Genomic DNA, 408281 nt, shown 5'->3' on the forward strand with positions numbered 1-408281 from the left:
GCGATCGGATTAGGCATCAAGGCCGCCCATGCCGGCCACCGGGTGTTATTTGCTACTGCCGTGGATTGGGTGGCCCGGCTGCAAACGGCCCACCAACAGGGCCGACTCGCCCTGGAACTCGTCAAGCTCCGCCGTTACGGCCTCATCGTCGTCGACGAGGTCGGCTACATTCCGTTCGAACAAGACGCCGCCAACTTGTTTTTTCAACTCGTCTCCAGTCGTTACGAACACGCATCGCTGATCTTGACCAGCAATCTCGCGTTCGCGCGCTGGGGTGACGTATTCGGAGACCAAATCGTGGCCGCAGCCATGATCGACCGCATCGTCCACCACGCCGACGTCCTTACCTTGAAAGGCGCCAGTTATCGACTCCGGAACACCGGAATCGAATCCCTGCCTTCAGTCCGAGCCCAGAACGCGGCACAATAATAAGACAACAGTGGCCTAGTTTTACACCGTCGTATTTGGCCTACTTCTTCACCGTCGCTGACAGCCGTGACTCATCTCGATGGGCTCGTCTATGCTCGCTCGCTCTTCGATAGCTCAATGCGGTATCGCGCGGCCGTTATTCACGGGGTTGCGACCGCCCTTCCGGACGCCGAGAAAGAAGCCGCACTCGTGATGCTGGCTGAACACCTGATGCCTGGTCGGGCAGGGGAAGTACGGCCAATTCTTCAGCGTGAGCTGGCCGCAACGATGGTCCTTCGGGTGCCGCTCACGACGGCAAGCGTGAAAGACAACAGTTCGTCATTAATTGAGGAGCCAGGAGATGGAGAGGATCGCTCTGTGTGGGCTGGCCTACTCCCTCTACGCATCGTGGCAGGGGAACCAGAACCCTCCGCTGAAACGGCAAATGCCCCAGTCGATTACTCTGTCCTCGCCACTCGCAACCACCTCAACCAACTCTAAAACCCACGATGGTTCGCCACCGTTCAACGGGAAAGTACCCACAACGAAGAGCGATCCAACATTCACGGTGACTCCGAGGGCATCCAAGAGTGACACGAACCGAGCCGGATGCGAATGCCACTGCGGGCGCCAGCACAGGCCCGTAAGCCGAACCCCCACCGGGACGATCTGACGTGAAACCGAACGCGAACGTCACCTCGGCCCAAAGCCGTTCCCATCTGACACTCCGCGCCCATGTGGTCACTTAGTTTTCGAGAGGCAGGACGATACCGCCCACGGTGTACTTTTCAAAGAGCGTCGACAAGCGATGCCGACTGTCGCGGTTCACCGTCCGGTGAACGTCCCGCTTAATGCCGAGGGCGGCGCTGGTTTGGTCGGGTGTCATCAGGGGTGCCGCCGGTATCGAACAGCTTCGAAGCAAACACCTCCTCCGCGTAACCGCGCCGGGAGCGGACGAGCGCCCCAGCACGTCCGCTGCCGGGCGGTCTTTCGGCCCGGCTGAAATCCGAACGCGAGGCCTACCGGAGGGAACTGACCCAGCTCCAACTCGCGCTGGTCAAGGCGCAGGGTGCGAACTTAGAGCTCAGACGGCGCCTCGCCGGCCACGAGGATTAGGGCTAGAGATATGAGGAGCGGCCCGGCAAGCGGCCGCATTCGGCGGAGTGGAACTAACCACCCGGCCCGGTCGGATCGATCGGCGCACCGTCGCCACCCTCAGGTAGGTCTCCGCGCTCCACCGGTTCGCCCGGAGTCTTGGGAACGTCGGAGAAGAGCAGTTCGAGTTCCGCATCCGATGGCACGTGCACCTTCTTCGCGGCTGTCAGAAGATCCGCTGGCGACGCGTCGTTCATTCCGGATACCCAGATCAGCGCACCGTCTCGCACCGCGACGTACTCGTGGATGCCTCCAGCCGACCGATGCCAGACGCCATCCTCATTGGCACACGTCACCGCTCCGCCGGGCGCATCCCAAAGGGGTGTCGCAGCACACGACGCTTCCGTGAGTTCCCCGGAATCGCTTTTGATGGTCAGCATCGCACCCGTGCTGCTGTTGAACCAGGTAGCCGACATCCCGTCTGCAGCACCCGGCCCGACCGACTGCGGTGCGAGATCGTAGCCGTCCACCTCAGTCGTGTACACGAGTTCAGGAGCGATACCAACAGCTCTCGCGAGCTCCGCGATCGAATCCAGGCTCGCCGCATCCGCGCCCGTCATCGATGCGCATCCAGTAAGAGATACGCAGACGGACGCCATAGATGCAGCCACGGCTAATGTCCACGCCCTAGGAAAGCGACCAGATCGACGCAAGAGCACCCCCTCCTTCGGTCACGGCTGTGCTTGGCGACTCTGCCAATCGCCAACTCGTACAGTGTGAGTCTACGGTCCGGCCTACCCGGCCGGGGCATGCGCCGACGACGCGCAACAGAAGAGCGCGCACAGGGGGGATACGGGGAGTCTGCACGCCCCATCACGAACCTCTTACGGGACGGGTCATGCAGTTCCAGGGACAGATGTCGCCTGCCGACCGGATGTGATGGCCGTTAAATCGGGCATGCTCACGCCGTGGTGGCGCCGAGCGCAGATTTCAATCGAAGGCGTTGTATGGGTTCGGGTCTTGCTGGGCGTTTCAAACCGAGGGCCGGCGCTTCGAGATGATGCCAGGAGAGAGTCGCGACCGCCAGAGTGAAGACGATCGTCAATGCCACCGAGAACGTGACCGGAAGATCTGGATTCACTTGGATGACCAGCTGCTGGATTGGATATCCCCACAAGTAGACGCCGTAGGACAAGTCGACGCCAGAGCTCGATTCTCGAGAGCGCAGTGCAATGGCAAGGACGGTCGCGGGTACGACAAGCCACGCAGCGGTCGTTGCGACCGGTGCGTTGAATTCGCCGAGCAGAACCCACCCGATGGCGAGGCCCACGATGAGCACGGTCGGGAAATGCAGACGATCCATGCGGAGGTGGCAGGCGAGGGCGCCGATCGCGAAGTAGGAGCACACCGCTCCGGCCGGACGCAGCGATTCCAGTGAGCTTCCAGCGGGTTGCAGCGCGAGAGCGATGGCTACCGAGCCGAGGATGAGGGTTCCGATCCAGGCGAATCTCCGCAGAGCGATGCCGAGAAGCGCCGTCGCGAGGTAGCAGCAGGCTTCGATGCCCAGCGTCCACAGGGACCCGTTCACGGCCGGCGAGACGTGGGAGTCGAAGACACCGGGGAGTTCGTACTTGGGGACGAGGAGCACACCGGAGAGGTAGAGCCAGGTCTGCGAGGTACTCAGGTACTCGCGCAGGGTGAGGTCGGTTGCGAGCGGCCCGATGACGACGACTGTGAGGAGCACGACCGCCGCGAGGGCGGGCAGGATGCGTAATGCTCGATTGCGCACGAAGGACGGAAGGTTGGGCCAGCGGTTCCAACTCGACGTGATCAGGTACCCGCTGATCGTGAAAAAGATATACAGCCCGAGGGTGTGGAGAGGGATCCCGCCCACGCGTGGTGCCGGCGTTATACCGTTGAGGACGTACCCGTGCCCGACGACCACGGCAACAGCCGCGAGAAGTCTTAGCTGCCGCATGAGGCGAGCCAGTTGTTCACTGTGGTGCGCGCTTCTGTGATGTTGTGGACGCCGATGAGGTCTTGCACCTCGGCGGGCGTATAGGCGATGGCGGTGAGACGCAGCTCAACGGAGTGCTCCATGCGCGGGAGCGCGGCTTCCGGTTCCGCACCCAGGAGGAGGGCGATGGCGTATTGCACACCCTGCTCGCGCCCAAACGCGGGGCCGTCAACGGCACCTGGCACTACGCAGCTTTCAGAGGTGTACACCGCTTGTCCATAGCTGGCGAGGATCGCAGCGTCCGAGCCCCCTAAACGCATGGAGACCGCATTGATCGGGGACCCATGTTCCTGCCCATCGCTCAGGCCGCCGACATACGGGGTGACGGCCGCTCGCATTGGGAGGCCGGCAGCGACTCCACGGTGAAACGCCTCGGTCACGACGGGACGGATTGCAGGTCCGAACTCTGCATCTTGCTCAGGCCAGAGACATACTTGCGGGGATGTGCCCTCGCATTGCAATTCGGTGAGGTCCCGTGCGACCTGACTGGCTTGACCCAGCGCAGGAACGGACGGTGCGAACGCCACGAGTATCGCCACGATTGTCACTGCCACGCCAGCGAACGACACCGACCTTCGCGCGCCGGGGCGTACGGCGACCAGCAGCAGGGTGATTGCGGCGAGTGCTGCGCCACTGGCGATGGCAATGAGCTGAGCCTGCGGATGCGGGACGACATCGACCCAGAGGCAGCACTGGGTCAGGCCGGCGCCGGTCACATTGCGCCACGCCAGCACAACACCATCGAGAGGCGCCGGGTACCACGCGTAAAGCAGCCCGCCCGCGACAGGAACCGCCACCACCGGGGGCAACACGGCACCGAGAGCGAAACCTACGGCCACCGCACCAAGTGCAAGACCGGCAAACGACAACGGAACGATCAGTGCGCTCGGCGATCCCGTCGCGGGGAGGCCAGAAACGAGAAGGCTTACAAGAACAACCACCAGGTAACCGAGCAGCAGACTGGCCAGCACCGGCGTCATTGCCCATGCCGCCCTTGCTACGCGCCTCCGCGGCCCAACGCCTGAGGCGGCTCGCCGGCCGTGCTGGTGCCCTGTCATGGCGGCGATCGCCGCCGCCAGCGGGAGGGCAAACGGTGCCGACGATCCCCCCGCCGTCAGGACCGCAGGCCAATAGCGCTCCACCAAGAACGCGTTTGGCCCCTGCCATGATGCCCACAGCATCACGATCAGCAGGACCAGGCCACCCCAGAAACTGGGCGACGTTCGAGCTCGCAGCCAGAGACCCCGGCTAGCGAGATGAAAATCCTCCAGCAGATCCCCGTGCCGTCGCTGGCGCACCTCGACGAGCGTGTCAACGACTTCAGTTCCGTACTGCTCCCGCCACCACTGGGGGAAAAGCCGGATCGCCAACCGGGTCGTCGGGGCGAGTGGCTCCACCGTCACGGGGTAACTCATGCCCAGGCTCCGCCACCCCAGCCGAAGGCGAAACCAGGGCGGTGCCGGAGGCGGACAGTCGCCCGAGCAGCAAGCTGCTCCATCCGAGCGATCTCCTGAGTGAGGGTCGCAGCGCCGTCATCGGTCAGTTCGTAATATCGACGTAGCCGGCCATCGATGACTTCCTCCCCCGCAGGGGCGATAAGACCCTCCTTCCGCAATCGATCCAGTGCCGTGTACAAAGTAGCGACACGCAGGGTCACTCGACCGTCCGACAACGTCTCCGCCTCAGCGATCAGGCCGTAACCATGTTTCCGGCCCTCCGCTAGAGCCGCAAGGATCAGAAATGTGGGCTCATGAAGGGCGGCGGAAGACATGACATCAACATACATCAGTGACCGATACATATCAATGTGCGAGCGTTCATGCGTTGATCTTCACGACACCGCTCACAAGATCGTCGCTAACCAGCAGCAGGTGCGGAGGCACTACAAGGCGACCCTCGGCTCGCTTTTCGTAAGGGGAACCTCGTAAGGGATGACCCGGCAGGTACGTGCCGCTAAAGGTGGACGGCGGTTTAGCGAGCCCGATGGATTCGCTTGCACGGTCAGCCGTCGAATACCTCGCCGCTGGCAAAGGCCGCTCCGTCAGGCATCAGGTCAATCAGGGCTGGTGGGCAGTCGTCAACCGTGATTCGACCCACAGAAGGCGCTGCTTCCGCGGAGAAAGCGGCTTCCATCCGGTAACAGGTGAAAACCTGGCTTGGGCCTTTGTATTCCTGGCCTTGATCGGTCGGAACATCGGGTCGAGGGCCGGAGGCGATGAACACCGAAAGTGCGGCCGTGGAATCTGTCGAGGAGGTGTCGTAAAGGACCACGCCACCCTCCCGCAGGTCAAGGTCGGCTGCGGAGGCAACCGAACCGCTCCACACTTCACCTTGGAGTGAGTCAAGGTAGGCGCCCGGTTCGTTTACCCACGGTTGGTACAGGCTTCGATTCAACGGATCCTCGAAAGCCGCAATCTGCCGCCATAGCGTGCCATCGATCTCACTGTTATTGCCGTGGTACTCGGTGGCACAACCGGTGAGCGAGAGGGCAATACCGGCGAACATAACGGGAACACCCCACGTGTGCCTTCGCGTCAGAATCACTCCGCTAGTTTCTCATGAGCGCTCAGGCGCCTTTCGCTCTCGCCTTGATTGCATGAATAACGTCGGTCTTGGCATCGGCGTAATCGTTCATGTCATCCCACCGTTTGCTCAGCAGTGCCCTTTTGGTGCTCTCGTGTGAGGAGCGGTCATCCATTTTGGAACGCAGCAATCAACAACGCTCGTTCCGTTCCCGCAAGCCGGACCCCTACCGGGGCAAGTTGGCGCGTCGCCGGCGGAGTCGTCAATCATGGTACTCGTGTGTCACAAGGGAACCCTCTGCGGGACTGCGTGCTCAAGCGTTTGGTCGACCGTTTCAAGGCTTTGCGGAAGGAAGGGCCAAGGTGACCTTTGCCCTGCAGACGCCAGCCTCCGGCGTGCTAATTTCACGCATACTTCAGATTTGCTTCTGATTCGACTGCGGCCGGAGATTACCGACCCCCGGGCTCTTCGGGCTCATCGAGATTGCCCGGTGCGTTTGCCTGACCGCTTTTCCGGGGCTGTAGGTCACGCGTTCTTCGACTCTGCTTGCCGGGCCCAGTCAATGATTCAGATTGAGGAGCATTGGAGGACACCGCCGAGACGGGCCAATTGCTTCGAGAGTCACACCCAAGACGCCAGGACCACTGCCATCCTGACCAGCCAGCACCACACTCAAAGACCGCCTCGGTGGGCCCGTTCGATGTTCCGGGTCGGTCGAAGACGGTGTCCCGCGCAGCGCCCTGGCAGCCGCATCGTCGACACCACTCATCGGAATCGACCACCCGGCACTCGATCACCGCCCTACCCGGTTTCACTCGTTGTCCCACGGCTTCCAAACCGAGGGCGTCGAGGCGGGAGAACAGAGTCAGATCAGGGGCGTCGAAGGTAACGTGAGACACCTCGAGGTCTTCCGGTTGGGGAGCGTAAGAACTCCCATCATGGAAGGCCTCGACACCTACCGGCGACCAGCCCCACCGGCCCCGCTACACCCTCATCTGCGAAGAGCCTTGTCAACCGACGACGCCGAGCACATCGCGCAGCTCGAACGTCAGGTCCGCGAGTTGTGGCGGGCGAACGCGATCGTGCGCAACGCATCGGTGGCGGGCAGCCTGTCTGCGGCACTGCCGTCGCAGTATCGACGCGGTGGGAAGGCTTGCAGGTAGTTGCTGACTCCTTGGAGTGTGAGACATATGCTGCTTATCTGCGGTCCTTTCATCGTCACCGCGTGCAGCGCCCAGCCCGACGGCAGCGAACGCCGCCGCCGTCAATGCGCCGAGGGTGGTCGCCGCTGAGCTGGCCGGATCGTTACAGATATGCCCCGGCCGAAATCGTTGGGATAGTGCACGTTCCGCCCCACCACAGGGTAATGCCCCCAGACATACTTGCGGACTGGTACTGGCCCACGTTGTAGCGACCAACGAACCTGTTGCCGCTGTCGTAATAAGCGCTATTCATCCAAGCAGAGTCGTTCCAGCCAACCCCGCCCGAGGTGCCAACTGCCAAGTTTCTGTAGATGACGTTTCCGTTCGTTGAGTTGAATCCGTATGAGACGTTCATATTTCTGCGGACCCCCCGGTTATACACGTAAATCCAACTGGAACCACAGTTGTAAGTCTGAACGATCTGCGTAGTCACGTCACCGGGCTTGGGGCAGTAGCCGTGCGCCTGCGCGTATCTGGCAACCGCACCCCTGAACTTGTCACAGTCGAGGGTGGCGCCCGCAACGACAGCACCATCCGGATTGGAACCGGCTTCTGCTGGGAGTGTGGGCGCAGCGTCTGACATCGACGAGGCGCTTTGGGGAGCTGGGTCTGCAGCGACGGCAGCGTGGCCAGTTCCCAGCAAACCCATCGTCGCTAGTAAGCCAATGGACACTGCTGCGATCCATCGATGGCGAAGAAACGGCCTATTCCGAGTCACATCAACGTCCTCAAGCCGGATCTCGACGACCGGCTTCAGACCGCTTGTCGGCTCCTTCGACCATGATGTCCCGCCGGTCAACCTCGCGCAATACCCGAGTTCGGCTCGACCCGTCGAGTTTTGGAGCCTGGTGCGTTACCACGCGTACGTCGCGCCGGCACAACCGACGGCTTCGGGCGTAACATCGCACCATGGTCATAAGGCAGGTTGCGTTCGTCAACGGTCGAGCTCTGGCTTCCGCCCTCTGGGTTATGTCCGCATTGGGTCACAAGACGAGTTCTCTTGGAACGCTGCAACTGGCTCCGCACCAGCCGATCAGAAGCGCGTCCGACAGGGCTTTGTTGGAGGCGTGTTCCTGGGCTGCCGAGTACGGCATGGCGTTTCCAGGAGATGTTGAACGCATTCGCGCAACGGCTCCCGGTGTCGCAGAGCGACACTTCTTGGCTGAGGTACTTGCACAGCTCGAGCCACGTCTCGACGGTTGGTTGAAGGAAGTTTGGCCGGAAAATGTAGCGGTCGAACCTGCCGCGAACGAGCATCTGCATTGGATGCTTCGACACGGAGTTCGCGGCCGCGCCTCCTCCGAAACATACCTTATTCTGCCGACGGTTGAACCCATCGGCCGTAGAGTCGAGGACTCCGCCTGGGTGGTCTCGCGGTCACTACTGAATGATCGAGACGCGTTCCGCCGCTGGTTGAGAGGTCGCGCGAAGTTGCCGATTGCGTCCTTAGACACTTTATTCGTCGACGCCGGTGCGTAAGTAAACAGCTGACTGGCGAACGGAAGACAGCATTACGGGCTCATCGCATTCGAGAGTCGTCGCCGAAGGGGCCCTGCGGTCGCGGTGTGCTCATGAATGCTGCCTCCGTTCGGCGGTGATCGGTTAGAACCGGAGGTCCGGGCCGGTCCGGCTGAACCGTCTCGTGGGACAGTACGCGAACGTGCGGTCGCCGGAGAAGCCAACCGTGGAGTCCAACAGGTCCGTCACATCTTGCGCGTCGATGACCAGACTCGAGATGCCCTCTTGGATCAGAAGATGGCATCCCGCGCTTGCCGCGCTCGTTACCGGGCCGGAAACGGCGCCGACGGGCCGGCCCAGAGCGATGCCCGGCTTCGACGACGACGGTTGCGCCGAACCGCGCGACCAGTGTTCCGGTGACGATGTCGCCGGGCTCGGAGAGTGCCGCGAGCGTCATCCTCGCGTCGCGCTCGTCGTCCATGGTCTCGGTCATGGCAGTGCCTCCTCGATCTGAATACGAGGTACACCCAGGGGCCCGAGCGTCGGCGCATTCGTCTTCCCCATGGTGGTTCCCACTACGGACAAACCTCGCACCAGTTCCGTGGGAACAGCGTTGCGTTCCGCTGCGTCCGGCGTATTCTCGAACGCGTTACCGAGGAGGACGACCTGGCCGAGATCTTCAACCTCGCCCAGTGGGCTCCGAAGAAAAGTTAGGTCATACAAAACCCAGCCGCCAAAACCAGAGTTGACCAGCACTTCTGGAACTCTGACCGAGGCTAGCTGGGCGAATTCAAGTGGTCGACGCAACACTGGCCTGTTCGGTCAATAATAAATGCTCTGCCCACACCTCGGTGGGGGTTTTCCAGCCTAGGATTTTGCGCGGTCGGTCGTTGAGTGTCACAGCAACGGCGTCGAGTTCGTCAGCATCCCATCGTGCAAGGTTGGTGCCTTTGGGAAAGTACTGGCGCAGTAGTCCGTTTGTGTTTTCGTTCAAGGGTCGTTGCCACGGGCTGTGGGCGTCGGCGAAGTAGACGGCAATCCCGGTCGCCTGCGTCAATTCCACGTGTTGGGACAGTTCCTTGCCTCGATCCCAGGTCAATGATTTGCGCATCGCCGCCGGTAGAGCACCCATCGTGATCACAAGAGCCTTCCTCGTGGCCTCTGCCCCATGTCCAGCCAACGCTGGACCATTCTTGACCCGCGGTTGCACTCCGTAGCCTTCTAGCGGCGGTAGGTGGATGAGCAGTGTGATTTTGGTCGTGCGTTCCACGAGGGTGCCGATCGCCGACCCGTCCGTTCCGATAATGAGGTCACCCTCCCAATGGCCGGGGACCTCTCGTGCAGCGACCTCCTCCGGTCGTTTGTCGATCATCACGTCGGCGGTGACGTGGCCGCCCGGCCGGTGCCGCGCGCGGGAGCGTGGGACTCGCAACGACCGCCCTGTTCGCAGATTGGTGACGAGTTCGCGGGTGAGTGCGCCCCGGGATTGGACATACAGCGCCTGGTAGATCGCCTCGTGGGAGATCCGCATCGACAGATCGTGGGGATAGTCGATGCGGAGGCGACCAGCGATCTGTTCCGGACTCCACACCGTCGCCCAGCGTCGGTCCTGACGGTGGGGCTTGTTGCGCCCCTTCCACACCTGTGTCACCGGTCCGGAGATGGACTCACCGTTGGCGTCTTTGACTGCTCCTGAGAGACGGTCCTGGACGTAATCGCGCAGCAGGTCATTGGCCAGAAGCTTCACCGTCTTCGGGCATTGTGCCACAAGGTCCGACTTCCACTGCGCAACAGACGCCCGATACTCCAACTTTCCCCCGCGGGTGGCAGCGTTGCGGCGCAACTCGCGCGAGATTGTCGATGGAGCCCTGCCCATCGCCCGGGCAATACCACGCACGTTCGTGCCCTGAACTCGCAACAACGCGATTTCCTCACGCTCAGCAAACGAGAGATAGCGACCAATCAGTGGGGCGAGCGTCAAGGGAGACATACCACCACGATGTCGGAACCACCGGGCACCGACTGCCTGCGACACGCCAACAACCGTTGCCGCATTCTCGCTCGAGAGCCCGCGCGCGACCTCGACCCAGAATGCTCGCTCGATTTCCCGTCGATGCGACGGCGCACCCGGCGACTTCATCGGGAACCTACCCGTCAAATCCTTCATCCAACCTGCGGGACGCCCCATCGGATACCTCCATAATTGAGGTGTTGCTTCGACCAGTTGAATTCGCCCTAGGAAACTCCCGCTACTTCTGCGAGAGAGCCGGCATGATCCATCAAGGCAGTATGTGCCACGCCCGTCGAGTGTCGAGCCGGGCAGTCGGGAAGAGGGCGACACCTATTATTCCGAGGATCGCGTCGAACGTGATTTCCCAGTCCCATACGCTCGCCCGAGGGTGCCCCAGAAGGAGTTCGTGCTCGCTCGGGACCCGGCGAGGGGTGGGACTGACATGCACGCCGGACGAGGTGAAACGTGCTGCCTTGGACCAACGGCTCAGCCCACGGCGGTGTGGCGTCGGAATCTGACGGCGCCGAAGATTGCCCACACTATGCCCGCGCTGAACGTCATACCGCCCAAAGTCAGGAGCGCCTTCTCGGCGGCGAACAATTGGCTCAGCCGGAGATAGAGGTCGTTGTCGATGCTGCCGATGAGTGAGTCGACTTGTGAGTAGCGAATGAAGTATGAAAAGAGAGCGGTGAAAACGAACCCGACGCCAAGTAGGACGAGTGCGCCCCCGACCGCAAAGACCCGACCTGCCGAAGAGTTCTTCATTCCCTGACCGTCCCGGTGAGCGCGGCCGCACTGACATGAGCGAGGGTCGGGGTGCTTGTCTGCTCCATGGCGCCGAGGTTAGCAAGAGGTTGTCGATTCGGCCGGGGCGTCGTCCCTGGCACAAGAACGTGTCGCGGGAGACATGACCGCGCCCGAAAGCGCCGGCATGACTCTCAGAATGCCCGCCTGAATACCTGACGCTGCGCGGTGGGTACGCATAATCGAGAACCATGCGCTCGGGGTACCACAGAATCACTCACGATGGCAGCCGTGCCCGTAAGCCGGACGGCCCACGGGCATTCCCCTGGAAGCTGGCGGTTCCGACCGGGCGAAATCGCGACGGTGCCCGTTTGACTGTCCCGACATTAAGCCCGATGACCGGGCGTCATACGCACGAGGTCGAGGACGGCATATCTCCACCGGCGCAGGCGGGAGCCCTATGCGTGCCCTGGTCGCCATGGAGGCCTCGGCGAACTCACGCGTGCGGGTGCCGTGCTTGAGCACGCGCTCGTCGGAGCAGGGGCGCGAGACCGAGCCCGAAGAGTCATCCAAAGTCCATGATTCTCAGATGTTCGAGGCCAGCCCAAGTGAATCGAAATGGATCGAGCACCATCGCAACGGCCGACGGTAGCAATCAACCGCCGCGGAATAATCGTTGGATAAACGTTGAGTGCATCAAGTCCTGGCGCTTCCGCGGGAATTAAAGTCCTGATCAAATCAATTTAAGAGCGCAGAAATGGGACTTGAACCCGAAACCTACCGCCTACAATCGCTCCCCCGCGGACCTAAGTACCGCGGAATTCCGGGCGTCGAAGGTCGCGTTTCCAGGAGATTTGCGCAATAAACGGTTAATAAACGGATAGTGCGTCAAGTCTTTCCCTTTCGGTACAGACAAGAAGCCCTGATCAGATCAAATTTACAGTAGGGCGGCCGGGACTTGAACCCGGGACCGACGGATTGCGCCGAGGCCTTTGGAGACGAGCCTAGGTGCGAATTCAAACCTCGGCTGATCTCGACTTATCTCGGTCTGATCAGGAGCTTCTTGCGTGAGATGTCGTCTTCATTCTCTCAACATCTCGGCGCATCTCGGTGGGTCTCGGAGCAATAAACGGTGAATAAACATTTGCGCGTCAAGTCTCTGGCTTCCGCCGAAACCTGAGGGGCTAGCGAAACCTAAGGAGCTAGCTGGGTACGTGGACTCGACCTAAGAGCAAATGACAGTCGTCTCGGCGGTAGCGCAAACCTGCAACAGGGGCAGAATCCCGCCGATTTCCGCGGTTGTCATGCGGATCAGTGTAAGCGCCGATACTGAGGTGTACGGCCTAATACTGGTCACATTGCGGGTTTTTGGCGAGTTAATGGTCAGAGTCGATCTGCCGCGGGTGCCGACCTCCCGGCAGTAGGCACGTTTCCTCAATCGACGACGACTCTCGACTAGCTAGGGTCGCCGCGCCTCAATTCGATTCGCCCCGTCTCGCAAGCATCGCGCCAGCGCTGAAACCTGGTGACGGTCAGGCCAACAGTGCGTTCGAACCATTTAGTGATCTTGCAATGTATTGCACGCGCCGCGTATCACCGTCGGCCTGACGAGCGACGATCAGCGTCTGGGAGTGGAGGCCCCTTCGAAAGCAGTGATGTCGAACTCATCGTCGCCCCCTTCAATTGCCCAAGAGACACCACAGCACATCGCCCCTCACCGTCAACGGCCTTCCGGTGCCCCCTCTTCCCTGTCGCACCGTCCGTTGATAGGGTCACTATACGAACACTTGTCCGTTGTGCGAACTTTAGGAAAATTATGGTTTCAAAAATTGTAGACAGCATCGACGAAGCTGTTGCAGACATTCCTAGCGGCGCCACTGTCATGATTGGCGGCTTTGGCCGGGCCGGCCAGCCCGTCGAACTCATTGACGGCCTCATCCGCCATGGGGCTCGCGATCTCACCATCGTCAACAACAACGCCGGCAACGGCGAGGTTGGGTTGGCACTTCTAATCAAGGGCGGGTACGTGCGCAAAATGATCTGTTCCTTCCCCCGCCAAGTTGACTCGCACATCTTTGACGAGGCCTACCGGGCCGGCAAGATCGAATTGGAGCTGGTGCCGCAAGGCAACCTCGCAGAGCGCATTCGCGCCGCCGGCGCGGGCATAGGCGGATTTTTCACGCCTACCGGCTACGGCACCCTGCTAGCGGAAGGCAAAGAGAGCCGCATCATCGACGACCGGGGCTATGTATTCGAATCACCTCTGCATGCGGAATTCGCCTTGATCAAGGCCTACAAGGCCGACCGCTGGGGCAACCTCGTCTACCGCAAGACAGCCCGCAACTTTGGTCCGATTATGGCAACTGCTGCTGTGACGACGATTGCGCAGGTCGGCCAGATTGTTCCGCTCGGCACCCTCGACGCGGAGCACGTCGTCACACCGGGAATCTTTGTCAACAGGGTCGTTCAGACACCGAACGAGGCCAACGCATGACCACCGGAAGCCGAGAGAGCACACCGGCAACGAGCGCACCACTGACGCGGACCGACATGGCCCAACGAGTCGCCGCCGATATCCCCGCCGGCGCGTACGTCAACCTCGGAATCGGCTTGCCGACCAGCATCGCCAACTTTCTGACACTTGACCAAGAGGTGATCCTTCATACCGAAAATGGCATGCTTGGCATGGGGCCAGAAGCCCACGGGGCTGAAATTGATCTCGACCTGATGAACGCGGGCAAAATCTCGGTGACCGAGCTCGCCGGTGCCAGCTACTTCCATCACTCGGATTCCTTCGGAATGATGCGCGGCGGGCATCTCGACATCGCTGTGCTCGGAGCCTTTCAAGTCTCTGTGAACGGTGACCTCGCCAACTGGCACACGGGCGTACCCGGCTCCATTCCCGCGGTCGGGGGCGCTATGGACCTCGCGGTCGGCGCCAAGAAGATCTTCGTCATGATGGAACTCACGACGAAGTCGGGCCAGTCCAAGCTCGTTGAATCGCTCAGCTACCCGGTCACGGGTCTTCGCTGCGTCACGCGGATCTACACCGAGGTCGCTACTTTCGACCTTGTCCCCGACACCGGCATTTCAGTGACAAAACTCTTCGGTAGCGCCACCGTGGCATCCCTACGCGAACTCACGGCGCTCCCGATCATCGACGCCACCCATCAGACCTCGCGCCAAACCCCCACCGAAGGATAATCATGGTCCACGACAGCTTTATCTACGACTACGTTCGTACCCCCTTCGGCCGCTACGGCAAGTCACTTGCCGACACCCGACCGGACGATCTAGCCGCCTTGGTCCTCGGCGAACTCGCCCGCCGCAACCCGCAGCTCTCCCTGCAGGTGATCGACGATGTAATAATGGGCGCAACCAATGGCGCCGGCGAAGACAATCGCAACGTGGCACGAATGGGGTCCCTGCTTGCCGGTTTCCCGACATCCATCCCCGGCACCACAGTCAACCGTCTGTGCGGTTCAGGCATGGAAGCCACAATCCAGGCCAGTCGAGCCATCGAATCCGGCGACGCGCGCGTACTGTTCAGTGGCGGAGTCGAGTCGATGTCACGCGCTCCCTGGGTGATGCAGAAGCCACGGAACGGCTTCCCCGCTGCCGACGCAACCTTGCATTCGACTACCATCGGCTGGAGAATGACCAACCCCGCCATGGACCCCCATTGGACGATCCCCCTCGGCGAAACTGCGGAAATTTTGGCCGATCGCTATGGAATCAGCCGCGACGAGCAGGACAAATTCGCCGTGCGCAGCCACCAACGGGCCGCCGCCGCCTGGGCCGACGGTACCTTCATTAAACAGATCGTGATGGTTCCTGGCACGGACCTCAGTGTCGATGAAGGCATCCGACCGAACACCACACTCGACACCCTGCGCGGGCTGAAGCCAGCCTTCCGAATTGATGGGTCTGTGACCGCGGGTAATTCCAGCCCCCTCACCGACGGTGCTGCCGCTCTGCTCATCGCAGGGGAGGATGCTGGCCTGGGCGACCCGATCGCTCGCATCGTCTCCCGTGGAGTCGCCGCCAATGATCCCGATATCTTCGGTATCGCCCCGGTCGAGGCCGCGAACAAGGCCCTCGCGCGGGCCGGATTCACATGGGCCGACGTGGACTTTGTTGAATTGAACGAGGCCTTCGCCGCCCAAGCACTCTCCTGCACGCGTCTCTGGGACGGTCTCGACCCTGACAAATTGAATGTCGACGGCGGCGCGATCGCCATAGGCCACCCCCTCGGAGCATCCGGCGCCCGCGTCATTGGCCAACTCGCCCGTAAACTCGAGGCAAACGGCGGTGGAATCGGTGTCGCCGCTATTTGCATCGGCGTCGGCCAGGGCTTGGCGGTCGTACTCGAACGCTAGGCTACTGAAAATGAACCAGACGCCCACCCCCGACACCAGCCCTGACTTCGTTCAGTCGCTGGCGAGGGGACTCGCGGTTATCGCTGCCTTCTCTGCCGAACGACCGCGGATGACGCTTACCGAAGTTGCCGCCGTCACCGACCTGACCCGGGCGACGGCGCGACGTTTCCTAGTTACCTTGGAGCACCTCGGCTACGTCCGATCCGACACCAGGCAATTCTCCCTCACACCGCGGGTACTCGAACTGGGCTACAGCTACCTGTCGGCCCTGCGTTTGCCCGACGTGATCGCCCCGCGTTTGCAGGAGTTGAGTGCCCAGCTACACGAGTCGGCCTCTGCGGCTGTTCTCGACGGCGGCGACATCACGTATATTGCGAGGTCCGCCGGCCGCAAGATCATGCAGGTGCAGATTACCGTTGGCACCCGCTTCCCCGCGTACGCCACGGCAATGGGACGCGTCCTCCTTGCCGCTCTGCCCCGTACGGACGCCGCCAGCCTAATTGAGGCGAGCTCGCCGCGCGCACTGACACCCCACACCAAAACCTCCCTAACCGACCTGCAGGCATGTTTGCACGAGGTGCGCCATGCGGGATACTCGTTGGTCGACGAGGAACACGAGCTCGGCCTTCGTTCACTCGCGATGCCGATCCACGATTCTCGCGGCAATGTCCTTGCGGCAATCAATGTGTCGACGGTTGCGAGGGCCCCAATCGCAGACACGCTGGTTGCACTGCTCCCCGGTCTGAGGGCAACGGCACTACTTGTCAACGCTGACCTCGCGGCGACGGGGACCTCGCTTGTCTGACCGTATTACAGACCCGTGCGCTAATATAGAAAAGTGTCCGGCGCTTCGCCACGATGCAACTCGTCAACATTGAAGGTCACAATATGCCTGGCCCCCGGATCATTGCACAGCGCGCCGCCCCCCTCCGCCAGCAAGTAGTCGAAATCCTGCGTCAAGACATCCTCGACAACATCATGCATCCCGGCGATCGCCTCCTCGAAAGCACACTGTGCGATCGCTACGGAGTCTCCCGCACTGTCATCCGGGAGGCCTTGAGGCAGCTTGAATCCGAAAGCCTCATCACGATGCTGCCGAATCGCGGACCGATTGTGACGATTCTCTCAGCTCGGGACATCGAATCTCTCTATGAGGTGCGCGCCAGTCTCGAGGGATTGGCTGGGGCACTCTTCGCCCGCAATGCTGGTGCCGAACAAGTAGGGCAACTCATCAAGCATCTTGCGCTCATGGAGACGACCTATCTGGCCGGCGACCTGCGCACGCGGGGCGAATCGAAGGACGAGTTCTATCGAATCCTGCTCAGTGGTGGGGGGAATGAAGTGCTCTCCGCATCCTTGATGGGCATCCATACTCGTATCGGCATCTTTCGGCACTACGCGTTTCTGGACAGCGAGCGAGTTAAGGTCTCGATGAAAGAACTGCGCGGAATCGTTCAGTCCGCCGCCGTGGACCGGGATCCGGCCGGTGCCCGCCAACTTTGCGAGGAACACATCCGTTTAGCGGGCGCACTCGCCGTGCTCGAATACCAGGCGCGGGTGGACCCCACGACGGAAACGGCGCTCCTCTCATAAACGGAAGGGTGTCTTGGGCGCAGGCCGCCTTGTGTCTGGTACGCCTGCGAAGTGGGTTTTGAGTCTCATGAGGGCTTCGTCACGCCATCGAACGCGACTCTCCCACTGGTCCAGCGGCAGTATCGAGCGGCGCTGTTCCGTGACAGCCTGAATTAAGTCAGGCGTCCACGGATCGGCCTGGCCCCGCGACGAGCCCATGCGTTCATAAGCCGGGCCCATCTTCGCTGCATGCGATTCGATTCCGCCCCGGGTGTTGAGGTCCACCGTTTCAAACGGACCGATCACGCTCCATCGGCGGCCGAGGCCGCTGCGCATGACCTCGTCAATGTCCTCGACCGAGGCCACGCCGTCCCGAACGAGGCAATAGGCCTCGCGGAGCACGGCGCCCTGCAACCGATTGAACAGAAAACCCTCAACCTCTTTCCGCACAAGAACAGGCCTAAGCCCGGCAGCACGATAGATCTCCGTCGCTCGCTCGACGGTCTCCCTGGCAGTGTAATCAGATGGAACCAGCTCGATGACCGGGATCAGATATGGCGGATTTCCCGGATGGGCGATGAGCACTCGGTCCCGCGCGGGCGTAGCCGAGGCGAATTCGCTGGAGACGATCGCCGAGCTCGAGCTCGCCAGCACGGCGTCCGTCTCGCTGTATGCCCCGAGCTGTTGGAAAACTACGCGCTTGATATCGAGGCGCTCCGGTACACATTCCTGAACGAGTTCCGCCCCACGCAGCGCATCGAACAGAATCTCGTGAAAACTCACCCGCTGCGAAATGTCATCGACCGGCTCAGAGAGCAGCCCGTGTTCATTGAGTAGGGCCAGACGGTCACTAAGGTCATCACGAGCGCGGTCAAACGACTCAGGAAGCCCGTCCCAGACCCGAACGGAAAAGCCGGCCGACGCGAACAACACGGCGAAAGCCACACCGATCGAGCCGGCCCCGGCGATGGCGACTGTCCGACTCATCGCGCTAGATCCTCCACCAAGAACGGTCGTCGGCGTAGCCGCGCTCGAGGATCGCGACGATGTCTTCCTTCGTCAGCGGGCGCGGATTATTAGCCGTCAAACGCGATGCCAGCAGAGCCTGGTCTGCGACAAATTCGAAGTCTTCCGGCTTCAGGCCGAGTTCCCTGAGGTTTAGCGGCACACCGAGCGCGGCAAGAATCTGTTCCACTCGCACGATCGCCGCCTGAGCCTGTTCAAGTTCCGTCTGAGAATCTGTCGCCACACCAAGGATGCGCCCAATTTCCGCGAATTCAGCCTGTCTCACCGGCAAGTTATACCGCATCAGGTAAGGAAGAAGGGCGCCGACGCCGAATCCGTGCGGCGTGTGGGTCAGATTTCCGATCGGAGACTGAATGGCGTGGATGCCCGCGGTGCCGGCCGTATTCAGCGCCATCCCGCCACAGAACGCCGCCAGCATTGTGTCGGATCGGGCCTGAAGGTCGCTGGGATCCGCCACGATGCGTTCAAGTGAGGTCGCGAGAAGGGCGAGCCCGTGGCGGCAGTAGATATCGGTCAGTACGTTCTTGCCCACATATAGGTGAGCCGCGAGTTCTTCCGCGGACGGATTCTTGGACCGGTCGGTGAACGTCTCAATCAGGTGTGAAAGAGCGTCCGCGCCCGTTGCCGCGGTGAGGCCGGGAGGGCAGGAGAGGGTGAGCTCCGGGTCGACAACCGCCGCGACCGGCTCGAGATAGGCGCTGGCCACCCCGATCTTCATACCCTTGTCGGCGTCAAAGACGACGGCAATGCACGAGACCTCGGCGCCCGTACCCCCGGTAGTCGGCACGGTGACGACGGGCAGGCCGGGTCCCTCGACGAGGTTCTCCCCGTAATAGTCCCGCACATCGCCGCCGCGGGACAGAAGTAGGCCTGCCACCTTGGCCATATCAAGACAGCTACCGCCGCCGAGCCCTACGATGACCTCAATCCCGGCAGAGGCGAACTGCTCCTGAAGGTCGAGCACGTTGCTGCGCGGCAGGTCCGGTTCCACACTAGAAAAAACGTGGACGGTCAGCGCTCGAGATTCCAGCGATTGTACGACTTCTCGAAACTCTGCCGTCGTCGCCATTCGCTCGTCCGTGCAGATCAGCACCGACGTACCCAGAGGCTCGACTATAAAGGGAATCTGCCGGCGCTGACCGGGGCCGAAAAACACCGAGCGAGGTTGGCGAAGCAGGCCGAGGCCGAGCTGGTTGTCAATGCTTGAAACAGTCATTAGAGGAGTCCTGCCTTCTCGTCGATGGTGAGCGCAACGTACTTACGCTCCATAAATTCGTAGATTCCGTCGTGTCCGCCTTCACGGCCCAGTCCGGAGGCCTTGATTCCCCCGAACGGTGCCGCGGGGTCAGCCATAATGCCCCGGTTTACCCCGACCATTCCGAAGTCGAGGCGTTCAGCGATGGTGACCGCCCGTGAAAGATCACTCGTGAATAGGTAGGCTGCCAGTCCGTAGTGGGTGTCGTTGGCGAAGGCCAAGGCCTCGGGCACGGAATCGACCGTGTACAGGACCGCCACCGGCGCGAACAGCTCCTCGTTGCAGAACGCGTGCCTGCGCGTGGTGAAGGCCAGAACAGTCGGTTCGAAGAAGAAGCCGGCACCCTCGATCGCGCTTCCACCTGTGAGCACAGTCGCTCCGATTTCCTGAAAGGACTTCACGAGGCCGACGACGCGGTCCAGCTGACGTTGGGAGATGACCGGGCCAACCTCGACCTTCGAGTCGAAGCCATCGCCGACCGTGAGATCGCGGGTTCGTGCGACGAACTTGCTGGTGAACTCGTCTGCAATTGAACTGTGAAGGATGATGCGATTCGCGGCAACACATGCCTGACCGGCATTCCGGAATTTGCAAATAATGGCCTGATCGACCGCCAGATCGACGTCAGCATCATCAAGAACAATAAATGGTCCGTCGCCCCCCAGCTCCATCGACGAGTTGATGACGTGCTCTGAGGCCTGCGTGAGCAGGGTCGAGCCGACACCGGTCGATCCCGTGAAGCTCACCTTGCGGAGCCGGGAGTCTGCCATGACCGCACTCGAAATCTTGGCCGAGGAGCTGGTGTGGATAAGGTTCACGACACCGGCCGGGAACCCGGCATCGTGCAGAGTCTGCACGAACAATGCCGCCGTCAGAGGCGTTTCGCGAGCGGACTTCATAATGACGGTACAGCCCGCTGCCAAGGCGGCTCCAGCTTTGCGAGCCGACATTAGCAGGGGAAAATTCCACGGGGTTACCAAGAGGCTGGGCCCAACGGGCTGATGGGTCTCGATGATCCGGTAGCCTCCGGGCGACCCCTCCTGATAGGTGCCGTGTAGGTGGGCGACCTGCTCCGCGTACCAGAGAAAGAATCCGGCAGAGAGAGCGAACTCGCCCTGTGCTTCTGCCCGCGGCTTTCCACTTTCCAAGACCATCACGTCGGCAAAAGCATCGGCACGCTCAACCAGCAGCGCGTGGGCCCGATGAAAAAGGTCGGCCCGGCGGCGGGGCGCCCATAAGCGCCATCCGCTAGAGGCGGCGACTGCCGCGTCCAGCGCAGCCAATGCGTGCTCAGCGGTTCCATCGGCCATTTCGGCAATAACAGTTGCGTCGGCAGGGTTCGTGACAGTGAAACTCGAGTCGGTCACTCGCCAGTCTCCATCAATGAACAGGCCGGTGGGAACGAGGTGGCCCCGAAGGTTCACCCGCGTCTCGGTGTCAACTTGCAGGGTCATGTTCCGGTTCTCCTTTGATCCGTAGGCGCCCGATTGGTCGTTCGGAAAGTGCGTTTCTGCAGACTGCTAGCGCTAATAGGGTATTCTCGTAATACGGTACTACAGATGGCAATGCTTCTTTCGTGTCTGCGTGGGTTTCTATGCTCACCCGACCTCCCGCTAGTAGCATGGGGTTCGTCTGATTGCCTGTCGGCTTGTCCTGTCGACTGACCGTCCCAGGCATCCCCATTGGAGTGGAATCGTGACATCGAACTTTGACGCGAACTTGACCCAGGCAATCAAGGAAGATTTCCTCGGTTCGACGGTTCCTCAGGAAATCCGGAACATCGGTCTGGTCGAGTCTTGGCAACGTTCCCAAGCGGCGCTCGGCGCCCCGGGCAATGTGGGACCGGTGCCGCACGTTCCGGAGGCACTCCTGGACGAGCACCTCCTTGCCATGCTCGGGGCGCCCATGAACAGGTTTGCTGAAGACCTGGAGGGAACCGGCCTGGCACTTCTTCTGGCCGACTCCCGCGGCCAGATTCTGCAGCGTTGGTCCGAGGATCGGAAGTCTCGTTCGCACCTTGATCGGGTCGGCACGGTTCGTGGTGCGGTCCTTGCCGAGAACGTAGTCGGTACGAATGGAGTGGGGACCGTCGTCGCGACTGGGGCGAGTGTTCAGATCCGTGGTACCGAGCATTTCGCGGACATATACCAGGACGCGGTGTGCACCGGAGCTCCCGTTCTGCACCCAATCACGCGCAAGTTGCTGGCGGTAATCACTCTGTCCTGTGACATGACACCTCGCAGTGACCTGCTCAAACCGCTGGTGAAATCTCTGACTGCGCAACTGGAACAGCACCTCATGTCGGTTGAGCAACCGGGAGCCAGGGAGATGTTCAGCGTCTTCTTGGATCTTTCCCGAAAACAAAACTCCCCGGTCGTGGCTTTCGGGCCTCAGGGAGCCCTTATTCAAAGCTCGACGGCCCACCAGCTGAATGCTCATGATATGAACCTGATTCGCTCGCTGGGCCAAGAAGACCGTCCCAGCGGGCGATACCTCGTCGAACTGTCTTCGGGACCCACCCATCTCGACCTCACAATGGTTGGGAAGGGAAATAACGTCGTTGTCGTCGGCGCGCGGGTTTCACCTAAAACTCCCCAAACCCCCAGCCGCCCCACAACTCCGGCACCGCGAATGGCCGGGCGTTCGCCAGAATGGTTGGCTGTTGTCAACCACATTGACAAGCTCCGGTCACTCAAGACTCCGGTGATTCTCGTCGGTGAAACGGGGGTGGGGAAGACATCACTGGCCCTCGGAATCCCGTATAAATCAGGGACTGTGCCGAGCTCGATAACGCTCATTGATGCAGCCGAACGCCACATTGTGGGAACACGCCAGTGGCTGGGGCGTGTGATTGAGGCGACACAAGGGCGAACCGAAATCGTCATTCGCGGTATTGAGACCCTTGACAAACCTGCACTCGATGGACTGCGGTCACTCCTCGACACCCGACAACCTGCGGCGCCGCTCCTTCTGACCTTGACCGCTGACTCCCCCACAGATGCCGAGCAGTTCGAGCGACGATTCGACGTGAAGAGCGTTTGGATTCCCCCGCTACGAGACCGAACTGATGACCTTCCTGGGCTCTGGCGCACGTTGGCGGATGCGGTAGCTCCCAGCGCTAGATTGGAGCTCACGGACAGGACTAAGGAGTTGCTGCGCGCATATTCGTGGCCCGGCAACGTAAAAGAGCTGCGGCAACTTATCGTCGGGCTGGCGGCCCTAGGGAAGTCGGGCGCTATCCAGCCCACTGACCTTCCCATTCCGATGCAGAGCGCTAAGACGCTGACCCTCATCGAGCGCATGGAGCTCGAGGCCATTCGGAAGGCCCTCCAACAGGCATCCGGTAACCGGGTGAAAGCAGCGGACATCTTGGGAATTTCCCGCGCCACGGTGTATCGAAAGATGAAGGCATACCGACTCGGCACAGAGTAGAGGGTCCAAGACACGGTCATCATCTTGTGGAACCTGCCGGTTCGACTTCGGCCGAAGCCGAGGTTCGGGGTCTGGGCGACCGGGCAGCGCGCGACGCTCTCGCTCGGGCCAGAGCCGGCACGAGTTCGCGCAGGAGTACAACCGATAGAAGCACGCCGGCCTGAGCCACGAGCTGAAGTGGTTCAGGCCAACCGAGGGCACGCAAGAGTTGGCCCAACTGCGTGAGGAACAGAGCCGCAATTCCAGTCGAGATAAGGGCGGCACGTCCGCCGGTCAGGGCTGTGCCCCCGAGGACGACAGCGGTCACCGTGGGCAACAGGTAGCTCTCCCCGAAAAAGAGCGGCGGCGTCGACACATATCCGGTGTACAGGACTGCCGCGATTCCGTAGGCGACGCCCGCGAAGGCGTACGCGAGCATCTGGTAGCTTCCCACCCGGATGCCGACCGCAGCTGCAGCCCTCTCACTCACTCCCACTGCGGTGAGGCGTCGGCCGATGGTGGACCGCTGGGTGATGAATCCGGCGAGTGCAACAACGATGATCGCGACCAGTAAGGCATTGGGCACTCCGGCGAATTTGTCGCTAGCGAAATCAGCCAGCAGGGCCGGAGCACCAGCGGGAGTGCCGTTCGACAGCCCGAAGACGGTTCCTAGGAGCACCGCGTTCATGCCCAGCGTCACAACCAAGGGCATGACGCCGAAGCGGGTCACCAAGATGCCATTTACCAGCCCCACCGCACCAGGCAGAACGATTGCGGCGATGATGGCCGCCCATGCGGGCCAGCCGTAATTCTGGGGGAGGCTCGAGACGAGGACTGCGCCGAAGGCCATCATGCCCGGAACGGACAGGTCCAGACCTCGTTGCTGGATGACCAGAGTCTGGCCGACGGCCGCGATCCCCAGAACTGCGGCGAAGGGTAGCATTCCAACTACCGGAGCCGCGTCGAGGCTGCCTGGAGCCACAATAGGGCTGAGCAGGAACAGGGCGATCGTCGCTATCCAGATGGCACCAGAACCGCCAGAGAGCAGTCGCTTCCACCGGACGTCCATTCTCATGTCGACCGGGCTTGTCATGAGGTCTTCCTTACTCGGCGAAGTTGTGCGTACAAAACGGCCGCTCCGACAGTGATCAGTCCGGGCAGCCAATAACCCCAGGCTCCGGAGAGACCGAGGAAGGCAGGGACGCCGAGGATCTGGGCAACCAAAATCCCGGAGGCGACGATTCCGATGAAAGATCCCCTCCCACCGAAAATGCTCGCGCCCGCCAGGACAATCACGGTGATCGAAGACAGCGTGAACGGCAGGCTGGGTCGACCGTCCCCGATACCAATCTGCGCCATCAGGAGGACAGCCGTCGGCATCACCAAGAACGAGGTGAAGAGGTAAGAGAGCAGCTGAACCCGGCGTGCATTGATGCCCAGGCGCTCTGCAGCGTCCTGACGTGAGCCGACCGCACGAAGTTCCACGCCCCAGCGACTGCGACGGAGAGCCCATTCGAGAAGTAAGGCAACGGCAACGGCAACGATCGTGACGACGGGCACGAAGCCGACGCGCGCGAACACCAGGTCGGTGACGTCGGTCGTGATAATTCCGCCCGGCGTCGTCCTCAACATGAGGAATGCCCCTTGCAGCCCAAGGGCGATGGCCAGCGTCACGACGACGGGGCTCAGGTTGAACCGCGTCACGAGGAACCCGTTGATGAAGCCAACGGCGAGTGCCGCCGCGATCATCAGGCCAAGTCCCACGAAGATATTTCCTCCATCGATGACGAAAAAGGATGCGAGTACAACGAGGAAGCCCATCAGCGGACCGACTGAGAGGTCAAAGCCAGATCCCAGGACGACAATCTGTTGGGCTGCACCGATGAGGATCAGGGGGGCGGCCAAGAACAACAGATTGTTGAGGCTGAAGGCCGAGAAGTAGGCGCCGTTGCTGCTCCCAACGATCAGGGCCAGAAGCAGAATCACCACCCCCAATACTGCAGCCGGGGAGTGGTCACCGCGCAACCAACTGCGGAACCGCCCTGAGCGTGATGCTGACGCCTCTGCCCGCTGCCTCATGGTCGTCGAGGTCAGAGCGGCTCGGGCAATTTCGGTCTCGGTGACCTTGTCGCCCGCGAGTTCGGCGATGAGTTTTCCTCGGGACATGATGAAGACCCGGTCGCACAGCCCTTCCAGCTCGACTCCGTCCGAGGAGAGGATGACGACGGCGGCACCGTTGTCGGCGGCGTCCCGAAGAATGCGGTAAATATCCACTCTCGCACCGGCGTCAACGCCCTGGGTGGGCTCCTCAGCCAGCAGGACCGTCGGTTCTGCGAGCAGGGACCGGGCCAGCACAGCCTTCTGCTGGTTTCCACCGGATAGGGAAGCGATCGCGGTGCGCGAGGACGGAGTCTTAATCGACAGGTTCTTGATCTGCTCGTGAGCGACTTGCGCGATGCGCTTCTCGCTGATGATGCCGGCCCTGGAGACCGAGCCCAACGTCTTCATGACGATGTTCTCGCCGACGGTGAGGGGCATGAAAACGCCCTCTCCGTGCCGGTCGGACGGCACGTAGACGATTCCCGCACGCGCCGCTGCGGCATTGCTTCCTAGGCGGACGGACCTGTCAGTGACGAGTAATTCTCCGCTGGCCGGCTCGATGCCGGCGAGAGCACGGATAAGTTCTGCCTGTCCATTGCCCTGTACGCCGGCGAGACCCACGATTTCCCCGGCTTTGACGGCGAAGGAGATGTCGTGGAAGTGATTTCCCCGCAGTCCCTCCACCTTAAGCCGGTCTTCGGTTCGGATCGCTCCTGACTTCGCCCCCTTTGGGGGGAATACAGTTTCAAGAGCCCGCCCTATGACCAATTCGATGATCTGTTGTTCGTCGACGTCCGTAGCGTGGAAGGTTCCCCGCACTTGTCCATCACGTAAAACCGTGATGCGGTCCGAGATCTCCTTGACCTCTGGAATACGGTGCGAAATGTAGACGACAGCAGCCGAACCGGCAACCACCTCACGCACTCGGCGGAACAATCGCTGCACCTCGTCGCTGCTGAGATGCTCGGTGGGTTCATCGAGGATGAGCACCTGGGGCTTGAGGGCCAGAGCCTTCGCGATTTCGACGATGAATCGCTGCTCGACGGATAGGTCCTCTACCCGGGAACGGGCGTCGATCCCCATCTGCCAGGGGTCTAGGTGCGCCTGCGCCCAGGCAGGGGCGCGCTTGAAACTACCGGCGAGTGCGTAGCCCACGCCGATTGCCATGTTCTCGGCAACCGTTAGGTGAGGAAGCAGCGCCGGGTCCTGCCGCACGATGCCAAGTCCAAGCTTGCGTGCTTCGTCTGGGGAGGCGCTGGTCAAAACTTGTCCGACGATCTCCACGCTTCCAGCGTTGGGTTCCATGGCTCCCGATGCGACCGCCATCAGCGTGGACTTGCCGGCGCCGTTCTCGCCGACAAGGGCGTGTACTTCTCCGGCGACGACCTCCAGATCCACGTTGGTCAAGGCTCGGACGCCGGTGAAGGTCTTGACGATCCCGCTGAGCTTGAGGACGACGGTGCCGGCTTTCACCACCTTCTCCGGGGAGAGCGACAGCAACTGCGTGGGGGGACGTTCTTCGATAGTCATTTGTCAGTCCGTCCTACTGAGCGAGGTATCCACCGTCGATGATGAGTTCTGATCCGGTCATGAATCGGGACTCGTCACTAGCGAGGAAGAGGGCACCGTAAGCAATCTCTTCGGGCAGGCCGGCACGTCCCATGGGGGTGTGGCCGATAACGAACTCGTTGACGTCATCCGCCTGAGCGTCCGTCAACGGTGTCGCGATGAATCCGGGATGTAGTGAATTCACGCGAATTCCGTGCGTCGCGTGGGTAATGGCCGCGTTCTTCGACATCGTTCGAACAGCGCCCTTGGTGGCGTGGTACGCGTGAGCCCCAGCCACGGCGGCATTCCCCCAGATCGACGAGACATTGATGATTGAACCGGCGCGCTGTTGCACCATGTGCGGAATTACCTCACGCATGCCGAGCCAAACCCCGGTTTGGTTGACGGCAATGACGCGTTCCCACGCGGCCATCGTCAGCTCGAGGAGCGGCTCGTACGCGATAATCCCAGCATTGTTCACGAGTACGTCGACCCGACCGTGCCGTGCCACGACATCAGAGACAAGTTCGCCCCATCCCCGTTCGTCAGCGACATCCTGCTGAACGAACTCGACCCCGGACGGGAAGTCTGAATGCTCGGATTGGCTGGTGGCGATGACGGTTGCGCCCTCGCTCAGGAAGAGATCGGCCGTAGCGCGGCCGATACCGCGCCCGGCACCCGTCACAATGGCGACTTTGCCCTGTAAACGATTCATGACTGTCTCCGTTCAGAAATTTTCGACGAGAGAACTGGTTCGGCGTCGAAGTAGATGGGTGGATCACGTCCGGTGCCAAAGGAACATTGTTCCTCCGGCACCGACGGACTTAATTCTTGCTACTTGAAGAGGTCGGTCAGATCCTGAACCGACAGGCCCGACGAGATGATGGCGTCATTCGGGAGGTCCTCTTCACAAACGGGCATCATGTCAGGGTTAGTGGAGTCCTCAATAATGCCCAGGTTGTAGGTCGACGGCTCGGTGTTCTCGACTCCGTTGAATGCGGCGAGTCCTTTATGCAGGGCCGGGACAGCTACCCAGTTGCGAGACGATTCCGTAGCGATCTGAAACGTAGGCTGGGTGTCTTTGTACTTGTAATACAGGCAGGCGAAAGAGTTGGAGTCGTTGGCGGACCACGGTGGCACCGGCTGGTTTGCGTCGACGAACGCTTCGACGCCACCTACGGAACCTCCACCGTAATCAGCGACGATTCCGTCGATCTGACCGAACTTGGTGATCAAGCCCGCAAAGACCTGTTTCGTCTTGCCTGGCTCCCAGCCAGTGTCCACTGGTACATCACCCATTTCTTTGTTTAGCAAGATGATGCCAGGGTTTTCAGCGACGGCCTTCTTTACCCCCTCATACACGGCGGCGGAGTAGGGATTACCCGCCTGTCCACCTGACATGACGAGGTTGCCCTTGCCACCCATCTGAGCGATCGTCCAGTCGGCCAGGCCCTTGCCGTAGGTTAGGACGTCTTCGGAGACACAGTCGACATAGTCTGTCCCTGGCTCGCCCCCGGGGCACGCAATGATCGGCACGAACTTCACGCCGGCCTGTGTGGCCTTCCGAATGGTGGGCAGGAGAGCTTCCCCGCCATCGGTGAAGGAGACGATCACGTTTACCCCCTGTGCAACGAGGGCGTTGATATCAGAGATGGCTTTCTGCGTGTCAGCTTGGGCATCCGTGTAGATGACGTCAGTGATATTGGAGCATTTCGCGGCCTCGGCCTCGAAGATGGCTCGGGTGATCTTGCGCCACGAGTTGCCGCCGAAGCCGTCGGCATAGGCAACCTTGATGGGTTCAGTTCCGCAGAATTCCGAAATGTCCAGAATCTGGTCTTGCGTGCCGGCGAGGCCGATCTCCTGATCCACAACGGCGCTGTCAATGGACCCAGCTGCAGGGGAGCCCGTCGAACAGCCGGTGAGAACCAGTACGCTCGCTGCAACAAGTGCGGCGAGCGAGAGCGTGGTCTTTGCGAACATGGCAACTCTTTCTCTTGGTATTAGGAATTCGAGAGTGCACACCGAAAGTCTGTGACTGTCGCTCTCGGTAGGAGCCTGGGGCTAACCCGGACCCGCGAATTCGCATCCGAAGGCCAGGCATCTTCATTGACCAAAAATCGTCGTCTCTGACGAAAGTTGAGCCGTAGGTCCCGAAGGGACGAAGATATCCCACAGTATTGCTTTTCCGGGGTGTTGGTGCCCAGGTTTCCCCGGGTGATTCTCATGTTCACATTCATTTCCGACAGTTCTTGGGTCAGCTTGAAATCACGGTGCGTCAAATTGAGACGACACTGTTCCGGGTCAAAATCACGAGGCAGTCTGAGGTCGTTGGGAATGCATTTCCCGGCCTGATGCCTCTGCGCAATGCTGCAACGAGGCCCCGCACAATGAGGAGTCCCATATGCCGCCAGTGAAGCCGACCGATCTGCTCGGCACGATCTACGCTCAGTGGATCGAAGAAATTTCGAAGTACCCCGACATGTCCGTGGGATTGCTGCGCATCATTTTCGATGACTGGCAACGCGCAACAGCGGAGCCAGCGGAGGTGACTTACACGCATACATCGCTAGGCGGCGTTCCGGGAATCCTCGTCTCGCCGGTGGGAAGCGATCCCCGGCAGATGCAGATCGTGATGCATGGGGGCGGATTCGCTCTTGGGTCATCCGCCAGTCATCGCAAACTTGCCGGTCACATCGCCAAGGCCTGCGGCACGATGTCATTCGTGGCTGATTTCCGACTTGCCCCGAAGCACAAGTATCCAACGCAAATCGAGGACGGGCTCAGCATCTATCGTGCGCTGCTAGAGGATGGCTACCTTCCGGATGACATCACCCTGGTCGGCGATAGCGCCGGGGGCAACCTCGCCATCAGTATGACCCTTCGGGCCAGGGACCTAGGGCTCCCTCTCCCGCATCAGGTCTTGACCATGTCTCCCTGGCTCGACATGGAAAATAGTGGCACCACTCTTGTCACCAATAACGACACCGATTTCCTGATCGCGCCGGAGGGCCTGCAGGCGAACATCGATCGCTACATCGACGGTGCCGCCGATCCCACAGATCCGGGCGTCAACCCGTTATATGCGAATTTCTCGGGCTTCCCCCGCCTGTACATATGCACCGGCGACATCGAGTCCCTCTTCGATGACAGCGCGCGTTTGCACGAGCTCGCTCTCGGCGCGGGCGTCGATGTGACGTTCTCGGTCGGAGAGGGCATGCAGCACGTCTATCCATTCCTCGCCGGCCGTCACCCGCGCGCCGATGAGGAAATCGCCAGGATGGCCACCTGGTATTTGGCCGGCCGGCTCTCTCTCTGACCCTCCACCTTCGCGTCCGACGTCGCGAGGCGCGGACAAACGCGACCTCATGAAAGGAAATATCATGTCAATTTCAGATACAGGCACTTGCGGTTCCAACGCTGGAACCGATTACGACAGCATTGTCGTCGGGGCTGGTTTCTCCGGTCTTGCCATCCTGCACCACCTCCGCGAAATCGGTCAGCGCGTGCTCGTCGTCGACGCAGCCTCCGAGGTCGGCGGCACTTGGTGGGAAAACAACTATCCGGGAGTACGAACTGACAGCGAGTTCAGCTATTACTCGTTCTCGTTCTCAAAAGAGGTACGCGAAGAATGGAATTGGACAGAACGCTATCCTTCGGGCAAGGAAGTTCTCGCCTACCTACAATTCGTCGCCGACCGGCTGAATCTCCGCAGGGACATTCAGTTCAACTCCCGCGTGGAATCAGCCATCTACGACGAAGTCGGCAACTTCTGGACTGTCAACTTTGCGGACGGCCACTATCAGACCGCGAAATACTTGGTCTCGGGCATGGGCGTATTATCCCAAGCCATCTGGCCCAACATTCCGGGTCGAGAGGCGTTCACGGGCCAGCTGTACCATGCCTCGAGCTGGCCCCGTGGCGGCATTGACCTTGCGGGCAAGCGGGTCGGAATCATCGGCCTCGGAGCATCGGGGATTCAGATCGTGCCGACTATTGCGCCATTGGCCGAAGAGCTCGTTGTCTTTCAGCGCACACCGAACTTCATTGTTGAAACGAACAATGAAACGGTCGATGCTGAGTGGATGCAATTCGTCAAGGACAACTATGACGCCATCTACGCGAAGGCCGCGAACCACCCGTTCGGAGTGGCAATGGAGAAGGCTGAGAAGAGCGCCCTCGAGGTGACCCCAGAAGAACGCGAACGAATATTCCAGAGCAAGTGGAACGAGGGCGGATTCCACTTCGCCAACGAATGTTTCAACGACCTCGCGACGAACCACGAATCGAGCGAACTCGCGGCCGAGTTCATCCGATCGAAGATTCGCGAAATCGTGAAGGACCCAGCAACCGCTGAATTGCTCTCCCCCAAGGGTTACTCCTTCAATGGCAAACGAGTGCCCACTGGCCATGGATACTACGCCGCCTACAATCGCGCAAACGTCGCCCTGATTGACACGGCTTCCACCCCCATAACGACCTTCACGGAGAAGGGGCTCAGGGTTGGCAACACCGAATACGAACTTGACGTGATCATCTGCGCGACGGGCTTCGATGCGATGACCGGAACCCTGACCAATATCGACATCGTTGGGCGGGACGGCCTAATCCTGCGAGACAAGTGGAAGAACGGCCTTCGCAGTAACCTCGGAATCTCCGTCAATGGCTTCCCAAATTTTCTTATGTCGCTCGGGCCGCAGACGCCGTACTCCAACCTCCCGGTTCCGATTCAGCTCGGTGCCCAGTGGATGGCACGAGCTATCTCCTTCGCGGAGGAGCACGGCATCGAACGGCTGGAAGCCACCCTCGAATCCGAACAGTGGTGGGCCGACGAAGTCGACCGAGCCGGCAAGGCAACGGTCATGTACTCCGAGGGTCGCAAAGCCAAGGCCTGGTTCCTCGGCGACAATGTTGCCGGCAAAACGGAAGAGTTCATGGTCTACATGGGAGGTGGGCAGGTGTACCAGCAATTCTGCCGAGATGCCGCGGCGAACGGCTATCAAGCGTTCTTCGCTACCGAACCAGTCGCTGTCTCACTCACCCAATAGGATTCCCGCTCGTGTCGTGGTCCGACCGGTGATGGCCAGACCACGATACGAATACATCTACCCTTCTCAGCGAACAGAAGTAATTGGAAGGAGCAATCATGAACAGACTCATGAACAAAACAGCTGTCATCACCGGCGCCGCATCCGGCATGGGGCGCGCGACCGCTGAACTTTTCGCACGAGAAGGCGCGACAGTTGTTGTGACCGACCTCAATGAAGAACTCGGTAGTGACGTAGTAGCGGCAATCACAAGTAAGGGTGGCCAAGCGCGATTCTGGCAACTCAACGTTGCTCGCGAAGACGATGTTGCCCGGGTCTACCAAGAGGTCGGGGCCGAATTCGGCACCATTGACATTCTGATCAACTGCGCCGGGATCATCGGCGTAGATAAGCCCACGCACGAACTCTCTGAAGCCGAGTGGGACTCCCTGTTCGCTGTGGACGTCAAAGGCGTATTCTTCTCCACCAAACACGCCGTTCCCTACATGATTCGCCAAAACGCTGGCTCTATCGTCAACTTTTCTTCCATTTACGGCCTGACTGGAAATGAAGAATTTACGGCCTATCACGTGGCCAAGGGCGCCGTGACGATGCAGACCAAACAGGATGCGGCCGTTTACGGCAAATACAACATCCGCGTGAACTCTGTGCACCCCAGCACAGTGCTCACCCCCTTGGTGGAAGGCATAGCGAACGCGTTCCCCGGTGGCATCGTTCAATATGAAAAGGTCAACACCGCCAATCAATCGATTCGGCGTTTAGGCGTGCCATTAGACGTTGCATACGCGGTGCTTTATCTCGCGTCCGATGAATCCGCTTGGGTGACCGGCGTCAACCTGCCCATCGACGGAGGATTCATGGCACGGTAACGTCACCCGCTAGCTGCGTTGGGTTGGCGTGTGTTAGAACCATGAGCTTCAGTTGCTCACGGCCCCCATACATGGGAAGGTGCCGCTCTCACCGCGGTGCAACATAGCACCAGCCCCATTTCTTCACGGTCCTACTGTTGTCGTGGCCCTTTCCCCACTCTCGTACGTGCGGCGACGAAGCCGCTACCTACCGAAGCGCCCTGGGCAAATTCGATCGTCGCCGGCATTTCGACGCGCCTGGGAGGACGTCACAAGATGCAGCCGCGCGATCCGGGCGGCGTTCCCAACATCCGCGATCGACAGACTGCCGGTGGGCACACGTTGACCAACCTCCTGTATGGCGAGCCGGACTACCAGTGACTCAACTACCTCACGCGGCTTCCCTCGACGTACCCTCGTCTGGTTCTCCATCTTCGCGTCCACACCAAACCGCGCGCTATTTCGATGAACCTGCGCCACGATGGTTTTCACGAGGCGATCAAACTGCCGCTGGCGCTCATTGCGCCGTACCTCGGCCTTCGTACTTCGCACGGCCGCGGCGACGTCGCGGCCGGTCAGCAGGTCGACCCGACGCATCCCCTCTGCGACGATCTCGACGGCTCGGGCGTAGATGATAAACTCGGTCAGCACCGGCGGGAGCCCCATGCGTACCCTGGTCTCCACGTAGGCCTCGGCGAACTCGTGCATGCGAGCACCGTTCTTGAGCATGTGATCGGTCAGCGATTCGGCGAACACAGTGAATTGCCGCACGTGCTCGGGCCGCGATGGGTCATTGAAATAGGCGTCGGCTTTGCGAGCGTTCGCGCGTCGCTCTGCCGCGGTCGCCGCGTGCAGGAGCTTCGGCGGGAGGCCGGCCCGACTGAGGCTGCGCTTGAGGCGTCGTGCAGTAGCATTGGCCCCCAGCTCGGACTGGTAGATCTCCGGATCGCTGCGCCGGTTGCGCTGCAACTTGGCACGTGTTCTTTGTTGCGCTCGGCCCACTGCCGAGTGATCTGCTTCGTGCGGTCGGGGTCCGCGTCCCGTATGACGGCGGCCCGAGCGTTCACCTCATCGCGGAGGGTCTCGTAATAACGGTTGTAGTACTCGCGGACTTTCTCGCAATTTTCCGCCACCCACCGCCGCTGACAATCACGCCTCCGATCGAGGTGTTCTTCTCGCCAGCGTTTCGCACGCTCCTTTCCCCGGGCACGCACCTTGGCTTCGCGGTGCCGGCGGGCCGTGGCTCGACGCATCGAGTCGCGGTAGAGCTGCCGGGCTCGGTCAAGGTGTTCCGCTCGCCAGAGTCGATTTAGCTCGCGGATCCGGTCGCGGTTCGCCGCCACATACTGGCGCCGCTTCTCGGCCTCCAGGTCAGAGGGCAGACGTACCGGCGCTTTGTTCTCATCGGACAGGGCGTTCATGATCGCTGTTACGCAGCCGGCGGCGGTGCGATCTCGATGATCAGCGCGAGCAGTTGAGAGCGATGGGCCGTCGGATTCGTGATCACGCGCCCGACCGCCACGCGTAGCCGTTCGGCGTCCTCGCCCGGAATCGCGGAAATAGGCTACAGGCAGTGCGCAATGTCATTCTGAAAGCTGAAGCCAGCATCTTCGACGGCGATCTCCGGATAGTGAAAAAGCGCGGCCAACGCGGTGCGACTGAGCAGATCATCGAACTTCTCCTGCGGGATCGTCATAGCGAAGCCTCCTCTGAGCGGACGGGTGTGAGCCAATCATGTCGCTAACAGGAGGTACACCGGCCGTGACTGGCCAGAATATTAGCTGCGCCTCGACACGAGCATTGGCTCGCCCACGCGCTTTACCCCGACGTTTTCGGAAAGCAACAGGTGCGTCGTGCGACGGCGCGCGCCGGCTTCACTAACTCGCACTACAACCACGCGAATCAGACTCATGGGCCCGACAACGAGAAACTTGAGCGCATTCCAAACAAACAGCAGCACGAGCACATAGAGCCAACCAGAGCCACCGGCTTCGACCAACCATGCGCAGTACGCCGCAGCGAACCCGTATGGGACTGCGAGAAGGATTGCGGGCATGCCCCACTTGAGACCGCGCCGAGTGTTGATGGCGTCGATCACGACGTTGGACGGCATGAACCGGCGCACGAAATAGTAACTGCGGGCCGTGGCGGCCAGGATGAATTCGAACATGGCGCAGCCTTCCAGATGTTGTCATCGCAGCAAGCGATGGCGCGCAATATCGGTTACCTGAGAAAAAAATTTAGATCCGGATGCGTGCGGGCGAAAGTATCGAGCGCACCATTTCAACACGGATGCTTGCCCGCGCTCCGTTCCTATACGGGGTCGCGCTCTCCCGCCCCCCGACAAAGGATTGCCGCCGCCGAGCGCTCCGAACCCACCGTGTGGAGAATTGCCGCGTCAGCTCTATAGCGTTAGTCGTTCTGGGGCGTCTATTTGGGCCGTGGGTCGACGTCGGGATACTGGATAGACCGGGGCTCAAGACCGAGGGTCCGGGTATGCTCCGCAATCTCCGAAAGCGATGCAACCCATACCCCGGAAGTACCCACTACCTCGGCCATGAGTTCGCCGAGTTGACGCGCCCGGCCCGGGCGACCCGACAGGAACGGGTGATTTGTCAGCACCCAGCATCCGCCGACCGCCACCAGCCCTTCAAACTCGGCAGTCCACAGTTCTCGCGCTTTTGCTGGTGTTTCGATGAGCCCGGTGCCGGTGATGTCTGGCAGGTAGCAGTACTGTTCCCAATCGTCGAGGGCCCACTGAATGGGGATCTCGACGATGGATTCCGCGGAACCGGGTGTAACGCTCAGTTCGTATGGAACGTCGGCGTCCATGAGGCTCGAGTCGTAGAGGAATCCGCGCTGTGCGAGGAGCGCTGGAGTCTGCCAGGACAGGTCCCACATCGGGGCACGGTATCCCTGGGGGCGCACTCCAGCGACCTCTTGCAACGCTTCAAGTCCATGATCTAGGGCCGCCACCTGTCGATCGATGCTCAGCGCGGTCGGCTGTTCGTGCAAATACCCGTGGTGGGCAACTTCGTGACCGGCCGCGACGATGTCCCGCACTGTCTGCGGATACCGGTGCGCGGTGTAGCCGGGAACGAAAAATGTCGATCGAATCTGATGGTGGTTGAGCAGGTCTAGGAGGCGAGGGACGCCGACGAGCGGCCCGTACGCCTGATGGCTCATCACGCTCATCCGGGCTGCGTTCTCCGGAGCGTTCCACAACACCGCCGACTCCGCGTCGACGTCAAAAGTAAATGCAGCCGCGGATGTAAACCCCCTCGGCCACTCGATGCCGCCTGCGGCGGTCATCGTGTGGACTGAGCTGCCATGATGCTCACCAGTTCATAGGCGACGTTCGCGGCGGCGACCGCCGTGATGCCCGCGTGGTCGTACGCAGGGCTAACCTCAACAATATCGGCGGAGACGATGCGAGTCTCGCGCAGTCCGCGGAGAACCTCGAGCAACTCGCGGCTCGTCATCCCTCCCGCCTCAGGAGTGCCGGTCGCGGGGGCGAACCCGGGGTCGAGCACATCGATGTCGATTGAGACGTAGAGCGGGGCGTCGCCGATCCGATCGAGGATGCGTTCGAGAATGCCGTCGGTTCCAATCCTGTCGAAATCACGGCAGTGCACGATGGTGAAGCCGAGCTTCTCATCGTCAACGAGGTCTTTCGGGTCGTACAGCGATCCACGGATGCCGACGTGTGCAGATCGATCCTTCCGTAGCAGTCCCTCCTCGGAGGCACGACGAAACGGCGTCCCGTGCGTGTAAGGCGCGTTGAAGTAGGTGTCCCAGGTGTCTAAATGCGCATCAAAATGAACGAGCGCGACGGGTCCGTGCTGGGCGTGAACGGCGCGAAGTGCGGGGAGCGCGAGCGTGTGGTCGCCGCCTAGGGTGACGACAGGCCGTCCGTCCGTCATCAGGTTAGCGAGTCCCGCCTGTATCTCCTCGAGCGCAACGGGAATGTCAAACGGATTGCAGGCGATGTCGCCCGCGTCAACGACTTGTGTGAGCTCGAACGGGAGTACGTCGAGGGCAGGGTTGTACGGGCGAAGAAGCCTCGACGCCTCACGTATGGCTGTTGGGCCGAAACGGGCACCGGGCCGAAAGGTCACTCCGGAGTCGAACGGAACACCCACCACCGCAACATCCCAGTCCGCAACATCCTCACGACGAGGCAACCGGGCGAATGTGGTCAGCCCGGCATATCGGGGTGAGGCCTGTCCATCCACCTGGCCGACGGGAGCGGCACGCATAACGGGTTCACGGCTATTCATGACTTCCTTCATTTCTGCGCGCTCATGCGCGCCCGCGGGTCGAACCGCCATTGATTTGGACAACTTGGCCGACCATGGCCGAGATCCGGAAATCGCATAGCAGCGCGACGGCCGCGGCGATTTCGTCGACTCGGCCGATGCGGCCGAGTGGGATGCTCTTGCTATAGACGGCGTGCATCTGCTCTAGCGAGATGCCTTCAGCCTGCGCGTCGACGGCGAGTTGCGGAGTGTCGGTGACTCCCGGGGCTATCGCATTTACGATGATCCGTTCTGGCGCCAGTTCGCGGCCAAGGGTCTTCACCAGCGCGATGGCCCCGGCCTTCGATGCCGAGTATGCGCTCGCTTCTGGCCACCCGGTCACGCCCCATTCGCTCGATACGACCACGATCCGGCCCTCACCTTTGCTGCGCATCCCCGGCAGGACTGCCTGGATGAGGTGAAGGGTGCCACCGAGGTTGGTGTCAACGATCTTCCACCAATCCCCCAAGTCGGCCTCGAGGAATGGGGCCATCGTCATGTAGGCGTGGTTCGCCACGAGGATATCGACAGGCCCAGCCGCGTCGCTGGCTCGGCGCACGACGTCCGCAATTTCATCGGGATCGGAAGCATCTCCCGGTACCGCGATCCCACCGATCTCTGCTGCGAGCGCGGACAGCGCTTCGGACGGCTCGCGATCGTTGATGGCAACGAAAGCGCCTTCGCTGGCGAGGCGTCGCGCGTGGGCGGAGCCCATGCCCTGAGCCGCTCCGGTAATAAGGGCGACCCTGCCGGTGAGCTTCAACTCCGTCATCAGATTACTGCTCCCGAGTTCGGATTGAGTGTCTCCCCGACACAGAAGGTTCCGGCATCAATAAGGAAGGCAACGCAGAGGGCGACCTCCGCCGGGCTCGCGAGCCGCCCAATCGGCAGCGTCCTCAAATAGAGGGGGTCACGCCACGGCGAGTCCACTGGGAGCAGCGGTGTGTCGGTCGGGCCGGGGGCGACGGCGTTAACGCGCACACCCATCGGTGCCATTTCCACGGCGAGGCTGCGCATGAGTCCGAGAAGCGCGCCCTTCGCTGCCGCGTAGTGTGCGTCGCCCGATCCCCCGCCGCCGACCGCCAGCTCGCTGCCGATGGCAACGATCGAACCATTGCCGGCCGCGAGCATTTGAGGTAACACAGACTTCGAGAGGTGAAGGAATCCGCCTAGGTGCACTGCTAGCATCCGCTGCCATTGGGCAACCGTGATGTCTGAAATGTAGGCCATCTCGTAGTGGCCAGCAGCGGATACCGCGGCTGAGACCACGCCAAGCTCGGCTTCGATCGAGCGGATGGCGACTCCCACCCGCTCGAGATCGGTCATGTCCACCTCAATCGAGAGCGAGCAATCGGGAGACGCATTCAGGTCTAGGCCGGCCACCAACCAGCCTCGCATCATGAGTTCGGTCGCCACCGCCGCGCCGATGCCACTGCTGGAGCCCGTCACCACTGCAACACGAGCGGCGTTCGTCATCGACGCCTTACCTCTGGCACAGGCGACTCGTCGAGCATTCGGTACTCGACCCCGACGACGTTGGGAATGGCGCCGCGCACAGACCGATACACGGCGGCGCCGACAACACCTATCACCGCAGTGCCGATGATGATCGACCAGTCGAGATATACCTGCTCGTACACGGCGCGTGGCCAGGCAATATTGATGAACTGCAAAGTGGCCCAGATGAGCGCGACGACCGCAACGGGAAGTGTCGCCCGTCCGATGCTGAACACGCCGGGCTTCCATTGATTTCGGGCCAGCACGACGACGAAGCCGATGAGCGGGAACAGGAAGGACAAGTAGAAACCGCCGGCGGTGAAATTGACCATGAGCGTGTAAATGTCCGTAGCGACGTTGCTCAACAGGAATAGCACGGTTCCAATGATCGTCGTGATGAGCAGTGCCCCGACGGGCTGACGCTGCGTGCGGCTTAGTCGAGTCAGTACCTTCGCGGCCGGAAGCGCGCCGTCCCTGGCGGCCGCCCAGATCAGTCTTGAAGCAGACGTCTGAAGTGCGAGGAAGCTCGCGAGGAAGCCGATGACGAAGAGGATTTCTAGAGGGACGGCGATGCCCTCGCCGAGTTGTGTAGTCAGCGTCTCGTAGACGGGGTCGCCGACTTCCCCGCTTGCGACGGCGTCGAGGTCGGGAATAGCGAGAATGATCGACAAACTCGTGAACATCACGATGACGGCGATGAACGAGATCGAGAAGAGAATGGCCTTCGGCAGGTTGGTGCGCGGCTCCTTCACCTCCTCAGCGATTGATCCGGCACTCTCGAAGCCGACGAAGGAGAACCCGATGAAGGCGAGAGCGACGAGGAAAGGACCACTGATAGCGAGATAGTCGACCTCGGTTCCGGTACCTGCTCTGCCCTCGAAAAGCACGCTAAAGTCGTTGACTCGATGGAAGATGATCAACCACAGTCCGAGTCCGACTGAGCCGATTACCTCGGCGACGATGCTCGCGATCATGAAAACCTTCAGCACGGTGTGCCCCGCGAGATTGACGGCAGTTCCAAGCAACAAAATCACGAATGCAATCCATGCCCGGTCGGTGCCAGACGGTTCCTCGATCCCAGCGATGTTTGCGATGAATCCGGCGGCGCCGAGCGCCACAGTCGCCATAGCAATTACGAGGGTCCAGATATAGGCCCACCCCGCGAACCAGCCGAAAGCGGGTCCAAGCAAACGTGAGGACCACTGATAGATGGAACCTTCGAGTGGCCAGCGCGAAACAAGCATGGCGAAGACCAGCGCCACGAGCATCTGGCCCGCAAAGACAATCAGGAAGCCCCACCAAAACGAAGGGCCTGCGGTCGTAAGTGCGAGCCCGAAGATGCCGTACAGGGCGACAATCGGGGATATGAACGCGAACGCGAATGCGAATGAGGAGAGAAACTTGAAGTCGCGCCTGAGCACGTGACCTTCCTCGGCGACGGGCTGATCAGCGAGACGACTCATGGGGCCTCCTTTGGCTAGGCGCAATTATTCGCTGGCGCGTCCAACGCTGTCAACCCGCACCGCCACCCGTTGTAGAAAACACCTTTAGGACGTTGACGCGATGTAGTAACCTACAACAATTCTCCGCAATTAGACGCGAGAAACGGTCAGGTTCGCTTAGCAAAGGTGAGGTACTCCATTCCCAACCCCTCAGCCCTGGGCTTGCGGCTTGGCCGTCTCGTTGCGGAGCAGACACTGAGCATGCGCGTCATCGTTGGAACGCCCGCCGACCTCGAGCGGCCAGTGTCCTGGGCTCATTCGACGGAAATGGTTGATCCGCGGCCACACCTCAGGGACGACGAACTCGTATGCACGGTCGGCGGCTCGCTCGTGGATGCGCAGAGCTGCTCGCGGTTCGTCGAAGCCGTGCGCGCATCCGGATCAGCTGGAATTTGTCTAGGACTCGGCGAGGTCCACACTCAAGCGCCACCCGCACTGATTCGTGCCTGCAGGCGGATGTCAGTCGCTCTCGTCGAAATGTCACACGGGGTGCCGTTCCTTGCGGTGAACGATGTGATTGTCGACGCTAGGTTGCGCGCCCAGACGAGTCATAGCATCCGCGACGGTGCCCTCATGACGCGCCTGCTTGAAAGTCTCCGTTCCGGCGATACGATCAGTGGGATGCTCGACACCGTAGCGGAAGTGCTTGGAGGGTCTTTTATTTATCAGGCGCCGGGAGAATCTGTCGATACAACCAGGTCGCGCGATCCCGGCGAGTTGGTCGGTGAGCCGATTGAGGTGCATCTTGGCGAAGATGAATGGCTGCGCTGGTACCATCCTGAGACTCCGTCTGACCAGGAAATACTGGCGCAGATCGGGCGGGTCATGCAAATAGCTCGGCGCGAACGCGAGGTCCGACAGGGCGAGCAACGCCATCGTGTGGGCCAGCTGTTCAGCCTGATCGGCGACGGCCTCGCACATCACGCCGCACTCGTTCCCGAAATTGAGCGGGCGGGTCTCGCCGGATCACGGCTGACCGTGTCCGCGTGGCCGGCATCAACCGCGCGACCAATTGCCGCATATCTTCACAAGGCGCTCATCGCCGACACCGCCGAGGTGGTCTTTGTCCTGACCTCTAACGCGGAAGTTGTCCACACCACGGCCCGAGAGCTCAGCCTCGTGTGCGGTTACAGCAGTCCTGTCGCGGTTCCGGAGATCGCTCAGGGCATTGCCGAGGCACGCGCGACTCTCCTTCTCGCGCGAAAGAGGGGGTCGGTGGCCGGTCCCGAAAGCCTCACAAGCCTGGGGGCTCTGCTCGAACAGCAGCCCCGCGCACGTTTGCTCCCTTTCGTAGACCAACTCATTCGGCCCCTAGTTTCGCCGGAAGTACGCGGCGGATCAGACCTCCTTGTGACCTTACGAACATTTTTAAATTACGGGGGCTCGCTCCAAACGACCGCCAATGTTGAATTCCTGCACGTCAACACGGTTCGCCACCGCCTCGGCCGGGTGTCACAGATAGTCGGCCGGAACCCACTCGACCCCTCGGATCGCGTGGACTTTAGCATCGCGATCTGGGCCTACGACAAGTCGTCGGGTCGCTGACGGTCCCTTAGGCGGTTGTGCAAGTCACCTGAAGAACGGCAACGCGAGCACCTAGCGGTCCAGGACTTTGCCGACGATCGCCAGCCCGCGACGCAAGTCGACCTCGGCGATGATGAGCAGAGGAACGATATCCATGCGATTGAAATGCACGAAGGCCGGCGACTGCCCGCTTACTAGGCACAGGGAGCGAAGACACGCATTATCGGGGACGTGATGAGGACTTCGTGCAGTTCGTCGCTGACGATGTTGCGCGGCGGCGTGAGGCTGAGACCGTATTCTCTGCTCGCGCGGAATTTGTCTGATCGCAGGGCTCAGTGCCTGGGGCGGCGGTCAGTAACGGGTTCAAAAATCCCAAGTCAGTGTCAGCGACGGTTGAAATGTAGTCCAGAATCGACGTGCCTTACTGCGACCATCGTCGATGGCCGATGCGTAGGGCAACGGTCGGGCACTTTTCTTAACGCGCCGACATATGAGATGTTGTCAGCAGCCCCTGATTCGAACCGATCACTCGCGAACCTCGGTGCGGATTGCGCCTATCCGAATCCTTTCGCGATAGAGAAGCTGGCAGGAAAATCAGGATCGATTCACCGTGACAGTTCGGCATAAAGTATCCGCGATGATGGTCTTGTGAACATCGGCGGAGAGACAGCCTTCAAATACGTGATGATCCCGGATTCCGCGGACGTCCGATTGTTCGCGGAACTGTTGAGCTATGGCACCGATCTCAGCGAAGCTCGTTATGCTCTCGACCTGGCGAGCGACGGCATCGAGGATTCCCCGCTTCGGGATGCGGCGGTGTACCTTGTCGGCTTCGCGGCTCTCGCTTACTGCCGCACTTTCTTCACTTCGAACGTGCGGAAGTCTACAACCGACCACATATCGATTCCCGTCGAGCTTGAGGACCTACATCGGTTGATTGGTGCCTTCAGGAACACCACAATTGCGCATTCCCAGTCCGAGCTCGCGACGACCTTCCCAATTGGAGTCCTTGACGCCGGCACCCTACGGGTCAGATGTGACAGCAGCGACCTCGTGTCAGACGCTCCCGCCACCATTGCTGAGCCGCTTCCGCACCTTTCAGTGCTGGGTCCCTGGCCTCGAACCAAGAACAAATGATAGGCGTCGAGGTGGTCGTGCGCACCTGCATATGGGGCAGACTTCCGCGGAATTCCGCGGTTCTCATGGGGTTTATTTTACTCGCTGTACGGCGAGATACGGCCTGAATCTGGTCAGATTTTGGGGTTTATGGTGCGTTTGTGGTCATGGCAACTGCCACTCAGATTCGAGCGGACACAGTGAGTCACCCTGCAACCATCTACAGCCCGCGATGCGCGCTCGTTGAACAAAGCCGAAGCCCCGTGGACCAGAACTCCAGAACTCCTTCTCCTCTCACCTGTCGTCAACCTTAATCGGCGTCATAGGAGCACACGGGGTGTGAAGACTCAAGGACCCGACCTAAACACATTCGGGCTAATCGGCGCTCTAGCCCGGCAGTAGAGGGTCCGGAAGCGGACACCTTATTCGGAGTCATGTCACACTCTAAATCGCCGTCTTCCCAGATACATGATTCAGAATGTCCTGGAGAATTTTCTTGGCCTCGTCCCGGATATCCGACCGGACGTGAATATCGTCAACATCCAACATGCCTACGACCTCCAGCCTTGCCCCTGCCGCACTCTTGAACCGGATGTCCGGCGCCGGAATTTGGCGCACCAATACCTTCGGACCCATGGATTCGAGCTTCGAAACTGCCGCCAGCGTACTGGGCTGCCTATCGTCATCGAGAATGGCGCCAATCTTCGTAAACCCCAGTTCTACGAACAGCCCAGCGAGCGTCGGAACGTTGCCCACACCTCCAGAGCCCCACCCGTAGATGTTATCCGTGGGCGGTAGACCAAGATCTTGGAGGACGCGTGGGAGATATACGACATCATCTTGCCCCTCGGTAAGTATGATGCCGTCTTCCAGGAAAAACGCCTCCCGTGCTACCGCTCCTACTGTGTGTGGATTTCTGGGATTCTGCGAATCGGTGAGCCCTGCAACTTTTCGAAGTGTCTCGTCGGATGCCTGCGCAATCTCAGAAACCCCATTGTGCTTGTACACCCTGGCGACTGTAGCGCCGTTGGCAACGTCTGCCCAGTCGACAAGCAGCGGCGAATGGGTTGCGACCACGATTTGCCGATCAGCAGCGTACCTCGACAGGACTCTCCCCAATCGACGCACTAATTGAGGGTGCAAGGACAGCTCTGGTTCATCGATAGCGATAAGCGAACCGGGCTTAGAATCGTAGAGCGCATCAACGATGAACAGCAGACTTACGAGCCCGTCACCAAGGCCTTCGCTTGTGTGCCAAGCTCCGTCAGACTCGATCAGCTTCAGGAACTGTTGGCCAGTGGCTATCTCGTCAATAGTCCATATCAGGGGCGCACCCATGATTTCTTCGAGGAGAACATCAAAAGATTTTCGCGCGCTCGCATCTCGATCGACCGTGCGGAGTCTTCCCACAAATTGTTCTCGTAGCTGGGTGCGAGAATATTCCTGATCAAGGAGACCCCAATTTCGGTCGGCTATTCCAGAATTTCCAAAATATGGACTGAACTGGCGTCGCGAAGGGGTGACCTGAATATCGAATTGATCGTGTTTCAAGTCCGAGGGCAGCCAGGTTATTGTGGCTTGGCTACTACCTGGTCGGGTGGTCTCGACCCGGAGCTTTCGGTCATCACTGCGTGTGAGCTGCACGGTCACAGCATCGGCCACGTGGTGGCGGCGAGGCTGCGGAAAACTGAGGTCTCGCTGAAAGCGCGCTCGAGCAATTATTTGAAGAGCCTCAAGGAATGACGATTTCCCGCTGTTGTTAGCGCCGACAAGTACGGTGAGTCCAGAGCCATGGGACCCCTTCGGTTGCGCAAGTCGCAATTGTCGAGCCTCAGCGAACCCTCGGTAGCCAGCGACTGAAAGCTCGGTGAAAAAATTACCTTGAGGATTCATTGCCTTTTTCGAATCATCGACATCGCCGTTTTCTACCATCGCCGTATCGACCAAAAACTTGATCGCCTCGTCTCCCTGGAGAACTGGCCCCAGCTCGAACGGGCCGGCACCGATATAGCTCAACTCGAGTCCAGTAGCCGAGACCTGCACCCCTCCTGACGCAGCGATCCAAGTTATAAACACAGCCGCCTGTGTCGCTGAGTTCAAAGCGATAGCGTAGTCGCCAACGACCGAAGTGCGATCGACTCTATCGCTTTTGAAAATCGTGGCCCGGACGGTACGTTCCATACTTTCGAGGTCCAGCCCATCTCCTAGAACAGCTTTTCCATTTTCAATCTCGCCGTAATGAATGCGGACGTCTTTCACTAAACCGCCCCGGTGGACAAAAGTCACTTCCACGGAATCTGCATTTATGTGCGCGACTGTCGAGAAAGCAACGATGTCGTCCAAGTCCTGCACGTCGACTGCCATACCGACAGAATGGCATATTAGGCGCGCCCCCGGAAAAGGACGCGCACGCAAGCGACCGGAGCGCGTATTCCACTCTCTTATGAAGGGCGACTCGAGCATGAGGAAGCGACTGACGCATCGTCAGGATGCGTCCGGTAGTGCAGGGCATCTAGTTCGTGCCCGGCACTTTCCCGCGCACACGTTCGTGCTCGAGCACAGTGAACCGTTGCTGTTTGACTCGCAAGCGTGCATTCATGCATAAAGACATTTCTAGCCAAACCAAGGCCTAGAGCCCGGATGCGACAAATAGCACAGTGAACCGTTCTGGCTTTCTTGCCGTCTCAATTTTTTTGGAAGCAGACGACAACGCCCAAATCACCTATCCGAAAGACCTAGGTAGATCCGATCGTCTACCCGCGACTTTGCCTTGTGGGTGGAAGCTGCAATGTAAAGCTTCGCGATGCGGGCAGCATGCCGAGCGTCGTCGGCCGTGAGCCTGTCAGTGGGCACACGCTGGAGGACGTTCCGCAAGGCGATCTCCACCATCAGCGACTCGATGGGCACACGCGCCAATCCGCGGTTCACCCTCAATCTATTCTCAAATTCCGAGTCGAAGTAATACCGCTCTCGATTGCGGCCCACATCGTTCACAATCATCTTCACGAGATCCTTCAACTGCTGCCGTTGTTCCTCACGCCCGACCGCGGCTTTCGTGCTCCGAACGGCAGCGGCGACGTCGCGGCTGGTCAGCAGGTCGACCCGTCGCATCTGCTCTGTGACTATCTCTACAGCACGGACGTAGACGATGTTCTCCACTGGTACTGGAGGGAGTCCCATACGTGCCCTGGTCTCCACGTAGGCCTCGGCGAACTCGCGCATGCACGCGCCATTTTTGAGCATGTGCTCGGTCAGCGATTCGGCGAACACCGTGAACTGCCGCAGATGCTCGGGCCGCGATGGGTCGTGGAAATACGCGTCTGCCTCGTGCTCGTTGGCCCGGCGCTCAGCCGCAGTCGCAACGTGAAGACGCTTCGGCGGTAGCCCGGCCCGACTCAGGCTGCGCATGAGCCGTCTCGCCGCAGCGTTGGCCTCCAGCTCGGACTGGTAGATCTCCGGATCACTGCGCCGGTTGCGCTGCGGCTCAGCCCGACGCTCCTTGTTGCGCTCGGCCCACTGCCTGGTGATCTGCTTCGTACGCTGCGGGTCCGCATCCCGCCTGGCCGCAGCCCGGGCATTCACCTCGTCACGATGGGCCTCGTAATAACGGTTGTAGTACTCGCGCACCTTCTCGCGGTTCTCCGCCACCCACCGCTGCTGATACTCACGCCGGCGCTCCGGATGCTCCACCCGCCACCGCTTCGCCCGCTCCCTCCCCCGCGCCCGCACCTCCGCCTCACGATGCCGGCGAGCCGCAGCCCGACGCATCGAATCCCGATTCAACTCTCGAGCCCGGTCGAGATGTTCCGACCGCCAGAGCCGATTCATCTCACGGATCCGGTCACGGTTCGCCGCCACATACTGACGCCGTTTCTCCGCTGCGTCATCACCAAACGGATGCTCCGCCAGCGCCTTCCGCGCCGCGGCGGCTTCTGCAGATGGGTCGTCCATGATCGCCGCTACTCGGCCGGCGGTGGGGCAAGCTCGATGACCAGGGCAAGCAGTTCCGAGCGATGCGCCGTCGGATTCGTGATCACACGCCCGACCGCGACGCGGAGCCGCTCGGCGTCCTCGTCTGCGATCCCGGCGACGGGTTCCAGGCAATACGCGATGTCGTTCTGCAGGTTACGGCCATCGTCGTCGACGGCGACCTCCGGATAGTAGAACAGCGCAGCCAGCGCGGTGCGGCTGAGCAGGTCATCGAACTGCTCCTGCGAGATCGTCATTGTGAAACCTCCTGTGCGCGGTGGTGTATGAGCCAATCATGCCGCTATCAGGAGGTGCGCCGGCTGTGACGTGGCGTCAGCCGTGTCTCGACACGAGCACTGGCTCGTCGAAGCGCTCAACGCCGTCAGCGTAGCAGCGCCCGCGTCATGGGACGGCGAGCCACGGCTTCACGAACGCGGACCGCGATCAACTTCAGCACGCTGATCGGCCCGATCAAAGCAAACTTGAGCGTGTTCCAAAGAAACAGCAACACGAGCAGGTTCAACCAGCCCCCACCGGCTTCGATCTGGGCTCGGCAATAGACAGCAGCGATCGCATATGGAACAACGAGCAGCATCGCCGGCACACCCCACTTCAGCCCGCGCCGCGAATTGATGGCGTCAATCACAACGGTGGTCGGCATGAAACGGTGCAAGAAGAAGTAGCTGCGGGCTGTGGCGGTCAGGATGAGTTCGATCATGGTGCGGTCTTTCAGATGTTCGGCAACAAGAACCTGAAGGGACTGAACGTCATGCCATCGCAACGAGCGACGGCGCGTTATAGAGGTTGCCTACGAACACTGTAGAGCTGAAGGCTCGACAAGGGAAGGCCCCAAAGCCTCGGCCCACAGCACCGACACGCATCAGCCGTGATCCGGGCCCCGTTACGGCCCCGGGCGTTCTGCTCCGCCGCAATCGTCTATTGCCGCCAGCCCGCAGATGCCAAAGCTGAATTTGCCTACCGTCTCGTGCCCCACCGGGCCTGGGGGCAGTGCGTGCAACACCGGGCTGGTCTCGGCTGCGCACCCGCATTCTGGACGCCAAGGCCGACGGGCGTTCTTCCTCGGGCGTTCGCTCGGTCGCGGACGGCGCTAAGGGTTCAGACGTGCCTGATAGGCGCATCGAAGCCTTCGATGCGCCAAAAGGTTTAGTTCGCGGCAGCAAACGGATCTGCGATGCCCACGTAGCGGGTTTCCAGGTATTCTTCAATGCCCTCGAAACCGCCTTCCCTGCCCAGCCCCGACTGCTTGACTCCACCGAACGGTGCGGCCGGATTCGACACGATGCCCGTATTCACACCGAGCATGCCGACCTCCAGCTCTTCCGACAATCGCAGGGCACGGTTGAGATCAAGAGTGAAGACGTATCCGACCAGACCGAACTCGGTGTCGTTGGCCAACGCAATCGCCTCCGATTCGGTCCTGAAGGTGATGATCGGCGCGACGGGACCGAAGACCTCTTCGCGCATGATGCGGGCGGACGCGGGGACATCCGTCAGCACGGTCGCCTCGTAGAAATACCCGGGGCCGTCGATGTAAGCACCACCCAGCGCGAGAGTCGCACCCTCGCTTTGGGCGTCGGTCACGAGCTCGTGCACCTTGGCCCTAGTTGCCTCATCGACGAGGGGGCCCAGCAGCGTGGTGGGCTCTGTGCCACGGCCCACGGTGTGCGCGCGCATCCGCTCCACCAAGCGCTGGGTGAACTCCCCCGCGATCGATTCGTGCACCAGCAGGCGGTTCGCCGCGGTACACGCCTCACCGCCATTGCGCAGTTTCGCGACCATGGCACCGTCGACGGCGGCGTCGAGGTCGGCGTCCTCAAAGACGATGAGCGGAGCGTTGCCGCCCAGCTCCATGGAGACCCGAAGAACTTGGTCAGCCGCGCTTTTCAAGAGATTCACACCCACCGGGGTCGAACCGGTGAACGACAACTTGCGCAGTCGCGGGTCGGTGATCAGCGGCCCAGTCACCTCACCGGCGCTCGTGGTCTGCACGACGTTGAGCACTCCGGCCGGTTGCCCACACTCCTGCAGTACCTGGGCGAAGAGCAGCGCGCTGAGCGGTGTCAGGGCCGCAGGTTTCAGCACCATCGTGCAACCAGCAGCAATTGCCGGGGCGATCTTGCGCGTGGCCATGGCCAGGGGAAAATTCCACGGTGTAATGAACAGGCACGGCCCGACGGCACGCCTCGTGACCATCAGGCGGCTTCGACCGTCGGGTGCGACCGCGAACCGGCCCGAAATGCGGGCGGTCTCCTCCGAGAACCAGCGCAGAAATTCGGCGCCGTAGGTCACCTCGCCGCGGGCCTCGGCGAGCGGCTTGCCCATTTCTAGCGTCATCAGCAGGGCAAAGTCGTCGGCCCGCGCGGTTACCGCTTCGAATGCAGCCCGCAAGATCTCAGCGCGCACACGCGGCGCAGTCTTCGCCCACCCCTTCTGGGCAGCGGATGCCGCCTCCAGCGCCGCGAGGCCGTCTTGCGGCGTCGCATCCGCTACCTGAACCAACACGTCACCGGTCGAGGGGTCGCAAACGTCGAAGGTTCCTCCATCGCTTGCAGCTCGCCACTCACCCCCGATGAACAGACCGGTAGGCAGGCTCGTGAGGAGCGCCAGTTCGTCGGCCCGTGTGACAGCGGCGCGCTGCCCGGCTTTGGCGGTCGCGGGTGTGGCCAGTGAGCCGAGAGTTGGTCGAATCATGCGTCACAGTAACGACCATGCTGCATCGACGAATTTCACTGCCTCAACTGTCGCCCACGCTAAGTTTGCTTCCATGCAGGATATGAAATTGGAAATAGACGATGGCGTTGAGTATTTCGATAGCACCCTGGATGTCGCGCTGGTGGAGCTTCGCCGCCTCAGAGACATACAGATCGCGATTTCTACGAGCATGTATTCACGTGCAAGTATTTTGGTGAGCGCTTCGGCGATCGCCGCAACATTTACTGCCGCCGCATCGTCCGATCTCTGGCTCCTGCTCCCCTCCGCCTGCTTTATTTTCGCTGCGCTGGCCGGTGTACGCGTAATTTTTCCAGCAATGGGATTGAGTATTGACGCGTCAAAAATTATGGAAGTAGCGCGCGGACTCTCGGCCATACAACTGAAGTACGAGTTTGCCACTGGCCTCGTTGAGGAGTATTTCCATCAAGACCGTATACTGCGAATTCAGTCCACCTGGTCGCGTTGCGGTCTCATTGGCTTCATCGCCGGCACAATAGCAGCGGCAGCGATCGCCTTTATGGCAATAATTTAGGAATAGGTAGCAAGCAAAGTGGCAGACAATGAGAATATTGAAGTCGTAAAGTACCGTCCTTTGGTTTCGGCAAATTCCAGGCATCCGTTGCTTTCCGGGTCAGTGATGCATTCTTCCCGTCCATACGACCAAGCGCCACGAAAGCCACGAACTCCTCGGGCAGTTGGTGTCGCGCCCTCCCCCAAAGCGCTTCGCCAGAGAGTAGATCGGCGCGTCGAGAAGTTTTACGCCGCTGGCATGTCACGCTCGGAAATCGGGATTGCTCTCAAAGCCACTGACAGAGTGATCGTAATTGATGGTTACTCGATCGATGATGATTGGCGGTACATTTGGCGTCGGCTGCTCTCAATCGTTAAGTATCAAGATGAGTTTGACGAGATCGAAGACGAGTTAATGAGGCCACGAAGCTACTAGAGGTCTACGGTGACGCTTTGGACACGGTCCTTTGAAACTGTCGTCTCTTGTCTTGGAGCTTCCAACTAGATGCCGCGAATCGCTCCATCCTTACCGTAACGCCCGGAATAGCCGTTCTCACGTCAGCACGGCGTCAGGACGCAGAACGGATTACCCTCGGGATCAGTGAGCACCACCCGAGGCACGTCGCTCGGGCCGATGTCAGCATCCATCGCACCCAGGGTTCGCGGCCGAGCGACTTCAGCCGCCTGGTCGTCGCGAAAGTACGGTCGCAGGTCGAGGTGGACGCGGGTCCACACGGTGATATCGGGCACACGCACGAACTCCAGACTCGGAACGCTCCCCGCAGCCGAGCATAGCCGCGCCAAGTCGTCGGTCACCTCGTGTACGATCCAGTCCATCGCCGCGTTCCAGAACGGAGTCATCGCCCGCGGATCCGCACAACTGACATCCATCGCGGCGATCGGTCCGGTGTCCGCGTAGATCTCCTTTGGCTCGAGCAGGCAGAAGACGTTGCCCTCTGGGTCGGCCAGAACCGTCCGCGGCACGCAGATGGCCGCCGGGTCCGGCAGGACCAAGCCAGGGGGTTTAACGTTGGTCACGCCGGGACCCGCGCTGGAGCCATCCCAGTCGAGCGCGTCCGCCCCAGAACTGGCCGAGCGCCGAGTCATCTCGAGTCTTGAAATTCACCTGAATCAGTCGAAGCACCATGGGGATCAAGCCAATGCGCGGGAAGCGCACGGGACCAGATGGGGCTAACCGTCGCATCCCTCGTGGATACGACGGGCGCGTGGAGTCCGATCGCAATGCGCTCGTTTGCGCATCACGTGGAAGGGTGTCCGACCGGGCATGTGCTGCGCACCTCTCAGCTAGAGCGGATCACGACGGTCTGCCCAAATCACAGGAGGCAAAGTCCCATGGCACTTCACACCCAGCAATCTCTGTCCGGCTTCATCGCATCAGAGCCGCAACAAACGGTAACCGAGAATGGCGACACCCGCTTCTATGTGCGCGTCGGCCAGCCGCACTTCCGTCACGAATACAGCGGCAGCTTCACCACACTCGAGCCAACCTTCCACGACCTCGTCGCCTACCGCGCCACAGCCGAACGAGCTCTTACCCGCTTCGCCAAGGGAGATAGCTTCGTCGCCGAGGGGTATGTGCGCATTTTCCACTTCGAACGCGACGGCGAAGCAATCCAACGCGAAGAGTTCGTCGCCAAGAAGATCGGCCATGATCTCGCGCGCACTAACTATCAAGTCACTAGAACCAATCGCTCGGCTCCGGGCAGCGAACAGGACGCTGCGGAAACGCAGACGGCAATCGTCAGCGAGACGGAAGCTGCTCACGCCAGCTCGGGGTGGTGAATCAGCGATGTCAGAGTCACTCGTCGAGTGGGCATCCGGTGAACACGACGACGCGTTCGGAGCAAGCTCGTTGGACGATCTCGACGGGCCGCTCACTGCGGAGCAGCCACATCCGATCAACTGGAACCTCCTCAGCGCCGACGACGCCGAGGCCGAATGGATCGAACTCAACCGCTGGGTGAACTGGCTGCGACGCACCTACGGATTGCCAGCATCCGTCGTACCGCCGTTCTGGCATCGGCACCCCGAACTCGTCTGGGAACTCTCCGCGCTGCACCTGCACTGGCTCGGCGCCTACGACCCCGACCAGCACGGCTCCGCCCCGCTCGGCTGGCATCGCGATTTTGCGGATGCGCGCCAGCGGCTTCGTGACTGGGTCGCGATCTCGGGGACGCGGCTGGAGCGCGACCGGCCTACGCGCCAGACTTCATGGCCAGGCGAACTGCCCGCCCTAGCCATCGACGACGTTGTCATTGGCGATCGCGATGAGGACTTCGTGCAGTTCGTCGTCGACGATGTCGTGCGTCGCCGCGAAACGGAGGCATCGTTCTACTCTCGCGCTGAATCTAGTTGATATCGCCAAGCCTTGGCTCTTGCGAAGGGCGCAAAAGGACCTGCTTCGCTGGCGCAGTTGCCGCACCTGAGTGCGACCGTTCAAAGGGCGGGGCAAACGAGACACCCTCGGGGCTCGCGACCCGCAGAACCCAGTATCCGCGCGGACGTGCCCGCTCAGCGTCCGGCTAACGGGCACTCGTGAAGATCTCCGGCGACTCGATCCACGCAGGACACGTTTGACCGCTGTCCCTGCCCGTTGGTGTATCGCGTGTAGCTTCCGGACATGATGGGTGGGAGCGGAGCGCCAACCGGGGAAAGTCGCCTGCCCTCGTGGGCACTGGAAACGATCGGTGCCCAGGTGGCGGTAGTCGCCGGGCTCGTGGCTGCGGTGTCCGTGACGCGCGCCTTTGAGATGAAGCGCGGGCCGGGAGCATCCGAAGTGCTGGTTCTTGTCATCGTCATTCTGACGTCGCCACTGTCAACTGCTTACTCTGTCTTCGGTTCAATGGGTTCTTCGCAAGGGTCGGGCCAAGGAGGATTTGCAGTTGCGGTGCTGGCCGTGAGCGCGGCACTGAATTACCTGGGGTTCTTCCTCGTGGCTGTGATCAATGCTGCTGCCGTCTTCAGATTGATAGTCCTGGGAAATCGTCGCCGGCGGGCGGCAGCTCAGTCCGATTCCTGACCTTGAACCGCCCCGCTAGGGCCCGTTGACCCAAGGCGCAGCAGTGGTCGGGCGAGGACAAGACCGCAAATTAGGCCAGCGAGGGCAACTGGGAATGCCACCAGAGCGCTGAGGTGCGGGAGCAAAGAACTTCCGAAAAATAGGGTGAGGCCGCCGACGAGGATTGCCGGGGTTGCAACGAGGGCGCATGCCCAGATCGGGGTATGCATCAGTCGAGCCCAGACCGCAGCCAGGAAGAGGGCGACCGAACCAAGAAAGATGAGAATCTTCCCAACACGATCGCGTTCAAGAGCCTCCCCGGTCGGCTCGAACAAGAATGTTTTGTCGAGACCCGTGCCGAACAAGAGAAGTCCGACGACAATGAGTGCGGACCATGCAACCAGGGCGGTAACCCAGAGTGAAAGACGTACCCACCTGACTGTCATAGCTCCACTTATCTTGGTAGTCGTCAGGTGCGGAACCTGAATTGCGCTTCATGAATGCTGCCGTCGTCGAGTTTCAGGTGGAATGTTCGGCAGGTTCCCGCCCAATCGGACGCCGTTTTCCACACATAGCTGTAGGTGTCCGTAACTTGATCGTATGACAGGCTGCTGGCCCCGGCAGTAGTAGTAGTGTTTCGACTTCATCAACGTTCGCGCCGGTCGTGCAGTCAACCCGAACCGACGTTGGGGAGCCCGCCGAGACAATTCCGAGGCCGAAGTTGCCGCCGAGGCGGAACTTCATCGGTACGGCATGACCCGCTTTCATGGCGTTGACGACAGGGGCTGCGTCAACGGGTGCCAGAAAGCCCTCGAACTTGTACTGCGGGATGTCGACGATGTGGTCTGCCGACGTAAATGCCTCGCCGCCCTGATCGTCGCGGATTGCCAAGGTCGTCAGGTATGTGCCAGCGGTCGTGTATGTGTGGCTTACCCGACTGCCGGTAGCGGTGCTGCCATCTCCGAATTCCCAGAGGTATTCGACCACGGTCCCGTCGGCGTCAGCGCTCGCGCCGCCATCGACCGTGATGGTCCGCCCGACGGTGGCCAAAGACATCTGCGCTTTCGGATCCTGGTTAGGGGTGGGAGCCTGCCAGATGTCTAGGCTGATCTGTTCTCCTTGGGCGGCTACCTGTGCACCGTAGAGGCTTGCCGTCCACTCGCCCGCCTCAGCAGCAGCGATGTGGTAACTCTCGAACGTTGGCCCAACCTCAGCTCCACGTCCGAAGCGCTCGTACTGCGGGTGATCGTGCGCCCTGATGGTGAAGTTTTAGCCGGCTCGGCATCCCCTTCACCCTTTGGGTAGCCTGAGTCCATGTGGGACACCATGAACGCCAGCCGCGAGAAGGTCGCGGAGCTGCACGAGGCGTACCTGCGGAGTTTGGGGCCGGCGCAGGCCCGGTTCCGCGTGCGCCTGAGCGAACCTCACGATCCGCGGCTTGACGACAGCATTGAAAGCCTGGACGCAGTCAACGCATGGTTCCTGACCCGCATACTCGAACCAAGAGAGGCGGAGACGGCGGACGTGCCGCCCTGGTGGAACCCCTCAAGCCCCACAGCCGAGAGTGGTATCCCGGGGAGCGGCCCGTTCACCTCGACGCAGCTCGCTCTTATCGACGAGATGCAGGCGTACGTCGCAGAAGCGATGACGAACGCCCGTCCCGATGCGAAGTGGGTGATCTACACAGGCCACAAACTCGATTTCAGGAACGGCCAGACGATGCTGCAGATAGGGAAAGGGATGCCGTTCGCCGTGCAAGGCATTTTGTATGGCGAAGCCTTGCGCGCTTTCCTCTATCGACGCGAGGTCCCAGTCAAGCAACTCTCCGAACTCGTCCGGACGGCTTTGGCTGGCTGAGGAACTCAGCTGCCCGAGCTTAAGAGAGAGAGCAGCGGTTGCGCTAAGAAACCGCGACGGCTCCGGCATGCCTCCGATTCTCGAGCTCCAACGCCCCTGATGAAGGCCGGGTTGGCCCTACCAAGATCCCTCAGGAATTTGTGCCCGCTCAGGGTTCCTCATGGCGGGCGCGCGTCCACGGAGCAGTTTTGAGCAGCCGGATGACGCGAGGGCGGTCGTCAGTTCGCCACTCATCACTGGAACGCTCGTAGGTGCTTTCCAGATTGTCTCTTTCTGACCGGCCGATCGTCCTCGCGACTACTCATCGTCAAGTAGTCGCCGCACTTCGGGAGAGAAAAGCAAAATATAGGGGCTACTCTTCAAGATCTCGATCGATGCGCTTATCCCGATTCGTTCCAGAAGTTCACAATATTCATGCCAAGGGAGCCGCTCTCCAGCGTCCTCTACGATTCCTTCATCGGGCAGCAAGGCCATCGAGACGTGGTACTGCAGCTCGGATTCCACCAACTGCCCATGACTGCCCTCAGGGCGGTAGCATATTCCAAACCCGCGATCACGCCGAAAGGCAACTTGCGAGGAATCGTCAAGGCACGCAAATTCTTGAAGCGAAAAAGAGAGCGAGCCCTCAGACGTTTGGTCTAATGAGCACGAAACGCCCAAGCCAATTACGTGCATCCCAGTCCATCCCCATCCCTGTTTGTCCAAGCCTAACTATTCGAACCAAGTCAGTCCAAGGGCCCCGCTCCCAATGCTGCTGCTTCGGAATCTAGAACTTCATCAGGTATTCGAATCGCAAGGACGACTGCGACGTGCACTGTTGTGATCTGCTCCTTTGAAGCGCGATAACGCCGTCCCGTACAAGGTTCCCCTTACGAATCCACGAACAAAGCGTAGGAAAGAAGGAACTGCAATAGAGTTCGCTGTGAATTGCAGCGGCAAATGGTGGCCTTTTGCAGCGATAGCGCGCAGCATCGTGAGTCTCGACAATTTCCTGCGGGCACACCGTGAGAAAGTGTTGGCTGGTTGCAGGCACGGCCGTGCGCGATCGATGTTTACCGCAGAACCGGCAGCTGAGAGCTGGGCGTGTCGCCGGACGTGAAGTTTATCGTGATGACCGTCGGCAGATTCTCAGTTGATGGCACGTCGAACTCGAACGTCGTGGGGGCCAAATCGTCTGTGCACGGGCCTTCCGTATCGACCGAGAATCCGAACGTCATCGTCGCCAGATCTGCTGAGTCCGCGTGCGGCGGACAACTCGAGCTGCCGGACAGGACAATCGCCAGCCGCCCGTCGACGACTGTTGCGTAGCCCGCAAAAGGGTCGACCAGACCGCTCGGCAGAGGTGTCGGCGCGCCAGGATATGCGGTTGTTGCAGCGCCTGCCGGAGTTATTGTCGACGGCTCAGTCGTGCATCCACACATGCCGACTGCTACGGCAATCGCGATCGCGACCAGCGCCGGTCGATTCGGACTCATGGTCACATTTTATGGGCGAAGACTAGCCCCACACGGAGACGGTAGGCGATCGTTACGGGGGCTCGACCGCGCTTCGAGTTTTGCGAGTTCGCGCTCCAAGCATGTCTCCTGGCTCACTCCCGGCTCGCCCCGCAGATGGTTCGGCATACGGCCATTGCATTCGAACCAATTTACAGGTGTCGCGCGGCGCAATCATGGAGTTATGACGCGCACGGGCGCCGCGTTAATCATGGCCACCCGAGGGCAGAACAGCGCACCCGGCTCAGAGGGGCAGGGATCCGTAGCTGTTGTTGTAGATCTTGCCGTTCTTCGGGTGCGTGAACTTCAGCCCTGCCCACGTGTCGTCAATGCGCAGGCATGTGCTCTCGACGAGGCCGTGACTGTATCCGATCTCAATGACCTTCGGCAGACTGAGACCTGAGCCCAGCTTCCGCGCCTTCGGCCAGGAGAGCCACAACATGCCCGACGGCTTCAGATGGAGCTTCAGTGTTGGAAAGATGTCGTGCATCTCGGATTGAGTCACGCTGAAGAAATGGATGTAGTCGAAGTCACCCTCGAGATCCTCACTGACCTCCAACTCCGGAAGCCCGATGGCCTTCAGGGTCGACGCAGGGGCGTTCACGAAGTGGGCCAGCGCGCCCTCCTTGATTCCCATCTTCTCAGCGACAGACCGAGACATGACAGCTTCGCTCATTTCCCGGAAACCTTCTTGAGCACCTCGAGATAGTGCGGGTTACACATAATCCCCAGGATATTGCCGAAAGGATCGACGACGGATGCCGTCACAAATCCTTCACTGCGGTCAGTCGGCGGCTGGTATTCGGTCGCCCCCATCGACAGCAGCTTCTCGAATGACCCCGGCAGGTCGTCCACGTGCCATTGAATGATCTCCCCGGCCGGCCCGTCTGGCACTGGCGGCGCGTACGACGCGTCAATGATTCCAAGCTCGTTCTGATAGTCGCCAACCCTAAACTCCACATAGCCCGGCATCTGAAAGTACGCGTCGATACCCAGCAGCTCGCTGTACCACTTGCGTGCCGCCTCCAGATCGGCGGCGAAATAGCTGACTGTAGCGAAGCCTCGCAACATGTGATTTTCCTTCCGATTCACGTGATGCCAGTCTCCACCAGTAAAGTGCTCACCTTCTGACTACTTTGTTTGCGACAATTGATTCATGCGCGCAGATCGCCTCGTCGCCACACTCCTGCTGATGCAGGCGCGGGGACGCGTGACAGCGAAGGAAGTAGCTGCTGAGTTTGAGACATCCGTCGCTACGGCAAGGCGTGATCTCGAAGCGCTGTCAGCTGCGGGAATTCCCGTGTACCCACAGGTCGGCCGCGGCGGTGGGTGGCAACTACTCGGCGGTGCTCGCACCGACCTGAGCGGGCTCACATCGGCTGAGGCGCGTGCGCTTTTCCTCCTGGTCGGGCCAGCCGCGTCCGTAGTCCCAGAGGCCAAGTCGGCGCTCCGCAAGCTTGTACACGCCCTTCCCGACAGCTTTAGAACGGATGCCAAAGCGGCGGCAGAGGCCGTCGTGCTTGACCCGGCGCGGTGGGACCGGCCCCACCGCGCACAGCCACCACTCGTGACCAAACTCCAGGCCGCTGTCATACAGCGCCGGAAGGTACGCCTGAGCTACCGGGGTTGGGACCGCGACCCGGTCGAAAGACTCTGCGACCCGTGGGGCCTGGTCGAGAAGAACGAGGTGTGGTACCTACTCGGCGGCGTGGATGGCGCCCCGCGAACATTTCGCATCGAGCGGATCATCTGGGCAGTTGTCACAGAAGATCCCGCCGACCGCCCGGACGACTTCGACCTCGCAGAGGCATGGGATACCGTCGTACGCGACGTGAACCAGCAGCGCGAGAGCGCATCCACGATCGTGGTCACAAATACCGCGATATTGCCCTTCCTGCGTGAACAGTTCGGCGAGCTGGCAGTGGAGGACACCACGATCGACGACCATCGAGCCAGGGTCCGAATCAGTGCGCCGGCCGAAATCATGCTCGCACGTGGCCTCGCTGGATGGGGTGAATACATTGACGTTCTCGAGCCGGCATCCGTGCGCTCGGAACTCATGCGCCTCGGCGCCGCGCTCGTGGAGCGCAATGGGCCGTAGGCCCGGGACCCGCACTCACAATGCCCATTGAGCGTTCGTCATACGGAGTGAGGTTCTTGCGAAATCGCGCGGCCGAGCCGGCGATGTGACGCAATTACTGGAGGGACAATTTCCTCGTGGACAAAGAATGCCGAAGTCCCACGCGCACGGCTGGCCATTCAATAGCAGTAATCGAGAACACGACAGTGTCGCGGAGAGCACCGTCCGGTCCAACCGAGTGGCTGCGCAGTACTCCATCTTCCTTGGCGCCTAAAGCGGCTATTGCCTTTCGTGATTGGCGGTTGTGCCAGTGAGTGCGAAACTCTACGGCAATGCACTCCAAATCGTCGAAGGCGTAAGTCAGTTGGAGAAGCTTGGCCTCTCGGTTCGCACCCGTACCTTGAGCGCTTCCGGCCAGCCAAGTAGAGCCGATTTCCAATCGTGGGGCATCGGCGCTCGGATTCATAAAGGTCGTCATGCCAACGATTCGCCCCGTTGACGCAAGCCGAGTGGCCCAAGGGAGCATCTTTCCCCGCTCGTGCAGGCTGAGTCGGCGTTCAACCTCCGCAGCCATCGCCTCCGGGCGCGGTATGGATGTGTACCACGTACGCCAGAGTTCGCCCTCGTTCGCAGCTTCACACAGCTCGGCTAGGTGATCGAATGAAAGTGGCTCAAGAGTGACGAGCAGTCCTGAGAGCGTGGGCGATTCCAAGAGATCCATGGTCCGACACTATGGCACCGGGAAAACCTATTGCGTTCCGGTTGGCGTGCGCATCAATACTGAACCCGCAGAGGGTTCCCGCTGTGGGAATTGAGGTTCGTCGGTGGCTGGAGCGAGGTATGCACGTTAGTACGAACATTTGTGCAGACGAATTCGAAAAATGACACCGATCAGTCTGCATGACTGTGCCTAAATTAAACGCCCCTGTGCTGCAATCTCTATAGCATGAGCACTGCGTATCAGCGAACCACCTACGACACCAACGAAGTCAACAGCTACTACTAAGGATGAGGACATGAAGTGCATATATCGTTACTCCGCGACGGCGATGGTAGCTGCTGTTGTGGCGCTCGTCGCTGCCGGATGTTCTGCTTCGGCATCCAGTGAAATCGTTGCAGACTATCCAAGCTATGCAACATCGGAACAATTGGCTGAGGCGTCGTCTCTCATCGCGACGGTAACCGTAGGCGAATCACGGCAAGATATTCTCTACCCCTCAAAGGATCAAGGAGATGATCCACAAACGAACCCGGAGCTTGGGGCGGAAATGCCGGGAAACGACACGGGAGAGGCCCGTGTGCCCATCATTGTCTGGTCGGCCACCATTGACAGTGTCTACTACGGCGAGGCGACTTCTGGCGCCACAATAGAGATTAAGAAAGTCGGAGGCGAACTAGATGGCCAACCCGTCATCGAGCGAGATGGAGTTCCCTTGGTCCAAGGACAAAAATACCTGTTGTTCCTCGAGACCTATCCGGACGCTGCCGCATCGATTGTCGCTGGAACTCAAGGCCAATACCTTCTCCACTCCGATGGCTCGCTAACAGCAGCAGACCCAGACAACGATATTTCGCTCACACTTGATGAGCTTAATAAAGCGCTCAAACTGTAGATCGGCGCAGCATAAATGTCGGACAAATCCGCCTGAGCTTGTTATTTAACCTGTTGTGAATTCGTGGCGGGTGAGGGGTAACGCGTCAACGTCAGCGTTGGTGTATTTCATGCCGATGGGATTTGAGCTGCTGCGGAGATTCAGGAGAACGGCAGCTCAGTGCGCACCACCGACAGCGCGACTCTGCCCGCTCAAGTCCTGAATGATTCGCAGTGTTTATGGCACCACATTTTCATCAGCCCGGAGACTGCCACATTGATCGGTCTGAGCCCTCGTGGGCGACCATCCTCACCACGACTATCGGTTTTCCACTGGTGTTGGCTGCCACCGCAGCGCTCATCCCGATGAACACTGCGGAATGACTTCCGCCCCGGTCAATTTCCAATATCCCACCAGCAGGTGGTCCGCACGTCGAGGCCGGAAATTCATTTCTCGCCACGCGCATTGAATCTCAGGAATGTCCGGGTAGAGGTTCCCTTCTGAAACTCCTACAGCGGTGGCGCCAACTGCTGCATCACCTCCGCGGGCTCCGACTTCACCGTGCGGTCAGGCTCCGCGTAGTGCGCCTTCGTCGTCGAAGTTGACGTGTGCCCGAGCATGTCGGCCGCAGCCTGCATACCGAGCTCGTTGGCGAGCAGAGTCGCTCCGGTACGGCGGAACGAGTGCGGAGTGATATCCATGCCCTCGAGCCCCGCATTCCGCAGTATCCCCCTGAACGTGCGCCGAACGTTGTACGGCGTGAGCGGACTGCCCACCCGGGAGTAAAACAGCAGATGCTCCGCATCCTCCGGGTCGAGCAGCGCCAAGCGCTGGCGAATCACGTCGGCCGCGAACGGCGGAATGCCAATCACCCGGTTCGACTCATGGGTCTTGGGGTGCTCCTGACGGTGAACACCGGCTTTGTTGTGCACGACGAGGGTGCCGCTGATGTTCACTCGTGGCGGGTTGGCATTCAGGTCGATGTCGCACTGCCGGAGCGCCAGCACTTCGCCAATGCGCGTCGCCGTGCCGAGCATCACCTCGATGATGTCTCGCACCTGGCCGTCTGACTGCGGCCCCATCCTGCCCGCTTCAGTGCGCCACTCTCGGGCGGCGAGCCGGATGGCTGCGATCTGATCGCTCGTGAGCGCCTTAGGCGTGTGCGGGGGCCTCTTCATGCGCGACGTCTCCTTCATAGGATTTCGCGGAATGATCTCCCGCCGCGTTGCGAACGCCAGGATCATGCCGAGAATTGTTCGAGAGTGCTTCGCTCGCGTAAACGACTGCGCGCGCTGCTGCCTGAGGAAGAGCTCGATGCGACCGACGGTCACCTCGCGAATCGTAAAGTTCTCGAAGTAGGGCAAGACCAGCACGCGCACCTGGCGCTGGTACGTATCTTTCGTTCCTTGAGCGCGGTCGACATCGAGCATCACATCCTCCAGCCATGCCTCCGCGAGCAGCAGAAACGGTGAGCTCGCGGTGAGCGAGTCGCCACTGCCGCCGGCTCGCAGGCGGGCCGCTAGTTCTGCCTTGAGCGATGCCTGCGCCGCGTTGCGACTCGGGCCGGTCGCCGTCACCCTCCGCGTTTGACCATCCCAGTCGCGGAAGCGAGTAATCGCGCGGAAGATCCCCGGACCGACCTGTTGCGTAGTGATGGCACCGAACGTGCTGACTGGCAGTCGGGGTCGCCCGGCCATCAGCGTTTGGCCTCGTGGTCGATGACCGGAGTCTCTGGCTCGTGGAGCCCGTCGAGCCATCGCACCACGTCGGAAACGCGGAAGCGGATCTCCCGCCCCACTCGAATGCCCGAGGGACCACGTCCGTCTGTACGCAGGTCGTAGATCGCCTGCGTCTGCACGCCGAGGTACTCGGCGAGCTCGCTTGTCGTTAAAACCGGCTCGAGGCCGAGCCCGAAGTGTTGTTCGCTATCCATAACCCGTAGGTAATCGAGGTCACTCCAGACAACTCGAAATGGGTCGTGCACCTTCTCTACGAAGACCCGGAGCAGGCGGAAATTTTTGAATAAAAGACCAATAAACGGATAGTGCATCAAGTCTTGCCCTTTCGGTACAGACAAGAAACCCTGATCAGATCAAATTTATAGTAGGGCGGCCGGGACTTGAACCCGGGACCGACGGATTATGAGTCCGCTGCTCTAACCAGCTGAGCTACCGCCCCAGAGGGCTCGACCGAACGGTCGAACCCACAGATATGTGATTACGCCGGCGTCTGCGTCGAGGCGCCGTTGGTGACCAGATCGCTCACCGGCTCCCCACGATACAGGCATTCGAACGTGTTCAGAGTGCGTTTGATGTCGTGCGCGGCGATGAGCTTGAGCGACTCCCGCTTGAGCGCCTCCAGCTGTTCCGGTGGGGCTGTGAGCACAGCGGTCAGTTTGTGCGCCAGGTCTTGCGCGTCACTCGGCTTGAACAGGTAGCCGTTCGCCTGGTCGTGCACGAGGTGCGGCAGCGCCATGGCGTCGGCCGCCACGATGGGCAGTCCCGAGGCCATGGCTTCCATTGTGGCAATGCTCTGCAACTCGGCAATCGATGGCATAGCGAACAACGTAGCGCGTGAATAGGCCGCGCGCAGCTCGTTATCCGTCACATAACCGGTGAAGGTGACGCGTGAGCGGATGCCGAGGGTGTCGGCCAGGTGCTCGAGGTTGCGTTTCTGGTCGCCGCCGCCCACGATCTCGACCTGCACGTCGAGGTTAGGCGACAGCAGTGCCGTCGCCTGCAGCAGCACGTCGATCTGCTTTTCACCGGTGACTCGACCGACAAATAAAATACGGTTCTCGGTGCGCGGCTCAAAGTTCGGTGCGTAGTTGTCGGCGTCGATGCCACAGGAGATGGCGTGCACCCCGGTGAGACCGGTGTACTTTTCCAGAAACTGGGCGGCGCGCCGGGTCGGGGTAGTGACGGCGGCGGCGCGGCCGAAGGTGCGCCGGGCGGCCCGCCAGGCGGCCTTAATCACCCGATCTTGAAAACCGACCGGTACGAGGGAGAACTTCACCATGTTCTCTGGCATGAAGTGATTCGTGCCGACCAGACGGATGTCTCGTTTGGCCGCCTCGATGGACACGCCACGCCCGACGTTGATGTGAGACTGAAAATGCACGACGTCGGGGTGGAAAGAGTCGAGAATGCGCCGACTTTCACCGCGAATCAGCCACGGTAGGGCGAAACGGAGCCAGTCGTGTGGATACCAGCGCCAGCTGTGCAGGCGGTGCACCACCATAGGCTGGCCCTCGTGCATCTCGGTCCAGCTGCCGTGCTTTCGCGAAGCGGCCGGCGCCATGATCTGAACCTCGTGGCCACGGGCCGCCAGGCCGGCGGCAAGCCGCTCCGCAAATCGAGCAGCGCCGTTCACATCGGGAGCAAACGTGTCAGCGGCGATGAGCACGCGAATGCGCGGCTTCCCGGTCGGCGCACTCGCAGCGCTCTCGGGCGCGTCGCCCGGGGTCGGGCTGCTCAGCAAGTCGGTCGAATCTGACAAGTGGAGTGGTCCCTACGTTGTTGAGCCGGGGATCATCGTCCGGCAGGAAATCTCGAGTGCGGTTGGCGAAACTGACGCTACGCACTCGAACACTATTCTAAACCGTGCCTTCCCGGCGATGTCCCGCACCGTAGTGCCCCAAAATTCTTCGCCGGTCAGCGATCGAGTTGTGGGTGGTAGCGGGCCAAGAGGAAAACGCCCCAGATAGCTATCGCCCCGGCGACGACGAACGCGACCGCTGCTGCCGGTGGTGCCTGGCTGGCTTCGCCAAGTACGACGATTCCGATTCCAACCGCGACGAGCGGGTCGACGACGGTTAGCCCCGCAATGACGAGATCGGGTGGCCCCGACGCATAGGCGTTCTGCACGAAATACGCCCCCAACGCGGCCGCGAGCAAGAGCCCGAGCACGCAGGTCAGGGTCAGCCACTCGAAGTTGCCGTTCTGGGTGCGATTGATGACGACCTTGGCGAGGGTCGCCACGAACCCGTAGAGCACTCCGGCACCGAGAATATAGAAGATTGCCTGCGACCGGCGCCGCAGAAACCCGAAGGCGAGCGCGAACCCCAGGAGCACGACCGCGAGAACGATAAGGATCGTGACCAGATTCTGGTCGGTGACCGGCTTGTCCACTGCGGTGAACGCGGCCACGGTCACGAAGAGTCCGACTCCGCCCACGCACATCGAGATGGCGATGATGCTGGCCCGGTTGAGTTTGACCCTGCTGACGCGGGCGTTCAGTACCGCGGTGATTACGAGAGCAACCGCTCCGAGGGGCTGTACGACAATGATGGGAGCGAACGCGAGGCTCGTGAGTTGGAACACGATTGCGAGACCGAGCATGAGCGACCCGAATACCCAACTCGGCCTCGCGAGCAACAAGGTGAGCTGGCGCACGTTGAGCCCAGCGGTGACCTCTTCGGTGCGCGCCTCGACCTTAGACACGCCACGGTGCTGAAATTGGGCGCCGAGGGAGAGGAAGACGGCACCGACCAGGGCCAGCGGAATTCCGATGGCCTGCCGTGGATCAATGGCGATTTCTGTCGCCAGATCGGTTAGGTCAGAGGTCACTCCACGACCCTATCGACAAGCTTGCCGATATTCTGGAGAAATGGCCGTACGCGCGATAGTTATTTCAGGTGACCCCGCTCTCCACTCCCCCGCCGCTCCCGTCGTCGATTTCGACGACGATTTGCGCGAGTTGGTGCGAGACATGTTCGAGACGATGGATGCTGCACCGGGGGTCGGCCTCGCCGCCACGCAGGTGGGTGTAGGACTGCGCATCTTCACCTACAGCTACCAGGACGATGACGACGTGTCCTGGCGCGGTGTCGCGATCAACCCGGAGCTGTGGATCACGCCGGTGTCCGCCGAGCCCGTCGACGACGAAGATGTCGACGAAGACGAAGGGTGCCTGTCCTTTCCTGGCGAGCGTTTTCCCCTGAAACGAGCCAATTCGGCCATTCTGCGGGCCGTCGACGCCGAGCAGCATCCGTTTGAGATTCGAGCGGACGGCTGGCTCGCCCGCATCTTCCAACACGAGTACGACCACCTCGACGGTACGCTGTACGTCGATCGCCTCGAGCATGTCTACGCGAAGATGGCCGCCAAGGTCGAGCGCAAGAAGAGTTGGGGCGTGCCCGGCCTGAGCTGGACGCCGGGGATCGACAACCTCGAGGGCTAACGTCCGTCAGGTCAGGGCGCGCAGGCCGGCGGCGACGAGCGCCGCAACGATTACGACGACGATGAACGGCGTCTTGATCGCGAAGAGGCCGGCCGCCACGATGACGGCCGGAAGACGGGCGTCCAGAGCCAGCGACTGCCCGCTGCCGAGCGTCTGCACGGCGATCAGCGCCGCCAGCAAGGCCACGGTCAGCAGGTCGGCGATTCGCGACGGCGTTGGCTTCGCCAGCAGGGCCGGCGGCACGACGTAGCCGGCTAGTTTGAGTGCGAGCACGACAATCGACGCCGCAATGATGATCTGCCAGAGCGTCACGGGCGCAGGCCTTTTCGAGCGGATGCCGCGCGCGGCAGTACTGGCCCGCCCAGCCAGTTGAACAGGCCCACCACCACGGCTACAAGAGCCGCGACCAGCACGGGCAGCCCCGGCATGAGCACCGGGGTGAGCGTTGCGGCGACGACCGCGGCGGCGACGGCCACGGCGATCGCCTGCATCCGCTTGAGGCGAGGCCAGAGCAGGCCGACGAAGGCCGCTGCGGCAGCGGCGTCGAGCCCGTAGGCCCGGGTGTCGCCGAGGGCGTCGCCGATGAGCGCACCAAGCAGGGTGGTCGCGTTCCAGCCGATGAAGACGGCCAGGCCGGTGACCCAGAAGCCGACGCGGCGGCTGCGCGGTGTCGGCTGGGCGAGGGCGACGGCGGTGGATTCGTCGATGGTGATCCACCCCGCGGCGAGTCGTCTCCAAAGCCCGCTGCCGACGATCGATGCGGTGCGCATGCCGTAGATGCCGTTCCGCACCCCGAGCAGGGCCGCGCTTGCGATGGCCGCCGGACCAGCTGCGACACCGCCGGCAGCGAGCACGCCGATGAGGGCGAATTGGGAACCGCCGGAGAACATGACGATGCTGATGAAGCTGGTCTGCCAGATGTCCAGTCCGGCCGCGACCGACAGCGCGCCGAAGGACACCCCGTAGGCGGCGGTCGCGAGGCCTACGGCCAGACCCTCACGGACGGCCAGCCGCTGCTGTCGTGTCTCGTCTACGAAATGGGCAGCGGGCACGGTGAGGGGTGCCGGGGTCACCGGGACAGGTCGACGCCGTGCACGCCGTTGTGAAAGCGCAGCGACGGGAAGACGGCCGAGACCGAGAAGCCCAGCCCGGGAACCGTTCCAGCGTTGAACACGCCGCCGAACAACTGGGCCCGCTCGCGCATCTGTGTGATGCCTGGGCCGGCGATACTCTCACTGAGGGCCTTGAGGTCGTCCTCGATCGTGTACGGGGTGCGGGCGACCTGTTCGCCGGTATCCTTGCCATCGCGACGCGCGGCGGCACGAATGCCATCATCGTCGACGAGCAACTGCAGGCCGTCCCGAGTCCAGGTGAACGACACCCGCGCTTCGGTTCCGACGCCGCCGTGCTTGAGCGCGTTCGAGAGGGCGCTCTGCAGGATGCGGAAGATGGCGAGCTCGGCACCCGCTTTGAGCGCGAAACGTTCCCCGGACTCAATGAAGCTCACCACGAGGCCGGCATCGCGCATGACGCGGAACAGGTCGCGGGTCGACTGCGGACCGGGCTGCAGCGCCCCGACGGTTTCACCCTCGCGCACGATGGTGAGCACGCGGCGCATGTCGGCGAGGGCCACCCGGCCGTCGTCGACGAGGGCGGTGGCGGCGCGCACCGCCGTGGAGGGGTCGCTCTCAGCGGTGTAGCGGGCGCCCTCAGCCCGGGTGATGAGGCGGGTGATGGTGAGCACGGCGCCGTCCTGCAGTTCACGGATGATGGCCAGCCGGCCCTGCTGCTCAGCGAGGGAGAGTTCCAGTTCGATGCGCACACGTTCGGCGGCACTCCGGTCGAAGACAACCCGACGTGAACGCAGCAGTGAGATGGTCCACAGTACGAGGAGCACCCCGGAGAATACGCCGAGTGCCGGTACCAGGAGTTGCGAGAAATCCACGCTGTCCGCCGTCTCTTGTGCCGAAGCCATACAAATTGGGAAGGAACTTTTCGGCCGGAACAGAACATACCGACAAAAAAGGCCACCCGGGGTGGAGCCCTGAGTGGCCTTTCGCTCCCCGACTTGGACTCGAACCAAGAACCTGCGCATTAACAGTGCGCTGCTCTGCCAATTGAGCTATCGAGGAATGCTTGAACAGCGTTGTTACTTTACCAAGGTTTCTCCCAGTGCCAAAACCACGTCGAGCTTCGACGGGCTTCAACTGCTCGATATGACCGGCTGAAATCACGTGCAGGCCCCGACAACAGGGCCAGGGGCAACAAATAAGCGGTCTCGTGTGCCAAAAGCCGGTCGGGCGTGTCGGCCCGGCCGCGACCGATCGCCCTTACCACGGCGCAGGATCGGGCGCGCCCCATCTAACTGCCAGGAACGGCATCCTCTTGATCGCCTTGATCGGAACCGTCGACGCTGGGCGCGATCTCGATGACGCTGGGGTCGGCGGCGGGCTGCAGGGCAGCGGCGAGACCGCGCACGTAGGGGTGCCAGGGGTCTCGAAACACGTCGTCGATGGTGCCGAGGCCGACGAGCACACCCTGGTGCATGACGCCGATGCGGTCGGCGACCCGCTGCAGCACCGCCAGGTCATGGCTGATCACGAGTGCCGAAAACGACCGTTCGCGCTGCAACTCGCGGATCAGGTCGATGACGGCGTCACGCACCAGCGTGTCGACACCCGCTGTGGGCTCGTCAGCGATCAGCAGGGCCGGACCGAACACGAGCGCCCGGGCCAGTGCCACACGCTGCCGTTGGCCGCTGGAAAGCTCGTAGGGGTATTGGTCGAGAACGGCCAGCGGTAGGCGTACCGCGTCGATCATGGTGGCCACCCGGACGCCGAGTGCGCGACGGTTGTAGCGCCGATCCCGTTCGAGCACCGGCTCGGCCACAATCTCGGCCACCGTCATGGTCGACGGGAGGGTGTCTGAGGCGTCCTGGGCCAACAGCCCGACGCCGAAGGTGAGCCGGCTCAGCCTGCGCTTGCTGATGCGGCGCAGGCCGAACCCGAGCACGGTCGCCTCTCCCCCAGTGATCTGCGGGCGGATGCCGGTAGCGTCGCGGGCGTTGGCGTCGCCGGAGAGCACCCGGGCCAGAGTGCTCTTGCCGGAGCCGCTCTCACCGAGCAGCCCCACCACCTCACCCGGCGCGATGCGCAAGGTGAACCCGTGCACAGCGACAAAGGCCGGGCTCGCCCCGTGCGGCGGGTACTCGATGGTCAGATCGCTCGTGGTGATCGGGGGAACGGATGCCGCGCCATGCCTCATAGGGCTATCCTGCCGCACGCAGAAGGCGCAGTTCATCCCTCCGCAGAGCCTGTGCCGCCGGATCAGGAACAGGCAGCGAGGCGAGCAGACGCTGGGTGTAGGCATCCTTCGGCGCGCCGAGCACCTCGGCACCGGTGCCTTCTTCAACCAACTTTCCCCTGTACAGCACCGCAATGCGGTCGGCGAGGATGTCGACGACGGCGAGGTCGTGGCTGATGAACAGCGCCGCGAACCCGAACTCTTTCTGCAGCTCGGCGAAGAGTTCGAGAACCTTGGCCTGCACCGACACGTCGAGCGCGCTGGTCGGTTCGTCCGCGATGAGCAGGCTTGGCTCCAGCGCTAGAGCACGGGCCAGGCTGGCCCGCTGACGCTGGCCACCACTGAGCTCGTGCGGGTAACGATCGCCGTACGCGCGGGGCAGCTGTACCGCCTCGAGCAGTTCGTTGACCCGTTTGCGGGCTGCGCCGGCGTTGGCCGCGCGACCGTGTACGATCAGCGGTTCGGCGACGCACTCCGCGATTGTGAGCAGGGGGTTGAAGCTCGACGCCGGGTCTTGAAAGACGAAGCCGATGTCGCTGCGCACCTTCTTAAAAGCGCGTTCCTTGAATCCGTGCATCTCGTGGCCGAGAACGGTGAGGGACCCACCGGTCACCCGGGTCAGGCCGGCAATGGCGCGACCGATCGTGGTTTTGCCCGATCCGCTCTCACCGACCAGGCCGAGCACCTCGCCGGGACGGATGTTGAAGCTCACTCCGTCAACGGCGGTGAAACCGGGTTTACCGAGCCGACCCGGGTACTGGATTTTCAGGTTGTCGGCGACCACGACCGGGGCCCGATCAGCCCAATCGGGCTCCCGGGCGGCCAGCCGATCGGTTGCTCGTGTCGTGCCGTGGCCAACGCGAGGGACCGAGCCGAGCAGTCGTTTGGTGTATTCGTGCCGCGGGTTCGAGAACAACTCCTGGGCGGGGGCCTCTTCGACAATCTTGCCCTCGTACATGACGACCACGCGGTCGGCGAGGTCAGCAACCACGCCCATATTGTGGGTGATCAGCACAATCGCAGTGCCGAACTCGTCGCGGCAACGCCGCAGCAGGTCGAGGATCTCGGCCTGCACCGTCACGTCGAGGGCGGTGGTCGGTTCATCGGCTACGATCAGCCCGGGGTCGAGCACGAGGGCCATGGCGATGACCACGCGCTGCTTCTGACCGCCGGAGAACTGGTGTGGGTAGTAGTCGACGCGGCTTTCAGGGTCGGGAATACCAACCCGGCCGAGAATCTCAATCGCCTTGGTGCGTGCTTCTTTGCGGCTGAACTCACCGTGGGCGCGAATGCCCTCCGCGATCTGCCAGCCGACGGTGTACACCGGATTCAGTGCTGTTGACGGCTCCTGGAACACCATGGAGACATCCGTTCCTCGCAGCTGGCGCAGCTTCTGCTTGCTGACGGCGAGAACGTCATTCGAGTTGGAGCCGTCCTTGCTGCTCAGAATGACGGCGCCATGGGCAGTCGCAGTCTCAGGGAGCAGGCCGAGGATGGTCTTAGCTGTGACGGTCTTGCCACTGCCGCTCTCCCCCACGATGGCGAGAACCTCACCGGGGGCAACGTGCAGCGTGACCCCGTCGACGGCCTTGACCGCGCCGCCATCGGTGGCAAAGGTCACGTTGAGATTGTCGATGCGTACGACGTCAGGCAGGGAACTCATTATTTGGCCTCGAATGGGTCGTCGTTCGGGTGTTGGTCGGAAGCCGGCGAGCTGGCCTCAAGCCCGTCGATACCGCCAGGTCCGGCGTTCAGGGTTCCGCCGGGGACGACGCTGGTGCCGGCGACGCCGGCGGTTGTCTTGCCTGGAGCACGCCGACTGCGCAGTCGCGGGTCGGCGAGGTCATTGAGGCTCTCACCCACGAGAGTGATGCCGAGAACAATAAGCACGATGGCAAGCCCCGGGAACAGACTCGTCCACCAGATACCGCTGGTGACGTCCGAAAGCGATTTGTTCAGGTCGTAGCCCCACTCGGCGGCCGAGGACGGCTCGATGCCAAAGCCGATGAAGCCCAGGCCCGCGAGTGTCAACAGCGCCTCGGAAGCGTTCAACGTGAAGATAAGGGGCAGGGTTCGGGTGGCGTTGCGCAAAACGTGGCGGAACATGATGCGTCCGTTGCTTGCACCGAGCACCCGGGCCGACTCAACGTAGGCCTCGGCCTTGATGCGCACGGTTTCGGCGCGAATCACTCGAAAGTATTGCGGAATGAAGACAACCGTGATCGAGATCGCGGCTGCGAATATTCCGCCCCACAGATCCGATCGCCCGCCAGAGATGACGATGCCCATGACGATCGCCAGCAGCAACGCCGGAAAGGCGTAGACGGCGTCGCAGATGACGACGAGTACGCGGTCGAGCCATCCACCGAAGTAACCCGAGACGAGGCCGAGGGCTACGCCGGCGAAGATCGAGAGCACGATGGCGATGACCATAACGGTGATCGCGGTCTGCGAGCCCCAGATGACGCGAGAGAGCACGTCGTAGCCGCCGACGGTGGTGCCAAGCAGATGTTCTCCGCCAGGTGCCCGCTGGGCACCAAAGGGGCCACTGTCATCGCGCAGCTGGCTGTAGCCGTACGGCGCGAGCAGTGGTGCGAAGATTGCGGTCAGGATGAAGACGCCGGTGATGACGAGGCCGACCACGAGCATGCCGCGTTGCAAGCCGACGCTCTGGCGGAGCTGGTGCACGACGGGCAGTCGCGTCCACAAAGGAGCCTTGGGTGCGGGGGCAGTTTCAATGAGCATTGTCATGATCAGTACCTCACTCGCGGGTCGATGAGTGCGGCAATGATGTCCACGATGAAGTTGGAGAGCGCAACGATGACTGCGAGAAGGGCAACGATGCCCTGCACCGCCACGAAGTCGCGGGCCTTGATGAATTCGATGAGGATAAAGCCCAGGCCTTTCCACTCGAAGGTGGTTTCTGTGAGTACGGCACCACCGAGTAGGAGGGCGATCTGCAGGCCGATGACGGTAATGATGGGAATGAGGGCAGGTCGGTAGGCGTGCTTGCTCACCAGACGGAGTTCATTTACACCGCGCGAGCGAGCGGCATCCACATAGTCGGTCCCCAGCGTGCCGATGACGTTGGTGCGCACGAGCCGCAGGAACACTCCGGCCGTCAGCAAGCCCAGGGCCAGCGCGGGGAGCACAGCATGGGCCAGAACATCCACGAAGATGGCTGGATTACCGGTCTGCAGGGCATCGATCGTGTAGATGCCCGTCTTATTGGGCAGAAATCCCATCTCCAATTCCGAGCCGGTCGTTGCCCGCCCTGCGACGGGCAGCACCTTGAGCCAAACGGCGAAGACCAGCTTGAGCAGGAGTCCTGCGAAGAAGACCGGTGTGGCGTAGCAGAGGATGGCGAACACGCGCAGGAAGGCATCCGGTGCCTTGTCGCGCCAGTAGGCCGCGACCATTCCAAGCGGGATGCCGACGATGAGTGCCACCAGGAGAGCATAAAAGACCAGTTCCGCGGTGGCCGACCCGTAGGTGAGGAGGATCTCCGAGACTGGCCGGTTGGTGCTGATGGTGGTGCCGAAATTGCCGGTGAAGATTTGGCCGAGGTACTCGAAATATTGCACCAGGATAGGGCGGTCGTAGCCCGCTTCGTGGATGCGCTCGGCGAGCTGCTCAGGCGCAAGACGGCCACCAAGAGCGGCCGTGATCGGGTCGCCCGTCGCGCGCATGAGCCAGAACACCATTGTGACCAGGATGAATATCGTGGGGATGATGAGAAGAAACCGAATCAGCAGATACCGACCGATTCCGCCCCCCTGGCTGGTTTTCTTCTTCGAAGCACGTCCGCCGGTCGGAGCGGATGGCTTCAGGGCCACAGTGGACATAACTACCTCACGATTGCAAAAGAATCGGGGGCATCCAGCGAATTCGCGCTGAACACCCCCGGTGATCTGACTAGAAAATTCCAGTCGACGTGCCGATTATCCCTTGGAGAGAGCTCCGTAGCGGAATTTGAATGAATCGTCGAGTGTGTCCTTGGTGCCAGTGATATCAGTACCGGTCACCGCGACCTGCGAGCCCTGCAGCAGGGGAAGGGTCGACAGCTGGGCCGCGACCTTGTCTTGGATCTCACCGATGAGTGCGGTGCGCTCTGCCGGGTCGACCGTGACGGCCTGCTTCAAGATCAAGTCGTTGACTTCCTGGTCGCTGTAGTGGTTCTTGATGAAGTTCTTGGTCAGGAAGAAGGGGGTCAGGTAGTTGTCGGCATCGGTATAGTCCGGGAACCAGCCGAGCTGGTACGCGGGATAGACATCCGAGGTGCGGTCCTTGACGTACTGCACGTATTCGGTCGACTGCAGGGAGACATTGAACAGGCCGGACGAATCAAGCTGGTCCTTGATCAGTGCGTACTCGTCACTCGATCCTGGCCCGTAGTGGTCGGTGTTGTACTGCAGACTGAAATCAACCGGAAGGCTGACCCCGGCCGCCTCAAGCGTGGCCTTGGCCTTGTCAAGGTCGGGCGCACCCGATCCGTCGCCATAAAGCCCCTTGAGTGACTCGTTGGCACCGGTCAAACCGTTGGGGACGTAGGAATACAACGGAGTGTAAGTGCCCTTGTAGACCTGGTCGGCGATCTCGTCGCGATCGACGATATCTGCCACTGCCTGGCGCACGGCCAGCGCCTTGACCGGATCGGCGTCGGGGGTCGTTGCTCCGTAAGGCTGCGTGTTGAAGTTGAAGGTGATGTAGCGGATCTCGCCACCGGGGCCGTCTAGGACGGACACGTTGTCGTTGCCGCGCAGATCGTCGATGTCGGTCGCAGACAGGCTGCGAAGAGCAACGTCCACGCTGCCCTCCTGCACCTCGAGCTTGAGATTGGAGGAGTCCGTGAAGTACTTCACGTTGACACCGTCGTTCTTCGCCGGGCCCCACAGCCCCTGGTAGCCTTCGAACTTCTTGTACGAAATGATGTTGTTGAAGTCGTAGCTGGCGATCTCATACTGTCCGGCAAAAGCCTTGGCAGCAACAATGTCGTCGTCGGCAGTCAATGCCGTGGCCGAGAACGACTCTTCGTCGACGATCGGCCCGGCCGGGCTCGACAGGATTTGAGGGAAGATTTGATCGTTCGCGGCCTTGAGAGTGAAGACGACCGTGGTGTCGTCCACGGCCTCGGTGCTCTCGAGGTTGTAGAGAAGCGACGACGGGCCGTTATCGGCAGCGATAGCCAGCTGGCGATCGAAGCTGAATTTCACGTCCGAGGAGGTGAGCGCGTTGCCGTTTGCCCAGGTCAGGTCCGGCTTGAGGGTGACGGTGTACTCCGTCGGCGACGTGAACTCTGCCTTGGTGGCGATATCGGGCTCGACATCGGAACTCCCATACGGCGTGTTCATCAGGAAAGGGAACACCTGCAGCTGAACATTGAACGAGCCGGCGTCATACGAACCAGCAGGGTCGAGGGTGGTGACTTTGTCGGTCGTGCCGAGGATGATGGTTCCCCCGGTGTTCGTGGTGGTGGAACCGCCCGCGGAGCAGCCGGCCAGAACGAGCGCTGCAGCGGCAAGTCCGGCTGTGGCAGCGAGAGCGCGCTTGCCGTTGGTGAATGCGGATGTCATATCCGTCGTCCTCTTCCTGTCGAAGTCTCATGAGCGGGAGCACCCCAAACGGGCACGGCCGATCAGTGCTGTTAGCCAAGAGTTAGCACAGAATTTGCAGATAGCCACGATCAACCGCAGCTTCTTTACATATCTGCAACAATCCCGGGCTCATGTGTTGCAGTTTGGGGTTATCCGCTCGAATGTTGGTGCCGCAGGCATAGAGGACTGTGGCCGGGTTATTCGTCGCGGAGGGCGCGCCGCTCGGCCTCGACCCGCACGAGTTCGCGCTGGAGGGTGCGGTACATTTCGGTGTCGGTGGCATCCGCTCGCTGCAGCCGGCCGAGCAACTCGGCCTTGAGTCGCAGCAAATCTTTGTCGATCAGAACGATTGTGATGTCGCGCACGTAGCGGGCGACGTCTTTCTCGGTGCGCTCGGGAAGGTTAGCCATGGCGAGTTCCTGCACGAGGTTCTTGAAGGTATCCGGTACCTCGGAGATCACCCGATCGAGCCAGTCGGGCGCTTCGAAGTGCGCGAGGCTCGTGGCGATGGCGTCGCGCACGACCGCGAGCGAGGAGTTCGCGAAGGATGTGTGCACCGCGCTGTCGAGGATGTCCCGGCCGATCAGGGTGGGCCGTTGCAGCATTGCCATGAGGCCGTCGCGTTCGAGCCGGGTGAGCGGGTCACTCGGCAGTTCCACGAGGGAGAACGGGCGCTCGGGCAACACTTCGATCGCGCCGGCGTGCCGCGGTGCGTTCGGTCCGCCGCTCGCCGATGCCCGCGCGCCGGACTGTGCGTTGGTGACGGCCTTGGCTACGTCACCCATGTCGACGCCGAGCATGCGGGCCAGCTCGCGCGTGTAGCCGGGCCGCAGCACGGGGTCACGAATCTCGCCGACGACGGGGGCGGCGGCACGCAGAGCCGCGGTACGGCCCTCAACGGTGTCGAGGTTGTACTGGGAGAGAATCTGCCGAATCATGAACTCGAACATGGGTTTCTTCGAGTCGACCAGCCGACGTACGGCGTCATCGCCGCGTTGCAGGCGCAGATCGCAGGGGTCGAGTCCTTCCGGTCCGACCGCCACATACGTCTGGGCGGAGAACCGCTGCTCTTCGCTGAAGGCACGCATGGCGGCTTTCTGCCCGGCGGCATCCGGGTCGAAGGTGAACACAACTTCACCGACGCCCGAGTCGTCGCCGAGCACCCGTCGCAGCACCTTGATGTGGTCGACGCCGAAAGAGGTGCCACAGGTGGCGACGGCAGTGGTGATGCCGGCCAGGTGGCAGGCCATCACGTCGGTGTAGCCCTCGACCACGACGACCTGGTGGCTGCGGGAGATGTCGCGTTTGGCGAGATCTAACCCGTAGAGCACCTGGGCTTTGTGGTACACCGGAGACTCCGGGGTGTTGAGGTACTTGGGTCCTTTATCGTCGTCTAGCAGCTTGCGCGCGCCGAACCCGATGGTCTGGCCGGTGATGTCGCGAATCGGCCAGACCAGGCGGCCGCGGAACCGGTCGTAGATTCCCCGGTCGCCGCTGGAGACCAGGCCGGAGAGGGTGAGCTCCTCGGTCGTGAATCCGTGGCCGCGCAGGTGGTTGGTGAGTTCGTCCCAACTCTTCGGCGCGAAGCCGACCCCGAACCGGGTTGCGGCGTTGGCGTCGAAGCCGCGCTGGCCGAGGAAAGCCCGGCCGACGTCGGCGCCGGCGCTGCCGAGCTGTTCGATGAAGAAGTCAGAGGCTGCCTGGTTGGCGGCGAGCAGACGGGCGCGGTTGCCGTGGTCGGGGGCTGCGCCGGAGCCGTCCTCGTAGTGCAGGTCGAGGCCAACCCGGCCGGCGAGGCGTTCGACGGCTTCGCTGAAGCTGACATGGTCCATCTTCTGCAGAAAGGAGTAGACATCGCCGCTCTCGCCGCAGCCGAAGCAGTGGTAGAAACCCACTTGCGGGCGCACGTGAAAGCTGGGGGTGCGCTCGTCGTGAAAGGGGCAGAGGCCCTTCATCGATCCGACACCAGCGGACTTCAGGGTGACATAGTCACCGATGATGTCGGCGATGTTGGTGCGAGCCTTGACCTCTTCGATGTCACTTTGTCGAATCAGTCCAGCCATGTACAAACTCTATCTGCTCGATCTGACCGGCTTGGTTCCGCAGGCGGGCGGTGGCACTGGGATATCAGCTCCCCGCTCAGACGTTGGGGGCTTTCGGGACCACCGCGAAGGGCGTACGGCGGCGCCGGAAGCCCCCAAAACTCACAAGCCCGAGGACTCCCTACCCCCGCCGCTGCTGCCGGGACCGGCACCGGAATTATGAAGTGCTGTGAGATTCTAGCCCTGGACGAGGCGCTCGTACCACGCCAGGGCGGACTGGTCGGTGAGGCTCGCAACCTGGTCGACGATGACGCGCTTGCGGGCTGCATCATCTGCGGCGGCTTGCCAGTCCTCACGAAAACCGGGGTCGAGGTGTTCGTCGCCGGACTGGTGCAGGGTGTCGGCGAGAAGGGTGAGTACTTGGCGCTGCTGCACATAGATGGGCTTGCGAGTGTTGCGGGTCATGACGAAGGCGGCGACGATCCCCTTGAGAACCGATATTTCGGCCTGGATCTCGCGCGGCACGATCACTTTGGCTCCGAAGCGCAGCATGTTCGCGTCGGGGTGCGCCTCCTTGGTGGCGTGCACCGCGGAACCGCTGAACCGGCCGATCAGCTGGCTGGTGAGATTCTTGAGGTGACCCTGGTCGCGGCGGCCGGCGGTCCAGGAATCCATCCAGACATCAAGGGAATCGAGGCGGTTGAAAGCGGTCGTTAGGTCGTCGGCGCTGGTCGCGTCGCCGATCCATTCCGACATAGTGGCGAGAAGTTCGTCGTGGTTGGTGCGGCTGCTCAGGGCCGCCACGTCAACGTAACCGTTGACGATAGCGTCTTCGAAGTCGTGCACGCTGTAGGCGATGTCATCGGAGAGGTCCATCACCTGGGCTTCAATGCAGAGCTGGCGGTCGGGCGCACCCTCGCGCAGCCACTCGAACGCGGCGATGTCGTCCTGGTAAAAGCCGAACTTGGCCCGCCCACTCGGGTCGAAGACCGAGGAACCTTCGGGCCAGGGGTACTTGCAGCTGGCGTCGAGGCTCGCCCGGGTGAGGTTGAGGCCGTAACTGTGGCCATCAGGTCCGAACACCTTCGGCTCCAAACGGGTGAGCAGGCGCAGGGTCTGAGCGTTGCCCTCGAAACCGCCGATGTCTGCGGACCACAAACTGAGCGCTTTCTCACCGTTGTGGCCGAACGGCGGATGCCCGATGTCGTGCGCGAGGCAGGCGGTATCGACGATGTCGGGGTCGACGTTGAGGCGCGAGGCGATCTCCCGCCCGACCTGGGCGACCTCGAGCGAGTGGGTCAGCCGGTTGCGGGCGAAGTCGAGCCCGGCCGTGGGGCTGAGCACCTGCGTCTTCGCCGCGAGGCGACGCAGGGCGCTCGAGTGCAGCAGCCGCGCCCGGTCGCGGGCGAAGTCGCTGCGGCGCGAGTAGTGCTCTTCGGGAAGCCAGCGGGCCTCGTCGGTCTCGCTGTATCCGGTTTTGTTAGCCACCGCTGGTGTCCCCTTCGCCCTCGGTCAGATTCAGTCTTTGTGCGCCGACGAGGTCCTGCGACTCGAGCCAGTGCTCAGGCAGCGACGGCTTCTTCGGAGTTCCGGCGCGACCGCGAGGCCCCTCGACGTCGGCGCCCGGGTAGGGCAGCGAGGCGTCGAGGGTGGCGAGCAGGTCGTCGAGCTGACCGAGGTTTTGTACCATCGCGAGGCTCGCACGCAGATCGCCGCCCACCGGGTAGCCCTTGAAATACCAGGCAACATGCTTGCGGATGTCGCGGCAAGCGCGGTCCTCGCTGTCGAAGAATTCGGTGAGCAATTCAGCGTGGCGGCGAAAAGCGTTGATGACCTGTCCCAAGCCCGGCTCGGCCTTGATTTTCTCGCCGCGGAACGCTGCAGTGAGATCGCCGAACAGCCACGGACGGCCCAGGCATCCGCGTCCGACAACGACGCCGTCGCATCCCGTCTCACGAACCATCCGTAGGGCGTCATCGGCTGACCAGATATCGCCGTTGCCGAGCACCGGTACGTCGTTGATGGCGTTCTTGAGCTTTTCGATAGCGGACCAGTCGGCATGGCCGGAGTAGAACTCGGCGGCCGTGCGACCGTGCAATGCAATTGATGCGACGCCAGCTCCCGCGGCCGCTTTGCCAGCTTCGATATAGGTGAGGTGGTCGGCGTCGATTCCCTTGCGCATTTTCACGGTCAGGGGGATCTGGCCGGCCGCGGTGACGGCCGCTTCGACGATCTGACGAAACAGGCCGATCTTCCAGGGCAGAGCCGCTCCCCCGCCCTTGCGGGTGACCTTGGGAACCGGGCAGCCGAAGTTGAGGTCGATATGATCGGCGCGGTCCTCGGCGACGAGCATGGTCACGGCCTCGGAGACCGTTTTTGGGTCGACACCGTAGAGCTGGATGGAACGGGTTGTTTCGCTCTCGTGGTGCGTGATCAGCCGCATCGTCTCGGTATTGCGTTCCACGAGCGCGCGTGAGGTGATCATTTCGCTCACGAATAGTCCGGCGCCATATTCGCGGCAGAGCCGACGGAAGGCCGTGTTCGTGATGCCGGCCATCGGCGCGAGAACCACCGGCACTTCGAGCGTGAGCGGGCCGATCGTCAGCGGTTTGATCAACGCCAACGGGTCGACGGTGGGGATGCGTGAAGTCATGTTGCGTCAATTCTCCCAGAAAGCGAAGGATCCGCTAATCCACCAAGGCGCGACCGCGGACGGCACACAAAAGCGCAGCTGCCAGCCGTTTGAGGCCGAACGACAGCTGCGCTTTCGAGAATGCAGGGTGGAATCAGCTGCAGCAGCCGCCGCCGCAGCAGGAACCGGCGGCCTCGTCGGTCGCAGCGGGTGCGCCGAGGAGTTCAATGGTGGGACGGCCGGCAGCGTCGGTGAAGACGGGAGGGGTGGTGATTGTGTCGCTCATGGGTGTTCTCCTGATCATTAGGGTGAAGCGGATGCCGCCGACTAGGTACGCGTCAAGGCTACGCGAGTCCGCTGGGTGACGCTGTTACGCGGACGCCGCAGTGGACGTGCGGTCGGTGCGGGCCTGGCTGAGAGCCTGGGCGAACGCCGTCGGATCCTGCGCGCCGGAGACGCCATAGCGGCCGTCGATCACGAAGAAGGGAACCCCCTGGATGCCGTACGCGCCGGCCTGCGCCACGTCGGCCTTGACCGCGGCAAGGTGCTCGTGGGCGGTGAGTGACCGCACCACGTCGGCCCGGTCGAGTCCGATTTCGGCGGCGAGGTCGGCAAGGTCTTCGATGCGTCCGACGTGACGCCCGTCGATGAAGTATGCCTTGAGCAGGCGTTCCATCATGTCGAGCTGGCGCCCGTGAGCCTTGGCGTAGTGCAGCAGTTCGTGCGAGATGACCGTGTTGGTCTGGTGCACCGAGTCGTAGTCGTAGTCGAGCCCGACACTCGCGGCGATAGCGGTAACGTTATCAAGCATCTTCTGCACCTGGTCGACGGGCATGCCCTTGCGCTCGCTCAGGTAGTCGACGGCGTTGCCGACGTAGTCGACCGGGGTGTCGGGCGAGAGCTCGAAGCTGTGATACTCGACCTCGACGGTGCCGTCGAACAGGTCAACGCCGGCCTCGAACTTGCGTTTGCCGATGTAGCACCAGGGGCACTGCACGTCGGACCAGATGTCGACCTTGATCGGGTCGGCGCTGGTTAGAGTGCTCGTCGTGGACGCTGCCGTTGCGGTTGTACTTGTGTCAGTCACTCTGGACCCAACGGGCCCCAGCGCCGGTGTATTCCCCGGGCGGAATATTGGCAGACGGCGTTCAGGTGGGCGTGTCGACCGCGCCGCCGTAGCGCCGGTTGCGGGCGGCGTACATTTCGACCGCGTGCCAGAGGTCGACCCGGGTGAAGTCCGGCCAGAGGGTGTCGAGAAAGACCATCTCGGCATAGGCGCTCTGCCAGAGCAGAAAGTTGCTCGTGCGCTGCTCCCCCGAGCTGCGCACGAACAGGTCGACGTCGGGCAGTTCGGGCACATATAGCTGCCGGGCGATGGCCTTCTCGGTGATACCCGATGGCTTCAGCCTGCCAGCGGCGACGTCCTCGGCCAGCGCGCGCACGGCATCCGCTATTTCGGTGCGACCGCCGTAGTTCACGCACATGGTGAGGGTGAGCACGTCGTTGTCGGCGGTGAGTTTTTCAGCGAACTGCAGTTCGTTGATAACGGATGCCCACAGCTTCGGCTTGCGCCCAGCCCACTTGACCCGCACGCCCCACTCGTTGAGCTGATCGCGGCGGCGATGCAGAACATCGCGATTGAAGCCCATGAGAAAACGCACCTCATCGGGGGAACGCTTCCAATTCTCAGTGGAGAAGGCGTAGACACTGAGGTGCTTGATACCGATCTGGATGGCTCCGGCGACGACGTCGAGCAGGGCGGCTTCACCGGCCTTGTGCCCCTCGACGCGGGTAAGGCCCCGCCCGTTGGCCCAGCGACCGTTGCCGTCCATGACGACGGCGACATGCTCCGGCACGGCTTTCCGGGGCAGCTCGGGCGGGTACAGGCCGGTCCAGTCCAGGGGTTTGAACGGAACGGCGTCTTTGTGGGTGAACCCCTTGTGGCCGAACAGGGTGGCCATCATCGGGCGACGTATTCCAGCGAACGAAGCCCGCGGCCCAGGTGCCACTGGGTATACGCGGCGACGACGCCGGCGGCCTGGCTCTGCGTGCGTTCCGGGCTCGCGCTCGCATGCTCCCAATCTCCGGTGAGCAGGGCGCTCAGCAGAACGATAGTCGCCGCGTCGAGCCGCGGGGAACCGGGTGGGGCGCAGGCATCGCAGACGATACCGCCGAGCTGCACGACCATCGCGCTGTGCTGTCCACCTGCGCTGAGCTCGCCGAGCGCACCGCAGCGGGCACAGTCCTGAAAGCTCGGCGCCCAGCCGGCCATCGACACGGCGCGCAGCAGATAGGAGTTGAGGGTGAGGTGGGAGCCGTGTTCCTGGCGGGACAGCGATCGAAGCGCGCCGACCAGCAGCAGGTATTGCTGCAGCGACCCTTCCGATTCGGTAAGTTTGTCGGCGGTTTCCACCATGACGCTCGCTGCGGTGTAGCTGCCATAGTCGGCGGTGATCAGGGCACCGTAGGAACCGAGCGACTCGGCCTGCGTGATGATATCGAGGCTGCGACCCTCGTAGAGCTGCACGTCGGCGACCATGAACGGCTCGAGCCGGGCTCCGAATTTGGAGCCGGTACGGCGCACGCCCTTGGCGACGGCGCGCACTTTGCCGTGCGCTCGGGTGAGCATGGTGACGATGCGGTCGGCTTCACCCAGCTTGTGGGTGCGCAGCACGACGGCTTCATCTCGGTAGACAGGCACACGCAATTATCCCACTCTGCCGCGCAGACCACCGTCACGGCGCGAGTACCAGCGAAACGGGTGCATTCAGAACGCTAAAATTTTGTCAGTAGTCACGACTGGCACTGGTGTTTCGGACCGGACGGGGGGAGACTTAGGTGCACGTAATCCCCGTGGTATGGAGGTTTTTCATGAAACCAACCCAGGGCAGTCTGCCCGATATTATGCCCGTGCTGTCGCGGGGCAAACACCGCACTCCCAAGAGTGGTGGCTGCTTTATGGAATTCGCCTCCTACCTGGCTGGCGAGTCCTGGAGTGACCACCCCGCTTGCACCCATCCGGTGCTCGCGTCGCTGGCACGCATGGTCAACGACTGCAGTTCCGATGACGCCCGGTCGCGGCTCGCGCTGCTGATTCCGTCGGTGATCGGCCTGACCGGTTCCGACAAGCGCACCGAGCTGGTGGTCGCTCTTCGTGCCGGATGCGAAGCGCTTCCGGTGGCGAGCCTGGAACGCCAGCGCGCTCTCGCCGTGGGCGTTCTGACCTGCGAGCGGAACGCATCCGTTCTTGATCCAGCCCTGGCCGAGCGGGTGCGGCCGCTCATTCGGGCCGCCCTCGATCAAGCGCCCGATGCCGAACGTTGGGCCCGCGATTTTATGGGCAGCGTACGTTCCTGGTCGCACACCAAGTTCACGCCGCGCACCGCCGACACGATCATTCGCGTCGGTGTGCAAGGCATCGGCGAAGCCTGCATCGCCGATCCCGACGCCCGGCTGTACACCCTGCTCGAGCGCGCGATCGACGACTGCCGCTCGCTACTGGGTGTGAAAACGACCGATCGAACGGTTCACCTGCCCGCGCTGGCCTGGTCCGGCTCGCCAACAAACCCCTGACCGCACCCGGATGGTGCAACGAAAGCCCAGCCCCGCACCGACGGGTCTGGGCTTTCGTGTGTTGCGGTTGCTTGTGACGTGCGTGAGCAAATGTGGGCGGCGTTAGACAGCCGCCAGCTCAAGGTCGCCGACCTCGGCGCGGATGCCCCGGTTGACGGCAGAAACCACCGACTTGAGCGACGCGGTGGAGATGTCCGCGTCGATGCCGACGCCCCAATAGCGTTTGCCGTTCACGTCGAGTTCAACATACGCGGCCGCCTGCGCGTCGCCGCCGGCGGAGAGCGCGTGCTCTACGTAGTCGTACAGGGTGATGGCAATGCCGCGTTCGGCCATCACGCCGAGGAACGCGTTGATCGGGCCGTTGCCCGACCCGATAGCCTGCGCCACGGTGTCGCCGTCACGCAGTTCGACGGCGAGCTCGACAGTGCCGGAGAGGTCACTCGACGTGCGAGTGGAGTGAAGTTCGAACCGCCCCCACTTGGCGCCCGGATTCTTGATCGTGGCGGGCAGGTACTCGTCGTTGAAGATGTCCCAGATCTGATCGCTCGTGACCTCGCCGCCCTCGGCGTCGGTCTTGGCCTGTACGACGCCGGAGAACTCGATCTGCAGCTTGCGCGGCAGGTCGAGCGCATGGTCGGTCTTCAGCAGGTAAGCGACGCCGCCCTTGCCGGACTGCGAGTTGACCCGGATCACGGCCTCGTAGCTGCGGCCGAGGTCCTTGGGGTCGACCGGTAGGTAGGGAACGGCCCAGACGAGCTCGTTGACGGTACAGCCTTGCTTGGCCGCGTCGGCATCCATTGCTTCGAAGCCCTTTTTGATGGCATCTTGGTGCGATCCGCTGAACGCGGTGAAGACCAGGTCGCCGGCCCACGGGTTGCGTTCGGGTACGGGCAGCTGGTTGCAGTATTCGGCGGTGCGCTTGATCTCATCGATGTTGCTGAAGTCGATCTGCGGGTCGATGCCCTGCGTGAACAAATTCACGCCGAGGGCGACAAGGTCGACATTGCCGGTGCGCTCGCCGTTGCCGAACAGGCAGCCTTCGATACGGTCGGCGCCGGCCAGGTAGCCCAGTTCGGCGGCGGCGATGGCGGTTCCGCGGTCGTTGTGCGGGTGCAACGAGATGAGGATGTTCTCGCGCTGGGTCAGGTGACGGCTCATCCACTCAATGGAGTCGGCATACACATTCGGGGTGGCCATCTCGACGGTGGCCGGCAGGTTGACGATGACCTTACGCTCCGACGTCGGCGCCAGAATCTCGACGACCTGATTGGTGATGTCCACGGCGAAGTCAAGCTCCGTGCCGGTAAAGCTCTCCGGGGAGTACTCGTAGTAGATGGTGGTGCCGGGAATGGTCGCTTCCATCTGCTTGCACAGGCGAGCCCCGAACAGTGCCAGGTCGACGATACCCTGCTTCTCTTCGCGAAAAACGACCTCACGCTGCAGGATGCTCGTGGAATTGTAGAAATGCACGATGGCCTGTTTTGCCCCGGTGATGGATTCGTACGTGCGCTTGATCAAGTGCTCGCGGGCCTGGGTGAGCACCTGGATGGTTACGTCGTCGGGAATGGCGCCCTCGTCGATGAGGCTGCGTACGAAGTCGAAGTCGGTCTGGCTCGCCGAGGGAAAGCCCACCTCGATCTCCTTGTAGCCCATGCGCACGAGCAGATCGAACATGATGCGCTTGCGCTCGGGGCTCATCGGGTCGATGAGGGACTGGTTGCCGTCACGCAGGTCGACCGCGCACCAGCGCGGGGCGACCGTGATGTGCTTGCTCGGCCAGGTACGGTCGGGCAGTTCGACGACGAACTGCTCATGGTACGGGCGGTAACGGTGGATCGGCAGGGTGGATGCGGTCTGGTTATTCTTCATGGTCCTGTTTCCTCATGGGTGCCGTACAGCCAACGACAAACGCCGCGACGAGGTAGGCCTTTAGATTAGGACTCGTCGCGGCAGCTAAGGAGGAGCACACCGTTCAACACATTTTCAGGCTAGCACCGTTTGGCACCTCTACTACCACCGGATGTCGCCGCGTATCTGCCAGCGGATGTCACTGGCCGTGTCCGCGCAGCAAGGTCACGACGTCGCGCACCGAGAGGCTTGGCAGGTATGCCCGAGCCAGCGCAAGTCCGATCTCCGGAAGCGCGACCGGGTCGGGGAAGGCCATGAAGACCGGCGCAAACTCGGGCTGGAATTTGCGTTTGAACACCAGCAACGACCGAAATCCATAGACCGGTTCGAGGCTACGGCCGAGATAGTCAAGCAGGCGGTCTGCAACTCCACCCTGCCGTAACCCGGCGGACTGGGCGAGCGGCGCGATGGACAAGCTGAGAAACTCAATCTGAGCACTCTCCTGCATCAGTTCAGCCGTTTGCGCGATCAGAAACTCCATTACACCGTTGATGCTGTCTGGGCGACGCCGCATGAAGTCCAGGGTCCAACCGACTATCGCACCGTCCCGGTAAGTGGGCAACCAGCTGGTCACGGCCTGCACGCGGTCTGCGCTGTCAACGGCGAGCATGAGGCGCACGGCGGGATCTCGCAGTTCGTCGAGGCCGCCGAGGGTGAACCCCAGTTCGGGGAGTTCCTTCTCTTGGACCCACTGCTCCGAGATCTCCGCGATTTGGGTCGTCGCAGCCAGCGACAACGCCCGGTAGCTGGTCCAGAGCGCGCGCACACCGGCGCGGTCGGCACGATTGATCGATGAGCGAATGTCCTGCCACTTCTTTCCAGTGGTACTCCAGCTGCTTGGGCGCAGGAGCGTTTCCTCCCCCACCTGCATGGTGTGCCACCCCATCGTGTCGAATACAAGGTTCCAGCGCTCGTGCAGGCCATAGAACACCGCCACCCAGCCGCGGTCATCGCACATACAAGCGAAAGAGGTGACGGCGTCGGACGCCTCTGAGGACGGTCCGACCGGTTCCGACGTGGTGATGGCGATGCCGTTCACGACGCGGTAGGCGATCGCGGTGCGTCCGCTCGCTGTGAACCATAGGGAGTTTCCGGTCCAGGTGGTCATGAACCCGAGCGATCCGCCGCCGTGGGCGGATAGAAGGGTACGCAGTCGCCCCGGTGCATCCGCGGTCGGGTCGACGGACGCGCTCCGCAGGCAGACGATAGTTCCGACGAAGACGACGATCCAGAACGCAGCGCCGACACCGTGGTAGAGGGCCGTGGCGAGGGGATCGATCGGAAGAAAAGACACCCGCTCCAGGCGCAGGAAGCCGACAGGGATGAACCGTTCAGGGACATCCACCAGCAGGTCGAGCAGGCCGACCGCGGGCCGAAAATGGTCGCGGAGCAGCCAGCCGACACCAATATAGAACGTGATGAGAGCGGCCAAGCTCCCGACGGTAACCAGCAAAAACCGCCGCCGCTGGCCGGTTCGGGAGGCGACCGGAAAGCGGCGCAGGTTACCGAAGATGACGAGAGCCACAACGAGTGGGACAAGCACGGAAACCACGAGAATGAGCGTGACCTCCCAGTACCGGCCGGATTGCCACTGCCAAACATAGGGCTGCCCGGAGATGGGCAATAATCCGTAGTACCAAGCGGCAAGGAGGGCCAGCCCGGTATTGATGGTAATGGCTAGCCACGCGGCAAACCGCCGCCCGCGGGCCAGTCCGAACGCGGCAACGATAAGGGTTAGAAGCGGCAGCAGGCTGACCAGCACGGGTCCGGCTCCGCCGATGCGTTCAAGGCTGAGCTCTTGCACGCATTGACGGGTGACGTCACCGAGCAGGCACCGGTCGACGAACTCCCCCGCCGTCGGTCTGTCCTGGGTGAGCAGCAGGCCGAGCGGTGCGAGCAGACCGAACCGGGCTCCGGAGTAGATGGTGATGGCCGGGCCGACCGCGACCATGCCCACGATGGCGGCCAACAGCGTACGGGTCTCGTGGTCGGAACTGCGCCGCCACGACGTCACACGTCGTGGCGGGCGAAACAGCCAGCCCGTACCGAGCCCGATCGCCACGGCCAGCAGCCGGTAAAGGTCAGAGGGCTGCCCGGAATAGAGAACGAGCACGAGCACCGTCGACAACCCGAGCACGCGGATGCGCCGACGCCAGAGCGGCCCCGCGAAGTAACTCGCCGCCATAGCGCTGCCAAAGATGGGGGTGAAAGGGTCAATCGCCCATAGTTCGCTCACACCGCGGGACCACATCTCCCCGCCCGCCACACCGAGATACTGCACACCGAGGCCGATTGTCGCACCAAGAATCGATGTCGACAGAAAGGCAATCACGGTGCGGCGGGTGCCCATCATCCGTTCGGTGAACCCCAATATGATTATTGCGCCGGCCAACACCAGTACCAGTTCGGCGCCGTTGTCAACAAAAAATACCGAGGTCAACGGCGACCACCAGTGACCGCCTTCGATGACCGACTCGTAGCCGGTACCGAAGAGTAAACGGATGTCTCGCGCCGGTCCCGAGACCACCCCGCTGACCAGCGCGACGACGAGCAGGACCAGGGCGTAGGCGACCGCGAACGGCCGCCGAGCGGTCAACCGATGCAGCGCACCCAGCGTCGAGCGACGTCGCAACGCGAGTGGATGATGGTCGGCGCTGCGTTGTTTCGACCTGTCGCGGATGATCCGCTCGGCCGTCATCGTGTTTTTGCCACAACGCAAGGCGCGAGCAGGGCCGTGCGGGCGGCGATGACGGGCAAGGCGGTGGTCCAGGCGAAGTCGACGGTGTGCCAGTCGTGCGCTGTGCCGGGTGATTCGAACAGACGGGTGTCGACGCCGGCGCGCTCGGCAGCAGTCGCAAGCGCGCGTACCCCCGGCAGAAAGCGCAGGTCGCCGTCGCCGACGACGAAGATCGCGCTGAGAGTGTCGTATGGTGCGTGCGCGGCGAGGATGGCGGTCGGTGCCGCCGCCGCGTATGCGGCGGTGCTGCCGCCGAATCCGGCTGCCACCGTATGCGCCTCGCTTCCATTGCTGGGAACGAGCTCCCCGGAGATGTCCAGAATCGTACCGTACAGCTGCGGATTCGCCGCCCCGAGCTGAATCGAACAGGTACCGCCCTGGGAGAAACCAGCGATGGTCCATCCCGTCGGCTGTGCAGTGACATGCAGGTGCCCGCGAATCCATGCCGGAACATCGATGGTGAGATAGCTGGCAACCTTGCCTAGCGCAGAGTCCACACACATGGGGTTGTTTCCGGGAGCACCGAGCTGGTCGGGAACGACCACAATCGGGGCCAGGCCAGAGTGCGCCTGGGCATACTGATCGAGAATGTCGCCTAGTTTTCCGGCCGTGAACACGTCGCTCGGGCTGCCGGGCTGGCCCGAGAGCATCTCGATTACCGGGAGCGCGGGCGGGTTCATCCTCGTTGCGGCGGGCGGCAGGTATACGAGGGCGGAGCGAGCGGCAAATCCCGAAACCGTCGCCGGTATCTCGACGGCACTGACAACGCCACTACGGTTCGAGTCTCCGTTCGCGTGCGCGGCGCTCCGAGCGATCAAGAGCGCCTGGTCGAGCGACGGGTAGTTCGTCAGTCCGAAAGCCACGCGCAGTGTCGGGAACTGGCCGATATCAGCGTTGATCCCGGCAGCGGCGCTGAGCAGGCACAGCGGCAAGGCACAGATCGCAACGACGCGCCGCCACCGAACCTGGCCACGCAGGTTCAGCAGGATAATTGCGATACTGGCGCACAGAGCTACCGTCCAGAGCCGAGTGCCGGTCGATAGCGACACGTTCCACGGATCCCAAACGTCGCTAACGAACCACGCCAGCACCCAACCGCTCGCTGCACCGACCACGGCCCCGATCAGGGTGACGACGGCGCGACGCACGCCAGTCGGGCCGAGAAGCACAAGCAGCAGCGCGAAACCGGTACCGCCGTAGAGCGCCGCTAGGACCGGGGCGTCGGTGAGGACGACATCGAGTGGGCTAATGACAATGGGGCTGACGTCGAGCAACAGCGAGTTCATCCGAGGCCTCCGACACCACTGTGCGCCTCGCGGCCGTTATCCCGGCCGCAACCCGGGTAAGTCACTGCTCAATCGCAGCCTACTGACAGGCGGTGAACGGACGCCCAGCAGCGGCAAACACCACTGGATCCACACCGGCCCCGGGCTAGAAACCGAGGCGGCCGAGCTGCTTCGGATCGCGCTGCCACTCCTTGGCGATCTTGACCCGCAGCGACAGGAAAACGCGCTTACCGACGAGCGGTTCGATCTGCTTGCGGGCGCGGGTACCGACATCCTTGAGCCGGCTGCCCGACTTGCCGATGATTATGCCCTTCTGGCTGTCCCGCTCCACGAACAGGTTGGCGTAGATCTCGACCAGTTCCTGGTCGTCACGCTCGATGATGTCGTCGATGGTCACGGCGATGGAGTGCGGAAGCTCGTCGGTGACCCCCTCGAGGGCGGCCTCCCGGATGAACTCCGAAATGCGCGATTCAAGCGTCTCGTCGGTGACCGCGTCGGCCGGATAGAGCGGTGCGTCCGCGTAGGGCAGCAGGCGCAGCAGTTCGGTAGCGAGGGTATCCAACTGGATGCGGCTGGTCGAGGAGATCGGCACGATCGCCTCCCAATCTCGCAACTCGGAAACGGCCAAAAGCTGGTTGGCGACGTTGGTTTTGGAGGACGCATCGATCTTGGTGACGATGGCGACCTTTTTGGCGCGCGGGAAGGCATCCAACTGTTCGTTGATGAATTTGTCTCCGGGGCCGATCGGCTCGTTGGCCGGGATGCACAGGCCGATCACGTCGACGCCGGCCAGGGTTGCGGTGACGAGGCTGTTGAGGCGCTCCCCGAGCAGGGTCCGCGGGCGGTGGATGCCGGGGGTGTCGACCAGGATGAGCTGGCCGTTCTTCTGGTGAACGATGCCGCGAATGGCGCGGCGGGTGGTTTGCGGTTTCGACGAGGTGATCGCAACCTTCTCGCCCACCAGTGCGTTCGTCAGGGTGGACTTGCCCACGTTGGGGCGTCCCACGAACGAGACGAATCCCGCTCGGTACCCGCTTGGGTGGGGCTCGGTTACTCCGGTCATGACCGTTCTCCTTCATCATCTGACACTGTTCTTGGGGTGCTCGTCGGCACCGTGAGGAATGCGGTCTGCGCATCGATCAAAGCCGCATCGCGTTCCACCAACACGGTGCTGATGCGCTTTCGGCGGCCCTCGGTGCGTTCGGCGGTGAGGTTCAAGCCGCTCACCGAGGCGACCGACCCGGCAACGGGCAATCGACCGAGGGCCTTGGCCAGCAGGCCGCCCACCGAATCGACATCGTCGTCGTCGAGTTCGAGGTCGAACAACTCCCCCAGTTCATCGACGGGCAGGCGGGCGCTCACCCGAAATTGCCCGTCGCCGAGGTCTTCGAACTCGACCACGTCGCGGTCGTATTCATCGGAGATATCGCCGACGAGTTCCTCCATCAGGTCTTCTAGGGTTACCAGTCCGGCGATTCCGCCGTACTCGTCGACGACCATGGCCAGGTGATTGGATTCGAGCTGCATCTGCCGCAGCATCTCGTCGGCCTTCTTCGACTCGGGCACGAAGACGGCCGGCCTGGCCAGATCGGCCACGGTGATCTGGAGGGAGTTGATCGGTCGCTCGAATACCAGCCGGGCCACATCCCGCAGGTACAGGATGCCGGCGACGTCGTCGACTTCGCCGCCCCGCACGGGCAGACGGGAGGTCCCGCTGCTCAGGAACAGGCCCATGGCCGCATCGATGCTCGCATCGGCGCCGATGGTGATCATGTCGGTGCGCGGAATCATCACCTCGCGCACAACCGTGTCGCTGAATTCAAAGATGGAGTGGATGAGCTCGCGGTCGTCTTCTTCGATCACGTCGAGTTCGGTGGCCTCGTCGACCATGCTGAGCAGCTGGTCTTCGGAGGTGAAGGTGGCTAGTTTGGTGCGGCCGGGAGTGACCCGGTTGCCGAGGGCGACGAGCGCGTTGGCTATCGGTCCGAGCAGTACGCGGGCGATGTGCACGAACAGGGCGGTCGCGGTCAGCAGACCGACCGGGTGGGCGCGGCCGACGCTGCGCGGGCTCGCGCCGACCAGCACGAACGAGACCGAGGTCATGATGAGCGCTGACAGCAGCAGTGCCAACCAGAGGGCATCGATCGTCGTCGCAAAGACGAGAGTCACCAGCACGGCCGCGGTCGTCTCAGCGGTGATGCGGATGAAGTTGATGGCGTTGAGGTGCGCACCGGCATCGTCGGCGATCGCCTGGAGCGACCGTTTGGCGCGATGATGCGCCACCAGGCTGGCGATATCGGCACGGGATTGTCCGGTGATCGCCGCGTCGACGGCGGCCATCAGACCCGCAAAAACGACCAGGACGACGGCCGAATAAATGAACCACACGATGTGCATCAGTGGCGTTGTCGTTCCTGTACGGCGAAGCCGATGAGAATGTCACGCTGAATACCGAACATCTCCTTCTCTTCCGCCGGTTCGGCGTGGTCGAAGCCCAGCAGGTGCAGCACACCGTGGGTGGTGAGCAGCAGCAGCTCGTCGAGGGTGCTGTGGCCAGCCGTCTCGGCCTGTTCTTTGGCGACCTGCGGGCAGAGCACGATATCGCCGAGCAGTCCCGGCGGGGTCTCCTGCTCCTCGGTTCCCGGGCGCAGTTCGTCCATCGGAAAACTCAGAACGTCGGTGGGGCCGGGTTCGTCCATCCACTGCACGTGCAGCTGCTCCATGGCACCCTCATCGACGAGCACGATGGCGAGCTCGGCGTCGGCGTGAACGTGCATGGTGTCGAGCGCGAATGCAGCGAGACGCAAAATGGCGGCTTCATCGACCGGCATGGTCGACTCGTTGTTGATCTCGATGCTCAAGTGGAACTCCGTTTCGGGTTGCGGCCGGACGCAGGAGTGCGCTGCGCGCCGCGGGTGGCGAATTCTCGGGCTTCGGCGCTCTCCTGTCGGAGGGCCTGCTTCTGCGCGTCGTACTCGGTGTACGCATCGACGATGCGGCCCACGAGCGAGTGCCGCACCACGTCGGCACTGCTCAAGTAGGCGAAGTGGATGTCGTCGATCCCGTCGAGCACGCGGGTGACCAGTTTGAGTCCGCTCGTGCCCGCCGGCAAGTCGATCTGGGTGACGTCACCGGTGATGACCATCTTCGAGCCGAAGCCCAAGCGGGTCAAGAACATCTTCATCTGTTCCGGCGTGGTGTTCTGAGCTTCGTCGAGTACGACGAAGCTTGCGTTGAGTGTGCGCCCGCGCATGTAGGCGAGCGGCGCCACCTCGATCGTGCCGGCGGCGAGCAGCTTGGGAATCAGTTCGGGGTCGAGCATTTCGCCAAGCGCGTCGTAGAGCGGCCGCAGGTACGGATCGATCTTGTCGGTGAGGGTGCCGGGCAGAAAGCCCAGCCGTTCGCCGGCCTCGACGGCCGGCCGGGTCAGGATGATGCGCTCGACCTCTTTGTTCTGCAGGGCGCGCACCGCCTTCGCCATGGCGAGGTAGGTTTTTCCGGTGCCGGCCGGTCCGATGCCGAACACGATGGTGTTGTCGTCGATGGCGTCGACGTAGTCTTTCTGCCCGATCGACTTGGCGCGGATGCTCTTGTTTCGGGCCGTCAGGATGGGTCCGCCGAGCTGGGCGGAGGGGCTCACGGAACTGTCGGCGGCGAGCATCCGTGCGGACGTGGCGACCTCGGTCTCGCCGAGGTCGTGACCGGTGCGCAGGGCGAGTTGCAGTTCGTCGATCAGGCGGCACACGGCAGCGACGTCGTCGGCGCTGCCACCGAGGGTGACGTCGTTGCCGCGCACGTGCACGTCGACCTTCGGGTAGGCGGCCTCGATGGTGCTCAGGTAGCGGTCTTCGGGACCGAGCAGGCGCACCATGGCGACACCGTCGACGGTGAAGCGTAATTCTGCGTTATCGGGATCAGAGTGCGCCAAGCGAGTCCTCCCCCAGCGAGTCGGTCGGTGTTGAGCTGCCCAAGACGTGCGCGTGCACGTGGAACACGGTTTGGCCGGCGGCGACCCCGGTGTTGAAGACCAGGCGGAACTGCCCGTTGGTGCGTTCGGCGGCGATCCGCTCGGCCACGGCGACGAGTTCGGCCAGCAGGGTCGGGTTGCCGGCGGCGAGTTCGACGACGTTCTGGTACTGCGGGTCTTTGGTGGTGACGACGACGTGCACCGGGGCTTTCGGCGCGACGTCGAGGAACGCGATGATGTGTTCGGTCTCGGCCACGATCGTCGCCGGAATCTCACGCGCGACAATGCGGCTAAAAATGGACGGCTGGGCGCCAGAAGAAGACATGCCTCTATCTTAAGCGGCGCTGCCAGCGGCCCGCACTACCAACGTCAGGCGCCGCCAGCGGCCCGCACACCCGCCGGCACGCGCTACCAACGGCCGAGCGTCGCATTGAGAATCGCGAGCGCGGCGGGACCGGCCGTCGAGGTGCGCAGCACGGTGTCGCCGAGGCGCACCTGGGTGGCCCCGGCCTGCTCGAGCAGCAGCAGTTCGGCCGGGGAGATTCCGCCCTCCGGACCGACGACGAGCAAGATATCGCGGTCGTCGGTGGGCGCGGCCACCTCGGTGAGGCGACCGGTCGCGGTCGGATCGAGCAGCAGCATCCGTGTGCTGGCGGCGAGCACGGCGAGCTGTTTGGTGCTGGCCAGCGGGGCGACGCCCGGCAGCCAAGCCCGGATTGACTGTTTGCTGGCCTCGCGCACGATGCTGCTCCAGCGTTCGTGGCCCTTGGCGATCTTCGGGCCCTCCCACTTGGTGATGGAGCGGGCAGCCGACCACGGAATGACGCCGTCGACACCGAGTTCTGTGGCGGCTTGAATGGCAAGTTCGTCACGGTCGCCCTTGGCCAGGGCCTGCACCAAGCAGATGCGCGGCGTCGCCGCCGGCGTCTCGTTCGCGTCGTCGACGCGCAGGGTCAGCCGCGCGGCCTCCGCCGTCAGAACCGTTCCGTCGAGTAGCAGCCCGGCCCCGTTTCCGAGGCGCAGGTTGTCCCCGGGGTGAACCCGGCTGACCGTGACCGCGTGCCGCGCCTCGGCGCCGTCGACGGTCACGATCTGCCCCGGGCGGCTGTCGACTGCCCGGAGCGTCTCCTGCAGGTAGAAATGCGCCATTTTAGCCGAGGAAACGGTCGCGCAGCTTCGCGAACAGGCCCTGCTGGTACTGGCTCAGGCTGGGCGCCGGCGCCGCGTACCGGGCGGCGAACTGCTCGATCAGGTCGCGTTCCTTGTGGTCGAGCTTGGTCGGCGTGAGCACGTGGATGCCGACCTTGAGGTCGCCGCGGCCGCTGCCCCGCAGCTTGGTGATGCCGCGGTCCTTGATCGTGAGCACCTCTGAGCTCTGCGAACCCGGGCGAATCTCCACCTCGATGTCACCATCGAGCGCCTTGACGGTGACGGTCGTGCCGAGAATCGCGCTCGTCATGGGCACGTCAAGCGAACACATGAGGTCGTCGCCGTCCCGGCTGAACACGTCGTGGTGGCGCACCTTCATCTCGAGGTACAGGTCCCCGTTGGGGCCGCCGGCCGGGCCTGCTTCGCCGCTGCCGGGCATCTGCAGGCGCAAGCCGGTGTCGACGCCGGCCGGAATGTCGACCGGGACGGTGCGGCGGGCGCGAACACGGCCTTGGCCGGAGCAGGTCATGCACGGCGTGGCGATGATGGTGCCGTACCCGCGGCAGGAACCACACGGACTCGACGTCATCACATTGCCGAGCAGGGAGCGCACGGCGCGCTGGATGCTGCCGGTGCCGTGGCAAATGTCGCAGGTGATCGGTGACGTGCCAGGGGCGCAACAGGAGCCCTGGCAGGTGGCACAGACGATCGCGGTGTCGACTTCGAGGTCGCGGTGCGTGCCGAAAATGACCTCGTCGAGATCAAGTTCGACGCGAATAAGGGCATCCTGGCCGCGTTCGCGGCGGGATCGAGGACCGCGGCTGCTTCCGCCGCCGCCGCCGAAGAAGGTTTCGAAGATGTCACCGAAATTGCCAAAGTTCTGACCGTCGAATCCGCCGTTCTGGCCGCCCTGGTCATATTTTTGACGCTGTTTTGCGTCGCTCAGCACGTCATAGGCGTGTGTGATGCTCTTGAAACGTTCCGAAGCTTCGGCGCCGGGGTTCACGTCGGGGTGCAGTTCGCGGGCGAGGCGGCGGTAGGCCTTCTTAATTTGGTCGGTGGTCGCGTCGCGGTCGACGCCAAGCGCTTCGTAGTGGTCAGCCAAAGGTGGCTCTCCTTGATGATGGTGTTCGAATTGGGTCGGTGCCGCAGCGCGGCTATGAAAAATCTAGGTCTCGCCGAGCAGGCGGGAGAGGTAGCGGGCGACAGCGCGCACCGCTGCCATGTTGTTGGAGTAGTCCATGCGGGTGGGCCCGAGCACGCCGAGACGGGCGAGGTTGCCGTTCGCGGTATAGCCGCTCGTGAGCACACTTGCTTCGGGCAGGCCGAAGGCCGCGTTCTCACGGCCGATGCTTACCGAAACGCCGTGCTGGTCCGTCTCCATCTCGCCGAAAAGGCGCAACAGCACCACCTGCTCTTCGATCGCTTCGAGCACCGGATAGATGCTGCCGGAGAAGTCCTCCTCGGTGCGCACCAGGTTTGCCGCCCCGGCCATGACCAGTTTGTCCTGGCGGTTCGCGCCGACCTGGTCGGCGAGGGTGCTTGTGATCAGGTCGACGATCGGTTGCAGCGCGGGCGATCCCGGCCAGATACTCGCGTTGAGGGCCAGACTCGCTTCGGCCATGCCGAGGCCGACAACCGCGACGTTCAGGCGCGCACGCACCTCGCCAAGCGTCTGCTCGTCGAGCGCGCGCGGCAGATCGATCACCCGCTGCTCCACCCCACCGGAATCGGTGATCAACACCGACAGGATGCGGGTCTCGGTCAGCGGGACGAACTCGATGTGGCGCACCTTGGCGCGCGACAGAGACGGGTACTGCACGAGTGCGACTTGGTGGGTGAGCTGTGAGAGCAGGCGCACACTGCGCACGAGTACCTCATCGAGGTCGCCGGAATGGCCGAGGAAGGTTTCGATCGCCTGGCGCTGGGCCGGAGTGAGCGGGCGCAGATCGGCGAGGTGATCGACGAAGACGCGGTAGCCCTTGTCGGTCGGAATGCGTCCGGAGGAGGTGTGCGGCGCCGCGATGAGTTCTTCTTCTTCGAGCAGGGCCATATCGTTGCGAATGGTCGCAGCCGAGACACCGAACGAGTGCCGGTCGACGATGGATTTGGAGCCGACGGGTTCACGGGAAGCAACATAGTCCTGCACGATGACGCGCAGAACATCGAGGCCGCGGTCCGAAACCATCGCGCCCGCCTTCCTGATTCTCGGGGTACTGCTTCACTCGAGCGGATGTGCACCCCCCGCGCACGCCGGTGGGCACGCTAGACGGCTGGTTTGCAGCCACGTCATTGGCACTCGCATCCGCTGACTGCCAATCCTATCCCGGCCCACCGGGTTTCCACTGAGTTCGGTCATTGCCAGTATCCCGAAGCGAGCGTTTAATTAGCGCTACACGCTCCCACCGCTTTGAGCGAAAGGCACGATCATGAGCGATCCACAGGCACAACCGCCCGGCGATTCCAACTACCGTGAACCGAATTTCGGCCAACCGGGGTATGGCCAACAGCCCGCCGGTGGCCCGAACACCACCCCCGTCGTTGCGGCTCCCCTCTCTGAGGCTGACGATCGCCAGTGGGCTTCGCTGGCTCACCTGGGCGGCATCCTAAGTTTTCTGCCGTCCCTGATCATCTGGCTGGTCTTCAAGGATCGCGGTCGATTCACCAACACGGAGGCGAAGGAGGCGCTGAACTTTCAGATCACTCTGCTGATCGGTTACGTAGCGATCAATATGATCTCTTTCATTCTCGCGATCGTCACCTTCGGAATCGGCGGGCTGTTCATCGGTCTGGCCTGGGTGCTCTGGTTGGCCGGGGTGGTCTTTTCGATTATGGGCTTTCTGAAGGCGAAGGATGGCCAGAACTATCGGTATCCGTTCGCCTTGCGACTACTTCAATAGGCCTGATCAGGTAGCTCCTGGCGCTCGTTGCCGCAACGGGGCGATTAGTCTGGAGGTCATTGGCACCGCCGTGCCAGTGACCGGCCGCAGAGCAGGAGGCCCCATGTCTGAGCAGAACCCGTACCAGTCGACCCCCGCATCCCCGATGAGCCCCTCCGACGAGAAGTTGTGGGCGACGCTGATCCACGTCGGCGGCATCGTCTTCAGCTTCCTGCCGGCGCTGATCGGCTACCTCGCCCTGCGGGATCGCGGACCGTTCATTCGCGCGCACACCGCGACCGCGCTGAACTTTCAAATCTCGTATTTCATCTACGCGGCCGTGCTGGTTCCGATCACCATCGTCACGCTCGGCATCGGCGGCATCCTGTACGCACCGCTCGCCATCGTCGCCCTCGTATTCATGATTCTGGCCGCGCTTGCTGCCAACCGCGGTGAGGGCTACAGCTACCCCCTCACGATCAAGTTCGTCAGCTGAGGCCGCCACCAGCCAAGGCTCGACTCCTTAGTCGCTCAGGCGTCGGACCACGGCGTCGGCCAGAAGCCGTCCGCGCAGGGTCAGTTCGATCGATCCGGCTAGGGCGGCTTTGGCGTTGATGAGCTCGTCGGCGATGAGCCCGGCGACTTCTCGGCGACCCGCCGCCGACAGCGATGCGACTGCAATGCCGGTGCGGATGCGGCTCTGCAGCAGGATGCGTTCCAGTTCCCGAGTCGACGCGTCGAGCGTTTCGCGACCGGCGGCCGGGGAGAGGCCGGCCAGTATCCGCTCGGCGTAGGCGGCCGGATGCTTGACGTTCCACCAGCGCACGCCGCCGACGTGGCTGTGCGCGCCGGGACCGACGCCCCACCAGTCCTGGCCGGTCCAGTAGGCGAGGTTGTGCCGGGAGCGGTGCACGTTGCTCATGGCCCAGTTGCTGACCTCGTACCAGTCGTAGCCAGCGGCGGCGAGCAGTTCGTCGGCCAGCTCGTAGAAGTCGGCCTGCTGGTCGTCGTCGGTCGGGGCGATCTCGCCGCGGCGAATCTGCCGGGAGAGCTTGGTGCCGTCCTCGACGATGAGCGAGTAGGCGCTCAGATGGTCGGGGTGCAGGCGGAGAGCTTGCTCGAGGCTCGTGCGCCAATCGGCGAGCGACTCCCCCGGCGTGCCGTAGATGAGGTCGAGGCTCACGTCGAGGCCGGCGGCGCGAGCCCACTCCACCACGAGCGGCACCCGCTCGGGGTCGTGGGTGCGTTCGAGGGTCGCGAGCACGTGCGGCACGGCGGACTGCATGCCGAACGACACCCGGGTGAAGCCGGCGTCGGCTAGGGCGCCGAGGTAGGCGGCGTCGACGGAGTCGGGATTCGCCTCGGTGGTCACCTCGGCGCCGTCTTTCAGGCCCCACTGCTCGCGCACGGCGGCGAGCATGCGGGTCAGGTCGGTCACCGGAAGCAGGGTCGGCGTGCCTCCACCGAAGAACACCGTGGCGGCTTCACGTGCCGGCACTCCCGATGCAGTGAGGATGCGTCCGGCGGCTTCGACCTCAAGCACGGCCTGGCTGGCGTAGTCGCTCTGCTTGACGCCGCGCAGTTCGGTGGCGGTGTAGGTGTTGAAGTCGCAGTAGCCGCAGCGCACCCGGCAGAACGGCACGTGCAGGTAGACGCCGAAAGCGCGGCTGGCGGCGTCGACGGCCGCCGAAGTGGGAAGGAGACCGTCGTCGGGTGCGGGGTCACCGACGGGGTGGGGTCCGGCCATGGGGTGGTACTCCAGTACTTTGAAGAGTTGCGATTACTTGATGGCGCCGTTATGTAACAGCGCCGGCGGGGTGCAGGGCCCGCAGGTACAGCCTGGTAAATTTGGCCTGCTGAAAGCGCAGCACCGGCCAGGCCAGGCGGTAGTACCAGGTGCTGGCCCGCGAGAACGATCGGATGGTCAGCCAGACCGAGTCGTCCTCCCTGTGTTCGACGATGAAGGATTCCTCGCCGCTTTCCGGGTGCCCGGCCATGGTGCCGTAGGCGAAACCGATGCGGGCGGCCTCATCGATCACGTAGACGACACGCACCGGCGCGGTCACGTGGAACAACCAGACCTTCATTTTCAGGGTCGCCGTCATGCCGTTCGCGATGTATGGGGTGCCATCGTCGGCGAAGGTCGCTTCGTTGACCGGATGCTGCTGGCTGGCCGCCGGGGTGCCGTCGGGTTGGAAGGTCACCGGGGTGTACTGTACGCCGGTGCCGTTTTCGAGGTCGGTCACCGCCATGCCGCTACCGCGCTGGATTCCCCAGGTCATCAGCAGCTTGGTGGCCGCTTCGAAGCGTTCCTGGGAGCTGCCGAGCTTGACGCTCTGCTCCATCGGGCGGTACCCCTTTGGCGGGTAGCTCATCAGGTCGGGCGCGAGCGTGCCGCCGATGGCAGCATAGCTGACGGCGGCGTCGGTGAAGGTGGCCCTGCGCATCCGCTTTACTTCTTGTCTTTCGTCTCGATGTCCCCCGATAGCGCGGCGATGAAAGCCTCCTGGGGAACTTCGACCCGTCCGACCATCTTCATGCGCTTCTTGCCCTCTTTCTGCTTCTCGAGCAGCTTGCGTTTACGCGAGATATCACCGCCGTAGCATTTTGCGAGCACGTCTTTACGCATCGCCGAGATGCTCTCGCGGGCGATGATGTGGGCGCCGATCGCGGCCTGGATGGGCACCTCAAACTGCTGGCGCGGAATCAGTTTGCGCAGGCGCCCGGTCATCAGCGCGCCGTAGGCGTAGGCCTTGTCGCGGTGCACGATGGCACTGAACGCGTCGACCTGCTCGCCCTGCAGCAGAATATCGACCTTGACCAGGTCGGCTTCCTGCTCGCCGGAGGGCTCGTAATCGAGCGAGGCGTAGCCGGCGGTGCGGCCCTTGAGCATGTCGAAGAAGTCGAACACGATCTCACCGAGCGGCATCGAGTATCGAATCTCGACCCGGTCTTCGCCGAGGTATTCCATGCCGAGCAGGGTGCCGCGGCGGCCCTGGCAGAGTTCCATGATGACGCCGACGTAGTCTTTGGGCGCGAGGATGGCCGCCTTGACCATGGGTTCGAGCACCTTGGCGATCTTGCCGGTGGGGTATTCGCTCGGGTTGGTGACCGTGATGGTGCGCTTGTCGTCGGTGGTGACTTCGTAGGGCACGCTCGGCGCGGTCGTGATCAGGTCGATGTTGAATTCACGCTCGAGGCGTTCGGTGATGATCTCGAGGTGCAGCAGGCCGAGAAAGCCGCAGCGAAAACCAAAACCGAGAGCGACGGATGTCTCCGGCTCGTACCCGAGACTCGCGTCGGAGAGTTTCAGCTTGTCGAGGGCCTCACGGAGCGCCGGGTAGTCGCTGCCGTCGATCGGGTACAGCCCGGAGAACACCATCGGCTGCGGTTCGTCATAGCCGGGCAACGCCTCGGTCGCCGGGCGCACCGCGGTCGTGATGGTGTCGCCGACCTTGGACTGGCGCACGTCCTTCACACCGGTGATCAGGTAGCCGACCTCGCCGACCTTCAAGCCCTTGCTCTCCACCGGTTCCGGCGAGATAACGCCGATCTCGAGGATCTCGTGGGTCGCTCTGGTCGACATCATCTGGATTTTTTCGTGGGCCTTGAGGTGGCCGTCGATCATGCGCACGTAGGTGACGACGCCGCGGTAGCTGTCGTAAACCGAGTCGAAGATCATGGCGCGCGCGGCGGCATCCGGGTTGCCTTTCGGCGCCGGAATCATGGTCGTGGCGAGGTCGAGCAGTTCCTCGACACCGGCGCCGGTCTTGCCTGAGACGCGCAGCACGTCTTCGGGGCGTCCACCGATGAGGCTCGCGAGTTCGCGGGCATACTTTTCGGGGTCGGCGGCCGGCAGGTCGATCTTATTGAGCACCGGAATGATCGTGAGGTCGTTCTCAAGGGCGAGGTAGAGATTGGCGAGGGTCTGGGCTTCGATGCCCTGGGCCGCGTCAACGAGCAGGATGGCGCCCTCGCAGGCGGCGAGGCTGCGGGAGACCTCGTAGGTGAAGTCGACGTGCCCGGGAGTATCGATCATGTTCAACGCGTAGGTGACGCCGTCCAGCTCCCACGGCATGCGCACGGCCTGGCTCTTGATGGTGATTCCACGTTCTCGCTCGATATCCATGCGGTCCAGATACTGGGCCCGCATGGAACGCTCGTCGACGACGCCGGTGATCTGCAGCATCCGGTCGGCGAGGGTCGACTTGCCATGGTCGATGTGGGCGATGATGCAGAAGTTGCGGATGAACTCGGGGGCCGTGGCGGCCGGTTCCAGCGCGTGAAGGGCTCTCGGTGACATAGTTCCACTATTCTTCCATGCTCAGTGCGGGTTGATGGTCTCGCGGTTCGACCCCGGTCGATGGTCAGCCCGTTCCGAACGTAGCTGGCTAGGCTCGCGGGCATGGAGACTCCCGAGGCACGTGTGCCCGTTCTGCTCGTGCACGGCATTCGGGCGTCGGCCACGATGTGGCGACATCAGGAGCGGACGTTGCGCGCCGCCGGGTACCCAGTGCTCGCGATCGATCTGCCAGGCCACGGCAAGCGGATGGGCGAGCCGTTCACGGTGCCGGCCGCCCTCGCCGCCATCGACGACGGGGTGGCGGACCTCGGCGGCCGGGTGCTGCTCGTTGGCCTCTCACTCGGCGGCTATTACGCCGTCGCCTACGCCGCCGAGCATCCCGGTCGGGTGGCCGGGCTGGTCGCCGCCGGTTGTAGCGCCGTACCCCAGGGCGTGCTGCTCGAGGGATATCGCTTGCTGGCCCGGGCAATTCACCGACTGCCCGATCGAGGCTTGTGGTTGCATGAGAACATGGCGCGTCTCCTGTTGCCCGCGGCCGGAGCCCGCGATGTGCTCGCGGGCGGCGCCGCGCTCGACGTGATGGATTCCGGGCTGCAGGCGACTTCGACGCTGACGCCCCTGACCAGCATCGCCGCCTATCCAGGCCCGGTCTGGCTCGTCAACGGTGCGCTCGACCATTTTCGCCTGAACGAACGGCGCTTTCTGGCCGCGTGCCGCAACGGCCAGGTCGTCGTGGTGCCCCGGGCAACGCACCTATCAAGCCTGGCCCGACCCGAGCGTTTCACGGCGATCCTGCTCGACGTGGCCGACCGGGTGTCGCACGCCGGGTGAGGTCGCGGCATCCGCGTGGACACGCCCGATTTGCGCCCCAATGCACCCGATTTGGCTGGCGAATGAGCTCGGCGGAGTCCGGAAGCGGCGTGGCCGCGGGCATCCACTCACGGGGCGGTGCCGGTTTTGGGGTGGAGCGAATTGCTGGTAGCGTTAGTGGTTGGCTTGCGTGTTGGGGCCCACCCCGCACGATTTTCGCCGCAGAAGCGCCCTCTACCCGCTGAGCGGCTGTCCGTACTAGAACCTAACGAAAGCGTAAAAAACGTGGCAAATATCAAGTCGCAGATCAAGCGAATTGGCACCAACAAGAAGGCCCAGGAGCGCAACAAGGCCGTCAAGAGCGAGTTCAAGTCCGCGATCCGCGCGACTCGTACCGCAATTGCCGCTGGCGACAAGGATAAGGCCGTCGTCGGTCTCGCCTTTGCTTCCAAGAAGCTCGACAAGGCCGTCAGCAAGGGTGTCATCCACCAGAACCAGGCTGCGAACAAGAAGTCGGCCATCGCGAAGGCCGTTTCCGCCCTCGTCTGATCCGTACTGGCTCTACCCGTGCACTGAGTGACCGTTTCGTTTCGTGAAAGCGGATGCTGCACCTCAGGCACAAAAAAACCCCCGCCTGTCCGGCGGGGGTTTTCTGGTTCCTGCCCTGCGGCGGCAGAGAAGTTGGCGGGGAGGGTGGCGGGGTCGGGCACCCCACTAGACTGACGCGGTGAAGAGCACCCCGCCGGTTAGTTCTGTTCCCGACACCACCGCCCCGAATGGCCGCGTGCACGCCCGTTTTCTCGCCGCGGTGCTCAGCGCTGGGGCACTTGCCGTCGCTGGGTGGCTTGCACTCAACGCGAGCGACGGAGTGTCGGTCACTCCGCAAGACCAACGACTGGTGGGGCTGGTCGCGCTCGGGCTGTTTTTCATTGGAATTACGTTCTACCTCGCGGCGTCGGCGGCAACGGGACCCCGCGGCCCCGAAAACTACCGCTCCGCCCATCCCGGTGCCGGCCGTTCCGAGGGCGACCGGTCTGCACGCGTGATCCGCCGCATCCGTTCGCTGTCGGCTCTCGGGGCAGTGTGCGCGATCGCTGCCCTGCTCGCCGTCGCCGCGCTCGGGGCTCTGCGCATTCTGGTTCCGCCGGCAGAACGGGCGGTATCGGTGCAATTCTCCGAGATCACCGGCCGGGTGCAGCTCGAATTCTGCCCGAGCCTGCCGTCATCGTTCGACGCTCAGGTCAAGCCGGCCGACCTGGCCGGTTCGTCGACCCTGCTGCCGGTGTGGGTGGCAAGCCGGGACTGCGGCAACCCGAGCTTTCAGAATGGAGTGTGGCTCTACCTGAACCGTTCCACCATCACGGTCGCGGACGCCGGCGATCGCTGACGCACCGGCAACGGGGCTACTGCTCGCCCCGCCGGGCGATGACGCCGATCAGTCGTTCGAGCGCGAAGACCGGGTCGCGGCCGGCACCCTTCACGGCGGCATCCGTTTCGGCGAGCACGACGATGCAGCGGGCAAGGCCCGCGTCGCTCCAGCCACGCAAGTCTTTCTGGGCACGTTCCACCTGCCACGGCGCCAGCCCGAACTGGGCGCCGAGCTGCGCGGAACCGCCGCGGGCACCGAACACCTTAGCCATGGTGCGAATCTTCATTGCGAACGCCGCGACGATCGGTACCGGGTCGGCCCCTGAGGTGAGGGCGTGTCGCAGGGTGATGAGCGCCTCGCCGTTGCGGCCGGCGATGGCCCAGTCGGCGACCTTGAACGCGTTGGTTTCCACCCGGCCGCCGTAGTAGCGGTCGACGGTGGTCTCGGTGACCTCGCTCGTCGCATCCGCGATGAGCTGCTGGCAGGCCGCAGAGAGTTCGGCCAGGTCGTCGGAGAACGCAGCGACAAGCTGGCGCAGGGCGCTGACTGTGACCCGTTTGCCGGCCGCCTTGAACTCGTTCGACGCGAATTCGTACTTCTCGGTGTCTTTCTTGAGTTCGAAGCAGACGATTTCGATGGCGCCGCCGAGACCACTCCGGATCGTGTCGAGCAACTTCTTGCCGCGCACTCCCCCACCATGCCGCAGCACGACGTAGGTGTCGTCGGCCGGGTTCTCGAGGTAGTCCAGCGCCTCCGCCAGAAAGGTATCGCTGCATTTCTCGACGTTGGTGACCCGAATCAGGCGCGGCTCACCGAACAGCGACGGGCTCGCGAGGGTGAGCAGCTCGCCGGGGGCATAGCTATCCGCCTGCACGTCGCTGATCTCAAGGCTCGGGTCTTCGAGTTTGAGAAAGTCCCGCAGCTGACGGATGGCCCGTTCGGCAAGGAACGTTTCGGTTCCCGAGACGAGCACGATCGGCGCCGGGCGCACCTGATGCCAGCCGAGCTGCGGAATGACGGTGCCCCTGGCCGTTCGGGCGGGTACAGCCTTACCGGCCCGGGAACCGGTGGTGGCGGGACGTGCGAACAAAGCGCTCTCCTCGGTTTTAGTGCGGGGGGTCAATCTAGCCTATCCCGCACGACCGACGCTCCCGTCGGCATCCGGTGCCACCGTCTACGGCGGAGTCGGCGGAGTCGGCGGTTGAGTCGGCGGTTGAGTCGGCTGCGGGGGCGGGCCGCGTTCGGCGACCTTCTCGGTCCACAGCACGAGCGTGCCATCGGCCCCGGGCGCGACGACGGCCAGTCCCTCCCGGTCGGTGCGCACCGCCAGCGTGCCCACCGCTACGAGAGTATGAAGCAGCTTTTCGGTGGGATGCCCGTAGGTGTTCGCGGCGCCGGCCGAAATGAGCCCGACCCGCGCCCGCAGCTCTGCGTAGAGTTCCGGGCTCTGGTCGGCCGAGCCGTGGTGGGCGACTTTCACGACGTCGACGCGGCCCGGCGGCGATGACCGCAGCAGGGCAGATTGCGATTCCTCACCGAGATCGCCGAGAAAGATCGAACGGATGCCTCGCCCGTCGAACAGGATGGTGATGCTTCCCGGGTTGCCCACCTGCATCGTCGTTGCACCGCGAACGGGCCAGAGAATGTTCCAGCGTAGGCGGCCGAGCGTGCCGACATCACCGCTCGAGGCCTGGCGCACCGTGGCTCCGCCGGCCAGGAGGCGTTCGTGGAGGCGTTCGTCCTGGGCATTCTCTGGCGCCCCGACCAGCGCCGTGTCGACCTTGCCGAGGACGGCATCGACCCCGCCGATGTGGTCGAGGTCGTAGTGGGTGAGCACGAGCAGGTCGATGTGGGAGATGCCGAGGGTGGCGAGGCAGGCGGCGAGCAGTTGTGGGTCTGGACCCACGTCGACGAGAGCGTACTGGTCGCCGTCGCGCACGACGACGGCATCACCCTGCCCGATGTCACACGCTGCGATCTGCCAATCGGGTGGAAACGAGACGACCCGACCGATTCCGGTGCCGATGAGCGCGCCGGCGTAACCACCCAGACCGACCAGCAGCACGGCGAGTACCGCGGCGGGCCATCGGGCCGGCCGTGCTGCCGGACCGCGCAGCACGACGACCAGCGTGAGCAGGGTGACGAGCGAGAGCAGCAGCATTCCCGGCGCACCACCCGGCCAGGGCAATCGGGTACCGGGCAGCTGCGACACCCCGTGGGCGACGGCGGCGATCCAGGCGGAGGGCAGCCAGGCCAGAGCTAGCAGACCCGCCGCCACGCCCGGGAGCAGCGGCAGCGCCAGGCAGGCGAACAGCCCGACCACCGTCGCAATCGGGGCCGCAGGCCCGGCCAGGATGTTGGCCGGCACCCCATACAGCGGCAGGCTCGGGCTTAGGAGGATCAGTACCGGCTGGCAGGCCAGCTGCGCGGCCAGCGGGATGGCGATGATGGCGGCGAGTGCCATCGGCATCCACTGGGCGAGCACGCGGGCGAGCGGACCGGCGAGCACAAGGAGCCCGGCCGTTGCGAGGACCGACAGGGCAAAGCCATAGTTGCGGGCCAGCCAGGGATCAATCACCAGCAAGCCGATCACGACGAAGAGCAAGGTGGGCACTCCACGACCGGGGCGGCCGGCGCCGATCGACACCAGGGTGAGGGTGGCCATGACCGCCGAGCGCAGCACGCTCGGTTCCGGCGTCACCAGAAGGGTGAAGCCGAGCAGCGCCAGGATCGACAGCCCGATGCGCCAGGAGCGCCGCAGCCGGAGATAGCCACCGAGCAGCATGATCGACGCGATCACGATGGCGCAGTTGGCTCCGGACACCGCGGTCAGGTGACTGAGAGAGCTAGTTTTCATGGCGGCATCGAGGGCGGGGCTCACCGCGCTCGTGTCGCCGATGGCCAGGCCGGGCAGCAGGTCTCCCCCGTCACCGACGAGATCGGTTGCGGCTGTCTTGAATCGCGCCCGCAGTTCGTTCGCCCACTGCAGCCACCACGGGGGCGGAGCCACACTGTGAGCGGTGTCGGTGGCGAAGAGCAGCGCGACCGCCGCATCACCCGGTGCGGTCAGGCGCATGGTGCCGCGCATCTGAATACTCGATCCGATCTCGGGTTCGCTGCCGCCCGTCGCCGCTTCGGCGAACACGACGACCGTGCTCGCGACGGGTGCCGTCTCACCGCGGCTGTCAAGCTGGGTTAGGGTAGCCCGATAGCGCACGCGTCCCGAGGTGCCGCTGCCGATGAATGCCTTCGCGGCGACCGGAACCGTCCACACGGTAACGGTGGCTGTAATCGTTGCGTGCGACCCGGCGGCGGCCCTCACCTCGGCCGGCAAGCGTACCGGAGTCCAGACAGCGACGGCGGTGGCAGCGAGTGCCGCGCCAGCACAGCAGAGCACGAGGCTGCCGCCCAGGGCCGGCCAGAAACCGAGAACGTTGACCAAACCCCGTGCGGAACCAAGCGACGTGCTCCGCATCGTGCCCCGAGCTGCGGGACTCTCTCGCGCGCCGCGCCACGACATCCGACTCACAACGAGCACGACGATGCACCCGCCGGCCAGCAGCCAGAGCGTCACGGCAACGACCCCGGCGCTCGTGGGCGCTGCGATCAGCAGGCCGGCCGTCAGCCACACGGCCAGTGCGGGAAGCGCCAGCCGCAGGTCGAGGCTCATACCGTGATGAGGTCTTTGAGCGCCTCGAAGGTCTTGTCTCCGATCCCCGTGACGTCCTGCAACCCGTCGACGCTGGCAAACCGGCCGTTCGTCGTGCGGAAGTCGATGATGCGCTGCGCCATCGTCGGGCCGACGCGGGGCAGGGAGTCAAGATCAGCCACGGTAGCCGTGTTCAGATTCACCTTAGCGGTCGGGGCATTCGCTCCCCCGGGGTCGGCGGCCGCTGGGGGTTCTGGCGGCACCTCGCCGAAGCGGGGAACATAGAACTGTTCACCGTCAAGGAGAATTCGCGCCAGGTTCACGCCGGCGGGATCGGCCTCCGCGGCTAAACCGCCGGCGGCGGCAATCGCATCCATGACCCGGGCACCGTCACGCAGCTCGAACAGGCCCGGCCGCTCGACGGCCCCGAGAACGTGCACGAAGATGATGACAGCAACGCCACCCGGCGCTGCGCTCGCGTCAACCGACTCGAAGGTCGAGCTGTCCGAGGGGATCGACACCGATCCGGATCCGATCGTGCGCTGCCCCGCCTGCTGACCGATGGCCGATACGATGACGGCCACGACGAGGGCGAGCAGCAGCAACACGACGGCCGCACCGACGCCGATCCGCAGCCGGGGGCGACCCCGGGCAGCGGGAGCGAGGCGCTCCACATCGAGGGGGTAACGTTCGGGCTGCATGCTCGCAGGCTAGGCCGCGCGGGGCCTCCGCTGGCCCGCATGCCATTTATCAGTGCACAGCCCGGATGATCGCAGCCCTGTGGAGGAGGTCCCGGCCCATCACGAAGATCGACCGGGACCGCTTACGCGGGGAGCGTCAGGCGCGTGTGACGAACGAAACGAGCTTGGGAACCCGCACGATCACCTTGATGATCTCGCGATCACCGATCGAACGGATGACCGCAGCCGCGTCCCGCGCCAATTTCTCAAGTTCTTCGGCTGAGATCTTCGGCGAGACCTCGAGTAGGGTGCGCATTTTGCCGTCGACCTGCACGACCGCGGTGACCGATTCCTGCACGAGCAGGGTCTGCTCGGCCTTGCGCCACGGCACGAGGGCGATGCACGGCTCGTAGCCGAGGTGCTCCCACATGTCCTCAGCGGCGTAGGGTGCAAACAGGTTCAGTGCCATGGCGGTGGCTTCTGCGGCTTCGCGCACGGCGGCATCCGCTGGGCCGGCACCGGTGTCGATGACCTTACGGGTGGCGTTGACCAGTTCCATCAGACGTGCAACGACGACGTTGAATTTGAAGGACTCGACCAGGCCGGGAGCATCCGCGAGGAACCGGTGCGTGACGCGGCGCAGGGCGACGTCTCCGGTCTTCCACTCCACGTCGGGAGCACTCGTGACGTCGCGGGCGACACGCCAGGCCCGGGCCAAGAACTTGGCCGAGCCGACCGGGGAGACGTCTGCCCAGTCGATATCATCTTCCGGCGGGCCGGCGAAGGCCATGGTGAGGCGCACGGCGTCGACACCGTGGGTTTCGATCTCCTCGGTGAAGTAGATCAGGTTGCCCTTGCTCTTGCTCATCTTGGCACCGTCGAGAATCACCATTCCCTGGTTCAGTAGGGCGGTGAAGGGCTCCGTGAAGCTCACATAGCCCTCGTCGAACAGGAACTTCGTGATGAAGCGCGCGTAGAGCAGGTGCAAAATCGCGTGCTCGACGCCGCCGACGTACTGGTCGACGGGCGCCCATTTCTCGGCTTCCTTTGGATCGAAGGCCTGGGTGTCATCTTTCGGGTTTAAGAACCGCAGAAAATACCAGGAGCTGTCGACGAAGGTGTCCAGGGTGTCGGCGTCGCGCCGGGCCGGTGTGCCGTCGATCGGGTTGGGTACGTTGACCCAGTCCGTTGCTCCGCCGAGCGGGGAGGTTCCCCGGGGCTTCAGGTCGAGGCCTTCTGCGGGCGGAAGCAGCACCGGCAGCTGGTCTTCCGGCACCGGTATCTCGGCCCCATCGGCGCCGTGGATGATCGGGATCGGAGCACCCCAGTAGCGCTGGCGGGAAACGAGCCAGTCGCGCAGCCGATAATTCTTTGCGGCGCGGCCGAGCCCGTCGGCGGCGAGCTGCTCAATGATGCGTTTGATGGCGGTGATCTTGCTCAGGCCGTTGAACGGCCCGGAGTTGATCAGGCGGCCTTCGCCCGCCAGTGCGATACCGGTGGTCAGCGGGTCGAGTTCTGGTAGCTCTTCGGTGCCGTCAAGCATGCCCGGCGTGATCACCGGGATCATGCCGGTGGCCGGGGAGTTGGTGTCGACGACGACCCGCACGGGCAGGTCGAAGGCGCGGGCGAAGTCGAGGTCGCGCTGGTCGTGGGCCGGCACGGCCATGATCGCGCCGGTGCCATAGTCTGCGAGCACATAGTCGGCCGCCCAGATGGGCAGGCGTTCGCCATTGACCGGGTTGATGGCGTAGCGACCGAGGAACACGCCGGTCTTGGGCCGATCTGTGGACTGACGCTCGATCTCGGTGCTGCGCTGTACCTGCACCAGGTACTCCTGGAAAGCTTCCTGCTCCACGGGCGTGGACTCGGCGGCGAGATCGGCGGCGAGATCGGAGTCTGGCGCAACAACCATGAAGGTGGCGCCGAACAGGGTGTCTGGCCGGGTGGTGAACACGGTGACACGTTCGGTTCGACCCTCGACCTGGAAGTCGACATCCGCTCCGATGGAGCGTCCGATCCAGTTGCGCTGCATGTTGAGCACCTTGGCCGGCCAGGTGCCCTCGAGCTGGTTGAGGTCGTCGAGCAGGCGGTCGGCGTAGTCGGTGATCTTGAAGTACCACTGGGTGAGCTTCTTCTTCACGACGACGGCACCGCTGCGGTCGCTCGTGCCGTCGGCCAGGACCTGCTCGTTGGCGAGCACCGTCTGGTCGATCGGGTCCCAGTTGACCCAGCTGTCCTTGCGGTAAGCAAGGCCCTTCTTGTGGAGCTGTAGGAACAGCCACTGGGTCCACTTGTAATATTCGGGGTCGCTCGTGTGCAGCTCGCGATCCCAGTCGAAGCTGGTCGCGTAGAGCTTCATGCTCTTTTTCTGCTGCGCGATGTTGTCGTAGGTCCACCCGCGCGGGTCGATGCCCCGCTTGATGGCGGCGTTCTCGGCGGGCAGGCCGAAGGAGTCCCAGCCGATCGGGTGCAGCACGTTGAATCCCTGGTGTCGCCAGTAGCGTGCCACGACGTCGCCGAGCGCATACACCTCGGCGTGACCCATGTGCAGGTCGCCAGAGGGGTAGGGGAACATGTCGAGTACGTACTTTCGCGGTCGGGTATCACCCTCGGCGCTGGTCTTGAACGGAGCGAGTTCGTCCCAGATGGGTTGCCACTTCGCCTGGATCGCCGCGAAGTCGTATATTTCTTCGTCGCTCTCATCGCGCGCGTCAATTCGTACGCGTTCGTGCTCGTGTGCCACGTGACTCTCATTCATTGCAGGGATTGTTCAGCGCGCGCTGCGAAGCATGCGCTCGGGCGCACGCGTGACAAAGCGCACGTGCGTGTTTCCTAGATTACTAGGGCGCGGCGACACCGAGGGCCGCCAGCAGTGCGGCCGCCTTGATTCGGGTCTCCTCGATCTCGTCGGCGGCGTCGGAGAGGGCGGTGATGCCGCCTCCGGTGCCGATGCTAGCGCCGGTGGAATCGAGCACGATACTGCGGATGACGATGGCCAGGTCAGCGACGCCGCCGTGCCCGATGTAGCCGAACGCACCGGAGTAGATGCCCCGCGGTCCCCGCTCGAGTGCGTCGAGAATGGTCATCGCGCTCTGCTTCGGAGCGCCCGTCATGGAGCCGGCCGGAAAGCACGCCTCGATGGCGTCGATCACGGTAACGCCCGGCGACAGGTGCGCCTCGATGGTACTGACCAGCTGGTGCACGTGGGGGTAGCTCTCCACAGCGAGCAGCGCCCGGACCTCGACCGTGCCGAGCTTGGCGATGCGTCCAAGGTCGTTGCGCATGAGATCGACGATCATGAGGTTTTCGGCGCGTTCCTTGTCGCTGTTGGCGAGTTCTAGTTTGAGCCGGTCGTCTTCGCCGGGTTCGTTCGATCGGGCGCGGGTGCCCTTGATCGGCTTGGTACGGATGCGCCGGTCGCGGTTCACGTGCAGAAACTGCTCGGGGCTCGCGCTGAGCAGCGCCACATCATCGAATCGCAGGAGACCGCCGTGGTGGCTCGGGCTGCCGGCCCGCAGTACGCCGTAGGTGTCGACTGGATGCCACCGCCCCGCCACGGAAATCTCATTGGTCAGGCACAACTGGTAGGCGTCGCCGTTACGGATGGCGGCCAGGCAGGTCTCGATGTGGGCGGCATAGTCGGCGGGGTGGTGACGCCAGAGCGGGGCTGCGGATGCCCGCGCCGGGGCCGCTTGCGCCGGCTCACGTGAGTTCGGGGTCGCCCCGAGGGCAGCGACCATCTGGTTGAACCAGTCGGCTACGGCCGCGCACGGTTCGGTTGCGCTCGTGCGGGCCACCAGCGTCACGGTGCGGTCGCCGTGGTCGAACCGGATCATGCGGTCGATCTCAAGCAGGGCGGCGTCGGGGTAGCGCGACTCGTGCACCGGGGTGCCGACGGTTTGCGCTCCGAGTTCGTAGCCGAGCCAGCCAACCCAGCCGAGGTCGAAGCCGCCGTGGGGCGACGGGTTCTCGTCACCATCAGCGTGCACGGCCAGATCGCGACGCAGGAATTCGAAGACCGTCTCCCGCGTGATCTCGGGCGGCGCCGCATCCGTTGTGTGGGCGCTTTTGCTGGTGACCGTGCCCTCCGTCACCGACGCCGTAACGATTCGAGAGGTGGGCGAGGCCGCACCGAGGTAGCTGACGCCGGTGTGTGCGTCCGGGCCGGCATCGAGCCAGAACGCATACCGATCCGTGCTGTAGAGCGCCGCGAACACGGCCGCGGGGTCCCACCAGCCGGCCAGGAGCTTGCTCTGCACGGTTCCGGTCACCAGCACAGCCTAGCTTTTCGCCGCGAGCATGCGGGGGCGCCCGGCGGGCGTCACCTTGTTGAATCGCGCGCAGCACGTAGGCTGGGAGAAATGAATGACATCCTCACCTGGATCCTTGACACCGTCGCCGGTGTCGACCCGGTCATCAGAACGCTTCTGGCATTTCTGGGCATGCTGCTGGAGACCTCGGTGCTGGTGGGTTTGATCGTCCCCGGCGACACCATCATCATCGTGGCCAGCACGGCGGTAGCCGGCCCGGTCGAGTTCATCACCCTCGTTCTGGCCGTGATTGTGGGCGCCCTGGCCGGGGAGAGCATCGGTTTCGCCCTCGGGCACCACTTCGGCCCGTTCATTCGGAGCAGCCGACTCGGCCGACGTATCGGAGAACGCAACTGGATTCGCGCCGAGAACTATCTTGACCGGCGCGGCGGTGTCGCCGTCTTGATCTCTCGATTTTTGCCAGTCTTGCACTCGCTTATTCCGGTGACCGTCGGGGCGAGTCGCATGCGATACCGCACCTTTATGGCCTGGACCATTCCTGCCTGCATCATCTGGTCACTCGCTTATGTCAGCGTCGGTTCGGCGGTGGCCGGCGGCTATCGCGAACTTAGTGGGCGCCTGCATTTTGCCGGTTATCTCTTCGTCGGCGCGATCGCCCTGTTCGTGCTCACGGTGTTTTTGATCAAGAAGTGGTTGCATCGCCGCGAACTGCGCCACATGGACTGATCCACTAGAAACGGGCGGGCAGCGTCACCCGGGCCGTTACGAGCTCATCGGGCACAGGAGTATGCGAGATGAGCAGCACCGCGCGGTGGGCGTCGGCCGCCGCAGTCAAGATGTCGCGCACGAGGGCATCCGCTCCGACGCTGTCGACGTTGGCGGTGGGCTCGTCGACGATGAGCACCGGAAAGTCGGCCAGCAGGGCCCGTGCCAACGCAATGCGCTGGGCCTGACCGCCGGAGACGAGCGCACCGCGCTCGCCGACGCGGGCATCGAGACCGCCGCGCTGGGCGGTCCAGTCGGCCAGGCCGACGCGGGCCAGCACGGCGTCGAGTTCCGCATCAGTGGCCGTATCGCGAGCAAACAGCAAATTCTGGCGGATGCTGTCATCAAACAACCACGGGCGCTGCTCGCACAGTCCGACCACCCGCCGCACCTCGGTCTGGGCGAGCAGACGCGCCTCGACCCCGTTGAGCCGATACGAGCCCGTGTAATCGAGAAAGCGCACGAGGCTGTGCGCGAGCGTGGTTTTGCCGGCGCCGCTCGGCCCGGCGAGATGCACGCGGTCCCCCGGCGCCAGGCGCAGGGTCACGCCGGACACCCCGGGTTCGGCCTGGCCGGGCCAACGGGCGCCGAGATCGGTCAGTTCGAGCACGACTGACGGTGGCGCTGCGGCCCGATCGGTGGCAGAGAGCGACTGCGGCTTCACGACGTCGATGGGAATCTCAACGGGCGCCGTCGCCGGAACGACGTCGGCGACACGCCGAGCTCCCACCCGCACCTGCCGCCAGGCAGAAGCGGCGAGGGGAATCATGCCGAATACCTCGAACACGGCCAGGGGCACAAGCACTGCGACGACCAGGGTCGGACCGAGCAGCACCGGGCTAAGCACTCCGCCGCCGCTTATGAGCTCGGGGATACCGAAGTAGAGCGCGCCGAGCGTCGCCGCGCCGGCGAACAGGGACATGATGGCGGACTGCACGCCAACCCCAACCGACCGACGCAGGCTGGCTTGACGCAGAAGCGCATCGGTACGCGCGAGCTGAACCAGACGCGGGCTGAGGGCATCGAAGGCGGTGAGCGCATCCAGATTTTCGACGATTTCGAGCACCTCGTCGGCGAGGGCGCCGCGCAGCGGTGCGAGCTCCCGGTCGGCTCGGGCTGCCAGGCTGCCGGAGAGAATGGTTCCGAGCACTCCGGCCAGCAGCAGGCAGACGAGCAGGGTGAGTCCGGCGGCCGGCACCACCAGCCAGATACCGATCACACTGAGCAGGGCGGTGACGCCAGCCACCAGGAGCGGTTGCACGACACGCAACGGCAGGTCCTGTAGGTCATCGACATCACGCACGAGGCGGGTGAGCAGGTCACCGCGCCCGGTGGTAGCCAGCCCCGCCGGGGCCACCGGGACGATGCGACGGAAGATTCCCAAGCGCAGCTCGGCGAGCTGCCGGAATGCCGCATCGTGGCTGGCTAACCGTTCGAGATAGCGACACACGGAGCGCCCGATGGCGAATGCGCGCACGCCGACGACGGCCAGGCCCAAGTACGCCAGAGATGGCATTTCCGCCGCCCGGGTGATCAGCCAGGCCGAGCAGGCCAGCAACGCCACCGCCATGACGGAGCTCCCGATGCCGGCCAGCAGGCCGGGAACAAACCATCGTGGGCGCGGCTGGGCGAGACGCAGCACGTCTCGGGCAGCCCTGTCGAGAGTGACGTCAGACATGGGTGAGCTCCAGCAGTTCAATCACGTGGTCCGCGGCGGCCACGACGGCTGGTCGGTGACTGACGACGATCACGACGCGTCCCTGGTCGGCGAGCCGGCGCAGCCCGGCGAGGAGTCGCGCTTCGGCTTCGACGTCGAGCGCTGAGCTCGGTTCGTCCAGAATCACCACCGGGCAGTCGGTCACAAGCGCCCGGTAGATGGCCCGCGCTGCGGTAACGCGTTGCGCCTGACCACCCGAGAGTCCGTCGCCATTCACTCCGAGAACAGTGGCGGGTGACACGTCGGCCGCGCCCGCCCAATCGAGCGACTGCGTGATCACACGCGGGTCAGCGGCTGCCGCCCCGAGCGCCACATTCTCGGCTACCGTTCCGCGAAACAGGCCGGGGCGCTGGCCGGCCCAGGCCAACCACGGCCGAGTCGCCCCGCTGACCACGGCCACGCCGCCGAGCGTGACCTCACCGGACATCGGCACGAAGCCGAGCAGGGCGGCTACCAGGGTCGATTTGCCCACCCCGCTCACTCCGCGCAGCACGCTGAGCTTACCGAAAGCGAAGTGCGCGTGCAGCTGGTCGATTACCACCGTATCCCCGCGCCGAACGGTGACGCCAGCCAGAAGCAGTCCCCCCGTGCCGGAGCCGAGCTGATCGGCGGGCGCGGCCGTAGCATCCGCCTTCGGAACGGTCGGCGCCGTATCGTTCAGCACCATATCGTCGTCGAGAATCGTGAATAGTTCTTCGGCGGCGGCCAGGCCGTCGGCCGCGGAATGAAATTGGGCGCCAACCTGGCGTACGGGCAAGAAAGCCTCCGGCGCGAGCAACAGCACGAACAGGCCGACACCCAGCAATAACGAGCCGTCGATGAGGCGCAGGCCGATCGACACGGCGATGATCGCTACCGAGAGGCTCGCGGCGAGCTCGAGTACGAAGCCGCTCAGGAAGGAGACCCGGAGCACCTTCATGGTGCGGGCGCGATATTGCTCGGTGATGGAGCGGAGCAGCACGAATTGGCGCCGTTCCCGCCCATAGATCTTTAGAGTGCCAAGGCCCCCGACCACGTCGAGAAATGAGGTGGAGAGTCGTTGCAGCGCCTGCCATTGCTCCTGTTGCACCGTTTGAGTGGCGCGGCCGATCAGAATCATGAATATGGGAATGAGCGGAATCACGATGATGACCGTGAGGCCACTGGCCAGGTCCTGCCAGAGCATGACGGTGATCAGGATCGGTGTTGCGATCATGGTCAGCAGCAACTGCGGCAGGTACCGGGCGAAGTAGTTGTCCAGCGCGTCGAGACCGGTCGTCGCGACAGTCGACAGGCGAGCACTTTGCCGGGAAGCGACCCAGTCGGGGCCCCGCGCGGCAAGTGTGGCCATCACGCGAGCCCGCAACTGGCTCTTGACCAAAGCGGCACCGCGGTTGGCCGACACCTCGAGCAGCCAGATGAGCACCGACCGCAGGACGATCGCTCCGGCGAGGGCGGCCAGGGTTGGCACGATCTCACTCAGGCGCTCCCCTGCCACCGCGAGGGTAATCGCCCGGGTCAGCAACCACGCGAACGCGATGACGACGACGGTTTGCGCGAACCCGAGCAGCGCGCCGATGAGAAGAAACCGACGCGCGGCTGACGCGTAATGAAGAAGGCGACGATCCAGAGGGCGCACTGGCTCAGTCTCCCACAGCAGTAGTGAACGGCATGCTAGTGAACGGCGACCTCGATGTGGGCCCGGCCGATGCGCTTGCGGAACACCCAGTAGGTCCAGCCCTGGTAGAGCAGAATGACGGGCATTCCGATCAGCGCCGTCCAGCTCATCACACCGAGTGTGTACGCCGACGAGGCGGCGTTGGCGACTGTCAGGCTGTTCGCAGGATCATTGCTGGCCGGCATGACGTCGGGAAACAGCGACGCGAACAGGGTCAGCACTGTCAGACCGATCGTGCCGGCCATCAGGCCAAACGCGAGCCGTTCAGCGCCGCGCAGGTTCGCCAGGAAGGACGCGATCAGCGCCGCAGCGGCCAGGGCGGCAAAAATCGCGGATGCCACAGTGCCGTACGCGAACGTGGTCCACACTAGGAAGGTGGCCGCGACCACGATCGTCACGATTCCGGCTCTGGCGGCGAGCTTGCTCGCGCGGACTCGGATGTCCCCCTCTGTCTTGAGCGAGACGAACACCGCTCCGTGCACGAAGAACAGCAGCAGCGTGGTGACGCCGCCGAGTAAGGCATACGGGTTGAGCAGGTCGAAGAACGAGCCGATGTAGTCGTGGTTGGCGTTGAGCGGCACACCGCGCACGATGTTGGCGAAGGCCACACCCCAGAGCAGCGCAGGAACGGCCGAACCGACGATGATCATGCCGTCGAACCATTTCTTCCACTCCGATTCGGGGCGTTGGTGCCGGTATTCGAACGACACCCCCCGCACGATCAGTGCCACCAGAATGAGTACCAGCGCCAGGTAGAACCCGCTGAACATTGTTGCGTACCACTCGGGGAACGCCGCGAACAGGGACGCCCCCGCCACAATTACCCAGGTTTCGTTGAGGTCCCAGACCGGACCGATGGTGTTGATGAGAACGCGGCGATCGGTGTCGTCCTTACCGAGGAATGGGAGGGACATGCCGACCCCGAAGTCGAAACCGTCGAGGACGAAGTATCCGATGAACATGAAAGCGATGATCCAGAACCAAAGAATTGTGAGATCCATCTCGTATGCCTGTGAACCCGTCCTAGTAGATCGTGACCGTGTGCTGGACTTCGCCGGATTCGGCGGATTCGACCCCCGAGACCGGAGCCTCGTCCGGGCCCTTTTGAACGGCCCGGAGGATGAGTTTGAATTCGACCACCGCGAGAATGCCATAGAGCACGGTGAAAATGATGAGTGAGATCAGAATCTCCACGCCGGTCACGCCGGGCGAGACGCCGTCTTCGGTGCGCAGCAGTCCAAATACGAGCCAGGGCTGACGGCCCATTTCGGTGAAGACCCAGCCGACGGTCATGGCGAGGAACGACATCGGGAAGCTCCAGATGGCGACCTTCCACATCCAGGGGCGGGTCGTCGTGGCGCCCGTGCGGGTGAAGAACAGGCCGGCGACGGCAACGAGTATGTGGGCCAGTCCGAGCCCGATCATCCACCGAAATGCCCAGTAGGTGATCCAGATGGTGGGCGTGTAGTCGCCGGGGCCGTAGACGTCGACGTACTGCGCCTGCAGGTTGTTGATGCCCTGGACGGTGCCGTCGAAGGTGTGGGTGGAGAGGAAGGACAGCAAATACGGTACGCGCACGGAGAAGAGCTCGTGCACACCATCGGGCGTGCCCAGCGTGAAGATCGAGAACGAAGCGTTCGCCCCTGTCGCGGTGTGGTACAGAGCTTCGGCGGCAGCCATTTTCATCGGCTGCACCTCGCCCATGATGAGGCTGAGCTGATCGCCCGCCAGGGTCGTGGCAAGGCCGGCGATGACCATCATCCAGAGTCCGAACTTCAGCGCGGGACGCATGGTTTCGTAATGTTGGTTGCGGGCCAAGTGCCAGGCAGCGACCGAGATGATCAAGCCGGCAGAGACCATGAAACACGCGAAGATGGTGTGCGGGAACGCGGCGAGGGCGATGGGATTGGTCAAGAGATCGCCGATGCTCGTCAGCTCTGCCCGGCCTTTTTCGGCGTTGATGGTGTACCCAACGGGGTTCTGCATGAAGGCGTTGGCCGCGAGAATGAAGTATGCGCTGGCGACGCTGCCGAGGGTGATCAACCAGATGGTGGCAAGGTGTATCTTTTTCGGGAGCTTGTCCCATCCAAAAATCCATAGCCCGATGAACGTTGCCTCCAGGAAGAACGCGACGATACCCTCGAAAGCCAAGGGGGCGCCGAAAACGTCACCGACGAACCGCGAGTAATCCGACCAGTTCATGCCGAATTGAAATTCCTGCACGATGCCGGTCACGACACCCATGGCGAAGTTGATTAGGAAGATCTTGCCGAAGAAGTGCGTGAGCTGTAGGTATTTTGCCTTGTCCGTGCGCACCCAGGCCGTCTGGAAGATCGCGACCGTGAGGGCCATACCGATCGTGAGTGGCACGAAAATAAAGTGATAGACGGTCGTGAGACCGAACTGCCACCGGGACAGTAGTAAAGGATCCAACCAATCGTTCATCTGTCCTCCAGCATTGAAACCATCACGCATGCTTTCTACGATGTGTAGAACGTTACCGTTCTACGCTGTGTAGAACTTGGGTATTCTACGACTCGTAGAAATCACAGTTTGGCCGCGTAGTATGGTGTGCATGGCAAATTTGGGCGTGCTCGAGAGGCTGATGATGGATGTCCTGTGGGACTCCCCGGCACCACTGACCGCGAACGAACTGAAAGATCTCCTAGTGAGTCCCGACGTGTCGGCCAGCCGCGCGAAGCCGCTGGCGACGACCACCATTTTGACGGTGTTGTCTCGGCTCGAAGCAAAGGGCTTCGTGACCCGCGACCGCGATGTGCGTCCGCACGCCTACACCGCGGTCATGTCCCGCGCCGCCCACACCGCCGGCCTTATGCATGAAGTTCTCGGGCAAGTACCCGACCGCCAGGCCACTCTGGTGCGCTTCATCGGCGGCGTCACCCCCCAGGAGGCGGACACCCTGCGGCAGCTGCTTGGCGTGGCGCCTGCTGACAATGAATAAAGCCGGCCAGAGCTAGTCAGCGATCCTGTGATCATTGCCGCCGCTTTGCTCGGCGTCATCGCCGTGCTGCTGGCTTGGCCGGTACCCCTGGCGCTGGCGCGCGCAGACTGGCCAGCACGCTCCCCCGGCGTGGCTCTGGTGCTCTGGCAGGCCATCGCGCTGTCGGGCGGCCTGTCGATGATCGGCTCACTACTGCTCTACGGCCTCGTCCCCTTTGGAAGCGCTCTCGGCGAGAGCGTCGTGGCGCTCGGCGGTGATGTGCAAGCCGGTTCCCTTCCCGCGGGCACGAGCGTCGCCCACGTGCTCGCTCTCGGGGCCGCCATTCTGCTCGGTACGCACCTGCTGTTGAACCTGCTCGCGACCTTCGTGCGGGCCGAGCGCCAGCGGCGCCACCACCATTCCCTCATCGCCCTACTCAGCGATCCGCTGCACGGCCGGCCGGGCATGCGCGTCATCGACCATCCGGCGCCGGTCGCCTATTGCCTGCCCGGGGCCGGGCATTCGGCGACCGTGCTCTCCAAGGGGCTGCTGCGACTGCTCGACGCCGACCAGGTTCGTGCGGTGATCGCCCACGAACAAGCCCACCTCGTGCAGCAGCACCACCTGGTGTTGCTCGCGTTCAAGAGCTGGCACAGCGCGCTGCCGTGGTTCCCCATCGCCAATCGCGCCGAGAACGCAGTCGCCCTGCTGGTGGAGATGCTCGCCGACGATCACGCCCGCCGCGTCGTCGACGATTACACCCTGGCCCGCGCGATCGCCCTCGTGGGCTTCGCACTCGCCGGTTTCGCCGCGCCCACCAACAGTGAAGCGGATGCGACGGCTCGCGCCGCCGCATCCGCTTCATTCCTGGAACAGGGCCTCGCTGCAGCGCCCGAGCATCCGGCGCACCAGGTAATGCCGCGAGTGGCGCGGCTGGTGAATCCGGCCGTGCCACTTGGTCACGCCGCCACGGTCGGAGCACTCACCGTGGCGGCGGTACTCCTGACCGGGCCGGCACTCATTCTGTTCGCTGCCTGAGGCAGCGTCTCGCTACAGAAAGCCGTTGGCGGTAAGCCACTCGGTGGCGAGCTTTTCCGGCGACGGCTTGGCGTCTGAGTTGCTTTGCTCGTTGAGGTCGAGCACACCGTCAGTCGTTAGTTTGGCCGACACCGGGTTGAGCAGTGCTGCGAGCTTGTCAGAAGAGAAGTCCGAGTTCAGCAGGGGGACGACGTTCTGTGCCGCGATGAGGTTTTCCGGGTCTTCGAGGATGACGAGGTTGTTCTGCTTGATCGAGGGCGTGGTCGTGTAGATGTCAGCAACCTGGATGGCGCCGCTCAGCAGATCGCTGAGCGTTCCCGGTCCGCCGAAATCGTCGATCGCTTTAAAGGTGTACCCGGTCACGCCGTATACAGACTCGAGGCCGCTCTCACCGTAGGGACGAATCTGGAACTCGGTGTTGGCCCCAAGGGTGATCGTTGAAGCGATCGGAGCCAGATCGGCGATGGTCACAAGGTTGTTCGCGGCGGCAAATTCGGGAGTCACGACGAGGGAGTCGGCATTTTCAGCCGGTGCGGCGTCGAGCACCGTAAGACCTTCCGGTTCAAGCGCTGTCGGCAGGGCTTCCTTAATTTCTTCCGACGTGGATGCGGTGGCGGACGAGTCTAGGAACTGGAGGAGGTTGCCGGAATACTCCGGGATCATATCAATGGAACCGTCCTGCAGTCCGGGGATGAACGCCTCTCGCGAACCGATTCCCGGGTTGTAGTCGACCGTGTAACCGTTGGCTGCGAGAACCTGGCCGTAGATCTGCGCGAGAATTTCACTCTCGGCAAACCCCTGCGATCCAATGGTGATGCTCGTGGTGTCGGCGGGCGCACCGGAATCGGCGCCCAGCGGATCCCCCGAGCTGCAACCGACGAGGGCCGCAGCGACGGACGTTGCGAGGGCAGCGCCCAGAATCAGGCGACCACGACGGGGGGTGGATGTTCGGTGCTGTGTGAGCATGAGACATATCCTTAAGGGTTGGATGGTGCTGATGACACGCGCCCGTGCAGTCGGGGTGTGGGCGCGTCGGATTTATCGGTGGAACGCGCCAGTCCGCGGGCCACCCCGTGCGGAACGACGAGTCGCCCGGTCAGAGCGAGGATCGCATCGACACAGAGCGCCAGGGCGATGACGAGTATCGCACCGGCCAGGGCGAGCTTGTAGTCACGCAGGGCAAGCCCCTCGATCAAGAAACGGCCAAGCCCGGTCAGCCCCACATAGCCGGCGATCGTGGCGGTGGCGATCACCTGGAGGGTCGCCGAACGGATGCCGCCGAAGATGAGCGGCATCGCGAGGGGAATCTCCACCTTGAGAAGAATCTGCCACTCCGTCATGCCGATTGCCCGGGCCGCATCGATGGTCTGGCGATTCACGGCTTCGAGTCCGGAATAGGCGCCGGCCAGCAGCGGCGGGACGGCGAGGATGACCAGCACGATGATGAGCGGCCCGACGCCGAGGCCCGTGTACAGGATGATCAGAAAGATCAGCCCGAGGGTCGGCAGCGCGCGGGCTGCACTGCTGACGGCGACGACCGCGTTCCGCCCGCGGCCGGTGTGACCGACCAGGAGTCCGAGCGGAAGGCCGATGACGAGGGCTATGGCCATGCTCAGGCCGGTGTAGGCGAGGTGGTCGACGAGGCGCGACAGGATGCTGTTCGTGCCGGTGAGGTTGGCCGGATCAAACAGAAAGTTGAGGGCGTCGAGAAAGAGGTTCATGCGGTCACCTCGGCGGCGATCGCGGTGACCGCTCGACGGCGGGGCGCCCGGCGCGTCCACGGCATCAACAGACGGCCGAGCAGCACGAGGACGGTGTCGAAGACCACGGCGACCAGCACGGTGAAGCCGATTCCGATCACGATCTCCTCGGGAAAGTCACGCTGGTAGCCGTTGACGAACAGGTAGCCCAGACTCTGCACGCCGATCAGCGATCCCACGCTGAGCAGGCTGACCGTACTCACCGAGACGACGCGGAGACTCGCCAACAGAACGGGGCCGGCGAGCGGGAACTCGACGGTCCAAAATCGCGACACCGCTGAGAACCCAACGGCGGTGGACGAGGAGATGACGTCCCTGGACACCGAGGCGAATGCATCCGCTGCCCCGCGCACCATCACGGCGACCGCGTAGATGCAGAGCGCCACGACCACGTTGGCCTCGTCGAGGATGCGGGTGCCGAGAATGGCCGGAAGCATGACGAACAGAGCCAGCGACGGAATGGTGAAGAGCACTCCGCCCAGGGTCAGCAGCACGGTGCGCGCCGCCGTGTACCGGTTGGCGAGCCAGCCGAACGGGATACAGACGATGAAACCGACCACGATCGGGATGATACTCAGACGAACGTGATCAGCCGTCAGCCCGAGTACCAGATCGAGGTTGTCCCACAGCCAGACCATCAGGCATCGCCCGCCTGGTCTGTCTTGTTCGATACGCTGCGCGCCCGAGAATTCGTGGTCCCGCCGACACCGGCGCCGGGCAGGACACCCCCGGGGGCGTCGATCACACCGGCGACATAGCCGGCGCCGTCTACGAGCACTACATCGTCACCGCTGCGGGCGATGGTCGAGTCCACGGCCAGGCGTCGCTTTCCGCGGTCCGCTCCGATGAAGGTGGCGACAAAGTCGCTTGCCGGATTGGCCAGAATCTCCTTCGGGGTTCCCACCTGGGCGATCTGCGCGCCCTTCTCCAGGATCACGACCTGGTCCCCGAGCAGGAATGCTTCGTCGATATCGTGGGTCACGAACACGACCGTCTTGTCCAGGTCGCGTTGCAGGCGCAACAGTTCCTGCTGAAGATCGTCGCGCACAATCGGGTCGACGGCGCCGAACGGTTCATCCATGAGCAGGATGTTCGGGTTCACGGCGAGGCCGCGGGCTACGCCCACGCGCTGCTGCTGCCCTCCGGACAACTGGCTGGGATACCGGTGGGCGAGTGCACGATCGAGCCCGACGGTGTCGAGCAATTCGAGTGCCTGCGCATGGGCATCCGCCTTATTGACGCCCTTGAGCAACGGCACGGTCGCTACGTTGTCGATGACGCGACGGTGCGGCAGAAGTCCGGAATTCTGCATGACGTAGCCGATACTGCGTCGCAGGGCAACGGCCGAGCCACTGGCGATATCGATTCCGTCGATCTCGATCGAACCGCTCGAAGGATCGATCATGCGGTTGATCATGCGCAGCAGCGTGGTTTTGCCACAGCCCGACGAGCCGACGAAGACGGTGGTCTTGCGGGACGGCAGCACGAGGCTGAAGTCGTCGACGGCCAGGGTGCCGTCGGGGAACTGTTTGGTCACCGAGTGGAATTCAATCATCCTGGCGGCTCGCTCCTCGCATCGGGTCAACACAAACCAGATGCTAACCCAATCACTTTTCGCGGCGACAGGCAAAACGGATTACGCAGAATTATTTATCCAGCAGCGAACAGACCGGCCTACCGACAAGAAAAGCCGGGCACCCCGAGGAGCGCCCGGCTGCCAGCGACGGTCAGGACGCGGTGGTGAGAAGGTTGGTCGCTTGCGGGCTGTAGAAACCATCGAGGTAATTGCGCAGCACGAGGCGACATTCGGCGATGAAGCGCTCGTCACCGACCGGGTCGGTGTGGAAGGCACGAGCGAGCAGCGCGTCGGCCATCTCCACAGCAACCTCGAGACGGAAGATCAGGTCGTCGCCGGCCGGCAGGTCGAACTCATTCACGAGCACATCGGCGAGGCGGCGGGCGAAGAAGTCGGCGTCGGCCACGGCATCGGCGGCGGGTGCGCCATCGCGGTCGTCGAAGTTCACGATGCGAAAGCCGGGCTCGGAACGGTACAGGCTGACAAAGGCGGTCACGACGCAGTCCACCGCGTCCCACCAGGAGGCGAGGGTGCTGGCGCTGAGTTCATCGACGACGCGCTGCCGAAAGCGCACCACGGCGCGCTCGTGCAGGGCGTGCAGCACGGCCACCCGGTCGGGGTAGTAACGGTACACCGTGCCGATGGAAGCACCGGCACGTTCCGCGATCATCGCGGTCGTGATGCGGTCGAAACCTACCTCGTCCACGACGGCGGCGGCCGCATCGAGCAAACCGGACAGACGTGCAGCGCTGCGCTGCTGAATCGGCTCGGTGCGCACCTGCTGCAGCGCTGCACCGGTCTGTTCACCCAATAGGCCACCAAGCGACATTAATCCCCCTTGAAGATAAATCACCATCCTACGGGGTAAAACCCTAATCCCACATTACTGATCGGGGGATGCACAGCAAACATGGCAGAATGAAGGCGTGCCAGAGTTTCCAGACGCCACGCCGCGTGCGCCCAGTCCCGAGCGGATCATGCACCGTGCGGCCCGGATCGAAGACTGGTTGCACGACCGCCGTGAGCATTCCGCCCGACGCCGCGGCTATCAGCCGACCGTCATTCCCTATACCGGTTACGGCTCGACCGCCTGGGTGCGCATCCTGTGCCGGGTACTGCTGGCCAAGCCGGACAGACCCTCGAAACGCCAGAAGCGGCCCCGAGCGGATGGCCGTGACGCCGGCATTCGAGGCTGGCGCAGCTTCACGAGCGTTCCCGTCAACGACGTCACGGTCACGATTGAAATCGACGGCCAGATGCACCGCGTGCAGGCGGATCGTGGCGGGGTCGTCGACACCGTGGTCCCCGTGTCGCTGCCCGCCGGCTGGCACGTTGCCCGGGTGCACACCGAATTCTCGGCTGTGGCCGAAGCGCCACTCTTCATCGTGGCACCCACGATCGGATTCGGTATCGTCTCCGACGTCGACGACACCGTCATGGTCACCACGCTTCCCCGTCCGCTGCTCGCCGCCTGGAACACCTTCGTGCTCGACGAGCATGCCAGGGTGCCGACGCCCGGCATGGCCGTGTTCCTGGAACGACTGGCGTCGTTCACGCCCGGAGCCCCGGTGATCTACCTCTCCACCGGCGCCTGGAACGTGGCCCCCACCCTGTCCCGTTTTCTCTCCCGCAACCTCTATCCGGCCGGCGCGCTGCTGCTGACGGACTGGGGGCCCACCCACGACCGCTGGTTCCGCAGCGGGAGTGCGCACAAACGGGACAACCTGCGGCGACTCGCCGAGCAGTTCCCGCACATGCGTTGGATTCTGATCGGCGACGACGGTCAGCACGACGAGGCCATCTACAGCGACTTCCAGCGGGACTATCCGGGCAGCGTCGCGGCCGTGGCCATCCGTCAGCTGTCACCGAGCGAAGCGGTGCTCGCCGGTGGGCGCTCCCGCGACGCCGTGCTCATCGAGGGCGGTCCGGAGGCCCCGTGGGTTTATGGACCCGACGGATCGAGCCTCGCGAACCAACTCGCCGAACACGGTCTGCTCTAACCTCACTCGCGGGCTGCGCCAGAAGGGTCAGCCCGCCGTGCTCTGCTCCATGCTCATGCGGCGCAGCACCAGGTTCTCGACCACCTGGGCCAGGCCGTAGAGCGCGAGGGAGACGATGGTGATCACCACGACGGATGCCCACACCTCGGAATTCTGCACCTTGGCGACGGCAGCGACGATCGAGTTGCCAAGTCCCCGGCCGGTCGTGAGCCATTCCGCTAGCAGCGCGCCGGTAATGGCCCCAGGCACCGAGATCTTCACCGCGGCGAAGAAGGACGGCAGCGAACTCGGCAGCGCAACCTTGCGCAGGGTCGTGAAGGCATTGCCGCCATACACGGTGATCACGTCGCTGATCTGCGGTGAGGTCGAACGGAGCCCGAACGCGATGTTCACGAGCGCCGGAAACAGCACGACGATGGCCCCCATCACCACTGCGGTCGTGAGACCACGCCCGGTGATGAGGCTGATGATCGGCACGAGGGCCACGAGCGGAACCGACCGCAGCAGCAGGGCGATGGGCATGAGGGCATGCTCGATGCCCCGCGACAGCGTGAAGAGCACTGCGAGCAGCAGAGCACAGGTGAGACCGGCCACGAACCCGAGAAAGGCATCGCCGAGGGTCACCGCGAGGTTGTCGAGGATGAGGGCTCGATTGTCGGCGGCATCGGGTACGACCATCAGCCAGGCCCAGACGTCGAGGGGCCCCTTGGCCAGGAACGGCGAGATGTCCAGCAGCAGGAGCAGTCCCTGCCAGGCGACCAGAACCAGGACCAGCGTGATGAGCCCGGTCAGCACGCCGCGCGCGACCGTAGTGACCGCTACCCGTGCAAAACTCATCGGCTGCTACGTCCTGTTGTCCACGGCGTCGCAAAGCGCAGGATGACGGCGAAAATGGCGTAGCCGAGGCCCGCGGTGACCCCGGCCACGAGCGCGAGGCTCCAGACCCGGTCGACGTTCGCGGTCGATCCGGCCACGAGCATGGCGATACCCAGCCCCCGGCTGACCCCGCCGAGATACTCCCCCAGAATGGCTCCGATGAAGGCGGCCGGCGCTGCGACCTGCAGCGCGGTGAGCACACTGGGCAGCCCGGCGATCAGGCGCACCTTGCGCAGTTGGGTGAATCTGCTGCCGCCGTAAACGGTGATGAGGTCGAGGCTCGCGGCATCCGCTGCCTTGAGGCCAACGAGCGACCCGATGACCGTGGTGAAGAACACCGACATGGCGGCCAGGAACACGGCCGTTCCGGCCGGGTCGCCCGCGCTTGGCGCACCGATCACGATGTACGCGATCGGGCCGATGGCCACAATCGGAATGCAATAGGTGATCACGGCGACCTGCATCGCGATCTTCTCGATGCGCGGCAGCACCAGCACGAGCGCCGCGAGGGTTAGGGCGAGCCCGTTGCCCCAGGCGAAGCCGATGAGCGCTTCGAGAACGGTGACGCTGACGTGAGGCAGGTAGAAGGCCGGCCCGTCGCTGACGAGCTGCACGAGCACGTCGAGCGGGGTCGGTACCGCGCCGCCGGGCATTGAGCCGACCTCGGCGAACACGGTGACGGCTCCGATCCACCACAGGGCGATGACGATCGCGGCACCGATCAGGCCGGTCGCCCAGGCGGGCAGGACGCGCAGCGAGCTGCGGATCACCGGTCGTCGCCCGTTACTGCCGCATCGCTGAACAGCAGGTCGGAGGCGCGGTCGTGCAGGGCGTGGAACTCGGGCGAGCGCATCATCTCGGGCAGTCGGGGCCTGGGGAGGTCGACGTCGATGACCTCCTTGACCCGACCAGGGCGGGCGCTCATGACCGCGACGTGGTCGGAGAGGAAGATGGCCTCGGCGATGCCGTGGGTGACCATGAGCGTCGTGGCGGGCTTCTGCGTCCAGATGCGCAGCAGCTCCAGGTTGAGCCGCTGCCTGGTCATATCGTCGAGGGCCCCGAAGGGTTCGTCGAGCAGCAGCACCGAGGGCTTGAGCACGAGCGACCTTGCGATCGACACCCGCTGCTTCATGCCGCCGGAGAGCTGCGTCGGCTTGGCTTTCTCGAAACCCTGCAGGCCGACGAGGGCGATCAGTTCGTCGATGTAGGCGTCGTCGACTGGAAGGCGCGCGACCTCGAACGGCAGGCGAATGTTCGAACGCACGCTGCGCCACGGCAGCAGGGCGGAATCCTGGAAGGCAATGCCGAGCTGGTGCCCCAGTCGCAGTTGCTGCGGGCTCTTGCCGTCGACCCGGGTGGTGCCGCTCGTGGGCTGTTCCAGTCCGGCGAGGATGCGTAAGATGGTGGATTTTCCGCAACCGGACGGCCCAAGCAGCGAGAGAAAGCTGCCCTTGTGGGTGTGCAGGTTGGCGTTGTCGAGGGCGACGACTTCGTTGCGCCCGACGGCGAAAACCTTGTGCAACTCTGAGATGTGCAGGCCGGTGCCGGCAGCGTCGCCACGGCCCGCCGGGATCGTCACCGAGTAGCGACCTCCGGCATTTGTACTACTCACGTGGTTCGCTCCTTGGCACTGGCAAAGCTGGGTGATTCTTGGGGTCAGGTATCTACTTTACGTTCCGGATGGGCATCCGCTTTCTCGTTCGGACGGATGCCCAATACTGACGGCTGCCGCTACTTGCTGTAGGCGAGCAGGTCGGGGTTTTCGGCGTAGACCTCGTCGAGCAACGTCATGTCAAACAGCTCGCTCGCGGTGATCGAGAGGCCGGTCGCCGCGAGGGTGTCGATGCTCTGCTGTTGCAACTCGTCGCTGATCGAGAACAAGCCGTTGGCGAGGGTGTCGGCGCTCACGACGAGGTCGACGGACTGAATTTCGGCCTGCCGGGTCTCCTTCTCGATCGTCAGGTCGAAGGTCGGCCCGTAGGTGTCGAGGGTGAGTTTCGCGGCGGCCTTCGGGTCGTTGATCGCGTCGGTCCAGCCGCGAATCTCGGCCACGAGCAGAGCCTTGAGCTTCTCCCGGTCGTTCTTGATCGCGTCGTCGGTGACCGTGAGCGTCTCCGCCACGAAGGGGAGGCCGAAGTCGGCCAGCGGCAGGTTCACCGGGTCGAGTCCGAGCAGTTCGGCGTCGATGGATTCATTGGTGAGGTAGGAGAACCAGCCGTCGACCTCGCCGTTGAACAGCGGGGTCGGGTCGTACTGCACCGGAAGAGTGGTCAGCGAGTCTTCGTCGATGTCGTTGATCTCGAGGAAGGCCTCCCAGAGGCTCAGGTTGCTGGCCTGGACGCCGATGGTCTTTCCCTTCAGGTCGTCAAGGCTCGCGATGTTGCCCTTGTCGGCCAGCGAAAGAATGGTGAACGGGTTCTTCTGGTAGGTGGCGCCGATGATCTTCAGCGGTGCACCCTCGTTGGCGATGATGGTGCCGGTCGAGATCGCGTTGCCGATACCCATGTCGACGTTGCCCGAGATGACGGCCGCTTCGATCGAAGCCGGCCCCTCGATCATGTCGACGGAGTCGAAGCCCGCCTCGGTGAAGTATCCGTTCTCATCGGCGAGGTACTCCCCCATGAATTCTGCGTTCTTGATCCAGCTGAACTGAATACTCGCGTCCCCGAAGGATGCCGCACCGCTGTCGGCCCCGGCCACTTCCGCGTCGCCGCCCGCACACGCTGCCAGGGAGAGCGTCAGGACGGCAGCGACCGCTACGCCGCGCACCACCCGGGTTGCCGATCGACGAGTGAACAAGCCTCTGGATGGTGTCATTGCGGGATTCCTCTCGAGGGTGCAAGGGCGCTGTAGGGATACAGCTGCTGTGGTTGCTGAAACACTGGTTCTCGGGTGCTGTCGAAGCGCACGAAGAACCCAAGGTGGAAGTGTATGCGTGTCATGTATCGGTCCCAGTTCGACTTTGTTTCGAACGGATGACGACAAAGGGAGGATATCCTCCGCTAGAACGGCTCGATGCCCGGTCGGCCTGAACCTGTGGTTACGGGCCGGAAGGCGCCAGGATACGGTCGAGTCCGCGGTTGATCTGCCGGGCCCACAGGGGACCGCGGTAGAGGAACGCCGTATACCCCTGCACGAGGGTGGCGCCGGCGGCGAGGCGTTCAGCCACCTGGGCGGCCGTGTCCACCCCGCCGACCGAGATGACGCAGAATTCGGGCGGCACGACGGCACGAATCTGCTGCAGGATGGCGAGCGACCGGGCGTGCAGCGGGGCGCCGGACAGCCCGCCTGCTCCGGCAGCGGCGACGGTGGCGGCATCCGTTTTGAGACCGGTGCGGGAGATCGTCGTATTGGTGGCGATGATGCCGTCCAGGCCGAGTTCGACGGCGAGGGCAGCGATGCGTGCGACTTCGGCGTCCTCGAGGTCGGGGGCGATTTTCACGAGCAGCGGGGTGGTGCCGGCGGCTCGTTTGACCGCCGTCAGCAGCGGAGCCAACTGGTCCAGCTCCTGCAGTCCGCGCAGGCCCGGCGTGTTGGGCGAACTCACGTTGACCACGAGATAGTCGGCGACGGCGGCGAGGGTTTGAGCGCTCCGCAGGTAATCGGCCGTGGCGTCCTCGACGGCGGTGACGCGACTCTTGCCGATGTTGATGCCGAGCACCGGGCGGCCACGGACGGCACGCACCCGGGTGAGCCGCACAACGGCCGCGGCGGCGCCGTGGTTGTTGAAGCCCATGCGATTGATGATCGCGCCATCGGCCACGAGCCGGAACAGGCGAGGTTTCGGGTTGCCTGGCTGGGCGAGCGCGGTGAGTGTGCCCACCTCGATGTGGCCGAAGCCGAGCTGGCCAAGCCCAAGCACGGCCTCACCGTCTTTGTCGAAGCCGGCCGCGACGCCGAACGGCGACGTGAAGTGCAGGCCGAGCGTTCTCACGCTCAGATCGGTGCGGGGGCGGGTGAACCGGTGCACGAGGCGCCCGATCCCGAGGTTCGGCAGCAACCGGATAACGGTGAAGGCCAGGTGGTGGGCGCGCTCGGGATCCATCCGGGTGAGCACGAGCTTGAAGAACAGCGGATACATCGTGCCCTAAGGTTTGTTGGAGGTGGGTGCGGTGTCGACCGGAGCGGCATCCGCCGCCGTGTGGGTCTGCGAACGTATCGTGTGCTCGGTGCGCAGCTGGGTGATGGCGCTCTCGAAGTCGTCGAGCGAGTCAAAACCCTGGTAGACGCTCGCGAAGCGCAGGTAGGCGACCTCGTCGAGGTCACGCAGCGGCGGCAGAATCGCCAGACCGATATCGTTGGCGTCAACCTGCGAGGCACCGGTCTGGCGGATGGTCTCCTCGACCTTCTGGGCCAGCATGGCGAGGTCGGAGTCCGTCACTGGCCGCCCCTGGCAGGCCTTACGCACGCCGGAGACGATCTTCTCCCGACTGAACGGTTCGACAACGCCGCTGCGCTTGATGATGTTGAGGCTCGCAGTCTCGCTGGTGCTGAAGCGGCGGCCGCACTCCGGGCACTGCCGACGGCGTCGGATCGACAGTCCGTCGTCGCTCGTGCGCGAGTCGACGACTCGGGAATCGGGGTGGCGACAGAACGGGCAAAACATGGTGCTGCCAGCCTAGCGGTCCACAAACCAGAGTTATTCGCGCAAGCCGGTGAATGCTTGCTTCGGGTGGGCCGAAGCGCCATCACCCGCTCTCGTGCCCGGGGGCTTATTGGAACCGGGCGGTGACCGCGTCGCCGTGCGCCGGCAGGGCCTCCGCGTTGGAGAGCGCCGCGATGTGCTCGGCGACCGCTTCAAGCGCCTGGCGGCTGTACCGCACGATTTGCTGGGGACGCAGGAACGTGTAGGCGCCGAGGCCCGACGAGAATCGGGCCTGGCCTCCGGTCGGCAGCACGTGGTTAGAGCCGGCGACGTAGTCGCCGAGGCTCACCGGCGAGTATGGGCCGAGAAAGATCGCGCCGGCGTTCTCGATGGTGGCGAGCACCGCATCGGGATCGCTGGTCTGAATCTCGAGGTGCTCCGGTCCGAACGCATTGCTGAAGGCGGCGGCGACCTTCAGGTCGTCGACGAGCACGATCGCCGACTGGCGGCCGCCCAGCGCCGCGGTCACCCGTTCGCTGTGAAAAGTCGATGCCGCCAGCACACTCAGGCGCGCCGCGACGGCGTCGGCGAGGTCGGGCGAATCGGTCACGAGCACGGCCGCGGCCAGTTCGTCGTGCTCCGCCTGGCTGACCAGGTCGGCAGCGATGAGCAGCGGGTCGGCGGCGGCATCCGCTATCACGAGGATATCGGTGGGGCCGGCCTCGGAGTCGATGCCGGCCTGCCCACGAATGAGGCGTTTGGCAGCGGCGACGTAGACGTTGCCGGGTCCGGTGACGATCTGCACCGGCTCGAGACCGATACCGGCGACCCCGTAGGCGAGGGCGCCGATCGCGCCGGCGCCGCCCATGGCGTAGATCTCATCGACGCCGAGCAGCCCGGCGACAGCGAGGATGGTCGGGTGTACACGGCCGTCGAAGTGGCTCTGAGGTGGCGAAGCCAGAGCGATCGACTGCACGCCGGAGACCTGGGCGGGTACGACGTTCATCACGACGCTCGAAGGGTAGACGGCCTTACCGCCGGGAACGTAGAGGCCGACCCGGTTCACCGGCTGCCAGCGCTGCGTGACCGTGGCCCCGGCCTCGATCGTGGTCGTCAGGTGCGGGGGCACCTGCGCGGCGCTGGCCAGGCGCACCCGCCGGATGGTCTCGGTGATGGCCGTACGCACGGCCGGGTCGAGCCCGGCAATCGCGTCGGCAATGTGGCTGGCGGGAACGCGCACCTGGCCCGGGCGCACCCGGTCGAGGCGTTCGGCCTGATCGAGCAGGGCCGCCTCGCCGCGCTCGCGCACGTCGGCGATGAGCTCGGCCGCGATGTCGGCGGCGACGGCGACGCTCGTGAGGGCGCGCGGTACGGAAGCCAGGAGTGCGGCCGGTGTCGGCTCGCTCCCGCGAAGGTCAATAGTCTGAATCATCGTGACTCAGCCTATCCGTGAACCCGGCGTAACCATCAGCGCACGGGAATAGGCTGGCACTGAAACAGATTGTTGGATGAGAATGCAAAGCAACGTTGAACCCTGTGTAACTACTGTGCCCGCGATCACGCTGGCCGCAGCCCCGCCACTCGCCGCTGACCCCAATGCCCCCGACGACCTCGCCGCGTTCAAGCACGCGTTCCGCCGTCACGCCGCCGGGGTCGCCGCGATAACGACCTTGGCCCCCGACGGCAGCCCGGTCGGCTTCACTGCGACGTCCCTCGCGTCGCTCTCCGCGGTTCCGCCGCTCGCCACGTTCAACATGGCCCGATCGGCGAGCTCCTGGGCGTCGATCGCCGCCGCCGACCGCGTGGTTATCCACATGCTCGGCGCACACAACCGAGGCGTCGCCGAGAAACTCGCCGGGCCGCACACCGAACGCTTCGTCGGTGAGCACTGGCAGCCCGGCCCCTACGGACTTCCGGTGCTAGAGGGCGTGACCAGCTGGATGATCGGCCGCATCGTCGAACGGGTGTCGGTGCACAATAATGCCGTCGTCGTCGTGCAGATCGAGGGTGGTGGCATGGGCCCTGACGATGAGGCCCTGCTCTACCATGAGCGCACCTACCGAGTACCGGGCGCCGCCGTCTAGACCGACGCTTTCGGGCTGGCAGCTTTCCAGGTCATAGAACGTCTCGGCAACCTGCGCGCCCAGCCACTCGGCGCGAACCATACCCCGGGTAACAGAGGACCAATCGAGCAAGGCTGCAACGAACGGGCGATCAATCCCTGTCCTTCGGCGCCGGGTTCGAGACAGCAACCAACTTTGCAGATGCCCTAGCCGCGTCGAAGGTGACAAACATGACCCCCGCCGACCCGCGCCTCGTTGTCCCACATTCCGCAGATTCGGGCACCGGCGGAGCGGCATGCCCAGCAACGAGGTTGATCATCGCTTTCCTGAAAAGCGAACTGTTCGTAATGTGGTCCCATGACGACCCTGAGCGATGCCATTGTGACCTTCGACGAAGTCGAGCTCTGCGTCGAGATGTACGGAGAGCAACGTGACCCTCCCGTGCTTCTGATCGCCGGGATGTCAGCCTCCATGCTGTGGTGGCCGGCCGAGGTCTGCGAGGCGATCGCATCCTCTGGGTTCTTCGTGATCCGTTACGACCAGCGGGACACCGGCCGGTCGACGAGTTTTCCACGCGGGCGCCCCGGCTACTCCACCCACGATTGGCGGCCGATGCCTTGCGTATCTGCGACTCGCTCGGTCTACGTTCCACGCACGTGATCGGCCACTCCCTGGGATCAGGGATCGCCACTATTCTGGCCATCGACCACCCCGACCGGTTGCGCTCTCTGACATTGATGGGGGCAACCACCGGGGCGCCAGACCTTCCTTCCGGAACCGGTACCTTTCCCGTTCTCCCTGATGATCTCGAATCGAGAGTGGCCGCTATTGATTACCTCCTCGAGGACACTCGCGCCTGCGATGGCCTATCACCCCGATTCGACGAGGATCGAATCCGCCAGTTCATCATTAGCGACGTAGATCGAGCCGACGATATCGCCGCCACAATCTCCAATCCCCCTGCCATGGAGTTCACACACCCCAGACACGGCGACCTCGGTACCGTGTCGGTCCCGTCCCTCGTCATGCACGGCGAAATGGACTCAATTTTTCCGGTGGCTCACGGCGAGGCCGTCGCACGTTTGATACCCGATGCCGCATTCGTGATGCTTCCCGGCGCCGGGCACACGTTACTCACCGCCGATCAGAAAGATTTTACCAACCCCCTCATCCGCCACCTCCGGGCGGCCGAGCTTCGCTGATAGGGGCGGTCTGGATTGCGAGTACTGCAACTGATCACGTCATGGCTAGGGGTTAGGCTCTCAGCTTCGTAGCGGCCGCCCTGCGGCGGCGGCGTTCTGTCTCGACGACGGCAGCCTCGGCCGGGGTTGGCGCGGTCCCGCCGAGATGCGCGGGCTGCCACCAGTGGCCGGCGCCCGACACCGGGTACTCTGCCTGCACCGCGTCGACGAGCTGCTGCAGGGTGTCGTGGAGCCGCAGCGTCGTTGCCGCGACGTCGCGGTCTGCCGGGGCGGTGGCATCCGCTGAAAAAGGCTGACCAAAGCGGATGCTCACCGGCACGCCGAACCGCTCCCGCAGCTTTGACCGGTGGTTCTTGGTCATGAGACGGTGCCCGCCCCACACGGCGACCGGGATGATCGGCACGTTCGCGGCCTGCGCCATGCGCACCGCACCGGTCTTGAGTTCGCGTACGGTGAACGAGGCATTGACGCCGCCTTCGGGGAACACGCCGAGCAGTTCACCAATGCGCAGAGCCGCCACGGCCTCGGCGTAGGCCTCCCCGCCGCTCTCCATATCGACCGAAATGTGTTTCATTCCGCGCAGCAGCGTGCCCAGTAGCGGCTGGTCGAAGGCACCCTTCTTGGCCATGAAGCGGATGCGCCGGCGGTTGTGCAGCCAGGTGACCCACTCGACCAGGGCGAAGTCTAGGTAGCCGAAGTGGGTGATGGCAAGCACAGCGCCGCCGGTGGCCGGCAGCTGCGGGAGCCCGGTGGTGGTCTGGCGCACCCGGAGCAGTCCGAACAGGGTGCGCCCGGCGCCGATAGCGGTCGAGTAGATCGGCTCACGCTTGTGCATGGTTCCAGCCTAGGCGGGCATCCTGTCAGTGCACTGCGGTCCGTGCAGACGAGTTCAGGTGAGGCAGCTGGGGCCGAGAATGCTTTTGAGCTCGCCGAACAGGTCGGCGCTCACCTTCACCCGGTGCGGCAGCTCGAACACCCGCGCCACATCACCCTTGACCAGTTTGAGTCGTACCTCGGCATCGCCGGCATGGCGCTTGAGGATCTCGCCGAGCGCACTCACCGTGTCGGTGGTCGCGCGGGCCTCCCCCACCGTGATCGAGACCGTGCTCTGGTCTGAACCCTGGCCGAGTTCCGGCTGGAACACGCTGAACGCGTGCAGGTTCATTCCGTCGTCGCGCAGGCTGACCCGACCGCGCACGACCACGACCGAGTCGCTGATCAGTTCGGGCGCGAACTCGAGGTAGGCCTTGCCCATGAACATCGCGGTGATCTCACCGCCGAAGTCCTCGACCTGGATCATGCCGTACTGGTTGCCCGATTTCTTGGCGATGCGGTGCTGCACGCTCGTGATCAGGCCGGCCACGGTCACCGTGTCGCCGTCTTCGGTCGACTCGGACGCGATCAGGTCAGCGATCGTGGTGCTGGCGTGCTTGGCAAGCGGTATTTCCAGCCCGGCGAGCGGATGGTCGGACACGTACAGTCCGAGCATGTCGCGTTCGTAGGCGAGCTTCTCCTTCTTGCTCCATTCGGGCCGGTCTGGCACCTGCTCGGTGTCCTGCGGTTCGTCGAACAGGCTGTCGAAGTCGAACCCGACATTGCCGTTGCTCTCCTCCCGCTTGATCTTGACGGCCGATTCGACCGCCGATTCATGAATCTCGACCATGCCGCGCCGGGTCGCGCCGAGCGAGTCGAACGCCCCGGCCTTGACGAGCGATTCGATCGTGCGCTTGTTGGCGACTTGCAGCGGCACCTTGCGGAGAAAATCGTGGAATGACTCGAATCGTCCCTTCTCCTCACGCGCGCCGCGAATGGCTTCGACCACGTTGAAACCGACGTTGCGCACAGCGCCCAGACCAAAGCGGATGTCGGTGCCCACCGCGGCGAAGAACCCGATCGACTCGTTAACGTCGGGCGCCAGCACCTGGATGCCCATGCGGCGGCACTCGTTGAGGTAGAGCGCAAGTTTGTCCCGGGAGTCCCCGACGCTCGTGAGCAGGGCCGCCATGTATTCGGCCGGGTAGACGGCCTTGAGATAAGCGGTCCAGTAGGAGAGCACGCCGTAGGCGGCCGAGTGCGCCTTGTTGAAGGCGTAGTCGGAGAACGGCAGCAGGATGTTCCAGACCGTGGTGACAGCGTCCATGGAGTAGCCGCGGTCCTGCATGCCCTTCGAGAAGCCCTCGAACTGCTTGTCCAGCTCGGACTTCTTCTTCTTACCCATGGCGCGGCGCAGCAGGTCAGCTTCACCGAGCGTGAAGCCGGCGAGTACCTGCGCGATCGACATGACCTGCTCCTGGTACACGATCAGGCCGTAGGTGGTGCCGATGACGTCCCTGAGGGGCTCTTCGAGCTCCTTGTGGATGGGCATGATCTCCTGCACACCGGTCTTGCGCAGCGCGTAGTTAGTGTGCGAGTTGGCACCCATGGGCCCCGGACGGTATAGGGCGATGACGGCGGAGATGTCTTCGAAGTTGTCGGGCTTCATCAGCCGAAGTAGGGCGCGCATCGGCCCGCCGTCGAGCTGGAACACGCCGAGAGTGTCGCCGCGGGCGAGCAGTTCGTAGGCGGCGGGGTCTTCGAGCCCGAGGTCTTCGAGCACGGGCCGGTGACCGCGATTGACGGCTATGTTATCGAGGGTGTCGTCGATGATGGTGAGGTTGCGCAGCCCCAGGAAGTCCATCTTGATCAGTCCGAGGGCTTCGGAAGCCGGGTAATCAAATTGCGTTACGACCTGACCATCCGCTTCACGCTTCATGATCGGAATGATGTCGATCAGGGGGTCGCTCGACATGATCACGCCGGCGGCGTGCACGCCCCACTGACGTTTCAGGTTTTCGAGGCCGAGGGCGGTGTCGAAGACGGTGCGGGCTTCGGGGTCGCTCTCGATGACAGCGCGAAAATCGGCTGCCTCGCGGTAACGCGGGTGGTCCTTGTCGAACATGCCGGTGAGCGGCACGTCCTTGCCCATGATGGCCGGCGGCATGGCCTTGGTGAGTTTGTCACCCATGCCGAACGGAAAGCCGAGCACGCGGGAGGCGTCTTTCAGGGCCTGCTTGGCTTTGATCGTGCCGTAGGTGACGATCTGGGCGACGCGTTCCTCACCGTACTTCTCGGTGACGTACTTAATGACCTCGCCGCGGCGACGCTCGTCGAAGTCGACGTCGAAGTCGGGCATGGAGACGCGGTCGGGGTTTAGGAATCGTTCGAAGATGAGCCCGTGCACGAGCGGGTCGAGGTCGGTGATGCCCATCGCGTAGGCGACCATCGAGCCGGCGCCCGAGCCGCGGCCGGGGCCGACGCGGATGCCCTGCTGCTTAGACCACATGATGAAGTCGGCGACGACGAGAAAGTAGCCGGGAAACCCCATCTGCACGATGATCCCGATTTCGTAGTCGGCACGCTTGCGCACGTCGTCGGGGATGCCCTTCGGGTAGCGTTTGGCCAGCCCGATCTCGTTCTCCTTGATGAACCAGCTCTCCTCGTTCTCGCCCTCCGGGCAGGGAAAGCGGGGCATGTAGTTGGCTTTGGTATTGAATTCCACCTCGCAGCGCTCGGCGATGAGCAGCGTATTGTCGCAGGATTCGGGGTGGTCGCGAAACAAGTGCCGCATCTGAGCGGCAGTCTTGAGGTAGAACTCGTTGGAGTCGAACTTGAACCGGTTCGGGTCATCGAGGGTCGACGCCGACTGCACGCACAGCAGGGCGGCGTGGGCGGTGGCGTCGTGCGCGTGGGTGTAGTGCAGGTCGTTGCTGGCCAGCAGCGGCAGGTCGAGTTCCTTGGCGAGCTTGAGCAGGTCGGTCATGGTGCGGCGTTCGATGTCGATGCCGTGGTCCATGATCTCGCAGAAGAAGTTCTCCTTACCGAAGATGTCCTGAAAATCACCGGCGGCTTTCTTCGCCTCCGCGTACTGACCGAGGCGCAGGCGGGTCTGCACTTCGCCACCGACGCAGCCGGTCGTTCCGATCAGGCCCTTCGAGTACTGGCTGAGCAGTTCGCGGTCCATGCGCGGTTTGAAGTAGTAGCCCTCGAGGCTCGCCTTCGAAGAGAGCCGGAACAGGTTGTGCATGCCCGCGGTGTTCTCGGAGAGCAGCGTCATGTGGGTGTACGAGCCGGCTCCACCGACGTCGTCACGGTTCTGCCCGCTCGTACCCCAGCGCACCCGGGTCTTGTCGCGGCGATCGGTGCCGGGGGTGATGTACGCCTCCGTGCCGATGATGGGTTTGATGCCGGCGTCGGTTGCGCTCTTCCAGAAGTCGAAGGCACCGAACACGTTGCCGTGGTCGGTGATCGCAACCGCCGGCATCCCCTGCTCGACCGCAGCTTTGATCAAGGGTTTCACCCGTGCCGCACCGTCCAGCATGGAATATTCGCTGTGCACGTGCAGGTGCACGAACGAATCGGTGGCGGTGACCGGGTTACTCACAATGACTCCGACGATTTGATGGAACGGTTAGGGACGAGCCACGGGTCAGTCTCCGCGCAGCACTGCCAGAGCGTGGTTGAGGTCGGCCGGGTAGTCGGCGTTGTAGGTGACCCATGCGTGGGTGTCCGGGTGGGTGAAGGCCAGCTGCTTCGCGTGCAGCCATTGGCGTTTCAGTCCGAGCCGGGCTGTGATCGACGGATCGGCGCCGTACATGGCGTCGCCGACACACGGATGCCGCTGCGCGGTCATGTGCACCCGGATCTGGTGGGTTCGCCCGGTCTCCAGGTGCACCTCGAGCAGCGAGGCGGAGGGGAAGGCTTCAAGGGTCTCGTAGTGGGTGATCGAATGCTTGCCGTCGGCCATGACCGCGAATTTCCAGTCCGACCGCGGATGGCGGCCGATCGGTGCGTCGATGGTTCCGGTGAGCGGGTCAGGGTGCCCCTGCACGACGGCGTGGTAGATCTTCTCCACCTCCCGGTCGTGGAACGCCTTCTTGAGCGCGACATAGGCCGTTTCCGACTTGGCTACGACCATAAGGCCGCTTGTTCCCACATCGAGGCGGTGCACGATGCCGGCACGTTCGGCAGCGCCCGAGGTGGCGATGCGGTAGCCGGCGGCCGCGAGGGCGCCGGGAACGGTCGGTCCGGTCCAGCCGACGCTCGGGTGGGCGGCGACGCCAGCGGGCTTGTTGATGACGACGATGCTCTCGTCGTCGTGCACGACGGTGAGGTCGGGTACGGCGATGGGGATGATGCGCACCGGCTGTTTGGGTTGCCAGGTCACTTCGATCCAGCTGCCGGCCCGCAACCGGTCGGACTTGCCGACAACGGTGCCGTCGAGCACGACGCCGCCGGCCTCGGAGACTTCGGCGGCGAAGCTGCGGGAGAAGCCGAACAGCTTGGCCAGTCCGGCATCGACGCGCACGCCCTCCAGGCCGTCCGGGAGCGGAAGCGATCTCCGTTCCGGTGGCGTGCTCAGATCGAGCGAACCGGTCACGGCCGGGCCTCGGCCCCGGGGGCCGGTCGGTCGCGGGTCAGGGGGTCGCGGGTCTTGGTATCGGGGCTCACAGCATCCGTTTGATGAAGGGGAATTTCGAGTGGCACGGCAGTTTCGACAAGCACAGCAGTTTCGATAGGCACTGCAGTTTCGACAAGCACAGCAGTTTCGATAGGCACTGCAGTTTCGACAAGCACAGCAGTTTCGATTGGCATTGCAGTTTCGATAGGCACTGCAGTTTCGTCAGGCACTGCGGCGGTCTTGTTGACAGCCACGACCTTGTTTCCATCGAGGCCGATGCCGCGGATGGTCAGGATCATGAAGATGGCCATGCTTGTGACGATGGCCATATCGGCGACATTGTAGATTGCCGGCAACAGCCAGGGGGTCGAGATGAAGTCGACCACGTGCCCCACGCCGAAGCCGGGTTCACGCAGCAATCGGTCGGTCAGATTACCGAGCACACCGCCGAGGAGCAGTCCGAAGACGAAACCCCAGGCCAGTGAGCGGATGCGGCGGGCGAACCAAAAGATGAACACCACGACGGCGGCGGCGATGATCGAGAAGATCCAGGTGGAGCCGCTCGCTAGGGAGAACGCCGCGCCCGGGTTCCGAACGAAATGCAGTTGCAGCAGGTCGTTCAGAACCCGAATCACGGAACCCTCGGTCATCGAAGCGACAACGAGGTACTTGCTGTATTGATCGAGCGCGTAAATGCCCAGCGCGACGAGGGCTAGAACGATAAGCGCTCGCCAACGCTTCTTCGTTCGTGCCCTAGGCTCCAAAGCCCTGGAAGCTGGGCTTCGGCGCGTTGGCGTCAGCCGGGGAGCCGACCGAGCTCGCGTCGAGGTCGTGCAGCTGACCCTCGATGTAGCTCTTGAGCTTCAATCGGTATTCGCGCTCGAATGTACGCAACTCGTCGATCTTGCCTTCGAGGGTGAAACGCTCTTGGTCGAGCTTCTGCAGCTGGATACGCTGCTGGGTCTCGGCTTCAGCGATGACGCGAGCCGCAGTGGCGTGCCCTTCCGCGATCAGGGTGTCGCGCTTGTCGGCGCCTTCCTTGACGTGCTCTTCGTGCAGGCGGCGAGCCAGCTGCAGCAGGTTGGTCGTACCGGCCGTCTCGTCGATCGGTGTGGCGGCGACAGCTGCGATCGTAGCGGCGACGACGGGTTCGACGACGACCGGCTCGGACGAAATGGCGACGGCCGGCTCGGACTCGGCGGCGGGGGCAGGAGCGCCGCCGACCTGGCCGCGCAGTTCTTCGTTCTCCTTGGTCAGGCGACGCAGTTCGACGACGACCTCGTCGAGAAAGTCATCGACCTCGTCCTGGTCGTATCCCTCACGGAACTTGGTCGACTGGAACCTTTTGTTGACTACATCTTCCGGAGTTAGCGCCATGGCTTTCCACCCTCAAAACTTGAATTTATTGTGAACATTTGACTGACTTGAGCCGATGAGTGACTCAGGTACTGGATTGACTACGGGCTGCCGACGAGCGAGTACAGCTCGAGACGGGCCATCCGACAAGGATACATGCCCCGGTTGGACGATTACAGTAAGCCCGACAAGGACATACCTACGATGCAGCAAAGCATCGTCAGCGTGAAGCCGAAATCCAAAGCGATGGGCCCGATGCGAAGCGGCGGGACCAGGCGGCGGAAGAAACGTACCGGCGGATCGGTCAGTGTATAGACCAGTTCAACACCAACGAGCAGGACGCCCTGAGGACGCCATGCCCGGTTGACTCCGCGCACGAGATCGATGATGAATCGACCCCACAGCACGAGGAAATACATGAAGAACAGGAAATAGAGAAGATTCCCCAGGATCGGTATACCAGTCACACCTAAGTCTAGCCTTGCGCGAAGAAGGAGCTGTCCTCAGCGCCCTCTTCGGTGGTGCTGTCGCCGGAGACGACGACGTGGGATGGTGAGAGCAGGAAGACCTTGGCGGTGACGCGCTCGATCTTGCCGTACAGGCCCTGTGACAGGCCGCTCGCGAAGTCGATGAGGCGGCGAGCATCCCCGTCGCTCATCTGCGACAGGTTGATGATGACCGGGATTCCTTCGCGGAAGGATTCGGCGATGACCTGGGCGTCCTTGTAGGCGCGCGGGTGAACCGTGAGGATTTCATTCATTTCAGACGCAGCCACATCCTGGGGGGTCGAAGTCTTTCGCAGCGGGGTCACCGGCGCTCGCCCAACATGGTTCTGGGCCGCGTTGGAGTGGGCGACACTGTCGTGTCCGCGTGTCGGAACGGCACTGACATGGGTGGTGGAGCCGTGGGTGGCAGCACCGTTGGTATTGGAAGCACCGTTGTTGGAAGCACCGGCCGGGGCCTGGTACTCCAGCTCTTCGTCTGCCAGACCCAGATAGACCATGGTTTTCTTGAGCGGGTTGGACATGTCGACCTCCGTGTTGGTTTGCTATTTCGAGATTAACCGAGCACCGGGCGATTGCCGGTGATTGCGGTGCCAATTCTTAGGTGTGTCGCCCCTTCGAGCACGGCCGCCGCATAGTCCTGGCTCATGCCCATGGACAGTGCGATGGCGGCCGGGGCCTGCGTACGAATCTGCTCGCTGAGTTCGCGCACCCGTGCGAAGGCCCGGCGCGGTTCCTCCGCGAGCGGGGCCACGGCCATGAGGCCGAGCAGACGCAGCCCGGGAGCAGCCAGAACGGTGTCGACGAGCGCCGGCAGGTTCAGCGGATCCACACCGCCGCGCGCCGCGTCATCGGTGAGATTCACCTGGATGAAGCAGTCACGGATCGATTCAGCCGAGCCCAGCGCGGTCACAAGTGACTCACGATCAACCGAGTGGATGACATCGGCGTATGCCCGCACCTGGCGTGCCTTCTTGCCCTGCACCTGCCCGACGAAGTGCCAGACGAGGTCGAGATCACCGAGCAGCGCCGCCTTGGACTGCGCCTCCTGGTGCCGGTTCTCCCCCATGTTGCGCTCGCCGAGCGCGTACAACTCTTCGATCAGAGCCACGGGATGAAATTTGGTGACCACGATCGTGGTGATGCCGGCCGGATCACGATCGGCCAAACGTGCGGCGTCGATGATGCCGGCGCGCACGCCGTGCAGCCGGGCGGCGAGGTCATCGGGAACCATGCCGGACGGTTCTGCGTCGGGAGATACCATTCTCATGCTGCTCTGTTCGTTGCGTGCGGAGAAATTGCGACATCCCGAGGCCGTACGACTGGCGTCGGCCCCGGGACAAGTGGATCGCTTTTATTTCAGGAAGTCGGGGATGTCCAGGTCGTCGGCTTCTTCTTCAAACGCCGGGTCGGCCACGGTCACGCCGTTGGCCGAGTCGGAGCCGCCCCAGACGGAGGCCGCGAGCTCGCCATCGCTGTAGCTGCCCGAGTCGGTCGCCGCGGCTCCGGCGGCGTTGCCCGCGGATGCCCCCGCTCCGGCCGTAACCGTGCCGGCTCCAGCCGCGATGCCCGCGGCGACGAGGTCGGCGCGCCGCACTTCCACCGCTTTGGCGCCGGGCTCGCCGCCGTCGAAGCCGGCCGCGATGACGGTAACCCGCACCTCGTCACCGAGGGTGTCGTCGATGACGGCACCGAAGATGATGTTGGCTTCGGGGTGCACGGCTTCCTGCACGAGGCGCGCCGCATCATTGATCTCGAAGATACCGAGGTTGGACCCGCCCTGGATCGACAGGAGCACGCCGTGGGCGCCGTCGATCGAGGCTTCCAGCAGCGGCGAGGCCACGGCTAGTTCGGCTGCCTTGATTGCGCGGTCGGCACCGCGAGCGGAGCCGATGCCCATGAGCGCCGAGCCGGCACCCTGCATGACCGACTTGACGTCGGCGAAGTCGAGGTTGATCAGGCCGGGGGTGGTGATCAGATCGGTGATGCCCTGCACACCGGCGAGGAGCACCTGGTCGGCGGTCGCGAAAGCTTCAAGCATGCTGATACCGCGGTCGCTGATTTCCAGCAGGCGGTCGTTCGGCACGACGATGAGCGTGTCGACCTCGTTCTTGAGCGAGGCCACACCGGTCTCGGCCTGGGCCTGGCGACGCTTGCCCTCGAAGCCGAACGGCTTGGTGACGACACCGATGGTCAGGGCGCCGATCGACTTGGCGATGCGGGCGACGACGGGAGCGCCACCGGTCCCGGTACCGCCACCCTCGCCGGCGGTGACGAAGACCATGTCGGCCCCGGCGAGGGCTTCTTCGATCTCTTCGGCGTGGTCCTCGGCGGCTCGGCGACCCACCTCGGGGTCAGCGCCCGCACCAAGACCGCGCGTGAGGTCGCGACCGACGTCGAGTTTGACGTCGGCATCGCTCATGAGCAGGGCCTGGGCATCCGTATTGATGGCGATGAACTCGACACCGCGGAGGCCCAGTTCGATCATGCGGTTGACGGCATTGACGCCGCCACCGCCGATACCGACAACCTTGATGACGGCTAGATAATTTTGATTGTTTGACACGTCCGGCCTCCGGGTGGAACCCTAAACCTCTAGTCGAAGTTTAAAGTTATGCTGAGTATGCAATTCCTGATTACGAAAGTAGGCGGGCACGCCGCCTCGTTGGGGAGGTGCGCCCGCGTGTCGTGAAGAACTCGCCGAATCCAGTGCAAACAAGGTGCGACCTAACGCAACACGGCGCTGTCGGGCGAGGAGACGTCGTACTCGTTGACGGTGCCGGCCGGGTGCCCCACGAGCAGTGCGGCGAGCACTACGGCCTTGTACTCGGATTTCTCCGGGCTTCCCCAGACCACTCGTTCACCGCCGAGCAGGCTCAGGGTGACGTCGTCGGTGGTGACCGCGGTCACGGTATCCAATTGGCTGCGGATGGTCTCTGGCAGCACGGCGAGCACCGCGGCGGCGGCTTTGAACCCGGCACTGTCGATGCCATCCGGGGCGTCGATAAGCGGGTAGCCCGCGGTGCGTTCCGGCGTCGTTTCGATGACAACGCCGGCGGCATCGACCAGGTCGAAGCCGGTCGGTCCGGCGAGCACACCCACCGGCACCCGCTCGACGATGCGCACCACGAGCGTTCCGGGCGGGCGACTCTCGGTGACATAGCTCTGAATGAGAGTAAACTCCGACAGTTCACCCTTCACCACGTCGGAATCGATGAGCGGCAGCGGTGTTCCGAGCTGGCCGGTGAGGGCCGCCGAGACATCCGTCGCGGGTATACGGCTGGTACCGACGACCTCGATCGTGCGCAGGGCCATCAGGGGTGAGTAGGCCGCGCCGATAATGAGGCCGAAGGCAAAAACGATAGAGCCCAGACCGACGATCCACGCGGTGCGCCTGCGCCGGGCACGCCCGGTGAACCGCCGCACCTCGGCCCGTTCGAAGCGTTTACGGGCGCGCTGGGCCGCTCGCAGTACCGACCGGGCCGCGCGTGCTCCCGCCGTGCCACCGGAGCGCTCCGAGGTCGGTTCCGGCTCCGCGGCCGGCGCAACGGCCGGTCGCACGATCGGTGCGGGAACCACAGTGAACGGCGAAGCGGATACGTCTCCCCCGGTCAACACGATCGGTTCCGTCGTCGTGTCCGAAGAATCGAAGGCTTTCGGCGTGCGTGCGCGGTCGGGCGTACCGCCGCGGGCGCCCTTCGGCTTCGCCGGTGCAGGAGTGTTCGGCGGCCGAACCGACGCTGCGGCGGCGGAATCGGCGCGTGCTCCGGACAGGGGCTTGGTGCGAGGCACTTTCGTCGCCGGTTTCGGGGCCGGATTCGGCGCGCGGGCCGGCTCGGGTATTGGCCGCGCGGGGCGGTTGAAGCCGGCCGGCCGCCTCACCACCGCCTCATCCGCGTACTTTTTCGAGCGAGACGAGCAGCTGAGGCACGATGCGATCCACGTCACCGCAGCCGAGGGTCACGACGAAGTCCCCAGCGCGGGCGATGCTGGCCAGGTAGTCGGCGGCATCCTGCCAGTCGGGCACGTAGGCGACGTGGGACGGGTCGCGGAACCGCTCCGACACGAGTGCGCCGGTCACGCCGGGCTCAGGATCTTCACGGGCGCCGTAGACGCCGAGCACGATGGTCTGGTCGGCAAAGGCCTCGAGGGTCTCCGCGAATTCCTGCGCGAACAGGCGGGTACGGCTGTACAGGTGCGGCTGGTGCACGGCGATGATGCGGCCCTCACCCACGACGGTGCGGGCCGCAGCCAGCGCGGCGGCGACCTCGGTCGGGTGGTGGGCATAGTCGTCGTAGACGCTGACGCCCTTGACCGTGCCGTGCAGTTCGAACCGACGCTGGGTGCCACCGAAACCGGCGATGGCGTCAAGGCTGGCCGCGGGGTCGAAGCCGAGGCCGACCAACACGGCGAAGGCGCCGGCCGCGTTGATGGCGTTGTGCTTGCCGGGGATGCGCAGGGTGGCGCTGTAATCCTGGCCCTGCCAGGCGACGCTGAAGCTCACCGGGCCGGTCGTGGTGATGGAGTGCACGCGCGCGGTGGAATCGGGGTGCTCGCCGAACGTGATCACGCGGGCGGAGGCATCCGCTGCCGCGATCGTTGCGGTGACCCGCACCGCGCCGACGTCGTCGGAGGAGATGACGACGAGTTCGCTCGCGTTGCGGCTGAATTCGACGAAGGCTGCCTCGAAGGCTTCGAGCGAGCCGTAGTGGTCGAGGTGGTCGGGATCGACGTTCGTGACCAGCGCAACCGCCGTGTGGTACAGCAGAAAGGAGCCGTCGGATTCGTCGGCTTCGACCACGAACAGGTCGTCGGCGCCGCTCGCGGAGCTGACCCCGAGCGATTCGATCACACCGCCGTTGACGAAGCTCGGGTCCTGGCCGAGGCCGAGCAGCCCGGTCACGATCATTCCGGTCGAGGTGGTCTTGCCGTGCGCGCCGGCCACCGCAACGAGGCGCTGGGCGCGAATGAGCCAGGCCAGGGCTTGCGCGCGGTGCAACACCGGCAGGCCGCGTTCATTCGCGAGCACGTACTCGGGGTTGTCCTGCCAGAGCGCCCCGGTGACGACGAGCGTGTCGGCGGCGCCGACGTTGGCCGCGTCGTGCCCGATGAACACGGTCGCGCCGAGTTCGCGCAGCGCAGTGACATTGGGTGATTCTTTCACGTCGGAGCCGGTGACCGTGTAGCCGCGGTTCAAGAAAAGGCGAGCGATGCCGCTCATGCCGGATCCGCCGATGCCCACGAAGTGCACACTTCCGAGCTGGTCGGGAATGGTCAGGGTGAGGTCTGGTTTGATCACGGGAGTGCGCTCTTCTCGGTTGTAGCTGATGGATGTGCAGCTAATACATGTGCAGCTGGTGAAACAGTTCGTGCGGGCACTACGTTACGCGTGCGACCTGCGGATCACGACGCAAGAGCGCCGTGGATGAGGTCGAGCATGCGGGCCGTCCCGTCGCGTGCGCCAACGGATGCCGCCCCCCGCTTCAGCGCCGCCAGCCGCGCCCGGTCACCCAACAGGGCCACCAGCTCGCCCTGCACCCAGGCGGGCACGAAGTCCTTGTCGTCGATCAGCACGCCCCCTCCGGCCACCAGTACCGGTGTGGCGTTGAAGCGTTGCTCACCGTTACCGACCGGGTATGGCACGTACACGGCGGGAATGCCGAGCGCGCACAGTTCGCTCACCGTCGCAGCTCCCGCCCGGGTGACGGCGAAATCAGCCGCGGCAAGGGCGAGGTCCATCCGGTCGCAGTAGGAGAGCAGGTGGTAGTGGGGCAGGCCGGAGTCGACGACCTCGGCCTTGAGGCCGGTGATGTGCAGCACCTGCCAGCCTGCGGCGACGATGGCGGGAGCGGACTCGACCATGGTGGCGTTCAACCGACGCGCACCGAGCGACCCGCCGGTGACGAGCAGCACGGGCCGGTCGGGGGCGAGCGCGAAGAAGGCGAGGGCTGCGGGCCTGGTCGCCGAACAATCGAGTTCTTCGATTTCAGGCCGGAGCGGCATTCCGACGACGCGGGCATGCCGAATGGGCGTGCCGGCGAAGGCGACACCGACGTGCCGGGTCAGGCGGGCGCCGAGTTTGTTGGCCAGTCCCGGCTTGGCGTTGGCCTCGTGGATGACGATCGGTACCGCGGCCCGCCGGGCCGCGAGGTAGGCCGGCGTCGACACGTAACCGCCAAAGCCGACGACCACGTCGACGCGGCGCGTGCGGATCACCTCCGTGACCGCACTCACCGCCGCAGTAAAACGCGGCAGAAAGCGCAGGGCCGCCCGGTTCGGTCGGCGCGGAAACGGAACCCGGGGAACGACGATGAGCTCGTAGCCGCGGGCCGGGACCAGGCGCGCCTCGAGACCCTCGGCGGTGCCGAGAACCAGCACCGTGGCATCCGTTTCGGTGGCGCGAATGCGGTCGGCGACGGCGAGCAGGGGGTTGACGTGGCCGGCGGTTCCGCCGCCCGCCAGCAGGTACGTTGTCATGACCGGTCAGCCTCAACACGATCGGTGTCGCGAAAATCGTTCTGGTGGAAATCGCTCTGCGGTTCGCTCGAGCGGTCGCCGCGCGCGAAAGAGAGCACGATGCCGATCGCGACGAGGGTGGTGAGCAGGGCGGTACCACCGGCCGAGATGAGCGGCAACGGTACCCCCAGCACCGGGAACACCCCGAGCACGACGCCGATGTTGACCAAGGCCTGCCCGATGATCCAGACCATGACGGCGGCCGTCGAGACCTTCGCCTGCACGGTCGTGGCCGTTCGCATGATGCGCAGGAAGGCGAAGGCCAGCAGGATGAACATGCCGAGCACGACGACGCAGCCGATCAGGCCGAGCTCTTCACCGATAATGGCGAAAATGTAGTCGTTGTCGGCGGCCGGCAGCCAGGACCACTTGGCCTTGGAATTGCCGAGGCCCACACCTAACACGCCGCCATTGGCCAGCGCCCAGGTACCGTGCAGCGGTTGCCAGCAGCTCGCGGAGATCTCGCCGCTGAGTTCGGTGCAACCCTCGTTGAGAAAGCTCATGATGCGGGTCAGCCGGTTGGGGCTCACGATGGCCAGCAGCACCGCGCCACCCACACCGACCATCAGCGGCACCGCGAGCAGGCGCAGTTTGACTCCGGCGAAGAACAGTGCGCCGAACAGGATGCTGGCCATGATCATGGCGGTTCCGAGGTCACCGCCGATCATGACGAGCAGTACGGCGCCGCCGCCGACGCCGAAAACGGGAATGAACACGTGCTTCCAGTCGTCGAGCTTGTGCTGTTTCTGCGAAAGGATCATGCCGAGCCAGATGATGAGGGCCACCTTGATGCCCTCGGACGGTTGAAACTGGATACCGCCGATGTTCAGCCAGTTGGTGTTACCACCGGTGCCACGGCCGAGCCCGGTACCCACGACGAGAAACTGCAGAAAACAGGTGATCAGCAGTGACGGCCAGGCCACCCGCCGCCAGAATGCGAGCGGCAGCCGGCTCACCACGAGCATCAGCGGAATGCCGATCAGCGCGAACATACCCTGGCGCAGCAGACCGCCGAAGAAGCCCATATCGGCCAGGAACGAGTCGACCGACGACGACGACAGCACCATGACCAGGCCGAAAATGACCAAAAACAGGGTCGTGCCGAGCAGCAGAAAGTAATTGCCGCCCTCAGCCTTGAACACCCGACCGAGGTTGATTCGAACGGATGGCCCGCCCGGTGTTTCCGCTGCCGGCGCCTCCGGTATCCGCGTCGGGCGCCCGGCTTGGCGCGCGCCGGGCGTCTGGTGGGCACTGGGCGTCTGGTGGGCACTGGGCGTCTGGCGAGGCGTCTGGTGGGCACTGGGCGTCTGGTGGGCGCTGGGCGTCTGGTGGGCACTGGGCGTCTGGTGGGCACTGGTGCGGGGCTCGCTCGTGCTGCGCGGGGTCTGCGTGGCCGGCCGGGTGCGGGAAGCGGGGTTTCGCGGAACCTGTACCATCCGCGTCACCTGCCTAGAAGGTCGTGTACTGCCTGATTGAAGAGCCGGCCGCGTTCGGCGTAGCTCTCGAACTGGTCCATGGATGCCGCGGCCGGTGCGAGCAGTACCGTGTCGCCGGCCCGAGCGAGTTCGGCGGCGAGCCGCACCGCCCGAGTCATCACCTGTCCAGTGCCATTGGCTCCAGTGTCGTCCGGGTCGATCTCGAACACGGTCAGGTCGGGGGCGTGTCGCGCGAATGCCTCGCGTAATGCCAGGCGATCGACGCCGATAATGATCGCCCCGCGCAGGCGACCGACGTGCTTGTGCACGAGCTGGTCGATATCGACCCCCTTGAGCAGCCCGCCAACCAGCCAGACCACCGACTCGTACGCGGCCAGGGAGGCGTCGGCGGCGTGCGGGTTGGTGGCCTTGGAATCGTCGACCCATTCCACGCCGTCGCCGATGGCCACGGTCTCGATGCGGTGCGCGTCAAGGTGGAAGGTTTCGAGCGCCGTGTGGATGGTGGCCGGCAGGGCGCCGTACGACCGGGCGAGGGCGCTCGCGGCGAGCACGTCCATGATCACGTGCGGGGCGCCGAGGCCGGCCGCGACGAGGTGCGGCACGGTGGTGAGTTCGAGGGCGCGTTCGAACCGGTCCTCAAGAAAGGCCCGGTCGCAGACGATGCCGTCGACGATGCCCAGTTCGCTCGGTCCGGGAACGCCGAGGCCGACACCGATCGCGCGGGCGCCTTCCTGCACGTCGGCCTCCTGCACCATCGCGAGCGTCGCGGCATCCGCTGTGTTGTAGACGCAGGCGACCGCGGTGTTCAGGTACACCTTCGCCTTGGCGGCGCGATAGGCGGCGGCCGACCCGTGCCAATCCAGATGATCGTCGGCGATGTTGAGGCACAGACTCGCCCAGGGCCGAAGGGCGCCGGGGCCGCTCTGCGGCAGGTGGTGCAGCTGGTAGCTCGAGAGTTCGACGACGAGTACGTCCCAGCCGGCGGGATCGCGGATGGCGTCGAGCACCGGCACTCCGATGTTGCCACAGGGGGCGACGCGGCTGCCGTGGGCGGCAAGCATGGTTGCGGTGAGCTGCACGGTGGTGGTCTTACCGTTCGTGCCGGTTACGAGCATCCACTCGGCGGGCACGCCGACCTTGTCCCGCAGCCGCCAGGCCAGTTCAATGTCACCCCAGACGGGCACGTCGTGATCGCTCGCCCACATGAGCAGCGGGTGGTCGGGGTGGAAGCCGGGCGAGACGATGATCAATTCCGGATGCTGCGCCGCCAGCTCCAGAGGCACTTCGCGCAGGTCAGCCTGCACGAACGGCACTCCGAGCACCGTGAGCAGGTCGAATCGTTCGTCGGCGCCGGGTGACGCCAGCACAAGCACGTCGGCGCCGAGTTCGGCGAGCGTGTCGGCGGCGGCGAAACCGGTCACGCCGAGGCCGAGCACGGCAACGCGCAGGCTCTTCCAGTCGGCGTGCCAGCTGGTGAGATGATTTAGGCGGTCGTTCGTGCCATCGTCAAAGCGCACTAGCGTGACAGCCATTCAAGATAGAACGAGCCGACGCCCGCCGCGACAAGTAGGCCGCCGATGATCCAGAACCGCACGACGACGGTGACTTCGGCCCAGCCCTTGAGCTCGAAATGATGGTGGATCGGACTCATCAGGAAGATGCGTTTACCGTGGGTGATTTTGAAGTAGGCGCGCTGCACGATCACCGATCCGGCTTCCATCACGAACAGGCCGCCGATGAGCACGAGGAGCAGTTCGGTGCGGCTGAGGATGGCGAGGGCGGCCAGCGCGCCGCCGAGGGCGAGGGAGCCGGTGTCGCCGAGGAAGATCTTCGCCGGCGAGGTGTTCCACCAGAGAAACCCGATCAGGCCGCCGACGATGGTCGCCGCGACGATGGCGAGGTCGAAGGAGTCGGGGCCGAGGTAGCACTTGTACTGGTCGGCGGCATCCGCTCCCCCGAAGCAGCTTTGGTTGGATTGCCAGAAGCCGATCACGACGAAGGATCCGATCGCGAAAATGGATGCCCCGGTGGCGAGGCCGTCGAGCCCGTCGGCGACGTTGACGCCGTTCGAGGTTGCAGCGACGATCAGGCAGATCCAGAGCAGGAACACGGCGATGCCGATGACGGTGCCGAGTTTCATGAAGTCGAGCGGTAGATCCCGAATGAACGACACGCTGGTCGAGGCGGGAGTCTGACCGTTGCGGTCGACGAATTGCAGCGACATGATGCCGAAGGCGCCGGCGACGATGACCTGCCCGAGCACCTTGGACCAGCCGCCGAGGCCGAGGCTGCGCTGGTTGCGGGTCTTGAGAAAGTCGTCGAGAAAACCGACGAGCCCGAGGCCGACCATCATGAACAAGACGAGCAGGGGCGACGGCGTGAACGGTCGTTGTTCGATCAGCATGGCGGTGAAATAGCTGATCAGCACGCCCAGAATGATGATGATGCCGCCCATGGTGGCGGTGCCGCGCTTGGCATGGTGACTTTTGGGGCCGTCGTCGCGAATGAACTGGCCCCAGCCGAACTTCTTGAACAATCGAATGAACAGCGGCGTCAGGAACAGGGTGAACGCGAGGGAGAACGCGCCGGACAGCAGGAGGACTCTCACGAGAACAAGTCTCCCAGTCGATCGCCGAGGAATCGTAGACCCGCGGAGTTGGATGATTTCACCAGTACCGTGTCCCCCGGATTCACGCTGCTGCGAAGCAGTTCGAAGGCTTCGTCCGGCGTGTCCACATAGGCCGATTCACCGTCCCACGATCCCTCGTTGATGGTGCTGATGTGCATGCGGCGGGCCGCCTTGCCCACCACGATTATCTGGGAGATGTTCAGGCGCACGGCGAGCAGGCCGATGCGATCGTGCTCCTCACCGGCCAGTTCACCGAGTTCGGCCATCTCGCCGAGCACCGCGATGGTACGCCGCCCGGGAGTGCCGATCTGGGCGAGGGTCTTGAGCGCGGCGCTCATCGAGTCGGGGCTCGCGTTGTAGGCGTCATTGATAACGGTGACATCGTCCTTGCCGCCGAGCACTTCCATGCGCCAGCGTTCGGCCCGCGTGGTCGCTTCGAGCGCGGCGACGATGTCGTCGATGGCCACTCCGAGCACCTCGGCGGCGGAGGCCGCGGCGAGGGCGTTCATGACGTGGTGCTCACCGAGCACCGGGAATACGACCGTAGCGCTCTGCCCGCTCGCGAGGTGCAGGGTGAAGGTCGTTCCCGTGCGGCCGGAGAGCACGGCGCTCGCCCGCACGTCGACCTGGCCATATTCTCCGAATCGCACGACACGGGCCGGAGTGAGCGCGGCCATCTGAGCGACGCGCGGGTCGTCTGCGTTGAGCACCGCGACATCCGTTTCGAGCAGGTCGGTGACCATCTCGGATTTGGCCCGCACGGTGGCGTCGAGGTCGCCGAACTCGCCGGCGTGGGCGAGGCCGATGGTGAGCACGATGCCGACGTCGGGGCGGGCGAGGCGCACGAGGTGCGCGATGGCGCCCTCGCTGCTGGCCCCCATCTCGATCACAAGGAACCGGGTATCGACGGTCACCTCGAGCATCGTCATCGGCGCGCCGACCTGGTTGTTGAAGGAGCCGCGCGGGGCGACGGTGGGTCCGACGCGTTCGAGCATGCTGCGCAGCAGGTTCTTGGTGGTTGTCTTGCCGTTGGACCCGGTGACGCCCACAATTCTGAGCCCGCCGGCGGCGCGCACCCGGGCTACGACGGCCCCGGCCAGGTCTCCGAGCGCTGCGACGGCGTCGGCTACGACGATCTGAGTGACCGGCAGGTCGAGGAGCCGTTCCACGATGAGCAGGGTTGCACCACGTTCGGCGGCGAGGGGCGCGAACAGGTGCCCGTCGGTCACCGCTCCGGGCTTGGCGACGAAAATGGAGCCGGGTTCGATCAGCCGGGAGTCGGTCTGGACCGAACCCTCGACGACGTCGGTGATCGTAGCGCCGACCCCGAGGTGGAGCGCACCGTCGACGGCCTGGCTCACGTCGGCCAGGGAGAGGGCGATCATTTAGAGCCACCCCGCGTCGCGCAGCGCCTGGCGGGAGTCATCCCGGGCCGAGTACGGAAATTTCACGCCTTGTACCTCGTGGTAATCCTCGTGCCCTGGGCCGGCGTACAGAATGGTGTCTCCTTCGTGTGCGAGTGACAACGCCGTGCGGAATGCCGCGGGCGGGTTCGCCACCTCGTAGAACTCGCCGTTTGGCACGGCGTCGCGCGCTGCCTTCAGCAGTACCGCGCGAATGCTCGGGGCATCTTCGAATCGTGGGTGAAAGTCCGTCACAACTACGATATCGCTGCCCTGGGCGGCGATCCTGCCCATATCGGCACGTTTCGTGGTGTCGCGGTCGCCGTCGGCGCCGAACAGCATGATCAGTTTGCCGGGCGTGAATTTTCGCAGGGCCGCGAGCGTATTGAGGAAAGCGTCGGGGCTGTGACCGTAGTCGATGTACACGAGCGGGCCTCGGTCGCCGGAGATGCGTTCGGCGCGCCCGGGAATGAAGGCGACGATGCCACCGTCGCGGCCGAGCGTGTGCGCGATCGCGTCGAGGTCGAATCCGCTCTCGACCAGCATAACGATGGCCAGGGCCGCGTTGGCAGCCATGTACCAGCCGAGCAGCGGCACCCGGGTGTGCAGGCGGCGGCCGTCGGGGCCGTCCAGCACGAATTCGGTGTGGCTGGCAGATTCCCCGACCACGGTCATGCGCCAGTCGGCGTCGACGTCAGCTTGGTTGGTGATGGTCGTCACCGGGATGCGACATTCGTCGGCGAGCCGGCGACCCCACTCGGTGTCGACGGTGACGACGCCGCGGTGCGACCGGTCGGGCTGGAACAGCTCGAGCTTCGCTTGGAAATAGTCGTCCATCGCCGCGTAGTCGTCGAGGTGATCGTGGCTGAGGTTGGTGAACGCGGCAACGTCGAAGACAAGCCCGTCGACCCGGTATCGGCTGAGGGCCTGCGCTGACACCTCGATGCCAACGGCGCGCACCTCCGCCTCGTTCATGCGGGCCAGCAGGGCATGCAGTTCACTGGCTTCCGGAGTTGTGAGCGCACTCGTGACAGCGAGGTCGCCGATGCGGCGTTCGGCGGTGGAGGTCAGCCCGGACACGACGCCGAGCTGGTTCAGGATGCCGAAGAGCAGGTAGACAACGCTGGTCTTGCCGTTCGTGCCGGTGACGGCGAACAGGGTCGCCGGGTTGTCCGCGGTGCGGTAGATCCAGGCGGCGACGGCGCCAAGCGCCGCGCGGGCATCCGGTGTCACGAGCACCGGCAGACCGCTGGCTGCGGCGAGCAGCACTCCGGCCTCGTCGGTCAGGATGGCCACGGCACCGGCTTCGGCGGCCGCTGCGGCGAAAGTGGCGCCGTGCAGGTGCTGGCCGGGAACGCCGACATAGAGGTCACCCGGTTGCACCGTGCGCGAGCTCAGGCTCACTCCGGTGACTTCGAGACCGTCGATGTCTCCACGTAGATCCAGATCAAATTCGGCAACCAATCCCGACAACGACCGCGGAACGGGGTGCTCGGGACGGAGAGCCGTTGGCGCCAATTCAGACACGCAGGGCTCGCTTTCTTACCAAGTGGAGGGAAGGTCAGGCGCAGTCGCGCCGGAGGGAACCGCCCGGTACTTTTTCAACACCTGGCTCATGATCTCCTGGAAGACCGGAGCCGGTGCGGCAGACGTATTTAGTTTAACAGGGTCGGCGATGCTGACGGAGACGACATACTGCGCATCGTCGGCCGGGGCGAAGCCCGACACCGAGACCAGATACCCGTCAGAGTATCCGCCGTTGCCGTCGGGCATCTGAGCGGTGCCCGTCTTGGCCGCGACACGGTAGCCCGGGATGTTCCACTTGCTCGATACCCAGCTTTTCTGGTAGACCATCTCGAGCACGTCGCTCGTGTCCTTCGCCGCGCTTTCCGACAGCACCCTACTGCCGGTCGCATCGGGCACGTTGGTCAGGGTGCCGTCGGCCTGGCGGCAGCCTTCCACCAGCTGCACCGGCATGCGCACGCCGTCGTTCGCGATGGTCTGGTAGATGCTCGAAACCTGCAGTGCGGTCGTGGTCAGGCCTTGCCCGAACATGGTCGCATAGCTGGTCTGGTTGTCCCACTCGTCGGCGGGGTGCAGGATTCCGCCGTCTTCGCGCGGGAACCCGGTTTCGGTGGCTGTGCCCACGCCAAACGCCTTCATATAGCCATAGCGCTGCTGATCGGTGAGCATCTCCCCGAACTTGGACATGCCGGTGTTGCTGGAGTCGATCAGCACACCGGTCATGGTCATGTTCTGGTCGGGATGCGAGTGACTGTCATTGATGTTGGCGCCGTTAGACGGCAGGTAGCGGTACGGCGCGACGACACCACTGTCGAGCGTGGCGACGCCGGCATCGAGAACGGATGCCGCGGTGAGCGCTTTGAACGTCGATCCCGGTTCGAAGGATTCAGTGAAGGCACGGGAGCCGCGATCTTCCGGGTTCTTTGTTCCGCCGACGTTGTTCGGGTCGACCGAGGGATAGTCGGCGACGGCGAGGAGCTTGCCAGTCTTGGCATCCTGCACGACCGCCGTCGCCCACGCGGCCCCGGTCTCCTGCGCCCGCGCTGCGAGGGTCTGCTGCACGAACCAGTTGAGATCGGAGTCGATGGTGGTGACAACGTCGCCGCCATCGACGGCCTCGGTGCTCGTGACGCTGCTGCCGGGGATGCGCACGCCGTCGGCACCCTTTTCGTAGGTTTCCGATCCGTTGGTCGATGCCAGGCAGGCGTCCTCTCCGGATTCCAGGCCGGCCTGAGGCACCCCTTCCCCCGACAGGTAGCCGAGCATGTTGCCGGCGACGGCCCCGTTCGGGTACACCCGGCTCGGGCTGTTTTCCGAGTAGGTCCAGGGAATCTGCAGGTCTTGTACGGCGCGCAGCACGTCGACGTCGACTTTCTGGGCGATGTACGCGAAGTTGGCCTTGCTGTTGGCTTCGAGGGCGTTCGAGATGGTCAGCAGGATGGCGTCGCCGGTCTGGCCCGTCGCCGCGCCGATTTCGGCGGCAGCCTCAGCCACCGAGATTTCGACCTTTTTACCGTCGACGGTGCGTTTGAAGGGCGTCGCGTTCACCGGGGACATGGTGATGTTGTAGCGCATGACCGTTCCGGCCAGCACGACGCCGTTGGTGTCGACGATCTCACCCCGTGAGCCGTAGACGACCTGGCCGACCGAGCGGTTTCCCACGGAGTCGGCGGTGAGCGAATCGGCTTGCACCACCTGGATATCGACGAGCCGCACCAGGAACAGACCGATCACGGCGAACAGCATGGCGACGGTAAAAAACGTGCGTCGACGGTTGGAGGGGGAATTGGTCGGGTTGGGTCGGACTCCAGCTTTTCGGGCACTGTTGTTGCGCACTCTCATCTGCCCATCATGGTCGACTCGACGAAACTATCGGGTAGTGGGCGCAGCGAGTCCCGCAGGAACCACCGGAGCGCTTGTGATCGTCACGGCACCGCTCGGCGCCACCACGTCGTCCGGAAGCTGCGACAACAGTGTGCTGCCGGTCAGCAGGGCGTTGGGGACGAGGCTGGCCGCTCCGGCCTGCGAACCCGACGCCGAGGCCGGAGCGCCCAGAACAGCGCCGTCGGACAAGCGCAGGTAAACGGGGTTGGAATTGCTGACCATGCCGAGCCCCTCGGCATTGGCAGCGAGGCTTTGCGGGGAGGACACCCGCACGAGGTCTTCACTCACGCTGGCGGCCGTGCGGCCGAGCTCAGCCCGGCTCGACTGCAGGCTCGAGATTTCATAGGCACCCTGGGAAATGCCGACGCTCAGCAGCAGCTGGGCGACGATGATGGCGGCCATGCCGGCCACCGCGGTGAGAGCGTAGAAGATGCGTGGGCGGCCTCGGCGGCTCGGGGCCGGCGCGACCAGGCGAAACCCGTGACGATCGGGTGCCGGGGTTTCAAACGGTTCGCGGCCGATCGACCCCTGCCCAATGGATACCGACACGCGTGCCAGGTTGTCGCTCATTCGGCGGCCCTTCTCAGTCGTTCAGCGGCGCGCAGCCGAACCGGCGTTGCGCGGGGGTTGAGTGCCTTTTCGTCGTCGGAGGCCAGTTCTGCACCGCGCACCAACAGGGTGAACAGCGGCTTGTGTTCGGGCAGTTCCACCGGGAGTCCGGCGGGAGCGGTGGAACCGGACGCCGCGGCGAGGGCACGCTTGACGATGCGGTCTTCCAATGACTGGTAGGCCATGACGACGATGCGACCGCCGACAGCCACCCGGTCGAGCGCGGTGGGAATGGCGCGTTCGAGCACCGCCAGTTCCTGGTTGACCTCGATGCGCAGCGCCTGGAACACCCGCTTGGCCGGGTGACCGAGGCGCTGGATGGCGACCGGGGTGGCCTTGGTGATCACGTCGACGAGCTGTGCTGACCGCACGAAGGGAGTCGTCTCCCGAGCTTCGACGATGGCTTTGGCGTAGCGGGCGGAGAGTTTCTCCTCGCCGTAGTCCTGAAAGATGCGCTTGAGGTCGCGCTCGCTGTAATCGGCGAGGATACTCTCGGCGGTCAGGCCCGCAGTGCCGTCCATGCGCATATCGAGCGGGGCATCCTTGGAGTAGGAGAAGCCGCGTTCGACGCGGTCGATCTGCAACGAGGAGACACCGAGGTCGAACAAAACGCCGGCGACCTCGGTGATGCCGAGGCCGTCGAGGGCCGTTCCGATGCCGTCGTAGACGGTGTGCACGAGATGCACCCGGTCACCGAAGCCTTTGAGGCGGTCCTCGGCAATGGCGAGGGCTTCGGTGTCGCGGTCGAGGCCCACGAGAACGAGATCGGGGAAACGCGACAGTATGGCTTCGGCGTGCCCGCCCATGCCGAGTGTCGCGTCGACGAGCACGGCGCCGGGCCGTTCGAGCGCGGGTGCGAGCAGTTCGACGCAGCGTTCGAGCAGTACCGGGGTGTGGATTTCGTTGCTGACCATAGTGCCGGGCGAGTCCGTGAGGCCTGATTCCCCTCCATTCCGTCCTGGCACCGGGGAAGTGTGTCAGGGCAAAAACGGCTGGGAGTCAGGCACCAGGGGCTAGAAGAGTCCCGGAATCACCTCCTCCGTCGTGTTGGCGTACGAGGTTTCCTGCTCGGCGAGGTAAGTGGCCCACGCCTCGCTGTCCCAAATCTCGACTCGGCTGCCAGCACCGATGACGGTCAGTTCCCGGTCGAGCCCCGCATAACTGCGCAGGTTGCCGGGGATGGTGACACGGTTTTGTTTGTCCGGCGTTTCGGAACTGGCGCCAGACAGGAACACCCGGAGGTAGTCGCGAGCTTGCTTGCTCGTGACGGGCGCCTGGCGGATCTTGTCGTGCAGTGTTTCGAATTCGCGGGTGCTGAATACGTAAATGCAGTGTTCCTGCCCCCGCGTCATCACCACGCCGGTGGAGAGTTCGTCCCGAAACTTCGCGGGAAGAATGATGCGACCCTTTTCGTCGAGCCGGGGGGCGTAGGTGCCAAGGAACACGCGTCACCCCTTTCTTCCGGCCAGATTCAGGTGTTGCTCCACTTTACTCCACCTTCAACCACTAATCTAAGTTTTAGCGGCTAATTCATCAATTAGTCGTCATAACAGCCCGAAATCAATACGGATTACCAGTGGAGGAAAAGAGAGCTATTTCGCAAGAATGGATACCTTTGACCCCGTTCTGGGCATAAAAAAAGGGCCGATCGGATGATCGGCCCCTGTGGGACTACCGCAATGCTGCAATTCACTGCTGCGCGGGCGTACGTGTTGAGTTATGGGCGCCCAGTGGACGAATCGGGCTCGTTTTCGTTCGAGCTACTGGCCGTCCTGCCGGCGGTCCCAGCGGTCGTTGAGACGGTCCATGAAGCCTTGGTCGGACTTGGCCTGGGCTGGACGGCGACCGGGAGACGACGGACCGGGAACGGAACGAATACCCTTGCCGGGCGTCACGGCGATGAGCACTCCGCCGAACATGACGATGAAGCCGAGGATTCCGAGCCACAGCTGAGCGATGGCGACTCCCGCAATGAGGGCGACAATGCCAGCGACGGCGAGCAATACGCCGACCGCGATGGAACGGTAGTTTGGGCGAAGCCTTGACGCCCCGACGCTGGCGACAAAGTCGGCATCGTTGTGATAGAGACTGCGCTCCATCTCTTCAAGGAGTCGCTGCTCCTGTTCCGAAAGCGGCATCTCATTCCCTCCAGTTACGGGATCGAGCGGGTGGGCTGAAAAATTCAAACCGGGCGAGTTCGAACCATTTAGATCTAACGAGCTAATTCTAACCCCGCCGCGATGGCTAGGCTATACGAGTGCCTCAAAGCAAACGCCTGGTCGAGCTGGTTCAATCTCGCATTGACGAATACCTCTTGTCCCGCGAACCAATTGTGACCCTGATCAGCTCGGATTTGACGCCTCTGATCGACTACTCACGGCAGTTTCTCAGCGGTGGAAAACGCTTTCGGGCACAGTTTTGTTATTGGGGTGCGCTGAGCGTTCTATCGCCGGATTCCGGCCCGGAATCTGGCCCTCCGGAAGCGCCCGAACCGGTGATAGCGCCGCCCGGCGAGGGTGCAGCATCCGCTGCCGTGGCACCAACACCGGTCGGGTTGGCGGCGATTGTTTCGGCGGCTGGTGCGCTGGAAATTTTTCATGCGGCCGCGCTCGTGCACGACGACATCATAGACAATTCAGACACCCGGCGCGGTACGTCCAGCGCGCACAAACTGTTCGAAAGTTTGCACCAACGTGAGGGCTGGGCTGGTGATCCCGTCTCGTTCGGTCGGGCGTCCGCGATTCTGCTCGGCGACCTGCTACTCGGCTGGAGCGACGAGCTGCTCGATGAGGGACTCTATGAGATTCCCGATAGAGCCGCGGCCCGGCGGGCCCGGCTCGAATTCAACCACATGCGCACCGAGGTCACGGCCGGTCAGTACCTCGATATTTTGGAGGAGCGCGCCTGGCTGGCCCAGCCGGAAGCTGAACTGCTCGATCGGGCCCTGCGGGTGATCGTCTTCAAGTCGGCCAAATACAGCGTTCAGGCCCCGCTCGTGATCGGGGCAGCGCTGGCCGGCGCCTCGACCGCCCAGTTGGGCTCGCTGCGTGCATTCGGTCTGCCGCTCGGTATGGCGTTCCAGCTGCGCGACGACCTGCTCGGGGTGTTCGGTGACGCCGCCGTCACCGGCAAACCGAGCGGTGACGATTTGACCGAGGGTAAACGCACGGTGTTGATCGCGTTGGCGCGGGAACGCCTGAACCAAACCGACCGAGCATCGCTCGATGCCCAGCTCGGTGACCCCACGCTCGATGCCGGGCAGATTCATGCCATGCAGCAGCTCATCAGCGCCAGCGGTGCCGTCGAGCGGGTGGAGGCGCTCATCGAATCGCAGGTGGCCGTGGCGCTGGCAGCGCTGCAGACCGCTCCGATTGGCGTCGCAGCCCGGCAGAAGCTGCTGGACCTGACCGATAGGGCGACGCGCCGGGCGTTCTAACGGGTACTTGCTCTTGGGCGCCAGTACCGGTTGGGCCTCGACGTATCAGGCGAGGGCTTGGGCGACCCGACGAACTTCGGCCTTGCGTCCGGAGCGGAGAGCCTCGATCGGGGCAACACCAAGGCTGTCGTCGACCTCGAGCAGCCAGGTCATGGCCTGCATGTCGGTGAAGCCGTCGTCGGCCAGCACGAACAGGGTGCCGCGGAGTTCGGGCACCGGAGCTCCGTCACGCAGAAACAGAGATGGAACCGATACGATGTTGTCTCGCCGGATGGCCAGCAGGTACTTGTCGTCGATCAGGTGCCGCACGCGGCTCTGGCTCAGTCCGAGCAGGTTAACAAGGGCAGGGATAGTCAGCCACTCGGGCTCTGAAGACACGTCGCTCACCCGTTCAGCTTCCCATGATTTGGGGCCGCGGCAAAACCTCTGGCCGCTTTTTGTCTTGATCAGTGCCAATTCGCACTGCTCGTTCAATTGACTCCCTTTCATAATTGTGAAAACCTCGCAGTGGGGATTGCTGCACGTGACCCGATGCTGTACGAAATAGACGTATCGATCGGCCGTGTGCGCGTAATGAACGGAGCACCATGTCGACCAAGAACAAGATGAAAACGATGGATGCGCCAGGTGCCGCCGCCGGACGCAATGCGACCGCTGCTGGCGCGGCCGCTCTTTCTGGTGCTCGTGCTGATGTTGGCGCTGCTGCTGCTGCTGCGAAACCGCGGGCGAAGAAGCCTAGCAACCTGCGTTCGCGACCGGCATTGCTGACCGTGCCCATCGTGCTGGTGGGCACCCTCGCGATCAGCCTCAATTTGGCGGCGCCCGCGCAGGCCCATGCTTTGGCGAAGAAACCACTCAAATCGAAGCTCGCCGAAACTGCTCCAGTTCTGTCGACGGTCGCGATCACCGCCGTGCAGGTTGCACCGGCCCAGTACGCGGTCGTGGACGGCGACACCGTGAGCGGCATCGCCGCGCGGTTTGGCCTGTCGACGGCGGCCGTGCTGGCGCTGAACGGTCTCGATTCACGGGCCCTGATCTTTGCGGGCCAGGTTTTAACCCTGACCCAGGCGCCGCCGGCCACTGCCGCGGCAGTGCCGGCGGCATCCGCTTCGACGAACTACGTCGTACAAAGCGGGGACACCATCAGCGGTATCGCGGCCGCCAATGGGCTGAAGACCGCCGATGTTCTCGGCGCCAACGGATTGAGCGGGAGCAGCGTTATCTTCCCCGGCCAGGTTGTTCTTCTCACCGCGACGACCGCAATGGAGTCGGCCGCGTATGTCACGCCGGTGGCCGCGGTGCCCGCAGCGACGAGCCACACGATCGCGTACGGTGAGACCATCACCGCGGTGGCCAACGCGGCCGGGGTGAGCGTGCAGTCCGTGCTCGACGCCAATGGCCTCGGATGGTCGAGCATCATCTACCCCGGACAGGTTCTGACCCTGCCGGTCACTGCGCCACCGACATCCGTTTCGGCAGCTGCCGCCCCGATCACGGTGGCCACGGCCGGTATCGTCACCCCGATGTCAGCAGAAATGCGCCTGAACGCCCAGACGATCGTGACGGTCGGGCGTGGCGCCGGCGTGGGCGATGCCGGTCTCGTCGTGGCGCTGGCCGCAGCAGCCCAGGAATCGGGGCTGCGCAACGTCGACTATGGCGACCGGGATTCCCTCGGTCTGTTCCAGCAGCGCCCGGGCGCGGGCTGGGGCACCCCGGAGCAGGTCATGGACCCGGTGCGGGCCAGCCTCGCTTTCTTCGGCGGCACGAGCAATCCGAACCCAGACGTGACCCGCGGCCTGCTCGACATTGCCGGCTGGGAGTCTATGACGGTAACTCAGGCGGCGCAGGCCGTGCAGATTTCGGCCTACCCCGACTACTACGCCAAGTGGGAAACGTCGGCGCGCGCATGGCTCAGCCAAATCGGCTAGCTGGCCACGAGCCTGACCCCCGGCCGGGACGGTTTTCGCGCGCCGCGCGCCGGAGCCGCCACCGAATTCCGTAGAATCAAGAAGTGAGCGTTCCCTCGACCGACCCGATGATCGGCCGTCTAATCGACGGCCGGTATCAAGTGCGATCCCGCATCGCGCGCGGTGGTATGGCCACGGTCTACCTCGCCACCGATCTGCGGCTCGAACGCCGGGTCGCGATCAAGATCATGCATGGCCACCTCGCCGATGACAGCGCGTTCAAGATCCGCTTCATCCAGGAGGCTCGATCGGCTGCACGGCTCGCTCACCCCAACGTTGTGAACGTGTTCGACCAGGGCCAGGACGCCGACATGGCCTACCTCGTCATGGAATACTTGCCAGGCATCACGCTGCGCGACCTGCTCAAGGACTACGGCCGACTCACCCCCGAACAGACGCTCGACATACTCGAAGCCATACTCAGCGGGCTCGCCGCCGCCCACAAGGCCGGCATCGTGCACCGCGATGTCAAGCCCGAGAACGTGCTGCTCGCCGACGACGGCCGCATCAAGATCAGCGACTTCGGCCTGGCCCGCGCGGTCAACAACAACACGGCGACCGGCCAGGCCCTGCTCGGCACCATCGCGTACCTCTCCCCCGAGCTCGTGACCCGCGGCATCGCGGATGCGCGCAGCGACATCTATGCGCTCGGCATCATGACCTTCGAAATGCTCACGGGCGAGCAGCCCTACGTGGGCGAGGCTCCGATGCAGATCGCCTACCAGCACGCCAACGACACCGTGCCGATGCCGAGCACCAAGGTCGCCTCCATTCCCCGCGAATTCGACGAACTCGTGCTCTGGGCCACCGCCCGCGACCCCGAAGACCGTCCCCGGGACGCCCGGGTCATGCTCGACCAGCTGCACGACGTCAGCGCGCTCGTGCGCAGCGGCACCCAAGAGCTCGCGCTGCAGTCCACCATGGTGCTGCCCGCGAGCCTGCGCACCGGCGTCAACGCCGGAGCGGATGCCGAAACACAGGTTCTCGGCGCCAAGCTCGCGCCCTCCAAACCTCCCGCCGCGACCCTGCTGGGCATCCACCCGCTTGGTACCGGCCCGGTCGGCCCACCCAACAGTGGTGACCTCCTGAGTGAGAAGGCCGACAAACGCAAGCGCCGCGGCTTCTGGCTCTTCGCCCTGGTCATTCTCATTGCGGCGGCCCTCGGCGGTACCGGTTGGTATTTCGGTTCCGGCCCAGGGTCTGACGTGTCCGTGCCCGACTTCGCCTCGGCCTCCCCCGAGACCGCATCATCCCAGCTGACCGAGCTGGGTCTGATCCCCGAGCTGGGCGGTGCCTTCAGCGCCACGATCGCCGAGGGACTCGTCATCGGCACCGATCCGGATGCCGGCAGCCGCGTATCGCAGGACAGCACGGTCACGATCATCGTCTCCCAGGGCCTGCAGCCCATCACGCTGCCTGCCCTGGCTGGTTTGCCGCAGGAGACGGCATCCGCTGCCATCACCGATCTGAATGCGGTGGTCGGCAGTATTGACCCGACCTTCAACGGCAACGTACCCGCGGGCTCGGTCGTGTCGGCCAGCAAGCAGTCCGACGGTGCCGACGTCTCGGCCGGCGGCGAATATTTCGAAGGCCTGACCGTGAATCTCGTAGTGTCGCTCGGCTCCATCCCGAACGTCGACGGCAAGACGGTGGCCGCGGCCACAGACATTCTGGTCGGCAAGAACCTGCTCGTGGTCTCGGGCGAGCAGACCTACAGCGACACGGTCGACGAGGGCGACGTCATCACCGCGCAGGTGCCAGAGGGCACCATTCGCGAGGGGGCCACCGTCACCTTGGTCATCTCACGCGGCCCCGAGCCCGTCATCGTGCCCAATGTCGTCGGCATGTCCTGGAGCGACGGCAAAGACGCCCTGACCGCGCTCGGCTTCAAACTTACCTACAACCCGGGCGCGGATGCACCGCTCTACTCGTCGCTTATCCAAGTAGCGTCGACGGATCCGGCGGCTGGCACGTCATTGCCCAAGGGCAGCACGATATCGCTCAAGCCGACTAATCCGTTCGGTTAGTCAGCCCCTACGTTCGGTCTTCCTTTAGACGATGACCTGAGGGCGTCGCAGGGACTCGGAGCGCAGGCGCGGAACTCGCAGACCCATGGCAGGAACATTGCTGCGGTGCGAAAGCAACTGAGTTTGCTCCGACGCGGCCCGCCCCGGGACCGCTCGGCGCGGCAGCAACGAATCGAGCGCATCCGCTTTGTTCCGGGCCCACCTGACGACAGTGGGCCCGGGCCCCGTGCAGAGAGACGCTAGCGGGCGGCGAGCTCCTCTGCCACCAGGAAAGCGAGTTCGAGTGACTGCATGTGGTTCAGGCGCGGGTCGCAGAGCGACTCGTAACGGGTCGCCAGGGCAGCCTCGTCGATGTGCTCCGAACCACCGAGGCATTCGGTGACGTCGTCGCCGGTGAGCTCGACGTGGATTCCACCCGGATGCGTTCCCACGGCGCGATGCGCCTCGAAGAAGCCCTTGACCTCGTCGACGACGTCGTCGAACCGGCGCGTCTTGTAGCCGGTCGGTGTGGTGACGCCGTTGCCGTGCATCGGGTCGGTGACCCAGAGCGGCGTCGCTTCACTGGCCTTGATGGCCTCGAGCAGCGGCGGTAGGGCGTCGCGCACCTTGCCGGCCCCCATGCGGGTGATGAAGGTCAGGCGGCCCGGTTCGCGGTTCGGGTCGAGCTTGTCGACGAGACGCAGCATGTCGTCGGCCGAGGTGGTCGGCCCGAGCTTGACGCCGATCGGGTTGCGCACCCGTGACAGGAAGTCCACGTGGGCACCGTCGAGGTCGCGGGTGCGTTCGCCGATCCAGATGAAGTGTGCCGAGGTGTTGTACGGCGTTCCGGTGCGTGAATCGATGCGGGTCATCGGGCGCTCGTAGTCCATCAGCAGCCCCTCATGGCTGGTGTAGAACTCGGTGCGGCGCATGGCCTCGAAGTCGGCGCCGCAAGCGATCATGAACTTGATCGCCCGGTCGATCTCCTTGGCCACCTTCTCGTACTGCTGGTTCGCCGGGTTGGCGGCGAAGCCCTGGTTCCAGCTGTGCACCTGGCGCAGGTCGGCGAAGCCACCCTGCGTGAAGGCACGAATCAGATTGAGGGTCGAAGCAGACGTGTGGTAAGCCTTGACCAGCCGGTCGGGGTCCGCCGCGCGTGACTCGGCGGTGAATGGGTAGCCGTTGACGATGTCACCGCGGTAAGCGGGCAGGGTGATGTCGCCGCGGGTCTCGAAGTCGCTCGAGCGGGGCTTGGCGAACTGGCCGGCCATCCGCCCCATTTTGATCACGGGCATCGACGCACCGTAGGTGAGCACGACGGCCATCTGCAGCACGGTTTTCACGCGGTTGCGGATCTGATCGGCCGTTGCACCGCTGAAGGTCTCCGCGCAGTCGCCGCCCTGCAGCAGAAAACCAGCTCCGCCAGCGGCCTGGGCGAGCCGGTCGCGCAGAATGTCGACCTCACCGGCGAAGACCAGCGGCGGCTGGGTCGCCAGTTCAGCGGATGCCGCGGCCACCTTCGCCGCGTCGGGCCAGGTGGGCTGCTGCTTGATCGCAAGGGTGCGCCAGTGGTCCAGGCCCGTGATGACAGAGGCTTCTGCGGCAACGATGGGCTCGGTGGGGTCTACCACGGGATGATTCCTGTTTTCTCTGCTGGACCGTAGAACTCGTAACGGCCTGAAATGGATGAGGTGCGCCGCGCTGAACGCGCAGACAGCACTTCTTTCAGCCTAGCGCGAAAGGCTGGCCCGCTTCTCTTTCACGGACGAGGCGTAGACGTCGACGTATTCCTGCGTGCTCAGCCGCTGCAGCTCATACATGAGCTCGTCGGTGACGCTGCGCAGCACGAACCGGTCACCTTCCATTCCCTCGAACCGGGTGAAGTCGAGCGGTTTGCCGATGACAATGCCGATGCGCCGCACCTGCGGAATCCTGGTGCCGGTCGGCATGGCCTTCTCGGTATCGATCATGGCCACAGGAATGACCGTCACGCCCGATTCCAACACCATGCGCGCTACTCCGGTGCGACCGCGATACAGACGGGCGTCCGGGCTGCGGGTGCCCTCGGGGTAGATACCGAGAATGCGACCCTCACCGAGCACCCGCAGGCCGGTGTTGAGGGAATCCTCCGAGGCCTTACCGCCCGACCGGTCGATGGGCAGCTGCCCGGCGGCGGTGAGGAATTGTCGCGTCGCCCACCCTTTCAAGCCCTTTCCGGTGAAATAGTCACTCTTAGCCAGAAAGGCCACCCGGCGCGGCACGACCAGCGGCAGAAAGACCGAATCGATGAACGACAGGTGGTTGCTGGCCAGAATGACCGGGCCCGTCTTGGGAATATTCTCCAGGCCGATGATCCACGGTCGAAACAGCGAGAGCAACAGCGGGCCGATGACGATGTTCTTCATGATCCAATAGAACATTCGCACTCCTTTATCCGACTACGAAAGCTTAGTCCGCCCGTCCCATTCCACCGGATGCCGCGCACGGCATCCGCTCAGCGCACCGCGTGCAGCCGGGCCAGGTCGGCTGCGCCCACGACCCCGGCATCATTGACGAACTGGGCGATCGCGAACTCCGCTTCCGGATGGTAGCCTCGCGCCGGCAGGTATTCGAGATAAGCCGCCCGAATCGGTTCGAGCAACAGGTCGCCCGCCGCGGCCACGCCCCCGCCGAACACGAACACCTGAGGGTCGAGCACCGCACCGAGGCTCGCGCAGGCCTGCCCGAGGGCACCGCCCAGCTGGCGCAGTGCAGCGCGGGCGCCGCCATCCCCGTCCTCGATCAGCCGTCCCACGTCTTTGCCGGTGAGCTTGCCGCGCCGCGCGCGGACGCCGGCCAGCCCGAGTCCGATGCCGCCGGCGTCCGCGAACTCGTTGGCGATGCGCAACAGCGCCCTACCGGATCCGTACTGCTCCAGGCATCCGTGAGCGCCGCAGCCGCACGGCAGCCCGTCGGGCACCACGCGCAGGTGGCCCAACTCGGCTCCGGCGCCGAAGCCGCCGCGAAACAGTGCGTTGTTGGTCACGATCGCCCCGCCGACACCGGTGCCGATGGTGAGGGTGACCATATCGGTGTACGCCCGCCCGGCGCCATACCGAAATTCTGCCCAGCCGGCAGCATTCGCGTCGTTTTCGATGATGATAGGCAGGTCGATCCGGGCCTCGAGCTTGTCCCGGAATGGCTCATTTCGCCAGCTGATGTTCGGGGCGTAGTACACCGTCGACTGTGCGGAATCGATAAAGCCGGCAGCGGCGACCCCCGCCGCCACGACGTCTTCCCCCTCGCCCAGGCTGAGAATCATGGCCACGACGGTGTCTTCGATCTCGCGCGGGTTACCCGGGGTAGTCGGCTGCCGATCAGAGCGGATGATGGTGCCCGCCTCATCGACGAGCGCTCCGGCAATCTTGGTGCCCCCGATATCGATACCTATGGCGTGCACAAGGGCACCTTTCGTTCGGGGCAATCGAATAGTGGGCTGAGAGGACCGGCCGGCAGTGCCTGACACCATCTAGAGTGTAGTAAACCAGTTAGCCGCTGCATGAAACACCCGCTCACTGCACAAATTTCGTTGCAGGGGCAGTTGATTGTTCAGCCGGTATCAAAGGAGTTGCCGTGAAACAGTTTGATATGCCCGCCGTCGTTCCCGCCGATCCTGGCGCCAACATCACCGACTTGCTCATGGATCGCCTTGCCGCGACTCCGGATCTTATCCTGTTTTCGCTGCCGCGCGGCGGCCAGTGGCTTCCCGTCACCACACGCGAGTTCCACGCTCAGGTCGTAGCGCTGGCCAAGGGCCTCGTTGCCGCTGGCATCGAACCCGGCGACAAAATCGGACTCATCTGCAAGACCCGCTACGAGTGGACCCTGATCGACTTCGCCGTCTGGTTCGCCGGAGCCGTTCTGGTGCCCGTCTACGAGACGAGCTCGCCGAGCCAGGTGCAGTGGAACCTCGGCGACTCCGGCGCCCTGGCAGTCATCGTCGAAACCGCCGACCACTTCGCCCGGTTCGACGAGGTCCACCCGGAGCTGGCCTCCATTGGTTCGGTGTGGCAGATCGATCTCGGTGACCTCGACAAGCTCGTCGCCGGGGGGGCCAACGTCACCGACGCCGAGATCGAACGCCGCCGCAACCTCGCCGTCGGTGACGACATGGCCACCCTCATCTACACCTCCGGGTCGACCGGCAAGCCCAAGGGCTGCGTGCTCACCCACGCGAACTTCCTTGAAACGAGCCGCAACGCCGCCGTTGCGCTCCGGGAAGTGCTGGTTCACCCCGAGGGCGCCTCAACCCTGCTGTTCATCACGACCGCCCACGTCTTTGCACGTTTCATCTCGGTGTTGTGCGTGCACGCCGGCGTGCGCGTGGGGCACCAGGCCGACACCAAAACCCTTCTCGCGGCACTGGGCAGCTTTCAACCGACCTTTCTGCTCGCGGTACCTCGTGTGTTCGAAAAGGTCTACAACTCGGCCCAGCAGAAGGCCGTCGCCGGCGGCAAGGGCAAAATCTTCGATGCGGCCGCCCACGTGGCAGTCGAGCACTCCAAGCTGGTGCAGGACGGAACGTCAATTCCGCTCGGTATGAAGATCAAGTTCGCGCTGTTCGACAAGCTCGTCTACAGCAAACTGCGGGCCGCCATGGGCGGCAAGGTAGTCTGGGCGGTCTCCGGTTCGGCGCCGCTCGGCGCCCACCTCGGTCACTTCTTCAAGAGCCTCGGCATCGTCATTCTCGAGGGCTACGGCCTGACCGAGACGACCGCCCCGGCCACAGTGGGGCTCGCCACCCGGGCCAAGATCGGCACCGTCGGCCCGCCATTGCCGGGCGTCTCGGTGCGCGTGATGGATGACGGAGAGATCGAGGTCCAGGGCGTCAACGTCTTCAAGGAATACTGGAAGAACCCGGTGGCCACCGCCGAGACCTTCAACGAGGGCTGGTTGAAGACCGGCGATATCGGCGATTTCGACGCCGACGGTTTTCTCACCATCACCGGGCGCAAGAAGGAGATCATCGTGACGGCCGGCGGCAAGAATGTGGCTCCGGCCGCGCTTGAAGACCCCATCCGCGCCAATCTGCTGATCGGCCAGGTCGTCGTCGTGGGCGACCAGAAGCCCTTCATCGGCGCACTCATCACCCTCGACCCCGACATGCTGCCGGTCTGGCTGAACAACCACCAGGAGGATGCCGGCATGACGCTCGCGCAGGCATCCGTCAATAAGTCTGTGCTCGCGGAAATTCAGCGCGCGGTCGATCACGCCAACGAGGGTGTGTCCCGGGCGGAGTCGATTCGCAAGTTCTCGCTGCTGGCGGTTGAATTCACCGAGGACAGCGGGCACCTGACGCCGAAGATGAGCATCAAACGCAATATCATTCTGCGGGACTTCGCCGGTGAGATCGACGCGATGTATTCGAACGCGCCGGCTACCGAGGGGATTTCACTGCGCGAGTAGTTTGGCGGAGGGGCTCCGACTCCGACTCCGACTTGCACTATACGGTGGGTTCGGCCCGAGCAAAGCATTTTGCCCGTGCCCTCATGCTTGAGGCTTCGCCCGCACCACAGGCCCTAGAAGCTCAGGGATTCAGGCCGGGGGGTGAAGGATGGCCGGATGGGGGCTAGAACCAGGTGGACTCACGGATCTCTTTCATCGCGGCCCGCCGGTTTTCTTTATCCAGGCGGTCGATGTAGAGAAAGCCGTCGAGGTGATCGGTTTCGTGTTGCAGGGCCTGGGCCATGATGCCGGTGCCGGAGAGTTCGATGGGATTGTTGTCGAGGTCGATGCCGGTGACGCGGGCGAACGGATAGCGTTCGGTGGGGTACCAGAGGCCAGGAACGGAAAGGCAGCCCTCGTCGACGAGGGCAGGCTCGCCGGACAGTTCGACGACAATGGGATTGAGAATGTAGCCGACGACGCCCTCGACGTTGTAGCTGAAGGCCCGCAGGTTGACGCCGATCTGCGAGGCGGCGACGCCGGCCCGACCGGGCAGACGCACGCTGTCGACGAGGTCCTGCACGAGGCCGCGCACCCGGTCGTCAATTCCGATGATGGGGTCGGAGGCGGTCTTGAGCACCGGATCTCCGAAGAGACGGATCTGGCGTTCGGGCACGGGGAGACTCCTCGGTATGGCGGGTGGTGAGCGACGAGCGAGCAGGCGGCCGGCTAAAGGTTGCGGTCGGCGGGGAGGCCCTCGACGACGAGCTCGGCGAGCGTGCGTGCAGCCAGCCGAGTGATCGGCTTGAGGTCTTTGTACGACACGACGCTGCCGGCGGCGAGCTGCGGGTCGTAGGGAATGCGCACGATTTCGCGCACCCGTGAACGAAAGTGCGACTCGATTTCTTCGAGCCGAACCAGGTTGGTCCCCTGGGTGGCGGTGTTGAGCGCGACGATGGCATTGCGCACGAGGTCTCCGTAGCCGTTCGCTTCGAGCCAGGTCAGGGTCTCGGAGGCGAGGCGGGCCTCGTCCACACTGCCGCCCGAGACAATCACGATGGAGTCGGCGCGCTGTAGGGTGGCCCGCATGACCGAGTGCACGATGCCGGTGCCGCAGTCGGTGAGGGCGATCGAGTAGTACCGAGCCGCGAGGTCGGCGACGACGTTGTAGTCGTTTTCGTCGAACGCTTCGGAGAGCAATGGGTCAGTGTCGGAAGCGAGGATGTCGAGTCGGGTCTCATCGCGGGAGACGAGCGAGGAGAAATCAGTGAAGTTGCCGATCGAGGCGGCTTTCGAGACGACGTCGCGCACGGTCGAACGGGTTTGCTTGCTGACCCGCTCGGAGAGGGTGCCGCGGTCGGGGTTGGCGTCGATGGCGATGATGCGGTCGTCGCGGGCATCGGCCAGGGCCATGCCGAGCAACGTCGTGACGGTGGTCTTACCGACGCCGCCCTTGCGGGTGAGGATCGGCACGAACCGGGTGCCGCCCTCAAACTGGCGGCGGATGCGCTCGTCCATCTGCTTGTACGCCTGCACCTTGGCGGAGTCGCCCAGGTTGACCAGGTGCAGGGTGACCGTGTAAACGAATTCGGGCCAGGCTCCCTGCGGCGCCTTACGGGTCTTGCGGTTGACCGCGAGCAGGCGGTCCGACGTCAGCATGGACGCCGACTCGGGGGCGGCGGTGCTCTCAGAGTGGGTGCGGTCGCGCCGAACCGCGGCATCCGTTCGGGAGAGCGATTCAATAGCCGAACTGGCACCGGCTGCGCGGGCCGGCGGCGGCGTGCTGATCTCTACGGTGTGGGTGGCCGGGGTCGACACGACCCGGGCGGTGGAGGTGACGCTGGCGGCACCGATACCGGCAGCACCGATACCGACGGCACCGATACCGGCAGCACCGATACCGGCGGCACTGATGCCCGCGTTACCGATGCCCGCGTTACCGATGCCCGCGGCGGCGCGACCGGGCGCCGCCACCGAACGTCGGGGGCCGGCCGGCATCTCGATCGGCACGCTCAGGCTCTCGGGCAGCGAGGCAGCGAGGTTGTCGATGGTGTGCGGCGGTAATTCGCTGTGGTAACTGTCACTGGGGTAATTGTCACCGTGTAAGTCGGCAGTGTCGCGCTCGTCGCGGGCACGTTTGGCGGCCGACACCGGTCGCGCGGGCGCACTCTGGTCGTCAGTACGTTTGTCTGGCACGGTACATCCTCAACTGGTCGATTACGGCACTAATCCTAGCGCGGACGCACCACCACGAGCAGATCGCCCGCATCGACCTGCTGGGTGAGCGGGATGGCGACGCGTTCGATGACGCCGGCGATCGGTGAGGTGATGGCGGCTTCCATTTTCATGGCTTCGATCGAGGCGACGCTTTGGCCCGCTTCGACCTGGGCGCCTTCTTCAACCTGCAGGGTGACCACGCCGGAGAAGGGGGCGGCGATCTGGCCGGGCTGATTCGCATCCGCTTTCTCAGCGATTTTGGACTGCACGGTGATGCTGGTATCGCGCACGAATACCGGGCGCAGCTGGCCGTTGAGGATGGTCATGACGGTGCGCATGCCCTTGTCGTCGGCTTCGCCGATGGCTTCGAGGCCCACGTAGAGCCGCACGCCCTTGGCAATTTCGACGGCGTGTTCCTGGCCCTGCTGCAGGCCGTAGAGGTAGTCGACCGTGTCGATGACGGAAAGATCGCCGTAGGTGTCCTTGACCTGTTCGAACTGGCGGGTCGGCGCGGGAAACAGCAGCTGGTTGAGCATCGCGCGACGCTCGATGCTGCCGGCATCAAGCGCGGCGCGCTCCCCCGCGGTGATCTCGGTCACGCCGACGCGCACGCTGCGTCCGGCAAGCACCTTGGTGCGGAACGGTTCGGGCCAGCCGCCGGGCAGGTCGCCGAGCTCGCCGGCCATGAACCCGATGACGGAGTCGGGCACGTCGTAGTTGCCGGGGTTCGCCTCGAAATCGGCCGGGTCGGCTTTCACCGCGGCGAGGTAGAGGGCGAGGTCGCCGACGACCTTCGACGACGGGGTCACCTTGGGGACCCGGCCGAGGATGGTGTTCGCGGCGGTGTACATGTCTTCGATCAGTTCGAAGTGGTCGGCCAGGCCGAGGGCGACGGCCTGGGTGCGCAGGTTGGACAGCTGCCCGCCCGGGATCTCGTGTGAATACACCCGGCCGGTTGGCGCGGACAGGCCCGATTCGAACGGGCTGTACAGGGTGCGCACGGCCTCCCAGTACGGTTCGAGGTCGGTTGTCGCCCTGAGCGAAATACCGGTGTCGCGTTCGGTGTGGGCGAGGGCGGCTACGAGAGAGGATGCTGACGGCTGGCTGGTCGTGCCGGCCATCGGAGCGGATGCCACGTCGACGGCGTCGGCGCCGGCGCGCGCCGCGGCGAGCAGCGTGGCGAGCTGGCCTCCCGGGGTGTCATGGGTGTGCACGTGCACGGGCAGATCGAATCGTTCCCGGAACGCGGCCACGAGCTTTTCGGCGGCGCTCGGCCGGAGCAGCCCGGCCATGTCCTTGATGCCGATGACGTGCGCGCCGCTTTCGACGATCTGGTCGGCCAGGCGCAGGTAGTAGTCGAGGGTGTAGAGGTTTTCGGCCGGGTCGAGTAGGTCGCCGGTGTAGCAGACGGCGACCTCGGCCAGCGCGGTGCCGGTGTTCAATACCGCGTCGATCGCCGGGCGCATCTGCGACACGTCGTTGAGGGCGTCGAAGATGCGAAAGATGTCCACGCCGGTATCGGTCGCCTCACGCACGAACGCATCGGTCACCTCGGTCGGATACGGGGTGTAGCCAACGGTGTTTCGACCGCGCAGCAGCATCTGCAGGTTGATGTTCGGTAGGGCCTCGCGCAGCGCTGCGAGGCGCTCCCACGGGTCTTCGCCGAGAAACCGCAGCGCGACGTCGTAGGTGGCGCCGCCCCAGGCCTCGACCGAGAGCAACTGCGGCGTCAGGCGGGCCACGTAGGGTGCGACGGCGACGAGGTCCTTGGTGCGCACGCGCGTCGCCAGCAGCGACTGGTGGGCATCCCTGAAGGTCGTGTCCGTGACGGCCAGGGCGGTTTGGGCGCGCAGGTCGGCGGCGAACCGGGTCGGGCCGAGCAGCTGCAGCCTCTGTCGCGAGCCATCCGGCGCCGGCTGGGTCAGGTCGAGCTGGGGCAGCTTGTCCCGCGGGTGCACCGTGGTCGGCGGCACCCCGTTGGGCTGGTTCACGGTAACTTCAGCGAGCCAGTTGAGAATCTTCGTGCCGCGATCCTTGGACTCCCGGCCGCGCAGCAGCTCGGGGCGCTCATCGATGAAGGAGGTGCTCAGGTCGCCGGCAGCGAAGTCGGGGTCGTCGAGCACCGCCTGCAGGAAGGAGATATTGGTCGATACACCGCGAATGCGGAACTCCGCCAGCGCCCGCTTGGACCGCACGACGGCGGCCGCATAGTCACGGCCGCGGCAAGTGAGCTTGGCGAGCATCGAGTCGAAGTGCGGGCTGATCTGCGCGCCCGTGTTCACAGTGCCACCATCCAAACGGATGCCCGCCCCGCCCGGCGAACGATACGTGGTGATCTTGCCGGTGTCGGGCCGGAACCCGGCCGCGGGGTCCTCGGTCGTGATGCGGCACTGCAGGGCCGCACCGCGCAGACGGATCTCGCCCTGGGTCAGGCCGATCTGCTCGAGGGTCTCCCCCGCTGCGATGCGGATCTGCGCCTGCACCAGGTCGACATCCGTGACCTCCTCGGTGACGGTGTGCTCCACCTGGATGCGCGGGTTCATCTCGATGAACACGGGCTGCCCAGCGCGTTCGCCGACGGTGTCGAGTAGAAACTCGACCGTACCGGCGTTGACATAGCCGATGGACCGGGCAAACTTGATGGCGTCGGCGTAGAGCTGCACCCGAATCTCATCGCTGAGGTTTGGTGCCGGGGCGATCTCGATGACCTTCTGGTGGCGACGCTGCACCGAGCAGTCGCGCTCGAACAGGTGCACGGTCTCGCCGGAGGCATCCGCCAGGATCTGCACCTCGATGTGCCGGGGACGCAGCACGGCCGCTTCGAGGAACATCGTCGGGTCGCCGAAGGCGCTGTTGGCCTCGCGCATGGCTTCTTCGAGCGCGCCGCGCAGCTCGCTCTTCTTCGCAACGCGCCGCATTCCGCGCCCGCCGCCGCCAGCGACGGCCTTGGCGAAGATGGGAAAGCCGATCTCGTCGGCCTGGCTGATCAGCAGGTCCACATCGGTCGACGGTTGCGTCGACTTGAGAACCGGAACCCCGGCCGCGATGGCATGTTCCTTCGCGGTGACCTTATTGCCGGCCATTTCGAGCACATCGGCGCCCGGGCCGATGAAAGTGATGCCGGCTGCCGCGGCCGCATCGGCGAGCTCCGGGTTCTCCGACAGAAAACCGTACCCGGGATAGATGGCATCGGCGCCGCACTCCTTCGCGACGCGGATGATCTCACTCACATCCAGATAGGCGCGAACCGGATGCCCCACCTCACCAATCTGGTACGCCTCATCCGCTTTCAACCGGTGCAAAGAGTTGCGATCCTCGAACGGGAACACCGCCACAGTCTTCGCTCCGAGCTCGTAAGCCGCGCGCATGGCACGGATCGCAATCTCTCCACGGTTGGCAACGAGGATTTTCTCAAACATGCAGGCCTTTCGAGGGCGTACCGAGCGCACAGCTAACGGTTAGGTTCTCTAACACTAGTGAAGGTAACGTTGCTACTCATGCACGTACTCAGCGTAAGTTCCCTTAAGGGCGGCGTCGGCAAGACCACGGTGACCCTTGGTCTGGCTTCTGCTGCCTTCGCCCGTGGCGTGCGAACACTCGTCGTGGATCTCGATCCGCAGTCCGATGTGTCAACCGGCATGGATATCCAGGTAGCCGGCCACCTCAACGTCGCCGATGTTCTCGGTTCGCCTAAGGAAAAAACCGTTCGTGCGGCTATCGCCCCGAGCGGGTGGACCCGCAACCGTCCCGGCACGATCGACGTGATGATCGGCAGCCCCTCCGCGATCAATTTCGACGGACCGCACCCGAGCATCCGCGACATTTGGAAACTCGAAGAAGCACTCTCGACGATCGAGAAGGATTACGAGCTCGTGCTGATCGACTGCGCACCCTCACTCAACGCCCTCACGCGCACCGCGTGGGCCGCGAGCGACCGGGTCGCGGTCGTCACCGAGCCCGGCCTGTTCTCGGTCGCTGCTGCCGATCGTGCGCTGCGCGCGATCGAAGAAATCCGCCGTGGGCTGAGCCCGCGCCTGCAGCCGCTCGGCATCATCGTGAACCGCGCCCGTACGGCATCTCTCGAGCACCAGTTTCGCATCAAGGAACTGCGTGACATGTTCGGGCCGCTCGTGCTCAGTCCCCAGTTGCCGGAGCGTACGTCGCTGCAGCAGGCGCAGGGCGCCGCGAAGCCGCTGCACATCTGGCCGGGTGACAGTGCCCTCGAAATGGCGGGCTACTTCGACCAGTTGCTCGACCGGGTACTGCGTACAGCGCGCATCGGTGAGTACGCCGAGGCGCCCGCGGTCTAAGAGTTCTATCTTCGGCTTCGGCGGAGTTCGGTACTAGCCTTTCAAGAGGTCGCTGAAACGAGCCTTGGCCTCGATGAATCTGCGGGGTATTCCGCGGGCAATGCGGGGCCGTCATCTGCTCCTCGACTCGAACACCGCCGGTACTCCGGTGGAATCCGAAAAAAGCGTTCGGATTCCGCCTTCAAAACGGCGAAACTCGCACCCCGCGCACAACCGGCCTGCGCATCGACTTCTGGATGGGCACGTCATCTACGCGGCTGGCGTCCCGGCCACGTCACGACGGCTGCTTCGCGGCGTGACCACGTTCTTCAACTAGCGGCGCACGCTATCGACGTGACCACACCAGCCTGCGGGGCTAGGAGATTTTGCGGGTAGTGCGACGGGCGGCTAGTTCGTCGGTCGGATCGACGGGCTGCATGTCGAGTTCGACCAGGCTGGTCTCGACCTCGCGGAGCACCTTGCCCACGGCAATGCCGAAGACGCCCTGGCCGCGGCTGACCAGGTCGATGACCTCGTCGTTGGAGGTGCACAGGTAGACACTCGCGCCGTCGCTCATGAGCGTGGTCTGGGCGAGGTCGCTGATGCCCGATTCACGCAGCTGATTGACGGCGGTGCGAATCTGCTGCAGGGAAATGCCGGTGTCGAGCAGGCGCTTGACGAGCTTGAGTACAAGAATGTCGCGAAAGCCGTAGAGGCGCTGGGAGCCGGAACCGGCCGCTCCTCGCACTGTGGGTTCGACCAGGCCGGTACGGGCCCAGTAGTCCAGCTGGCGGTAGCTGATGCCGGCGGCACGGGCAGCGACAGCACCGCGGTAACCGGAGTTCTCGTCAAGCTCGGGCATGCCATCGGTGAACAGCAGTCCCAACGAGTAACGCGAAGCGTCAGCATCAGGCTTGAGCTCACTCATAGGGGTTGCCTCTCGGGGGTCACGTCGTGCGGCGACTGAGGGCTGAATTGAAGCGAGTCTCGGTCACTGTGGTGCGGAATCGAACTGGTGCGGTGGTGTTGGTACTGTCGTGCGCTGGGTCTGGTTCTAAAAACGTCCTACTGTGACTAGTCTCTCAACGGTACCGAGGTGCGGGGCTTGAAGGCCTGACATTCGCTTGACCGATTTGGCGTGTCGGTCGAGCGCGGGCCGACGTGCAAATCAGCAACAGGGTCACAGGACGCCGGTGTCGTTTTGCGCCTGAGTCAGTCTACGACCTACTTGGTCAGTCGGCCCAGTGCAGAGCGAATCAGGCTGCCGCGAATAACCTCGAGCTGCCCGGCGATCTCAACGGCCATTTCGGCCGCCTTGGCGCGGCTGGAGGCGTCTTTGCGGCGCGCGAGCGGCACGAGGGCACTTTCGATGAGGCCGAGTTCGCGTTCGGCGGCCCCGCGAAACCCACGGAGGTGGCGCGGCTCGATTCCGCTGCGTTGCAGCTCCACGAGGGCACGCAACACGTGCAGTACGCCGTCACCGTAGTGCTCGGCGGGCAGGATGATCGACGCGGACACGGCGTCGTGCAGCAGGGTCGCGGACGCGCCGGCCTCGCGCAGGAGTTCGTCGCGGGTGAGACGGCGCACGGTACCGAGCATCGACGGCCCCGGGGCCGTTCCGCCCGGCAGTACCGGCGACAGGCCGGCGTCGAGGTCGTCCAGATACGAGCGGATAACTTTCAACGGCAGGTAGTGATCGCGCTGCATCGACAGAATGAGTCGCAGACGGTCGACGTCGCTGCTGCAGAACTTGCGATAGCCGGAGTCCGTGCGGGCCGGGGACACAAGCCCCTGCTCCTCGAGAAAACGCAGCTTGGAGGGGGTCAGATCGGTGAATTCAGGGGTGAGTCGTGCCAGAACCTGGCCGATGCTAAGCAGCGGCGCTGATCCCGGGGCTTGCGCTTTCGCCGCCGACACAGACACGGACCGAGCCTGGGCGGAATTTGCCGCCACTACTCGATCGCCGCGCGGGCGAGGTCGAGGCGCGAGGCGTAGAAGGTCAGGCGGAACTTTCCGACCTGCACCTCGGCACCATCGGTCAGCGCGGCTGTTTCGATACGCTCGCCATTGAAGTAGGTGCCGTTGAGCGAGCCGAGGTCCTTCACCGTGAACGCCGTGCCGTTGCGCAGGAACTCGGCGTGACGACGCGACACGGTGACGTCGTCGAGAAAGATGTCGGCGTCGGGGTGGCGGCCGACACTCGTGAAATCGGCGTCGAGCAGAAACCGCGCCCCGGCATTGGGGCCGCGGCGAACGACCATGAGGGCCGACCCGGAGGGCAGAGCCACGATGGACTCCTGTTCTTCTGCCGTGACGTTGGAGTCGATGGAGGCGATCTGGGCCGCGAACTCCTGGCTCAAGGTCATCGTCGTATCGGTGCTGAGCATGTCATGCACAGTCGTCGACTCGCCGAGCGTTCCGCTGTCGGAGGATGCGGGGGTGGACTGCGCCTTGCTGGGCATTGCTTCGCCTGTCGTCGGGTTCTTGGGCTGATCTGCGGGCACGGGCTCGTTCTGTTCCTCGGAATTATGCTTTCCGGATAGATCGACCATCACGCACCTCCTATTTTTCCAGCGTATCGGAAGATACACCCTCAAAGACCCGCGGCAGTCGAATCACGCGCATCGTTTCGATGGCATAAATGATGCCGGCCCACCAGTACACGAAAGCACCCCACAGCGCGAACGCCCACCCCACCGGCTGCGACCACCATTCCAGCTGCGGGAAGGCCTGCCCGAGCATGATCATCGGCAGGGCATAGAACAGGCAGAACGTTGCCACCTTGCCGAGTTGATGCACCGGCAGCGGGCCGAAACCAAAATTCGCCAGGATGATTCCGAGGACCAGCAGGAAGACGTCCCGTCCCACCACCACCAGCACGATCCACCACGGTACAAGGTCACGCCAGGCGAGCCCGATCAGCGCGACGAAGATATACAGACGGTCCGCGGCTGGATCCAGGAGCTGGCCGAGCCGGGTGATCTGGTTCCAGCGGCGGGCGAGAAAACCGTCGAGCCAGTCTGTGAAGCTGGAAATGCTGAGCACGACGAGGGCCCAGGCATCAGCTCCCTGAGCGAGGAGGACGAGGAAAACCGGTACCAGCAGGAGGCGCAGAAAGCTGAGCATGTTGGGCAGGGTCAGCACCCGATCGCTGACCACCCCGTTCGTTGCCGCTGTCACGGTGCTGAGTCTATCGAGAGGGGACCCGATCAGCCGAGCCGCCCGCGCAGGGCCGGCCAGCTCGATGCGAAACCGGGGTGGAGCGCGAGTGCGGTCACGGCATCGGCCGACACCCAGCGCAGGGCGATGCTTTCCTGGTCGCTAATGACGGGTTCGAACTCCTCCATCGCTTCCACGACGACGGTGGTGTACGACCAGAATCCCAGGTCGAAAAGGGACGTGAATTTGAGCTGCACCAGGTGAGCGGGTACGCCGGCTTCTTCCCGGGCTTCGCGCAGTGCGGCCTCGATCGCGGTTTCGTTTTCGTGGCGGGCCCCACCGGGCAGGCCCCACGTGTCACCGAAATGACTCCAGACAGCGCGGTGCTGCAGCAACACCCCCAGGCGCCGGTGGTGCACGAGCAGTCCGGCCGCGCCGAACCTGCCCCAGTACCGGCGGCCGTCAGGAGCGTGTACCCACGCGTCTCCGCTATCCCGGGATAGTCCGGGTTGCGGCACAGCGGACCCACGTGCGTCGGCCCGGTCAGCGCCCGAACTCTCTGTCATGCTCTAAGCATGCCCTTCACGGGCATGAAAACGAACTTATCCGCCTAGATCGACATGATTGCGTGCACCGAAGCGCTGCCGAGACGCTCACGACCGTGCAGGTCAGTGAGTTCGAGCACGACTCCGACGCCGGTGAGGCTGTAGCCGGCCCGTTCGATCAGGCGGGTCGTGGCCGCGATGGTGCCACCGGTGGCGAGTACATCGTCGAGAATAAGCACGCGGGTGCCCGCCGGAAGCTGGCCGACTTCGAGTTCGAGCCGGGCCGAACCGTACTCGAGGTCGTATTCTTCGGTCAGCACGGTGCCGGGCAGTTTGCCACCCTTGCGCACGGCGAGGACGGCCGCGTTCGCGGCGTACCCGACGGCCGCGGCCAGCAGAAAGCCGCGGGCTTCAATGCCGGCTACGGCGTCGAACTGCCCGCGGTGCTGGTCGGCGAGGTCGTTGATAATCGCACGAAAGGCTGCGGCATCGGCGAAGACCGGATTGAGATCCCGGAACAGGATGCCCGGCTGGGGAAAATCGGGGTATGAGGCCAGGAGGGCCTCGACGTGGGAGACGGCCGGGGCCGGTGAAGTGGACGGCTGCGAAGTGGGAGGGATAAAAGAATGAGTCACTGATACATCTTAATCAGCACCGCTGTTCAGCCGGCACCGCTGTTCAGCCGGCACCGCTGTTCAGCTGCCCTCGTTACGGCGCCGACTACTCTGAGGTTCCGTGTCCGGGCGTGGCATGATCGCGATCGCGCTCATCGCGTCGAGAAAATGCACGACAGCCACCTGCTGGTCAGCGGTGAGCTTGAGGGCGACCTGCATCAACTGGTCATGTGTGCCCGACAGCGCCTGGCGCATTTCGTCGTGCGACGACCGGGTAGCGAACAGGCGTTGCGATCGACCGTCGTTCGGATTCACCTCACGGCGAATATGACCGGAGGCCGAGAGCCTCGACAAGAGCTTGGCCGTGGCTGCGGACGAGATGTTCAGGAATTCACTGAGGTCTTTCGGGCTGGCTGTACGGTGCTGGCGTTCGCAGGCGATGAGGTGACGAATGGCCATAAGGTCCGTTTCGTTGATGCGCATCTCGGCCTGGGCACGCTGACGCATGGCCGCGTCGGCCACTCGGAAGCGGCGCACGGCCCGCAGAACGTCCATGGCCGAAGAAACGCCCACTTTCCTGGGGTCGTACCAGTACGTCCCCTGCGCTGGGGGGTTACGCTCATCGTGGGACATAAGCCCATGCTAACGTGGACAGTTGCTAACCTGGCTAGCTATTCGCGAACGATCAGGTAGAACCGAGAAGGGGAGCACCCGTGCAGACCGCCAACGCCCTTGAAGAACAGGTAATCCTTCTTGATGAAGAGGGACGTCACATCGGCACCGCACCGAAGTACAGCATGCACGGATCAGACACCGCGCTGCACCTCGCGTTTTCCTGCTACGTCTTCAATTCGCTCGGCGAAGTGCTCGTCACCCGGCGGGCGCTGACCAAGAAGACCTGGCCGGGGGTGTGGACGAACTCGTTCTGTGGGCATCCGCTGCCCGCTGAACCGCTCACGCAGGCCGTCGACCGCCGAGCCCGCCACGAACTCGGGCTGCACATCGATGCGATCGACCTGGCGCTCCCACTGTTTCGCTACCGCGCAACGGACAGCAGCGGCATCGTCGAGAACGAGATCTGCCCGGTATTCCAGGCCAGCACCGAACAGGAGCCGGTACTGAACCCCGACGAAGTAGTGGAATATGCCTGGACCCGACCGACAGACCTCTATCGTGCGGTCACGGACGCCCCGTGGGCGTTCAGCCCGTGGATGACCCTGCAGGTGCAGCAGCTGGACAGTTTTCGTGCTTGACACGGCTCCGGCCGGCGTGGAGACCGAGCTGACCCAGTTTTTTGCTGCGGCACGCCTGCGGGCAAGTGATTACGGCGAACATTACGTGGCCCTGTGGGATTCGTTGGAGCAGGCCAGCCGCGGCGGCAAGCGGGTGCGTCCGGCCCTGGTGCTGGCGGCTTACGCCGGTTTCGGCGGCCGCGACCAGGCACTCGTGGCACCGGTCGCCGTGAGCTTTGAGCTGCTGCACACGGCGTTTCTGATTCACGACGACGTCATCGACCGGGACCTGGCCCGGCGGGGCGTGGCGAACATCGCCGGCCAATTCAACGACCGCGCCCTGGCACACGGCGCCGCCGCCGATCAGGCAGGGGTCTGGGCGGCTGCCGCGGCCATTCTCGCTGGCGACCTCGCGCTCAGTGAAGCGCACCGTGCTCTGGCCAAACTTCCCGTGGATGTTCGCACCCGGTTGCGCCTGCTCGACCTGCTCGATCGGGCTGTCTTCGTCTCGGCGGCCGGAGAGCTGGCCGACGTCACGAACAGCTCGGCGCGGCATCCGCTCACCATGGCCGAGGTCATCACCACCCTCGAGAACAAAACCGCCGTGTACTCGTTCGAAGCGCCGCTGCAGGCCGGGGCGGTGCTCGCCGGGGCGACGGCCGAGGCGATCCGCCTGCTGGGCCGGTACGGACGCCTCGTCGGCGTGGCTTTTCAACTCACCGACGATCTGCTCGGAGTGTTCGGCGACCCGTTGAAGACTGGAAAGAGTGTCACGGCCGACCTGCGTGAGGGCAAGCAGACCGCCCTGATCGCGCACGCCGGCGGCACCGAGAGCTGGTCGCTGATCGCGCCGTACCTCGGCAAGATCGATTTGAGCGATGAGGAGGCCGAACGGGCCAGGGAGCACCTGCGGGCCTGCGGCGCGAAGGCCGCGGCTGAAGGGCTCGCCTACGACCATTCTCGGTGGGCGATCGAAGCACTCGAGCCGGCCCTCATTCCCGCTGATCTGCGGGCGAGCCTGACCGAACTGGCCAACGCCGCCGTGAACCGGTCCCGCTAGTGGCACCGCTGCGAACATCGCCACAAACGGGCGACACCCACACCAATCTGGACAAGTATGCGAGAACCGCACTGGCCAGTTCGACGACGGTCATCGGCCACTATTCCACCTCGTTCGGGCTCGCCGCCCGGCTGCTCGATGCACGGGTGCGCACTCCGGTGCGCACAATCTATGCCCTCGTGCGCATCGCAGACGAAATCGTCGACGGAGCCGCCACCGAGGCCGGCGTCGGGATCGAGGAACAGCGCCAGCTGCTCGACGACCTCGAACTCGAGACCGAGCGAGCGATCGTGCGCGGCTACAGCACCAATCTCGTCGTGCACGCCTTCGCTGTGACGGCACGACAGTCCGGCATCGACTCCCGCCTGATCGCCCCCTTCTTCGCGTCGATGCGACGAGACCTCGACCCGGCACCGTTTACCGCTGCGGGCGTCGCCGAGTACATATACGGCTCAGCCGAGGTAATCGGGCTCATGTGCCTGCGCTGTTTCGTGCAGCTCTCACCGCGCAGCGCCGGCGAACTCGTCGTGCTCGAAGATGGTGCCCGCCACTTGGGCGCCGCGTTTCAGAAGATCAACTTTCTGCGGGATCTGTCCTGCGACCGCGAAGTCCTCGGCCGCAACTACTTTCCGGGGATCGACCCACTGAACCTCACCGACGACCAGAAAGACCTGATCCTGGACGATATCGACGCCGACCTGGCCATTGCCAGTGCGGTGCTGCCGCTGCTGCCACCGGGCTGCCGCCGCGCCGTCGCCGCCGCGCAGGGCCTGTTCACCCGGCTGTCCCACCGGCTGCGGTCGACCCCGGCCGACGGTTTACTGCGCGCCCGGATTCGGGTGCCGGATGGAGAAAAACTGATGATTGCCCTGAAGTCCACCCTCGGCCGCGGTGCGTGGAAGCGATGACCCGCACCATCGTGATCGGCGGTGGCATCGCCGGCCTGGCCAGCGCAGCCCTGCTTGCCAGGGAAGGCCACGACGTGACCCTGCTGGAAGCCCGCGCGGAACTCGGCGGGCGGGCCGGCCTCTGGGACACCGACGGTTTTCGCTTCGACACCGGGCCATCCTGGTACCTCATGCCGGAGGTGTTCGAACACTTCTACCGCCTGTTCGGAACCACTGCGGCCGAGCAGCTCGACCTCGTAAGGCTGGATCCCGGCTACCGCGTGCACTTCGAGAGTGACCCGACACCGGTTGATATCCTCGCCGACCGGGCCGCCAACATCCGCTTGTTTGAAAAATTGCAACCGGGGGCCGGGGCGGCGTTGGACCGCTACCTTGATTCGGCGATCGAGACCTATGACCTGGCGGTGAAACGGTTTCTGTACTCCAGCTATGAGTCGTTTCGGCCGTTCCTGGTGCCCGACGTTCTGCGGCGGCTGGGGCGGCTGGCCCGCCTGCTGCTGCAACCGTTGAACAAATTCGTGGCCGGCTATGTGAGCGACCCGCGGCTGCGGCAGATTCTCGGCTATCCGGCCGTTTTTCTGGGGTCGGCGCCGAACCTGACACCGTCGATGTACCACCTCATGAGTTACCTCGACCTCGCCGACGGGGTGCTGTACCCGCAGGGCGGTTTCGGAACACTCATTGAGAGCATCGCTGCGATCGCCCGCGTCGAGGGTGTGCGGATCGTGACCGACGCGAGGGTCACCGCGATTCGGGTCACCGACGACCGAATGATCGCCGGAGTGAGCTACGTCGATGAGGCAGGCCAGACCGTGCGTCTGGACGCCGACAAAGTAGTGTCGGCCGCGGACCTGCACCACACCGAAACCGAGCTGGTCCCCGCCGACCTGCAGACCTATCCCCAGCGCTGGTGGGATAAGCGTGTGTCAGGGCCCGGGGCCGTACTCGTCATGCTCGGCATCACGGGGGAACTCCCCCAGCTGCAGCACCATTCCCTGTTCTTCACCACGGACTGGGGCAAGAATTTCGGACAAATTTTCGGCAAGCGTCCCTCGGTTCCGTCGCCGGCCTCGCTCTACGTCTGCATGCCGAGCGCGACGGACACGTCGGTGGCACCGGCCGGTCACAGTAACCTCTTTATGCTGGTGCCGGTTCCGCCGGACGTGGACCTCGGACACGGCGGTATCAACGGTGCCGGTTCCACGACGATCGAGCTGATCGCGGATGCGGCGATCGAGCAGGTTTCGCGCTGGGCCGGAATCGGCGATCTGGCCGATCGCGTCGTGGTGCGGCGCACCGTCGGCCCGGCCGACTTCGCCGAGGACCTCAACTCCTGGAAGGGCGGCGCCCTCGGCCCTGCACACACCCTGCGGCAAAGCGCGTTCCTGCGCGGCTCCAACGTGTCGAAGAAGATCTCGGGCCTGTACTACGCCGGCGGCACGACCATCCCCGGTATCGGACTGCCGATGTGCTTGATCAGCGCAGAAATTCTGCTCAAGCGGATGCGCCACGACACCACGACCGGACCGCTCGCCGAACCGCTTCCGGCCCGGCCGGTGCCCCCCGTCACAGAGCCGTCGGAGTCTGCGCGCCAGCAGTCGTGAGCGTTCTGTACCTGCTGACCCTGCTCGTCTCACTCGCCGGGATGATCGTGCTGGACTGGCGCTTTCGCCTGTTCTTCTGGCGCTCCCCCGGGCGGGCGAGTCTCGTGCTCGGCCTGGGGGTGCTGTTCTTTCTCGCGTGGGACCTGCTGGGCATCGGTCTGGGCATCTTCTACCGGGGCGAGACCGTACTCATGACGGGCCTGCAACTGGCGCCGGAACTGCCGGTCGAAGAATTCTTCTTTCTCTCCTTTCTCGGCTACCTCACCATGAACCTCGTGCAGGGTGCCCGACTCGTGCTCGAGCAGCGGGCCGTGCAATGACCTACCTGGTGCTCAATGGTGTCTTCCTCGCAGTCGCCGTGCTGGTGGCCGGCGTGGCCGTGGCTTGCCGGTTAGTGTCGGGGCGTTTCGTGGCGTCCGTGGCCGTTGCTTTGACGCTGACTCTGCTGCTCACGGCCGTATTCGATAACCTGATGATCGGGGCCGGACTGTTCAGCTATGACCCGGACCATATTTCGGGCCTGTTCATCGGTCTCGCCCCGATCGAAGATTTTGCCTACCCGCTGGCCGCAGCGCTCCTACTCCCGGCATTGTGGGTGCTGGCAGGCAGCAGCAAGTTAGGACATACGGATGACTGAGCCGCTCGGCACCCTGTCGTGGAAGACCCGGCAGGTCGTGCTGTCGTCGCGACCGCTCAGCTGGATCAACACCGCATTTCCCTTCGCCGCGACATACCTGGTGACGACCGGGCGCATCGACGCGCTGCTGGTCCTGGGTACGCTGTTTTTCCTGATTCCGTACAACCTGCTCATGTACGGCATCAACGATGTCTACGACTACGAGTCCGATTTGCGTAATCCTCGTAAGGGCGGTGCTGAGGGGGCGCTGCTGCACCCAGCGCTGCACCGGACCGTGATTGCCGCGGGGGTTCTGAGCGTGGGGATTGTGGGCGGGTCGATGGTCGTGCTGGCGGGAGCGGGGCATCCGCTGTCGTGGGTGGTACTCGCCGTGAGCATGTTCGCCGTCGTGGCCTACTCGGTGCGCGGACTGCGGTTCAAGGAACGCCCCGTTTTGGACTCGATCACCTCGAGCACCCACTTTGTCAGCCCCGCCGTTTACGGGCTCGTGGTGGCCGGAGCCACGATCGACTTCGCGCTGCTGGCACTGCTCGCGGCGTTCGGTCTGTGGGGCATGGCCAGCCATGCCTTCGGCGCGGTGCAGGACGTCGAACCGGACCGCCAGGCCGGGATCGCGTCGATCGCGACGGCGCTCGGTGCCGGGCCGACCGTGCGACTCTCGATCACCTTCTGGGCCGTCGCTGGAGTGCTCATGCTCGCGACGCCGTGGCCCGGGCCGCTCGCCGCGGTGCTGGCCGTTCCCTACATCCTTGCGGCGCTGCCGTTCCGGTCGATCAGCGACGAGCAGTCGGCGACGGCCAACCGAGGCTGGAAACGTTTTCTCTGGCTCAATTTCATCACCGGTTCCCTCGTGACCCTGTTGCTGATCTACTGGGTGCGGCACAGCGCCGGAGAATTCTGATTCGAGCCCAGTCGAGTTCGGCCGTTAGAGTGAACAGATGGAGCTCACGTCTGCCCGCGTCGACAGTTGGAGCTGGGGCGTGCGCCTGTTCAAGACGCGTTCCATGGCCACGACGGCCTGCCGCGCCGGGCATGTGCGGGTGAACGGTGACAAAGCCAAAGCCGCGCAGGCCCTGCACATCGGCGATGAGGTGCGGGTGCGCTCGGACGGCTTCGACCGGGTGCTAGTCGTGTCGCGCCTCGTGGTCAAACGGGTCGGCGCCGCCGTAGCAGCCGAGTGCTACGTCGACAACACTCCCCCGCCGCCGCCGCGCGAAGAGGTGGCGCTAGTGCCCATGCGGGACCGCGGTGCCGGGCGGCCGACGAAGCGCGAGCGTCGGGAGATCGACGAGCTGCGCGGGCACGTCAACGAGTGACGGATGCGACGCCAGCGCTGGGTGCCGGTGCCGGACGCGGCTCGAACGGGCTAAGCCGGTGTGGGCGGCCGCGGCAGCGCCGGCTTGGCGCCTGGCTCGGCTGATTCCGGCGCGGGTGCGTACGTCTGCGGTGGTATCTGCGGCTGAGACTGGCGGGACTGCGCTGACTGCAACGCCGCCAGAACGCTGAGCGACCGCCTGATGCGGTCTTCGGCCTCGGTGTCGATCTGGCTCGCCGCAAGGTTCGCCTCGCTAACGGCGCGAACGACCTCATCCCGTTGGATTTTGACTCCCCGCGGTGCATCGATTCCGATGCGCACACTGTCGCCGCGGGCATCGAGCACGGTGATGACGATATCGTCACCGATGAGGATCTTTTCCCCCGGTTTGCGTGTCAGAACGAGCATCGTTACAGCTTACCGTTCGCCGTCGTCGGGCCGAGAATGCGGTGGCGCCGCGCGACGGCCGGTCGGCGCGGCGGCCACCCGCCCGTCCATCCATTCCACCGGCAGTCCGAGGTCGTCGACCGTGGCGGGTGAGGTCGTGAACTGGCGACCGAGCGCGGCGACCGCGTGCACCTGGACGACGGTGACGACCAGGTTGACCCAACGTATGGTGTCCTCAGTTTTTCGACTAGCGTCAACCACCACCCAGACCTGATCGGCACCGATCGCGGCGAGTGTGGCCGCGCGCGCAATCACATCCGTGGACGGTTCGATACCGTAGGCGATGAACGTGCTGTGCCCAATCTCCACTCCAAGGGCCCTGGCCAGCACAGCGCCGCGGCGATCGTCGACGCGCTCGATCTGGTCGTTGGCCACGGCGCCAGAAATGCGCAGCTCTCCCGCACCGGCCACCCGCAACATAAGGCGAGCAACGGTGATCGGGTCTTGTTCGAGCCCGACGATCAAAACCAGGTCTCCGGGCCGGGTGAGCGGGGCCGGAACGGGTGGGCGGGCCAGCTTCGGCGCCGCGGCCATGATCGGTGCCCGGGTCACCGCCTGGATCGGGGCTTCAACCATGGCCGGAGCCGATGCAACGAGTAGATCGGGCCCGACCTGCTGCACGACACTACGACCGGTCGCGAAGGTGAGTTCGTCCATAAGCTTCGCGAACCCGTCCGAGGCCGTCGACAACCGTGGCGAGGACTGCGTCGGGTACAGCTGGGATTCGGCCTCGTCGGCATCGTCGAGCAGGGCCGCAATACCGAGCCGGGCCGAAATATCAAGGCCGGCGTGCGCCGACCGCTTGCGCTGTGCCGGTTCTAAGACCTCGACCGTGATTTCGTAGTGCTGACGCGCGAAGAATCCACGGATGCCGCCGACGGTCACCCGCTCGGCGGCGATGATGGTGGCATTGGCCCCGTGCTCGGCTAGGACGCGTTCCTGCAGTTCCCGCAGTGTCGCACCCTCAAGCAGAAATCGTTTCGGCTCCACGGACCACACCCACTGTCTCAATGGTCACATTCGCCGACGTTACTTCCTGGTATGACAATACCGGCAGGCCGCCGGTCTGCGTGGAGATCAGGCGACGGATGGCGGGGCGAAGCGCCGGAGCACAGACCAGCACCGCGGTCTGTCCGCTGGCTTCGACCCTGGCAACGGACGTACGCACGGAGTTGAGCACGGCTTCGATGCGGGCCGGGTCCATCAAGATCTGGGTGCCCTGATCTGACGGGCGCAAACCTTCGAGCATGGACTGCTCGAGGGTAGGTTCAATCATGATCACCCGCAGCACAGTGCCTTCGAGATACTGCGCGGTCAGAGCCGGGCCGAGGGCCTGACGGGCGGCTTCAACGAGCCCTTCCGGGTCATTGGAAGCCTTGGCCCGCAGGGATAGCGCCTCGTAGATGCGCGGCAGGTCGTTGATGGGAATCTGCTCGATTAGCAGCCCTTGCAGCACGCGCTGCACCTCGGCGAGCGAGAGTAGGCCGGGAATCAGATCGTCGACGGCCGAAGGATTGACCTGTTTGACTCCATCGGTGAGCACCCGCACGTCTTCCCGGGTGAGAAGGCGCGCCGCGTTCGTGGTGATGATCGACGAGAGGTGGGTGACCACGACCGAGACCCGGTCGATGACCGTGGCACCGGTCATCTCTGCGCTGTGCCGCATTTCGCTCGGTACCCATTTTCCAGCCAGACCGAACACCGGCTCGATGGTGACCTGCCCGGGAAGGGTTTCGAGGGCGTCACCGAGCGCGAGCACCTTGCCGGCTGGTGCTAACCCGCGCCCGTATTCAACACCGGCGATGCGAATGACGTAGGTCGACGACGGTAAATCGACGCTGTCCCTGGTGCGCACCGGCGGCACCACCACGCCCAGGTCCATGGCAATTTTGCGACGGAGGCCCCGAACCCGGGCCAGCAGGTCGTCCGACGCGCCGGAGACCAGGTCGACCAGGTCGGGCGAGAGCATGATCTCGAGCGCGTGCACGCGCATCTGCTCGATCAGGTCTTCGGTCGTGTCGGTTTTGGGAGCGCTCTTCTCTGAGGCTGTGGTGGCCTCGATGCTGGCCAGTTTGGTGTCCTCCCCGGCTTTGATGCGTTGAGCGATCAGCATGAGCGCCATCCCCACCATGAGGAACGGCAGCACCGGCATGCCAGGAATGAGCGCCATCAGAATGGCCGCCGCGCCGGCAATGGTCAGGGCGTTACGCGACTGGGTGAGCTGAGCGGATGCCGTCGACCCGATGTCGGTCTCCGCATTCGAGCGGGTCACGATCATGCCGGTGGACACGGCCATGAGCAGGGCCGGGATCTGGGTGACGAGGCCGTCTCCGATGGTCAGCAGGGCGTAGGTGTTGACCGCCTCGCCAATCTCCATGCCGCGCTGCAGCATGCCGATGGCAATGCCGCCGATGAGGTTGATAACGATGATGACGAGCCCGGCGATAGCATCACCCTTAACGAACTTGGAGGCGCCATCCATGGCACCGTAGAAGTCCGCTTCGGCGGACACTTCGGCACGACGATCCTTGGCCTCGGCATCGGTGATCAGGCCGGCGTTGAGGTCGGCGTCGATGGCCATCTGCTTGCCGGGCATGGCGTCGAGGGTGAACCGTGCACCGACCTCGGCCACTCGCTCGGCGCCCTTGGTGACCACGACGAATTGGATCACCACGAGGATGAGAAAAATGACCGCGCCGATAATGATCGAGCCGCCGACGGCGACGTGCCCGAAGGCTTCAATCACCTGCCCAGCGTAACCATCGCCAAGAACGAGACGAGTGGATGCCACGTTGAGGCCAAGACGAAACAGGGTCGCGACCAGCAGCAACGAGGGAAAAACCGAGAAGTCGAGCGGCTTCTTCACGAACATCGTCGTGAGCAGGGTGACCAGTCCGAGCATGATGTTCAGGATGATCAGGACATCGAGCAGGCCAGCCGGGATCGGCACGACCAACAGCAGGATGATGCCGACCACGCCGACCGGAACGGCGAGCTTGATGAGATTACGATTCACGAACGGCCTCCGGCAGTTCTCGGTACTGATGGGGATGATGGTGGGGCGGCGAGGGCGCTCATGGTGTGGGTTCCCCCCGTACTCCCCCGCTTCTGCAGGGCCATGACGAAAGCGAGCACCCGGGCGACCGCGTTGTACAGTTCGGTCGGAATCTCGTCGCCGATCTCGCATGCCGCATGCAGGGCCCGCGCGAGCGGCACGTCCTGCACGATCGGAACCTGATCGGTCTCGGCCTGCACGCGAATGCGGGCGGCGATATGGCCGACCCCCTTGGCGACCACGCGCGGAGCCGACTTGCCCGGTTCGTACTTGAGCGCCACGGCCACGTGCGTCGGGTTGACCAGTACGACGTTGGCGTCGGCGACCGAGGCGATCATGCGATTGCGGCTCATCATCAGCTGGCGGGACCGACGCTGCGATTTGATCAGCGGGTCGCCCTCTGATGCTTTGTTCTCGTCCTTGACCTCTTTCTTCGTCATCATCGTCTTCTTGCGATTGCGTTTCATGATGACGTAGATGTCGGCCACGGCGAGCACGAGGCCGGCCGCTACGGCCGCCTGCAGCAGGGCGGCCGTTCCGCCGGCGGCGGCGCTGAGCAGCTCCGACACCGGTAGTCCCCCGGCGGTCAGCAGCACCGGCATCAGGCCCTGGACCACCCAGTACAGCACCACACCCACAGCCGCGGTCTTGGCGAGCACCTTCACGCCCTCCCAGAGCGCCTGCGTGCCGAACACACGTTTCATGCCCGTGACGAGATTGAACTGCTCGTACTTGCCGGTGAACTTCTTAAAGTGGATGCCGCCCTGCACGGCTGCTCCGCCCAGCACGACGATGAGCACCACGACAAAGAACGGGGTCAGAATATCGGCCAGTGAGGCCAGGCCCCTCCCGAGCGCTTCAACGGCGACGCTCGGATCCGGATTGCTGGCGAGCGTGCCGATGCGGTACATCTGGTCGGTTCCCGCCGCGCCGCCCGCCGCGATGGTAGCCGGCAGCATGAGGCCGGCGACACCCACGCCGAGCCACGCCGTGACATCCTGTGATTTTGACAGCTCACCCTTTTCGCGCACCCGCTTCATGCGTTTCTGGGTGGCTGGTTCGGTCTTCTCGCCGGAGTCGGTTTCGGACACCTACCTCACCGCCATGAGGGCGTCGAGGGCCTGCCCGGTGAGAGACGACACGATGCGCGGCAGGGCCACGAAGACCGTCGCTGCGAGGCTCAACGTGATGAGGATCTTGAGCGGAAAGCCGAGGGCGAACGCGTTGAGGGCGGGCGCGACCCGTGTGAGCAGGCCGAGGCCGGCATCCGCTAGAAAGAGCACCACGAGCAGGGGGCCGGCGATCTGCACGGCGGCGAGGAACATCTGGGTGGTGGCGGCGATCATGGCCTGCGCTGGCGCGGCCAGGTCCAGGCCCGAGCCGAGTGGAATGGCGGAGTAGCTGCGAAACAGGCCGCCGAGCACCAGCTGGTAGGCGCCGGAGGCGAACATCAACGCGAGCGCGGTCATGTGAAACAGGCGGGTGAACTGTGCGCCGTTGATCATGGACTGCGGGTCGAAGCCCTGCGCCATCTGGAACCCGCTGAACATGTCGATGAGACCACCGGCCGACTGCACGGCGGCGAAGACCAGAAAAACCAAGAAGCCCAGGGTGGCACCGACCAGAATTTCCAGAATCAGGGCGCCGACGAAACCGGCGGTGTCCTGTGAGACGTAGTCGGCGGTGACCCGCGGCGAGACGGCCAGGGCCAGCCCGATGGCCAGCATCGCTTTGATCCGTGCGGGGAATGCGCGATAGGAAAATGGCGGCGCGATGACCAGAAAAGCGACCATGCGCACACCGGCGAGCATGACCGCTTCGATCCAGGCGAAATTGAGGTTGAACTCCACGTCAGCCTCCGCCGAGCAGCGCGGGGATCTTCTCGAACATCTGGTTGGTGAAGGCGATCGATTCGGCGATCATCCAGTGGCCGCAGATGAGCAGGGCTAGGGCAACGGCGATCGCTTTGGGCACGAACGACAGGGTGACTTCCTGGATCTGGGTGATCGACTGCATCAGCGAGATGGCGAAACCGACCACGAGGGCGGTGATGAGTACCGGGGCCGAGAGTTTGGCGGCGAGGATCAGCGCCTGCAGGCCGATGTCGAGCACCGCATTCGTGTTCATGTGGCCATCTGATAACTGCCGATGAGACTCGTGATGATGAGTCCCCAGCCGTCGACGAGCACGAACAACAGAATCTTGAAGGGCAGCGAGATCATGACGGGCGGCAGCATCATCATGCCCATCGACATGAGCGCCGCGGAGACGACGATGTCGATGACCAAGAACGGAATGAAGATGACGAATCCGATGATGAAGGCGGCGCGCAGTTCAGAGATCATGAAAGCCGGGATGAGGGTGAGCAGGGTGACATCGTCGGGGTTGTCGGGGTTGGGCTGGTCGGCGGCCCTGGTCATCAGTGCCAGGTCTTCGCCACGCGTGTTGGCGAGCATGAATTGCCGCAACGGCTCCGAACCCAGGTTGAGCGCGTCGGTGAAGTTGAGGGAACCGTCGAGGTAGGGCTGCAGGGCCACGGTGTTGATGTCGGTCAGCACCGGCGCCATGATGAACAGCGACAGGAACAGGGCGAGGCCGGCAAGTACCTGGTTCGGCGGGATCGAGGGCAGGGCGAGGGCGTTGCGGGTCATGGCGAGCACCACGAAGATCTTGGTGAAGCTCGTCATCATGAGCAGCAGCGCCGGTGCGACCGACAGCAGGGTGATGCCCAGCAGGGTGACGATCGCTGACGACGGCGCTCCGTCCGGGCCGTTGATGTCGACGCTGAGGCCGCCGCCGCCGGTGTCGGTCGGGTCGGTCGGGTCGGTCGGGTCGGTCGGCGCGGTCGGGTCGACCGGCATAGCGTGGCCGGCCGTCGCGCCCAGCCAGAGCAGCGCGGCAGTGATCAGCACGGCGAGGACGACCAGCACGCCGGTGCGGGCCAAGAAGGCCGTGGACACCGTGCGGTGTGGTGCGGTAATCACCGTCCCTGCCGAAGCAGAGCGGCCGTCTGACGCCACGTCGACGGTGACAGAATCGACCCGGCCAGTGCAGCGGACGCGACGGACGCGGTGACGGGAGCGGCGTCATCCGCTGTGGCGGCGGCCAGCGAACGGGCGAATGCCGTCGCCGGAGCGGATTGCGGCGCGCCCAGCATCGAAATGGCCTCGTCGAGGGTCGATGACGGGGTCGCGAGGGATTTCTCGTGCAGCACGGTGACGGCCTGTTCGGTCACGCCGAGTACGAGGCGCGTTCCCTCCACCTCGACGACGACAACGGATGCCTTCTGCCCGATGGGCTGACGGCCCACGACGGTCACCGGGTTGGTCGCCCCCTTCGCGAGTGCGCCGCGCGACAGGCGGCGCTGCAGGTACCAGAGCAGTGCGAGAACCACGCCCAGGGACAGGACGACGCGCACCGCGACAATCAGGGTCTCCACTTAAGACAAGCCATCCGCGACATCGAGTATCTGGGTGATGCGCACGGCGTAGTCCTGGTCGACGACAACGATTTCCCCGTGGGCGATGAGCCGTCCGTTGAGAAGGATATCGGCCGGTGCTCCGGCCGAGCGATCCAGCTCGATGACGGCCCCCGGTTTGAGCGACAGAACGTCGCGAACGGACATGCGGGTGCGCCCGATCTCGACCGTCAGCGACATTTCGACGTTGCTGATGCGGCCGAGGTTGCCCAGGACTGTGCGGTCCGGGGCGGCGACGGGCCCGCGGACGACACCGTTTTGGCGCACGCGAATGGCAAACCAGCCGGTCACGACCCCGCCGGCGCTCAGCTCGAACACCTGGGTGTCTTCGGCGGCGAACAGGGCCGACGCGTCTTCAACCCGTGAGTCGCCGAGAACGCCGATTCCGAGCACACCAGAGGCGCTTTCCAGGGCGGGTCGCAGAACGTCCTGGCTTGAGACAAGCTGGGAGTTCGCCCCGGCTGCGGCGTCGAGTGAGGCTGAGTCGCTGAGCACGACGGCCAGATCAGCGGAGGTCGTACCCACAAACGAGGCCACCACGGCAAAACCAAGGCGCGCGGTCAGCTCTGCGCCGCCCGCGTGCGGCAGAGCTTGCAGCGGCACCGTCGTCGGCAACACGCGAATGAGTGCATTGACAGCGAGTTCTGGAAGTGATCGGGTAGAAATCATTGAGTTGTCTCCTCGGTATCAATGACGATGCAGGCCAGCCGGGAACCGTTCGCACCGACGGCCGCGCGGGCCAGCATCTGGCCGTCTACGGCCAGATTGAGCGGACGATGCTGGGGATGCGGAACGTGCAGAACATCGCCGACGGCCAGCGACAGGATGCGACTGGGCAGCACGTGGGCCGTCTCGAGCCGGAGCGACACATCGACCGGCACCGCTGCGATTTGGGCTTGCAGAAATTGGGTGGCGTTGGACGACGTGCTCGTCGGGTTCGCTTCGCCGAGCTGCGGCATCAGGGCAGCGGCGGGAATGGCCACGGTCGCCGTCGCGGTGATCTTCTCCACCCGCATGGCGAAGGTTGCGACCACCATCAAGTCGCCGGTGGCGGCGGCCTGCGCGAACTGCGAGTTGTACTGAATCGCTTCGACGCCCATTTCGTTCACGATCAGCGGGCCGAAGGAGTAGCGCAGATCCTCGAGACTTTCTGCCATGAGTTTACGGATCAGGGCCAGTTCGATCTGAGTGAAATTGCGCTCCGCGTTCACCGGCACGCTGCTGTTGCCGCCGAGCATGTGGTTCACCCAGGTGAGGGCCGACGTGGTCGGAAACTGGATGACCGCGCGGGCTTCGAGGCCGCCGACCGTGCACAGCACCATGGCGGTCTTGGGCGGCAGGGAACCCGCATATTCGTCGTAGGTGGCCATGAGAACCTGCTCGCAGGTCACCGTGCAGAGTACGCGCACGCGTGCGGTCAGCTGGGTGCCCCACTGACGAGCAAAGGTTTCAAAGGCCAGTTCGAGAACGCGGGAGTGCTCCCTGGCAAGGGTGGTGGGACGTCGAAAGTCGTACAGCTCAACGCTCTTCGCCACTTTTGCGGGCGCACCGCTGCCGACCTGATCGTGAACTGTCACGTTGGCACTATCGACCGGGTCAGCCGCAATGTAAGCAGCCTCGGGTAGCGGATGCGGCGCGCGGCCGGCCGTCAGTTCTCGGCGACCATGCCGGGGATGAGGGCGCGCACGCTGTCCGGCTGGTTCGACAGCAGCACGATGTCAACTCGGCGATTCTGCGCCATATCGGCGGGACTGGAACCGGTGTTCACCGGCTGGGCAGAACCGAACGCGACGGCGGAGATCAGCCCCCCGCCGACGCCACCCTGCTCGACGAGACGACGCAACACCTTTGTGGCTCGGCTCGCCGACAATTCCCAGTCGGTGGCGAAGGCCTGGGACTGGCCGTGCTTGTCGGCGTGCCCTTCGACTGAAATCTTCTGCCCCGTCACCACGAAGGCCGGAGCTGCGGCATCGAGCACCGCGGCCGCGGCCGCGGTGAGTTCAGCGCTGTCGGGTGCGAAGAACGTCTCGCTCCCGACCAACCCCAGAGTCAGCCCGCGGTCGGTGATCTGGAATTCCACCAGGTCGGCCACTCCGGCCGCGGCCAGGCTTCCGGTGATAGCCGCTTCGAGCGCGTCCAGCTTTGCGACCTCCTGTTGGGCGGCCTCGGCGTTTGCCGTCGCCTCGGCCGTCGCGTCGGCCGGATCGATGGCGTCGGCCGAATGGGTCACCTCGGTCGGTGACTCTCCTTCATTGTCGACGAGGTCAGCCGGAACGACGACGCCCTCGGCGGTATCGACCTTGCCCGCATCCACCGCCCCAAAGCCGGTGGCGAGCGAGTTGGCCAGTTGTTCGTACTTATCCTGATCGACCGTCGACATGGCGAAGAGCACGATGAACATGCACATCAGCACGGTGACCATGTCCATGTAGGACGCCATCCACCGTTCGTCTGGGTGAACGTCCTCCTCCTCAGTTATTTCGCGGCGCTTGGCGCGCGTAGTCATGCGGCTTCGGGAAGGTCTTTGTTCCTGCCCTTTCCTTTACTCTTTGTCTTTGTCTGTGCGGAACCGACGGCATCCGTTGTGCCGTCTTTGGCCTTGGCACCGGTTTTCGGCAACAGTTCGGCGGAAACCATGGCACGCAGGCGCTCTCCAAGTAGCCGAGGCTGGCTGCCGGCCTGCACGGCCAGGGCACCCTCCATGACGAGGGTCATGCGGTCGACGTCGAGGTCGGCCAGACGGCGCAGGCGTGAGCCGAGCGGCAGCCAGATGAAGTTGGCCGAGAGCAGTCCCCAGAGGGTGGCTACGAAGGCGGCCGCGATCATTGGTCCCAGGGTCGCGGGAGTGTCCAGGTTCTCGAGAACGTGGGTCAATGACACGACCGTGCCGATGATGCCGACCGTCGGTGCGTACCCGCCGAGTCCGGTGAAGAATTTGGCGGCATTTCGATTCGACCGAGCTCTGGTCGCGATCTCGTCCTCGAGGAGCATCCTCAGTTCATCCCCGTCGGTGCCGTCTGCGATGTTTTGCAGGGCGCCGCGCAGGAACGGGTCGGTCACCTTCTCGGACTCCTGGTCGAGTGCGAGAAGTCCGGCGCTGCGGGCCGTTTCGGCGAGGCCGACAACCTGGTCGATGACGGACTGCGGCGGCGTGGTCTTGCCGAGGAACGCTCCGGGTAGCGCTTTGAAAGCGGACGTGAAGTCCTTGATCGTGCCGCCCGCGAGGCCGACCGCGATGGTCGCGCCGAAGACCAGGATCATGGGTGCCGGCAGCAGGATTGACATGACGGAGGAATGCTCGAGGGTGATCATGGCCAGGAGCGCGCCGAAGGCGAGTACCAGGCCGATCAGAGTTGCGGGGTCCACTACAGCTTCCTGGGGCCTCGCGGCAGTTCGCCGGCGCTCGGGTCGTACGCGAGCGCGATCACGTGCGCACGGTAGCTCGCGATCTTCTCGATCACTTCCTCCATGGATTCCGTGACGATGAAGTTGGCGCCGTCGACCATGACCAGGGTGGTGTCGGGGTTCGCGTGGATGCGTTCGATCAGGTCAGGATTGATCGCAAAGTGGCTGTCATTCAGCCGCGTTAGTACGATCATGTGCTCATCCCTGGTTGTGACACCGCAGACGGGATGTCATTCGCTACTGTCGGCCGCTTGAACGCTTGGGTAAGGCATCCGCTCACTAGACAATTTCGTCGGGTGAAAGGAAGATCTAACCCACCAAAACTGTCTACTGAACGCGCCGGGGCGCGCCGAGCCACCCGCGACGGCGTAGGTTGCGCGCGATTCGCGCTACGAGTGCTGCCTCGTGGCGCAGATCCTCAGCGTTGACCCGGGTTACGTGAAGCCCCTCCGATTCCATATCGGCCGTGCGCGTGAGATCCCGGCGCCACTGCCGTTGGTCGGTGCGATGGTGGTCGCCCTCGTACTCGAGCAGCTCGCCGTGGTCCTTAAAGTACAGGTCTCCGCGGCCTAATAACCGACCGGAGGCCGCGAAAATGTTCTCATTCACGAGTGGCTTTGGCAGGCCGTTCGTCACCACGATGACTCGAAGTTCGGATTCCGGCGAGGATTCAGCCCGGTTGCTCAGCAGCGAGAAGGCCCGACGGAGGAGTGGCTTTTCGCGACGGTGGGTGTCGATAGTTTGACTGATTTCATTGAGAGAAACCAGCGGCGACTGCCAGTGGATCAGGTAGTCGCCGACCGCTACAAGCTGCCTGAGGGTGAGGCTCCCTGCGAGATCACACCACGTGCGTGCCGGGCTCGTGACGCTGAGTCCGAACAAATCGAACAGATCGGCGTCGTCGACAACCATCGAGTGCCCGATGACGCCGTTCATTCGCAGCTCACGACCGGGCAAGGGGGCTCCGACGTGCAGCGTATTCGCGACGGCAAAGTGCGGAGGCAGCGGAGCGCCGAACAACAGTGCCGCCGTGTGGTGGCTGAAAAACGCGCCCGCCGGCATCCGTGTTGCGAGGGCCGTGCAGCGGTCCACCGTACTCAATAAAGCGGATGTCGGCGCGCGCACACCCCAGAATGGCCGGGCGAGATCGCCGGCCCTCATGCGACCGGGAGACAATCCGTGCGCCGTGCCCTGTGCCACGGTAAATGGCCCGCTCAGCAGGTGCGGTGGGAGATTCTTCCGTGCGGTCATGCTCTGAGGATGACGCATGCGGCGCATCTTGGGAAAGTTATGCACAGCCCGAGGCTCAGTAGACAAGATTGTGGGGTCCGGCCGCCCCAGGACCCCACGAACGCGTCTACCAAGCGTGATTAGCGCTTGAGGTTGGTCAGCTCCTGCAGCACCTCGTCGGAAGTGGTGATGATGCGGGCGTTCGCCTGGAAGCCACGCTGGGCGACGATGAGGTTCGTGAACTCCTGCGACAGGTCTACGTTCGACATTTCGAGCGCACCGCTCGTGAGCGAGCCGAGGCCGGCCGAGCCGGGGGTGCCAAGCTCGGCGCCGCCCGAGTTGAAGGTAGCTCGGTAGGCGGAGGAACCGGCCTTCTCGAGCCCGCCGGGGTTCACGAAGGTGGCGAGGGCGATGCGGCCGATGGCCATCTGCTGGCCGTTGCTAAACAGGCCGACGAGGGTGCCGTCGGCACCGAGCGTGTAGCTGTTGAGCGTGCCGGCCTCGTTGCCGTTGTCGGTGGCTCCGGCAACGGTGGTCAGGCCCGAGAAGCCCTTGAGGGCGTCGAGGTTCATGACGATGCCGTCGACGATCAGTGCGCCGGAAGCATTGAAGTTACCCGTCGTGCCATCAGCGGTGAGCTGCACGGGTGCTGGCGACGTGACCCCTGATTTGGGCGTTTGGCCCACGGTCCAGCCGTCTACGGCCGGTGCGCCCGTGCGGGTGAAGGTCAGTGACACCGTTCGGGAATTGCCGAGGTCGTCGTAGACATCGACGGTGCGCACGAGGGATTCGTCGAGCGCAGTCTCCGAAGGCAGGTTGCCGGTGAAGGTCGCGCCGGTAGATTTCGACGCTGGCACGATGGCGCCGACGGGCCTGGTGATGTTACCGACCGCGCCGCCGGCGTTGACGACGCCGTTGTTCGCGCCCCAGCCCTGCACGATCGCGCCGTCGGGCGAGACGAGACGGCCGACCGAGTCGAAGTCAAACGACCCGGCGCGGGTGTATAGGGTCTCACCGCTGAGGGATGTCACGAAGAAACCATCGCCGGAGATCATAAGGTCGGTGGTCTTGCCCGTGGACTGCGCTGAGCCCTGGGCGAAATTCGTGGAGATTCCGGCGACCTGCACGCCGAGGCCCACCTGGGCCGGGTTCGTACCACCGGTGGTGGCCGTGGCGCCGCCAGCGGCCTGGGTGAGCTGTGACAGTGTGTCCTGGAACTGGGCGGCGGACGCCTTGAACGCGGTCGTGTTGACGTTGGCGATGTTGTTGCCGGTGACGTCGAGCATGGTCTGGTGTGACCGAAGGCCGGAGATGCCGGAGTAGAGAGAACGAAGCATGAGGTGCTGCCTTTCGAGAATGAAATATGCGATGAAATGAGTGGGGTGGCGGGGCCATTACCGCGGATCAGGCCGCGGTGGTTGCCTCCGTGGCGTCAGCCGTATCTTCGGCGCCTTCAGCGCTCGTCACGCCGGAGATGACGTCGAGGGCGACCGGCTCCCCATTGACGGTGACCAGGGGAACCGCGTTGGCAAACGAGACCGACGTGGCCAGCCCGGTGATCAGGTCACCGTCGGCGTTGGTATAGGTGACGGTCTCCCCCACCAGCGCGGCCGCGGAGGTGCGCATCTGCAGGGAGAAGCCCTCCTCGCTCGCCGTGGCCATTTCGGTGAGTTTTTCCATCATGGCGAGTTGAGTGGTCTGGGCGATCATCTCGTTGGTGTCCATCGGGGAGCTGGGATCCTGATTCTGCAGCTGGGTCACCAACAGCGACATGAACACCTCCGAGTCCATGGACTGGTTGGGGGTGCGCGTCGTCGTCGTAGACGAGTACATTCCAGTGGGAGCAGCGGCAGCGGCCGCCAGGGCGTCGATTGTCACGGATATTCTCCTTATGCCAGTACGTCGATAGTGTGGATAGACCCGAATCGGGGTGGTCGGTTCTCCGGCGGAGTATCCGGTGTTCGACCGTCGGGACTGCGGCCGTTGGGACTGCGGCCGTCGGGACTGCGCCGGTCACCGTCGGAGCGCGGCTGGCGGGTGGCACTGGGATCGCCGGCCTGGCTCTCGGGAGACAGATCGAGCTGGGAGTTCAGCCCCGAACCGGCCAGGTCGCGACGGAGGTCGGGCAAGATCACGCGCAGGGCTTCGCGTGCCAGGTCGGTGGCGGCGAACAGCTCCACGCGAATTCCCTCCCCCGTCACGTGCGCGCGCACAGTGACCGGCCCCAGGTTGTCGGGCGTCAGGCTGATGGTCAGCACATGCTCGCCCGGCCCCGCGCTAGTGAGCGAGAACAGCGGCTTCATGATCTGCGCGGCGAGCGGCACGGCGACGGCGGGTGGGGGTGCGGCGACCGAGGTGGCCGTGGCCGTCGCCGATGTGGCGGGCACAGCGGTTGGTAGAGCGGATGCCGGGGGCGCGACCGGTGCGACGGCTTCGGTCGCGCTGTTGGTCGCGGTGCTGGCAATGGCGCTAGTGCGCCCGGCAAGCCGCACCGAGTCGGGCAGATCGGAACCTGCCGCCCCTCCGACAGCCGGGGTGATGCTCTGGACAGCAACGTGTGCGGCACCGCCACTTGCCCAGGTAGCTTCCAAGAGCGGCGCGTTCGCGGCTGGCGGTGTCGCTGCTCCGCCGGTTGCGAACGGGGTCTGGGCGGGCAGCGCCGCGACATCCGCTTCGGTGGGTGTTGGCAGTGCAGCAGCGGCTGTGCCGGTGTCGGCGGGGTGGCCCGGTCCCGACATACCTCGGCCCGCAGCGGCACGGGCCGCTGCGGTGACGGCGAGGGCCACGGCGGTCAGGGCTGCGGTACCCGCGGCGTCGACAATGGCCGCAGCCGAAGCGGGAGTGGCGGTGACGGGCGCCGGGAGAGCGCCCCCGGCCGTGGAGTAAGCCGGCGCAGCTAGACCAGGCAAACCAACCACAGCGGTCAGAGCCACGGTCTGATCGAGTGTCGCGGCGGGCCAAAAAACGTCGGATTCGGCAATGGCAGGCTCGGTGACGTCAGGCACGGCGGCGTCAGGCACGGCCTCACCGCCGATGCCAGCCGCGACAGATGCGCGGGCTGCCTGCGCCGCAGCAGCACCGGCGGTGCTGGCCCAAGTCACGGCTGACGGGAGCGCCGACGGAAGCGCCGACGGACGCGCGGACTCCACTGCCGGGGTATCGGCCGTAGCCGCCGAATCGGCCGACTCGGTCGCGGAATGACGTGAGCGCTCGGTTTTCTGTTCTCTCGTCGAGGCGGAAGACCCAGCGCGATCGGCGACGCTGTCCTGCATGATCGACGCGAATGCGTCGGCGCCCGCCGAGTACCTCTCGCGCGGCATCGATGATGCTGCGGGGGCGGCGGCCAGCCGAAATTGGCCGAGGGCGAGAGTCATAGTGAGCTTCCCGGGGCTGTTGGGTTCTGCTGGGCGAAGGCGGCGAAGGCGACGCTGAGCATGTCGGTGGAGCCGGTGCCGGTTGCCGCGGTGGGAGTGGGGATGATGCGGCGGATGGTGGTGATGTCGGCATCCGTCATATAGGCCTCCCGCAGGCAGACGGTGCGGCCCGGGTAGGGAGCGTGGATGACCTTGTTGTCGCCGGCATAGATGAGAATGTGGTCGCCGCCGCCCGTGACGATCAGGTCGCCGGGCTGGGCTTCAGCGAGCGACGCCACCTCGGTTCCCATCTTCATCTGGCCCGAAACCAGGCGCGGCAGTTCTATTCCGATATCGGCATACACGGTCTGCACGAGTCCGGAGCAGTCCATTCCGCTCGAGTCTTCGCCACCGAAGACGTAGGGCACACCGAGGTATTTCTCCGCGGATGCCACGACTTCAGCGCCGGTCGTGCCGTTCGCCGAACCGGTCGCGCTGGTCGCGCTCGTGCCGAGAGCGGCCGCGAGGGTCGCTGCGAAATTATCAGCCGAAGCGGATGCCGCGGCGGCGGTCGCCGCCGTCGTCGTGACACGTTCGGTCGACATGCTGGAGAGTTGCTGCAGCGTCGCCTGGATCTGGCTGATGCGCCCCATGGCCGCGATCATTGTCATGGTGTCTCCTTGTCATCGTTCGTGACGGACTCGGTCGCGGCCAAATCGGGCGTGGCCGTGCGGCTGCGGCGCCAGCGTGCTCCGGCGATTTCGTCGAGCACGGTCTGCTCCGCGTGCAGATCGGCGGCCAGCACGGCGGCGGCATGCCGCTCATGCAGCTTCGCGAGCGCGACCGACTCGGCGCGCGCGGAGTTGAACACCGATTCTGCCGAGTCGAGGCTTTCCTCGTGGTTGCGTCCGACGGCGTCGAGTTCGGCGAGCATGCTCCGGGACGACGATCGCGCGGCGGCCATGGCGTTGATTGCGGCGATGGTCTGCGGGCTACTGCCGAGGGCTCCGAGAGCGGAACGGGCGCGGCCTCGACGCGCCTCGCTCGCGGCCACTCGGGCATTCGCCTCGGCGAGGTCGAGGGCGGCCTGGTCCTTCTGCAGCCGGCGCAGTCGGAGCAGTCCGGCGAGGGGAAACAGGCGGCTCATGCGACAGCCCCGAACGCGCGGGTCAGCTGGCCGAGCTGCGCCCAGGCCTGATCGGTCGGAGTCTGGTCGTCCATCCGCTGCTGCAGAAACGCCTTGATCGCGACATCGTTCTCGACTGCGGCGTCGACGAGCGGGTTGGCGCCGGCCCGGTAGGCGCCGACGTCGAGCAGGTCCTGCGCGCCCTGACGTGCCGCCATGACCCGGCGCAGGGTCGTCGCAAACGCGTTCCGCTCGGGGCTGTTTACCCGGGAGGCGACACGAGAGATAGAAGCGAGCACGTCGACGGAAGGAAAATGGCCGGTAATCGCAAGCTTGCGATCCAGCACGACGTGACCGTCGAGAATGGATCGGGCCGCATCGGCGATGGGCTCATTGTGGTCGTCACCGTCGACGAGTACCGTGTAAATTCCGGTGATCGAGCCGGTTTCACCGGTTCCGGCGCGTTCGAGCAGCCGGGCAAGCACCGAGAATGTCGACGGCGGGTAGCCGCGGGTGGCCGGCGGCTCACCGACCGACAGACCGATTTCACGCTGGGCCATGGCCACCCGGGTGAGGGAATCCATCATGAGCATCACGTCGGCGCCCTGGTCGCGAAACGATTCTGCAATGCGGGTGGCGGTGAACGCGGCGCGCAGACGCATCATCGCCGGTTCGTCCGACGTGGAGACCACGACGATGGAGCGGGCGAGGCCTTCCGGGCCGAGGTCGTCTTCGAGAAACTCACGAACTTCACGCCCGCGTTCGCCGACCAGCGCGATCACCGACACCCGCGCATCCGTTCCGCGGGCGATCATCGACAGCAACGATGACTTTCCGACTCCGGAACCGGCGAAAAGACCCAGGCGTTGCCCGCGACCAACCGTGGTGAGGGTGTCGAGAACCCGCACGCCGAGGTGCAGCGGGGTCGTGATGCGCGCCCGGTGCATGGCCGACGGGCTGTCGTGTTCGAGCGAGACGAAACCGTCGGAGAGGAGCGGTCCCTTGCCGTCGATCGGGCGGCCGAGGCCGTCGAGTACTCGGCCGAACAACCCGCGACCGGTGGGGACGAGCAGCGGCGAGCCGGCGGACCGCACCCGGGCGCCAGCCTGCAACCCGGTGATGCGGCCCAGGGGCATGCACCGAATGCCGCTCTGGGTCGTGGCGACGACTTCGGCATCGATGCCGGCGTGGCCAGGCCGGGCGCCGAGGGTGACGATGTCACCGATCGCCGAGCGCAGGCCACGCACCTCGACACCGAGACCGACGATGGACGACACGATACCGACCCGCTCCGGACGTCCGGCTTCGATCGCCTGCACGAGTTGCGCGGCCCGCGGACGCCAGGCGGTGATCATGCCGTCGCCTCGACGAGTGCGGCCCTGGCCCGATCAAAGGCCGTGCCGATGCGGGCGTCGAGAAACCCGTCGCTGAACTCGGTGATCGCATCCCCGCGCTTGAGCCGGGAATCAGCAACGAACGTGATGTTCTCCAGTGCCCGCGTCTGCGCTCCGAGCACGACGAGATCCTCCGGGTGCATGCGAATGGTGTGCACCTCGCTGCGATCGAGCTGGTCAGGCTGAAGCATGGCCCGTTCGAGTGCGCGACGCGCCGACGGTTCCGTGTGGCTGAGCTCAGCGCCCAGGATAGCCTCGGCCAGCTCGAGGGACATGTTCACGAGCGTGCTCTCCGCATGCTGGATGAGCGGAATGCTGCGTTCGTCGAGGGCGCGGGCGGCTGCGCCGAGCAGCCTCACCGCATGGTCGACCTGCGCGTCGCCGGAGCGTTCATTTTCGGCGTGTTCGGCGTTGATCTCGTCGGCGCGACGCGCAACATCTGCTGCGGCCAGGCGCAGCCCCTCGGTGTAACCGGCAGCGTGCCCCTCGGCCCGCGATTGCTCGGCGGCGCGGTCCTGCTCCTCGTCGCGCAGGCGTGGAAAGGCCATGCGGCCAAACCCGGTGTCAGTTGACATACTCGTCCTCGGCGCCGCGCTGCACGGTGATGCTGCCCTGTGCTTCCATGTCGCGAATGGCACGCACGATTTCAGCGCGGGCGTCTTCGACCTGGCGCATGCGCACCGGTCCCAGACTCTTGGTCTCGTCGTCGAGAACGTCACGGTTGCGCTCGGAGAGATTGGCCCGAATGACCTCGGCTACGGCGTCGGAGGTGCCCTTCATGGCCATGGCCAGAATGTTGGTGTCGATGCCGCGCAGCACCTGCTGCACGTCGCGGCTCTCCAGCTTGACGATGTCGACGAAGGTCAGCATGCGGGAGCGAATCTCCTCGGCCAGGATCGGATCGCGTTCTTCGAGCCCCTCCAGCAGGGCGCGCTCGGTGGCGGCATCCGCTCGGTTGATGATGTCGACGAGCGGCTGTACCCCCCCGATCACCTCGATGCTCTCACGGGAGACGATCTTTCCGGTGCGCAGCTTGAGGGTGTCGGTCACGACGCGAATGGCTTCGGGCGTGGCGCTCGACATGGTGGCGATGCACTGGGCAACGTCCGTGCGCAGGCCAGGCTCCATGCCGGCCAGAACAGCGGATGCCTGGTCGCGCCGCAGGTGCGCGAGAACCAGCGCAATGGTCTGGGGCATTTCACCGTCGAGCAGGTTGAGCACGTCGCCCGGCTCCGAGGGGTCGAGAAACTCAAACGCTTTGCCGGCCATGCTGGTGGCGACGCGGTTCATCACCCCCGCAGCACGCTCGGCGCCAAACGAGGCTTCGAGCAGGCCGACGGCGAATTCGTGCCCGCCGCGGGACAGCCGGCGACCCTTCTGGGTGATCTCGTGAAACTCGTTGAGCGTGGCCTCGGCAACGGTCGGGTCCACATTACGCAACTGCACGATTTCAGCGGCAATGACTTCAGCCTCGACGTCGCTGAACTGCTTCATGACCTCGGTTGCCCGCTGTCGATCCATGTTCATGAGCACGACGGCCACCTTTTGGGTGCCGGTTAGCGTTGTCCCGGGCTCGTTCACACGCGTTGCCGATCGTCCATGAAGCCGCGCAAAAATTCTGCAGTACTGCGCGGGTCGGACTTGGCCAGGGAATCGATCTCCGCACGACGCAGGTCGGTGTCGGTCGGCACGAAGGCGATGGTCGGAATGATCCGGGTCGGGGTGTCATTCAGGTTGTCTAGAAACAGCGATGCAGCCGACGGTGTCACGGCGAGCGGAACGTTGGGCGCGCCGAGCGCGTTCTGCATCTCGGTGAGATCGCCGATCTCCACCGATTCCCGGCTCTGGCGACGTGACCGGCGGGCGTACAGAATCAGGCTGATGACGAGCGTGATGACGATGCCGGCGGTGATCACCGACACTCGCAGAATCTCGGCGAACTGCTCGGCGGCGGCGGCATCCGCTGCGGCCGTGAGTGCTGCGGCTGCGGCGGCGGCACCGGTGGTGTCGAAGGCCATGACCTCGACGGTGACCGCATCACCGCGGATGGCGTCGATACCGGCGGCCGAGGTTACGAGTGAGGTGATGTCGGCCACGTTGAGGGTGGCGGCGGCATCGGAATCGACGGCCACTGAAACGGTCTGGCGGGTGATCGCTCCCGCCGGGATGGTGCGGCTCTCGGTGACCTTATTGACGGCGTTGTTGCGGGTGGTGGATTCGCTCGAGAACGTGCCATCGGTGGCGCCGTCGGCAACGGCGGCCGTGTCGGAGCCGAGCACGCCGGCGGCGCTGCCACCCGTTCCCGAGTAGGTCTCGGTGTCGACGGATTCGTTGAGGGCCAGCGCATCGGTCGGCGAGGTGAACGATTCCTCGACGCGTTCGGCCGACTCGTAGCTCATGTCGGCGGCGACAACGACGGTGGCGTTACCGGCGCCGACGACCTTGTCGAGCATGGCTTGCACGGCGGTGCGCACGCGGGTCTCATAGTCGGAGGCCTGCTGGTCGGCTCCTCCGGTGGCACCAACGCCGACAGCGGAGAGCACTGCGCCGGTTGAGTCGACGACCGCGACGTCGGCCGCGGTCATGCCGTCGATCGAGGCGCTGGTTAGGTGCACAATCGCCTGCACCTGGTCGTTGGAGAGCGTGACGCCGTTCTGGGTCTCCACGAAAACGGATGCCGTCGGGTCGTTCTGCTCCGACACGAAGACGCTCTCTTTGGGAATGGCGAGCTGCACCGAGGCCATCTTCACGCCATCGAGGGCACCGATGGTCTTGGCGAGTTCCCCCTCCAGTGCACGCTTGTAGGTGACCGACTGCTGAAACTCGCTCGAGGTGACGCCCATGGTGTCGAGCAGGGAGTATCCCCCAGTGCTCGAGGTGGGCAGGCCGGTCGACGCGGCCTTGATGCGTTCATCGTAGACGTTGGCCTCGGGCACCAGAATGGTCGCACCGCCGTCGGCGAGTTCGTATTTGACGCCGTCGGTGCGCAGCTGCTCGACGATGCTATTGGCGTCTTCACCGCTGAGGCCGGAGAACAGGGGGGTGTAAGAGGGCTTGGTGACCCACATGCTGAGCGCGGCGATGCCGAGCACGAGCACGGCGACGCCGATGATGGCGACCGTGCGCTGGGCAATGGTGAACTCGCGTATCGCGTTTCCGAAGCGTTTGAAGACGCTGGTGACCTGCCGGGGCATCAGGCTTGCATCCTCATGATCTCGTTGAAGGCGTCGACGCCCTTGTTCCGTACGGCGGCGACGAGTTCCATGGTCACCTGCGCGCGGGTGGCGGCGATGGTGGCGGTGTGAATGTCATTGAGGTCGCCGGTGACGGCCTGGATGGCGAGGGAGTTGGAGGTGCCCTGTAGCTGCTGCAGGTTGTCGACCGCGCCCGAAAGGGCGGTGCCGAAGCCGGAGCCGTCGGTGCGCTGCGTGGCAGTCGTGGCCGAGCTGCCCATGACACCCGAGAGGGCGGTGGTTGCGTTGATAGCGCTGAGTGGCATCAGCCACGTCCGATCTGCAGTGCTGCTTCATAGGCGGTCTTGGCTCGGTCGACGACGGCCGCGTTGGCCTGGTAGCCCCGCTGGGCCATGATGAGGTGGCCCATCTGCTCGGCCATGTCGATATCGGGGTAACGCACGTAGCCATCAGCATCGGCGAGCGGATGCTCCGGCTCGTACACGAGGGTTCCCTCGGCGCCACCGAATGCCGCGGTGGCACTGGCGCCGACGTTGCCGGCACCTTCCTGCGCGAGAATATACCGCTCCTGGAAGGCGACATCCGTCGTGGCTGTCACGGTGTTGGCGTTGGCGAGGTTGTCGGCGATGGCGTCGAGCCACTTGCGGTGCAGGGTCATTCCGCTGCCGGCGATGCCGATGGCATCAACCATCAGGCGGTCTTCATCGCGGCGCGAATGGACGAGACCGGGCCCTCGACGGCCTTGGCGGCGAACTGGTAGCGCAGCAGGGCGTCGATGTTGGCGAGGGTCTCGGAGTCGAGGTTCACGTTGTTGCCGTTGAGCAGCGTCGGATCGGGCGAACGCTCGGTCGTGGCGAAAGATACACCCGAGCCGTCAGCCACCGATTTGGCCAGGGCTTTCTCGAACGAGACGACCTTGGCGTGGTAATCGGGGGTGTTGATGTTGGCGATGTTGTTCGCGATGGTGCGCTGGCGCAGCGCAAGGCCATCCAGCGCACTCGAGAGGGCCAGGGAGGTCACGGAGTCCAGCATGATTACCCGTTTCGTCGACAAAGACAAGACGGCCGATCCGTGGCCCGGTGGTGAGCAATCCGTGCTCAGTCCTTGCTATCGGCCACCCCGACAGATGCGTTAGGTGTTCGCAAGAACATTCCCACGATTTGTTGCGCTACGGCGTGTCGCCGCTGTTCTACTACCCTCAGACGGGAGTCAACCGTTCACATCCAAATAAACGGATGCCCGCGCGTCGCGCTCCGGAGGCACGGACCGCACCGCCGTCAGGTGCTTGAGGGTGAGGCTGCGGGCCTGTTCCAGCTCGCCGATGAACTTGCGCTGATTGGTGAGCAAATCCTGGGCCCGATCGGCGAACTCGGTCGGCAGGAGCCCAAGCGCACTGGGCGGTATCCAGGCGATCAGGGGCTCGCTGGCTCCCCCAACGACTGCCGGGCCCATTGACCGGGCAGCGGTGTCCAGCGACAGTTCGAGCGCATTGAGCGCACCCGCCCACCCGGCGCGGGTACCGGCATCCGTTGTGGCGCTATTAGCCAATGCCGAGCTCACCACTCAGGCGTGCGGCCGGGGCCGGTGCGGCCGGCAGCAGCTCGGCGGCTTCGTGCCAGGTGAGGCGCAGCGGTTCGAGCAGCGAGATGCACTCGTGGGTGCGGGCCGGGTCGCGGTGGGTGTTGGCGCTGACCATGGCGGTCGAGACGTAGGTATAGAGCGAGAAGAGCCCCTCGCCGCCGTCCCAGGCGTCGACGTTGAGCGAGGTGCTCAGCTCCGACACGATGGCCTGGGCATGAATAAGGTTGTCCGATGCCATCTGCCAGTCCTGGCGCTGCTGGGCCGCTTCGGCGCGGTTCAGGTCGAGCAGCAGGCGGTCGTAGAGCATGGTGAGCAGGCGAACCGGGGTGGCCGAGAGAACCGCGTCGCGGTTGTAGCGCGAACGCTGGGCGTTGGTTCCCATTGTCATAGTCATCATTTTCCGTTCGCGCTGTTGAGGCCATCGACCTGGGCGGTGAGCCAGGCCGACTGGGCGTTCATGTTGCTGAGCTGAACCTCGAGTGAGGCGTAAGTGCGTTCCAGGGTGGCCCGGCGCGAGGTGAGGCGCAGGTCCCAGTTGTCGATCTGGGTGCCGAGGCTTTTGACGAGACTTTCCTGGCCGGTGACCTTGCCGGTGATCATTCCGTCGTATTTGTCGGAGGCGCTTGTAGCCGCGGCGGCGACCCGCGACGAGATCTCGCTCAGTACCGACTTCACGAACTCGGGGTCGTCCTTCATCGCGGCGGCGAACTTGTTGGCGTCGAATTCCAGGGTGCCGGTCTTGGTGATGCTGATGCCGATCTCACTCGGCGAACGGCCGCCGACCGGGTAAGACGCAGCGCTCAGGATGAGCTGCTTCACGTCGCGCACGGTGCTGTCGCCGCTGAACACGCCGGCCGAAACAATGGCTTTACCGCTCGCGTCGGTGCTGTTGACCACCGCAGATTTCGTACTGATGAGCGCGAAGACACCGTTGAGCGACTCGACGAGACCCTTGGCAATGGCACTGACCGCCGCGTCGTCGCGGCTGACGCTGATCGTGACCGGGTCGGTCGACACGCCAGACACCGTGACGGCGACGCCGGGCAGCAGGTCGGCAAAGGTATTGGTCGAGGAGGTGATCGCCTGCTCGGCGGCGGTTCCTTTCCACAGGGTGACCGAGGCGTCCTGCGCGGTGCGGATGACGGCGGCACCGGGCGCTGTGAGCAGGTTGTTGGTGTCCGCGACCGTGTCTTCGGTTCCGGAGTGCAGGGCGAAGGCACCCGCGGCTCCCGTCGTGGTGGCGACCAGCTGCAGGCGGTATTGGGTTTCTCCGTTTGCGGTACCGGAGGCAATTTTGGTGGCGGTGATGCCGGCATCCGCTGCATTGAGGGCAATGACCATGTGGTCGAGGGAGGTGCTCGATGCGGTGATGCGGGTCTTCATACCGCTGTTTGAGACGAGGATGAACTCGGTGTCGGGGGCCACTGTCATGGCCGCGGTGACGCCGGACTGCGCCTGGGCGAGCTTATCCACGACGATGTCGAGGGCGCCGGTCGTGGCTGTGCTGCCGGCCGAGACGGTGACGCTCGCGGCGCTGCTCTTGGCGGCGTACAAGTTGAGGGAGTCGGCGGTGACGCTCCTGTTGGCGAGCGTGGCGAGGGAGGCAACGGAGCTGTTTAGGCCCTGCAGCGCAGCGACCAGGGTGTTCGAGGTGGTGACCTTGGCCTTGAGCAGGTTCTGCGGCCCGGCTTCGAGGGTCATCAGCGAATTGATGAGCGAGGTGGTGTCCAGGCCGCTGATCAGGCCATCGACTGCCATCGACATGGGGTGCCTCTCCGGCCATCGGGTCAGGCGAGCGGATGCGCGCGCTGCGGTGAAAAAGCCCCTGGCGGCAGCCGAGGCACGACGAGTAGTTCGCGTCTCGGCTACCGCCAGGCCCAGATCAGGTTCGATCTGGTCGTGCGGTGGTGCTGATGTTGATCCTGCTGGTGTTACTGGAGCAGCTGCAGCACGCCAGAGTTGCTCTGGTTGGCCTGCGCGAGCATGGCTGTACCAGCCTGCGACAGGATGTTCGCCCGGGTGTACTTGACCATCTCTTCGGCCATGTCGGTGTCGCGAATACGCGATCCGGCAGCGGTGAGGTTTTCCTTGGATACGGCCAGGTTCTTGATGACGCTCTCGAAGCGGTTCTGCGAGGCACCGAGTTGGGCGCGCGCCGTTGAAATCAGGTCAATTTTCGAGGAGATGGTGGTGATTGCCGCTGCTGCTCCCTCTGCGGTGCCGAAATTCAGTGCGGTTGAACCCGGGACCGCACCGCCTCCAGTTATGCCAGCGCCCGGAGCAGTGGCGAACCCGACTGCACCACCGGTTGTCGACCGCACCTCCAGCTTGCCTGAAACGATGGTGGCTTGCAGGTTGTTGGCGAACTGCGCGTTGGCGTTCAATGCGGCCGCTACCTGATCTGCAGACGAATAAGCTCCAGCCGCTGCGAGAGTGGCCGTGACCGTTGTAACTGTGTTGTCCGCGTTCGTGACCGAGAAGGCCTGTGTTCCGCCAACGGTACCTGGCGCGACGGTGAACGATGCACCAGCGGGCGAGGTGGTCAGGGCTGTCGCAATGCTTGCGACGTTCGCCAAGTTGACGCCGATCTGATCGGCACTGTTGGCACCGATTTGAAAGCTCATCGAACCGCCCTTGAGCAGATCCGTTCCGTTGAAGTTCGTGCTCGCGCCGATTCGAGTGAGCTCGGCGGTGAGCGCAGTGGCTTCCGTGGTGATCGCCGCACGCGACTGAGTGTTGTTCGAGCCGTTACCAGCTTGAACGGCGAGGTCGCGCATGCGCTGAAGAAGCGAGGTTACCTCATTGAGCGAACCTTCAGCAGTCTGGATGACACTGACGGCGTCCTGTGCGTTGCGGGCGGCAACCGTGAGGCCACCAACCTGCGACTTCAAGCCCTCCGAGATTGCGAGGCCGGCCGCGTCATCCGCTGCTCGGTTGATGCGAAGACCGCTAGAGAGCTTCTCCAGCGACTTCGACAGGTCGTTCTGCGTTGTTGCCAGGTTGCGGTACGCGTTGTTCGCCGCAATGTTGGTGTTTACCTGCATGCCCATGATGAATCCTCCGTGATTGGGTCAAAGTACGCCGGCCCATCCATGGGCCAGCACCATGAGCTATCGACCAATTGCGATAGCGGGTTAGAAATCTGGGTGAGCTGATTTCGTGAATTCAACGAATCGCGCCGATTTCGCGAGGTACCGCAAACGTAAAAAGACCGTTGCAGAATTCAGCCACTTCCGTTTGAACGGCAGGGCGAGCAATTCTGCAACGGTCAGCATGGGCGGCGCGACGCTGGCGACATCCGCTGCCGGTCAAGCGCAGCAGCTGCTACCTACAAAACGTATTCGTGTTACGCGGCGGGGCGCAGCAGCTGCAGAACGTCGGAGTTCGACTGGTTGGCCTGGGCGGAGACAGCGGTGACCGGCTGGGTGAGAATGCTCACGCGGGTGAGGTCCACCATCTGCTCGGCCATGGCGCTGTTGGTGAGGCGGGAGGCTGCCGCCAGGGTGTTCTCGGCCGAGACCGCACGGGTCTTGCCCTCGAAGTTGACGCTGTCTGCGGTGACGGCCGGCTCGGTGACGGCCGGCTCGGTGTTGGCCGGCTCGGTGGAGGCGAGCCCGCTCGAGATGGCGACCGTCGGCTGCGCGAGGCGCGTCTGCGAGGCGGCGAGCTTGCGGTACGCGTCTGAGGCCGAGGTGTTGTTGTTGACCTGCATGTCCATGATGATTTCTTCCGTGAGGTGTTGTGAAGCCGGCCCATCCATGGGCCAGCGGGGAGGATACGTAAAGTCAGGATGCGGCGCGATCTGCGGTGTCAAGCTGCAGATGATCGGCGGCACGAGTCATTCCCACCGTGGCGAGCTCGGCGAGGCGAGCGAGATAAGCGTTGCGGCGAGCCGGAGCGATGCGGGACTCCGGCTGGTAGGCAGGCACGGTCTCGATTTCGTCGGCGTAGTGCGTGCTGAGCCCGTCACGCAGCAGCCGAATCGCTTCGGCACGCATTTGGGAGACGGCGGAGTGCGTGGTGCCGAGTTCGGCCGCGATGTCCTTGACCGGGCGGTCGTCGAAGTAGATCTGCTCGACGATGACCCGCATCTTTTCGGGCAGGGCCGCAATGGCCGCCCGCAGGTAGACCAGGCGTTCGGTGGAGAGCAGCGACTCTTCCGGCATGGCGGTGTCGGCCACGAGAAACTCCGCGGTCGTGTCGTCGAGGGCCGAGAGGGTGCGGGCCGCGTCGGCCAGGCCGGCCGCAGCCGTCTCGCGGTCGACGCCCAGTGCGTCGGCGATTTCGTTCACGTTTGGGGTGCGGCCGAGAGCAGCCGAAAGCGTCTCCTGCACGGCCAGAGTTTCTTTGATGCGGCGGCGAGCTGATCGCGTGGCCCAGTCGCTCGAGCGCATCTCGTCGGCGAATGCGCCAATGATGCGGCGGCGGGCGAAGGCCCCGAAGGGAACCCCGAGAGCCGGGTTGAAGGTATCCGCTGAGGTGATGAGAGCGACTGCGCCGGCCGATGCCAGGTCGTCGCGAGAGAGGTGGCGGGCCTTGGCCCAGACCTCCGAAACGAGGTAACCGACGAGGGGCAGATTCTCGACTACGAGGGCATTGCGTTCCGTGCGATTCACGTGCAGCCCCCGTGCCTTCCATGCCAATGTTTTGATGTGCACGGAGGGGCGTCCGCGCCTCCCGCGAGAGGCCCCGATGCCTGCAAGGTCAAAGCTACCCCCAAAAGGAGGTAAATGGGTAGTGCTACACAGCCCATTTGGTACATTGTTATGTCCATTGTTTAGCGGACACACTTGAGCGATTTTGCAAGAAATCGGTTTATCTTGCCTAACCGTGGTTATTTCGTGGCCGATAGTGCCAACAAACGATCCAGAGCGCGCGCACCCGTGTGAGCCTGCGAGTGAGTGAAAACTGGCTGGAGGAGTCATGGGCGCCAACGAACTATCCGCGCTGCTCTGGCGCGAACGGGAGCTTCTCGAGTTGCTCGTCTTCAAACTTGAAGAGGAACAGCTTTTGCTGCAGGGCGGTAAAGCCCGCTGGCTGCAACACGCCACGCGCGAGGTGGAACAGGTACTCAACCTCGTGCGTGAAGCTGGACTGGGACGTTCCGTCGAGGTCGCCGCACTCGCCACCCAGTGGGGAACAGCCGAAGACGCAACACTGCGTGAACTCGCCACGCATGCCCCCTCCGGGCCGTGGGGCGAGATCTTCGCCGCACACCTCAAAGCCATGGGCGATCTCACCACCCAGATCAAAGAATTGCGCGACACCAACGAACGCTTCATTCGCGCCGCAGCCCGCTCCACCCAGGAGACGATGGCCACGGTCAGCGCCAATCCCAAGACCTATGATGCCAGCGGCACCACCGGTGAACCGGTGACCGCCGCCCGCATTTTCGACCGCAACCTCTGACTTTGAACGCCCAACGACTAGAACGGAGAACACGGTGAGCACATTTGGTGGCTTGAACACCGCGTACACCGGCCTCGTTGCCGCGCGCCAGGGCCTCGACGTGGTCGGTCAGAACATTGCCAACGCCAACACGGATGGCTACACCCGGCAGCGCATATCCACCTCCGCCCTCGGCGCTACGGCCCCCACCGGCATTTTCACGCAGGGCGCCCGGGTGGGTGAGGGCGTTGCCATGGACGGCATCATTCGCCTCGCCAGCGCCCAACTGGATGCCCGCGTGCGCGCCACCGCAGCCACCGCCGGTTACACCGCGGTGCGCGCCAATGCGCTCGCCTCGGTCGAGGATTCACTCAATGAACCCGGCGAAGACGGCATCTCGGCCACGCTTGATGAATTTTGGGCGGGCTGGCAGACGCTTTCCAATGGCACCGACACCGCGGCGCCCGCAGCGCTGCTGCTCGGCACGGCCGGCGAACTGGTAACCCAGATCTCCGAGGGCTATCAGGCCGTATCCGACGAATGGTCCACGGTGCGCAGCGACCTGAACAATATGATCTCCGAGCTCAACGGGGCTGCCGCGCAGGTTGCCGCGCTCAACGTGCAGATTCGCCAGACCCTCGCAACCGGCGGCACGGCCAACGAACTACTCGACCAGCGCAATACCCTGACGACGACGATCGCCGCGCTCTCCGGCGCGACCGTCACGGAACAGGCCGACGGAACGGTGAACGTGCTGGTGGGCGGCAACGCGCTCGTCGCGGGCGGCGTGGCTCACCAGATTAAGGTCGATACCAACGCTCCCCGAGTGTTGCAAGACGGCGGCGACGTGAGCCTGATGTGGGCCGACAACGCCGACACCGCAGTGACGATGGACCGGGGCGAGATGGCCGGCGCGCTGTCGCTGCTCGGCGCGACCAATGTCGCTGGTACTGGTGGCGCGTTGGCCGAGGCTGCCGAGTCCTACAACGCCTTCGCCACGGATCTGACCGACAAGGTCAACGCCATTTACAAGACCGGCTTCACGCAAGCGGATGCGACCGGCCAAGCCTTCTTTTTCCGAACGGATGGCGCACCCGCCGCGCAGGGTCTCAGTATCGTGCCCACAGCATCCGCTGATATGGCCGTTCGCGCATCGGTTGATTCTGGCGCCTACGACGGCACGATAGCGGATGCCATCGCCCAGCTCGGCGCCGGATTCGCACTCGACGGCAGCGCAGCAATCATCTCGCCGAGCACCACTTGGTCGGACTTCGTCACGAAGACCGGCGTGCTCACGCAGACCGAACTGCACTCGGCGGCGCTGGCCAGCTCGACGGCGTCGGGCGCTGCCAACCAGCAGCTCGCCAACTCGTCCGTCGACCTTGACGAGGAGAACGTGAACCTGCTGATGTTCCAGCACGCCTACCAGGGCGCGGCCCGAATGATGACGGCCGTCGACGAGATGCTCGACACCCTGATCAACCGCACCGGATTGGTCGGGAGGTAACCCATGGTCGAGAGGGTGACCACCCAGACGCAGATGCGCGCCGCCCAGCGCAACCTGCAAGAGAACATGACGCACCTTGCACGGTTGCAGGAACAGGCGAGCACGCTCAAATCAATCAACCGTTCCTCCGACGACCCCACCGCTGCGGCCGCGGCTATGGCCGTGCGCGCCGAGATGCGTGCGGTCGACCAGTACAGTGCCAATGCCGACAACGGCAACGACTGGCTCACCACGATCGAATCGTCGCTCAGTTCGGTGTCAGACATCATGAACCGCGTGCGTGACCTCACCGTGCAGGGCGCGAACTCCGGTTCGCTCTCGGCTACGGCCAAGGAAGCCATCGCGATCGAGGTCGAGGGTCTCAAGACCGACCTGCTGTCGCAGGCCAACACGAAGTTTCTGGGGCGCAGCGTCTTTGCCGGTAACTCCGACGACGCCACAGCGTTCACGGCTGTGACCGAGAACGGCTTGGCGACCTATCCGTACACCGGCGACACGACGGGTGCGGGCAGCGTCGAGCGTCGCATCAGCGCCACCAGCACCGTGCGGGTCGACGCCGACGGCGGCACCATCTTCGGCACCGCGAACACGTCGGTGTTCACGCTGCTCGACAATATCGTCGACGACCTGCGCTCAACCGACACGTCGGTCAACGTGCGTGCCCGCCTCAGAGGTCTCGACGAACGGATGGCCATCATGACCGGTCAGCACAGCGAAATCGGCGCCCGCCAGGTGCAGATGGAACGCGCCCAGTCGACCCTGCTCGAAAAGACCGGCACACTGGATGCCCAACGGTCCGGCATCGAAGACGCCGACCTCGGCCAGGTCATCATCGATTTGAAACTGCAGGAAGTGACCTATCAGGCCGCCCTCGCCGTTACCGCCCGTGTGCTTCAACCAACCTTGATGGACTTTCTCTCATGAGCACAACCCTCAGCAGCCCCACCCTCAGCTTCGTCTCTCCCCCGCCCGGGCTGGCGCCGCTCACCGACTTCGTGCTCAACGAGATCGAGGGGGCTGCCGGGCTGTACTCCCTGCAGGCATCCGCCCAGCCGGCCACACGCTTGTTCGTGCTCGATGCGGCGATCTTTCTGCCGAACTACACCCCGGCGATCTCGAACGAACAGTCGATCGCGCTAGCGCTGACGACGCCCGACGATGCCCTCGTGCTCGTGGTCGTTAACCCCGGCGAGAGCACCACGACGGTGAACCTGATGGCGCCCATCGTGGTGAACGCCCGCACCGGCGCCTGCGCCCAGCTCATTCTGGACGACCAGGACTGGCCGCTGCACGCCGAGCTCGGCACGGGCGAAAACTGAAGCTCAGCCTTCGGAGCTATGCGCGAGCGGTATTTCACCGCGCGCTGGAGCCGCGCGCTGGAGCCGCGCGCTGCGCGGAAGGCGGAACATGCGCACTAGCGCAGGTCCCGCGCAGCAGGCTAGTGCGACTCCGCCTCGATCACGGCGGCCTCGAAGGCCACCCAGGGCAGCATGGCGCACTTGACCCTGGCGGGGTAGCGCGAGACTCCCCCGAAGGCGGCCGCGTCACCGAGAATTTCTTCGTCGGGCTCGATCTTGCCGCGCGAGCGCAGCATCTCGCGAAAATTGTCGAGCAGTGCACGGGCTTCGGTCGTGCTGAGGCCGCGCAGGGTGTCGGTGAGAATCGAAGCGGATGCCTGCGAGATGGAACAGCCATCGCCGGTCCAAACCAGCTCGGTCACGGCGGCATCGATGTCGCCGCCGAGCGTCACGCGCAGGGTGACCTCGTCGCCGCAGGTCGTGTTGATCTGATGCGATTCGGCCACGCGCAGGCCACGCGCGCTACCGAGCGCGACAGCATCAGCCAGCGGTGTGAGTTGGATCGCCCCATGCCGGGCCTTGGAGTGCTCGAGGATGATGGTCTGGTAGAGCTGCTGTAGGTCGCTCATCGCGAGACTCCGAAGAACGGCGCGACCTCGGCGAGGGTGGCCAGGAACAGGTCGACCTCGTCGGTCGTGTTGTAGAGGTAGGTGCTCGCCCGAGTGGACGCGGTTACGCCCAGCCGACGATGCAGCGGCTGGGCGCAGTGGTGGCCGACCCGCACCGCGATACCGGCGTCGTCGAGAAACTGGCCGACGTCGTGCGCGTGCACACCGACAACATCGACGGCTGCGAGCCCGAGGCGTTCGACGCCGAGACCCGGACCGAGCAGGCGCACACCTGGGATCTCGGCGAGCCCGGCGACGAGGCGCTGGCCGAGCTGGGCCTCCCAGGCGGCGACCCGATCCATGCCGGTCTCGCGCAGGTACTCCACGGCCGCGGCCAGCGCGATCGCCTGCGAGATGCGCTGGGTGCCGGCCTCGAACCGCTGCGGCGGGGCCAGAAACTCGGCAGTAGTCATGTCAACGGTCGTGATCATCGATCCGCCGGTCTGGAACGGCGGCATGCCGGCGAGCAGTTCGGCCTTGCCGTAGAGCGCGCCGATGCCGGTCGGGCCGAGCATTTTGTGGCCGGAGAAGACGGCAAAGTCCACGTCGAGCGTTTTCAGATCGACCGGCAGGTGCGGCACGGTCTGGCAGGCGTCGAGCACCACGAGGGCCCCGTACTTGCGGGCGAGGGCAACGAGTTCGGCGACGGGGTTCAGGGTTCCGGTGACGTTCGAGCCGTGCGTGAAGGCGAGCAGTCTCGTGTGGGGGCCGACGACATCCGCTGCGGAAAGCAGGTCGAGGGTGCCGTCATCGAAAACGGGAATGAAGCGCAGCGTGGCACCGGTGCGCAGCGCGAGCTGCTGCCAGGGAATGAGGTTGGCGTGATGTTCCATCTCGGTGACCACGATCTCGTCGCCGGCGCCCAGGCCGAACCGGCGCGCGGCCGGGCCGCCGAGGCCGAGCGAGGCGTTGGAGAAGCTGTAGGCCAAGAGGTTGATGGCCTCGGTGGCGTTGGAGGTCCAGACGATCTCATCGGTCTGGGCGCCGACGAACGCGGCGACCGTCTCGCGGGCGGCCTCGAACGCCTCGGTCGCCTCGACGGCGAGGGTGTGGGCGCCGCGGTGCACGGCGGCGTTTCGCTGCTCGTAGTACTCCTGCTCGGCTTCCATGACGCTGATCGGGTTCTGCGAGGTCGCTCCCGAGTCGAGATAGGTCAAAGGATGCCCGTTCACCGTTTGGTGCAGCACCGGAAAGTCGTTGCGGATGCGCTCTACGTCGACATTGGTCAGCGGTGCCAGCTCAGGGTGCTGCGCACCGCGTGCCGGGGACAGTGCGGACGATGGTGCTCGAGACGTCATACTCCAAGGATATTCCCTCGCCCCCAGCTCGGGCGCCGCGCGGCCGAGTATGACGCGGCGATTATTAGATCGCGGTGGAAAACCCGGCGGGAGCGTGTGAGTCTTAAGGGGTGACCAAGACTGCCGAACGCACCGAGCTCCGCGAGGAGGTGTCACTCGACCGGCCGTGGGTGACCCTGGTCTGGGACGACCCGGTCAACCTCATGTCCTACGTCGCCTACGTATTTCGCAGGTACTTCGACGTCACACCGAAGCAGGCCGAACGTCTCATGCTGCAGGTGCACAACAACGGGCGGGCCATCGTGGCGACCGGTAATCGCGAGTCGATGGAACGCCACGTCGAAGCCATGCACGGCTATGGCCTCTGGGCGACGCTCGCGAAGGCTGAGGAATGAGCAGCCCGCGGCGGTTTACCCCGCAGAACGACGGCGACCTACTCGCCCAATTCGAACCGATCGAGGTCGACCTGCTGCGTCTTGCCACCACCCAGCTTCTCGAGATGCTCGACTCTGGCACGGCCGACCCCCAACTCGCCGCGAGCGACGGTATTTTCGGACGCCTGCTGCCCGATGCCTACCGCGATGACGACGAAGCGGCGGCCGAGTTTCGACGCTTCACCGCCACCGGCCTGCTCGAACGCAAGGCGCAGAACGCCCAGACTGTGCTGGGCTCGCTCGATGTGAGCGCCATCGAAGCGGATGCCGCCACGCCCGACACCGCAGATCGCCAGCCGGTCACGATCAGCCTCAACCCCGACGCCGTTCAGGCTTGGCTGCGCAGCCTCACCGACCTGCGGCTGACTCTCGCCGACCGGCTGCAGATCTCCCCCGATGGTGTGGTGCACATGAACGGCGACGACATGCCGTTTCTGCGCGATCTCTACGAATGGCTCGGCATGCTTCAAGAGGAACTCGTCTACACGATCGACATCTGACCGCCGAGCGTGCCTGGGCGATCGACGGGCTCGGCCAGCAGGGCTCGTGCAGCGATTCCAATCACAGCACTGTAGGTGGGGTAGGCGAATCGCACGTTTGCCAGCGTGGCCACGTCGATTCCGGCTGCCATCGCCGTCGTGACGGACTGAATGACCTCCACGGCGTTTTCGCCGACCGCATGGGCCCCGAGAATCAGCTCACGCCGGCGATCGGCGATGAGCTTGAGGAATCCCCGTTGCCGATCGTCGATCACCGCCCGATCCAGCAACGAATAGGGCACCACCGTTACGACGCACAACTCGTCGCGACGTTGGGCGTCACTCTCGGTCAGGCCGACGCCTGCGTAGTCCGGATCGGTGAACCCACCCGCTGGAAGCAAGTGGTGCGGGATTCGTTGGTTGGCATTCAACACGGCATTCTCGGCTGCTGCTTCGCCTTCGAATTGTGCGGCCTGCACAAGCATGTCTTGGCCATTGGCGTCGCCGACAGCGAAAATGTGCGGCACCGAACTTCGAAAATACGCATCGACGGGAATGGACGAACGGCTCGTGACCACACCGGCATTTTCCAGTCCCAGGTCACCGATATCCGCGGGCCAGCCGGTTGCCATGATCACAGCATCGAAGCTGCCTGATATATCCTGCCCGTTCTCCCGCCAGGTCAGCATGATCGAGCCGTCGGAGGCGCGCAGGAGCCCGTCAATACCGTCAATGCCAAGTCGGAGCACAACGCCTTGTTCAACGAAGGCATCGGCGACCGCGTGCGAAATGGACTCATCGGATGTGGTGAGCACGCGGTCGGCCACATCGAGCAAGGTCACGGTGGAGCCGAAGGAGCGAAATATGGTAACCAATTGGGCACCGGTGTTTCCCCCGCCGATCACGGCCAGACGAACGGGAACGCTCGGAAGGTCAAGCACGTGCTCGGGCACCGTCGCGAGTTCAGCTCCCGGCACCGGCAGACGGCGGGAATGACCGCCCACGCACACGAGCACGGCATCGGCCGTCACCCTGCGCCCGGACTCCATTCTGAGCGTGGAGGCATCCAGAAAGCGGGCCCGCCCCTCAAGAATCAGTTCCACCCCGGCATCGGCGAAGCGCGTAGCCTCACTCTTGATCGAGCGAACCCGGTCAACGGTCTGCCGGACGCGCGCAACGGTGGTGGGCCAGTCGAGGGGGCGCTCAGATACGGAAATGCCATACGCAGCGGCGGTTCGGATCTCTCGCATGAGCCGTGCCGTCTTGGCCAGCACCCGGGTGGGCACGCATCCGGTGTTCACGCACGTGCCACCGAGACGATCAGATTCGCAGACGGCCACGGATGCGCCCAGTTCCGCTGCGCGCAGGGCTGCGGCGGTTCCAGCCGGGCCGGCACCGATCACCACCACGTCGAAGTGCTCGGGAACGATCCCGGTTGAGTCGAAGTCCTGCTGTTCGGACGGCATTGTGTGGTCGAAACTTGGGGCAGCGGTCATTTCGGTCTCCCACCGTCGTAATCGACCAAATAGTGGCAGCGTCGGCTGGGAATCAACCTGCGCCCGAATGGCTGGGCATCCCTGTTTGGGGAGGTACACACTCCTCTGCCAATTCACGGCTGCCGGAGGTAGTGTGGTCGCGACTGGGCGGGGCATTTGCTACCGCGTCTGGTTCGCCCTCGGGCCTTCAAACCGTGTGCCAACGCCGCTCGCACGGATGCGCCACTGCATTTCGAGGTGGCTCCACGGCATCCGATGGAGAGAACAATGGATCTCAGCACCCTGACCCACGTCATCGCGGCTCGACAGCGCAGCGACCTCGACGCCCTGGGGCCGACGGTCGTGCCGCTGGCTGGCGGCTCCGAGCTGTTCGCCGACCCGCGCACCCACCTCGAGGCACTCGTCGATTTGCAGACCTTCGGGTGGCCAGCGCTGACGATCACCGACGAGGGCCTCGAGATTGCAGCGACCTGCACCCTCGCCGAGCTCTCCCGGCTGCCGATGCAGCCGGGGTGGGTGGCTCATCCGCTGTTCTATCAGTGCTGCACGGCCCTGTTCGGCTCGTTCAAGGTCTGGAATGTGGCGACGGTTGGCGGCAACCTGGCCACCTCGCTTCCTGCCGGGCCAATGATCACCCTCGCGGTCGCGCTCGACGCCGAGCTGCTGGTCTGGCGCGGCAGCGGCAGCGGCAGCGACGAGATCGTGCCGGCCCGCGAGTTCGTGACCGGCAATATGACCAACGTGCTCGCGCCGGGTGACGTGCTGCGCTCCATTCATGTGCCGCTGGCCTCGCTGCAGGCGCAGACCGCATACCGCAAGATTGCGCTGTCGCCGCTTGGGCGCTCGGGGGCGGTGCTCGCCGGGCGGGTGGGCGGCGCTGCTCCCGGCGGCGATGACGGCGCCTTCGTGCTCACGGTCACTGCGGCGACGCTGCGCCCGGTACAGCTGCGCTACCCGGCGCTGCCGAGCATCGAGGTTCTGGCCTGCGACATCGCCGCGATCGACTGCTGGTTCACGGATGCCCATGGCGCCGCCGACTGGCGGCGCGCCATGGGGCTGCTGCTGGGAGAAGAGATTCGCGCTGAACTCGCCAGCGCGGCGACCAACGCGGGAGGCCGCTCATGACGCTGGAACTGGCCGCCATGGTCGCCACCGTCACGTTCGAGGTCAACGGCACCCCGGTTGAAGCAACCCCGACACCCGGCCAATGCCTGCGCACCCTGTTGCGCGAGCACGAACACTTCGACGTGAAAATGGGTTGCGACACCGGCGACTGCGGCGCCTGCACGGTGCAGGTGGACGGCACACCCGTGCACTCCTGCATCTACCCCGCGTTCCGGGCTGACGGCAAGCAGGTCACGACAGCGGCCGGTCTCGGCCAGCCCGGCGACCTCGCCCCGGTGCAGCAACGTTTCGTCGACGCAGCCGGCTTCCAATGCGGCTTCTGCACGCCCGGCATGGTCGTCACCGCCGCCGCGATCGAAGCGGATACCGCCGCCCACCTCGACGAATTGCCCCGCCTCCTGAAGGGCAACCTGTGCCGCTGCACCGGCTACCGCTCGATCAACGATGCGATTGCCGGCCAGCGCACCCCGCCGGAAGGCTCCTGCCACGTGGCGCCGGGGCGCGAACACGCCGAAGCCTCGACTCTCGGACCGGTGCGCGCGACCGGCCGAACCGGCCGGGTCGCCGGCCCGGTCGGCACCTCCCCCGGAGCGATCGCCGGGGAACGCGTGGTCAGCGGGCTCGAGCCGTACACCCTCGACGTGGCCGTTCCCGGGCTGCTCCACCTCGCCGTGCTGGGCAGTCCGCACGCGCACGCGCGCATCCGCTCTCTCGATGCGGCGCGGGCGGCCGCGCTGCCGGGCGTGCACCGCGTACTGACCCTCGACGACTCCCCTACCACCCTGTACTCGACGGCGCGGCACGAAAGCCGGTTCGACGACCCCGACGACACCCTCGTCTTCGACCAGACCCTGCGCTTTCGGGGCCAGCGTGTCGCGGCGGTCGTTGCCGACTCCGTGGCGATCGCCGAGGCCGCCTGCCGGCTTATCGAGGTCGAGTACGACCTGCTCTCCGCCGTGTTCGACCCGCGGCTGGCCCTCGAACCCGGCGCCCCGCTCGTGCACGGTGACAAGGACCCGGTGGTCTCACGCGTCGCCGACCCCGGGCACAACCTCGTCGCCGAGCTGCACGGCGAATACGGCTCCGTCGAGGCCGGTCTCGCGCGAGCTTCGACCGTTGTCTCCGGCAGCTGGCAGACCCAGCGCATCGCCCATACCCACCTCGAAACCCACGCCACAATCGGCTGGCTCGACGGCGACCGACTGGTGCTGCGCACGAGCTCGCAGGTTCCCTTTCTGGTGCAGACGGAGATCTGCCGCCTGTTCGACCTCGATCCGGCCGGGGTACGCGTGTTCACCGCCCGGGTCGGCGGCGGCTTCGGCGGCAAACAGGAACTGCTGACCGAAGACCTCGTCACCCTCGCCGTGCTCGAAACCGGGCGCCCGGTGCAATACGAATTCACCCGCACCGACGAGTTCACCATCGCCCCGGTGCGGCACCCGATGACGATCGACGTCACCCTCGGCGCCACGGCCGACGGCCGACTCACCGCTCTGAAACTCGGCGTCCTCGCCGACACCGGTGCCTACGGAAACCACGCCCCCGGCGTGCTATTCCATGGCACGAGCGAATCCGTCGCGCTCTACAACGTGCCCAACAAGAGAGTGGATGCCCAGAACGTCTACACGAACAACCCCCCGTCGGGCGCCTTCCGCGGCTACGGCCTCGGCCAGATCATCTTCGCGATCGAGTGCGCCCTCGACGAACTGGCCCGCGACCTCCAGATGGACCCCTTCGAACTCCGTCGGCTCAACTCGGTGCAACCCGGTGACCCGCTCGTCGTCACCCACGAAGAAGGCCCCGACCTCGTCTTCGGCAGCTACGGCCTCGATCAGTGCCTCGACCTCGCCGAAGCGGCCCTGAAGCGCGGCAATCGGGCCGTCATTCCTTCCGGGCCCGAGTGGAGGGTCGGCACCGGCATGGCGTCGTCGATGATCGCGACCACGCCGCCGCGGGGCCACCGCTCGCAGGCGTCCATTCAGTTGACGGCCGGCGGCCGCTACCTTGTGCGCGTGGGCACGACCGAGTTCGGCAACGGTACAACGACCGTGCACGCGCAGATCGCTGCGACGGCCCTGCACACCACCTTGGACCGCATCGACCTGGCGCACTCCGATACGGATGCCGCCGGCTACGACTCCGGCGCGTTTGGTTCGGCCGGGGTCGTCGTGGCCGGTAAGGCCGTGCTCGCCGCGGCGACCGCTCTGGGCGAGTCGCTCGTCGAGGCCGCCGCGTCGTGTACTGGGGGCGACAGGACCTGGCAGCTCGAGCGCGACGGCCTGCGCGCCGCTGCCGCGACCGTCTCCCTCGTCGAACTCGCGGACTGGGCCACGGCCAACGGCGTCGACCTCACCGCCGTGCGCCGTGAAGACGGAATGCGGCGCTCCCTCGCCTTCAACGTGCATGCGTTCCGGGTGGCCGTGAACACCGACACCGGCGAGGTGCGCATTCTGCAGTCGATTCAGGCTGCGGATGCCGGCTTCGTCATGAACCCGGAGCAGTGCCGCGGGCAGATCGAGGGCGGGGTCGCGCAGGCGCTCGGCACCGCCCTGTTCGAGGAGGTCGTGCTCGACGGCGCGGGGGCCGTGTCCACTCGGGTACTACGCAACTATCACGTGCCCCAGCTCGTGGATCTGCCGGTCACCGAGGTCTACTTCGCGCAGAGTCACGACGTGCTCGGGCCGTACGGTGCCAAGTCAATGAGCGAATCCACCTACAACCCGGTCGCGCCGGCGCTGGCCAATGCAGTGCGCGACGCGATCGGCATCCGTCCCACCGAGTTGCCCATGTCGCGGGACCGCATCTGGCGCCTGCTGCACGGCTGAGCAGACGCCAAGCATCGGTCGACATCGTTTCTCTGGCGGTCACGATCGGCTCGACCAACGGAAACAGCATGCGGAGAGCGCCCCCAAACAGTAGAAATTGCCCGCCGTACTACGCGAAAGAGGATATTCTACGTAGATATGTACGAATCATCGGGTCCCGCGGTCTTTCGCGGTTATATTTTTCATATAGCTGACGCTCCCACGGTTGCCGAGGCCCACGAACACCTCGTCTCGGTGCCCGACGGCGCCCTCGTGACCGGTGTTGACGGCACTATCGCGTGGGTCGGCCCGTTCGCCAATCTGCCGGCTGCCTTCGCCGCCTTGCCGGTGACCCGCACCGGGTTCATCATTCCCGGGTTCGTCGATACCCACATCCATTTTCCGCAGACCTACACAACAGCTGCCTATGGCGGTGGCCAACTACTCGAGTGGCTTGACGAGTGCGTATTTCCCGCCGAGTCGCGGCTGGAGGACCCGGGATTCGCTCGCCAGGTGGCGCGCGATTTCACGCGGCGGCGGGCATCCGTCGGCACGACGAGCGCCCTCGTATTCGGATCGGCGTTTGCGCTCGCGCAGGACGCCCTGTTCGAAGAAACCCAGGCGGCCGGCCTGCGGCTGGTGAGCGGGCGCGGTATCCAGACCGTCGGCACCGACTCCGCCCGCGCCCTGATCACGAGCGAGCAGGCTGCGATCGAGCTTACGGCGGCCGAGATCGACCGCTGGCACGCCGTCGACACCGGCACGGCCCAGACCGCGCTGCTGCAGGTCGCGATCGTGCCGCGATTCAGCCTCTCGGTGACGCCGACGACCCTCGCCGGGCTCGGCGAACTCTACGAATCGGTGCGCGGCCGCGGCGTGTACTTTCATAGCCACCTCAACGAGAACGACCGGCCGGGCACGGGCGAGATCGCAGCGGTGCGGTCGGTGTACGGCACCGAGAAATACCTCGATACCTACGACGGATGCTTCCTGCCGGGCTCGGCCCGCGGTGGCTCCAGCCTGCTCGGGCCCCGCAGCATCCTCGCCCATGCCGTGCATTGCCAGGACAGCGAGCTGGCCCGCCTCGCCGACACCGGAACGTCGATCGCCCACTGCCCCACCTCGCAGGCTTTCCTCGGCTCCGGCACCATGCCGTGGCGCCGCACGACCGCGTTCGGCGTGAACGTCGCGATCGGAACGGATGTCGGCGGCGGCGACGAATGGCTCGTCGCTCGGGTGCTCAACGACTGCTACAAGGCGCACCTGTCGGAGCCCGGCGACGCCGGCGTGGCCCTCGACCCGGCCGCGCTGCTGTTCACCGGAACGCTCGCCGGGGCGCGGGCCCTCGATATGGAGGCGCGGTTCGGCAACTTCGACCTCGGCAAGGACGCGGACTTTCTGCTCATCGATCCCGACCGCTGGGAGCCGCTCGCCCTCATACTGGAGAACGCGGTGCGCGCTGACGACGCTGGCCTGGCCGCCGAACAAACCCTGTTCGCGTTGCTGCTCGCCCTACGCGAGCCCGCCATCACCGGCGTGTACGTGCGCGGCCACCGCGTGCGCGTGAACTAAGCGCCGCCCGGTTTCGCATCCGCTCGCCTCGGCGTAGGGGGGCGCCGGCCGCGAGCGGGTTGATCAGGCTCATCGCCGTGGCATAGCTGTCGGGAGCGCTCGCACTGTCGATCGGGCATTCCAGCCAGACCGCTGCGCCGTCGGCGTACCGCCGGGCCGAGGAGTCGGAGATCAGCACGAGCGGGATCCCCGCCGCTGGATCGCCGCGACCAGCTGCCCGAACCCCGCCGATCGACGGCGAAAACCGAACAGAACGGCCGCGTCGTGCGGGCCGAGTCCGGCCACATCCTCGCCGATCGCCTGCCCGGGCAGTGGCGCGAGCCGCACGCTCTGAAAGGTCTGCGCGAGCTGCTGGCGCAGGTGCATCGAACTCGGAATCGATCTCATCGGCGCAGTCCTGATCGGCAAGGTAGAGCACGGCGGCCTCGAACCTACCCGGGCATTTCGTTCAGCTGAGTCGCCATCGCCGTTGCCGCATCCACGAGCGCGAGATCGCTGAATCGGGGCCCGACCAGGCACAACCCGAGCGGGGCTCCGTGCACGTCGAGCAGCGGAGCCGACAGAGCCGGATAGCCGCCGATCGCCGCGAGGCAGGTCAACGCGAGGGTCGCGCTGCGGGTGCGATCGAGGGCCGCCGCTTCGCTGTCGAGCCGGGGCGCCGTTGAAGCGGTGCTCGGCAGCAGCAGCACTCGCTCGTCCAGAATCTGATCCAGCCGCTCACGCGCGACGCCGAGCACGCCCCGCGCCGCCCGCTCGGCGCTGCCGGTCACCCGTGACGCCCAGGAGAAGCGAGCCGCCACATCGGCCGCGAGCACGCCGGGATGCGCGCGTACCCACGAGCCGTGCACCTGCCAGGCCTCGGCCGCCTGCACGGTGCGGAAGGCCTGGAACAGTGCGGCAAGATCGCCGACGTCGACAAAGTCGACCGGGGTGATGCTGCCGGTTCCCTCGAGCCAGTCGACGGCGTCGACGAAGGCTTCCTGTACCTCGTCGTCGAGCCCGACCACAACGGATGCCCCCACCGCGTATCGTGCCGGCGCACCCCGCTGCAGCTCCGGCTGCACCGAGGCAACGACGGCGGCGCGCAGCACGCCGGGGGTGCGCGTGATCCAGCCCACCGCGTCGAACCGCGGCGCGAGCGGCAGCAGCCCGCTGCGATTGACGGCATCCTGGGTGCTACGAAGCCCCCACAAGCCCTGGTACGACGCCGGCACCCGAATCGATCCTGCGGTGTCGGTGCCGAGTCCGATGTCGGCCTGGCCCAGCGCGACGGCGGTGGCCGGACCGCTCGACGACCCGCCGGGCACGGCGTTCGGAACGCGCGGGTTCGGCGGGGTGCCGTAGTGCACATTCGCGCCCGTGATGCCGTACGCGAACTCGTCGGTCTGCGCGATACCGCGCGCGGTCGCGCCAGCCCCCAGAAGTGCGCGCAGCGCCGGGGCGCTCTCGGTCGCGGCGGCCTGCTCGTGCAGGTATTCGGGAATGCCGGCGCCGACGGCGAACCCGGCCACGTCATAGAGATCTTTGACGGCAACGGTACGCCCGGAGAGCGGTCCGATACTCTCGCTGCCGACAAGCGGATTGCCGAGAACCCGCCAGATGCTGGTGTCAAAGGCCGGAACCGCCGCCGGATGAAGCAGATCAGCCACGATAGTCCGCCGTTCGAATGCGAGTGTGCACCCCGGTGACCCGGTCGACCACCTGGGAGATCGTGAAATCGGTAGCGGCGCTCAGGTACGCGTAGGCGAGCACCGTCATCTTGAGCAGGTCGCAAGACCGGGCGCCACGCGCACGAATCGGGCCGGTCACGATGTGCGGCCCGTCGCTGCCCGGGTCGCGACCGAAATCAGACGCAGCAAGGTCGATCGCGTCGTCGAGCACGAACTCCCGTGGCACGCCGTGGCGGCTGAAGAAGGCGGCCGGGTCTCGGCCCTGGTCCGCCAGCACACCCTCGTCGTTGATCGTATCGATCATGACATCGTCGCCCGAATCGACGGTGAGCACGCCAACGTCGCGCGCGCAGGGCAGCCGGCCCCAGAGCACGGTGGCACGCGTCGCTGGCAGGTAATGGATGCTGCCGGCCCCGTCCGAAGACAACTCCGGCACCTGCGTGAGCGGCTGCAAAATCTGAGGGAACATGGTGCTTTCTGAGCCGGGACTGCTGGGAGCTGGTGGGTCGGCAAACACAAATACTTCCTGCCGCATCTGCGAGCGTATAGCTCGTGTGGCGTAGAACTGTTAGCCCACCCCCGTGCTAGGGGGCCCCGACCGACGCACGGACGGCCCGAAAACCCTACGATGGCAGGCATGCAGATGCTGCCGTCCAGTCGCGTAGCCGGGCTCGTGCTCGCCGCCGGGGCCGGCTCTCGCTATGGCATGCCCAAGGCGCTCGTGCACGACGACGCCGGGCGTTCCTGGCTGCAGCACACCGTCGACGTACTGGCCGCGGCCGGATGCTCCCCCGTGATCGTCGCGCTCGGCGCCCGCGGGGCCGAGGCGGCGGCGCTGCTCGAACCCGGTGAGGACGACCCGACCAGAGCGCCGGCCCAGGACGCAAACCGGCCACGGGCATCCGTTCTGATCCTGCAGGTCACCGACTGGGCCGAGGGACTCTCCGCTTCCCTGCGAGCCGGTCTGCGCTGCGCCCTCGACCAGCCCGGTCTCGCTGCCGTCGCGGTCGTTCCCGTGGACGTGCCCGATCTGAACGCGGCAACCGTGGCCCGCCTGATTGGAACCAACGCCTCGACGAATGCGCCGGGTGCGGCGAATGGGGCAGGTGCGGCAGGTGCGGCAGGTGCGGCAGGTTTGCCGGTCACCGTGTTGGCCGGTACCCTGCGTCAGGCCCGGTTCGCCGGCCAGCCGGGGCATCCCGTCGTGATCGGGCGGGCGCATTGGGTGCCCCTCCTCGATACCCTCGCCGGGGACACCGGCGCCCGTCCATATCTGCGCGCGCACCCGGTCGAGCAGATCGAGTGCGGAGACCTCGGCACCGGTGCCGACGTCGACCGGCCGAACTGACCGATTCCGCTCAACCGGCGCAACCGGCGCAACAAGATCGTTTTCACCGTACTAAAGCCCCAATCTCGACCGGATACCAGAAGTCTTGCGATCACGGCCGCTTGCGACTTTCTGAGTCAGCAGACTGGTAGCGGGCGAGAAACGGTGCCGCGCCTCGCCTCGGCACGCCCGGCTGCGCCCCGCCCCGCCGTGCTGTACCTCTTCGCGTCGTGCTGTGGCCCGCCCCGACCCGCCGTACTTCGTGACGCCCTGCCCCGCCCCGCCCCCGCCCCCGCCGTGCTTAGCGACGCCCCGCGACGCCCCGTTGGACTGTACCTCGTCACGCCCGCCGCACCATGATGGGCCGTGCCGTGTATTGCGCACAGCGCAGGGACGAGCAGCCACGGGCAGTGCTGGGCTTGAGTACCGGTAGACGTCGAGGGGGCGACCTCGACGCGGGTCGTCCCCGTCTCGTTAGTCGAGCCCGTCGACGCCGTGCTGGGCTTGTCGAAGCAGACCGCCATTTCGTGAGCCGCCGCTTTCTACTTTGCCGGCCACGCGCGGGGTGACGGCTGGCGGTCCAAGCGGGGCCGGCTGCAGAAGCGGGTTCTTGCTGGGCAAGTCGATCAGTGCTCGCGTCGGGTCGATCTCGATCGGGGTTTGTAGGCAGTACAGGCCGCCTCGGAGGAAGATTTTCCAGTGTCGGTTGTGAAGCAGCAGGCGGTGCGGGGTGCGACCTGATACAGGTACTAACCCCGAGCCGGCACCCGGGCGAGCGCCGCGTAGGCACGCTGCGCGCCGGATTGCCGGGTCAGTGACAGCGCGAGGGCATCGAGGCGGGCGCGCGGGTCGCCCGTGAGACGCAGCATCCGCTCGCAGGCTGTGCGCAGGTCGGTGACGGTGGCGGTGTTGGGCGGCAGCGAGGTGCCGAAGCCCGCCGCCTCGAGGGCGGCCGCGCCGGCGAACTGGTCGGTTGAGAACGGCAGCACGACCAGCGCAACTCCGGCCCTCATCGCCTCGGTCACTGAGTTGTTGCCGCCGTGGGTGACGGCGAGGGCGGCTGCCTGCAGTAGGCGTACCTGCGGCAGGAAAGCGCGTACCAGCCAGGCGGCGGGCATGGCCCCCAGCTCGGTGGGGTCGGTCGCCCCGACCGCGATGGCGACCCGCACCGGAAGGCCCTCGAGGGCGGCGATGACGCGCGCGAGCACGTCTCCGCGCACCGAGAGAAAACTTCCGAAACTGACGTAGACCACGGGCAGCGAATTGGCCGCCAGCCAGGCCTCAACCTGGGGGTCGACGGCCTCGGAGCGCACGGCCGACCCGAGAAACACATGGGGTGGCAAAGAACCGGTGCGTGCCGGCGGATGCAATTCGGCCGGATAGTTGAGCAGCAGCACGTCGCCGACCTCCTGGAAGGCGTCGACGCTCAGCCGCGCTTCCGGATCGAGCTCGATCAGGGCCTCGTTCCACTGGGCCGTGAACGTGTCGCGCACGGCCTCGCACTGCAGTTCCAGCAGGGCCAGCTCCGCGGCGGCGGGCGAGAACACGGCGGGCCAGGCCGGCGGATAGCCGTAGACCTCCGCGCCCACGGGCAGTGCCGACGGATGCCCCAGCACGACGTCCGCGTGCGCAACACCGGCGCTGAGCAACCCCAGCCGGGCGCTGAAAGCGAGATGGTCGACGATCACCTGGTCCGGCTGCACCCGGGCGACGATGCTCTGCACCTCGCGGGCTATCTCGACGGGGTTGTAGAGCAGGTCGCTGCTGCGCGCCTCGGCCTGAAAGCGCAGGGTGTCGACCATGCCACGGCGGGTCGCCTCGAAAAAGCCGCGCAGGGCGTCGTCTTCGCCGACGGGCTGCGCTTCGACCCGAATCGTGCCGGGGTTGGAGCCGCGACCCAATTGCAGGTTCTCCCGTTCGAAGCCGAACGCGGTCACGATGTCGGCCGTGGCTGGTCCGCTGGCGACCACGACGCGTTCGCCGGCCTGCGCCCAGGCGGTGCCGAGCGTGGCGAGTGGGTACAGGTGTGAGGCGTAGTCCGGGCTGATGATCAGCAGGGTCACGAAACGCTCAGCTCCCACACGGCCGGCTCGAAGGCCACGGCGACGTCGCGGTAGACGCCGGCGAGGGTGGTCGCCATCGCCTCGATCGTGAAGTTGTCCACGACCATGGTGCGGGCCCGAGCCGCGCTGGCACCGCCGTGAACGCCGCACGCCGCGGTGAGCGCGTCGGTGACGGCGCGGGCCAAGGCTGCGCCGTCACCGGTGTTGACAAGAAAACCGGTCACACCGTGCTCGACGTACGTGGCCGGTCCGCCGCCGTCGGGTGCAACCACCATGAGCCCGGTCGCCATCGCCTCGAGCAAGGCGATGCCGAACTCCTCCTTCATGCTCGCGCAGACATACACACCGAATGGTGCTGCGAGGCCGGGCCGACCGTATCGGACCGCGGCGAGCCAGCGGGTGACGGTGTCGTTGGCGCGGTGTCCGGCCAGCAGCAGACCCAGGGCCGCCGCCTCGCCGAGGTCTCCGCTCGCCAACGACCGGGCAATGTGCGCCAGTTCCTTGCCCTCATCAGACGACGGATGCTCCAGGTCGCCCCCCACGATCAGCAGATTGCAGCGCGCCTGTAATTTTGGATCGGTGTTCCAGGTCTCGACCAGTGCGGCCATGCCCTTGACCCGGTGCAGGCGACCGACGCTGATCAGCAGGGGCAGGCCGCGCCGCTCGGGCGGAAGGGTGCCGAGCAGGGCGTCGAGCTGTTCGAAGGCTACGGCGGCTGGTTCAGCTGCGGCCCGGGCGTGGGCGTCACGGGAGACCAGCAGGCTACCGCCGGTCAGGCCAAGCGATCCGAGGGCATCCGTTCGGGAACGGTCGATCACCGAGAGGTCGATGCCTTCCGGAATGACGGAGTGCCGTTCGGGGTGCGCGTTGATGTCGATGCCGGTCAGCCGCTCGATGTCCTGTTGCAGGTGCGGGCGCGGAAACAGAACGGTGTGCGCGGCATCCGCGGCGAGCCGTTGCACGAGGCGGGCGCGAAACCAAAAGTGTTCGACCGCATCGACCGTGCCGAAGTTGGCTCGGGTGAGGGCGCCGCTCGATTCGAGCGAGTCGATCACGCCGTGCGGGTCGGGTGCCACGGTGAACACCACCGGAATGTCGAGGTCACGGGCAACGGTCGCCGCTGCGAGGCTGCCGACGTCGGCCATGCGCAGGTGAATCGCGTCGACCACGCCGGCCGAGCGCAAAATGCGGCGGATGCCACGTTGCGCTGCGACGCGCCTGGGCCAGGCGTCGGTCGAGGGCACCGGGCCGCCGACGAAGGGCACGGCTGCGAACGAGTGCCTGGGCAGGGTCGATCCGACGTCGGCGATGGCGTTGAGCGCGTCGTCGTGGGTGCCACGTGAGATGGTGATGACCCGGTCGACCCCGCCGGCAGCACGGACTCCACTCGTGCCGGCTGAACGTGTGCCGGCTGCGCTCGTACCGGCTACCAGGGCGTCGCCGAGGCGCACAAGTAGGGTGGCGATGCCGCCATTGTCTCCGGCGCCCACCTGAGACAGCTCACCGTCGATATCGGCGTGCAAGAACAGCTGGGCGATCGTGGTGCCGCGGTTCCACGGCGCGCGCGGGACGTCCGTCGCCGTGAGGTCGAACAGCGCCAGTCGCGCGACTGCGGCGAGCTCACCGGTTTCGCAAGCGGATGCCGCAGCATCCGCTTGCGAGAGCGCGCTGAGCAGCGAGATGACGGCCGGGCTCGGGGCTCGGTCGCCCAGGGCTGCGATCGCGGCAACGCGGGCGTGCAGATTCTCGGAGCTGTCGGTGGCGACGCGACGCAGCAGGCGTTCGGGAACGCGACCGGGAACGAGGCCGATGGTCTCGACCAGGCGGGCGCGGGCGAAAGTTTCGCTGACTCCCAACAGGGCGCCCTCCAGAAACAGGCCAACCTGGTCGGCGGCCGAGGAACCCCACTGCTCCAGGGTGCGCTGGGCGAGCATACCCGTGAAACCGCCCTTCCGCACGAGCGTGACGAGGCCCGCGATGGCGTCATAGCGCGGCAGGCGGGTGCCGAGGGCCCAGGCCGCGTGCTCGCGCAGAAACGCCGAGTCGTGGTGCAACAGGGCAACGAGAACCTCGTCGGCGGAATCGTCGAACACCTGGGCTAGAGCGTGTACCGCCGCGATGGCGGTGAGTTGGTCGTTCGGGTCGATGGCCGCCTGGGCCAGCATTCGCACGGCCCGAACTCCACCATCACGAGCGGCGGCGACGGTGAGGTCATCGGCGCGTCGGATACCGTCAAGAATAGTGGCGGCAGCACGCTGCTCGTCCAGGGCGGTGTGGGTGGCCACGTGCGTCTCCTCCCCGCGAAAAATTCCGCGGATCGATCGCGGCGATTCGGGCCCGCCGCGAGTGAACAGGGGTTGATTTCGGCTTGTAGCCGCTGGGAACAAAATCTAAAAATCCGAGAGTGATGAGCCCGAATTCAATTTAGCTAACTGAGTTAGCTATGTTCCCAATCGTCATCATTGCATGAATGTCGAAACTTAAGCTGAGAGAAACCGTCGCCACGCTGGAAAGACAAATAGAGTCACGCACCAATAATCGGTGCGTGACTCTATCAATTACGTTGAGGATTCCGGCTCAGCCGAACAGAGCCGTCACCCTGGTGAGCGTTTGAAATATGCCGAAGGCGAGCGGGATTCCTACCAGCGCCCACGCGACGACGAGTTTCGCTTTCTTCATGATCGATCCTTTCCGGCGGTTGCACCAACGAGAGGCTTGACGGTTTCATGAAAGTCCGTGTGCACCGGTCGTACGAACAGGTTTGCGATGAAGCCGACCACGAGCAATCCGACCATGGTGAGCAGTGCTGGCTGATAGGCAGCGGCATTCAGCTCCCCCGGTGCGCCCTGGGCGTCCAGGAACGAGTTGACAATGAGCGGTCCCGCGATACCGGCGGCCGACCAGGCGGTCAGCAGCCGACCGTGGATGGCACCCACTTGAAAGGTTCCGAACAGATCACGCAAATAGGCCGGAATGGTGGCGAAACCGCCGCCATAGAACGAGATGATGATGAAGGCCAACACCACGTAGAGGGCGGTCGTACTCGGGCCGAAGAGCGCCAACAAGAGGTACAGCACCGTGCCGACTCCGAGGTAAACCATGTAGATGTTCTTGCGGCCGGTCTTGTCCGAGGTGGCCGACCAGACGAAGCGTCCTCCCATATTGGCGAGCGACAGAAGGCCGACGAAGCCGCCAGCGACGGCTGCCGAGACCAACGAGTTACCGTCGTTCTGCCGAAAGAAGTCCTGGATCATCGGAGCGGCCTGCTCGAGAATGCCGATTCCGGCGGTGACGTTGCAGAACAACACGACCCAAAGCAGCCAGAACTGACGCGTTCGAATGGAGTTTTTGGCTGAGACGTGGTTGCTGGTGACGAGGGCTTTGGCACGCACCTTCGACGGATCGAATCCGGTCGGTAGCCAATCGGCGGCCGGAACCTTGATCGTGAAGGCACCGAACATCATGTAGGCACAGTAGATCACCGCGAGGGTGACAAACAGCTTGCCCACCGCGTCGCCGCTGGCTACCCAGTTCGCTGCCCCGGAATTCGGGTCATAGAAGCTGAGCAGCATGGTCGATACCGGGCTGGCGATGAGCGCGCCGCCACCGAAGCCCATGATCGCCATGCCGGTTGCCAGGCCGGGGCGGTCTGGGAACCATTTGATGAGCGTGGAGACCGGCGAGATGTAGCCGATACCCAACCCGATACCACCGATGAGCCCGTATCCGACGTAGACCAGCCACAGCTGGTTGGTGAATATCCCGAGGGAACCGATGAGGAATCCGCCCGACCAGAACAGGGCTGCGACGAACATGGCCTTGCGCGGCCCGTTGGTGTCGACCCAGGTACCCATGACGGCCGCGGAGAGGCCGAGCATCACGATGGCGATCGAGAAAATCACCCCGATCTGCACCAGGCTGGCGTCGAAGTGCGCCACGAGCGCAGTTTTGTAGACGCTCGTGGCGTACGCCTGGCCGATGCAGAGGTGCACGGCGAGGGCGGCCGGCGGAATGAGCCAGCGGTTGAATCCGGGTGGGGCGATGGTGCGGTCTCGATCGAGCCAGCTCATTGAGTTATCCTTGCTGCCGGGGAGGCGAATAGCGACGTTGCTGTGCGTGTCAGCGTGTTCGCGGTGACCATGAAAGTAATGGTCGACCGGGAACTCTGAAACTCTGCGAAGTACAGACTATATGAACGGTTCGAAGGATTTCTCTCTCGGATTCACCACCCATTTCGCGGTTCGGGGAAATTTCCCCTCGTCGGCAAGGCAGGATAGATCTATGACACGCTCAGCTCCGATCGAAGACATCAACGAAGATAACCTCGTTGTCACCAAGCCCAAAACCCATGCGGCGGGCGTCGAAGCCGTCGTTGTAGCGCTCGATCGGGGCATCGCCCAGGCCGGTATCGCGCGCACCGCCCGGTCACTGCTTCGCCTGAACCAGCGCGACGGCACCGACTGCCCCGGATGCGCGTGGCCGGAGTCCCAGGGACACCGCAAGACCGCGGAGTTCTGCGAGAACGGCGCGAAGGCTGTCGCGGAGGAGAGCACGCTGCGCACGGTGACGCCGGAGTTCTGGGCCAAGCATTCTATCGCGGAGCTCGCCACCAAGACCGAGTACTGGCTCGGCAATCAGGGTCGGATCGCGCACCCCGTCGTGATTCGCCCGGGCGACACGCACTACTCGCAGATCTCCTGGGATGACGCCTTCGAGCTCATCGGCGAGCAGATTCGCGCCACCGTGCCCGACCGCACCGTCTTCTACACCTCCGGCCGCACCGCTAACGAGTCGGCGTTCATGTACCAGCTGTTCGCCAGGTCGATCGGCACCAACAACCTGCCAGACTGTTCCAATATGTGCCACGAGTCCTCGGGCTCGGCGCTGAACCCCACGATCGGCATCGGCAAGGGTACGGTCTCGCTCGAGGATATCCACCAGGCCGAGCTCATCCTGGTGGTCGGCCAGAACCCGGGTACCAACCATCCGCGCATGCTGTCGGCCCTGGCCCAGTGCAAGGACAACGGCGGCAAGATCGTGGCCGTCAACCCCCTGCCCGAGGCTGGGCTGTTCAACTTCATGGATCCGCAGACTCCCAAGGGCGTCGTGGGCAAGGGCACCAACCTGGCCGATGAATTTTTGCAGATCAAGGTCGGCGGTGACCTGGCCCTGTTCCAGGCGCTCGGGCACCTGCTGCTCGAACACGAGGCGCTCGTGCCCGGGTCGGTCGTCGACCAGGAGTTCGTGGCCGCGAACACCGACGGAATCGAGGCCTATCGCGCGGCCCGCTCGGTCATCGACTGGGCGGAGACGAAGAAGGCCACGGGGCTGGACCGCGCCGCGATCGAGACCGTGGCGCAACTGCTCGTGGCGAGCAAGGCCACCATCATCTGCTGGGCGCTTGGTCTGACCCAGCAGCCACACTCGGTGAACACCCTCAAGGAGATCATCAACCTGCTGCTACTGCAGGGCAACTTCGGCAAGCCCGGCGCCGGCGCGTGCCCGGTACGCGGCCACTCCAACGTGCAAGGCGACCGCACCATGGGGGTGTGGGAGAAGCCGAAGGAGGCCATGCTCGCCGCTCTCGACGCCGAATTCGGTATCGTGTCTCCGCGGGAACACGGACTCGACTCCGTCGACACGGTGGATGCCTTCGTGCATGACCGCGTGGACGTTTTCGTCTCGATGGGCGGCAACTTTGCCCTCGCCTGTTCCGACACCGACATGCTCGAGAAGGCCATGCAGCGTGTCGGCCTCACAGTGCACGTCTCCACCAAGCCCAACCGGTCGCACGTGATGCACGGCAGGATCTCGCTCATTCTGCCGACGCTCGGCCGCACGGATACCGATGACAAGCATCCGTCTGGCCGTCAGGTGCTGTCGGTGGAGGACTCCATGTCGGTCGTGCGCACAACCCAGGGTCGCCTGGACCCGGTGTCGGAGCACCTGCTCGCCGAACCGGTGATCATCGCCCGCATGGCCCACGCCACACTCGGCGACGACCACCCGGTCGACTGGAAGGCGATGGCCGAAGACTACGACGTCGTTCGCGACCACATCTCCCGCGTCGTACCCGGCTTCGATGACTTCAACGCCCGCCTCAAGACGAAGAACGGATTCGTGCTGCCCAACCCGCCGCGCGACACCCGCAGCTTCGCCACCGACATCGGACTGGCCCGGTTCACGGTGAGCCCGATCGAGTACCTGACGGCACCCGAGGGCCACCTGATTCTGCAGACCATCCGCAGCCACGATCAGTACAACACCACGTTTTACGGGCTCGACGACCGCTACCGCGGCATCAAGAACGCCCGCCGTGTCATCCTCATCCACGAAGACGATGTCACAGAGCTGGGCTTCGCCGACCGCGATATGGTCGACGTGATCAGCACGTTCCGAGGCGTAGAGCGTCGCGCCGACACGTTCCGCCTCGTGGTGTACCCCACGCCAAAGGGATGCGCGGCTGCGTACTTTCCCGAGGCGAACGCGCTCATGCACCGCGAGCTCGTGGCCCGCGAATCCAACACCCCCGGCTACAAGGCCATGACGGTGCGCTTCGTGCCGGCCGGTACCGCCGCCTAGTTTGAGCTAGGCGGCGTGAACGCTACGCTGTGCGTCGACGATGCGGTCGCCGCCGGCGTAGATGACCATGGAGTTGCCGCGGAGAAAGCCGACCAGGGTCATGCCGACCTCGACGGCGAACTCCGCGGCCAGTGACGACGGTGCCGATACAGCGGCGAGTACCGGGATGCCCGCCATCAGGGCCTTCTGGGTAAGTTCAAAACTCGCCCTGCTCGACACCATGAGCACGGTGCCGGTCAGCGGTAGCCTGTTCTCTTTGACCGCCCACCCGATGACCTTGTCTACGGCATTGTGCCGGCCGACATCTTCGCGCAGAACGAGGAGTTCGCCGGTGGCAGCATCGAAGAGTCCGGCCGCGTGAATGCCACCGGTCTTCTCGAACACGTTCTGCCCCGCTCGCAGTTTTTCGGGAAAAGTTGTGAGCGATTCGGCAGTTACTCGCACCGGGTCATCCGCTATTTTGAAGGTTGATTTGGTGCGCACCGCATCGATGCTCTCTTTGCCGCAGAGACCACAGGAACTGTTGGTCAGCAGCGAGCGTTCCAGACTCGGTGCGGGCGGCGTGACACCGGCGCCGAGCGTGACGTCGAGCACGTTGAAGGTGTTGACGCCGTCTGCAGTCGCGCCGGCGCAGTAGCGGGCGGAGTTGAAATCGTCGCCGCGGGTAATGACACCTTCAGAGACCAGAAAACCGGCCGCGAGGTCGATGTCATTGCCCGGGGTGCGCATTGTGACGGCCAGGCGGCGGCCGTTTACTCGAATTTCCAACGGTTCCTCGACGGCGAGCAGATCTTCGCTGGCCAATGGTCGTTCGCCGACGGTAAGCCGGGTGATTTTGCGTCGCGCGGTGATTCTATTCATAACCAAAGTCTGCCACGGGTCGGCATTCGCCGGGGGTGGGTATGTAAAACCGGTAGATTTCGCAACACGCCGGGTCACATTCGCCACAGCTCGGCGTGTCGTTTTCGGCGTAACGTACCCGACCACGTTCATCAGCCGCCGATGTAGGACATTTCGATCTTCTTGGCACCGGAGGCCCTCAGCTCGCTGGTCTTGGCGCTGCGCAGCTGCGAATACCGGTCGGTGCGCTCGCGCCAGAGGTGCGCCATGACCGTGGAAAGCTCAGCGTCGGAGCAGCCGCCGCGCATGAGCGCCCGCAGGTCGTGGCCCTCGGTCGCGAACAGGCAGGTGAACAGCTTGCCGTCGGTCGACACCCGGGCACGGGAACAGGACTGGCAGAACGACTGCGTCACACTCGAAATAACGCCGATCTCGCCGCCGCCGTCCTGGTAGCGCCAGCGGCGCGAGGTCTCGCCGTTGTAGTTCGGGGCGATCTCTTCGAGCGGCAGCTCAGCGTGAATGCGGTCGATGACGTCTTTCGACGTCACGACCGCGCCCATCTCCCAGCCGTTGCTCGTGCCGACGTCCATGAATTCGATGAAACGCAGAATGTACGGGGTGTCCTTGAAGTGGCGCGCCATGGCCAGAATGTCCTGATCGTTTTTACCGCGCTGCACGACCATGTTGACCTTGATCGGGCCGAGTCCGACGGCTTCGGCCACGTCGATGCCGTGCAGCACCTTGGCAACCGGAAACTTGACGTCGTTCATGGTGCGAAACGTGGTGTCGTCGAGCGAGTCGAGCGACACAGTGACCCGCTTCAGGCCGGCATCCTTGAGTGCCTGCGCTTTCACGGCCAGCGCCGACCCGTTTGTGGTGAGTGCGATGTCGATCTCACGCCCGTCGGGAGTGCGCAGCTCGGCCAGCAGGGCGATGAGGTCTTCGATGCCCTTACGCAGCAGCGGTTCGCCGCCGGTCAGCCGAATCTTCTCGACGCCGTGCGCGACGGCGATGCGCGCAAGCCGAGTGAGTTCCTCGAAGCTGAGTAGTTCGTCGTGTTCCATGAACGCGAAGTCCCGGCCGAAGATCTCCTTCGGCATGCAGTACACGCAGCGAAAGTTGCAGCGGTCGGTAACGCTCAGGCGCAGGTCGTGCAGCGGCCGATTCAACCGGTCGGTCACTAACCCGGTCGGCGGTTCGAGGTTCAACGGAATGTCCGCGCGCTCTCGATAAAAGCGCGGCACTGGTTCTGCAAGGTCGATGCCGGTCATGTTTCCAGCCTAAACCTCGCGCCCCGAACGAGCGTGCCAGAACATCGGTTCTAAGCGGATGTTGATACAGGAATGACCCGGCCGGGAGAATTCCCGGGCGGGCCATCCGCTTGCGTGCCGCTAGGCAGTGCCGCTAACCCTTGACGTATCCGTTGGGGTTCAACACGTACTTCGTGGCTGCACCGGCGTCGAATTCGGCGTAGCCGCGCGGGGCGTCTTCCAGGCTGATTGCCTGGGCGTTGACGGCCTTTGCGATCTGTACCTTGTCGTGCAAAATAGCCATCATCAGCTGGCGGTTGTACTTCATCACCGGGCACTGGCCGGTCGTGAAGGACAGCGACTTGGCCCAGCCGAGGCCCAGCCGAATCGACAGCGAACCGACCTGCGCGGCCTTTTCCTTTGCACCCGGATCACCCGTGACGTAGAGACCCGGGATACCGAGGGCACCACCGGCCGCGGTGATCGTCATGAGCGAGTTGAGCACGGTAGCCGGGGCCTCGTGGTCGGCGTCCTTGCCGTGACCGCGCGCTTCAAACCCGACGGCGTCCACTCCGGCGTCGACCTCGGGCACGCCGAGGATCTGCTCAATCTGCTCCCCCGGCTCTCCCTTGGTGAGGTCGATGGTCTCGCAGCCGAAACTGCGGGCCTGGGCCAGACGCTCCGGGTTCAAGTCGCCGACAATGACAACGGCCGCACCGAGCAGCTGCGCCGAGACGGCGGCCGCGAGGCCGACCGGGCCGGCTCCGGCCACGTACACGGTCGTTCCGACGCCGGCACCGGCCGTGTAGGCCCCGTGGAATCCGGTCGGGAAGATGTCGGACAGCATGGTGAGGTCCATGATCTTCTCGAGGGCCTGGTCCCGATCGGGAAACTTCAACAGGTTCCAGTCGGCGTAGGGAACGAGAACGTACTCGGCCTGGCCTCCCACCCAGCCGCCCATGTCGACGTACCCATAGGCGCTGCCCGGACGGTCCGGGTTGACGTTGAGGCAGATGCCGGTCTTGCGTTCCTTACAGTTGCGACAGCGGCCACAGCTGATGTTGAACGGCACCGACACGATGTCGCCGACCTTGATGAATTCGACATCGGGGCCCGCTTCGACCACTTCGCCGGTGATTTCGTGACCCAGCACCAGGTTGCTCGGTGCGGTCGTGCGGCCACGAACCATGTGCTGGTCGGAACCGCAGATGTTGGTGGTCACGGTCTTGAGAATGACGCCGTGCGGCACCTTGCGGCCGACGTTGGCCGGGTTGACGCCCGGTCCGTCTTTGAGTTCGAACGTGGGGTAGTCGATGTCGATGACCTCGACGACTCCAGCGCTCTTGTAGGCAACTGCTCTGTTCCCCGTCATGAATTACCTTTCTCGTTTTCTTCGCGGAGTAAGCCAAACGACCTTCTCCACACTGGGTGAGCGCTGCGATTCTGCTTGCAGCCCCTTTACTTCATCACGAATCTCAGAAATTACAATCAGTCAACTCCCAGTTCGAGGCCCCGGTTCTGGCCTAAGGATCGACCAGAGCGAGGAGCGACTCAGGGCTTCCAGACCTGCACAACGGATGGCCGTGGTCCGGCCCACGCGCCCGCCGGCGCGGCCGCACCCAGCGCAACATAGTCCGGGAATCGGCTGGACTGGGCCGCCCAGCTTCCGTTCTCCCCCGGGTGCTGCACGGCAACATAGACCATCGACTGCTCCGAACGGATGACCGGCCCGCACGTCTCGGCCTGGCGCGGCACCGAGAGAAACTGCTGCACCCGCCCGCGCTCGGGGCCGGTGAGCGGAACCTTGAACAGGCCGTCGCAGAAGCCGATCGTGCTCGGTGCGCCATCGGTGGAGATCCACAGGTTGCCCTCGGTGTCGAATGCCACGTTGTCGGGGCACGAGATGGGTGACACTTTCTCGCTCGGAAAACCGGCGAAGTAGGTGCTCATGTTCGTCTTCGGGTCGCCGCAAACGAGCAGCAGGTTCCAGTCGAAGGTCACCGAGGTAGCATCCGATCCGGTTTCGGTGATCTCCACAATGTGGCCGTCGCGGTTCATCGCCCGCGGATTGGGCTCGGTGGCGCCCTCCTTGCCGGGCAGGCCGCGATCGGTGTTGTTGGTGCAGGCGACATAGATCTTGCCGGTCACCGGGCTCGGCTCGACGTCTTCACAGCGGTCCATTTTGGTGGCGCCGACGGCATCCGCTACCAGGCGGGTGTTCACGAGGGCGTCATCGGTGCTGAAGCCGGGCACCTGGCAGACGCCGTCGATGACGAGCGCCACCCACTGGCCGGTGCCGTCGAACTGGCCGTCGGCGGGAAGCTGGCCGGTGCCGGTGATCTCGGCGGCCGGGGAGTTGCCGGCGAAGCGTGCCACGTACAGGGAGCCCCGGGTGAGTAGGGCCTTGTTGTGGGTACGCGCCTTCGGGTTCTTCTTCTGATCGAAGCGGTCGTAGGAGACGAACTTGTAGAGGTAGTCGAAGCGTTCGTCGTCGCCCATATAGGCGGCGACATGGCCGGTCTTGCCGACGATCACGTTGGCGCCCTCGTGCTTGAACCGGCCGAGCGCCGTGTGCTTGACCGGGGGCTCGTTCGGTGCCTCCGGGTCGATCTCCACGATCCAGCCGAACCGGTTGGGCTCGTTCTCGTTTCCGGCGATGGTGGCGTCGAAGCGGTCGTCGACCTGCTCCCAAAGCCGACCGGTGGGGCGGTTGGCGAGGCCGTAGCGGGCATCCGCTGTGCTGGTACCCGTCGTGCGGAAGTAACCGTTGAAGTTCTCCTCGCCGGAGAGCACCGTGCCCCAGGGCGTGGTGCCGCCCGCGCAGTTGCCGAGGGTTCCGAGCACGGTGCGGCCGGTGGGGTCGGCCTTCGTCTTCAGCAGGTCACTGCCGGCAGCCGGACCGGTGACGGTGAACGGGGTGCTCGCGGTGATGCGCCGGTTGAGGCGGTCGCCCACGCGGTAGGTCCACGGTTGGCCGGCGCGCTTGCGTTCGAGGGCGACCACGGACATACCGTGGGCCATCATCGCCACGCGACGCTGCTCATCCGCTTCGGCCGGTGTCGTGGCCGGTGCGAACATGATGTTCTCGTTGGTGTACTCGTGGTTGGTGACGAGGATTCCGGAGCGCCCCTTGCGCCCCGGACCCTCGAGGATGTCGAGGTAGTCGTTGTTGTAGCCGAACTGGAGCGCCTGCGACGCGGCCGTCTGGTGCGCCGGGTCGAACCGATCGGTGGCGGCGAACAGCGGATCCCCCCAGCGGATGATGGGGTTCCAGGAGTACCCGGTGGGCACGACGAAGGAGTCGACGGCGGCTGGAACGGGCGCGATCGGGGTGAAGGCGAGCCCGCGGCCGGCCGGACCGCCGGGTGCGGCCAGCGAGGGAGCGGTCTGGCCAGACCCCAGCACGATCGCTGCGGCGCCGACGCCCACGCCGACGAGCAGGGAACGGCGGCTCAGGGCCGCGCCGACTATGTCGCGAAAATAGTCGTTCGCGCTCTCGTTGGGCACCGGGTGGAAGCAGGCATCCGCACACTTGAGGTGGCAGGTGACCGCGCTGCGCTTGCCGAGGGTGTGCCCCTCCATGGGAAGCAGCGGCAGCAACGGTCGGCCCTGCGCGGTGGATTCACGGTGCAGCATGGAGCGCTCCTCGGGTCGATGTACGTCGTCGATATTAGCCCCGAACTGGGGGTGGAACTACTCTCTCGCCGTCACCTCTCCAGCGTGAAACCGACAGGTGTCCCGGCGGTGAACCGCAGATGAACGCTTGGTGCGCGAGTTTTACCGGAACGTACGGGAGTGAACGAAGAGGGCGACGGCATGCGCGGTGGTCTCGCGCACGCGTTCGGTGGCGTGAGCCCGCAGGTCGTCGAGGGTCGCCGGTCCGCCGGCGATAGAGAAGGCGGCAGTGACACCGGATGCCGCGGTGTCGGCCGGCGACAACGCCACCCGGCCGGCGATGACGACGACCGGGCATCCTGCCGGGGCGAGACGTGCCACGGCCACGGCCACCTTGCCGCCGAGGGACTGGGAGTCGAAGCTGCCTTCGCCGGTGAGGACGAGGTCGGCGGAGGCCATTGTGCGGGCCAGGCCCATGGCATCCGCTACCAGGGTGCTGCCGGAGACCAGCTTGGCCTGAAGCAGCGGAACGAGGGTGGCCGGCATGCCGCCGGCCGCTCCAGCCCCTGGCCGGTCGGTCATGTCCTCGCCCGTTTCACCCTGCACGATGGCGGCGAGGTGGGCGAGACCAGCGTCGAGCTCGGCGACATCGTGGCGCTGCGCGCCCTTCTGCGGGCCGAATACGGCGGCCGCGCCGGCAGGGCCGCAGAGCGGATTGTTCACGTCCACCGCGATTCGCCAGCGCACCGCGCGGGCGTGCGGGTGCAGTCCGGCCAGGTCGATCGACGCGATCCGGGCCAGGCCCCCACCGCCAGGCGCCACGGGCGCCCCGGCTGCGTCGAGAAAACGCACGCCGAGGCCGGCGAGCAGGCCGGTTCCGCCATCAGTGCTGGCGGAACCTCCGACGCAGAGCAGAATCTCGTCGACCCGCTGGCCGAGCAGTTGGCGGGCGAGCAGGCCGACCCCGAAGGTGTCGGCGCGCTGGGGCTGGGGCGGGGCATCCGCTATCAGGGACAGGCCGTTGGACTCGGCCGCTTCGATGAGCCCGGTGCGCCCGTCGGCGGAGGTGGCGTAGCGAGCTTGTCGGCTGCGACCGAGCGCGTCGACGGTGAGCATGGTGCTGGGCTCGACACCCCAGACGGCCGCGATGGCGTCAAGAGTTCCCTCGCCGCCGTCGGCCATCGGGCAGAGCGTGAGGCGAAGGTCGGGCCGGCCGAGCGCGAGTCCGGCGTCGCGGGCCCCGTCGGCCATGGCGGCGGCGGCATCGGCCGCACTGAGGCTGCCTTTGAACGAATCCGGCGCGATGACGATGGAGAGCGGCTTCACTGCCGAATGATCGTGCATTGGTTCAGGCTAGCCCCGGCTACGACCACGACACGAACGGATGCCCCCAGTTCCCCTCCTCGGGCAATCGCCCGTGGCGCATGTCGGTGGCGTGACATACACTTTTATCTAGAAGACATATTCGATAAAGCTTGGTTTCGATGAGTGTTTGTTCGAACTTATCTCGAGAGTTTTTTAACCATTGCTCATCAGCTTTTTATCTATTTCCACTCGCCACGAGCCTAAGGAGCCCGCCTTGCCCCACATTATTGATGCTCAGGTTGACGTCGAGCTCTCCGCCGACGGTGACCCGCGCGCGTTCATCTGGAATCGGTTTGAACACACCGTCATCGGGCAGCCGCAGGCCGTGTTCAAACGCACCCGGTGGTGGGAGAACGAAGGAATCCCCACCCGCATCGACACCGAACTGTGGCGGCTCGACGCGAGTCGTGGCGGTGAAGAACAGCACCGCTACGACCTGCGCCGCGGCATGGACGGGTCCTGGGTGTTGGCGCTGGACTGGGGATGAACAGCGCACTGGGCACGAGTTTTGCGCACCTGCACGTCGCGAGCGCCTACTCGACCCACTATGGAGTGACACTACCCGAAGCGCTGGCCGAGCAGGCGGCCGCGCAAGGCGCGAATTTTCTTGCCGTGACCGACCGTGACGGACTCTACGGCGCCGTCAAGCACGTGCGGGCCTGCGTGGCCGCGGGCATCCGCCCCGGGCTCGGCGCCGAACTTTGCGTGCACGACGAGGAGTATCGCCCACTCGGCCGGGTGGTCGTGCTCGCCCACGGCCAGACCGAGGGTCGCGGCTACGCCGCACTCTGCCGTGCGGTCAGTGCCGCCCACGCCGGCGGTACTGATCGGCGCGGTACCGGCCAGCGCGGTACCGGCCAGCACGGTACCGGCCAGCACGGCACCGGCCAACGCTCGGCGCTCACGCCCGCAAGCACCGGCCCGAGCATTTCGCGCGCCCAACTGGCCGACCTGGCTGGCCTCGCCTCGCTTACCGTGCTGCTCGGCCCCGACTCCGACGTGGGTCTCGCGATCGCGAGACGCGACAATACGGATGCCGCGGCGCGGCTCGCCCACTGGCAGCGTGCCCTGCCCGCCCAGGCCGTCGTGCTCGAGATCGTCTGTCACCTCGCCGAGAGCGGCACCGTCGGCAGCGTGACCCCGGCCACGCGCATGCTCGCCCTCGCCGAGAAATCCGGGCTGCCCGCAGTGTTCAGCAATGCCGTGCGGTACGGCACCCCCGACGAAGCGGTCACCGCCGACCTCGCCGACGCCGCGCGCTTTCTGCTGCCGCTCGCCGAGCTCGAAACCCCGCAGACCAACGGCCAGGCCTGGCTCAAACCGGCCGGGGCGATGCGCCAGGTGGCCCGCATGATCGTCGACGCCGGCCTGCACGATGACGGGGCACTCGAACGACTGCTGCGTGATACCGAGCAGCTCGCCGACCGCTGTAGCCTCGACCCGGTGAGCGACATCGGCCTCGGCCGGCCACGCATGCCGGAGGCACGCGTGATCGGTGTCACCGGCGATCCGGTCACCGAACTCTGGCGGCGCGCCCGAAGCGGCATCGCCGATCTGTACTCCGCGAGCGGCTCGCGCGCGGTCGAAGCCGCCCATGCCCAGCTCGCCCACGAGATGAAGACGGTCGAACACCTCGGCTTTGCCAGCTACTTTCTCACCGTGTCGCGGGTGGCCGACATCATTCGCGGTATGGGCATCCGTATTCAGGCCCGCGGTTCGGGGGTCGGCTCGGTGCTCAACTACGCGCTGCGCACGTCTTCGGTTGAACCCATCGCGAACGGGCTGCTTTGGGAGCGTTTTCTCTCGCCCCAACGCCAGACGCTGCCCGACATCGACATCGACGTGGAGTCGGCCAGGCGGCACGACATCTACCGCGAGGTCTTTCGTGCCTTCGGCAGCGACCGGGTTTCGCTCATGTCGATGACCAACGCCTACCGGGGCCGCGGGGCCGTGCGCGACGCCGGCCTCGCCCTCGGCCTGCCCGACGCCCAGATCAACGTGATCGCCAAGCAGATGTGGCGGTTCAACGCCCGCGACTTTCGTCGCGCCCTCGAGGAGAAGCCCGAGCTCGGAGCCCTCGCCGCCGAGGTGCGCGAGTCGCAGCAGCTCGACCTGCTGGTCGACCTCACCGCGCGGCTCGACCGGCTCCCCCGGCACATCTCGGTGCATCCCTGCGGCGTGATCCTCTCCGACGCGAGCCTGCTCGACCGCACCCCGGTGCAGGCGAGCGGCATGGGCCTGCCTATGTCGCAGTACGACAAACACGACATGGACCCGATGGGGCTCATCAAACTCGATATTCTCGGCGTGCGCATGCAGTCGGCGATGGCGCACGCCGTCGAAGAGCACCACCGGCTCACCGGCGAGAGCATCGACCTCGACCGGGTGCCGCTCGACGATGCGAAAACTTTCGAGCTCATTCGCTCCACCCGCACCCTCGGCATCTTTCAGATCGAGTCCCCCGGCCAGATGGAGCTCGTCGGCAAGCTGCAGCCCGAGGTGTTCAACGACCTCACGGTGGAGATCTCGCTGTTCCGCCCCGGACCGATGAAGAACAATATGCCGCTCAAGTACCTGCAGGCCAGGCACGGCGAGGTCTCCCCCGACTACATCCACCCCCGGTTCGAGCCGATCCTGCGCGAGACCAACGGCGTCGTCATCTTTCACGAACAGGTCATGCGGCTGTTCGACGAACTCACCGGCTGCGGCCTCGGAAAAGCTGATGTCTTTCGCCGCCACCTGGGTAAGCCAGAACAACTCCCGCAGATTGAGGAGTACCTGCGTGAGAAAGCCCTCGCTCGCGGCTTCAGCGTGAAGGTCATCGACCAGATCTGGACGGTACTGGCCGGGTTCGGCAGCTTCGGCTTCGCCAAGGCGCACGGCGCCGCGTTCGCCCTGCCCACCTACCAGTCGGCCTGGCTGAAAACCCACCATCCGGCAGCGTTCCTGGCCGGGCTGCTCACCCACGACCCGGGCATGTGGCCGAAAGACCTCATCGTCGCCGAAGCCCGGGTGCTCGGGGTGCCGGTGCTCCCCCTCGACGTACAGTCGAGCGCGCTGGACTACCGGGTGGAGGATCTCGCCGACGGGAGCCAGGGCATCCGCTTGGCACTGCCGGAACTGGTCGGCAGCACGGAGGCGGAGCGGGCGCGTATCGCCCGGCACCAGCCGTTCAGTTCGCTGCAGGACTTTCGTGACCGGGTGAACCCCCGGCGACGCACCTTCGAGGCGCTCGCCCGGGTGGGCGCCCTCGACACGTTCATCGGCTACGACCGGGCACGGCGGCACGAACTGCTCGCGCACATTCAGTCGCTGCGCGGCACTGCCGTGGTAATTCGTGCCGACCAGCTCGCGTTCGAGGTAGAGCTGCCGGTGCCGCGGTACTCGGGTGACCGCGCCGGCGCCATCACGTCGCTCGAACTGCGCGGCCGCACCCAGACCGATCTGGAGCTGCTCGACCTGAACCTGGCCGTTTCGACCCACCAGATGACGCGCTTTCACGCCCTGTTCAAAGAGCTCGGAGTGACCCCGGCGAGCGAGCTCGGCAATCTGCCCGGCGGCACCGAGGTACTGCTCGCCGGGGTTCGGCGAGCCACGAACACGCCACCGATGCGTGGTGGCCGCCGTGTGGTGTTCATCAGCCTCGACGACGGCACCGGCCCGGTCTCCAACGTCGTGTTTTTTCACGACGCGCAGGAACGGGTGGGCGGGCAGGTGTTCCAGACCAATTACATGCTCGTGCGCGGTCGCACCCGGCGTTCCGGCGCTCGCGGTGTTTCAGTGACCGGGGAGAATCTCTGGAACCTGTTCGATGTGGCCCGCCAGGTGAAGGAGCGGCATGCCGTTGAACGTGCCGCCGCGCAGGAAGCGGCCAGCGCGGCGGCCTACGCGGCTGAACTAGCCGCGCATCCGTCTGCGCAGTTGTCATCATCGGGTGCCAGTGGCACGCTGCACCAGCTCAATGCGGCGCAGAGCGCCTGAGACAGCTACCGGCCCGTGCTGTTGGCCCGCTGTTGTTGGCCCGCTGTTGGCCGGCTGTTGGCCCGCTGTTGGCCCGACGCTATTGGCCCGGCGGGGCAGGAACCGCGTCGGGCGGGGTAGGCGCGGCCGGCGGGGCAGGAACCGCGTCGGGCGGGGCAGGCGCGGCTGGTGGAGCTGGCGGGGCCACAACCACGGGCGGCGGAATGTACTTGGGGGCTAGTTCCTCGAAGGCGTCACCACCGTACTTGGCGTTGACGACCGACATCACGACCGGCCACATGCGGTGCCGGGCCGTCGCGATCTGGTCCCGCCCAAAGAACTGACGCCGCTGGCTGAGGGTGCCGGTCAGGCTCACCACGGCAACCACCGTGGCCACCTTCGTGCTCGCGCCGCTCATCCAGGTGTCTTTGGCGCCATCCGTCGTTCCTGTCTTGCCGATCATCGGGACCGACGGTCTCGTGTTCGCGTTCGATTGCTGTCCAGTACCCCCGGTCATGACCCGCCGCATGGCGTAGGCCATGCCCGCGGCAACGGTGGAATCGACCGACTGCGAGCAGACCGACGGTGGCACCGGAATCTCGACACCGCCCGGGCCGACGATGCGGTCGATTGCAATCGGCGAACAGGTCACCCCCTTGTTGGCGATGCCCGCAAACGCCACCGCCATGGTGAGCGGTGCGATCTCATTGGTGCCGATAACGGATGCCGCGGACTGCGAGAGCGGGTTGCCGTCGGCCCGGTGCACCCCGAATGCCTCAGCCGTCTTGCGAATGCCGCACAGGTCGAGCCGCTTGGCCATTCCGATGAAGCCGGTATTGATCGAGCCGACCGTGGCCTGCAGCGCACTGTAATTGGCGCCGGATTCGTTTGCATCGTTGCGCGGGTCAAAGCCCTCCTTGTTGTAGTTCTGGGGCCCGAGGCAGCTGTCCTGAAAGATGCCCCAGTTCGCTTTGCGCCTCGAGTCGACCCGCTCGTTGAGGGAATGGCCCTCCTTGAGCCACTCGGCCAGGGTGAAGACCTTATAGGTCGACCCGGGTTGAAACCCGCTCGACCCGCCCTCGGCGTAGTCGGTGGCGTAATTGATGCCGGTGTAGTTGGCTCCGGTCGCCTGCACGGCCGGATCCTGGCTGTAGTCCTTGTTCTGGGTCATGGCGAGCACCCGGCCGGTGCCGACCTGCACGCTCGTGATGACCGCGCCCACGTCACCGCCGGCGTAGACCTTGGGAACCTGCTGGTTCATGGTCGTCACGGCCGCGTTCTGCACGTCGAGGTCGAGAGTCGTGTACACGTCGTAGCCGCCACGCCGAAAGTTGAGCATGCGGGTGGCGGCATCTGCTCCGAACGTGGGATCGGTCTGCAGAATCTTGGTCACGTAATCGCAGAAGAACGCGTTGGCCACCGCCGTCTGGCAGCCCGTGCTCGGCTCGGTGATGACGGGTTCGACCGGAGCCACGACCGCGGCGTCGTAGTCGGCCTGGGTGATCTTCTGGTATCGCAGCATCTCGCGCAGAATGTAGTCGCGGCGCTGCCTGTTGGCGGCGTAGCCGTTGGCGGCCCCGTTGGTCTCGCTCGCGGGCTTGTCGAGCTGAAACTTGACCGGGTTGTTCACGATCGCAACGAGACTCGCGGCCTGGGTCAGGGTCACATTGGCGGCCGTGGTGTTGAAATAGTAGTTGGCGGCGGCCTCGATGCCGTAGACCGTGCCGCCGAAGCCGGTGATATTGAAGTACTGCTGCAGGATGTCGTGCTTGCTGTACTTCTTCTCGACCCCGATGGCCAGCCGCATTTCTCTGAGTTTGCGGTCGGGTGTGGTCTTGGTCGCCGTTGTGTAGCAGGCATCATGCGCACGTTCATCGGTGAGCAGCTCGCATTTTTGCACGAGCACGTTCTTCACGTATTGCTGCGTGATGGAAGATCCGCCCTGGGTGTCGCCCCCGGCTACCGTCGTGGCCGTGGCCCGCAGAGTACCCTGCAGATCAACCCCGCCATGCGCGTAGAACCGGGGGTCTTCTCCCGACACCGCGGCATCCTTCGCGAACTGGCTGATCGCGTCCCAGCCGACCTCGATGCGGTTTTGATCGTAGAACGAGGCGAGAAGTTCGACGGTTCCGTCGCTGCGGGTGGCGAAGATGTCGCTTTTCTGGGAGAGCGGCTCGATGTTCACGTAGCCCGGCAGGTTCTCGAACACCGAGATGGTGTTGGTGGCCGCGAGCCCCGATAGAGCTACGACCGGGGTCACCGACACGGTCACCAGCACGCCGGCCGCTACGCTCATCGCGACGAAACCGAGGAGCCCGCCGACAGCTCCGTGAAATGTCCGACGCCATGACCGGGCCGCGCCGGTTGGAACCTCGGTCACCTGCACCATGTTTACCCCCAGCTAAGTCCATCCGGTGCGAGAGCCCACGCCTGCACATCGCTCCGCGATTAAATGTCATGTTAGTCAGATGCGGGCGCTCATGGGTCGGCCGAGCGATCTAAGAATGTATCGGCTTGATACCGGTTCCCCAGCAGTATCCGGTGAAGGTGCTGGAGGTGGTGAATGCGAACGTTCGGCATTGAAGAGGGATTCATCTTCCTCAAGCCGGCGACACTGCAGCCGGCGAAGGTCGCCGACTAGGTGCATGCCGCGCTTCGCGGCCGCTCCCCGGTATCGCGGTTCGTCAGCCACGAGTTTCTAGCGTCGCAGATCGAGCGGTCCACGCCGGTCTTTAATCGTTCCGTGCCAGACCGGCACATTGATTGACATGGTGCAGCGACACCCGCAGTTCGTGCCGAGCATCGCCGCGCCCGCAGCGGCTTGCGCGGGGTGCTCCGCCGCGACCTTTGTGCGAGTCACCGACCTGCAGAATTTTCCTCGACCAAAACCAGCCACGTCTGCACCGCGAACGGCAGCTACTTCGTGGTGCACACGGTCGATTACCACGCCGACAACAGCTTCAGCGATCAGGGCTGACGCCCGGTCGAAGGCGTTGTCACCGTGTTGTCGGCCCCGTCCACGGTCGTCGCTGCGCGAGAATCGACGGTGCTCGTGGCCGAAGGCTGCAACGTCAACCCCCGCGGCTGCGGTTGCTGTCGCCGCCGATGAAGCAACCGAAGACGTTGCTGACGGTGTTGCCGATTAAGATGCCGAAGGAGTGGAGGAGCGCGTGGCTTCTGACCGCGCCGCAGAAACCGATGTCGGCGTCGAGGCCGCAGCGGCGGGCGAAGCGGGTACGCCGGCCTGCGCGGGCGCGGCGTTCCGCAGCGCGGCTCCCGCCGTGCCGCCAAGCAGCCCGCCCAGCAGGTCCTTGATGCCGATTCCCATAGTGGAGCCGAGCACGGCGTCGACCTCGCTGAAACCCGACGCGACGTTCTTGGAGAGTTGGCTTGCGCCATCCGTTGAAATGACGGTGAGGTGGTCGATGTTACCCATGGGAGCCGCGAGCTCGTGCGCGATCTGCGGCAGCATCTCGACCAGGCGCAGCTGAATGAGTGCTTCGGATTGCTGGGCGACGGCCTCGGCTGACAGACGCGTGGCCGTGGCCTCGGCGGTACCGCGGGCGAGGATGGCGTCGGCGTCGGCCTGGCCCTCGGCGCGGGTGGCCTCGGCGTTGGCAACACGACTGTCGCGATCGGCAGTGGCCTTGGCAACGGATGCCTCGGCGGCGGCGATCGCGGTCACCCGGATGCGATAGGCGTCGGCGTCGGCAATGGCGTTGACCTCGGATTCGAGCTCGGCCTTGCGCAGGCTGGCTCGGCGCTGGGCCGTGAGTTCCTGCTCCTGCACGATGGCCTGCTGCGCCTTCGCCTCGGCGAGGGGCTTCGACGCGGCGGCCTCGGCGGAGGCTTTGTCGGTGTCGAGCTGCAGCGCAGCCTTACGCAGGGCGAGCGTGTTCTGCGCTTCGGCGATGGCCTGTTCGGCGGTGATCAGGGCTTCCTGCGACTCGCGGTTCGCGACGTGCTCGGCCACCTCGGCCTGGCGACGAACCTTGGCCTGCTCGGCACGACCGATGTCGCGGATGTAGTCGTTCTCGTCGGTGATGCCCTTAATCTCGAACGAGTCGACGTCGAGGCCCTGGTTGGCGAGCGACTCGCGGGCAGTGGCGAGCACCGAGCTGCCGAGCTCGTCACGCTTCTGGATGACGGTCATGACGTCGGTCGCGCCGATGGAGGAACGCAGCGAACCGCTCAGCACCTCCTGGGCGAACCCGTCGATGTTCTTGTCCTGCCCGAGGAACCGCTGGGCGGCGGCGCGAATCGACTGCGGGGAGTCCCCAACCTTGACGATGGCCACGGCGTCGACGGAAAGCGTGATGCCATTGCGGTCCTGCGCGACGGCCGTGATCTCGATCGCCCGGCTGCGCAGGCTGATCTTGAACGCCTTCTGGAAGAACGGAGTGATGAACACGCCCTGCCCGTGCACGACGCGCTGGCCGGACTCTTCGAGGGTGGCACCGTCGACGATGGTTTTGCGGCTTTTCTTGCCGGTGATGATGAGGGCCTCGTCGGGCCCGGCGTTCTTATAGATGGTCTTGGCGTAAATCAGGCCGATGAGCAGAACGACAATGATCGTGAAAATGATCCCGGGGATCGGGCTGAACAGAAGATCGAGCATGGGGTCCTTCCGAGGCGCACGGGCGCGTACATCGTTTCCGCGATTCGGTCGCCTGACCGCGGCGCGGAGCTGTGCCTCCAGTCTCGCAGTCCACGACGCAGGATGCTAAAGATGTCGACAATCAGAGCGTAGGGTCGTGACTGTCGTTCGCCCCAGATCGGCCGGTTCGCGCCCGGTGGCCACAACCCCGCGCACCGGCGCAGCCCCCGCGGAGCTTGACGAGCTACCCGTCAATGAAGTCGGCGGCCGCGCGCAGGAATGCGGCGCTCGCGAGAGCGCGAGCGGCGGCATCCGCTTCACGAGAACCAGCACCACCGCCGCTCCCATGGCTGCCCGGGGCCAGCGGGCCGACACCACCCGCCGCACCAGATTGACCGCCACCGGCCGCCGCCGCATCGAGCAGGGCCGTGATCGCATCGGGAATGGCTCCTGCCGCAGCAGAGACCGCCCCCAGCGCATTCTCAGCCGGCGTACCACCCTCGGCACCACCAGCACCAGCACCAGCCAGCGGCGCCAGGAAGATGCGCGACTTCGCCGCCCGCGGACCGTTGAAGGCCGGGTTCTGCCGCGGCTGGCTCGAGAACACTTCTCGTACCCTGGCCAGGAATTCACCGTTGGTCAGCCGGTTCGCGCTGGGCACCACGAGCGGGCTTGCCGCCACGGTGAAGTCGCCATGCCCGCCCGTCTCGTAGGCGACCTCGGTGGGCTTGCACGCGCTGAACAGCACTTCCCGCGCCAGTGCCCGCTTGCCTGCCCGGGCGGGCGTGCCGCGTTTGACCCGATAATTTCTGCTCGTGGCCTCGTCGGGAATGATGAATCGCGCCCGACGACCATGGGGAGCGGATGCCGCACTAAGTTCGGCAACCTCGGCCGGCTGCAGCTGCAACCGGCGTTGGCCATCGCCGGAGTGGCAGGAATCGAAGAAAGCCGTGAGGCTGACACCATCGGGCAGCTGATCGAAGATCTCACCCAGGTCGTCGTCGATGATCAAGTTACCCTCGCGAAAGTCGATCGGGCAGAGCGCTTCGTCGTACTTCTTCTCCGCGTTGCCGGCCTCGGCTTCGTCGCCGTCGAGGTCGTCGACGTAGGTGCCATGGCCGGCGTACTGAAAGGCCAGCACATCGCCGGCGACGCTGCTCGCGACCAGGTCGAGCAGCCCGAGCAGAATGTTCTGCCGGGTCGCCTCCGCGTCGAGCAGGGTGCGCACCGCGAACCCTGCGGCGGCGAACTGTGCGGCCCAAGCCTCGGCATCCGCTACGCAGCCGTAAAGAGCATCGCCGCCGGGGTAGGCATTGATACCCACACAGAGTGCGTGGTGGGTGCCGGCTTGCCGGGGTGCTGAAGGCCCGGGAGCCGGCCACATTTCGTCGCTGAGGTCGCGGGTGACCGGGAACGATCGGATGCGCGAGCTACCGGTGACCCGGCGCGCGACGCTGTCCATCGTGGGAATGTCGCCGTCGAAACCGCCATGACTGGTCGACGTGCTGCGATTCGTCAACGGGCCCGTTGTCGTTTTCGACCAGACGATGTCAGCGGCCCCGCCGTTGCCGGGTGACCCGCTTGCGCCGGACAGGCCGAACAGCCGGGCGAGCACCGGGTCGGCGCGCAGGCACTCCTCCAGGCCGAGAATGGGCGAGAACTCCTCGGGCTCGAGCGAGGCCCGTACGAGGTAGAGCAGGGATTTTCCGTAGGCGCCGAGGCAGGTATCGTCGCGTTCGAGCTTTTCGGTCATGGTGAACAGGGCGAGCGATTGCACCCCGTCGCCGATTAGGGGCACGATCTGCTGCTCGAAGACGTCGGTGCGCACGGCGGGCGCGAGCAGGCTGAGCGTCTCTACGGCCGGCAACCCCGCCTTCAACGCAACAGGAATGAAGAAGGAGTGGAAGATCGACCCGGCGCTGTGCCCGACCGCGTGCACGCTGATCGTGCCGCCGTGCGCCGTGCAGTACGCGCCGAGCGCCTCGGCCACGTAGCGGGCGCCGCCGTCGCCGGCCGATGCCGCCTCGGCCGAACGCTTCATCTGGCCCCAGATGTCCTGGCCTTGACCGAATCGAGCGGCCAGTTCGAGCACCCGGTCTTTCGCTTCGTCGAGCCAGCCTCGGCGGCCCTGTGCCCAGTCGCCGACCGCGCTCGTGATGGCCCCGGCGAGACTGGTCTCCCACACGAAGTGAATCGGGTACACGCCGTTGGACTTCCACCAGTCCACCTGGACCTGGGCGATGCGCAGCCCGGATTGCTCGTCGACGAGCCCGCCGTGGGCGTAGAAGACCACTGGAACAACACCCCCATGCTCGGCTACGAAGGCGGGAAGGTGTGTAGCGAAAATGGCGTCGACATCCTTTTTCGACGTCGCGAACGCCCCGGACGACGAGAATTTGCCGCCGCTGAGGTTGATCACGTACGGCCGCAGCTTGTCGAGCTCACTCTTCGGTAGTGGCGGCTGCCGTCTCGTAGCCACCGGGTGAGCGGGGCCGGTCGACTGGGCGGGGCTCGATTCGGACATGGCACCGTTCCTTTCATGGTCCAACACGTGCGCCGCCGCAAAGATCGGCCCTGCGATTATGGCGCTCAAGCGTTACTGCGGCGTTACTGCACGCGTACTGCACCTCGTCGCCTTGACAGACCCGGTCTTCGGTTACATAGTGCAGGCACAACGGATGCTGCGGGGGCCACCATGACCACTAGTACCGACCCCGGATCGGGCAATCCGGGACATAGCGGCCTGCAGGTCAGCCTGACCGTGCTGGCCGAGGGGCCATTCACCCGCGGCCCCGACGGACCACTCACGACGACCCTGCGGGTTCCGGTCGAGCGGATCGGTCCTGGGCCGCGCAGTGCCCGGTTCGACGTGATCGTGCGGCGCCCCGGTGAGAAACCGTTCAGTCTCGAACTCGGCTCCCCCACCCCACCCTGGATGGTCGTCGATGAAAGACCCCCCGACGGTCTCACCGCCCTGCTGCAGGACAGTCGGTTTCTGGCGCAGCAGGTGTACGCGGTGGCGGCATCCACTCTGGCTCTGTTCGAATCGACGCTGGGGCGTCGCATGGGCTGGGTCGGCGGCGGCCGGCTCACCATCAGCGCCTACGACCGGGTCTCCTATCGGGAGTCTGGCTACTATCGTGACGATGGCCTGATTCGCTTCGGGCACAAACGCGACGGCCGCACCGAGAAAGCGGTGCCGCTCGCCCTGTTTCGGGATCTCGTGGCGCACGAGGTCACGCACGCGATCGTCGATGGCTACCGCCCAAAGTGGGCCGATTCCCATGCAGAAGTCGACCAGCTCGCCTTGCACGAGGCCATCGCCGACCTCGTGGCGCTGCTCTCGGTGTTTTCCACGCAGACCCTGGTCGAACAGCTGCTGACCCAGAACGGCGGTGACCGCCTCGACCTCGACACCCTCGACGAGAACCTGCTGCGCAGCGACCTATTCCGCCTCGGTGACGGCCTGTTCACCCGCGGCTCGGCCCGGCCGTCCCTGGCCGATGACCTGGCCCCGAACTGGCGCACGCTGAGCGACCCGCACCGGCGCGGCGGGGCGATCGTGCAAGTGCTGCTGCGCGTGGTGGCTCGGCTGTGGCGGAAGCGTCTCGATCTGCCCGGCGGCCGCTCGAGCCTGTACCAGGTGGCGCGTGCCGGGGCATCCGTTGGCCGCCAGGTCTTGAGCATGCTTATTCGCAGCCTCGGCTACATGCCGCCGGTCGATGTGACCTGGGAAGACCTTCTGCGCGGCATTCTCGCCGCCGACCGGGCAGTCGTGCCCGACGATGACCTCGATTACCGCGGCGTCGTCGTGGCGGCCTTCGCCGAGGCCGGAATCGTGCTGCCCACACCCACCGATCTCTACGGCGTGTCTACCTTCACCAGCCTGCGGTATCCGGTGCGACTCGCCGCCCTGAGCTCCGATCCGGAGGAGATCGTACGGTTCATTTGGGAGAACCCGATCTTGCTCGCTGCCGCGAAAATCGACCCGACGCGGCCGATCGCGGTCGAACGGGTGCGCCCGACCCTTCGGGTCGGCCCCGACGGATTCGTTGTCTCCGAAATCGGGGCCACGTTCACGCAGGAGTTTCGCCTGAGCACCGCCGAAGCCCGCCGCTTCGGGCTCACCACCCGGGCTCCCGTGTTCATTCGCGGCGGCGGGCAGCTGCGCTTCGACGAGGGTGGGCGGCTCAGCTTCGCCGCGCTCAAACCGATTCTCGACCCGGAACGGCAGCAGGCCAAGCTCGCCATCCAGCAGGCCACTCCTTCAGCGGATGCTGCCCCGCCGACCAACCCGCCAGCCCGTCCGCCCGGCACTTTGCCCGTAACCCCGGCGACCACCCCATCGGCGACCCCGTCGGCCGCTCCGTCGGCGACCCCGTCGGCGACCCCGTCGGCCGATCCGTCGGCCACTCCGTCGGCCACTCCGTCGGCCACTGTGCCGGTCGTGCCCACGCTACCCGGCGCGACCCGGAGGATCGCCGCCCCGCCCCCCGAGGTGCCCGCGCATCAGCGGCCGACGTTTCATCCCTGACAGCTTCATCCCTGACAGCTTCATCCCTGACGGCTTCATCCCTGACGCTAGAACGCGGTACCCCACGCGGTCGATTTTCCCGGAGCGGATGCCTCCAGTTGCGCCCGCTGGGCGAACTTGCGCGCGCGCAGCTTCGCGTTGACCTGCTTGATGACCTCGCCGCGGGTCGAAGCTGACCCGGACCCCAGCGCATCGAGCAGATAATACGTGAACGCCCCGTTATAGCGGCCGTCGAAGTTCGCGTCGGCGGCCGTCTGGTCGGCCCGGCAGGCGGCGAACAGCACCGGTTTCGCCGCGGCCCTCGATGAGCGCACCAGATCGCGCAGTGTGCGGGTATCGGCGCCCTCGGCCTCGGCACCGTTCCGGCCGAGCGGCGTCGGCGGCGGAACGAACCGGGGGCGTCGGTCGTCGACGGTGGGCACCAGATCCATGGCGCGCAGCCCGCTGCCGCTGTGGCAGGTGTCGAGAATCACGTCGAGCAGCACTCCCTTTGGAAGCCGGGTGAACAAATCGTGCAGCTCGTCGTCGAGGATGAGAGAGCCGGCGTCCCAGGCGGGACCGATCTGCCGCAGGTCGTAGGTAGCGAAGGCTTCGTCGACCTGGTCGGCCTCGTCGCCGCTCGTGTCGGGCATCTGGGTGCCATGGCTCGACATGGTGAACACGATGTGGTCGAGGTGCTCCCCCGGCGTATTCGCCCGGTCGAGCGCCTCGGTCATCGCCCCGAGGACGGCATCTTTCGTCGCGGCCTGGTCGGTCAGTACGGTGATACTTGAGTCGGCGAAGCCGAAAGCCATTCCGAGCAGGGCGCTGACGTCAGCGGCATCGTTCACGCAGCCGTTCAACCAGCTGGCCATCGGCATGTTCTCGAACCGGTTGATGCCCACACAGAGTGCGAATTGACTCATGGCCGTCCAATCTCGAGAGCACGTGCCCACTGAGGCTAGCGCTGGCAGCGTTACCGGCGGGTTATTGGAACGGCGGAGTCTGGGGCGGCAGAGCTACGGCCGCGGAGCGACGCGAGCCACGCGAGCCACGCGAGCGGCGCTGTCACGCTCACCGGTGCATCCATTTTGCGGTAGCGGCATTGACAACCATGCCGGGACTGGCCATTCTGGGCGATAGCGGCACCCGTCTATCGTTGCTGTGTTCTCTTTTCGCGGATCGAGCACTCATGGGATTTTCGGCGACACCGGGCTGGGATCTTCGCGTGCTGGGCTTTTGGCAGCTGCGCTACGACGGCGTACCGGTTGAGGTCGGCGCCCGCCAGCAGCGGTTGCTCGCAGCCCTCGCAGTACTGCACACCCAGCCCCGGCACGTGCTCGCCGCCATCCTCTGGCCCGACAGCCCCGAGCGCCAGTCGGCGGGCAACCTGCGCGCGAGCGTCTTTCGGATCTCGCATGAGCTGCCGCGTTTGCTCAGCGCGACCGACCCGTTACAGCTCGACTGCGCAGTGCGGGTCGATCTGCACGAGGTACGAGAACTCATCACCGAGATCACCCTGGCCGGCGCACGCTCCGTGCCGCCGGAATCCATCGATTTGCTGCAGGATGCGAATTTGTTGCCGGGTTGGTACGAGGAGTGGGTGCTCGACCAGCAGAATCATCTGCTCAATCAGCGCGTGGACGCTTTGCAGGGCTTGGCCCGCTCATTCTTGATTTCCAAAAGTTTCAGCCGTGCCCTCGGTGCGGCACGGGCGGCGACGGTCGTGGACCCCCTGCGCGAAAGTGCCCAGCACCTGCTCGTGCGGTGCCACCTCGCCGAAGACAACTATGCATCAGCGGTGCAGGTGTACCGCAGTTTTCGCGCCCACCTGGGCCGCGAACTCGGCGTCGAGCCGTCGACCCACTTCGCTGAACTGCTCGGGTTGGATTCCGCGCTCGGCGAACCCCACCAGCTGGTGCGGGCGATGAAGATGGGTTGACTGCACGTTCACACAGGAAGTTCTCACCCGGGCCCACCATATGATCGATTGGTGACTGAAACAGCCCTCCCTCGCCCCTTCCGCCCCCAGTCCCGCTGGGTGCGGAGCGTCGGCCTGATGATTTTCTTCAGCCGCTGGTTGCAGGCCCCCCTCTACATCGGCCTCATCATCGCGCAGATCATCTACGTGATCGTGTTCATGGTCGAACTCATCAACCTGGGCGGCGACGTCTGGACTTCGCTGACGGTGCCCGGCGATGACGGCGGCATTCACGTTGAAGAAGCCGCGATCATGCTCTCGGTGCTCGGGCTGATCGACGTCGTGATGATTGCGAACCTGCTAATCATGGTCATCATCGGCGGCTATGAGACGTTCGTGTCGCGCATCCGCTTGGAAGGTCACCCCGACCAGCCGGAATGGCTCAGCCACGTCAACGCGAACGTGCTCAAGGTCAAGCTCGCCATGGCCATCGTGGGGATCTCGTCGATCCACCTGCTCAAGACCTTCATCGAGGTCGGCGATTTGGCAGCGCGCGGCACCCCGGTCAGCTCGGACCCGACCGAAACCATCACCGGCAACGTCTACACCTGGGACGGCGTGCTCTGGCAGGTCATCATCCACATGGTGTTCATTCTCTCGGCGATCGCGCTGGCCTGGATCGACCGCATGTCACAGTCGGCTCACGCGGCCCAGTCGCCCATATCATCACCGGCGTCGTCGCCGTCATTCGCGCCGAGCGTCCCCCCGGAGTCGGTGGCCGCACTCGCTGCCGCACCCGCGCGCCGCGAACTCGAAGGCCACGCCGCGCCAGCCTCCACCGGAATTGCCCTGCACCTGACCCAGCTCGGTCAGCTGCGCGATGCCGGCGTGGTGACGGATGCCGAATTCCTCGCCAAGAAGACGGAGCTGCTCGCCCGTTACTAGCGCTGACTAGAACGTCGTGAGGCCTCGAGTACGAAACTGCTCGCGCACCCGATCGAGTAGTGCGGGGTGGGGCGGTTGCACCCCGTTCAGCGGATATGGGATGTTGAGGCGGTTCCAGTTGTCCTCGCCCATCTGGTGGAACGACAGCACCTCGACCCGCGAGACATTGAGCCATCGAGATGTCCCTGTACCTGCTCGTGGTGATATTCGGACCGGCCCAGCAGTGCCGCGACCATCATGTCAGACACTCGTGTGGAAGGTGCGGCTGATCACGTCGAGCTGCTGCTCCCGGGTGAGCCGCACAAAGTTCACGGCGTAGCACGACACCCGGATGATCAGCTACGGGCAGTTCTCCGGGTGTTCAGTGGCGTCTTAGAGCGTCTCGCGGTTGAGCACGTTGATGTTGAGGTGGGACCCGCGCGCGAGCGTGGAAGCGTCGATCAGTCCGACCAGGTTGGTGACCTGCGCGGCCGGAGTGTGGCCGAGGCCGGCCAGCACGACCGTGTTGGTCAGCGAGATGCCGTCTTGCGCTTCAAAGTGGGGCAGGTTGGCCACGCTCAGTGCCAACGCGAGCATACCGTGCGTGTCGCGGCCATTCATCGGGTTGGCTCCCGGGGCGAAGGGCGCACCGGCCCGGCAACCGTCGGGGATGCCGCTAGCGCTTCAGTCCCGAAAACTGGTCGTCGCGCCACTCACCGGGCAGGCGGATGCCGGCCGCCGCCGCGTCGTCTTCGCGCTCGCGCAGCTCGACCCGACGGATCTTGCCCGAGATGGTCTTGGGCAGGTCGAAGAACTCCACCCGCCGCACCCGCATGTAGGCGGGCAGCCCGGTGCGGGCGTGCCGCAGCACGGCCTCGGCGGTTTCGGCGTTCGGCTCCCAGCCCGGGGCGAGGTGGATGTAGGCCTTGGGAATGTTCAGCCGGGTCAGGTCCGGTGCAGGAACGACGGCGGCTTCGGCGACCGCGGGGTGTTCGAGCAGCACGCTCTCCACCTCGAACGGTGACACCTTGTAGTCGCTCGACTTGAACACGTCGTCGGTGCGGCCGATGAAGGTGAGGTAACCGTCGGCATCCACCGTGGCGACATCGCCCGTGTGGAAGAAACCGCCACGAATGGCATGCGCGGTGAGGTCGGGTTCGCCATGGTACCCGCTCATGAGGTTGACCGGGCTCTGCGACAGGTCGAGGCAGATCTCGCCCTCGTCGGCGGGCAGCTCGGTGACCGGGTCGAGCAGTTTGATCGAGACGCCGGGCAGTGGCAGGCCCATCGAGCCGGCTTTCAGCACGGATCCGGGCCCGTTTCCGACGATCGCGGTGGTTTCGGTCTGGCCGAATCCGTCGCGGATGGTCAGTTTCCAGCCGTTGTCGATCTGCCGGATAACCTCGGGGTTGAGGGGTTCTCCGGCGGAGAGCAACTCGCGCAGGCTCGCGGGGCGAGCACCGACATCCGCTTGGATGAGCATGCGCCAGACGGTGGGCGGCGCGCAGAACGTGCTGACCTCGGCGCGGTGCAGCTGCGCGATGAGGGCGTTCGGATCGAACTTGGAATAGTTGTAAACGAAGACGGTGGCCTCGGCGATCCACGGCGCGAAGAAGCAGCTCCACGCGTGTTTGCCCCAGCCGGGTGAGCTGATGGCGAGGTGCACGTCGCCGGGGCGCAGGCCCAGCCAGTACATGGTCGACAGGTGGCCGACCGGGTAAGAGGTCTGCGAGTGCAGCACCATCTTTGGCTTGCTCGTCGTGCCGGAGGTGAAGTAGATCAGAGACGGGTCAGCAGAGGCGACGACCGTCGTGATCGGCTCCGGGCTGACGGCGTAGGCATCGGCGAAGTCAGCCCACCCGGGGCGGGGCTCGCCGACGCCGATGCGGGTGTAGTCGCCGGGAACGTCGTCGAATTTGGCCGCGTCGGCCGAGTTGGCGATCACGTGCTTGACATCACCGCGACGCACTCGGTCGGTCAGGTCGTGCGCGGCGAGCACGGCGCTCGTGGGCATGATGACGGCGCCGACCTTCATGATGGCGAGCATCGCCTCCCAGATTTCCCGTTGGTTGCCGAGCATGAGCATGACGTGGTCGCCACGCCCGACTCCCTGGTGGCTGAGCCAGGTGGCGACCCGGTCGGACCGGTGGGCCATCTCGTCGAACGTGAACTTCTGCTCGCTGCCGTCTTCTTCGACGATCCACAGGGCGATTCTGTTGTTGCCGCGGGCGAGCACGTCGAACCAGTCGGTGGCCCAGTTGAAGTGCTCCCCAACGTCGGGCCAGCGAAACTCCTGTGCGGCGCGGGCGTGATCGTCGCGCAGAGCCAGCAGCTGGTCGCGTGCAGCGAGGTAATTGAGCGTGCTGGTGTTGGTGGTGTTCGTGCTCACCTGGTGAGTCATACGCCGCTGTCTCCTCGAACGAGTCGCCAGGTCCAAAACGGCGACAATTTATTCTGACAGGGCTCGAGGTCAACCGGAACCGGTGGCACGTTCTATCGTTGACGGGTGACCTACTCGATTCGTTCCGTCCTACCCGCCGATCTGCCGCGCCTGCTCGCGCTCAACAATGCCGCGGTTCCCGCGGTCAACGAGTTGGATGCTTCGGCGCTGGCCGCGCTCGTCGAACACAGCCACCTCGCGATTACAGTGGTGCACGACGACGCGACCGATATCGCGCTGGGCTTCGCCGTTCTGTTCGTCGTCGGGGCCGATTACGAGAGCGAGAACTACCTCTGGTTCTCTGCCCGGTCCAACGATTTTCTCTACGTCGACCGCATCGTCGTGGCCGACGGGTATCGCAGGCAGGGCCTCGGCCCGGTGCTCTACGACGCCATCTTCGGTGCGGCCCGCCGCGAGCTCCTCACCGAAGTGCTCTGCGAGGTCAACCTGGAGCCGCCGAATCCTGGGTCGCTCGCCTTTCACGACCGGCTCGGGTTCACTGAGGTCGGCCAGCTGTCGACCAAGGGCGACACCGTCGTGGTGAGCCTGCTCGCGGCATCCGTTTAGCGTGTCGTGGGTGCGTCCGTCGGAACGGGGACAGACGAACTGCTCTGCACACACAGATGGCCGAGAACTTCAAGGGGGGTGCGGTCATCGACGGTTCACCCTATGGTCATGCTGACGTGAGTTATCGCTTACGCAGAATCAATCCAAGGGACCCCCCTCGATGCGAATTACCTGCCCGTTCTGCAAGTCACGAGCCGACCTGAAACCGAACCCCGCGCAGACCCTGCGCATCACTCTCCCCCTCTACGTTCTCAAGTGCACCGGTTGTGAGCGCACCAGCATCCGCGTCGAACCCGTGCGGCTGCCCCTGGTCGTTCGCCAGACGCTCGCGACGGCCTGAGCACTCTGCCTCGGCCTGCGAGACCCGGTCGCGACTAGCGACATCCGCTTCGTGATTGGTGGGCCACCCGGTCTGGCCACGCGAGTCGAGCGGCGTACTCGGCGGCATGCTCTGGTGGCCGCGAACCACCCAACGGGTGGGTGCCCGCCTCGGCGGAACCCGCGAAGCCTGGTGCTATTCGTCGAATCGGGCGTAGGTGAGGGTCTCGCCGCGGGCACCGCCCATCCAGACGTCCTGGCAAGCGGCCTTCATTTCGGCCAGCCCTTCGATGATGGTCGCGAACACATTGCCGGGAACCCATCCGCTGTCACCGTTGATCAGCAGGTTGTTGCGGTCATAGAACACGGCGAGGTCGACGATCGTGCGCAGTTCCTTGGGCCCACCATTGGCCTCATAGCCGTGCGACGGGGTCTGCAGGTCATTGGCCGAAAAGGTGAAGTAGCAGACGTCGCCGGGAATTGGGGTGATCGTCGTGTTCTCAGCGCCGGGTTCGGCGGGAGCGAAAGCCGGCACGAGGTTGTAGATCTCATTGCGGGCATACTTGCCATGAAAGACCTGGCCGCTCAAGGGGAGGGCATCCCAGACGGCGTTGCTTGTGCGGGGCGCGTCAACGTCGAGCAGGACGGCCTTGCAGCTGACGCCGCGCTGCTCCAGGGTGATAGTGATATAGCGAGCCATGGTGGGTCCTTGTCTGGTTGGGGTTCAGCGGATCGTTGGTGTCAGGTGGGACTCGACGCGGTGCCCGGTCGGCCACTGCGTGGCTTGCTCGTAGGCCGCGGCGACCCGGAGGATGCGTGCATCCGCGTGGCGCGGGCCGACGATCTGCAGCCCTACCGGCAGATTCTCGTTCGTCACGCCGCACGGCACGGTGATCGCGGGCTGCTGGGTGAGGTTGAATGGGTAGGAATACGGGGTCCACGAAGTCCAGTCCGGCGATGCCGACCCGGCTGGAACGTCCACGCCGGCCTCGAACGCGGTGATCGGCAGCGTCGGCGTGAGTAGCACGTCGTATTGTTCGTGCAGCACGCCCATGTCGTGGCCGAGTTTCATGCGCACGGCGGTGGCGTCGAGAAAGTCGCTTGCCGAAAAATTGGCGTGACGTTCAAGCGCGGCGCGCAGGCCGGGGTCGATCTTCGAGGCGGCGGCCGGGCCGAACGGCTCGAGCACCTTGGCCGCGCCGGCAAACCAGAGCACGTGGTAGGCCCAGGCCGGGTCGCTCCAGCCGAGGTCGACTTCGGTGACCTCGGCGCCAAGATTCTGCAGCACGCTGACGGCGGTGCGCACGGCGGCCTCAACCTCCGGATCGTTCGTGCCATAGCCGAGGTCGGAGCTGAAGGCGATGCGCAGGCCCTGCACGCCGTCATGCAGCCCGGTACGGAATGAGGTGGTCGGCGGCGCGGCTGACGACCAGTCGCGCGGGTCGGGGGCGGCGAGCACGTCGAGCATGAGGGCGACATCCGCGACCGAACGGGCGAGCGGTCCGGCGTGTGCAAGGGTCCCGAACGGGCTGGCCGGATAGAGCGGAATCACCCCGTAGGTGGGTTTGAGGCCGACCACGCCGGTGAAGCTGGCCGGAATACGTACCGAGCCGCCGCCATCCGTTCCCACCGACCAGGCACCCATGCCAGCGGACACCGCGGCCGCACTGCCGCCGCTCGACCCGCCGGACGTTTTCTCGTGGTTCCACGGGTTGCGGGTCACGCCGGTGAGCGGACCGTGGGTGACACCCTTCCAACCGAATTCGGGACTCGTCACCTTGCCGAGCAGCACTGCACCGTTCTCGCGCAGCCGGGCCACCGCGGGGGCGTCTTCGGTCCAGTCGTTGCTTTGCGGCGTGATCAGTTGTGAGCCACGCCGGGTGGGCCAGCCGCGAGCGAGCATGAGGTCTTTGATCGAAGTCGGTACGCCGTCGGCGAGACCCAGCGGCGTGCCGGCCTGCCAGCGCGCTGCGGATGCACGCGCGCCGTTCAGCGCGGATTCCGCGTCGACGAGACACCAGGCATTAATCGCTTCGTCGTCGCTCTCGATCGCGTCGAGCGCGGCCTGCGTGACCTCCACCGGTGATATCTGGCCGGCGCGGTAGGCGGCCACCAACTCGGTGGCCGTGGCCCATCTGAGTGAATCCATGAGTGGCTGCTCCTTCGCACGGAATCGGGCCGGTCTTTCCGTGACAATGGCCAGCCCGCAAGATTGTCGACAATCATGAAGCTATCATAAAATAATGCCACTCTTGTAGTATTGTCTACATTCTATCAATAATTTCACGAACGTGTGACTTGCAGGGAGATCCAGATGAGCGTCACCGTCGGCATGCTTTACCCCGGCTTCGGAGCCGAAGACGACTACCCCTTTTTAGAAGATGCACTCGGCGGATATGCCCGAGTTCCGCTCGTGCACACCTCGGTCGGTGTCGACGCCCATGAGGTCGAGGCACTGCTCGATCTAGGTAAGAGCGAACGCTTGCTCGAGGGGGCTGCCGCGCTCAAAGCATCCGTTCCCGACGCGGTCATGTGGGCCTGCACCTCTGGCAGCTTTGTGTTCGGCTGGGAGGGTGCGCACCAGCAGGTTGCCGAGATCGAGGCTGCTCTCGGGGTGCCCGTGTCGTCGACCTCGCTCGCCTTCGTCGAGGCCGTGCGCGCCCTACGGTTCACAACCGTCGCCGTCGCCGCGACCTACCCGTATGACGTCGCGCAGCACTTCGCCCAGCTGCTCGGCACGGCCGGCATCGAGGTGCTCGAACTAGTCAGCCACGACATCAAGACGGCCGCCCTCGCCGGCGAGCTCGACCACGACGGCGTGCTCGCTCTGGCCCGCAGCAACGACAGCCCCGCCGCGCAGGCCATCCTCATTCCCGACACCGCACTACACTCGGCGCGCTGGATAAACGAACTCGAAGCGGCGCTCGGCAAGCCCGTGCTCACCGCCAACCAGGTCACGGTGTGGCAGGGCTTGCGGCTGGCCGGCGAGATTCACTCCACCGACCGGCTCGGCACCCTGTTTCGTGACGCGGCGGTTCTCCCCCAGTAGCGGATCCCACCACACCGCTCGATGATTTGTGAACTAGGGGCTCCGGGCAATCAGGCCGGCCACGATGAGGAGGGCTAGGAGTGCGATCAAGATGGCCGCCGCCCCGAGCAGCTAAACGCGGCGCCGTTTGCCCTTCGGTGATCGGCGCACCGCGAGCCCGCCGGCACAGAGGACACCGGCAGCGACTGGCGCGTCTCGATCCCCGAGATAGTTGTGTTCAGTACGCTCTTGCATTTGCGCGTGAGTGGGAACCTCGAGGCTAAGCCGGAACTTCACGGCGATTCCCCGATCTCTTGAGAGTGCAAGCTGTGGCTGTTGAACCGACTACGCGTCCGTGACACGTGATCGATCCTTTCTGGTGCCGCGCGAAATGCAGGATGCGCTATCGGAGAAGATAGCTGGCGTGTTGTCCCTATCGATGTCTTGCGCACACCTGACCTCATTCAGCGAGCGAATCCTACGCGAGCAGGTGCTGTCCGGGTCCGACGGCCGCCAAGCCCAGGGCCTTGAGCGCGGCCCAGACGGTGACCTGGTTCGCCGAGATGATCGGTTTGCCGAGCTCCAGTTCGAGCGGCGCGAGAATGTCGTAGGTCGGCAGGTTGGTGCAGCTCACGAAGATGGCCTCTGCCTCGGGCACATCGGCATTGCGGATGAGCTCGATCGTGGTGGCATACGGCACCTGCCATATATTCTCGCCGAGGCCGAGCGAGGATTGCGCGACGACCGAGCGGCCACTTTCGGCGAGAAAGTCACCAAGCAGCGCGGCGAGGTCGGCGACGTATGGTGTGACGACGACGAGTCGTTGCACGCCGAGGTAGTCGAGGGCGTCGACGAGCGCGCCAGAGGTCGTGATTCCGCGGGGTGCTCCCCCGCGTTCCATCGCGGCTGAGATGCGATTGGAGCCGGTGACGCCATTCACGAAGCTGCCCGAGGTGCAGGCGTAGGCCATGACCTCTGGGCTGACGCCGCTCAGGTTGCGGGCCGCGGCCAGAATGTCGGCCGTTTCGCTCACCTCGAGGGCGAGCTCGACGCTGACCGGCTCATCGACGAACACTGTGCGGGTGAAGAATAAGGAGACCTCCGGCGGCATCCACCGCCAGAGTTCGCGGTCGAGGGCCATGTCGAACGGGCAGATAACCCCGATCCCGCGCTGGCGCAGCGGCCCCTCGGTTGGCGGACGGTAGATCTGCCTGGCGGCAGCAGCAGCGTCTGGCATCAGTGCTTGAGCACGGCCTGCAGAAAGGCGCGGGTACGCTCCTCCTGCGGGTTCTTGAAGATCTGTTCCGGCGGACCGCTCTCGACGGCGGAGCCGTGGTCGAACATGACCACCCGGTCGCTGATCTCCTCGGCGAAGCGCATCTCGTGAGTGACCATGAGCATGGTCATGTCGGTGCTGTTGGCGAGGTTGCGAATGACGTTGAGCACCTCGCCGATCAGTTCCGGGTCGAGGGCCGAGGTCGGTTCGTCGAACAAGAGCACCTTGGGTCGCATGGCCAGGGCGCGTGCAATCGCCACCCGCTGCTGCTGGCCACCGCTCAGCTGCGGCGGGGTGTGGTTCATGTGCGTGCCGAGTCCCACCAGCTGCAGCAGTTCGGCGGCCCGGTCACGCGCTTCGGCCTTGTTCATGCCGAGCACGTGCACCGGAGCTTCGATGATGTTCTCCAGGGCGGTCATGTGCGGAAACAGGTTGAACCCCTGAAAGACCATGCCGATCTTGCGGCGGGTGGCGCGCATGACCTTGCTCTCGCGAATCTTGTCGCCGAGCTTTACATCCCAGAGCACATCCCCGTCAACGTTGACCTGCCCCTCGGTGGGCGACTCGAGCGTCATGAGGATGCGCAAAATGGTGGTCTTACCCGACCCCGACGGACCGATGATCGACACCTTCTCCCCAGGGTTCACGTTGAAGTTGAGTGCCTTGAGCACCTGGTTGTCACCCCAGTTCTTGCTCACGTTGTCGAACGCCACGATGGGGCCGCCGGCCACGATCGGTGCCGAACCGGTGGGCATGCCCGTGATGCGGTCGGTGCGCGGGCCGCCGGAAAGGACAGTTTCCGCAAGGCCGATATCTGAAAGGGCCGGGTCATTGTTTGGGTGCATAGCGTCGCTCCAATTTGTTGACGAGCCGTGAGGCCGGGTAGCTGACCAGAAAGAACAGGGCGCCGGCCATGGTGAGCGGCTCGAGGTAGCGGTAGGTCGAGGTGCCGATCGACTGCGCCGTCGCCATGAGTTCGACCACGGTGATGGCCGAGAGCACGGCGGAGTCCTTGAACATTTGAATGAGGTAGTTGCCGAGCATGGGAATGACGGTGCGCACGGCCTGCGGCAGGATAATCCGAAACCAGACGCGGGTCGCGGGCAGGCTCAGGGCGGTCGCAGCCTCCCATTGGCCGTTCGGCACGCCCTGGATTCCGCTGCGGTAGACCTCGGCCATATAAGCGCTGTAGTTGATGCCGATGATGACGACACCGGTCGTGAACGCGTTGAAGCTGATGCCGTAGATCGGCAGCACGAAGAAGGCGACGTAGGCCTGGATCAGCAGCGGCGTACCCCGAATAAAGATGACAATGAAGGACACCGCCGGCGAGACGACCGGAATTTGCAGGCGACGGATGACCGCGGCCACCAGCCCCAGCACGGCAGCGATAAGCGTGCCGAGCAGGGTGAGTTGAATGGTGACCCAGAGTCCCTTGAGCAGCATCGGGATGATGGAGATCGCAAAGGCGTTGTCCCAGATCACAGCGCACCTGCCTTGTCTTTAAGTGACTCCTGGCGCAGCACCTTGCGCTGCACCGCGAGGGCGCGGCGGTCGAGGGCGTACCGCTTCTCCAACCACTGGGTGAGCATGGCCAACAGCACCGAGAGCAGAAAGTACATCACGAGGATGGTCAGAAACACCGCGGCGGTCTCACCGGTGCTGCTGCGAATCATCTGGGCTCGAAAGGTGAGGTCGGTGACGGTGACGAGCGACACCAGCGAGGTGTTCTTGAGCAGGTCAACCATCACGTTGCCGAACGGCGGCAGCATGGCTGGAATCGACTGCGGGATCAGGATGCGGCGCAGCCGCAGCGCGGGTGACATGCCGAGGGCGATGCCAGCTTCGTTCTGGCCCTTGGCGCGGGAGCTGATCGCCCCGCGCACCACCTCAGCGGCGTAGGCACCCTCATTGAGGCCGAGCGCGAGCACCGCAGCGGTGAGCGGATGCAGCTGAATTCCGAAGAAAGGCAGGGCGTAGAAGAACCAGAACATCTGAACGATCAGCGAGGTGCCGCGAAAAATTTCAACGAACACCCCTGCCGGCCAGCGGATGATCCAGTACCGTGACAACCGGGCCAGGCCCATGCTGAAGGCGACAATCAAACACAGGGCACCGCTGAGAACGGCAACCAAAATCGTCGTCATCAGTCCCTGCCACAACAGTGGCGCGTACTCGATAATGGCGGACATCACTCATCCCAATTCAACGAGGCCCGATACGAGTGGGCCGATACGTATAGTCCGAAACGCGCGGCCGCCGCGGGCACCAGACCCGCGGCGACAAAAGCGGTCAGCCCTCGGTCTTGCAGAGTTCGTCGGCGGTGACGCCCTCCACGGCCGCGGCGTCGAAGCCCCAGGTATCCAGGATTTCCTTGAACTCTGGAGTCTTCTTGAAGGCCGCAAGTTCGGTGTTGTACGCCTTATGGAAGGCGGTGTCTGTGGTGCGGAAAGCCGCGCCGGAACCGGTGCGGGGGGCGTCCGGAACCTGCTCGGTCGTCTCGAAGCTCTTGTCGGTCTCGGCGAGGGCACGCAGTGACAGTGTCGGCAGAAAGAAGGCGTCGGCACGGTCGGCGGCGAGGGCTTCGATGCCGCTGCGGCCGTCGTTGACCTTGACCTGCTGGGCGGCAGGCACCTTGGCAGTGTTGAGGATGCCCTCTTCGAAGCCGCCTGGCAGCACGGCGATGCGGAGGCTGCTGTCGGCGAGCACATCGGCGACGGCGAGGATGTTCTTGGGGTTGCCTATCGGCACGCCAAACGACTCCGTCGAGACGATGACCGGTTCGGAGTAGAGCACTTCGGCGCAGCGGGACTGCTTCATGAACAGGCCGGCCGCGACGGCATCCCAACGGTTGGCCTGCAGGCCGGGGATCATGGATTCATAGGGGGTGATGATGCCCTGCACGTCGTCGATGCCGAGGCGCTTGCAGACGGCTTTGAGTACGTCGGGCTCACAGCCGGTGACGGTTCCGTCGCTGTTCACCTGCGTGTAGGGCGGCTCGTTGGCGATGCCGACGCGCAGGTAGCCCTGCTTCTTGGCCAGGGCGAGCAGGTCGCTGCCTCCGTCGACGGCCTCGCCGGCGGGGGTGACCGTGGCGCAGCCAGTGGCGACGACCGCGAAGACTGCGCCCAGCGCGGCAACGCCGGCGCCCTGCAGAACATTACGCCGAGAGATGTTGGCAATCATGATTACTCCGTTCGTGGTCACCCTGGCCCGAGGCCCAGCCTGTTCGGGCGCTGCTCGCTACGGAGGGGTGAATGAGTTCTGCGTGTATGACGAAGTTACGCAATCCGAACGATGATTGTCAACAATCTTATTGTAAAGCTCTCTTTTTATTTGGATCGCGCTGGTCGCGATCAGTGCGTTCGCGCCACGTACCCCAGATCCTTGTCAACGACATTGACCAGGTCCTCCCCGGCCAACCAGCGCCACACATTGCCGATGAATTGCTCGGCTAATCCATCGCGCCAGCCCACCACGTCGCCCGACATATGGGCCGACACGGTGACGCCCGGGGCATCCCAGAGCGGGTTCGCCGCCGGCAGCGGCTCCTCGACGAAGACGTCGAGCGAAGCCGCCGCGATCGAGCCGCTCTGCAGCGCCTGCAGCAGAGCCCCCTCGTCGATGAGCGGCCCTCGGCCGACGCTGATCAAATGAGCGGATGCCTTCATCGCGTCGAACACACCCACATCGATCATCCCGCGCGTCTCGGTCGTCAGGGGTGCGACCACGACGACATTGTCAGCCCAGCCCACCTCGTCGGCGAGTGCGGCTGACGATACGATGGTGCCGAAATCCGGGTCGCCGCTGCTGGCACGCCGCCCGGCGCCACGCACCTCGAGGCCGACGGCACGCAAGAGCCGCGCAATTTGGCGGCCGATGCCGCCGGTTCCGATGACAAGGGCCGTACTACCGGCGGTGCGCCGGGTCTCCCGGTGCGTCCACTCATGGGCCCGCTGCAGGGCACGGTTCTCATGCAGCCCCTTGTCGTGCGCCAGGATGTTCGCGAGCACGAATTCGGCGATCGGGCCATCGAAGAAGCCGTGGGCATTGGTGAGCACGACGTCGGAGTCGCGGAACTCATCGAACAGCACGGCGTCAACGCCCGCGGCGGCGACGTGCACCCACTTCAGGGCGCGGGCCCTCGGCCAGGCGTCCCGCAGTGCGGTGGAGAAGAAGTCCCAGAGCAACAGGATTTCAGCGGTCTCGATCGCCTCGGGCAACCCGGCGGCATCGGTCCACCGCACGTCGGCCACGACCTCGATCTCGTCCATCCCGGCGGGGCGCTCGGCATTGATGGATTCGCAGAGCACCACGATGCGCGGGCGGTGGCTGATTGAAGATGTCATGTGCATTCTGCCAGCACAGTGCAGAAACAGATGATTGTCAACAATGCCTCGGGCGGTCTGCCTGGCGAAGCCGTCAATATCCGTTCTTTCTGGACCGATTAACGGCTGTCCCGGCCGGACCTGGTCTGGCCGGAACAGCCATTCTTTCTGAAAGGATTGTTGACAATCCGGGTATCCGCTCGCATGATGGACACATGACGACTCTCAGCCCCTGCCTCAAGCAAGCCACACCCGTCGTAGTCGACCACGCGATCGGTTCCTATATCTTCGGGACCGACGGCGAGAAGTACCTCGACTTCACGAGCGGCATCGGCGTCACGAGCACCGGTCACTGCCACCCGCGTGTCGTCGCCGCCGCCCGCGAGCAGGCCGGCAAGATCATTCACGCGCAGTTCACCACGGTGATGCACACTCCCTTGCTCGACCTCACCGACAAGCTCGGCGAGGTCCTGCCGCAGGGAATGGACAGCGTCTTTTACCTCAACTCAGGGTCCGAAGCGGTCGAGGCCGCCATTCGCCAAGCCCGCATGGCTACCGGCCGCCCCAACATCATCGCCTTCCACGGCGGCTTCCACGGCCGCACCGTGGCCGCCGCGAGCCTCACCACGGCTGGCACCAAGTTTCGCTCCGGCTTCTCGCCGATCATGGGCGGCGTGCACATCTCCCCGTTCCCCTACGCGTTTCGCTACGGCTGGGACGAAGAGACCGCGGTCACATTCGCGCTCAAGGAGCTCGACTACCTGCTCAGCACTATTTCGAGCCCGGCCGACACTGCCGGGTTCATCATCGAACCGGCCCTCGGCGACGGCGGCTATCTGCCTACCCCTTCGGCCTTCCTCGAAGGATTGCGCGAGCGCGCCACCCACCACGGCATCATCTTAATTCTTGACGAGGTGCAGGCTGGCGTCGGCCGGACCGGTAAGTTCTGGGGCCATCAGTACTCCACCATCACCCCCGATATCCTCATCACGGCTAAGGGCCTTGCCAGTGGCTTTCCGCTCTCGGCCATCGCCGCACCGCTGGGGCTGATGGAGAAGGCCTGGGCCGGTTCGCAGGGCGGCACCTACGGTGGCAACGCCGTGTCCTGCGCCGCCGCCGTGGCCACCCTCGACGTCGTGCGCGAAGAGAACCTCGTGGAGAACGCCCGGGTACGCGGCCTGCAACTGCAGGCCGGCCTAAAGCGCCTCGCCGCGACCCGCCCAATGATCGGCGATGTGCGCGGCCTCGGCCTCATGCAGGGGGTCGAGTTCGTCGACGCCGACGGCGACCCCAACCCCGAAGCCGCCGCCGCCGTGCAGCAGGCCGCCATCGCGCAGAATTTGTTGCTGCTCACCTGCGGCACGCGCGGCAACGTCGTGCGCGTCATCCCGGCACTGATCGTGAGCGACCAGGAGATCGAGCAGGGCCTGAGTGCGTTTGAGGCCGCCCTAAATGCCTCCGGCGCCGTGCCGTTGCTCGACGCCGCTGCCCTCACTGGCGCCACAGTCTGATCCGGCCGCACAACCCGACCCGATAGCCTCGCCAAATGCCCTCGACCCCACTCACTCTGGCCTCCGATCGATTCCACCCCCTGCGCGCGGGCGGAATCGAGGTAGACACGGCCCCGCGCCGCCTCAGTGAATACAGCTATGACGCGAGCAACTATCGGGTGTCACCGGTCGCGGTGGTCTTTCCGCGCAGCGTCGACGAGGTCGTCGCGGTCGCCCGGTTCGCGAGCGCGGAGCACATTCCGCTGGTCAGCCGTGGCGGCGGCACCTCGATGGCCGGCAATGCCGTCGGTGCGGGCATCGTGCTCGACTTCTCCCGCTACCTGCACGCCATTCACTCCATCGACCTGACCGCGCAGACCGCCGTTGTCGACTCCGGCGTCATCCTCTCCACCCTGCAACGCGAGGTCGCCGCCGTATCGGGCGGCACGCTCACCTTCGCCCCCGACCCGTCCAGCCGCACCCGCGCCACGATCGGCGGCGCCATAGGCAATGATGCCTGCGGCAACCACTCGGTGCGACACGGGCGTACCTCCGACCACGTGCTTGCGCTCGACCTCGTGACCGCGGCCGGCATCCGGTTGACGGCGACCCGCACCGCCCTCACGGCGACCGATGAAACGGATGCCGCAGCCCGAGCGCTTGCCGCGACCCTCACCGCCGGGCTGCGGCAGCTCGCCGCCGACCACCTCGGGGAGTTTCGACTCGAACTCGGCCGGATCGCCCGGCAGGTGTCGGGCTACCACCTCTCACATTTGCTGCCGGAACACGGTTTCGACGTGGCCCGCGCGCTGGTCGGCAGTGAGGGCACCTGCGCCATTGTCGTCGCCGCGACCGTGCAACTCGTGCCCCAGCCGCAGGCGGCCCTGCTGCTCAGCCTCGGCTACGACGACGTCGTCGATGCCGCCCGCGACGTGCCCACTATTCTCGAGTTCTCCCCTGCCGCTATCGAGGGCATCGACGAAGCGATCGTGCAGACCATGCAGGCGCGCCGCGGCGCCGATTCGGTGCAGGGCCTGCCCGCCGGCAAGGCCTGGCTCTACGTCGACATCGACGGCGACGACCCTGTCGCTGTCGCCGCCCAGGGCGAGAAGCTGCTTGCTCGCCTGCGGGAGAACGGCCGCCTGCTGGCCGGCCGCGCGGTACCCGACCTCGCCGAACGCGCTTCGCTCTGGCGGGTGCGCGAAGACGGTGCCGGGCTCTCGGCCCGGCTGGCCAGCGGCGGGGAATCCTGGCCCGGCTGGGAAGACTCCGCCGTCGCCCCCAAAAAGCTGGCCGACTACCTCGAAGACTTTCGACGCTTGATGGCCCAGTTCGACCTGACCGGCGTCATCTATGGACATTTCGGTGCCGGCTGCATGCACGTGCGCCTCACCTTCGACCTGCGGAGCGCGTCCGGCCGCCAGATCATGGACGACTTCACCCGTGCGGCCGCCGAACTTGTGGTGCGACACGGCGGCTCGATCTCCGGCGAACACGGCGACGGGCGTTCGCGCTCCGCCATGCTGCCCATCATGTATTCCCCCGCCATGATGGCCGCCTTTGCCCGGTTCAAAGCCCTCTGGGACCCGCAGCAGCTGCTCAACCCGGGCTCGATCGTCGATCCTGAACCGACTCTCGCCCACCTAACTCTCGCCGAAACACCGAACCGCGTGTGGCGCACGAGTTTCGACCTCACCCCGGTCGGCCAGCACGGAAGCAATTCCGGCCTCGACTCGTTCAGCCACGCAGTGCAGGGCTGCGTGGGCATCGGCCGCTGCCGCAGTGACGTCGGTGGGGTCATGTGCCCGAGCTACCGGGCTACCGGCGACGAGAAGGATTCCACCCGCGGCCGCGCCCGGGTGCTGCAGGACATGATCCGCGGCGCACGCACGGTCAAGGAGGGGTGGCGCTCCGAGGAGGTGCGCGAGGCCCTCGACCTGTGCCTGTCCTGCAAGGCCTGTTCGAGTGACTGCCCGGCCGGCGTCGACATGGCCACCTACAAGTCGGAGTTCTTCGACAACTACTACGAGGGTCGGCTGCGGCCTATTTCGCACTACTCCCTCGGCTGGCTGCCGCGCTGGCTGAAACTGACCGGGCTGATGGCACCGCTGGTGAACCTCGTACTCGGTAGCACGCTCGGCACCCTCATCGCCCGGCTGGGCGGCGTGACGACGCAGCGGCGCCTGCCGCACTTCCACGCGGCATCCGCTTGGAAGAAGATGCTCCCGCCAACAACGTCAACGGCCCCGGCCGACGTAGTGCTCTTCATTGACACCTTCACCCGCGGGTTTCGCCCCGATGTGGCCGGCTCGGCGCAGCGAGTGCTGCAATCTGCCGGCAAGACCGTGGAGTGCTCGGCCGAGGTCTGCTGCGGCCTCACCTGGATCTCCACCGGGCAGCTTTCCACCGCGCGCCGCCTGCTCAGAAACGCCGCCCAGGTGCTCGACGACGGCACCGACCGGCTGATCGTCGTGCTCGAACCAAGCTGCGCGGCCGCCCTACGCAAGGACCTGCCCGAGCTCGTGCCGACCGACGCCGCCCGCCGTGTGTCGCAGCGCATCCGCAGTTTCGCCGGAGCCGTGACCGAGTTGGCCGCCGACGGTTGGCGACCAGACTGGGCAGGCGGCCAGGCGCCGGCCAGCGTAACCGTGCAGGCACACTGCCACGAATACTCGGTTTTCGGCGCCAACGCCCAAAAGGCTGCTCTCACCGCCGTCGGCGTGGGCGAGGTGCGCGAGGCGACCGGATGCTGCGGCGTGGCCGGCAATTTCGGCTTCGAGCAGGCACATTTCGACCTGAGCATGATCGTCGCCGAGCAGGCCCTGGCGCCCGCCCTGCGCGCACTGCCACCACAGCAGGCCGTGCTGACCGACGGGTTCAGCTGCCACATGCAGGTGCAGCAGCTCGACCCGGCTCGGCAGACCCACCACCTCGCTCAACTTTTGGACCCCACACGCTTACCGAAGGACACGAAATGACTTCCACCGCCACACTCCCGGTCGCCCTCGACGCGGCCACCATCATCGCCACGATTAACACTGGGCTGTTCATCGACGGCGCCTGGACCCCGGCACTCTCTGGCACCACCTTTGCGGTCGAGAACCCGGCCACCGGCACGGTGCTCGCCCAGGTCGCCGACGGCGGACCGGCCGATGCCGAACTCGCGATCCAAGCCGCCAACCGGGCCCAGAAGGCGTGGGGCAAGACCTCACCGCGCTCACGCAGCGAGATTCTGCGCCGCGCCTACGATCTGTTGATGAGCCGGCAGGAGGAACTCGCCCTCGTCATTACCTCCGAAATGGGCAAACCGCTCGCCGATGCCCGGGGCGAGGTGGCCTACGCGGCCGAATTCTTTCGCTGGTACTCCGAAGAGGCCGTGCGCGTCGGCGGCGACCACACCATCACCGGCGATGGCAAGCACCGCATCCTGGTCACCCGCGAACCGGTCGGGCCCTGCGTGCTGGTCACGCCGTGGAACTTTCCGCTCGCGATGGGCACTCGCAAAATCGGCCCGGCCATCGCGGCTGGCTGCACGATCGTATTCAAGCCGGCCGAGCTGACCCCGCTCACCTCCCTCGCGCTCGTTGACATTCTGGTCGAGGCCGGCCTGCCCAAAGGCGTGCTCAATGTCGTCACCACCTCGAAGGCCGGCAGCGTGGTCGAACCGTGGATGGACAGCGGCATCGCCCGCAAGGTGAGCTTCACCGGCTCGACCGCGGTCGGCAAGCTGCTGCTCGCCCAGGCCAGCCGCAACGTCATGCGCTCCTCCATGGAACTCGGCGGCAACGCGCCGTTCATCGTCTGCGCCGATGCCGACCTCGACCGCGCAGTCGACGGGGCCATGGTCGCGAAGATGCGCAACATGGGCGAGGCCTGCACGGCCGCGAACCGCATGTTCGTGCATCGCTCGGTCGCAACCGAATTCGCCGCGAAGCTCGCCCAGCGAATGAGTGAGCTCAGCGTCGGCGACGGCGCCGAGGACGGCGTGAACGTGGGCCCGCTGATCTCGGAGAAGGCCCTGCTGAAGGTGCAGGCGCTCGTCGACGACGCGGTCGCGCGCGGAGCATCCGTTGTGGTCGGCGGTGCGCGCACCGACGGCGCCGGCTACTTCTACCAGCCCACCGTGCTCGGCAACGTCAGCCCGGATTCCGAGCTCATGCACACCGAGATCTTCGGCCCGGTCGCCCCGGTGGTGCCCTTCGACACCGAAGATGAAGCCATCGCCCTGGCCAACAACACCCCGTGGGGCCTGGTCGGCTACCTCTACACCCAGGACATCGACCGGGCCTTCCGCCTCGGCGAAGACCTCGAAGTAGGCATGCTCGGGCTCAACACCGGCATGGTCTCCAACCCCTTCGCCCCGTTCGGCGGAGTCAAGCAGTCCGGCCTGGGCCGCGAGGGCGGCAAGCTCGGCATCGACGAGTACCTCGAGTACAAGTACCTCGCGATTCCGCGCTGACCGCGCGCCGGGCTCTTGTTCCCGGCGCACCATACCTGTAGATTGTAAACAATAGGCACGACCGACTCAAGGGGTTCCGGTGCTCTTCACCAGCAGCGAGTTTGCCGAACGACTGGCCAATGTGCGTCGCCGCATGGAGGCCCAAGGGCTGTCCGCGCTGCTGGTGACCGACCCGGCCAACCTCAACTACCTCACTGGGTACAACGCCTGGTCGTTCTACACCCCGCAAGTTCTGTTCGTGCCGCTCGCCGGCGACATGCTGTTCTTCTTACGCGCGATGGATGCCCAGGGCGCCTTTCGCACGGCCTGGCTGCCACCCGAGAACATAATCGGCTACCCGGAAAGCTTCGTGCATCGCCCGCACCTGCACCCCTTCGACTGGGTCGGCGAGGCGCTGCGCGAGCGCGACCTCGTGGAACCGAATCGGGTCGGCCTTGAGATGGACTCCCAGTTCTTCTCCCCCAAGGCCTACCGCGCCCTGCAAACCGGCCTGCCCGAGTGGGACTTCGTCGACGCCGTCGAGCTCGTCAACTGGGTGCGAGTGATCAAAACGGATGCCGAGATCGCCAAGATGCGCCAGGCCGCGTTGGTCTGCGAGTTGGCTATGACGACCGCCGTCGAACACGTCCGGGTCGGCGTACGCCAGTGCGACGCCGCGGCGGCCATCTCCCAGGCGCAGATCGCAGGAACCCCCGAGGTCGGCGGCGACTACACCGCGATCGTGCCGATGCTGCCCACCGGCGAAGAAGCCGACACCCCGCACCTCACCTGGAACGACCAGCCGTTCGAAGCCGGCCAGGCCGTCATCGTCGAGCTGGCCGGGGCCCACCACCGCTACCACGTACCGATGGCCCGCACGATCGTGCTCGGGCAACCGAGCGACCAGCTCGCCCGGCTCGCCGACGCGATCAACGACGGCCTCAGCTCGGTGCTGGACCTGGTGCGCCCCGGGGTCGGCACCCGCGACCTCGCCGAAGCCTGGAACATGACGCTCGCCCGGTACGGACTCGAAAAACCCTCCCGGATCGGCTACTCCATCGGACTCGCCTACCCGCCGGACTGGGGCGAACGTACCGTGAGTCTGCGCGGCGAAGACGACACCGTACTGCAAGAGAACATGACCTTTCACCTGATCGGCGGCATGTGGATGGAGAACTTCGGGTGTGAACTCTCCGAATCCATTCGGGTCACCGCGACCGGCGTCGAAACCTTCACGAACTTTCCGCGGCGCCTGCTCACCCCCAATTCTTAATCCTATCCACGGCCCCGGCCACCCGAACACCGACGCACGATGAACTGTGATATCCGATGAAAACGTCCACAATGCCCCTCGCCCGCCGTGCCGAAAACCTGATCGGGTCGGTGATCGATTCCAGCACCTCCCTGCTCGCCGCCCAGGAACACGACATCGTGCGCTTCGCCATGGGCTCCCCCGCCGCCGACGCCGTTCCCCTCGACGCGTTCCGTGAGATCGCCGCAAGCCGCTTCGATCACAGCTCGTTCACCTACGGCGCGACCGAGGGCGAGCCCGGCCTTCTGACCAGTCTCGTCGACTACCTGTCGACCACGCCCGACCCGACGAGCGCCGAGCGCATCACCATCACCACCGGCGGCATGCAGGGGCTTGACCTCGCCTGCAAGATCTTCGTCGACCCGGGCGACCTCGTGATCGTCGAGTCCCCCACCTATACCAACGGCTCGGCGACCGCCCTGAGCTACGGCGCCGAGCTGCTCGAAGCGCCCATAGACGAGAACGGCCTGATCGTCGAGGCCCTGCCCGACCTGGTCGCCCGCGCCGGCCGCCCCCCCAAGGCGATCTACGTCATCCCCAACTTTCAGAATCCCTCCGGCACCACCCTCTCGCTGGCCCGCCGCGCACTCCTGATCAAGCTCGCCCACCAGTGGAACGCCGTCATCATCGACGACGACCCCTACGGCCTGCTGCGCTTTGCCGGCACCGACATTCCCAACTTTCAGGCGCTCAGCCCGAACGACCCGCTTCTATTCTCGGTGCGCACCTTCTCCAAGGTCCTCGCGCCGGGACTGCGGGTCGGTTGGGTCGACACCGACCCCGCCGTGCGCCAGCTGGTCATCAACGCCAAACAGACCATGGACACCTGCACCAACATTCCCGGCCAGCACATTCTCACCGAGTTCATTCGTCGCGGCAGCCTAAACTCCCACCTCGACTTTCTGCGCCTCGAATACCGCGCCCGCAAGGAAGCGATGCAGGCCAGCCTCCATCGCCACCTCGGCGACCGCGTCACCATGACCAACCCGGAGGGTGGCTTCTTTCTCTGGCTCACCCTGCAGGGAGCGGATGCCGCCACCTCCACCCAGGCGCTGTTCGAAACGGCCCTCGCCGAGGGCGTCGCATTCATTCCAGGGCCAGCGCTCTCGCCGAGCGGTCGTTTCGATGACGCCCTGCGTCTCTGCTTCGCGTCGACCACACCGGAACGTACGGAAGAAGGCGTGATTCGCCTCACCCGCGCTCTCGACCGTGCCCGCGCGCCACACTAGAACGACCCGACCCGACCCGAAGGCACGCTGATGACCAGAACCGCCACGGACGCCGTGCTCACCGAGAGCGAGACACGCGTGCTCGCTCTCCTCAGCGAGAAGAGAATCGTCGCGCTCGCCTCCGCGCTCATCGCGGCAGCCGGCGAGAACCCGGGCGGCACCGAAGACGCGACGGTCGCGGTGCTACGCGCGGCCTGCGACGCGCACGGAATAGTGACAGCCGAAACAGAGGTCGCCCCGGGGCGTCCGAACCTGGTCGCGACCCTAGCCGGGGGCGCCGCGCCCGGCCTGATGTTCCTCGGGCATTCGGACGTGGTTCCGGCTGGCGAGGGCTGGAGCTGGGACCCGTTCACGCCGTTCCGCACCGGTGACCGCCTGTTTGGTCGCGGATCCTCCGATATGAAGGGCGGGCTCGCGGCCATCGTGCTGGCCCTTGCCGCGATCAAGGAAGCCGATGTGACCCTCGCCGGGCCGGCCACCCTGTTCTGCACCGTCGATGAGGAAGACCTGGGCCTGGGCATCCGCGCTCTCACCGCCGCCGCAACGGCCGCCGCCGGTATCGGCAGCTTCACCGCGTGCGTGGTCGCCGAACCGACCGGCCTGCAGACGGTGATCGGCTGCCGCGGCGACGCCTATATCGAACTGACCGTGCAGGGAAAATCAGCGCACTCCGGGCGGCCCTCCGACGGGCGCAACGCCATCAGCGCCGCGTCGAAGATCATCGCCCTCATTCTGGCCGACCACGCTCGGCTCCAGGCCAGCCAGGATGACCTGCTCGGCGCCGGCAGCTGGAACGTGGGCCGCATCGAGGGCGGCGACGGCACCTCCATGGTCGCCGCCGACTGCCGGGTCTGGATCGACCGGCGCCTCATGCCGGGCGAGAACCCGCACGAGATCGTGGCCGCCCTCGCCGCGCAGGTCACGGCGGCCGGGATCGACGGCGGCGGTATCACCGTCACTTTCGAGGTGACGATGGAGATGCCGGGCTTTCGCACGAGTGCTCTCGACCCGGTCGTCGCCCAGGCCGTTGCCGCCACGGCGCAGGCTGGTGGTGGCGAGAGCACGATCGGCGGCTGGAGCGCCGCCTGCGACGGCGGCTTCATCGATCGTGAGTTCGGCGTTTCGACGATCGTGTTCGGGCCAGGCGACCTCAACCGCCAAGCCCACCAGATCGACGAGTCGGTGAGCGTGACCGAACTGCTCGTGGCCGCCCGCGTCTACGCCCTGCTCTGCCTGCGCCTGGTCGGCGAGGTCATCGTCTAAGCGGTCTCAGCAGCCGTTGCGGCCCTGCCAGGGTCAGCGAGATTCTGAGGCTCTAAACGACCTAAACGGATGCCGGTGCGCTGGTCAGTCGCGCCAACGCGTCGTCCTCGTGGTCGCTGAGCCGGCTCTCGGCGAGCGGCCCGTCGCCATTGAAGACTGCCTCGGCGATGCCGCGATGCTCTGCGATCCAGTCTGCGGTGACCCGGTAGGAGTCCTGCAGCACGGTCAGGCACATACGGGTCTCGGTCATGAGCGTGCTGTGGATGCGCGCGAGGCTGCGACTGCCGCTCAGCGCAACCAGGTGTTCATGAAAGGCCATGTCGGCGTCGCTCATCGCGGCACGGTTGCCCGTGGCGGCCGCATCATCCATCTCGTTCACCTTAGCCAGCAGCTCGGTGCCGGCCGCACCGTGGTCGGCACGCACGAGGAGTTTACAGGCGGCCGACTCGATGGCGGTGCGCAGCACGTACATGTCGCGAATTTCGTCATCCGTCATTTCGATCACGAAAAGTCCACGATTCCGGATGCTCACCAGGAGGCCTTCCTGGGTTAGCCGTTGCATGGCCTCACGCAGCGGGCCCCGGCTGACGCCGAGTTCGCGGGCGAGTTCGGCCTCGCCGAGTTGCGACCCCGGGACCACCTCGCCGTGGGCGATCGCGTACCGCAATTTACGGGCGATGATCGACGGAGTGGATTCCTGAACAACGGGTTCCAATGAATATCGCTGGGGCATACCCTTCACAGTTCTTTCTCGAGTACAGATCGGATGAGTTTAAGCGGTGCATGAACAGTGCGGCCCAGATCAACCAGTCTGTCAATTGTTTACAATTCTAACTCAGGTCTAAAGGAAAATCGTCTGATTCTGTGATTCCAATTGGGGAGTGGTGGCGGGCGGGCTGCCGTGAGTGGTCGATGGTTGCGACAGTGCTCCCCCGAATTCGCACGGCGCGCAATGCGGGTGAGGAGGCTACGCTGGCGGCATGATCGATGGAGACCGCGCCCAGAATGCCGACCAGCCCGCTGATCCGAACCGCCCAGCTTCCGACCGAAGCTTGAATCCCGACCTCGCCCCTAGGCATCGGGGCACCCCGCTCCCCAGCTACGTCAACGCCTGGGTCGCGACCCAGCGCTGGTTCGGCAGCAAGGGGAACGTTCCCGCGCTGCGCAGCATCGGGTATTTCGTCCTCGACTGCGCCCAGCCGGGAGTCACCATCCGTGTGGATTTCGTGCTCGACACGGCGAGCCTCCATCTCACGCTGTACCAGTTGCCGACCACCGAACGCACCGAGGAATTGCCTGGCGCCGAAAACGCCCTGATCACCGTGCGTCACCCCGGGTCGGTCCAAGCGCGCTACATCTACGACGCAGCCTACGATCCCGCCTTCGCTGCCGCGTTGCTCGCGTTCATGGAACGGCAGGGCGTGTCCGCATCGACCAGGCCGTCGGTGACCGACCGCTCGGTCGCGAGCGCGCGCGGCGAGGACCTGCGACCGCGCTCCACTGACCCGTCCTCCGGTTCGACCGTGACGACGGAGATGTTGGTCGCATCGACTCGCGTCCTCAGCGGTGAGCAATCCAATACCTCGATCATCGTGGAACGTACCGATGCCACCGGCAACCCAACGACGCCGATCATCTGTAAGATTTTTCGCATCATCCATGCCGGTGAGAATCCGGATGTGGCGGTGCAGGCCGCGCTCGCCAGTGCCGGATCACGTCGGATCCCCCTGCCGTTCGGCGCTGTCCTCGGCCAGTGGGACGACCCAGCCGAACCCGGCAGCCGTGCCGTCGGCCATCTCGCTTTCGCCCAGGAGTTCTTGCCCGACGCCCCGGATGCCTGGCGGACCGCTTTGGTCGCTGCGGCATCCGGGAGCGACTTCACCGGCCCGGCCTTTCGGCTGGGGCAGGCCACGGCTGATGTGCACCACGACCTCGCCCGCACCCTGCCAACTCTCGACGCGACCCCCGCGGTCATCGCTGAGGAAATGGCGAAGATGCGCCTGCGCGGCGGTCAGGCCCTGAGTGAAGTTCACGCCTTGGCACGGCATCGCGACGCGATCGAGGCGGTTTTTTCCCGCGCGGAGACCGCGGTCTGGCCGAGGCTTCAGCGTATCCATGGCGATTTTCACCTCGGCCAGGTTCTCGATGTGCAGGGCCGCGGCTGGGTGCTTCTCGACTTCGAGGGGGAACCGCTGCGCACCCTGCGCGAGCGCACCCACCCCGATATTCCGTTACGCGATGTCGCCGGTATGCTGCGGTCCTTCTCCTACGTGGCTGGGGCGATGACGGTGACGGATGCATCAAGACCGGGCGCTTCAGCCCCTGTTACGTCAGCCCAGACCCTGCCCGCTGTTCTCGAGTGGGCTGCGGCCTGCCGGGGCGCCTTCCTCAGCGGCTACGCGGAACGTTCCGGCATCAAACTCGCCGAGCAGAGTGCACTGCTCGATGCGTTCGAACTCGACAAGGCTCTCTACGAAGCGGTCTACGAGATACGCAACCGCCCGACCTGGCTGCCGATCCCCCTCGCCGCGGTCGAACGACTGGTTGGCTGAGCCAGACCTGGGTTGACCTGAACTGAACCGGGCCGGGCTGACCGAACCGGCAACGAGTAACGCTCCGATAACGCCCGGCGGCGTAGCGTCACCGCCAGCGGGCGCAGTTCCAATCCCTCAGCACCCATTCCGGCCCGGCGAGTGGAAAAAAAGTACATAAGGAGCAGTTCCATGGCAGAAAACAATTCGGACTCTGGCGGGGACCAGAAGTTCACCAGCGAGGGTGAATTTCAGGCGGGCGAGTCGGCCTCTGGCATAATCTCCGGCGTCACCTTCGGGCCGACGGAAGTGGTCTATTACAAGGTCAATAATCTGGCTGTCTTCGAGGGTGACATCGTGCTGGGCACTGTCGCCGAGATGGAGCAGACCAAAGATGCGTTGGATCAAGACGACGCCCGAGCGCGGGGCGTCATCATCACCGGCGCTCGCTTTCGCTGGCCCAATGCCCAGGTTCCATTTCGAATCAACGCCGCCCTGCCGAACCAACAGCGCGTGCAGGATGCGATCACTCACTGGGAGGCGCGCACGCCCATCCGCTTCACCGAACGCACGGCCGCCAATGCATCGCAGTTTCCCAATTTCATCGAGTTCAATGATGCGGGCGGATGCTGGTCGATGCTGGGGATGCAGGGGAACGGCAAGCAGACCATCAGTCTGGGTACCGGCTGCAGCACCGGCAACGCCATCCATGAGATCGGCCATGCGGTGGGCCTCTGGCACGAACAAAGCCGCGAAGACCGCAATACCTTCGTGACCATCAACGTGGCCAATATCGAACCCGGCATGGAGAGCCAGTTCGACCAGCACATCGTCGACGGCGATGATGTCGGTGGCTACGACTACGGCTCGATCATGCACTATCCACGCACCGCGTTTTCCAAGAACGGGCAGGAAACGATCACTCCGGTGCAGGCTGGCGCCCAGATCGGCCAGCGCACCGCCCTGTCGGCCGGTGACATCGCCGCGGTCAACTTCATGTACCCGCAGACGGCCCGCAAAAGTTCGAGCCCGGTCGTATCGTGGGGCCCGAACCGCCTCGACGCTTTTGTTCTCGGATCCAACCGCGCGGTGTTCCACAAGTGGTTCAGCGGAGCCTGGGGTCCGTCGCTCACCGGGTACGAGAACATGGGCGGCATCGCCGAGAGTACGCCGCAGGCCGTGGCGTGGGGCCCGAACCGGCTCGACCTGTTCGTCACCGGAACCGACAGCGCGCTCTACCACAAGTGGTGGAACGGCAGCGCCTGGGGGCCGTCGGTGACCGGCTACGAGTACTTGGGCGGTGTCATTCTCGGTGACCCGCGCTTGGTGACGTGGGGCCCGAACCGCCTCGACGTCTTCGTCGTCGGCAGTGACCACGGGCTCTATCACAAGTGGTTCAACGGCACGTGGGGCCCCTCAGTCACCGGCTACGAGAACATGGGGGGCATCGTCGTCGGCCAGCCCGAAGTCGTCTCCTGGGGTGCGAACCGGCTCGACGTCTTCGTGATCGGCACCGACCGGGCGCTCTATCACAAGTGGTGGAACGGTTCAGCCTGGGGCCCGTCCCACACCGGTTACGAACGGCTCGGCGGGGTCTGCACCTCGTCGCCTCACGTGGTCTCCTGGGGGCCGAACCGGCTCGATGTCTTCGTCACGGGCACGGATGGCGCGCTGTACCACAAGTGGTGGAACGGCTCGGCCTGGGGCCCGTCGGTGAACGATTTCGAACGGCTCGGCGGTATCGTCGTTGGCGAACCGGAGGCCGTGTCGTGGGGGCCGAACCGGCTCGACCTGTTTGTGATCGGCACCGACAGTGCGCTGTACCACAAGTGGTTTGACGGCAACGCCTGGGGTCCGTCGGTTCTCGGTTACGAGAACATGGGCGGCATCGTGACCTCGCAGCCGCGCGTGGTCTCGTGGTCGTCGGGCCGGCTCGATGTGTTCCTGACGGGTACCAACAGTGCGCTGTTCCACAAGTGGTTCAACGGGGCAGCGTGGGGTCCGTCGCTCACCAGCTACGAGAGCCTCGGCGGCGTGATCACCTCGTTTGATGAGGCGGAGGTGCGTGCCGGTTCAGACGCGCTGAACCGGGATACGGACTGACACCGCACCTAGCAAACCCGGGTCCGGCAGCACCGGGTGCGACTGAGTAGAGACGAAGTCCCCCTTGGTGATGTCGGGCCGCCCGGTCGGGTCGAGCACACTTGTGGCCCGGGAAAGCTCCCGGGCCTCGGGGTGCGCCCCCAGCTCGCGCGAATCGGGCTCGTGGCGCACTTTCTCGACATTGGGGTCACCCACGCTTAGGCCCGGTCGCACGTGCACGCGCACGTTCAAGCGACGCGGCGCGGCGAGCATTCCGGTCGGCACCGCCACCTCGAAGGGCACACCGTTGTCGGGCTGCCCACCCCGCAATGAAGCGACGCGTGCAGACGCGGGAATCTCGAAACAGGACGTGCCGACGATGGCGCTCGGGGCATCCGCTTTCGACACGTCTTCGACCAACACTGTGACCGTGAACGAAGCCTGCGGCCGCTGGTCGGGCGCGAAGTCGATGACGCCGCGCACGGTAGCGGTCTCGCCCTGGGCCCTGGTCCCTTCGATCATGCCGCTCAGGATACCCCCGCCGCGGCGCTCCGCCCTGACCTCAACGGCGGCACCGCGACGAGCAGTGCGGGCACCGCCTGGATACCTCCACCGACAGTTACCCCGAGTGGGGTACCGACCGGCGCCTGGTACTGCTGGACTCGGCATTTGCCGGGTCGGCTGCACCCGCGGGTCGAGGTGCAGCACCTCATCCGGCTGCCGCGCACCGGTGCCGTGCTCTTCCTGGTGCGCAGCTAACTCGTCTCGCTCACCGAAATTGCGACTATTCCCGCCTGGCAGCAACAATTGGGCCAGGTATTAGCCGACCTTCCGGCAGACATGGCCGAGTACAAGGGCATCGATCGATACCGGGGCGCGGCATCGTCGTCTCCCCTCACGCGGGCTGCTGCAATGCAGCAACGTGCTGATTCAGCTCGCGCGTTTTCTGCACATCAATGTGAGCACGTACCTGCTCGCGCAGCGACACCACTGAAGCGCACGGCTGACCCGACCAGAATCGTTCAGGAGCGCGGGTCGCCGGCGGTCAGGCCGACGAACATGGAGTCGTGCAGCACCGACACGTGCTGCTTGATAACAGCCACGGCCGCCACCGGGTCGTGCTCGCGCAGGGTCGCCACCAGGCGGGCATGCTCACGGTTGACGCCGTGCAGGTAGTCCACCGGGTAGGGCAGAAAATACCGATACAGCGCGTGCAGTGCGGCCGCATACTGCGGTAACGCCCAGTCCAGTCCGCTCGATGCGGCCACATTGAGGTGAAATTGCGCATCGGCCGCATGGTAGTCACTCCACCCCCGCGCGGCCGCCGCCTGGGCCACGCACGCGTCGAGCCGGTCGAGCTGCACGGCCGTGATGTTCAACGCCGCATGATGTACGAGCGCGCATTCGAGCAGCACCCGCTCATCGATGAGCCGGTGCACGGTTGCGGCATCGGCCAGATAGGCGGTGATCGACGCGACCGAAGCGGATGCCCCCGGCTCGGCCACAAAGGTTCCCCCGTTTCGTCCGCGCTTGCGGAACAGCACACCCTCATCGGCGAGGCCCTTCAGCGCCCGGCGAGCCGTGATCTCGCTGACCCCGAGAGCGGCGGCCACATCATGATCGGACGGCAGCTGCTCCCCCACGACCATAAGCCCGAGTTCGATGGCGAGGGCGATGCGGGCGCGCACGGTGTCCGTGGCACTCAGCCGGGTAATACCCGACACCGCAGGGTTGGCGAGGGCGGTCACCGCTTCCCTGATGTCCCTTGCATCAACCATCACGCGCCTACAGTAGCTGCCCGGCCCGCAATACAGCCACGGACTGGACGAAAGCGTTCATTATGATCTAATTTATGTGTTGCAGACACGGTTGTCCAGATCGAAGGAGTCACCATGCCACGCTCAGTGCGCATTATTGCCGTCCAGGCAGCGCCACACGCCCTCGGAGCTCCGCTGGCCGATTTCGCCGCCGAGGTACACGCCGTAGTCAGAGCCGACCCGAACACACAGTTCGTGGTGTTTCCCGAGCTGCACCTCTTCGGCAGTGAAACCGAACCACCCCTGAGTCTGGAAGAGCGGAATGACCGGCTGCGGGCATCCGCCGTGCCGCTGGATGGTGAGCTGGTCACGGGACTCGGGGCGATCGCCCGCGCGGCGGGCGTCTGGTTGCTGCCGGGAAGCATCTGCGAGCGCGGACCCGACGGCAAGCTCTTCAATACTGCCGTGGTGTTCTCCCCGACGGGCGAGCTCGTGGCGAGCTATCGCAAGATTTTCCCCTGGCGACCCTTCGAGCCCTACGAACCCGGCGATCGTTTCGTTGTGTTCGACGCCCCGGGCATCGGCCGGTTCGGGTTGTCGATCTGCTACGACGCCTGGTTTCCCGAGGTGACGCGGCACCTCGCCTGGATGGGCGCCGAAGTCGTGCTCAACATCGTCAAGACCACGACCCCGGACCGCGCCCAGGAAGTCGTGCTCGCCCAGGCCAATTCCATCGTCAATCAGACCTTCACCGTGAGCGTGAACTGCGCCGGACCGCTCGGCGAGGGCCGCAGCCTCATCGTCGACCCGGAAGGGGCCATCTTGGCTGAATCCGCCGGCGCCGCCGCGGTTGCGCTCGCCTACACTCTCGATCTCGACCAGGTCATTCGGGTGCGCGAGCTGGGCACGGCCGGAACCAATCGCATGTGGGAGCAGTTTCTGCCGACCGACGCCGCCCTCGACCTGCCGCTCTACGCCGGACGCATCGATCCACATCGCTGGACTCCTCAACCCGCCCCCACTCTCGCTACTTCCCTGGAAACGGATTCCTGACATGACCGGCACCCCCGCCCTCGCGCGCACCCTCGGCCTGCGCTCCCTCGTTTTATTCGGCCTGGCCTACATGACGCCACTGATCGTGCTCGGAATCTTCGGCGTCGTCGCCGAAACGACCGGGGGTGCGAGCGGCTCGGCTTACCTCGTCGCTCTCGTGGCGATGCTGTTCACCGCATCCAGCTACGGTCGAATGGCGGCCGCCTACCCGGTGGCCGGCTCCGCTTACACGTATGTGCGACGCACCGTCGACTCGAAGGTGGGTTTTCTGGTCGGCTGGGCGGTGCTTCTCGACTACCTCTTTCTGCCCATGGTGATCTGGCTCATCGGTGCCGCCTACCTCGAAGCCCAATTTCCCGGAGTACCGGCCTGGGTCTGGATCATCGGCTTCGTCGTAATCACGACCCTGCTTAATATTCTCGGCATCAAGGTGGCCGACAAAGCCAATTTTCTGCTCATGGCCTTTCAGGTGCTCGTCATCGGTGCTTTCGTGGCGCTGTCGATAGCTTCGATCGTCGCCAGCCAGGGCGCCGGCGGTCTGATCGACGCGTCGCCGTTCGCGAACCCCACCTCCACCTTCGCAGGCATCACCGCCGGTGCGGCGATCGCCGCCTACTCCTTCCTCGGTTTTGACGCCGTCACGACCTTCACCGAGGAGACCATCAACCCGCGCAAGACCGTGCCGCGGGCCATCCTGCTGGTCGCGATCATCGGCGGCGCCATCTTCGTGCTGGTTTCCTACACGACCCAGCTGGTGCGCCCGGGCGGAGTCTTCACCGACTCGTCCTCGGCCGCGTTCGACATCGCCATGCAAATCGGCGGCAACGTGTTCGGCGCGCTTTTCCTAGCCGGCCTCGTCATAGCTCAATTCGCCTCCGGCCTCGCCGCCCAGGCCGCAGCTTCACGCCTGCTGTTCGCCATGGGCCGCGACGGCGTGCTGCCGCGCCGCGTCTTCGGCGCGGTCAGCAAGCGTTTTCGCTCGCCGGTATTTAACCTCGTCCTCATCGGCGTGGTCGGTTTCATTGCGATCTTCCTCGACGTCGCCACGTCGACCTCATTCATCAACTTCGGCGCCTTCGTGGCGTTCACGATGGTCAATGTGGCCGTTATCTTCTACTTCGTGCGCCAACGCCGCGAGGGCAACCATCTCAATCCCGTGTTCTATTTCGTCGCTCCACTGATCGGCGGCTTGATCACGCTCTATCTGCTCACCCGCCTCGATGCGAACGCCATCGTGCTCGGCCTGACCTGGCTCGCGGTCGGCGTCATCATACTCGGCGCACTCACGCGCGGCTTTCGCCGGAATCCTCCCGGAATGGACTACGTCGAAGTGGATGACGCTGCTCTCGTCAACGAGACCCGCTGACAGCGTTCAGGCTGACGAGTCAGGCGTGATCGGCACGCGGGAAGCAGGGTGAGCGTGAGAGTCAGCCTGCTCTCCGGTCCCGCCGGTCTGGTGCTCGCCGAGCTCGGCCTGGTGCCAGTTTTGGTCACCGTCGACAACGAGCCAGATCTGGTACATCAGGCGCGCCAGCGCAACGCGGCCCTCGATCACCGGTGCCACACGGTTCAGTCGCGCGCGTAGTGAATGCTCGCGCCACGCACCCACGGGACGCAACACTGTCGATTTCAATGCGCGGCTCGGCAGGACCGCCATCGATCAACAAGGGCCGGTCTCGAAATCGCGACGTCCAGTGCGAATGCATCTTCGCACAGAAGGCTCGATACATCTGAGAATCCCTCGACTTGAGCGGTTGAGTTTGGTACACTTGTACTATGAGCCAAAGCGGCGACACCCCCCATCAGCAGGGCGTTGCCGATCATCTTTCAGACGTGCTGCCCGTGAGCGAAACCGCGTATTGGTCGTTCTCGGACGAGGACCGTGCGTTGGTGGATGCGTTCCTGCTGCAGTGCTGGTCCGACTGGCAGGCAGACGACGCCGCCGCCGCGAAAGCCGCCGCGGACTCCGTCGCGGAGTTCGCGAGCGTCCCGCAGTTCGTTGACGGTCCGACGATCCCGGCGGGCCTCGACCTGACCGAGGTGTTCGCGGCGGTGCCGCCCGAGCACCTGTTCGATGAGGACCTCTGCGAGGAATTCCTCTACGCCGAGTACATCGCTCGCGGACTCCACGCTGACCGGTCCGATGCTGATTCGTCCGACGCTGACCCGTCCGACGCTGCTACCGCTGATTTGGCCAGCGCTAGCCTGGCGCACGGCAGCCCGGCGCGCGGCGATCCGCCCGCGCTGGACCCACTCGCTGGCCTGAGTCCGTTTCAACGGCGGCAGGCGCAGTTCGTTGACCGCGTTCTCTACTTCGAGAAGGTCATCGCCTGGGCCCAGGCGAGCAAGGCCGAGGTCCTCACCGAGGCATGGGACTACACCACCAACACCGCCGAAACCGGTCGGCCCCTGGCCGGGCCACAACATGAACACGACTGGGACGCCACCTTCGCCGCCCAGCAAGGGCTGGTGGCGGAGATGGCGTGCGCGCTGCGCATCCCGGCCGGCACCGCCTCGGGCCTCCTCCACGAGAGCCGGGTGCTGGTCGAGTCACGACCCCAGACCCTTGAGTCGCTCCGTTCCGGGGAGATCTCCCTGCGGCATGCACGGCGGGTACTCGACCAGCTCGACTCTGTGCCGCAGCCCGCGCGGGCCGAGCTGGAGGCGGTGTTGCTGCCGCACGCCAAACGGCTCACTCCGGCCCAGTTCGACGGCAAGGCCCGCAAACTGCGTGAACGCTTCCACCCCGACAGCATCACCGTGCGTCGCGCGAAATGCCTGGCCGACCGCCGGGTCACGCTCTACCCCGACAAGGACGGCATGTCCACGCTCTGGCTGCGCGCCGCGAGCGACGACCTCCAGGGCATCTACACCCGCGTTACCGACGCCGCCCTCAGCCTGCAAGGCCCCGACGAACCCCGCACCCTCAGCCAACTCCGCGCCGACGTCACCACCGATCTCCTCGCCCAAGGCGTCACCAACAGCGGCCTCGGGGCCGGCCCCGGTGCTTATTTCACGGCTGCCGCCAACGTCAACGTGACCGTTCCGGTACTCACTCTCATGGGAAAGAGCGAGGAACCCGGCGAACTCGAAGGCTACGGACCCATCGACCCCGAGACCGCCCGCCGCCTCGCCGGCACCGCGACAAGTTTCCTGCGCATCCTCACCCACCCTCACACCGGCATCGTCCTGGGCGTCAGCAGCACCCCCTTCCGGGTGCCGGCCGCGCTGAAAAAATACCTGCGCCTACGTGATGGAACCTGCCGCTTCCCCGGCTGCAACCGCTCCGCCGGCCACAGCGACCTCGACCACACCCGCGACAAACAATTCGGCGGGCCCACCACCGCCAACAACCTTCACTTCCTCTGCCCGGTCCACCACAACCTCAAGCACTACAGCGCCTGGACCGTCATCGCCGACCCCGATGGCACCCTCAACTGGACCAGTCCCGCCGGCAAACACTACGCCACCGACCCCGCCACCCGCATCAGCCCACGACCACCACAAATCAGCCCACCAGCTGAGCCACCACCCTCAGCCGAACCACCGCCACCCCTGAACGACCCCTGGACCTCCGACTGGAACACCACCGACCGCCACCCCCACCCGTTCTAGCGCAACGAAGTCATACTTCGGTGCGAGAAATCTTGAGTGGAGAGTAAAGCATCCGCTTTGCCGGTCGTCCGTCGCATATCGGCCATCGGAGCAGCCGGCCTGAGTGTGCTGATCGTTCTGGCTGTGCTGATCGTTCTGGCGGTGCTGCTGACGACGATTGTGCTCGTGATCCAAGGTGTCCTCGTGGCACGGGGTTGAGAAGTTGGCAGCGCATGAACACGGGCGTACCTCCCCGCACTTGCCACCCGACGGGCTGGACAGGTCAGGAGGCCGTTCGCGACTGCTTCGTCTTGGGTTTGGTTCGGTCACGGTTGGCCTCAACGCTGCGTCGCAGGGCTTCCATGAGGTCGAGCACCTCGCCGCCCTCACCCTCCTCCGCCGCCTCGCCGAACGTCGCCTCGGTCGACACGGCAGCGCCGCTTTTCAGCTTGGCTTCGATGAGGGCGCGCAGTTCGTCTTGATAATCGTCGTTGAAGGCATCCGGTGCGAAATCGGCCGCGAACGACTCGACCAACGCCGCGGACATGTCTAGTTCTTTGGCGCTGATGTTCACCCGCTCGTCGAGGGAAGCGAATTTGGCCTCGCGCACCTCGTCGTCCCAGAGCAGGGACTGCAGCATGAGCACGTCTCCGTGCACACGCAGCGCGCCAAGCCGGGTCTTCTGCCGCAGCGCGAAGTGCACGATCGCGGTGCGATCGGTGGCTTCGAGGGTGCGCCGCAGCAACACGTAGGCCTTGGTAGATTTACCGTCGGGTTCAAGAAAGTAACTCTTGTCGAGCATGATCGGATCGATCTGGTCGCTGGGCACGAACTCGACCACATCGATCTCCTTGCTGTGCTCGGCCGGCAGCGCGGCGAAGTCGTCCGCGGTGAGCACAACGGTCTGCTCGCCGTCTTCGAAGGCCTTGTCGATGTGGTCGTAGGGAACGACCTTGGCACAGATTTCACAACGACGTTGATAGCGGATGCGGCCCCCATCGACATCGTGCACCTGGTGCAGTGCGACGTCATGGTCTTCGGTGGCGCTGTACACCTTGACGGGAACATTGACGAGTCCGAAGGTGATCGCACCGGTCCAGATGCTTCTCATACGATCAGTACACACCCGAATGAGACATTTTTCGCCTAGTAGACCCATGGTTTTTGCGGCACAGTTGTCGCATGAACGCCAGCAGCCAGGTCGTCTCCATCGAAGGACACCGCATCACGCTCACCCACCTCGACAAGGTGCTGTACCCGGAGACCGGCACCACCAAGGCCGATGTGCTGGCCTACTACGCGGCAATCGCCGAGGTACTGATTCCACACGCAATGAACCGCCCCGCCACCCGCAAACGATGGGTGCACGGCATCGGTACGAAAGAGAACCCCGGGCCGATGTTTTTTCAGAAAAATCTCGAACCGTCGACGCCGAGCTGGGTCAAGCGGCACGAGATCGCACACAAGGACCACGTGAACACCTATCCGATGGTGAACGACCTCGCCACCCTCACTTGGCTCGGGCAGATGAGCGCCCTCGAAATCCATGTGCCGCAGTGGCAGTTCGGCCGCACCGGCACCCCGCGCAATCCCGATCGGCTGGTGCTCGACCTCGACCCGGGTGAGGGCGTGGGATTGCTCGAGTGCGCCGAGGTGGCGCGGCTGGCCCGGTTGATTCTGCAGGACATGAGGCTGCAACCGATGCCGGTGACCAGCGGGAGCAGAGGCATCCACTTGTATGCTGCCCTCGACCTGTCCTATACCTCCGATCAGGTGTCGGCCGTGGCGCACGAACTGGCGCGGGCGCTCGAAACCGACCACCGCGACCTCGTGGTGAGCGACATGAAGAAGAGCGTGCGTCCCGGCAAGGTGTTCGTCGACTGGAGCCAGAACAACGCCGCAAAGACCACGATCGCGCCGTATTCCCTACGCGGGCGCAGCCATCCGATGGTCGCGACCCCCCGCACCTGGAAGGAGCTGGCGTCGGCCGACCTTGAGCAACTCGACTACAAGCAGGTGCTCGCCCGCCTGAAGCGGCGGGAGGATCCGCTCGCGCTGCTCACAGCGGATTCATTCGAGCACGCTGGGCGCGACGCGGGCGTGGCGAACGGAAGCTCAGCCCCGGCGCTCGTCTCGCCGGATCGGCTGACGGTGTACCGCAGCAAACGGGACGCCAACAAGACGCCCGAGCCGGTGCTGGCCGCGACGGCCACGGCATCCGCTGGTATGTCGTTCGTCATTCAGGAGCATCACGCCCGCGGCCTGCACTGGGATTTCCGGCTCGAACACGACGGGGTGCTCGTGTCGTGGGCGCTGCCCCGCGGCGTGCCCGTCACGCCCGCGCAGAACCGACTCGCGGTGCACGTGGAGGATCATCCCCTCGAGTACGGCAGTTTCGAGGGAAATATTCCAGTCGGAGAATATGGCGCGGGAGACGTGTCCATCTGGGACCGCGGGGTGTACGAACTCGAAAAGTGGCGTGACGACGAGGTGATCGTGACCCTGCACGGTGAAGCAGACGCCGGGCTCGGCGGCACCGCCCGGTTCGCCCTGATTCGCACGAGCGACAGCCACAGCCACAGCAGCACGGCCGCGAACAATTGGCTGATTCACCGCATGAAGCCCGGCGGCGGGGCATCCGGTGGCTCACGCACGAATGCCCGCCCCTCCAGCGGCCCCGCAGCCAGGATCGCGCCTCCACCATCGAAGAACGCGTACTCCCCCATGCTCGCCGCGGCCGGCTCCGAAGCCGATCTCGGAGCCGATGAGTGGGCGTTCGAAATGAAATGGGACGGCATGCGCGCGCTCGCTTACCTCTCGCTGTCCGAGCAGAGCGTTCGCCTGGTCACCCGCAACGGGCACGACGTGACTGCGTCCTACCCCGACCTCGTGGCCGACCTGCTCTCCGCACTGGCACCGGGAACAGGGCCACCAGAAACGGAAGGCGTGGCACTGGACGTCACAGTGCTCGAAGGCGCCGTGCCGGACGGCGCAGTGCTCGAAGGCGCAGTGCTGGACGGCGCAGTGCTCGAAGGCGCCGTGCTGGACGGCGCAGTGCTCGAAGGCGCCGTGCTGGACGGCGCAGTGCTGGACGGCGAGATCGTGGCCGTCGACAAACGCGGTCGCCCCGACTTCGGCCTGCTGCAGACGCGGATGAATTTGACCGAGGCCCGTTCGCGCGTCTCGGCTGCCAGGAAGGCTCCGGTGCAGTTCATGCTCTTCGACGTGCTCGAACTGAACGGCCGCCCACTTACCAGTTTCACCTACAACGCCCGCCGCGATTGCCTGGAGGCCGCGGTGACCGCTACGGGCTCCACCCAGGTACCGCCACGTTTTCACGGCGACTTCAACGAGGCTTTCCAGACCAGCCGCCAGCTTGGACTGGAAGGTGTCATGGCCAAACGGCAGAATGGCCGCTACACGGTCGGTCGCCGTTCCAGGGACTGGATGAAGATCAAGCATTTTCGCACCCAGGAAGTCGTGGTGGGCGGCTGGCGACCAGGCCACGGCAACCGGTCCGGCGCAATCGGGTCGCTGCTGCTCGGTGTTCCAACCGAAGGGGGCTTGCGCTACGTCGGCCGGGTCGGCACCGGGTTCGGGGAACGCGACCTGGCCGACATCCGCTCACGGCTTACCCGGCTCGTGCGCAAGACCACTCCGTTCAGCGACATCCCGTCAACAGATGCTCACGGCGCGGTCTGGACGCGCCCCACCCTCGTCGCCGAGGTCGAGTTCGCCGAGTGGACCGCGACCGGTCGGCTGCGCCAGCCGTCCTGGCGGGGCTGGCGGCCCGATAAAGCACCGGGCGATATATCCTCCGAATGACGCGAGCACGACCTACCATTGCTCCATGTCGAGTGATCGGCATCCGAAGGCCTCAGCGACACCACTTGCGAAACGCATCAATCGCAGATGCGCGATATCCGGTCTGGAACGGTGTCGCGCACCCGCTACCGAAAATTTTGTCGTCGACCTGCTGCAGGCGGAACGGTCGACGACCCTGACGCTGATCATGATCGGTCTGGCCACCCACCGATTGAGCTGATGCTGTTCGGCGCCGACCACTGCCCTCGCCTCACCTTCGATCTCGCTCGTCGTGCTCGAAGGGATGATCGCCTGGGATACCCGTCATGCGTCCCGCGGATTACAACCGGGCGCGGCGGGCGCGAACGAAGCAGTACAGGCCGTAAGCGATCAGGCCGATGCCGATCAGGATCAGGGCGATGGTTCCGAACGGCAGGGCGGCGAGCGCCTTGAGCGCCCCGTCAAGCCCGGTGGATTTGCTGGCATCGTTGGTGAGCGCGGCGACACCGACGAGGACCCCGACCACGGCGAGCGCGATGCCCTTGGCCACGTAACCGACGACACCGAGGGCGATGACCGTGCGTCCAGCCGATCCGCTCGGCACGGCGAGGTCTGACCGGAACTTCTGAGCTGCCCCCTTGTAGATGAAGTAGGCGGCGATACCGAGCACGGCCACACCACCCAGAAACAGCACGATGACGCCGCCGGGCGAAGACAGCAGCGACGAACTGGCGTTCTGGGTGCTGTCGGCCGAACTGGACGAACCGCCCCGAGCGAAGATCAATGCCGTGGCGCCGATAGCGAAGTAGACGATGGCTTTAGCAATGTTGGCCAGACGACGCGACCATTTGCGCTCGGGCTCGCCCTGGATCACGAATGCGGAGACGAGCAGCCACAGTCCCAGTGCGAACATGCCGACCACGACGATCCAGAGTAGAAACACCCCGCCTGGGCTCGAGCCCAGCTGGGCGAGCGCTCCGCTCTGATCGGCAGAGCCGCTGCTCGCACCGATCGCCACGGCGATCGCGATCGACCCGATGAGGATGTGCAGCAGCCCGTTGACGGCGAACCCTAATCGTGCCAGCCGTTGCAGTGCCGAACTGTTGCTCGCGTTGCGAGCAATGTGTGTCGCCGATGCCTTCATCACGGGCTCAGCATAGGTGCACACACCGTCGCGCGCAGAAACTTTTCGCAGACGGTGTACCGACAAGTCACCGGGTGACGTCGTCTCAAAATGCTGCCTCACCGGAATCGGAGGCAGCCGCGGACTCGGGAGCAGCGCCGGCGATGTTGACCATCCAATTCGTGCCGAATTTGTCGACCAGCATGCCGAAGCTGTCGCCCCAGGGCGCTTTGTTAAGCGGCATCGTGACGGCGCCGCCCGCGACCAGCTTGTCCCAGTAGCCGGTCAGTTCGGCCTCATCCTCACCGCTGAGGGAGACTGTGACGCTGCTGCTCGTAGGGAGTTCCATGCTGTTGGGCGTGTCGGAAGCCATCAGCGAGAATCCGCTCGCTGTCGTCAGCTCCGAGTGCATGATCTTGTTCTGCTCGGCCGGATCTTCGCTTGCCTGGTACTCACCGAACGTGCTGCGGGTGACCTCGCCACCAAAGACGCTCTGGTAAAAGTCCATTGCTTCGCGGGCGGTGTCGCGAAAGCCGAGGTACGGGTTGAGACGACTGCTCATGATTGGTTCTCCGTCTTGTTGGTCGGGGATGCTCCTGTGATTATTACCCGGACCAGTCGTCAGCACGTGTCGCTGGCACCATATGCAGCCGGCGGGACACGGGGCTGCGGGTACAGTGTGGGCATGAAGCTGATTGCCATCGACCCACCCACCCGCAGCTTTTCGCGCTGGCTGACCGACGAAGAAATCGGTCGGGTGATCGGCCATAAACGCGGCTGGCGGCAGGCGCCAGACGGCAGCGTGCTGGCTGGCAAGATTCGCAAGACCCGCATCAGCGCTTCTCTCGAGCAACTCGGTGCCGCCGCCGTCGCACGCGGCTGGGCCAGCCGGCCGCGCGTCGAGCCGAGCGACAGCAGCGGCCCGACGCACATGATGTGGGGCATCATCGATGCCCGCACCGATGCCGAGCTCACGGCCGAACTGGGCAGCGAGCTGGGTGGCGAGGCTTAGGTCTACCGTGCCGGTTCGGTGCAAGTCGCGTAGCGTGGACGCATGAGCCTCCAACCCAGTTACATCAAGCCCGGCCTGGACTTCAACCGCGACACCAACTACATCGAGGACCGCATCACCCGGGATGGCCGCGATGGCTGGCCCGTGGAACCGGGCCGCTACCGGCTGGTCGCCGCCCGCGCCTGCCCGTGGGCGAACCGCACCACGATCGTGCGTCGTCTTCTGGGCCTAGAGGGTGCCATCTCGCTCGGCCTGCCCGGCCCAACCCACGACAAGAACAGCTGGACTTTCGACCTGGACCGGGACGGGCTCGACCCGGTGCTCGGCATCGAACGCCTGCAGCAGGCCTTCTTCGCCCGTTTTCCCGACTATCCGCGCGGCATCACCGTGCCGGCGATCGTCGATGTGCCGACCGGCAAGGTCGTCACCAACAATTACCCGCAGATCACCCTGGATTTCTCGACCGAGTGGACGGCGCACCACCGAGCCGGCGCCCCCGACCTCTATCCCGAAGGCCTGCGCGCCGAGATCGACGAGGTGGCGAACCTGATCTTCCACGACGTGAACAACGGCGTCTACAAGTGCGGCTTCGCCGGCAGCCAAAAATCCTACGAGCGGGCCTACGACGCCCTGTTCGCCCGGCTGGACTGGCTCGAAGAGCGTCTGGCCGGGCAGCGATATCTCGTGGGCGACACGATCACCGAGGCAGACATCCGCTTGTTCACCACCCTCGCCCGCTTTGACGCGGTCTATCACGGGCATTTCAAGTGCAATCGAAACAAGCTCAGCGAGATGCCGGTGCTGTGGGCTTACGCCCGCGACCTGTTCCAGACGCCTGGTTTCGGTGACACGATCGATTTCGACCAGATCAAGAAGCATTACTACGTGACCCATGTGGACATCAATCCCAGTGGCATCGTGCCGAAGGGACCTGATACTGCCGCCTGGCTGGCACCGCACTCTCGCGCCGAGCTCGGCGGCCGCCCGTTCGGTACCGGTACTCCACCCGACGCGCCACTGCCCGCCGAGCGGATCGTGAACTAGTCGCTTCGGGCTACTCGACCTTACGAGCGCGGCTCGGCTGTACCCGCGGCGGCTCCCCCGGCATCTTGGGAAAGTCCGGCGGAAACGGTAGCTCGCCGAGGCCGTCGGCCAGATCGCGTTCCCACCACGAATAGAGAGTGTCGATCGAGCCGGGCTGGTCGTGCATGGCGGCCCACGGGTCGCCCTGCTCCCGCAGACGGGTCGGCACGGTGAGAATCGTGAACGCATGCGGGTCGGCCTGGGCGAGGTCGCTCCATTCCAACGGGCACGACACCGGCGCGTTCGCCAACGGCCGTGGGCTGTAGGCGCCGGCCATGGTGCGGTCACGGTTGGCTTGGTTGTAGTCGATGAAGATGCGCGCGCCGCGCTCTTCCTTCCACCAATTTGAGGTCACCTGGGCGGGCATCCGTCGTTCCAGCTCGCGCGCCGCGGCAATGACCGCGTGCCGCACGTCGAGAAATTCGCGGGTCGGCTTGATCGGTGCGAACACGTGCAGGCCACGATTTCCCGATGTCTTCACAAACGCGGTCAACCCGGCCTCGGCCAGCAGGCTCTTCAGTTCGAAGGCGACGGGAATGGTGTCGGCGAAGTCCGTGCCCGGCTGCGGATCGAGATCGATGCGCAGTTCGTCGGGGTTATCCGAGAGTTCGGCCCTGGACGGCCACGGGTGGAACACGATCGTGTTCATCTGCACGGCCCACACCGCGGCGGCCGGTTCATCGATCACGAGCTGCGGATGCGTGCGCCCACTCGGGTAGACCACGGGAACGGCCCGTATATAGTCGGGCGCGCCCTTTGGCGGGTTCTTCGAGAAGAACTGCTCACCGTCGATGCCGTTGCTGAAGCGTTGCAGCGACAGTGGACGGTCACCGTTGGCCCGCACGAACGCCTCGCCCACCTCCATGAGGAAGTGGGCGAGGTCGAGTTTGGTGATTCCGGGATCGGGCCAGAGCACCCGGCTCGGGCTAGACAGGCGCACATCGCGCGGGCCATGCGGGCCAGCAACCGTCAGAACCACCGCATCAGAGATCATGCGCACACTGTAGCCAATTTTTTCAGCGCCAGCCCTTAGCCGTCGCTGACCGGAGGCTAAGGGATGTAGTTGAACTCTTCGGGGTTCGGGCCCGTGCGCTCGTCGCGGTTCAGGGCAGTGATCGCCGCAATATCCGCTTCGGTGAGAACGAAGTCGAAGAGGGCGAAGTTTTCGTCGACTCGGCTGCGGGTAACCGACTTCGGGAAGACGATGTCACCCCGCTGCACGTGCCAGCGCAGAGTGACCTGAGCGGCGGTCTTACCGACGCGGCCGGCGATTGCCAGGATCACCGGGTCGGAAAGAACTGCTCCCTGCGCGAGCGGCGACCAGGCCTCGGTTGCAATGCCGTGCGCGGAATTGAACGCACGCAACGAATCTTGCGTGAGGTACGGATGGACCTCGATCTGGTTGACGGCCGGCACGGTGTCGGTCTCGTCGAACAAACGCTGCAGGTGCTCTCGCTGAAAGTTGCTCACGCCAATGGTGCGAACGCGGCCGGATCGCTGCATTTCTTCCATGGCCTTCCACGTCTCGACGAAGTCTCCAACAGCCGGGAGCGGCCAGTGGATAAGGAACAGGTCGAGGTAATCGAAGCCGAGGGCGTCCAGGGTGCGGTCGAAAGCGTCAAGAGCGTCGGCACGGTCATGGAACCCGTTGTTGAGCTTGCTCGTGACGTAAATCTCAGACCGGTCCAACGCAGACTCTGCGATAGCTTCGCCGACCTCTTTCTCGTTACCGTACATCTCTGCCGTGTCAATGTGCCGATAGCCGGCTTCAAGAGCGGCGAGGGTCGCCGCCTTCGTCGTCTCCGGGGTGACCTGGTAGGTTCCGAAACCGAGCTGCGGAATAGTCGTACCGTTGTTGAGAGTGATGGCGGGAACTGCAGTCATTGGTATATCTCCTGGTTAGAAATGTGCGTGTGACTATATGTGAATAGATTCAGCTTTACACTGACCGTCCTTCGAATGTTTCCGGCCCGCAGTGGAGGCTGGTCGGGGAGGTCGGGGCTGTCATGGTCAACCTGCCTTACTCCTTACTCCTTACTGCGTGCACGTGGAGAAGAAACCACTCACCCCAGAAAGATATTCCGTGTGAACAATGACCGCGTTACGCTCTCGCCCCGCACACATCGGTGACGCTGCAGCGAGCGATGCTGTCCATACGGTAAGAATGAAGCGATTCGTCACCGGTCTCATCTACCGCCTCAGACCTCGCGCGCCCGCTTCAGTTAGGTTAGCCCGGCATGTACGAGGGTGCTAGGCGCGCATACCCAAAACGAATGCCCCAGTCGTGAGCGAAGCGTGATGACCTCGGCGCACGCATGACGCGTCCTCGCAGGTTGCCAACCTAGCATCGGGTCATGAATGAGCGATTGCAACGCGACCCCATCCGCCCCGGCCAGGAATCCGTCTGGGACTATCCGCGCCCGCCCCGCGTCGAACATACCGGGGAACACATAACAATCGAACTCGACGGCGTGACCATCGCCGACACGAAAGATGTCGTGCGAGTGCTCGAGACCAGCCACCCACCGGTGTACTACCTGCCGCGGAGCTCCTTCACGCCAGGGGTGCTTCAACCAGCTGCGGGCCACAGTTACTGCGAATACAAGGGCGCTGCCGGATACCTCTCGGTCGGCTCCCGCGCCCGGTCCGCCTGGTTCTATCCCACACCGACTTCGGGTTACGAATCGTTAGCCGACCGCGTCGCTGTCTATCCGGGGGCGATGGACCGGTGCACGGTCGATGGTGAAACGGTGCGCGCACAAGACGGCGACTTTTACGGCGGCTGGATAACCGCGAACATCGTCGGGCCGTTCAAGGGTGCGCCGGGCACCATGGGCTGGTAGCCCCCGGTTCGACCCAATCTCCTTGCACGGAAATTCCAAGCTTGGGGTAGCCTCGGACCAGCCAAGCATCCGACGTACTCGAAACTGAAGGAGTTGCTGTGACCCACAACGCCGAAGACGAAGAAATTCTCAAGCAGTGGATCCGCCGCCTCAGCCAAGCACTGCAGATCGTGGACCTCGAGGTAGACAACGACCTCATTCTCACCGTCGCCGGTGAAGCCGCTCACGCGGTGAGTCCGACGGCCGCCCCGATCACGACGTTCATGGTCGGCTATGCCGCCGGTCTCGCCGCAACCAACTCGGAGGTAACCTCACGCACGGCCGTTGCGCGGGCTGCGGATGTGGTCATCGCCGTCTGCCAGAAGCCCGAGAATGAACACCCCGACACAACCGGCTGGGTGAACACCGCGCAGTAACGTAAAGATTCAAGCAGCACGCTCCAATCGAATGATGACAGCCTTCGACACCGGTGTGTTGCTGCCGTCGGCGACACTATCGAGCGGCACGAGCACGTTCGCCTCTGGATAGTAGGCGGCGGCGCAACCGCGTGGTGTCGGATACGCAACCAGACGATAGCCGCGCAACACCCGGTCGACGTTGTCGCTGAACTCGCTGTGCACGTCGACCAGGTCGCCATCGGAGAAACCGAGGGTGATCAGATCCTTCTTGTTGATGAAGACCACATGGCGACCCTTCTTAATACCGCGATAGCGGTCATCGAGGCCGTAGATGGTGGTGTTGAACTGGTCGTGACTGCGCAGCGTCTGCAGCACCAGACGCCCCTGCGGTACTTCAAGATACTCAAGGGTGTTCGTGGTCAGCATGGCCTTGCCGATCGGGGTGTTGAAGGTGCGCGAGTCCCGCGGGCCGTTCGGCAACATGAATCCGCCCTCCTGCCGGATGCGTTGGTTATAGTTTTCAAACCCCTCAACCACGTGGGCGACGTGGTCACGGATACGGTCGTAGTCGGCCTCGAATCCGGCCCAGTCGACCGCGACCGAGTCGGCGAGCACGGCGCTGGCCAGTCGCGAAATAATCGCGACCTCCGAGAGCAGGTTCGGTGCGACCGGTTTGAGCTTTCCCCACGACGGGTGCACCGCGCAGACCGTGTCCTCCACGGAAACAAACTGCACCCCACCGGCCTGCTCGTCGATTTCGGTGCGCCCCAGGGTCGGTAGTATCAGAGCCTCCTCGCCGGTCACGGCATGCGATCGGTTCAATTTGGTAGAGATTTGCACGCTCATTTCGGTGCGTTGCATGGCGGCTTCGGCAACGCCGGTGTCGGACATGGCAGAGACGAAGTTGCCACCAAGCCCCATCCACACCTTCAACCTTCCGTCGCGCATCGCACGCACTCCGTCGACGGCATCAACGCCGTGCTCGCGTGGCGGGTCGAAACCGAATTCGGCTTGCAAAGCGTCGAGAAAAGCCGGCGGCATCTGCTCCCAGATGCCCATGGTGCGGTCACCCTGCACGTTGCTGTGGCCGCGAATCGGTGAGGCACCGGCACCGGGCTTGCCGATGTTGCCGCGCAGCAGCAGCAGGTTGATGATTTCCTTGACGATCTCGATGCCTTTTTTTTGTTGCGTCACTCCCATCGCCCAGGTAACGATCACCCGATCAGCGCCCAGGTAGCGTTGCGCCAATTCGTCGATTTGTGCCGCGCGCAAGCCGGTCGCGGCCAACACCATCCGCTCGTCAAGTTGGGACAGATGCTGGCGCAACTCGGTCAGCCCGTGGCAGTGTTCGTCAAGAAAAGCTTGATCGAGGACGGTTCCCGGGGCAGCGGCCTCGGCGTCGAGCACTCGCTTCGAGACAGCCTGCAGCAACGCCATGTCGCCGCCGAGGCGAATTTGCAGAAACTGGTCTGCCATGTCGGTGCCATGGCCAATCACTCCGCGCGCCCGTTGCGGGTTCTTGTAGCGGCGCAGGCCGGCCTCGGGCAGGGGGTTGATCGCGACGATCTGGGCGCCAGCATCTTTGGCTTCTTCGAGCGCGGTGAGCATGCGCGGATGATTGGTACCGGGGTTTTGGCCGATGATGATGATCAGGTCGGATTTCGCAAAGTCGTCGTAGCTGACCGTGCTCTTGCCAATGCCGACGGTCAAGCCCATGGCCCAACCGGTGGATTCATGGCACATATTGGAGCAGTCCGGCAGGTTGTTGGTGCCGTAAGCGCGCGCGAACAGCTGGTAGGCGAATGCGGCCTCGTTGGAGGCGCGGCCACTCGTGTAGAAGGCGGCCTGGTCGGGCGAGTCAAGACCTTTGAGCTTGGCGGCGATCACCCGAATGGCCTCGGGCCAGCTGACCGGGCCGTAGTGGTCGCTGCCGGCCGGCTTGTAGACGGGTTCGACCAGCCGCCCCTGCATGCCGAGCCAGTATTCGCTCTTCTCTCGCAGGTCTGTCAGGGAATGTTCGGCCCAGAAGTTGGTCGGGATGGTGATCGGGGTGGCCTCCCAGGTAACCGCCTTGGCACCGTTCTCGCAGAATTCGAAGGTCTTGCGTTGGCCCGGGTCGGGCCAGGCACAGCTCATGCAGTCGAAACCGTCTTTCTGGTTCATCGCCAATAGGGCGCGCATTCCCCGCAGGGCACCCATCTGGGTGATCGCCGGTTGCAAAGAGTGGAGCACTCCTGGTACGCCGGCGGCCCAGGCTTTGGAGTGCGTGACCTCAATGTCGTCATCGGTGACGTCGTTGATCGGGGGTTCACTGCTCATGCTGCACCGCTCTCCTGGGGTTCCTGCACGCGACTGGTCGGCCACGCACTCGTCGCTGGCACGATACACCGACGCGGGCAGGAGCATCCGTTGGTACCGTAAAAGTTTTTATACCCCTATGGGTATAGTGTGGAGTTACTTCCCCAACGAAAGGCACCCACCATGTGCAGAGCTGTCACCTGCAAGACCTGTCAGAAGACCACCTGGGCCGGGTGCGGCCAGCACGTCGACCAGGTCATGAAGGGCGTGCCGCGAAACCAGCGCTGCGAGGGCCACGTGAAAGAGAAATCCACCGGCGGCTTCTTCGCCCGCCTGCTCAGCCGATAGCCGCAGGCCAGCTTCTGGAAGGTGAGATCCGTCGGGCGGCAGCACCAGAAAGATCGCGCAGGCCAAGGGGCACGGTCGACCTAGAGCGAGCCAGACGCGTGGACGTGCTAATTCATTCCCGCGCGATGTTGCCCACCAATTCAGGCGCTACGGGCCGGTTGCTGATGACCGGCAATTACACTCGATGAAATGACTCCCCCCCAACCCGCAGAGGCGGCCGCACACTCAGGTCGTTCGCTGCCGCGACTACTAGGCCAGCTGGCCCTCGGGGCTTTTCTTTTGCTGGCGGGAATCAGCCATCTCACGTTCAATCGGGAGGCATTTCAGGCGCAGGTTCCAGCCTGGGTTCCACTGAACACGGACCTGGTTGTCATGCTCTCCGGAATCGCCGAGATCACCCTCGGGATCGCACTGCTCGCACTGCACCGCTGGCGGGTTCAGATCGGCTGGCTTGTTGCCGCATTCTTCGTCGCGATCTTTCCTGGCAACATCTCGCAATTCGCCACGGCGACCGACTCGTTTGGGCTGAACTCGGATCTGTCGCGAGGCATCCGCCTCGCCTTTCAGCCCCTGCTCGTGCTCTGGGCGCTGTGGGCCACCGGTGCCTGGCGTACCTGGCGCAAGAGCCGACACCGTGAATAGGGTGCGAGCCTAGGGCACAGTAGTAATCGGGCGTGAGCGCAACCACATGCCCGACGAGGGATGAAACGGCAGCAGAAAATGCAGGAGGAGTCCGGACAGCGCCGTAACGGTCACCGCTCCGATGGCACCGAAATTCATGAACTGCGCCTCGACGTTGACCCCGGCCAGCGTCGTCACGGTCCAGCCGAGCGCCCACAGCGTGGCCATGCCAAGGGCCCACAGCCAGCGTCGCCGTGTGCGCGGCGGTAACCCCACGGCCTGCGCCGCGCCGAGTACGATCCCGGTGATCGCTCCCATTAGAGCCAACTCCGGCAGCGTCGTGCGATAGTTGACCACCGTCGAGCCCAGGAATAGCCCCAAACCCAGGCCAATCCCGGTCAGCGGAATCCAGTTCAACGGATTGAGACGACGCCGGCTGACCAGCACCTGACCGACGCCGATGACGACCCCACAGACCGCGCCACCGATAAGGGCCGAGACGGGGTTACTGACGCGCCCACCGACCGCCGTACCGGCGAGACCCGCAATTGGGAACGCGAGAAATCCGACCAGCCAGAGCAGCCAGGTAGACAGAAAAGTGGGGTTGCGAAAGCTGGGATTGCGATGGAGTCGCCGCATTCTGGTCAAGATTCTGCTCCAGTCCTCGGTGCTGGTCGGTGAGTGCGGTCCAAGTCAGTCAGAAGAACTTTGGACCGACCTGCAGACATGCTACGCCCAAGCCCTTGCGGCCGACACCGTGCGGGGACACCCGCACGGTGTCGCACCCTGTCGGCGAATGCCGGTTCAGCAACGGCACGTGCGCTACCGCACGCAGCACTGCCCCGGGTTACCCGGCCGGCGCTTAGGCCACAACCGTCTCCGGCGACAGCAGCGGCGTGATGTAGGAGTAGCCGGTGGCGGTGTTCTTGGTGATCGACAGCACGAGCTGCATCGATGGTTCGAGGGCGGTGACCTTATCGAGCGGCGCACCCACAATGAGCTGAAAGCCAAGGCCCTTCCACGCAGCGACGGCGCGACCAGCGAACTCCGCGTCGGATTTCACGAAACCTTCGTCGAGGAACACCGGGGCGAAACGGGGCCGGGTGCGGCTCTCGTCGCCAAGCTGAAAACGCAGGGCAGCGCCGACGACGAAGGCCACGAGCTCCTGCGACTCGCCACCGCTCTTACCTCCAAGCGACGAGTAGGTGCTGCGTGCGACGCCCTCCGGCGTGACGCGTATGGCGGTGATCTCCACGTGCGCTCGCACGTCGAGCAGCAGGTCGCGCTGCGAGTCGTTGGAGTTGTTGGAGTTGTTGGAACCGTTGGAGTTGTTGGAACCGTTGGAGTTGTTGGAACCGTTAAACTTGTCCGGCCGGCGGATCAGGCTCATGAACCGTTGCAGGCGGGTGAAACGGTCTTCGGTTTCGTCGTCGGTGAGCTGCTCGGTCGACCCCGACGAGAGCGATTTAAGCTCCTTGCGAAACGCTGTCGTGTCGTCACGGTGCAGTCGGCGCAGGGAGATCTGCAGGCGGTCGCGGGTCGCGCCGAAGGGCAGGATCGCGAGAATCTCATTGATCGGCCGTAGTCGATCCTCGATCTCTTCGATCGCCGTGTTAAACGCGCCGGTGAGCGGAACGAGGTCCTGCCCGCTCCACGCCGACAGCCGGCGCTTCCATTCCTGGCGCCGCTCGGACAGGCCGAGGGTGCGGATGGCGTCGAGAATGTCGGTGTAGCTCGTCACCGACTCGAGCGCCACACCGATATTGGGGTCGGGCCAGCGGCCCTGGTAGCTCTCGAAGATACCGATCATGGTCGCGCGATCGCGGGCGGCGAGGCCCCGATCCTGCGCCGACTGGGCAATGAGCCGCTCCCGCAATCGTTTCAGGCCACCGGCAAAGCCAGCGAGATCGTTCTGATCGGTGACCAAGGCGAACTGCGCACTCAGGTGTGCGGCATGCTCGGCTGACAGGGTCAGGGCCTCACTCCGTGCGATCTGGTCGAGTCGATCGTTCACCGTGTCCTGGGCGTCGACGATGCTGCCCTGTTCCTCATTGAGTGCTGCCCCGGTCTGGTCGGTAACGTGCTTCACTTTCTGCGCCGCGTCGAGTTCGAGGGTGAGCCTGGCCTCTTCATCACTCAGGCCTCGCAGAATATCGCTGCCGGCCAGCATCCGCTCTTGTTCGGTTTTTTTGCCCTGAATGCGCGTCGCGGTCGCGTCGACGTCGATGGCCGCCCAGGTGGTATCGAGAATGTGCTGGTGAGCGCCCTGCTGGGCGCGCAGTTGGGCGAGTTGCTCTGCAACAGAGAATGCCCGCCCAGCGACAGCGTCAGCCGCCAGCCCCTGCACGGCCAGCTCCGCCGCTATGTCATCGAGCCGGGCCCGACTGGAGAACCCGATGATCGATTTCTGGCCCAGGTTCACGCCGTGGGCTCCGCGGGAACCGTTGCGGGTCTGGCCGCCCGGGGTCACCCGTGCGGCTGTGCGTCCCGATTCGGACGGCCCCCCCAGCTCGGACGGGCTGGCCACACACAACGCGTCCAGGTTCGATGACCTGAGGCGTGCCTGCACCCAGCCACTGAACGGTGATTTCTTAACGTCGAGCTTGCCCGACACGTAGCGGGAGTCACCGGCGAGATCCTGGTGCGGCTGCAGCGCCACACCCTCGAAGTGGATGCGCAGCGGCAGCTGCAGCGGATCGATCGCCGCGCTCAGGTGCGCGAGCCGGGTCTCGTCGACGAGCAGAACCTTAACGACCGACGCGAGCGTCACCTCGGCGGCCTGCCGCCACTGTTCTTCACCGGCAGCGAGGTCGATGAGTTCGGCCACGAACGGCAATTCCTCCACCGGAATGCCCGCGGCCTCGGCAATCAGCAGCCGAGCCTTGTGCAGGGCCTGCGGCACCAGACTCTCACGCCCGGTCAGGAACGCGCGTTCCTGCTTGAGCGAGCGGATGCCTTCCTCCACCGGGTATACCTCGCGCTGCAGTGCCGAGCGGGTCGTCTCCAGAGCGGTCTCCGCGGCGGCGAACCCGGCGGCAAACAGGTCGGCACCCTGCTGGGCGACCGCAAACGCGGCGGCCGAGTCGATCGGCGTGGCCAGAGAGCGCACCCGGTCGTCGAAACCGGCGCGCTCACGAGCCACGTTGTCGTGCTGGTCGCCGAGTTGCACGAGTTCGGTCTGCAGCCGTTCGAGCACGTCCCCGCCGTTGTCGCGCTGCTGTTGTTGCAACTGCACGACCCGGGTCTTTAGCGCGGTTTCCCCGTCGCGGGCCTGCGCCTGCGCGGTCTGGTTGACTCGACGTGCGGCCCGGTTGGTGTCGGCGGCGTTCTCGAGCAGGGTCTGTTCGGTGAGCAGCTGCCAGAGTACGAACGGGGTGTCCCCTGTCCGGTGCACCCCGAAGGTGTCGACCAGGTCAGCCGTGGCGGTCGCGGCCATGTAGGACTTGTGCAGTTCAGGCAGGCGTTCAAGCACCTGGGCCTTCTGCGCCTCGGTGACCATGGCGCCGTAGGAGCGTTCTAGGTCTTCGAAGTGGTCGACCGCCTTGTCAGCGGCGGCAAAGGTCGCGGGCTCTTCAAGCACCATCGACTTGTATAGTCCGTCGACCGTTTTCACCTGTTGGCCAGCCTGGATGCGAGCGAGCAGGCGCAGGGCCTTGCCGCCCTCACCGTTGGCGCCGATGCCGAGGCGGGTGTACAGCGTTTGGGAGAACGCCGCGTAAGTGTCGAACACCTCGAGGCCCTCGAAACGGGCCTTGAGGGCACGCTTGTCGAACCGATTCTCGGCAAGCGAGGCGAGGTCGCGCAGGTCAAGGCTCCCGTCTGTCGTGGCCATTTTCATCGTGACATCGGCGAATTTGTGGGCGCCACGCGGCACGAAATAGGCCCGCAGCACGGTGAACCGTCGCTGGTTGTCGTCGATGAAGGTCATGGCGATACCGCCCCAGGTGGCTGCGTTTGCGCCGCGCAGCACCTGGTCGGTCAGCTCGTCGGTGCCGGCTTCCCGGTTGGCGTCGGTCTTGCCGCGCAGGTAGGTCATCAGGTTGCGCTGGTCGACGCTTCGCGCACGACCGGAGCCGGCATCGTTGGAAGCGCCGTTGAACGGGGTGTCGGAGGGCATCATGAGGGCGAGATAGGCGTCGAGCAAGCTGCTCTTGCCGGTACCCGACGCGCCGGAGACGAGCGTGGCCTGCCGCGCGAAGTCCATCTCGTGGTGGCCGTGGAAGCCGCCCCAGTTGACCAGCTGCATCGATTCAGCTCGCCACTGGGTGGTGCCCTCGGTGGCGCCGTCGATGTAGAAAAGCGGGGAATCGTTCATTCGAGGGGCTCCAAAAGCGGTTCGTTGTTTTCGTCGCGCAGCCAGTCGAGCAGTTCGCCGAGGCGCTCTACCGACAGGAGCACTTCGATCACGGCCGAAATGCGAAACCGGTCTGGGTCGCTGGTTTTCAGCAACACCCGTGCCTTGGCGAGGCTGTCAACCGCGGCCGACGCCTTACGGGCGTCGCCGGAGAGGTCGGTGGCGTGCTCCGGACGAAAGTGGCCGACGTTCTCGACCAGGTTGTCGCGGTCGACGAGCACGATCTCCTGGCCATTGGCCCGCTCGCTGCGAAAGCGTTGACGCAGCAGTACGAGCAGAACGGTCTCTTCGCGCGTGTAGGCGATGTCGTGCAGAAGGGTGGGAAACCGCTCGCCGCCCTCGGCGAAAGCCTGCCGTTTGAACGCGACCTCGTGGTGCAGGTCGACGTGCAGGTCAAGGAAGACGTCGTTGAGGCGCGACTTGAGCAGGCTCTGCGACTTCAGCAGGGTCTGCCATTCTGCGGGCTGCAGGGCTGCCGAGATGTATCGGTGCTTCAGCAGCAGCACGAGGGTGCGGCGCTGCTCAACGCTCAGCCCGCCCTCGTCGCCCTCGAACAGCGAGAGGCTCGCCGGGGCGCTGTCGATACCGAAATCATCGGTCATGTCATCGGTCATGCTGGGAACCCAAATTCTGGGCGGCCAGGGCCGCCGTGTCATCGTCGGTCAGTGTGCGGCGCGGCACGTCGAAGAACCGCACCGAGCCATCCGGTCGCACCGTTTCGAAGCTTTCCAAGCCGACCACGCCGGTCGGCGTCGACAGTTGGGCAGCCAGCTGCAGCAGTCCGAGAATCTCGACCGGTCGGCGCAGGCTCGCGTCGAACCCATTGAACGCGCTGCCAACGGATGCCGCCGGACCCGCCGTGGGATTCGCGCCGGATCCCGCGCCGGATCCCACGCTGAAGGCCGCGACGAGGGCGTTGCGCAACTCGTCCAGCAGCGGCCCACCCTGCCGGCGCAGGTCGCTGAGGCTCGGCGCTGCGGGTGCCGCGTCGGAGACATCGGCCAGCGCCGGCGGCCCCCGGTGGGCCACCGGATCGTAGAAACGCTCGCGCAAATGCTCGACCTCGAGGGTGCCGGGCATGAGCTCGGCGGTGACCGTGGAGCGGGGCCCGGCGGTCTGCATCCAAGTGGCGAGTTCACGGTTGATGTCGCGCAGTATCCGCTCCAGCTCACGGTCTTTCACGACGTCGTGGTTGACGATGTGCTCGCGCAGGGTGGTCGTGAGCCCCTTGCGCTGGGTGAGCACATTTTCGATGCCCGTGCGCAGCAGGGTCACCGTGCTCATGAAGCTGCGACGTTCGTTCAGGCTCAGTTCGAGGGCGAACGGATGCAACAGGATCGTCTCAAGATCGGCCTTGAGCCCCTGCATGAGTTCGTCGTTGCGCAGCAGGATGAACGCGCCCTCGAAGGCGCGACCCTCAGCGGTCGACGACATGAGGGTATCCGTTTTGGCGAGGTAGTCGTCGAGGACCTCGCTGATCGGGCGTTCCTCCCCCCGAAAATCGTTCACGATCTGCCGGTGCATGGCCGCGACCGACTCTTCGACCCGTTTGAAATCGCTCGGCAACTGCTGGATCAGGTCGATGAGGTTGGCGTAGCCCTCGTGCATCTGGTCATTCGAGGCGGCTGCAATGTCGCCTCCGCCGGCGAGCCGGTCGCGTTCGCTGGTCAGTTCTTCGATCTGCTGTTCGAGGCGGCGCAGGCGGTCTTCACGGTCGGGATTGGCCTCGGTGGCCCGGTGGCGCACGGTGTCGACGATCGTCGCGAGCCGGGATTCGCTGATCAGCGCCCTCGTGCCGGCCAGACCGTCGACGAGCAACAGGGCTTCGAGCGCGTGGCTCGTAAGCGAGTAGTGCTCTACCCGTGCTTCACCGTCGGCGTCACCGCCGCCACGGATCTCCCGGTAGAGCCACAGGTCGTTCATCCACTGCACGCAGAGGGCACGACCGGTTTTCTCGGGGGCGTCGATGCCGGTGCTGCGGAGGTCGGCGAGGTAGGCATCCACTTGAGTGTGCAGCAGCTCGCAGGAAACGCTGCGGCGCTCACGGCTGAACGAGGTCTTGAACACCGCGAGCACGAACGGCGCCCATTTGCGGTCGAGCAGGCGCAGGGTGGGTTTGTCGAAAGCTTCGCGTACGCGCGCCAATTCGCCGGCAATGTCACTCAATAGCTGGTTCCTCTCCAGCTCCCCACTTTAACCGATCGGCTGGCTCGCGCCTGACCCTGGGACCCTAACCGAGCAGGCGTGGTCGCTTCCAGTCGGCGCCGTGTACGTGCTGGTCGAGAAAGGCGAACACTGTCTCGTACCAGACCACGGCGTGCTGCGGCTTGAGCACCCAGTGGTTCTCGTCGGGAAAGAACAGGAACTTGTGCTGGGTGCTGCCGTCGGCATTTGCGTGGTGTTCGGCGAGCTCCGACCAGAGCCGCAGGCTTTCGCCGATCGGCACCCGGTAGTCGTGGTCACCGTGGATGACGAGCATCGGCGTGACGATGTCGCGCACGGACAGGTGCGGCGAATTGTCGATCAGGCCCTGCCTGGAGAAGATGCTCTGCCAGTACTGCGAGTCGTCGGTGGTTCCGTTGAACTGGTCGAGCGACCACAGGCTCGCGTGGCTGACGATGGCACGGAACCGGTCGGTGTGCCCCGCAACCCAGTTGGCCATGTAGCCACCGAACGATCCGCCCATCGCCGCGGTGTGGGTCTCGTCGATCTCCGGCAGTGCTTTGGCGGCATCAACGATCGCGAGCAGGTCGGTGTAGGGCTTGGCTCCCCAGGAATTCCAGCCACGTGCGATGAATTCCAGGCCATACCCAGTCGAGAGCGCCGGGTCGGGCAGCAGCACCGCGTAGCCGCGGGCCACGGCCAACAGCGGGTTCCACCGCCAGCTCCAGGAATTCCAGCTGTTCAGCGGACCGCCATGGATCCACAGCAACAGCGGGGCCGGATGCTGCGCCGACACTCCCGCAGGCAGCAGCAGCCAGGCGCGCACCCGCGCACCGTCCTCGGCTCGGGTCTCTACCTCGGTGATCGTGCCGGGCACGTCAGGCAGGGCCGCCGGTGTGGCGAGCATCGTGACGGCGCCGGAACGGCCGATGCGAACCGGATGGGCCGGTGCGATCCAGGAGGAGCGCAACGCCGCAAGGTCGCCGGTCGCTGCGTCGACGCAGATGTTGGTGTAGCTGAAGTCGTCGGTCGTGAGCTGTTCGGGGGGCCCGCCGTCGAGCGGCACGCGAAAAATCGGTCCGCGGCCGTCATGGTCGGCGGTGACGATGAGCGCGGTCGTAGTGCCGTCTCGTGGCGCGTCGAAAGTCAGGCTGGTCGGCCAGCGGTCCCACACGGCGGCGAGGCGACGGGGGTTGCCGCCGTCGAGGTCGGCGACCCAGATCTCCTGGTCGGCCGGCCCATCCGGTGTGCTGACGGCGGATCGCACGAAGGCGATCTGTCGACCATCGAGGCTCACCGCCGGGGATTCGAAATCGACTTTCACTTCGTCGAACAGGGTGGTCTGCGTGCCGGTGGCGACGTCGATCGACACCAGGACGTAACGGCCGGAACGTTGCTCGGCCACCCGTGCGGCCACGATGAGCGTGCCTCCGTCGGGGGTCAGGGCCTGGCCGGCTGTGTCCATGGTGCGGGCGGGGATGGGCGTGAGGTCTCGAGGACGGGGGAGGTCGGCGGGGTAGGGAGCGGGGGCACCCGCATCGCTGGTGCTGTCACTGTCACTGTCACTGTCACTGTCACTGTCACTGTCGGGGCTGTCGGGGCTGTCGGGGCTGTCGGGGCTGTCGGGGCTGTCGGGGCTGACGGGGCTGACGGGGCGTGCGATCGTGTCGTGCAGGTCGGCAAGGTCGAGCGCGAGCAGATGCGGCTGTGCCGGGCCGAGGTCGTGGTCCCAGAATCGCACCGGGTAGCTCTCGTGCAGAATGGCCGCGACCTTCTTCTCGGTGCGTTTCTTGCGGGCGAGGCTTTCCGCTTCGAGGCCGACGGGGCTGGGCAGCAGGTCGGCGGCGATCACGAGGGAGTTGGCTCCGGTGGCCACGGCGGCGATACTCGTCACTCCCCCGGCCAGGCGGGTGATCAACCGGGCCTCGCCACCGCCGGCGGGCAGCAGCCAGAGCTGGGTGGCCTCACCGTCTTTCCCAGCACCTTTCTCAGCACCCTCCTCAGCAGCTGTATCGGGCCGGCCGGAGACGAACAGCACGTCGCCCGCGGCGGTGAAGGCCGCCCCGGATTCGCCCGCGGCCGACCGGGTCAGGCGGGTCGGAACGCCGGTACCGTCGGCCGGCACCGACCAGAGCGCCCGTTCATAGCTCGTGCAATCACGGGTGAGGGTGGCCACGGTGAGCACAACCCGGCTCCCGTCGGGTGAGAGCGCGAGGCCTTCCACTCTGGGCAGCGCGATGTAATCGTTCAGGCTGGAAAAGGGCGTGGAGTGAGACTTCGCTGTCATGGTTCCACGCTAGCGGCCGCCCGCGGCCAATTCAGGAGATTCGGCCGGTGCGCAACCGAGGGCCACACTGGTCCGTGGTCCGGAAACGCCGCAATGGAGGCTTTTCCTGATTACGCCACGCCCCCCCGGACGAAACTGCGGACATCTGACCTGAGTCGGGTCAAATCCGGGGTGTTCCGACCGATTTTGGCCGACTCTCCGCATTTCTGCTCGCTCCCGAAGAGTCAGGCGGCTGCATCCCCGAGAGGCGCGTCGCCCACCAAATACAGCCTCTGCGTGGCCCGGGTCATCGCGACGTACAGCGCTCCGGCACCACGCTCGGAGGCCGCGAGGATGGCCGTCGGGTCGACGACGATGACCGCGTCGAACTCGAGCCCCTTGGCGTCCTGCGGAGTGAGCAGAGCTATCTCCCGGCTCAGGCCAAAGGCACCGACGCCGAGTAGGTCGCCGAATTCGGTCCGGAGCACGGTTTCGAGGTCGTCCAGGCCGGCATCGACGACGATCACGGCGAGGGTACCGCCAGCCTTGAGCGCGCGGTCGCGGCGCACCGCCGCTGCGGCATCCGCTACCGTTTCGACCGGCCATTCGCTCGACCGCACCGTGCGCGAGGGAGTGATCGCCAAGCGGTGCGAGATCGCCACCGTCTCGGCCGCGATGGCGATCTGGCTGGGCGTGCGGTAGTTCACGGTTAGCTCTTCGAGTCGCCAGCGGTCGGCTTCGGGCGAGCCCTCGAGCACCGGCTGCAACGCCTCTTTCCAGCTGGCGGATGCCGCGGCGCTCGCTGCCTGCGCAATGTCACCGACGATCGTGAACGAGCGACGCGGGCCGCGCCGCAGTACGAGCCGCCACTGCATCGGGGAGAGTTCCTGCGCTTCATCGATGACGACGTGACCGTAGGTCCAACTGCGATCCCGCGCGGCACGCTCGGACGTGGTGGCTCGATCATCGAGTTCGGCAGCACGAGCGGCAAGATCTTTCGCGTTGACCAGACCCTTCACCCGCATGTTCTCGATCGCCGTCTCGGCGTTCTCCACATCACGCTTGCGCTGTTCCTTGAGCGCGCGCTTCCTGGCCTGGTCGACCGCGTTGTACTCCCCGAGCAGCTCGGCCGCCTCATCGAGCAGGGGAATGTCCGCGATCGTGAACTCGGCGTCGCGCGCACGGGCCAACAGCTTGCGCTGGGCGAACCGCCAACGCGGGGTCAGTTCGGCCAGCCACTCCGGCCGCGCGTACAGATCTTGCAGCAGTTTCTGAGGGGTCAGCGGCAGCCAGGCGGTGTTCAGCGCGACCCGCACATCGTCGGCCAGGCGCAGGTCCTCGCGCAGCATCGGAAGGTCGGTGTCGTCCATCGACCGGCCCTGCTTCTGCAACTGCTCGAGCCACACCCGGGAGAGCGCGTTGATGGCGGCCTTCACGAACGTGACCCTGGCCTCATTGTGGGTTTTACCGGTGCCGCGGGCGCGCGCGATCGCGTGCGCCACGAGTTCGGGCTGCAAAACGATGCGGTCACCGTTGACGACGAGCACCTGCCCGGCGGCAGGGGTGCGCTGCCGGGAATGCACGGCCCGGGCCATGAGGTCGGCCATGAAGGCTTGCCCCTTGAGGGCCGCGACGGCGGGGGCATCCTCCCTGGTCGCCTCGACACCAGGAAACAGCTGCCCGACGGAGGCGAGCACGACGCCGGTCTCGCCGAGGGAGGGCAGCACTGCCTCGATGTACTGCAGAAACGAGCGCGATGGGCCGATGATGAGCACACCGCTGTCGCGCAGACGATCCCGGTGAGTGTAGAGCAGGTAGGCGGCGCGGTGCAGCGCCACGGCGGTCTTTCCGGTGCCGGGGCCGCCCTGCACGACGAGAATGCCGGACAGATCAGAGCGGATGATGCGGTCCTGTTCCGCCTGGATGGTCGAGACGATGTCGGACATGTGCCCGGTTCGCTGCGCCGTGAGCGCCGCGAGCAGCGCGCCTTCACCCTGGTGCGTGGTGGCCGAAGGGTCGGAGAGCAGGGTGGCGTCGAGGATCTCATCCTCGATACGGATGATGCTGCGCCCCTTGGACAGCAGGTGGCGGCGGGCCCGCGCGCCGAGCGGCGTGGCTGCGGTGGCCTGGTAGAAGGCGCTCGCCTGCGGCACCCGCCAATCCAGCAATAGGGGTTTGTGGTCGGTGTCACGCAGTCCGACCCGGCCGATGTAGCGGTAGACGGAGTCGCCCGAGTCGTCCGGCATGGTTTCGAGCCGGCCGAAGGCCAGCCGGTCGTCGACCTCCCGCAACTGCACGATGCGGTCCTCGTAGAGGCGCGCGAAAGTGTCGCGTTCACTGCGGGACTGGTGGTTGCCGCCGACGTCGAGGCGGCGCACCGCTGTGAGCTGACCTTCCGCTTCCCGGGCCAGCGCGTCCAGCCGCGCGTACAGCGCCCGGACATAGTTCTGTTCCCGAACAAGCTCCTGGTCGATCACGAACACCCCTTAGACGAAGCCCTTAGTTTAGTCGCGGTCAGTCTGGGCCATGCTGTGCGTTCACGCGTCGGATTTAGCTGCCCGCGAACGGTGACGGGCTCATACCTGCGCGGCGGGGCATCCGCTCATGTGTCGAATGTTTACGTGCCTGTTCGCTTATTCCCGGCGGCGGGAACAAGCTGTGTTCATGTCAGTCATCAAGGTCGCACCGCTGGAGCGTATCCGGCGCGAGCGCAGCAGCATCAAGTGGACTCGGTTTCCCGCCGACGTACTTCCCTTGTTCGTTGCCGAGATGGACTACCCCCTCGCTCCCGCCATCGTCGCCACCCTGGTCGAGCGGGTGCAGGCCTCCGACACCGGATACCTCGACGGTCCCGGGCCGCTCGCTCCGGCCTTCGCCGCGTTCGCCCTGAATCGCTGGGGCTGGACCGTCGACCCGAGCCACGTGCACCTCGCGACCGACGTGAGCGTCGGCATCGTCGAGGCGCTCCGACTGGCCGTGCCGGCCGGCGGCCGGGTCGCGATCACCCCGCCGGTCTACCCGCCGTTCTACGAACTCGTCGAAGAGGCCCTCGCGAACGTCGTCGAGACCCCCCTGATCGAGCACGGTGACACCTGGCTGTTTGACTTCGCGGCGCTAGAGCGCAGTTTCGCCGCCGGTATCGATGCCTTTCTCCTGTGCAACCCGCACAACCCGCACGGCATCGTCTGGGCCAGAGCCACACTCGAAGAACTCGCCCGGCTCGCGGCTCAGTATGACGTCTTCGTGATCTCCGACGAGATCCACGGCCCGCTCACCTACCCCGGCGCCACCTTCACTCCGTTTGCCCCGCTTGCCGCGGCCGTCGGCGTGCGCGCGGTGACCGTGACGTCGGCGAGCAAGGGCTGGAACGTCGCCGGGCTCAAGTGCGCCATAGTCGTCGCTGCCGATGACGCCACGAATGAATTGCTCAACACGCTGCCCGAGGAAGTAGCCTGTCGCACCAGTATTCTCGGCCTGCACGCCAACATCGCCGCATTCTCCTGTATCGACTGGCTCGACAACGCCATCGATCAAATTGTCGCCAACGATTCTTTACTTGATGAACTCCTTCGCGAACACCTGCCCGCCGTGATCTATCACCGGCCGCGCGCCAGCTATCTTGCCTGGCTGGATCTTCGCCAGATCGGGCTCGGGGACAACCCGTACCAGCGAATTCTCGATGATGCCCGCGTCGCCCTCAACAGCGGTGAGTCTTTCGGGCTCGGCGGCCAAGGCTTTGCCCGCCTCAACCTGGCCTGCTCGCCCGACACGCTGCGCGAGGCCGTCGCCCGCATCGCGGCGCTCGTCGCGCGGGCCGCCGACGGCACACCGACGGCCGCCTGATGACCACGCGCACACAAACGAATGTCCCGCTCCAGTCCCAGAGCTACTCGAAGCCCGACACAACAGGAAGTTCCATGGCCACGCCAGCACCAGCACCCGCTACTCTCCTGAACTCTGACGCCACCGAGGTCGTGACGCCGATCACCGACTGGGACGGCTTCAGCTTCGACACCCGCCAGGTGCACGTGGGCGAATACGCCGACGAGAACCGCGGAGCGCGCATTCCGCCGCTCACCCTCAGCGCCGGCTACGTCTTCGACTCGTTCGATGACGGGGCCGCCCGCTTCAACGGCGGGTCACGTGAACCCATCTACTCCCGGCAGGGCAACCCCACCAACGCGGTCGCCGAGCAGCGGCTGGCGTCACTGGAGGGTGGCACCGCCTGTGTCGCCGTGTCGAGCGGGCAGGCCGCGATCAGCGCCGCTCTGTTCGCCCTGGCCGAGTCAGGCGAGCACATCGTCTCGACCGCAAGCATCTACGGCGGCACCCGCATTCTGCTCGGCCGCAGCTTTCGCCGCATGGGCATCGAGGTCGACTACGTCTGGGATACCGACTCCGATGCCGCCTGGGACGCGGTGATCCGACCCGAAACCAAGGCGATCTTCACCGAGACCATTCCCAACCCGCGCAACGACGTCGTCGACATTGCGCGCATCGCCGCCGTCGCCCGCCGCCACGGAATTCCGCTCGTCGTCGACAACACCATCGCCACGCCGTACCTGATTCGCCCGTTCGAACACGGCGCCGACATCGTCGTGCACTCCACCACCAAGTTTCTCAGCGGCCACGGCGCCGGGGTGTCGGGCGCTGTCGTCGACGGTGGCACCTTCGACTGGGCGGCAAGCTCTCGCCGCTACCCGCTGCTGACCGACTCGCTGCGTGCCGGCCTGCCCTCGCTGCTCGAGCGGTTCGGCCCGGCCGCCTACGCCCAATACGTGCGCGAGGCCGTCGTCAACGACGTGGGCCCCTCGCTCTCACCGTTCAACGGATTTCTGTTGCACCAGGGCATCGAAACCCTGTCGCTGCGCATGGAACGCCACGTCGACAACTCCATCGCGATCGCGCACTGGCTCGAAGAACAGCCCGAGGTCGCGATCGTCGACTACGCCGGCCTGCCGAGCAGCCCGCTGCACGAGATCGCGCAGAAGTACTACCAGGGCCGCACCGGATCGGTGTTCGCCGTCACCGTCAAGGGCGGCACCGAGGGTGCCCGCGCCTTCACCAACGGCCTGCGCGTGTTCAGCCGCATGACCGGAATCGGCGACACCCGCTCGATGGTGCTGCATCCGCTCACCACCACCCACGCGTCGTTTGCCCCCGACCTCAACGCACGCCTCGGCATCACCGCCGGAATGCTGCGCCTGTCGATCGGCATCGAAGCGCTTGACGACCTCCTGCTCGACCTCCGCGGGGGGCTCGACCGAGTCGCCGGCATCCTCTAAACGCAAGGTACTCTGAATTCATGAACCTCACCGCGCCAATTTTCACCGCGCCCACTTTCTCCCGCACCTCGGCAGCACGCACCACGGCAGCACGCACCACGGCAGCACGCACCCCGGCAGCACGCACCTCGGCCATATTGGGCGCGTTCGTGCTGCTCGCCGCGCTGAGCGGATGCGCCGCCACCGATTCCGGAACCGGCTCGCCGGCATCCGCTGCCGCCACCGCCACGGCTGAAGCGGATGCTGCGGCCGTCGACTGCGCCGGCGTCAACGTCGTCGTCGACTTCGGTACGCTCGGCGCCGACCCGGTCACCGAGTGCGTCGATGCGACCGAGGCGATTGCCGCGAGCGAGACCCTTGCGTCTACCGGCGTCACAACCGAGGGAAGCGTGGAATACGGCGACCAGATCGTCTGCCGCGTCAACGACCGCCCGGCCGCCGACGAAACCGTCGTGGTCGAGGGCCAGGAATCGTTCACCGAAACCTGCGCGTCAATGCCGCCGGCGTACGCTTACTGGGCCCTCTGGGTGAAGGCGTCCCCCGACGCCAACTGGGACTACGCCCAGGAAGGCCTCGGCACCCTCGAGGTCGAACCCGGCCAGTCAGTGGGCCTCGTCTACACGACCGGCACCGAAACACCCACGCCCGGCAGCTAAGTGTTTCGCCTGCGCCTGGCCCCGCTGCGCGCGGCAGTCGTGCTCGCAGTCAGCTTCGTGCTGCTGCGGGTCGTCTACCGCGTGGTGTTCGGCGGCGCCGGAGCAGGCCTGGGGCCGGTACTTTTGGATCTTCCAAAGCTGCGACTCGACGGACCGTTCAGCCACATCACTCTCCTGGGCCCGGTCACCTTGGCCGGGCTCGGCAACGCGGCGCAAAGCGCCCTGCCGGTCGCCGCCGTCATCGTCTTCTTTGGCCTGCTCAACGCTGTCATCAACGTGCAGGCCCTGTTCGCACGCGGTGCCGGTCGCGGGCCGCTGCGCGCCATCTCCCGTTCGCTCGTGATCGCCTGGGCGACCTTTCCGGCACTCCTGGAATCCGTGCGCCGCGTGCGGGTCGCCCGCTCCCTGCGCGGAGAACGTTCGATCGCGTCGCTGCTCGTGCCCATCTTCGAGCAGACGATCGAGCGCGCGCTCGCGCTGGCCGCGTCGATGGAAACTCGCGGATTCGCGGCCACCCGCGTCGTGACCGGCGTGTGCGAGGCACCGGTGGTGCTCCGGAATGCCGGTTTGAAATTTGGTGCTGCGCCCGACAAGACGGGCTGGCACCTCGACGGGCTCAACGTCACCCTCAAGCCAGCCACCCTCACCGTGATCGTCGGCGCGACCGGGTCGGGCAAAACCAGCCTGCTCCACAGCATGAGCGGCCTGTTCCAGCACTTCTACGACGGCACCCAGCAGGGACACATCGACGTTGCCGGCGCCGACCGGGCCTGCACTCCCCCGCGCGACACCGCCGGATTCGTCGGGCTCGTCGCGCAGAACGTGCGCCTCGGCTTCGCGGCCGAAACGGTGCACGACGAGATCGGCTTCGCCCTGGCCGTGCGCAATGTCGCCGCGCCGATCGTGCACGCCCGAGTTCTTGAGGTGGCCGCCCGGCTGAAAATCGAGCACCTGGTCGACCGTCCGATCGAGCAGCTCTCGGCCGGTGAAGCCAGCCTCGTTGCGATCGCCGCCGCCCTCGTGAACCATCCCATTCTGTTGCTCGTCGACGAGCCGCTTGCCGACCTCGATACGGCCGCCCGCGACCGGGTCTGCACCGTGCTCGGCCAGCTCGCCCACGAGGCCGGCGTCTGCGTCGTCATCGCCGAACACAACACGCGTGAGTTCGCCACGATAGCGGATGCCTGGCTGCAGATTCGAGGCAGCCGCCTGCACCAGTTCTCCGCCGAATTCAGCACGACGATGACACCGGGCAGTGACGCAGACTCGTGGGGTACCACACTGCCATCATCCGGGAGCGGTCCGGGCATCGCAGCGGCGGCGCAGGGCGCTACGCGGGATATCGGCGCTGTGCCTGCGGTTGCGCTCGCGAGCATCCGTCGACTGAGTGTTCGGCACAAAACCAATCTGGTCGTCAACGACGTGTCCTTCGAAGTTCAGGCGGGCGAGCTCGTAGCCCTGCGCGGTAGCAACGGTGCCGGCAAGTCCAGCCTGCTGCGGGCGATCGCGCTGCCGACCGCTGCCGACACCGTCATCGTCGGTGGGCACGATGCTCGATCCCTCAAGCGGCGTACGCGCCGGCACGCCGTGGCGCTCGTGCCCGAGAACTTCGACGACCTGCTGTTTGCGATCACCGTGGCCGAGGAATGTCGCCGCGCTGATCGAACGCTGCGCGAACCGAATTTTAGGCACGCTTCCCCCGCCGCTACCGACACCGACACCGAACGCAACACCGCAGCCCTTTTTGCTCATTTGCTCGGCTTCAATGCCCCAGCGGATGCCGCGCGCCTGTTGCAGCGCCACCCGCGCGACCTCTCCGCCGGCGAACGGCTCTGCCTCGTTATGGCCATTCAGCTCGCCGCCCGGCCTGCCCTGCTCCTCGTCGACGAACCCACCCGCGGCCTCGACCAGGTTGCGCGCGCGCTCGTGAGTGCGGCGCTGCTTACGGCCGCCGGTGCGGCCTCAGCGGTCATCTTCGCCACCCACGACGACGACTTCGCGCAGGACCTGGCCACGCGCACCCTGCGCATGCAGGCCGGGCGGCTCGCCGCCCCGATCGAGGTGCGCTCATGACCGACGAATCAACCACGGCCCGCGAGAATGCAACCGCCGCCGGCGACGTCGACGTCGACGTCGACGTCGCCGTCGCCGTCGTCTTTGGTACGTTCGCCGATGAAGCTCCAGGTGCCCAGAGCACCCCCGACGCAGTGTTCACACTCAGCGACCGCCCCCGAGACCGCGCGGATCAGGCGCGGCCGCGCCGCAGCATCCGCTGGACGGAGTGGATTCTCGGTGCCGGCAGCCTGCTGGCCGTCGCCGCGTTCGCCTGGCCGTTCTTCGTCGGGGCCGTGCCGGCAGACGCGCAGGTCGCGGTTCCGATCGTGGCGTTCGCTCTCATCCCGGCGCTCATCGTGGCCCTCGCGCTCATCCTCGACCGCGAGATGTACACGGCGAAAACCGTCGCGCTGCTCGGCGTGCTCTCGGCCGTCGGTGCCGCAGTGCGCATCGCCGGCGCCGGCGCCGGCGGAGTCGAGGCGGTGTTCGTGCTGCTCATCCTAGCCGGACGCGTCTACGGCGCGCGCTTTGGTTTTTTGCTCGGCCTGCTCACCATCTCGGTGTCGTCGATGCTCTGGGGCGGCTTTGGCCCGTGGACCCCGTTCCAGATGTTCGCCTGCGGCTGGGTCGGCGCCGGTGCCGGGCTGCTCCCCCGCTGGCAGAACGCCGCGCAGCGAAATTCTTCCGGCCAGCGGCTGCGCGCCAACCTCGAAATCGCCCTGCTCGCCGCCTACGGCGTGGTCGCGTCCTACCTGTTCGGTCTAATTATGAACCTCTGGTTCTGGCCTTTCGCGGTGGGCAGCGGCACGGGCATCTCCTACGAAGCCACCGCCGACCCCGGCACGAACCTCGCCTCGTTCGCGCTCTACTCACTCTTCACGTCGACCCTCACCTGGGATACGGTACGAGCCATCACGACCGTGGTCGGTATCGTCTTGGTCGGCCCGGCCGTGCTCGCGGCTCTGCGGCGAACGAAAATTTCTCCCCGCAGTTGACCGGGCGGCCGCTGTCTTGTACGTGCAACCCCCTACGGGACGCCGAGTCTCAGGCATGCCGTCCTAGGCGTAACAGTCGATGCCTACCAGGCCCAGTCCTTCGGGCGGGCTATCGAATCCGAACTCGAATGACGAAGTCTCAAAAGAAGCCGTTCCGCGCGGAGTCGTACCCTATTCATTTGTACAAGCTGCTATCGGTTGGCCGAGTTGCCGCGTCAATCACCGGTCCGGAAGGGTCACTGCGGTGTACCTCAGGCAGGCTGCTGCCCTCGAGCTGACGATTTCGATAGAATGCGAACAGGCTGGTGTCGCTGGGGGGCACCAGTGTGTGGGCTCTTCCGACCCCGGCGGCGAGCGTAGTTGCAGTGTTTCCGGAGGTTAGGACTAAGACTTGTTGTACTCGCTCGTAGCCACCGATTCGGCGCCGCTTCATACGTTTGGTTGATCGTGATGATCGGTTGTCTCATCGCATTCCTCGTGCTCGTTGTGTCAGCCTTCATCGCGCTGAACGTGATGGGGTACGCGCCTCCAGGCGTGATGCTCGGGCTCATTGGCGGAGGGCTTCTCGCTCTGATAACGATCGGTCCTCTCGCTTTCGTCCTAAGACCGGTCCAAGAGCGCTGCACGATTCGCAGTACGGATCCGGTTTTCGCATTTCGTTGACCGGAACCACTCTCCGGGACGGCCATCCCGCTCACGTAGCCGCGTGCAACATTAGCGTTTGAGGACGATGCTTGATCGGCGTGGATGCGGTGGCAAGGAGCGGCCGCGTTCAGGCCGTGGTTACACAAGGTGCAGATTTCGGTTGACGACGAGGAATAGCTCGGGGTCTCACTAAACGTTTCAGGCCGAGGGCCGGGGCTTCGAGATGATGCCAGGAGAGAGTCGCGACCGCCAGGGTGAAAAGGATCGTCAGTGCCACCGAGTACACGACCGGAAGATCTGGATTCACTTGGAGAACAAGCTGCTGGATTGGATATCCCCACAAGTAGACGCCATAGGACAAATCAACCCCGGAGCGGGTGTTCTTGGAGCGCAGTGCAATGGTAAGGACGGCCGCGGGCACGACCGCCCAGGCGCAAATCGTTGCTATCGGTGCGATGAATTCGCCGAGCAGAAGCCACCCGACGACGAGGCACGCCATGAGCAAGGCCGGGAAATGCCGACGATCCACGCGGAGGTGGCAAGCGAGGGCGCCAAGCGCGAAGTAGGAGCACACCAGCAGTACACCGGACAGATAGAGCCACGTTTGCGGGGTGTTTAGGTATTCGCTGAGGGTGAGCTCGGTAGCGAGCGGTCCAATGACGACCACGGTGAGGAGCACCACTGCCGCGAGGGCGGGCAGGATGCGTAAAGCGCGATTGCGCACGAAGGAGGGGAGGTTGGGCCAGCGGTTCCAACTCGACGTGATGAGGTAGCCGCTGATCGTGAAAAAGACATACAGCCCGAGGGTGTGGAGCGGTATTCCGCCCACGCGTGGTGCCGGTGTTTCTCCGTTGAGGACGTACCCGTGCCCGACGACCACGGCAACAGCCGCGAGAAGTCTTAGCTGCCGCATGAGGCGAGCCAGTCGTTCACTGTGGTGCGCGCTTCTGCGATGTTGTGGACGCCGATGAGGTCGCGGACCTCGGCGGGCGTATAGGCGATTGAGGTGAGACGCTCCTCCACGGAGTGCTCCATGTGTGGAAGTGCAGCGGCCGGTTCCGCACCCAGGAGCAGGGCTATGGCGTACTGCACGCCCACCTCCCGCCCAGACACGGGGCCGTCAACGGAATCGGGCACTGCGCAGCTCTCGGAGGCATAGACCGCTTGGCCATAGCTGGCGAGGATCGCCGCATCCGAGTCCCCTAAACGTATGGAAACCTTGTTGATCGGGGACCCGTGCTCCTGCCCGTCGCTCAGGCCGCCGACATAGGGGGTGACTGCAGCTCGCATCGGGAGACCGGCAGCGACTCCACGTTGGAACGCCTGGGTCACCACGGGACGGATCGCTGTTATGAACTCTGCTTCCTGCTCGGGCCAGAGGCACACTTGCGGGGATGTGCCCTGGCACTGCAATTCGGTGAGGTCTCGTCCGATCTGACTGGCTTGACCGAGCGCAGGGACAGACGGCGCAACGGCCACGAGTATCGCCACAATCGACAATGCCACGCCCACGAACGACACCGATCTCAGCATGCCGGGACGTACGGCGACGAGCAGCAGGGTGATTACGGCGAGCGCCGCGCCACTGGCAATGGCGATGAGCTGAGCCTGCGGATGCGGGACGACATCGACCCAGAGGCAGCACTGCGTCAGGCCGGCGCCGGTCACATTGCGCCACGCGAGCACAGCACCATCGAAGGGCATCGAATACCACGCGCAGAGCAGCGCACCCGCGACAGGAACAGCCACCACGGGGGGCAACACAGTGCCAAGGGCGAAACCTATGGCCACCGCTCCGAGTGCAAGACCGGCAAACGATAGCGGAACGATAAGCGCGCTCGGCGATCCCGTCGCGGGGAGGCCAGAAACGAGAAGGCTCAGAAGAACAACCACCAGGTAACCGAGCAGCAGACTGGCCAGCACCGGCGCCATCGACCATGCAGCCCTGGCTACGCGCTTCCGCGACCCATCACTTGAAGCGGCTCTCCGGCCGTGCCGGTGGCCTTGCACGGCGGCGATCACCGCAGCCAGCGGGAGGGCCAACGGCGCCGCCGATCCGCCCGCCGTTAGTAGCGCTGGCCAGTAGCGCTGCACCAAGAACGGATTGGGCACCTGCCCCGACGCCCACAGCATCACGATCAGCAGGAACATCCCACCCCAAAAAGCCGGCGACGTTCGTGCTCGCAACCAGATGCCACGGCTGGCGAGATGAAAATCCTCCATTAGATCCCCGTGCCGCCGCTGGCGCAGCTCGACGAGCGTGTCAATGACCTCAGCTCCGTACTGCTCCCGCCACCACTCGGGAAAAAGTCGAATCGCCAATCGGGTCGTTGGCCCGAGTGACTCCACCGACGCCAGGGAGCTCATGCCCAGGCTCCGCTACTCCAGCCGAAGGCGAAGCCGGGGCGGTGCGCAAGGCGGACGGTCGCCCGCGCTGCAAGCTGCTCCATGCGAGCGATCTCCTGAGCGAGGGTCGCAGCGCCGTTATCTGTCAGTTCGTAATATCGACGAAGTCGACCATCAATGATTTCCTCCCCCGCGGGAGAGATGAGTCCTTCCTTCCGCAGCCGATCCAATGCTGTGTACAGCGTCGCCACGCGAAGAGTTACTCGACCGTCCGAGAGCGTCTCAGCTTCAGCGATGAGGCCGTAACCATGTTTCCGTCCCTCGGCCAAGGCCGCAAGGATCAAAAAGGTTGGCTCATGCAGGGCGCTGGAAGACATGGCACCAACATACATCACTCATTGATACATATCGACGCTTGAGCGTTCAGTGTTGACTTTCGTGGCAGCTCACCTGACAGTCGCTAGCCAGCACCAGATGCAGATGTACTGTGCTTCGAACTTAGGCTCGACCTCCGCAAGGGGAACCCTCTACGGGTCAGCTCTCTACGGGTCAGCCCTCTACGGGGCGGTGGACGTGGAACAGGGGCGCTAAGCCGCGCTTGCCCACCCGCTCGAAAGTCGATCGCGGTGCGCACTGTTGCCTTCACGCGATCGATCAATCTTGGTAGCGACGTTGTGCGGCAGGCTGCTCATCGCATGGTTTTGTTTCAGGCCGTTTCGACGGCTCTGTGCACTTCTGCGCGGGCTACTTGGTCGCGGGGAATCGTTCTTACGAGAGCCAGAACTTGGGGCGACGCCGCCCCTAAACCGGCGGTCCAGTCTTGTTTGCCGGATCGGTCCGTGTTGTTCGCCGAACTCGCCCTGTTCGGGATCGGGTCGGGCGAGTTATGGTCGGTGACATGAGCGTCCCTACCGCTGCGAAGCGACGTGTTCTGGTGCTGGTGGTCGACAACGTGAATCTGCTTGACCTTGCCGGTCCTGTCCAGTCTTTGATGCTGCGAACTTTTTGGGTGCACAGTACGAAATCGAATATGCGGGCGAGAGGGGCACTGTCTGGTCCGCGCAGAATTTGCAGCTCAAAGATGATCGGACGGCCGCGCGCCGTCGGCCAGAGAGTTGAGTCCGTGACCTGCACGTGCACGTGAGGTTGCGTGCTATTACCCGAATTCCCGCACGAACCAATGGTCTCGCCCACCTCGACTACCGATCCCACTGCGACGTTCACCGTTCCACTCCGCAGATGGGCCATGAGTACGAAGGGCCCGGAAGAAGCCATCGCGATAACCACATGATTGCCGGCGATCGCGCCGACGCCCTTCCGAACACGGCAAGCTTGAGAAAGCGCGTAAGGAATTAGCGCCAATTGTGAGCGGCGGGCCTCGTGATCAAGCTCACCGTCGATCGCGGCAACCACCGTGCCCGATGCCGGCGCGAGGATTGGTGCACCGAATCCGATAAAGACCTCAGGGGACTCTGTTGCCAGCACCGAGCGCCAGCCGCGCTTTCCCGAATGACCGCGTTCGTTGACAGCGACGAAGTCGATCGCGAATGTCGTGCCGAAAAGATGAGTGCCATGGCTAGGAACGCGGTTCGCCGGGCTGTTCCCCGCGACCCACCGGCCCCGGAACGGTAACCGGAGCACAACTGGAGAAGTTTCCAACATCCCAGCATCTCCTCCGGCCGCGCAAATGGTGTCGCCCATACAAGCGACAGGCTCAGTGTAACGAGAAGCACAAGTCTTGCCCGTGAGCCGGACGTCCACCCAATCAAGGCGGCACCGTGCAAGAATGCCCTTGCCTTCAAGCGATCTAGGGCACCAGCCGCCGCGCCGTTCAACTCGCCGCCGTTCACCTAAACCGAGAAGTACTTCGCCTCCGGGTGGTGGAAGACGAACGCGTCGGTTGACTGCTCGGGGTGCAGCTGCAGTTCCTCCGACAAGACCACGCCCATCCGCTCGGGTCTCAGCAGCTCGACCACCTTGCGGCGGTCCTCCATCTCGGGGCAGGCCGGGTAGCCGAGCGAGAACCGGGCACCGCGATACTCCAGCTTGAACATTCCCGCAATGTCGCGCGGGTCTTCGCCACCCACGCCAAATTCCGAGCGGATACGGGAGTGCCAGTACTCGGCGAGCGCCTCGGTCAACTGCATGGTGAGTCCGTTGAGTTCCATGTAGTCGCGGTACTGGTTCGCGGCGAACATTTTGGCCGTGACCTCGTCGACGTGGGCGCCGGCGGTGACCAGCTGGAGGGCGACGACATCCGTTTGTCCAGACTGGCGCCCGCGCACGAAGTCCGCCAGGCACAGATGTTTGTCGCGGCGCTGCCGGGGAAAGTTGAAGCGCAGGCGGTCGGTGCCGAGTTGGCCGCCGGAACCGCCATCCGGCGCGAGCAGGCCGGCCTGACCGAGGCGCCCGGTGGGGTCGTCACCGTGGTGCAGCACGATCATGTCGTCGCCCTCGGCGACGACGGGAAAATAGCCGTAGGCAACCGAGGCGTCGAGCATACCCTCGCCCAGGATACGGTCTAGCCAGTAGCGCAAGCGCGGCCGTCCGACGGTGTCGACCAGTTCCTGGTAGCTGGCGCCGTCTTCGGCGCGGCTGGGCTTGAGCCCCCACTGCCCCATGAAGGTGGCGCGTTCGTCGAGGAAGGCCGAGAAGTCGGCGAGGGCCACACCCTTGACGATGCGGGTGCCCCAGAACGGCGGCACCGGGATGGGGTTCTCGCTCGCGACCTCGGAGCGCACCGGCATCTCCTCGGGCTCGGTGAGGGTTAGCAGGGTCTTTTTGTGAATGCGCTTCTTGAGCGCCGGCAGACCCACCGAAAGAGGATCGGCGCCGCGGGCGATGGCCACGAGCGGTTCCATCAGGGCGAGTCCCTCGAAGGCGTCACGGGCGTACCGCACCTGCCCGGCGAAGACGCTGTCGAGGTCGTCCTCGACGTACGAGCGGGTGAGGGCGGCCCCGCCGAGCAGAACGGGCCATCTACCGGCGAGTCCGCGCGACTCGAGTTCGAGCAGGTTTTCTTTCATGACCACGGTCGATTTCACGAGCAGCCCGCTCATGCCGATGACGTCGGCGTCGTTCTCTTCGGCGACGCGGATAAACTCAGCGATCGGCTGTTTAATGCCGATGTTGATCACGTCATAGCCGTTGTTGGTGAGGATGATGTCGACGAGGTTTTTGCCGATGTCGTGCACGTCGCCGCGCACGGTGCCGAGCACGATCGTGCCCTTGCCTGCCGCTTCGGATTTCTCCATGTGCGGCTCCAGCAACGCGACGGCGGCTTTCATGACCTCGGCGGACTGCAGCACGAACGGCAGTTGCATTTCACCGCTGCCGAAGCGGGCGCCGACGACCTGCATGCCCACAAGCAGGTGCACGTTGACGATGTCGAGAGCGCTCAAGCCCCCAGCCCGGGCAAGGTCGAGGTCGGCTTCGAGGCCCTTGGCTTCTCCGTCGATGATGCGACGTTCCAGCCGTTCGCCTACCGGCAGCGCCGCGAGTTCGGCGGCGCGTTCGTCTTTCAGTGCGGCGGAGTCGACGCCGGCGAACAGGTCGAGCAGAGCAACGAGCGGGTCGTAGGTGAGGGTTCCCTCGGCGTCATACTCGCGGCGGTCCCAGACCAGGTCCAGGGCCACCTTGCGGCGGTCGTCGGGTACCGAGGCGAGCGGCACGATCTTGGCGGAGTTGACGATGGCGGAGTCGAGGCCAGCTTCGGTGGCCTCATGCAGAAAGACCGAGTTCAGCACCGAGCGGGCGGCGGGGTTGAGCCCGAACGACACGTTCGACACGCCGAGCGTGGTGTGAATACCCGGGTACTTCGCCTTGATCTGCCGAATCGCCTCGATGGTTTCGATGCCGTCGCGGCGGGTTTCTTCCTGGCCGGTCGCGATAGGAAAGGTCAGGGCGTCGACGATGATGTCCTCGACCCGCATACCCCACACGTTCACGAGGGTATCGACTAGGCGGGTGGCGATGCGCACCTTATGCTCGGCGGTGCGCGCCTGGCCCTCTTCGTCGATGGTGAGGGCGATGACGGCGGCGCCGTGCTCCTTCACGAGCGGCATGATTCGGCCGAACCGCGACGTGGGGCCTTCGCCGTCTTCGAAGTTGACCGAGTTCACGACCGGCCGGCCACCGATGAGTTCCATGCCGGCCTGCAGTACGGCCGGTTCGGTGGAGTCAACGACGAGAGGCAGCGTCGAGGCGCTCGCGAGGCGGGAGACGACCTGTTTCATGTCGGCGACGCCGTCACGGCCCACGTAGTCGATGCAGACGTCGAGCAGGTGGGCGCCGTCGCGCACCTGGCTCCGGGCGATGTCGACGCAGTCGTCCCAGTTCTCGGCGAGCATGGCATCGCGAAATGCGCGCGAGCCGTTGGCGTTGGTGCGCTCCCCGATGGCGAGAAAGGCGCTGTCCTGGTCGAAACTGACGTGCTGGTACAGGCTCGCGACGCCGGGATCCGCTTCGAGCGTGCGCGGTTTCACGGTGACCCCGCGCAAGCGTTCGACCACCGCGGTCATGTGTGCGGGAGTCGTGCCGCAGCATCCGCCCACGAGCCCCAGCCCGAACTCCTTCACGAACTGCTCATGCGCCGTCGCCAGCTGGTCGGGGGTGAGGGGGTAGCTCGCGCCGGTCTTCGTCAGCTGCGGTAGGCCGGCGTTGGGCATACAGATCACGGGCACGCGCGAAAACTTGGAGAGGTGGCGCAGGTGCTCGCTCATCTCGGTCGGTCCGGTGGCACAGTTCAGGCCGATCGCGTCGATGCCGAGCGGCTCGAGCGCGGTGAGGGCGGCGCCGATCTCACTGCCCATCAGCATTGTTCCGGTGGTCTCCACAGTCACCTCGACGAAAATCGGCAAGCGGATGCCGGTTTCGGTAATGGCCTGCTTGCATCCGTTCACCGCGCTCTTGGTCTGCAGCAGGTCCTGCGAGGTCTCGATGAGGAAGGCGTCGGCGCCGCCGCGGATGAGGCCGAGCGCCTGCTCAGCGAAGGTGGACTTGAGGTTGGCATAGGTGGTGTGGCCCAAGCTCGGCAGCTTTGTGCCTGGACCCATCGACCCGAGCACCCAGCGCACGCGGCCGTCTTTCGCTTGGAAGCTCTCGGCACTGGTGCGGGCGATCTCGGCGCCGAGCCGGGCGAGCTCTTCGATGCGGTCTTCGATGCCGTAATCGGAGAGGTTGGACCAGTTCGCGCCGAAGGTGTTGGTCTCGATGGCGTCGATGCCGGTCTCGAGGTAGACGTTGTGGATGGCTGCGATGATGTCGGGGCGGCTCACATTGAGGATCTCGTTGCAGCCCTCGAGCTGCTGGTAGTCCTCGAGCGTGGGATTGTGCTCTTGCAGCATGGTGCCCATCGCGCCGTCGGCGATGACGACGGAGTTGGTGACGGCATCCAGCAGCGCCTGGGATCGAGCCGGGCGAGCCGCATCGACAGTTGTTTCGGCGGCAGTCCTTGGCACAGTGCTCATTAGCCCAGCTTAACAGCGGGTCCGAACGGTTGGCCGCGCCGAAGTAACGTTTCTTAGCCTGAGCGGATGCGCGCGGCTGGCCGCTGAGAGTGCGCCCGACACTCGGCAGCCCATTGCGGGCGCCGAGTGTCGGGCAAGCCGCGTGGCACGCGGCGACGCCTTCGGAGAGTGACGAAAGATCCCGTGCTAGGCACAGAGATCAGAGCCCCGCATTTTTCGCCACTCACGAGCGTCGCCACAACCGCTTTCCCCCGGAAGCCACGTTAGACACGTTCAGCGTAGCCCATTGGATGACCGGTGCAACAACCGCCGTGGTCGCTCCCGGCGGAAGGACTGGGGGTGCTCGCCTACCTGGGGTGCTCGCCTACGCCGTCATCAGCCTCACCAGCGCCGCGCTCGCCGTTGTCTACCCTGACTTCTTGCTGGTTGGCTGGGCGCACCGCCTACACCCTGACACTGCTCTTTTTCCCGATCAACCGCGTTCTCGGCCTCGGGCTCCCAGCAGCCGTCGACGGCATGGCCGCCGCCAGAAAAAACTACCGCGACCGCGTGCTGCTTTGCAAGATCACACCGCTGCAACTGCTTACGGCACGTCGAAATTCGGGACAGCCTGCTTCTGCTCGAGGACACGGCCGCCCCGGAGGCCGACGCGCCCGTCTGAGCCGTGATCACCGGGCGGCGATGGAATCGCCCCTGTCAGTGCCCGGTTCCACCGGCGATCGTGTACGACCACAGTTCGCTGTTCACTCCGACGGGGCGCGCGGCCGGTTCGCCCTCCTTGGGCGCCTCGCTGCGGTGGCCGTGAGCGAAGGACGGGGAGCTGAGCCAGGCCTGGAACGATTCCTCATCGGCCCAGCGAGTCACGACGAGCCAGGTCAGGCGGTCATCGGTCGGTTTGAGCAGCTCGAAGCCTTCGAAACCGGGGCGGTCGTCGACGGCACCGGCACGGGCAGCGAAGCGCTGGGCGAGTTCGTCGCCGCCATCGCTCGGCACGGTGATGGCATTGATCTTGATGATGGTCATGGGACTGCTTTCTGTTTGAACGCGCGTGGGTAGTTCTTCCATGCTGCCACCCTCCGCTGCCAGGCCGCGCCGGGGACCCATTGCGGCCAGACAAAGCCGGTGCGGTCGGCGCATCCCTCTTCCCCGCCACACCGCGTTCCCTATGCTGGACCTGCGCGACATTTTTCCTGATCCGTCAGGGCTTGCAGGAATGCCGACGTGATCAAGCGCTCGTAACCGATTTTGCCCCGTGACCTCAACCTGTTTGGAGCTGTTGTGCCTATCACCGCTTTTCTCGATATTTATGTAAAGCCCGAGTCCCTCGCCGAGGCTCCCGCGGTGTTACACGACACTCTCCTTGCTACCCGCGCCTTCGACGGATGCCTCGGTGTCGATGTGCTCGTCGACACCGAGGACTCCACGCACTTTGTTCTCGTGGAAAAATGGGTCTCGCTGGAGCACGACACCGCGTATCGCACCTATCGTGCGGGACCGGGTAAATCGTCTTTGGGAACGATACTCTCCGGCGCGCCCGTGCTCACCAAGTTCGAGATCGCCACGGACATCTGACGCAACTGCCGGGGCTGAAACTCGAAACCCTCAACGCTGCGGCCGTCGGCGCACGCGTCTTCTATTGGCCAGTCGCGTTGCCTATGCTGGAGGTAAATGAGACTTCTCCTGATTCGCCATGGCCAGACTCCCGGCAATGTTCTCGGTCGGCTCGACACCGAGCATCCCGGACCGGGTTTGACCAATCTTGGCCTGAGGCAGGCCGCCGCAATTCCTGATGCCCTGCGCTCCGACCCGATCGACGCCATTTTCGTGTCGACGCTGCTGCGCACCCGGCTGACGGCGCATCCACTCGCCGCCCACCGCGGCCTCGAGCTTCAGGTTGCGACCGGGTTGCACGAGATCGAAGCCGGGGCGCTCGAGGGGCTGCGCGATCGGGTATCCGTTCGCACCTATTTGGAGACAGCGGTGGCGTGGGGCTCCGGCGACCTCGACAAGCGTATGCCGGGCGCTCACGACGGTCACCACTTCTTCCGTCGATTCGATGCCGACATCGCTGTTGCGGCGGACGGTTCCGACGTGGCCGCGGTGTTCAGTCACGGCGCGGCCATTCGGGTGTGGACCGCGGCCCGCGCTCAGAACGTGCCGGCGACCTTCGCGGGCGAGAACGAACTCGACAACACCGGTGTGGTCGAGCTGACCGGCTCACCCGAGGAGGGCTGGACGCTGCTGTCGTGGGCCGGCCTGCCGGTGGGCGGCATGGCCCTCGCTGATCGCAGCGCTGCTGATCCGTTGGGCGAGCCGATCCCCGAGGCCGGAGGCACGACATCCGCTCGCTGACCCGTGAGTTTCGTACGTCGACCCGTGAGTTTCGATTCGATTTAAACGACTCAACGGTGTGAGACTCACGTCGCGGCTAGGTTGGGGCCTGAAGCTCACGGCTCGGCGACTACCCCTATGGCAGGTCGAAACCGCCGTAGATGAATGCGAGCGTTTTCGATAAAACTAGCTTGGATTAGCGCGAGTCGCGCGGGGCCGCACGAGTGCATGGCTGTCGCGCAACAGCTGTTCGACGAGCTCAGCGGGTACGTTGCCGTTGAGCACGATCGTGATCCAGTGCTTCTTGTTCAGGTGATAGCCCGGCGTAATCCAGACGGAAAATTCTTCGCGGAGGGCACGACCTTCTTCGGGATCACACTTGAGCGACACCGTGAGCGGCTCGCTGGCCAGGGCCGCGAGGGCGAAGATCTTGCCGTTGCCGCTGGTCTTGAACACGCTCGTCTCCTCGCCGAACGGAAACGTTTCCACCGCCTGGGGCAGGCTCAGGAAGAGGTCGACGAGCGCGTCCGGGGTCATGCTGCCAACCTAGTGGCCCTGAGCTAGGCAGCGACGAGACTCATGACATCGGCGGTCAGTTCGACCGACCGCAGGCGACCGTCGATGAACGGTGACTGGTGGGCCAGGATGAGTTCGTCAGCCCCGGTTCCCTCGACAAAATCCTCGAGGTAGGCACGCACGTCGTCGGCCGTGCCGACCGCGGAATACCGCATCATATTGGCGATATTGCGACCCTCCGGCGTGGTCAGGAAGACGTCGATCTGGTCGTCGCTGTACTCCGGGGTCGCCGGCCCGCGGGAGAGCATGCCGCGCACCCGGGTGCGGCGGGTCGTCTCAAACTGGTGCATGGCATCCGCTTTGTCGTCGGCCGCGATCACGTTCGCCGCAACGATGAGGTGCGGCGCTGCGAGCTGCTCCGACGGCGCGAAGTCGCGGCGGTAGAGCGCGATGGCGTCGTGCAGTGCGTCGGGCGCGAAGTGGGAGGCGAAGGCGTAGGGCAGGCCCAGCGCGGCGGCGAGCCCGGCACCGAACAACGACGACCCCAGGATATACAGCGGCACATTGGTGCCGGCGCCGGGTACGGCCTGCACGCCCGGCACGACGGACTGACCGCGCAGGTAGGCCTGCAATTCCATGACGTCCTGGGGAAACTGGTCGGACGCGCGCGGGTCGCGGCGCATCGCCCGGGCGGTGTTCTGGTCGCTGCCGGGCGCCCGGCCGAGGCCCAGGTCGATGCGGTCGGGGTAGAGCTCGGCGAGGGTGCCAAACTGCTCGGCGATCACGAGCGGGGAGTGGTTGGGCAGCATGACGCCGCCGGATCCGAGCCGGATCGTGCTGGTCTGCCCGGCGACATGGCCGATCAGAATGCTGGTCGCCGACGATCCGATGGTCGGCATGTTGTGGTGCTCGGCGTACCAGACGCGCTCGTACCCGTGTTTTTCGGCCGCCTGCGCGAGTGCGACGCTCGCCGCGAAGCTCTCCCGAACGGTCTGCCCGGGGGCAATCGGAGCGAGGTCAAGAATGGAGAGCGGAATAGTCATACTGGTGGCAACACCGCCGCGCACAAATCGTTACCCGGCTCCCGAAAGGTGCCCGCAATCGCTGGGTCTGGTCAATCGCGCGGCGTCACTCGCCCGCAGCAAGCCGGCCGATACCGGGCACGAATCGCCCGACCCGCGCACCGTAGCTGCGGTAATCGGGGTGCTCGGCTAAGAGCATCCGCTCTTCCCACCGGGTCTTCATCGAGAGCAGCCCGACTAGCGCGACCCAGGCCACCACGTGCCAAGCGGATGCCCCCACCAGCACGAGCGCGACACCGCCGGTCATGAGTCCCGCATAGATCGGGCTGCGCATGAGCCCGTATACCCCCGTAGTGACCAGCTGGGCCTTCTCGCGTGGAATCGGACTCGCTGTCAACGCCGACCCCAGTTTGATGACGCCGAGAACCACGAGCACGGCGCCGACCAAACCCAACGAAATCGCTGCCACGATCACTCCGACGTTTGTGAACCAGAGTGTGCCGTGCGGTATGAAGGCCAGGGCTGCCAGCAGAAGAAATTGCCCGGTCACCAGGCTGAGTGCGAGTGCACGTTTCATGGCTTGAGGGTACGCCCGGGTGGGACTCGCACCCATGCAGGTCAACGACGGATCTTCACCGCGTAACGAAATGAAACATTTTCGCTTTTGGGCAGACAAACCACACGACGACAACTTACCCTCGTACGAACAGACCAGCTCCGCCGAGGCCGCCGGAGAGTGACATCGGGCTTCGATTCCGATCGCGTGCCGACTTATCGTGCGCGATCAATTCGAGGCACGCGCCTGCTGCGGCAGGTGCATTCGCCCGGCACCTCAGACGAGATGCCCCGCTGAAGTGGAGCCACTATGACCGACGACGAACTCCTTCTTGAAATCGACTACACCGGCTACGACAGCTCCTGCCGCGACCCGCACATCACACCGGCCGAGGACCTTGTCGAGTGCCGACGCCTGCGCGGCCACGGTGACGAACCACACGGCACCCGGGCCGGCATGCGCGCCATCCGCTGGCAGGCCGGCGCCGCTCCCCTCGCCGCGTAGATACCCGACTGCCGGCTCCACTTCGACCGCACCCGAACCTGGCGCCCCGCCAGCTAAAATCGCGCCGTCACCACCGCCGAAAAGCCCAATTGGGATAAGTAGGGACCCCCGGGAGACACCTAGATGTTTGAACGGGGAGCGGATGATTCACTGACTCCGCGAGCCCTCGCCCCCATGTCCTACCAGCCTCTCACCGACGACGAGGTCTTCGGCCTCTACCGAGCGGTCACGGCCGAGTCGACGATTCTGCTCGTCGTCTACGACAATCCGGGCACCACCCATGTCACGTTCAGTGACGAGTTGCACGGCCGCATTGCCGTGCTGCCGAACATCGGCTCGATCAAGATTCCGGGTGTACCTGCCGCTGCTGCGCCGGCAAGAATCGCCGCCCTCCGCCCGTGATTCCCGCGCGCGTCACGGTCGGCGTCGGCCTCGATTCTGCGGCCCGCAGCGAACTCGAGCCGACCCTGCGCCGGCTGGGCCTGGGCGGCTGATTCCGGTCAGCTGAGTCCGGGCGTCACGGTTGCAGCCACCATGCTGATCCGGTCGAGACTCAGGGAACAGCTTCATCCAGGCCGGTTGTCGTCGCTCGGTCCTCGGTCCTCGGTCGGCTGCCACGTTGCGCGGGTATCCTCAATGGGTGTACCCAACTGACCAGACCCGGGTGCTCGGGATGACCGAGTGGCGGGGCCTCGAGCAAGCCCACGAAGAACGCGCCGACGCGTTTACCCGTGGCCGCCGCGAGCGCGCGGCAACCGGCAAGACGCATCCGGTCGACGATTTTCTGTTCACCTACTACCCGTTCCGTCCCGGCTTGTTGCGCCGCTGGCATCCCGGAGCGGGCGTGCTGCTGCAGGGCGCCGCCGCCGAGCCTCGCGCGAACTGGAAGTGGTACCGTCGCGAAGGTAGCGACAGCCAAGTGGATGCCGCCGCCTTCTCCGAGAAGAACGAGCGCGTCATCCGCTTCATCGGTTCACTGCTCAGTGCGACTCGGCAACGCCCCGCCCATTTCGGCTGTTTCGGACTGCACGAGTGGGCCATGGTTTACCGCCAGGGTGAACACCGGCATGTTGCGCCGCTGCGCCTCGGCCAGGGCGACACCGACGCCGTCGTCGACGGCAACCGCGTGGCCTGCAGCCACTTCGACGCGTTCCGATTTTTCACTCCCGCAGCGATCCCCTTGAACCAGCTCTCGCCCTCTCGGGAGAACCAGCCGGTTCTGGAGCAGCCCGGCTGCCTGCACGCCGGAATGGACATTTACAAATGGGTGATCAAGCTCGGCCCACTCGTTCCCGGCGAGGTGTTGCTCGACTCCTTCGAACTCGCGCGCGACATTCGCCAGCTCGACATGGAGGCCTCGCCCTACGACCTCGCCGATTGGGGCTATGCGCCGGTCGCGGTTGAGACTGCCGCCGGTAAGGCGGAGTATGTGCGTCGCCAGCGCGGTTTCACCGAGCGCAGCAACGCGTTGCGTGAGCGTGTCGTCAGCCTACTCGCCGGCCCCTCGATTGAGATCGAGCGCGATTTGCCAGATTGTTCTCAGGTTTCACCGCGGTGACGAGCGGATGCCGCTCGTAGCGGCGATCCGCGCCCGTGGCGTCGACCGAGTTGCTCGTTCAGAACGATCAACGACACCCATTTGGGGCACAGTAACCAAACCGGTTGGGCCGGGGCTCCGGACCATCTGTGCGGCCCGAGAAATGATCGGGCCGGAACAGAACAACGAATAGGAGCTCTCATGAACACGATCACGAAGCACACGAACGTTCGCAAGATCACCGCGCTGGGAATCACCGGCGCCGCAGCATCGGCTCTCATCATCGGCGGTTTCGTCGCCCCAGCCCAGGCCCTGGACGGCGACAGCACCAGCACCAGCACCAGCACCAGCACCAGCACCGACAGCTCGTCCGAGCAGAATCGCCTGGACATCATCGGCGACCTGTTCAACTTCTCGGGCAACGACTCGACCGGCAACGGCGTGCTCGGCAACGACACCTCGCTCGGCGGAGTCGGCAACGGCGGCCTCGTGAACGGCGGAGTGGTAGATGGCCCGCTCGTGAACGATTCCCTCAACAGCGACATCGGTGATGTCGCCTCCGGCAACGAGGTCGGCAACGACGCGTCCGTCGCCAACGGCAACGACGTGGTCGCTCCGATCGACGCTCCCGTCACCGCTCCGGTTGACGCCGGCAACGGCACCGATGTCGACTCCGACGTCGGCAGTGTCGACGTCGAAGACATCGACGGCTCGGTCGACGCGATCGTCAACGACGTTCTCGGCGAAGTCGGTCTCGGCCTCGGCCGCTAACCAGATTGTGTTAACGAGGGCGTTTCCCCCGCGGGTGACGCCCTCGTTGTGCGTCAGGCGCGCGGGTACGACTCGATGACCTCCCGCATACGCGGCAGACCGAACTGGTCGGCGATGGCCACGCCACTGTGCGTGCCGAGGCTTGGGTCAGCATCCGCTTCGAGCAGCAACCGCAGAATGACCTCGTTGTTTCGAAAAATCGCGCAGGAGATGGCGGTCTGGCCCATCGCATTAATAGCGGATGCGTCCGCCCCGCGTCGAAGCAGCTCCGCGACGGTCTCGGCGTGCTGCTGGTAGGCAGCGACGATCAGCAGTGTGTCTCCGCGCGGGTTGACGACGTCGAGGCCGACTCCGGCATCGATCATTTCGCCCAGCGGGCCGGTCAGGCCGTCGCGGGCGAGGTCGAAGATGCCCTCGATGACCTCGGGACTGAGCCCGGATGTGTTCTCGTTCACTGATTGCTCCCGCTCGATAAACCGTGGGACCAGCTTAACCGGCGCGGGCCCGCAAGCGTCTGATGACACGATTCGGCGACCAACACCGACCGCGTTGACGACGCTTGCGGGTCGGTGCCACACTCAGAGCATGAAACCTCGACCGTTCCTATTCGCGGCGTTGGTCGCGACCGGTCTGCTCGCCCTCACCGCGTGCGCGGGCGACGCGGTTCCCGGCGCAGACGTGCCGAGGATGCTGCCGCCGTACGTCGCATTTCCGCAGCCGTTGCTGTCGGGCGACGAACTGGTCGGCCAGGGCACGGTCCTGCAGCAGGGCGACGCCGAGCCACAACTCTGCCTGGGCCCCATTATGGAGTCCTACCCACCGCAGTGCAGCGGCCCGACGATTCTCGGCTGGGACTGGTCGCAGGCACAGTATTCCGAAACCGCGGGCGCGGTGACGTGGGGCCCCTACGCGGTGTTCGGCACCTGGGATGACACCGCCTTCACCCAGACCCAGCCGCCAATTCCGCTGTCCCTGTATTCGCCGATCGGCTCTCCCGATCCGCGCCAGGACCCGGCAAACGCGGGAGCGAGCGACGACGCCACTCTGCAGGCCATTCAGGACGGACTCAACCAGCCGCAGGTGCTGACCTCGATGCCGATGAACGGCTACCTGTGGGTGTCCGTGCTCTACGACGATGGCACCATCCAGAAATTCGTCGACGAGCAGTACGGCCAGGACGTCGTCATCGTGCAGTCAGCTCTGGTTACGGCGAGCTGACCGCCGCCGCAAGCACGGCCACCGCCGTGACGTCGGTCACGAGGGACGGCGGTGGTGAGTGAATCGGGCGAACCGGCGGGCAGCATCCGTGGTGCAATAGGGAGATGTTGCATCGAAACGCCCCCGAACACCGTTTTGTTCCGTCCCTCGATGGCGTGCAACTGGCCACCTATGAGCTTGGTGACCCGGAGCATCCGACCGTGTTCGTGGTACACGGCTTCGCCTCGAGTGCGATCGCCAACTGGCACGCGACCGGGTGGACTCGCGACCTGACCCGCGCCGGCTTTCACGTGATCGGCATCGACCAGCGCGGCCACGGAGCGAGCGACAAACCGCACTCGACCGATGCCTACTCGATGGAGTTGCTCGTCGGCGACGTCGAGGCGGTACTCGACGCCTACCTGCTCACCGAGGTGCGCTACGTCGGTTATTCCCTCGGCGCACGGGTGGGCTGGCAGGCCGCCCGTGAGCTGGGCGGCCGCATCACGCAAGCCGTGCTCGGCGGCATCCCCGACGGCGATCCGCTCAAGCGTTTTCAGATAGCGGATGCCCGCGCCCACCTCGAACACGGCACCGAACTCACCGATCACCTCACGGGCACTTATCTCACGATGGCGAAGGCTCTGCCGGGCAACGATCTGGCGGCCCTCGTCGCCTTGGTCGAAGGCATGCGCGGCGGCCCGCAGCCCGTCGCCGCAAACGCGCCCAGTCAGCCGCTGCTGTTTGCCACCGGCAGCGAGGACAGCATTCTCGCTGCCTCCCGGGCCCTGGCCGCGGCCACGCCGAACGGTGCCTTCTTCGAGATTCCCGGCCGCAACCACTTCAATGCGCCGCCGTCGCGGCCGTTCCGCGAGGCGGCGATCGACTTCCTCCAGCACTGATGCTCAGCCGAGCGAGACGGTTCTTTCGTCATCTATGAGATCAGTCTTGCAGAGCTGCCCGTGCTTCACGGGGGCGAAGCGACAGACTAAACCCGGGGAGTGACCGCCGTCGACCGTTTCCCGTCCGGTCCGATACCGACCCTATTGGCCGCCGCCACATCAAAGGTGTACGCGGTGCCGTTTCTCAGCCCGGTCACGACCGCCGATTGTGCCCGCCCGACCACGAGTTTCGTGGTCACGAGTTTTCCGTCCGCGTAGGCTCGCACCCGATAGCCGAGTATTGCCGCACCGCCGTTGGATGGCGCCGTCCAGCGCACCGTAGCGGATGCCTTTCCCGCTATGGGCGTTCTAATCGTCGGTGCCCCCGGGACAGTCCGAACGGGGATGTGCACGGCGACGTAGTCGGCGTCTTCCACGCCGCCGAAGAGGAGGCCAGTCATCATGGTCATTGTGATCAATGGTGCTGCCCCTGGCTGCACGAATTCTGATGTCGATGAGGAACCGTCGCGAACGGTGACCGCGATTTTACTCCCGTCAGCAGACACCACAGAGGGCAGCGGAAGGTTGTCCAGTGAGTCCTCGTTGAGGTCGGATCCGAGAGTGACCTGCCGTGACACGAACGGTGCAGTGGTGCCCGTCCAGAATCCCCGGGGGCCCGCCACTCTGACCAGGTCGCCGCTTCGCACCGTCAAAGTGGACGTTACCCAATGCTGCTTGATGGAATACACCGTATCAACATCTCCTCGAGCGAGGCTGAGGGCCGGGGTACGCTCGCCGGTACTCGTACCACGCTCCAGAATCAGGTTGGCCTCCAGGCTGTCCCCGGAGGGAAAGCCCACCTGCGGCGGTTGCGCTGATGCTCCGGTCCCCGAAAACGTCACCCCGTAGTAACCGGCGGCATGAATTGGACCACTGTCGTCCGACGGACCGATCAAGGGCCGATGATCTGGCGTCACGGCGAAGAACCCGGCCGGCAAGGGGATCGTGACGCTGCGTTTCTGAGCGTCGAGCGATGCGGTGCCACCCACGGTGAAGTTTTCTCCATACAAGCTAAAGCGCACGGTGTTGACATTCAGTGCGGCGACGTCGGCCGGCAAGATAAAACGGATGCTTGTGCTCGATGTGGGCAGGCTCATGCGGTGATCGAGAAAACCGGCGTCGTTGTTGATGAACACCGAGTGTGAGTAGGGTGCCGGCAGCGTCACTGAATGAGTCACCGTCCCGATCGCCGTGGCACTGGCACTGGCACTGGCACTGGCACTGGCTCCGACTGTGGCAAGGCCCAGCACCGTTGCCAGCGCGGCAGCCAGAACTGCACGCCAGCGGATTGATGCTTTCTGGTTCTGACGAGAACTTTGCGCGAACATTGGCGGTGCCTTTCACCCAGCAATGAGCCCCCTCCGAGCGACGCTGCCCGGAACTCAACGAATATAGCGCGATCACGCCACCAAAAGGGGTGTTCAACTCCACCTGTGCCGGCGCTACCTGCATGCGCGCCGTTGAGCGGATGCCGCGGCCGCGGGCATCCGCTTTGCCACGCGCCGGACGAGCCTTTACACGGGGAGCGGCGGCGTCGACTACCGTTGTAGTATGACCGCACCAGACACCACTGCGCAGAACGAGGCAGACGCTGCCACTGCAACCAAGACCTTTGCCGATCTCGGGCTCAACGACGCCATGCTCAAGGCGCTCAAAGCCGTCGGCTACGAAACCCCCTCGGCCATTCAGGCCGCCACCATTCCCCCGCTGCTGGAGGGTCGCGACGTTGTCGGACTCGCCCAGACCGGCACCGGTAAGACGGCCGCGTTCGCGCTGCCGATTCTGAACCGGCTCGACCTGTCGCAGAAGAACCCGCAAGCCCTCGTGCTCGCGCCCACGCGTGAGCTCGCACTGCAGGTGTGTGAGGCATTCGAGAAGTACGCCGCCCATATGCGCGGCGTGCACGTGCTGCCGGTCTACGGCGGACAGGGCTACGGTCAGCAGCTGTCTGCCTTGCGTCGTGGGGTGCACATCGTTGTCGGTACTCCGGGCCGCATTATGGACCACCTCGCCAAGGGCACCCTCGACCTCTCGGAGCTGAAGTTCCTCGTACTCGATGAGGCCGATGAGATGCTGAACATGGGCTTCGTGGAGGACATCGAGACGATTCTCGCGGACACCCCCGACGACAAGCAGGTTGCGCTGTTCTCGGCTACGATGCCGGCGCAGATTCGCCGCATCTCCAAGAAGTACCTGCACGATCCCGAAGAAATCACGGTCAAGAGCAAGACCACGACCAGCGCGAACACCACCCAGCGCTACCTGATGGTGTCGTACCCGCAAAAGCTTGATGCGCTCACCCGAATTCTCGAGGTCGAGAACTTCGAGGGCATGATCATCTTCGCCCGTACCAAGAACGAAACCGAGTTGCTGGCCGAGAAGCTGCGTGCGCGCGGCTACTCCGCCATGGCGATCAACGGTGACGTGCAGCAGGTGCAGCGCGAACGTACGATCAACCAGCTCAAGAGCGGCAAGCTCGACATTCTCGTCGCAACGGATGTCGCCGCTCGCGGCCTCGACGTGGAACGCATCAGCCACGTCGTCAACTACGACATTCCGATCGACACCGAGTCCTACGTGCACCGCATCGGCCGCACCGGCCGCGCCGGTCGCTCGGGCGCAGCGATCAGCTTCGTCACACCGCGCGAGCGTCGCCTGCTCTCTGCGATCGAGAAGGCGACCCGCCAGCCGCTGACCCAGATGCAGCTGCCGAGCGTGGAGGACGTCAACGTGACGCGCTTGACGCGTTTCGACGACGCCATCACGTCGGCACTCGACGAGACGGACCGCATCAGCAAGTTCCGCGACATCATCGCGCACTACGTGTCCCACCACGATGTGCCCGAGGTCGACGTGGCCGCTGCCCTCGCGGTGGTGTCCCAAGGCGAGACTCCCCTTCTGCTCTCGGCCGAGGACGTTCGGGCGCAGCAGCGCGTCGAACGCGACGAGCGGGTCGAACGCTCGGAGCAGCGCGGCGATCGCCCGGACCGCGGCGGCCGTTCAGATCGGCCCGATCGCTTCGGCCGCGACGACCGGGGCGGCCGCGACGACCGGGGCAGCTACGCTCCGCGCGAAGACCGTGCGGTACGCAGCGAACGCCCGGTGCGTTCCAGCGGCAAGCCGATGGCGCAGTACCGCATCGAGGTCGGCAAGCGGCACAAGGTGGAACCGCGCCAGATTGTTGGCGCCCTCGCCAACGAGGGCGGGCTGAGCCGCGACGACTTCGGGCACATCAAGATTCTGCCCGAGTTCTCGCTGGTCGAGTTGCCCGCTGACCTGTCGGGCGATGTGTTCTCCAAGCTGGAAAACACCCGCATCAGCGGCAAGCTCATCGAGCTGCGCGCCGATAAGGGCGGCGCGTCCCGTTCCGCCGATCAGGGTGATCGCCCGCCGCGCGCTCCGCGCCGCGAGTACTAAAGTCTGAGCTCAGGAGCCCCCTCACCGTTCGCGGTCAGGGGGCTTTTGCACGTTTTGACGACCGTCCCCGGGGCTAGTCCAGAAAATACGTGCCAGGGGGATCCTCGGCGAGCATGACCACGCGGAACTCCGTCGCCACCCGGCAGGCCAAGGCCCACACCGGCGTGATTTCCTGATTTGGCCACCGCGGGTCAGCCTACTGAGACGTCGATGAGCACCTTACCCGTGACGCCGCTCTCGACGAGGGCGTGGGCATCCGCTGTGTGGGCAAGGTCGAAGCGATGCAATTGCAACCCGGCCTCGACCCCAATGGAGAGCGCACCGTCCATCAATGCTTCGTTGATGCTGGCAGCGGCCTGCTGCACGACCTCGAGGCCGACCGTGTACAGCAACACGAACTGGTATCGCACGTTCAGGCTGAAGTGCTTGCGCACATCGAGGGTTATCTGGTCGCCTCCGTTGTTGGCATAGACCGCGATCGATCCGCGGTTGCGAATGACCTCGAGGTCGAGTGCGGAGTTTTGGGCGGGGGCCACCTCGACGATGAGGTCGACGCCATCGGGCGCAATGCTTCGAATTTCGGTTGCCACGTCGGAGTCGGTGTAAATGACCACGTGGTGTGCCCCGGCAGCCGTCGCGAGGGCGGCTTTGGCTGACCCACTCACGGTCGTGATCACGGTCGCGCCCGCCCAGCGAGCGAGTTGGATAGTGGCGTGGCCGACAGCGCCGGCACCTCCCGCGACGAGCACGATCTTGCCGTCGAGCGCCCCCGGATGCAGCCGCCGGGGTCCGTCCTCAGCCACTGTGAGGGCCCGGTAGGCGGTGATGGCTGGCACGCCGAGGCTGGCTCCCTGCTCGAAACTGGCCGGTGACGGCAAGAGAAAGACGCGTTCCGCCGGGAGCACCGCGAATTCCTGGGCTGTTCCGCTGTTTGCCCGCTGGTAGGCGGCGAGGGCGAGCCAGACGCGGTCGCCGACGGACACGTTCGAGACACCGGCTCCGACCGCATCGACGAACCCGGAGCCGTCCTGATTGGGAACCACGTCGGCGAACGCGAGCGCTTCCCCCGGGGCCGACCCGCGCCGCGATTTCCAGTCGGTGGGGTTCACCCCGCTCACCACTATGCGCACGCGCACCTCGCCGGCACCGGGATCGATCACCGGCCGCTCGACAAGGTGGAGCACGGACGGGTCACCGGTTTCGCTATACACAATGGTCTTCATGTGGAACCCAACGCTCGAGGCGCCGGAATGTTTCCTTAGTGAGCGGTTCGCTCAACAGTGGCCCCCGGATTGGCGCGAATGGTGGTCATGGTCTCGCTGAATGCCCGATCGATATCGATGTCGAGCTTGCCGCGGGTTGCGCGGCGGGGTACTGCTCTGCGGTAGCAGCAGGAACATGCGGCACGTGAGCGGCGGACCGCCGACGGGTAAGCGTGAGAGTTTCAGGCCTCGACGTCGACCCACTCGTGGCCGATCGGTTCGAGCTCAGCGCCTCCGGCCGTCACTCCCGCCACAACGGCGGCGAGCCGACCGGCGTCCTCATCGGCCAGTCGCAGCACGGCATCGCGTCCGTAATCCGTGCCGAGCACGAGTACGCCCCGCTGGCGCAGCTCGGCCTCGATGCGGCCGGCATCCGCATGGGACAGGGCGAGCGTGAAGAGTTCGCGGCGTTCGCGCCCCACGACCAGCCCGCGAAACTGCGCTGCGTCGATCGTGGTCAGCACGGCATCAGAGTAGGCACGCACGAGGCCGCCGGCGCCGAGAAGGGTACCCCCGAAGTAGCGCGTGACAACGGCCACACAGTCGACGAAGCCGCGCCCGGCCAGTGCCTCGAGCATGGGCCGGCCCGCCGTTCCCGACGGCTCACCGTCGTCATTCGAGCGTCGTACCTGATCGGGGGCGCCGCTCGGACCGAGCACGAACGCCGAGCAGTGGTGGCGCGCCTTCCAGTGCTCCGTGCGGGCTGCGTCGACGGCAGCGTGCGCGGCATCCTCTGTTTGGATTCGCACCAGGCGGCAAAGGAACCGGGACCGTTTGACCTCGATCTCGGTGTCAACGCGGGTGCCAACGCCGCCGCGCAGGGTGAGATCCAACATGAATCAAGTCTCCCGCATCGACCGGTAGCTGAGTCGCGAGTCCAGCACACAGCGCCACCTCGTAGCGTTCGGCGGCTGATTTCTCAGTGAGCGGATGCCGCGGCCGTCGTCTCCCCCGAGGCGCTCGCAGCGGCATCGTGCTGAAGCGACTCGTCCGGTAACAGTGACTCAGCCGCCAGTTCCACGCGCTCCTCTCGCACGGCCGCAATGCCACCAAGAATAAGCAGGCCACCGAGCAGCTGCACCGGGGTGAGTTGTTCCCCGAGCAGCAACCAGGCGAACAGCGACGCGAAGATCACCTCGAGCAGGCCGACGAACGACGCCAGCCTCGACCCGAGCCGTCCGGCGGCGGTGATGCCGGCCGCGTAGGCGACCGCCGTACTGATGACGGCGAGCACGAGCAGCGGCACCCACCAGGGCACCACCGACTCAAGCAGTGACAGGTCGGTGAAAGAAGCCGTGAACGGCAGCACACCGAGAACACCGAGAACACCGAGCACCGCGCCGCCGACCAGCAGTCCAAACGCGGCCAGCGCGATCGGCGGCAGCCCGTCGGCCGGGCGCGCGGCGACGACGAAGAACACCGCACACGCGATCGCGGCTCCGAACGCGAACAACACTCCCACCGGATCGACGGCCCGAATCGCGCCGGGTCCGATCACGAGCACCAACCCGGCCACGGCGAGGGCCGAGCCGAGAAGAACCGTGCGCCGCGGCATCCGTTTCGTCGAGACCCATACAAAACCGACCAGGATCAGCGGGGCGAGAAATTCAATCAGCAGTGCGGTGGAGACCGGAATGGTCTGCAGGGCAGCGAAATAGGCGAGCTGGGTGGCGGCCACACCCACGATCCCCATGCCGAGCACCCGCCAGCGTCCCAGCCATAGCGCCGCCCAGCGCCCACGCAGCGAGTAGAGCGCGAGGGGTAGCAACACGACCCCCGCGGTGAGGGCGCGGGCGGTGACGGCCGCGGTCGGCGACCAGCCGGCCTCCAGCATCGGCTTGACCAGTGCGCCGGACGTACCGAAGGAGAGAGCGGCGACGGCAGCGATGATCAGGCCGCCGGGTAGTGAAGACAGCTTCATGGAAAATCCTTCGATCGAGCCCGTCATGGTCTAAAGTTGCCGATGCCACTGACAGTACGACCGAACCGAAAAGGAGTCAACTTGCATTTTGCCCCTGACACCGAAGATGCGCTCGAATTCGTGGTCCTGCTCGGCGACACCGATCCAGGGGCTTCCCGCAGCGGCCGCGACGAACTCGAAACACTCGCCGACCTCGCCACGCTACTCGCCCCGATTGCGTTCACCGGCCGCATCGACGGGGACGCCGCCGAATTGGCCGACGTTCGGCAGACCCGTGCTCTGCTGCGCCGGGTATGGACCCTCAAACGCGACGACGCCGTGCTCGAAGTCAATCGCATGCTCCGCGAGGCGAAGGCACTCCCCCAGCTCGCGCGGCACGACGTGTTGGACTGGCACCTGCACGCGACCGTGCCCGAGGCGCCGCTCGGCGAGCGGATGCGGGTCGAGGCGGCCCTGGCACTGATCGACGTGATTCGCAGCGACGAAATGGGTCGCCTGCGCATCTGCGAAGCGGATGCCTGCACCGGCCTGCTGCTCGACCTCTCCCGCAATGGGTCCAAGCGGTTCTGCAGCGTGCGCTGCGGCAACCGCATGAACATGATCGCCTTCCGCGAGCGGCGGGCTACGGCATCTCCGCCTGGACGCGAATGACGACGTTGCCGATCTTCTGGCCGGCTGCCACGTACTCGTGGGCCTCGCGAATCTGCTCGAGCGAATAGGCTCGGTCGATCACCGGTCGAAACTCCCCCGATTCGACCAGACCCTTCAGAAACAGCACGTCTTCCCGGGTGTCTTTGGGAATGGGAAACAACACCCGCTTCCGGCGCACCAGGGGCGTGGTCAGTGCAAGAACCGGGTTCTGGCAGAAGGCCCCGAATTCAGAAGACACATAGATTCCCCTGGGCTCGAGCAGGCGACGACAGCGCCCGAAACTGCTCTTGCCAACCGCATCGAGCACCACGTCGAACTCGTCATCGAGCGCCGTGAAGTCCTCGCGGGTATAGTCGACAACCCGCTCGGCGCCGAGGGATTCAACCAGAGTCAGGTGCGCGGTGGCGCAGACCGCGGTGACGCGGGCGCCCAGGTGCACGAGCAACTGCACGGCAGCTGAGCCGATTCCCCCGGTTCCGCCATTGACCAGCACGTTCTGCCCGGCCGTGATCTTGGCCGCGCGAATCATGTTGAGCGCATAGTGGGCGCCCTCGACGATCGGTGCGGCTTCGTCGTACGACAATCCCGCCGGAATCTCGGCGACGAGGCCGGTTTCAGCGATGGCCAGGTAGTCGGCGTGTCCGCCGAATTTTACGGCGTCATAGCCGAACACCCTCTGGCCGACCGTGAACGACCGCACGCCGGAACCGACCGCCGCGACTTCGCCGGCGAACTCGCAGCCGAGAATCGTCGCACGCGGCGCTCGCAGCCCACTGAACAACCGCACCAGGCGAGGCTTGCCGCTCAGAAACCCACAGTCCGTGCGGTTCACCGTGCTGGCAAAGACGCGCACGAGCAATTCGCCGGCCCGGGGCGTCGGAGGCGACGCATCCTCGACGTGCACGAAGCTCGGTGGTCCGTAGCGGCGGTACACGGCAGCTCTCATGCGGCACAGCGTACCCTTCCTGCCACGCACACCAGTGAACCGTACGACAAGCGGATGCCCAGGGAGGGACTATCAGTGCCCCCGCCAGTTCTGACAATGTCAGCCCCTTAGCGTAGCGTTGAAGCAGCGGATGTCACCGTCGACACGTGCCACGGCACGGGGTTCCCCCGCATTCCATCACCCGAACTGGAAGAGTTTCTTATGACGACCACCGTTCCCGCCCTCGCCGCCCCCGCGGCCGGCCAGCCTCTCGTACGCACCACGATCGAGGTACGCACTCCCGGCGCCCACGACGTGGCCATCGACATCAAGTTTTCTGGCATCTGCCACTCCGACATTCACCAAGCCCGCGACGAGTGGGGCGTGGGACTGTTCCCGATGGTTCCCGGCCACGAGATCGCCGGCATCGTTTCAGCCGTCGGCAGCGACGTCACCCGCTACAGCGTGGGCGACCGCGTCGGCGTCGGCTGCTTCGTGGACTCCTGCCGGGAGTGCGCCAATTGCCTCGCCGGCGAAGAGCAGTACTGCCTTAAGGGCGAGGTCGGCACCTACAACGACCGCTACTACGACGGCACGGCAACCAACGGCGGTTACAGCACCGCCGTCGTCGTCGACGAGAACTACGTACTCGGCATTCCCGAGGGCATCGAGCTCTCCGAGGCTGCTCCCCTGCTCTGCGCCGGCATCACCCTCTACTCGCCGCTCAAGAACTGGGAGGCCGGCCCCGGCAAGAAGGTCGCCATCCTCGGCATGGGCGGCCTCGGGCACATGGGCGTGAAGATCGCCCACGCGCTCGGCGCCGAGGTCACCGTACTCAGCCAGACGCTGAGCAAGCAGGAAGACGGCCTGCGTTTCGGTGCAGACCACTACTACGCCACGAGCGACCCGACCACGTTCACCGAGCTGGAGAACCACTTCGACCTCATCGTGAACACCGTGGCCGCGAACCTCGATATGGATCGGTACCTGCAGCTGCTTGCACTGGACGGCACGCTCGTGCACGTTGGTATTCCCACGGAACCCGACAGCGTGAAGATGGTCTGGCTCGCCTCGCAGCGTCGCTCCATCGCGGGCTCGAAGATCGGCGGCATCCGCCAGACCCAAGAGATGCTCGACTTCTGTGCCGCCCACGGGATCGGCGCCGACATCGAGGTCATCACGGTTGATCAGGTGAACGAGGCATACGAGCGGGTCATCCGCAGCGACGTGCGCTACCGTTTCGTTATCGACGTTGCCTCGTTCGCCAACGAGACCCGCCTCAACGCGTAAGCGCTCCGATCCGCACGGCAGACGCCTCACGGATCGATAAAGCCCCCGGCACGAACCGCCCCGGGCCGCAGAATTTAAGGCGGCCCGGGGCATCCGTCATTAAAGGAGTCCCATGAAGTACGTGAAGTTCGGCAGCACAGGCCTGGATGTCTCCCCGGTCGCCTTGGGGTGCATGAGTTATGGCGAGCCGGAACGCGGCAACCACGCCTGGACGCTGACCGAGGAAACTAGCCGACCGTTCATCCGTCAGGCAGTTGAGGCCGGCATCAACTTCTTTGACACCGCGAACGGGTACTCGGCCGGGTCGAGCGAAGAAATCCTCGGGCGCGCACTCAAGGAGTACGCCAACCGGGACGAGATCGTCGTAGCGACCAAGGTGTACGCGCCCGTCGGCGACGGCCCCAACCAACGCGGCCTGTCACGCAAAGCGGTGCTGCAGGAAATCGATAACAGCCTGCGCCGGCTCGACCTGGACTACGTTGACCTGTACATCGTTCACCGCTTCGACCCCTTCACCCCCCTCGAGGAGACGCTCGAAGCCCTGCACGACGTGGTGCGCTCGGGTAAGGCACGCTACCTGGGGGCCTCGTCGATGTTCGCCTGGCAATTCGCGAAGGCGCTGCGCCTGCAGCAGGTGAATGGCTGGACCCCGTTCGCGTCGATGCAGAGCCAGTACAACCTGATCAACCGAGAAGAGGAGCGGGAGATGTTCCCCCTCGCAGTGGATGCCGGTATCGGCCTCACCCCGTGGAGCCCGCTTGCGCGTGGAAAGCTCACTCGGGACTGGGACGAAACGACGGCCCGCACCGAGACGGATCTGTTCGGCCAGACCCTCTACGCGCAGGCGGAGGAGGGCGATCGTGCTGTTGCATCGGTCGTCGCCGACATCGCCGCCGAGCGCGGCGTGCCGCGAGCGCAGGTCGCTCTGGCCTGGGTGTCGGGCAACCCCGCTGTGACAGCGCCGATTGTGGGCGCCACCAAGCAGCAGCACCTCGACGATGCCATCGCCTCGCTCGACCTCGAGCTCAGCGCCTCAGAGCGCGCCCGACTGGAGACACCGTACCTGCCACGTCTGCCCGAAGGGTTTTGACGCTTCAGCGAACGGACTTGAACGCGGCGTCATCCGTCTGGTCTGTGCGCCGGGAGGCCAGAATGCGCAGGGTCAGTTCCGCCCCGCGGCGAGCAGGCTGACGATCTGCCCCCACCCCCTCACCCGCACCCACGCCCACGCCCACGCCCACGCGCATTTTGATGGACGCGCTACCGCCACGCTTCGGTCACGCGAGGGCCTCCTATACGCTTCAGCTCCTACTCGACCGGTGTTCCCCACCGTACGCCGGGCAGCATCAGCGCCGGTCGGCGCCAGCCCGCGGGCTAGGACCAGATTCTGGCGGCGCGGGCCGAGTAGTCGTGCCGAGCATCAAGAGCCTGATCCATCGTCACGGCCACGAAGCGGGTCTTCGTGCCCGGAGAACAGCGCGCCACCAGGTCCATATCCGCGGAGATGACCGTCGCGACCATGGCATATCCTCCGCCGGAGACGGCGTCACGGTGCAGAATGATGGGCTGGGTGCCGCCGGGAATCTGAATAGAGCCGACGGCGTACCCGGCGTCGACAATATTCGAGGGATCCTGACCGGCGCCGAATGGTTGCTCGCGGTCTTTCCATCCCACTCCGGGCCCGCTGTAACGCAGTCCCATCCGGTCGGCGACGGGAGTGAGGACCCATTCGCTCGTGAGCAGGCTCTCCAGACCTTCAGCGGAGAGGTGATGGTCATACAAGCCCAGCATGACCCGAACGTTCACGTCCCTGGAAAAGACCGGACGGTCAACGACGTCAATGGACTGCAGTGCGGGCAAGCCGTTGTCGATCGCGGCACCGACGGGAACCAGGTCACCCGCGGCCAGTGCACGCCCCTCGACTCCGCCGATTGCTCCGATGGGATAGGTCGAACGAGAACCGAGCACCTCGGGCACATCGATTCCGCCGTGCACGGCGATGAAATACTTTGTGCCGCCCTTGATCACACCGAACTTCAGTTCATCTCCCGCCACGAGCGTGATCCGTTCGTATTCGGCACGGATCTCGCCGTTGACGAAGACGTCAACGGGCGCCCCGGTCACCGCGATGACGGCATCGGCCCGGGTCACGAGCTTGGGACCGATGTAGGTGCACTCGAGCACGGCCTCAGCGGCGGTGTTTCCCACGAGACGGTTGGCCAGCGTTGCCGAATATTGGTCCATCGAGCCACCCTGCGGGATCCCAAAGCGGTAGTAGCCGATTCGTCCCTGATCTTGAACGGTAGTGGAGAGTCCCGCTTCAAGAATGTCAAATGCCATTGAGTGCCTCCAGGAGTGACAACGTGTAACCGTCGGGATCGGCCAAAGCCGTTTGCAGGTGGAAATCGATCGGCGTCTGGCGGTAGCGGAACGTTCCTGCTTCGACCTCCGCACGGATTCTTCGGTATTCCGCCTCGTCGACGGGCTTGAATTTCACGATGTCCCCTGGTTTGAAGAAGATCATGAAGTCCGCGAAGTCTTCCAGCGCCTGCGACGGATCAAAAATGGGCGCGGCCGCGATTCCGAACATCTGATAGCCGCCGGCACCCCGCACAGAATATACGCAGCTGAAGCAGCCGCCATAGCCGACAGTTAGCGCGGGAGTGTCCGTACGAGGGCTCAGATATTTCGGAACTTCAAGCTGTTTCTCGCGTTCCACCAATTGAAAGAGGAACGGCAGGCCAGCAACAAAGCCCACCATCGACACCAGCCAGGGCGACTCGTGATGCCGTTTGATGAATTCTTCGGCGTCGGCCAGGCCGTTGACTTCGGCAGCAAAGTCAAGGTCGTTGCCCTCGGGCCGCTGGTGATATCCCTCCCGAAATCGAGCTCCGGTTTCGTTTGTGTACGGGTCGTTATACCAGACCGGAATTTCGATGATGCGTGTTTCGAGTACCTTGTTGGTCGATGCCCGCACCTCGTCCTCGAGCACGTGCACCACCTGCTCGAGCTCTTGCCAGGGCAGAATGTCTGGGTCGAAGCGCACCAGTAACGACGCATTGGCCGGGCAGATGTCGACGATACCCGCGAGATCGCGCGCCTCCAGGGCGTTCGCGATGCTGTTCGAGATGAAGTTGGCTTCCAGGGACATGCCCTCGGCGATTTCAACGAAGAGAAACTCATCGCCCCCCCAGGTATATCGGGCTGTGGTCTGCTGCGTCATCCTGCATCTCCCATTGAGTCCAGAAACGATTCGATGTACTTCGTGTGGTGATTGACGTGGGCGAAGTCGGGCAGGGCGACGAGAGAACTGAGCAGACCAATCGTCGATTTGACTCCGTCGATTCGAGCTTCCTCCAAGGCGCGCGCCGCCCGGGCGATGGCCAGTTCCCGCGTGGGGGCCCACACGATGATCTTGCCCAGCAGCGAGTCGTAGAACGGTGCTACCGTCTTGCCGGCAATGAAGCCGAAATCCGAGCGCACGCCGGCTCCCCCGGGAAGGTTCATCGTCTTGATCGTGCCTGGGCTCGGCATGAAGTTGTTGTCGGGATCTTCCGCGTTGATGCGAAATTCCAAGGCATGCCCGTAAAAGCTAACGTCCTCCTGGGTGATCGAGAGCTTCTCGCCCGCAGCAATCCGCAGTTGTTCACGAACCAGGTCCATGCCCGTGATGGCCTCAGTAATGGTGTGTTCAACCTGGATTCGGGTGTTCATCTCAATGAATGCAACTTCGTGACTGATCGGGTCGTAAAGAAACTCAACGGTGCCCACTCCGACATAGTTCGCCTTGCGCGCAAGCTCCACGGAGGAATCGCGCATCCGCTCGCGAACGTCATCGGGCAGCCCGGGAGCCGGAGCTTCCTCGAGAATCTTTTGTTGCCGGCGTTGCATCGAGCAGTCGCGATCGCCGAGGTGAAGGTAGGTCGAACCATCGCCGAGGATCTGCACCTCGACGTGGCGCGCCCGGGTCACGAACTTCTCGAAGTACACGTCCGACGAGTGGAAGGCAGCGAGGGCCTCGGCCTGCGCGATGTCAACGGTGCCGCGCAACTGCGCCGGGTCTTCCACCAAACGGATTCCTCGCCCCCCGCCTCCCGCAGATGCCTTGACGACGAGCGGGAATCCGATCTTGGCAGCGATGGCATCGATGTCGTCGCCGGCCTGCAGCGCGGTTTCGGTACCGGGCAGGGTCGGCACACCGGCGTCGATCGCGGCTCGGCGCGCTCTCGACTTGTCGCCCATGAGTTCGATCGATTCTGGAGAGGGACCAACCCACGTCAACCCGGCGGCAATCACCTTGCGCGCGAACTCGGCGTTCTCCGAAAGAAATCCGTAGCCAGGGTGCACGGCATCCGCTCCGCTGTCGAGCGCGGCTCTCAGCACAGCAGCATGATTGAGATAGCTCAGTCCCGCCGGAGCAGGACCGACGATGATGACCTCATCAGCAAGGTCGGCAGCGTAGGACGTCTTGTCCGCTTCGCTGACGACAGCGACGGTCACGATGCCCATTTCTCGGGCGGTGCGAATGATTCGAACGGCGATTTCGCCGCGATTGGCTATGAGGAGTTTGTGCATTGAGTCTTCCAGTGAGTCGAGTGAAACGTTGGAAAGGCATGGCGGGCGCCCAGGGGACACCTCGAATCAATCAGGACGTGATGGCGATCACATCGCCGGGGTTGACGATTCCAAAGTCGTCGATTTCAAACTTCTCGAGGACGCCGTCGAATTCGGCGCGAACCTCGCTGAACTGCTTCATGATTTCGACGAGGCCGATCGTCTGCCCGGCCGAGATCGTTTCGCCTTCATTCACGTACGGCTCTTTGCCCGGGCCGGGTTTGCGATAGAAGATGCCGGGAAGGGGAGAGATGATCTGGTGGCTCATGCGTTCACTTTCATCGGACTGGTCAGCGTGAATCCACGCCATCGGGTGAGTGTTGTACGGCGTCGCGAACTACCGGCCAAGGGCTTGGCGGACGGCTCGGGCGACGGCCGGAGAATTCGGTGCGTCGGAGTGCACGCAGATGGTCGCGAAGGGAATGCCGAGAACGGTGTCGTCGGTGGCGAGAACCTTGCCGTCCTGCAGTACGCGGCGTACGCGAGCTGCGGCCTTCTCGGGGTCCGTGTCTTCCGGGCGCCGCAGAATGATGAGACCGCCCTGGGCGTTGTAGTTGAGATCTACGTACAGCTCGCCGACGAATTCCACGCCGTTGCGTTCGGCCACCGTTTGGTGGGCGCTTCCGGCGAGGCCGAAAATGGGCACGCCGTACGACTTGGCAACGTTGACCGCGCCCTGCATGAGTGCCTCGTCGCGCGCGAGCATCCCGAAGAGTGAGCCGTGCGGTTTGATGTGGTTCAGCGGCAGGTCGTACTTATTCAGGAACCCGACCAGCGCGCCCACCTGATAGCGAATGATGGACTCCGTCTCGGAGGGAGTGAGTTTCATCTCGCGACGCCCAAAGCCAACCAGGTCAGGCAATCCCGGGTGAGCTCCGACCCGCACTCCGTGCTCCCTGGCGAGCGCGACGGTGGTGTCCATCGCATCGGGGTCCCCAGAATGAAAGCCGCAGGCAACGTTGGCGACGTCGATCAGCGACATCAGAGCCTCGTCGTTGCCGAAGCTGTGTATGCCGAGGGACTCGCCCAGGTCGGAATTTATTGTGATGTTCGAGTTTCTATTCCCATCGTCCATGCCTCTACGCTACGGTGCCATCGGGCATGGGCCCAGTGGGCAAATGCACTAACCTTGCAACGATATTTGTGCAACTCACCCGAAAAGACAGGATTCGCATGCGAGTAGTCGATCTACTCTTGGAACGTTCGTTGCAGCTCTTGCTACAGACACCGTCATCCGAGACGCGGCTGGCGACCGAACTCAGCGGATGCGCCCCCACGGAGCTGATGGATCCGACCCCATTTCTGGATCCCGCTGCACTCCTGTTGACGAGTGGCATTGGAATGAATTTCTCCGACGAACGCACCTGGGATGCTTTCGTGGAACGCCTGGTCGACGTTCCTGTTTCAGCGATCGTCTTTGCGACGGGTATGGCTCACCACGTACTCCCGCCCGGCCTCATTGCCGCGTGCACACGGCGCGACGTCCCCCTGCTGGAGGTGCCGGCGGCTGTTCCACCGCTGCAGGTGGATCGTTTTATCGAAAGTGTCATGCAAGCCGAGCGACTCGCTGTCGTCAATCGTGGCTGGTCCCTCGCCGACGAGTGCGCTCGCCTGGCAAATCAGGATGCAGAGATCGTCACCCTGCTGGCCACCGTCTACAACGTCGTTCAGTCGCCACTCGCGGTTTACGACGCCTACGGCACGGTCATCGCGCAGTATCCCGCCCTGGCCACGTGGACCTCAGGAATCAGGACGAAACCGCAAGCCGGCGTGTTGAGCATTCCCCTGCCGATGGGGCTCAATAACCCGTGTCGCCTCGCCATCAGGGATAGGGACAGCGACAACCCCCTCGCCTCACTGCTCGGCCCGGTCGCCTCGATCATCGCGCTGCAATTGAACCGCTCGGTCAGTGTTGATGCCAGCTGGCAGCAGGAGATCAAGAGCTTTGTCCTGGCCTGCGAGTCGTGGGAAGAGGCGACACATCTTGATGTACGTCGTGCATTTCAGGACATCGGGCTGGATCCGCGGGTAGCGGCATCCGTTCTGGTTGCCGATATGAGTGGGGAATTCGCGTCGACGTCGTGGCAGCTGCGGGTGGCGCTCCACGAGAAGTTTCATACCGTTCGGGTGACCGAATTCGCCGATCGTCTCGTGGCGTTCACGCAGAATTCGCGCGAAGATTTCGACGCCGTGGCCGAGCGCCTCCTGCAGATCCACGATCGGCAACCCCTCGTGCTGACGACCGCGACGCTGAGCCTGTTCGAGCTCCGCTTGTCCGTGGTGCACTCCCTGCAACTGGTCCAGCGCATCGACCGCCCCCAGCTCGCTCCCGCGCTGGGCCTCAGCGCGGTGGTCAGCGCGACCGCCGGACGCGGAGCGAAAGAAGCGGCTCGGAAGTTGTTGGCGCCGCTTCGGGAACATGATTCGAAACGCGATGGCCCGCTGCTGCAGACACTACGCACGTATCTCGACAACGACGCGCAGCCGTCGAAGACCTGCAGCGCCCTGTTCATCCACCGGAACTCGCTCAACTATCGGCTGCGCAAAATTGAGACACTACTGCGGCTCAACCTCAATTCGGTCGAGGGCCAGGCCACCTGTCTGTTCGCCCTGCGACTGGTCGATGTCGCAGACCAATAGGCCGACGCAGAACGGCGTGGCAACGCCCTGAAGCATCCATACGCGGGGTCAGCACCGGTCGAATTGGTGCCGTGCTCGTCGGCCTCAGGCGGCCGTGGCCACGAGGGCGGCAGCTGGGGGACAAACTGCGCAAATGCAGGGAGTCGCTGCGCGCGCCGGTCAGCAGCACCGCCATCATCGCCAATCTCTTCTTAGCGTTCCAGGACGAGGTGTTGGTCTTGCACGACCAGATTGAATACCAGACCGAGTGGGTGGGTTGTCAGGCAAGTCTTTCAACCTCAACGAATTCGATGGTGCGTGACCCACGATTCTCGACGGTGTGTTCGGCACCGGATGGCCGTGTGTAGCTCTGACCGTTACGAATTTTCGCGACGACCTCTGAGCCGTCGGCGTTGATCACGTGCATGGTTTCAGTGACGAGGGGCACGACCGCATATTCAAATTCATGAACGTGCATGGGAATGGCATCTCCGGGTGCAATCGTCCACTTCGTGACGCGAAAAATTCCATTGTCGATTTGCGTCTCACCGGTGGCCATGAGTTTCCCTTGCTCGGATAGCGGACAGTGAAATGATCCTACTCAGGGCAAGATCGGAGCGAAGCGTTCTACGCGGCGGGAGCGGTGGCATCCGCTCATACGGTGTTGGTATCGGCGCGGTCCTTCTGGCGGCGGCTCGCCAGCAGAAACGGCACACCGATGAGTTCGACGACGGCCCCGATAACAAGCGAGAAGCCGTAGCCCTGCAGGTCGGCTGCACGGCCGAGGGCTGGCTGGATGAAGACCCCACCGAGGCTGCCGAACAGCGAGTCGAACGACAGCACGGTCGCGCGCTGCTTCGACGGGATCATGTCATTGAGGTACGCCTGCCGCACTGGGCCGGCGACGGCGAAGACGAAACCCCAGACCACGAGCAGAATGACGGCGAGCCAGAACAGGCTGTTCAGGCCGAGCGCCACGAGCGTGCCGACGCTGATCAGGCCTGCGACGAGTATCATGCCCGTGCGCTTGGCGAACAGAGAGCGGATGCGCGGCGCCAGCAGCCCGCCGCCGACCTGCGCCACGGACAGCACGGCCGCAGCCAGTCCGGCGACGGAGTACGCCGTCGGGTCGCCGTAGAGTTGCAAGAGATAGGGCTGTAGCGCATAGAAGGCGTAGATACCGACTCCGCCGGCGAACGGTGCCGAGAAGATGACGTACCGCACCGAGCGCCTTTTGAGACCGTGCTCGACCGATTGCGTGAGCACGTTGCGGGTCGCTTTAAGCGGGCCAATGGAGCGATCGGGGGTGAAGCCGAGATCTTTCATGACGATGTAAGCGAAGACGAACAGCACCACGAGCACTCCCGCGCGCACCAGGAACGGCACGCCGAGGTTCGTGACCTGGGCGATCACCCCGCCCAGCACGGAGCCGGTGAACATGGCGATTCCGGTCACCACCAGGCCCCGGCCAAACACCGCCTCGAGGCTGCCGGTGTAACCGGTATGGGCCAGGGCGTCGACCAGCCAGGCCTCCACCGCGCCGGAGAAGAAGGTGAAACCGAGGCCGAGCAGCACGGACACGAGCGCCCACCAGACGAACGGGGCGTGCCAAAGCCACAGCATCCAGTACAGGCCGGTCGTGATCGACAGTGTGATCGTGCCGAGCAGATACGACGCCTTGCGGCCGACCGTGTCAGCGACCACCCCGGTGGGAATCTCGAAGATCACCATGCCCACCGTGAAGAACGCGTTGGCGGCGAAGGCTTCGAAGTTCGACAGCCCCGCGTCGAGCAGAAACAACGTGTTGATGCCCCAGATGAACGAGGCCGCGAGAGTATTGCCGAGCATCAGGGTGAGGTAGACGCGCTGCACCCGTCGTGCCGCCGGGTTCACGACCCGCTCCGCAGGCTCAATGTTTTCACAGAGTGATCATCGACCCTCTCCAAGCGAATGGCTACCGCTGGCGCCCGGCTCAGTTCAGGGGCCAGGTCACCACGGTGGCACCGGCATCGCGCAGGGCCGAGGCGAACGCCAAATGCACGAGGCGACCACCGATACTTTCGCCGCCGAATTCGAGATCAGGAGCCGCGCATCCGTTCTCAATGACCATCGCGCTGCGACCGGTGTCGAGCACGGCTCGCACCGTCGCGTCCACGCACATGCTCGTCATCATGCCGACCACGACAAGATCGTCGATGTCGTTCTCGTCGAGAACGGCCTGCAGCTTTGTACCCAGGTAGGAGTTCGGCCGGGTTTTTGTGATGACTATCTCGGTCGCGAGAGGTGATACCAGCGAGTGGATGTCGGCGCCCGGCGTACCCGAGACCAGAAACCCATCAACGGAGGGTTCCGCCAGGTGCTGCACGTGGCCCACCCAGTCGCCCCGGTCGCGAGCATCGGCGAGCACCGCTTGGGCCACCAACGCCGCTGCCTCTGCTCCGACCAGCGGGTAGGCGCCGCCGGCGAAATAATCCTGCTGAATATCGATGAGAAGTACCCCACGAGCCATCTCGCAACCTCCGCTGCTCCGTGCGCCTCCGGCTGGTGACGACTGTTCACAGTCTGGCCTAGTTGAGTAGCCCGCCGGTCCCTATGATGAGGATATGTCGACGCGGGTTCTGGCTACGAAACTCTTCGTTCCGGCGCGTCGACCGCAAGCCGTTGCCCGGGCACGCCTGATTGAACGGCTCCGGGAGGGCCGGAGAGCCGGCCACAGACTCTCCCTCACCTCGGCCCCCGCCGGTTTCGGCAAGACCACGCTCCTGAGCGAATGGATCGCCGCGGAACAACGCGATGATCCCGCGAGCCGCGTGGCCTGGCTCTCGCTCGACGCCGGCGACAGCGACCCCGGCCGCTTTCTGACCTATCTGGCCGCCGTCTCGCTGCGGGAACGCTCCGACGCGACCGAGTTCATCGAGGCGTTCACCGGCAGCCACCGTTTCGTGCTCGATTATCTGGTCGAGGAGGTCTTGAAGGGGCTGCCCGCACCGGTGCGTGACTTTCTGCTGGAGACCGCCATCCTCGACCGACTCAGCGGACCGCTGTGCGAGGCCGTCACGGGTCAACCCGCCGGGGGCGCGATGCTCGAATCCCTGGAGCGAGCCAACCTCTTCGTCCTGCCCTTGGATGACCACCGCCAGTGGTACCGCTAGCACCACCTCTTTGCCGACATGCTCCGCGCCCGGTTCGCCGACGAGGCGGGCACCCGCCTGCTCGAGCTGCACCGACGCGCCAGCGATTGGTTCGAGCGCAATGATTTGCCCGAGGATGCGGTGCGGCACGCGCTGGCTGCGAAGGACTTCGATCGGGCGGCCGGTCTGATCGAACGGGCCGTGCCCGACGTGCGCCAGCGTCGACACGATGCCACCATGCTCGACTGGTTGCGCCAGCTGCCATCCGACATCATCGCGGAACGGCCCGTGCTGAGCATCTACCTGGCCTGGTCGATGCTCCTATCCGGTGACCTGGATGCCGTCGAGCTGCGACTGCAAGACGCCGAGCGGGCGCTGCGGGTGGCGACGGATGCTCACGGCGGGGCTTGCGCATCCGCTGTAGAGAACGAAGAATCTCGGCTACTGCCGGTCATGATCGAGGTGTACCGGGCCGCGCGCTTTCAAGCGCTCGGCGATGTGGCCGCCACCGTGGCCCGACCCTTGCGCTCTACTCGGGAGTGCACGATCCGAACTTTGTCGTCGGTGCCGGTCCCGACGCCCCCGTCGTCATCGGCACCATTTTGGAGATCATCGTGGCCCTTGCCGGCATCGGCACCGCTATCGTGCTCCATCCGGTGGTTCGCCGGCAGAACGAAACCGTCGCCCTCGGCTTCGTCGGTGCCCGGGTGCTGGAGGCCAGCGCCATCTTCGCTGGCGTCGTCAGCCTGCTGTCGGTGGTGCGCCTGCGGCAGGCCGGTGCCGGCACCGATGCGCTCGTCACCGCCCAGGCGCTGGTCGCCCAGTACGACGGGTTCTTCCTCGGCCAGGGCCTGCTGCCGGTCGCCAACGCCCTGCTGCTCGGCTCCCTGTTGTACCGCTCGCGCCTCGTACCGCGCATCCTTCCCGTACTCGGCTTCATCGGAGCGCCACTGCTGCTCTCGGCGCTCATCGGCACGATGTTCGGCATCAACGATTCGCAGACGGCCTGGTCCGGCCTCACCGTCATTCCGATCGCCCTGTGGGAGTTCTCCCTGGGCATCTACCTGGTCGTCAAGGGCTTCAAGCCTTCACCGATCACGGCCGGCCTGACCGCGGCGGGTCAGGGCACCGCGGCCCGATAAGCACGGCGACCCAACGGTTGACCCCGACGGCCGGGCCTACATCGGGCCCGGCCGCTAATCACGCGCCGGAGCCAGCAGCCGTCAAGCGTCAGAATCCACTCCGGGGTTCCACTCCTAGAGCACGCGCGTGCAATGGAACGTGAGCCACTGCGCCGGGTCGCCGGCCGACCGCCGGCAGAGTAGCTGACGCTGCAACAGGTTGCACCTCGAATCCCTCGGTGTTCACGCGGGCCCGGGTGGCCTCCCACACCTCGGGTGAAGCGCCGACGAGGTCGCGCTCGACCCGCCAGCGCAGGGCGGGGTCGAAGTCGAGCATCCACTCGACAAGTTTCGGGTCGCTCGCCATCTGCAGCAGGTTACCCGTCATCGACGCCTTGCAAATCCTGCACGGTCATATATGATTCAGAAAATGATAATAGAACATACTGTTCTAATATCGAACAGCCACAGCGCAAGAGACCACACAGAGAAGTGAGGAAGCCGTGCAGTTTCACCACCACGGATACGTGTCCACCGATCCCCGCCAACAGGATGCAGCCGGGGTCGGCATCGATCGCCCCGAGGAACTGCCCGACGACGTCGACGTTCTCATCGTGGGAACGGGTCCGGCCGGCATGATCACCGCCGCCCAGCTCTCCCAGTTTCCGAACATCACGACTCGCATCGTGGAACGGCGCGGCGAGCGCCTCGCGATCGGGCAGGCCGACGGCATCCAGGCCCGCAGCGTCGAGACCTTTCAGGCCTTCGGCTTCGCCGAGCGCATCATCGCCGAGGCGTACCGCATCACCGAAATGGCGTTCTGGAAGCCCGACCCCACCAACCCGGCCAACATCATCCGCACAGCTCGCGCCATCGACGACCCCACCGGAATCAGCGAATTCCCGCACCTCATCGTCAACCAGGCCCGGGTGCTGGACTATTTCGCCGAGGTGATGGAAAATTCGCCCACCCGAATGACGCCGGATTTCGGCTTCGAGTTCGTCAGCCTCACGAACACCAACGAAGGCGACTATCCCGTCACCGTGACGCTCCGGCACACCACCGGAGTCGATCAGGGCCAGGAACGCTTCGTGCACGCCAAATATGTGGTCGGCGCCGACGGTGCCCGCAGCGGAGTGCGCGATTCCATCGGCTGCACGCTCGCCGGCGACGCGGCCTTCCACGCCTGGGGCGTCATGGACGTGCTCGCCGTCACCGACTTTCCCGACATTCGCACCAAGTGCGCTATCCAGTCCGGAACCGGCGGGAGCATCCTGCACATTCCGCGCGAAGGCGGCTACCTGTTTCGCATGTACGTCGACCTCGGCGAAGTGGCCGCCGATGACAACGGCGAGGTGCGCAAGACGTCGATCGACGAGATCATCGTCAAGGCGAACGAGATTCTGCACCCCTACACACTCGATGTGAAGAACGTGGCCTGGCACAGCGTGTACGAGGTCGCCCACCGGCTCACCGACCGGTTCGACGACGTGCTCCCCGCGGAAATCGGCATCCGCTCGCCCCGGGTCTTCATCATGGGTGACGCCTGCCATACCCACAGCGCCAAGGCCGGCCAGGGCATGAACGTCTCGATGCAGGACGGCTTCAACCTGGGCTGGAAGCTCGGCTACGTGCTCGACGGTCGCAGCCCGGAGGCGCTCCTCAGCACATACTCCGCCGAGCGTCAGATCATCGCCAAGAACCTGATCGATTTCGACAAAGAGTGGTCTTCACTCATGGCGGCAAAGCCGGAAGACCTCAAGGTTCCACTCGAGGACTTCTACACCCAGACGGCGGAGTTCCCCTCCGGCTTCATGACGCAGTACCCGCCGTCGATGTTGATCGGCGAGGCCACCCACCAGGCGCTCGCCACCGGATTCCCCATCGGCAAGCGCTTCAAGTCCACCCCGGTCGTGCGCGTCGCCGACGCCAACCCGGTGCAGCTGGGTCACCACCACCGCGCCGACGGCCGCTGGCGCGTCTACGCGTTCGCCGACACCGACAACTACGCCGTCGACGATTGGGCCGAGTGGATGCGCACCGCTGGTGACTCGCCGCTGCTCGCCCATACCCCGGCCGGCAGTGACGTCGACAGCGTCTTCGACGTCAAGGTGATCTACCAGCAGCCGCACACGGAGGTCGATCTGGGCCGGGTTGACAGGGCGTTCCTTCCGACCACCGGCCCGTTCGGCTTGATCGACTACGAGAAGGTATACGCCGCCGATCCCGAACACGACGTCTTCGAGCAGCGCAGGATCAGCCGTGATGGCGCCGTGATCGTCGTGCGGCCCGACCAGTACGTTGCACACGTGCTGCCCCTGACCGCCACCGCCGACCTCGCCGCGTACTTTCGGCAGATGCTGCTCGTTCGGTCGTCTCTGGCCGTCCGCTAGTCGGCCGCCGGACGCTGCCGGTTGCGTTTCTTGGCCGAGCGCTGCTGCTTGACGGCGAGGTGTCGCCGGGCCGAGCCCCTGGTGGGTTTGGTCGGGCGGCGCGCGGCCGATTCCGCAGCCAGGCCCGCGACCACCAGGTCGGCGAGTTTGCGCAGGGCAATCTCACGATTGCGCAGCTGGGAGCGCTGCTCGCTCGCGGCGATGGTGACCACCCCGGCGACGAGGCGGTGCCCGAGGCGGGTGAGCAGCAGCATCCGCTCGTCGTCGGAGAGCACCAGTGAGTCGGCGACGTTCCAGAATAATTCGACGCGGCTGTCGGAGGTGTTAACGTGCTGGCCGCCGGGCCCCGACGATCGCGAGAACCGCCAGCCGAGTTCGCGGCCTGGAATGGTGAGCGCCGGTGACACCTCGAGATCCATGCCTCCAGCGTGGCACAGTATCTACGTTTGTCGCAGTGACCGCGCTAGAACAGCGGCCACGGCACCGCGGGCATGTCGCCGCTCGGTGCCGGGAATCGTGCTGCGGAGCGCAATCGGTCGCAGCGCTCGGCAAGGGCGTCAACTTCCCCCGCGCTGAGCAGCCCGGCGAGAGTATCGCCGAGCGCACCGTTCAACTCGGCGATTACGCGGTCGACGCCGTCGAGCTCGTCGGTGGTGAGCGCGTCGCCGAGCCACCCCCACAGCACGGTGCGCAGCTTATGATCGGTGTGAAAGGTGAGCCCGTGGTCGACGCCGTGCCGGTGCCCGTCGGGCATCGGCAGAATATGGTCGCCCTTGCGATCGGCGTTGTTCACGACGATGTCGAACACGGCCATCCGCCGCAGCGGGGCCGTGTCTTCATGGATGAGGGTGACCATCCGTTCGTTCTCGTCCCGCCCGTCGAAAACGTGGCGCCACCCGGTGTCGGGCACGGCCTCGGCGGCGACGATATCGACGGCGGTCTGAGCCGGGTCGGCGTCCTGCCAGAGCTGCACCATTCCCTCGCCCATCGGGCCGTCGCGCAGCCAGGTGCGCGGCACCACATTCCAGCCGAAAACCTGCGAGACCAGGTACGCGGCCACCTCGCGATTGGCCAGACCGGCAAAATCCCAGAGCGGATGCTCCCCTGCGACCGGCTTGTAAACGACCGCCACCCCGTCGATACTGGCGAGAAAAGTCGCGTTCGACGCCGTGTCGATACGGCCGGTGAGGTGCAGCTCGCCGTGCAGCAGGTCGGGGGTGGGCATCAGATGTCGGGAAGGGTGCAGGTGTGTCCGTCGGCGTCCACGGGGTAGCCGCACAGGGGGCACATCGGCCGCCCGGCTCCCACGACTTCCCGGGTGCGCTTCGCGAAGGCGCGGGCGGTGCCGACGGGTATGCGCACCAGCAGCATTTCCGCTATTTCCACCAGATCGGGCGAGTCCTGGTCGTCCTCATCGTCGCCGTCCTCGCCATCGCCATCGCCATCGCCATCGCCATCGATCAGCGGGTAGGCCTCGATAACGACCTGCACGGTCGACGGATCCCAACCGAGGCTCATGGCACCGGTGCGAAATTCTTCCGCAACGGGCTGCTCCAGTGGGTCGTTATCGACGAGTTCGACGGGTGTCGTGGTGGGGATGCTGAAGGGGTTGCCCTCGAACGTGATCAGCTGGTCGAGAATCTCGTCGATCTTCTCGGCGAGCAGCGCCGATTGCTGTTTCTCCAGCGCGATGCTCACGATCCGGGCGCCGGCGCGCACCTGCAGGTAGAACGTGCGCGCTCCGGGGAGGCCGACGGTGCCGACGACGACCCGATCGGGCCAGTCGAATTCATGAACGATTGTGGGCATACAAATACTCTAGGCGCGTCAGGTGGGCGGAGCCTGCGGCCCGGCCCCGCCACCCACCGGCGCGTCGGCCGGGTGGATGCTGGTGCCTAGCCAAGACAGGTCGCCCGCATCGGTGTTCGTGGCGTGAACGCTCGGCCGGCCGGCGCCGTACCGCACGATCGACACCGACGCCGGCCCCACAGTGATGCGCTGGAACAGGTCGAGGTGCATGCCAAGCGCGTCGGCCAGAATGGACTTGATGATGTCGCCGTGACTCACCGCCACCCAGACGGCGCCGGGCCCGTGCTCTGCTTCGAAGGCAGCGTCGTGGCGTCGAATGGCGGCCACTGACCGCGCCTGCATGGCGGCCATCGATTCGCCGCCCGGAAAGACCACGGCTGACGGCTGGGTCTGCACGACGGACCAGAGCTTCTCGGCGGAGAGATCGCTCAGGGTGCGGCCCTGCCACTGGCCGTAGTCACACTCGGTGAGTTCCTCGTCGAGAGGCGTGACCGGTGCGCCGGCCTGGCGGTCGATAATCAGCTGCGCTGTTTGCCGGCAGCGCTCCAGCGGGCTCGATACCACTCCCACCAGCGGCACGGAAGCGAGCCGCTCGCCCGTGAGCGCCGCCTGTTCACGCCCCGTCTGGTCAAGACTGACGCCGACGGTTCGTCCGGCCAGCACTCCAGTAGCGTTTGCGGTGGTGCGGCCGTGCCGCACGAGAATAACTGTGGCCATGTGCCCAGCCTAGACATCCGCTCGATGGGCCTCTCACCGCTCACGGGCAGATGCGGTCGGTCAGCTACAGGTTCGCGGCGGGTTCGTTGTGAATCGAGTCGCGCACGCCAGCCTTTGACTGCTGGGGCCGGCTATCACCCGCAGAGCATTGTGCCGTGGAATACCCGAGTTGCCCTCTCCCCGCCACTCGGCGCAAAATGGAGGTACCGGATCGCTACTGAGTCTTCCGCCTGCGGCTGAGGAGCTCACCATGACCGAACCGAACGACGCACGCGTCGGCCTGTACATCGACTTCGACAACATCGTCATCTCGCGCTACCAGCAGTTGCACGGGCGCAATGCCTTTCAGCGCGACGGCATTCGCGATTTCAATAAGAAGAGTCCGGAAGCAGACCCGGAGATCGCTGCACGGCTCGCCTCGGCCACGGTTGACTTCAACGCCATCATCGACTTCGCCGCCTCATTCGGCACTTTGGTCGTCAATCGTGCCTACGCCGACTGGTCGGTGCCGGTCAATGCGAGTTACCAGCGCCAACTCATGTCCCGAGCGGTGGATCTGACCCAGCTGTTCACCACCACCACCCGCGGAACCAAGAATGGTGCCGATATCCGTTTGGCGGTCGACGTGGTCGAAGACCTCTTCCGGCTGCCCGACCTGACCCACGTGATCATTATCGCCGGCGATTCGGACTACATCGCCCTCGCCCAGAAGTCGAAACGTCTGGGCCGCTTCGTTGTAGGAATCGGCGTCGCGGGCTCGACGAGCACCTCGCTCGCGGCCGCGTGCGACGAGTTCGAGGACTACGACTCGCTGCCCGGAATCGGCTCTGCCAGCCCGTCCGCTACAGAGTCGCCGCGCGAGAGCCGGAAGACCGCCGAACCGGCTCCCACCAAGGTCGACGCTGTTGCCAGTCCGGCCCGCAGGCTCACCACGATCCCCATGTTCTCGCACACCGAAGACGCGCAATACGACGAACCAGAGCCCGGCGACGACATCGACCCGCAGATACTCGCCACCGATCTGCTGGTGCGCGCCCTGCAGATCGGTCACGCCAAGGGCGATTCCGACGAGTGGCTCAACACCGGCACGATCAAGAACCAGATGCGCCGCATGGACCCGTCGTTCAACGAAAAGCCACTCGGCTTTCGTTCCTTCACCGACTTCCTCTCCTCGCGCAGCGACCAGGCGGAGCTGAAGGAAGACGGCCCGCACCGTCTCATCCGGCTGCGTCCAAAGGCTGAACTCAAGCGCTGAGTCGGCGGCGAACTGCCCAGATGCGCCTGTTTAAAAGTCAGTTGATTGACTCCGCTCCAGCTCGGCGCCGGAACAGCTGTTTCATCCCGGCTGCCACGAGCATCGCGATCCCCGCAGCAATCCTCGACGCGGCGACGATCGTTTCCGTGAACGGCGTCGTGTCGTGCGACTGGTAGCCCACTAGCGCCGGCGCGATCTGAAAGGTGGTCAAGAAATAGCCGGGCAGGGTCAGGCCGAGCAGTAGCAGGCACGCAGCGGATGCCGCCCACGAGTCCCGCAGCCACCGCGCCGCCAAGGCGATCAGGCCGACGAACCCGACCAGGGTCAACGACAGTTGCACCGGTGAGAATTGCAGGGGTGACGGAGCACCGATCAGCCCGGAAATGACGGCATGCACGCCGATGAGGCCGAACGAGTCGGCGGTGGCGACAGTGGCGACGGTAAGCATGCGTTCGACGCGACCATTGTGAGCCGCATGTCCCATGGCCAGGATCCCCAGTGTCAGGAGCAGCATCCCCTCCCGCCGAAGAACTGCGCCGTCGTTCCGAGGTTCTTCCACGGGCTGGCGGGGTGGGAGTAGTCGAAGCGATTGTCTTCGATCGAAATGTCCGTGCGCGTCCAGGAGTCGCTCAAGACAACCCACCGCTCCAGCGAGGCAACGAGCTGAATCGCGGCTGAGCCGAGAAGGAGGCCGGCCGCAGCGAGTGACCAGCCGGCCGATGTGTGGCGGGCGAGAACGATCGGCGTGGAGAAACCGGTGCGGGCGATGGCTGCCATGCGCCCACAGTAGCAACGGCGTGCGAGCTGGCTGGCTGGCTGGCTGGCTGGCTGGCTGGCTGGCTGGCTGGCTGGCTGGCTGGCGAACAGTAGATGCGTTACACCGACAGACGTACGTCGTCTCCGACCGACACTGTGCCCGGGCTGACCACCTCGGCGTAGACGCCGAACATGATGTCGTTCGATCGCAGTCGGTAGCCGGCGAGGGTTTTCAGGAGGCTTGTTCCGCGAGCACCGGTATCGGGGTCGACGTCGATGACGGCACACCGCGGAATGCCGTCATTCACGAGAAGGCGGGCTCCACCAAGCTCTAGTTCACGGCCGACCCAGGAGTCTTCGACGTGCGCGTCGGCGTCACCGGTGTCGATCGTGAAGGTGGCGCGGAATCGGCGAGTATCGACCGCCATGCCCGATTCTCGAGCCAGCCGGGCCAGTGAACTCGTCGTGCTGATCGCGACCGAATCACCGTAGACCACCGCTCCCGCGACCGCGCTTCGGGTGAGAACGACGTTGCGCCCCAACAACCGGGAGAACTGCTGAGCCCAGGGCCCGTCGACCACCTGCATAGACGTGGTCCGACCCCAATAGTCGAGTTCGAGAACTTCACCGGTCACGGTGGGCTTCTCGGCGATCCGGCGGCCGTCGATCTTCATTGAGAGCACCCCCCCAGCCCAGTTGGCCTCACACGAAACGAGCAGCGGATACTCGACCGTCTTCAAAACCGTGCCCGTGTGCCGGTCGACGATGGCGAAGTCACGATCGCCAACGGGGCCGTCGGCCGCGAGCAGAAGGTTTTCTCGAGGCTGGTGGCGGCCGCCTTTGAGTAGTGACACACCGATATCTCGAATTCGCATGATGCTGTTCACACTAGCGAGCGCGTCTGCCCGACGCTCCCCCGGCATCCGCTTAGGTCATCACGGATTGTCCTGCGCCGTTGTGTTCTTGCAGCTGGTCATAAGGCGGTAAGCTCTTACAGTTGTCTTCCGCAGGTTTTGATCGTCGAAATCGCGTTGCGGAAGTGACGGGCTGTGGCGCAGCTTGGTAGCGCACTTGACTGGGGGTCAAGGGGTCGCAGGTTCAAATCCTGTCAGCCCGACCAAAAGTCCCGGAAACTCAAGGGTTTCCGGGACTTTTTAGGTTAAAGATTTGATTAAGCCATCACTACCCCATCACTTTCAGCGTTCCAGAGCCGGTTATTCGGCCTTATCGTTCGAGTCGCCGACGTCGGTTTCGGTACCTCCCGATCGTCCGGGATCATCGTGCACACCTTCTGGGCATGAGTACCCACGACGACAAGCTAACCTCCCCTCCCACCGACGACTGGGGGCTCGAACCCCTGATGGACGTTGCCGAGCTGGCCGCCTACCTCGGCATCCCCATCTCCACCGTCTACGACTGGCGGGTGCACGGAAAAGGCCCCACGGCCTACCGGTTCGGAAAACACCTGAAGTTCGCAATCTCCGACGTAGGAGCCTGGATCGCCCAGCAGCGCGAGTCCTCCTCCAGCGAGCCCAGGCGCACCGATCGGCGGTGAGCTGAAATGGCGCGACAACGGTTGACCATCGGCACCTTCGGCGACATCACCACCCGCCAGACACCGACCGGCCGGTACGAGGCGCGAACCCGCTACCGGGACTGGGACGGCCACGCCCGCCTAGTGCAAGCCACCGGCGCCACGGCCAGCGCCGCCGAGCGGGCACTGAAGGCCAAGCTCGCCGACCGGGACCTGTTCCACCCCGCCGACAAGGCGCTCACGCCCAACAGCCTGTTCAAAGACCTGGTGACGTACTGGCTGGAAGACATCGACCTCGAGGATCGGATCTCCCGGACCACCCGCAACCTGTACGAGCGCAACATGCGCACCCTGGTCTCACCCGAGCTTCGACAACCTCGCGCTGCGGGAGATCGGCGTGGCCCGATGCGACAAATTCATCAAACAACTCGCGAAGCTCTCTTACAGCCGAGCCAAACAGGCGCGGGTCGTGCTGCGGCTGGCCTTGGAACTGGCGGTGCGGCACGAGGTACTCCCCCGCAACCCAATGGACCACGTCTCCCGCCTCCACCGCGAGCCGCACGTGCCAACTGCCCTCACCGCCCCAGAGGTGAACGTCATCCGCGCGGCAATCGCGCAATGGGAGAGCGCCGCCAACCACATCTCTGGCCCCAAACCCGATGGCCAGCTCGGCGCGATCATCGAGGTGATGCTCGGCACCTCGGCCCGGATCGGTGAGCTTCTCGCCATCCGACGCCGGGACATTGACATCACCAGTGCCGTGCCCTCCATTCGCCTGGCCGGAACCATCATCAGTCGCAACGGCGAACTGACCTTCCGGCAAGACCATCCCAAAACCGCAAAGTCCACGCGTGTTGTGGCACTGCCCACATTCACCGCCGACGCCGTGCGCCGGCGGCTCGCCAAATTCGGGAGAAGTTCTTATGCGGGGGTGATGGCGGCTGACAGCGACGACTCAGACGTGCGACGCGGTGAACGTAACTCGTCGAGACAACGTGATTCAACAACTCATCGCTGAGCTGAGGCAGGTCCACCCCGGATATTGTTCGCCCTTCTTACGGCGACCGCACGCGATGCGGCCGTCCGGGGTCGCAGTGTGCTCGGTCCGGTACGACAACACCGTAAGGGTATCGGTGGTCAGGAACACAAACTCGGCGAAAGGTAGCGAAATCGACGACTCGGGCTTGTGCTCAAAATCCGCGACTCCAGTGACCGCCCCGACTCCAATCTGAATTGCCACGCCTCTTGCAGATCGAGGGCCCGGCTGTTTCGTCGGTGACGAAACGGTGCCGCCTGGCGCTCCTCCTGAGTATGAGCGACCTGCAGAAATTCACCAGCCGACGGTTAACCTCGACCCAGTGCGTCCGGTGTGGCGCGGCGCTGCCGCCGGCCGCGAGCACCGGACGACCGCGCGTCTTTTGTGGACCCGGCTGCCGCAAAGCTGCGTACGACGACAGACGGGCTCGTAAACGCGAGGCATTTCACGTGCGAATTGTTGACCGTACTGTCGTGAAGACGGTTGAGATGATTCGGACCATCGATGAAGGGCACGACATCACCGAGTGCGTCCGACAGGTTTGCGGATCACCCCGGGCGGTTGCGAATGTCCTCGTCGCTCTGAATGGGTTGATCCGTTCGGACACACTGCTGTTGGACAACAAATGGGCTCCCGCACTGCGTTTGATCGTCGACTTGAACCGCACCGTTCAGAATGCTGCTGAGCACGCAAGCCGGCCGCGCCGTTGACGCTGAGATCGTCGCGGTACCGGAGCACGGAAAGGATGAAACTCAGGCTTGCGACATCTTGCTAGATTCCGTCTAGAGAAAGCAGGCAGGGGTGTGTTGCCGGATAGCGTCGCATTTATTTCGCGGTTCGCGGGCTTGTCCATCTGTTGAGGTGCGCACGCGCAAGCACTTCCATGGCTACGGTTGTAACGAGCACAGTGATTGAGAGCGCGTGATGACGTACAGCGTAATTCGAGTTCGCGCGACGCCTAGTGCCTCGCGCTCAGGGCACATGGGTGGCGTGCTCGTGGTTGCTGGTATCGCGGTGGCCGCGTGGATCTCTTTCGGCCGCCACCTCTTCGGGATCGGTGGCGACCTCACCATCATCTACGCGGCGACGCTGGGTGTGATTTTTGCCGCCTTGCTGGTGATCACGGGGCTCGCGGTACGACGCACGGCACGTCGAGGGTTCGAAACTCGCGCGATAACATACGTGTTTTTCTTTGCATCAGGCGTTATCGGACTCTTGTTGGGACTCACGCTTCCAGATTTAACACCTCGCGGTTTGCAGACAATCATCAGCGGACCCACACAGCCTGCGTTGGATATCGCTATTGGTATCGCGAACCCCCTGGGCGTTATCGGAATCGCGACCGCGATCATTGCGCTCGTGCTTTCGATTCGCGATTCGCGCGGGCGAATCACGCTTGTTGAGTCTTGGGGCGACGAGGATGACGGTGCCCTTGTCGACCCCGCGTAGCGGCAATTCGTTGCATCGACGCCGCTCCCGAAAGACCCACGTGCAGCGCGTCAGGCCGGAAACACCGTCTAAGAGACAGCCCCCACCTAGGCTGAGCAGTATGACGGTCGAACAGGTTGAGCAAGGGCCTCGCCAAGTCGCGCGCACTGTTGAGGTGCCGGCTTCGGCCGAAGACGTCTTCGCGTTGGTGGCTGATCCGCACCGTCACGGTGAACTGGACGGCTCGGGCACCGTCGGCGGTACGGTGTCGGGGCCGCGGCGGCTCACCCAGGGCGCAAAATTCTCGGTAGCGATGAAGCAGTTCGGCGTCCCGTATCGCATCACCAGCACGGTGACGCGCATCGAAGACGGTCGGCTTGTAGAGTGGCGTCACCCCGCGGGACACCGGTGGCGCTGGGAACTCACGCCGCTCACGCTCACGTCTACGCGCGTTACTGAGACGTTTGACTACAGCACCGTCCCAGCCGTTCAGGGAAAGGTCTACGAGCTGCTCGGCTTTCCTCACAAGAACGCCGCTGGCATCGAAGCCACCCTTCGCCAACTCAGGTCGCGCTCCCCTCGCGCTTGACGTGAGGCCACCGGGCCGGAGTCGGTTACGCGGCCGTGATTACCAGCACCACCGACTCGTCGGTCGTCCGGCTCAGGCGCCGGACCGCATGGTGCCGAAGTGCTCAGTGACTAGATCCCGCTTAGCGCATCCGCATCCGCATCCGCATCCGCATCCGCATCCGCATCCGCATCCGCATCCGCCGCAACATTCTTCTGCACGGCGAACTGGGTCCGGTGCAATTCCTCGTATCGTCCACCTACAGCCAACAGTTCCCCGTGCGTACCGCGCTCCACGATCGAGCCGTCCTCAACCACGAGGATCAGATCCGCGCTGCGGATGGTGGAGAGGCGGTGTGCGATAACCATCGCCGTCCGTCCCTCGAGCGCCTCGCTGAGCGCCGCCTGCACGGCGGCCTCAGACGTCGAGTCCAGCGCCGCCGTCGCCTCGTCGAGGATGACGACGCGCGGCTGGGCGAGCAGGAGCCTCGCGATGGTCATCCGCTGGCGCTCACCCCCGGACAATCGGTAGCCACGTTCGCCCACCATGGTGTCCAGCTGGTCGGGCAGGGACCGGATGAGCGGCTCGAGCCGCGCACGGCGGACGGCGTCCCACACCTCATCGTCGGACGCTTCCGGCCTCGCGAGGCGCAGATTGGAGAGGATGGTCTCGTGGAACAGGTGGCCGTCTTGGGTCACCATGCCCAGGGTGTGGCGCATGGAGGCGAAAGTGACATCGCGGACATCCGCCCCCGCGAGGCGCACGGCGCCGCTGTCGACGTCGTACAGGCGCGAGAGGAGCTGCGCAATCGTGGATTTGCCGGCACCGGACGAACCAACGAGGGCAACGGTCTGACCCGGCTCGATCCTGAAGGATACGCCGTGCAGCACCTCCTCGCCGCCGCGGGTGTCCAATGTGGAAACCTCCTCGAGAGACGCGAGGGACACCTTGTCCGCGGACGGGTAGGCGAAGCGCACGTTGTCGAACTCCACGGACACCGGGCCTTCGGGCACGGCGACGGCGTCGGGCTTCTCCTTGATGAGCGGGTCAAGGTCGAGCACCTCGAAGACGCGCTCGAAGCTGACCACCGCGCTCATGATCTCCACCCGTGCGTTTGCGAGGCCGGTGAGCGGCGCGTAGAGGCGGGTGAGGAGGAGCGCCAGGGTGACCACGTCTCCGGTGTTCAGCTGGCCGGCTAGTGCGAGGAAGCCGCCGAGCCCGTACACGAGCGCGAGGGCGAGAGCGGAAACGAGCATCAGTGCGGTGTAGAAGACGAACTGCAGCATCGCGGTGCGCACCCCGATATCGCGGACACGGGCAGCGCGGACGCGGAACTCCTCGGCCTCCTCGTCGGGCCGGCCGAACAGCTTGACGAGGGTGGCGCCGGGCGCTGAGAAGCGCTCAGTCATCTGCGTGCTCATGGCGGAATTGTGATCGGCGGCCTCGCGGCGGAGCGCGGCGAGGCGGCTCCCCATGCGGCGGGCGGGTACCAGGAAGATGGGGAGCATGATCACGGCGAGAACGGTCACGAGCCAAGACGTGCTGAGCATGACGACCAGGGTGAGGATCAGCGCCACGACGTTCGTGACCACACCGGACAGCGTACCGCTGAAGGCCTGCTGAGCGCCGATCACATCGTTGTTGAGGCGGCTCACGAGGGCGCCCGTTCGTGTGCGGGTGAAGAACGCGATCGGCATCTTCTGCACGTGGTTGAAGACGGCGGTGCGGAGGTCGAGGATCACGCCTTCACCGATCCGCGCCGAGTACCAGCGCGTCACGAGTGACACAGCGGCGTCGGCCACGGCCACGAGCGCGATGATGACGGCGAGCCACACAATCGTGGTGACCGCGCCTTGGGCGACGATGACGTCGACCACCTGGCCGGCGAGTACCGGCGTCGCGACCGCGAGGAAAGCTCCCACTGTGGAGAGGGTGATGAAAATAAGCAGCTTAGACCGGTAGGGCACCGCGAACGTCATGATCCGCCTCACGGACTCACGGGAGAAGCCGTGCTTGCCGTCCCTAGCACGCGAGATCTTGTGCAGCGAGCTCCAGGCCGCGCCTTCCATGCTCATGGTGGTTCCTTTCGCTCGTACTAGGACAAGTTTAGATAACGAGTTGCCCAAGCTCGGTGTTCTCCCCAGTGGCGGCGAACCAGGGCTTCTTTCATGAAACGGCTCGGCCGGCAACGAGCGCGTGGGCGGGGTTTGCAACTCGGCTGCCGAGGCGATGCGCGGTGCGCCGGTCAGCGTCATGGACCGCGTCAGGGCCGCGGTCATTCCACGACTGTGCGCCCGCCAAAAGCGGTTCACAAGGTCATCATTTACCCATCACATTCATCACTAAATGACCCAAAACGATGACGTATAATTGGAAGCAGCGAACCGCCCGGTTCCCTGTAAACACAAGGGAATCCGCGGGTTTTCGGAGACAGTCGGCAACGACATAATGTAGGCAAAAAACCTCCAAGGGGTCGCAGGTTCGAATCCTGTCAGCCCGACAGATGAAATAGCAGGTCAGAGGCCAGGTCCGCACTTTGCGGGGCTGGCCTTTTCTGTGTCTATCGGGCAGTTACGCCAACGGTTACGCCAACTGGGATTTCCCTACTGCCATAAAGGGAGCGCGCCGACGGCGAGCGACGGAACCAGGGAGCGCGGGCCAGGAGCCGCTCAAGAAACGCGCTTAGGACCGCGTCGACGACGAGGCGGCGCGTATATCCGCCATGAGCGCCGGTATGTGAACGTCTTGCGGCGTCGTGCTAATCGCGTAGCCGCGTCGCGCCGGATGTTGCATCCCAGGGAGTCAGGGGGCTCGACGAAAACCAGGCGAGGCGGTCGTCGTTCTGGCGGACTAGCCAGCCGACCGTCTCGTCGTCCGGTCCCCAGAGGCGCGATACCTTGCCGATACCTTCCCAGTCGGGGTAGGCGTAGCGGAGGGGTCCGGCGATGAAGTCCAAATGTTGTGGGCGGTGTGTCTTTACGATGGAGGTGCCAACTGTTTGGAAGATATCTGCCGTAAGCCACGCGATGGGCCACCTGATACGTTTCTAACATCAAAGGCATAAGACCAGGGGGACCAACCATGAACGAATCCGCATTCTTCACGTTCACGTCCCATATCGACGGAAAGAACGCCAAAGTTTCAGTGTTAAGCGACCGGATCGAATGGATGAGGCCACGTGGCGTATCAGGCGGGAAAGTTACGGCAGGTCTACTGACGGGCGGCATGTCGTTCCTAGCGACAGGTTTCAAGAACGGCAAGACTGGCACGGAAATGATTCCCGTCAAGAGCATGTCAAGCGTCAGAACGGCGCGAGATGGATTTATAAATACGAAGGTATCGGTTATTACTTCGGGCAATACGGTCGACTTCCGCGTTTCTCATGCCGAGGCTGCACAGGTCAAGAGTCTCCTAACTCAGTTGATATTGGGCACGCACCCCTCTCAGAAGTCCCCGAGAAGAGCGCCGGTCGCGCTTGCACCCACCCCTGCTCTTCCTCAAGTCGACGTGATGGCGCAGCTTGCAAAGCTAGGCGATCTGAAGAGTGCCGGAGTCCTGACCGAGGAGGAGTTCAGTCAGAAGAAGTCAGAACTGCTTGAGCGTCTGTAGCAAGTCGCTGAGACCGCCCACCTCCTAGACGGCAAACCACGAATAACGCCCCGCCTCGGGATTTCTGAGGCGGGGCGTTATTGTGCGGTGGCGGGGCTTAGGCAACGGCGCCGACAGGGACGGGCGCCACACTCGGCACGCTTCCAGAGAATGTGAAGTCGAGGCCGAGTGAGAGGAGCGCTGCGAATACGCCAGCGGCGCTGGTCTCTACTGCGGGGACCGACGGGCCGGTCGGCGTGAGCAGGATCGAGCCGCGCGAGGCGAGGACGGCCCCGACTTTCGCGACGAGGTCCGGCGTACCGACGAGGTGCGGAGCTCGCGCGAACCATTCGACGCTCCCTTCGGGGCAGGTTGCCCGGAAGGTGCGCCCGCGGCGGGGTTCGGAGTTCGGCATGGCCGAATTATTGCACACGCCGCGCGGCGGTCGGGGCAGCGTTAGAAGGGGGCGGGGTCGTCCTCGGGCTCGGCGACAGGCTCGGCGAAGTACGCGGCGACGTGGTCAACTCTGCGGAGGCGTTCCGCTATTTCTGCGCGTTTCTTGTCCGGCAGGAGGGCGAGGAGGTCGCGGTAAGCAGCGAGCACGAGGCGGCGGTCGCTCGCGCGCTCCGGCATTGCTGAAATGGATAGTGCTGTAGGCAGACGCGCCAGGAGCGAGTTGCACCACCTCCGGCATGCCGCTGTCTGCCGCGCGCTTCCCTACGACCGCCCGAGTAACGCTGTCCGCGAGGTTGAAGATGGAAGGCGGTCCCTCGACCCAACAGGCGTCGCCACCGGTGTTAGTAAACGTGATCTCGGACAAGAACGAACCGGCACCGCTGGCCATGGGCTGTGCGGCGATAGAAATACCCAGGTTGTCTCCGTCACACTCAGCGGCTCCGGCGGGCATCGGCGTCACATCTGCATCGATTGCGGCGACCGATGCTTCGCCAGTGGTCTCGGACTCCCCCGGATCAGGCGCTACGGGCGAAGCGAAACCCGAAGGGTAACCGGCACTAGTGGGCGACGGGGTTGAAGACGCTGCCTCACCGCTCACCTGGCCAGCGCAGCCAGTCAAGTAGAAAATGACGGCTATTCCGGAGCAGAGTGCAGAAATTTTCTTCATGATTTTCCTCGGATTATCGTGGTGTCGATTGATGCATGCACCTGCGGCGCACGACTGCTGGGGCAGCGTTCTCGGGCGTTGGGTCTAAAGGTACGAGTCCGTCTGTGCAGAGCATGGCAGCGACTTCGGTGGCAGCCTCCGTCAGATCCAAGCCTCACATGAGGACTATCTTCGCAAAATCGCAACTCTGCGACCGGGTACGCGCCGCACATAGTCGCAGACATCATCCACGGCAACCGTTACGTGTCTCGGAACCTAAGTGCCTCATAACCCATGGCTTGCAAGACGGAACCTACGATTCTGTGTGTTCACACCGACTGCAAATAGGGCCAAGAAACGGCCGCGTAAATGGCCATATTTTCGGTTGGCGTAAGCACTTCCTGGACGTCTTGCCGAGCTCAGACAACGAAGAGCGTCAGTGGATCCTTCACGCCGAAACCGTTCCGGAGCTCCGCCACGCCCCGAAACGGCTACTCGATCCGCAGTCTCAAGTGAAAAGGCTCACGCCACCTGGACCAACCAATAGTCCCACGACGATGAGCACAATACCCCAGAGAATCTGGCGTCGAAATAGCGCGAAAATTCCTGCAATTACGAGGATTACTGCAATGATCCAGAGAATTGTTGCCATGGTGCTGCTCCATTTCATTCAGCGCCGACGGGCCGTACGCCCATAGCGGTTTCCGATCTGTTGAATCGAACGTACCCCCTGCTCGGTCTCTGACCACTGTGTTTTATCCAGAATGTCGTGGAGGTGAGACGCTGTCATCATGTGTTAGCGGCCATGCGAAACGACCAAGAGAATCCGTCAGTGCCGCCGCGATCCTGTTAGGTCCGCCAGGACCAGATCGACCGCGGAGAACGCCCCGGGATCGCCATCCCGGAGAGCATCGAGCTGGCGAAAGCGAAGGAGCGGATCCGGTAACTCGAAACCGAGGTCGAGATTCTCAAACGTGCCGTGAAACTGCTCGGGGAGGACCGCCCCGACCCAAAAGGATCCACCGGTGACCGACACCCTCGCGGAGGCCGTTTTCCGGTGAAGGTCTGCTGCCGCCTGCTGGGCGACACCTGTGGAGGAAAAAGTTCCTCCCCGCGGAGGAAAACGCATTTCGCAATGTCCTGCGATCGGTGCCCTGGCGGGTTTCGCGAACAGCCCACCAAAGGGCCGTTCGCGAAACTGTTCACGAAACGGCCCGGTCGGAACAAAAAGAAATCGCTCCTGAGGATTCTCAGGAGCGATTTCTTGTTTAAGCGGATGCTGCGTGAGCCTGTGCCGGCGATTCGAGTCGTTTGGCTGCCGGGCTTGTGATTCTGTGCTTTTCAGGGCGCGTCGGATTGTCCAAAACGCTTGGGGTTTGCCCTCTCGGACGGTACAGGTGGCCTCGTTTGACCGGTTTAGGGTCTCCGGGGAGGTCCGCCGGTCTCATCGGACGCCGGGGGCTCGATGGATTTCCCTGGCGGCGTCACCCCGGGCGGGTAGGTCCCGGCCGGACGAGGCGCGGTTGTGAAGTTGCCAGTCCTGCCCCATTGCGCGTGCCACGCCCCGCGCAATGATCCGGTTCAGGTTCGCGAACTGATCGACCTGCTTCTCGGTATCAGCCCAGACCCGGGTGATGATCGCCCCGACGGCGCGCCACGCGATGCGTATCAACACAGTGATCGCCGTCTTGGAAGTCTGCGTGGCCAACCGCGCGATCTGGTCGTCAAAGAACAGCGTGTGCCCAGTTTGATGCCGAGCCCACGGGACGGCAGCGACGGTGACACAGTGCTCACCACAACTCACCCGCGGTGCCGCGGCTTATAACTGGATTTGCACCGAGTCAGCGTCCAGCGACCGCCAGTGGCGGCGACCGTCACCAGCGTCGTAGAGGGGGCAGCGTTTTCGGCAGGATCCACAGCGGTTCCGCATCGAAGCCGTTGGCCGCACCTTTGTCAGTAAGAAACCAGGACAGAAAGCGGCGTGCACTCGTTGAGGCGCTCGGGAACTACCCACGGTTACGTCAAGAGAGCCCAAATCTCTGGTGCTCTATCCAGTCCAATTGGAGACCTCTACAAAGCCACGGACATGGCGATTCTAAAGAGCCGATTTAATCGCAGAGCCCCGTATGCTCGCACGCACAAAGATGCCAGGCGCAAGCACGACGGTCCGATGCTTTTTGCGAGCTTAGACCTCGTGTTTGCCGAAGTCGGCAGCAGAGAAATCGAACGTCGCAAGGTGTATCCCTACGTTTTTCGAGGTCTTTCCGCTCCAATTTTGGGCATAACGATTCCGCCCCGATGCAGACCTCAAGCCCCGGTGGACTCGCGAACGACCAGTTCGGGCTGAAACACGATTTGTTCGTGCTCAAACGTGTCGCCGACCTCGGCCTCGCGCAGCAGCAGGTCGACTGCGGTGTAGCCGATCAGCACGCTCGGCTGACGGATCGACGACAGCGGCACCACGGCCGCAGCGGCGAAAGCGATATCGTCGTAGCCGATCAGGGCAATATCGCGCGGCACGTGCAGCTCGCCGCGCATGTTGAGCGCCTGCAGCACACCGATGGCGAGCAGATCGTTGGCGGCAAAGATGGCATCGGGGCGGTCACCGGGTGCCCGCTCCAGCACCAGCTCGCCGGCGGCACGGCCGGCCAGCACCGAGAGGGCATCAGTTTCGATGATTTCCAGAGACACCGACGGATGTTTAGCAACGGCTTCCCGCGCACCCTCCAGCCGATCGACCACCTGCCGAATGCTGATTGGTCCGCCAACGAAAGCGATACGAGTCTTGCCGATGGACACCAGGTGATGCGTAGCGAGGCGCCCGCCCGCAACGTCGTCGACGGCGACGGAGGAAAAGCTACGGTCCTCCGTCTGGCGATCGACCAATACGGTCGGTGTACCGCGAGCGCGCAATCGGGTGAGTCGGTCGCCGACGTCACCAAGTGGTGAGATCAATACCCCGTGCACGCGCTGTTCCTCGAACAGGTCGAGGTAAGCGGCCTCACGGGCGAGACTGTCGTCGGTGTTGCCGAGTAGAACTGCGAGCCCTTCTTCGGCCGCTCGATCTTCGGCACCACGGGCGACATCGGTGAAGAATGGGTTCGCGACGTCGAGCACGATGAGCCCTAGACTGCGGCTCCGACCGTCCCGCAACTGACGGGCGGCGTCGTTGCGAACGAAGCCGAGGTCGGCAATGGCAGCTTGAACTCGCGCGACCGTACCCGGTGACACTTTTTCGGGTCGGTTCAACACGTTCGACACCGTACCCACCGATACGCCGGCGGCGGCGGCGACGTCGTTGACGCTGATCGATGCCACGCTGACTCCCTTTTCGCTGGGACGCCTCCGGCGGCCCAGCCCTCAGCCTATGGGCCATGGGCTCCCACAATGAAACGAATCAACACAGGTGGCCGGGTTTTATGTCGATTGGGAAACGATGATGGAAAGTGCTGTTGACGATCAGGTGGCCGCCACCCTAGTATTCACTGAGTAGCCGAAATGAAACGTTTCATTCAGGCATTTCCTCGACGCGGAGGCACGACCTCGAAATGATCAACAGTCCCGAACCGACCATCGGACGATCGATTACACCGCTCCTTTCATTGCGCGGGGCTGCCAAAGCATTCGGCCCGGTCATCGCCCTCGCCGACGGCGTGGTCGAGATACTCCCCGGTGAGATTCACGCCTTGGTTGGCGAGAACGGAGCGGGCAAGTCCACCCTGGTCAAGATTCTGGCGGGGCTTTACAGCCTGGACGCCGGCGAATTTCTGGTTCAGGGGAAGCCGGTGACCTTTCGCACTGTGGCCGACAGCAAGGCTGCCGGCATCTCCGTCATATACCAGGAGCCGACGCTCTTTCCCGATCTCACAGTCGCGGAAAACATCTTTATCGGGCGACAGCCCAAGAACGCACTCGGCCTGATCAACCGGTCGGCAATGCGCAAAGAGGCTCGTGCCCTGTTCGAGCAGCTCGGCGTGCGCATCGATCCGGACCGCATCGCCGAAGGACTCTCGATCGCGGACCAACAGATCATCGAGATCGCCAAAGCGATCTCCCTCGATGCGAACGTGCTAATCATGGATGAACCGACGGCGGCACTCTCCGGCCTCGAGGTGGAACGACTCTTTCAAGTCGCACGGGCCCTGCGCGCGAACGGCGCGGGCATTCTGTTCATCTCGCACCGGTTCGACGAGGTATTCGCGCTGTGCGACCGCATCACGGTCATGCGCGATGGCGAATACATCACGACCCACCAAACCAACGAGGTGACCTCGCCCCAGATCGTGCGTGAGATGGTCGGTCGGGACATTGGCGCCCTATTCCCCAAGGTGGTCGCCGAGGTCGGAAAGACCGTGCTGAAAGTGTCTGACCTTTCGCGCACCGGCGTCTTTGCTGATATCAGTTTCGCGGTCAAGGCCGGCGAGATCGTGGCACTGGCCGGCCTGGTGGGTGCCGGTCGCACGGAGGTGGCTCGCGCCATTTTCGGTATCGACCCCTACGATCACGGCTCAGTAGAACTGCACGGCGCTCGCGTCAAACCGAACAACCCGCAGGCGGCGATCGACGCCGGCATGGGTTTTGTTCCCGAGGACCGCCGGAAGCAGGGACTCGTCATGGACCTCTCGGTGGCACGCAACGCCGCCCTCACGCTGCGCAACCGCCTGTCGCGTTTCGGCCTCATCAACGCTGCAACCGAGCGCCGCGCGGCGGAGGATTGGACGACCCGCCTGCAGGTGAAGACGAGGTCCCAGGAGTACAAGGTCTCCACCCTTTCCGGCGGCAACCAGCAGAAGGTCGTGTTGGCCAAATGGCTGGCCATCGAGCCGACGTTCCTCATCGTCGACGAACCCACGCGTGGCATCGATGTCGGCACCAAGAGTGAAGTGCACCGTCTACTGTCAGATCTCGCCGGGCGAGGCATTGCCATCCTGATGATTTCCAGCGAACTGCCCGAAGTCCTGGGCATGGCCGACCGAGTACTGGTCATGCACGAGGGTCGTCTCACCGCCCAACTCGATCGAGCGGATGCGACGGCCGAGTCGATCATGCACGCGGCAACCGCAAAACTGGAGCGCTCACTATGACCATCGGTACCTCGCCACCCAACACGGCCGGCACCAGGATGCGGCGCACCTCGGGCGGCCTGGCCTCCGTGCTGCGCCTTCGGGAGCTTCCGGTCACGCTGGCCCTCATCGCCCTGGTCGCCCTGACCTATCTGGCCAATCCGCTCTTCCTCGGCCAGCAGGGCATGAAAGACCTGCTTCTGAACGCGACGATCGTCATCATCCTCGCCGTCGGGCAGGCGATGGTCATCATCACCCGCAACGTCGACTTGTCGGTGGGGTCGATTCTCGGCATCGTTGCCTTCAGCACCGGGACCCTGTTTGTGGCCGTTCCGGGTATTCCGATCGTGCTGATTTTTCTCGCGGGAATGGCGCTCGGTGCCCTGCTCGGCAGCGTCAACGGTTTTCTCGTCACCGTCGCCAAAGTACCGTCGCTCGTCATTACCCTCGGCACCCTGTACATTTACCGCGGTCTCAACAATGCGTGGGCCGGTGGTACGCAATACTTCGCCGGAGACCGGCCCGACAGCTTCGGCGCCCTGTCAGTCGACACCATCGCCGGCTTTCCCCTGATCACCCTGATCGCAATCATCGTCGTCATCATCGTCGCAATTTTCATGGCGTCCACGCGGCCCGGTCGTGATTTGTACGCCATCGGCTCCGACCCGGAAGCGGCCAAACTGTTCGGTATCCCGGTCACTCGCCGCGTGCTCCTCGCCTTTCTCAGCAACGGCGTGTTGGCCGGTCTCGCCGGCGTGCTCTACGCCAGCCGGTTCAACTCGGTTGGAGCGACGACCGGAACCGGCCTGGAATTCGACATCATCGCCGCTGCCGTCGTCGGCGGCGTTGCGATCTTTGGCGGCAGCGGCACCGTTGTCGGAGCCGCCATCGGCGCACTGCTGCTGACCACCATCACAAGCGCCCTGACCGCCATACGTGTCGACAAATTCTGGCAGCAGGCCATTGTCGGCCTGCTCATCCTGGCCGCGATAGTCATAGATCGAATCGCGCGCATTCGAACAGCGAAGAAGCTCCGACACAGTGAGGCACGCGATGTCTAATCCGCCGACCGAACTGCTCCCGACCGCGACGAACAAATCCGGAACCCGCTCGGCCGGGGTACCGACCGCCCGCGGTCGCACCGGAATCGCCCGCATTCTGCTTGGCCGCGACACGGTCATGATCTACGCGCTCATCGTGTTCATCATCTACGCCGCGCTGTTCATTCCGCGGTTCTACAGTCCTGTCTCGACCGGCTTTCTACTCCTAGACGTAATTCCAGCCCTGCTGATCGCCCTACCGATGACGCTCATCATCATCACCGGCGAGATCGACCTTTCAGTGGCTAGCATCGCCGGTCTCACAAGCGCACTGTTGGGGGTACTCTGGGCAGCTGGCCTCGATATCGGCCTTGTGCTCATCATCAGCCTGCTCGCCGGAATGCTCGCCGGGGCTTTCAACGGTCTGCTCGTAGCGGTTCTCGGGCTGCCCTCCCTCGCTGTAACCATCGGCACCTTAGCGCTTTTTCGCGGCCTGGCGCTCGTCGTCATCGGCGACAACGCGGTGGCCAATTTTCCGCCGGCACTCACGAGCTTCTTCACCTCTAAACTGGGCGGCACCGGAATACCGACGGTCATGATAGGCGTGGTTCTGGTCGCGATCATCTTCGGCGTGGTGCTGCACCTCACTCCGTTTGGTCGTGGCCTGTTCGCCCTCGGGTATAGCAAGGAAGCGGCCATCTTCGTGGGCATCAAGGTGGTGCGGTCCAAGTTCTGGCTCTATGTCGCGTCTGGCTCCGTCTCGGCCCTGGCCGGAATCTATTGGACCCTGCGCTATTCGAGCGCCCGCAGCGACAACGCTAGCGGCCTCGAACTCACGGTGATCGCTGCTGTGCTGCTCGGCGGAGTCTCCATCTTCGGCGGCAAGGGATCGATCCCCGGTGCCATCGCCGGAGTACTGCTGATCGGAACGATCAACTTCACGTTACGGCTGGGCCGCACCTCCGACGTGGTGCTCATCATCGTTACCGGTACCCTGCTCATCGCCTCCGTGGTGGCCCCCAGCATTATCGACGGCATCACGAAATGGCTACATACCCGGCGACACCGCCGCACTCTTCCCCAGGCATCGGCCTCGGGAGCAACCCGCGCCACAGCATCCGGCGTTCAGGAAGGGAAATGACAATGCAGTTCATTCGCCACACCAAGACGAGGCGCACTCGCCGCTTCCTCACCCTCGCAGCAGTCGCCGTGTCCGTTGCGCTCGTCGCGAGCGGCTGCGCCGCAGGTAATGATGCCGGAACCGGCACCGCCGCCGAGGGAGATCTCAGCATCACCTTCATTCCCAAGCAGCTTAACAACCCGTACACCGACGTCGTTCTCGGCGGCGGAAAGGATGGCGCGACCGCCGCCGGCTTCGCCGCGACCGAGGTCGTCGGCCCGCTCGAAGCGAGTGCGTCGAGCCAGGTGTCGTTCATCAATGCTGAAACTCAAGCCGGAACCAGCGTCATCGTGATCGCTGCCAACGACCCGGATGCCGTCGGTCCGGCCCTCGAGGAAGCCCGCGCCGCCGGCGCCAAGATCGTGGCGTTCGACTCGGACACCAATCCGGACTACCGTGACGTGTTCATCAGCCAAGTCGTCGCTAAGGACGTCGCGCTGATTCAGATCGAGCTACTCGCCGAGCAGATCGGCGGATCGGGAGAAATCGCGATTCTCTCGGCCACGGCCAATGCCACCAACCAGAACGAGTGGATCAAGTTCATCGAGGAGGAGCTCGCTTCCAACCCGGAATACGCGGAAATCTCCCTCGTTGCCAAGGTCTACGGTGATGACGACGACACCAAGTCGTTCCAAGAGGCTCAGGGTCTGCTGCAGGCCTACCCGAACCTCAAGGGCATCATCTCACCGACCACGGTCGGCATCGCGGCCACGGCACGCTATCTCTCCACCTCGAACTACAAGGGCACCGTCGCGCTGACCGGGCTCGGGCTGCCCAATGAAATGCGCCCGTTCGTCAAGGACGGCACCGTTACCGCGTTCGCCCTCTGGGACCCGGCACAGCTCGGTTACGTCGCCGCGTTCGCCGGCAAGGCTCTCGCCGACGGAACCATCACCGGAGCCGAGGGCGACACCTTCGAAGCCGGCGACCTCGGTGAGCGCAAGGTGGGTGCCGACGGGATCGTCATCGTCGGCCCGCCGACCACGTTCAACGCCGACAACATTGATGACTACGACTTCTAAGTAGTCCTCGCAGGCAGCGGATGCTGTGGGACGGATGCTGCGGCATCCGTTCCACGGCCCTCGACCGCCCAACTTCACGAACTTCAGAGGCAGGAGTGCCACATGACGAACACGACGACGTCGAACGCCGCTACGGTGACCGGTGGGCGCGCCCTGCCGACCGGCCTGCTCGAGCCCAAAACACGACGCAGCACCCGAATCGGCCTGGTCTCCGGCGGGCTTGGTGCCTACTGGCCGCAATTTCCCGACCTTCTCTCCCTGCTACAGGACTCCGCGCGGTATGTCACCGATCGATTCAGAGCTCTTGACGCCGACGTGATCGATGCCGGATTCATCTCCGACGCCCAAGATGCCCAGATGGCCGCCGAGAAGCTGCGGGTCGCGGACTGCGACCTCATCGTGGTCTTTCTTGCCACCTACCTCACCTCGTCGATGGTGCTGCCGATTGCTCAGAAGTCGCACACCCCGGTGCTGGTCATCGATCTGCAGCCGACCGAAGCGATGGACCATGCCACCTTCGATACCGGCCAGTGGCTCGCCTACTGCGGCCAATGCCCTGTTCCCGAGGTCGCCAACGTATTTCGGCGGGCCGGGATTCCGTTTCGTTCGGTATCGGGATACCTGCGGCAGGAGCTCGCCTGGGACCGCATTATTCAATGGGTGCACGCGGCCGGTGTCCGAGCGACGCTGCGCACTGCCCGCCACGGTCTCATGGGCCACGTCTACCCCGGCATGCTCGATGTCTCAACCGATCTCACCAGCGTATCGACCACGTTCGGCTCCCACGTCGAGGTGCTCGAGTTCGACGATCTGCGTGTGCGGGTCGACGCGGTAACGGATGCCGCGGTGCGGGAACGCATGCACCTCGCGTCGCAACTATTTCAGGTCGACGATTCGGTCCAACAGGAGGACTTCGCCTGGGGCGCAAAAGTCTCGGTCGGGCTGGACCGGTTGGTGGCAGACTTCGCCCTCGACTCCGTCGCCTACTACCATCGCGGCCTAGCCGGCGAACAGCATGAACGCCTCGGCGCCGGTATGATTCTCGGATCGTCGCTGCTCACCGCCCGCGGAATTCCGATGGCGGGTGAATACGAGCTGCGCACCTCGATCGCGATGCTGGCGAGCCAGGCCATCGGAGCCGGCGGGTCATTCACCGAAATTCAGGCGCTAAATTTTTTCGACAACGTCGTTGAGATGGGGCACGACGGGCCCGCCCACCTCGCCGTGAGCGCACGGGAGCCCCTACTGCGTGGGCTCGGCGTCTACCACGGTAAGCGCGGCTGGGGCGTGTCGGTAGAATTCGACGTGCAGCCCGGACCGGTAACGACCTTCGGTGTCGGACAAGACCCCGACGGGCACTACGTCTTCGTGACCTCAGAGGGCACGGTCGTACCCGGTCCGCTGCTCTCGATCGGCAACACCACCTCCCGTGTCGACTTCGGTGGCGATCCGGGTCGCTGGGTTGACGAGTGGAGTCAAAGCGGCATCGGCCACCACTGGGCACTTAGCCTCGGCCACCGCGCCGCCGACATTAAGGCTGCCGCGAGCCTGCTGGGAATCGAGCACCGCCATGTCGCGCTCGTCTAGCGTCTGAACCGCGCGCCGGAAGCGGGCTCCGCTCGATCCGGTCTTGCCATCCGGCATCCCACGCTCCATAATTGAAACGATTCATTTACTCCTGGAGGAGTCACCGATGACGAACACCGCCGCACGCCGCGTGTGCTTTGCGTTACAGGTCAAGCCGGAACGCATCGACGAGTATCGCGAGCGCCACGCGGCAGTCTGGCCCGAAATGCTCCGGGCGCTCAAAACCACCGGCTGGAACAACTACTCGCTGTTTCTACGGCAGGACGGACTGCTGATCGGCTATTTCGAAACAGCGGATCTGGCATCCGCTCAGGCCGGCATGGCGGCCACCGCCGTCAACGCGCGCTGGCAGGCTGAGATGGGCGAATTCTTCGTCGCCCTCGATGGCTCCCCCGACACGGGGTTTCTGCAACTGACCGAGGTCTTTCACCTCGAAGACCAGCTCGACGCCCTCACCACAACCGCTACAGAAAGAAGTACCTCGTGACCATCAGTGCTGCCGTACTCATGCAACTCGAGGTGCAGGCCATCGAGCTGCCCTCCTGGGCGTTCGGTAATTCCGGAACACGCTTCAAAGTGTTTGGCACCCCGGGTACCCCGCGCACCATCGAAGAAAAGATCTGCGATGCGGCCCAGGTCAATCAGTACACCGACCTCGCGCCAAAGGTGGCGCTCCACATTCCGTGGGACAAGGTCGACGACTACGCGGCGCTGCGCACCTTCGCGGCCGATCAGGGCCTCGTGCTCGGCACCGTCAACTCGAATACCTTTCAGGACGACGCCTACAAGTTCGGCAGCCTGACCCACACCGACGCGGCGACGAGGCAGAAAGCCATCGACCATCACTTTGAGTGCATCGAGATCATGCACCAAACGGGCTCGAACGACCTCAAGATTTGGCTCGCCGACGGCACCAACTACCCTGGCCAGGGCGATATTCGCGGCCGTCAGGACCGCCTGGCCGAGTCGCTTGCCGCCATCTACGCCCGCCTCGGCGATGAGCACCGCCTCGTGCTCGAGTACAAGTTCTTCGAGCCGGCTTTCTACCACACCGATGTTCCCGACTGGGGAACCAGCTACGCGCAGGTCGCCGCCCTCGGCGAGAAGGCGAGCGTCTGCCTCGACACCGGTCACCACGCTCCCGGCACCAACATTGAATTCATCGTCGCCCAGCTGCTGCGCCTGGGCAAGCTCGGCTCCTTCGACTTCAACTCGCGGTTCTACGCTGACGACGACCTCATCGTCGGCGCGGCCGACCCGTTCCAGCTGTTCCGCATTCTGTACGAGGTCGTTCGGGGCGGCGGCTACGGCCCCGATTCGACGGTGGCGTTCATGCTCGACCAGTGCCACAACGTTGAAGACAAGATTCCCGGACAGATTCGCTCGGTACTCAACGTGCAGGAGATGACCGCCCGCGCACTGCTCGTCGACCGGGATGCGCTCACCTTGGCTCAGGACACCGGTGACGTGCTTGGCGCCAACGGCATTCTGATGGACGCCTTCTATACCGACGTACGTCCAGGCCTCGCTGCCTGGCGGGAGGACCGCGGCCTCGCCGGTGACCCGATGTCCGCCTATGCCGCCTCTGGCTATCAGGCGAGAATCGCCGCCGAGCGCGTGGGCGGAAGCCAGGCCGGTTGGGGAGCGTAAGCAACCCTTCAGCGTCACTCCCGACATCCGCTCTCACCCTGCAAGGAAGCCTCATGACTCTGAACCCCGCAGCCGCCGCGCTGATTGCCCGGTCGAACCGCCTCGGCGACGACCCGAAGAATACGAACTATGCCGGCGGTAACACCTCGGCGAAGGGCGCGGAGACCGACCCGGTCACCGGTGAAGCGGTGGAGCTGCTGTGGGTGAAGGGCTCTGGCGGAGACCTCGGCACGCTCACCGAGAAGGGGCTCGCGGTGCTGCGGTTGGACCGGCTGCTGGCGCTGAAGAACGTCTACCCCGGCCTCGACAGTGAAGACGAGATGGTCGCCGCGTTCGACTACACCCTGCACGGCAAGGGCGGCGCTGCGCCGTCGATCGACACCGCCATGCACGCCCTCGTCGACGCGGCGCACGTCGACCACCTGCACCCCGACAGCGGCATCGCCGTTGCGACCGCAGCCGACGGTGAGGCGCTCACGCAGACGATCTTCGGCGAGAAGGTGGCCTGGGTCGGCTGGCGTCGACCCGGCTTTCAGCTCGGCCTCGACATTGCCGCCATCAAGGAGGCCAACCCGCAGGCTATCGGCTGCATCCTCGGCGGGCACGGCATCACGGCCTGGGGTGACACGAGCGAGGCTACCGAGGCGAACTCGCTGTGGATCATCGACACCGCCGCCACCTACATAGAAAAGCACTCGCGGCCGGAGCCGTTCGGCGCTCTGCTCGACGGCTTCGACGCGCTCGAACCGGCCGAGCGCCACGCCCGCGCTGCCGCTCTCGCGCCTACAATTCGCGGGCTGGTTTCCACCGACGCTCCCAAGGTCGGCCACTACACCGACGCGCCCGAGGTGCTCGACTTTCTCGCCCGCGCCGAGCACCCGCGGCTCGCCGCCCTCGGCACCAGCTGTCCAGACCACTTTCTGCGCACCAAGGTCAAGCCGATGCTGCTGGACTTGCCGGCCGGGGCATCCGTTGACGAATCGCTCGCTCGCCTGGTCGTGCTGCACGACGAGTACCGCGCTGACTATCAGGCCTATTACGACCGCAATGCGACGGCCGAGTCGCCCGCGATTCGCGGCGCCGACCCGCTCGTCGTGTTGGTTCCCGGCGTCGGCATGTTCAGCTACGGCGCGAACAAGCAGACCGCCCGCGTCGCGAGCGAGTTTTACATCAACGCCATCAATGTGATGCGCGGCGCCGAGGGTCTCTCGACCTACTCCCCGATCGATGAGGCCGAGAAGTTCCGCATCGAGTACTGGGCGCTCGAAGAAGCCAAATTGCAGCGAATGCCCGCCGCCAGGCCGCTCGCCACCCGCGTCGCGCTCGTCACCGGCGCCTCCTCCGGCATCGGCAAGGCCATCGCCACCCGCCTGGCCGCCGAGGGCGCCTGCGTCGTCATCGCCGACCTCGACCTGGCCAAGGCACAGGCCGTGGCCGCCGAGATCGGCAGCACGGACGTTGCCATCGGCGTGCAGGCCAACGTCACCGACGAGGAGCAGGTGCAGGCCGGTGTCGACGCCGCCGTACTCGCCTTCGGCGGTCTCGACCTGGTCGTGAACAATGCCGGACTGTCGCTGTCGAAGTCGCTGCTCGAGACCACCGTCGCCGACTGGGACCTACAGCACAACGTGATGGCAAAGGGCTCCTTTCTGGTGTCGCGCGCGGCGGCCCGGGTGCTCATCGACCAGAAGCTTGGCGGCGACATCATCTACATCTCCTCGAAGAACTCGGTCTTCGCCGGCCCGAACAACATCGCCTACTCCGCGACGAAGGCAGACCAGGCGCACCAGGTGCGGCTGCTCGCGGCCGAGCTCGGTGAATACGGCGTGAAGGTCAACGGCATCAACCCCGACGGCGTCGTGCGCGGCTCGGGCATCTTCGCTGGCGGCTGGGGCGCCAAGCGCGCCGCCGTCTACGGTGTCGACGAGCAGGACCTCGGCAAGTACTACGCGCAGCGCACCCTCCTCAAGCGTGAGGTGCTGCCCGAGAACGTCGCCAACGCCGTGTTCGTGTTGTGCACGAGCGACCTCAGCCACACCACCGGGCTGCACATTCCCGTCGACGCGGGCGTGGCCGCCGCGTTCCTGCGGTGATGGGCGGCATCCGCTTCGGTCTGGTGCGACGGTGGTGACCAGCGCGGGCACGGTCGCGGCGATCGACCTGGGCGCGTCGAGCGGACGGGTCATGCTCGGGCATGTCGGGCACAACGAGCTGAAAATGCGCTCGGTGGCCCGGTTTGCCAACGCCGCGGTGCGCACGATCGATGGGCTGCACTGGGACATTCTCGACCTTTATCGCGGCGCCATCAGCGGCCTGCGTTCGGCAGTGCGCGATGAACCAGAGTTGCTCGGTGTAGCCGTGGATTCGTGGGCGGTCGACTACGCGTTGCTGCGCGGGCAGCGGATGCTCGGCAACCCGTTTCACTACCGCGACACCCGCACCGCGGCAGGGGTGACTACCGTGCATGCGATCGCCCCACCGACTGAGCTCTACGGACGCAACGGGTTGCAGTTCCTCCCCTTTAATACGCTGTACCAACTGGCCGCTGACCAACTCGACGGCGCGCTCAACGACGCCGATTCGATGCTGCTTATTCCAGATTTGATCACGTATTGGCTGAGCGGTGAGAAGATCGCGGAGCGCACGAACGCCTCGACGACGGGGCTGGTCGATGTTGCGGGCAGAGAATGGGACGACGAGCTGATCGACCGGCTCGGGCTGCCGCGCGGGCTGTTTCCGCGGTTGGTCGATGCGGGAAACCGGGTGGGTTCGGTGCTTCCCGAGATACTGGCCGAGATCGGAACCGGCCACAGCATCGACGTGATGACCGTCGGGTCGCACGATACGGCATCCGCTGTGGTAGCTGTGCCAATGATCTCGGGTAATGCCGCCTATATCTCGTCGGGGACCTGGTCGCTCGTCGGTGTTGAACTAGCCGAACCGGTACTCACCGAGGCGAGCCGGGCGGCGAACTTCACCAACGAGGGCGGCGTCGACGGGCGGGTGCGCTACCTGCGCAACGTCATGGGTTTGTGGCTGCTGAGCGAGTCGCTGCGCACTTGGGAGCTGGCCGGGCAGACCTTTGATCTGCCCGGGCTATTGGTCCAGGCTGGCACCTGGAGTGGGCCGGTGACCGTGTTCGACGTGGACGATCCGCGCTTCCTACCGCCAGGTGACATGCCGAGCCGCATTTGCGCGTATTGCCGGGAGCACGATCTGCGCGAACCTGTGACGCCGGTCGAGCTCGTGCGCAGCATCGTCGAAAGCCTCGCGGAGGCCTACGCGCACACGCTGCGGGTCGCCGCCGAACTCTCGGGAACCAGCATCGACACCGTGCACGTCGTCGGCGGCGGGTCTCAAAACGAACTGCTTTGCCAGCTCACCGCCGATCGCACGGGACTGCCCGTGCTGGCCGGTCCGGTTGAGGCGACGGCGATTGGCAACGTGTTGGTGCAGGCCCGCGCGCAAGGCCTGGTCACGGGAAGCCTCGAAAGTCTGCGTGCTCTGGTCGCCCGTGCGTTCGCGCCGAGGCGCTACGTCCCTCGCGCCTGAAAAGCACGCGCTACGGACACGAGTTGGCATAGGACCCCAGAGCCTTGGTAGTCCGTCGACTCCGAAAGGCCAGACAACGTTGTGTAACGCTAGCGGCCATCATTAACCCACCTGAATCAACCGTGACCGACCGAATATAGATGCGTACACTCGGAAGAAGTGAACCGCCCGGTTTCCCGCAATATCAAGGGAATCCGCGAGTTCCCGCGACATTCGGTCACGTCTAGAATCGGCCTGATTCTGCAAGGGGTCGCAGGTTCGAATCCTGTCAGCCCGACCAAAAGTCCCGGAAACTCAACGGTTTCCGGGACTTTTTAGGTTAAACAATTGATCACCCCACCGAAAACTCACCTTTTTCCCCTCTTTAGACACCCGTAGCGGACCTGCCGTTCGAGGGGCAGGTCAGTATCAGTCGTCTTTGATTGCTTAGGTGCGTCCGTCGCACCTACGGAATATGAACACGAACAAATCAACTTCAGTAACCGTCTCGTTAGAGCCTTTGATGGATGTCGCCGAGCTGGCGAACTACCTGGGCATACCGGTCTCGACCGTCTACGACTGGCGGGTGCACGGCAAAGGCCCGCCCGCGTACCGGTTCGACAAACACCTCAAGTTCGCCGTCTCCGACGTGCAGGCATGGATGGCCCAGCAGCGCGAACCGTCTGCGCCTCCCAGTACCTCTGCTCGGCGGTGAGCTGCTGTCGCGGCCGCGTCTAACAATCGGCACGTTTGGTGACATCACCGTTCGGACTATGCCGTCCGGCCAGTTCATGGCTCGCGCCATGTATCGGGATTGGGATGGCCAGGGCCGCCACGTGCAGGCCACCAGCAACACGGCCAAGGCGGCCGAGCGCGCATTGAAGGGCAAGCTGGTAATCGCCGCGGTCACGCCGCACCTGTTCCGCCGCACCGTGGCCACCGCGGTCAACGACAACGCAAACGTCGAACTGGCCGCGGAGCTGCTCGGTCACACGGACACGAAGATCACGGTGCAGCACTACATCCGGCGGAGCGAGGTAGTGAACCCGGCAACGGCGGAGCTTCTCGACAAGGCATTCGCAAGAGACGAGGAGTGAGTATTGAGCGCCCATACGCACGGCGACGTCCGGCGTTGAAGCAGAACGTCACGCGTTGCGACCCACCAGAGATCAGACACTGAGCGCGAACCTGGACACGAACCAAGAACAAATGATAGGCGCCTTGGCCTTGTCGCCAACCTGCGACAGGGGCAGAATACCGCGGAATTCCACAGTTTTCATGAGAGGTTTTTTACGCACTTTACCGTGGAATACGGACTGAATCTGGTCAGATTCTGGGGTTTATGGTGCGTTTATGGTCACGTTCTCCCGGTGTCGCAATTGCCCCCGTCCCGGGGGAAAGAAAGCGATGCGGTGGTTCGGCCTGCGAGCCCCCCGCGCGGACACCGGACCGTTCGTGAGCAGGTTCTCTGCGCATACCGCGACTGAGCGGGTCACGATCCGGTGTCTGCAGCGGCGGGCTTCACGCCGTAGGGCTTTACACGGATACCTACTGTCGAAGGTCCTGCCGAAGGTCCTGCCGAAGGTCGGTCGTCGCGGGACCGGCTGGGACGGCGGGGGTTCGAGGCCATGTCCAGGCGGAGCGCACGATGAAGGCCAGCAGCAGCACCTCGAGTCCGATGGAGAGGCCGTAGAAGAACGCCCAGTCCCAGGACGCCCCTGCCGCGTTGAACACCGAGTAGGGGATGTAGAGCAATGCCACAACGAGGTTCGTGGCGCGGTTCACCCGGGCGGGCAGCGTCATGGAGAGCATCACCATCAGGGCCGGGATCGCCACGGACGCGAGCATAATGGTCAACAACGTCGGGCTGATGTCGAACTTGAAGACGACGCCAACCAGGATGTCGTCGATGGCGCCGGGCTTGTAGAGGTGGAAGTAGTCGACGTAGATGTAGAGGAACATGAAGCTGGTCCATGCGGCGGCGAGCTTGGCCTGCACGGGGATCGGCGGGTTGCCGAGCAGGTTCGGGGTTTTCGTTTGGATGGTCATCGGTTCTTCTTTCAAGAGGAGCGGTCCGTCCGCCGGAGTGGCGGCAGGTTTGGGCGTGCATACGCACGGTTGGGTCGTTCTCGTCGGTCCGGCCGTCAGACGGTGATCACGATCTTCCCTCGGGTGTGGCCGGCCGCGACGTAGCGGAGGGCGTGGGCTGCTTCTTCGAGGGGGTAGGTGCGGTCGATGACGGGCGTGACCTGCCCGGTCGTGAGCAGGTCGGCCAGGGTGAGCAGGTCCTGGCGCTTCTCGACCGACACGAAGGGCTTCAGCTGCTGACGGGTGAACCCGGACAGCACGCGCGCTTTGACGATCCGACCGAGGGGGCCGAGCCAGCGGCCGCCGCGGCCGCTGTTGGGGATGAGAGTGCCGGTGGGCGTCAGCGCTCGGCGGACAGCCGCCAGGGGCTGGGCTTCCACGTTGTCGAGGATGACGTCGTAGCGCTTCTCGGTGCGGGTGAAGTCGGTCCTCGTGTAGTCGACGACGTGGTCGGCACCGAGTGAGCGGACCAACTCGACGTTGCGGGTGCTGCACACACCCGTCACCTCGGCGCCAAACGCCTTGGCGATCTGCACGGCGAAGGAGCCCACGCCGCCCGACGCGCCCGTGACCAGCACCGTCTGGCCCGGTCGAACGTTCGCGATCTGGCGCAATGCCTGCAACGCCGCCAAGGCCGACGTGGGCACCGCTGCCGCGTCCACAACCGACAGGTTGGCAGGCACGGAAACGAGGTTGTCCGCCGGAACGCAGGCGTACTCCGCGAGCGTTCCAGCGGCGCTCCAGCCGAACACTTCGTCGCCGGGGCGGAGAACGGTGACGTCCTTCCCGACCGCTGCCACCACGCCAGCGAGGTCCCTGCCAGGGATGCCGTGGCGCGGCCGGCGGAGCCCGAACGCCAGGCGCACCACGTACGGCTCACCGGTCATGACGAAGTAGTCGCCAGGATGTACCGAGGCCGCGCCCACCTGGACGAGCACATCGCCTCGACCGGGCAGTGGTAGCCCGACCTCGGACAACCCAAGCACTGAGGGCGGGCCATAGCGGTGGTGGACGGCAGCCCGCATCGTCGCCGCCCCGGCCTGACTCGCCCGCGGCACTGGGCGTGCTCCGGCACTCGATCGCTGTTTGATTCCCACAGAAGCCTCCTCACGTTCGAGCTGCGACTCTCGCTGGCTCGTACACTGTACGTCGTACGCTGTACTAGCAGCGTACACTGTACGATGAAGAAGCGCTAGACGATTGTCAAGCCGTTCGAGCGAGCGAGGAGACCCGTGTCTGCGAGGGAACAAGACCAGGTCGCGTCAGACGCGGGCCTGAGCAAGCAGCGGGTGGTGGTCGAAGCGGTCCGGCTCGCCGACCGCGAAGGGGTCGACGGGCTGAGCATGCGCCGGCTGGCTGGCGCGCTCGGCGCGGGCGCGATGTCGCTCTACCACTACGTGGCGAGCAAGGAGGAGTTGCTTGACGCCATGGTCGACATCGTGTTCGAGGAGATCGAGCTCGCGCCCGAAGAGACCGACTGGCAGTCGGCGATGCGACGGCGGGCGGTATCCGCCCGCCAGGTTCTCGCACGCCACCCGTGGGCGATCGGTCTGATGGAGTCGCGGACATCGGCGGGGCCCGCGAACCTTCGCCACCACGAAGCGGTGACCGCCTGCCTGCGGAGGGCTGGCTTCCCAATCTTGATGGCGACGCACGCCAACTGGTTGCTCGACAGCTATGTCTACGGTTTCGCCCTGCAGGCAGCCAACTTGCCGTTCGACACCACCGATGAGTTCGCGGACATGGCCGAGAACGTCTTCCTGCCCCAGCTTCCTCCTGACGAGTTCCCCTACCTCAACGAGTCCGCCGCGGCGCTCGTCGCTGCCGGCTACGACCCAGCCGAGGAGTTCATCTTCGGCCTCGACCTCGTCCTAGCCGCCCTCGAGCCCCTCAGAGCCCCCGCGTAGCGACGCTCACAGACCGTCGCGCGGCCCTCTGCACCGCCGGTCCGCTTTCCGCGACGGGTCATTGAAATACGCGTCGGCCTCGCGCTCGTCGGCCCGGCGCTCAGCCGCTGTCGTCGCATGCAGAAGTTTCGGCGGGAACCCGGCCCGACTCAGGCTCCGCTCGAGGCGTCTCGCTGCGGACTTGGCCTCCAGCGCGGCCCGGTAGACCTCGGGATCGCTGCTCCGGTTGCGCTGCAGATCGGCCCGGCGCTCCGGGTCAGCATCCCGCCTTGCGGCCGCCCTAGAATTCACTTCGTCGCGATGAGCTTCGTAGGAGCGGTTGTAATACTCGCGCACCTTCTCGCGAGTCTCCGCCACTCACCGCTGCTGATACTCACGCCTGCGCTCGGGGTGCTCCTCCCGCCAGCGCTTCGCCGCCACATACTGGTGCCGCTTCTCGGCCTCTTCATCAAGAGACGGATGCTCCGCCAGCGCCTTCCGCAGCACGGCGCCTTCCTCAAATGGGTCGCTCATGATCGCTGCTACTCGACAGGCGGCGGGGTCAACTCGATGACCAGAGCGAGGAGTTCAGACCGATGCGCAGTCGGATTCGTGACAAACCCGAGCGGGTCGTCATATCTAGGAGGTGAGCGTTGAGTGAGGAAGACGACGTGCGGTCACTTGTGAGCCGCGCGGTAGATTCTGACCCCGACGCTTGGGAGGAGATATATCGGCGATCGCATGGACGACTCTTTTCCTACGCCAGGCGACGGACGTTCTCAGTGCACTCGGCCGAGGATGCTGTAAGTGAGACCATAGTGCGGGCGATGGAGCAGATCGACCGTTTCAGCTGGAGCGGTGCAGGTTTTGACGCGTGGCTGTTCGGCATAATGCGCAATGTAATTTTCGAGGGTTACCGTGCCGACGCGAAGGCTCGTCGCGATCGATATTTCGTGCCGGATGGTGGCGTGCGGCTTGACCCGCTCGAGACGGTGGTTGCACTCAATGATGCCGAGCGCGTGCGCAGGGCTTTTTCTCAGCTTTCGCCGAGTGAACAAGAAGTGCTCGAACTCCGAGTTGTCGCGGAACTGACATCGGATGGCGCTGCCGAGGTGTTGGGAAAGAAACCAGGTGCGGTGCGCATGGCCCAGGCTCGCGCCCTCAATAGGCTTAGGAATTTTATGACGGAGGTGGACCGTGGCGACTGACGACGAACTGATCGACCGGCTCCGTCGGGCCCTGGCCGATGGTTTGCGGCCCGAACCCCGACCAGCGGATATCGCACGGGTCCGCGCTATCGCCGCCGCGCACATGGCCGAGATGACATCCTCCGGCGCCGACGCTGTTCACGAGGCCAAAACTGCGCGCGCGGTAACCCCGCTGCGTTCACGTCGGATCTTGCAGGTCGTGGCGGTCGCCACGAGCCTGGGCGTGGGCTTTGCGATCGGCGCGCAGGTTCAGTCCACCGTCATTGGGGATGCGGCCTCCAGGGCGGGCGTGGTCGAGTTCAACCAATCCATCACTGCAGCCGGCAGCGGCAGGGTCAACGTCGAAGGGCGTCTGGTGGGCATCGGCCGCATCGTCAACCTTTCCTCGAGCGATCTCCCAATTCTGCCCAAGGGCGAGTTTTATGAGGTCTGGTTCGTCGGCTCCGGCGACACCCCCGAGTCACAAAATCGCATCTCGGCCGGCACATTTCATCCTGATACGGAGGGGAAAACGGATGTCGTGTTAACGGCGGCCGTCGACCCCCGGCTGTATCCAATTCTCGTCATCACAGCGGAGCCGGGCGACGGGGACCCCCGTCCGTCCGACACGGAAATTCTTCGGGGAGAGCTCGACATCATCGACTGACCGTTTAGGGCGTGGAGTGAATGGAAGGGCGGGAACTGCGTTGTGCAATTCCCGCCCTCGTCCTCAAGGGTGCAGGTGTGGCCGCGGATGTAGCGGCTGTGCTGGCAGCATCCCGGGGGTATTACTAGCGTCCGTCGTATCCGCCGCTGCTGTAGCTTCCCTTGCCGTCGGCGCTCCAGTCGATGCGGATACTGCTTTTGTTCCACTCGTCGGAGCATCCGTCGGCGTCCTTATCGGAGCACCAGGTCACGTACTGGGTTCCTGCCATGCCCGTGTTGTTCAGCCGGGCGTGGAATTCGAAGTCACCGGCCGTGCCCTTGGTCTGATATCCGGACTGGAAGCACAGGTCAGCGCGCCCGTCCCTGTTCTTGTCCCGCAGGCTCGCTGTCTTGGGTCCGGCGTTGTCGGGGTCGGGACACGCGGAGATAACGCCAACGCCCCGCGACTCGAAGCTCGCCGGGCCGTCGAGCTTCTTGCCGTTGCGGTCGAGGAAGCATGCGTCGTTATGGACGTTCTTCGTGGCTGTTCCGGCGGGGCTGAACATCTGCATGTCGTACTGGTCGGCGCGGAAGCAACTCGAGTTCGGGTCAACGTCGTTGTTCGCTGTCGCGGCGCCCGTGTCGGGGTTGATGTACGAACTTGCCCTCCCATCGCTCGAACCGTAGCTACCGCCGCCCCAGCCGTCATAAGCGCTGGCTGCGCTGACCGGACCGGCGAGGAGCACTGCGGCGGTGAGGCCGACCAGCAGGCGTCGTGTTGTGTGTCGCATTGTGAATACCTTCCATTCATTGGGAGTTGGTGTCACCACGCGAATCGGCGTCAACACGCGTGCACTATACCTATGACGGTCTCCGCGCCGGTGTCACAAAATCGGATATTGATGCCCGGTGACAAGTCAAACCCTTGCGTGACCGCTTCCATACAAGGTCCACAGGCATAAGACCCCCGGCGGTCAAAATTTCGACTTCAGAGACGTAGACCATGACGATCAAGAAACGAGCTTCGGTCGGTCGGCCGTCTAGCCGAGCCGGGCAAAGAGCAACACCACAAGAGGTGCCCGACGGCACTCCGAAGCCCATCATTTACCCACCTAAATCGCCCGTGACCGACCCAAGCTAGACGCGTACACTCGGAGCAAGTGAACCACCCGGTTCCCTCCAAATCATGGGAATCCGCGAGTTCCCGAGACATTCGGTTACGTGCAGAATCGCCCTGATTCTGCAAGGGGTCGCGGGTTCGAATCCTGTCAGCCCGACCAAAGGTCCGTTCGCGAAACTGTTCACGAAACGGCCCAGTCGGAACAAAAAGAAATCGCTCCTGAGCCTTCTCAGGAGCGATTTCTTGCTTAAGCGAATGCTGCGCGAGCGTCCGCCGGTCATTCGAGACGTTTGTCAGCCTAGCGGGCAGTTCCGGGCCGTTCAGGGCGCGAAAATGACCGGCTCGAACTAGCCGCCTAAACTCCCACTGGCCTCATCCACCTTGACAAATTCCGATGCGGCAGAAGGTCCGAAAGCTCACAGCAATCATTGACAGAAGTTACCCACTCGAGCACATTGCCGAGGCCGATGACTATGTCGAATTTGGGATGAAAACCGGAAACGGCGTAATACGCGTGTCAGACAACTGCGCGAGCAGTCGAAGGGCTCGATCCAGGAGATCGTCCATGCTCCCCTTGGCCGCGCCCGCAACGGCTCGCCGGGCCACGCCCTCAGCGCGATCGGTGTCCCCGAAGTCCAGCGCGGCCTGGGCCTCTGCGAGGAGTATCTCCACCTCCATCCAGGTGTACGAATCCGTCACTCGTCGACACAGGGTGCCCGCGTTCTTTATCCATTCCAGGGCGGTTTCATGGTTACCCTCTGCCACGTACGTGAGGCCGATGGTCTTCGCGGCGAGCCCTTCCCAACAGGGGTCCTGAAGTTGTCGTGCCAGAGCGAATGTCGCCTCCGCCGCCTCGCGCACCACACTCGGGTCGTCCCCGCTGGCAAGGCGAGCATGAGCGAGCCAGGCTTCGGGCCACGGCCGGAATGCCGTCCAGCTTTCGCGCCCGGCCAACTCACGCGAGCGGCGGGCCCACTCCATCGCTTCGTCTAACCGCCCCAGAATGAAAAGGGTGCGTGCTCCAATACCCAGATTCCACGATTCGCGGCGAACAGCGCCGGCGCTGCGGCTCAACTCCACGGCCGTGGTAAACCGTTCTGTGCTCGCCTCGAGCCTGCCCCAGTCGCTGAGGTTCATAGCATCAAATCCCGCCAGGGCGGCAACGAGGGACGGGTCGGCGGTTGCCAGCCCGCCAGCCGCCCGCAGGTACTCCGCTGCGCTCGCTCGTCGTCCCGCCAGCACGTCGACGTACGCCAACTCCGAGAGGGCTTTGGCCGCGATCAGTTCTGCTCCGGCTGCCGTCGCCAGGTCCACAGCGGTTGCAAGAATTACCGCTCCCTCGTCGTCGTAACCGCGAATCGAGTGCACGAGAGCCGTGCCAAGTTCAGTCAGGCACCGGGCCAGCAGCTCGGTGTCACCGGATGCCTCGGCCGCCGCCGACGCGCCGCGCAGGCATTCGATTCCCGCGTCGGCCGCTCCGGCCGAGACCGCAGCGAGACCCGCCTCGCACAGTGACACCGCCGAGGCATGCGCCGAGACCCCCGGTATCGGTGCGGCGATGTTGGGTCGAGCCGCCGCTCGGATCGCTGGGGTCGCCGTGACGCCGAGCTCGGCAGCAAACATCGCCTCGCTGGCGTCGGCCTGACGGATGGCCGCGTCCGCGTCACCTGACGAGGCGAGGGCTTTGACCAACAGAACGTGCGGGGCCTCCTCGAATGGAGCTCGCCGCACCATCGCGCCGGCGAGCGCGACGGCGCGGTCGAACTGGCGTCCCGACAGGGCGCGAAGGGTCGCCTGGCGCAATGCCGACAGGACCTCACTGTCAACCCGCTGGCGCTCGATCAGAAGCCACGACTCGAAGCCCGGCGATCCTTTGACCTCAATGCCCTCCAGGAAGTGCCCCGCGGGGATGTCCTCGGTGACCGCGCATCCCGCTCCTGCGGCAACATCCGTTGTCACCTCATCGCCGAGCGCGATCGAGACCGGGTTGCCGCCGAACGCATCGGCTAGACCCGTTCGCCGGCGCAGCTCGGCCAATGACCACCGAAGCGCTCCCATCGGATCATCGGCGTCGCTAAAGAGCTCGTCGACGAGAACCTGGCGAGACACCGGCTCCGACGAACGGACCAGCCTGCCCAGTACGGCCCAGGTCTTATGCCCCCTGGGACCGGGAATCGGCTGGCCGTCGCGTTCGAAGCCCGGTATCCCGATCAATCGCATGCGCAGCACGGTGAAAGTGTAGCCACGATCACGCCGCGAGTACTAGGGCCGAGGTGCCGAGCAGTTGTGTCAGAAGTTCTGCCTGCGCGTTCGCCGAAAGATCTCGAAGCAACACCCCGTGCACGATACCGAACGCCCGTAGTCGGGCAATCTCCGAACCGTTCCAGTCGACGAGCGCCGCTGCTGCGCCGGGGCTCAGGTCCCGAGCGGCGGACTCCATCGCCTGCAGAGTGCGCGATTCGGCATGAGTTCCATCGGCAACGATGCGGTCGGCGGTACGATTGAGAATCTCATTTAGTTCCATTGTCAGTCTCCTGTCCGTTTCCATGACTGAAGACTGCGCCGTTGGCATGTGACGAGGCGTGTGCGCCTTCGCCTGTCGCGTAGCAGGGTCGTCACACGCTCGGTCACACGCCTGATGCGTAGCTGCAGAATTGCGTCAACCCGCCCTCACACTCGACGCAGGCAATCAACAATTTGATCGGCAGTTCGTTTCTCCCGAACCGAAACCGCAATACGGACCTTCCGCGGGCATCGGCATAGCGTTGAATCAGCGGGTCAGTTAGCATGGCAACATGGGCGAGATGCAACCCGGGCAGGGCCGGGGTTCCAGATCAGGCCTCTCGCGTTGGGTGAGCGTCTTTATTGTCATCCTCGGCGCAGTGACAGCCGTCGTCGGACTCGTGCTTGTTCTCCTGCCCATTGGCTCAGCGAGCTTCGGCTGGTTCGCCTTTGCGCCGCTCAGTAATACAGCCTTCTTTCCGTCAGGCGTACTACTTGCTCCACGGAGTCAGATCGGGATCGTGTTGCTCATTATCGGATTTGCATTGCTCGCATTCGGTGCCGGTTGGGCGCTCGGGCAGCACCAAGGTGTAGGCCAGCGACGGTTGCCCGATTCGGGTAGTGCGCACACCTGAAATGTCTCCCCGCTTCGGCCGCAAACCGGACGGTGACCGGGCACTCCCCCACCGTTCCCGCTTTCGTGGAGTTCTGCAATCTCGGGTGACGCGTTTGCCCCGCCCGACCTTTGGCCCGATGACCGGGCGTCATACGCACGAGATTGAGCCAACGCTGAAGTGGACACCTGATGGTTGAAGTCAACGCACGTTCCAGTCGATCCCAGCGATTGGATGCGCTTCCGTTCACCCGGGAGCACCGCAGGGTGCTCGTTGGTTCCGGCCTGGGCTGGGCACTGGATGCGATGGACGTTGGACTCATCTCCTTCGTCCTTGCCCAATTGGCGGTGCAATGGAATGCCACAGACGCGGAGCTGTCCTGGATAGCGTCCGCCGGGTTCATCGGCATGGCCATTGGCGCAGTTCTCGGCGGCTTGCTGGCCGACCGCATTGGTCGACGCCAGGTTTTCGCACTCACATTGCTCGTCTACGGACTCGCAACGGGAGCGTCTGCATTGTCCGGGTCCGTGGCCATACTCATTGCCTGGCGATTCGTCGTGGGGCTCGGTCTCGGTGGTGAGCTTCCGGTCGCCTCGACGCTCGTGAGCGAGTTCGCGCCGCCACGAATTCGTGGCCGAATCATCGTCTTCCTCGAATCGTTCTGGGCCATCGGCTGGACCCTTTCTGCCGTGATCGGGTTTCTCGTTGTACCGTTTTCGGCCGACGGATGGCGCTGGGCGCTCGCTATTGGAGCGGCTCCGGCCGTGTACGCGGTGGTCGTGCGGCTGCGGCTGCCGGAGTCGGTTCGCTACCTCGAGTCGCGTGGCCGCTTCCAGGACGCGGAGTCGACCGTTCGACGCTTCGAAAAGTCCGCCGGAGTCACCGCTGCACCCGATGATTTGGCACTGCCTGCGGCGACGAGTCCAGGACCGACCATTCCCGCGGCCAAAACGCGCCTCACCGCGCTGTGGTCGCGCGGCTTGCGTCGCCGAACCGGTGCGTTATGGCTGGTCTGGTTCTGCGTGAACTTCTCCTACTATGGCGCCTTTATCTGGCTTCCGACCATCCTGGTCGCGTCGGGATTCTCCCTGGTTCGCTCCTTCGCGTACACGCTCATCATCACCGTGGCTCAACTGCCGGGATACGCTGCCTCGGCGTACCTGATCGAACGGTGGGGGCGGCGCCGGACCCTCGCCGTGTTCCTCATCGGATCGGCACTTTCGGCGGCACTTTTCGGGGCCGCCGGAGACGCCACCCAGGTGATCGGTGCCGGAATGATGCTCTCTTTCTTCAACCTCGGTGCATGGGGAGCGCTGTACGCTGTGACCCCCGAGCTCTACCCCACCCGCATCCGAGCCACCGGGTCCGGATGGGCGGCCGGCATCGGGCGGATCGCCGCAATCCTGGCGCCGCTGGCCGTGCCGTCGCTTCGCGAGACGGGCGGGACCGCCCTCCTTTTCGCGGTGTTTGCCATGTTCTTCGTGGTTGCGGCCCTCGGCGCTTTCGGACTCCCCGAGAAACAGGGCGAAGCCCTCGAGGATTGAACCAGTATCCACGCCCGCCAACGGGTCGCTTCGGGCGCGGTGGCGGGCTTGATCTGCGATGGGCGTGACTCACACAGTGTTAGAGGGATTGTGGACGTTGCCGGAGAAATCCCAATTTGGAGCGGCCCGCGGAGCATCCGCAGCACCCTGAAGGCATACATTGCACTGACGAAACCTCGGGCAATTGAGTTGCTTCTCCTGGTCACCGTTCCGACCATGTTCTCGCTGAAAACGGTGCTCCGAGCCTTTCGCTCGTGCTCGCGACGCTCGTCTCCTTGCGGCCTTCGGTTTTTTCCGGTTTTGAAGATGCACATCCTGTCGAACTTTTCGGGGGCATGCCCCTGCGCACGGCCTTGCTGCGCCACTTTTAGACGGTTCTCGCGCGGAGAACCTGCTCGGGTGGCAATGGACAGTTGGCGCCGAAACCGGCAAACCCTGCGGATTCGTGCGGTGGCAGGTCGAGAAACGCGCGCCTCAATAATGCAGTTTGCCCTCTCAATCGCCTCTGTGTCAGCGACGGTGAAGAAGTAGGCCAAATACGACGGTGTAAAACTAGGCCACTGTTGTCTTATTATTGTGCCGCGTTCTGGGCTCGGACTGAAGGCAGGGATTCGATTCCGGTGTTCC

370 protein-coding genes, 3 tRNA genes and 6 pseudogenes are annotated in these 408281 nt (G+C 64.6%); 131 read left to right on the forward strand and 248 right to left on the reverse strand.

Translation table 11 applies throughout. The features are described 5' to 3' along the window. Both E3T47_RS09645 and E3T47_RS16805 read left to right on the forward strand, forming a co-directional pair. Positions 1–429: ATP-binding protein (locus E3T47_RS09645; RefSeq protein WP_166805685.1), on the forward strand; the 429-nt coding region annotated here is incomplete at its 5' end. A 66-nt stretch (positions 430–495) separates the two neighbouring features. After that, a complete protein-coding gene (locus E3T47_RS16805; RefSeq protein ID WP_198416618.1) occupies positions 496–909 on the forward strand; it encodes a pyridoxamine 5'-phosphate oxidase family protein in 414 nt (137 codons plus the stop codon). A 668-nt stretch (positions 910–1577) separates the two neighbouring features. Here E3T47_RS16805 and E3T47_RS09655 read toward each other — a convergent pair. The 10 genes and pseudogenes from E3T47_RS09655 to E3T47_RS09700 all read right to left on the reverse strand — a co-directional run bounded on the left by E3T47_RS09655 (position 1578) and on the right by E3T47_RS09700 (position 11479). Continuing rightward, positions 1578–2123, reverse strand: a complete 546-nt coding sequence (locus E3T47_RS09655) for a hypothetical protein (protein ID WP_241982134.1) — start codon at positions 2121–2123, stop codon at positions 1578–1580. A gap of 341 nt (positions 2124–2464) precedes the next feature. Then, positions 2465–3481 (reverse strand): acyltransferase family protein, encoded by a 1017-nt coding sequence (locus tag E3T47_RS09660; RefSeq protein ID WP_134555880.1) that lies wholly within the window; start codon positions 3479–3481, stop codon positions 2465–2467. Beyond that, complete coding sequence (locus E3T47_RS09665; RefSeq protein WP_134555881.1) at positions 3469–4500, reverse strand: hypothetical protein; 1032 nt, start codon at positions 4498–4500, stop codon at positions 3469–3471. The genes E3T47_RS09660 and E3T47_RS09665 overlap by 13 nt, the downstream gene beginning before the upstream one ends. A gap of 431 nt (positions 4501–4931) precedes the next feature. After that, a complete protein-coding gene (locus tag E3T47_RS09670) occupies positions 4932–5291 on the reverse strand; it encodes a PadR family transcriptional regulator (protein ID WP_134555882.1) in 360 nt (119 codons plus the stop codon). Positions 5292–5521: 230 nt separating this feature from the next. Then, positions 5522–6025 carry a hypothetical protein gene (locus tag E3T47_RS09675; protein ID WP_134555883.1) on the reverse strand — a complete coding sequence of 168 codons (504 nt, stop codon included), beginning with the start codon at positions 6023–6025 and terminating at the stop codon, positions 5522–5524. 61 nt (positions 6026–6086) lie between these two features. Then, complete coding sequence (locus E3T47_RS16885; protein WP_134556182.1) at positions 6087–6218, reverse strand: GrpB family protein; 132 nt, start codon at positions 6216–6218, stop codon at positions 6087–6089. A gap of 535 nt (positions 6219–6753) precedes the next feature. Next, positions 6754–6942: pseudogene (locus E3T47_RS09685) on the reverse strand (ISL3 family transposase); the annotation flags it as partial. 2250 nt (positions 6943–9192) lie between these two features. Beyond that, positions 9193–9459 (reverse strand): hypothetical protein, encoded by a 267-nt coding sequence (locus E3T47_RS09690; protein ID WP_134555884.1) that lies wholly within the window; start codon positions 9457–9459, stop codon positions 9193–9195. 34 nt (positions 9460–9493) lie between these two features. After that, entirely contained in the window at positions 9494–10870 is a 1377-nt protein-coding gene (locus tag E3T47_RS09695; RefSeq protein ID WP_134555885.1) for an IS30 family transposase, read from the reverse strand. A gap of 330 nt (positions 10871–11200) precedes the next feature. Continuing rightward, positions 11201–11479, reverse strand: a complete 279-nt coding sequence (locus E3T47_RS09700; protein ID WP_134555886.1) for a hypothetical protein — start codon at positions 11477–11479, stop codon at positions 11201–11203. Between the two features lie 1795 nt (positions 11480–13274). Between E3T47_RS09700 and E3T47_RS09705 the strand changes: the two genes are divergently transcribed. Genes E3T47_RS09705 through E3T47_RS09725 form a run of 5 tightly spaced genes read left to right on the forward strand, consistent with a single transcriptional unit; the run spans position 13275 to position 17430 of the window. Then, positions 13275–13952, forward strand: coding sequence for a 3-oxoacid CoA-transferase subunit A (locus tag E3T47_RS09705; protein WP_134555887.1), 678 nt, complete (start codon positions 13275–13277; stop codon positions 13950–13952). After that, positions 13949–14662, forward strand: a complete 714-nt coding sequence (locus E3T47_RS09710) for a 3-oxoacid CoA-transferase subunit B (RefSeq protein ID WP_134555888.1) — start codon at positions 13949–13951, stop codon at positions 14660–14662. Before E3T47_RS09705 ends, E3T47_RS09710 begins: the two co-directional genes overlap by 4 nt. A 2-nt stretch (positions 14663–14664) precedes the next feature. Continuing rightward, a complete protein-coding gene (locus E3T47_RS09715) occupies positions 14665–15837 on the forward strand; it encodes a thiolase family protein (protein WP_134555889.1) in 1173 nt (390 codons plus the stop codon). Between the two features lie 10 nt (positions 15838–15847). Further along, positions 15848–16642, forward strand: coding sequence for an IclR family transcriptional regulator domain-containing protein (locus E3T47_RS09720; RefSeq protein WP_134555890.1), 795 nt, complete (start codon positions 15848–15850; stop codon positions 16640–16642). Between the two features lie 53 nt (positions 16643–16695). Further along, positions 16696–17430 carry a GntR family transcriptional regulator gene (locus E3T47_RS09725; RefSeq protein ID WP_198416619.1) on the forward strand — a complete coding sequence of 245 codons (735 nt, stop codon included), beginning with the start codon at positions 16696–16698 and terminating at the stop codon, positions 17428–17430. Here E3T47_RS09725 and E3T47_RS09730 read toward each other — a convergent pair. Genes E3T47_RS09730 through E3T47_RS09740 form a run of 3 tightly spaced genes read right to left on the reverse strand, consistent with a single transcriptional unit; the run spans position 17425 to position 21144 of the window. Continuing rightward, positions 17425–18396 (reverse strand): 3-hydroxyacyl-CoA dehydrogenase, encoded by a 972-nt coding sequence (locus E3T47_RS09730; protein WP_134555891.1) that lies wholly within the window; start codon positions 18394–18396, stop codon positions 17425–17427. The two genes, E3T47_RS09725 and E3T47_RS09730, sit on opposite strands and share 6 nt — an antisense overlap. Positions 18397–18400: 4 nt before the next feature. Beyond that, positions 18401–19651, reverse strand: a complete 1251-nt coding sequence (locus E3T47_RS09735) for an iron-containing alcohol dehydrogenase (RefSeq protein ID WP_134555892.1) — start codon at positions 19649–19651, stop codon at positions 18401–18403. Then, the gene (locus E3T47_RS09740) at positions 19651–21144 is read right to left on the reverse strand and encodes an NAD-dependent succinate-semialdehyde dehydrogenase (protein ID WP_134555893.1); all 1494 of its coding nucleotides are present in this window, start codon (positions 21142–21144) and stop codon (positions 19651–19653) included. Before E3T47_RS09740 ends, E3T47_RS09735 begins: the two co-directional genes overlap by 1 nt. A gap of 265 nt (positions 21145–21409) precedes the next feature. Between E3T47_RS09740 and E3T47_RS09745 the strand changes: the two genes are divergently transcribed. After that, positions 21410–23122 (forward strand): sigma-54-dependent Fis family transcriptional regulator, encoded by a 1713-nt coding sequence (locus E3T47_RS09745; RefSeq protein ID WP_134555894.1) that lies wholly within the window; start codon positions 21410–21412, stop codon positions 23120–23122. Positions 23123–23141: 19 nt separating this feature from the next. Here E3T47_RS09745 and E3T47_RS09750 read toward each other — a convergent pair whose 3' ends face one another. From E3T47_RS09750 to E3T47_RS09765, 4 genes are all read right to left on the reverse strand, one after another. Beyond that, the gene (locus E3T47_RS09750) at positions 23142–24194 is read right to left on the reverse strand and encodes an ABC transporter permease (RefSeq protein ID WP_134555895.1); all 1053 of its coding nucleotides are present in this window, start codon (positions 24192–24194) and stop codon (positions 23142–23144) included. Next, on the reverse strand, positions 24191–26731 hold the full coding sequence (locus E3T47_RS09755; RefSeq protein ID WP_134555896.1) for an ATP-binding cassette domain-containing protein: 2541 nt from the start codon (positions 26729–26731) through the stop codon (positions 24191–24193). The genes E3T47_RS09750 and E3T47_RS09755 overlap by 4 nt, the downstream gene beginning before the upstream one ends. A 13-nt stretch (positions 26732–26744) precedes the next feature. Beyond that, positions 26745–27464, reverse strand: a complete 720-nt coding sequence (locus E3T47_RS09760) for an SDR family NAD(P)-dependent oxidoreductase (RefSeq protein ID WP_134555897.1) — start codon at positions 27462–27464, stop codon at positions 26745–26747. Positions 27465–27583: 119 nt separating this feature from the next. Further along, on the reverse strand, positions 27584–28729 hold the full coding sequence (locus E3T47_RS09765) for a substrate-binding domain-containing protein (RefSeq protein ID WP_134555898.1): 1146 nt from the start codon (positions 28727–28729) through the stop codon (positions 27584–27586). 430 nt (positions 28730–29159) lie between these two features. Between E3T47_RS09765 and E3T47_RS09770 the strand changes: the two genes are divergently transcribed. From E3T47_RS09770 to E3T47_RS09780, 3 genes are all read left to right on the forward strand, one after another. Then, complete coding sequence (locus E3T47_RS09770) at positions 29160–30065, forward strand: alpha/beta hydrolase (RefSeq protein WP_241982136.1); 906 nt, start codon at positions 29160–29162, stop codon at positions 30063–30065. Between the two features lie 64 nt (positions 30066–30129). Next, positions 30130–31794 (forward strand): flavin-containing monooxygenase, encoded by a 1665-nt coding sequence (locus E3T47_RS09775; RefSeq protein WP_134555900.1) that lies wholly within the window; start codon positions 30130–30132, stop codon positions 31792–31794. A gap of 98 nt (positions 31795–31892) precedes the next feature. Next, positions 31893–32663, forward strand: coding sequence for an SDR family NAD(P)-dependent oxidoreductase (locus tag E3T47_RS09780; RefSeq protein WP_134555901.1), 771 nt, complete (start codon positions 31893–31895; stop codon positions 32661–32663). A gap of 183 nt (positions 32664–32846) precedes the next feature. Here the strand turns inward: E3T47_RS09780 and E3T47_RS09785 are convergent, their stop codons facing one another. From E3T47_RS09785 to E3T47_RS09815, 8 genes are all read right to left on the reverse strand, one after another. Continuing rightward, positions 32847–33611: a hypothetical protein gene (locus E3T47_RS09785; protein ID WP_134555902.1), complete on the reverse strand. Its 765-nt coding sequence runs from the start codon at positions 33609–33611 to the stop codon at positions 32847–32849. 595 nt (positions 33612–34206) lie between these two features. Then, the gene (locus E3T47_RS16570; RefSeq protein ID WP_277871820.1) at positions 34207–34338 is read right to left on the reverse strand and encodes a hypothetical protein; all 132 of its coding nucleotides are present in this window, start codon (positions 34336–34338) and stop codon (positions 34207–34209) included. Between the two features lie 81 nt (positions 34339–34419). Then, positions 34420–34812 (reverse strand): sulfate permease, encoded by a 393-nt coding sequence (locus tag E3T47_RS09790; RefSeq protein WP_174844667.1) that lies wholly within the window; start codon positions 34810–34812, stop codon positions 34420–34422. Between the two features lie 260 nt (positions 34813–35072). Further along, positions 35073–35870, reverse strand: coding sequence for a polysaccharide deacetylase family protein (locus tag E3T47_RS09795; protein ID WP_241982138.1), 798 nt, complete (start codon positions 35868–35870; stop codon positions 35073–35075). Positions 35871–35950: 80 nt separating this feature from the next. Beyond that, positions 35951–36922: an agmatinase gene (speB, locus tag E3T47_RS09800; protein ID WP_166805686.1), complete on the reverse strand. Its 972-nt coding sequence runs from the start codon at positions 36920–36922 to the stop codon at positions 35951–35953. Between the two features lie 22 nt (positions 36923–36944). Further along, positions 36945–37712 (reverse strand): SDR family NAD(P)-dependent oxidoreductase, encoded by a 768-nt coding sequence (locus E3T47_RS09805; RefSeq protein WP_134555904.1) that lies wholly within the window; start codon positions 37710–37712, stop codon positions 36945–36947. Continuing rightward, positions 37712–38416 carry an SDR family NAD(P)-dependent oxidoreductase gene (locus E3T47_RS09810; RefSeq protein WP_134555905.1) on the reverse strand — a complete coding sequence of 235 codons (705 nt, stop codon included), beginning with the start codon at positions 38414–38416 and terminating at the stop codon, positions 37712–37714. Before E3T47_RS09810 ends, E3T47_RS09805 begins: the two co-directional genes overlap by 1 nt. Next, positions 38413–39900 (reverse strand): APC family permease, encoded by a 1488-nt coding sequence (locus E3T47_RS09815; protein ID WP_134555906.1) that lies wholly within the window; start codon positions 39898–39900, stop codon positions 38413–38415. The genes E3T47_RS09810 and E3T47_RS09815 overlap by 4 nt, the downstream gene beginning before the upstream one ends. A gap of 240 nt (positions 39901–40140) precedes the next feature. On the opposite strand from E3T47_RS09815, the pseudogene E3T47_RS16810 reads away from it, so the two are divergent. The 3 genes and pseudogenes from E3T47_RS16810 to E3T47_RS09825 form a co-directional block, all read left to right on the forward strand. Then, positions 40141–40452 (forward strand): annotated as a pseudogene (locus tag E3T47_RS16810) (PucR family transcriptional regulator ligand-binding domain-containing protein); the annotation flags it as partial. Positions 40453–40560: 108 nt separating this feature from the next. Beyond that, positions 40561–41484, forward strand: a complete 924-nt coding sequence (locus E3T47_RS09820; protein WP_241982139.1) for a PucR family transcriptional regulator — start codon at positions 40561–40563, stop codon at positions 41482–41484. A gap of 627 nt (positions 41485–42111) precedes the next feature. Beyond that, positions 42112–42600: a hypothetical protein gene (locus E3T47_RS09825; RefSeq protein WP_134555908.1), complete on the forward strand. Its 489-nt coding sequence runs from the start codon at positions 42112–42114 to the stop codon at positions 42598–42600. Between the two features lie 423 nt (positions 42601–43023). Here the strand turns inward: E3T47_RS09825 and E3T47_RS09830 are convergent, their stop codons facing one another. The 5 genes from E3T47_RS09830 to E3T47_RS09850 form a co-directional block, all read right to left on the reverse strand. Then, the gene (locus tag E3T47_RS09830; RefSeq protein ID WP_166805687.1) at positions 43024–44943 is read right to left on the reverse strand and encodes an ATP-dependent nuclease; all 1920 of its coding nucleotides are present in this window, start codon (positions 44941–44943) and stop codon (positions 43024–43026) included. Between the two features lie 354 nt (positions 44944–45297). After that, positions 45298–46530, reverse strand: a complete 1233-nt coding sequence (locus E3T47_RS09835; RefSeq protein ID WP_134555910.1) for a hypothetical protein — start codon at positions 46528–46530, stop codon at positions 45298–45300. Between the two features lie 8 nt (positions 46531–46538). Then, positions 46539–46805 carry a hypothetical protein gene (locus E3T47_RS09840; protein ID WP_134555911.1) on the reverse strand — a complete coding sequence of 89 codons (267 nt, stop codon included), beginning with the start codon at positions 46803–46805 and terminating at the stop codon, positions 46539–46541. A 125-nt stretch (positions 46806–46930) separates the two neighbouring features. Continuing rightward, complete coding sequence (locus E3T47_RS09845; protein WP_134555912.1) at positions 46931–47266, reverse strand: sulfate permease; 336 nt, start codon at positions 47264–47266, stop codon at positions 46931–46933. 446 nt (positions 47267–47712) lie between these two features. Continuing rightward, positions 47713–49260: an NAD-dependent succinate-semialdehyde dehydrogenase gene (locus tag E3T47_RS09850; protein WP_134555913.1), complete on the reverse strand. Its 1548-nt coding sequence runs from the start codon at positions 49258–49260 to the stop codon at positions 47713–47715. On the opposite strand from E3T47_RS09850, the gene E3T47_RS09855 reads away from it, so the two are divergent. Next, on the forward strand, positions 49259–49813 hold the full coding sequence (locus E3T47_RS09855) for a hypothetical protein (protein ID WP_134555914.1): 555 nt from the start codon (positions 49259–49261) through the stop codon (positions 49811–49813). The genes E3T47_RS09850 and E3T47_RS09855 overlap by 2 nt on opposite strands. A gap of 536 nt (positions 49814–50349) precedes the next feature. On the opposite strand, the gene E3T47_RS09860 is transcribed toward E3T47_RS09855, so the two are convergent. After that, the gene (locus tag E3T47_RS09860) at positions 50350–50829 is read right to left on the reverse strand and encodes a VOC family protein (protein ID WP_241982141.1); all 480 of its coding nucleotides are present in this window, start codon (positions 50827–50829) and stop codon (positions 50350–50352) included. 315 nt (positions 50830–51144) lie between these two features. Between E3T47_RS09860 and E3T47_RS09865 the strand changes: the two genes are divergently transcribed. From E3T47_RS09865 to E3T47_RS09875, 3 genes are all read left to right on the forward strand, one after another. Next, complete coding sequence (locus tag E3T47_RS09865) at positions 51145–51594, forward strand: single-stranded DNA-binding protein (protein WP_134555915.1); 450 nt, start codon at positions 51145–51147, stop codon at positions 51592–51594. 7 nt (positions 51595–51601) lie between these two features. Then, positions 51602–52168, forward strand: coding sequence for a hypothetical protein (locus E3T47_RS09870; protein WP_134555916.1), 567 nt, complete (start codon positions 51602–51604; stop codon positions 52166–52168). A 264-nt stretch (positions 52169–52432) separates the two neighbouring features. Beyond that, a complete protein-coding gene (locus E3T47_RS09875; protein WP_134555917.1) occupies positions 52433–52831 on the forward strand; it encodes a hypothetical protein in 399 nt (132 codons plus the stop codon). A gap of 448 nt (positions 52832–53279) precedes the next feature. On the opposite strand, the pseudogene E3T47_RS09880 reads toward E3T47_RS09875, so the two are convergent. Next, positions 53280–54070: pseudogene (locus tag E3T47_RS09880) on the reverse strand (PxKF domain-containing protein). A 54-nt stretch (positions 54071–54124) separates the two neighbouring features. Here E3T47_RS09880 and E3T47_RS09885 point away from each other — a divergent pair. Continuing rightward, positions 54125–54667, forward strand: coding sequence for a hypothetical protein (locus tag E3T47_RS09885; RefSeq protein WP_134555919.1), 543 nt, complete (start codon positions 54125–54127; stop codon positions 54665–54667). A gap of 1737 nt (positions 54668–56404) precedes the next feature. On the opposite strand, the gene E3T47_RS09890 is transcribed toward E3T47_RS09885, so the two are convergent. Beyond that, the gene (locus tag E3T47_RS09890; protein ID WP_241982143.1) at positions 56405–56836 is read right to left on the reverse strand and encodes a hypothetical protein; all 432 of its coding nucleotides are present in this window, start codon (positions 56834–56836) and stop codon (positions 56405–56407) included. Beyond that, positions 56833–57231, reverse strand: coding sequence for a VOC family protein (locus E3T47_RS09895; protein WP_134555920.1), 399 nt, complete (start codon positions 57229–57231; stop codon positions 56833–56835). Before E3T47_RS09895 ends, E3T47_RS09890 begins: the two co-directional genes overlap by 4 nt. Before the next feature lie 85 nt (positions 57232–57316). On the opposite strand from E3T47_RS09895, the gene E3T47_RS09900 reads away from it, so the two are divergent. Then, complete coding sequence (locus tag E3T47_RS09900; protein ID WP_134555921.1) at positions 57317–58261, forward strand: helix-turn-helix transcriptional regulator; 945 nt, start codon at positions 57317–57319, stop codon at positions 58259–58261. Between the two features lie 94 nt (positions 58262–58355). On the opposite strand, the gene E3T47_RS09905 is transcribed toward E3T47_RS09900, so the two are convergent. Continuing rightward, on the reverse strand, positions 58356–58961 hold the full coding sequence (locus E3T47_RS09905) for a GNAT family N-acetyltransferase (protein WP_134555922.1): 606 nt from the start codon (positions 58959–58961) through the stop codon (positions 58356–58358). A 295-nt stretch (positions 58962–59256) separates the two neighbouring features. On the opposite strand from E3T47_RS09905, the gene E3T47_RS09910 reads away from it, so the two are divergent. Continuing rightward, positions 59257–59853 carry a hypothetical protein gene (locus E3T47_RS09910; RefSeq protein WP_134555923.1) on the forward strand — a complete coding sequence of 199 codons (597 nt, stop codon included), beginning with the start codon at positions 59257–59259 and terminating at the stop codon, positions 59851–59853. Positions 59854–60341: 488 nt separating this feature from the next. Here the strand turns inward: E3T47_RS09910 and E3T47_RS09915 are convergent, their stop codons facing one another. The 5 genes from E3T47_RS09915 to E3T47_RS09935 all read right to left on the reverse strand — a co-directional run bounded on the left by E3T47_RS09915 (position 60342) and on the right by E3T47_RS09935 (position 64400). Continuing rightward, complete coding sequence (locus tag E3T47_RS09915; protein WP_166805688.1) at positions 60342–61529, reverse strand: tyrosine-type recombinase/integrase; 1188 nt, start codon at positions 61527–61529, stop codon at positions 60342–60344. Next, positions 61529–61765 carry a helix-turn-helix transcriptional regulator gene (locus tag E3T47_RS09920; protein WP_134555925.1) on the reverse strand — a complete coding sequence of 79 codons (237 nt, stop codon included), beginning with the start codon at positions 61763–61765 and terminating at the stop codon, positions 61529–61531. Before E3T47_RS09920 ends, E3T47_RS09915 begins: the two co-directional genes overlap by 1 nt. 171 nt (positions 61766–61936) lie before the next feature. Then, positions 61937–62010 (reverse strand) — tRNA-Ile (locus E3T47_RS09925). Positions 62011–62049: 39 nt separating this feature from the next. Beyond that, positions 62050–63312, reverse strand: coding sequence for a glycosyltransferase (locus tag E3T47_RS09930; protein WP_422386489.1), 1263 nt, complete (start codon positions 63310–63312; stop codon positions 62050–62052). Between the two features lie 173 nt (positions 63313–63485). Then, positions 63486–64400: a DMT family transporter gene (locus tag E3T47_RS09935; protein ID WP_134555926.1), complete on the reverse strand. Its 915-nt coding sequence runs from the start codon at positions 64398–64400 to the stop codon at positions 63486–63488. Between the two features lie 40 nt (positions 64401–64440). Here E3T47_RS09935 and def point away from each other — a divergent pair, with 40 nt between their 5' ends. Beyond that, on the forward strand, positions 64441–65013 hold the full coding sequence (gene def / locus E3T47_RS09940; protein WP_134555927.1) for a peptide deformylase: 573 nt from the start codon (positions 64441–64443) through the stop codon (positions 65011–65013). Positions 65014–65019: 6 nt separating this feature from the next. On the opposite strand, the gene E3T47_RS09945 is transcribed toward def, so the two are convergent. The 16 genes from E3T47_RS09945 to recO form a co-directional block, all read right to left on the reverse strand. Next, entirely contained in the window at positions 65020–65325 is a 306-nt protein-coding gene (locus tag E3T47_RS09945) for an AzlD domain-containing protein (protein WP_134555928.1), read from the reverse strand. Beyond that, the gene (locus E3T47_RS09950; RefSeq protein WP_422386483.1) at positions 65322–66086 is read right to left on the reverse strand and encodes an AzlC family ABC transporter permease; all 765 of its coding nucleotides are present in this window, start codon (positions 66084–66086) and stop codon (positions 65322–65324) included. The genes E3T47_RS09945 and E3T47_RS09950 overlap by 4 nt, the downstream gene beginning before the upstream one ends. After that, the gene (locus E3T47_RS09955; protein ID WP_166805689.1) at positions 66083–66958 is read right to left on the reverse strand and encodes a sensor histidine kinase; all 876 of its coding nucleotides are present in this window, start codon (positions 66956–66958) and stop codon (positions 66083–66085) included. The genes E3T47_RS09950 and E3T47_RS09955 overlap by 4 nt, the downstream gene beginning before the upstream one ends. A gap of 114 nt (positions 66959–67072) precedes the next feature. After that, positions 67073–67145: transfer RNA gene (locus E3T47_RS09960), tRNA-Asn, on the reverse strand. 229 nt (positions 67146–67374) lie between these two features. After that, positions 67375–68277, reverse strand: coding sequence for an ATP-binding cassette domain-containing protein (locus E3T47_RS09965; RefSeq protein WP_134555929.1), 903 nt, complete (start codon positions 68275–68277; stop codon positions 67375–67377). A gap of 4 nt (positions 68278–68281) precedes the next feature. Further along, complete coding sequence (locus E3T47_RS09970; RefSeq protein ID WP_241982145.1) at positions 68282–69979, reverse strand: ABC transporter ATP-binding protein; 1698 nt, start codon at positions 69977–69979, stop codon at positions 68282–68284. Next, entirely contained in the window at positions 69979–71067 is a 1089-nt protein-coding gene (locus E3T47_RS09975; protein WP_422386484.1) for an ABC transporter permease, read from the reverse strand. Before E3T47_RS09975 ends, E3T47_RS09970 begins: the two co-directional genes overlap by 1 nt. Positions 71068–71069: 2 nt before the next feature. Next, positions 71070–72161 (reverse strand): ABC transporter permease, encoded by a 1092-nt coding sequence (locus E3T47_RS09980; protein WP_134555930.1) that lies wholly within the window; start codon positions 72159–72161, stop codon positions 71070–71072. A gap of 96 nt (positions 72162–72257) precedes the next feature. After that, a complete protein-coding gene (locus tag E3T47_RS09985) occupies positions 72258–73889 on the reverse strand; it encodes an ABC transporter substrate-binding protein (RefSeq protein WP_134555931.1) in 1632 nt (543 codons plus the stop codon). Positions 73890–74107: 218 nt separating this feature from the next. Beyond that, a complete protein-coding gene (dnaG, locus tag E3T47_RS09990; RefSeq protein WP_134555932.1) occupies positions 74108–75973 on the reverse strand; it encodes a DNA primase in 1866 nt (621 codons plus the stop codon). Positions 75974–76189: 216 nt separating this feature from the next. Continuing rightward, entirely contained in the window at positions 76190–77440 is a 1251-nt protein-coding gene (locus E3T47_RS09995; protein WP_134555933.1) for a deoxyguanosinetriphosphate triphosphohydrolase, read from the reverse strand. Continuing rightward, the gene (gene dusB, locus E3T47_RS10000; protein ID WP_134555934.1) at positions 77433–78605 is read right to left on the reverse strand and encodes a tRNA dihydrouridine synthase DusB; all 1173 of its coding nucleotides are present in this window, start codon (positions 78603–78605) and stop codon (positions 77433–77435) included. Before dusB ends, E3T47_RS09995 begins: the two co-directional genes overlap by 8 nt. A 133-nt stretch (positions 78606–78738) precedes the next feature. Further along, a complete protein-coding gene (locus E3T47_RS16575) occupies positions 78739–78870 on the reverse strand; it encodes a hypothetical protein (RefSeq protein WP_277871821.1) in 132 nt (43 codons plus the stop codon). A gap of 84 nt (positions 78871–78954) precedes the next feature. Beyond that, positions 78955–79671 carry a DsbA family oxidoreductase gene (locus tag E3T47_RS10005; RefSeq protein WP_134555935.1) on the reverse strand — a complete coding sequence of 239 codons (717 nt, stop codon included), beginning with the start codon at positions 79669–79671 and terminating at the stop codon, positions 78955–78957. Between the two features lie 61 nt (positions 79672–79732). Beyond that, complete coding sequence (locus E3T47_RS10010) at positions 79733–80548, reverse strand: isoprenyl transferase (RefSeq protein ID WP_241982147.1); 816 nt, start codon at positions 80546–80548, stop codon at positions 79733–79735. Then, positions 80545–81285, reverse strand: coding sequence for a DNA repair protein RecO (gene recO, locus E3T47_RS10015; protein WP_134555936.1), 741 nt, complete (start codon positions 81283–81285; stop codon positions 80545–80547). The genes E3T47_RS10010 and recO overlap by 4 nt, the downstream gene beginning before the upstream one ends. 170 nt (positions 81286–81455) lie before the next feature. Here recO and E3T47_RS10020 point away from each other — a divergent pair, with 170 nt between their 5' ends. Then, positions 81456–82157 carry a hypothetical protein gene (locus E3T47_RS10020; RefSeq protein ID WP_174844668.1) on the forward strand — a complete coding sequence of 234 codons (702 nt, stop codon included), beginning with the start codon at positions 81456–81458 and terminating at the stop codon, positions 82155–82157. A gap of 102 nt (positions 82158–82259) precedes the next feature. Here E3T47_RS10020 and leuA read toward each other — a convergent pair whose 3' ends face one another. From leuA to hrcA, 11 genes are all read right to left on the reverse strand, one after another. After that, positions 82260–84026, reverse strand: coding sequence for a 2-isopropylmalate synthase (leuA, locus tag E3T47_RS10025; RefSeq protein WP_134555937.1), 1767 nt, complete (start codon positions 84024–84026; stop codon positions 82260–82262). Between the two features lie 178 nt (positions 84027–84204). Then, a complete protein-coding gene (locus E3T47_RS10030; RefSeq protein WP_134555938.1) occupies positions 84205–86763 on the reverse strand; it encodes a bifunctional lysylphosphatidylglycerol flippase/synthetase MprF in 2559 nt (852 codons plus the stop codon). Further along, the gene (locus E3T47_RS10035) at positions 86760–88088 is read right to left on the reverse strand and encodes an alpha/beta hydrolase (protein ID WP_134555939.1); all 1329 of its coding nucleotides are present in this window, start codon (positions 88086–88088) and stop codon (positions 86760–86762) included. The genes E3T47_RS10030 and E3T47_RS10035 overlap by 4 nt, the downstream gene beginning before the upstream one ends. A gap of 145 nt (positions 88089–88233) precedes the next feature. Further along, the gene (gene era, locus E3T47_RS10040; RefSeq protein ID WP_134555940.1) at positions 88234–89151 is read right to left on the reverse strand and encodes a GTPase Era; all 918 of its coding nucleotides are present in this window, start codon (positions 89149–89151) and stop codon (positions 88234–88236) included. Further along, the gene (locus E3T47_RS10045) at positions 89148–90485 is read right to left on the reverse strand and encodes a hemolysin family protein (RefSeq protein ID WP_174844669.1); all 1338 of its coding nucleotides are present in this window, start codon (positions 90483–90485) and stop codon (positions 89148–89150) included. The genes era and E3T47_RS10045 overlap by 4 nt, the downstream gene beginning before the upstream one ends. Then, a complete protein-coding gene (gene ybeY / locus E3T47_RS10050) occupies positions 90485–90949 on the reverse strand; it encodes an rRNA maturation RNase YbeY (RefSeq protein WP_134555942.1) in 465 nt (154 codons plus the stop codon). Before ybeY ends, E3T47_RS10045 begins: the two co-directional genes overlap by 1 nt. Beyond that, entirely contained in the window at positions 90946–91959 is a 1014-nt protein-coding gene (locus tag E3T47_RS10055) for a PhoH family protein (RefSeq protein ID WP_134556192.1), read from the reverse strand. The genes ybeY and E3T47_RS10055 overlap by 4 nt, the downstream gene beginning before the upstream one ends. A 43-nt stretch (positions 91960–92002) precedes the next feature. Then, complete coding sequence (locus tag E3T47_RS10060) at positions 92003–92380, reverse strand: HIT domain-containing protein (RefSeq protein WP_134555943.1); 378 nt, start codon at positions 92378–92380, stop codon at positions 92003–92005. Positions 92381–92463: 83 nt separating this feature from the next. After that, entirely contained in the window at positions 92464–93204 is a 741-nt protein-coding gene (locus E3T47_RS10065) for a 16S rRNA (uracil(1498)-N(3))-methyltransferase (RefSeq protein ID WP_134555944.1), read from the reverse strand. Position 93205: 1 nt separating this feature from the next. After that, on the reverse strand, positions 93206–94309 hold the full coding sequence (gene dnaJ, locus E3T47_RS10070; protein ID WP_134555945.1) for a molecular chaperone DnaJ: 1104 nt from the start codon (positions 94307–94309) through the stop codon (positions 93206–93208). 63 nt (positions 94310–94372) lie between these two features. Continuing rightward, positions 94373–95392 (reverse strand): heat-inducible transcriptional repressor HrcA, encoded by a 1020-nt coding sequence (gene hrcA / locus E3T47_RS10075; RefSeq protein WP_134555946.1) that lies wholly within the window; start codon positions 95390–95392, stop codon positions 94373–94375. Positions 95393–95633: 241 nt separating this feature from the next. Here hrcA and E3T47_RS10080 point away from each other — a divergent pair, with 241 nt between their 5' ends. Together E3T47_RS10080 and E3T47_RS10085 are read left to right on the forward strand one after the other, a co-directional pair. Further along, positions 95634–96104 (forward strand): DUF4870 domain-containing protein, encoded by a 471-nt coding sequence (locus E3T47_RS10080; protein WP_134555947.1) that lies wholly within the window; start codon positions 95634–95636, stop codon positions 96102–96104. A gap of 103 nt (positions 96105–96207) precedes the next feature. After that, positions 96208–96579 carry a DUF4870 domain-containing protein gene (locus tag E3T47_RS10085; RefSeq protein ID WP_241982149.1) on the forward strand — a complete coding sequence of 124 codons (372 nt, stop codon included), beginning with the start codon at positions 96208–96210 and terminating at the stop codon, positions 96577–96579. 27 nt (positions 96580–96606) lie between these two features. Here E3T47_RS10085 and hemW read toward each other — a convergent pair whose 3' ends face one another. The 3 genes from hemW to lepA are packed head-to-tail and all read right to left on the reverse strand — an operon-like array spanning position 96607 to position 100386. Next, on the reverse strand, positions 96607–97830 hold the full coding sequence (gene hemW / locus E3T47_RS10090) for a radical SAM family heme chaperone HemW (protein ID WP_134555948.1): 1224 nt from the start codon (positions 97828–97830) through the stop codon (positions 96607–96609). 49 nt (positions 97831–97879) lie between these two features. Beyond that, complete coding sequence (locus E3T47_RS10095; protein WP_134555949.1) at positions 97880–98530, reverse strand: DUF1990 family protein; 651 nt, start codon at positions 98528–98530, stop codon at positions 97880–97882. Positions 98531–98535: 5 nt separating this feature from the next. Next, a complete protein-coding gene (gene lepA / locus E3T47_RS10100; protein WP_134555950.1) occupies positions 98536–100386 on the reverse strand; it encodes a translation elongation factor 4 in 1851 nt (616 codons plus the stop codon). Positions 100387–100488: 102 nt separating this feature from the next. Here lepA and E3T47_RS10105 point away from each other — a divergent pair, with 102 nt between their 5' ends. The 3 genes from E3T47_RS10105 to E3T47_RS10115 all read left to right on the forward strand — a co-directional run bounded on the left by E3T47_RS10105 (position 100489) and on the right by E3T47_RS10115 (position 102583). Further along, positions 100489–101217, forward strand: a complete 729-nt coding sequence (locus E3T47_RS10105) for an alpha/beta fold hydrolase (protein ID WP_134555951.1) — start codon at positions 100489–100491, stop codon at positions 101215–101217. Between the two features lie 264 nt (positions 101218–101481). Continuing rightward, positions 101482–101745 (forward strand): 30S ribosomal protein S20, encoded by a 264-nt coding sequence (gene rpsT / locus E3T47_RS10110; RefSeq protein WP_092339797.1) that lies wholly within the window; start codon positions 101482–101484, stop codon positions 101743–101745. Positions 101746–101923: 178 nt separating this feature from the next. Continuing rightward, the gene (locus E3T47_RS10115; RefSeq protein ID WP_134555952.1) at positions 101924–102583 is read left to right on the forward strand and encodes a hypothetical protein; all 660 of its coding nucleotides are present in this window, start codon (positions 101924–101926) and stop codon (positions 102581–102583) included. A 16-nt stretch (positions 102584–102599) separates the two neighbouring features. On the opposite strand, the gene holA is transcribed toward E3T47_RS10115, so the two are convergent. The 5 genes from holA to E3T47_RS10140 all read right to left on the reverse strand — a co-directional run bounded on the left by holA (position 102600) and on the right by E3T47_RS10140 (position 111165). Continuing rightward, positions 102600–103655 carry a DNA polymerase III subunit delta gene (gene holA, locus E3T47_RS10120; protein WP_134555953.1) on the reverse strand — a complete coding sequence of 352 codons (1056 nt, stop codon included), beginning with the start codon at positions 103653–103655 and terminating at the stop codon, positions 102600–102602. Between the two features lie 84 nt (positions 103656–103739). Beyond that, positions 103740–106235, reverse strand: a complete 2496-nt coding sequence (locus E3T47_RS10125; protein ID WP_134555954.1) for a ComEC/Rec2 family competence protein — start codon at positions 106233–106235, stop codon at positions 103740–103742. Then, positions 106232–106915: a helix-hairpin-helix domain-containing protein gene (locus tag E3T47_RS10130; protein ID WP_134555955.1), complete on the reverse strand. Its 684-nt coding sequence runs from the start codon at positions 106913–106915 to the stop codon at positions 106232–106234. Before E3T47_RS10130 ends, E3T47_RS10125 begins: the two co-directional genes overlap by 4 nt. Before the next feature lie 136 nt (positions 106916–107051). Beyond that, positions 107052–109652 carry a leucine--tRNA ligase gene (gene leuS / locus E3T47_RS10135; protein ID WP_134555956.1) on the reverse strand — a complete coding sequence of 867 codons (2601 nt, stop codon included), beginning with the start codon at positions 109650–109652 and terminating at the stop codon, positions 107052–107054. 82 nt (positions 109653–109734) lie between these two features. Continuing rightward, positions 109735–111165 (reverse strand): anthranilate synthase component I family protein, encoded by a 1431-nt coding sequence (locus E3T47_RS10140; RefSeq protein ID WP_134555957.1) that lies wholly within the window; start codon positions 111163–111165, stop codon positions 109735–109737. Between the two features lie 90 nt (positions 111166–111255). Here E3T47_RS10140 and E3T47_RS10145 point away from each other — a divergent pair, with 90 nt between their 5' ends. Continuing rightward, positions 111256–111891: a DedA family protein gene (locus E3T47_RS10145; RefSeq protein ID WP_134555958.1), complete on the forward strand. Its 636-nt coding sequence runs from the start codon at positions 111256–111258 to the stop codon at positions 111889–111891. Positions 111892–111895: 4 nt separating this feature from the next. On the opposite strand, the gene cydC is transcribed toward E3T47_RS10145, so the two are convergent. The 4 genes from cydC to E3T47_RS10165 are packed head-to-tail and all read right to left on the reverse strand — an operon-like array spanning position 111896 to position 117749. After that, positions 111896–113608 carry a thiol reductant ABC exporter subunit CydC gene (gene cydC / locus E3T47_RS10150; protein ID WP_134555959.1) on the reverse strand — a complete coding sequence of 571 codons (1713 nt, stop codon included), beginning with the start codon at positions 113606–113608 and terminating at the stop codon, positions 111896–111898. After that, positions 113601–115265, reverse strand: a complete 1665-nt coding sequence (cydD, locus tag E3T47_RS10155) for a thiol reductant ABC exporter subunit CydD (RefSeq protein ID WP_241982151.1) — start codon at positions 115263–115265, stop codon at positions 113601–113603. The genes cydC and cydD overlap by 8 nt, the downstream gene beginning before the upstream one ends. Before the next feature lie 35 nt (positions 115266–115300). After that, positions 115301–116305: a cytochrome d ubiquinol oxidase subunit II gene (gene cydB, locus E3T47_RS10160; protein WP_134555961.1), complete on the reverse strand. Its 1005-nt coding sequence runs from the start codon at positions 116303–116305 to the stop codon at positions 115301–115303. A 22-nt stretch (positions 116306–116327) separates the two neighbouring features. Beyond that, positions 116328–117749, reverse strand: coding sequence for a cytochrome ubiquinol oxidase subunit I (locus E3T47_RS10165; protein WP_134555962.1), 1422 nt, complete (start codon positions 117747–117749; stop codon positions 116328–116330). A gap of 130 nt (positions 117750–117879) precedes the next feature. Here E3T47_RS10165 and E3T47_RS10170 point away from each other — a divergent pair, with 130 nt between their 5' ends. Together E3T47_RS10170 and E3T47_RS10175 are read left to right on the forward strand one after the other, a co-directional pair. Beyond that, positions 117880–118266, forward strand: coding sequence for a BlaI/MecI/CopY family transcriptional regulator (locus E3T47_RS10170; protein WP_134555963.1), 387 nt, complete (start codon positions 117880–117882; stop codon positions 118264–118266). A gap of 27 nt (positions 118267–118293) precedes the next feature. Then, a complete protein-coding gene (locus E3T47_RS10175; RefSeq protein ID WP_134555964.1) occupies positions 118294–119283 on the forward strand; it encodes a M56 family metallopeptidase in 990 nt (329 codons plus the stop codon). Positions 119284–119295: 12 nt separating this feature from the next. Here E3T47_RS10175 and E3T47_RS10180 read toward each other — a convergent pair whose 3' ends face one another. From E3T47_RS10180 to E3T47_RS10200, 5 genes are all read right to left on the reverse strand, one after another. Next, positions 119296–120249, reverse strand: a complete 954-nt coding sequence (locus E3T47_RS10180) for an ABC transporter substrate-binding protein (protein WP_241982153.1) — start codon at positions 120247–120249, stop codon at positions 119296–119298. A gap of 11 nt (positions 120250–120260) precedes the next feature. Next, entirely contained in the window at positions 120261–121004 is a 744-nt protein-coding gene (locus E3T47_RS10185) for an ABC transporter permease (RefSeq protein WP_134555965.1), read from the reverse strand. Continuing rightward, positions 121001–121681: an ABC transporter permease gene (locus E3T47_RS10190; RefSeq protein ID WP_134555966.1), complete on the reverse strand. Its 681-nt coding sequence runs from the start codon at positions 121679–121681 to the stop codon at positions 121001–121003. The genes E3T47_RS10185 and E3T47_RS10190 overlap by 4 nt, the downstream gene beginning before the upstream one ends. Then, positions 121681–122598 carry an ABC transporter ATP-binding protein gene (locus E3T47_RS10195; protein ID WP_134555967.1) on the reverse strand — a complete coding sequence of 306 codons (918 nt, stop codon included), beginning with the start codon at positions 122596–122598 and terminating at the stop codon, positions 121681–121683. The genes E3T47_RS10190 and E3T47_RS10195 overlap by 1 nt, the downstream gene beginning before the upstream one ends. A gap of 172 nt (positions 122599–122770) precedes the next feature. Next, the gene (locus E3T47_RS10200) at positions 122771–123448 is read right to left on the reverse strand and encodes a TetR/AcrR family transcriptional regulator (RefSeq protein ID WP_134555968.1); all 678 of its coding nucleotides are present in this window, start codon (positions 123446–123448) and stop codon (positions 122771–122773) included. A 148-nt stretch (positions 123449–123596) separates the two neighbouring features. Here E3T47_RS10200 and E3T47_RS10205 point away from each other — a divergent pair, with 148 nt between their 5' ends. After that, positions 123597–124619 (forward strand): App1 family protein, encoded by a 1023-nt coding sequence (locus E3T47_RS10205; RefSeq protein WP_134556195.1) that lies wholly within the window; start codon positions 123597–123599, stop codon positions 124617–124619. Between the two features lie 27 nt (positions 124620–124646). Here the strand turns inward: E3T47_RS10205 and E3T47_RS10210 are convergent, their stop codons facing one another. The 7 genes from E3T47_RS10210 to hisD all read right to left on the reverse strand — a co-directional run bounded on the left by E3T47_RS10210 (position 124647) and on the right by hisD (position 131512). Next, complete coding sequence (locus E3T47_RS10210; RefSeq protein WP_134555969.1) at positions 124647–125456, reverse strand: ABC transporter permease; 810 nt, start codon at positions 125454–125456, stop codon at positions 124647–124649. After that, on the reverse strand, positions 125453–126265 hold the full coding sequence (locus tag E3T47_RS10215) for an ABC transporter permease (RefSeq protein ID WP_241982155.1): 813 nt from the start codon (positions 126263–126265) through the stop codon (positions 125453–125455). Before E3T47_RS10215 ends, E3T47_RS10210 begins: the two co-directional genes overlap by 4 nt. Beyond that, positions 126262–127068 carry an ABC transporter ATP-binding protein gene (locus tag E3T47_RS10220; protein WP_134556197.1) on the reverse strand — a complete coding sequence of 269 codons (807 nt, stop codon included), beginning with the start codon at positions 127066–127068 and terminating at the stop codon, positions 126262–126264. Before E3T47_RS10220 ends, E3T47_RS10215 begins: the two co-directional genes overlap by 4 nt. Before the next feature lie 158 nt (positions 127069–127226). Beyond that, positions 127227–128312 carry an ABC transporter substrate-binding protein gene (locus tag E3T47_RS10225; RefSeq protein ID WP_134555970.1) on the reverse strand — a complete coding sequence of 362 codons (1086 nt, stop codon included), beginning with the start codon at positions 128310–128312 and terminating at the stop codon, positions 127227–127229. Between the two features lie 223 nt (positions 128313–128535). Further along, positions 128536–129576 (reverse strand): quinone-dependent dihydroorotate dehydrogenase, encoded by a 1041-nt coding sequence (locus E3T47_RS10230; protein ID WP_134555971.1) that lies wholly within the window; start codon positions 129574–129576, stop codon positions 128536–128538. 6 nt (positions 129577–129582) lie between these two features. Then, positions 129583–130101: a transcriptional regulator NrdR gene (gene nrdR / locus E3T47_RS10235; protein ID WP_241982157.1), complete on the reverse strand. Its 519-nt coding sequence runs from the start codon at positions 130099–130101 to the stop codon at positions 129583–129585. Between the two features lie 106 nt (positions 130102–130207). Further along, the gene (hisD, locus tag E3T47_RS10240) at positions 130208–131512 is read right to left on the reverse strand and encodes a histidinol dehydrogenase (protein WP_134555972.1); all 1305 of its coding nucleotides are present in this window, start codon (positions 131510–131512) and stop codon (positions 130208–130210) included. A 115-nt stretch (positions 131513–131627) separates the two neighbouring features. Here hisD and E3T47_RS10245 point away from each other — a divergent pair, with 115 nt between their 5' ends. The 3 genes from E3T47_RS10245 to E3T47_RS10250 all read left to right on the forward strand — a co-directional run bounded on the left by E3T47_RS10245 (position 131628) and on the right by E3T47_RS10250 (position 133345). Then, complete coding sequence (locus E3T47_RS10245; protein ID WP_422386485.1) at positions 131628–132164, forward strand: flavin reductase family protein; 537 nt, start codon at positions 131628–131630, stop codon at positions 132162–132164. Between the two features lie 336 nt (positions 132165–132500). Further along, positions 132501–132803: an alpha/beta fold hydrolase gene (locus tag E3T47_RS15910; RefSeq protein WP_166805690.1), complete on the forward strand. Its 303-nt coding sequence runs from the start codon at positions 132501–132503 to the stop codon at positions 132801–132803. Beyond that, positions 132761–133345, forward strand: a complete 585-nt coding sequence (locus tag E3T47_RS10250; protein WP_166805691.1) for an alpha/beta fold hydrolase — start codon at positions 132761–132763, stop codon at positions 133343–133345. Before E3T47_RS15910 ends, E3T47_RS10250 begins: the two co-directional genes overlap by 43 nt. Positions 133346–133397: 52 nt before the next feature. Here the strand turns inward: E3T47_RS10250 and E3T47_RS10255 are convergent, their stop codons facing one another. The 22 genes from E3T47_RS10255 to E3T47_RS10360 all read right to left on the reverse strand — a co-directional run bounded on the left by E3T47_RS10255 (position 133398) and on the right by E3T47_RS10360 (position 158780). Then, the gene (locus E3T47_RS10255; protein WP_134555975.1) at positions 133398–134180 is read right to left on the reverse strand and encodes a lysophospholipid acyltransferase family protein; all 783 of its coding nucleotides are present in this window, start codon (positions 134178–134180) and stop codon (positions 133398–133400) included. Positions 134181–134234: 54 nt separating this feature from the next. Next, complete coding sequence (dnaE, locus tag E3T47_RS10260; protein WP_134556198.1) at positions 134235–137702, reverse strand: DNA polymerase III subunit alpha; 3468 nt, start codon at positions 137700–137702, stop codon at positions 134235–134237. A gap of 108 nt (positions 137703–137810) precedes the next feature. Then, the gene (locus tag E3T47_RS10265; protein ID WP_241982159.1) at positions 137811–138761 is read right to left on the reverse strand and encodes an RluA family pseudouridine synthase; all 951 of its coding nucleotides are present in this window, start codon (positions 138759–138761) and stop codon (positions 137811–137813) included. Continuing rightward, positions 138758–139546 carry a signal peptidase II gene (lspA, locus tag E3T47_RS10270; protein WP_134555976.1) on the reverse strand — a complete coding sequence of 263 codons (789 nt, stop codon included), beginning with the start codon at positions 139544–139546 and terminating at the stop codon, positions 138758–138760. The genes E3T47_RS10265 and lspA overlap by 4 nt, the downstream gene beginning before the upstream one ends. Continuing rightward, positions 139536–140159 carry a DivIVA domain-containing protein gene (locus E3T47_RS10275; RefSeq protein ID WP_134555977.1) on the reverse strand — a complete coding sequence of 208 codons (624 nt, stop codon included), beginning with the start codon at positions 140157–140159 and terminating at the stop codon, positions 139536–139538. Before E3T47_RS10275 ends, lspA begins: the two co-directional genes overlap by 11 nt. A 152-nt stretch (positions 140160–140311) precedes the next feature. Next, complete coding sequence (locus tag E3T47_RS10280; protein ID WP_241982160.1) at positions 140312–140605, reverse strand: YggT family protein; 294 nt, start codon at positions 140603–140605, stop codon at positions 140312–140314. Positions 140606–140613: 8 nt separating this feature from the next. Continuing rightward, a complete protein-coding gene (locus E3T47_RS10285) occupies positions 140614–141165 on the reverse strand; it encodes a cell division protein SepF (RefSeq protein ID WP_134555978.1) in 552 nt (183 codons plus the stop codon). 32 nt (positions 141166–141197) lie between these two features. Next, entirely contained in the window at positions 141198–141905 is a 708-nt protein-coding gene (locus E3T47_RS10290) for a YggS family pyridoxal phosphate-dependent enzyme (protein WP_134555979.1), read from the reverse strand. Between the two features lie 90 nt (positions 141906–141995). Then, complete coding sequence (gene ftsZ / locus E3T47_RS10295; RefSeq protein ID WP_134555980.1) at positions 141996–143207, reverse strand: cell division protein FtsZ; 1212 nt, start codon at positions 143205–143207, stop codon at positions 141996–141998. 161 nt (positions 143208–143368) lie between these two features. After that, complete coding sequence (locus E3T47_RS10300) at positions 143369–144433, reverse strand: cell division protein FtsQ/DivIB (RefSeq protein WP_241982161.1); 1065 nt, start codon at positions 144431–144433, stop codon at positions 143369–143371. 97 nt (positions 144434–144530) lie between these two features. Further along, positions 144531–145940, reverse strand: coding sequence for a UDP-N-acetylmuramate--L-alanine ligase (gene murC, locus E3T47_RS10305; RefSeq protein WP_134555981.1), 1410 nt, complete (start codon positions 145938–145940; stop codon positions 144531–144533). Positions 145941–146044: 104 nt separating this feature from the next. Beyond that, positions 146045–147118 (reverse strand): UDP-N-acetylglucosamine--N-acetylmuramyl-(pentapeptide) pyrophosphoryl-undecaprenol N-acetylglucosamine transferase, encoded by a 1074-nt coding sequence (locus E3T47_RS10310; protein WP_134555982.1) that lies wholly within the window; start codon positions 147116–147118, stop codon positions 146045–146047. Beyond that, the gene (gene ftsW / locus E3T47_RS10315) at positions 147115–148593 is read right to left on the reverse strand and encodes a putative lipid II flippase FtsW (RefSeq protein ID WP_198416620.1); all 1479 of its coding nucleotides are present in this window, start codon (positions 148591–148593) and stop codon (positions 147115–147117) included. Before ftsW ends, E3T47_RS10310 begins: the two co-directional genes overlap by 4 nt. A gap of 5 nt (positions 148594–148598) precedes the next feature. Further along, positions 148599–150125, reverse strand: a complete 1527-nt coding sequence (gene murD / locus E3T47_RS10320) for a UDP-N-acetylmuramoyl-L-alanine--D-glutamate ligase (RefSeq protein ID WP_134555983.1) — start codon at positions 150123–150125, stop codon at positions 148599–148601. Then, complete coding sequence (gene mraY, locus E3T47_RS10325; protein ID WP_134555984.1) at positions 150110–151201, reverse strand: phospho-N-acetylmuramoyl-pentapeptide-transferase; 1092 nt, start codon at positions 151199–151201, stop codon at positions 150110–150112. The genes murD and mraY overlap by 16 nt, the downstream gene beginning before the upstream one ends. Next, entirely contained in the window at positions 151198–152607 is a 1410-nt protein-coding gene (locus tag E3T47_RS10330) for a UDP-N-acetylmuramoyl-tripeptide--D-alanyl-D-alanine ligase (RefSeq protein WP_134555985.1), read from the reverse strand. Before E3T47_RS10330 ends, mraY begins: the two co-directional genes overlap by 4 nt. Continuing rightward, positions 152608–154152: a Mur ligase family protein gene (locus tag E3T47_RS10335; protein WP_134555986.1), complete on the reverse strand. Its 1545-nt coding sequence runs from the start codon at positions 154150–154152 to the stop codon at positions 152608–152610. A 15-nt stretch (positions 154153–154167) separates the two neighbouring features. Further along, positions 154168–155991 carry a peptidoglycan D,D-transpeptidase FtsI family protein gene (locus tag E3T47_RS10340; protein ID WP_134555987.1) on the reverse strand — a complete coding sequence of 608 codons (1824 nt, stop codon included), beginning with the start codon at positions 155989–155991 and terminating at the stop codon, positions 154168–154170. 27 nt (positions 155992–156018) lie between these two features. Next, positions 156019–156603 (reverse strand): cell division protein FtsL, encoded by a 585-nt coding sequence (gene ftsL, locus E3T47_RS10345; protein ID WP_134555988.1) that lies wholly within the window; start codon positions 156601–156603, stop codon positions 156019–156021. Continuing rightward, positions 156600–157556 carry a 16S rRNA (cytosine(1402)-N(4))-methyltransferase RsmH gene (gene rsmH / locus E3T47_RS10350; protein ID WP_134555989.1) on the reverse strand — a complete coding sequence of 319 codons (957 nt, stop codon included), beginning with the start codon at positions 157554–157556 and terminating at the stop codon, positions 156600–156602. The genes ftsL and rsmH overlap by 4 nt, the downstream gene beginning before the upstream one ends. Before the next feature lie 99 nt (positions 157557–157655). Beyond that, positions 157656–158087 (reverse strand): division/cell wall cluster transcriptional repressor MraZ, encoded by a 432-nt coding sequence (gene mraZ, locus E3T47_RS10355; RefSeq protein WP_092110083.1) that lies wholly within the window; start codon positions 158085–158087, stop codon positions 157656–157658. A gap of 315 nt (positions 158088–158402) precedes the next feature. Next, positions 158403–158780, reverse strand: coding sequence for a DUF3040 domain-containing protein (locus E3T47_RS10360; protein ID WP_134555990.1), 378 nt, complete (start codon positions 158778–158780; stop codon positions 158403–158405). Between the two features lie 119 nt (positions 158781–158899). Here E3T47_RS10360 and E3T47_RS10365 point away from each other — a divergent pair, with 119 nt between their 5' ends. After that, positions 158900–160078, forward strand: a complete 1179-nt coding sequence (locus tag E3T47_RS10365) for a polyprenyl synthetase family protein (protein ID WP_134555991.1) — start codon at positions 158900–158902, stop codon at positions 160076–160078. Positions 160079–160123: 45 nt separating this feature from the next. On the opposite strand, the gene E3T47_RS10370 is transcribed toward E3T47_RS10365, so the two are convergent. Continuing rightward, positions 160124–160456 (reverse strand): Rv2175c family DNA-binding protein, encoded by a 333-nt coding sequence (locus E3T47_RS10370; protein WP_422386486.1) that lies wholly within the window; start codon positions 160454–160456, stop codon positions 160124–160126. Between the two features lie 209 nt (positions 160457–160665). Here E3T47_RS10370 and E3T47_RS10375 point away from each other — a divergent pair, with 209 nt between their 5' ends. Together E3T47_RS10375 and pknB are read left to right on the forward strand one after the other, a co-directional pair. Then, positions 160666–162006: a LysM peptidoglycan-binding domain-containing protein gene (locus E3T47_RS10375; protein WP_241982163.1), complete on the forward strand. Its 1341-nt coding sequence runs from the start codon at positions 160666–160668 to the stop codon at positions 162004–162006. Between the two features lie 83 nt (positions 162007–162089). Then, complete coding sequence (gene pknB / locus E3T47_RS10380) at positions 162090–164072, forward strand: Stk1 family PASTA domain-containing Ser/Thr kinase (protein WP_134555993.1); 1983 nt, start codon at positions 162090–162092, stop codon at positions 164070–164072. 239 nt (positions 164073–164311) lie between these two features. Here the strand turns inward: pknB and E3T47_RS10385 are convergent, their stop codons facing one another. The 3 genes from E3T47_RS10385 to E3T47_RS10395 form a co-directional block, all read right to left on the reverse strand. Then, complete coding sequence (locus E3T47_RS10385; protein ID WP_134555994.1) at positions 164312–165682, reverse strand: class II 3-deoxy-7-phosphoheptulonate synthase; 1371 nt, start codon at positions 165680–165682, stop codon at positions 164312–164314. A 99-nt stretch (positions 165683–165781) separates the two neighbouring features. Further along, positions 165782–166471: a lysophospholipid acyltransferase family protein gene (locus E3T47_RS10390; protein ID WP_134555995.1), complete on the reverse strand. Its 690-nt coding sequence runs from the start codon at positions 166469–166471 to the stop codon at positions 165782–165784. A gap of 74 nt (positions 166472–166545) precedes the next feature. Further along, complete coding sequence (locus tag E3T47_RS10395; protein ID WP_134556204.1) at positions 166546–167490, reverse strand: ROK family glucokinase; 945 nt, start codon at positions 167488–167490, stop codon at positions 166546–166548. Between the two features lie 173 nt (positions 167491–167663). On the opposite strand from E3T47_RS10395, the gene E3T47_RS10400 reads away from it, so the two are divergent. After that, positions 167664–169496 carry an AMP-dependent synthetase/ligase gene (locus E3T47_RS10400; protein WP_134555996.1) on the forward strand — a complete coding sequence of 611 codons (1833 nt, stop codon included), beginning with the start codon at positions 167664–167666 and terminating at the stop codon, positions 169494–169496. A 163-nt stretch (positions 169497–169659) separates the two neighbouring features. Here the strand turns inward: E3T47_RS10400 and E3T47_RS10405 are convergent, their stop codons facing one another. The 3 genes from E3T47_RS10405 to E3T47_RS10420 are packed head-to-tail and all read right to left on the reverse strand — an operon-like array spanning position 169660 to position 175111. Continuing rightward, positions 169660–170151: a peptide deformylase gene (locus tag E3T47_RS10405; protein ID WP_134555997.1), complete on the reverse strand. Its 492-nt coding sequence runs from the start codon at positions 170149–170151 to the stop codon at positions 169660–169662. A gap of 53 nt (positions 170152–170204) precedes the next feature. Then, the gene (locus E3T47_RS16420) at positions 170205–171671 is read right to left on the reverse strand and encodes a MinD/ParA family ATP-binding protein (protein ID WP_241982165.1); all 1467 of its coding nucleotides are present in this window, start codon (positions 171669–171671) and stop codon (positions 170205–170207) included. 35 nt (positions 171672–171706) lie between these two features. Further along, positions 171707–175111: a pyruvate carboxylase gene (locus E3T47_RS10420; protein ID WP_134555999.1), complete on the reverse strand. Its 3405-nt coding sequence runs from the start codon at positions 175109–175111 to the stop codon at positions 171707–171709. A gap of 78 nt (positions 175112–175189) precedes the next feature. Here E3T47_RS10420 and E3T47_RS10425 point away from each other — a divergent pair, with 78 nt between their 5' ends. Continuing rightward, on the forward strand, positions 175190–176002 hold the full coding sequence (locus tag E3T47_RS10425) for a ParA family protein (RefSeq protein WP_092339745.1): 813 nt from the start codon (positions 175190–175192) through the stop codon (positions 176000–176002). 355 nt (positions 176003–176357) lie between these two features. Here the strand turns inward: E3T47_RS10425 and E3T47_RS10430 are convergent, their stop codons facing one another. The 7 genes from E3T47_RS10430 to E3T47_RS10460 all read right to left on the reverse strand — a co-directional run bounded on the left by E3T47_RS10430 (position 176358) and on the right by E3T47_RS10460 (position 180932). Further along, entirely contained in the window at positions 176358–176909 is a 552-nt protein-coding gene (locus E3T47_RS10430; RefSeq protein ID WP_104191904.1) for a MerR family transcriptional regulator, read from the reverse strand. A 296-nt stretch (positions 176910–177205) separates the two neighbouring features. Next, positions 177206–177904, reverse strand: a complete 699-nt coding sequence (gene ftsR / locus E3T47_RS10435; RefSeq protein ID WP_134556000.1) for a transcriptional regulator FtsR — start codon at positions 177902–177904, stop codon at positions 177206–177208. A 29-nt stretch (positions 177905–177933) separates the two neighbouring features. After that, positions 177934–178347: an FHA domain-containing protein gene (locus tag E3T47_RS10440; protein ID WP_241982201.1), complete on the reverse strand. Its 414-nt coding sequence runs from the start codon at positions 178345–178347 to the stop codon at positions 177934–177936. 196 nt (positions 178348–178543) lie between these two features. Beyond that, positions 178544–179107 (reverse strand): CDP-alcohol phosphatidyltransferase family protein, encoded by a 564-nt coding sequence (locus E3T47_RS10445; protein WP_134556001.1) that lies wholly within the window; start codon positions 179105–179107, stop codon positions 178544–178546. Positions 179108–179190: 83 nt separating this feature from the next. Continuing rightward, entirely contained in the window at positions 179191–179706 is a 516-nt protein-coding gene (locus E3T47_RS10450; protein ID WP_134556002.1) for an NUDIX domain-containing protein, read from the reverse strand. A gap of 44 nt (positions 179707–179750) precedes the next feature. Next, positions 179751–180320, reverse strand: a complete 570-nt coding sequence (locus tag E3T47_RS10455) for an adenine phosphoribosyltransferase (RefSeq protein WP_422386487.1) — start codon at positions 180318–180320, stop codon at positions 179751–179753. Between the two features lie 60 nt (positions 180321–180380). After that, positions 180381–180932, reverse strand: a complete 552-nt coding sequence (locus E3T47_RS10460) for a MarR family winged helix-turn-helix transcriptional regulator (RefSeq protein WP_134556003.1) — start codon at positions 180930–180932, stop codon at positions 180381–180383. Between the two features lie 80 nt (positions 180933–181012). On the opposite strand from E3T47_RS10460, the gene idi reads away from it, so the two are divergent. From idi to E3T47_RS10500, 8 genes are read left to right on the forward strand one after another with little or no spacing between them, the layout of a single operon-like run. Beyond that, positions 181013–181552, forward strand: coding sequence for an isopentenyl-diphosphate Delta-isomerase (gene idi, locus E3T47_RS10465; protein WP_134556004.1), 540 nt, complete (start codon positions 181013–181015; stop codon positions 181550–181552). Further along, on the forward strand, positions 181545–182591 hold the full coding sequence (locus tag E3T47_RS10470; RefSeq protein ID WP_134556005.1) for a polyprenyl synthetase family protein: 1047 nt from the start codon (positions 181545–181547) through the stop codon (positions 182589–182591). Before idi ends, E3T47_RS10470 begins: the two co-directional genes overlap by 8 nt. Then, complete coding sequence (locus E3T47_RS10475) at positions 182591–183499, forward strand: phytoene/squalene synthase family protein (protein WP_241982167.1); 909 nt, start codon at positions 182591–182593, stop codon at positions 183497–183499. The genes E3T47_RS10470 and E3T47_RS10475 overlap by 1 nt, the downstream gene beginning before the upstream one ends. After that, entirely contained in the window at positions 183496–185103 is a 1608-nt protein-coding gene (gene crtI, locus E3T47_RS10480) for a phytoene desaturase family protein (protein WP_134556006.1), read from the forward strand. Before E3T47_RS10475 ends, crtI begins: the two co-directional genes overlap by 4 nt. Next, on the forward strand, positions 185100–185423 hold the full coding sequence (locus tag E3T47_RS10485) for a lycopene cyclase domain-containing protein (RefSeq protein ID WP_134556007.1): 324 nt from the start codon (positions 185100–185102) through the stop codon (positions 185421–185423). Before crtI ends, E3T47_RS10485 begins: the two co-directional genes overlap by 4 nt. Next, complete coding sequence (locus E3T47_RS10490; RefSeq protein ID WP_134556008.1) at positions 185420–185740, forward strand: lycopene cyclase domain-containing protein; 321 nt, start codon at positions 185420–185422, stop codon at positions 185738–185740. Before E3T47_RS10485 ends, E3T47_RS10490 begins: the two co-directional genes overlap by 4 nt. After that, entirely contained in the window at positions 185733–186641 is a 909-nt protein-coding gene (locus E3T47_RS10495) for a prenyltransferase (protein ID WP_134556009.1), read from the forward strand. The genes E3T47_RS10490 and E3T47_RS10495 overlap by 8 nt, the downstream gene beginning before the upstream one ends. 37 nt (positions 186642–186678) lie before the next feature. Continuing rightward, complete coding sequence (locus E3T47_RS10500) at positions 186679–187056, forward strand: RNA-binding S4 domain-containing protein (protein ID WP_134556010.1); 378 nt, start codon at positions 186679–186681, stop codon at positions 187054–187056. Positions 187057–187106: 50 nt separating this feature from the next. On the opposite strand, the gene csrA is transcribed toward E3T47_RS10500, so the two are convergent. From csrA to E3T47_RS10660, 32 genes are all read right to left on the reverse strand, one after another. Then, complete coding sequence (gene csrA / locus E3T47_RS10505) at positions 187107–187463, reverse strand: carbon storage regulator CsrA (RefSeq protein WP_134556011.1); 357 nt, start codon at positions 187461–187463, stop codon at positions 187107–187109. Positions 187464–187472: 9 nt separating this feature from the next. Then, positions 187473–188492 carry a hypothetical protein gene (locus E3T47_RS10510; protein WP_134556012.1) on the reverse strand — a complete coding sequence of 340 codons (1020 nt, stop codon included), beginning with the start codon at positions 188490–188492 and terminating at the stop codon, positions 187473–187475. After that, positions 188467–190518, reverse strand: coding sequence for a flagellar biosynthesis protein FlhA (locus E3T47_RS10515; RefSeq protein ID WP_134556013.1), 2052 nt, complete (start codon positions 190516–190518; stop codon positions 188467–188469). Before E3T47_RS10515 ends, E3T47_RS10510 begins: the two co-directional genes overlap by 26 nt. Then, on the reverse strand, positions 190515–191648 hold the full coding sequence (locus E3T47_RS10520; RefSeq protein ID WP_134556014.1) for an EscU/YscU/HrcU family type III secretion system export apparatus switch protein: 1134 nt from the start codon (positions 191646–191648) through the stop codon (positions 190515–190517). Before E3T47_RS10520 ends, E3T47_RS10515 begins: the two co-directional genes overlap by 4 nt. Beyond that, on the reverse strand, positions 191649–192407 hold the full coding sequence (locus E3T47_RS10525) for a flagellar biosynthetic protein FliR (RefSeq protein WP_134556015.1): 759 nt from the start codon (positions 192405–192407) through the stop codon (positions 191649–191651). It abuts the gene before it with no gap. Between the two features lies 1 nt (position 192408). Then, on the reverse strand, positions 192409–192684 hold the full coding sequence (gene fliQ / locus E3T47_RS10530; protein WP_134556016.1) for a flagellar biosynthesis protein FliQ: 276 nt from the start codon (positions 192682–192684) through the stop codon (positions 192409–192411). After that, positions 192681–193538 carry a flagellar type III secretion system pore protein FliP gene (gene fliP / locus E3T47_RS10535; RefSeq protein ID WP_241982202.1) on the reverse strand — a complete coding sequence of 286 codons (858 nt, stop codon included), beginning with the start codon at positions 193536–193538 and terminating at the stop codon, positions 192681–192683. Before fliP ends, fliQ begins: the two co-directional genes overlap by 4 nt. Then, entirely contained in the window at positions 193538–193996 is a 459-nt protein-coding gene (fliO, locus tag E3T47_RS10540) for a flagellar biosynthetic protein FliO (RefSeq protein WP_134556017.1), read from the reverse strand. The genes fliP and fliO overlap by 1 nt, the downstream gene beginning before the upstream one ends. Beyond that, positions 193997–194704: a flagellar motor switch protein FliN gene (gene fliN / locus E3T47_RS10545; RefSeq protein ID WP_134556018.1), complete on the reverse strand. Its 708-nt coding sequence runs from the start codon at positions 194702–194704 to the stop codon at positions 193997–193999. Continuing rightward, complete coding sequence (locus E3T47_RS10550; RefSeq protein WP_241982169.1) at positions 194701–195612, reverse strand: flagellar motor switch protein FliM; 912 nt, start codon at positions 195610–195612, stop codon at positions 194701–194703. Before E3T47_RS10550 ends, fliN begins: the two co-directional genes overlap by 4 nt. A gap of 71 nt (positions 195613–195683) precedes the next feature. After that, on the reverse strand, positions 195684–196541 hold the full coding sequence (locus E3T47_RS10555; RefSeq protein WP_134556019.1) for an OmpA/MotB family protein: 858 nt from the start codon (positions 196539–196541) through the stop codon (positions 195684–195686). Next, positions 196538–197401 (reverse strand): motility protein A, encoded by an 864-nt coding sequence (locus E3T47_RS10560; protein ID WP_134556020.1) that lies wholly within the window; start codon positions 197399–197401, stop codon positions 196538–196540. The genes E3T47_RS10555 and E3T47_RS10560 overlap by 4 nt, the downstream gene beginning before the upstream one ends. Beyond that, a complete protein-coding gene (locus E3T47_RS10565; protein WP_134556021.1) occupies positions 197401–197634 on the reverse strand; it encodes a flagellar FlbD family protein in 234 nt (77 codons plus the stop codon). Before E3T47_RS10565 ends, E3T47_RS10560 begins: the two co-directional genes overlap by 1 nt. A gap of 133 nt (positions 197635–197767) precedes the next feature. Beyond that, positions 197768–198691, reverse strand: coding sequence for a hypothetical protein (locus tag E3T47_RS10570; protein WP_134556022.1), 924 nt, complete (start codon positions 198689–198691; stop codon positions 197768–197770). A gap of 119 nt (positions 198692–198810) precedes the next feature. Then, positions 198811–200007 (reverse strand): flagellar hook protein FlgE, encoded by a 1197-nt coding sequence (locus E3T47_RS10575; RefSeq protein ID WP_134556023.1) that lies wholly within the window; start codon positions 200005–200007, stop codon positions 198811–198813. A 67-nt stretch (positions 200008–200074) separates the two neighbouring features. Then, the gene (locus tag E3T47_RS10580; protein WP_134556024.1) at positions 200075–200548 is read right to left on the reverse strand and encodes a flagellar hook capping FlgD N-terminal domain-containing protein; all 474 of its coding nucleotides are present in this window, start codon (positions 200546–200548) and stop codon (positions 200075–200077) included. A gap of 11 nt (positions 200549–200559) precedes the next feature. Continuing rightward, on the reverse strand, positions 200560–202044 hold the full coding sequence (locus E3T47_RS10585; protein ID WP_134556025.1) for a flagellar hook-length control protein FliK: 1485 nt from the start codon (positions 202042–202044) through the stop codon (positions 200560–200562). Next, positions 202041–202694, reverse strand: coding sequence for a C40 family peptidase (locus tag E3T47_RS10590; protein ID WP_134556026.1), 654 nt, complete (start codon positions 202692–202694; stop codon positions 202041–202043). Before E3T47_RS10590 ends, E3T47_RS10585 begins: the two co-directional genes overlap by 4 nt. Continuing rightward, complete coding sequence (locus tag E3T47_RS10595; RefSeq protein WP_134556027.1) at positions 202691–203170, reverse strand: flagellar FliJ family protein; 480 nt, start codon at positions 203168–203170, stop codon at positions 202691–202693. Before E3T47_RS10595 ends, E3T47_RS10590 begins: the two co-directional genes overlap by 4 nt. Next, positions 203167–204504: a FliI/YscN family ATPase gene (locus tag E3T47_RS10600; protein ID WP_134556028.1), complete on the reverse strand. Its 1338-nt coding sequence runs from the start codon at positions 204502–204504 to the stop codon at positions 203167–203169. The genes E3T47_RS10595 and E3T47_RS10600 overlap by 4 nt, the downstream gene beginning before the upstream one ends. Continuing rightward, positions 204501–205118: a FliH/SctL family protein gene (locus tag E3T47_RS10605; protein ID WP_134556029.1), complete on the reverse strand. Its 618-nt coding sequence runs from the start codon at positions 205116–205118 to the stop codon at positions 204501–204503. The genes E3T47_RS10600 and E3T47_RS10605 overlap by 4 nt, the downstream gene beginning before the upstream one ends. Further along, positions 205108–206124 carry a flagellar motor switch protein FliG gene (gene fliG / locus E3T47_RS10610; RefSeq protein ID WP_277871824.1) on the reverse strand — a complete coding sequence of 339 codons (1017 nt, stop codon included), beginning with the start codon at positions 206122–206124 and terminating at the stop codon, positions 205108–205110. Before fliG ends, E3T47_RS10605 begins: the two co-directional genes overlap by 11 nt. Next, positions 206121–207737: a flagellar basal-body MS-ring/collar protein FliF gene (gene fliF, locus E3T47_RS10615; RefSeq protein ID WP_134556030.1), complete on the reverse strand. Its 1617-nt coding sequence runs from the start codon at positions 207735–207737 to the stop codon at positions 206121–206123. The genes fliG and fliF overlap by 4 nt, the downstream gene beginning before the upstream one ends. Then, positions 207737–208042: a flagellar hook-basal body complex protein FliE gene (gene fliE, locus E3T47_RS10620; RefSeq protein ID WP_134556031.1), complete on the reverse strand. Its 306-nt coding sequence runs from the start codon at positions 208040–208042 to the stop codon at positions 207737–207739. Before fliE ends, fliF begins: the two co-directional genes overlap by 1 nt. Beyond that, on the reverse strand, positions 208042–208431 hold the full coding sequence (locus tag E3T47_RS10625) for a flagellar basal body rod protein FlgC (RefSeq protein WP_134556032.1): 390 nt from the start codon (positions 208429–208431) through the stop codon (positions 208042–208044). The genes fliE and E3T47_RS10625 overlap by 1 nt, the downstream gene beginning before the upstream one ends. Beyond that, positions 208428–208769: a flagellar basal body rod protein FlgB gene (locus tag E3T47_RS10630; protein WP_134556033.1), complete on the reverse strand. Its 342-nt coding sequence runs from the start codon at positions 208767–208769 to the stop codon at positions 208428–208430. The genes E3T47_RS10625 and E3T47_RS10630 overlap by 4 nt, the downstream gene beginning before the upstream one ends. 177 nt (positions 208770–208946) lie before the next feature. After that, entirely contained in the window at positions 208947–209285 is a 339-nt protein-coding gene (locus tag E3T47_RS10635; RefSeq protein WP_134556034.1) for a hypothetical protein, read from the reverse strand. Further along, positions 209278–209706 (reverse strand): flagellar export chaperone FliS, encoded by a 429-nt coding sequence (fliS, locus tag E3T47_RS10640; RefSeq protein ID WP_166805693.1) that lies wholly within the window; start codon positions 209704–209706, stop codon positions 209278–209280. Before fliS ends, E3T47_RS10635 begins: the two co-directional genes overlap by 8 nt. A gap of 5 nt (positions 209707–209711) precedes the next feature. After that, entirely contained in the window at positions 209712–211082 is a 1371-nt protein-coding gene (gene fliD, locus E3T47_RS10645) for a flagellar filament capping protein FliD (RefSeq protein WP_134556036.1), read from the reverse strand. A gap of 167 nt (positions 211083–211249) precedes the next feature. Beyond that, positions 211250–212368, reverse strand: coding sequence for a flagellin N-terminal helical domain-containing protein (locus E3T47_RS10650; protein ID WP_134556037.1), 1119 nt, complete (start codon positions 212366–212368; stop codon positions 211250–211252). A gap of 296 nt (positions 212369–212664) precedes the next feature. Continuing rightward, on the reverse strand, positions 212665–213036 hold the full coding sequence (locus E3T47_RS10655; protein ID WP_241982171.1) for a flagellin: 372 nt from the start codon (positions 213034–213036) through the stop codon (positions 212665–212667). A gap of 67 nt (positions 213037–213103) precedes the next feature. Further along, positions 213104–213934 carry a sigma-70 family RNA polymerase sigma factor gene (locus tag E3T47_RS10660; protein ID WP_134556039.1) on the reverse strand — a complete coding sequence of 277 codons (831 nt, stop codon included), beginning with the start codon at positions 213932–213934 and terminating at the stop codon, positions 213104–213106. A 307-nt stretch (positions 213935–214241) separates the two neighbouring features. Here E3T47_RS10660 and E3T47_RS10665 point away from each other — a divergent pair, with 307 nt between their 5' ends. The 4 genes from E3T47_RS10665 to E3T47_RS10680 are packed head-to-tail and all read left to right on the forward strand — an operon-like array spanning position 214242 to position 217532. Next, positions 214242–214727: a flagellar protein FlgN gene (locus tag E3T47_RS10665; protein WP_134556040.1), complete on the forward strand. Its 486-nt coding sequence runs from the start codon at positions 214242–214244 to the stop codon at positions 214725–214727. Positions 214728–214761: 34 nt separating this feature from the next. Beyond that, positions 214762–216213 (forward strand): flagellar hook-associated protein FlgK, encoded by a 1452-nt coding sequence (gene flgK, locus E3T47_RS10670; RefSeq protein WP_134556041.1) that lies wholly within the window; start codon positions 214762–214764, stop codon positions 216211–216213. 3 nt (positions 216214–216216) lie between these two features. Continuing rightward, entirely contained in the window at positions 216217–217137 is a 921-nt protein-coding gene (gene flgL / locus E3T47_RS10675) for a flagellar hook-associated protein FlgL (RefSeq protein WP_134556042.1), read from the forward strand. Next, on the forward strand, positions 217134–217532 hold the full coding sequence (locus E3T47_RS10680) for a flagellar assembly protein FliW (RefSeq protein WP_134556043.1): 399 nt from the start codon (positions 217134–217136) through the stop codon (positions 217530–217532). The genes flgL and E3T47_RS10680 overlap by 4 nt, the downstream gene beginning before the upstream one ends. 119 nt (positions 217533–217651) lie before the next feature. On the opposite strand, the gene sufU is transcribed toward E3T47_RS10680, so the two are convergent. Together sufU and E3T47_RS10690 are read right to left on the reverse strand one after the other, a co-directional pair. Beyond that, positions 217652–218140: a Fe-S cluster assembly sulfur transfer protein SufU gene (gene sufU, locus E3T47_RS10685; protein WP_134556044.1), complete on the reverse strand. Its 489-nt coding sequence runs from the start codon at positions 218138–218140 to the stop codon at positions 217652–217654. Then, positions 218137–219477: an aminotransferase class V-fold PLP-dependent enzyme gene (locus E3T47_RS10690; RefSeq protein ID WP_134556045.1), complete on the reverse strand. Its 1341-nt coding sequence runs from the start codon at positions 219475–219477 to the stop codon at positions 218137–218139. The genes sufU and E3T47_RS10690 overlap by 4 nt, the downstream gene beginning before the upstream one ends. A gap of 110 nt (positions 219478–219587) precedes the next feature. Between E3T47_RS10690 and clpS the strand changes: the two genes are divergently transcribed. Both clpS and E3T47_RS10700 read left to right on the forward strand, forming a co-directional pair. Beyond that, positions 219588–219872: an ATP-dependent Clp protease adapter ClpS gene (clpS, locus tag E3T47_RS10695; RefSeq protein WP_134556046.1), complete on the forward strand. Its 285-nt coding sequence runs from the start codon at positions 219588–219590 to the stop codon at positions 219870–219872. Further along, positions 219869–220411, forward strand: coding sequence for a DUF2017 family protein (locus E3T47_RS10700; protein ID WP_134556047.1), 543 nt, complete (start codon positions 219869–219871; stop codon positions 220409–220411). Before clpS ends, E3T47_RS10700 begins: the two co-directional genes overlap by 4 nt. Here E3T47_RS10700 and E3T47_RS10705 read toward each other — a convergent pair. Further along, positions 220393–221886, reverse strand: a complete 1494-nt coding sequence (locus E3T47_RS10705; RefSeq protein WP_241982172.1) for a dihydrolipoyl dehydrogenase family protein — start codon at positions 221884–221886, stop codon at positions 220393–220395. The two genes, E3T47_RS10700 and E3T47_RS10705, sit on opposite strands and share 19 nt — an antisense overlap. 267 nt (positions 221887–222153) lie before the next feature. Here E3T47_RS10705 and E3T47_RS10710 point away from each other — a divergent pair, with 267 nt between their 5' ends. From E3T47_RS10710 to E3T47_RS10720, 3 genes are all read left to right on the forward strand, one after another. Beyond that, positions 222154–223011 (forward strand): FAD binding domain-containing protein, encoded by an 858-nt coding sequence (locus E3T47_RS10710; protein ID WP_134556048.1) that lies wholly within the window; start codon positions 222154–222156, stop codon positions 223009–223011. Then, a complete protein-coding gene (locus E3T47_RS10715) occupies positions 223008–225836 on the forward strand; it encodes a molybdopterin-dependent oxidoreductase (protein WP_241982174.1) in 2829 nt (942 codons plus the stop codon). Before E3T47_RS10710 ends, E3T47_RS10715 begins: the two co-directional genes overlap by 4 nt. A gap of 138 nt (positions 225837–225974) precedes the next feature. Then, entirely contained in the window at positions 225975–227387 is a 1413-nt protein-coding gene (locus E3T47_RS10720; RefSeq protein WP_134556049.1) for an amidohydrolase family protein, read from the forward strand. Between the two features lie 171 nt (positions 227388–227558). On the opposite strand, the gene E3T47_RS10725 is transcribed toward E3T47_RS10720, so the two are convergent. Genes E3T47_RS10725 through E3T47_RS10735 form a run of 3 tightly spaced genes read right to left on the reverse strand, consistent with a single transcriptional unit; the run spans position 227559 to position 229526 of the window. Further along, positions 227559–227774 carry a hypothetical protein gene (locus E3T47_RS10725; protein WP_134556050.1) on the reverse strand — a complete coding sequence of 72 codons (216 nt, stop codon included), beginning with the start codon at positions 227772–227774 and terminating at the stop codon, positions 227559–227561. A 44-nt stretch (positions 227775–227818) separates the two neighbouring features. Further along, a complete protein-coding gene (locus E3T47_RS10730) occupies positions 227819–229036 on the reverse strand; it encodes an amidase family protein (RefSeq protein ID WP_241982176.1) in 1218 nt (405 codons plus the stop codon). Further along, entirely contained in the window at positions 229029–229526 is a 498-nt protein-coding gene (locus tag E3T47_RS10735; RefSeq protein WP_134556052.1) for a hypothetical protein, read from the reverse strand. The genes E3T47_RS10730 and E3T47_RS10735 overlap by 8 nt, the downstream gene beginning before the upstream one ends. A gap of 168 nt (positions 229527–229694) precedes the next feature. Here E3T47_RS10735 and E3T47_RS10740 point away from each other — a divergent pair, with 168 nt between their 5' ends. Then, positions 229695–230405, forward strand: coding sequence for a nucleotidyltransferase family protein (locus E3T47_RS10740; protein ID WP_241982178.1), 711 nt, complete (start codon positions 229695–229697; stop codon positions 230403–230405). A 728-nt stretch (positions 230406–231133) separates the two neighbouring features. Here the strand turns inward: E3T47_RS10740 and E3T47_RS10745 are convergent. The 4 genes from E3T47_RS10745 to E3T47_RS10755 form a co-directional block, all read right to left on the reverse strand. Beyond that, positions 231134–232447: a nucleotide disphospho-sugar-binding domain-containing protein gene (locus tag E3T47_RS10745; protein WP_134556053.1), complete on the reverse strand. Its 1314-nt coding sequence runs from the start codon at positions 232445–232447 to the stop codon at positions 231134–231136. Beyond that, complete coding sequence (locus tag E3T47_RS10750) at positions 232444–234732, reverse strand: glycosyltransferase (RefSeq protein ID WP_134556054.1); 2289 nt, start codon at positions 234730–234732, stop codon at positions 232444–232446. The genes E3T47_RS10745 and E3T47_RS10750 overlap by 4 nt, the downstream gene beginning before the upstream one ends. Before the next feature lie 292 nt (positions 234733–235024). After that, entirely contained in the window at positions 235025–235126 is a 102-nt protein-coding gene (locus E3T47_RS16815; RefSeq protein ID WP_422386488.1) for an MFS transporter small subunit, read from the reverse strand. After that, complete coding sequence (locus E3T47_RS10755) at positions 235123–236517, reverse strand: OFA family MFS transporter (protein WP_134556055.1); 1395 nt, start codon at positions 236515–236517, stop codon at positions 235123–235125. Before E3T47_RS10755 ends, E3T47_RS16815 begins: the two co-directional genes overlap by 4 nt. A gap of 211 nt (positions 236518–236728) precedes the next feature. Here E3T47_RS10755 and E3T47_RS10760 point away from each other — a divergent pair, with 211 nt between their 5' ends. Continuing rightward, positions 236729–239029 carry an FdhF/YdeP family oxidoreductase gene (locus E3T47_RS10760; protein ID WP_134556056.1) on the forward strand — a complete coding sequence of 767 codons (2301 nt, stop codon included), beginning with the start codon at positions 236729–236731 and terminating at the stop codon, positions 239027–239029. 6 nt (positions 239030–239035) lie between these two features. Here the strand turns inward: E3T47_RS10760 and fdhD are convergent, their stop codons facing one another. The 5 genes from fdhD to E3T47_RS10785 form a co-directional block, all read right to left on the reverse strand. After that, positions 239036–239890 carry a formate dehydrogenase accessory sulfurtransferase FdhD gene (gene fdhD / locus E3T47_RS10765; protein WP_134556057.1) on the reverse strand — a complete coding sequence of 285 codons (855 nt, stop codon included), beginning with the start codon at positions 239888–239890 and terminating at the stop codon, positions 239036–239038. Between the two features lie 131 nt (positions 239891–240021). Next, positions 240022–241140: a GTP 3',8-cyclase MoaA gene (gene moaA / locus E3T47_RS10770; RefSeq protein ID WP_134556058.1), complete on the reverse strand. Its 1119-nt coding sequence runs from the start codon at positions 241138–241140 to the stop codon at positions 240022–240024. Between the two features lie 133 nt (positions 241141–241273). Further along, positions 241274–242491, reverse strand: coding sequence for a formaldehyde dehydrogenase, glutathione-independent (gene fdhA, locus E3T47_RS10775; protein ID WP_134556059.1), 1218 nt, complete (start codon positions 242489–242491; stop codon positions 241274–241276). A 179-nt stretch (positions 242492–242670) separates the two neighbouring features. Next, positions 242671–244755: a PhoX family protein gene (locus E3T47_RS10780; protein ID WP_134556060.1), complete on the reverse strand. Its 2085-nt coding sequence runs from the start codon at positions 244753–244755 to the stop codon at positions 242671–242673. Between the two features lie 141 nt (positions 244756–244896). Beyond that, positions 244897–246078, reverse strand: a complete 1182-nt coding sequence (locus tag E3T47_RS10785) for a glycerate kinase (RefSeq protein ID WP_134556061.1) — start codon at positions 246076–246078, stop codon at positions 244897–244899. Between the two features lie 235 nt (positions 246079–246313). Between E3T47_RS10785 and E3T47_RS10790 the strand changes: the two genes are divergently transcribed. Together E3T47_RS10790 and E3T47_RS10795 are read left to right on the forward strand one after the other, a co-directional pair. Further along, the gene (locus E3T47_RS10790; RefSeq protein WP_134556062.1) at positions 246314–246586 is read left to right on the forward strand and encodes a hypothetical protein; all 273 of its coding nucleotides are present in this window, start codon (positions 246314–246316) and stop codon (positions 246584–246586) included. Beyond that, positions 246583–250080: a DNA polymerase III subunit alpha gene (locus E3T47_RS10795; RefSeq protein ID WP_134556063.1), complete on the forward strand. Its 3498-nt coding sequence runs from the start codon at positions 246583–246585 to the stop codon at positions 250078–250080. The genes E3T47_RS10790 and E3T47_RS10795 overlap by 4 nt, the downstream gene beginning before the upstream one ends. Positions 250081–250159: 79 nt before the next feature. Here E3T47_RS10795 and E3T47_RS10800 read toward each other — a convergent pair whose 3' ends face one another. The 3 genes from E3T47_RS10800 to E3T47_RS10810 all read right to left on the reverse strand — a co-directional run bounded on the left by E3T47_RS10800 (position 250160) and on the right by E3T47_RS10810 (position 257180). After that, complete coding sequence (locus E3T47_RS10800; RefSeq protein ID WP_166805694.1) at positions 250160–252439, reverse strand: transglycosylase domain-containing protein; 2280 nt, start codon at positions 252437–252439, stop codon at positions 250160–250162. A 762-nt stretch (positions 252440–253201) separates the two neighbouring features. Next, on the reverse strand, positions 253202–254677 hold the full coding sequence (locus E3T47_RS10805) for a flotillin family protein (RefSeq protein ID WP_134556065.1): 1476 nt from the start codon (positions 254675–254677) through the stop codon (positions 253202–253204). A 223-nt stretch (positions 254678–254900) separates the two neighbouring features. After that, entirely contained in the window at positions 254901–257180 is a 2280-nt protein-coding gene (locus E3T47_RS10810; protein WP_134556066.1) for a caspase family protein, read from the reverse strand. 171 nt (positions 257181–257351) lie between these two features. Here E3T47_RS10810 and E3T47_RS10815 point away from each other — a divergent pair, with 171 nt between their 5' ends. Continuing rightward, a complete protein-coding gene (locus E3T47_RS10815) occupies positions 257352–259190 on the forward strand; it encodes a hypothetical protein (RefSeq protein WP_134556067.1) in 1839 nt (612 codons plus the stop codon). 47 nt (positions 259191–259237) lie between these two features. Here E3T47_RS10815 and E3T47_RS10820 read toward each other — a convergent pair whose 3' ends face one another. Continuing rightward, positions 259238–260095 carry a caspase family protein gene (locus tag E3T47_RS10820; RefSeq protein WP_134556068.1) on the reverse strand — a complete coding sequence of 286 codons (858 nt, stop codon included), beginning with the start codon at positions 260093–260095 and terminating at the stop codon, positions 259238–259240. Between the two features lie 266 nt (positions 260096–260361). On the opposite strand from E3T47_RS10820, the gene E3T47_RS10825 reads away from it, so the two are divergent. Then, positions 260362–261111, forward strand: a complete 750-nt coding sequence (locus E3T47_RS10825) for an AfsR/SARP family transcriptional regulator (RefSeq protein ID WP_166805695.1) — start codon at positions 260362–260364, stop codon at positions 261109–261111. A gap of 51 nt (positions 261112–261162) precedes the next feature. Continuing rightward, positions 261163–262035: a TIGR00645 family protein gene (locus E3T47_RS16105; RefSeq protein WP_241982180.1), complete on the forward strand. Its 873-nt coding sequence runs from the start codon at positions 261163–261165 to the stop codon at positions 262033–262035. 240 nt (positions 262036–262275) lie between these two features. Here E3T47_RS16105 and E3T47_RS10835 read toward each other — a convergent pair. Both E3T47_RS10835 and E3T47_RS10840 read right to left on the reverse strand, forming a co-directional pair. After that, positions 262276–262683 (reverse strand): annotated as a pseudogene (locus tag E3T47_RS10835) (glycine radical domain-containing protein); the annotation flags it as partial. Between the two features lie 7 nt (positions 262684–262690). After that, positions 262691–264415 (reverse strand): AMP-binding protein, encoded by a 1725-nt coding sequence (locus tag E3T47_RS10840; RefSeq protein ID WP_134556070.1) that lies wholly within the window; start codon positions 264413–264415, stop codon positions 262691–262693. A 105-nt stretch (positions 264416–264520) separates the two neighbouring features. Here E3T47_RS10840 and E3T47_RS10845 point away from each other — a divergent pair, with 105 nt between their 5' ends. Both E3T47_RS10845 and E3T47_RS10850 read left to right on the forward strand, forming a co-directional pair. Continuing rightward, positions 264521–265021, forward strand: a complete 501-nt coding sequence (locus E3T47_RS10845) for a GNAT family N-acetyltransferase (protein WP_134556071.1) — start codon at positions 264521–264523, stop codon at positions 265019–265021. Between the two features lie 160 nt (positions 265022–265181). Next, positions 265182–265361 carry a hypothetical protein gene (locus E3T47_RS10850; RefSeq protein ID WP_134556072.1) on the forward strand — a complete coding sequence of 60 codons (180 nt, stop codon included), beginning with the start codon at positions 265182–265184 and terminating at the stop codon, positions 265359–265361. A 174-nt stretch (positions 265362–265535) separates the two neighbouring features. Here E3T47_RS10850 and E3T47_RS10855 read toward each other — a convergent pair whose 3' ends face one another. Continuing rightward, entirely contained in the window at positions 265536–266039 is a 504-nt protein-coding gene (locus E3T47_RS10855) for a DUF3830 family protein (RefSeq protein ID WP_134556073.1), read from the reverse strand. 24 nt (positions 266040–266063) lie between these two features. Beyond that, positions 266064–267488, reverse strand: a complete 1425-nt coding sequence (locus E3T47_RS10860) for an amidase (RefSeq protein ID WP_134556074.1) — start codon at positions 267486–267488, stop codon at positions 266064–266066. Positions 267489–267653: 165 nt separating this feature from the next. Between E3T47_RS10860 and E3T47_RS10865 the strand changes: the two genes are divergently transcribed. Continuing rightward, complete coding sequence (locus tag E3T47_RS10865; RefSeq protein WP_134556075.1) at positions 267654–268388, forward strand: maleate cis-trans isomerase family protein; 735 nt, start codon at positions 267654–267656, stop codon at positions 268386–268388. Positions 268389–268845: 457 nt separating this feature from the next. Here E3T47_RS10865 and E3T47_RS10870 read toward each other — a convergent pair whose 3' ends face one another. The 6 genes from E3T47_RS10870 to E3T47_RS10895 form a co-directional block, all read right to left on the reverse strand. Then, the gene (locus E3T47_RS10870) at positions 268846–269604 is read right to left on the reverse strand and encodes a maleate cis-trans isomerase family protein (protein WP_174844670.1); all 759 of its coding nucleotides are present in this window, start codon (positions 269602–269604) and stop codon (positions 268846–268848) included. Continuing rightward, complete coding sequence (ehuA, locus tag E3T47_RS10875) at positions 269604–270398, reverse strand: ectoine/hydroxyectoine ABC transporter ATP-binding protein EhuA (protein ID WP_166805705.1); 795 nt, start codon at positions 270396–270398, stop codon at positions 269604–269606. The genes E3T47_RS10870 and ehuA overlap by 1 nt, the downstream gene beginning before the upstream one ends. A 73-nt stretch (positions 270399–270471) precedes the next feature. Next, the gene (ehuD, locus tag E3T47_RS10880; RefSeq protein WP_134556076.1) at positions 270472–271128 is read right to left on the reverse strand and encodes an ectoine/hydroxyectoine ABC transporter permease subunit EhuD; all 657 of its coding nucleotides are present in this window, start codon (positions 271126–271128) and stop codon (positions 270472–270474) included. Then, positions 271125–271835: an ectoine/hydroxyectoine ABC transporter permease subunit EhuC gene (gene ehuC, locus E3T47_RS10885; protein ID WP_134556077.1), complete on the reverse strand. Its 711-nt coding sequence runs from the start codon at positions 271833–271835 to the stop codon at positions 271125–271127. Before ehuC ends, ehuD begins: the two co-directional genes overlap by 4 nt. 100 nt (positions 271836–271935) lie before the next feature. Further along, a complete protein-coding gene (gene ehuB / locus E3T47_RS10890) occupies positions 271936–272829 on the reverse strand; it encodes an ectoine/hydroxyectoine ABC transporter substrate-binding protein EhuB (protein ID WP_134556078.1) in 894 nt (297 codons plus the stop codon). Between the two features lie 170 nt (positions 272830–272999). Next, complete coding sequence (locus tag E3T47_RS10895; RefSeq protein ID WP_134556079.1) at positions 273000–273992, reverse strand: D-2-hydroxyacid dehydrogenase; 993 nt, start codon at positions 273990–273992, stop codon at positions 273000–273002. A gap of 194 nt (positions 273993–274186) precedes the next feature. Here E3T47_RS10895 and E3T47_RS10900 point away from each other — a divergent pair, with 194 nt between their 5' ends. The 6 genes from E3T47_RS10900 to E3T47_RS10925 all read left to right on the forward strand — a co-directional run bounded on the left by E3T47_RS10900 (position 274187) and on the right by E3T47_RS10925 (position 283703). Then, positions 274187–275482, forward strand: a complete 1296-nt coding sequence (locus E3T47_RS10900) for an aspartate aminotransferase family protein (RefSeq protein WP_134556080.1) — start codon at positions 274187–274189, stop codon at positions 275480–275482. A gap of 35 nt (positions 275483–275517) precedes the next feature. Further along, complete coding sequence (locus E3T47_RS10905) at positions 275518–278439, forward strand: FAD-binding and (Fe-S)-binding domain-containing protein (protein ID WP_134556081.1); 2922 nt, start codon at positions 275518–275520, stop codon at positions 278437–278439. Continuing rightward, positions 278436–279920 (forward strand): NAD-dependent succinate-semialdehyde dehydrogenase, encoded by a 1485-nt coding sequence (locus E3T47_RS10910; protein ID WP_134556082.1) that lies wholly within the window; start codon positions 278436–278438, stop codon positions 279918–279920. The genes E3T47_RS10905 and E3T47_RS10910 overlap by 4 nt, the downstream gene beginning before the upstream one ends. Positions 279921–279999: 79 nt before the next feature. Continuing rightward, on the forward strand, positions 280000–281172 hold the full coding sequence (locus E3T47_RS10915) for a M24 family metallopeptidase (RefSeq protein ID WP_134556083.1): 1173 nt from the start codon (positions 280000–280002) through the stop codon (positions 281170–281172). Between the two features lie 56 nt (positions 281173–281228). After that, the gene (locus tag E3T47_RS10920) at positions 281229–282440 is read left to right on the forward strand and encodes an aminotransferase-like domain-containing protein (protein WP_134556084.1); all 1212 of its coding nucleotides are present in this window, start codon (positions 281229–281231) and stop codon (positions 282438–282440) included. Between the two features lie 30 nt (positions 282441–282470). Then, positions 282471–283703: a M20 family metallopeptidase gene (locus tag E3T47_RS10925; RefSeq protein WP_134556085.1), complete on the forward strand. Its 1233-nt coding sequence runs from the start codon at positions 282471–282473 to the stop codon at positions 283701–283703. Between the two features lie 61 nt (positions 283704–283764). Here E3T47_RS10925 and E3T47_RS10930 read toward each other — a convergent pair whose 3' ends face one another. Further along, on the reverse strand, positions 283765–284418 hold the full coding sequence (locus E3T47_RS10930; RefSeq protein WP_241982182.1) for a GntR family transcriptional regulator: 654 nt from the start codon (positions 284416–284418) through the stop codon (positions 283765–283767). A gap of 265 nt (positions 284419–284683) precedes the next feature. On the opposite strand from E3T47_RS10930, the gene E3T47_RS10935 reads away from it, so the two are divergent. After that, the gene (locus E3T47_RS10935) at positions 284684–286255 is read left to right on the forward strand and encodes a maltokinase N-terminal cap-like domain-containing protein (RefSeq protein WP_134556087.1); all 1572 of its coding nucleotides are present in this window, start codon (positions 284684–284686) and stop codon (positions 286253–286255) included. Positions 286256–286426: 171 nt separating this feature from the next. Next, complete coding sequence (gene legP, locus E3T47_RS10940; RefSeq protein WP_134556088.1) at positions 286427–288337, forward strand: Dot/Icm T4SS effector Zinc-dependent metalloprotease LegP; 1911 nt, start codon at positions 286427–286429, stop codon at positions 288335–288337. Here legP and E3T47_RS10945 read toward each other — a convergent pair. Next, positions 288308–288838: a hypothetical protein gene (locus tag E3T47_RS10945; protein ID WP_134556089.1), complete on the reverse strand. Its 531-nt coding sequence runs from the start codon at positions 288836–288838 to the stop codon at positions 288308–288310. The genes legP and E3T47_RS10945 overlap by 30 nt on opposite strands. 500 nt (positions 288839–289338) lie before the next feature. Beyond that, the gene (locus tag E3T47_RS10955; RefSeq protein ID WP_134556218.1) at positions 289339–290094 is read right to left on the reverse strand and encodes a FadR/GntR family transcriptional regulator; all 756 of its coding nucleotides are present in this window, start codon (positions 290092–290094) and stop codon (positions 289339–289341) included. 114 nt (positions 290095–290208) lie between these two features. Here E3T47_RS10955 and E3T47_RS10960 point away from each other — a divergent pair, with 114 nt between their 5' ends. The 5 genes from E3T47_RS10960 (at position 290209) to E3T47_RS15920 (ending at position 294939) form a co-directional block, all read left to right on the forward strand. Then, complete coding sequence (locus E3T47_RS10960; RefSeq protein WP_134556090.1) at positions 290209–291126, forward strand: carbon-nitrogen hydrolase family protein; 918 nt, start codon at positions 290209–290211, stop codon at positions 291124–291126. Between the two features lies 1 nt (position 291127). Further along, positions 291128–292492 carry an APC family permease gene (locus E3T47_RS10965; protein WP_134556091.1) on the forward strand — a complete coding sequence of 455 codons (1365 nt, stop codon included), beginning with the start codon at positions 291128–291130 and terminating at the stop codon, positions 292490–292492. Positions 292493–292540: 48 nt separating this feature from the next. After that, positions 292541–292711, forward strand: coding sequence for a hypothetical protein (locus E3T47_RS15915; protein WP_166805696.1), 171 nt, complete (start codon positions 292541–292543; stop codon positions 292709–292711). A 191-nt stretch (positions 292712–292902) separates the two neighbouring features. After that, the gene (locus E3T47_RS10970) at positions 292903–294741 is read left to right on the forward strand and encodes an HNH endonuclease signature motif containing protein (protein ID WP_134556092.1); all 1839 of its coding nucleotides are present in this window, start codon (positions 292903–292905) and stop codon (positions 294739–294741) included. Positions 294742–294777: 36 nt separating this feature from the next. Next, on the forward strand, positions 294778–294939 hold the full coding sequence (locus tag E3T47_RS15920; RefSeq protein ID WP_166805697.1) for a hypothetical protein: 162 nt from the start codon (positions 294778–294780) through the stop codon (positions 294937–294939). Between the two features lie 64 nt (positions 294940–295003). Here E3T47_RS15920 and ku read toward each other — a convergent pair whose 3' ends face one another. After that, positions 295004–295831, reverse strand: coding sequence for a non-homologous end joining protein Ku (gene ku, locus E3T47_RS10975; RefSeq protein WP_134556093.1), 828 nt, complete (start codon positions 295829–295831; stop codon positions 295004–295006). A 71-nt stretch (positions 295832–295902) separates the two neighbouring features. Between ku and ligD (E3T47_RS10980) the strand changes: the two genes are divergently transcribed. Continuing rightward, a complete protein-coding gene (gene ligD / locus E3T47_RS10980; protein WP_134556094.1) occupies positions 295903–298545 on the forward strand; it encodes a non-homologous end-joining DNA ligase in 2643 nt (880 codons plus the stop codon). A 319-nt stretch (positions 298546–298864) separates the two neighbouring features. On the opposite strand, the gene E3T47_RS10985 is transcribed toward ligD (E3T47_RS10980), so the two are convergent. Together E3T47_RS10985 and E3T47_RS10990 are read right to left on the reverse strand one after the other, a co-directional pair. Then, entirely contained in the window at positions 298865–299668 is an 804-nt protein-coding gene (locus E3T47_RS10985) for a DUF1206 domain-containing protein (RefSeq protein WP_134556219.1), read from the reverse strand. A gap of 85 nt (positions 299669–299753) precedes the next feature. Beyond that, positions 299754–300209: a VOC family protein gene (locus E3T47_RS10990; protein ID WP_134556095.1), complete on the reverse strand. Its 456-nt coding sequence runs from the start codon at positions 300207–300209 to the stop codon at positions 299754–299756. A gap of 123 nt (positions 300210–300332) precedes the next feature. Between E3T47_RS10990 and E3T47_RS10995 the strand changes: the two genes are divergently transcribed. Further along, positions 300333–300659 carry a hypothetical protein gene (locus E3T47_RS10995; protein WP_134556096.1) on the forward strand — a complete coding sequence of 109 codons (327 nt, stop codon included), beginning with the start codon at positions 300333–300335 and terminating at the stop codon, positions 300657–300659. A 42-nt stretch (positions 300660–300701) separates the two neighbouring features. Next, positions 300702–301703: a glutathione S-transferase family protein gene (locus E3T47_RS11000; protein ID WP_134556097.1), complete on the forward strand. Its 1002-nt coding sequence runs from the start codon at positions 300702–300704 to the stop codon at positions 301701–301703. Between the two features lie 10 nt (positions 301704–301713). On the opposite strand, the gene ligD (E3T47_RS11005) is transcribed toward E3T47_RS11000, so the two are convergent. Next, a complete protein-coding gene (gene ligD / locus E3T47_RS11005) occupies positions 301714–302736 on the reverse strand; it encodes a non-homologous end-joining DNA ligase (RefSeq protein WP_134556098.1) in 1023 nt (340 codons plus the stop codon). Between the two features lie 56 nt (positions 302737–302792). Further along, on the reverse strand, positions 302793–303626 hold the full coding sequence (locus E3T47_RS11010) for an aldo/keto reductase (protein WP_134556099.1): 834 nt from the start codon (positions 303624–303626) through the stop codon (positions 302793–302795). 470 nt (positions 303627–304096) lie between these two features. Here E3T47_RS11010 and E3T47_RS11015 point away from each other — a divergent pair, with 470 nt between their 5' ends. Both E3T47_RS11015 and E3T47_RS11020 read left to right on the forward strand, forming a co-directional pair. Then, positions 304097–304585 carry a DUF427 domain-containing protein gene (locus tag E3T47_RS11015; protein ID WP_134556100.1) on the forward strand — a complete coding sequence of 163 codons (489 nt, stop codon included), beginning with the start codon at positions 304097–304099 and terminating at the stop codon, positions 304583–304585. A 98-nt stretch (positions 304586–304683) separates the two neighbouring features. Next, positions 304684–305001, forward strand: a complete 318-nt coding sequence (locus E3T47_RS11020; protein WP_134556101.1) for a DUF6457 domain-containing protein — start codon at positions 304684–304686, stop codon at positions 304999–305001. A gap of 9 nt (positions 305002–305010) precedes the next feature. Here E3T47_RS11020 and E3T47_RS11025 read toward each other — a convergent pair whose 3' ends face one another. After that, entirely contained in the window at positions 305011–307302 is a 2292-nt protein-coding gene (locus E3T47_RS11025; RefSeq protein ID WP_134556102.1) for an FdhF/YdeP family oxidoreductase, read from the reverse strand. 162 nt (positions 307303–307464) lie between these two features. Here E3T47_RS11025 and E3T47_RS15925 point away from each other — a divergent pair, with 162 nt between their 5' ends. Both E3T47_RS15925 and E3T47_RS11030 read left to right on the forward strand, forming a co-directional pair. Then, positions 307465–307629, forward strand: coding sequence for a hypothetical protein (locus E3T47_RS15925; RefSeq protein ID WP_166805698.1), 165 nt, complete (start codon positions 307465–307467; stop codon positions 307627–307629). A 189-nt stretch (positions 307630–307818) separates the two neighbouring features. Next, positions 307819–308271 (forward strand): DoxX family protein, encoded by a 453-nt coding sequence (locus E3T47_RS11030; RefSeq protein WP_134556103.1) that lies wholly within the window; start codon positions 307819–307821, stop codon positions 308269–308271. A 9-nt stretch (positions 308272–308280) separates the two neighbouring features. Here E3T47_RS11030 and E3T47_RS11035 read toward each other — a convergent pair whose 3' ends face one another. The 6 genes from E3T47_RS11035 to E3T47_RS11060 all read right to left on the reverse strand — a co-directional run bounded on the left by E3T47_RS11035 (position 308281) and on the right by E3T47_RS11060 (position 319510). After that, positions 308281–308889 carry a hypothetical protein gene (locus E3T47_RS11035; RefSeq protein ID WP_134556104.1) on the reverse strand — a complete coding sequence of 203 codons (609 nt, stop codon included), beginning with the start codon at positions 308887–308889 and terminating at the stop codon, positions 308281–308283. 223 nt (positions 308890–309112) lie between these two features. Beyond that, entirely contained in the window at positions 309113–312565 is a 3453-nt protein-coding gene (locus E3T47_RS11040; RefSeq protein WP_134556105.1) for an ATP-binding protein, read from the reverse strand. After that, complete coding sequence (locus tag E3T47_RS11045) at positions 312562–313218, reverse strand: DUF4194 domain-containing protein (protein WP_166805699.1); 657 nt, start codon at positions 313216–313218, stop codon at positions 312562–312564. Before E3T47_RS11045 ends, E3T47_RS11040 begins: the two co-directional genes overlap by 4 nt. Further along, on the reverse strand, positions 313208–314770 hold the full coding sequence (locus E3T47_RS11050; RefSeq protein ID WP_166805700.1) for a DUF3375 family protein: 1563 nt from the start codon (positions 314768–314770) through the stop codon (positions 313208–313210). The genes E3T47_RS11045 and E3T47_RS11050 overlap by 11 nt, the downstream gene beginning before the upstream one ends. A gap of 64 nt (positions 314771–314834) precedes the next feature. Then, positions 314835–317054: a S9 family peptidase gene (locus tag E3T47_RS11055; RefSeq protein ID WP_134556108.1), complete on the reverse strand. Its 2220-nt coding sequence runs from the start codon at positions 317052–317054 to the stop codon at positions 314835–314837. A gap of 224 nt (positions 317055–317278) precedes the next feature. Beyond that, a complete protein-coding gene (locus E3T47_RS11060) occupies positions 317279–319510 on the reverse strand; it encodes a HelD family protein (RefSeq protein WP_174844671.1) in 2232 nt (743 codons plus the stop codon). Positions 319511–319697: 187 nt separating this feature from the next. On the opposite strand from E3T47_RS11060, the gene E3T47_RS11065 reads away from it, so the two are divergent. The 5 genes from E3T47_RS11065 (at position 319698) to E3T47_RS11085 (ending at position 326024) form a co-directional block, all read left to right on the forward strand. After that, positions 319698–320876 carry a MalY/PatB family protein gene (locus tag E3T47_RS11065; protein WP_134556110.1) on the forward strand — a complete coding sequence of 393 codons (1179 nt, stop codon included), beginning with the start codon at positions 319698–319700 and terminating at the stop codon, positions 320874–320876. A gap of 74 nt (positions 320877–320950) precedes the next feature. Beyond that, complete coding sequence (locus E3T47_RS11070; protein WP_134556111.1) at positions 320951–322318, forward strand: O-acetylhomoserine aminocarboxypropyltransferase/cysteine synthase family protein; 1368 nt, start codon at positions 320951–320953, stop codon at positions 322316–322318. 20 nt (positions 322319–322338) lie between these two features. Continuing rightward, positions 322339–322974, forward strand: coding sequence for a hypothetical protein (locus E3T47_RS11075; protein ID WP_134556112.1), 636 nt, complete (start codon positions 322339–322341; stop codon positions 322972–322974). Then, positions 322975–325047: an ATP-binding cassette domain-containing protein gene (locus tag E3T47_RS11080; protein ID WP_134556113.1), complete on the forward strand. Its 2073-nt coding sequence runs from the start codon at positions 322975–322977 to the stop codon at positions 325045–325047. Then, positions 325044–326024, forward strand: a complete 981-nt coding sequence (locus tag E3T47_RS11085; RefSeq protein ID WP_134556114.1) for an ECF transporter S component — start codon at positions 325044–325046, stop codon at positions 326022–326024. The genes E3T47_RS11080 and E3T47_RS11085 overlap by 4 nt, the downstream gene beginning before the upstream one ends. Positions 326025–326796: 772 nt before the next feature. On the opposite strand, the gene E3T47_RS11090 is transcribed toward E3T47_RS11085, so the two are convergent. From E3T47_RS11090 to E3T47_RS11115, 6 genes are all read right to left on the reverse strand, one after another. After that, the gene (locus E3T47_RS11090) at positions 326797–327582 is read right to left on the reverse strand and encodes an acyltransferase family protein (protein ID WP_134556115.1); all 786 of its coding nucleotides are present in this window, start codon (positions 327580–327582) and stop codon (positions 326797–326799) included. Further along, positions 327570–329036 (reverse strand): hypothetical protein, encoded by a 1467-nt coding sequence (locus E3T47_RS11095; protein ID WP_134556116.1) that lies wholly within the window; start codon positions 329034–329036, stop codon positions 327570–327572. Before E3T47_RS11095 ends, E3T47_RS11090 begins: the two co-directional genes overlap by 13 nt. Further along, the gene (locus E3T47_RS11100; RefSeq protein WP_134556117.1) at positions 329033–329392 is read right to left on the reverse strand and encodes a PadR family transcriptional regulator; all 360 of its coding nucleotides are present in this window, start codon (positions 329390–329392) and stop codon (positions 329033–329035) included. The genes E3T47_RS11095 and E3T47_RS11100 overlap by 4 nt, the downstream gene beginning before the upstream one ends. A gap of 424 nt (positions 329393–329816) precedes the next feature. Beyond that, positions 329817–330716 carry a M23 family metallopeptidase gene (locus E3T47_RS11105; RefSeq protein WP_338419391.1) on the reverse strand — a complete coding sequence of 300 codons (900 nt, stop codon included), beginning with the start codon at positions 330714–330716 and terminating at the stop codon, positions 329817–329819. Between the two features lie 149 nt (positions 330717–330865). After that, positions 330866–334483 (reverse strand): methionine synthase, encoded by a 3618-nt coding sequence (gene metH, locus E3T47_RS11110; protein ID WP_134556118.1) that lies wholly within the window; start codon positions 334481–334483, stop codon positions 330866–330868. 696 nt (positions 334484–335179) lie between these two features. Next, on the reverse strand, positions 335180–335506 hold the full coding sequence (locus E3T47_RS11115) for an antibiotic biosynthesis monooxygenase family protein (RefSeq protein ID WP_134556119.1): 327 nt from the start codon (positions 335504–335506) through the stop codon (positions 335180–335182). 255 nt (positions 335507–335761) lie between these two features. Here E3T47_RS11115 and E3T47_RS11120 point away from each other — a divergent pair, with 255 nt between their 5' ends. Together E3T47_RS11120 and E3T47_RS11125 are read left to right on the forward strand one after the other, a co-directional pair. Then, complete coding sequence (locus tag E3T47_RS11120; RefSeq protein WP_134556120.1) at positions 335762–336055, forward strand: putative quinol monooxygenase; 294 nt, start codon at positions 335762–335764, stop codon at positions 336053–336055. Positions 336056–336151: 96 nt separating this feature from the next. Further along, on the forward strand, positions 336152–336835 hold the full coding sequence (locus tag E3T47_RS11125) for a histidine phosphatase family protein (RefSeq protein WP_134556121.1): 684 nt from the start codon (positions 336152–336154) through the stop codon (positions 336833–336835). Positions 336836–337000: 165 nt separating this feature from the next. On the opposite strand, the gene E3T47_RS11130 is transcribed toward E3T47_RS11125, so the two are convergent. From E3T47_RS11130 to E3T47_RS11140, 3 genes are all read right to left on the reverse strand, one after another. Continuing rightward, on the reverse strand, positions 337001–337351 hold the full coding sequence (locus E3T47_RS11130) for an MmcQ/YjbR family DNA-binding protein (RefSeq protein WP_134556122.1): 351 nt from the start codon (positions 337349–337351) through the stop codon (positions 337001–337003). 23 nt (positions 337352–337374) lie between these two features. After that, positions 337375–338373 (reverse strand): LLM class flavin-dependent oxidoreductase, encoded by a 999-nt coding sequence (locus tag E3T47_RS11135; protein WP_134556123.1) that lies wholly within the window; start codon positions 338371–338373, stop codon positions 337375–337377. An 85-nt stretch (positions 338374–338458) separates the two neighbouring features. Next, positions 338459–338929, reverse strand: a complete 471-nt coding sequence (locus E3T47_RS11140; protein WP_166805701.1) for a methyltransferase family protein — start codon at positions 338927–338929, stop codon at positions 338459–338461. A 288-nt stretch (positions 338930–339217) separates the two neighbouring features. Here E3T47_RS11140 and E3T47_RS11145 point away from each other — a divergent pair, with 288 nt between their 5' ends. From E3T47_RS11145 to E3T47_RS11160, 4 genes are all read left to right on the forward strand, one after another. Further along, positions 339218–339412 (forward strand): hypothetical protein, encoded by a 195-nt coding sequence (locus tag E3T47_RS11145; protein ID WP_134556125.1) that lies wholly within the window; start codon positions 339218–339220, stop codon positions 339410–339412. 123 nt (positions 339413–339535) lie between these two features. Continuing rightward, positions 339536–339814: a beta/alpha barrel domain-containing protein gene (locus tag E3T47_RS11150; RefSeq protein WP_198416622.1), complete on the forward strand. Its 279-nt coding sequence runs from the start codon at positions 339536–339538 to the stop codon at positions 339812–339814. A 271-nt stretch (positions 339815–340085) separates the two neighbouring features. Then, positions 340086–340970 carry a 3-methyladenine DNA glycosylase gene (locus E3T47_RS11155; RefSeq protein WP_134556221.1) on the forward strand — a complete coding sequence of 295 codons (885 nt, stop codon included), beginning with the start codon at positions 340086–340088 and terminating at the stop codon, positions 340968–340970. A gap of 180 nt (positions 340971–341150) precedes the next feature. Then, complete coding sequence (locus E3T47_RS11160) at positions 341151–341720, forward strand: hypothetical protein (protein WP_134556126.1); 570 nt, start codon at positions 341151–341153, stop codon at positions 341718–341720. Positions 341721–341773: 53 nt separating this feature from the next. Here the strand turns inward: E3T47_RS11160 and E3T47_RS11165 are convergent, their stop codons facing one another. Next, a complete protein-coding gene (locus E3T47_RS11165; RefSeq protein WP_198416623.1) occupies positions 341774–342175 on the reverse strand; it encodes an ankyrin repeat domain-containing protein in 402 nt (133 codons plus the stop codon). Positions 342176–342305: 130 nt separating this feature from the next. Here E3T47_RS11165 and E3T47_RS11170 point away from each other — a divergent pair, with 130 nt between their 5' ends. Together E3T47_RS11170 and E3T47_RS11175 are read left to right on the forward strand one after the other, a co-directional pair. Further along, a complete protein-coding gene (locus E3T47_RS11170) occupies positions 342306–342938 on the forward strand; it encodes a hypothetical protein (protein WP_134556127.1) in 633 nt (210 codons plus the stop codon). 104 nt (positions 342939–343042) lie between these two features. Further along, on the forward strand, positions 343043–343819 hold the full coding sequence (locus E3T47_RS11175) for an alpha/beta fold hydrolase (RefSeq protein WP_134556128.1): 777 nt from the start codon (positions 343043–343045) through the stop codon (positions 343817–343819). An 86-nt stretch (positions 343820–343905) separates the two neighbouring features. Here E3T47_RS11175 and E3T47_RS11180 read toward each other — a convergent pair whose 3' ends face one another. After that, positions 343906–345024 carry a fibronectin type III domain-containing protein gene (locus E3T47_RS11180; RefSeq protein WP_241982183.1) on the reverse strand — a complete coding sequence of 373 codons (1119 nt, stop codon included), beginning with the start codon at positions 345022–345024 and terminating at the stop codon, positions 343906–343908. A gap of 385 nt (positions 345025–345409) precedes the next feature. Here E3T47_RS11180 and E3T47_RS11185 point away from each other — a divergent pair, with 385 nt between their 5' ends. Then, positions 345410–347275, forward strand: a complete 1866-nt coding sequence (locus E3T47_RS11185; RefSeq protein WP_134556130.1) for a DEAD/DEAH box helicase — start codon at positions 345410–345412, stop codon at positions 347273–347275. Positions 347276–347466: 191 nt separating this feature from the next. Here the strand turns inward: E3T47_RS11185 and E3T47_RS11190 are convergent, their stop codons facing one another. From E3T47_RS11190 to E3T47_RS11200, 3 genes are all read right to left on the reverse strand, one after another. Then, entirely contained in the window at positions 347467–348498 is a 1032-nt protein-coding gene (locus E3T47_RS11190) for an NADPH:quinone reductase (RefSeq protein ID WP_134556131.1), read from the reverse strand. Positions 348499–348719: 221 nt separating this feature from the next. Next, positions 348720–349373, reverse strand: a complete 654-nt coding sequence (locus E3T47_RS11195; protein WP_134556132.1) for an IMPACT family protein — start codon at positions 349371–349373, stop codon at positions 348720–348722. 83 nt (positions 349374–349456) lie between these two features. Next, positions 349457–350458: an EamA family transporter gene (locus E3T47_RS11200; protein WP_134556133.1), complete on the reverse strand. Its 1002-nt coding sequence runs from the start codon at positions 350456–350458 to the stop codon at positions 349457–349459. A gap of 81 nt (positions 350459–350539) precedes the next feature. Between E3T47_RS11200 and E3T47_RS11205 the strand changes: the two genes are divergently transcribed. After that, positions 350540–351109, forward strand: a complete 570-nt coding sequence (locus E3T47_RS11205) for a CGNR zinc finger domain-containing protein (protein ID WP_174844672.1) — start codon at positions 350540–350542, stop codon at positions 351107–351109. On the opposite strand, the gene E3T47_RS11210 is transcribed toward E3T47_RS11205, so the two are convergent. Beyond that, positions 351081–352055, reverse strand: a complete 975-nt coding sequence (locus E3T47_RS11210; protein ID WP_134556135.1) for an NAD(P)-dependent alcohol dehydrogenase — start codon at positions 352053–352055, stop codon at positions 351081–351083. The genes E3T47_RS11205 and E3T47_RS11210 overlap by 29 nt on opposite strands. Positions 352056–352256: 201 nt before the next feature. On the opposite strand from E3T47_RS11210, the gene E3T47_RS11215 reads away from it, so the two are divergent. After that, positions 352257–353324 carry an NAD(P)-dependent alcohol dehydrogenase gene (locus E3T47_RS11215; protein ID WP_134556136.1) on the forward strand — a complete coding sequence of 356 codons (1068 nt, stop codon included), beginning with the start codon at positions 352257–352259 and terminating at the stop codon, positions 353322–353324. A 112-nt stretch (positions 353325–353436) separates the two neighbouring features. Continuing rightward, the gene (locus tag E3T47_RS11220; RefSeq protein ID WP_134556137.1) at positions 353437–354414 is read left to right on the forward strand and encodes an aldo/keto reductase; all 978 of its coding nucleotides are present in this window, start codon (positions 353437–353439) and stop codon (positions 354412–354414) included. Positions 354415–354698: 284 nt separating this feature from the next. Here E3T47_RS11220 and E3T47_RS11225 read toward each other — a convergent pair whose 3' ends face one another. From E3T47_RS11225 to pxpA, 5 genes are all read right to left on the reverse strand, one after another. Continuing rightward, complete coding sequence (locus tag E3T47_RS11225; RefSeq protein WP_134556138.1) at positions 354699–355664, reverse strand: 5-oxoprolinase subunit C family protein; 966 nt, start codon at positions 355662–355664, stop codon at positions 354699–354701. Beyond that, the gene (locus E3T47_RS11230; protein ID WP_134556139.1) at positions 355654–356547 is read right to left on the reverse strand and encodes a 5-oxoprolinase subunit B family protein; all 894 of its coding nucleotides are present in this window, start codon (positions 356545–356547) and stop codon (positions 355654–355656) included. The genes E3T47_RS11225 and E3T47_RS11230 overlap by 11 nt, the downstream gene beginning before the upstream one ends. Beyond that, positions 356544–357899 (reverse strand): acetyl-CoA carboxylase biotin carboxylase subunit, encoded by a 1356-nt coding sequence (locus tag E3T47_RS11235; RefSeq protein WP_134556140.1) that lies wholly within the window; start codon positions 357897–357899, stop codon positions 356544–356546. The genes E3T47_RS11230 and E3T47_RS11235 overlap by 4 nt, the downstream gene beginning before the upstream one ends. Positions 357900–357969: 70 nt before the next feature. Then, positions 357970–358248 carry an acetyl-CoA carboxylase gene (locus E3T47_RS11240; RefSeq protein ID WP_241982185.1) on the reverse strand — a complete coding sequence of 93 codons (279 nt, stop codon included), beginning with the start codon at positions 358246–358248 and terminating at the stop codon, positions 357970–357972. A gap of 27 nt (positions 358249–358275) precedes the next feature. Continuing rightward, entirely contained in the window at positions 358276–359013 is a 738-nt protein-coding gene (gene pxpA, locus E3T47_RS11245; protein ID WP_134556141.1) for a 5-oxoprolinase subunit PxpA, read from the reverse strand. Positions 359014–359111: 98 nt separating this feature from the next. Between pxpA and E3T47_RS11250 the strand changes: the two genes are divergently transcribed. Beyond that, positions 359112–360578, forward strand: coding sequence for a helix-turn-helix domain-containing protein (locus E3T47_RS11250; protein ID WP_277871826.1), 1467 nt, complete (start codon positions 359112–359114; stop codon positions 360576–360578). A gap of 259 nt (positions 360579–360837) precedes the next feature. On the opposite strand, the gene E3T47_RS11255 is transcribed toward E3T47_RS11250, so the two are convergent. The 3 genes from E3T47_RS11255 to E3T47_RS11265 all read right to left on the reverse strand — a co-directional run bounded on the left by E3T47_RS11255 (position 360838) and on the right by E3T47_RS11265 (position 363066). Continuing rightward, on the reverse strand, positions 360838–361116 hold the full coding sequence (locus tag E3T47_RS11255; RefSeq protein ID WP_134556143.1) for a cupin domain-containing protein: 279 nt from the start codon (positions 361114–361116) through the stop codon (positions 360838–360840). Between the two features lie 95 nt (positions 361117–361211). Next, positions 361212–362450 (reverse strand): MFS transporter, encoded by a 1239-nt coding sequence (locus E3T47_RS11260; RefSeq protein WP_134556144.1) that lies wholly within the window; start codon positions 362448–362450, stop codon positions 361212–361214. Between the two features lie 79 nt (positions 362451–362529). After that, entirely contained in the window at positions 362530–363066 is a 537-nt protein-coding gene (locus E3T47_RS11265) for an isochorismatase family protein (protein ID WP_134556145.1), read from the reverse strand. Positions 363067–363160: 94 nt separating this feature from the next. Between E3T47_RS11265 and E3T47_RS11270 the strand changes: the two genes are divergently transcribed. Together E3T47_RS11270 and E3T47_RS11275 are read left to right on the forward strand one after the other, a co-directional pair. Beyond that, positions 363161–363709 carry a winged helix-turn-helix domain-containing protein gene (locus E3T47_RS11270; protein WP_134556146.1) on the forward strand — a complete coding sequence of 183 codons (549 nt, stop codon included), beginning with the start codon at positions 363161–363163 and terminating at the stop codon, positions 363707–363709. 518 nt (positions 363710–364227) lie between these two features. Beyond that, positions 364228–364830, forward strand: coding sequence for a DUF4386 domain-containing protein (locus tag E3T47_RS11275; protein ID WP_241982188.1), 603 nt, complete (start codon positions 364228–364230; stop codon positions 364828–364830). Positions 364831–364918: 88 nt separating this feature from the next. On the opposite strand, the gene E3T47_RS16820 is transcribed toward E3T47_RS11275, so the two are convergent. Beyond that, a complete protein-coding gene (locus tag E3T47_RS16820) occupies positions 364919–365197 on the reverse strand; it encodes a hypothetical protein (RefSeq protein ID WP_198416624.1) in 279 nt (92 codons plus the stop codon). A gap of 115 nt (positions 365198–365312) precedes the next feature. Between E3T47_RS16820 and E3T47_RS11285 the strand changes: the two genes are divergently transcribed. Next, on the forward strand, positions 365313–367202 hold the full coding sequence (locus E3T47_RS11285) for an FAD-binding monooxygenase (RefSeq protein WP_134556147.1): 1890 nt from the start codon (positions 365313–365315) through the stop codon (positions 367200–367202). Here E3T47_RS11285 and arfB read toward each other — a convergent pair. Genes arfB through E3T47_RS11305 form a run of 4 tightly spaced genes read right to left on the reverse strand, consistent with a single transcriptional unit; the run spans position 367199 to position 369728 of the window. Then, positions 367199–367621, reverse strand: a complete 423-nt coding sequence (gene arfB, locus E3T47_RS11290; RefSeq protein WP_134556148.1) for an alternative ribosome rescue aminoacyl-tRNA hydrolase ArfB — start codon at positions 367619–367621, stop codon at positions 367199–367201. The two genes, E3T47_RS11285 and arfB, sit on opposite strands and share 4 nt — an antisense overlap. Positions 367622–367665: 44 nt before the next feature. Further along, positions 367666–368427, reverse strand: coding sequence for an SCO1664 family protein (locus E3T47_RS11295; RefSeq protein WP_134556149.1), 762 nt, complete (start codon positions 368425–368427; stop codon positions 367666–367668). Beyond that, complete coding sequence (locus tag E3T47_RS11300; protein WP_134556150.1) at positions 368427–369011, reverse strand: DUF3090 domain-containing protein; 585 nt, start codon at positions 369009–369011, stop codon at positions 368427–368429. The genes E3T47_RS11295 and E3T47_RS11300 overlap by 1 nt, the downstream gene beginning before the upstream one ends. 18 nt (positions 369012–369029) lie before the next feature. After that, a complete protein-coding gene (locus tag E3T47_RS11305) occupies positions 369030–369728 on the reverse strand; it encodes a histidine phosphatase family protein (protein WP_134556151.1) in 699 nt (232 codons plus the stop codon). A gap of 250 nt (positions 369729–369978) precedes the next feature. Here E3T47_RS11305 and E3T47_RS11310 point away from each other — a divergent pair, with 250 nt between their 5' ends. Beyond that, the gene (locus E3T47_RS11310; RefSeq protein WP_134556152.1) at positions 369979–370983 is read left to right on the forward strand and encodes an NYN domain-containing protein; all 1005 of its coding nucleotides are present in this window, start codon (positions 369979–369981) and stop codon (positions 370981–370983) included. Between the two features lie 37 nt (positions 370984–371020). Here E3T47_RS11310 and E3T47_RS11315 read toward each other — a convergent pair whose 3' ends face one another. The 3 genes from E3T47_RS11315 to E3T47_RS11325 all read right to left on the reverse strand — a co-directional run bounded on the left by E3T47_RS11315 (position 371021) and on the right by E3T47_RS11325 (position 372614). Further along, a complete protein-coding gene (locus tag E3T47_RS11315; RefSeq protein ID WP_134556153.1) occupies positions 371021–371497 on the reverse strand; it encodes a hypothetical protein in 477 nt (158 codons plus the stop codon). Beyond that, positions 371485–371760 carry a hypothetical protein gene (locus E3T47_RS11320; RefSeq protein ID WP_134556154.1) on the reverse strand — a complete coding sequence of 92 codons (276 nt, stop codon included), beginning with the start codon at positions 371758–371760 and terminating at the stop codon, positions 371485–371487. The genes E3T47_RS11315 and E3T47_RS11320 overlap by 13 nt, the downstream gene beginning before the upstream one ends. A gap of 98 nt (positions 371761–371858) precedes the next feature. Next, positions 371859–372614, reverse strand: coding sequence for an MOSC domain-containing protein (locus tag E3T47_RS11325; protein WP_166805703.1), 756 nt, complete (start codon positions 372612–372614; stop codon positions 371859–371861). A 168-nt stretch (positions 372615–372782) separates the two neighbouring features. Here E3T47_RS11325 and E3T47_RS11330 point away from each other — a divergent pair. From E3T47_RS11330 to E3T47_RS11350, 5 genes are all read left to right on the forward strand, one after another. Beyond that, positions 372783–372859: transfer RNA gene (locus tag E3T47_RS11330), tRNA-Pro, on the forward strand. Positions 372860–373036: 177 nt separating this feature from the next. Further along, the gene (locus E3T47_RS11335; RefSeq protein WP_241982190.1) at positions 373037–373294 is read left to right on the forward strand and encodes a helix-turn-helix domain-containing protein; all 258 of its coding nucleotides are present in this window, start codon (positions 373037–373039) and stop codon (positions 373292–373294) included. Positions 373295–373670: 376 nt separating this feature from the next. Continuing rightward, complete coding sequence (locus E3T47_RS16065) at positions 373671–374291, forward strand: site-specific integrase (protein ID WP_174844673.1); 621 nt, start codon at positions 373671–373673, stop codon at positions 374289–374291. A gap of 1014 nt (positions 374292–375305) precedes the next feature. Continuing rightward, a complete protein-coding gene (locus E3T47_RS11345) occupies positions 375306–375758 on the forward strand; it encodes a hypothetical protein (protein WP_241982192.1) in 453 nt (150 codons plus the stop codon). Positions 375759–375858: 100 nt separating this feature from the next. Then, positions 375859–376326 (forward strand): SRPBCC family protein, encoded by a 468-nt coding sequence (locus E3T47_RS11350; RefSeq protein ID WP_134556156.1) that lies wholly within the window; start codon positions 375859–375861, stop codon positions 376324–376326. Positions 376327–376436: 110 nt separating this feature from the next. Here E3T47_RS11350 and E3T47_RS11355 read toward each other — a convergent pair whose 3' ends face one another. After that, a complete protein-coding gene (locus E3T47_RS11355; RefSeq protein ID WP_134556157.1) occupies positions 376437–378380 on the reverse strand; it encodes an ABC transporter ATP-binding protein in 1944 nt (647 codons plus the stop codon). A 1006-nt stretch (positions 378381–379386) separates the two neighbouring features. Between E3T47_RS11355 and E3T47_RS11365 the strand changes: the two genes are divergently transcribed. Beyond that, positions 379387–379914 (forward strand): SHOCT domain-containing protein, encoded by a 528-nt coding sequence (locus tag E3T47_RS11365; protein ID WP_198416625.1) that lies wholly within the window; start codon positions 379387–379389, stop codon positions 379912–379914. A 97-nt stretch (positions 379915–380011) separates the two neighbouring features. On the opposite strand, the gene E3T47_RS11370 is transcribed toward E3T47_RS11365, so the two are convergent. From E3T47_RS11370 to E3T47_RS11385, 6 genes and pseudogenes are all read right to left on the reverse strand, one after another. Then, positions 380012–380308, reverse strand: coding sequence for a hypothetical protein (locus tag E3T47_RS11370; protein ID WP_134556158.1), 297 nt, complete (start codon positions 380306–380308; stop codon positions 380012–380014). A gap of 41 nt (positions 380309–380349) precedes the next feature. Then, on the reverse strand, positions 380350–380526 hold the full coding sequence (locus E3T47_RS16430) for a hypothetical protein (RefSeq protein ID WP_241982194.1): 177 nt from the start codon (positions 380524–380526) through the stop codon (positions 380350–380352). 25 nt (positions 380527–380551) lie between these two features. After that, positions 380552–381016 (reverse strand): annotated as a pseudogene (locus E3T47_RS16825) (DUF4232 domain-containing protein); the annotation flags it as partial. Positions 381017–381503: 487 nt separating this feature from the next. Then, positions 381504–381665, reverse strand: coding sequence for a GPGG-motif small membrane protein (locus E3T47_RS16435; protein WP_338419392.1), 162 nt, complete (start codon positions 381663–381665; stop codon positions 381504–381506). A gap of 903 nt (positions 381666–382568) precedes the next feature. Beyond that, positions 382569–383009, reverse strand: a pseudogene (locus tag E3T47_RS16440) (helix-turn-helix domain-containing protein); the annotation flags it as partial. 293 nt (positions 383010–383302) lie between these two features. Then, on the reverse strand, positions 383303–384313 hold the full coding sequence (locus tag E3T47_RS11385; RefSeq protein ID WP_134556161.1) for a LacI family DNA-binding transcriptional regulator: 1011 nt from the start codon (positions 384311–384313) through the stop codon (positions 383303–383305). Positions 384314–384543: 230 nt separating this feature from the next. On the opposite strand from E3T47_RS11385, the gene E3T47_RS11390 reads away from it, so the two are divergent. The 11 genes from E3T47_RS11390 (at position 384544) to E3T47_RS11440 (ending at position 397165) form a co-directional block, all read left to right on the forward strand. Beyond that, a complete protein-coding gene (locus E3T47_RS11390; protein WP_134556162.1) occupies positions 384544–386079 on the forward strand; it encodes a sugar ABC transporter ATP-binding protein in 1536 nt (511 codons plus the stop codon). Then, positions 386076–387119: an ABC transporter permease gene (locus E3T47_RS11395; RefSeq protein WP_134556163.1), complete on the forward strand. Its 1044-nt coding sequence runs from the start codon at positions 386076–386078 to the stop codon at positions 387117–387119. The genes E3T47_RS11390 and E3T47_RS11395 overlap by 4 nt, the downstream gene beginning before the upstream one ends. Beyond that, positions 387112–388239, forward strand: coding sequence for an ABC transporter permease (locus tag E3T47_RS11400; protein ID WP_198416626.1), 1128 nt, complete (start codon positions 387112–387114; stop codon positions 388237–388239). The genes E3T47_RS11395 and E3T47_RS11400 overlap by 8 nt, the downstream gene beginning before the upstream one ends. 2 nt (positions 388240–388241) lie before the next feature. Next, a complete protein-coding gene (gene rhaS / locus E3T47_RS11405) occupies positions 388242–389300 on the forward strand; it encodes a rhamnose ABC transporter substrate-binding protein (protein WP_134556229.1) in 1059 nt (352 codons plus the stop codon). Between the two features lie 102 nt (positions 389301–389402). Further along, positions 389403–390887: an L-fucose/L-arabinose isomerase family protein gene (locus E3T47_RS11410; protein ID WP_134556164.1), complete on the forward strand. Its 1485-nt coding sequence runs from the start codon at positions 389403–389405 to the stop codon at positions 390885–390887. 106 nt (positions 390888–390993) lie between these two features. Continuing rightward, positions 390994–391374: an L-rhamnose mutarotase gene (locus E3T47_RS11415; protein WP_134556165.1), complete on the forward strand. Its 381-nt coding sequence runs from the start codon at positions 390994–390996 to the stop codon at positions 391372–391374. A gap of 20 nt (positions 391375–391394) precedes the next feature. Then, the gene (gene rhaI / locus E3T47_RS11420) at positions 391395–392537 is read left to right on the forward strand and encodes an L-rhamnose isomerase (protein ID WP_134556230.1); all 1143 of its coding nucleotides are present in this window, start codon (positions 391395–391397) and stop codon (positions 392535–392537) included. Between the two features lie 53 nt (positions 392538–392590). Then, the gene (locus E3T47_RS11425) at positions 392591–394630 is read left to right on the forward strand and encodes a bifunctional aldolase/short-chain dehydrogenase (RefSeq protein ID WP_134556166.1); all 2040 of its coding nucleotides are present in this window, start codon (positions 392591–392593) and stop codon (positions 394628–394630) included. Positions 394631–394661: 31 nt separating this feature from the next. Then, positions 394662–396089: a rhamnulokinase gene (locus tag E3T47_RS11430; RefSeq protein WP_134556167.1), complete on the forward strand. Its 1428-nt coding sequence runs from the start codon at positions 394662–394664 to the stop codon at positions 396087–396089. Positions 396090–396591: 502 nt separating this feature from the next. Beyond that, positions 396592–396783: a helix-turn-helix domain-containing protein gene (locus E3T47_RS11435; RefSeq protein ID WP_134556168.1), complete on the forward strand. Its 192-nt coding sequence runs from the start codon at positions 396592–396594 to the stop codon at positions 396781–396783. A gap of 58 nt (positions 396784–396841) precedes the next feature. Next, positions 396842–397165: a tyrosine-type recombinase/integrase gene (locus tag E3T47_RS11440; protein ID WP_134556169.1), complete on the forward strand. Its 324-nt coding sequence runs from the start codon at positions 396842–396844 to the stop codon at positions 397163–397165. Between the two features lie 451 nt (positions 397166–397616). Here E3T47_RS11440 and E3T47_RS11445 read toward each other — a convergent pair whose 3' ends face one another. Then, positions 397617–398117, reverse strand: a complete 501-nt coding sequence (locus E3T47_RS11445) for a DUF6326 family protein (RefSeq protein ID WP_134556170.1) — start codon at positions 398115–398117, stop codon at positions 397617–397619. Between the two features lie 95 nt (positions 398118–398212). Beyond that, positions 398213–399253, reverse strand: a complete 1041-nt coding sequence (locus E3T47_RS11450) for an NAD(P)-dependent alcohol dehydrogenase (protein WP_198416627.1) — start codon at positions 399251–399253, stop codon at positions 398213–398215. A gap of 135 nt (positions 399254–399388) precedes the next feature. Here E3T47_RS11450 and E3T47_RS11455 point away from each other — a divergent pair, with 135 nt between their 5' ends. Continuing rightward, complete coding sequence (locus E3T47_RS11455) at positions 399389–400063, forward strand: TetR/AcrR family transcriptional regulator (protein WP_134556171.1); 675 nt, start codon at positions 399389–399391, stop codon at positions 400061–400063. Between the two features lie 6 nt (positions 400064–400069). Here E3T47_RS11455 and E3T47_RS11460 read toward each other — a convergent pair whose 3' ends face one another. Together E3T47_RS11460 and E3T47_RS15930 are read right to left on the reverse strand one after the other, a co-directional pair. After that, positions 400070–400420 (reverse strand): hypothetical protein, encoded by a 351-nt coding sequence (locus E3T47_RS11460; protein WP_134556172.1) that lies wholly within the window; start codon positions 400418–400420, stop codon positions 400070–400072. After that, the gene (locus E3T47_RS15930; RefSeq protein WP_166805704.1) at positions 400421–400576 is read right to left on the reverse strand and encodes a hypothetical protein; all 156 of its coding nucleotides are present in this window, start codon (positions 400574–400576) and stop codon (positions 400421–400423) included. 149 nt (positions 400577–400725) lie between these two features. Here E3T47_RS15930 and E3T47_RS11465 point away from each other — a divergent pair, with 149 nt between their 5' ends. Continuing rightward, positions 400726–401250, forward strand: a complete 525-nt coding sequence (locus tag E3T47_RS11465) for an RNA polymerase sigma factor (RefSeq protein WP_241982206.1) — start codon at positions 400726–400728, stop codon at positions 401248–401250. Further along, positions 401240–401896, forward strand: a complete 657-nt coding sequence (locus E3T47_RS11470; protein ID WP_134556174.1) for an anti-sigma factor — start codon at positions 401240–401242, stop codon at positions 401894–401896. Before E3T47_RS11465 ends, E3T47_RS11470 begins: the two co-directional genes overlap by 11 nt. A gap of 124 nt (positions 401897–402020) precedes the next feature. Here E3T47_RS11470 and E3T47_RS11475 read toward each other — a convergent pair whose 3' ends face one another. The 3 genes from E3T47_RS11475 to E3T47_RS11485 all read right to left on the reverse strand — a co-directional run bounded on the left by E3T47_RS11475 (position 402021) and on the right by E3T47_RS11485 (position 405518). After that, the gene (locus E3T47_RS11475; protein WP_134556175.1) at positions 402021–402665 is read right to left on the reverse strand and encodes a hypothetical protein; all 645 of its coding nucleotides are present in this window, start codon (positions 402663–402665) and stop codon (positions 402021–402023) included. 800 nt (positions 402666–403465) lie between these two features. Next, the gene (locus tag E3T47_RS11480; RefSeq protein ID WP_241982208.1) at positions 403466–405214 is read right to left on the reverse strand and encodes an AfsR/SARP family transcriptional regulator; all 1749 of its coding nucleotides are present in this window, start codon (positions 405212–405214) and stop codon (positions 403466–403468) included. Between the two features lie 28 nt (positions 405215–405242). Next, the gene (locus tag E3T47_RS11485; RefSeq protein ID WP_134556177.1) at positions 405243–405518 is read right to left on the reverse strand and encodes a hypothetical protein; all 276 of its coding nucleotides are present in this window, start codon (positions 405516–405518) and stop codon (positions 405243–405245) included. Between the two features lie 271 nt (positions 405519–405789). Here E3T47_RS11485 and E3T47_RS11490 point away from each other — a divergent pair, with 271 nt between their 5' ends. Both E3T47_RS11490 and E3T47_RS11495 read left to right on the forward strand, forming a co-directional pair. Next, positions 405790–406131: a hypothetical protein gene (locus E3T47_RS11490; RefSeq protein ID WP_134556178.1), complete on the forward strand. Its 342-nt coding sequence runs from the start codon at positions 405790–405792 to the stop codon at positions 406129–406131. Positions 406132–406301: 170 nt separating this feature from the next. Next, positions 406302–407654, forward strand: a complete 1353-nt coding sequence (locus E3T47_RS11495) for an MFS transporter (RefSeq protein WP_134556179.1) — start codon at positions 406302–406304, stop codon at positions 407652–407654. Positions 407655–408281 lie beyond the last annotated feature (627 nt).

Origin of the sequence: Cryobacterium ruanii (assembly GCF_004404055.1) — a bacterium.
Taxonomy (GTDB): Bacteria; Actinomycetota; Actinomycetes; order Actinomycetales; family Microbacteriaceae; genus Cryobacterium; species Cryobacterium ruanii.

Bases quoted from the DNA above. Each gene is read 5' to 3' on its own strand.
- E3T47_RS09655 (WP_241982134.1), bottom strand. From the start codon at position 2,123: ATGACGGGCGCGGATGCGGCGAGCCTGGATTCGATCGCGGAGCTCGCG.
- E3T47_RS09660 (WP_134555880.1), bottom strand. From the start codon at position 3,481: ATGCGGCAGCTAAGACTTCTCGCGGCTGTTGCCGTGGTCGTCGGGCAC.
- E3T47_RS09665 (WP_134555881.1), bottom strand. From the start codon at position 4,500: ATGACGCCGGTGCTGGCCAGTCTGCTGCTCGGTTACCTGGTGGTTGTT.
- E3T47_RS09670 (WP_134555882.1), bottom strand. From the start codon at position 5,291: ATGTCTTCCGCCGCCCTTCATGAGCCCACATTTCTGATCCTTGCGGCT.
- E3T47_RS09675 (WP_134555883.1), bottom strand. From the start codon at position 6,025: ATGTTCGCCGGTATTGCCCTCTCGCTCACCGGTTGTGCCACCGAGTAC.
- E3T47_RS16885 (WP_134556182.1), bottom strand. From the start codon at position 6,218: ATGGATGACCGCTCCTCACACGAGAGCACCAAAAGGGCACTGCTGAGC.
- E3T47_RS09695 (WP_134555885.1), bottom strand. From the start codon at position 10,870: ATGAAGGATTTGACGGGTAGGTTCCCGATGAAGTCGCCGGGTGCGCCG.
- E3T47_RS09700 (WP_134555886.1), bottom strand. From the start codon at position 11,479: ATGAAGAACTCTTCGGCAGGTCGGGTCTTTGCGGTCGGGGGCGCACTC.
- E3T47_RS09705 (WP_134555887.1), top strand. From the start codon at position 13,275: ATGGTTTCAAAAATTGTAGACAGCATCGACGAAGCTGTTGCAGACATT.
- E3T47_RS09710 (WP_134555888.1), top strand. From the start codon at position 13,949: ATGACCACCGGAAGCCGAGAGAGCACACCGGCAACGAGCGCACCACTG.
- E3T47_RS09715 (WP_134555889.1), top strand. From the start codon at position 14,665: ATGGTCCACGACAGCTTTATCTACGACTACGTTCGTACCCCCTTCGGC.
- E3T47_RS09720 (WP_134555890.1), top strand. From the start codon at position 15,848: ATGAACCAGACGCCCACCCCCGACACCAGCCCTGACTTCGTTCAGTCG.
- E3T47_RS09725 (WP_198416619.1), top strand. From the start codon at position 16,696: ATGCAACTCGTCAACATTGAAGGTCACAATATGCCTGGCCCCCGGATC.
- E3T47_RS09730 (WP_134555891.1), bottom strand. From the start codon at position 18,396: ATGAGTCGGACAGTCGCCATCGCCGGGGCCGGCTCGATCGGTGTGGCT.
- E3T47_RS09735 (WP_134555892.1), bottom strand. From the start codon at position 19,651: ATGACTGTTTCAAGCATTGACAACCAGCTCGGCCTCGGCCTGCTTCGC.
- E3T47_RS09740 (WP_134555893.1), bottom strand. From the start codon at position 21,144: ATGACCCTGCAAGTTGACACCGAGACGCGGGTGAACCTTCGGGGCCAC.
- E3T47_RS09750 (WP_134555895.1), bottom strand. From the start codon at position 24,194: ATGACAAGCCCGGTCGACATGAGAATGGACGTCCGGTGGAAGCGACTG.
- E3T47_RS09755 (WP_134555896.1), bottom strand. From the start codon at position 26,731: ATGACTATCGAAGAACGTCCCCCCACGCAGTTGCTGTCGCTCTCCCCG.
- E3T47_RS09760 (WP_134555897.1), bottom strand. From the start codon at position 27,464: ATGAATCGTTTACAGGGCAAAGTCGCCATTGTGACGGGTGCCGGGCGC.
- E3T47_RS09765 (WP_134555898.1), bottom strand. From the start codon at position 28,729: ATGTTCGCAAAGACCACGCTCTCGCTCGCCGCACTTGTTGCAGCGAGC.
- E3T47_RS09775 (WP_134555900.1), top strand. From the start codon at position 30,130: ATGTCAATTTCAGATACAGGCACTTGCGGTTCCAACGCTGGAACCGAT.
- E3T47_RS09780 (WP_134555901.1), top strand. From the start codon at position 31,893: ATGAACAGACTCATGAACAAAACAGCTGTCATCACCGGCGCCGCATCC.
- E3T47_RS16570 (WP_277871820.1), bottom strand. From the start codon at position 34,338: ATGACGATCCCGCAGGAGAAGTTCGATGATCTGCTCAGTCGCACCGCG.
- E3T47_RS09790 (WP_174844667.1), bottom strand. From the start codon at position 34,812: ATGTTCGAATTCATCCTGGCCGCCACGGCCCGCAGTTACTATTTCGTG.
- speB (WP_166805686.1), bottom strand. From the start codon at position 36,922: ATGAATAGCCGTGAACCCGTTATGCGTGCCGCTCCCGTCGGCCAGGTG.
- E3T47_RS09805 (WP_134555904.1), bottom strand. From the start codon at position 37,712: ATGACGGAGTTGAAGCTCACCGGCAGGGTCGCCCTTATTACCGGAGCG.
- E3T47_RS09810 (WP_134555905.1), bottom strand. From the start codon at position 38,416: ATGACGAACGCCGCTCGTGTTGCAGTGGTGACGGGCTCCAGCAGTGGC.
- E3T47_RS09815 (WP_134555906.1), bottom strand. From the start codon at position 39,900: ATGAGTCGTCTCGCTGATCAGCCCGTCGCCGAGGAAGGTCACGTGCTC.
- E3T47_RS09820 (WP_241982139.1), top strand. From the start codon at position 40,561: ATGCTCGACACCGTAGCGGAAGTGCTTGGAGGGTCTTTTATTTATCAG.
- E3T47_RS09830 (WP_166805687.1), bottom strand. From the start codon at position 44,943: ATGGCAGTCGACGTGCAGGACTTGGACGACATCGTTGCTTTCTCGACA.
- E3T47_RS09835 (WP_134555910.1), bottom strand. From the start codon at position 46,530: ATGGACGACCCATCTGCAGAAGCCGCCGCGGCGCGGAAGGCGCTGGCG.
- E3T47_RS09840 (WP_134555911.1), bottom strand. From the start codon at position 46,805: ATGACGATCTCGCAGGAGCAGTTCGATGACCTGCTCAGCCGCACCGCG.
- E3T47_RS09845 (WP_134555912.1), bottom strand. From the start codon at position 47,266: ATGATCGAACTCATCCTGACCGCCACAGCCCGCAGCTACTTCTTCTTG.
- E3T47_RS09855 (WP_134555914.1), top strand. From the start codon at position 49,259: ATGCGTCACAGTAACGACCATGCTGCATCGACGAATTTCACTGCCTCA.
- E3T47_RS09850 (WP_134555913.1), bottom strand. From the start codon at position 49,260: ATGATTCGACCAACTCTCGGCTCACTGGCCACACCCGCGACCGCCAAA.
- E3T47_RS09865 (WP_134555915.1), top strand. From the start codon at position 51,145: ATGGCACTTCACACCCAGCAATCTCTGTCCGGCTTCATCGCATCAGAG.
- E3T47_RS09870 (WP_134555916.1), top strand. From the start codon at position 51,602: ATGTCAGAGTCACTCGTCGAGTGGGCATCCGGTGAACACGACGACGCG.
- E3T47_RS09875 (WP_134555917.1), top strand. From the start codon at position 52,433: ATGATGGGTGGGAGCGGAGCGCCAACCGGGGAAAGTCGCCTGCCCTCG.
- E3T47_RS09885 (WP_134555919.1), top strand. From the start codon at position 54,125: ATGTGGGACACCATGAACGCCAGCCGCGAGAAGGTCGCGGAGCTGCAC.
- E3T47_RS09890 (WP_241982143.1), bottom strand. From the start codon at position 56,836: ATGAGCGAAGCTGTCATGTCTCGGTCTGTCGCTGAGAAGATGGGAATC.
- E3T47_RS09895 (WP_134555920.1), bottom strand. From the start codon at position 57,231: ATGTTGCGAGGCTTCGCTACAGTCAGCTATTTCGCCGCCGATCTGGAG.
- E3T47_RS09900 (WP_134555921.1), top strand. From the start codon at position 57,317: ATGCGCGCAGATCGCCTCGTCGCCACACTCCTGCTGATGCAGGCGCGG.
- E3T47_RS09905 (WP_134555922.1), bottom strand. From the start codon at position 58,961: ATGGATCTCTTGGAATCGCCCACGCTCTCAGGACTGCTCGTCACTCTT.
- E3T47_RS09910 (WP_134555923.1), top strand. From the start codon at position 59,257: ATGAAGTGCATATATCGTTACTCCGCGACGGCGATGGTAGCTGCTGTT.
- E3T47_RS09915 (WP_166805688.1), bottom strand. From the start codon at position 61,529: ATGGCCGGGCGACCCCGACTGCCAGTCAGCACGTTCGGTGCCATCACT.
- E3T47_RS09920 (WP_134555925.1), bottom strand. From the start codon at position 61,765: ATGGATAGCGAACAACACTTCGGGCTCGGCCTCGAGCCGGTTTTAACG.
- def (WP_134555927.1), top strand. From the start codon at position 64,441: ATGGCCGTACGCGCGATAGTTATTTCAGGTGACCCCGCTCTCCACTCC.
- E3T47_RS09965 (WP_134555929.1), bottom strand. From the start codon at position 68,277: ATGAGGCATGGCGCGGCATCCGTTCCCCCGATCACCACGAGCGATCTG.
- E3T47_RS09970 (WP_241982145.1), bottom strand. From the start codon at position 69,979: ATGAGTTCCCTGCCTGACGTCGTACGCATCGACAATCTCAACGTGACC.
- E3T47_RS09975 (WP_422386484.1), bottom strand. From the start codon at position 71,067: ATGACAATGCTCATTGAAACTGCCCCCGCACCCAAGGCTCCTTTGTGG.
- E3T47_RS09980 (WP_134555930.1), bottom strand. From the start codon at position 72,161: ATGTCCACTGTGGCCCTGAAGCCATCCGCTCCGACCGGCGGACGTGCT.
- E3T47_RS09985 (WP_134555931.1), bottom strand. From the start codon at position 73,889: ATGACATCCGCATTCACCAACGGCAAGCGCGCTCTCGCTGCCACAGCC.
- dnaG (WP_134555932.1), bottom strand. From the start codon at position 75,973: ATGGCTGGACTGATTCGACAAAGTGACATCGAAGAGGTCAAGGCTCGC.
- dusB (WP_134555934.1), bottom strand. From the start codon at position 78,605: ATGACTTCACGCATCCCCACCGTCGACCCGTTGGCGTTGATCAAACCG.
- E3T47_RS16575 (WP_277871821.1), bottom strand. From the start codon at position 78,870: ATGAGCGACACAATCACCACCCCTCCCGTCTTCACCGACGCTGCCGGC.
- E3T47_RS10010 (WP_241982147.1), bottom strand. From the start codon at position 80,548: ATGATGGCCACCCTGTTCGGCCACAAGGGGTTCACCCACAAAGACGCC.
- E3T47_RS10020 (WP_174844668.1), top strand. From the start codon at position 81,456: ATGAAACCAACCCAGGGCAGTCTGCCCGATATTATGCCCGTGCTGTCG.
- leuA (WP_134555937.1), bottom strand. From the start codon at position 84,026: ATGAAGAATAACCAGACCGCATCCACCCTGCCGATCCACCGTTACCGC.
- E3T47_RS10030 (WP_134555938.1), bottom strand. From the start codon at position 86,763: ATGACGGCCGAGCGGATCATCCGCGACAGGTCGAAACAACGCAGCGCC.
- E3T47_RS10035 (WP_134555939.1), bottom strand. From the start codon at position 88,088: ATGAACTCGCTGTTGCTCGACGTCAGCCCCATTGTCATTAGCCCACTC.
- era (WP_134555940.1), bottom strand. From the start codon at position 89,151: ATGACCGGAGTAACCGAGCCCCACCCAAGCGGGTACCGAGCGGGATTC.
- E3T47_RS10045 (WP_174844669.1), bottom strand. From the start codon at position 90,485: ATGCACATCGTGTGGTTCATTTATTCGGCCGTCGTCCTGGTCGTTTTT.
- E3T47_RS10055 (WP_134556192.1), bottom strand. From the start codon at position 91,959: ATGGTGCGCCTGCTCGGTCCCGAAGACCGCTACCTGAGCACCATCGAG.
- E3T47_RS10060 (WP_134555943.1), bottom strand. From the start codon at position 92,380: ATGTCTTCTTCTGGCGCCCAGCCGTCCATTTTTAGCCGCATTGTCGCG.
- E3T47_RS10065 (WP_134555944.1), bottom strand. From the start codon at position 93,204: ATGGCGCATTTCTACCTGCAGGAGACGCTCCGGGCAGTCGACAGCCGC.
- hrcA (WP_134555946.1), bottom strand. From the start codon at position 95,392: ATGGTTTCGGACCGCGGCCTCGATGTTCTGCGCGTCATCGTGCAGGAC.
- E3T47_RS10080 (WP_134555947.1), top strand. From the start codon at position 95,634: ATGAGCGATCCACAGGCACAACCGCCCGGCGATTCCAACTACCGTGAA.
- E3T47_RS10085 (WP_241982149.1), top strand. From the start codon at position 96,208: ATGTCTGAGCAGAACCCGTACCAGTCGACCCCCGCATCCCCGATGAGC.
- hemW (WP_134555948.1), bottom strand. From the start codon at position 97,830: ATGGCCGGACCCCACCCCGTCGGTGACCCCGCACCCGACGACGGTCTC.
- E3T47_RS10095 (WP_134555949.1), bottom strand. From the start codon at position 98,530: ATGCGCAGGGCCACCTTCACCGACGCCGCCGTCAGCTATGCTGCCATC.
- lepA (WP_134555950.1), bottom strand. From the start codon at position 100,386: ATGTCACCGAGAGCCCTTCACGCGCTGGAACCGGCCGCCACGGCCCCC.
- E3T47_RS10105 (WP_134555951.1), top strand. From the start codon at position 100,489: ATGGAGACTCCCGAGGCACGTGTGCCCGTTCTGCTCGTGCACGGCATT.
- E3T47_RS10125 (WP_134555954.1), bottom strand. From the start codon at position 106,235: ATGAGCCTCGACCTGCGGCTGGCGCTTCCCGCACTGGCCGTGTGGCTG.
- E3T47_RS10130 (WP_134555955.1), bottom strand. From the start codon at position 106,915: ATGCAGCCCGAACGTTACCCCCTCGATGTGGAGCGCCTCGCTCCCGCT.
- leuS (WP_134555956.1), bottom strand. From the start codon at position 109,652: ATGAATGAGAGTCACGTGGCACACGAGCACGAACGCGTACGAATTGAC.
- E3T47_RS10145 (WP_134555958.1), top strand. From the start codon at position 111,256: ATGAATGACATCCTCACCTGGATCCTTGACACCGTCGCCGGTGTCGAC.
- cydC (WP_134555959.1), bottom strand. From the start codon at position 113,608: ATGTCTGACGTCACTCTCGACAGGGCTGCCCGAGACGTGCTGCGTCTC.
- cydB (WP_134555961.1), bottom strand. From the start codon at position 116,305: ATGGATCTCACAATTCTTTGGTTCTGGATCATCGCTTTCATGTTCATC.
- E3T47_RS10165 (WP_134555962.1), bottom strand. From the start codon at position 117,749: ATGAACGATTGGTTGGATCCTTTACTACTGTCCCGGTGGCAGTTCGGT.
- E3T47_RS10170 (WP_134555963.1), top strand. From the start codon at position 117,880: ATGGCAAATTTGGGCGTGCTCGAGAGGCTGATGATGGATGTCCTGTGG.
- E3T47_RS10180 (WP_241982153.1), bottom strand. From the start codon at position 120,249: ATGCTCACACAGCACCGAACATCCACCCCCCGTCGTGGTCGCCTGATT.
- E3T47_RS10185 (WP_134555965.1), bottom strand. From the start codon at position 121,004: ATGAACCTCTTTCTCGACGCCCTCAACTTTCTGTTTGATCCGGCCAAC.
- E3T47_RS10190 (WP_134555966.1), bottom strand. From the start codon at position 121,681: ATGGTCTGGCTGTGGGACAACCTCGATCTGGTACTCGGGCTGACGGCT.
- E3T47_RS10195 (WP_134555967.1), bottom strand. From the start codon at position 122,598: ATGATTGAATTCCACTCGGTGACCAAACAGTTCCCCGACGGCACCCTG.
- E3T47_RS10200 (WP_134555968.1), bottom strand. From the start codon at position 123,448: ATGTCGCTTGGTGGCCTATTGGGTGAACAGACCGGTGCAGCGCTGCAG.
- E3T47_RS10205 (WP_134556195.1), top strand. From the start codon at position 123,597: ATGCACCGTGCGGCCCGGATCGAAGACTGGTTGCACGACCGCCGTGAG.
- E3T47_RS10210 (WP_134555969.1), bottom strand. From the start codon at position 125,456: ATGAGTTTTGCACGGGTAGCGGTCACTACGGTCGCGCGCGGCGTGCTG.
- E3T47_RS10225 (WP_134555970.1), bottom strand. From the start codon at position 128,312: ATGACACCATCCAGAGGCTTGTTCACTCGTCGATCGGCAACCCGGGTG.
- E3T47_RS10230 (WP_134555971.1), bottom strand. From the start codon at position 129,576: ATGTATCCGCTGTTCTTCAAGCTCGTGCTCACCCGGATGGATCCCGAG.
- nrdR (WP_241982157.1), bottom strand. From the start codon at position 130,101: ATGTTTTGCCCGTTCTGTCGCCACCCCGATTCCCGAGTCGTCGACTCG.
- hisD (WP_134555972.1), bottom strand. From the start codon at position 131,512: ATGATTCAGACTATTGACCTTCGCGGGAGCGAGCCGACACCGGCCGCA.
- E3T47_RS15910 (WP_166805690.1), top strand. From the start codon at position 132,501: ATGACGACCCTGAGCGATGCCATTGTGACCTTCGACGAAGTCGAGCTC.
- E3T47_RS10255 (WP_134555975.1), bottom strand. From the start codon at position 134,180: ATGCACAAGCGTGAGCCGATCTACTCGACCGCTATCGGCGCCGGGCGC.
- dnaE (WP_134556198.1), bottom strand. From the start codon at position 137,702: ATGCTGGACGGTGCGGCACGGGTGAAACCCTTGATCAAAGCTGCGGTC.
- E3T47_RS10275 (WP_134555977.1), bottom strand. From the start codon at position 140,159: ATGGCGCTAACTCCGGAAGATGTAGTCAACAAAAGGTTCCAGTCGACC.
- E3T47_RS10285 (WP_134555978.1), bottom strand. From the start codon at position 141,165: ATGTCCAACCCGCTCAAGAAAACCATGGTCTATCTGGGTCTGGCAGAC.
- E3T47_RS10290 (WP_134555979.1), bottom strand. From the start codon at position 141,905: ATGGTATCTCCCGACGCAGAACCGTCCGGCATGGTTCCCGATGACCTC.
- E3T47_RS10310 (WP_134555982.1), bottom strand. From the start codon at position 147,118: ATGACAACGTACCTGCTGGCGGGCGGCGGAACCGCCGGCCACGTCAAC.
- ftsW (WP_198416620.1), bottom strand. From the start codon at position 148,593: ATGGTACAGGTTCCGCGAAACCCCGCTTCCCGCACCCGGCCGGCCACG.
- murD (WP_134555983.1), bottom strand. From the start codon at position 150,125: ATGGCTGTCACGCTAGTGCGCTTTGACGATGGCACGAACGACCGCCTA.
- E3T47_RS10330 (WP_134555985.1), bottom strand. From the start codon at position 152,607: ATGATCGCCCTCTCCCTGGCCGACGTGAGCCAGGCCGTCGACGGTGCG.
- E3T47_RS10340 (WP_134555987.1), bottom strand. From the start codon at position 155,991: ATGAGAGTGCGCAACAACAGTGCCCGAAAAGCTGGAGTCCGACCCAAC.
- ftsL (WP_134555988.1), bottom strand. From the start codon at position 156,603: ATGAGCGACAACCTGGCACGCGTGTCGGTATCCATTGGGCAGGGGTCG.
- rsmH (WP_134555989.1), bottom strand. From the start codon at position 157,556: ATGGTCAGCAACGAAATCCACACCCCGGTACTGCTCGAACGCTGCGTC.
- E3T47_RS10360 (WP_134555990.1), bottom strand. From the start codon at position 158,780: ATGCCGCTTTCGGAACAGGAGCAGCGACTCCTTGAAGAGATGGAGCGC.
- E3T47_RS10375 (WP_241982163.1), top strand. From the start codon at position 160,666: ATGTCGACCAAGAACAAGATGAAAACGATGGATGCGCCAGGTGCCGCC.
- E3T47_RS10390 (WP_134555995.1), bottom strand. From the start codon at position 166,471: ATGTTCTATTGGATCATGAAGAACATCGTCATCGGCCCGCTGTTGCTC.
- E3T47_RS10420 (WP_134555999.1), bottom strand. From the start codon at position 175,111: ATGTTTGAGAAAATCCTCGTTGCCAACCGTGGAGAGATTGCGATCCGT.
- E3T47_RS10425 (WP_092339745.1), top strand. From the start codon at position 175,190: ATGCACGTACTCAGCGTAAGTTCCCTTAAGGGCGGCGTCGGCAAGACC.
- E3T47_RS10430 (WP_104191904.1), bottom strand. From the start codon at position 176,909: ATGAGTGAGCTCAAGCCTGATGCTGACGCTTCGCGTTACTCGTTGGGA.
- E3T47_RS10440 (WP_241982201.1), bottom strand. From the start codon at position 178,347: ATGACCTTGAGCCAGGAGTTCGCGGCCCAGATCGCCTCCATCGACTCC.
- E3T47_RS10445 (WP_134556001.1), bottom strand. From the start codon at position 179,107: ATGCTCAGCTTTCTGCGCCTCCTGCTGGTACCGGTTTTCCTCGTCCTC.
- E3T47_RS10450 (WP_134556002.1), bottom strand. From the start codon at position 179,706: ATGACAGAGAGTTCGGGCGCTGACCGGGCCGACGCACGTGGGTCCGCT.
- E3T47_RS10460 (WP_134556003.1), bottom strand. From the start codon at position 180,932: ATGTCCCACGATGAGCGTAACCCCCCAGCGCAGGGGACGTACTGGTAC.
- crtI (WP_134556006.1), top strand. From the start codon at position 183,496: ATGACCCGCACCATCGTGATCGGCGGTGGCATCGCCGGCCTGGCCAGC.
- E3T47_RS10490 (WP_134556008.1), top strand. From the start codon at position 185,420: ATGACCTACCTGGTGCTCAATGGTGTCTTCCTCGCAGTCGCCGTGCTG.
- E3T47_RS10495 (WP_134556009.1), top strand. From the start codon at position 185,733: ATGACTGAGCCGCTCGGCACCCTGTCGTGGAAGACCCGGCAGGTCGTG.
- E3T47_RS10500 (WP_134556010.1), top strand. From the start codon at position 186,679: ATGGAGCTCACGTCTGCCCGCGTCGACAGTTGGAGCTGGGGCGTGCGC.
- csrA (WP_134556011.1), bottom strand. From the start codon at position 187,463: ATGCTCGTTCTGACACGCAAACCGGGGGAAAAGATCCTCATCGGTGAC.
- fliQ (WP_134556016.1), bottom strand. From the start codon at position 192,684: ATGAACACGAATGCGGTGCTCGACATCGGCCTGCAGGCGCTGATCCTC.
- fliN (WP_134556018.1), bottom strand. From the start codon at position 194,704: ATGATTTCTACCCGATCACTTCCAGAACTCGCTGTCAATGCACTCATT.
- E3T47_RS10555 (WP_134556019.1), bottom strand. From the start codon at position 196,541: ATGACTACGCGCGCCAAGCGCCGCGAAATAACTGAGGAGGAGGACGTT.
- E3T47_RS10565 (WP_134556021.1), bottom strand. From the start codon at position 197,634: ATGATCGTACTAACGCGGCTGAATGACAGCCACTTTGCGATCAATCCT.
- E3T47_RS10570 (WP_134556022.1), bottom strand. From the start codon at position 198,691: ATGACCGCACGGAAGAATCTCCCACCGCACCTGCTGAGCGGGCCATTT.
- E3T47_RS10575 (WP_134556023.1), bottom strand. From the start codon at position 200,007: ATGCTTCGTTCTCTCTACTCCGGCATCTCCGGCCTTCGGTCACACCAG.
- E3T47_RS10585 (WP_134556025.1), bottom strand. From the start codon at position 202,044: ATGACTCTCGCCCTCGGCCAATTTCGGCTGGCCGCCGCCCCCGCAGCA.
- E3T47_RS10590 (WP_134556026.1), bottom strand. From the start codon at position 202,694: ATGACAATGATCGCGGCCATGGGGCGCATCAGCCAGATCCAGGCGACG.
- E3T47_RS10595 (WP_134556027.1), bottom strand. From the start codon at position 203,170: ATGAGCCGCCTGTTTCCCCTCGCCGGACTGCTCCGACTGCGCCGGCTG.
- E3T47_RS10600 (WP_134556028.1), bottom strand. From the start codon at position 204,504: ATGATCACCGCCTGGCGTCCGCGGGCCGCGCAACTCGTGCAGGCGATC.
- E3T47_RS10605 (WP_134556029.1), bottom strand. From the start codon at position 205,118: ATGTCAACTGACACCGGGTTTGGCCGCATGGCCTTTCCACGCCTGCGC.
- fliF (WP_134556030.1), bottom strand. From the start codon at position 207,737: ATGCCCCGGCAGGTCACCAGCGTCTTCAAACGCTTCGGAAACGCGATA.
- fliE (WP_134556031.1), bottom strand. From the start codon at position 208,042: ATGCCACTCAGCGCTATCAACGCAACCACCGCCCTCTCGGGTGTCATG.
- E3T47_RS10630 (WP_134556033.1), bottom strand. From the start codon at position 208,769: ATGCTGGACTCCGTGACCTCCCTGGCCCTCTCGAGTGCGCTGGATGGC.
- fliS (WP_166805693.1), bottom strand. From the start codon at position 209,706: ATGACAATGGGAACCAACGCCCAGCGTTCGCGCTACAACCGCGACGCG.
- fliD (WP_134556036.1), bottom strand. From the start codon at position 211,082: ATGTCGATGGCAGTCGATGGCCTGATCAGCGGCCTGGACACCACCTCG.
- E3T47_RS10650 (WP_134556037.1), bottom strand. From the start codon at position 212,368: ATGGGCATGCAGGTAAACACCAACATTGCGGCGAACAACGCGTACCGC.
- E3T47_RS10655 (WP_241982171.1), bottom strand. From the start codon at position 213,036: ATGGACATGCAGGTCAACAACAACACCTCGGCCTCAGACGCGTACCGC.
- E3T47_RS10665 (WP_134556040.1), top strand. From the start codon at position 214,242: ATGGGCGCCAACGAACTATCCGCGCTGCTCTGGCGCGAACGGGAGCTT.
- flgL (WP_134556042.1), top strand. From the start codon at position 216,217: ATGGTCGAGAGGGTGACCACCCAGACGCAGATGCGCGCCGCCCAGCGC.
- E3T47_RS10680 (WP_134556043.1), top strand. From the start codon at position 217,134: ATGAGCACAACCCTCAGCAGCCCCACCCTCAGCTTCGTCTCTCCCCCG.
- sufU (WP_134556044.1), bottom strand. From the start codon at position 218,140: ATGAGCGACCTACAGCAGCTCTACCAGACCATCATCCTCGAGCACTCC.
- E3T47_RS10690 (WP_134556045.1), bottom strand. From the start codon at position 219,477: ATGACGTCTCGAGCACCATCGTCCGCACTGTCCCCGGCACGCGGTGCG.
- E3T47_RS10700 (WP_134556047.1), top strand. From the start codon at position 219,869: ATGAGCAGCCCGCGGCGGTTTACCCCGCAGAACGACGGCGACCTACTC.
- E3T47_RS10705 (WP_241982172.1), bottom strand. From the start codon at position 221,886: ATGACCGCTGCCCCAAGTTTCGACCACACAATGCCGTCCGAACAGCAG.
- E3T47_RS10710 (WP_134556048.1), top strand. From the start codon at position 222,154: ATGGATCTCAGCACCCTGACCCACGTCATCGCGGCTCGACAGCGCAGC.
- E3T47_RS10715 (WP_241982174.1), top strand. From the start codon at position 223,008: ATGACGCTGGAACTGGCCGCCATGGTCGCCACCGTCACGTTCGAGGTC.
- E3T47_RS10720 (WP_134556049.1), top strand. From the start codon at position 225,975: ATGTACGAATCATCGGGTCCCGCGGTCTTTCGCGGTTATATTTTTCAT.
- E3T47_RS10725 (WP_134556050.1), bottom strand. From the start codon at position 227,774: ATGAGATCGATTCCGAGTTCGATGCACCTGCGCCAGCAGCTCGCGCAG.
- E3T47_RS10735 (WP_134556052.1), bottom strand. From the start codon at position 229,526: ATGTTCCCTCAGATTTTGCAGCCGCTCACGCAGGTGCCGGAGTTGTCT.
- E3T47_RS10740 (WP_241982178.1), top strand. From the start codon at position 229,695: ATGCAGATGCTGCCGTCCAGTCGCGTAGCCGGGCTCGTGCTCGCCGCC.
- E3T47_RS16815 (WP_422386488.1), bottom strand. From the start codon at position 235,126: ATGAAGAAAGCGAAACTCGTCGTCGCGTGGGCGCTGGTAGGAATCCCG.
- E3T47_RS10755 (WP_134556055.1), bottom strand. From the start codon at position 236,517: ATGAGCTGGCTCGATCGAGACCGCACCATCGCCCCACCCGGATTCAAC.
- E3T47_RS10760 (WP_134556056.1), top strand. From the start codon at position 236,729: ATGACACGCTCAGCTCCGATCGAAGACATCAACGAAGATAACCTCGTT.
- fdhD (WP_134556057.1), bottom strand. From the start codon at position 239,890: ATGAATAGAATCACCGCGCGACGCAAAATCACCCGGCTTACCGTCGGC.
- moaA (WP_134556058.1), bottom strand. From the start codon at position 241,140: ATGACCGGCATCGACCTTGCAGAACCAGTGCCGCGCTTTTATCGAGAG.
- fdhA (WP_134556059.1), bottom strand. From the start codon at position 242,491: ATGACGGGGAACAGAGCAGTTGCCTACAAGAGCGCTGGAGTCGTCGAG.
- E3T47_RS10780 (WP_134556060.1), bottom strand. From the start codon at position 244,755: ATGCTGCACCGTGAATCCACCGCGCAGGGCCGACCGTTGCTGCCGCTG.
- E3T47_RS10785 (WP_134556061.1), bottom strand. From the start codon at position 246,078: ATGCACGATCATTCGGCAGTGAAGCCGCTCTCCATCGTCATCGCGCCG.
- E3T47_RS10795 (WP_134556063.1), top strand. From the start codon at position 246,583: ATGAACAGCGCACTGGGCACGAGTTTTGCGCACCTGCACGTCGCGAGC.
- E3T47_RS10805 (WP_134556065.1), bottom strand. From the start codon at position 254,677: ATGCTCGATCTTCTGTTCAGCCCGATCCCCGGGATCATTTTCACGATC.
- E3T47_RS10810 (WP_134556066.1), bottom strand. From the start codon at position 257,180: ATGTCCGAATCGAGCCCCGCCCAGTCGACCGGCCCCGCTCACCCGGTG.
- E3T47_RS10815 (WP_134556067.1), top strand. From the start codon at position 257,352: ATGACCACTAGTACCGACCCCGGATCGGGCAATCCGGGACATAGCGGC.
- E3T47_RS10820 (WP_134556068.1), bottom strand. From the start codon at position 260,095: ATGAGTCAATTCGCACTCTGTGTGGGCATCAACCGGTTCGAGAACATG.
- E3T47_RS10825 (WP_166805695.1), top strand. From the start codon at position 260,362: ATGGGATTTTCGGCGACACCGGGCTGGGATCTTCGCGTGCTGGGCTTT.
- E3T47_RS10840 (WP_134556070.1), bottom strand. From the start codon at position 264,415: ATGACTCACCAGGTGAGCACGAACACCACCAACACCAGCACGCTCAAT.
- E3T47_RS10850 (WP_134556072.1), top strand. From the start codon at position 265,182: ATGCGAATTACCTGCCCGTTCTGCAAGTCACGAGCCGACCTGAAACCG.
- E3T47_RS10855 (WP_134556073.1), bottom strand. From the start codon at position 266,039: ATGGCTCGCTATATCACTATCACCCTGGAGCAGCGCGGCGTCAGCTGC.
- E3T47_RS10860 (WP_134556074.1), bottom strand. From the start codon at position 267,488: ATGGATTCACTCAGATGGGCCACGGCCACCGAGTTGGTGGCCGCCTAC.
- E3T47_RS10865 (WP_134556075.1), top strand. From the start codon at position 267,654: ATGAGCGTCACCGTCGGCATGCTTTACCCCGGCTTCGGAGCCGAAGAC.
- E3T47_RS10870 (WP_174844670.1), bottom strand. From the start codon at position 269,604: ATGCCAGACGCTGCTGCTGCCGCCAGGCAGATCTACCGTCCGCCAACC.
- ehuA (WP_166805705.1), bottom strand. From the start codon at position 270,398: ATGCCCACCGGTTCGGCACCGATCGTGGCCGGCGGCCCCATCGTGGCG.
- ehuC (WP_134556077.1), bottom strand. From the start codon at position 271,835: ATGTCCGCCATTATCGAGTACGCGCCACTGTTGTGGCAGGGACTGATG.
- ehuB (WP_134556078.1), bottom strand. From the start codon at position 272,829: ATGATTGCCAACATCTCTCGGCGTAATGTTCTGCAGGGCGCCGGCGTT.
- E3T47_RS10895 (WP_134556079.1), bottom strand. From the start codon at position 273,992: ATGACATCTTCAATCAGCCACCGCCCGCGCATCGTGGTGCTCTGCGAA.
- E3T47_RS10900 (WP_134556080.1), top strand. From the start codon at position 274,187: ATGACGACTCTCAGCCCCTGCCTCAAGCAAGCCACACCCGTCGTAGTC.
- E3T47_RS10905 (WP_134556081.1), top strand. From the start codon at position 275,518: ATGCCCTCGACCCCACTCACTCTGGCCTCCGATCGATTCCACCCCCTG.
- E3T47_RS10910 (WP_134556082.1), top strand. From the start codon at position 278,436: ATGACTTCCACCGCCACACTCCCGGTCGCCCTCGACGCGGCCACCATC.
- E3T47_RS10920 (WP_134556084.1), top strand. From the start codon at position 281,229: ATGAAAACGTCCACAATGCCCCTCGCCCGCCGTGCCGAAAACCTGATC.
- E3T47_RS10925 (WP_134556085.1), top strand. From the start codon at position 282,471: ATGACCAGAACCGCCACGGACGCCGTGCTCACCGAGAGCGAGACACGC.
- E3T47_RS10935 (WP_134556087.1), top strand. From the start codon at position 284,684: ATGATCGATGGAGACCGCGCCCAGAATGCCGACCAGCCCGCTGATCCG.
- legP (WP_134556088.1), top strand. From the start codon at position 286,427: ATGGCAGAAAACAATTCGGACTCTGGCGGGGACCAGAAGTTCACCAGC.
- E3T47_RS10945 (WP_134556089.1), bottom strand. From the start codon at position 288,838: ATGATCGAAGGGACCAGGGCCCAGGGCGAGACCGCTACCGTGCGCGGC.
- E3T47_RS10955 (WP_134556218.1), bottom strand. From the start codon at position 290,094: ATGGTTGATGCAAGGGACATCAGGGAAGCGGTGACCGCCCTCGCCAAC.
- E3T47_RS10960 (WP_134556090.1), top strand. From the start codon at position 290,209: ATGCCACGCTCAGTGCGCATTATTGCCGTCCAGGCAGCGCCACACGCC.
- E3T47_RS10965 (WP_134556091.1), top strand. From the start codon at position 291,128: ATGACCGGCACCCCCGCCCTCGCGCGCACCCTCGGCCTGCGCTCCCTC.
- E3T47_RS10970 (WP_134556092.1), top strand. From the start codon at position 292,903: ATGAGCCAAAGCGGCGACACCCCCCATCAGCAGGGCGTTGCCGATCAT.
- ku (WP_134556093.1), bottom strand. From the start codon at position 295,831: ATGAGAAGCATCTGGACCGGTGCGATCACCTTCGGACTCGTCAATGTT.
- ligD (WP_134556094.1), top strand. From the start codon at position 295,903: ATGAACGCCAGCAGCCAGGTCGTCTCCATCGAAGGACACCGCATCACG.
- E3T47_RS10985 (WP_134556219.1), bottom strand. From the start codon at position 299,668: ATGAAGGCATCGGCGACACACATTGCTCGCAACGCGAGCAACAGTTCG.
- E3T47_RS10990 (WP_134556095.1), bottom strand. From the start codon at position 300,209: ATGAGCAGTCGTCTCAACCCGTACCTCGGCTTTCGCGACACCGCCCGC.
- E3T47_RS10995 (WP_134556096.1), top strand. From the start codon at position 300,333: ATGAAGCTGATTGCCATCGACCCACCCACCCGCAGCTTTTCGCGCTGG.
- E3T47_RS11000 (WP_134556097.1), top strand. From the start codon at position 300,702: ATGAGCCTCCAACCCAGTTACATCAAGCCCGGCCTGGACTTCAACCGC.
- ligD (WP_134556098.1), bottom strand. From the start codon at position 302,736: ATGATCTCTGATGCGGTGGTTCTGACGGTTGCTGGCCCGCATGGCCCG.
- E3T47_RS11010 (WP_134556099.1), bottom strand. From the start codon at position 303,626: ATGACTGCAGTTCCCGCCATCACTCTCAACAACGGTACGACTATTCCG.
- E3T47_RS11015 (WP_134556100.1), top strand. From the start codon at position 304,097: ATGAATGAGCGATTGCAACGCGACCCCATCCGCCCCGGCCAGGAATCC.
- E3T47_RS11025 (WP_134556102.1), bottom strand. From the start codon at position 307,302: ATGAGCAGTGAACCCCCGATCAACGACGTCACCGATGACGACATTGAG.
- E3T47_RS15925 (WP_166805698.1), top strand. From the start codon at position 307,465: ATGTGCAGAGCTGTCACCTGCAAGACCTGTCAGAAGACCACCTGGGCC.
- E3T47_RS11030 (WP_134556103.1), top strand. From the start codon at position 307,819: ATGACTCCCCCCCAACCCGCAGAGGCGGCCGCACACTCAGGTCGTTCG.
- E3T47_RS11035 (WP_134556104.1), bottom strand. From the start codon at position 308,889: ATGCGGCGACTCCATCGCAATCCCAGCTTTCGCAACCCCACTTTTCTG.
- E3T47_RS11040 (WP_134556105.1), bottom strand. From the start codon at position 312,565: ATGAACGATTCCCCGCTTTTCTACATCGACGGCGCCACCGAGGGCACC.
- E3T47_RS11045 (WP_166805699.1), bottom strand. From the start codon at position 313,218: ATGACCGATGACATGACCGATGATTTCGGTATCGACAGCGCCCCGGCG.
- E3T47_RS11055 (WP_134556108.1), bottom strand. From the start codon at position 317,054: ATGACAGCGAAGTCTCACTCCACGCCCTTTTCCAGCCTGAACGATTAC.
- E3T47_RS11065 (WP_134556110.1), top strand. From the start codon at position 319,698: ATGTCAGTCATCAAGGTCGCACCGCTGGAGCGTATCCGGCGCGAGCGC.
- E3T47_RS11070 (WP_134556111.1), top strand. From the start codon at position 320,951: ATGGCCACGCCAGCACCAGCACCCGCTACTCTCCTGAACTCTGACGCC.
- E3T47_RS11075 (WP_134556112.1), top strand. From the start codon at position 322,339: ATGAACCTCACCGCGCCAATTTTCACCGCGCCCACTTTCTCCCGCACC.
- E3T47_RS11085 (WP_134556114.1), top strand. From the start codon at position 325,044: ATGACCGACGAATCAACCACGGCCCGCGAGAATGCAACCGCCGCCGGC.
- E3T47_RS11090 (WP_134556115.1), bottom strand. From the start codon at position 327,582: ATGCGGCAGCTAAGACTTCTCGCGGCTGTTGCCGTGGTCGTCGGGCAC.
- E3T47_RS11095 (WP_134556116.1), bottom strand. From the start codon at position 329,036: ATGAGCTCCCTGGCGTCGGTGGAGTCACTCGGGCCAACGACCCGATTG.
- E3T47_RS11100 (WP_134556117.1), bottom strand. From the start codon at position 329,392: ATGTCTTCCAGCGCCCTGCATGAGCCAACCTTTTTGATCCTTGCGGCC.
- E3T47_RS11105 (WP_338419391.1), bottom strand. From the start codon at position 330,716: ATGGGCGACACCATTTGCGCGGCCGGAGGAGATGCTGGGATGTTGGAA.
- metH (WP_134556118.1), bottom strand. From the start codon at position 334,483: ATGAGCACTGTGCCAAGGACTGCCGCCGAAACAACTGTCGATGCGGCT.
- E3T47_RS11115 (WP_134556119.1), bottom strand. From the start codon at position 335,506: ATGACCATCATCAAGATCAATGCCATCACCGTGCCGAGCGATGGCGGC.
- E3T47_RS11125 (WP_134556121.1), top strand. From the start codon at position 336,152: ATGAGACTTCTCCTGATTCGCCATGGCCAGACTCCCGGCAATGTTCTC.
- E3T47_RS11130 (WP_134556122.1), bottom strand. From the start codon at position 337,351: ATGACCCCGGACGCGCTCGTCGACCTCTTCCTGAGCCTGCCCCAGGCG.
- E3T47_RS11135 (WP_134556123.1), bottom strand. From the start codon at position 338,373: ATGACTATTCCGCTCTCCATTCTTGACCTCGCTCCGATTGCCCCCGGG.
- E3T47_RS11140 (WP_166805701.1), bottom strand. From the start codon at position 338,929: ATGAAACGTGCACTCGCACTCAGCCTGGTGACCGGGCAATTTCTTCTG.
- E3T47_RS11145 (WP_134556125.1), top strand. From the start codon at position 339,218: ATGACCGACGACGAACTCCTTCTTGAAATCGACTACACCGGCTACGAC.
- E3T47_RS11150 (WP_198416622.1), top strand. From the start codon at position 339,536: ATGTTTGAACGGGGAGCGGATGATTCACTGACTCCGCGAGCCCTCGCC.
- E3T47_RS11155 (WP_134556221.1), top strand. From the start codon at position 340,086: ATGACCGAGTGGCGGGGCCTCGAGCAAGCCCACGAAGAACGCGCCGAC.
- E3T47_RS11160 (WP_134556126.1), top strand. From the start codon at position 341,151: ATGAACACGATCACGAAGCACACGAACGTTCGCAAGATCACCGCGCTG.
- E3T47_RS11170 (WP_134556127.1), top strand. From the start codon at position 342,306: ATGAAACCTCGACCGTTCCTATTCGCGGCGTTGGTCGCGACCGGTCTG.
- E3T47_RS11175 (WP_134556128.1), top strand. From the start codon at position 343,043: ATGTTGCATCGAAACGCCCCCGAACACCGTTTTGTTCCGTCCCTCGAT.
- E3T47_RS11185 (WP_134556130.1), top strand. From the start codon at position 345,410: ATGACCGCACCAGACACCACTGCGCAGAACGAGGCAGACGCTGCCACT.
- E3T47_RS11190 (WP_134556131.1), bottom strand. From the start codon at position 348,498: ATGAAGACCATTGTGTATAGCGAAACCGGTGACCCGTCCGTGCTCCAC.
- E3T47_RS11195 (WP_134556132.1), bottom strand. From the start codon at position 349,373: ATGTTGGATCTCACCCTGCGCGGCGGCGTTGGCACCCGCGTTGACACC.
- E3T47_RS11200 (WP_134556133.1), bottom strand. From the start codon at position 350,458: ATGAAGCTGTCTTCACTACCCGGCGGCCTGATCATCGCTGCCGTCGCC.
- E3T47_RS11210 (WP_134556135.1), bottom strand. From the start codon at position 352,055: ATGAGAGCTGCCGTGTACCGCCGCTACGGACCACCGAGCTTCGTGCAC.
- E3T47_RS11215 (WP_134556136.1), top strand. From the start codon at position 352,257: ATGACGACCACCGTTCCCGCCCTCGCCGCCCCCGCGGCCGGCCAGCCT.
- E3T47_RS11220 (WP_134556137.1), top strand. From the start codon at position 353,437: ATGAAGTACGTGAAGTTCGGCAGCACAGGCCTGGATGTCTCCCCGGTC.
- E3T47_RS11225 (WP_134556138.1), bottom strand. From the start codon at position 355,664: ATGGCATTTGACATTCTTGAAGCGGGACTCTCCACTACCGTTCAAGAT.
- E3T47_RS11230 (WP_134556139.1), bottom strand. From the start codon at position 356,547: ATGACGCAGCAGACCACAGCCCGATATACCTGGGGGGGCGATGAGTTT.
- E3T47_RS11235 (WP_134556140.1), bottom strand. From the start codon at position 357,899: ATGCACAAACTCCTCATAGCCAATCGCGGCGAAATCGCCGTTCGAATC.
- E3T47_RS11240 (WP_241982185.1), bottom strand. From the start codon at position 358,248: ATGGCGTGGATTCACGCTGACCAGTCCGATGAAAGTGAACGCATGAGC.
- pxpA (WP_134556141.1), bottom strand. From the start codon at position 359,013: ATGGACGATGGGAATAGAAACTCGAACATCACAATAAATTCCGACCTG.
- E3T47_RS11250 (WP_277871826.1), top strand. From the start codon at position 359,112: ATGCGAGTAGTCGATCTACTCTTGGAACGTTCGTTGCAGCTCTTGCTA.
- E3T47_RS11255 (WP_134556143.1), bottom strand. From the start codon at position 361,116: ATGGCCACCGGTGAGACGCAAATCGACAATGGAATTTTTCGCGTCACG.
- E3T47_RS11265 (WP_134556145.1), bottom strand. From the start codon at position 363,066: ATGGCTCGTGGGGTACTTCTCATCGATATTCAGCAGGATTATTTCGCC.
- E3T47_RS11270 (WP_134556146.1), top strand. From the start codon at position 363,161: ATGTCGACGCGGGTTCTGGCTACGAAACTCTTCGTTCCGGCGCGTCGA.
- E3T47_RS16820 (WP_198416624.1), bottom strand. From the start codon at position 365,197: ATGACGGGTAACCTGCTGCAGATGGCGAGCGACCCGAAACTTGTCGAG.
- arfB (WP_134556148.1), bottom strand. From the start codon at position 367,621: ATGGATCTCGAGGTGTCACCGGCGCTCACCATTCCAGGCCGCGAACTC.
- E3T47_RS11295 (WP_134556149.1), bottom strand. From the start codon at position 368,427: ATGCCCACCCCCGACCTGCTGCACGGCGAGCTGCACCTCACCGGCCGT.
- E3T47_RS11300 (WP_134556150.1), bottom strand. From the start codon at position 369,011: ATGCCCACAATCGTTCATGAATTCGACTGGCCCGATCGGGTCGTCGTC.
- E3T47_RS11305 (WP_134556151.1), bottom strand. From the start codon at position 369,728: ATGGCCACAGTTATTCTCGTGCGGCACGGCCGCACCACCGCAAACGCT.
- E3T47_RS11310 (WP_134556152.1), top strand. From the start codon at position 369,979: ATGACCGAACCGAACGACGCACGCGTCGGCCTGTACATCGACTTCGAC.
- E3T47_RS11315 (WP_134556153.1), bottom strand. From the start codon at position 371,497: ATGCTGCTCCTGACACTGGGGATCCTGGCCATGGGACATGCGGCTCAC.
- E3T47_RS11320 (WP_134556154.1), bottom strand. From the start codon at position 371,760: ATGGCAGCCATCGCCCGCACCGGTTTCTCCACGCCGATCGTTCTCGCC.
- E3T47_RS11325 (WP_166805703.1), bottom strand. From the start codon at position 372,614: ATGCGAATTCGAGATATCGGTGTGTCACTACTCAAAGGCGGCCGCCAC.
- E3T47_RS11335 (WP_241982190.1), top strand. From the start codon at position 373,037: ATGAGTACCCACGACGACAAGCTAACCTCCCCTCCCACCGACGACTGG.
- E3T47_RS11350 (WP_134556156.1), top strand. From the start codon at position 375,859: ATGACGGTCGAACAGGTTGAGCAAGGGCCTCGCCAAGTCGCGCGCACT.
- E3T47_RS11355 (WP_134556157.1), bottom strand. From the start codon at position 378,380: ATGAGCATGGAAGGCGCGGCCTGGAGCTCGCTGCACAAGATCTCGCGT.
- E3T47_RS11365 (WP_198416625.1), top strand. From the start codon at position 379,387: ATGAACGAATCCGCATTCTTCACGTTCACGTCCCATATCGACGGAAAG.
- E3T47_RS11370 (WP_134556158.1), bottom strand. From the start codon at position 380,308: ATGCCGAACTCCGAACCCCGCCGCGGGCGCACCTTCCGGGCAACCTGC.
- E3T47_RS16430 (WP_241982194.1), bottom strand. From the start codon at position 380,526: ATGCCGGAGCGCGCGAGCGACCGCCGCCTCGTGCTCGCTGCTTACCGC.
- E3T47_RS16435 (WP_338419392.1), bottom strand. From the start codon at position 381,665: ATGAAATGGAGCAGCACCATGGCAACAATTCTCTGGATCATTGCAGTA.
- E3T47_RS11390 (WP_134556162.1), top strand. From the start codon at position 384,544: ATGATCAACAGTCCCGAACCGACCATCGGACGATCGATTACACCGCTC.
- E3T47_RS11395 (WP_134556163.1), top strand. From the start codon at position 386,076: ATGACCATCGGTACCTCGCCACCCAACACGGCCGGCACCAGGATGCGG.
- E3T47_RS11400 (WP_198416626.1), top strand. From the start codon at position 387,112: ATGTCTAATCCGCCGACCGAACTGCTCCCGACCGCGACGAACAAATCC.
- rhaS (WP_134556229.1), top strand. From the start codon at position 388,242: ATGCAGTTCATTCGCCACACCAAGACGAGGCGCACTCGCCGCTTCCTC.
- E3T47_RS11410 (WP_134556164.1), top strand. From the start codon at position 389,403: ATGACGAACACGACGACGTCGAACGCCGCTACGGTGACCGGTGGGCGC.
- E3T47_RS11415 (WP_134556165.1), top strand. From the start codon at position 390,994: ATGACGAACACCGCCGCACGCCGCGTGTGCTTTGCGTTACAGGTCAAG.
- rhaI (WP_134556230.1), top strand. From the start codon at position 391,395: ATGCAACTCGAGGTGCAGGCCATCGAGCTGCCCTCCTGGGCGTTCGGT.
- E3T47_RS11425 (WP_134556166.1), top strand. From the start codon at position 392,591: ATGACTCTGAACCCCGCAGCCGCCGCGCTGATTGCCCGGTCGAACCGC.
- E3T47_RS11435 (WP_134556168.1), top strand. From the start codon at position 396,592: ATGGATGTCGCCGAGCTGGCGAACTACCTGGGCATACCGGTCTCGACC.
- E3T47_RS11440 (WP_134556169.1), top strand. From the start codon at position 396,842: ATGCCGTCCGGCCAGTTCATGGCTCGCGCCATGTATCGGGATTGGGAT.
- E3T47_RS11445 (WP_134556170.1), bottom strand. From the start codon at position 398,117: ATGACCATCCAAACGAAAACCCCGAACCTGCTCGGCAACCCGCCGATC.
- E3T47_RS15930 (WP_166805704.1), bottom strand. From the start codon at position 400,576: ATGAGCGACCCATTTGAGGAAGGCGCCGTGCTGCGGAAGGCGCTGGCG.
- E3T47_RS11475 (WP_134556175.1), bottom strand. From the start codon at position 402,665: ATGCGACACACAACACGACGCCTGCTGGTCGGCCTCACCGCCGCAGTG.
- E3T47_RS11480 (WP_241982208.1), bottom strand. From the start codon at position 405,214: ATGCGATTGATCGGGATACCGGGCTTCGAACGCGACGGCCAGCCGATT.
- E3T47_RS11485 (WP_134556177.1), bottom strand. From the start codon at position 405,518: ATGGAACTAAATGAGATTCTCAATCGTACCGCCGACCGCATCGTTGCC.
- E3T47_RS11490 (WP_134556178.1), top strand. From the start codon at position 405,790: ATGGGCGAGATGCAACCCGGGCAGGGCCGGGGTTCCAGATCAGGCCTC.
- E3T47_RS11495 (WP_134556179.1), top strand. From the start codon at position 406,302: ATGGTTGAAGTCAACGCACGTTCCAGTCGATCCCAGCGATTGGATGCG.